This is a genomic window from Chryseobacterium sp. PTM-20240506 (genome assembly GCF_048296755.1).
In the GTDB taxonomy this organism is placed as follows: Bacteria; Bacteroidota; Bacteroidia; order Flavobacteriales; family Weeksellaceae; genus Chryseobacterium; species Chryseobacterium proteolyticum.
In genome coordinates, this window is record NZ_CP182581.1 from 1,957,999 (window position 1) to 2,419,371 (window position 461,373).

At 35.5% G+C, this 461,373-nt stretch carries 428 protein-coding genes, 3 tRNA genes, 1 other RNA gene, 3 pseudogenes and 1 riboswitch (2 of these 436 cut by a window edge); of the genes and pseudogenes, 197 read left to right on the forward strand and 238 right to left on the reverse strand.

The window, feature by feature from the left end:
- Both ACNFU2_RS08555 and ACNFU2_RS08560 read right to left on the reverse strand, forming a co-directional pair.
- Positions 1-286: the 5' portion of a chaperone modulator CbpM gene (locus ACNFU2_RS08555; protein ID WP_273648717.1), read on the reverse strand. It extends 17 nt beyond the left edge of the window; 286 of the gene's 303 nt are visible here — the first part of the coding sequence; the start codon lies at positions 284-286; its stop codon lies off the left edge, out of view.
- A gap of 3 nt (positions 287-289) precedes the next feature.
- Positions 290-1,204 carry a J domain-containing protein gene (locus ACNFU2_RS08560; protein WP_273648719.1) on the reverse strand — a complete coding sequence of 305 codons (915 nt, stop codon included), beginning with the start codon at positions 1,202-1,204 and terminating at the stop codon, positions 290-292.
- 94 nt (positions 1,205-1,298) lie between these two features.
- Between ACNFU2_RS08560 and ACNFU2_RS08565 the strand changes: the two genes are divergently transcribed.
- The gene (locus tag ACNFU2_RS08565) at positions 1,299-2,504 is read left to right on the forward strand and encodes a dicarboxylate/amino acid:cation symporter (RefSeq protein WP_273648720.1); all 1,206 of its coding nucleotides are present in this window, start codon (positions 1,299-1,301) and stop codon (positions 2,502-2,504) included.
- Positions 2,505-2,581: 77 nt separating this feature from the next.
- Here the strand turns inward: ACNFU2_RS08565 and ACNFU2_RS08570 are convergent, their stop codons facing one another.
- Complete coding sequence (locus tag ACNFU2_RS08570) at positions 2,582-2,965, reverse strand: DUF779 domain-containing protein (protein ID WP_273648722.1); 384 nt, start codon at positions 2,963-2,965, stop codon at positions 2,582-2,584.
- A 291-nt stretch (positions 2,966-3,256) separates the two neighbouring features.
- Positions 3,257-4,786 (reverse strand): aldehyde dehydrogenase family protein, encoded by a 1,530-nt coding sequence (locus tag ACNFU2_RS08575; RefSeq protein ID WP_273648724.1) that lies wholly within the window; start codon positions 4,784-4,786, stop codon positions 3,257-3,259.
- Positions 4,787-4,963: 177 nt separating this feature from the next.
- Here ACNFU2_RS08575 and ACNFU2_RS08580 point away from each other — a divergent pair, with 177 nt between their 5' ends.
- Both ACNFU2_RS08580 and ACNFU2_RS08585 read left to right on the forward strand, forming a co-directional pair.
- Positions 4,964-5,887, forward strand: a complete 924-nt coding sequence (locus ACNFU2_RS08580; RefSeq protein WP_273648725.1) for an AraC family transcriptional regulator — start codon at positions 4,964-4,966, stop codon at positions 5,885-5,887.
- 27 nt (positions 5,888-5,914) lie between these two features.
- Positions 5,915-6,877, forward strand: a complete 963-nt coding sequence (locus ACNFU2_RS08585) for an alpha/beta hydrolase (RefSeq protein ID WP_273648726.1) — start codon at positions 5,915-5,917, stop codon at positions 6,875-6,877.
- Positions 6,878-6,985: 108 nt separating this feature from the next.
- Here the strand turns inward: ACNFU2_RS08585 and ACNFU2_RS08590 are convergent, their stop codons facing one another.
- The 3 genes from ACNFU2_RS08590 to ACNFU2_RS08600 form a co-directional block, all read right to left on the reverse strand.
- Complete coding sequence (locus ACNFU2_RS08590; protein WP_273648728.1) at positions 6,986-8,515, reverse strand: RagB/SusD family nutrient uptake outer membrane protein; 1,530 nt, start codon at positions 8,513-8,515, stop codon at positions 6,986-6,988.
- A 17-nt stretch (positions 8,516-8,532) separates the two neighbouring features.
- Positions 8,533-11,433: a SusC/RagA family TonB-linked outer membrane protein gene (locus ACNFU2_RS08595; protein ID WP_273648729.1), complete on the reverse strand. Its 2,901-nt coding sequence runs from the start codon at positions 11,431-11,433 to the stop codon at positions 8,533-8,535.
- A 427-nt stretch (positions 11,434-11,860) separates the two neighbouring features.
- Positions 11,861-13,189 (reverse strand): hydroxymethylglutaryl-CoA synthase family protein, encoded by a 1,329-nt coding sequence (locus ACNFU2_RS08600; RefSeq protein WP_273648730.1) that lies wholly within the window; start codon positions 13,187-13,189, stop codon positions 11,861-11,863.
- Positions 13,190-13,274: 85 nt separating this feature from the next.
- On the opposite strand from ACNFU2_RS08600, the gene ACNFU2_RS08605 reads away from it, so the two are divergent.
- The gene (locus ACNFU2_RS08605; RefSeq protein WP_418124650.1) at positions 13,275-14,006 is read left to right on the forward strand and encodes a class I SAM-dependent methyltransferase; all 732 of its coding nucleotides are present in this window, start codon (positions 13,275-13,277) and stop codon (positions 14,004-14,006) included.
- Between the two features lie 85 nt (positions 14,007-14,091).
- Here ACNFU2_RS08605 and ACNFU2_RS08610 read toward each other — a convergent pair whose 3' ends face one another.
- From ACNFU2_RS08610 to ACNFU2_RS08655, 10 genes are all read right to left on the reverse strand, one after another.
- Positions 14,092-16,602, reverse strand: coding sequence for a M1 family metallopeptidase (locus ACNFU2_RS08610; protein WP_418124652.1), 2,511 nt, complete (start codon positions 16,600-16,602; stop codon positions 14,092-14,094).
- Positions 16,603-16,604: 2 nt separating this feature from the next.
- Complete coding sequence (locus ACNFU2_RS08615) at positions 16,605-16,832, reverse strand: hypothetical protein (RefSeq protein WP_172279749.1); 228 nt, start codon at positions 16,830-16,832, stop codon at positions 16,605-16,607.
- Between the two features lie 4 nt (positions 16,833-16,836).
- Positions 16,837-18,156 (reverse strand): serine hydrolase domain-containing protein, encoded by a 1,320-nt coding sequence (locus tag ACNFU2_RS08620; RefSeq protein WP_306613821.1) that lies wholly within the window; start codon positions 18,154-18,156, stop codon positions 16,837-16,839.
- 73 nt (positions 18,157-18,229) lie between these two features.
- Entirely contained in the window at positions 18,230-19,024 is a 795-nt protein-coding gene (locus ACNFU2_RS08625; protein WP_172279753.1) for a thymidylate synthase, read from the reverse strand.
- Positions 19,025-19,190: 166 nt separating this feature from the next.
- Positions 19,191-19,829: a hypothetical protein gene (locus ACNFU2_RS08630; RefSeq protein WP_273648737.1), complete on the reverse strand. Its 639-nt coding sequence runs from the start codon at positions 19,827-19,829 to the stop codon at positions 19,191-19,193.
- A gap of 3 nt (positions 19,830-19,832) precedes the next feature.
- Positions 19,833-20,273: a hypothetical protein gene (locus ACNFU2_RS08635; RefSeq protein ID WP_172279757.1), complete on the reverse strand. Its 441-nt coding sequence runs from the start codon at positions 20,271-20,273 to the stop codon at positions 19,833-19,835.
- 126 nt (positions 20,274-20,399) lie between these two features.
- Positions 20,400-21,746 (reverse strand): alpha-amylase family glycosyl hydrolase, encoded by a 1,347-nt coding sequence (locus ACNFU2_RS08640; protein ID WP_273648739.1) that lies wholly within the window; start codon positions 21,744-21,746, stop codon positions 20,400-20,402.
- A gap of 174 nt (positions 21,747-21,920) precedes the next feature.
- A complete protein-coding gene (locus ACNFU2_RS08645; protein WP_172279762.1) occupies positions 21,921-22,517 on the reverse strand; it encodes an IS1096 element passenger TnpR family protein in 597 nt (198 codons plus the stop codon).
- A gap of 133 nt (positions 22,518-22,650) precedes the next feature.
- Positions 22,651-23,682 carry a sensor histidine kinase gene (locus ACNFU2_RS08650; RefSeq protein ID WP_172279764.1) on the reverse strand — a complete coding sequence of 344 codons (1,032 nt, stop codon included), beginning with the start codon at positions 23,680-23,682 and terminating at the stop codon, positions 22,651-22,653.
- A gap of 46 nt (positions 23,683-23,728) precedes the next feature.
- The gene (locus tag ACNFU2_RS08655; RefSeq protein WP_172279766.1) at positions 23,729-24,406 is read right to left on the reverse strand and encodes a response regulator; all 678 of its coding nucleotides are present in this window, start codon (positions 24,404-24,406) and stop codon (positions 23,729-23,731) included.
- A gap of 186 nt (positions 24,407-24,592) precedes the next feature.
- On the opposite strand from ACNFU2_RS08655, the gene ACNFU2_RS08660 reads away from it, so the two are divergent.
- Together ACNFU2_RS08660 and ACNFU2_RS08665 are read left to right on the forward strand one after the other, a co-directional pair.
- Entirely contained in the window at positions 24,593-27,205 is a 2,613-nt protein-coding gene (locus tag ACNFU2_RS08660; protein WP_273648742.1) for an outer membrane beta-barrel protein, read from the forward strand.
- 30 nt (positions 27,206-27,235) lie between these two features.
- Entirely contained in the window at positions 27,236-28,459 is a 1,224-nt protein-coding gene (locus ACNFU2_RS08665; protein WP_273648744.1) for a hypothetical protein, read from the forward strand.
- Positions 28,460-28,656: 197 nt separating this feature from the next.
- On the opposite strand, the gene ACNFU2_RS08670 is transcribed toward ACNFU2_RS08665, so the two are convergent.
- From ACNFU2_RS08670 to ACNFU2_RS08705, 8 genes are all read right to left on the reverse strand, one after another.
- Positions 28,657-29,181 (reverse strand): hypothetical protein, encoded by a 525-nt coding sequence (locus tag ACNFU2_RS08670; protein ID WP_273648746.1) that lies wholly within the window; start codon positions 29,179-29,181, stop codon positions 28,657-28,659.
- A 285-nt stretch (positions 29,182-29,466) separates the two neighbouring features.
- Complete coding sequence (locus ACNFU2_RS08675) at positions 29,467-30,708, reverse strand: amidohydrolase (RefSeq protein ID WP_273648748.1); 1,242 nt, start codon at positions 30,706-30,708, stop codon at positions 29,467-29,469.
- Between the two features lie 81 nt (positions 30,709-30,789).
- Entirely contained in the window at positions 30,790-31,635 is an 846-nt protein-coding gene (locus ACNFU2_RS08680) for an AraC family transcriptional regulator (protein ID WP_273648749.1), read from the reverse strand.
- A gap of 60 nt (positions 31,636-31,695) precedes the next feature.
- The gene (locus tag ACNFU2_RS08685; protein ID WP_172279778.1) at positions 31,696-33,030 is read right to left on the reverse strand and encodes an amidohydrolase; all 1,335 of its coding nucleotides are present in this window, start codon (positions 33,028-33,030) and stop codon (positions 31,696-31,698) included.
- 191 nt (positions 33,031-33,221) lie between these two features.
- Positions 33,222-34,505: a glutamate-1-semialdehyde 2,1-aminomutase gene (gene hemL, locus ACNFU2_RS08690; RefSeq protein ID WP_172279780.1), complete on the reverse strand. Its 1,284-nt coding sequence runs from the start codon at positions 34,503-34,505 to the stop codon at positions 33,222-33,224.
- Positions 34,506-34,550: 45 nt separating this feature from the next.
- Positions 34,551-35,603: a glucosaminidase domain-containing protein gene (locus tag ACNFU2_RS08695; RefSeq protein ID WP_418124658.1), complete on the reverse strand. Its 1,053-nt coding sequence runs from the start codon at positions 35,601-35,603 to the stop codon at positions 34,551-34,553.
- A gap of 17 nt (positions 35,604-35,620) precedes the next feature.
- Positions 35,621-36,529, reverse strand: a complete 909-nt coding sequence (locus tag ACNFU2_RS08700; RefSeq protein ID WP_273648757.1) for a 1-aminocyclopropane-1-carboxylate deaminase/D-cysteine desulfhydrase — start codon at positions 36,527-36,529, stop codon at positions 35,621-35,623.
- Positions 36,530-36,584: 55 nt separating this feature from the next.
- A complete protein-coding gene (locus ACNFU2_RS08705; protein ID WP_273648758.1) occupies positions 36,585-36,911 on the reverse strand; it encodes a hypothetical protein in 327 nt (108 codons plus the stop codon).
- Between the two features lie 38 nt (positions 36,912-36,949).
- Here ACNFU2_RS08705 and ACNFU2_RS08710 point away from each other — a divergent pair, with 38 nt between their 5' ends.
- From ACNFU2_RS08710 to ACNFU2_RS08720, 3 genes are all read left to right on the forward strand, one after another.
- Positions 36,950-37,132 carry a DUF5522 domain-containing protein gene (locus ACNFU2_RS08710; RefSeq protein WP_089027353.1) on the forward strand — a complete coding sequence of 61 codons (183 nt, stop codon included), beginning with the start codon at positions 36,950-36,952 and terminating at the stop codon, positions 37,130-37,132.
- A gap of 1 nt (position 37,133) precedes the next feature.
- The gene (locus tag ACNFU2_RS08715) at positions 37,134-37,661 is read left to right on the forward strand and encodes a DUF4136 domain-containing protein (RefSeq protein ID WP_172279788.1); all 528 of its coding nucleotides are present in this window, start codon (positions 37,134-37,136) and stop codon (positions 37,659-37,661) included.
- 193 nt (positions 37,662-37,854) lie between these two features.
- A complete protein-coding gene (locus tag ACNFU2_RS08720) occupies positions 37,855-39,657 on the forward strand; it encodes an endonuclease (RefSeq protein ID WP_273648761.1) in 1,803 nt (600 codons plus the stop codon).
- Positions 39,658-39,732: 75 nt separating this feature from the next.
- On the opposite strand, the gene ACNFU2_RS08725 is transcribed toward ACNFU2_RS08720, so the two are convergent.
- From ACNFU2_RS08725 to namA, 4 genes are all read right to left on the reverse strand, one after another.
- On the reverse strand, positions 39,733-40,758 hold the full coding sequence (locus tag ACNFU2_RS08725) for an NAD(P)-dependent alcohol dehydrogenase (RefSeq protein WP_306613838.1): 1,026 nt from the start codon (positions 40,756-40,758) through the stop codon (positions 39,733-39,735).
- A gap of 194 nt (positions 40,759-40,952) precedes the next feature.
- Complete coding sequence (locus ACNFU2_RS08730; protein ID WP_273648764.1) at positions 40,953-41,273, reverse strand: CCC motif membrane protein; 321 nt, start codon at positions 41,271-41,273, stop codon at positions 40,953-40,955.
- A 19-nt stretch (positions 41,274-41,292) separates the two neighbouring features.
- On the reverse strand, positions 41,293-41,583 hold the full coding sequence (locus ACNFU2_RS08735) for a DUF2752 domain-containing protein (protein WP_172279796.1): 291 nt from the start codon (positions 41,581-41,583) through the stop codon (positions 41,293-41,295).
- 29 nt (positions 41,584-41,612) lie between these two features.
- Positions 41,613-42,665, reverse strand: a complete 1,053-nt coding sequence (gene namA, locus ACNFU2_RS08740; RefSeq protein WP_273648766.1) for an NADPH dehydrogenase NamA — start codon at positions 42,663-42,665, stop codon at positions 41,613-41,615.
- Positions 42,666-42,772: 107 nt separating this feature from the next.
- Here namA and ACNFU2_RS08745 point away from each other — a divergent pair, with 107 nt between their 5' ends.
- The 3 genes from ACNFU2_RS08745 (at position 42,773) to ACNFU2_RS08755 (ending at position 46,469) form a co-directional block, all read left to right on the forward strand.
- Positions 42,773-43,255, forward strand: a complete 483-nt coding sequence (locus ACNFU2_RS08745; protein ID WP_273648767.1) for a cytidine deaminase — start codon at positions 42,773-42,775, stop codon at positions 43,253-43,255.
- 105 nt (positions 43,256-43,360) lie between these two features.
- A riboswitch (cobalamin riboswitch) is annotated at positions 43,361-43,537 on the forward strand.
- Between the two features lie 32 nt (positions 43,538-43,569).
- Positions 43,570-45,417 carry a TonB-dependent receptor plug domain-containing protein gene (locus tag ACNFU2_RS08750; RefSeq protein ID WP_273648769.1) on the forward strand — a complete coding sequence of 616 codons (1,848 nt, stop codon included), beginning with the start codon at positions 43,570-43,572 and terminating at the stop codon, positions 45,415-45,417.
- A gap of 11 nt (positions 45,418-45,428) precedes the next feature.
- A complete protein-coding gene (locus tag ACNFU2_RS08755) occupies positions 45,429-46,469 on the forward strand; it encodes a hypothetical protein (protein ID WP_273648771.1) in 1,041 nt (346 codons plus the stop codon).
- A 179-nt stretch (positions 46,470-46,648) separates the two neighbouring features.
- Here ACNFU2_RS08755 and ACNFU2_RS08760 read toward each other — a convergent pair whose 3' ends face one another.
- The 10 genes from ACNFU2_RS08760 to ACNFU2_RS08805 form a co-directional block, all read right to left on the reverse strand.
- Positions 46,649-48,067: a CCA tRNA nucleotidyltransferase gene (locus ACNFU2_RS08760; protein WP_273648773.1), complete on the reverse strand. Its 1,419-nt coding sequence runs from the start codon at positions 48,065-48,067 to the stop codon at positions 46,649-46,651.
- A gap of 137 nt (positions 48,068-48,204) precedes the next feature.
- Positions 48,205-48,753 carry an L-threonylcarbamoyladenylate synthase gene (locus tag ACNFU2_RS08765; RefSeq protein ID WP_418124664.1) on the reverse strand — a complete coding sequence of 183 codons (549 nt, stop codon included), beginning with the start codon at positions 48,751-48,753 and terminating at the stop codon, positions 48,205-48,207.
- Positions 48,754-48,969: 216 nt separating this feature from the next.
- On the reverse strand, positions 48,970-49,479 hold the full coding sequence (locus tag ACNFU2_RS08770; RefSeq protein ID WP_273648777.1) for a DinB family protein: 510 nt from the start codon (positions 49,477-49,479) through the stop codon (positions 48,970-48,972).
- A gap of 176 nt (positions 49,480-49,655) precedes the next feature.
- The gene (locus tag ACNFU2_RS08775) at positions 49,656-50,108 is read right to left on the reverse strand and encodes a GNAT family N-acetyltransferase (protein WP_172279812.1); all 453 of its coding nucleotides are present in this window, start codon (positions 50,106-50,108) and stop codon (positions 49,656-49,658) included.
- A gap of 12 nt (positions 50,109-50,120) precedes the next feature.
- Positions 50,121-50,600: a DUF4440 domain-containing protein gene (locus tag ACNFU2_RS08780; protein ID WP_273648778.1), complete on the reverse strand. Its 480-nt coding sequence runs from the start codon at positions 50,598-50,600 to the stop codon at positions 50,121-50,123.
- 16 nt (positions 50,601-50,616) lie between these two features.
- Positions 50,617-51,756, reverse strand: a complete 1,140-nt coding sequence (locus ACNFU2_RS08785; protein ID WP_172279816.1) for a cystathionine gamma-synthase — start codon at positions 51,754-51,756, stop codon at positions 50,617-50,619.
- A 92-nt stretch (positions 51,757-51,848) separates the two neighbouring features.
- Positions 51,849-52,175, reverse strand: a complete 327-nt coding sequence (gldC, locus tag ACNFU2_RS08790; RefSeq protein ID WP_034687059.1) for a gliding motility protein GldC — start codon at positions 52,173-52,175, stop codon at positions 51,849-51,851.
- A 24-nt stretch (positions 52,176-52,199) separates the two neighbouring features.
- Positions 52,200-54,398, reverse strand: a complete 2,199-nt coding sequence (locus tag ACNFU2_RS08795) for a thioredoxin-like domain-containing protein (RefSeq protein ID WP_273648783.1) — start codon at positions 54,396-54,398, stop codon at positions 52,200-52,202.
- An 11-nt stretch (positions 54,399-54,409) separates the two neighbouring features.
- Positions 54,410-55,312 (reverse strand): ABC transporter ATP-binding protein, encoded by a 903-nt coding sequence (locus ACNFU2_RS08800; protein ID WP_172279820.1) that lies wholly within the window; start codon positions 55,310-55,312, stop codon positions 54,410-54,412.
- Positions 55,313-55,397: 85 nt separating this feature from the next.
- Complete coding sequence (locus tag ACNFU2_RS08805; protein WP_273648786.1) at positions 55,398-56,384, reverse strand: gliding motility protein GldB; 987 nt, start codon at positions 56,382-56,384, stop codon at positions 55,398-55,400.
- Between the two features lie 159 nt (positions 56,385-56,543).
- Between ACNFU2_RS08805 and ACNFU2_RS08810 the strand changes: the two genes are divergently transcribed.
- The 6 genes from ACNFU2_RS08810 (at position 56,544) to ACNFU2_RS08835 (ending at position 59,877) form a co-directional block, all read left to right on the forward strand.
- Entirely contained in the window at positions 56,544-57,077 is a 534-nt protein-coding gene (locus ACNFU2_RS08810; protein ID WP_418124669.1) for a GNAT family N-acetyltransferase, read from the forward strand.
- The gene (locus tag ACNFU2_RS08815) at positions 57,074-57,601 is read left to right on the forward strand and encodes a GNAT family N-acetyltransferase (protein ID WP_273648789.1); all 528 of its coding nucleotides are present in this window, start codon (positions 57,074-57,076) and stop codon (positions 57,599-57,601) included. Before ACNFU2_RS08810 ends, ACNFU2_RS08815 begins: the two co-directional genes overlap by 4 nt.
- 14 nt (positions 57,602-57,615) lie before the next feature.
- Positions 57,616-58,407, forward strand: coding sequence for an NAD(+) synthase (gene nadE / locus ACNFU2_RS08820; protein WP_273648791.1), 792 nt, complete (start codon positions 57,616-57,618; stop codon positions 58,405-58,407).
- Positions 58,408-58,482: 75 nt separating this feature from the next.
- The gene (locus ACNFU2_RS08825) at positions 58,483-58,965 is read left to right on the forward strand and encodes a ribonuclease domain-containing protein (RefSeq protein ID WP_273648793.1); all 483 of its coding nucleotides are present in this window, start codon (positions 58,483-58,485) and stop codon (positions 58,963-58,965) included.
- A 70-nt stretch (positions 58,966-59,035) separates the two neighbouring features.
- Positions 59,036-59,572: a matrixin family metalloprotease gene (locus tag ACNFU2_RS08830; protein WP_273648795.1), complete on the forward strand. Its 537-nt coding sequence runs from the start codon at positions 59,036-59,038 to the stop codon at positions 59,570-59,572.
- Positions 59,569-59,877, forward strand: coding sequence for a barstar family protein (locus tag ACNFU2_RS08835; protein WP_172279834.1), 309 nt, complete (start codon positions 59,569-59,571; stop codon positions 59,875-59,877). The genes ACNFU2_RS08830 and ACNFU2_RS08835 overlap by 4 nt, the downstream gene beginning before the upstream one ends.
- 86 nt (positions 59,878-59,963) lie before the next feature.
- Here ACNFU2_RS08835 and ACNFU2_RS08840 read toward each other — a convergent pair whose 3' ends face one another.
- Positions 59,964-61,280, reverse strand: coding sequence for a T9SS type A sorting domain-containing protein (locus tag ACNFU2_RS08840; protein ID WP_418124673.1), 1,317 nt, complete (start codon positions 61,278-61,280; stop codon positions 59,964-59,966).
- 149 nt (positions 61,281-61,429) lie between these two features.
- Here ACNFU2_RS08840 and ACNFU2_RS08845 point away from each other — a divergent pair, with 149 nt between their 5' ends.
- Positions 61,430-63,082, forward strand: a complete 1,653-nt coding sequence (locus ACNFU2_RS08845; RefSeq protein ID WP_273648798.1) for a helix-turn-helix domain-containing protein — start codon at positions 61,430-61,432, stop codon at positions 63,080-63,082.
- Positions 63,079-64,212 (forward strand): hypothetical protein, encoded by a 1,134-nt coding sequence (locus ACNFU2_RS08850; RefSeq protein WP_273648799.1) that lies wholly within the window; start codon positions 63,079-63,081, stop codon positions 64,210-64,212. The genes ACNFU2_RS08845 and ACNFU2_RS08850 overlap by 4 nt, the downstream gene beginning before the upstream one ends.
- Before the next feature lie 74 nt (positions 64,213-64,286).
- Here ACNFU2_RS08850 and pafA read toward each other — a convergent pair whose 3' ends face one another.
- A complete protein-coding gene (gene pafA / locus ACNFU2_RS08855) occupies positions 64,287-65,933 on the reverse strand; it encodes an alkaline phosphatase PafA (protein WP_273648801.1) in 1,647 nt (548 codons plus the stop codon).
- A 335-nt stretch (positions 65,934-66,268) separates the two neighbouring features.
- Between pafA and ACNFU2_RS08860 the strand changes: the two genes are divergently transcribed.
- The gene (locus ACNFU2_RS08860; protein ID WP_418124676.1) at positions 66,269-66,925 is read left to right on the forward strand and encodes a hypothetical protein; all 657 of its coding nucleotides are present in this window, start codon (positions 66,269-66,271) and stop codon (positions 66,923-66,925) included.
- Positions 66,926-66,934: 9 nt separating this feature from the next.
- Complete coding sequence (locus tag ACNFU2_RS08865) at positions 66,935-67,474, forward strand: GNAT family N-acetyltransferase (protein WP_273648803.1); 540 nt, start codon at positions 66,935-66,937, stop codon at positions 67,472-67,474.
- Positions 67,475-67,476: 2 nt separating this feature from the next.
- Here the strand turns inward: ACNFU2_RS08865 and ACNFU2_RS08870 are convergent, their stop codons facing one another.
- Entirely contained in the window at positions 67,477-67,818 is a 342-nt protein-coding gene (locus ACNFU2_RS08870) for a winged helix-turn-helix transcriptional regulator (protein WP_172279846.1), read from the reverse strand.
- A 118-nt stretch (positions 67,819-67,936) separates the two neighbouring features.
- Here ACNFU2_RS08870 and ACNFU2_RS08875 point away from each other — a divergent pair, with 118 nt between their 5' ends.
- From ACNFU2_RS08875 to ACNFU2_RS08900, 6 genes are all read left to right on the forward strand, one after another.
- Positions 67,937-68,344 carry a DoxX family protein gene (locus tag ACNFU2_RS08875; RefSeq protein ID WP_306613857.1) on the forward strand — a complete coding sequence of 136 codons (408 nt, stop codon included), beginning with the start codon at positions 67,937-67,939 and terminating at the stop codon, positions 68,342-68,344.
- Positions 68,345-68,413: 69 nt separating this feature from the next.
- Positions 68,414-68,998, forward strand: coding sequence for a TetR/AcrR family transcriptional regulator (locus tag ACNFU2_RS08880; RefSeq protein WP_306613859.1), 585 nt, complete (start codon positions 68,414-68,416; stop codon positions 68,996-68,998).
- A 63-nt stretch (positions 68,999-69,061) separates the two neighbouring features.
- Positions 69,062-69,799 (forward strand): SDR family oxidoreductase, encoded by a 738-nt coding sequence (locus ACNFU2_RS08885; RefSeq protein WP_306613861.1) that lies wholly within the window; start codon positions 69,062-69,064, stop codon positions 69,797-69,799.
- 240 nt (positions 69,800-70,039) lie between these two features.
- Positions 70,040-71,017, forward strand: coding sequence for an SDR family oxidoreductase (locus ACNFU2_RS08890; RefSeq protein WP_306613863.1), 978 nt, complete (start codon positions 70,040-70,042; stop codon positions 71,015-71,017).
- 26 nt (positions 71,018-71,043) lie between these two features.
- Entirely contained in the window at positions 71,044-71,865 is an 822-nt protein-coding gene (locus ACNFU2_RS08895; RefSeq protein WP_306613865.1) for a helix-turn-helix transcriptional regulator, read from the forward strand.
- 54 nt (positions 71,866-71,919) lie between these two features.
- Entirely contained in the window at positions 71,920-72,156 is a 237-nt protein-coding gene (locus ACNFU2_RS08900; protein WP_306613867.1) for a hypothetical protein, read from the forward strand.
- A gap of 63 nt (positions 72,157-72,219) precedes the next feature.
- Here ACNFU2_RS08900 and ACNFU2_RS08905 read toward each other — a convergent pair whose 3' ends face one another.
- Complete coding sequence (locus tag ACNFU2_RS08905; RefSeq protein WP_418124681.1) at positions 72,220-73,233, reverse strand: DUF2268 domain-containing putative Zn-dependent protease; 1,014 nt, start codon at positions 73,231-73,233, stop codon at positions 72,220-72,222.
- A gap of 71 nt (positions 73,234-73,304) precedes the next feature.
- Positions 73,305-74,636, reverse strand: a complete 1,332-nt coding sequence (locus ACNFU2_RS08910; protein WP_306613869.1) for a DUF2268 domain-containing putative Zn-dependent protease — start codon at positions 74,634-74,636, stop codon at positions 73,305-73,307.
- A gap of 311 nt (positions 74,637-74,947) precedes the next feature.
- Between ACNFU2_RS08910 and ACNFU2_RS08915 the strand changes: the two genes are divergently transcribed.
- The 4 genes from ACNFU2_RS08915 (at position 74,948) to ACNFU2_RS08930 (ending at position 77,886) form a co-directional block, all read left to right on the forward strand.
- Positions 74,948-75,496: a hypothetical protein gene (locus ACNFU2_RS08915; protein WP_306613871.1), complete on the forward strand. Its 549-nt coding sequence runs from the start codon at positions 74,948-74,950 to the stop codon at positions 75,494-75,496.
- Between the two features lie 119 nt (positions 75,497-75,615).
- Positions 75,616-76,524 carry an alpha/beta fold hydrolase gene (locus tag ACNFU2_RS08920; protein ID WP_306613873.1) on the forward strand — a complete coding sequence of 303 codons (909 nt, stop codon included), beginning with the start codon at positions 75,616-75,618 and terminating at the stop codon, positions 76,522-76,524.
- Between the two features lie 92 nt (positions 76,525-76,616).
- Entirely contained in the window at positions 76,617-77,033 is a 417-nt protein-coding gene (locus tag ACNFU2_RS08925; protein WP_172279863.1) for a VOC family protein, read from the forward strand.
- Positions 77,034-77,157: 124 nt separating this feature from the next.
- Entirely contained in the window at positions 77,158-77,886 is a 729-nt protein-coding gene (locus ACNFU2_RS08930) for a hypothetical protein (RefSeq protein WP_172279864.1), read from the forward strand.
- Positions 77,887-77,947: 61 nt separating this feature from the next.
- Here the strand turns inward: ACNFU2_RS08930 and ACNFU2_RS08935 are convergent, their stop codons facing one another.
- The 3 genes from ACNFU2_RS08935 to ACNFU2_RS08945 all read right to left on the reverse strand — a co-directional run bounded on the left by ACNFU2_RS08935 (position 77,948) and on the right by ACNFU2_RS08945 (position 81,781).
- The gene (locus ACNFU2_RS08935) at positions 77,948-78,874 is read right to left on the reverse strand and encodes a malate dehydrogenase (RefSeq protein WP_172279865.1); all 927 of its coding nucleotides are present in this window, start codon (positions 78,872-78,874) and stop codon (positions 77,948-77,950) included.
- A 139-nt stretch (positions 78,875-79,013) separates the two neighbouring features.
- The gene (locus tag ACNFU2_RS08940; RefSeq protein ID WP_418124684.1) at positions 79,014-79,565 is read right to left on the reverse strand and encodes a biliverdin-producing heme oxygenase; all 552 of its coding nucleotides are present in this window, start codon (positions 79,563-79,565) and stop codon (positions 79,014-79,016) included.
- A 26-nt stretch (positions 79,566-79,591) separates the two neighbouring features.
- Positions 79,592-81,781 (reverse strand): ATP-binding protein, encoded by a 2,190-nt coding sequence (locus tag ACNFU2_RS08945; RefSeq protein WP_306613877.1) that lies wholly within the window; start codon positions 81,779-81,781, stop codon positions 79,592-79,594.
- A 336-nt stretch (positions 81,782-82,117) separates the two neighbouring features.
- Here ACNFU2_RS08945 and ACNFU2_RS08950 point away from each other — a divergent pair, with 336 nt between their 5' ends.
- The 6 genes from ACNFU2_RS08950 (at position 82,118) to ACNFU2_RS08975 (ending at position 89,172) form a co-directional block, all read left to right on the forward strand.
- Positions 82,118-83,164, forward strand: a complete 1,047-nt coding sequence (locus ACNFU2_RS08950) for a linear amide C-N hydrolase (RefSeq protein ID WP_273648826.1) — start codon at positions 82,118-82,120, stop codon at positions 83,162-83,164.
- 62 nt (positions 83,165-83,226) lie between these two features.
- Entirely contained in the window at positions 83,227-84,357 is a 1,131-nt protein-coding gene (locus ACNFU2_RS08955) for a porin (RefSeq protein ID WP_273648828.1), read from the forward strand.
- Between the two features lie 19 nt (positions 84,358-84,376).
- Positions 84,377-85,807, forward strand: coding sequence for an anion permease (locus ACNFU2_RS08960; RefSeq protein WP_306613880.1), 1,431 nt, complete (start codon positions 84,377-84,379; stop codon positions 85,805-85,807).
- Between the two features lie 19 nt (positions 85,808-85,826).
- Positions 85,827-86,483 carry a succinate dehydrogenase cytochrome b subunit gene (locus ACNFU2_RS08965; RefSeq protein WP_273648831.1) on the forward strand — a complete coding sequence of 219 codons (657 nt, stop codon included), beginning with the start codon at positions 85,827-85,829 and terminating at the stop codon, positions 86,481-86,483.
- A gap of 11 nt (positions 86,484-86,494) precedes the next feature.
- Positions 86,495-88,411, forward strand: a complete 1,917-nt coding sequence (locus ACNFU2_RS08970; protein WP_306613882.1) for a fumarate reductase/succinate dehydrogenase flavoprotein subunit — start codon at positions 86,495-86,497, stop codon at positions 88,409-88,411.
- An 11-nt stretch (positions 88,412-88,422) separates the two neighbouring features.
- The gene (locus tag ACNFU2_RS08975) at positions 88,423-89,172 is read left to right on the forward strand and encodes a succinate dehydrogenase/fumarate reductase iron-sulfur subunit (RefSeq protein ID WP_306613884.1); all 750 of its coding nucleotides are present in this window, start codon (positions 88,423-88,425) and stop codon (positions 89,170-89,172) included.
- 86 nt (positions 89,173-89,258) lie between these two features.
- On the opposite strand, the gene ACNFU2_RS08980 is transcribed toward ACNFU2_RS08975, so the two are convergent.
- Complete coding sequence (locus tag ACNFU2_RS08980; RefSeq protein ID WP_172279874.1) at positions 89,259-90,272, reverse strand: nucleoid-associated protein; 1,014 nt, start codon at positions 90,270-90,272, stop codon at positions 89,259-89,261.
- A gap of 204 nt (positions 90,273-90,476) precedes the next feature.
- Here ACNFU2_RS08980 and ACNFU2_RS08985 point away from each other — a divergent pair, with 204 nt between their 5' ends.
- From ACNFU2_RS08985 to ACNFU2_RS09000, 4 genes are all read left to right on the forward strand, one after another.
- Positions 90,477-90,641, forward strand: a complete 165-nt coding sequence (locus tag ACNFU2_RS08985; protein WP_306613886.1) for a hypothetical protein — start codon at positions 90,477-90,479, stop codon at positions 90,639-90,641.
- A 6-nt stretch (positions 90,642-90,647) separates the two neighbouring features.
- Positions 90,648-91,004 (forward strand): DUF7674 family protein, encoded by a 357-nt coding sequence (locus tag ACNFU2_RS08990; RefSeq protein WP_306613888.1) that lies wholly within the window; start codon positions 90,648-90,650, stop codon positions 91,002-91,004.
- A 136-nt stretch (positions 91,005-91,140) separates the two neighbouring features.
- On the forward strand, positions 91,141-91,272 hold the full coding sequence (locus ACNFU2_RS08995) for a hypothetical protein (protein ID WP_262888816.1): 132 nt from the start codon (positions 91,141-91,143) through the stop codon (positions 91,270-91,272).
- A gap of 53 nt (positions 91,273-91,325) precedes the next feature.
- On the forward strand, positions 91,326-91,724 hold the full coding sequence (locus ACNFU2_RS09000; RefSeq protein WP_172279876.1) for a DUF7674 family protein: 399 nt from the start codon (positions 91,326-91,328) through the stop codon (positions 91,722-91,724).
- Positions 91,725-91,786: 62 nt separating this feature from the next.
- Here the strand turns inward: ACNFU2_RS09000 and ACNFU2_RS09005 are convergent, their stop codons facing one another.
- Both ACNFU2_RS09005 and ACNFU2_RS09010 read right to left on the reverse strand, forming a co-directional pair.
- On the reverse strand, positions 91,787-92,308 hold the full coding sequence (locus ACNFU2_RS09005) for a thioredoxin family protein (protein ID WP_306613890.1): 522 nt from the start codon (positions 92,306-92,308) through the stop codon (positions 91,787-91,789).
- 122 nt (positions 92,309-92,430) lie between these two features.
- Positions 92,431-93,540: a heparan-alpha-glucosaminide N-acetyltransferase domain-containing protein gene (locus ACNFU2_RS09010; RefSeq protein ID WP_306613892.1), complete on the reverse strand. Its 1,110-nt coding sequence runs from the start codon at positions 93,538-93,540 to the stop codon at positions 92,431-92,433.
- Between the two features lie 258 nt (positions 93,541-93,798).
- On the opposite strand from ACNFU2_RS09010, the gene ACNFU2_RS09015 reads away from it, so the two are divergent.
- The 3 genes from ACNFU2_RS09015 to ACNFU2_RS09025 all read left to right on the forward strand — a co-directional run bounded on the left by ACNFU2_RS09015 (position 93,799) and on the right by ACNFU2_RS09025 (position 95,471).
- On the forward strand, positions 93,799-94,587 hold the full coding sequence (locus ACNFU2_RS09015) for a helix-turn-helix domain-containing protein (protein ID WP_418124691.1): 789 nt from the start codon (positions 93,799-93,801) through the stop codon (positions 94,585-94,587).
- Between the two features lie 91 nt (positions 94,588-94,678).
- Positions 94,679-95,098 (forward strand): DoxX family membrane protein, encoded by a 420-nt coding sequence (locus ACNFU2_RS09020; protein WP_306613895.1) that lies wholly within the window; start codon positions 94,679-94,681, stop codon positions 95,096-95,098.
- 19 nt (positions 95,099-95,117) lie between these two features.
- Entirely contained in the window at positions 95,118-95,471 is a 354-nt protein-coding gene (locus ACNFU2_RS09025; RefSeq protein ID WP_273648846.1) for a cupin domain-containing protein, read from the forward strand.
- Between the two features lie 87 nt (positions 95,472-95,558).
- Here ACNFU2_RS09025 and dnaK read toward each other — a convergent pair whose 3' ends face one another.
- Positions 95,559-97,454, reverse strand: a complete 1,896-nt coding sequence (dnaK, locus tag ACNFU2_RS09030; protein ID WP_172279883.1) for a molecular chaperone DnaK — start codon at positions 97,452-97,454, stop codon at positions 95,559-95,561.
- A gap of 568 nt (positions 97,455-98,022) precedes the next feature.
- On the opposite strand from dnaK, the gene ACNFU2_RS09035 reads away from it, so the two are divergent.
- The 7 genes from ACNFU2_RS09035 to ACNFU2_RS09065 all read left to right on the forward strand — a co-directional run bounded on the left by ACNFU2_RS09035 (position 98,023) and on the right by ACNFU2_RS09065 (position 108,490).
- Entirely contained in the window at positions 98,023-99,336 is a 1,314-nt protein-coding gene (locus ACNFU2_RS09035) for a hypothetical protein (protein ID WP_273648979.1), read from the forward strand.
- 376 nt (positions 99,337-99,712) lie between these two features.
- The gene (locus ACNFU2_RS09040; protein ID WP_418124694.1) at positions 99,713-101,029 is read left to right on the forward strand and encodes a hypothetical protein; all 1,317 of its coding nucleotides are present in this window, start codon (positions 99,713-99,715) and stop codon (positions 101,027-101,029) included.
- Between the two features lie 175 nt (positions 101,030-101,204).
- Entirely contained in the window at positions 101,205-103,277 is a 2,073-nt protein-coding gene (gene ppk1, locus ACNFU2_RS09045) for a polyphosphate kinase 1 (RefSeq protein ID WP_172279887.1), read from the forward strand.
- Positions 103,274-104,158, forward strand: a complete 885-nt coding sequence (locus ACNFU2_RS09050) for an exopolyphosphatase (RefSeq protein ID WP_172279889.1) — start codon at positions 103,274-103,276, stop codon at positions 104,156-104,158. The genes ppk1 and ACNFU2_RS09050 overlap by 4 nt, the downstream gene beginning before the upstream one ends.
- Positions 104,159-104,526: 368 nt before the next feature.
- Positions 104,527-105,186 carry an NAD-dependent epimerase/dehydratase family protein gene (locus tag ACNFU2_RS09055; protein ID WP_273648983.1) on the forward strand — a complete coding sequence of 220 codons (660 nt, stop codon included), beginning with the start codon at positions 104,527-104,529 and terminating at the stop codon, positions 105,184-105,186.
- Positions 105,183-105,344 (forward strand): hypothetical protein, encoded by a 162-nt coding sequence (locus ACNFU2_RS09060; RefSeq protein ID WP_273648984.1) that lies wholly within the window; start codon positions 105,183-105,185, stop codon positions 105,342-105,344. The genes ACNFU2_RS09055 and ACNFU2_RS09060 overlap by 4 nt, the downstream gene beginning before the upstream one ends.
- A 104-nt stretch (positions 105,345-105,448) precedes the next feature.
- Positions 105,449-108,490: a choice-of-anchor I family protein gene (locus ACNFU2_RS09065; RefSeq protein WP_306613904.1), complete on the forward strand. Its 3,042-nt coding sequence runs from the start codon at positions 105,449-105,451 to the stop codon at positions 108,488-108,490.
- 51 nt (positions 108,491-108,541) lie between these two features.
- Here the strand turns inward: ACNFU2_RS09065 and ACNFU2_RS09070 are convergent, their stop codons facing one another.
- From ACNFU2_RS09070 to ACNFU2_RS09095, 6 genes are all read right to left on the reverse strand, one after another.
- On the reverse strand, positions 108,542-109,156 hold the full coding sequence (locus tag ACNFU2_RS09070; RefSeq protein WP_172279897.1) for a response regulator transcription factor: 615 nt from the start codon (positions 109,154-109,156) through the stop codon (positions 108,542-108,544).
- A gap of 5 nt (positions 109,157-109,161) precedes the next feature.
- Positions 109,162-109,404, reverse strand: coding sequence for a hypothetical protein (locus tag ACNFU2_RS09075; RefSeq protein ID WP_273648988.1), 243 nt, complete (start codon positions 109,402-109,404; stop codon positions 109,162-109,164).
- A 469-nt stretch (positions 109,405-109,873) separates the two neighbouring features.
- Positions 109,874-111,457 carry a flotillin family protein gene (locus ACNFU2_RS09080; RefSeq protein ID WP_273648989.1) on the reverse strand — a complete coding sequence of 528 codons (1,584 nt, stop codon included), beginning with the start codon at positions 111,455-111,457 and terminating at the stop codon, positions 109,874-109,876.
- Positions 111,458-111,477: 20 nt separating this feature from the next.
- On the reverse strand, positions 111,478-112,047 hold the full coding sequence (locus tag ACNFU2_RS09085; RefSeq protein ID WP_273648991.1) for a serine protease: 570 nt from the start codon (positions 112,045-112,047) through the stop codon (positions 111,478-111,480).
- A 114-nt stretch (positions 112,048-112,161) separates the two neighbouring features.
- On the reverse strand, positions 112,162-112,410 hold the full coding sequence (locus tag ACNFU2_RS09090) for a NifU family protein (protein WP_172279905.1): 249 nt from the start codon (positions 112,408-112,410) through the stop codon (positions 112,162-112,164).
- A 45-nt stretch (positions 112,411-112,455) separates the two neighbouring features.
- A complete protein-coding gene (locus ACNFU2_RS09095; RefSeq protein WP_172279907.1) occupies positions 112,456-113,565 on the reverse strand; it encodes an Mrp/NBP35 family ATP-binding protein in 1,110 nt (369 codons plus the stop codon).
- Positions 113,566-113,722: 157 nt separating this feature from the next.
- Between ACNFU2_RS09095 and ACNFU2_RS09100 the strand changes: the two genes are divergently transcribed.
- Together ACNFU2_RS09100 and ACNFU2_RS09105 are read left to right on the forward strand one after the other, a co-directional pair.
- Complete coding sequence (locus ACNFU2_RS09100; protein WP_273648993.1) at positions 113,723-114,184, forward strand: hypothetical protein; 462 nt, start codon at positions 113,723-113,725, stop codon at positions 114,182-114,184.
- A gap of 67 nt (positions 114,185-114,251) precedes the next feature.
- Entirely contained in the window at positions 114,252-117,053 is a 2,802-nt protein-coding gene (locus ACNFU2_RS09105) for a GH92 family glycosyl hydrolase (protein ID WP_273648995.1), read from the forward strand.
- A gap of 114 nt (positions 117,054-117,167) precedes the next feature.
- Here ACNFU2_RS09105 and ACNFU2_RS09110 read toward each other — a convergent pair whose 3' ends face one another.
- Positions 117,168-118,418: a dicarboxylate/amino acid:cation symporter gene (locus ACNFU2_RS09110; protein ID WP_273648996.1), complete on the reverse strand. Its 1,251-nt coding sequence runs from the start codon at positions 118,416-118,418 to the stop codon at positions 117,168-117,170.
- Positions 118,419-118,618: 200 nt separating this feature from the next.
- Here ACNFU2_RS09110 and ACNFU2_RS09115 point away from each other — a divergent pair, with 200 nt between their 5' ends.
- From ACNFU2_RS09115 to ACNFU2_RS09130, 4 genes are all read left to right on the forward strand, one after another.
- Entirely contained in the window at positions 118,619-119,101 is a 483-nt protein-coding gene (locus ACNFU2_RS09115) for a BON domain-containing protein (protein WP_172279915.1), read from the forward strand.
- A 6-nt stretch (positions 119,102-119,107) separates the two neighbouring features.
- Entirely contained in the window at positions 119,108-119,527 is a 420-nt protein-coding gene (locus ACNFU2_RS09120) for an SH3 domain-containing protein (protein ID WP_172279917.1), read from the forward strand.
- A gap of 75 nt (positions 119,528-119,602) precedes the next feature.
- Positions 119,603-122,374, forward strand: a complete 2,772-nt coding sequence (locus ACNFU2_RS09125; protein ID WP_418124700.1) for an outer membrane beta-barrel protein — start codon at positions 119,603-119,605, stop codon at positions 122,372-122,374.
- Between the two features lie 125 nt (positions 122,375-122,499).
- Positions 122,500-124,359, forward strand: a complete 1,860-nt coding sequence (locus tag ACNFU2_RS09130; RefSeq protein WP_418124702.1) for a CocE/NonD family hydrolase — start codon at positions 122,500-122,502, stop codon at positions 124,357-124,359.
- Positions 124,360-124,479: 120 nt separating this feature from the next.
- Here the strand turns inward: ACNFU2_RS09130 and ACNFU2_RS09135 are convergent, their stop codons facing one another.
- The 4 genes from ACNFU2_RS09135 to speB all read right to left on the reverse strand — a co-directional run bounded on the left by ACNFU2_RS09135 (position 124,480) and on the right by speB (position 127,600).
- Entirely contained in the window at positions 124,480-125,088 is a 609-nt protein-coding gene (locus ACNFU2_RS09135; protein ID WP_418124704.1) for an alpha-ketoglutarate-dependent dioxygenase AlkB family protein, read from the reverse strand.
- Positions 125,085-125,801: a class I SAM-dependent methyltransferase gene (locus ACNFU2_RS09140; RefSeq protein WP_273649004.1), complete on the reverse strand. Its 717-nt coding sequence runs from the start codon at positions 125,799-125,801 to the stop codon at positions 125,085-125,087. Before ACNFU2_RS09140 ends, ACNFU2_RS09135 begins: the two co-directional genes overlap by 4 nt.
- 18 nt (positions 125,802-125,819) lie before the next feature.
- Positions 125,820-126,677, reverse strand: a complete 858-nt coding sequence (locus tag ACNFU2_RS09145) for a bifunctional helix-turn-helix domain-containing protein/methylated-DNA--[protein]-cysteine S-methyltransferase (protein ID WP_273649006.1) — start codon at positions 126,675-126,677, stop codon at positions 125,820-125,822.
- 68 nt (positions 126,678-126,745) lie between these two features.
- A complete protein-coding gene (speB, locus tag ACNFU2_RS09150) occupies positions 126,746-127,600 on the reverse strand; it encodes an agmatinase (protein ID WP_172279929.1) in 855 nt (284 codons plus the stop codon).
- Between the two features lie 183 nt (positions 127,601-127,783).
- On the opposite strand from speB, the gene ACNFU2_RS09155 reads away from it, so the two are divergent.
- Positions 127,784-128,446, forward strand: coding sequence for an HAD family hydrolase (locus ACNFU2_RS09155; RefSeq protein WP_172279931.1), 663 nt, complete (start codon positions 127,784-127,786; stop codon positions 128,444-128,446).
- A gap of 55 nt (positions 128,447-128,501) precedes the next feature.
- Here ACNFU2_RS09155 and ACNFU2_RS09160 read toward each other — a convergent pair whose 3' ends face one another.
- From ACNFU2_RS09160 to ACNFU2_RS09180, 5 genes are all read right to left on the reverse strand, one after another.
- The gene (locus ACNFU2_RS09160) at positions 128,502-129,893 is read right to left on the reverse strand and encodes an arginine decarboxylase (RefSeq protein ID WP_172279933.1); all 1,392 of its coding nucleotides are present in this window, start codon (positions 129,891-129,893) and stop codon (positions 128,502-128,504) included.
- A 130-nt stretch (positions 129,894-130,023) separates the two neighbouring features.
- On the reverse strand, positions 130,024-130,896 hold the full coding sequence (locus ACNFU2_RS09165; protein ID WP_273649008.1) for a tyrosine-protein phosphatase: 873 nt from the start codon (positions 130,894-130,896) through the stop codon (positions 130,024-130,026).
- 103 nt (positions 130,897-130,999) lie between these two features.
- On the reverse strand, positions 131,000-131,647 hold the full coding sequence (locus tag ACNFU2_RS09170) for a thiamine diphosphokinase (RefSeq protein WP_273649010.1): 648 nt from the start codon (positions 131,645-131,647) through the stop codon (positions 131,000-131,002).
- A complete protein-coding gene (locus tag ACNFU2_RS09175) occupies positions 131,637-132,206 on the reverse strand; it encodes a cob(I)yrinic acid a,c-diamide adenosyltransferase (RefSeq protein WP_273649011.1) in 570 nt (189 codons plus the stop codon). Before ACNFU2_RS09175 ends, ACNFU2_RS09170 begins: the two co-directional genes overlap by 11 nt.
- A 113-nt stretch (positions 132,207-132,319) precedes the next feature.
- Positions 132,320-132,904 (reverse strand): hypothetical protein, encoded by a 585-nt coding sequence (locus ACNFU2_RS09180; protein WP_273649013.1) that lies wholly within the window; start codon positions 132,902-132,904, stop codon positions 132,320-132,322.
- 169 nt (positions 132,905-133,073) lie between these two features.
- Between ACNFU2_RS09180 and ACNFU2_RS09185 the strand changes: the two genes are divergently transcribed.
- Positions 133,074-133,565, forward strand: coding sequence for a DinB family protein (locus ACNFU2_RS09185; RefSeq protein WP_273649015.1), 492 nt, complete (start codon positions 133,074-133,076; stop codon positions 133,563-133,565).
- Positions 133,566-133,650: 85 nt separating this feature from the next.
- On the opposite strand, the gene ACNFU2_RS09190 is transcribed toward ACNFU2_RS09185, so the two are convergent.
- Both ACNFU2_RS09190 and ACNFU2_RS09195 read right to left on the reverse strand, forming a co-directional pair.
- A complete protein-coding gene (locus tag ACNFU2_RS09190) occupies positions 133,651-134,751 on the reverse strand; it encodes a linear amide C-N hydrolase (RefSeq protein WP_306613918.1) in 1,101 nt (366 codons plus the stop codon).
- Positions 134,752-134,765: 14 nt separating this feature from the next.
- Positions 134,766-135,719 carry a helix-turn-helix transcriptional regulator gene (locus ACNFU2_RS09195; RefSeq protein ID WP_418124710.1) on the reverse strand — a complete coding sequence of 318 codons (954 nt, stop codon included), beginning with the start codon at positions 135,717-135,719 and terminating at the stop codon, positions 134,766-134,768.
- 100 nt (positions 135,720-135,819) lie between these two features.
- Between ACNFU2_RS09195 and ACNFU2_RS09200 the strand changes: the two genes are divergently transcribed.
- Together ACNFU2_RS09200 and ACNFU2_RS09205 are read left to right on the forward strand one after the other, a co-directional pair.
- The gene (locus tag ACNFU2_RS09200) at positions 135,820-136,389 is read left to right on the forward strand and encodes a Crp/Fnr family transcriptional regulator (RefSeq protein WP_273649021.1); all 570 of its coding nucleotides are present in this window, start codon (positions 135,820-135,822) and stop codon (positions 136,387-136,389) included.
- Between the two features lie 76 nt (positions 136,390-136,465).
- Positions 136,466-136,927 (forward strand): carboxymuconolactone decarboxylase family protein, encoded by a 462-nt coding sequence (locus ACNFU2_RS09205; protein ID WP_273649023.1) that lies wholly within the window; start codon positions 136,466-136,468, stop codon positions 136,925-136,927.
- 60 nt (positions 136,928-136,987) lie between these two features.
- Here ACNFU2_RS09205 and ACNFU2_RS09210 read toward each other — a convergent pair whose 3' ends face one another.
- Both ACNFU2_RS09210 and ACNFU2_RS09215 read right to left on the reverse strand, forming a co-directional pair.
- Positions 136,988-138,715, reverse strand: coding sequence for an ABC transporter ATP-binding protein (locus ACNFU2_RS09210; protein ID WP_273651058.1), 1,728 nt, complete (start codon positions 138,713-138,715; stop codon positions 136,988-136,990).
- 180 nt (positions 138,716-138,895) lie between these two features.
- Positions 138,896-139,975, reverse strand: coding sequence for a hypothetical protein (locus tag ACNFU2_RS09215; protein ID WP_273649025.1), 1,080 nt, complete (start codon positions 139,973-139,975; stop codon positions 138,896-138,898).
- A 305-nt stretch (positions 139,976-140,280) separates the two neighbouring features.
- Here ACNFU2_RS09215 and ACNFU2_RS09220 point away from each other — a divergent pair, with 305 nt between their 5' ends.
- The 3 genes from ACNFU2_RS09220 to ACNFU2_RS09230 are packed head-to-tail and all read left to right on the forward strand — an operon-like array spanning position 140,281 to position 141,926.
- Complete coding sequence (locus tag ACNFU2_RS09220; protein ID WP_273649027.1) at positions 140,281-140,412, forward strand: globin domain-containing protein; 132 nt, start codon at positions 140,281-140,283, stop codon at positions 140,410-140,412.
- Positions 140,409-141,479 carry a globin domain-containing protein gene (locus ACNFU2_RS09225; RefSeq protein WP_273649029.1) on the forward strand — a complete coding sequence of 357 codons (1,071 nt, stop codon included), beginning with the start codon at positions 140,409-140,411 and terminating at the stop codon, positions 141,477-141,479. Before ACNFU2_RS09220 ends, ACNFU2_RS09225 begins: the two co-directional genes overlap by 4 nt.
- A 6-nt stretch (positions 141,480-141,485) precedes the next feature.
- The gene (locus ACNFU2_RS09230; protein WP_273649031.1) at positions 141,486-141,926 is read left to right on the forward strand and encodes an Rrf2 family transcriptional regulator; all 441 of its coding nucleotides are present in this window, start codon (positions 141,486-141,488) and stop codon (positions 141,924-141,926) included.
- A gap of 339 nt (positions 141,927-142,265) precedes the next feature.
- On the opposite strand, the pseudogene lptB reads toward ACNFU2_RS09230, so the two are convergent.
- Positions 142,266-142,991 (reverse strand): annotated as a pseudogene (gene lptB, locus ACNFU2_RS09235) (LPS export ABC transporter ATP-binding protein); the annotation flags it as partial.
- Between the two features lie 104 nt (positions 142,992-143,095).
- Between lptB and ACNFU2_RS09240 the strand changes: the two are divergent.
- The 3 genes and pseudogenes from ACNFU2_RS09240 (at position 143,096) to ACNFU2_RS09250 (ending at position 144,409) form a co-directional block, all read left to right on the forward strand.
- A pseudogene (locus ACNFU2_RS09240) lies at positions 143,096-143,388 on the forward strand (TM2 domain-containing protein).
- A gap of 64 nt (positions 143,389-143,452) precedes the next feature.
- The gene (locus ACNFU2_RS09245) at positions 143,453-144,181 is read left to right on the forward strand and encodes a hypothetical protein (RefSeq protein ID WP_172279959.1); all 729 of its coding nucleotides are present in this window, start codon (positions 143,453-143,455) and stop codon (positions 144,179-144,181) included.
- Positions 144,182-144,226: 45 nt separating this feature from the next.
- On the forward strand, positions 144,227-144,409 hold the full coding sequence (locus ACNFU2_RS09250) for a bacteriocin (protein ID WP_172279961.1): 183 nt from the start codon (positions 144,227-144,229) through the stop codon (positions 144,407-144,409).
- Between the two features lie 49 nt (positions 144,410-144,458).
- Here ACNFU2_RS09250 and hemB read toward each other — a convergent pair whose 3' ends face one another.
- Entirely contained in the window at positions 144,459-145,448 is a 990-nt protein-coding gene (hemB, locus tag ACNFU2_RS09255) for a porphobilinogen synthase (protein ID WP_306613924.1), read from the reverse strand.
- Positions 145,449-145,568: 120 nt separating this feature from the next.
- On the opposite strand from hemB, the gene ACNFU2_RS09260 reads away from it, so the two are divergent.
- From ACNFU2_RS09260 to ACNFU2_RS09270, 3 genes are all read left to right on the forward strand, one after another.
- Entirely contained in the window at positions 145,569-145,919 is a 351-nt protein-coding gene (locus tag ACNFU2_RS09260) for a T9SS type A sorting domain-containing protein (RefSeq protein WP_172279965.1), read from the forward strand.
- A 106-nt stretch (positions 145,920-146,025) separates the two neighbouring features.
- The gene (locus tag ACNFU2_RS09265) at positions 146,026-146,937 is read left to right on the forward strand and encodes an ABC transporter ATP-binding protein (RefSeq protein WP_172279967.1); all 912 of its coding nucleotides are present in this window, start codon (positions 146,026-146,028) and stop codon (positions 146,935-146,937) included.
- 4 nt (positions 146,938-146,941) lie between these two features.
- Complete coding sequence (locus ACNFU2_RS09270) at positions 146,942-148,252, forward strand: ABC transporter permease (RefSeq protein ID WP_306613927.1); 1,311 nt, start codon at positions 146,942-146,944, stop codon at positions 148,250-148,252.
- Between the two features lie 68 nt (positions 148,253-148,320).
- Here ACNFU2_RS09270 and ACNFU2_RS09275 read toward each other — a convergent pair whose 3' ends face one another.
- From ACNFU2_RS09275 to ACNFU2_RS09310, 8 genes are all read right to left on the reverse strand, one after another.
- Positions 148,321-148,989, reverse strand: coding sequence for a porin family protein (locus ACNFU2_RS09275; RefSeq protein WP_273649043.1), 669 nt, complete (start codon positions 148,987-148,989; stop codon positions 148,321-148,323).
- An 18-nt stretch (positions 148,990-149,007) separates the two neighbouring features.
- A complete protein-coding gene (gene sucD / locus ACNFU2_RS09280) occupies positions 149,008-149,880 on the reverse strand; it encodes a succinate--CoA ligase subunit alpha (protein WP_273649044.1) in 873 nt (290 codons plus the stop codon).
- A gap of 91 nt (positions 149,881-149,971) precedes the next feature.
- Complete coding sequence (locus ACNFU2_RS09285) at positions 149,972-150,874, reverse strand: LpxD N-terminal domain-containing protein (RefSeq protein ID WP_273649046.1); 903 nt, start codon at positions 150,872-150,874, stop codon at positions 149,972-149,974.
- Between the two features lie 67 nt (positions 150,875-150,941).
- The gene (gene efp / locus ACNFU2_RS09290) at positions 150,942-151,505 is read right to left on the reverse strand and encodes an elongation factor P (RefSeq protein WP_172279977.1); all 564 of its coding nucleotides are present in this window, start codon (positions 151,503-151,505) and stop codon (positions 150,942-150,944) included.
- Positions 151,506-151,540: 35 nt separating this feature from the next.
- Entirely contained in the window at positions 151,541-152,329 is a 789-nt protein-coding gene (lpxA, locus tag ACNFU2_RS09295) for an acyl-ACP--UDP-N-acetylglucosamine O-acyltransferase (protein WP_172279979.1), read from the reverse strand.
- Entirely contained in the window at positions 152,330-153,727 is a 1,398-nt protein-coding gene (locus ACNFU2_RS09300; protein WP_172279981.1) for a bifunctional UDP-3-O-[3-hydroxymyristoyl] N-acetylglucosamine deacetylase/3-hydroxyacyl-ACP dehydratase, read from the reverse strand.
- A complete protein-coding gene (gene lpxD / locus ACNFU2_RS09305) occupies positions 153,720-154,751 on the reverse strand; it encodes a UDP-3-O-(3-hydroxymyristoyl)glucosamine N-acyltransferase (protein WP_172279983.1) in 1,032 nt (343 codons plus the stop codon). The genes ACNFU2_RS09300 and lpxD overlap by 8 nt, the downstream gene beginning before the upstream one ends.
- A 72-nt stretch (positions 154,752-154,823) precedes the next feature.
- The gene (locus tag ACNFU2_RS09310) at positions 154,824-156,050 is read right to left on the reverse strand and encodes an HD domain-containing protein (protein ID WP_172279985.1); all 1,227 of its coding nucleotides are present in this window, start codon (positions 156,048-156,050) and stop codon (positions 154,824-154,826) included.
- Positions 156,051-156,172: 122 nt separating this feature from the next.
- Here ACNFU2_RS09310 and ACNFU2_RS09315 point away from each other — a divergent pair, with 122 nt between their 5' ends.
- The 5 genes from ACNFU2_RS09315 to ACNFU2_RS09335 all read left to right on the forward strand — a co-directional run bounded on the left by ACNFU2_RS09315 (position 156,173) and on the right by ACNFU2_RS09335 (position 160,846).
- Positions 156,173-157,486, forward strand: a complete 1,314-nt coding sequence (locus ACNFU2_RS09315) for a hypothetical protein (RefSeq protein WP_273649050.1) — start codon at positions 156,173-156,175, stop codon at positions 157,484-157,486.
- Positions 157,413-157,817, forward strand: coding sequence for a S41 family peptidase (locus ACNFU2_RS09320; protein WP_273649052.1), 405 nt, complete (start codon positions 157,413-157,415; stop codon positions 157,815-157,817). Before ACNFU2_RS09315 ends, ACNFU2_RS09320 begins: the two co-directional genes overlap by 74 nt.
- 133 nt (positions 157,818-157,950) lie before the next feature.
- Positions 157,951-159,495: a bifunctional response regulator/alkaline phosphatase family protein gene (locus ACNFU2_RS09325; RefSeq protein WP_273649054.1), complete on the forward strand. Its 1,545-nt coding sequence runs from the start codon at positions 157,951-157,953 to the stop codon at positions 159,493-159,495.
- Positions 159,496-159,613: 118 nt separating this feature from the next.
- On the forward strand, positions 159,614-159,994 hold the full coding sequence (locus ACNFU2_RS09330) for an MliC family protein (RefSeq protein WP_273649056.1): 381 nt from the start codon (positions 159,614-159,616) through the stop codon (positions 159,992-159,994).
- Between the two features lie 87 nt (positions 159,995-160,081).
- Complete coding sequence (locus ACNFU2_RS09335; protein ID WP_273649058.1) at positions 160,082-160,846, forward strand: exodeoxyribonuclease III; 765 nt, start codon at positions 160,082-160,084, stop codon at positions 160,844-160,846.
- Between the two features lie 62 nt (positions 160,847-160,908).
- Here the strand turns inward: ACNFU2_RS09335 and ACNFU2_RS09340 are convergent, their stop codons facing one another.
- The 45 genes from ACNFU2_RS09340 to ACNFU2_RS09560 all read right to left on the reverse strand — a co-directional run bounded on the left by ACNFU2_RS09340 (position 160,909) and on the right by ACNFU2_RS09560 (position 212,009).
- Complete coding sequence (locus ACNFU2_RS09340; protein ID WP_172279995.1) at positions 160,909-161,280, reverse strand: septal ring lytic transglycosylase RlpA family protein; 372 nt, start codon at positions 161,278-161,280, stop codon at positions 160,909-160,911.
- A 328-nt stretch (positions 161,281-161,608) separates the two neighbouring features.
- Complete coding sequence (locus tag ACNFU2_RS09345) at positions 161,609-162,322, reverse strand: hypothetical protein (RefSeq protein ID WP_273649060.1); 714 nt, start codon at positions 162,320-162,322, stop codon at positions 161,609-161,611.
- A gap of 22 nt (positions 162,323-162,344) precedes the next feature.
- A complete protein-coding gene (locus ACNFU2_RS09350; RefSeq protein ID WP_273649062.1) occupies positions 162,345-162,986 on the reverse strand; it encodes a hypothetical protein in 642 nt (213 codons plus the stop codon).
- Positions 162,987-163,395: 409 nt separating this feature from the next.
- The gene (gene rimO / locus ACNFU2_RS09355) at positions 163,396-164,697 is read right to left on the reverse strand and encodes a 30S ribosomal protein S12 methylthiotransferase RimO (RefSeq protein ID WP_273649064.1); all 1,302 of its coding nucleotides are present in this window, start codon (positions 164,695-164,697) and stop codon (positions 163,396-163,398) included.
- Between the two features lie 93 nt (positions 164,698-164,790).
- Complete coding sequence (gene rfbC, locus ACNFU2_RS09360; protein ID WP_273649065.1) at positions 164,791-165,336, reverse strand: dTDP-4-dehydrorhamnose 3,5-epimerase; 546 nt, start codon at positions 165,334-165,336, stop codon at positions 164,791-164,793.
- Between the two features lie 62 nt (positions 165,337-165,398).
- Positions 165,399-166,343 (reverse strand): sugar transferase, encoded by a 945-nt coding sequence (locus ACNFU2_RS09365; RefSeq protein WP_273649067.1) that lies wholly within the window; start codon positions 166,341-166,343, stop codon positions 165,399-165,401.
- A complete protein-coding gene (locus tag ACNFU2_RS09370) occupies positions 166,340-167,401 on the reverse strand; it encodes a glycosyltransferase (RefSeq protein WP_273649069.1) in 1,062 nt (353 codons plus the stop codon). Before ACNFU2_RS09370 ends, ACNFU2_RS09365 begins: the two co-directional genes overlap by 4 nt.
- Before the next feature lie 2 nt (positions 167,402-167,403).
- Entirely contained in the window at positions 167,404-168,534 is a 1,131-nt protein-coding gene (locus ACNFU2_RS09375) for a hypothetical protein (RefSeq protein WP_273649071.1), read from the reverse strand.
- A 12-nt stretch (positions 168,535-168,546) separates the two neighbouring features.
- Positions 168,547-169,359, reverse strand: coding sequence for a glycosyltransferase family 2 protein (locus tag ACNFU2_RS09380; RefSeq protein ID WP_273649073.1), 813 nt, complete (start codon positions 169,357-169,359; stop codon positions 168,547-168,549).
- The gene (locus ACNFU2_RS09385) at positions 169,359-170,435 is read right to left on the reverse strand and encodes an EpsG family protein (RefSeq protein ID WP_273649075.1); all 1,077 of its coding nucleotides are present in this window, start codon (positions 170,433-170,435) and stop codon (positions 169,359-169,361) included. Before ACNFU2_RS09385 ends, ACNFU2_RS09380 begins: the two co-directional genes overlap by 1 nt.
- Before the next feature lie 32 nt (positions 170,436-170,467).
- The gene (locus tag ACNFU2_RS09390) at positions 170,468-172,852 is read right to left on the reverse strand and encodes a GumC family protein (protein WP_273649077.1); all 2,385 of its coding nucleotides are present in this window, start codon (positions 172,850-172,852) and stop codon (positions 170,468-170,470) included.
- Positions 172,853-172,967: 115 nt separating this feature from the next.
- Entirely contained in the window at positions 172,968-173,999 is a 1,032-nt protein-coding gene (locus tag ACNFU2_RS09395) for a hypothetical protein (protein ID WP_273649079.1), read from the reverse strand.
- The gene (locus ACNFU2_RS09400; protein WP_273649081.1) at positions 173,996-175,300 is read right to left on the reverse strand and encodes an oligosaccharide flippase family protein; all 1,305 of its coding nucleotides are present in this window, start codon (positions 175,298-175,300) and stop codon (positions 173,996-173,998) included. Before ACNFU2_RS09400 ends, ACNFU2_RS09395 begins: the two co-directional genes overlap by 4 nt.
- 355 nt (positions 175,301-175,655) lie before the next feature.
- Positions 175,656-176,282 carry a DUF3575 domain-containing protein gene (locus ACNFU2_RS09405; RefSeq protein ID WP_273649082.1) on the reverse strand — a complete coding sequence of 209 codons (627 nt, stop codon included), beginning with the start codon at positions 176,280-176,282 and terminating at the stop codon, positions 175,656-175,658.
- Between the two features lie 29 nt (positions 176,283-176,311).
- Positions 176,312-176,896 carry a sugar transferase gene (locus tag ACNFU2_RS09410; RefSeq protein ID WP_273649083.1) on the reverse strand — a complete coding sequence of 195 codons (585 nt, stop codon included), beginning with the start codon at positions 176,894-176,896 and terminating at the stop codon, positions 176,312-176,314.
- 112 nt (positions 176,897-177,008) lie between these two features.
- The gene (locus ACNFU2_RS09415; RefSeq protein WP_273649084.1) at positions 177,009-178,148 is read right to left on the reverse strand and encodes a DegT/DnrJ/EryC1/StrS family aminotransferase; all 1,140 of its coding nucleotides are present in this window, start codon (positions 178,146-178,148) and stop codon (positions 177,009-177,011) included.
- Positions 178,149-178,244: 96 nt separating this feature from the next.
- Complete coding sequence (locus ACNFU2_RS09420; RefSeq protein WP_172280018.1) at positions 178,245-178,796, reverse strand: sugar transferase; 552 nt, start codon at positions 178,794-178,796, stop codon at positions 178,245-178,247.
- 30 nt (positions 178,797-178,826) lie between these two features.
- The gene (locus ACNFU2_RS09425; RefSeq protein ID WP_273649086.1) at positions 178,827-179,729 is read right to left on the reverse strand and encodes an NAD-dependent epimerase/dehydratase family protein; all 903 of its coding nucleotides are present in this window, start codon (positions 179,727-179,729) and stop codon (positions 178,827-178,829) included.
- Positions 179,730-179,757: 28 nt separating this feature from the next.
- Complete coding sequence (locus tag ACNFU2_RS09430; RefSeq protein WP_273649087.1) at positions 179,758-180,966, reverse strand: glycosyltransferase family 4 protein; 1,209 nt, start codon at positions 180,964-180,966, stop codon at positions 179,758-179,760.
- 4 nt (positions 180,967-180,970) lie between these two features.
- Positions 180,971-182,107 (reverse strand): non-hydrolyzing UDP-N-acetylglucosamine 2-epimerase, encoded by a 1,137-nt coding sequence (gene wecB, locus ACNFU2_RS09435; protein ID WP_273649089.1) that lies wholly within the window; start codon positions 182,105-182,107, stop codon positions 180,971-180,973.
- 11 nt (positions 182,108-182,118) lie between these two features.
- Positions 182,119-183,237 carry an NAD-dependent epimerase/dehydratase family protein gene (locus ACNFU2_RS09440; RefSeq protein WP_273649090.1) on the reverse strand — a complete coding sequence of 373 codons (1,119 nt, stop codon included), beginning with the start codon at positions 183,235-183,237 and terminating at the stop codon, positions 182,119-182,121.
- A 59-nt stretch (positions 183,238-183,296) separates the two neighbouring features.
- Positions 183,297-183,701: a WxcM-like domain-containing protein gene (locus ACNFU2_RS09445; RefSeq protein ID WP_273649092.1), complete on the reverse strand. Its 405-nt coding sequence runs from the start codon at positions 183,699-183,701 to the stop codon at positions 183,297-183,299.
- A 48-nt stretch (positions 183,702-183,749) separates the two neighbouring features.
- Positions 183,750-184,784, reverse strand: coding sequence for a polysaccharide biosynthesis protein (locus ACNFU2_RS09450; protein ID WP_172280025.1), 1,035 nt, complete (start codon positions 184,782-184,784; stop codon positions 183,750-183,752).
- Positions 184,784-185,320, reverse strand: coding sequence for a CatB-related O-acetyltransferase (locus tag ACNFU2_RS09455; protein WP_306613945.1), 537 nt, complete (start codon positions 185,318-185,320; stop codon positions 184,784-184,786). Before ACNFU2_RS09455 ends, ACNFU2_RS09450 begins: the two co-directional genes overlap by 1 nt.
- Positions 185,321-185,324: 4 nt before the next feature.
- Entirely contained in the window at positions 185,325-186,389 is a 1,065-nt protein-coding gene (locus ACNFU2_RS09460; protein ID WP_273649094.1) for a glycosyltransferase family 4 protein, read from the reverse strand.
- 66 nt (positions 186,390-186,455) lie between these two features.
- On the reverse strand, positions 186,456-187,382 hold the full coding sequence (locus ACNFU2_RS09465) for a hypothetical protein (RefSeq protein ID WP_172280029.1): 927 nt from the start codon (positions 187,380-187,382) through the stop codon (positions 186,456-186,458).
- A gap of 32 nt (positions 187,383-187,414) precedes the next feature.
- Positions 187,415-188,536 (reverse strand): EpsG family protein, encoded by a 1,122-nt coding sequence (locus ACNFU2_RS09470; RefSeq protein ID WP_273649096.1) that lies wholly within the window; start codon positions 188,534-188,536, stop codon positions 187,415-187,417.
- A 38-nt stretch (positions 188,537-188,574) separates the two neighbouring features.
- On the reverse strand, positions 188,575-189,774 hold the full coding sequence (locus tag ACNFU2_RS09475) for a hypothetical protein (protein ID WP_306613950.1): 1,200 nt from the start codon (positions 189,772-189,774) through the stop codon (positions 188,575-188,577).
- Positions 189,774-190,928 carry a polysaccharide pyruvyl transferase family protein gene (locus tag ACNFU2_RS09480; protein WP_172280035.1) on the reverse strand — a complete coding sequence of 385 codons (1,155 nt, stop codon included), beginning with the start codon at positions 190,926-190,928 and terminating at the stop codon, positions 189,774-189,776. Before ACNFU2_RS09480 ends, ACNFU2_RS09475 begins: the two co-directional genes overlap by 1 nt.
- A gap of 4 nt (positions 190,929-190,932) precedes the next feature.
- Complete coding sequence (locus ACNFU2_RS09485) at positions 190,933-192,396, reverse strand: oligosaccharide flippase family protein (RefSeq protein ID WP_273649102.1); 1,464 nt, start codon at positions 192,394-192,396, stop codon at positions 190,933-190,935.
- A 13-nt stretch (positions 192,397-192,409) separates the two neighbouring features.
- Complete coding sequence (gene wecC, locus ACNFU2_RS09490; protein ID WP_273649104.1) at positions 192,410-193,618, reverse strand: UDP-N-acetyl-D-mannosamine dehydrogenase; 1,209 nt, start codon at positions 193,616-193,618, stop codon at positions 192,410-192,412.
- 9 nt (positions 193,619-193,627) lie between these two features.
- On the reverse strand, positions 193,628-194,755 hold the full coding sequence (wecB, locus tag ACNFU2_RS09495; protein ID WP_306613953.1) for a non-hydrolyzing UDP-N-acetylglucosamine 2-epimerase: 1,128 nt from the start codon (positions 194,753-194,755) through the stop codon (positions 193,628-193,630).
- 133 nt (positions 194,756-194,888) lie between these two features.
- Positions 194,889-196,217, reverse strand: coding sequence for a nucleotide sugar dehydrogenase (locus tag ACNFU2_RS09500; protein WP_273649107.1), 1,329 nt, complete (start codon positions 196,215-196,217; stop codon positions 194,889-194,891).
- A 73-nt stretch (positions 196,218-196,290) separates the two neighbouring features.
- The gene (locus ACNFU2_RS09505) at positions 196,291-198,627 is read right to left on the reverse strand and encodes a GumC family protein (RefSeq protein WP_273649109.1); all 2,337 of its coding nucleotides are present in this window, start codon (positions 198,625-198,627) and stop codon (positions 196,291-196,293) included.
- Positions 198,628-198,635: 8 nt separating this feature from the next.
- The gene (locus ACNFU2_RS09510) at positions 198,636-199,343 is read right to left on the reverse strand and encodes a polysaccharide biosynthesis/export family protein (RefSeq protein WP_228456987.1); all 708 of its coding nucleotides are present in this window, start codon (positions 199,341-199,343) and stop codon (positions 198,636-198,638) included.
- A 213-nt stretch (positions 199,344-199,556) separates the two neighbouring features.
- On the reverse strand, positions 199,557-200,363 hold the full coding sequence (locus ACNFU2_RS09515; RefSeq protein WP_273649111.1) for a polysaccharide biosynthesis/export family protein: 807 nt from the start codon (positions 200,361-200,363) through the stop codon (positions 199,557-199,559).
- A 72-nt stretch (positions 200,364-200,435) separates the two neighbouring features.
- Positions 200,436-202,385 carry a polysaccharide biosynthesis protein gene (locus ACNFU2_RS09520; RefSeq protein WP_273649113.1) on the reverse strand — a complete coding sequence of 650 codons (1,950 nt, stop codon included), beginning with the start codon at positions 202,383-202,385 and terminating at the stop codon, positions 200,436-200,438.
- A 437-nt stretch (positions 202,386-202,822) separates the two neighbouring features.
- Entirely contained in the window at positions 202,823-203,284 is a 462-nt protein-coding gene (locus tag ACNFU2_RS09525; RefSeq protein ID WP_273649115.1) for a regulatory protein RecX, read from the reverse strand.
- Between the two features lie 59 nt (positions 203,285-203,343).
- Complete coding sequence (glyA, locus tag ACNFU2_RS09530; RefSeq protein ID WP_273649117.1) at positions 203,344-204,609, reverse strand: serine hydroxymethyltransferase; 1,266 nt, start codon at positions 204,607-204,609, stop codon at positions 203,344-203,346.
- A 224-nt stretch (positions 204,610-204,833) separates the two neighbouring features.
- Entirely contained in the window at positions 204,834-205,739 is a 906-nt protein-coding gene (locus tag ACNFU2_RS09535) for an NAD(P)/FAD-dependent oxidoreductase (RefSeq protein ID WP_172280057.1), read from the reverse strand.
- 74 nt (positions 205,740-205,813) lie between these two features.
- The gene (locus tag ACNFU2_RS09540) at positions 205,814-207,334 is read right to left on the reverse strand and encodes a glycosyltransferase family 39 protein (protein WP_273649119.1); all 1,521 of its coding nucleotides are present in this window, start codon (positions 207,332-207,334) and stop codon (positions 205,814-205,816) included.
- A gap of 155 nt (positions 207,335-207,489) precedes the next feature.
- The gene (locus ACNFU2_RS09545; protein ID WP_172280061.1) at positions 207,490-208,683 is read right to left on the reverse strand and encodes an efflux RND transporter periplasmic adaptor subunit; all 1,194 of its coding nucleotides are present in this window, start codon (positions 208,681-208,683) and stop codon (positions 207,490-207,492) included.
- A gap of 31 nt (positions 208,684-208,714) precedes the next feature.
- Complete coding sequence (locus ACNFU2_RS09550; protein WP_172280064.1) at positions 208,715-209,986, reverse strand: ABC transporter permease; 1,272 nt, start codon at positions 209,984-209,986, stop codon at positions 208,715-208,717.
- A gap of 59 nt (positions 209,987-210,045) precedes the next feature.
- Positions 210,046-211,275, reverse strand: a complete 1,230-nt coding sequence (locus ACNFU2_RS09555; RefSeq protein ID WP_172280065.1) for an ABC transporter permease — start codon at positions 211,273-211,275, stop codon at positions 210,046-210,048.
- A gap of 44 nt (positions 211,276-211,319) precedes the next feature.
- Positions 211,320-212,009: an ABC transporter ATP-binding protein gene (locus ACNFU2_RS09560; protein WP_172280066.1), complete on the reverse strand. Its 690-nt coding sequence runs from the start codon at positions 212,007-212,009 to the stop codon at positions 211,320-211,322.
- A 425-nt stretch (positions 212,010-212,434) separates the two neighbouring features.
- Here ACNFU2_RS09560 and ACNFU2_RS09565 point away from each other — a divergent pair, with 425 nt between their 5' ends.
- The 3 genes from ACNFU2_RS09565 to ACNFU2_RS09575 all read left to right on the forward strand — a co-directional run bounded on the left by ACNFU2_RS09565 (position 212,435) and on the right by ACNFU2_RS09575 (position 215,498).
- Complete coding sequence (locus ACNFU2_RS09565; RefSeq protein WP_172280067.1) at positions 212,435-213,409, forward strand: ribonucleotide-diphosphate reductase subunit beta; 975 nt, start codon at positions 212,435-212,437, stop codon at positions 213,407-213,409.
- A gap of 82 nt (positions 213,410-213,491) precedes the next feature.
- Positions 213,492-213,779: an antibiotic biosynthesis monooxygenase gene (locus tag ACNFU2_RS09570; protein ID WP_172280068.1), complete on the forward strand. Its 288-nt coding sequence runs from the start codon at positions 213,492-213,494 to the stop codon at positions 213,777-213,779.
- Between the two features lie 27 nt (positions 213,780-213,806).
- Complete coding sequence (locus tag ACNFU2_RS09575) at positions 213,807-215,498, forward strand: ribonucleoside-diphosphate reductase subunit alpha (RefSeq protein ID WP_262888817.1); 1,692 nt, start codon at positions 213,807-213,809, stop codon at positions 215,496-215,498.
- A 140-nt stretch (positions 215,499-215,638) separates the two neighbouring features.
- On the opposite strand, the gene ACNFU2_RS09580 is transcribed toward ACNFU2_RS09575, so the two are convergent.
- A complete protein-coding gene (locus ACNFU2_RS09580) occupies positions 215,639-218,824 on the reverse strand; it encodes a TonB-dependent receptor (RefSeq protein ID WP_418124735.1) in 3,186 nt (1,061 codons plus the stop codon).
- A 431-nt stretch (positions 218,825-219,255) separates the two neighbouring features.
- Here ACNFU2_RS09580 and ACNFU2_RS09585 point away from each other — a divergent pair, with 431 nt between their 5' ends.
- From ACNFU2_RS09585 to ACNFU2_RS09595, 3 genes are all read left to right on the forward strand, one after another.
- A complete protein-coding gene (locus ACNFU2_RS09585) occupies positions 219,256-221,295 on the forward strand; it encodes a T9SS type A sorting domain-containing protein (protein WP_418124737.1) in 2,040 nt (679 codons plus the stop codon).
- 97 nt (positions 221,296-221,392) lie between these two features.
- Positions 221,393-222,283 (forward strand): DUF72 domain-containing protein, encoded by an 891-nt coding sequence (locus ACNFU2_RS09590; RefSeq protein WP_172280074.1) that lies wholly within the window; start codon positions 221,393-221,395, stop codon positions 222,281-222,283.
- Positions 222,284-222,471: 188 nt separating this feature from the next.
- Positions 222,472-222,702 carry a hypothetical protein gene (locus tag ACNFU2_RS09595; RefSeq protein ID WP_172280076.1) on the forward strand — a complete coding sequence of 77 codons (231 nt, stop codon included), beginning with the start codon at positions 222,472-222,474 and terminating at the stop codon, positions 222,700-222,702.
- 91 nt (positions 222,703-222,793) lie between these two features.
- On the opposite strand, the gene ACNFU2_RS09600 is transcribed toward ACNFU2_RS09595, so the two are convergent.
- The 6 genes from ACNFU2_RS09600 to ACNFU2_RS09625 form a co-directional block, all read right to left on the reverse strand.
- Positions 222,794-223,387, reverse strand: a complete 594-nt coding sequence (locus ACNFU2_RS09600; protein ID WP_172280078.1) for a hypothetical protein — start codon at positions 223,385-223,387, stop codon at positions 222,794-222,796.
- Positions 223,388-223,426: 39 nt separating this feature from the next.
- Positions 223,427-224,071, reverse strand: coding sequence for an HD domain-containing protein (locus tag ACNFU2_RS09605; protein WP_172280079.1), 645 nt, complete (start codon positions 224,069-224,071; stop codon positions 223,427-223,429).
- Entirely contained in the window at positions 224,064-224,912 is an 849-nt protein-coding gene (locus ACNFU2_RS09610; RefSeq protein ID WP_418124740.1) for a serine aminopeptidase domain-containing protein, read from the reverse strand. Before ACNFU2_RS09610 ends, ACNFU2_RS09605 begins: the two co-directional genes overlap by 8 nt.
- An 89-nt stretch (positions 224,913-225,001) precedes the next feature.
- Complete coding sequence (locus ACNFU2_RS09615) at positions 225,002-225,895, reverse strand: ribokinase (RefSeq protein WP_172280083.1); 894 nt, start codon at positions 225,893-225,895, stop codon at positions 225,002-225,004.
- 57 nt (positions 225,896-225,952) lie between these two features.
- Positions 225,953-226,588: a DUF4241 domain-containing protein gene (locus tag ACNFU2_RS09620; protein ID WP_418124742.1), complete on the reverse strand. Its 636-nt coding sequence runs from the start codon at positions 226,586-226,588 to the stop codon at positions 225,953-225,955.
- 202 nt (positions 226,589-226,790) lie between these two features.
- Complete coding sequence (locus ACNFU2_RS09625) at positions 226,791-229,406, reverse strand: valine--tRNA ligase (RefSeq protein ID WP_418124744.1); 2,616 nt, start codon at positions 229,404-229,406, stop codon at positions 226,791-226,793.
- A 129-nt stretch (positions 229,407-229,535) separates the two neighbouring features.
- Between ACNFU2_RS09625 and ACNFU2_RS09630 the strand changes: the two genes are divergently transcribed.
- A complete protein-coding gene (locus ACNFU2_RS09630) occupies positions 229,536-230,006 on the forward strand; it encodes a DUF1573 domain-containing protein (protein ID WP_172280089.1) in 471 nt (156 codons plus the stop codon).
- A gap of 77 nt (positions 230,007-230,083) precedes the next feature.
- A complete protein-coding gene (locus ACNFU2_RS09635; RefSeq protein ID WP_273649135.1) occupies positions 230,084-230,953 on the forward strand; it encodes a PPK2 family polyphosphate kinase in 870 nt (289 codons plus the stop codon).
- A 130-nt stretch (positions 230,954-231,083) separates the two neighbouring features.
- Here the strand turns inward: ACNFU2_RS09635 and rnpB are convergent.
- Positions 231,084-231,407, reverse strand: an RNA gene (gene rnpB / locus ACNFU2_RS09640) — RNase P RNA component class A.
- Between the two features lie 214 nt (positions 231,408-231,621).
- On the opposite strand from rnpB, the gene ACNFU2_RS09645 reads away from it, so the two are divergent.
- Genes ACNFU2_RS09645 through ACNFU2_RS09655 form a run of 3 tightly spaced genes read left to right on the forward strand, consistent with a single transcriptional unit; the run spans position 231,622 to position 234,465 of the window.
- Positions 231,622-232,113, forward strand: coding sequence for an RNA polymerase sigma factor (locus ACNFU2_RS09645; RefSeq protein ID WP_172280093.1), 492 nt, complete (start codon positions 231,622-231,624; stop codon positions 232,111-232,113).
- Positions 232,106-232,780, forward strand: a complete 675-nt coding sequence (locus ACNFU2_RS09650; RefSeq protein ID WP_273649139.1) for a beta-carotene 15,15'-monooxygenase — start codon at positions 232,106-232,108, stop codon at positions 232,778-232,780. Before ACNFU2_RS09645 ends, ACNFU2_RS09650 begins: the two co-directional genes overlap by 8 nt.
- A gap of 59 nt (positions 232,781-232,839) precedes the next feature.
- The gene (locus ACNFU2_RS09655) at positions 232,840-234,465 is read left to right on the forward strand and encodes an AMP-binding protein (protein WP_418124748.1); all 1,626 of its coding nucleotides are present in this window, start codon (positions 232,840-232,842) and stop codon (positions 234,463-234,465) included.
- 43 nt (positions 234,466-234,508) lie between these two features.
- Here the strand turns inward: ACNFU2_RS09655 and rpoN are convergent, their stop codons facing one another.
- The 5 genes from rpoN to ACNFU2_RS09680 all read right to left on the reverse strand — a co-directional run bounded on the left by rpoN (position 234,509) and on the right by ACNFU2_RS09680 (position 239,630).
- A complete protein-coding gene (gene rpoN / locus ACNFU2_RS09660; RefSeq protein WP_172280097.1) occupies positions 234,509-235,972 on the reverse strand; it encodes an RNA polymerase factor sigma-54 in 1,464 nt (487 codons plus the stop codon).
- Positions 235,973-236,130: 158 nt separating this feature from the next.
- Positions 236,131-237,579 carry an asparagine--tRNA ligase gene (gene asnS / locus ACNFU2_RS09665; protein ID WP_172280099.1) on the reverse strand — a complete coding sequence of 483 codons (1,449 nt, stop codon included), beginning with the start codon at positions 237,577-237,579 and terminating at the stop codon, positions 236,131-236,133.
- Between the two features lie 134 nt (positions 237,580-237,713).
- Positions 237,714-238,313: a CDP-alcohol phosphatidyltransferase family protein gene (locus tag ACNFU2_RS09670; RefSeq protein ID WP_418124751.1), complete on the reverse strand. Its 600-nt coding sequence runs from the start codon at positions 238,311-238,313 to the stop codon at positions 237,714-237,716.
- Between the two features lie 12 nt (positions 238,314-238,325).
- Positions 238,326-238,955, reverse strand: a complete 630-nt coding sequence (locus ACNFU2_RS09675) for a hypothetical protein (RefSeq protein ID WP_418124753.1) — start codon at positions 238,953-238,955, stop codon at positions 238,326-238,328.
- Positions 238,956-238,964: 9 nt separating this feature from the next.
- Positions 238,965-239,630, reverse strand: coding sequence for an LA_2272 family surface repeat-containing protein (locus tag ACNFU2_RS09680; RefSeq protein ID WP_418124755.1), 666 nt, complete (start codon positions 239,628-239,630; stop codon positions 238,965-238,967).
- A gap of 105 nt (positions 239,631-239,735) precedes the next feature.
- Between ACNFU2_RS09680 and ACNFU2_RS09685 the strand changes: the two genes are divergently transcribed.
- Entirely contained in the window at positions 239,736-240,662 is a 927-nt protein-coding gene (locus tag ACNFU2_RS09685) for an XRE family transcriptional regulator (protein WP_418124757.1), read from the forward strand.
- A complete protein-coding gene (locus ACNFU2_RS09690; protein WP_418124759.1) occupies positions 240,662-240,895 on the forward strand; it encodes a helix-turn-helix domain-containing protein in 234 nt (77 codons plus the stop codon). Before ACNFU2_RS09685 ends, ACNFU2_RS09690 begins: the two co-directional genes overlap by 1 nt.
- 11 nt (positions 240,896-240,906) lie before the next feature.
- On the opposite strand, the gene rimM is transcribed toward ACNFU2_RS09690, so the two are convergent.
- Both rimM and ACNFU2_RS09700 read right to left on the reverse strand, forming a co-directional pair.
- Positions 240,907-241,449: a ribosome maturation factor RimM gene (gene rimM / locus ACNFU2_RS09695; RefSeq protein WP_172280103.1), complete on the reverse strand. Its 543-nt coding sequence runs from the start codon at positions 241,447-241,449 to the stop codon at positions 240,907-240,909.
- Positions 241,450-241,461: 12 nt separating this feature from the next.
- Positions 241,462-242,031, reverse strand: a complete 570-nt coding sequence (locus ACNFU2_RS09700) for a 30S ribosomal protein S16 (protein WP_172280105.1) — start codon at positions 242,029-242,031, stop codon at positions 241,462-241,464.
- A 230-nt stretch (positions 242,032-242,261) separates the two neighbouring features.
- On the opposite strand from ACNFU2_RS09700, the gene ACNFU2_RS09705 reads away from it, so the two are divergent.
- Positions 242,262-243,878 (forward strand): serine hydrolase, encoded by a 1,617-nt coding sequence (locus ACNFU2_RS09705; RefSeq protein ID WP_273649145.1) that lies wholly within the window; start codon positions 242,262-242,264, stop codon positions 243,876-243,878.
- 38 nt (positions 243,879-243,916) lie between these two features.
- Here ACNFU2_RS09705 and ACNFU2_RS09710 read toward each other — a convergent pair whose 3' ends face one another.
- From ACNFU2_RS09710 to ACNFU2_RS09720, 3 genes are all read right to left on the reverse strand, one after another.
- Positions 243,917-244,429 (reverse strand): nitroreductase family protein, encoded by a 513-nt coding sequence (locus tag ACNFU2_RS09710; protein WP_273649147.1) that lies wholly within the window; start codon positions 244,427-244,429, stop codon positions 243,917-243,919.
- A gap of 137 nt (positions 244,430-244,566) precedes the next feature.
- The gene (locus tag ACNFU2_RS09715) at positions 244,567-245,016 is read right to left on the reverse strand and encodes a hypothetical protein (RefSeq protein ID WP_172280109.1); all 450 of its coding nucleotides are present in this window, start codon (positions 245,014-245,016) and stop codon (positions 244,567-244,569) included.
- A 110-nt stretch (positions 245,017-245,126) separates the two neighbouring features.
- On the reverse strand, positions 245,127-245,657 hold the full coding sequence (locus tag ACNFU2_RS09720; protein WP_273649149.1) for an SRPBCC family protein: 531 nt from the start codon (positions 245,655-245,657) through the stop codon (positions 245,127-245,129).
- Positions 245,658-245,821: 164 nt separating this feature from the next.
- Here ACNFU2_RS09720 and ACNFU2_RS09725 point away from each other — a divergent pair, with 164 nt between their 5' ends.
- From ACNFU2_RS09725 to ACNFU2_RS09760, 8 genes are all read left to right on the forward strand, one after another.
- Complete coding sequence (locus ACNFU2_RS09725) at positions 245,822-247,840, forward strand: M3 family metallopeptidase (protein WP_273649151.1); 2,019 nt, start codon at positions 245,822-245,824, stop codon at positions 247,838-247,840.
- A gap of 68 nt (positions 247,841-247,908) precedes the next feature.
- Positions 247,909-248,640, forward strand: a complete 732-nt coding sequence (locus ACNFU2_RS09730; protein WP_273649153.1) for a class I SAM-dependent methyltransferase — start codon at positions 247,909-247,911, stop codon at positions 248,638-248,640.
- Positions 248,641-248,722: 82 nt separating this feature from the next.
- Entirely contained in the window at positions 248,723-250,153 is a 1,431-nt protein-coding gene (locus ACNFU2_RS09735) for an RCC1 domain-containing protein (RefSeq protein ID WP_273649155.1), read from the forward strand.
- 20 nt (positions 250,154-250,173) lie between these two features.
- On the forward strand, positions 250,174-250,533 hold the full coding sequence (locus ACNFU2_RS09740; RefSeq protein ID WP_273649157.1) for a hypothetical protein: 360 nt from the start codon (positions 250,174-250,176) through the stop codon (positions 250,531-250,533).
- Positions 250,533-250,841 (forward strand): hypothetical protein, encoded by a 309-nt coding sequence (locus ACNFU2_RS09745; RefSeq protein WP_273649158.1) that lies wholly within the window; start codon positions 250,533-250,535, stop codon positions 250,839-250,841. Before ACNFU2_RS09740 ends, ACNFU2_RS09745 begins: the two co-directional genes overlap by 1 nt.
- A 207-nt stretch (positions 250,842-251,048) precedes the next feature.
- Positions 251,049-252,131 carry a serine hydrolase domain-containing protein gene (locus tag ACNFU2_RS09750; RefSeq protein ID WP_418124765.1) on the forward strand — a complete coding sequence of 361 codons (1,083 nt, stop codon included), beginning with the start codon at positions 251,049-251,051 and terminating at the stop codon, positions 252,129-252,131.
- 37 nt (positions 252,132-252,168) lie between these two features.
- A complete protein-coding gene (locus ACNFU2_RS09755; RefSeq protein ID WP_194304243.1) occupies positions 252,169-252,369 on the forward strand; it encodes a YqaE/Pmp3 family membrane protein in 201 nt (66 codons plus the stop codon).
- 93 nt (positions 252,370-252,462) lie between these two features.
- The gene (locus tag ACNFU2_RS09760; protein ID WP_273649161.1) at positions 252,463-252,615 is read left to right on the forward strand and encodes a hypothetical protein; all 153 of its coding nucleotides are present in this window, start codon (positions 252,463-252,465) and stop codon (positions 252,613-252,615) included.
- Here ACNFU2_RS09760 and ACNFU2_RS09765 read toward each other — a convergent pair.
- Positions 252,602-253,423, reverse strand: a complete 822-nt coding sequence (locus tag ACNFU2_RS09765) for a helix-turn-helix domain-containing protein (protein WP_418124767.1) — start codon at positions 253,421-253,423, stop codon at positions 252,602-252,604. The two genes, ACNFU2_RS09760 and ACNFU2_RS09765, sit on opposite strands and share 14 nt — an antisense overlap.
- Before the next feature lie 70 nt (positions 253,424-253,493).
- Between ACNFU2_RS09765 and ACNFU2_RS09770 the strand changes: the two genes are divergently transcribed.
- From ACNFU2_RS09770 to ACNFU2_RS09790, 5 genes are all read left to right on the forward strand, one after another.
- Positions 253,494-254,645, forward strand: a complete 1,152-nt coding sequence (locus tag ACNFU2_RS09770) for an Atu1372/SO_1960 family protein (RefSeq protein ID WP_306613989.1) — start codon at positions 253,494-253,496, stop codon at positions 254,643-254,645.
- Positions 254,646-254,675: 30 nt separating this feature from the next.
- Positions 254,676-255,476 (forward strand): 4-hydroxy-tetrahydrodipicolinate reductase, encoded by an 801-nt coding sequence (gene dapB / locus ACNFU2_RS09775; RefSeq protein WP_273649167.1) that lies wholly within the window; start codon positions 254,676-254,678, stop codon positions 255,474-255,476.
- Positions 255,477-255,602: 126 nt separating this feature from the next.
- Positions 255,603-256,709 (forward strand): TlpA family protein disulfide reductase, encoded by a 1,107-nt coding sequence (locus tag ACNFU2_RS09780; protein WP_273649168.1) that lies wholly within the window; start codon positions 255,603-255,605, stop codon positions 256,707-256,709.
- Positions 256,710-256,902: 193 nt separating this feature from the next.
- Positions 256,903-257,571 carry a hypothetical protein gene (locus ACNFU2_RS09785; protein ID WP_172280135.1) on the forward strand — a complete coding sequence of 223 codons (669 nt, stop codon included), beginning with the start codon at positions 256,903-256,905 and terminating at the stop codon, positions 257,569-257,571.
- Between the two features lie 108 nt (positions 257,572-257,679).
- Positions 257,680-260,058 (forward strand): TonB-dependent receptor domain-containing protein, encoded by a 2,379-nt coding sequence (locus tag ACNFU2_RS09790; RefSeq protein WP_273649171.1) that lies wholly within the window; start codon positions 257,680-257,682, stop codon positions 260,056-260,058.
- 21 nt (positions 260,059-260,079) lie between these two features.
- On the opposite strand, the gene ACNFU2_RS09795 is transcribed toward ACNFU2_RS09790, so the two are convergent.
- Positions 260,080-260,439, reverse strand: a complete 360-nt coding sequence (locus tag ACNFU2_RS09795) for a hypothetical protein (protein WP_273649173.1) — start codon at positions 260,437-260,439, stop codon at positions 260,080-260,082.
- Positions 260,432-260,563, reverse strand: a complete 132-nt coding sequence (locus ACNFU2_RS09800) for a hypothetical protein (protein ID WP_273649175.1) — start codon at positions 260,561-260,563, stop codon at positions 260,432-260,434. Before ACNFU2_RS09800 ends, ACNFU2_RS09795 begins: the two co-directional genes overlap by 8 nt.
- Before the next feature lie 91 nt (positions 260,564-260,654).
- On the opposite strand from ACNFU2_RS09800, the gene ACNFU2_RS09805 reads away from it, so the two are divergent.
- The 5 genes from ACNFU2_RS09805 (at position 260,655) to ACNFU2_RS09825 (ending at position 264,851) form a co-directional block, all read left to right on the forward strand.
- Positions 260,655-261,287, forward strand: coding sequence for a TetR/AcrR family transcriptional regulator (locus tag ACNFU2_RS09805; RefSeq protein WP_273649176.1), 633 nt, complete (start codon positions 260,655-260,657; stop codon positions 261,285-261,287).
- A gap of 89 nt (positions 261,288-261,376) precedes the next feature.
- Entirely contained in the window at positions 261,377-262,201 is an 825-nt protein-coding gene (locus ACNFU2_RS09810; RefSeq protein WP_273649178.1) for an AraC family transcriptional regulator, read from the forward strand.
- A gap of 75 nt (positions 262,202-262,276) precedes the next feature.
- Positions 262,277-262,927, forward strand: a complete 651-nt coding sequence (locus ACNFU2_RS09815; RefSeq protein WP_306614004.1) for an NAD(P)H-dependent oxidoreductase — start codon at positions 262,277-262,279, stop codon at positions 262,925-262,927.
- Positions 262,928-263,167: 240 nt separating this feature from the next.
- A complete protein-coding gene (tyrS, locus tag ACNFU2_RS09820) occupies positions 263,168-264,367 on the forward strand; it encodes a tyrosine--tRNA ligase (RefSeq protein ID WP_418124773.1) in 1,200 nt (399 codons plus the stop codon).
- 46 nt (positions 264,368-264,413) lie between these two features.
- Complete coding sequence (locus ACNFU2_RS09825; RefSeq protein ID WP_273649183.1) at positions 264,414-264,851, forward strand: GNAT family N-acetyltransferase; 438 nt, start codon at positions 264,414-264,416, stop codon at positions 264,849-264,851.
- Positions 264,852-264,877: 26 nt separating this feature from the next.
- Here the strand turns inward: ACNFU2_RS09825 and ACNFU2_RS09830 are convergent, their stop codons facing one another.
- The 4 genes from ACNFU2_RS09830 to panD form a co-directional block, all read right to left on the reverse strand.
- Positions 264,878-265,546, reverse strand: coding sequence for a TerD family protein (locus ACNFU2_RS09830; RefSeq protein ID WP_172280159.1), 669 nt, complete (start codon positions 265,544-265,546; stop codon positions 264,878-264,880).
- A 2-nt stretch (positions 265,547-265,548) separates the two neighbouring features.
- The gene (locus ACNFU2_RS09835; protein WP_172280161.1) at positions 265,549-266,124 is read right to left on the reverse strand and encodes a TerD family protein; all 576 of its coding nucleotides are present in this window, start codon (positions 266,122-266,124) and stop codon (positions 265,549-265,551) included.
- Positions 266,125-266,233: 109 nt separating this feature from the next.
- The gene (locus ACNFU2_RS09840) at positions 266,234-267,262 is read right to left on the reverse strand and encodes a lysylphosphatidylglycerol synthase transmembrane domain-containing protein (protein WP_273649186.1); all 1,029 of its coding nucleotides are present in this window, start codon (positions 267,260-267,262) and stop codon (positions 266,234-266,236) included.
- Positions 267,263-267,265: 3 nt separating this feature from the next.
- A complete protein-coding gene (gene panD / locus ACNFU2_RS09845) occupies positions 267,266-267,616 on the reverse strand; it encodes an aspartate 1-decarboxylase (protein WP_172280165.1) in 351 nt (116 codons plus the stop codon).
- A 397-nt stretch (positions 267,617-268,013) separates the two neighbouring features.
- Between panD and ACNFU2_RS09850 the strand changes: the two genes are divergently transcribed.
- Complete coding sequence (locus ACNFU2_RS09850; RefSeq protein WP_034682524.1) at positions 268,014-268,304, forward strand: HU family DNA-binding protein; 291 nt, start codon at positions 268,014-268,016, stop codon at positions 268,302-268,304.
- A 73-nt stretch (positions 268,305-268,377) separates the two neighbouring features.
- Here ACNFU2_RS09850 and pdxH read toward each other — a convergent pair whose 3' ends face one another.
- A complete protein-coding gene (gene pdxH / locus ACNFU2_RS09855) occupies positions 268,378-269,019 on the reverse strand; it encodes a pyridoxamine 5'-phosphate oxidase (protein WP_273649191.1) in 642 nt (213 codons plus the stop codon).
- Positions 269,020-269,043: 24 nt separating this feature from the next.
- Here pdxH and ACNFU2_RS09860 point away from each other — a divergent pair, with 24 nt between their 5' ends.
- On the forward strand, positions 269,044-269,592 hold the full coding sequence (locus ACNFU2_RS09860) for a YqgE/AlgH family protein (protein ID WP_273649193.1): 549 nt from the start codon (positions 269,044-269,046) through the stop codon (positions 269,590-269,592).
- 327 nt (positions 269,593-269,919) lie between these two features.
- Here the strand turns inward: ACNFU2_RS09860 and ACNFU2_RS09865 are convergent, their stop codons facing one another.
- The 9 genes from ACNFU2_RS09865 to ACNFU2_RS09905 all read right to left on the reverse strand — a co-directional run bounded on the left by ACNFU2_RS09865 (position 269,920) and on the right by ACNFU2_RS09905 (position 280,636).
- A complete protein-coding gene (locus ACNFU2_RS09865; RefSeq protein WP_172280171.1) occupies positions 269,920-270,729 on the reverse strand; it encodes an aminotransferase class IV in 810 nt (269 codons plus the stop codon).
- 73 nt (positions 270,730-270,802) lie between these two features.
- Entirely contained in the window at positions 270,803-271,189 is a 387-nt protein-coding gene (locus ACNFU2_RS09870) for an START-like domain-containing protein (RefSeq protein WP_172280173.1), read from the reverse strand.
- Between the two features lie 189 nt (positions 271,190-271,378).
- Entirely contained in the window at positions 271,379-272,560 is a 1,182-nt protein-coding gene (locus ACNFU2_RS09875) for an aspartate aminotransferase family protein (RefSeq protein ID WP_373428025.1), read from the reverse strand.
- Between the two features lie 106 nt (positions 272,561-272,666).
- Complete coding sequence (locus ACNFU2_RS09880) at positions 272,667-274,412, reverse strand: OstA-like protein (RefSeq protein WP_172280175.1); 1,746 nt, start codon at positions 274,410-274,412, stop codon at positions 272,667-272,669.
- 3 nt (positions 274,413-274,415) lie between these two features.
- The gene (locus tag ACNFU2_RS09885; protein WP_089027587.1) at positions 274,416-274,889 is read right to left on the reverse strand and encodes a Fur family transcriptional regulator; all 474 of its coding nucleotides are present in this window, start codon (positions 274,887-274,889) and stop codon (positions 274,416-274,418) included.
- 65 nt (positions 274,890-274,954) lie between these two features.
- On the reverse strand, positions 274,955-276,946 hold the full coding sequence (locus ACNFU2_RS09890; RefSeq protein WP_172280177.1) for a KUP/HAK/KT family potassium transporter: 1,992 nt from the start codon (positions 276,944-276,946) through the stop codon (positions 274,955-274,957).
- Positions 276,947-277,049: 103 nt separating this feature from the next.
- A complete protein-coding gene (locus ACNFU2_RS09895) occupies positions 277,050-278,033 on the reverse strand; it encodes a pyruvate dehydrogenase complex E1 component subunit beta (RefSeq protein WP_273649199.1) in 984 nt (327 codons plus the stop codon).
- Positions 278,034-278,143: 110 nt separating this feature from the next.
- The gene (locus ACNFU2_RS09900) at positions 278,144-278,563 is read right to left on the reverse strand and encodes a DUF2147 domain-containing protein (RefSeq protein ID WP_172280181.1); all 420 of its coding nucleotides are present in this window, start codon (positions 278,561-278,563) and stop codon (positions 278,144-278,146) included.
- 144 nt (positions 278,564-278,707) lie between these two features.
- Positions 278,708-280,636 (reverse strand): LTA synthase family protein, encoded by a 1,929-nt coding sequence (locus ACNFU2_RS09905; RefSeq protein WP_306614018.1) that lies wholly within the window; start codon positions 280,634-280,636, stop codon positions 278,708-278,710.
- An 89-nt stretch (positions 280,637-280,725) separates the two neighbouring features.
- Here ACNFU2_RS09905 and ACNFU2_RS09910 point away from each other — a divergent pair, with 89 nt between their 5' ends.
- The 5 genes from ACNFU2_RS09910 to ACNFU2_RS09930 all read left to right on the forward strand — a co-directional run bounded on the left by ACNFU2_RS09910 (position 280,726) and on the right by ACNFU2_RS09930 (position 283,837).
- Positions 280,726-281,424 carry a CDP-alcohol phosphatidyltransferase family protein gene (locus ACNFU2_RS09910; RefSeq protein ID WP_273649205.1) on the forward strand — a complete coding sequence of 233 codons (699 nt, stop codon included), beginning with the start codon at positions 280,726-280,728 and terminating at the stop codon, positions 281,422-281,424.
- 75 nt (positions 281,425-281,499) lie between these two features.
- A complete protein-coding gene (locus ACNFU2_RS09915) occupies positions 281,500-282,264 on the forward strand; it encodes a 3'-5' exonuclease (RefSeq protein ID WP_273649206.1) in 765 nt (254 codons plus the stop codon).
- A 2-nt stretch (positions 282,265-282,266) separates the two neighbouring features.
- On the forward strand, positions 282,267-282,665 hold the full coding sequence (locus ACNFU2_RS09920) for a hypothetical protein (RefSeq protein ID WP_273649208.1): 399 nt from the start codon (positions 282,267-282,269) through the stop codon (positions 282,663-282,665).
- 69 nt (positions 282,666-282,734) lie between these two features.
- A complete protein-coding gene (locus ACNFU2_RS09925) occupies positions 282,735-283,340 on the forward strand; it encodes a fumarylacetoacetate hydrolase family protein (RefSeq protein WP_172280191.1) in 606 nt (201 codons plus the stop codon).
- A gap of 59 nt (positions 283,341-283,399) precedes the next feature.
- On the forward strand, positions 283,400-283,837 hold the full coding sequence (locus ACNFU2_RS09930) for a universal stress protein (RefSeq protein WP_172280194.1): 438 nt from the start codon (positions 283,400-283,402) through the stop codon (positions 283,835-283,837).
- A gap of 78 nt (positions 283,838-283,915) precedes the next feature.
- Here the strand turns inward: ACNFU2_RS09930 and ACNFU2_RS09935 are convergent, their stop codons facing one another.
- Entirely contained in the window at positions 283,916-284,149 is a 234-nt protein-coding gene (locus ACNFU2_RS09935; protein WP_172280196.1) for a DUF6341 family protein, read from the reverse strand.
- A 42-nt stretch (positions 284,150-284,191) separates the two neighbouring features.
- Here ACNFU2_RS09935 and ACNFU2_RS09940 point away from each other — a divergent pair, with 42 nt between their 5' ends.
- Entirely contained in the window at positions 284,192-285,097 is a 906-nt protein-coding gene (locus ACNFU2_RS09940; RefSeq protein ID WP_172280198.1) for a DUF6427 family protein, read from the forward strand.
- A gap of 7 nt (positions 285,098-285,104) precedes the next feature.
- Positions 285,105-285,689 carry a DUF3109 family protein gene (locus ACNFU2_RS09945; protein ID WP_172280199.1) on the forward strand — a complete coding sequence of 195 codons (585 nt, stop codon included), beginning with the start codon at positions 285,105-285,107 and terminating at the stop codon, positions 285,687-285,689.
- A 60-nt stretch (positions 285,690-285,749) separates the two neighbouring features.
- On the opposite strand, the gene ACNFU2_RS09950 is transcribed toward ACNFU2_RS09945, so the two are convergent.
- The 12 genes from ACNFU2_RS09950 to ACNFU2_RS10005 form a co-directional block, all read right to left on the reverse strand.
- A complete protein-coding gene (locus ACNFU2_RS09950; RefSeq protein ID WP_172280201.1) occupies positions 285,750-286,436 on the reverse strand; it encodes a hypothetical protein in 687 nt (228 codons plus the stop codon).
- 111 nt (positions 286,437-286,547) lie between these two features.
- A complete protein-coding gene (locus ACNFU2_RS09955; protein ID WP_172280203.1) occupies positions 286,548-287,882 on the reverse strand; it encodes a trigger factor in 1,335 nt (444 codons plus the stop codon).
- Positions 287,883-288,019: 137 nt separating this feature from the next.
- Positions 288,020-288,610 (reverse strand): hypothetical protein, encoded by a 591-nt coding sequence (locus ACNFU2_RS09960; RefSeq protein WP_273649218.1) that lies wholly within the window; start codon positions 288,608-288,610, stop codon positions 288,020-288,022.
- A 47-nt stretch (positions 288,611-288,657) separates the two neighbouring features.
- Positions 288,658-291,042 (reverse strand): TonB-dependent receptor, encoded by a 2,385-nt coding sequence (locus ACNFU2_RS09965; RefSeq protein ID WP_418124783.1) that lies wholly within the window; start codon positions 291,040-291,042, stop codon positions 288,658-288,660.
- A gap of 231 nt (positions 291,043-291,273) precedes the next feature.
- Entirely contained in the window at positions 291,274-291,630 is a 357-nt protein-coding gene (locus ACNFU2_RS09970) for a hypothetical protein (protein WP_172280208.1), read from the reverse strand.
- A gap of 81 nt (positions 291,631-291,711) precedes the next feature.
- On the reverse strand, positions 291,712-293,652 hold the full coding sequence (locus ACNFU2_RS09975) for an ABC-F family ATP-binding cassette domain-containing protein (RefSeq protein ID WP_273649222.1): 1,941 nt from the start codon (positions 293,650-293,652) through the stop codon (positions 291,712-291,714).
- A gap of 159 nt (positions 293,653-293,811) precedes the next feature.
- Complete coding sequence (locus ACNFU2_RS09980) at positions 293,812-295,128, reverse strand: T6SS phospholipase effector Tle1-like catalytic domain-containing protein (protein ID WP_273649224.1); 1,317 nt, start codon at positions 295,126-295,128, stop codon at positions 293,812-293,814.
- A 153-nt stretch (positions 295,129-295,281) separates the two neighbouring features.
- On the reverse strand, positions 295,282-295,959 hold the full coding sequence (locus ACNFU2_RS09985) for a response regulator transcription factor (protein ID WP_273649225.1): 678 nt from the start codon (positions 295,957-295,959) through the stop codon (positions 295,282-295,284).
- Positions 295,943-296,641, reverse strand: coding sequence for a sensor histidine kinase (locus ACNFU2_RS09990; protein ID WP_273649227.1), 699 nt, complete (start codon positions 296,639-296,641; stop codon positions 295,943-295,945). Before ACNFU2_RS09990 ends, ACNFU2_RS09985 begins: the two co-directional genes overlap by 17 nt.
- 65 nt (positions 296,642-296,706) lie before the next feature.
- A complete protein-coding gene (locus ACNFU2_RS09995) occupies positions 296,707-297,330 on the reverse strand; it encodes a hypothetical protein (protein ID WP_345992163.1) in 624 nt (207 codons plus the stop codon).
- Between the two features lie 8 nt (positions 297,331-297,338).
- Positions 297,339-298,067, reverse strand: a complete 729-nt coding sequence (locus ACNFU2_RS10000) for a hypothetical protein (RefSeq protein WP_273649231.1) — start codon at positions 298,065-298,067, stop codon at positions 297,339-297,341.
- A 157-nt stretch (positions 298,068-298,224) separates the two neighbouring features.
- Complete coding sequence (locus ACNFU2_RS10005) at positions 298,225-298,845, reverse strand: DUF5715 family protein (protein WP_273649233.1); 621 nt, start codon at positions 298,843-298,845, stop codon at positions 298,225-298,227.
- 219 nt (positions 298,846-299,064) lie between these two features.
- Here ACNFU2_RS10005 and aqpZ point away from each other — a divergent pair, with 219 nt between their 5' ends.
- Entirely contained in the window at positions 299,065-299,781 is a 717-nt protein-coding gene (aqpZ, locus tag ACNFU2_RS10010) for an aquaporin Z (protein ID WP_273651061.1), read from the forward strand.
- 33 nt (positions 299,782-299,814) lie between these two features.
- Here the strand turns inward: aqpZ and ACNFU2_RS10015 are convergent, their stop codons facing one another.
- The 8 genes from ACNFU2_RS10015 to aceB all read right to left on the reverse strand — a co-directional run bounded on the left by ACNFU2_RS10015 (position 299,815) and on the right by aceB (position 307,312).
- The gene (locus ACNFU2_RS10015; RefSeq protein WP_273649235.1) at positions 299,815-300,360 is read right to left on the reverse strand and encodes a hypothetical protein; all 546 of its coding nucleotides are present in this window, start codon (positions 300,358-300,360) and stop codon (positions 299,815-299,817) included.
- A gap of 95 nt (positions 300,361-300,455) precedes the next feature.
- The gene (locus ACNFU2_RS10020; RefSeq protein ID WP_273649237.1) at positions 300,456-301,445 is read right to left on the reverse strand and encodes an acyl transferase; all 990 of its coding nucleotides are present in this window, start codon (positions 301,443-301,445) and stop codon (positions 300,456-300,458) included.
- Between the two features lie 173 nt (positions 301,446-301,618).
- Positions 301,619-302,410 carry a UDP-2,3-diacylglucosamine diphosphatase gene (locus tag ACNFU2_RS10025; protein WP_273649239.1) on the reverse strand — a complete coding sequence of 264 codons (792 nt, stop codon included), beginning with the start codon at positions 302,408-302,410 and terminating at the stop codon, positions 301,619-301,621.
- A gap of 25 nt (positions 302,411-302,435) precedes the next feature.
- A complete protein-coding gene (locus ACNFU2_RS10030) occupies positions 302,436-302,882 on the reverse strand; it encodes a 6-pyruvoyl trahydropterin synthase family protein (protein WP_172280225.1) in 447 nt (148 codons plus the stop codon).
- A 72-nt stretch (positions 302,883-302,954) separates the two neighbouring features.
- Positions 302,955-303,338, reverse strand: a complete 384-nt coding sequence (locus ACNFU2_RS10035; protein ID WP_273649242.1) for an acyl-CoA thioesterase — start codon at positions 303,336-303,338, stop codon at positions 302,955-302,957.
- A gap of 149 nt (positions 303,339-303,487) precedes the next feature.
- Entirely contained in the window at positions 303,488-304,063 is a 576-nt protein-coding gene (locus tag ACNFU2_RS10040; protein WP_172280229.1) for an OmpH family outer membrane protein, read from the reverse strand.
- A 196-nt stretch (positions 304,064-304,259) separates the two neighbouring features.
- Complete coding sequence (gene aceA / locus ACNFU2_RS10045; RefSeq protein ID WP_273649244.1) at positions 304,260-305,540, reverse strand: isocitrate lyase; 1,281 nt, start codon at positions 305,538-305,540, stop codon at positions 304,260-304,262.
- 197 nt (positions 305,541-305,737) lie between these two features.
- Positions 305,738-307,312: a malate synthase A gene (gene aceB / locus ACNFU2_RS10050; protein ID WP_273649246.1), complete on the reverse strand. Its 1,575-nt coding sequence runs from the start codon at positions 307,310-307,312 to the stop codon at positions 305,738-305,740.
- A gap of 126 nt (positions 307,313-307,438) precedes the next feature.
- Here aceB and ACNFU2_RS10055 point away from each other — a divergent pair, with 126 nt between their 5' ends.
- The 3 genes from ACNFU2_RS10055 (at position 307,439) to ACNFU2_RS10065 (ending at position 310,421) form a co-directional block, all read left to right on the forward strand.
- Positions 307,439-308,923: a helix-turn-helix domain-containing protein gene (locus ACNFU2_RS10055; protein ID WP_273649248.1), complete on the forward strand. Its 1,485-nt coding sequence runs from the start codon at positions 307,439-307,441 to the stop codon at positions 308,921-308,923.
- Between the two features lie 78 nt (positions 308,924-309,001).
- Positions 309,002-309,652, forward strand: coding sequence for a ComF family protein (locus ACNFU2_RS10060; protein WP_273649249.1), 651 nt, complete (start codon positions 309,002-309,004; stop codon positions 309,650-309,652).
- Between the two features lie 76 nt (positions 309,653-309,728).
- Positions 309,729-310,421, forward strand: coding sequence for an alpha/beta fold hydrolase (locus ACNFU2_RS10065; RefSeq protein ID WP_273649250.1), 693 nt, complete (start codon positions 309,729-309,731; stop codon positions 310,419-310,421).
- On the opposite strand, the gene upp is transcribed toward ACNFU2_RS10065, so the two are convergent.
- Entirely contained in the window at positions 310,422-311,072 is a 651-nt protein-coding gene (gene upp, locus ACNFU2_RS10070) for a uracil phosphoribosyltransferase (protein WP_273649251.1), read from the reverse strand. It abuts the gene before it with no gap.
- Positions 311,073-311,216: 144 nt separating this feature from the next.
- Here upp and ACNFU2_RS10075 point away from each other — a divergent pair, with 144 nt between their 5' ends.
- Together ACNFU2_RS10075 and ACNFU2_RS10080 are read left to right on the forward strand one after the other, a co-directional pair.
- Positions 311,217-315,137: a Pls/PosA family non-ribosomal peptide synthetase gene (locus ACNFU2_RS10075; RefSeq protein ID WP_273649252.1), complete on the forward strand. Its 3,921-nt coding sequence runs from the start codon at positions 311,217-311,219 to the stop codon at positions 315,135-315,137.
- An 11-nt stretch (positions 315,138-315,148) separates the two neighbouring features.
- On the forward strand, positions 315,149-315,631 hold the full coding sequence (locus ACNFU2_RS10080; RefSeq protein ID WP_273649254.1) for a GNAT family N-acetyltransferase: 483 nt from the start codon (positions 315,149-315,151) through the stop codon (positions 315,629-315,631).
- Between the two features lie 115 nt (positions 315,632-315,746).
- Here the strand turns inward: ACNFU2_RS10080 and der are convergent, their stop codons facing one another.
- Positions 315,747-317,057, reverse strand: coding sequence for a ribosome biogenesis GTPase Der (gene der / locus ACNFU2_RS10085; RefSeq protein ID WP_172280246.1), 1,311 nt, complete (start codon positions 317,055-317,057; stop codon positions 315,747-315,749).
- Positions 317,058-317,527: 470 nt separating this feature from the next.
- Here der and ACNFU2_RS10090 point away from each other — a divergent pair, with 470 nt between their 5' ends.
- Positions 317,528-318,370: a hypothetical protein gene (locus ACNFU2_RS10090; RefSeq protein ID WP_306614042.1), complete on the forward strand. Its 843-nt coding sequence runs from the start codon at positions 317,528-317,530 to the stop codon at positions 318,368-318,370.
- An 88-nt stretch (positions 318,371-318,458) separates the two neighbouring features.
- On the opposite strand, the gene ACNFU2_RS10095 is transcribed toward ACNFU2_RS10090, so the two are convergent.
- From ACNFU2_RS10095 to katG, 3 genes are all read right to left on the reverse strand, one after another.
- The gene (locus ACNFU2_RS10095; protein WP_418124792.1) at positions 318,459-318,860 is read right to left on the reverse strand and encodes a S41 family peptidase; all 402 of its coding nucleotides are present in this window, start codon (positions 318,858-318,860) and stop codon (positions 318,459-318,461) included.
- Positions 318,861-318,905: 45 nt separating this feature from the next.
- The gene (locus tag ACNFU2_RS10100; RefSeq protein ID WP_418124793.1) at positions 318,906-319,928 is read right to left on the reverse strand and encodes a S41 family peptidase; all 1,023 of its coding nucleotides are present in this window, start codon (positions 319,926-319,928) and stop codon (positions 318,906-318,908) included.
- A 486-nt stretch (positions 319,929-320,414) separates the two neighbouring features.
- Positions 320,415-322,691: a catalase/peroxidase HPI gene (gene katG, locus ACNFU2_RS10105; RefSeq protein ID WP_418124795.1), complete on the reverse strand. Its 2,277-nt coding sequence runs from the start codon at positions 322,689-322,691 to the stop codon at positions 320,415-320,417.
- Positions 322,692-322,977: 286 nt separating this feature from the next.
- Here katG and ACNFU2_RS10110 point away from each other — a divergent pair, with 286 nt between their 5' ends.
- Together ACNFU2_RS10110 and ACNFU2_RS10115 are read left to right on the forward strand one after the other, a co-directional pair.
- Positions 322,978-323,439 carry a heme-binding domain-containing protein gene (locus ACNFU2_RS10110; RefSeq protein WP_418124797.1) on the forward strand — a complete coding sequence of 154 codons (462 nt, stop codon included), beginning with the start codon at positions 322,978-322,980 and terminating at the stop codon, positions 323,437-323,439.
- Between the two features lie 10 nt (positions 323,440-323,449).
- Positions 323,450-323,863: a thiol-disulfide oxidoreductase DCC family protein gene (locus ACNFU2_RS10115; RefSeq protein WP_172280252.1), complete on the forward strand. Its 414-nt coding sequence runs from the start codon at positions 323,450-323,452 to the stop codon at positions 323,861-323,863.
- A gap of 185 nt (positions 323,864-324,048) precedes the next feature.
- Here ACNFU2_RS10115 and ACNFU2_RS10120 read toward each other — a convergent pair whose 3' ends face one another.
- Positions 324,049-325,482, reverse strand: coding sequence for an alpha-amylase (locus tag ACNFU2_RS10120; RefSeq protein WP_418124799.1), 1,434 nt, complete (start codon positions 325,480-325,482; stop codon positions 324,049-324,051).
- A 189-nt stretch (positions 325,483-325,671) separates the two neighbouring features.
- Between ACNFU2_RS10120 and ACNFU2_RS10125 the strand changes: the two genes are divergently transcribed.
- Positions 325,672-326,331, forward strand: a complete 660-nt coding sequence (locus tag ACNFU2_RS10125; RefSeq protein WP_172280255.1) for a DUF4290 domain-containing protein — start codon at positions 325,672-325,674, stop codon at positions 326,329-326,331.
- Positions 326,332-327,639: a UDP-N-acetylglucosamine 1-carboxyvinyltransferase gene (gene murA / locus ACNFU2_RS10130; protein ID WP_172280257.1), complete on the forward strand. Its 1,308-nt coding sequence runs from the start codon at positions 326,332-326,334 to the stop codon at positions 327,637-327,639. It abuts the gene before it with no gap.
- Positions 327,640-327,708: 69 nt separating this feature from the next.
- Here murA and ACNFU2_RS10135 read toward each other — a convergent pair whose 3' ends face one another.
- The 6 genes from ACNFU2_RS10135 to ACNFU2_RS10160 form a co-directional block, all read right to left on the reverse strand.
- Positions 327,709-329,637 carry a DUF2207 domain-containing protein gene (locus tag ACNFU2_RS10135; RefSeq protein ID WP_273649270.1) on the reverse strand — a complete coding sequence of 643 codons (1,929 nt, stop codon included), beginning with the start codon at positions 329,635-329,637 and terminating at the stop codon, positions 327,709-327,711.
- Positions 329,638-329,640: 3 nt separating this feature from the next.
- Positions 329,641-330,195: a LemA family protein gene (locus ACNFU2_RS10140; protein WP_172280261.1), complete on the reverse strand. Its 555-nt coding sequence runs from the start codon at positions 330,193-330,195 to the stop codon at positions 329,641-329,643.
- A 113-nt stretch (positions 330,196-330,308) separates the two neighbouring features.
- Complete coding sequence (locus tag ACNFU2_RS10145; protein WP_172280263.1) at positions 330,309-330,620, reverse strand: NIL domain-containing protein; 312 nt, start codon at positions 330,618-330,620, stop codon at positions 330,309-330,311.
- Between the two features lie 158 nt (positions 330,621-330,778).
- Positions 330,779-331,429, reverse strand: a complete 651-nt coding sequence (locus ACNFU2_RS10150; RefSeq protein ID WP_273649272.1) for a YiiX/YebB-like N1pC/P60 family cysteine hydrolase — start codon at positions 331,427-331,429, stop codon at positions 330,779-330,781.
- Positions 331,407-331,862: a DUF1801 domain-containing protein gene (locus ACNFU2_RS10155; protein WP_273649274.1), complete on the reverse strand. Its 456-nt coding sequence runs from the start codon at positions 331,860-331,862 to the stop codon at positions 331,407-331,409. Before ACNFU2_RS10155 ends, ACNFU2_RS10150 begins: the two co-directional genes overlap by 23 nt.
- Positions 331,863-331,985: 123 nt before the next feature.
- On the reverse strand, positions 331,986-333,773 hold the full coding sequence (locus ACNFU2_RS10160; protein ID WP_273649275.1) for a T9SS type A sorting domain-containing protein: 1,788 nt from the start codon (positions 333,771-333,773) through the stop codon (positions 331,986-331,988).
- Positions 333,774-334,065: 292 nt separating this feature from the next.
- Between ACNFU2_RS10160 and ACNFU2_RS10165 the strand changes: the two genes are divergently transcribed.
- The 5 genes from ACNFU2_RS10165 to lnt all read left to right on the forward strand — a co-directional run bounded on the left by ACNFU2_RS10165 (position 334,066) and on the right by lnt (position 339,401).
- Positions 334,066-335,271, forward strand: coding sequence for a pyridoxal phosphate-dependent aminotransferase (locus ACNFU2_RS10165; RefSeq protein ID WP_172280270.1), 1,206 nt, complete (start codon positions 334,066-334,068; stop codon positions 335,269-335,271).
- 8 nt (positions 335,272-335,279) lie between these two features.
- Positions 335,280-335,777 (forward strand): hypothetical protein, encoded by a 498-nt coding sequence (locus ACNFU2_RS10170; RefSeq protein WP_418124804.1) that lies wholly within the window; start codon positions 335,280-335,282, stop codon positions 335,775-335,777.
- Complete coding sequence (gene murB / locus ACNFU2_RS10175) at positions 335,767-336,780, forward strand: UDP-N-acetylmuramate dehydrogenase (protein ID WP_273649281.1); 1,014 nt, start codon at positions 335,767-335,769, stop codon at positions 336,778-336,780. The genes ACNFU2_RS10170 and murB overlap by 11 nt, the downstream gene beginning before the upstream one ends.
- A gap of 57 nt (positions 336,781-336,837) precedes the next feature.
- Positions 336,838-337,641, forward strand: coding sequence for a pyrroline-5-carboxylate reductase (gene proC, locus ACNFU2_RS10180; RefSeq protein ID WP_273649283.1), 804 nt, complete (start codon positions 336,838-336,840; stop codon positions 337,639-337,641).
- Positions 337,642-337,766: 125 nt separating this feature from the next.
- Positions 337,767-339,401: an apolipoprotein N-acyltransferase gene (gene lnt / locus ACNFU2_RS10185; protein WP_418124806.1), complete on the forward strand. Its 1,635-nt coding sequence runs from the start codon at positions 337,767-337,769 to the stop codon at positions 339,399-339,401.
- A gap of 149 nt (positions 339,402-339,550) precedes the next feature.
- Here lnt and ACNFU2_RS10190 read toward each other — a convergent pair whose 3' ends face one another.
- Positions 339,551-341,263, reverse strand: coding sequence for an FG-GAP-like repeat-containing protein (locus tag ACNFU2_RS10190; protein ID WP_418124808.1), 1,713 nt, complete (start codon positions 341,261-341,263; stop codon positions 339,551-339,553).
- A gap of 239 nt (positions 341,264-341,502) precedes the next feature.
- On the opposite strand from ACNFU2_RS10190, the gene rpmB reads away from it, so the two are divergent.
- The 7 genes from rpmB (at position 341,503) to ACNFU2_RS10225 (ending at position 345,026) form a co-directional block, all read left to right on the forward strand.
- A complete protein-coding gene (gene rpmB / locus ACNFU2_RS10195) occupies positions 341,503-341,742 on the forward strand; it encodes a 50S ribosomal protein L28 (RefSeq protein WP_007841810.1) in 240 nt (79 codons plus the stop codon).
- 7 nt (positions 341,743-341,749) lie between these two features.
- Positions 341,750-341,932 (forward strand): 50S ribosomal protein L33, encoded by a 183-nt coding sequence (gene rpmG / locus ACNFU2_RS10200; protein WP_034683820.1) that lies wholly within the window; start codon positions 341,750-341,752, stop codon positions 341,930-341,932.
- 20 nt (positions 341,933-341,952) lie between these two features.
- Positions 341,953-342,105, forward strand: coding sequence for a DUF4295 domain-containing protein (locus tag ACNFU2_RS10205; protein WP_002976755.1), 153 nt, complete (start codon positions 341,953-341,955; stop codon positions 342,103-342,105).
- 104 nt (positions 342,106-342,209) lie between these two features.
- Complete coding sequence (locus ACNFU2_RS10210; protein WP_273649297.1) at positions 342,210-343,154, forward strand: MBL fold metallo-hydrolase; 945 nt, start codon at positions 342,210-342,212, stop codon at positions 343,152-343,154.
- A 109-nt stretch (positions 343,155-343,263) separates the two neighbouring features.
- Positions 343,264-343,737: a RidA family protein gene (locus tag ACNFU2_RS10215; protein ID WP_273649299.1), complete on the forward strand. Its 474-nt coding sequence runs from the start codon at positions 343,264-343,266 to the stop codon at positions 343,735-343,737.
- Between the two features lie 10 nt (positions 343,738-343,747).
- A complete protein-coding gene (gene ftsY, locus ACNFU2_RS10220) occupies positions 343,748-344,701 on the forward strand; it encodes a signal recognition particle-docking protein FtsY (RefSeq protein ID WP_418124813.1) in 954 nt (317 codons plus the stop codon).
- A gap of 70 nt (positions 344,702-344,771) precedes the next feature.
- Complete coding sequence (locus ACNFU2_RS10225) at positions 344,772-345,026, forward strand: GlsB/YeaQ/YmgE family stress response membrane protein (protein WP_089027653.1); 255 nt, start codon at positions 344,772-344,774, stop codon at positions 345,024-345,026.
- Between the two features lie 73 nt (positions 345,027-345,099).
- On the opposite strand, the gene sppA is transcribed toward ACNFU2_RS10225, so the two are convergent.
- Positions 345,100-346,854: a signal peptide peptidase SppA gene (gene sppA, locus ACNFU2_RS10230; RefSeq protein WP_345992111.1), complete on the reverse strand. Its 1,755-nt coding sequence runs from the start codon at positions 346,852-346,854 to the stop codon at positions 345,100-345,102.
- Between sppA and folK the strand changes: the two genes are divergently transcribed.
- From folK to fmt, 5 genes are all read left to right on the forward strand, one after another.
- Positions 346,769-347,314, forward strand: coding sequence for a 2-amino-4-hydroxy-6-hydroxymethyldihydropteridine diphosphokinase (gene folK, locus ACNFU2_RS10235; RefSeq protein WP_306614077.1), 546 nt, complete (start codon positions 346,769-346,771; stop codon positions 347,312-347,314). The two genes, sppA and folK, sit on opposite strands and share 86 nt — an antisense overlap.
- Positions 347,311-348,423: an OmpA family protein gene (locus ACNFU2_RS10240; RefSeq protein ID WP_172280290.1), complete on the forward strand. Its 1,113-nt coding sequence runs from the start codon at positions 347,311-347,313 to the stop codon at positions 348,421-348,423. Before folK ends, ACNFU2_RS10240 begins: the two co-directional genes overlap by 4 nt.
- A 50-nt stretch (positions 348,424-348,473) precedes the next feature.
- A complete protein-coding gene (locus tag ACNFU2_RS10245) occupies positions 348,474-349,922 on the forward strand; it encodes an OmpA family protein (protein WP_172280292.1) in 1,449 nt (482 codons plus the stop codon).
- 77 nt (positions 349,923-349,999) lie between these two features.
- Complete coding sequence (locus ACNFU2_RS10250; RefSeq protein ID WP_418124816.1) at positions 350,000-351,901, forward strand: RecQ family ATP-dependent DNA helicase; 1,902 nt, start codon at positions 350,000-350,002, stop codon at positions 351,899-351,901.
- Positions 351,902-352,040: 139 nt separating this feature from the next.
- Positions 352,041-352,988, forward strand: a complete 948-nt coding sequence (fmt, locus tag ACNFU2_RS10255) for a methionyl-tRNA formyltransferase (protein WP_418124818.1) — start codon at positions 352,041-352,043, stop codon at positions 352,986-352,988.
- Between the two features lie 41 nt (positions 352,989-353,029).
- On the opposite strand, the gene ribB is transcribed toward fmt, so the two are convergent.
- Both ribB and ACNFU2_RS10265 read right to left on the reverse strand, forming a co-directional pair.
- The gene (gene ribB, locus ACNFU2_RS10260) at positions 353,030-354,151 is read right to left on the reverse strand and encodes a 3,4-dihydroxy-2-butanone-4-phosphate synthase (protein ID WP_172280297.1); all 1,122 of its coding nucleotides are present in this window, start codon (positions 354,149-354,151) and stop codon (positions 353,030-353,032) included.
- 66 nt (positions 354,152-354,217) lie between these two features.
- Positions 354,218-355,222 (reverse strand): LLM class flavin-dependent oxidoreductase, encoded by a 1,005-nt coding sequence (locus ACNFU2_RS10265; RefSeq protein ID WP_172280299.1) that lies wholly within the window; start codon positions 355,220-355,222, stop codon positions 354,218-354,220.
- Positions 355,223-355,603: 381 nt separating this feature from the next.
- Here ACNFU2_RS10265 and ACNFU2_RS10270 point away from each other — a divergent pair, with 381 nt between their 5' ends.
- Positions 355,604-356,452, forward strand: a complete 849-nt coding sequence (locus ACNFU2_RS10270; protein WP_273649309.1) for a M12 family metallopeptidase — start codon at positions 355,604-355,606, stop codon at positions 356,450-356,452.
- Between the two features lie 32 nt (positions 356,453-356,484).
- On the opposite strand, the gene ACNFU2_RS10275 is transcribed toward ACNFU2_RS10270, so the two are convergent.
- Positions 356,485-358,611: a helix-turn-helix domain-containing protein gene (locus tag ACNFU2_RS10275; protein WP_273649311.1), complete on the reverse strand. Its 2,127-nt coding sequence runs from the start codon at positions 358,609-358,611 to the stop codon at positions 356,485-356,487.
- An 83-nt stretch (positions 358,612-358,694) separates the two neighbouring features.
- Between ACNFU2_RS10275 and ACNFU2_RS10280 the strand changes: the two genes are divergently transcribed.
- A complete protein-coding gene (locus tag ACNFU2_RS10280) occupies positions 358,695-359,141 on the forward strand; it encodes a hypothetical protein (protein ID WP_273649312.1) in 447 nt (148 codons plus the stop codon).
- Positions 359,142-359,237: 96 nt separating this feature from the next.
- On the opposite strand, the gene ACNFU2_RS10285 is transcribed toward ACNFU2_RS10280, so the two are convergent.
- On the reverse strand, positions 359,238-359,753 hold the full coding sequence (locus ACNFU2_RS10285) for a gamma carbonic anhydrase family protein (protein WP_273649313.1): 516 nt from the start codon (positions 359,751-359,753) through the stop codon (positions 359,238-359,240).
- Between the two features lie 152 nt (positions 359,754-359,905).
- Here ACNFU2_RS10285 and ACNFU2_RS10290 point away from each other — a divergent pair, with 152 nt between their 5' ends.
- The 3 genes from ACNFU2_RS10290 to hemH are packed head-to-tail and all read left to right on the forward strand — an operon-like array spanning position 359,906 to position 362,363.
- Complete coding sequence (locus ACNFU2_RS10290) at positions 359,906-360,784, forward strand: NifU family protein (protein WP_172280310.1); 879 nt, start codon at positions 359,906-359,908, stop codon at positions 360,782-360,784.
- 3 nt (positions 360,785-360,787) lie between these two features.
- Positions 360,788-361,318, forward strand: a complete 531-nt coding sequence (locus ACNFU2_RS10295) for an NADPH-dependent FMN reductase (protein ID WP_273649314.1) — start codon at positions 360,788-360,790, stop codon at positions 361,316-361,318.
- A gap of 10 nt (positions 361,319-361,328) precedes the next feature.
- Positions 361,329-362,363, forward strand: a complete 1,035-nt coding sequence (gene hemH / locus ACNFU2_RS10300; RefSeq protein ID WP_273649316.1) for a ferrochelatase — start codon at positions 361,329-361,331, stop codon at positions 362,361-362,363.
- Between the two features lie 73 nt (positions 362,364-362,436).
- Here the strand turns inward: hemH and ACNFU2_RS10305 are convergent, their stop codons facing one another.
- The 4 genes and pseudogenes from ACNFU2_RS10305 to ACNFU2_RS10320 all read right to left on the reverse strand — a co-directional run bounded on the left by ACNFU2_RS10305 (position 362,437) and on the right by ACNFU2_RS10320 (position 366,005).
- Entirely contained in the window at positions 362,437-362,664 is a 228-nt protein-coding gene (locus ACNFU2_RS10305) for a T9SS type A sorting domain-containing protein (protein WP_418124898.1), read from the reverse strand.
- 72 nt (positions 362,665-362,736) lie between these two features.
- A pseudogene (locus ACNFU2_RS10310) lies at positions 362,737-364,161 on the reverse strand (M4 family metallopeptidase); the annotation flags it as partial.
- A 9-nt stretch (positions 364,162-364,170) separates the two neighbouring features.
- The gene (locus ACNFU2_RS10315) at positions 364,171-364,416 is read right to left on the reverse strand and encodes a hypothetical protein (RefSeq protein WP_418124823.1); all 246 of its coding nucleotides are present in this window, start codon (positions 364,414-364,416) and stop codon (positions 364,171-364,173) included.
- A 377-nt stretch (positions 364,417-364,793) separates the two neighbouring features.
- A complete protein-coding gene (locus ACNFU2_RS10320; RefSeq protein WP_273649320.1) occupies positions 364,794-366,005 on the reverse strand; it encodes a type IX secretion system plug protein domain-containing protein in 1,212 nt (403 codons plus the stop codon).
- A gap of 72 nt (positions 366,006-366,077) precedes the next feature.
- Between ACNFU2_RS10320 and ACNFU2_RS10325 the strand changes: the two genes are divergently transcribed.
- Positions 366,078-366,716: an MBL fold metallo-hydrolase gene (locus ACNFU2_RS10325; protein WP_418124825.1), complete on the forward strand. Its 639-nt coding sequence runs from the start codon at positions 366,078-366,080 to the stop codon at positions 366,714-366,716.
- A 97-nt stretch (positions 366,717-366,813) separates the two neighbouring features.
- Here the strand turns inward: ACNFU2_RS10325 and ACNFU2_RS10330 are convergent, their stop codons facing one another.
- The 3 genes from ACNFU2_RS10330 to ACNFU2_RS10340 are packed head-to-tail and all read right to left on the reverse strand — an operon-like array spanning position 366,814 to position 371,985.
- Entirely contained in the window at positions 366,814-369,258 is a 2,445-nt protein-coding gene (locus tag ACNFU2_RS10330; protein WP_306614089.1) for a TonB-dependent receptor, read from the reverse strand.
- A gap of 17 nt (positions 369,259-369,275) precedes the next feature.
- Positions 369,276-370,754, reverse strand: a complete 1,479-nt coding sequence (locus ACNFU2_RS10335) for a trehalase family glycosidase (RefSeq protein WP_418124828.1) — start codon at positions 370,752-370,754, stop codon at positions 369,276-369,278.
- 1 nt (position 370,755) lies between these two features.
- Positions 370,756-371,985, reverse strand: coding sequence for an MFS transporter (locus ACNFU2_RS10340; RefSeq protein WP_418124830.1), 1,230 nt, complete (start codon positions 371,983-371,985; stop codon positions 370,756-370,758).
- A gap of 123 nt (positions 371,986-372,108) precedes the next feature.
- Here ACNFU2_RS10340 and ACNFU2_RS10345 point away from each other — a divergent pair, with 123 nt between their 5' ends.
- Positions 372,109-373,008 carry an AraC family transcriptional regulator gene (locus ACNFU2_RS10345; RefSeq protein WP_172280326.1) on the forward strand — a complete coding sequence of 300 codons (900 nt, stop codon included), beginning with the start codon at positions 372,109-372,111 and terminating at the stop codon, positions 373,006-373,008.
- 129 nt (positions 373,009-373,137) lie between these two features.
- Here the strand turns inward: ACNFU2_RS10345 and ACNFU2_RS10350 are convergent, their stop codons facing one another.
- Positions 373,138-373,692, reverse strand: a complete 555-nt coding sequence (locus ACNFU2_RS10350) for a thioredoxin family protein (protein WP_172280328.1) — start codon at positions 373,690-373,692, stop codon at positions 373,138-373,140.
- 165 nt (positions 373,693-373,857) lie between these two features.
- On the opposite strand from ACNFU2_RS10350, the gene ACNFU2_RS10355 reads away from it, so the two are divergent.
- The 4 genes from ACNFU2_RS10355 (at position 373,858) to ACNFU2_RS10370 (ending at position 380,614) form a co-directional block, all read left to right on the forward strand.
- Positions 373,858-374,454: a TetR/AcrR family transcriptional regulator gene (locus ACNFU2_RS10355; protein WP_172280330.1), complete on the forward strand. Its 597-nt coding sequence runs from the start codon at positions 373,858-373,860 to the stop codon at positions 374,452-374,454.
- A gap of 352 nt (positions 374,455-374,806) precedes the next feature.
- Entirely contained in the window at positions 374,807-375,967 is a 1,161-nt protein-coding gene (locus tag ACNFU2_RS10360) for an efflux RND transporter periplasmic adaptor subunit (RefSeq protein WP_172280332.1), read from the forward strand.
- A gap of 42 nt (positions 375,968-376,009) precedes the next feature.
- A complete protein-coding gene (locus ACNFU2_RS10365; protein WP_273649332.1) occupies positions 376,010-379,180 on the forward strand; it encodes an efflux RND transporter permease subunit in 3,171 nt (1,056 codons plus the stop codon).
- Between the two features lie 21 nt (positions 379,181-379,201).
- Entirely contained in the window at positions 379,202-380,614 is a 1,413-nt protein-coding gene (locus ACNFU2_RS10370; RefSeq protein WP_172280336.1) for an efflux transporter outer membrane subunit, read from the forward strand.
- 184 nt (positions 380,615-380,798) lie between these two features.
- Here the strand turns inward: ACNFU2_RS10370 and miaA are convergent, their stop codons facing one another.
- Positions 380,799-381,713, reverse strand: a complete 915-nt coding sequence (gene miaA / locus ACNFU2_RS10375; RefSeq protein ID WP_418124833.1) for a tRNA (adenosine(37)-N6)-dimethylallyltransferase MiaA — start codon at positions 381,711-381,713, stop codon at positions 380,799-380,801.
- A 92-nt stretch (positions 381,714-381,805) separates the two neighbouring features.
- Here miaA and ACNFU2_RS10380 point away from each other — a divergent pair, with 92 nt between their 5' ends.
- The 3 genes from ACNFU2_RS10380 to nadA all read left to right on the forward strand — a co-directional run bounded on the left by ACNFU2_RS10380 (position 381,806) and on the right by nadA (position 384,415).
- The gene (locus ACNFU2_RS10380; RefSeq protein WP_172280340.1) at positions 381,806-382,663 is read left to right on the forward strand and encodes a YicC family protein; all 858 of its coding nucleotides are present in this window, start codon (positions 381,806-381,808) and stop codon (positions 382,661-382,663) included.
- A 69-nt stretch (positions 382,664-382,732) separates the two neighbouring features.
- Complete coding sequence (gmk, locus tag ACNFU2_RS10385) at positions 382,733-383,296, forward strand: guanylate kinase (RefSeq protein WP_172280342.1); 564 nt, start codon at positions 382,733-382,735, stop codon at positions 383,294-383,296.
- A 99-nt stretch (positions 383,297-383,395) separates the two neighbouring features.
- A complete protein-coding gene (gene nadA / locus ACNFU2_RS10390) occupies positions 383,396-384,415 on the forward strand; it encodes a quinolinate synthase NadA (RefSeq protein WP_172280344.1) in 1,020 nt (339 codons plus the stop codon).
- A 230-nt stretch (positions 384,416-384,645) separates the two neighbouring features.
- Here nadA and ACNFU2_RS10395 read toward each other — a convergent pair whose 3' ends face one another.
- On the reverse strand, positions 384,646-384,840 hold the full coding sequence (locus ACNFU2_RS10395) for a hypothetical protein (RefSeq protein WP_273649341.1): 195 nt from the start codon (positions 384,838-384,840) through the stop codon (positions 384,646-384,648).
- Positions 384,841-384,881: 41 nt separating this feature from the next.
- The gene (locus tag ACNFU2_RS10400; protein ID WP_172280353.1) at positions 384,882-385,049 is read right to left on the reverse strand and encodes a bacteriocin-like protein; all 168 of its coding nucleotides are present in this window, start codon (positions 385,047-385,049) and stop codon (positions 384,882-384,884) included.
- Between the two features lie 526 nt (positions 385,050-385,575).
- On the opposite strand from ACNFU2_RS10400, the gene thrA reads away from it, so the two are divergent.
- The 7 genes from thrA to ACNFU2_RS10435 all read left to right on the forward strand — a co-directional run bounded on the left by thrA (position 385,576) and on the right by ACNFU2_RS10435 (position 392,719).
- Positions 385,576-388,020: a bifunctional aspartate kinase/homoserine dehydrogenase I gene (gene thrA, locus ACNFU2_RS10405; protein WP_273649344.1), complete on the forward strand. Its 2,445-nt coding sequence runs from the start codon at positions 385,576-385,578 to the stop codon at positions 388,018-388,020.
- Between the two features lie 10 nt (positions 388,021-388,030).
- Positions 388,031-388,960 carry a homoserine kinase gene (locus ACNFU2_RS10410; protein ID WP_172280358.1) on the forward strand — a complete coding sequence of 310 codons (930 nt, stop codon included), beginning with the start codon at positions 388,031-388,033 and terminating at the stop codon, positions 388,958-388,960.
- Positions 388,961-388,971: 11 nt separating this feature from the next.
- Positions 388,972-390,276: a threonine synthase gene (gene thrC / locus ACNFU2_RS10415; RefSeq protein ID WP_172280360.1), complete on the forward strand. Its 1,305-nt coding sequence runs from the start codon at positions 388,972-388,974 to the stop codon at positions 390,274-390,276.
- A 5-nt stretch (positions 390,277-390,281) separates the two neighbouring features.
- On the forward strand, positions 390,282-390,650 hold the full coding sequence (folB, locus tag ACNFU2_RS10420) for a dihydroneopterin aldolase (protein WP_172280361.1): 369 nt from the start codon (positions 390,282-390,284) through the stop codon (positions 390,648-390,650).
- A gap of 33 nt (positions 390,651-390,683) precedes the next feature.
- The gene (locus tag ACNFU2_RS10425) at positions 390,684-392,048 is read left to right on the forward strand and encodes a DUF4403 family protein (protein ID WP_273649348.1); all 1,365 of its coding nucleotides are present in this window, start codon (positions 390,684-390,686) and stop codon (positions 392,046-392,048) included.
- Positions 392,049-392,082: 34 nt separating this feature from the next.
- Positions 392,083-392,598, forward strand: coding sequence for an RDD family protein (locus ACNFU2_RS10430; protein ID WP_273649350.1), 516 nt, complete (start codon positions 392,083-392,085; stop codon positions 392,596-392,598).
- A gap of 50 nt (positions 392,599-392,648) precedes the next feature.
- Positions 392,649-392,719, forward strand: a tRNA-Cys gene (locus ACNFU2_RS10435).
- 1,220 nt (positions 392,720-393,939) lie between these two features.
- Here ACNFU2_RS10435 and ACNFU2_RS10440 read toward each other — a convergent pair.
- Positions 393,940-397,707 carry a fibronectin type III domain-containing protein gene (locus tag ACNFU2_RS10440; RefSeq protein ID WP_418124838.1) on the reverse strand — a complete coding sequence of 1,256 codons (3,768 nt, stop codon included), beginning with the start codon at positions 397,705-397,707 and terminating at the stop codon, positions 393,940-393,942.
- Between the two features lie 1,027 nt (positions 397,708-398,734).
- On the opposite strand from ACNFU2_RS10440, the gene ACNFU2_RS10445 reads away from it, so the two are divergent.
- The 8 genes from ACNFU2_RS10445 to ACNFU2_RS10480 all read left to right on the forward strand — a co-directional run bounded on the left by ACNFU2_RS10445 (position 398,735) and on the right by ACNFU2_RS10480 (position 408,058).
- Entirely contained in the window at positions 398,735-399,286 is a 552-nt protein-coding gene (locus ACNFU2_RS10445; protein WP_172280380.1) for a YMGG-like glycine zipper-containing protein, read from the forward strand.
- A 52-nt stretch (positions 399,287-399,338) separates the two neighbouring features.
- Positions 399,339-400,979, forward strand: a complete 1,641-nt coding sequence (locus ACNFU2_RS10450) for an LIC_10190 family membrane protein (protein ID WP_273649355.1) — start codon at positions 399,339-399,341, stop codon at positions 400,977-400,979.
- A 45-nt stretch (positions 400,980-401,024) separates the two neighbouring features.
- The gene (gene aroC, locus ACNFU2_RS10455) at positions 401,025-402,095 is read left to right on the forward strand and encodes a chorismate synthase (protein WP_273649356.1); all 1,071 of its coding nucleotides are present in this window, start codon (positions 401,025-401,027) and stop codon (positions 402,093-402,095) included.
- Between the two features lie 17 nt (positions 402,096-402,112).
- Entirely contained in the window at positions 402,113-402,676 is a 564-nt protein-coding gene (locus ACNFU2_RS10460) for a thioredoxin family protein (protein WP_273649358.1), read from the forward strand.
- Between the two features lie 38 nt (positions 402,677-402,714).
- Positions 402,715-403,254 carry a TlpA family protein disulfide reductase gene (locus ACNFU2_RS10465; protein WP_418124841.1) on the forward strand — a complete coding sequence of 180 codons (540 nt, stop codon included), beginning with the start codon at positions 402,715-402,717 and terminating at the stop codon, positions 403,252-403,254.
- Between the two features lie 83 nt (positions 403,255-403,337).
- Positions 403,338-403,685, forward strand: a complete 348-nt coding sequence (locus tag ACNFU2_RS10470) for a YkvA family protein (RefSeq protein WP_172280389.1) — start codon at positions 403,338-403,340, stop codon at positions 403,683-403,685.
- A gap of 123 nt (positions 403,686-403,808) precedes the next feature.
- A complete protein-coding gene (gene pyrF / locus ACNFU2_RS10475; RefSeq protein ID WP_273649362.1) occupies positions 403,809-405,176 on the forward strand; it encodes an orotidine-5'-phosphate decarboxylase in 1,368 nt (455 codons plus the stop codon).
- Positions 405,177-405,238: 62 nt separating this feature from the next.
- Positions 405,239-408,058 (forward strand): aminopeptidase, encoded by a 2,820-nt coding sequence (locus ACNFU2_RS10480; RefSeq protein ID WP_273649365.1) that lies wholly within the window; start codon positions 405,239-405,241, stop codon positions 408,056-408,058.
- A 74-nt stretch (positions 408,059-408,132) separates the two neighbouring features.
- Here ACNFU2_RS10480 and ACNFU2_RS10485 read toward each other — a convergent pair whose 3' ends face one another.
- Both ACNFU2_RS10485 and ACNFU2_RS10490 read right to left on the reverse strand, forming a co-directional pair.
- Positions 408,133-408,903 (reverse strand): carbohydrate binding domain-containing protein, encoded by a 771-nt coding sequence (locus ACNFU2_RS10485; RefSeq protein ID WP_273649366.1) that lies wholly within the window; start codon positions 408,901-408,903, stop codon positions 408,133-408,135.
- Positions 408,904-409,076: 173 nt separating this feature from the next.
- Positions 409,077-409,916: a T9SS type A sorting domain-containing protein gene (locus tag ACNFU2_RS10490; RefSeq protein ID WP_418124844.1), complete on the reverse strand. Its 840-nt coding sequence runs from the start codon at positions 409,914-409,916 to the stop codon at positions 409,077-409,079.
- 179 nt (positions 409,917-410,095) lie between these two features.
- Here ACNFU2_RS10490 and ACNFU2_RS10495 point away from each other — a divergent pair, with 179 nt between their 5' ends.
- Positions 410,096-413,293, forward strand: coding sequence for a hypothetical protein (locus ACNFU2_RS10495; protein ID WP_273649370.1), 3,198 nt, complete (start codon positions 410,096-410,098; stop codon positions 413,291-413,293).
- Between the two features lie 139 nt (positions 413,294-413,432).
- The gene (gene dusB, locus ACNFU2_RS10500; protein WP_273649371.1) at positions 413,433-414,428 is read left to right on the forward strand and encodes a tRNA dihydrouridine synthase DusB; all 996 of its coding nucleotides are present in this window, start codon (positions 413,433-413,435) and stop codon (positions 414,426-414,428) included.
- Between the two features lie 57 nt (positions 414,429-414,485).
- Here dusB and deoC read toward each other — a convergent pair whose 3' ends face one another.
- The 5 genes from deoC to ACNFU2_RS10525 form a co-directional block, all read right to left on the reverse strand.
- A complete protein-coding gene (deoC, locus tag ACNFU2_RS10505) occupies positions 414,486-415,229 on the reverse strand; it encodes a deoxyribose-phosphate aldolase (RefSeq protein ID WP_273649374.1) in 744 nt (247 codons plus the stop codon).
- 6 nt (positions 415,230-415,235) lie between these two features.
- Complete coding sequence (locus tag ACNFU2_RS10510; protein WP_172280401.1) at positions 415,236-415,706, reverse strand: Lrp/AsnC ligand binding domain-containing protein; 471 nt, start codon at positions 415,704-415,706, stop codon at positions 415,236-415,238.
- A gap of 31 nt (positions 415,707-415,737) precedes the next feature.
- Entirely contained in the window at positions 415,738-416,676 is a 939-nt protein-coding gene (locus ACNFU2_RS10515) for an endonuclease/exonuclease/phosphatase family protein (protein WP_273649376.1), read from the reverse strand.
- 346 nt (positions 416,677-417,022) lie between these two features.
- Positions 417,023-417,694, reverse strand: a complete 672-nt coding sequence (trmD, locus tag ACNFU2_RS10520; protein ID WP_273649377.1) for a tRNA (guanosine(37)-N1)-methyltransferase TrmD — start codon at positions 417,692-417,694, stop codon at positions 417,023-417,025.
- Entirely contained in the window at positions 417,691-418,953 is a 1,263-nt protein-coding gene (locus tag ACNFU2_RS10525; protein ID WP_273649379.1) for an NAD(P)/FAD-dependent oxidoreductase, read from the reverse strand. The genes trmD and ACNFU2_RS10525 overlap by 4 nt, the downstream gene beginning before the upstream one ends.
- A 65-nt stretch (positions 418,954-419,018) precedes the next feature.
- Here ACNFU2_RS10525 and ACNFU2_RS10530 point away from each other — a divergent pair, with 65 nt between their 5' ends.
- Positions 419,019-419,882, forward strand: a complete 864-nt coding sequence (locus tag ACNFU2_RS10530) for a glycoside hydrolase family 25 protein (protein WP_418124849.1) — start codon at positions 419,019-419,021, stop codon at positions 419,880-419,882.
- On the opposite strand, the gene ACNFU2_RS10535 is transcribed toward ACNFU2_RS10530, so the two are convergent.
- Entirely contained in the window at positions 419,883-421,523 is a 1,641-nt protein-coding gene (locus ACNFU2_RS10535) for an alpha/beta fold hydrolase (RefSeq protein ID WP_418124851.1), read from the reverse strand.
- Positions 421,524-421,672: 149 nt separating this feature from the next.
- On the opposite strand from ACNFU2_RS10535, the gene ACNFU2_RS10540 reads away from it, so the two are divergent.
- The 3 genes from ACNFU2_RS10540 (at position 421,673) to ACNFU2_RS10550 (ending at position 425,357) form a co-directional block, all read left to right on the forward strand.
- Entirely contained in the window at positions 421,673-422,539 is an 867-nt protein-coding gene (locus ACNFU2_RS10540; protein WP_418124853.1) for a helix-turn-helix domain-containing protein, read from the forward strand.
- A gap of 89 nt (positions 422,540-422,628) precedes the next feature.
- On the forward strand, positions 422,629-423,351 hold the full coding sequence (locus ACNFU2_RS10545) for an SIP domain-containing protein (RefSeq protein WP_418124854.1): 723 nt from the start codon (positions 422,629-422,631) through the stop codon (positions 423,349-423,351).
- A 113-nt stretch (positions 423,352-423,464) separates the two neighbouring features.
- The gene (locus ACNFU2_RS10550; protein WP_172280415.1) at positions 423,465-425,357 is read left to right on the forward strand and encodes an ABC-F family ATP-binding cassette domain-containing protein; all 1,893 of its coding nucleotides are present in this window, start codon (positions 423,465-423,467) and stop codon (positions 425,355-425,357) included.
- Positions 425,358-425,462: 105 nt separating this feature from the next.
- On the opposite strand, the gene ACNFU2_RS10555 is transcribed toward ACNFU2_RS10550, so the two are convergent.
- Positions 425,463-426,518, reverse strand: coding sequence for a Gfo/Idh/MocA family oxidoreductase (locus ACNFU2_RS10555; RefSeq protein WP_273649394.1), 1,056 nt, complete (start codon positions 426,516-426,518; stop codon positions 425,463-425,465).
- A gap of 181 nt (positions 426,519-426,699) precedes the next feature.
- Here ACNFU2_RS10555 and ACNFU2_RS10560 point away from each other — a divergent pair, with 181 nt between their 5' ends.
- The 3 genes from ACNFU2_RS10560 to ACNFU2_RS10570 all read left to right on the forward strand — a co-directional run bounded on the left by ACNFU2_RS10560 (position 426,700) and on the right by ACNFU2_RS10570 (position 430,260).
- The gene (locus ACNFU2_RS10560; RefSeq protein ID WP_418124857.1) at positions 426,700-428,892 is read left to right on the forward strand and encodes a TonB-dependent siderophore receptor; all 2,193 of its coding nucleotides are present in this window, start codon (positions 426,700-426,702) and stop codon (positions 428,890-428,892) included.
- 97 nt (positions 428,893-428,989) lie between these two features.
- Entirely contained in the window at positions 428,990-429,505 is a 516-nt protein-coding gene (locus ACNFU2_RS10565; protein WP_273649398.1) for a hypothetical protein, read from the forward strand.
- 161 nt (positions 429,506-429,666) lie between these two features.
- Positions 429,667-430,260, forward strand: coding sequence for a hypothetical protein (locus tag ACNFU2_RS10570; RefSeq protein WP_172280422.1), 594 nt, complete (start codon positions 429,667-429,669; stop codon positions 430,258-430,260).
- Positions 430,261-430,362: 102 nt separating this feature from the next.
- Here the strand turns inward: ACNFU2_RS10570 and ACNFU2_RS10575 are convergent, their stop codons facing one another.
- Positions 430,363-430,998, reverse strand: a complete 636-nt coding sequence (locus ACNFU2_RS10575; RefSeq protein WP_172280423.1) for a peroxiredoxin — start codon at positions 430,996-430,998, stop codon at positions 430,363-430,365.
- A gap of 97 nt (positions 430,999-431,095) precedes the next feature.
- Between ACNFU2_RS10575 and ACNFU2_RS10580 the strand changes: the two genes are divergently transcribed.
- Complete coding sequence (locus tag ACNFU2_RS10580) at positions 431,096-431,986, forward strand: mechanosensitive ion channel family protein (protein WP_273649401.1); 891 nt, start codon at positions 431,096-431,098, stop codon at positions 431,984-431,986.
- Between the two features lie 55 nt (positions 431,987-432,041).
- Here ACNFU2_RS10580 and sucC read toward each other — a convergent pair whose 3' ends face one another.
- From sucC to ACNFU2_RS10600, 4 genes are all read right to left on the reverse strand, one after another.
- Positions 432,042-433,232, reverse strand: a complete 1,191-nt coding sequence (sucC, locus tag ACNFU2_RS10585; RefSeq protein ID WP_076390839.1) for an ADP-forming succinate--CoA ligase subunit beta — start codon at positions 433,230-433,232, stop codon at positions 432,042-432,044.
- 130 nt (positions 433,233-433,362) lie between these two features.
- Positions 433,363-434,640, reverse strand: a complete 1,278-nt coding sequence (locus ACNFU2_RS10590) for a chloride channel protein (RefSeq protein ID WP_418124861.1) — start codon at positions 434,638-434,640, stop codon at positions 433,363-433,365.
- A 5-nt stretch (positions 434,641-434,645) separates the two neighbouring features.
- A complete protein-coding gene (locus ACNFU2_RS10595; protein ID WP_273649406.1) occupies positions 434,646-435,032 on the reverse strand; it encodes a DUF423 domain-containing protein in 387 nt (128 codons plus the stop codon).
- A gap of 196 nt (positions 435,033-435,228) precedes the next feature.
- Positions 435,229-436,557 (reverse strand): hydroxymethylglutaryl-CoA reductase, degradative, encoded by a 1,329-nt coding sequence (locus tag ACNFU2_RS10600; RefSeq protein ID WP_172280431.1) that lies wholly within the window; start codon positions 436,555-436,557, stop codon positions 435,229-435,231.
- 146 nt (positions 436,558-436,703) lie between these two features.
- On the opposite strand from ACNFU2_RS10600, the gene ACNFU2_RS10605 reads away from it, so the two are divergent.
- From ACNFU2_RS10605 to recA, 8 genes are all read left to right on the forward strand, one after another.
- Positions 436,704-437,963: a putative DNA modification/repair radical SAM protein gene (locus ACNFU2_RS10605; RefSeq protein WP_273649409.1), complete on the forward strand. Its 1,260-nt coding sequence runs from the start codon at positions 436,704-436,706 to the stop codon at positions 437,961-437,963.
- Positions 437,964-438,066: 103 nt separating this feature from the next.
- Positions 438,067-438,825 carry a TIGR03915 family putative DNA repair protein gene (locus ACNFU2_RS10610; RefSeq protein ID WP_273649410.1) on the forward strand — a complete coding sequence of 253 codons (759 nt, stop codon included), beginning with the start codon at positions 438,067-438,069 and terminating at the stop codon, positions 438,823-438,825.
- 22 nt (positions 438,826-438,847) lie between these two features.
- A complete protein-coding gene (locus ACNFU2_RS10615) occupies positions 438,848-439,711 on the forward strand; it encodes a DUF4846 domain-containing protein (protein WP_273649412.1) in 864 nt (287 codons plus the stop codon).
- 83 nt (positions 439,712-439,794) lie between these two features.
- A complete protein-coding gene (gene pfkA / locus ACNFU2_RS10620) occupies positions 439,795-440,781 on the forward strand; it encodes a 6-phosphofructokinase (protein ID WP_172280439.1) in 987 nt (328 codons plus the stop codon).
- Between the two features lie 28 nt (positions 440,782-440,809).
- Positions 440,810-441,814 (forward strand): type I glyceraldehyde-3-phosphate dehydrogenase, encoded by a 1,005-nt coding sequence (gap, locus tag ACNFU2_RS10625; protein WP_273649415.1) that lies wholly within the window; start codon positions 440,810-440,812, stop codon positions 441,812-441,814.
- A gap of 395 nt (positions 441,815-442,209) precedes the next feature.
- A complete protein-coding gene (locus ACNFU2_RS10630; protein ID WP_172280443.1) occupies positions 442,210-442,989 on the forward strand; it encodes a response regulator transcription factor in 780 nt (259 codons plus the stop codon).
- Between the two features lie 96 nt (positions 442,990-443,085).
- The gene (locus ACNFU2_RS10635; RefSeq protein ID WP_273649418.1) at positions 443,086-444,282 is read left to right on the forward strand and encodes an oxygenase MpaB family protein; all 1,197 of its coding nucleotides are present in this window, start codon (positions 443,086-443,088) and stop codon (positions 444,280-444,282) included.
- 165 nt (positions 444,283-444,447) lie between these two features.
- Positions 444,448-445,455, forward strand: coding sequence for a recombinase RecA (gene recA / locus ACNFU2_RS10640; RefSeq protein ID WP_172280446.1), 1,008 nt, complete (start codon positions 444,448-444,450; stop codon positions 445,453-445,455).
- A 230-nt stretch (positions 445,456-445,685) separates the two neighbouring features.
- Here recA and ACNFU2_RS10645 read toward each other — a convergent pair whose 3' ends face one another.
- A complete protein-coding gene (locus tag ACNFU2_RS10645; RefSeq protein ID WP_418124866.1) occupies positions 445,686-448,583 on the reverse strand; it encodes an alpha/beta hydrolase family protein in 2,898 nt (965 codons plus the stop codon).
- A gap of 156 nt (positions 448,584-448,739) precedes the next feature.
- Here ACNFU2_RS10645 and htpG point away from each other — a divergent pair, with 156 nt between their 5' ends.
- The gene (htpG, locus tag ACNFU2_RS10650; RefSeq protein ID WP_273649422.1) at positions 448,740-450,632 is read left to right on the forward strand and encodes a molecular chaperone HtpG; all 1,893 of its coding nucleotides are present in this window, start codon (positions 448,740-448,742) and stop codon (positions 450,630-450,632) included.
- A gap of 439 nt (positions 450,633-451,071) precedes the next feature.
- Here htpG and ACNFU2_RS10655 read toward each other — a convergent pair whose 3' ends face one another.
- Positions 451,072-451,764: a hypothetical protein gene (locus ACNFU2_RS10655; protein ID WP_273649423.1), complete on the reverse strand. Its 693-nt coding sequence runs from the start codon at positions 451,762-451,764 to the stop codon at positions 451,072-451,074.
- A 148-nt stretch (positions 451,765-451,912) separates the two neighbouring features.
- On the opposite strand from ACNFU2_RS10655, the gene ACNFU2_RS10660 reads away from it, so the two are divergent.
- Positions 451,913-452,293 (forward strand): helix-turn-helix transcriptional regulator, encoded by a 381-nt coding sequence (locus ACNFU2_RS10660; protein ID WP_172280454.1) that lies wholly within the window; start codon positions 451,913-451,915, stop codon positions 452,291-452,293.
- A 3-nt stretch (positions 452,294-452,296) separates the two neighbouring features.
- Here the strand turns inward: ACNFU2_RS10660 and ACNFU2_RS10665 are convergent, their stop codons facing one another.
- Positions 452,297-452,593: an MGMT family protein gene (locus ACNFU2_RS10665; protein ID WP_172280456.1), complete on the reverse strand. Its 297-nt coding sequence runs from the start codon at positions 452,591-452,593 to the stop codon at positions 452,297-452,299.
- 87 nt (positions 452,594-452,680) lie between these two features.
- Here ACNFU2_RS10665 and ACNFU2_RS10670 point away from each other — a divergent pair, with 87 nt between their 5' ends.
- Entirely contained in the window at positions 452,681-452,827 is a 147-nt protein-coding gene (locus ACNFU2_RS10670) for a hypothetical protein (RefSeq protein WP_172280458.1), read from the forward strand.
- 189 nt (positions 452,828-453,016) lie between these two features.
- On the opposite strand, the gene ACNFU2_RS10675 is transcribed toward ACNFU2_RS10670, so the two are convergent.
- The 4 genes from ACNFU2_RS10675 to ACNFU2_RS10690 are packed head-to-tail and all read right to left on the reverse strand — an operon-like array spanning position 453,017 to position 456,144.
- Entirely contained in the window at positions 453,017-453,991 is a 975-nt protein-coding gene (locus tag ACNFU2_RS10675; protein WP_273649427.1) for a deoxyhypusine synthase family protein, read from the reverse strand.
- 27 nt (positions 453,992-454,018) lie between these two features.
- Positions 454,019-454,666 (reverse strand): hypothetical protein, encoded by a 648-nt coding sequence (locus ACNFU2_RS10680; protein WP_273649429.1) that lies wholly within the window; start codon positions 454,664-454,666, stop codon positions 454,019-454,021.
- A 46-nt stretch (positions 454,667-454,712) separates the two neighbouring features.
- The gene (gene arfB / locus ACNFU2_RS10685; protein ID WP_273649431.1) at positions 454,713-455,105 is read right to left on the reverse strand and encodes an alternative ribosome rescue aminoacyl-tRNA hydrolase ArfB; all 393 of its coding nucleotides are present in this window, start codon (positions 455,103-455,105) and stop codon (positions 454,713-454,715) included.
- A gap of 31 nt (positions 455,106-455,136) precedes the next feature.
- Complete coding sequence (locus tag ACNFU2_RS10690) at positions 455,137-456,144, reverse strand: AMP-binding protein (RefSeq protein WP_418124870.1); 1,008 nt, start codon at positions 456,142-456,144, stop codon at positions 455,137-455,139.
- Positions 456,145-456,244: 100 nt separating this feature from the next.
- Between ACNFU2_RS10690 and ACNFU2_RS10695 the strand changes: the two genes are divergently transcribed.
- Positions 456,245-456,315 (forward strand) — tRNA-Gln (locus ACNFU2_RS10695).
- 171 nt (positions 456,316-456,486) lie between these two features.
- Positions 456,487-456,557: transfer RNA gene (locus tag ACNFU2_RS10700), tRNA-Gln, on the forward strand.
- Between the two features lie 203 nt (positions 456,558-456,760).
- Here ACNFU2_RS10700 and ACNFU2_RS10705 read toward each other — a convergent pair.
- The 5 genes from ACNFU2_RS10705 to ACNFU2_RS10725 all read right to left on the reverse strand — a co-directional run.
- Positions 456,761-457,816, reverse strand: coding sequence for an agmatine deiminase family protein (locus ACNFU2_RS10705; RefSeq protein WP_418124872.1), 1,056 nt, complete (start codon positions 457,814-457,816; stop codon positions 456,761-456,763).
- Positions 457,817-457,871: 55 nt separating this feature from the next.
- On the reverse strand, positions 457,872-458,486 hold the full coding sequence (locus ACNFU2_RS10710; RefSeq protein ID WP_418124874.1) for a hypothetical protein: 615 nt from the start codon (positions 458,484-458,486) through the stop codon (positions 457,872-457,874).
- Between the two features lie 101 nt (positions 458,487-458,587).
- Complete coding sequence (locus ACNFU2_RS10715) at positions 458,588-459,391, reverse strand: AraC family transcriptional regulator (RefSeq protein WP_273649439.1); 804 nt, start codon at positions 459,389-459,391, stop codon at positions 458,588-458,590.
- Between the two features lie 151 nt (positions 459,392-459,542).
- On the reverse strand, positions 459,543-460,970 hold the full coding sequence (locus ACNFU2_RS10720) for an amino acid permease (RefSeq protein ID WP_273649440.1): 1,428 nt from the start codon (positions 460,968-460,970) through the stop codon (positions 459,543-459,545).
- 114 nt (positions 460,971-461,084) lie between these two features.
- Positions 461,085-461,373 carry the 3' portion of a helix-turn-helix domain-containing protein gene (locus tag ACNFU2_RS10725; RefSeq protein ID WP_172280476.1) on the reverse strand. The gene runs 5 nt beyond the window's last position, so the window shows 289 of its 294 coding nt (coding positions 6-294); the start codon falls outside the window, past its right edge; it ends in the stop codon at positions 461,085-461,087.

Genomic DNA, 461,373 nt, shown 5'->3' on the forward strand with positions numbered 1-461,373 from the left:
GATCACTTATTGCAGAAAGTTTGGCCAGTAAGTCTCTATTTTTTTGTTTAAGATCAGTCATTTTCTGAAGCATATCATTAATAACTTCTAAACCGGGAAGGTTTATTTCCAGATCATAATGCCAATTCGTGAATCTTTCAAAAGCAGGTAAATCTTCATACATCAAATAGCGCACATCATTTTCAGTCTGTACCTCAAGTAAGCCGCAGTCTACCAGCTCATCAAAGAAAGCAATTTCTATATTATATATTTTTACGAGTTCTTCCCGTGATATTCTTTCTTCCATGATCTAAGAATTTTTAAGTTGTTCAAAAAGTTCTTTTTGTTTCTCAGTAAGGTTTGTTGGCAACTTCACTTCATATGTTACGAACAGGTCCCCAAATTGACCTTCTTTCTTATATACGGGAAACCCTTTTCCTTTCAACCTCACCGTTAATCCACTTTGAGTCTCAGGTTTAACCTTTAAATTAACGCTTCCGTCCAGGGTATTTACTTTTACATCACCACCCAAAACAGCTGTATAAAGATCAATAGTAACTTTCGTTTTAAGATCATCTCCTACCCTCTCAAAATCAGGATCAGGTGAGATATTAAATGTAATGTACAAATCTCCCGAAGGACCTCCATTGATACCGGGGTTTCCGTGACCTTTTAATTTGATCTGTTGACCATCATAAACTCCGGCGGGAATTGTAATCCGTACTTTTTTGCCATTAATCTCAAACGTTTGGGGATGTGTTTTGGCAGCATCTCTAAGATGTAAATTAAGCTCAGCCTGTACATCCTGTCCTTTAAATTTCCCGGAAGCACTACCTCGGGAGCTTCTTCCGAAACCTCCGCCTTGTCCAAACATACTCTGGAAAAAATCTGAAAAGTCCTCTCCTTCTCCAAAATCTGCACCGGAGAATCCACCACTGTAACCTTGCCCTTGATTTTGATATTGTCTTTGTTGCTGTTGAGCCTTTTCATATTCCTCACCATGTTTCCAGTTTTCTCCGTACTTATCATATTTGCTTCGGTTTTCCGGATTACTGAGAACCTCATTCGCTTCATTCAGTTCCTTGAATTTTCTCTCAGCCTCTTTGTCATCGGGATTAAGATCGGGATGTAATTTTCGAGCCAGCTTTCGGTATGCTTTTTTGATATCTTCCTGCGATGCTTTTTTATCTACCCCCAGAATTTTATAGTAATCTATATAAGCCATAGAAACGTTTATTTACTCAAATTTAAAAAATTTAACCCTGAAAATTATACAATAATATGTTAAAAATAAGCCTATCTTTGGTAAAAAGCAATACATGAAAGAAGTATTTAAAAACTACTCTGGAATTTTATTTTTACTCTTGGGAATCATAGTTGGAAGTATTATCGGGATCACTGCTCCCGATTTTGTAGGTTATATAAAACCGCTTGGAGACATTTTCCTTAATTTACTTTTTGTAAGCGTTGTTCCATTGGTATTTTTTGCTGTGTCTAATTCTATAGCATCTTTAGAGCAACAATCAAAATTTGGAAAGATCATTGCGATGATGTCGTTTACCTTTTTATTTTTTATATTAACAGCAGCTGTTTTTACCATTATTGCTGTTTATCTTTTTCCTATGTCTCCTATTTCAGGAAGTTCACAGATCATTTCTGAAGGTAATGACAATGAAACCTGGGGAAACAGGATTGTAAGCTTCTTTACAGTTGGTGAATTCACAGAGCTGTTTTCCAGAAAGAATATGCTCGCCCTGCTAATATTTGCTTTTTTAACAGGTTTTGCGGCAAGAAAAACGGGAGAAACCGGCCAGCCATTCAGACTTTTCCTTGCTTCAGGATACGAGGTCATGAAAGAGCTGCTTTTACTGGTTATGAAGCTTGCTCCGATCGGGCTCGGGGCTTATTTTGCCTATCAGGTTGCTACTGTGGGTCCACAGCTTTTTGGTTTTTACGGAAAGCCACTAGGTATCTACTACATAATGGGAACCATCTATTTCTTTTTATTTTTCACACTATATACCTTCATGGCCAACGGGCAAAAAGGAGTCAAGGATTTCTGGACAAATGCACCCTATCCTACGCTAACTGCTCTAAGTACCTGCAGTAGCTTTGCAACAATGCCTGCAAATTTGCAAGCAGCTTCGAAGATCGGAATACCAAGTTCTATTGCGAATCTCGTTATTCCGATTGGAACTACTTTACATAAAAACGGATCATCCATATCTTCAATCATCAAGATTTATGTCGCATTTCTAATTATCGGAAAAGATTTTTTTGAGCCTTCCAACCTGATTTTAGCTTTGGGAATTACAATATTTGTAAGTATTGTTGAGGGCGGAATACCTAATGGTGGTTATATCGGTGAGCTCCTGATGATTTCTGTATATAAATTACCTCATGAAGCGATTCCTGCCGTAATGATTATCGGAACATTGGTAGATCCATTAGCTACCGTTCTAAATGCCGTAGGAAATGTTGTGGCCGCCATGTTTGTAAGCAGGTTCATAAAGGTAGATGGTTGAGAAGCTACTATAATTTTTAAGAGTAATACTCAAAATTAGTTTCTATCACTCTCTCTGATTTTACAGATCAGCTAGAGTTATTCGCTGCGTTTTACCGGTTCCAAATTTTTGTATTCTTCAGGAGTAAAAAGCTTGTAATGTACTTTAAATGTTTTTCCTAAAGGTGTTTCCAGAGAAAAACCACCTGGTCCGAAACCATCTACAACATCTAATGTAAAGTGAGAATATTTCCAATACTCAAACAAATCGCGATCGATCCAAAATTCATGTCTGTTGACTGTACCTATCATAGCATCATTCATTCTTGGAAAAAACCCTCCTTTTTCAAAACATTGAGGCTGAGTACCTTCACAACAACCGCCTGCCTGATAAAACATCAGGTCTCCATATTTTTCTTCTAGCTGCCAGATAACTTCAAGCGCTTTTTCCGTAGCAGATAACCTGGATATTTTGGGTTCCATTTCTGTAGGTTTAAGTTGATTTTTATACTGCAATAAACTACCAATTTTTCATGTAAGATTGTTAGTAAAGATCATCATTTACTCTTAGAATTATTCAAAAAACCTGACAAAAATGTCAGGTTACCTAAACTTAAGTATTAATCATAGGATGGCGAAAAAATTCTCCCTCATAAGTTTATTAATAATGAGCCTTATGGAACGGATACGAAACATGATAGTATCAGATTAGGCCGGCCGTTTTGCTCCGCTTAAATAACGGAACAAACGGACATGCCCTGATGTTAAAAAAAATTAAAAGAACCCTAATTTGTTTTTGTTGTAAGAGATCAACATATTTTTAGTCTGACGATAATGGTCCAGCATCATTTTATGATTCTCCCTTCCAATTCCGGATTGTTTGTATCCTCCAAAAGGTGCTCCTGCAGGATAAGAATGATACTGATTGACCCATACTCTTCCTGCCTGGATCTTACGGGGCACATTATACAATTGATGTGCATCTCTTGTCCATACTCCTGCACCAAGACCATAAATCGTATCATTAGCAATCTTTATTGCTTCTTCCTCATCTTTAAAAGTGGTAAAAGCTAAAACAGGCCCGAAAATTTCTTCCTGGAAAATCCTCATTCTATTATTACCTTTAAAAATTGTGGGTTGAATGTAGTATCCATCTTCTAAACCTTCCCCGACATTATTTACATCACCACCCACAAGAACTTCAGCACCTTCTTCTTTCCCTAATTTGATATAGGACAATATTTTATCTTTCTGAATCTGGGAAGCCTGGGCACCCATCATTACGGTTTTATCTAAAGGATTTCCAACTTTAATCGCTTTTACCCGTTCAATTACTTTTGCTATAAAAGCATCAGCAATATCTTCCTGAACCAGTAACCTTGAAGGACAAGTACAAATCTCTCCCTGATTAAGAGCAAAAAGAACGGCACCTTCAATAGCTTTATCCAAAAACTCATCATCCGCATCCATTACAGAGCTGAAGAAAACATTCGGAGATTTGCCTCCAAGTTCCAGTGTGACAGGAATAATATTTTCAGTTGCATACTGCATCACCAAACGTCCTGTAGCTGTAGAACCTGTGAAAGCTGCCTTTGAGACTTTAGGATTGGTTACCAAAGCCCGGCCAAGCTCTGCCCCGAAACCGTTTACGATATTTACTACTCCGTCAGGTAGCAAATCACCGATTATTTCCATTAAAACCATGATAGAAACAGGAGTACTTTCTGCCGGTTTTAATACTACGCAATTTCCAGCTGCCAATGCAGGGGCCAATTTCCAGATAGCCATTAATAAAGGAAAGTTCCATGGAATGATTTGTGCGATAACTCCCAGGGGTTCATGTACGATAAGAGAAACGGTATCTTTATCCAATTCATTGTGAGAGCCTTCTTCTGCACGGACTACAGAAGCGAAGTACCTGAAATGATCTACTGCTAAAGGTAAATCTGCAGCAAGGGTTTCCCTCACAGCTTTACCGTTGTCGATAGTTTCTACTGTTGCCAGGTATTCAAGGTTCTGCTCTATTCTGTCTGCAATCTTATTTAAAATAATACTTCGTTCCGTTGAAGAAGTATCCTTCCAGGTTTGAAATGCCTTGTGAGCCGCGTCTACCGCTAATTCTAAATCTTCCTTGGAGGAATGAGCCGCTTGGGTAAAGTTTTTTCCGTTAACTGGAGAAACTACATCAAAATATTGTCCGTTCACCGGAGCTGTAAACTGACCATTAATATAATTATCATATTTACTTTTGAAATCAGGCCACTGTAAAACAGTTTCTGATTTTTGTTCTGTTATTGTGCTCATATCGTATTGTTTTTAATTTCTGTTAAGCCAAATTACATTTCCCCACTAAGAACAGATAGCATAATCCTACAAAAAAACTTCAAAATCGTATTCGCCAGGAATTTTATACTTTTTTAACAATACCTCGATTTTATATTTTCTTATATTTGATAGAATGGGTTTTAAAAATGTATAGAAATGAATGATAATAAGTTTTTATTAAATACTCCTGATCTGAAAAAAGAAAATCAGCTGATGAGCCTTGTTGAAAACCAAACGAAATTCAATCTCAACAATTGTGAGTTCAGTATCTATGAAACCCATGAAACTGCTTTTGGTGTAAAACTTCATTTTGATACCATTGCATTTACCGCTATGCTGAGAGGAAAAAAGCATATGAAACTGGAAAATAAAACAGGATATTTTGATTATTTTCCAGGAGAGAGCATACTGGTAGCACCAGGAGAAACAATGATTATTGATTTTCCTGAAGCTGATGAAACTCCATCACAATGTATTTCATTAAGTCTTAATCCTGATTTTATAGAAGATTCGCTTAACCATTTAAATTACACATTACCAAAGGTGGATGAAACTTCTCAATGGAATATTCAGCTGGATGAGTATTTTCTATTCAATAATAAATCTCTGGCTTCCGCTACCAACAATATCATGAGGATCGCTATGGATGATAATTCTCAAAAAGACATCATGGCTGATTTTGCCCTGAAGGAACTTTTGATAAGATTGATGCAGACCCAGGCCAGAGGTATGGTAGAGAAGAATATTGCAAAAAATAAATCGAGAATAGGTTTTGCCGTCGATTATATCAAAAAAAATCTTCATCAGAAACTTTCCATTGACAGCATTGCTAAACTTGCTTATGTCAGCAAATCAAATTTCTTTAAAATGTTTAAAGATGAACTAGGTACTTCACCCAATGATTTCATTTTACAAGAGCGAATCAACCGGGCTAAAGAATTATTGGCTACTCAGAATAGCATTAAAGAAACCGCTTATCAAACAGGTTTTTCAGATACAAATTATTTTACAAGAGTATTCAAACAACTTGTGGGAGTAACACCAAAGACTTATCAGAATAAGGTTATATACTTTGAATAAAAATCTTATTTCTTTTAGAAATATGACATGAAACGACTATTCGCCTTCGCGACCATATTACTTTTCTCAAGTAGTAAATACAATTCCCAAACTTCTACAAACAAGTTTGAGATTTCATCCGATCTGGAGCAAATTTCCTTATGGGCAAAAAGCAATATGCCTGATCAACTAGGTAGTATAAACGCAGAAATGATAACTAATAAAGGGTCTGTCACTCATGTTTCTGATCCAAGGTTAATTATTCATCGACCTAAAAAACCAAATGGTATAGCCATTTTAGTCATTAGTGGTGGCGGATATGCTCACATAGAATTAGGAAAAGAAAGTACACCAACTGCGAATTGGTTAGCATCAGAAGGAGTAACTGCCTTTGAACTTATTTATAGATTGCCACAAGAAGGTTGGAAGACGACCAATGTTCCTTTTGAAGATGCACAAAGAGCTATGCGAATAATCAGAAGTTCAGCCAAAAATTATGGTATAGATCCTCATAAAATTGGCATCTTAGGGTTCTCAGCCGGTGGACATTTAGCCGGAATGATTGCCACGCAACCTAATAAGATGTTTTATAAACCCGTCGACGATATAGATTCTCTATCTGCAAGACCCGATTTTGTAGGATTGATTTATCCGGTTATTTCAATGCTTCCCCCGAATAATAAAACCCATGCTTTTAAGAGTATTCTTGGGAAAAATCCATCAACTTCCGAGGAAATAGAATTCTCTGTGGAAAGGCAGGTGAATAGTCAAACACCACCAACTTTTTTAGCACAAGCAATTGATGATCCTATTTCTCCTGTGGAGAATAGTATATTAATGGATGATGCATTAAAGAAGGTGAATGTTCCTGTTGAAATGCATTTGTTTAAGAATGGAGGACATGGTTGGGGATTGGGAAAGAAAGGAAGTGAGGTTGCGGCGTGGCCGGGGATTTATAGGGAGTGGCTTTTGAAAGCAAATAAAAAGATTATGATATATAACAAATATTAAAAAAGAGATTCGATTTTTTATTTCGGAAGAATTAATAAATCCAAATATTTATAAAAAAAAGAGACTATCCAGAAGATAGTCTCTTTTTTTTACTTTTAAGTACCTTACTTACCACCCTGGATTTTGTTGGCTGGCAAGAAGCGGGTTAACACTAGTTGTCATAAGCGGTATGGGCCATAAAAACCTATAATCAGTATAAGCAATACCATTAATCAGATTTCCGGAATAAGGAATTCCTACAGTATAGCTTGTCGCTGCCGGGAATCCATTAGGCACTTTTGCCGGAATCCCTTGAGTAGGAGCAATATCATCATTAATTAACCGATGAATATCTCCCCAACGAACTCCTTCACAACTCAACTCGATTCTTCTTTCCATTAAAATCCCTTTTACCATCTTCTCTTTATCAGGAAACGAAGCAAGCGTATAGGCTTGTGTATCAGGATTTGCCAATGATCTATTTCGAACCTCATTAAGGAGTGTTAATGCATTGGATAAATTGTTCGTTCTGGCATAAGCTTCTGCAGCCGCCAATTTCATTTCAGAAAACCGGACAATCGGTGCCGCATCTGTATAATTAACAATATCCGTATATTTTCGGGTAAATCTGGCACCAGAAACGACAGCCGTAATATCCCTCCGTTTATCATTTCCCAGCCAAAGAGGATCATTCCATAAAATAGGACTGATCGCGATCAATGCTCTGTTATTAAACTGGGCTGCCAATGCTCCATTCACCCCTGGATTATTATTTGCGGTATTAATAATTGAAAAAATAGACTCTGTATTTGCCAGGTTATTATTGAATACTGCTGCAGGATTAGCTTCTAAAGTATACATAGAAGTAAGCTTATTATATTCTGCGATCACTCCATTCCAGTTTCTCATATTCAAATAGGCTCTTATTTTAATCGCAATAGCCGCCCCTTTCGTGATTTTGCCTATTCTATTAATTCCTTGTCTTTGAACATTGGTAGGAAGACTACTTTCTGCAAAATTCAGATCTGTCAACAATCGTTGATAATCCTCAGCGACAGTCTCTCGGCCCACCTGCATTGCTTGCTCAATGGTAGCTTCAGTATCAACTCCTAATGTCCTGTATGGCACCCCCATAGAAGCGCCATTATCCAAATGATAAGGTCTTGAAAAATGTTTTAAAAGCTCAAAATGAGCTAATGCTCTGAAAAATAAGACTTCTCCTTTGTATTCATTTCCCTGAGCTTGAGATATAACATTATTGCTAACCGCTCTGTCAATCCCCTCATTAACAAGATTAGCTCTATTAATCAATCGGTAAGCATCAACCCAATAATATACATTATTGGCAGTAGTCGCATCATAATTAGATTCATACGTTAATTGATAAAATGCCTGCGTATTGACTACATCTTCCCCTCTTGCCTCATTTTGTTGAAAGTAAGCCGCTCCAAAAACATACCCCCTTGGTGTACCGTTAAAATTTCCAATTTGTGCGGCATTGTACACTCCATTTACCGCTAGTTGAACCAATTCAGGAGAAGTAAATGCCAATCCAGGATTAGGGTTATTAAAGGAAGTTGTATCTAAAATATCTTGCTGACAAGAAGCCATAGCCAGTCCTGCTGAAGCTAATACTATATATTTTTTTAATGCATTCATTATGATTCTATTTAAAATTAAAGTGTAACATTTAGTCCTATTGAAAAAACTCTTTGTCTTGGAATTCCATTAAAATCGAGCCCGTTCACCTGCATTTCAGGATCTGGTCCTGAATATTTCGTAATAATAAATGCATTTTGTGCCTGAATATAAAGTCTCATTTTCTGAATGTTAATCTTGTTTAAAAACTCTCGCTCTAAACTGTATCCCAAAGTGAGATTATCAAACTTAATAAAATCTCCTTTCTCTATAAATCGGCTATTTGAAACTGCCGGGCCATTAACCCCTGGATCATTACCTGCCATCAATCTTGGAGTCCATCCATCTCCTGGATTTTCCGGACTTTGCCATCTTCCAAGTATTTCTGTAGAGTTGTTCACAAAGTTCTGGCTCAAGAGTTCTCTTCGGGTAATATTCATAATATAATTACCTCCGCTAAACCTTACCAATGTTCCCAAATCAAAATTGTGATATTTTACAGATATATTGAAAGCACCGAAATATTTTGGAATGGTATTTCCTAATAATTGATTTTCCGGAGCACTTCCCGCCTGAGAAACATCACCTGGGTTATTCGGGTTAAATGTATTATACCTTCTCGTATTTAAATTGTATTGTACCAAAGACCCGTCTAGTTTGTAATAAACAGGGTTTCCATTGGCAGAATTGGTACCCCAGTATTTTATACCATATAATTGATTCATAGAATATCCTTCTCTATGAACTCTGTAGAAGCGATCCACATTGCTCCAGTCAGCATTTCCCGGGAAGATATCTGCTCCTTTGTATAATGTTGAAATGGTATTATTAATCAATGAAAGATTAGCTCCTATATTGACTTCAAAATTTTCCCTCTTGATAGGGGTATAATTCACTGAAAACTCCCATCCTTTATTTTTTGCAACTCCAATGTTTGAACTGTATTGATTATCTGGAACCCCTAAAGATGGATCTACAGGAACCTGTTGGATCATTTCATCAATATTATTCACAAAATAATCTACCGTTACTTTCAGCTTATTTTTAAAAAAACTCAAATCCATCCCATAATCCATCTTCTCACTTCGTTCCCACCTTAAAGTATTAATTCCCATTTGAGAATATCCTAATCCATTAGCGTCCCCATACCTAGCTGGTCCATACAATGACATATAAGGATAGTTTCCAATATTACTATTTCCAACTCTACCATAAGATGCCCTTAGCTTTAATTCGTTAACGTACATTCTCGCTTTTTCGAAAAAGCTTTCATTACTAACATTCCATCCTAATGAAGCTCCGGGAAAGTACCCAACCCTTCCTCCTCTAGGAAGAGATGACAGCTCGTCTCTTCTTATAACTCCCTGAAAGAAATACCTTTTCCCAAAATCATAATTAAATCTTGCTAAATAGGATATTAAAGCAAACTCTGTCCTTCCCCCTCCAGAAAGAGGAGTTCCATAAGTTCCCGTCACTACATTGGTACTAAAATAAGAATCTCCTAAATCAGTTCCTCCTCCAAAAAACGTATTTTGATTTTCCTTTTGGTATTCGTTCACCAATGTAACCCCTACCTTATGATCTCCAAAGCTCTTGTTAAAGTTTAATATATTTTGGATATTATACCTTTCCAAGGTCGTATTGTTGTTTTGGATTCTTCCGTTACTCCCTCTTCCATCACCATGAAATGCATTCCAATACAATAAGCCTTCATTTTGAGAACGATCTATGCTCATCTGAAGCTTATAGGTTAGAAATGGTAAAATTTTCACTTCACCAAAAACATCTCCCAGTACTCTTAGCACTCTGGACTGTAATCTATTGGTATTCATTATATACACAATATTCGGAAGGTTATTGGCAACATATTCTGTATTTTCTCCTTTACCTGTAATAGTATTAGTCCCTACCACATCAATATTGTACCCGAATGGTCCTCCTTCTCTGTATATAGGAGTATTAGGCAATTGTCTTAAAGAATTAGCCATTGCACCAGAAAGGGAATTCACTCCAGAATTAAGAGCATCATATTCTGTTCGCGTTACTCCAATATTAGCTCCTACTTTCAACCAATCATTTACCTCCTGATTGATGTTAAAACGAGCTGTAAATCGCTCCATTCCATTGCTTAAAATGATTCCGTCTTGCTTTGTATAGCCTACAGATCCAAAATAAGAACCTTTGCCTAAGCCTCCCTGAAGAGAAATATTATGATCCGTTTGTGTTGCTGATCTCAATACAGCTCTTTGCCAGTCTGTATTGTATTGTGAACCAAAAGCCCAAGGTGATCTCCCCGCATTTGTCCTTTTCTCATTGGAGATTGTTAAAAATTCCGGTGTTTGAAGTAAATCAAATTGTTTTACGACTTGAGCAATTCCAGTATATGTATTGTAGTCTAGCTGAAATCTTCCCTTTTTTCCTTTTTTTGTAGTAATAATCATTACTCCGTTAGCAGCTCTAGAACCATAAATAGCTGCTGCAGCCCCATCTTTTAAAATCTCAATACTTTCTATATCTGCAGGGTTAATATCACCCAATGCATTACTTGGAGCATACCCTCCCGTATCTCCTGTAAAAATGGGCATTCCATCAACTACAACCAAAGGATAAGTTCCTGAGTTGAGAGAATTGATTCCCCGAATATTGATAGCAGGTGCTTGTCCTACCATCCCCGAGTTAGTGGTTACACTGACCCCTGCTGCCCTTCCGGCCAATTGAGACTCAAAACTGGCAGTAACTAAGCCCGCCATATCATCAGCTTTCACCTGAGATACTGCTGCCGTTACCTCACTCTTCTTTTGTGTTCCATATCCAACCATCACTACCTCTTCTATTTTTTGCTCTTTTGTGGCTGTATCTTTTAACACCTTTTGAGCATGTACAACTTGTCCCGTAAAAAATAAAACAGCAGTTGTTATCATGCATAATTTTACATTCATGTTCTTTTATTTAGTATTATGGCTGTAAATATGTTAATAAAAATTAACATTAACAAAATTAAAACACTGATAAACAGTGAATTACAAATAAAAAAAATCACTTTTGTCGCCAAAAAAAACTAATATTATAATCTTTAAACTCTTTATAAGCTTTATATTTTTTTTAACAAATTAATATTTAAGTAAAAAAAATAAACATCAATAAGACAAATAAAAACTTCACAACTATTAAGAAAGGAATCAAATAATATTAAATAAATAAACTTAAAATATTAAAATATTAAATAAAATAAAGACTACTTTAGGCATATTAAAGTAATTTAACACCTATAACACCCCTTCTTTTTCACCAATTTATGTACGTAACAAAAAAAACATCCCATAAAGAGATGTTTTTCATGAATTCGTTTTTTAATTTACTCCTATTTTATTTCTGATATGAATAGTATCTTGCTCCTTTTAGCAATGGATTTTCAAGCTCTACCGATTGCAATCCGAATCCTGCATAATTTTCATTAACAGATTGATCCAGTTGCTTTCTGTGTAATTTTTCATATGTTTCAAAATTAACAGGTGTTCTTTTCTTTAGGTTGTCAAATAAATTCCATTGAGAAACAACAGTCTTCCAGTTTCCGGAAATCTTAGCGGCAAATACCTTGGATTTCGACCCACTTCCATAGCCTAAAAATCCTATTTCCTTACCCTCTAATTCTTCATTTTCATTGTATGATATCTGTAATGCGGAAAGCAAAGCCATAAATATGGAAGCAGTATACATGTTTCCTATTTCAGAGGATGCCCTTTGGGTTCTTTCTATTTTATTATTGATAAATTGCAGATATCCTTTAGATTTAGCCACTGTTTTTTGTTCTTCAGGGGTTTCGTAGCTCAATCCATTTTCCAGGCTATAAATCTCTGTGAATACCCTCTTTCCATGGAAGGCATAAGGCAGGTGGAAAATCAGATATCTCCAATCTTCATAAGGCTTATCCTTACCACTGATTTCTTTATAATGATGATAAGCTTCTCTGATTCGATCCTGATAACATTGGTTAGAATATTGTCCGTCAAAAACCGGCTCATCCGTAAAAACCTCTATCTTATCCGAAAAAGAGGCTGGAGCATCTTTCAGATCTTCTTTTTTGTAGTGACGTCGGGGTTTGAAAAAATCAAAAACACTCTCGGTTGCGACTCCCCATTGATTCTCAATCTCCAAAAGGTTAGGTTGGGAAGAGACCAATAGGGCTACAGCTCCTCCTCCTTGTGTATATTCACCCGATGAAGCCAGCTCGTATTTTGCGTAATCACTCGCTATGACAATTGCTTTTTTTTCAGGGTTTACCCTCACAAAATCCAGGGAATTGTGCAATGCATCGACAGCTCCTACACAAGCAAAGGTCATGTCCACAACATCACAATTTCTAAAGCATCGTTCTCCATATTTTTCTTCTAACACTTTTTCCACCATCTGCATAGCATAAGATGCTGTTGGTTTTGCGGCATCCAAAGCACTTTCAGTTCCAAGATAAATTCTTGCAATATCCTTAGGATTGATGTTATAGTCTTTTATCAGTTTAAGTAACGCTTCAGCAGCAAAAGTAGCTGCATCTTCATGGACATCAGGAAAGCCCATTTTATGTAAACCTAAGCCCTTTTCTAATTTTGCAGGATCAATTCCCCTTACCTCAGCTAAATCTTTAATTTCCAAATACAAAGAAGGCACATGATAGCTAGCTGCCTCTATTCCAAAAGTCATACAGTAAAATTATAAAAGGCAAATTTAGAAATTATTGATAACAACACCCCTAATTTTCAGATTAATATTATTACTTTGCATTCCGATGTACGCTATTGCAAAAAATATTGTAAAAAAAATACTGCCTCAAAAATTTCTTTTTGAAAACGAAATGTTTTTCAGAAAAGCTTTGTATCCCCTTTACAAGGGAAAGGATTATGAATGCAATATCTGCCGTTCCAGACTTAAAGAGTTTGTAAGATTAGAAAACGGAAATCTATTGTGCCCTGTTTGCGGAAGCTTACCAAGATCACGAAGGCTATATAAAATCCTGACTGAAAATTATCTGAAAGAAGGATTTACCGTTTTAGATTTTTCGCCTTCAAGAGCAATCTTCCGTGCTTTAAAACATAAAAAGCAAATCAAGTATTTTCCAACAGATTTTGAAAATGAATTTTTAGCAGATTATCATTTTGATATTACTAAAATTGATGTGGAAGCCGAAAAATTCGACCTTATTATATGCTATCACATTCTTGAGCATATCGAAAATGATGGTGCTGCAATGAAAGAATTACACAGGGTTTTAAAAACAGGTAAAACACTTTTAATTCAGACTCCGTTTAAAGAAGGTGACATCTACGAAAACCCTGAAGTTAAAACATCAGAAGAAAGACTTCAACACTTCGGCCAGAAAGACCATGTACGAATCTATTCCGTTAATGGATTGGTTCAGCGATTAAAAGATTCCGGATTTCAAACAGAGATAAAGACTTATGAAAAAGACACTTATTGGGGCTTTTCTGATCAGGAAACCATTATCTTCTGTACTAAATAGATAAAATTCGTGAAAACCAGGATATTTTTTCTGGTCCGGATAGAAAATATAAAAGGGCTGCTCATACTGAGCAGCCGTTATTTGATTATTTGTAATCCTCTATACTTTTATTCAAGGCATCGATTTGTTTATTAATGCTTGCAGCATTTTGTGGGTTTTGTTTTAAAAGTTCCATTTTTTTACTAAGACCATCTTTCAACATTTGAGAGATCATCATTTTAGCCTGAGGATTCTGAGCGACCTGGCCTTTTGCCTGCGCCAGCAACTTGGTAATGCTTTGTGTTGCCGCAATATTGTCGGAGGTCATGATCCAATTGAAACCTTCTTCTGCAGATTTTCCTAATTCAGGATTCTGGAATTTAATGAATGGATAAAATGCCGCAATAGGAGCTATATTGGCCATTTGTGAGGAAACCTTATTCTTTACGACAATGGGTAATAATTGTGCCAGAAGTTCATCAGAAGCTCCTTTTAAATCGATTTTATCCGCTAATGTACTGGCCTTGGAAGGATCAACAGTAAGTATAGCTGACAGGGAATTACCGCGTACAGAATTAGAAACAGCCCCCACTCCTTTTTCAAAGACCGGAAGATACTTTTTATCTTTTGTTTTTGCTAAAGCAGCAACCGCAGCACCCTGAACTAATGTTTTAGGGTCATTTGTTGCTAGTTTTTCAACGTCAGCAGCCAAAGCTTTTGCTTGCTCAGGGTTCGAAAGATCCATCAGTTCCAAGGCTTTCATTCTTACTCTGAAATAAGGGTCTTTCAAAGCAGCAGACAATAATTTTGTAGCTGCGGGATTTTTACCAACCTGATCTTTAATGGCTTTTAGCGCTGTATATCTGCTCTTAAACTCTTTGGACCCATTGAATTGCATCAGGTTCTGTTCAGGAGTTTTTGTTTCCGTAATTTCTGAAACTAATATTCCGTCAGCATTGATATTAACAAGATCCGGAGTTTTTGAAACATCAAAATTAATTGTATTCTTTGCTTCAGCATTTACCCACACATTATATCTTTTCGGTTTTCCGTTTTCATAAACATCTATTGCCAATGGAAACTGAAAAGGCTGTTCCTGGCTTTGACTGATCACCAAGCTGATCTGTTTTTTAACGGGTTCAAAAGTATAATAATAACTCAATTTGGGATGCCCGCTTCCAAAATACCATTGATTGAAAAACCAATTCAGATCCTTTCCGGAAACCTTTTCAAAAGAAAGTCTTAGCTGATGAGCCTCTCCGTTTTTGTATTCATTCGTTTTCAGATAATCATTCATTCCGGCAAAGAATGCGTCGTCCCCAAGATAGTTCCTCAACATATGAAGGATGCCACCCCCTTTCTGATAAGTTACCAAATCAAAAACATCTTCACGGGAATCATAATTAAAACGAACCAGGTTTTTATTAAAATCAGCCGGATTATGAATGTACATATTCACATCGCTCATCTGATGATAGTCCGCCTGATCTTTACCATATTTATATTCGTTCCATAAGTACTCTGAATAATTGGCAAATGATTCATTTACGGTAAGATTACTCCAGCTTTCCGCAGTTACAAGATCCCCAAACCAGTGGTGGAATAATTCGTGAGCAATTGTATCTTCCCATTTATTTTCGTCAATTAATTGTCCCGGTTTCTGTAAAATATCACTTCCATGCAGTGTTGCTGTCGTATTTTCCATAGCCCCACTTACATAATCCCTTCCGGATATCTGTGCATATTTTGCCCAAGGATAATCGTAACCCATTTTCTTTGAGAAAAATTCGATCATTTCAGGAGTATTTCCATAGATCTGCTTTGCATAAGGTTCATATTCTTTTTCAATATAATAATCCACCGGAATATTCTTCCATTTATCTTTCACGATCGCATAATCCCCCACTCCCATAAAAAACAGATAAGTTGAATGTCTTTTATCCATGACCCAATGATCTGTTCTCAGTCCATTCGCTTCTTTCTGGGAATCCTTTAATAATCCATTAGAAAGAGTCACATATTTTTCAGGAACCGTCATATAAATTTCCTGCGTTGTCTTTTGATTCGGTTTATCAATGGTTGGAAACCAGGCGGAAGAAGATTCGGTTTCACCCTGTGTCCAGATTTGGGTTGGTTTATCCGGATCTTTCCCCTGAGCATTAATGAAATATAAACCTTTTGCATCATTGATGGCTGCACTTCCTTCTTGTTTTACTTCATTTGGACGGGAAGTGTATTTGATGTACACTGTGTAATCCTGATCTTTCTGATATGTTTTATCCAAAGTAATGGTTAACACATCATCTTTATATTCATACTTTAAAGGAGATTTCTTACCATTGTTATCTAAAGCGACTTCATGGATCAGCATACTTTTCGCATCAAGAACCAGCTGATTGGCGGAATAAAAATAAGGTGAAGCGGTAAGCCACTCCTCTCCGTTCATCTGTTCTTTCTGGTAGTCAAAATTGACTTTAAGTTTGGTATGCTTTAGTTCTGTTACTTTAGTGTGTGTGGCCCTGTAGACTTTTTCTCTACCTGAAGTTTCAGTTTGTGCTGATACGTTTGCAGAAAAGAAAATCGCTAGTACCGCAATCGATAAAATGGCTTTTTTCATTATTACTTAGAATTATTTTTAGTTAAAATCTCAAAAATGTCATTGACTAATGTTTCATAATCACCTTTTTTAAGTTGTTCCTTTGTTTTTGCAAAAGCTTTCTTCAACTCGCTTTCAGGGTTTTCTTCATCAATAATTTCAGCAGAATTCACTCCTTTTAATTGTAGAATGGCATTCCTTAGCATTTCGAGATCTGCTTTTTGATCCGTATTTATTTTTATATATTTCATTATATTATTCTTTAATAAATTTCACTTTATTACCTCCCTGCAAAATTAGAAGCTGCCTTTTTGTAACATCAAAATCAATAACAATTCCCGCAGCATCAAACTTAAAACTTGTTTGAGAAGTTGCTTCTAAAGGAAAAGCACCCTGTCCCGTTGCCTGGGCCATTAATACTTTTTCTTTAATGAAAATGGTAATTTTCATCGGCATTTGTGCCGTCGCGTATGTTCCGGTAAATTTTTGAAGCTCACTTTCCGGAAGATTCACTACATTAAAATTCGGAATTTCAAAGCTTTTTCCATAAGCTGCACTTAAAGCGGTGATCGAAATATTATTATTGTCAAAATTACTTTGATTACTGATCATAGCAAAAGTTTTCTCGCCATCAGGGAAGTAATACAATATAGAGCTAAAATGATCTATTCCTCCGTTATGCCCAAAACCTGTTTTTCCCATAAACGGAACTTCGGCCAGGCCAAAACCATAATGGTCTTTAAAATTACGCATTTTATCTAAACTTTCTCTGGAAATCAATTTTCCTGAAGCCAGTGCATTTATAAAAATAATCAATTCTGAAGGAGTAGAAACCAAATTTCCTGCGCCCAAGGGAACAGACATATCCGTTTCGGCACTTCTTACATAATTCCCATTTTCATAAGTGTACGAATGGGCCATGTTTTCTAAAGATTCTATCTTTCCTCCTGCTTTTGTATATTTTAGTTGTAAAGGTTTTGCTATAAACTCTTCAATAAGCTTTGCGTAAGATTTTTTATAAACTTTTTCCAGAATAAAACCCAGCAAAGAATAATTCGAGTTGCTGTAACTGAATTGAACACCAGGTTCAAAATCCGAGCCTGCCTTTTGAATAATATCGATAAGCTTTTCCTTGGAAACAGGTTGTAAATAGTAGGATGCATACAAGGCATCATCAGTGAAATTATGAATCCCGCTTCTATGATTTAAAAGATTTTCTACTTTGATCTTCTCAGCGTTCTTTATTTGAGGAAAGAATTGACTTAATGAAGTGTCCAGTGTTAGCTTTTTATCTTCTACCGCCTTCATGATCAAAACGGCTGTAAAAGTCTTTGTTATGGAACCGATCCTGTAAACCGTATTAAGATCTGCTTTTTTCCTAGCCTCAACATCAGAAAATCCAATCGCATTGGAATAAATTATTTTTCCGTGATCTGCAATGGCAAAACTTCCCATCACCTTGTGCTCGCTATCCAGAGCTTTAAAATAATTGTCCAGTTTTTCCTTATCAATATTCTGGGCAAAACTGAAACTGAAAACTCCGATGGAAACGCAAAGAAATATCTTTTTTAACATACTAATGACATTTCATTAATAGGTCATAAAATATGAAGATTTGTTACATATTCAGTAACGTATGAAAATAGTACTAGATCGCCACAGGAGCCTTAATTCCAGGATGTGGATCATAATTCTCCAATGTAAAATCTTCAAAATTAAAGTCGAAAATATCCTTGATTTCAGGATTTAATTTCATTGTCGGAAGAGGTCTTGGGTCTCTCGAAAGTTGTCTTTGAACCTGTTCGAAATGATTATTATAAATGTGGACATCTCCAAAACTGTGGACGTAATCTCCAACTTCAAGATCGCATACCTGAGCCACCATCATTAACAACAGAGCATAGCTTGCAATATTAAAAGGAACTCCAAGGAATACATCAGCACTTCTCTGATATAGTTGTAAAGACAATTTCCCGTCAGCAACGTAAAATTGAAATAATGCATGGCAAGGTGCTAATGCCATATCAGGAATTTCCGCTACGTTCCACGCAGAAACGATCAATCTTCTGGAATCAGGATTTTTTTTGATCTGATCGATCACTTCTGAGATCTGATCAACCACTTTATTATCGGCACCTCTCCAGCTTCTCCACTGCGCTCCGTAAACAGGACCTAAGTCTCCATTTTCATCTGCCCATTCATCCCAGATGCTCACTCCGTTATCTTTTAAATACTGGATATTGGTGTCTCCTTTTAAGAACCAAAGCAATTCATAAATTATAGATTTCAAATGCACTTTCTTGGTGGTTACCAAGGGAAAACCTTTTGACAAATCATATCTCAGCTGATATCCGAAAACGCTTCTTGTTCCGGTTCCTGTTCTATCAGTTTTATCTGTTCCGTTATCCAGAATATGCTGTAAAAGGTCTAAGTAGTTTTGCATTGTGAAAGTTTAATTATTGTGCTTTTAGTAAATTCTAACAGATGTCAAAGTTAATAAAAAAACAGTTGTGAATTTATTTTTCACACTGTTTAACTTTTATTTTTATCCGGCTTACGATTCCCAGATCTCATGACAGGAAATCAATTTTCAGCCATTCAATAAGTAATTAACGTATAACTACCGCAACATCCTTTGTGTTTCCCTCTACTGATTTGATTTTTCCAAATTTTTTCTTTTCCATTATGGTATCATTCCAATAATCCAGAGTGACATTTCCAAATTTTATAAGTTTTTTATACTTACTCTGATCTATAATTTCTTTTCCACCAAAGTCTATTGATATATCTCCAATCGACTTTAATTTTCCAAACTTACTATCATCTATAATATCATGATCCCAATAATCTATAGACAGATTTCCTATCTTTTTTACCTTTCCGTTCTTTTCCTGATCAAAACGATCCCAGTAATCTATAGCAATATCTCCAATATTTTTTACTTTGCCATCTTTATCTATATCAAACTGATCATAATAGTCAACTTTAGAATTTCCTATTTTTTTTATTTTTCCCATTTTCTCCCGGTCGAAATATTGATCATCATAATAGTCGATATTCCCATTTGAAATGGAGTTAAATCCTGCAATTGATCCGTCATTATTAATGGTAATAATTATACCCCCCATTGTAATATCCACAGATATGAGATCGTAGGATTTCCCAGAAATATTAGCTCTTACCTGAGCCAGCAATAAAGAATTTGATATCAGGAATAAAAAGACGAATAGAATGTATTTTAGTTTCATAGCTTACCAGATATTTTCAATCGTTTGATGAACATTATTGATCTCAAACTTCTCTGCTATTTTCTTGCCAAACATTGCTTTTACTAATGGAGATTCAGCAGAAACGGTCATGATCTTCTGATTTTCAAATGTAATTTCTCCAATTGAAACCGAAACATAAAACAATCCCTTATTCGTTTTTATTAATGCTCCATTTTGAACTTTAAAAGATGGTTCCGTAACTATTTTTTGAATCAGAGCCTGTTGATTCAACACTTCATTGAGCTGCCTTTGAAGATGATTAATTTCCTGTTGCAACATCTCACGGCCAGTTTCATATTTATCTCCCATGGAGCTTTTAGTATCATTATTTGAAGCGCGGGTTTCAGCAATCAGCAATTCAAATTTTTGTGCTCTTTCTGAAAGTTTTTCCTTAATAATATATAGTAGTCCTTCTTTATTCATATGAATTAAATGCCGTTATCCGAATTAAAAAGCGGACCTTGGCCCGCCTGTGTAAGTATTATTTTTTTTTTAAATATAATAAAAATGTTCTTAGATTTTAAGCCAGAATCTCAGAGGCTCTGGTCTTCATTTTTCAAAAACCACATAATCAGAAACTTTAAAATTAAAATCTTTTCCTGTGGTGAAATCCCTTTTTGTACCATCAAAAACGTTTCGGAAAACTCCTGACAGATTTTCATCTTGGATGCTGAAACTTACATCTTCTTTAGACATATTCAATACAACAAGAACTTCATCTTTACCATTTTTCCTGACATAAGCTAAAATTTTGTCATTGGCCGTTGTATTTAAAAGATAAGTTGTTACATGAGTGTCTCCACCTCTTAAGGCAGGATTTGAAGATTTCAAAGCCAGTAAGGTCTTATAAAAATCTGCCACCTGATAATTGGCAGTCCACTCAATAGGATCTTTTTCAAAGAATTCCAATCGTTTCATATTAGGTAATTCCTGTCCGGAATATAACAACGGAACTCCATTCCAGGTCGCCGAAAAAACAGCCATAGGTTTTGTGATGACACCATACTTTTCATATTCTGTTCCGTTCCAGGAGTTTTCATCATGATTGGTCGTGAACCAGGCTCTCATTGAAGCATCTCCAATGTTGGAATATTTCAATAATAAATCTTTCAGATCTTGTAATGGCAGGTTCTTTTTATAATAATCTTCAGATTTATGCATCCAGGTCCACGAGTAACTTGCGTCAAAAATTTTCCCGTATTCTGGATTCTCCAATTCGTCAAATTCGCCTAACCAGAAAAGAGGCTTTAGGGTCTCTACCTCAGGACGGGCCTGCTGCCAGAAATCAACCTCAACCCATGAAGCAAGATCGCACCTGAAACCATCAATATTAGTTTCTTTAACCCAGAACTTCATTGCATCAATCATTTCCTTACGCATCTCCTGATTCTTATAATCAAGTTCGATAATATCATCCATTCCCGATGCAATATGGAATTTTCCATCCGGATCTTTTAAATAAAATTCAGGATGTGTTTTTGTCCAGACATGGTCCCAACCGGTATGGTTCGCCACCCAGTCGATGATTACCTTAAATCCTAATCTGTGGGCTTCATTTACCATGTGCTTAAAATCATCGAGTGTCCCGAATTCAGGATTAACAGACGTATAATCTGCAGCAGCATATGGACTTCCCAAGCTTCCTTTTTTATTTTGCTGAGCAATCGGCGTAACCGGCATAAACCAAAGAACTTTTATTCCCATAGACTTTAAACGGGGCATCTCTTTTTCAAAAGCTCTAAAAGTCCCTTCTTGTGTATATTGCCTTACATTGACTTCATAAATATTTGCAGAGTGTTTCCAATCTTTAGGTAAATCCATAGTCTTATTTGTATTTTGTACAGCACAGGAAACAATTCCCAAGCCAATAATTGCCAAAAAAATTAATTTTTTCATTAATTCCGGTTTTAACAAAAGTAAGGATTGTTTTATGATTAAAAGAGGAAAGATAGAACGGAAAAAGGGTTAAAAGCAAATTTAATTCTACCTTTTCAGCATTTCCGCCTGGCATAATTTACAAAAAAGCCCCGGACATTAATCCAGGGCTCTATATTTTTATTGTGTTACCAATTATCTTTCGTCATCGTTGTCATCATCTTCATCGAATACATCGTCATTGTAGTCTTCTTCTTCCTCATCATCAAAACTGTCGTCTTCATCGGAAAAATTCCCTCCGCTTTCGAAATCGTCATCAAAATTAAATTCATCATCGATAAGAGGCATTGCAGATTTCTTTTTAGATCCACCCCCGTTTCCGCTCTTGCTTGGAGCTTTTAACGGAACGTTTCCAAATCTGTATACTGTTATAGGATAATTAACTCCTTTGGTTTCCTCGATTACTTCAATTAATTCACAGAAGAATTCCCAAAGATCCAGAAGTCCATATTGAAACTGAGCTTTATTTCCTACACTTGCAAAAGCTTCATCAATATAAACATCTGACATAATTTCTCCATCACCGTCATCACTCATATCTTCTAATGGAACACTTTTTACTATCGTACCATCTTCTTCCAATAAATTAAAAGTTGAAAGTTCATCTCCCTGCAAGCTGAACGCACTCTTAATTCCCAGATGTAAATTCCATAGTGTCTGTTTTCCCTTCACTTCGATATCACGGAAAATATCTTCTTTCGCATCTAATATTACGCGGATCTTGTAAACCATATCAGTCTTTAAATTACTTTTTGCCTTTATTTATTATGATAAATTTCTGTTGCAAATATATAATAAATGACATGTCACAAAAAAATATTTCAAGATTTTTTAAAATATTTTTTTTCCTTACATTTTGCCCAGATTATTTACTTTTTTCAAGCATAAAACTGAATTTTGTACCTTCAAGGTACACGCTTTCAACTGTAATATTTTCTTTATGAGCTTCCAAAATATGCTTTACAATAGCCAAACCTAATCCGGAGCCTCCTTCTCTACGATTCCGGCTGGTTTCTACACGGTAAAACCGCTCAAATATCCTCGGAAGAATTTCTGACTTGATTCCCATACCGTTGTCAATAACTTCAATTAAAACTTTATTCTTAAGGACGCTGGTTTTCACTACAACCTTTGCTTCCTGCCTGTTAGCATAGTGAATAGCATTAGAGATCAAATTAATAAAAACCTGTGAGATTTTTTGTTTATCAGCTTCCACAAAGATCTGAGGATGCAGTGTCTGAATTTGTAATGTAGTATTGTGCTTTTCTGCTTCAAGATCAAGCAGGTCAAAAACTTCTTTGATTAAGAGATTAACATCAAATCTCGAAACCGTAAGATTGATTTCTCCGGCCTCAAGCCTGTTAATCATATCCAAATCGGTAACAATAGCAATCAGTCTTTCTACGGATATATCTATTCTTTCAAGATATTTATCGCGAATGGTCAGGTTATCTACTCCCCCATCCCTCAACGTTTCTACATATCCCTGAATTGAAAACAATGGAGTCTTAAGCTCATGAGAAACATTTCCTATGTACTCTTTACGATAGCTTTCCATTTCCTTCATCATATCAATCTCAGAAACTTTTTGCTGATTGAGATCTGAAAATCGCTCTCCTAATTCTTTAATGGTAATATTCTCGTCATTGGTATTTACAATTTCCTGTGGCAGGAGCTGGGAAAGCCCACGAACCTGTTTTTTACCATAGTAATTGAACAGCAGTTCAAGAACGAGGTAGTTCACAATAAATATAACAACGAGACATATGATCAGCCCTATTTTAAAAAACGGTGTTTTATAATAAATATCCTTCAGCGAATCAAAGATGATCACCAATAGAAACATCACCAATGTGATAAGACATGATGCTACAAGAGTAAGCCTGTAAAATTTCAATTTTACAAATTTTTTATGGTTATAAGGTAAAGGTAGGCTATTTCGATTAAACGATCAGTTTATACCCTATTCCTTTTAAAGTCTGAATGGTATTAATTCCTAATTTCTCTCTTAATCTTCTGATATGAACATCAATGGTTCTTTCTCCGACAATCACATCATTTCCCCAGACTTTCTCAAGAATTTCTTCTCTTTTGAAAACTTTTTCCGTATTGGAGGCTAAAAGATACAGCAGATCAAATTCTTTCTTAGGAAGTAAAAACTGCTGCCCGCTTTTAGAAACCCTGAAGTTATCTTTATCAATAATCAAGTCTCCAATTTCAATTAGCTTAGCATTGTCTGACACCTGAGATGTTAGCTGTAATAGGGCATTTACTTTAGAAATAAGGATTTTCGGTTTGATCAGCTTTACAATATAATCATTGGCTCCGGCCTGGAAACCTGCTAACTGAGAAAACTCTTCGCTTCTTGCAGAAAGGAATACAATCAATGATTTTTGAAGTTCCTTTACTTTTCGAAGTTCCTGACAAGTTTCGATACCATCTTTTTCAGGCATCATTACGTCTAGTAAAATTAGATCCGGAACAATTTCTTTGGCTTTTTCTATCCCTTCATTACCATTGGTAGCGGTATAAATATCGTAGCCTTCCTTTTCTAAATTGTAAGACAGAATCTCTAAAATATCGAGTTCATCGTCTATTAAGAGTATTTTCTTTTGGTTCATTTTCAATTTTTACGTGTCAAAGTTAATAATTTTTGTACCATAGAATAACAAATCATCTATCGTTCATATAAAGTTAACAATTATATTGTTTTGTTAATGTTTAGTTAAGGAAAAATTAAATTTAACTAAACCATTAAGACCGATAAACTTTTATTCCTTTGCACCGAAAGAATATAGTAAAATAAAATGAATTTTAGAAAAGCTAGTATAGCGGTTATTTTTTTAACCGCCTCATCGACTGCGTTTTACGCTCAAGATACCAGGCAGGACACCATCAAGAAAGAGAAGAAAATCGAAGGTGTTGTCATCCAGGGAAGTAGCAATAAAAAAACTGAAACTGCTGTATTAGGAGAACAGAAAAAAGCAATTATCCAGAAGCAGGCTGTAAGTGCTGAGGAAATTTCCAGAAAGGGAATTTCTAACGTAGAACAAGGCCTTACAAAGGTAACCGGAATTACTACAGTAGAAGGACGAGGGCTTTTCGTAAGAGGTCTGGAGGAAAGATATAATTATCTTTTAATTAACGGTCTTGGCTCTCCTTCCAATAACCCTTTCCAAAAAATCATTGCATTAAAGCAATTCCCTACCGACGTTGTGGGTAAACTCAATATCTACAAAACATTCAATTCTAACCTTTACGGAGATTTTGCCGGAGCTACTTTTGATATCGAAACTTTAACGATTGATAAGCCCTTTTCGAAAATTGAATTCAGTGTTGGAGTTAATACATTGAGTACATTCAGAGATAACTTTAAAGTGGCTGAGGGTGCAGATGGGATGAATGGATATTTGGGTTTAAATTCCAGAGATAGAAGACTTCCAAATGAAGTAAGAGATTATAGACCAAATACCCATAATTTTACTAAAGATGAATCATTAAATTCATTTAAGGATTCATGGAATGTAAATAATATTAAAACTCTACCAAATACAAGTATAGGTTTTACTACAGTACAAAAGGTAAAAACTGGTGAAACGGGAAATATTGGAATCTTATTTTCTTTGAATCAGGGCTCTAAATATTCATATAAAGAAGGAGATAATAATCAGTTTAGAGATAACGGACAGATTATAGAGGTAAGTAATCTACTCAACAAGAAAAGTTATATCTATGAACTTGAGTCCTCAGCATTGTTGGGAGCAGCGTATAAGAATAGGGGTACAAATATTAACTTAAACGCTATTTATTTACAAAACTCTGCTAATATTATTGAAGATTTTAAAGGTTATAAGAACTTCAGTGTGGAGGACAATCGTTTTTTTAGAACCAATCAACAAGATATTTCCAAATTTCTAAATTTACAATTAACAGCTTCTCAAAAAATCGGGGAACGTCATTTGTTTAAAGCTGGAGGCAGTTACGTTCTTAATAATTACAGCCAACCTGACAGAAAAATATTTGAACTTACTTATCCTCAAGATTTTAGTCATGCTGCATTTTCTTATGGTGGTAACAATTTAATCAGACAATATCTAGATGTTGATGGAAAATTCTATGCGTCAGCTTTTGGTGAGTACTCTGTTTTCCTTGGAGAAAAGGGTGATAAAAAAGAGTTCCCTATGCAATTGTCTGTTGGATATAATGGCTTTTCTGATATCAGAAAAAACTCTTATCGCTTTATTTTTGGTACGCCTAAAGGTACTAACACCCCTGTCTTTATAGATATTGACAGTCCTCAATCTACCTTAGAAAATTCAATTAAAAATGATAAACTATTTTATAAAGAAGACTCTGATGCATATTCCTATTTATCAAATATTTATCAGTTCGTAAATGCAGGATATCTAAATTTTGATTATAAACCAACTGAAAGTTGGGATATTTTAATTGGAGGAAGATTCGAAAATGACATGAGAATTATTCGTTACAACAAACCAGGGGTTTCTGATAGAATTAACCTTACCACGAATAAAAATTATTTTCTTCCTTCCCTTTCCATAAAGAAAGCTTTAGATAGTAAAAACAACTTAAGATTATCATTAAGTAAAACGGTTACTCGTCCTATCTTAATTGAAACAATGCCGATTGAATATATCAATCCGGATAACACAACTGTGAGAGGTAACGAAAATATTAAAAATAGTGAAAACTATAATATTGATTTAAAATGGGAGTATTTCCCATCTAATAAAGAAATGTTTGCAGTAAATCTATTTGCTAAAAGAATTGATAATGCAATTGAAAAGTCTATCGCTCCATCGGGAAATGCAAGTGGTGTAGTTATTACTTATTACAACTCCAAGAAAGCAACGCTTGCTGGAATAGAGCTAGAAGGTATATTAAGTTTAGGTAGAATTTCTGATGCACTTGATAAGTTTACGTTTGGTGCCAATGCAACATTTATGTATTCTGACGTAAAAAGGAGTGAAGAACAATTAAAAACAGAACGACCAAATATTGTTGGATTTACAGACGATCAGCTTCATAAAAGAGGCTTGCAAGGTGCTGCACCTTATACTATAAATGCTGATTTAAAGTATGAGTATAAGAATTCCAAAAATCTTAGCAGTACACTTTCTCTAGTATATAATGTTTCAGGATCAAAAATTTATGCTGTAGGTGGGTCTGGAACTGATAATTATTATGAAAAACCGTTTAATCAGCTGGATTTTGTTTACCAAAATCAAATTGATAAAAACTGGAATATAAAATTCCGAGTTCAAAATATCCTAAACAGTAAATATCGTGTTGAGTTAGGAGATGATAATTACTATACACTAAGAACAAACGATAACTATTCTCTAAACAATTATTTCAACGGAGTCAATTTTAACTTTACAGTTGGCTACACATTTTAAAAAATTATAAAAATTAAATCTTACTATAAAATGAAAAAGAATCTTTTAACTTTATTTTCCTTAGCTATAGCTTTGAGTGTAACATTGACTTCATGTACCATAGATATTAACGATGGGGACAACGGTAACGGAACAATAACAAATCCTGGCACCACTGAAAGTGTACTAAGTGGTAGCGGAACCCTTTCAGGTACAATTACAAAAGATATATTAATTAAGAAAGGAACTTATATTCTTGATGGTGTTGTGAAAATAACAAATGGTGCAACTATTACCATTGAGCCTGGTGCTGTTTTCAATGCTGTAACTACAAAATCAAGTAGCTTGGTAGTATTACAAGATGGTAAAATAAATGCTGTAGGAACTGCAAGTGAGCCAATTGTATTTACAACTACAAATAAGCAGCCTGGGGATTGGGGTGGAATTACATTATATGGAAATGCCCCAATTAAAGCAGTTAATGGGTTATCTCAAGCATTATCTGAAGATGGAAATAGTGTTTATTATGGAGGAAATGATGCAAACCATAATTCTGGAACAATGAAATTCGTTCGTGTAGAATATGGAGGAAAGAAAATTAATGATGGTACTTCAGAAACCAATTCTATGACATTCTATGCTGTAGGAGCTGGAACTACATTAGAAAATCTTGTAACTTACAAAGGAACAGATGACGGGTATGAATTCTTCGGAGGGACTGTAAGTGCTAAAAATATTGTTTCTTATGGCAACTTCGATGATTCATTTGACTGGCAAGATGCATGGAGCGGACAAAATAACACAAACTGGTATGCTTTCCAAACGGGTACAGGAAATTTCGGAATGGAGATTGAAGCTTCTGCAAACGTTGATAATATTGCACCAAAAATCTCTAATATAACTTTAATCAGAGATGCAAATACAAATCCAGAGGTTGCAGGTTCAGTAGAAATTTCTGCTATCCAATTTAAGAGACAAGGAACTGGTATTTTCTCTAACGTTTATATTAGCGGATACAAAAACTTAGGTGGTAAAAGTGCTTACTCAGTTCTTATACAAGATGCTGCAACTGAAACAAATCAAGTAAATACAGGAAAAGTAGTAGTTGCACCTATGACCTATCTTAACTCTGATAACGCTGGAGTTTGGGGATATGCATATAATCCAAACGGTGGAAAAACTTTCACAAACGCAACAACAGTTACAAAAGTTACATTGGTACCAGGAGCTTGGGCTACGGTAGATGGTGTTAACCTTTTAGCTGGATTACAATAAGCAAGTAATAGTTTCTCATATCACATTAAAAGCCATCAGAGAGTTTTCTGATGGCTTTTTTAATTTATTACACAAAATAGGCATTGAAAATCTTCAATACCTTTTATATAATTCTGTTTTCTAGGAAATCACAAAGATATATCCTAACATGTTTACATTAGTAAAGTTTGGTCATAGTTAATTAGTTTCGTTGTTGATCAGATCGTAAAAAAATCTTTTGGAATTACTTCTTTCATTTCCTTTGTCTTGAGCAGTCGGTTTTGTCCATAATGCTCTATGGAAATCACCTTCTTCAAATCACTTTTAGTAATTTTAGGTTCCAGAAGTAAGGAGTAAAATTTTGCAATGTCTACCCTTAAACTTTCAGTCTCTATGCTGTATTTTTCTTCACCCGACTTAAGACATTGATCAAATAATTTTAGCAGCTGATGAAAATGAATCAATTCTTCTTTTGAAAGAGTCGTTTTTTTGTTGAAAAGCTTAAATTTACCTTTATTGTTCCTGGTCTCTTCCTGGGCAGGAAAGTCGTTAAAATCCCCATCGGGAACATTCAACTTAATCTTCAGATAGCTAATCATTTGTTCAGGGGATATTCTTTCCTGATAGTAATCGTGGAGTTCTTTAAGGGAAGTCCACCTGCTTCTATCAAGTGATAAATCCACTTGTCGCAGAAAAGCATAGAAGAAAAGAATTTGTTTGTAATCTACTTCTAATTCATTCATAATATACAGTAATTTATAAGGGCTTTCCCCCTATTAGTAATAATGTTGGGAAAGTAAAAAAATAGTTTTTCGTAAAAATATTTGTGTGTAAGGTGTGTATTGTATACTGCAAAAGTACACGGTAATGACAATGCGAATTTATTTCATTATTAAATAATAAACATATATTCTTATGTAAAATTAATATTAAAATTACCTTAACTGTATTTTTTTCAACATAAAATAAAAACACCAAAGTAAATTACAATGGTGCCCGGTTACAAAAACAAGTATTAAAAAATTATATTAAAACTCTTTCCAGAGTAAATGATCCTGGATCAGTAATCCCTCTATTTTAGGGACTCTTGCTACAGCTTCTGCAGAACAGCTCGCATTTAAAAAGACAGCATTTGCCTGGTCTCCTGCTTTTGGCCACTGCATTTCTCCTTTTTCATTTAGAGGAAAAACATTTCTCGTCGCAAATCCTAAAGTCCTTGAAAGTTCAAATTCTGTCTCATATCCATATAACTCAGCAATCAAATTAGCCTTCTGAAGCATATTTCCGGATCCGAAAGTGCTCCAGTGATCCTGGACATTATCATTTCCTACCAGAATATTCACTCCATATTTTTTGAACGCTGGAACAGGCATAATTGTTCCTCTGAAAGGAATAGAAGAGGCTACTCCCACCTTAGCATTCGCAAGTCTTTCAGCGATTTCATTTGTTTCCTTTAAAGATAAATGCCCCAGGGCAAAAGCATGGCTGATGAAAGTTTTTTCCTTGAGAACCGGATTTTCAATAACCTTATCGATCAGATAACTGATGGTTTTCATCCCCGATTCACCTATTTCATGCAAATGAATATCAATTCCTTTCTCATAATCCAGCGCCAACTGAACGGTGAAATCAATTACCTTTTCAATATTCCCATCAATTGAATAGGGGTCTAAGCCACCTATAAAGCTTACACTTTTTAAGGCAGCCGCTTCTTTCATCAGGTGAGCCGAATCGGTATAATACAATCCATGTTGAGGGAAAGCCACCAGTTCAGCACTGAAAAAATCTTTTTTATGTTCTAATGCTTTTTCTAAGTTTTCCAGGGATTGTAATCCTGAAGTAGGATCGACATTAAAATGAGTCCTCGCAAAAGTGGTTCCGTAAGACTGCAATAAAGAGATCAGCTCTCCTCCTCTTTCAACCGATGTCTTTAAAAGCTCAGGAATGATTTCCTGTTCATAAGCAATCATGTCTTTCACTGTTTTTCTTTTCGGCGATATTGCCTGCCATGGAAGTCCATATAAAGTTTTGTCCAGATGGATATGCATGTCACTAAATGCAGGGAGCATCAGTTTGCCATTTACATCAATCCCACCGGAATGTGCATCACCAGGTAGGATATTTTTTATTGTTCCTTTTTCAATTTCAACACAAAACAAATCCGTTTTTGTTCTGATAACGTCTTTCTCATCGTAATCGAATCCGGTTTCCAGGCGGACGTTTTTCAACAGATAGTTTCCGGAGGCAATAACCTTATAGTCTGGCTGCATACTTCTCATTTTATGATAACAAAGTTAAGCCCACCATTTCTAAAACAGGTGTACCAATTATATGATGCTTTGTACGGATTATTACTCTTTAAATTGTGAAGGTGTCATTCCGGTTTGAGCCTTGAAAAATTTTGAAAAACTGGCGTGATCATAAAACCCAAGATCATATACAATATCTTTTACAGACATTGCAGACACTTTCAGCAGACGCTTGGCCTCAAGCAAAATGCGATCCTGGATCAACGAGGAAGCCGATCTATTCAGGTTCTTTCTGCATATTATATTTAAATAGTTGGCAGAGATATTTAATTTTTCCGCATAAAAAGAAACTGAACGTTCTTCTTTAAAATATTGGTCAATAAATGACAAAAATTTAGATATTACGGGATTGGAATTAAAAATTTCAAAATCATTAAAAGCTCCTTCTACTGATTTACTGATCAGCAAACCAATCACTTCTCCTCTTTTTTGAATCAGTTCCCAAAATACAGGCTTATTATTTAAAGAATCTTTAATAGCCTTAAATTCGTACAAAAGCTGCTGAAAGATTTCCTCAGAGACATCAATCACGGGATGATTCTGATAATAAGATGCTGAAAACCGTAATACCGGAAGAAAATTTTCAAACCATTCACGGCTGATCATCAGCTGATATCCTATTGTCTCTTTCTCTATCACCCATTGATGGACCTGTCCGGGAAAAACCAGGTGAATCTGACTATTTTCAACTTTGTACCCCACAAAATCAATTGTATGAAAACCTTTACCTATTTTAAAAAGGTTAATAATGAAAAAATCATGCTTATGAGGCTCATCGATTGATCTTTCACCATACAGCTCATTAAACAAAAGATGACAACCTTTTGACTGGTCCTCACTGAATTCATGAATACCTAAGACGGGAAAATAATCTGACTGATGGCTCATTCCGCTTTTAATTTACTCTCTAAAATAAGTAAATTCTGCCAGAATAGATCACAACCTCTATCAAAAAACAATCGTACCCTGATGAACGAGAGATTCGATATGGGAAATTCTTGAAACCGCCTCAGCAGAACAGCTCGCATTTACAAACACCATATTGGCATCATCCCCTTTTTTAGGCCACTGCTGATTTCCGTTATCATCCAGCGGAAGTACATTTCCTGTTGCCAGTTTTAAACTCCTTGATAGTAAAAATTCTGTTGAATATCCATACAATTGCGCCATCAGATTTGCTTTCTGCAATACGCTTCCTGAGCCGAAAGTATTCCAGTGATCAACAATACTGTCATTACCCGTCAGAACTGTTACACCATATTGATACAATAATGGAATCGGCATAACAAGGCCTCCGAAAGGAATGGTAGAAACAATTCCTATTTTAGCGGCAGCCAGCTTTTCTGCAATTGCTTCCTGTTTTGGTTTTTCAAGCTTCCCCAAGACAAAGCAGTGGCTCAAATAGGTTCTTCCTTTGAGAGATGGGTTTTCATTCACTTTATTAATAAGATACTCTACTGTTTTTAAGCCGGATTCTCCGGACTCGTGCAAATGAATATCAATTCCTTTGTCGTGATCCAAGGCAAGCTGAACTGTAAAATCAATTGTTTTTTCAATAGCTCCGTCAATCGTATAAGGATCTACCCCTCCTATAAAATCAATATCCATAGCAGCTACTTCTTTAAGATAAGGCACCGAATCCGTATAAAAAACACCATGCTGAGGAAAAGCAACCAACTCCGCTCCAAATGTTTTCTTTTTATTCTCCAATGCTCTTTGAAGGTTTTTCAGGGAATCCAGTTTGGATGTAGGCTCAATATTGACATGGCTTCGCGCAAAAGAAGTTCCTTTAGATTGTAAGAGCTCAATCATTTTTTCTGCTTTAAAAGCTGAATTCTTCAACATTTCCGGAAGTATCTTCTGCTCCAGGGCAATCATTCCCTTTACTCCGCCTGTTCTTTTCCTTACAGCCTGCCAATGATCTCCATAATATGTTTTGTCTAAATGAATATGCATATCTTTAAATGCAGGCAGCATTAAAAATCCCTTTGCATCAATCGCTTTAGCATTAGGCTGGTTTGGAGTAATGCTTTTTATTTTTCCATTTTCTATATCAACACAAAACAGATGGGTCTGCGTAGAAATCACCTCCCCTTCTTGATATTGAAAACCGGTTTCCAACCGAACATTTTTAAAGCTCAGTTTTCCATTACTTAAAGTTTCATTTTCAAAAAGCAGGCTTGCAGCATTCATTGTTCCGGATGTTAATGTTGTTAAACCTGCCATTGCCAAGGCAGAGCTTTTAATGAAGTCTTTACGGGTTATATTGCCTGAGGTGTTCATATCCAATCTATTTATTACAAAAATAAATATAACAGAGATGAAGGACAGGTATAGTTTATAACAATGTCTGTACAATTTATTGTGAAACTCATTTTGCGGAAAATTTTATGTATACCGGTATCTGGTGTATTTAAAAACAAAAAGGACAAGATTGATAAATCCTGTCCTTTTTTATTTTTGTTTCTATTGAGTTAAGAATACTCAAATTTCCTTACAGCTTCCAGCGTCATATCGATTTCCTTCTCTTTGATCGCATCACTGATAAAATACGTTTCATAACCGCTTGGCGGAAGGTAAATTCCATTGGTTAGCATTTGATGGAAAAAGTTATTGAACAAGGAATGATTCGCTTCCTGCGCTTCATCAAAGTTTGACACTCTGTTGATATGAAAGAAAACAGACATCATAGAACCTTTTCTGTTGATTTTATGAGCAATCCCTTTTTCATTTAAAATTTTTCCAATTTCAAAATCTAAAGTTTCCGTAGTTCTATTAATTCTTTCAAAAAAGTTCGGATCATTTTTAATCAGCTGAAGTGTTTTTAATCCGGCTCTCATAGCTAAAGGATTTCCGCTCAGTGTTCCAGCCTGATACACTCCTCCTTTCGGAGCCAGGTGATCCATGATCTCATTTCTTCCCGCAAAGGCTCCTACAGGAAGTCCTCCTCCGATTACTTTTCCGTAGGTAACCAGATCTGCTTTTACATTGAACAACTCCTGAGCACCGCCAAAAGCTAATCTGAAGCCGGTCATTACCTCATCAAAAATTAATAAAGCTCCATTTTCATCACAAATTTTTCTTAAATTCTGTAGGAAATTATTTTCAGGTAAAACACATCCCATATTTCCGGCAACCGGTTCTATGATTACGGCAGCTATTTCTCCCTGGTTATGACGGAACAGATCTTCTACCTGCTCAAAATCATTGTAGCGGGCCAAAAGAGTATCTTTAGCAGTTCCCTGAGTTACACCGGGTGAATTTGGGTTACCAAAAGTAGCAGCTCCACTTCCGGCTTTGATCAAAAATGAATCTGAATGTCCGTGATAGCATCCTTCAAATTTTACAATCTTATCTCTTCCCGTGTATCCTCTTGCCAGCCTGATTGCACTCATACAAGCTTCAGTTCCAGAAGAAACCATCCTGATCTGATCAATGTTCGGAACATTTTCTACGATGAATTTTGCAATTTCCGTTTCCAGCTCTGTAGGAGCACCAAAGGAAAAACCTTTTTCTGCCTGTAATTTAAGTTCTTCCAATACCTCAGGATGGGTGTGTCCAAGAATAGCGGGTCCCCATGAATTAATGTAATCCACATAGGTGTTGTTATCCTCATCTGTAAGATATGCACCTTTTGCAGACTTCATAAAAACGGGAACACCTCCCACTGATTTGAATGCCCGTACCGGAGAATTTACTCCGCCCGGAATGTATTGATATGCTTCATTGAATAAAGCTGAACTTCTTTGATATCTCATGTTACGTAAAGAAATGCGCCTCTCGGCGCATATATATTTTATTATTTAATTTCTCGGCTTTTTATCTATCAGATAAATCAACTGTCCAGGCGAAGGTTGTTGTCCTTCATCCATTCTGTTTTTTACGTATAGCTTGTGTAGTTTGATCCCGAATTTCTGCGCGATGTCGTGCATATCTTCACCAGACTCGGCTTTATACACGGCCGTATTTCCTGTGGAATTTTTAGATTCAAGAAATACGATATCATTTTTCTTTAAAGCAGTTCCTTCTAATTCGTTCCATTTGATCAATCTGCCTTCGCTAACCTTAAATTTGTTGGCAATGTATTTTACATCTGTATCCTCTGGAATAACGATATATTTCAGTCCGTCATTAGGATGGCTTTTTATCAGTATAGAATTAAGGATTTCAGCTTTTGTTTTAATTCTTTCTACCCTTTTCTGCTGTTGTGCATAAGAAGTCTGTTTATAAGGTACATTCACTGTAACAGGATCTTTTTTTGCGACTTTAGAAGGTTCTAATTGTGCCATGAAAGTTCTGTCATCCTTAAGGTTCGGATATAAGCTTAGTACGGCATAAAGAACCTCTTTGGAATTGGTATTGTCAAACTCATACAGTTTATATCTTTCAATTTTACCAATAAGAATGGAAGCATAACGCGGATTGGTTGCATATCCTGCTTTTTTTAATCCGTACGCCCATGCTCTGTAATCTTTCATATCCAGCTTGAAAAGATTGGTGTAGTACTTTCTTGTTGAAAGGAATATGGAATGATCTTCATAAGACTGCCTTGGATCTTCATACACACGGAAACATTCGTTCGGAGCATCATCCGTATGCTTCATTGTTTTCCCTGTCCAGTCTTCTTTGCATTTTATCCCAAAATGATTTTTCCCTTCCAGAGCCAATCTGCTTTGCCCTCCCCCTGTTTCCAGAAGCCCCTGAGCAAGCGTAATAGAAGCAGGAATTTTATATTTTTCCATTTCTTCTACTGCATATTGTGCAAATTTCTGGATGTATTGGTCTTCAGTAGCCCAGGTCTGAGCTGAGAATTTTGATAAAACTAAAAGGCTTACGAGTAAGAAAAGTCTTTTCATGTTTTTCAATTTTTACTTTATATAATTAATTTTCTATTTTGTTTTTCTAAAAGCAAATTTGCGCCTTCAATTCCCTGCAAACCGCCGGTATGGAAGCATAAAATTCTACTATTCTCAGGAAAATATCCATCATCTATCAGTTCAAAAACCTTCTGCATCATTTTCCCTGTATAAATCGGCTCCAGCGGAATCTGGTATTTCTCTTTAAAATCATTTATAAAACGGATATTCTCATCCGTTATTTTCCCATAACCTCCAAAATCAGAATCTATTAGATGATAATTTTTCTTCAAGGTTAATTGGGCTATGGTATCCTCCAATGAAGAATCACCAACCACCTTAAATCCTATAACCTGCTGATTATCTTCACAAAAATTAGAGATCCCGGCAATTGTTCCTCCGGTTCCAACTGCGGTGCAAAGATAATCAAAATCTTTTGTTTCATGATTCAGCATCATTTTCACGCCACGAACGGCATCTTCATTGGTACCTCCTTCGGGAATGATTAGGGCATCCGGAAATTCATGCTGCAAAAACTCAGATAATTTTTCTTTATTACGATATTCCTCACGCGAAACAAATTTCAGATTCATTCCATTCCTGAATGCAAAGAGAAGTGTTGGATTATCACGCCATTTTTTAGAGAGTTCTTCTCCTCTTATAATTCCAACTGTACGAACTCCTGCTAACTTCCCTATCGCTGAAACTGCTGAAATATGATTAGAATAAGCACCGCCAAAAGTGATGATGAGTGGATTTTCAATTGGTTTTTGAAGATAGGTATTAACATTATGAAAAAGTTTCCAATACTTATTCCCCGAAATCAGTGGGTGGACAAGATCTTCTCTCTTAAGAAAAAGACTGATATTCTTATCCATCTTTATTTCATCAATCGGAATAGGCTCTGCAGGAATCTGTAAAATCATTTGTTTTAAAAGTAAGACTGAAACTAAAGGCAAAATTACCATTTTTAAATCTTATCTATCTGTACTTCCAAAAACTCCAAAGTTTTCTGCTCTTAAGATAACCTCCATCATCTTCCATAGCATAGGCTTCTTTTTCGAATGAAATACTCCGGTAAGCCAGATAAGCATCTTTTAACCTGAAAAAGTGATAGTAATATTCTATAACATAAAAGATATAAAAGAAAATAATCAACAGTTCCAGTTGTTGTCTTAAATGAATTTTTTCGTGATTGATCAATACATTATTTTCCTTATCTTCGGGTTTTCTTACGAAGATAAAAGGAAAAAGAGCAATACCATTAATTTTTAATTTTTTTAATGGTTTTTGGCACACAATTATCATAATAACAAATATAAAAGTTTTTGATCAAGATTTAACTTATGGCTCATTTTGACATCAAAGAACATGAAGACTTCTACTATAACGAACAGGGATATAAAGTCTTTACGGAAAAGTTTCATCTGAAGCGAGGATATTGTTGTAAGAGTGGCTGTAGACATTGTCCTTACGGATACGATAAAAAGACTGATACATTCATTAAAAACGATAAAAAAAATAAATAAAATGAAAAAATATATTTTTATTTTGTTAGCCGCGGCTACTTTAGGTTTAACCTCCTGCAGCCCTTTTCAGGTTCGTTCTGACTATGCCGAAACTGCTAATTTCACTTCTTATAAAACATACAAAATAAGAATTGATGATTTGAAACTTAACGATATTGATAAAGACAGGGTTTTGAATGAATTATCAAAACAGCTGCAGAGCAAAGGTCTTTCATCGGGAGAAAATCCGGATCTTATTGTTAATGTAAAAGCTAATCATAAAAAAGTAACGGATATCAACAGTTATTCACCATACGGAATGTGGGGATGGGGAGGACCTTTTGGATGGGGTATCGGAATGAACAGAACATGGACCAGTAACTATAATGAAGGAGCATTAATTGTAGACCTGGTAGATACGAAAAGCAATAAGCTGGTTTGGCAAGGTATAGGAAGCGGAATATCTGTAGACTCACCAAGAGCTAAACAAAGACAGATCCCTGAAATTATGGCGGAAATTATGAAGAACTATCCTCCACAAAGAAAATAAAGATTATTTTAAATCAATTATACTGAGCCAATGCATGATTTTGCATTGGCTTTTTTTATTAATTTGTAGTTCATCACGGTAGTTATCTTATCAAATATATACCATACATAATATAAACGGCCAAAATTAACAGAAATGTAATTTTTCATTTCATAAAAATGTAGTAATCTTACACCCTAAATTTTTATTAAATATGAAAAAAATTATCTTATTTCTTGCTTTAGCAGGTATTGCTAAAGCCCAGGCTCCTGCAGGATACTATTCTTCTGCCAATGGATTAACAGGGGCTGCTTTGAAAACAGAACTCAGTTCCATTATTACGAATGGTCACCAGGACAAAGGTTATGGAGGACTTTGGACCGGATATAAAACTACCGATATTGATAAAACTTATGAAAACGACGGATCTATCATGGATATTTATTCCGAGAAACCCAATAGTGCGGATCCGTACAACTATACTCCGGTGACGAATCAATGCGGAACTTATTCAGTAGAAGGAAATTGCTATAACCGTGAACATATTGTACCACAAAGCTTGTTTAATGAAGCATCACCGATGGTTTCGGATATCAACTTCATCAGAGCTACCGATGGTAAAGTAAACGGAATGAGATCCAATTATCCTTTCGGAAAAGTAGGAACAGCAACATTTACATCCAAAAATGGATCAAAATTAGGGAACTCCGTATCTTCAGGGTATTCGGGAACAGTTTTCGAGCCAATTGATGAATTCAAAGGGGATGTGGCCAGAATGATCTTTTATTTTGTAACACGTTATCAAAGTAAGCTTTCTTCTTTCTCTTCAGGTAACATGCTAGGAAACACAGCTTTTCCGGGGTTACAAACCTGGGAGCTTAATGTTCTTTTAGCATGGCATAATCAGGATCCTGTTTCTCAGGCAGAAATCTTAAGAAATAATGCTTCTTATACTTATCAGGGCAATAGAAATCCTTTTATTGACAATCCTGCTTATGTAGATCAGATCTGGGGATCTCAACAACCATCAAACGATACTCAGGCACCTACAACAGTTACGGGCCTTAGTGTTTCAGGTAAAACATCAAGTAGTGTATCTCTTTCATGGACTGCCTCAACGGATAATGTTGGCGTTTCCTCTTACGACGTTTATATGAACGGAAGCTTAAAAACCAATGTAGCTTCAACTTCTGCAACAATTTCAGGATTGAGTTCATCCACAACTTATACTTTTTATGTAGTAGCTAAGGATGCGGCTGGAAATACTTCTTCCGACAGCTCAACAGTTTCTGCAACTACAGAATCCGGAGGAACAACGAATCCAGGTACAGATTGTGTCAATGAAAATTTTGAAACCATTCCTACGGGAAGTTCATCAAGCTATTCTACAAGAACATGGACCAATGGTGGAATTACCTGGACTGCAACAGATGCAAGAACCGATCAGACGATTTCCAATAAGGCGATTACTGTTCGTGATGGTTCTTTAAAATCGAGCAGCTCAGCTAGTGGTATCGGATCATTAACGGTAACTACTCAATTAAAATTCAGCGGAAGCGCAGGAACGTTTAATGTTTTGGTAAACGGAGTACAGGTGGGAACAATTCCTTACAGTGCAACAACTGCAACCACAACAATCAATAATATTAATGTTTCCGGGAATGTAGTAGTGACATTGGATAATAATTCATCAAGCAATCGTGTAGCTCTTGACAACCTCAGCTGGACTTGCTATTCCGGAACAGGAAAGCAAGGCAAGAGTATCTCTTCTGATGTTCAGCCTGAGTCAAAAGATTTACAGGTTTATCCTAATCCCATTTCAAATCAGGAGATCTTCATAAAAGGAGAAACTCAGAATATTAAAAAAGCTGAGATCTATAATTTGCAAGGAAAAGTAATGGAAACAATTAACAGCCCCTTCAAAAACAGCAGGAATTCAATTAAAATTAAAAATCTTGAGCAAGGTATCTATATCTTAAAACTGGATAATTCCAGTCTTAAGTTTATCGTTAAATAAGCTTTCATGATTTTATTTTAAATAAAAAAAGCCTTCTCTTTATTAAGAGAAGGCTTTTTATTGGTAGTTTAAATATCAGGGAATCAAGACCGCTCTGCCTTTGATTTTCCCTTCTCTTAACCGGTCATAAACCTCATTAGCCTGATCGAGCTTATATTTTTCAATTTCAATATGGATTTTCTTTTGTCTGGCAAGTCCTACAACCTCCATCAGTTCCACCCGGGAGCCCCAGTAAGGATTAGTCATACTTACCCCAAATGGCAATCCGGACATATTGTATTGATAATGTCCTCCTCCCAATCCTACAATGGTAAGGTCTCCGTCAAGGCTTACAACCTTAGTTCCCAACTCAATGGTCGAAGTTGCTCCAACAAAATCCAATACTACTTTAGCCTTTTTTATTCCGGTAATCTTTTTGATCTGTTCTGCAGCATCAGCATCTTTGGAATTAATGGTGTAAGAAGCTCCAAGCTCTCTGGCAAAGGCCAGCTTATCTTCTGTGACATCACATGCAATAATTTCAGCTCCGCTGATCTCCCGTAAGATCTGAAGTGCAACATGCCCTAATCCCCCAACACCGATCACCACCACATACTCATCTGCCATCAACTTATCCAGTGACCTTTTGATCGCTGAATACGGGGTTAAAGCAGCATCGGTAAGTGGTGCAGCTATAACGGGATCGAGATCATAAATAGGAACCAATAAACGGGACGATGGAACAAGCATATATTCTGCCATCCCGCCATTCAGTCCTAATCCTCCACCATACGCCATTTCTGACTGATGGTCACAATAGTTCTCTTTTGATTGCTGACAGGGTTTACAATGCCCGCAGCCCCAAGGTCCATAGACTAAGACAGCATCCCCTTTTTTATATCCTTTGACATCTGAACCGATTTCTTCAATCCATCCCGCATTCTCATGTCCCAAAGTAAAAACAGAACCTGAAACTGTACCTTCATCTATAATATGCAAATCCGAATGACAAACACCTGCACCTCCAATCTTTAATAATACTTCTTCTCCTGATGGTTTTGGGATTTCCATATCATTTACAACACGGACATCTTTGTGTCCGAAAAAACGTACTGCTTTCATACAATTAATATTTGAAATTTATATACTTCAATTTACTAATAACATACTGGTTTACATGAATAAATACCATTAAATAAATCATGTTTCCGATAAAATTTCCTATATACGTATTACATTAAAGAAAATTACAAACAACCCACCAACAAAAAATGACCGCAAAATTGCGGTCATTCAGTTCGATCATATCATTAAAGTTATTTTCCCATATTTTTAAGCTGATTAATCTGCTCCATATATCCGTCCCAGCCGACAGTAGAAAGGACAAAGATCATATAGGCAAGACTCAGAACTCCTATAATCAGACCAATGATGCATAATATTCTTCCTGTTTTAAGGTTATCATAGTCTGAATATACTCCCGGATTCTGAAGATACAGCGCATTATCCTTATTGTACAGATTCATTCCGATTAATCCACAGATTACACCTACAATCCCGTTACAACAACAGCTTCCGAGGATAGCGACGATTCCTAGTACTAGTACGGTTGTCGCGTTTGGTAATTTTTGATTCATAGTTAGTTATTTTAATAATTTAATGTAATGTTAAAGGATGTTTATAAAAATAAGAAACCACCATGATAATTGAATTAATAATGGCTAAAAAAACCAGTATATTACCATAGCTTCTTTTTTTATCAATAAAGTTCACTCCTACCATAAGCAAAAAAAGAAGTAAGGTGTAGACCGCAGGAAACATATGAAAAGCCTCTGAAAATTTTCCTTCAAAGACTAAAACAATTGCCCTTTGGGTACCACAACCAAAACATTCAATTCCTAAGAATTTTTTGCTTGGACAAGGTAGCATAAAATCTTCAATCTTCATTTCCTGAACTTTTATTTTGGTTTCTAAAATTAAGAAGAAATTTTAGCTCTTAGATATTGATGTGGGAAAAAACAGTTTTCATTCATTTCAAAGGATCCCTGAACTGCAATATATGGATTTCTAAGAATTTCCCTGGCTACAAAAATAAGATCGGCATCACCCTTCTGTAAAATATCCTCAGCCTGCTCTATTTTTGTGATCAAACCTACTGCTCCCGTCTTCACTTCAGCTTTATTTTTTACCTGTGATGATAAAGGGACCTGATAACCGTCAAAGACAGCAATCTTTGCTCCATGAATATTCCCACCACTTGAAACGTCCACTAAATCCACCTTATGCTGCTTCAGTATTTTTGCAAGCTCTACACTGCTTTCGATATCCCATCCATTTTCAGCATATTCTGTTCCTGAGATTCTCACAAACAATGCAGTATTATCATTCAGTTCCTCGTTTACCGCATCTACTATTTCTATTAAAAATCGTATTCTGTTTTCGAAGCTGCCTCCATATTCATCTGTTCGTATATTCGAAAGCGGAGATAAAAACTGATGAACTAAATATCCATGTGCCCCATGGATCTCTATAATATCAAATCCTGCTTTCACAGCTCTTCTTGCAGCTTCTTTAAAATTCTGAACCTGAGTTTTGATTTCTTCCAGCGTCAGAGCGTGTGGAATTCTTTCTGTAGGATGATAAGGAATCGGGCTAGGTGCCAGGGTTTCCCACCCCTCTTCCACTGGAATTTGAATATTATTCCAGGTAGAGCCTTTTCTTCCGGCATGTGCCAGCTGGATTCCGATTTTACTCTCAGAATTGGAGTGGACAAAGTTGACAATCTGCTGAAGTTTTTCAGCCTGTTCGTCATTCCATATTCCCATACATTTATTAGTGATCCTTCCCCGGGGTTCAACACCCGTTGCTTCAATCATTATCAGTCCGGTACCACCTTGTGATCTGCTTCCGTAATGTACGAAATGAAAGTCATTAGCCATTCCGTTTTCACTTGAATACATACACATAGGTGACATAACCCATCGGTTAGAGAGTTTAATATTTCTGAATTGTATCGGAGTATATAACATTGTCTATTAATTTTTGAATTTTACTAATGAAGAGGAAATAATCCCGGGTTGCCCACGTGATTAAAAAGAACTAATTTTACCTCCCCTTTTTAGGCTCCAATAAATATATGAAAAAAGATATACAGATCGGCTACGAATATTTTAAAAATAGCTCTGAACTGAACGATATAGAAAAAAAACTTTTCGAAAGAGCAAAACAAGCCCGCGAAAATGCTTATGCCCCTTATTCCCAATTTTTGGTCGGGTGCTCCGTATTACTTGAAAACGGAGAAATATTTTCCGGTAACAATCAGGAAAATGCAGCTTTTCCATCCGGACTTTGTGCTGAAAGAACAGCTCTATTCTGGATAGGTGCAAATTTCCCTGAGGAAAAGATCAAAAAGATTTTTATCGTAGGAGGCCCTAAAGAATCTTCTGAAAAAACACCACCGATTCCCCCGTGTGGCGCCTGCAGACAAAGTCTTATTGAATACGAAACAAAACAAAAAGAAAATATTGATCTTTATTTTTCCAGTATGAATGACGAAATCGTTAAGGTAAATTCGATTAAAGATCTATTGCCATTTTACTTTGACTCGACGTTCTTGTAATCGTGAAACTCTCAATTCTGAGGTTCTGGGAATCGTTATTTTTTCTGCAGACCATTGTTTTGATTACAAATTAACAGATACGACTGAGATTTCTTTTTAAAAATTTATCTTTGCAAAAATTTTGGTTTTCAAGCTATTGAAATAATAGGGAATTGGGTGAAAATCCCAGACTGTCCCCGCAACTGTAGATCGCAATTAAAATTTCTATAAGAAACCACTGTGAAAACGGGAAGGTATAGAAATGCGAAAGTCAGGAGACCTGCCAAAATGATAATATCAAAAATATATTGCTTTCGGTGGAAAAGTAAAATAGTATGAAAAAAACCTTAGTACTGCTTTTATCGTTATCTGCTTATTTTCTTTGTCTGGGACAAGAGAAAGCAATCGATACCGTTTATATTTTTGACAACCAGATGAACAAGGTAAAACTTTTTCATAAGGTTACTCCAATTACTCCTCAGGATGCTGAAAAGAATTCCACGAATCTTTCAGAACTTTTACGTTTCCAATCCAGTATTTATATCAAGGAAAACGGACGAGGTGCAGTTTCTTCGCCTTCGTTCAGAGGAACCTCTGCTCCACAGACAGCCTTTGTTTGGAATGGAATCAATATCAATTCGATATTTCTTGGTCAGGGAGACATTAATAATATTCCTCTTTTCGGATATGATGAGATCGGAGTGAAAGCCGGTGGCGGAAGTGTAATATACGGGAGTGGTGCAATCGGCGGGAGTATACATCTCAATAATAATCTGGGTTTCAATAAAAGTTTTAAAGCCTCCCTGTATTCTGAGGGTGGATCATTTGGTACTTTTAATAATTTCGGAACGGCCTCCTACAGCAATGAAAAGCTGAGTTTTAAAGTCTCAGGAAATCATTCGATCAGTCAGAATGATTATAAAGTCGAAGAAAAAAACTATATTAATAGAAACGGCAAATACTTTAACAGTACCTTTAATGTTGGAATCTCCTATAAAATTGCGAGACATCAGACGATCTCATGGCAAAGTCAGTTTTTTGACTCGACACAGAATTATCCGATTTTTGTAGAGAATGGCAACCGTACAAAATACGAGACACAAAGCACCAGAAGCTTACTTTCCTGGGATATTACTAAAAATAAATTTTCAAATAGCTTAAAAGCTGCTTACACAGAAGAAAATTTCCAATATTTTGGCAATTACAATGCTCCGAAGACCAGTGGTTCAACAGGGAAAAATTATATCTTTAAAAATGATTTTAATTATTTCATCGTACCTGAACTTAATGTCAACATCATCACCGAATTCCAGGTAAACAAAGGTGAGGGGTATCAGCCTGATCTCCAAGGTGTAAAAACTGAAGGAATTGGTAATGTAAGTAGAAATGTAGGCTCTTTAGCGGGGTTAATACGATATTTTCCGACGAAAGATCTGCGTTTTGAAGCTGGTGTTAAAAAGGATTTTGTAGAGAATATAAGTTCGCCATTGCTTTACTCATTCTCGGGAAAATGGAGTCCGGTACAATGGTATAATCTTGGAGTAAATGTATCCAGAAATTTCAGATTTCCAACATTCAATGATCTGTATTGGAATCCCGGAGGAAATCCAAACCTAAAACCGGAAAGGTCTTACCAGATGGATATGGACCATGAGTTTAAATGGGGTAATATTAAACTTGCATTAAGTCCGTATTATCTTTATATATCGGATAATATAGTGTGGTTGCCGACAGCTTACGGATATTGGTCCCCAGTTAATATCAATAAAGTGAAGTCTTATGGTTTAGAATCACAGATTACTTTTGATAAACAGCTTAAAGAACACCATTTTAGATTTAATATAGGATATACACTTGCAAAATCCATCAATCAGGAAACTAAAAAGCAAATGATGTATGTCCCTCTCCATAAGGTTTTTGGAAATTTTGATTATCAGTATTCTTTCCTAAAACTTTATGTTCAGGGAGTTTTTAATGGTCTTACATACACTACAACAGATGAAAAAAGAGAAGATGCTATAGATTCTTATTTCGTCATGAACACGGGTGTATCAGCAACGATCTTAAAAAAATATGTCTTAGGTTTTAAAATCAATAATTTAACCAATACTGTTTATGAAACGGTGTCTTATTATCCGATGCCAAAACGTAATTACAGTATTTCCGCAACGATAAATTTTTAATAAAAAATAACATGAAAATAACTAGACTTTTACAACTTTTATTTGCTGTAGTACTACTTTTCAATATTTCCTGTAGTACTGATAGCGATAATACTTTGCCTGTAGTAACTTATGAAAACGGATATTTAATTTCGAACGAAGGAAATTTCGGAAAGCCAAATGCAGAAGTAACTTTCGTTTCAAGAGACTTAACTTTTAGTCAAAACAGCATCTTTTCCAAAAATAATAATGGAAACCAATTGGGTGATGTTTTACAAGCTATGGCATTCAACGGGGATAAAGCGTATCTCTTGTTAAACAACTCAAATAAAATCCAGGTAGTAAATCGATATACTTTTAAAAGTGCAGGTGAAATTACCAATCAAATAGATAATCCCCGTTATGTTGCAGTTGCCAATAATAATATCTATGTAACCAATGATAAATATCAGGGAGCTAAATATGTAAGTATTTATAAAAATTCAGATCTATCTTTTGTTAAGAAAATTACATTCACGGATAACGTTGAAAGAATTGTTGAAGCAGGAGGAAATATTTTTGTTCAAAATGCAAGCTTTGGATTCGGAAACAAAATAACTTACATCAATACTTCGAACAATGATGTACAATCTGTAATTACATTGCCCAATGTAAACATCAACAAAACAATTTCCTATAATGGTAATGTATATGTTATTGCTACAGGAACTACTGACTCTTATATTTATCAAATTTCAAGTACCGGAAGCATTACGAAAACAACAACGTTGACAGGTATTCCTAATGCTACCAATCTTCAGATTGATGGTGGAAGATATTTCTTCTCTTCAGCAAATAAAGTATACTCAATGGTTATGGCGGCAACTACTCCTCCTACAACTCCTATTATTACTGCTGTAGACGGAGGACAATACTATACACTTTACGGTTTCAGTGTTGTAGATGGAAAGATCTTTACGTCTGATGTGAAGAACTTTACTGAAGACAGTGAAGTTACAGTATATACTACTTCAGGATCAAAAATCAAATCCTTTACAACAGGTAAGGGGACTAATGGCGTGTATTTAAATTAAGAAGTTTCTACTTTTTAATAGACTAATAAATTTTATTTTTTTTTCATCATTTGTGTTTTTTCCGGGCTGCCTAAGGCAGCCCGGATTTCTTCTACAGAAACCAGACAACATCCAAATAAAAAAGATCCGGAAATGAAATCTCCGGATCTTTTTTATTTTTTCAATTGATAGTTTTGGACTCAGATGATCAATCCTAACTTTTCAGCTTCTGCAATAACATACTTTTTTGCTTCTTCATGATCATTCTGGATTTCACCTTCAAGAATAGCTTCTTTAACCTTCTCTTTCAGAATTCCAATTTCACGTCCCGGCTTCAGCTGAAACATCTCCATGATTTCTTCTCCGGATATAGGTGGCTGAAAGTTCCTTACCTGGTCCTTTTCCTCAACTTCTTTTATCTTTACCGCTACATATTCGAAGTTCCTCTTGAACTTTTCCTGTTTTTTTGAATTTTTCGTGGTGATATCCGCCTTACAAAGCGTAAACAGATCTTCAAGATCTTCACCAGCGTCGAATAAAAGTCTTCTTAGAGCAGAATCAGAAGCATCATCCGTAATCAAAGCGATCGGGCGGGATGAAAGTTTGACCATTTTCTGTACATACTTCATATCTGGCCCTAAGGGAAGTTTAAGCTTTTGGAAAAGGGTTTTCACCATTTTCGATCCCAAAAATTCATGACCATGGAAAGTCCAGCCGGTTCCTTCAACAAATTTTTTAGTGGGTGCTTTTCCAATATCATGAAGTAATGCTGCCCAACGCAACCAAAGTTTGTCTGTATTGACGGAAATATTATCTACAACCTCCAAAGTATGGTAAAAGTTATCTTTATGGGTCTGTCCTTCCACCTCTTCTACCCCTTTCAGTTCAATCAATTCAGGAATGATGTATTTTAAAAGACCGGTTTGTTCCAGCAGGCTTAATCCAATAGACGGCTTTTCAGAAAGCATAATCTTATTGAATTCTACCATAACCCTCTCCTTCGAAACAATTTTAATCCTTTCTACCTCCTGGCTGATTGCGGATAACGAGTTTTCCTCTATCGTAAACTGTAAGGTAGAAGCAAAACGAACCGCTCTCATCATTCTCAAGGGATCATCAGAATACGTCTGTGCCGGTTCCAAAGGGGTTCTTAATATTCCTTTTTCTAAATCTTCTACTCCATTAAACGGGTCTATAAGTTCCCCAAAATTATCTTTATTTAAAGAAATTGCCATTGCATTGATCGTGAAATCCCTTCTCTTCTGGTCATCTTCTAATGTTCCCCCTTCCACTTCCGGCTTTCGGCTGTTTTCATTATAGCTTTCCTTTCTTGCTCCCACAAATTCCAGCTCAAGATCTTTATATTTGATCATTGCGGTTCCATAGGTTTTGAACACGGAAACCTTCATTTTCGGATCAATTTCCGCAGCCACGCTTTGTGCAAGCTCTATTCCGCTTTGTTCAGTAACAAAATCAATATCTGTAGACGCTTTTCTTTTCATCAGTAAATCCCGCACGTATCCGCCAACAATATATACTGATTGATTATTCCGGGCTGCAACCTCCGAAATGATTTTAAAAAGCTTTAGATTTTTATTTTGATTGAGATTAATGAACATATTTATTATTTAATGTAAAACCATTAAGAAACCAGGTTATTGGACTTATTTAAAATTCCATGCATTTTAAACAGACTCCACCTCCCACTCTCTTAATGGTTATAATGATTTTGCAAAGATAATTAAAATCTTGTTTTCTACTCCCGAAGTACCTTGATTCTATTATCACTCCAGATTTTGATAACTGAAGATCCGGAATACCTGGAAACCTTTTCCCTGTCTTCTTCCACTGCATAATCAACCATGTTAATGATCTCCGGAGAGATATCCGAAAATTTTAACGGACTCTTGTCTCCGCTAAAATTTGCTGAAGTAGAAACCAACGGTTTATTCAGTTTTGTGATGAGTTTTTTACAAAAATCATTTTTTATTAACCGAATTCCAATACTTCCATCTTCTGCCAACAGTTCTTCAGGTAAGCCTCTTGGATTTTCATAAACTATAGTTACCGGTTTTTCACTTAAATCAATAATTTCCCAGGCCATTTCCGGAACATCAACCAAGTCCTGAAGTCTTTTTTCAGATTCCACCAAAATGATCATCGACTTGTTTTTTTCGCGCTTCTTAATCTCAAAGATCTTATTAACAGCCTCTATATTAGTAGCGTCGCAACCAATTCCCCAAATTGTATCTGTAGGATAAAGAATAGTTCCACCGGATTTTAATATATTGATAATGTTTTCCATTTTTAATATTTAGAATTATGAGAAAAATGAAAGAGAAAGAATCTCTTATATACAATTTTTCAAATTGAATTTACATGTCAAAAATACGGATTTTCCGTTAGGTTTTGGTTGAAGCCATCGGAATAAAAAAATACATCAATACAATTTTATAACAAGAGCATATAATCAATAAAGGTGGGCTAAAGCCCACCCAAAAAATGATAAAAAAATATCATTCTATTTTTTCAAATTTGGTAAATACCTCTCTTCAATAACATTCAGATGGTGATAATTATGCCCTACAATTAACTTACCTACTGTCTCTGCTGAAATAGAATTTCCGTTAGCGTTTCCTACCGTAGCCAAAGCATCAGGCTGTAAACTTTCAAGGAGGATCTTAGAAGATTTCCTTACCAGCTGATACTCATCCAGTAAAGATTTCAGGCTTCTGTCATTAGCATGAGAATTATTTGCGTATTCATTTTCATCAAAACCTGGTAAATCTTTCTGCTCGCCTCTGGCGATCGCCAAAATCCTGTATTGAAAAACTCTTTCCGTATCGGAAAGGTGTAATAATAATTCCTTCAAGGTCCATTTTCCTTCTGCGTACGTAAAATGAGATTGCTCTTCAGAAAGGGCGGAGTAAATATTGGTTGTCTTTTCTTCTGATCTTTGTATTTCTTCCTGCCATTTTCCGGAAGGAATAAGATCGAGGTATCTTTGAATGTATTTTTGAAATTCAGTCATGTGTGAGTGATTATGGGTTATTGATGATAATTGATGTGTGATGAGTGATAAATGATGAAATTTAGACCAATGTTTATATGATGTTTATTACATCAAATCTTGATTCCTGGCTCTTGGTTCTTGATTCCTGGCTCTTGGCTCTTGATTTTTGGTTCCTAAATCTTTCCCTCCTCCTTCTATTCTTCCGGATTACTCCATTCATAGAAATTAACAGAATCGTAGAGCTTAAAACCACAAGCCGGATATAATTGATTTCCTATGTCATTGCTTTTTCCTGTTTCCAATAACACTCCGCAGGCATCAGAGGATTTGCAAAGCTCCTTTGCTTCTTCTATCAACTGTTTTGAATAGCCCTTTCCTCGATATTGGTCATTAACATAAAGATCATTGAGCAACCAATAGCGTTTCATTCTGGTTGAGGAAAAAATAGGATATAACTGAACAAAACCAATTAATTTATCTTCTTCCTGAGCAACAAAAATTTCAGAATCCTGATTCAGGATCCTTTCTTTTAAAAAGTTTTCAGCAGCCGGGATATCAGATACCTTATGGTAGAAAATCCTGTATTGATCAAACAATCCGGATAACTCTTCTATATCCGAAATATTTGCTTTTCTTGTATTTTTCATATGATATAATGCTTATCGGTGATCATAGCTCAGCACCCGCTTGAGTTTCCACTGGTTATGGTCGAAGATCCACAAGTGGGTAAATTTTGCTTTTCCGGTCTTATTCCATTTCCCATTGTTGTTTTCGAAAAACTCATGGTCACCTTCCTGTATAAATCCATATAAGGTTTTATTATTATACAGAGGATACACTTTCATACTTCCGGGAACAAGTTCTCTTTTTATTTTACCGGGAACGCTGCAGATGTTATTTTTTACAGAAGCTATAAACGCTTCTTTACCCAGAGTAATACCACCAATATCATGATAGAACTCAAGGTCATTACTTATGATATCATTATAGTGGGAAGGGTTACATTTATTAAATCCTTCTTTGAAAACCAAACTATCCAATTTCATGGCGGTTTGAAAGAGTTCACCAGTAGATTTAACCTGTGCATATAATAGCTGGTTAAAAATACTCAGGATAAAAATAATTGTAATCCTTCTCACTACTATATTATCTCAATTAAGAAAAAGCTCTTTCCAGGTCAGCGATAAGATCTTCAGCATCTTCAATTCCAACGCTTAGACGAACCAAATCATCTGTGATGCCTAATTCAGCTCTTTTTTCAGCAGGAATGGAAGCGTGAGTCATCAATGCCGGGTGATTAGCAAGAGATTCTACTCCACCTAAAGATTCAGCAAGGGTAAAGACTTTTACTCTTTCAAGGAATTTGATGGCATCTTCTTTCTTTCCGGATTTAAAAGTAAACGAAACCATTCCTCCAGCTTCCTTCATTTGGGATTTTGCTAATTCATACTGTGGATGAGATTCCAATCCCGGATAGATTACCTTATCAACTGCAGGGTGGCTTTCAAGATATTTTGCGACTTCCAGTCCGTTATCCGAATGTCTCTGCATTCTTAATGCCAGGGTTTTAATCCCTCTAAGAACCAGATAAGAATCATGTGGTCCTAAGATACCTCCACTTGCAAATTGGATGAAATGTAGTTTCTCTCCCAATTCTGCATCTTTAGCAATAAGAGCTCCTGCAATAACGTCTGAATGTCCTCCTAAATATTTTGTTGCAGAGTGCATAACAATGTCAGCTCCCAGATCGATAGGTCTTTGTAAATAAGGCGTTGCAAAAGTATTATCTACGGCTACCAAAATATCTTTTCCTTTAGCGATATCAACAACAGCTTTGATGTCCACTAATTTCATCAGAGGATTCGTAGGTGTTTCTACCCAGATCAGCTTTGTTTTATCTGTAATAAATTCTGAAATTTTAGAAACATCATCAAAATTCACGAAAGTAAATTTCAATTGGTATTTCTCAAAAAGTCTTGTAAACATTCTGTATGTTCCACCATACAAATCATCAACAGCTATTACCTCATCTCCCGGGTTCAGTAACTTCAAAACACAATCTATCGCTGCAAGACCTGAACCGAAAGCAAGACCTCTTGCTCCATTTTCAATACTTGCCAAAGAATCTTCTAAAGCTTGTCTTGTAGGATTGGCAGCTCTCGAATATTCGTAACCGGAGTGAACACCCGGACTTTTTTGTGCAAAAGTAGAAGTTAAAAATACAGGAACATTTACGGAACCTGTTGCAGATTCATGGTGCTGGCCACCGTGAATAACTTTTGTATTAAAATTCATAATATTTTTTTTAATCCAACAATCCAATAGTGTAATTATTTAAAAATGCTATTGATGCATTACACTATAAGATTGATATATTAGTAATTGGTTTACATTTTTATCGCAGATTTTACCGCAAATTCCTCTGCCATTTGTTCGATCCACTGCGCCACATCTTCTTCTCCTGTCGCTCTCTGATAGGTATTCCCTAATGAAACTAAAATCTGGTGAATGAACATTTTCATCTGATCCACAGGCATTTCTTTTGTCCAAAGATCAATTCTTAATGCTTCCATTGCTTTTTCATCCCAAACAGAAATCATCGTTGCCTTAGTTTCCTCTTTTTCAATTCCTCCATCCTGAGCATTCCATGTTATGGTTTCCGGAATGTGATTTTCATCTAATTCAACGTCTATCGTTATCTGAGTCTTTCTCATATCAATTTTAAATTTTTCACAAAGTTAATACTTCTTGAGCTTATCTAAAATTTCTACGAAATTATCTTCATCAGGAAAAGGGCTGTTCATGTTAAAAACTTTTCCATCAGGATCTATAATAATAAATCTGGGAATAGTTTGAATTTTATATCTGTTCATAAACTCCTGAGCATCCGCCAGCCAGTATTGAGGTACTTTGGATGGTTTTGTTTTTAGATAATTCAGCCATTTTGATTTATCCTGGTCAAGACTTATTGAAATAAACTGAATATTACTATAGTATTGATATTTAATACTTCTCATGTCAAATATCGGCCGGATCTGTTTACAAGGGCCACACCATGTTGCCCATAAATCAATGATCACATATTTTCCACGATATTGCGAAAGCTGGTGCGACTTCCCTTTGTTATCCAGAAATTTTAAATCTACAAATGCGGCTCCTTTTTGAGAGATGGTCAGCTGTTCATATTTCGATGTTGCCAGCTTTTTATAATCATTATCTCCTAACATCCGGAATTCTCTTTCAAAAAGCTGCTTCCTTAAAGTACTATCCGATTCCAGCTCCATGGTCTTTATAAGATGTTTACTAACCAAACGGTCTTTGTCGATATTATCGGGTAACGCGTTTAATTTCACAAAAAGAATACTGTCAGGATTGGACAACCGGTCCCTGTCGGTGAGCATTTTATCCAATCTGTATTGTAAGTAATCATCATTTTTACTTAACAGAACCGTCGGATTTTTAATTTTAGCATTCAGTTCGTTTAAAAATTCTTTCGGAGCAGCAAATTTAGGGTCATCCCAGGAAGTCATTTTCCGATAGTTATTAATCTCGTTCAAATACTGAATGGCAAGAAGCTGCTTCCTGTAAGATTTATATTCATCAGATAAGGCATTATTTTCAGCATCTGTATAATGTTCCAATCTCTTAATATTTTTATTCCAATCGGATTGCGCTAGCTGATAAAACTCTGAAGGATTATCATTGTATTTCTGTTGCTCCACAGCATATGAGAATTCATATCCGAATCCATCTTCTTCTGTATTATACTGCTGTTCGGCAGACCTGTTGGAGATTAGAAAATATTGAATTTTTAAAGGATTACAACGGATGTCAAAATCAAAATGGTCTCCGCTTCCCATCATGAAATCGATTCTTTTGGTTCCAAATTCAAGACTATATTGATCAAATGGAATCTGTTGACGGGTTTCCCACAGGAATGATCCGTTTTTTACAATGGCACTTCCTACCTGCTTATGAAAATCCTTAGAGAATATTTTTACAGAATCAATCTTCAGATCAGTATATAAGGTACCTTTGATAACAACCCCTGCACCTTTACTTTTGTAATCTTTAGGTTGCTGTATAATGAAAAATATTCCTGCTGAAACTACAATAAAAACAGATGAAAGTACTATTTGCTTTTTATGACGTAGAAATGCAGATTTAAATCCTTTTCCTCTGTACCAGAAATAACCTATAATAAAAAATACAATAGCCCAGAATATACTTAGATATTCACTGTAAGTGATAAAATAATTCAGGTTTCTTACATTAGGTGTTTTGGACAGAATATACATAGAGTTGTAGGGGCAAAAAGGAAATGCTGCTCTTTGTACCAAAGAATAGGTATTGACTATAAGTCCTAAAATACCTACCAAAAAAGCCCATATAAAACCTGGAAAAGCTACTGATATGCAGAGCTGAACAGCTGCCACACCCAATACTCCGATGCATAATCTTATGAACATCTTAAGCATCCAGATTGTATCGAAGCTTAACAATTTTGTTGTACTTGGGTGAATATAATAATCCAGAAATGAAAAGATATTACTGAATGTAAAATAAGAAGCAATACATAAAAAACTTAGTAATAACAATACCACATATTTTGCGAGATACAATTGCAGTTTGCTGATGGGCTGAGTTTCCATAAGCTGCCATCCATTATTTTTATGATCTACCTGAGCGATCCTGTTGGCCGCTATAACGATATAAAGCAAAAGAAAAAAGATGGAAAAGGCTTTAAAACTATCCGTTATAGAGCTTTCAAAAACAGAAAGAGGAAGCTCTTCCTCTGTAATAAATCGGGGATTAAAGGTACTGGTCAAAAAAGCAAGAAGAGGAATCAGCATACCAAGTACTATTGCTAAATAAACCAATCCCAAACCTTTTATTTTAAGCCATTCCGTATTGATGAGTGTTGTTAACTTTTTCATTTGTGCTGTTTTTAATTTTTTGTTATTTCCATGAACCAATCTTCCAATCCCGCACTATTTTTGATTTCAAAAATCTCTGCTTCATTTACAACCAGTTTCTTGGTAAGTCTGATGATGTCTTCCCTGGATTGCACGGTAATTTCTAAAGTATGATCATCAATTATCTGAGGGGCATAATATTCAGGAATATGTTGTAAAAATTGAGGTGCATTATTAAGTCCTATCCTCATATGGTTATGGCGGTAATGCGTGTTAAGCTCTTCAACACTTCCGGAAAATTTGATGGCTCCATGCGATATAATAGCAAGGTGGGTGACCATTTTTTCCACTTCCTGCAACAAATGACTTGAAATGAATATCGTAATACCCTGTTCTTTGTTGAGTTTAAGCAATAGTTCTCTGATCTCTAACATCCCGTTAGGATCAAGACCATTCACCGGCTCGTCGAGGATCAGAAGTTCGGGATTACCAAGAAGTGTCATAGCGATTGCAAGCCTTTGCTTCATCCCTAATGAATATTTCTTCATTTTCATTTTCCTGCTGTCCCAGAGATCTACCAGATTCAAAACTCTTTCACACTCAGAATCAGGGAGGTTTCTTAATTTGGAAAGAATAGTAAGATTATCCCAGCCGGACAAATGATCATAAAAGGCAGGGCTGTCTATAAGGCTTCCGATCCTTTGAAACCCATCAGGATAAAGTTCAGGTAATTTCTGACTAAAAATTTCAATGGTATTGTTTTCATCGGGAATACTGCCCAGCATAAGCTTCATGGTCGTTGATTTACCCGCTCCGTTAGCTCCCAGGAACCCAAAAACACTTCCTTTCGGAACCGAAAGGCTCACATTTTTAAGAATAAGTTTATTTTTTGAAAATCCGTAACTGAGGTCCCGGATTGTAATCAGATTTTCCATACATAGGTATTTTTGATTAGTGTCTAAAAAATAGAAAAGACCTTTTGTGAAGAACAAAAGGTCTTATATAGGTCTTAAAAATAATCTATTTTGTTACAGCGGGTTTATAACCAGATTGGTTAAAAATTTCAGTTGCATCCATTTTAAGAAAATCTGTAAGCTTTACCTCAGGCTTTTCTTTCAGATATTTTTTACAGATCTGCCATCCTGTATAAATACCGATCTGCGGAGAGGATTCATTGTCAATATCGGTATAAAATTTAGAAAAAGGTCCCGGAGAGATAAAACGCTCCTCCAGTCTGTGGTCATCCCCAAACAATAAATTATTCTCGACAAAATAATTCCAGATGTTGCCTTCATTGCTTACTGCCCACTCATACTGCTGTTTCGTATAATTCATTTTAAGGTAATCAGGAGTATCCGGAAGAAATGCGTCCTGGAGGATCATTACTTTTCCGTTATATATCAGCAGGTCAATAAACTTCTGATGATCTGTAGAGAAAGGAACAATGTTTTCGGCAAACATCCTTGATACTTTAGGGACGATATTGTTTGGATTCATGGATTTCTGGAAATACAATTCCAGTCCTTTGTAATTTGGGTTTTTGTCCCCCATAAATCCGGTAATATCTATAAACAAAAGGTTTCCTTTTTCATCATAAAAAACCGGATCCTGAATCATCTGCAACGCTGATGAAAAAAGATACACTTTAGGGCTTTTAAATTTAGGGAAATAATTCCTGATATGTGAAAACAGATCCTGAAGCTCTTTTTGGAGTTTCTTCTGATCAATTTTTGCAACGGCCTCTCTATAAATCTTTATTTCTTCTGCGTCAGCTCTTCTCTTTCCAAAATCTTCATCAGAAACAGTACCCTGAAACCAAGGAAACTCCGATTTAAATTTTTCCAGCGGTATATTCTGGTCGTAGAACTGACTAGAAATATCTGTCATCTCCACTTTTTCGGCAGGTTCCTTTAATTCTACTTTCCATACATTGTCCGCTTCTTTCTTGCAGGAATACAATCCTAAAACTAATATAGAAGAAAGCGCTATAGTTCTAAAAATCTTCATTATTTTTACAGAAATTTAAGGTTACGAAAATACGGATTTAAACATAATATCATGATGAAAAATAAATAAACAGCTTGCTTTGCTGCAATATTTTCCTTTTTTCATGATTTAAAATACCCATTCCATTTCGAAATCTGTTATTGATTAAAAAATAAACATATGCAACTGGAAACTGAAAGACTGATTCTAAGAAAATTCGAAGCTGATGATGCCGAGCGTCTTTTTCTTCTGGATTCCGATCCGGAAGTGGTAAAGTATGTATGTACTCCCTCGGCAAAAGATATCAGTGAATCTGAAAATGTTATTAAAATGATCCAACAGCAATACGAGGATAATGGTGTGGGAAGATTTGCAGTGATTGAAAAGAAGAGCAATCTTTTAATCGGATGGAGCGGTTTAAAATTCATCACTACAGAAATAAATGGCTACAAGAACATTTACGATCTTGGTTATCGTTTTATTCCTGAATTTTGGGGTAAGGGATATGCGATTGAATCTGCAAAAGCTTCTTTGGATTTTGGGTTTTATGATCTTGATCTCCCCGTTATATATGCCTGTGCGCATTCTGAGAACAATGGTTCCAATCATATATTGAGTAAGTTAGGGTTTGAAAATAAAGGGGAATTTGAAGAACCGGACGGTATATGCTTTTGGTATGAACTGAAACGTGAAAAATACAATTCAAAAAAATGATTGTAAGACAGGAACTGGAAAAAGATTATCCACAGGTTTTTGAATTAGTGGAACAGGCATTTAAAAATGCGGAACACAGCGACCATCAGGAACAGTTTTTAGTAGAAAAGCTAAGAAGATCGGATGCTTTCATTCCAGAATTATCCATTGTCGCCGAAATAGAAAACGAAATTGTCGGCCATATACTTTTTACCAGGCTGTCTGTTAAAAATAATGACAAAGCCTTCAATTCATTGGCTCTGGCTCCTGTTTCCGTGAAACCTCAGTATCAGGGACAAGGAATAGGTAGTCAACTGATCAGTTCTGGACATAAAATTGCCAGGGAATTGGCTTATGAATCAGTGATTTTAATAGGCCATGAAAAGTATTATCCGAGATTTGGATATAAAAAAACAAGTAATTTTGGAATATCATTTCCTTTTGACCTTCCGGAAGAAAATGGGATGGCTATAGAATTGATACCCGATGCTTTAAAAAATGTAACCGGGATTGTAACATATCCTAAAGAATTTGGAATAGATTAAAAATATCATATATAATGCAGACACAAAAAGTAATTGATCATATTGTAAGCTGGTTAAAAAATTACGCAGAAAAATCAAAAGTAAACGGATACGTGATTGGAGTATCGGGAGGTGTTGACTCAGGAGTAGTATCAACACTAGCAGCGATGACCGGTCTGAAGACTTTATTAATAGAAATGCCGATCCGTCAGAAAGAAGATCAGGTAAATCGTGCATGGGAGCACATGAATGATCTAAAGTCAAGATTTCCTAATGTAGAAGCCATGTCTGTTAATCTGACTCCTGCTTTTGAAGAACTGTACAAGACTTTCGATGTAAAGGATGATTTGTATCCGAATGAAAAATTAGCTTTTGCCAATACAAGGTCACGTTTGCGTATGCTTACCTTATATTATTATGGACAGCTTAACGGCTTATTGGTTTGCGGAACCGGAAATAAGGTCGAGGATTTCGGAATCGGATTTTACACCAAATATGGAGACGGAGGTGTTGATGTTTCCCCTATTGCAGACCTTTATAAAACGGAAGTTTATACACTTGCAAGAGCCTTGAACCTTGTTAAAAATATCCAGGAAGCTATTCCTACAGATGGACTTTGGGATGTAGACAGGACTGACGAGCAACAAATTGGTGCCACCTATCCGGAACTTGAAAAGATCCAGAAGGTATATGGTTCTAAAACTGCAGAAGATTATGAGGGACGTGATCGCGAGGTATTCTTAATATTTGACAGAATGCATAAAGCAGCCCAGCATAAAATGAATCCTATTCCTGTTTGTGATATTCCTGAAGAATGGAGATCATAAAATAATCAGTATGCTAATATCACCGTCTTGGTAAAATTGGTAGATTGTTTATATTGGTAAAGTATATAATAGAGTATGAATAGTAAAATGAGACCCGTATTTTTTGCCTGTATCGGCCTTCTGTTTGGAATGTCTGTGATGTATATTTTCAATAAGTTTTCTGGTACAGAAAAAGATACTCAGAATCCAAAAGCTGAATACAGCACAACTGCCGGTACAGCAAATCAACAATCTATCGATCAGCTTACCGCAGAAAAAACGGTAATCAGTTATGTAAAGGAACATCATCAGTTACCTGATTATTACATTACAAAAAATGAAGCCAGAAAGCTTGGCTGGAATCCTTCGAAGGGAAATCTTTGCGATGTTCTCCCCGGACGTGCCATCGGAGGAGACCGCTTCGGAAACAGAGAAAGAAGTCTTCCGCAAGGGAATCAATACTATGAAGCTGATGTAAATTACAGTTGTGGAAGTAGAAATGCCGACCGTATTATTTTCACAAAAGATGGGGATGTATATCTTACCAAAAATCATTATAAAAGTTTTGAAAAACAGTAGCTGCTTAATCAGCATTCTGATGCTGATGCTTATTCTATTTTCCTGTTCAGATAAATCGCATAAGCTGACAATGGAAAATAAAGGATTGATAGTATTGGTTCAGCCATTTAATGATTTAAAACCTGAAAGTGTAAAATTCGTAAGCAATGAGATCAGGAAAATATATCCGGATATAAAAATTCTGAATGCTATAGATTTACCGAAAGAGGATTATTATCCGGAGAGAAAACGCTACAAGGCTGATTCTGTTATCAGATTTTTAAATAACAGAACCGACAGAGGTTATGTCACAATCGGCTTAACATCAAAAGATATAAGCACCACTAAGGGTAAAATAAAAGACTTTGGTATAATGGGACTCGGTTATAGACCCGGAAAAGCATGCGTAGCATCAAATTTCAGATTAAATAAAGCAAAAGCTGATGAACAGCTTTTTAAAATTGCCATTCATGAACTTGGTCACACACAGGGATTGGGGCATTGCCCTGAAAAAACATGTTTTATGAGGAGCGCAGAAGGTAAAAATCCCACAGATGAAGAGGTGGATTTTTGCAAAAAATGCAAAGCCTTTTTAATAAATAAAAATTGGAAATTCAATTCAATATGAAAACAGTATATATAGATTTTACAGATATAGGAGATTATGAAGATTTCTATAGCCAGTTGAAAGAGAAAATCAGTCTTCCGGAACATTTTGGGGACAATCTTGATGCCCTTTATGATGTTATTACGGGTGACCTGGAAATGCCTCTGCATCTTGAGTTTGTTAATTTAACGGTAGATCAGCTGGAATTATTTGAGGACCTGCTCACCACCCTGGAGGATGCAGAAGAAGAGCTTGAGGGTTTTACTTTCAGCTATTATCTGGAGCAGTATGAAGATGATGACGAAGAAGCTCCCGAAGAAGACTAAACTTAAATCCCATCAAAAAAATAAAACTCGCAGATGTATCTGCGAGTTTTTTTGGCCTGAGTCAAATAAAAGTGTCCAATTTTTATCTACTGTTTAATGAATTTTAGACTTTGTAAAATTTCCCCCTTCACAAAAATCTGCAGTATGTAATTCCCTGTCGACAATGAGGAAACATTAATCTGATTTCCTGCAGAATCTGAGGTCATTACTTTCTGACCGACCATATTATAAATTTCAGCTTTTTCTATTTTTTCAATTCCTTTCACGTAGAGGATATCTTTTACCGGATTGGGATAGACAGATATTCCCTGACCTTTTTTGATTGCTTCGTGGGTAGATAAGAATTCACAAAGGTCCAGATAGAATGCTACAATCTGATTGGAAGAATTGGTCCCAACACCCGCTATTTTTTTCCCATCATGGGAAATTGCCAACGGCAGGGACATCGTTATTCCCTGAGTATTGATCCCCAGGCTTGTCGCATAATCATTTAGATTGATTCTTCCCCCGACAGCTGTCCATATAAAGCCTTCTCCAGACATCGGAGGTGCTGCAAAAGGCCTGAAATAACCTATTACCGTTCCGCCATCAGCAGAAATTCCGGTTGCACCGCCTCTGAAGAAGGCTGAGGAATTAGGATGTGTAATGTAAGTAAGTCCTGAAGTACTGTTCCATACATAAGGATTGGGCATACCTGCCCCTATTATTGTGTTTCCGTCGGCAGAAACGGCTCCTGCTTCGCCAACATTATTTCCGTTACTGTCTGTAATGTAGCTTTCTGTTCCATTCACCCATTTAGCACCACTTCTGGTTCCGTTGTCTTCATCCTGCCAGCCAACCACAACCGTCCCATCAGCATTTACGGCATTAGCCCTCGAACTTCTTCCCGAAACTATGCTTCCCAGGTCTACCATCCCGTTTTGTGCAGTCCATTTTACCGCATGAGCATTGGCAGCAGTTAACCATCCTAATCCTACAATGATACTTCCGTCATACGACAATCCCCAGGTAGAACTTACAGAGCCGTCCCATCCTGTAGGAACAAGTCCTCCCAGGGAAGTCCATGTTGAATTAGCGATATCATAAACTGATATCTCATTAAATCCCGTACCCGTATTGGTCATTGTAGAGGCAATTTTTGTCCCGTCATTAGAAATTACAGCCCTCCCTGCACCGGGATAGCCATTAGAGGTTGCTCCGATCTGAGACAACCCGTTAACGGCATCCCATTTAAAAATCTGACCACCACTACTCTGCATGCTTACAACCCCATTATCAGATACTGCACCCGGTGAGTAATTGGCTGTCGCCATCACCGTCACCTGAGCATTCACGACCGAAAACAGGTTGAATAAAAAGTAAGCGTATACCGTTTTTGTTAAAATCTTGTAAAAGTTTTCCATATTTATTTGGTTTTAATATTTTGAATTGGCGGAAACAATATTAATATTATATTTACCATTTAAAAAGAATTTGGCTTACATAATTCGTGAAATCCAAAAACATTTAAAATTTAAATAATTAAAAATCAACATATTATAAAAATTCAACTTTGAGGACAGATTGTAAGACGATTGAAAAAAGAAAAGCAAAAAACGAATTATTTTTATCTTGTAGTGTCATAAAATGTGCGATTTTACTCCTGACTTTTTTATCCTCCGTTTTTTACCATGCACAATCCGGCCCCGATTTTTCCATTTTAGCAGATAAAGCATTTCAGAAGCTTTACCAGAATCCAGATAACTGTATCAGTTATACCCAAAGCTTATTGATCAGCGACCAGAATACAGAGCATAAAATGATTCTGCAAAATATAATCTCACAGGCTTACGCCATGAAAGGGGATTATGTACAATCCGTTACAACATCAGCACAGCAAAATGATTCCGAAAGAAAAAACCTTTCTTATTTTATGCAACTGTTCAGCGATTATAATCTCGCGGATCAATACCAGAATTTAGATTTGTATAACCAGTCCGGAGAGATCATTTCCCGTCTTTTATCAGATCCTAAACTATTAAAAAATGACAGTCCGAAGTCTAAAATTACCGTTGCCAAACTGTATCAACTGCAAGCCATCAATTCTGCCATTATAAGAAATTTTGATACCGCTTTTGCGAATCTTAGCAAAAGTGATCAGTATATTGATCTTCATAATGAGGAAAACCGCATGATCAGCATAGAAAATAAAATCTTCCGTGCCTCCTATCTGCTTCGGCAAAACAAGTATATTGATGCTAAAAAATTATTGGATCATGTTATTTCTGATGTTGAGAGAAGCCCCGACCAACCTTTTCTCTCCGCGTTAGCCAATGAAAATTTATCCCGTTATTATTTTCTTAACGGAAATTATAAAACAGCCCTTGCCCATCTTGAAAAAGGACTTTCTGAAATTGAAGATCTTCCTTATAATAATTTGAAACTGAAAATATATGAATCACTGGCAAAAACCAATTTCGCTTTACATAATGATATAAAATACCATCAATACAATAAGCTGTATACCGAATTAAGATCTAAACTTGATTTCAATCAAAAAGAAGGTATACGGTATATCGTTAAATTGGTAGAAACTTACCAGAATAACAACCTTGAATTCCAGAAACAGAATGAGTCCAGGAAATTATGGATTTTAACCTTTATCATTCTTGCAGTTATTACAGCATTGGTTATCTATTTCTTTCTGGAAAAAAACAAAAATAAGGACCTGAAAAAACAGCTGTACTTTTTTGAAAAACAAAAACTGCGGGCACTTTCCGCTCCTCTTAAAACAGATCATGTGGAGACCGGAAAAGAAAACAGAATTGACCTTAACTCTGAAAAAGACACCCATAAAATTTCGAAAGAGAAAGAAAAAGAAATTCTCCAAAAATTGAATGAGTGGGAGCAATCTCACCGGTACCTTAACCGCAATATGTCTCTTTCATCTTTATCCGCACAGATGGGAGTTAACACCAAATATTTATCTGAAGTAATCAATACCAGCAAAGGTAAAAATTTCAATGGGTACATCAACGAGCTCAGGATCAACCATATCGCTCATTTATTAAAGACAGATCCCAGCTTTCTTCACTATAAAGTAAGCTATCTGGCAGAGTTTTCAGGATTTTCGTCGCACAGTGCTTTTACAACAGTATTTAAATCAGTAACGGGAATGTCTCCCAATGTATATATTCAGGAAATCACAAAAAATAAAGCATTATGAGAATAGGATCCCATACCATTTTTATGATCATATTATTTGTTAACTCTTTTTTCGTGTGTGCTCAGAGCATTTCTCATGATTCACTGCTCAAAAAGGCCCGCCTCGATATTTATGATAACCCCGATCACGCTATAGCCATTGGAAAAAATTTATTGAAAAAGGAAAAGGATATTAACAAGTCCATATCTGTTTATCTGTTATTGTCTACCGCAAATATTGCAAAAAGAAACTTTGATGAATCATTTCAATATATTCTGAAAGCAAAAGACCTGGCTCAAAAGACCAACGATCTGAAACTACAAACCAGTGTTTTGGTTTCCGTAGCTATACAATACCAGCAAATGGAACTATTTAGTAAGAGTTTGGAAACCCTTAATGAAGCTGACCGTTATTTAGAGCGTCTTCCAAAAGAATCTCCTGAAAAACTTATTGAAACAGCTAGAAGCTATGCTATCCGGGGCATGATTTATAAAAGCCAGTCCAACTCGGAAATTGCTCTGGAAAAATTCCTGATCTCTATCGGGAATTTTGAAAAAGTAAAAATGAAGAAAACCACCTTTGCCAATATGAGTGTGGTTTATTACAACATAGGATATTGTTATCTTAATCTGAATGAACAGGAAAAAGCCAGGCAGGCATTTATCCGCTCTATACAATACGCAGAAAAACTCAATGCCAAAAGTCTCAAAGCATTTGCCCTTAAAGGCTTGGCAGAAATGTACAAGCAAAACCGGGAAAATGAAAAAGCCCTGGGACTTCTTATCCAGGCAGAAAGCCTTTCTCAAAATACAGGAGACCTCATCCTCAATGAGGGAATCTACAAAGAAATGTCAGAAAACTATCTGGCCATGGGAAAGCCTGACCTTTACCAGGTTTACAACAAAAAGTATTTTGAAATGCGATTTAAAAGGGAACAAAGTGAATTAAGCTCCATTAATCATTCCATCAATAACCACAACAGGGAAACACAGAAGAAAGCGAAAGAACTTAGAAATAAATACAACTATCTTAGTATTGGGATTATTTTATCCGGTTCAGCAATTATTGCTATTCTCATTTACTTCATCGTAAGTATTAGGAAACGAAATAATAAATACCATAAAGAAATTCAATTACTGATCAGATCATAATCTGAAAATTTCAGCATGACCAACAAAAAAGCATCCCGAAAGGAATGCTTAATAATGTATACTATGTGGTAAGTTTATTTTCCAATCACTTCCGTAATAGGATTTCCAACCGTACCACTTGGAAACTGAATTTTAAGTAAAGAAGACACTGTAGGAGCAATATCCGTCATAAAATAAGGTTTATTACTTTCTCCGTGCTGAACTCCCCATCCCATAAATAATAACGGAATGTGAGAATCATATGAATTCCATACACTGTGCGTTGTCCCCGTTTTTGCATAAGACGGAAGCATGGAATCATGAGAGATCAGCTGAATATCTCCACTTCTCTGCCTGTTGATTCCGTTGATAATTCTCTGCTTAATCGGCTCCGGGATCGAAGATTCCTGTACTTTGGTTACAGAAACAGCATATAAAACGGTAGGATCATTTTCCAATTCTTTAACTGTAAAATTTACTACATCATCTAATTCGATCTTATTATCTTTTAATAATTTTCTATCAAAATAAATCTGATAGTTGTCTACAGCATTAATCAGTTTGTCTACTCCGAATTTCTCTTTTAATTTCTGATTGATATCTTTCTGGCTGTTTTCTCCAAAGAAACCTGTAGCTATTTTATGCTCTTGCAGGAAACCTACAGAATGTGCTCCACCATGGTCTGCAGATAGAAAAACAGTATATTCACCCTTTCCTACCTTAGAATCAAGATAATTAAAGAATTCCGCAAGATCCTGGTCTAATCTTAAATAAACATCTTCTACCTCAATCGAGTTAGGTCCGAACTTATGTCCCGCATAATCCGTTGAAGCAAGATTGATCGCTAAGAAATCTGTAACATTATCATTTCCTAACTTCTCCCCTTCCACTGAAGCTTCAGCTAATTTCAGTGTCAAGGTATTACCAAAAGGAGTGTAGCGTATATTGTCTTTTTTATCCTTATAATCTTTTGCGAGATTACTATAAGGGAATGTTGGCGTTTTTGAACTTCCTAAAAGACCTTCCCAAGCAGAGTTATCCGGTGCACTTTCTGTATACTGATTAATAGGCAATAAAGTATTCCATCCGTTAGCAACCAGCTTTTCAGGTAAATTTTGTGAATTGAAAGATTTCACCCACTCTGGCAGATCATTCATATACCAAGTACTGGTAATAAAATTCCCTGTGGAATCATCAAACCAGAACGCTCCGTTTGGAGTATGTCCCGCCGGAAGAATGGAAGCTCTGTCTTTTAAAGATACCCCGATTACCTTTGCCTGGAAATTGGTTGCCAATTTTAGCTCATCCGTCACAGTTGTCGACCAAAGATTCTTCGGCGAGTGGCTTCCTATTTTAGTATTTTTGGTTCCAACAGGCTGTACACTTTCATCGGTAGTACAATAGACATTCTTTCCTGTCTCCTTATCGGTCCAGTCGTTTCCTGCAATTCCATGAATAGCCGGAACAGAGCCTGTATAAATACAAGTATGTCCTAGAGCTGTTATCGTAGGTACATAAGGAATATGAACATTATTTAAAGCATAACCTGTATTCAGCAATCTTTTAAAACCATCATTTCCATACTTATTATAAAAGCGGTAAAGATAATCCCAACGCATCTGGTCTACAACTAAGCCTACAACTAATTTGGGTCTTTCTAATTGAGAATTTTTGTTCTTCTGAGCATCAATTGTAACTACGGACAACATGGTAAGTGCCGCAATTGAAATTTTCCTAAGCATCTGGTAAATTTTTATTGCTAGCAAATTTAAGGGTTTTGAAAGTTTTGTAGTATGAAATTTTGATTAAATTTGGATTTTATATCTTAATTAAAACTGATATACTTAATGAGTCTAAAGATATTCTCCGTATCTGTCTTTTTCTATTGAACGGCTGAATATGCGATATGAAAATAAGATTTAGTATAAAAAAAGTGAAAACGGATTATTAGATTTTTTGATCCTGAGTTAAGAAAAAAGTAAAAAATAAAAATTACGGAAATGGAATTATCAAAAAATTACAATAATTTTCAAGAGCCGAAATAGACGAATATTAATACTGGCCTAATATCACAAAAATGCATTCACAAGCAATTAATCAAGAAGAAGATAATAACCCTTCATTTGATCCTTCTCTCTGGAACTCTCATTATATCTATGGTTTTATCAATGGTAATCCAATACAGAAAATTTCAGATAAAGAAGCAGTTTCGGAAATTATAAGAAATACCGTTGGTAATCAAGGTTTCATTGCAATAGATTCTATTTTTCACCCTTATTATCTTGTTAATCAAAATGGAGCAACGGCATGGGACCTTGCCTGGTTTTCGATTTTTCTTAAGGAAAAAAAAGTGATCACAGAAGTTGCCAACAATGAAACTGCAATCGTAGTAGAATCTGATAACCTGGGATTAAAACAATTCAGGGTTTGGCCAAATGATAGCCTGGATCCTAATAAATATCAACAATATCAGAAGTTCGTCCCTTTTATTTTACCTTATCTTACTTATTCAAAGAATGAAGAGACCCCTCCACATTGGACAAAAATGATCGAAGCAGAGATACAGTTGCAAGGGCATGCCGAAACCTATATTGAGAATTTCAATTCAGTATTTTCACAATTTGTTTCAGGGCATATCATGACTTTGGGATTTGGTCAATTTGACAGGGAAAATCCCGATGATCTCCTTGAAAGATTTACTGATTTTTATGAAAATAATATTGCTAACCGATAGACCTTTCAAATGACAGAAATTAAGAAGTTAGAAAAACTGATATCTGACCCAACAGTCAATTGGGGACTTAATGGATATGAGACAGATACGATATTTGTTGTTTCCGCCATTGCGATGGGTAATATTTTTGAATTTTCATTAAGAGAGAAAAAACAGCATTATAAAAAAAACTGGGAAACAGGTCCTGATGAGATTAATGATCTCAATGAGGTTATAAAGCAGGGACACTCTTTCGGGGCCTTTATCAATGGTGAACTTGTAGGATGGCTTATTGCCGAATTCCGGGAGTGGAATAATAGCTTTTATATTGAAAATATTTTAATCAGTGAAAAATTTAGAGGACAGGATATTGGAAAGCAACTGATTAAAAAGGCAAACAGAGAAGCCCGGGATTTAAATTGCAGAATCGTAGAACTGGAAACCCAAAACACCAACTACCCTGCCATAAAATTTTATCTGCGTGCAGGATTTAGTTTTACTGGGATCAATACAAAACTCTATAATGACTCTACGGAAACAGCAATATACATGAGCTTTGATGTCTTATAGCTCTACCATTCACTTAGAATTCTTGATCGGTGAGAAAGTCCCCAGAAGTGCAGCTCGTCCAAAACTTTTTCAAGGGACATGCCGTGCTCTGTAATGGAATATTCTACTTTAGGCGGAACAGTATCAAAAGCTTCCCTTTTTATCAGTTTATTTACCTCCAGAAGTTTCAACTCTTTGGACAGAATTTTATCTGTAATACCGGTTACTTCTTTAGAAAGTTCGCCAAATCTTTTGGGTTTTTCAGATAAAGAAAATAAAATTAATAATTTCCACTTTCCTTCTACTGCTTCAAGAGCATCCTTAATAGAAAGCATTGTCTTGGGGCATCCTCCTTTTGCCAGCATAACTTATTGATTTCATTATTACTTTCCGGCCGGAAAGTACTATCCAAAGGGAAAGTAACCATGGCCGCATAACAAATGTAAGTAATTTTGAATCATTAAAATCAATAGATCATTAGAAATGAAAACCTCAAAAATTTTAAGCATTACCATTTGGGCTGCAAAAATCTTTTTATCCGTTTCACTACTTTGGGCAGCCTCTATGAAATTATTCCAGCCTGCTGAAACATTAGCTCAAATGTGGCCATGGACTGAACAAAACCGTAGTTTGGTTTTGGTAACAGGAATTATTGATGCGGTGGCTGCGATCGGGATTCTTCTTCCTGATCTGATAACACTCAAATCAAGGCTTACTTTATACACAGCATATGGAGTAATTATATTGATGATTTTCGCAAGTGTATTTCATATTTCACGGGGAGAAGCAGGACAAATTGATATAAATATATTTTTTCTGCTGTGGCTCTGTTTATTATCTGGACGAAAAAGAGATGATCTCATTTTTAACTCAATCGACAAAATCAATTAAAGATATTACAAATTCCATTTTGTACCGAACGGTACAATTACATACCTTTGCTCTGTTAAATCATTCATCATGGCAGGAAGACCTAAAATATTCGACGAGCATCAGGCAATTGAAAAGGCTACTGAAGTTTTCAGAGCAAAGGGATACGATGCGTCTTCTGCAGACGAATTGCTTAATGCGATGGGAATAGGAAAAGGAAGTTTTTATCATGCCTTTAAAGGAGGAAAACAGGAGCTTTATGTACGTTCCATTGAACAGTTTTCCGAAGGTTTTCTTAGTAGATTTGAGCAGCAGCTTTCAAGTTCTGATAACGAAATTGAACTGATTAAAACATTTTTTTTACAGCTTTCCCAAAAACCTGATTGCGATAGAGAGACAGGTTGCTATCTGGGAAATGCTTTAGTACAGCTATCCGAAAAAGATATTGAAGCCAAGCACATCTCAGGAAGGCTTTTGAAAAAACTTCAGCAGACCTTTAAAAAATCGATCAAAAAAGCTCAGGACACCGGACAAATAAAAAATGCAGAAGATCCTGAAATTCTTGCGTGGCATCTCACCAATTTATGGAATGGACTTCATGTTACAAGACGTATGGAGAATTCATGTAAAACACTTCGTTCAATCATTGAAATGAATTTGAAAGTGCTTGACTAAATTTTTTTGGACAATTTTGTACTAAATGGTACAATATAAAATAAATATTTTAAATCAACAGTTATGAACATTACAAACAACACCATCCTTATCACAGGAGGAGGATCAGGAATCGGCTTAGAAATCGCAAAATTGTTAAATCCGTCCAATAAAATTATTATTGTAGGTAGAAACAAAGAAAAACTTGACAATGCTGCTCAGGGATTGGAAAATGTATTCACTATTCAGGCAGACATCACTGATGAAAATGACATCAATCGTCTGATAGAAGAGATTAAAATCAATTTTGGGACATTGAACATCCTGATTAATAATGCCGGCCATGCATATGCTTATACTTTATCGGACTCTTCTGACACCTATACTAAAGCGATTGCAGAATTTACAACCAATTACTTTGCTCCTATCCGACTTACTGAAAAATTACTCCCTTTACTGAAACAGCAAAACAACGCGGCAATAGTTAACGTATCCTCAATTGTTGCATTTATTCCGGGATCTCATGTGCCCACCTATTCGGATTCCAAGGCAGCTTTACATTCCTATACAAGATTATTGAGATATGAACTGGCAAAAGATACGGGCATTAAGGTTTTTGAGCTTATGCCTCCTTTGGTTGACACAGATTTCTCTGTAGAGATCGGTGGTCGTGAAAACGGCATTCCGGCATCTGTTGTTGCTGAAGATCTTGTAAAAGCCCTTGAGCAAGACACCTTTGAAGTTCGCGTCGGAAATACCGAAATGGTTTACAATAATTTCTTTGCAGGCTCAGAAGGCGCTTTCGAGGTATTCAATAAATAATAAAGAATTAAATAATAGCTTTTAGAAGTTAATAGTTCTTTTATATAAATGCAAAGCCGGTGTTCAATTGAATATCGGTTTTGTATTTGTAATAAAAGAGTTTAAAATTATAGTGAAGAAGCATAGGGTATTTCCAGATTTTCAGATTAACTATGAACCTCACAACAAAGAAAATTTGAACTCCTCAACAAAGCCAACAGCTTAGTTTATTATGAACTTTGTCCTGTAAAATTAAAAAAAATGGAAAATTTAATATCAGGAAAAACGGTATTGGTAACAGGAGGAACCGGATTCGTGGGAATTCACACAATTCTTCAATTATTACAACAAGGATATACAGTAAAAACAACCCTTCGCTCACTTCATAAAAAAGATGTCATATTGAAAGCACTGAAAGAAGGTGGAATTTCAGACTTCTCACACCTGTCCTTTTATGAAACAGACCTTACAAGTGACCGTAATTGGGATGCAGCAACCAAAAACTGTAATTTTGTAATTCATATAGCGTCTCCTTTCCCTGCTCAAGATCCTAAAGATGAAAATGAGCTGATTATTCCTGCCAGGGATGGAGCTTTACGCGTATTACAATTTTCGAGATCTGCAGGGGTAAAAAGAGTAGTTCTTACCTCATCTTTTGCCGCAGTTGGTTATACTAATAATACAGAAGGACACATTTTCACAGAAAGAGACTGGACAGATCTCAATGCTGAACTTCCTCCTTATATAAAATCGAAAACTGTTGCCGAAAAAGCAGCTTGGAAATTTATACATACAGAAGGTAATAATATGGAATTAACCGTAATAAATCCCGTGGGTATTTTTGGTCCTGCGCTCGCTGGAATTTCTTCAGCTTCATTGGATATTGCAATTACAGGAATTATTAACGGAACTACCAATTACAATCCCAATTTCACTATGGGTGTAGTAGATGTAAGAGACGTTGCGGATATTCATATCAAAGCCATGCTCCATCCTAATGCTGCTGGAGAAAGATTCATTGCCACTTCAGAAGGAGTTATGTCATTTTACGATGTAGCTGAACTAATAAAGGAAAAGAGAAGCGAATATGCTTCCAATATTAAGGCGTTAAATCCAATTGACATTCATTTCTACAAAGAAATTTCTAATGAAAAAGCCAGATCTTTACTGGGATGGAATCCCAGAAGCAGAGAAGAAGCAATATTAGCCAGTGCAGATAGTTTAATGTTAAAACCATAAATTTGTCATACTAAAGCAATAGTCCATTGAAATTTAACAACATACAATCCTGCCACCTTGGTCCTGAAATATCACCGGAACAATTTATTCCGGAACATTTCTTTCTGTTTTTGCTCAAAGGATCAATGGTTTCATATGATGGTTATAAGCATTACACTATGAGACCCGGGGATTACTGCATTGCAAGAAAAAATCATCTGGTACGTTACACAAAGCACAAGGAAGACGGAGCCTTTGAAAAAGTAATTATAGCTTTTGATGAAGCATTCCTAAAAAAATTTCTGGAACGTCATCCCTACTCTGTAGAACCAACGGAAAACGACGACTCCTTTTTGTTTATAGATGAAGATAAACTGATTAAAAATTTTGTTCAGTCCTTAGAGCCATATTACAACGGAACAGAACAATTAGACAGTATTTTTGTTGATATTAAAAGAGAAGAACTTCTTATGATTCTGTTAAAAAACAATCACGAACTAAAGAATATCTTCTTTAATTTCAGCGCCCCTCATAAAATTGATTTGGAACTATTTATGAATCATAATTTTAAATTCAACATCAGCCTTGAACGCTTTGCATTTATGACAGGAAGGAGTTTGTCAACATTCAAGCGTGAATTTAAAACGATCTTCAACATGACTCCCGGTAAATGGCTAATAAAAAGGCGCTTGCAGGAAGCTTATTTTCTATTGGACAAAGAGCATAAAAAACCGACAGAAATTTATATTGATCTTGGCTTCGAAGATCTCTCCCATTTTTCTTATGTATTTAAAAAGCAATATGGATTTTCTCCCGCATATTTGAATAACAGATCCCACTCCTCATCAATGACCAATCAGTCGCATTAAATTGCCTTGATAATTTTAGTATATTAGTAATCAATAAATTAAAATACTATTACTATGAAAAATTCAAAGAAATTATCAAGAACAGATCTGGTATTGATCAGCGGCGGTGATACAGCGTATGCATTTTGCCTCGATGGCGTTTGTCCTCCGGCGGGTCCTGGTTATGATACTTACTGTAGTGGTGATGTATGTTATAAAACTCCCAAAACAGGTGGTGGCCCAATAGGTGGATGTCATGAACCCAAACGTTTCTGCCAGGAATGGGAAACAGGATGTGGATGCGTCTACTAATGATATGAAAAAAGAGTGGTTACCCACTCTTTTTTGTTGAAATCATTTCAACAAAATAAATGTTTACAATGTAGCTATATAATTTTCGTAGCCGCTTTTGCCAAGCACCTCTTTAGGGGTCAGTTTGTATATATCCTTCCACGATTCAGGTCCATGCTTTTCTACATATTTTTCTACAATCCTGAAGCCAAGCCAGTAATTTAAAGTTTTGGGAGCTTGGGGGAAAAGCTTTTTCCGATCATTTCTTAACAATGGATTATCTCCTGAGGTATCCTCAAAATAAGGTTTTACATTGGTGAAGATTTCCTTTTCATGATTCAGATACCATGTCCAGTTTTCCTGGGACATATTTTCTACTGCATTGTGCTTCTCCATTTTCCCTTCGAAAAATACCCAGGTAAAATAACAGGCAAAACCCTCATCAATAGTCTGGCTTAATGCTGAATTTTTATCTTTATCCTTACTTCTGAACTTTTCATATACCAAATGATTGAGTTCATGAGGCAACCCTTTCTCGAGTATAAATTCAGGATCAATATTTTTATTATTGAGTTCAAGAGCAAATTGCCCGGCATTACAACCTCCAAAACCAATTCCTGTTAGTGGGCTGAAAAGTATACTAATAGTTGCTTTAGGCTGGTATGGAACCATTCTGCCAAATTTCTTCAAATTAGTAGTCAGCACACGGTTGATATTCACCTTTAGCAATTCTTTTGTTTTATGATCAAACTCAGCTTTATGTTTGGGATAAAGTGTTTTATTCCATTCAACCATTCCTTCCGGAGTATTGTATAAAGAAGCATTTTTTTCACCAAAGATCATAGCATAGCAACTATCCCAAAGCCTTTTATGAGGATGATAAACCTTTTGAACAATCATTTTTTCATCAAAAGAATTATTGTGATGCGCCAGTATCTGATATTTGAAAAGGTTTTTAATGACAATATCATTCACTTTAATACTGTCTGCCACTTTCTCAACATCTTTTTCGAAAGAATTCTCTGGGCTAAGCTTTTGGTTGGTAGAACAAAAATACACTGTAATAACACTGAATATCAATAATGTAGTCCTTTTCATCTCGTGGTTTTAGGTTTATCTTGGTATCTATTTTTTTCTTTAGCGCGGTAATCTTGATGCTTTTATTTCACTTATCTAAACTTTAGGTCATATTTACTCTGATCAAGAAACAGAAGTGGATTTTCCATTTCGATCATTTCTTTTAAAGCGGATTTTTTATCTGTGGCATTTTCATAATAGGCTTCGGCCAGATTGTAGCCCATTCTGTAACCAAGATCTCCCGGCCGGTCCTTGCTGACAGAAGCATTAAAAAGCCAGTTACTAAAATCTTTTGTGCATAACTCATTTTTGAGCTCATTCCAAAGTCTTTTCTCATTTTCTTTACCATACATAAATGCTCTGCTGTTATAGTTCTTTTTTTCCAACAATACTTTCTCCGAAATATATGATGCCACGCCTTCTTTTATGATATGTTCCAGAAGAATGCATTCACATGCATTTTTATCAGTTTTTCTCTGTTGGGTATGGATGTATTCATGAACCGCTGTTTCTTTAATAAAATCAACCACATCCGATTCATTATTCCGGGATAAAATATCCGCTTTTAGGTTTTCATTCGTTATTTCAGATATATCACAATCCTTATTTCCAGCAAGCATTTCTACGCCTATCAATATATAATTACCCGAAATTGTTCCTCCTGTTGACATAGGGCCAATAACAAAACAGATTTTAGCAGGTTTTGCTTCCGGATACCATTTTTTGAATTCAGTGATCACTGATCCTATATTTTCCATCTGCATGGCTATCATGGTATTGTTTCTGACACTAGTATAGAATTTACTGTATTTTTTTATCCGTTCAACAAAAAACTCTGCAGAAAAGTACCTTACTTTCTCAAATTCCCTAAGCCCATCTGTTGCGCGGTCCAGATATATTTTTTGGATAACATCTATGCTATCCTGTTTACTTTTTGCCAGCTTCAACTGATCATATGCTTCCCAAAAATGCATGACATCTACAGTCATGATATCTTTAGCATTTTCTTTCTTCAGACCAAGAGCTACCTTCTCCCGGTTTTTCAATTCATTTTTGGTCAGTTTTTTTGAAGTAATTCCAATCACCCCATTTGGTTTTTTCTCTTTTTCAACAGAACGAATAACCAGCTTGTAATAATCATCTTTTTCGGGTGAAAACTCCATTTTATCATAACCATTGTTACCGTCTGCAAGATCTACAGAAGCAACTTTTTTCCCTGATGAATCCATAAGTATAACTTCAACATCTATATTATTTTGATAAACTGTAAAGAGATAAATATCTCCTTTTTTCAAGTTCAAATGATAATGAGCATCAGAAGATCCATCAAATGACAGATTTGGATATGATTTCCCGAGTTCTATTTTTTGTCCGTGCGAAAATGCATATACGATGAATAAGAGAAAAAATAATTTTTGCTTCATATTGAATTAAGGTGTCTATCATAATAGACAGTTCAAAAATAAATTTTATTACAAGTGAAATAAGTATTTACAATATTTTTTAATAATATTTTAATTATAAGTTCAGAAATATAGAATATAATTTTTCACTACTTTCAATTTTACATAAAGAAAATTTGCTTCTTTTATTTTTATAAACACACCCACTTTTTCGGCTACAGAAAAGTAGATTCAGTCTTTTAGCTGAAATCTATTTATTATTCAGATTTGTTTATTTTAAGAGAGAGGTTTTATTAAATTTGCGATCTTAAAAAACTACGATCTGATTTAAAATGAGCGTCAATAAAAATGTCTTAGAAAAAATGTCAAGCCAGGGGCTTGAAAAATATATAAAACCAGATACTAAGGTTGTGCCTCAAGCTATTCTATATGCATCTGATATATTGGAATCCAGAGGAAAAGAATTCAGTCCTGAAGAAATTGAACGAAAGAATTCTTTGATCACAACAGAAAAAGAAAAAGCAGAGGTCATTCCCCACTCTAACCATATGAAAGCAGCTAACTTAATTTATCTTTCAGCTGCGTTAGGTGTCGGTAATATGATCTGGACCTATGAATCTCTTAGTTCAGGTTCTGCAATATTTACAGCTGTAGTAACAATTGCAATCATTTTTGGAATTGGATATTTAGCAGGAAAAGGTACAGAATTGATAAAATATGTCCTTTTGGTTCTTTTAATTTTAGGAATTCTTGCAATCCCAATTGTAATAATGAATTTTTTAGCAGATCCTGTTCTTGGAATTATAAATGTTGCTCAAACTATTCTGCAAATATGGGCTGTGGTTTTGTTATTTAAGGTACCGAAAACCGTAGAAATATAATCCTACAAGATCTGGCTGGATTATTTTAAAAGTACAGAGACCTATCTTCTATCTCTTAAGATAAAAGAGGTGTAATAAATACCTGTTATAAAATGTTATATTCGTATAAAATTGTATACATGAAATTTATTTTCTTTACTCTGCTATTATTCATTAATACTATATCAGCTCAATCCAAATCTGAGGATTTTTTTCAGACAAGTGATCATGTACAGATCCATTACAAAGTTTCCGGAAATGGTGAAGCCTGTATCTATATTCCTGGAGGACCGGGTCAGGGCTATCCTTCATTTGAGTTAATGGGAGGGAACCATCTCGAGAAAAATCTTAAAATGGTCTACATGGACCAGAGAGGATCCGGAAAATCTGCACAATCGGATGATTATCATTTGGATAAAATGGTACAGGATATTGAAGAATTAAGACAGCATCTAAAATTAAACAAGGTTTTCTTAATGGCTCATTCTTTTGGAGGAATTATTGCCGTAAGCTATGCTAAAAAATATCCTCAAAATGTAAAAGGCATTATTTTAGCCAATGTGACTTTACATTTCTTAAATAATGAATCTGTCAAAGAACAGATTGAATATGCCAATGAGCTTCTTCATTTGAAAAACCAAAAGATTGCAAAAGACAGTCTTTCTTCTGAGCTTTCCAAATTAAGCAAGGCTTTAAGATCCAAAAGAATGGGATTCAGATTCCTTACGGATGATATTGAAACGATCAAAGAAATGGATAAGGTTGATTCATTACATCCAAGAATCATTGACTTCGGAATGGCCGTTATTTCAAAACCCAAAGAATTCCCGGAGTATTATGCAGATTATACATTAATTACAAAGGATATCAAAACCCCAACATTGATCATTACAGGAAAAAAGGATAAGGCTGTAGGTACAAAACACTATCAATCCTTTAAGTTCCCTGATAAAGAAATTGTTTCCATTGATGGCGGACACCTGCTGTATTATGAAAAAAATCCTGAATTCATTAAAGCGGTCTGGAATTTTGTAGGAAGGAAAAAATAATAAATCTGCAAATTGTCAATAAAAATAATTCAAACATAGATGCTATTGGTATTGTATTAGCTGCCTTAATCATACACCATAAATATTAAGCTATGAAAGCATTAAAAAAAATTGACGAAAACACCAATGTTATTACATGGTTTGAAATTCCGGTCATCAATACGGAAAGGGCGAAAACATTTTATGAAACAATTTTAGATATTAAAATGATCACACGCTCTATTCCGGAAACTCAGGAAGAACTTACCTTCTTCCCTTATAACCCTGATGTTGTGCAGGCTACCTCGGGTAGAATTACAGGAGTTTTATCAAAATCAGAAAACAATCAGCCTTCGGACAAAGGAACATTAGTCTACATCAATGCTTATCCGGAAATCCAGGTGGTCTTGGACAAAGTAGAATCGGCTGGTGGCAGGATCGTAAGTCCGGCGATGAAAATGAATGCAGGCTATATTGCTGTAATTAGAGATACGGAAGGCAACCGAATTGGCCTTCACGCTGAAAAATAAGAGATTACCTAAAAACGCACAAATTGTGCGTTTTTTATTTCTCCCTATCCCATAATACTCATAGCAATGTAACATTTGTTTATTTTCAGTGACTTACTGATTATAACCAACAAATAACTATACTATGAAAACAAGGTTTCTTTCCTGCACAGTTCTCATGATGATATTAGGCAATTCCCTATTTTGTGCACAAGATAAAGTTCAGACTCCTGAAAAGAATGAAGTGATCAATAACTTAATCAAAAATGAAAAAGAAGCAATGATCTGGTATGCCTTAAAGGATGGGGCTAAAATTGAAATTGCTAAGATAAACACAGAAATTACCCGTAGCAATACCACAGTGGATGTAAAAACTACCGTAAAAATGGCTGGTAAGCCAGATTGGGTTGATGAAACCATTGCAGAGCTTCCTCAATTAAAACCAATAAAACATACTTCTTTCAACACACAAAGGGACATGGCTTTACATTTTGGGAAAACAGTAACCGGATATTATACAGACAAAGCAAGCAATACCAAAACCGAAATTAACGAAAAGGGAGAGGGAGGATTTTTCGATAGTAACATCTATCCTCAGATCATCCGGTGGTTACCGCTTAAAGATCATTATAAGACTGATATTGCCATTTTTGACTACAATCCGAAATCAAGCAAGAGGTTAATGAAGGCCCATATTACAGATACACAAAAAGGAACTTTTCTCAATAAAGAGGTCTGGATGGTGAGTGTGACAGATGATATTTCTGACAATGCTGTAAAAATGACTTTTTATATTGACACAAAATCCAACCAGGTTTTGAAACAGGAAATTGATGCGGGTGGAAGAAAGATGTTGATCGAAAGAATTGATTAAAAAGACTACATAAAAAAACGCGCCTTTTGGGCGCGTTTTTTATATATAAAGTTTAATGTAATTAAAACTTCAGATCTCCGTTCACTTCTCTTACCGCTTTAGCAGCCTCAGCAAACTTCAATTGCTCTTCTACAGTAAGTGTTACGTTTACGATCTTTTCAACACCATTTTTACCGATAATAGCAGGAACACCTAAGCAGATATCAGTTTGGTTGTATTCCCCTTCAAGCATCAAAGAACAAGGGATCATTTTTTTCTGGTCACATGCAATTGCCTGAACCATTACAGAAACAGCCGCACCTGGAGCATACCAAGCTGAAGTTCCTAATAATTTAGTTAATGTAGCTCCACCAACTTTCGTTTCTTCAATTACATATTTTTGTTGATCAGCATCAAGGAATTCAGTTACAGGAACTCCGTTTCTTGTCGCTTTGCTCAATAATGGAAGCATTCCTGTATCACTGTGAGCAGCGATTACCATTCCGTCTACATCAGAAATAGGGCTTTCCAATGCTTCAGCCAATCTGTATTTAAATCTGGCAGAATCCAATGCACCCCCCATTCCGATGATCTTATGTTTTGGAAGACCGGAAGTTTTGTGTACTAAATATGCCATTGTATCCATAGGGTTAGAAACTACAATGATAATTACATCAGGAGAATGCTTTACCAGGTTAGCAGTAACGTCTTTTACGATTCCTGCATTAATTCCGATCAATTCTTCTCTTGTCATTCCAGGTTTTCTTGGAATCCCTGAAGTGATTACTGCTACATGAGATCCTGCAGTTTTGCTGTAGTCTCCTGTTGTTCCCGTAATTTTGGTATCAAAACCGTTAAGCGACGCTGTCTGCATCAAATCCATTGCTTTACCTTCAGCAAAACCTTCTTTAATGTCTACTAAAACTACCTCTGAACAGAAGTTTTTCATAGCGATGTATTCTGCACAGCTTGCTCCTACAGCGCCTGCACCTACTACAGTTACTTTCATAATGTATACTTTTTAAAATTATTTATTTTTAGTTCAGTCTAAAAATTTGACTCCCAAATTTAACAATTCCTGAAAAATTGAGCAATCTTTCAGGAAGTTAATTATCTGCAAAGGATATATTTGGATTTCAGACCAGAAATTAATTTACGTTCAGTAAAAAAGTGTATAATTTTTTGGCTCCCGATAATACCTCGTTGTAGTTCTCTTCAGAAACTTCAGTATCCAGAACCTCTTTAAAGTTTTTCCACATGGATCCCGTGTTCTCCTGATAACAACCGAAGAAATTGAAAGTTACCTCATCAAAACCCTCCGTTTTAGAAAGTTGTTTCGCAATAACATTTCCTCCTAATGTAGAACCTTCAATTACATACATCATTCCCAATGCCTCATGCTCATTATTTACCTCAAGTCTCTGGGATGTCTTTTGGTTTTCCAAAGCAAGACTTTCCAGATCTTTTTCGATAAGGGGAAGTTTTACTCTCTGTTCCAATTGAAGTTTATCACCAAACTTGTCATGAAGGCTGTTGAAAATTTTATCTTCAGAATGCAAAAGCATCAGGTAATTCGTATGAATGATTTTTTTATAATCTTCTAAAGTAAAGGTCTTATTAAAAATCTTTTCAGAGTTAAAAAGTTTCTCAGCAGCATCGTGATATTCAGCTGTATTTTGTTTAAGATATTCAGATACCATAATATGGATTTAAAAGTTCCTCAAATTTAGGGCTTTTTAAACGTTAAAATGAAAGAAGTACCCTCTTTATCACTTTTATAATCCACATTCCCTCCTATTCTCTTCATAATTCTATGAACAATAGACAGCCCGATGCCATTCCCCTTAAACTTCTTGGCATTATCCATTCTGTTGAAAATCTTAAACATTTTATGCTTTTCCTCTTCAGGAATTCCGATTCCATTGTCTGAAATTTTATAAACAACCGTTTCTCCCACTTCATGCCCTTCGATTTTTACTGTCGGTTGCTCCTGATGAGAGGAGTATTTTACGGCATTATTAATGATATTTAAAAATACCTGGTGCAACATGGTTTTATCTGCCAGGACCTCGGGAGCTTCCTTGATGATAATCTCTGTTTTCGGGCTATCGAAAGTGATTCTGGCATTCTCAGAAATTTTTTCGATTGTCTGATGAGGCTGCAGGCTTTCCAGTTCAATTTCACTGTGCTTTGCACGGCTCAATTGAAGGACATCATGCATCATCTCTGCCATATTATCAATTTCTTCGATAATAGACTTTAACTTATTTTTTTCCTTTTCGGATTTGTCAAAATTAGAAAGAAGCATCTGGGCATTAAGCTTCATTACAGTAAGCGGTGTTCCCAGGTCATGAGAGATCGTATAAGAAAAACTATCCAGCTCCTCATTTACCTTTTTAAGCTGGTCATTCAGCTGTTTTATGGTGTTATATTGCTTGTGGGATGTTTCTAAAATTACATCACGAACCACCTGTACTCCGCTTATGTTTCTGGAACTCCATCGTTTGGAATTACCTTTAATGTTTTCCTTAAATACTTCAAAAGATTTTCTTGGAGAAACGATCTGCTTTTCCTCCCCGTTTTGAACGAAAACATCAACCTTCTTTTCAGGATTTCCGGCCCAATCTATATGTTCGTCAAATTCCCGGCGGAACCAGATCAACATTTCATTCTTAACCCGGTCTATGAAGTATATGATAATCCCTGCACTATCTTTGTCGAGTTCCAGATCATTACCGTACTCTTTCAGGAAACTGCGGTTAATGTAAATACTTTCATCTGTGTTTTCGTAAGCCCAGTTTACTATTTTCTGAATAACTACGTGGGCTGGAGTAATTCCTGTTTTTACAATATTGTCATCCGAAATAATTGCCAGACCATCTGCTTCTGCAATATTCATAATTTCTTTCCTGTTCTGAACCAGAGAGTCGAATAAAGAATTTTGTTTCAGAAACTCTGTTTTCAGAAATGCAGATTTTTCATTCAGATCCAGGCGATACTTCAGTTCTCTTTTGGTTTTAAAAGACGAATAGGCATTAGATGCCAATGCTGTAAAAATCCCTGCCTGAACGCGGTCTTCCAGATCTATATGTTTAGGTTCGGTATTCTGACAGGTTACCAATCCCCATAGCTTATCATCGATAATGATGGAAACACTAAAACTTGAAGAAGCTCCTGAGTTTTTGATATACTGCCCATGAATAGGAGACATTCCACGTGACGCAGCGAATGTAAGATCTATATTTTGTTGTATTTTGCTTAAAATAGGAACAGTTTCAGAATATACATTACTGAAAATCCTCTTTCTTTTTTTAAGATACAGTTCCCTGGCCTGTCTTGGGATATCCGTTTCAGGATAATGCAATCCGAGATAACTATGTGTACCATTACTTCTTTTTTCAGCAATCACCTTCCCTGAACCATCGGTCATAAACTTATACACCATCATTCTGTCATAATTCACAATTTTAGAAAGCGTGTTTAAAAGCTGATCCCAGATTTCCTGAGCATTGTCTATAATATAAAAGTTATCGTACTTATTGGATATCCGCTTATTGGGATTTTCAATAACCTTCTCAAACTCTAAAAAGATGCGGCCGCTATTTCGGAAAACAGAAAAATGATATTCCGTTCCGTGGATGAATATTTTATCGAAATACGTCTCATTTTCTCGTCTTGTAAACGTATTCAGTGAATTATAAATCTCTGATTCTATAATACTTTGGAAGCTTTCCGGAAAATCACTGATCTTTTTATCGAAAAGGATGTTTACATCTTCGATAGCAAATATATCCCTTATATTTTCACTGAAAAAAGTAATGAAGTGAGATTCTGCATCAATGCCAATCAGGTATCCAAAACTTTGTACATACCCCGGAATATGGATGGGTTCTTCGTGACATTCTACAAAATTCATAGTATTCTAAAATCAATCAAATATAACGATTTTTTTGATGAAATATTACTTTGTGGTATCTAAACCTTTTATAAATTCAACTATTTAAATAACAGCACATTAGAATACAATCCATTGTTATTAATATAATAAATTTTGTTAAGAAAATCACAATTTTTTTCATAAAATTAAAGGAAAATGATTATTAACATCAAACTAATATTAAATTAAAATAATTCTAATAATTAAGTAAAATTCACTAGTTTTATATCACCAAAACATGAAAACATAAATAAATAATCAAATATTTTTAAAAGAAATATATTATTTATTTACCTAACACTCAAATACATCAGTATGAAAAAATTATTTATAATCCCTCTTATTTCCTTTTTTCTACCTGGACTCATTAATTATTCCGAAGCTTGTACAAGAGTTGTTTATAAAGGTCCTGATAACACAGTTATCACTGCCCGGTCTATGGACTGGCGTGATGAAATTGCAGTAAATTTATGGGTACTCCCGCGAGGAATACAACGTGACGGCGAAGTTGGTGCAAAATCCGTTAAATGGACCTCTAAATATGGCAGCCTTATCAGCACAGCATGGGATATTGCAACCGCTGACGGAATGAACGAAAAAGGACTTGTTGCCAATGTACTATGGCTGGGTGAAAGCCAATATCCGAAATTTAATCCCAAGGGACGTGAGAAAGGCATTTCGATTTCGATGTGGGCCCAATATTTCCTTGATAATTTTGAAAATGTAAAAGAGGCTGTCGATTATATGAAAAAAGAACCGTTCGTTGTTGTAAGTGATTATATCCCGGGAACTGAACGATTTACCACCCTTCATTTATCTTTATCAGATGCTTCCGGGGATAATGCTGTTTTAGAATACATCGACGGAAAACTGGTTATCCATCACGATCCGTCTTACACTGTAATGACAAACTCCCCTGTTTTTGATCAGCAACTCGCTTTAAATAATTACTGGAAAGGAATCCCGGGTACTATTATGCTTCCCGGAACCAATCGTGCAGCAGACCGTTTTGTAAGAGCTTCTTATTATATCGATGCGATTCCGAAAACTTCTGATACCCGCTCTGCGGTAGCAAGTGTTTTCAGTGTGATCAGAAATTGTTCGGTACCATACGGTATAAGTTCAGAAACAGAACCTAATATCTCTTCAACAAGATGGCGTTCTGTCTCCGACCATAAAAATCTGGTTTACTACTTCGAAACCGTATTCACTCCCAATACCTTTTGGGTAGATCTTAAAGAATTTGATTTCAGCCCCAAAGGAAAAATATTAAAATTAAACCTTGATAATTTTAAAACCTACAACGGAAAAACCAATAAAGACTTTGTAGAAAGCAAGCCTTTTAAATTCCTGGGACTTTAGATCCTTTTCAATCTTTAAACTCAATATAAAGCACTATGACCTTTTTTTCACTAAAAAAAAGAATGCAATTACTTTGCCTGATTGTCTTCTCGATATCAGTAAGCGGGCAGGTGAAAGACTCTGCACAGACCCAACCGGAAGAAGATAATATAAAATATCCTCAGCTACAGATCAAAGGGCTTTTTCAGGCGAGATATCTTGTTGGTATGACCAAAGATGTTGATGTAAACGGACTTCATCATGAAGACGGATCCGGAACTGATAATAATTTCATGCTCAAATACATGAGGGTACAGGTAAGAGCACAGATCAGCAAACGCACTGAAGTGGTCGTATTGGCTAATCTGGCAGATTTCAAAAATGATCCCAAAAGCAGGGTTCTCGAAAATGCTTATTTGAAATACACCTTCAATCCTAAACTTGCCATCACTGTCGGGCAATTCCGTCCGTGGTTCGGGATTGAAGAAACTTACCCTATAGACATCATCAAGTCTTTGGACTGGTCCAATCAGTACACTGAATTCGGAAAATTGGGATGGACAAGTTTCCAGATAGGGATGTCTGCTACCGGGCAGCTTGAGCTGGGAGAAATACCTTTCCAATATGCGGTTTCTGTAGTTAATGGTAATGGAAAGAATCAGGTTAATGATAACGACAACGGAAAACAATATTCAACCCGCCTGGTATTCGGGCTTTTAAAAAAATACAATTTTAACGTTGGTTTAAATGGCGGCATAGGTGAAGTCTTTGGTAAAAAGGTTTACGCCCTTGGAGTGGACCTCAGCTCATTGGTTACTTTTGATCCTAAATGGAGCCTCGATATGCAGTTGGAGGCGAAACAGGCAACAAATCATGTTTTGTATAATTCAATAGCAGCCGAACAAAGGCCCGACAATCCGGACAATTATCTGATTCGTGGCATTTATTTTTTACCAAACTTAAGATATGAAATCAACCATAGAAACCTCAGCGCCTTCGAATTATCCTGCCGGTATGAATACCTGGACACCAATTTCAGGATGAACTCCAATCCCCGGCAAACGATCACTCCGATGTTCGGTTTAGAGTTTCTTAAAAACTATGGCGCAAGAATTCAATTGGGTGTACAGTTCGACAGATATAAAAAACAGATTGAAAATACCTCACAATACAATAATAATCTATTCATCGTTCAGGTGCAAAGTAGATTTTAATCATTAACACATTACTACTATGAAAGAAATAAATATCAAGAATGTCGCAATAACTTTTGCTGTTGCCCTTATCATCTGGTTTATTCCTGAGCCCGATGGTGTTACCGCAGATGCGTGGCACCTTTTTGCCATTTTCGCGGCAACAATTTTAGGAATCATTCTAAAAGCAGCTCCTATGGGAACCATGTGTATGATGGCTATCGGATTCACTGCACTAACCCAGGTAATTGCACCGGGTGATGCGGGAAAATCAATCACTAAAGCACTCTCCGGCTTTGGAGATAAAGTGATATGGCTGATTGGGATCTCATTTTTTATTGCACGGGGATTTATAAAAACCGGCCTGGGAAATCGTATTGCTTTTTTATTCATAAGGATTTTCGGTAAAAGTTCCCTTGGGCTGGCTTATGGTCTGGGATTAGCGGATGTCTGCCTGGCTCCCGCTATCCCTAGTAATACCGCACGGGGAGGAGGTATCATCTACCCTATTATGAAATCCATGGCTATCAGTTTTGATTCTGTTCCGGAAAAACCGGAAACCCACAGAAAGCTAGGGGCATTCTTAACGCTGAACAGCTATTATATGAACCTGATCGCTTCCTCTATGTTCTTAACAGGAACCGCCAGTAATCCGATGTGTCAGAAATTTGCAGCCAATCTGGGCATCAACATCACTTGGATGTCATGGGCTGCTGCTGGTTTCCTGCCTGGTTTGGTTGCCTTTTTTGCAGTTCCGTTAGTACTCTATAAATTGTATCCACCGGAATTGAAAAAAACAGGTGACGCTCCTAAAATGGCTGCTCAAAAGCTTAAAGACATGGGGCCTATTTCAAGGAACGAATGGCTGATGCTATTGGCATTCTTCATTTTACTGGCACTCTGGATATTTGGCGGAGCACTTTCAATTGATGCTACTACAACCGCTTTTATAGGATTAACCTTACTGCTTCTGACTTCTGTCCTGACATGGGAAGATGTAAAGTCAGAGAAAGGAGCCTGGGATACCATCGTATGGTTTGCCGTACTGGTTATGATGGCAAGCTCACTGAATGAACTCGGCTTTATCGGATGGTTCAGTGACCTGATCAAAGTGAAAATCGGTGGACTGAGCTGGCAGGTGGCCTTTCCTGTAATTATTGTTGTATACTTTTTCAGCCATTATATTTTCGCCAGTGCTACTGCCCATGTCGCTGCCATGTACGCCGCATTGTTAGGTGTAGGTGTTGCCGTGGGGATACCACCAATGTTACTGGCCATGATGCTCGGTTTTCTGGGTTCTATTTATGGGGTACTTACGCATTATGGCCACGGTCCTGCTCCGGTATTTTTCGGAAGCGGCTATGTAGAGCTGAAAGCCTGGTGGCTTCGCGGTTTGGAAATAGGAATCGTACTTCTTATTATCTACATGGTAGTAGGTGGCTTATGGATGAAAGTATTGGGATATTATTAAAAATAAAAAAACAAAAATTATGCTGTCTACCTTGTCAAGAAAAATGCTGATGTGCCTCACAGGATTGTTTCTGAGTTTTTTCTTGCTGATCCATTTCCTGGGAAATCTTCAGCTGTTCCTGCCGCAGGAGCAGGCACATTTGCAATTCAATGCCTATTCTCACTTCCTTTCGGGTAATATTGTAATCAAAATCGTTTCTTATGTCCTGTACGCAAGTATTATTCTTCACGCAGTAGATGGTTTAATCATCACTTTAAAAAACAAAAAATCGGGTGGACGTTATTCTGCCGACAGACGCGGAAGAGCAAGCAAGTGGTATTCCAGGAATATGGGAATATTAGGAACTTTATTACTGATCTTTCTGGTGATCCATTTTCAGAACTTCTGGTATGTATATAAATTCGGTAGTCCGCCATTAGACAATAACGGGAATAAGGATCTTTATATACTTGTGGTGACGGTATTTAAAGAATGGTGGTATGTGATCATTTATGTAATTTCCATGGCTGCCCTATGCTATCATCTTATCCATGGGATCTATAGCGCAGTAAGAACACTGGGACTTTATCATCCGAAGTTTGTAAAATGGTTTAAGACCATAGGAATTGCTTATTCAGTCATAATCAGTGTCGGATTTGCGCTCATGCCTGTTTATGTTTTCTTTACCGCTAATTAAAAATAAAACCGATGAAGTTAGATTCTAAAATACCCCAGGGACCATTAGAACAAAAATGGGCTCAATATAAAAAAACGGCAAAACTCGTTAATCCTGCAAACCGTAAAAAGCTGGATGTTATCGTAGTCGGAACAGGACTGGCAGGAAGTTCCATAGCTGCATCTCTTGGAGAAATGGGCTATAATGTAAAATCATTCTGTTTTCAGGACAGTCCGAGAAGAGCCCACTCCGTAGCAGCTCAGGGAGGAGTAAATGCTGCTAAAAATTATAAAAATGATGGAGACAGCGTGTACAGAATGTTTGTGGATACCCTCAAAGGAGGAGATTTCAGAGCTCGTGAGGCCAATGTATACCGCATGGCTGAATGTTCGTTAAACCTTATTGATCAGGCAGTAGCGCAGGGAGTTCCTTTTGGCAGGGAGTACGGAGGCTACCTCAACAACCGGTCTTTTGGCGGAGTCCAGGTAAGCAGAACATTCTATGCCAGAGGTCAAACTGGTCAGCAATTGCTTCTGGGAGCATATCAGGCATTAATGAGGCAGGTGGGTAAAAATACCGTACAATTGTTTTCCAGACATGAAATGCTGGATCTTGTGCTCATTGATGGCAAGGCAAGAGGAGTTATTGTAAGAAATTTGGATACCGGCGAGATTGAACGGCATTCTGCTCATGCTGTTGTATTAGCCACCGGCGGATATGGTAAAATTTATTACCTCTCCACATTGGCCATGGGATGTAATGGCTCAGCAATCTGGAGAGCCCATAAAAAAGGAGCTTTAATGGCTTCACCAAGTTGGATACAGGTTCACCCGACATCATTGCCCCAATCCGGAGATTATCAATCCAAGCTGACCCTGATGTCCGAATCTCTCCGGAATGATGGAAGGATATGGGTTCCTTTAAAAGATAATGAAACCAGATCTCCAAATGATATTCCTGAGAATGAACGGGATTATTATCTGGAAAGGCGGTACCCTGCTTTTGGCAATCTGGCACCAAGGGATATTTCCTCCCGGGCTGCTAAAGAAAGAATTGATGCCGGATTCGGTATCGGACCTCTTAAAAATGCAGTATATCTTGATTTTTCCAAAGCAATTAAGGAACAGGGCAAAGAAAAAATTAAGGAAAAATATGGAAACCTGTTCGATATGTATTTAAAAATAACAGGATATGATGCTTATAAAGAACCCATGATGATCTCTCCTTCTGCCCACTTTTCTATGGGCGGATTATGGGTAGATTATGAGCTCATGACAACCATTCCGGGGCTGTTTGCTCTGGGAGAAGCCAATTTTGCAGATCATGGAGCCAACAGACTGGGGGCCAATTCCCTTCTTCAGGCTTCCGTAGATGGCTATTTCATTGCTCCGTATACGATCGCAAATTATCTTTCCAATGAAATCCATACCGGAAAAATATCAACCGATAACCTGGCATTTGAGAATGCGGAAAATGCCGTTAAGCAACAGATTGAACACCTTATCAATATCAAAGGGAACAAAACCGTTGATTACTATCATAAAACCCTGGGCAAGCTGCTTTATGATTATTGTGGGTTAGCAAGAAATGAAGCAGGCCTGAAATATGCCATTGAAGAAATAAAAAAACTGAAAGCAGAATTTTATAAAAACGTAAGAGTTTCCGGTGATGAAAACCACATGAATACAGAATTGGAAAAAGCCGGACGTGTTGCAGATTATTTTGAAATCGGTGAACTGATGTGCTACGATGCCCTCACCCGAAACGAATCTTGTGGAGCCCATTTCCGTGAAGAATATCAGACTCCCGATGGAGAAGCCCTGAGAAATGATTCTGAATTTCAGTTTATTTCTGCCTGGGCATGGAAAGGTGAAAATCAGGAACCTGAATTAATTAAAGAACCGCTTGTATTTGAAGAAATACAACCCACTGTAAGAAGTTATAAATAAAAAAAGAAATTATGGATTTACATCTTAAAATATGGAGACAGAAAGACAGAAGCACGGAAGGAAAGCTCGTAAATTATGATTTAAAAGATCTCAATTCCCACATGTCTTTTCTCGAAATGCTCGATACACTTAATGAAAAGCTGATCGTAGAAGGAGAAGAACCGGTAGAATTCGATCATGACTGTCGTGAAGGTATTTGCGGACAATGTGGAATCATGATCAATGGCTTGGCACACGGTCCCTTAGAAAACACGACCACATGCCAGCTCCACCTGCGTTCTTTTAAAGACAGAGAAACTATTGTTATAGAACCTTTCCGGGCGGAAGCATTTCCGGTAAAAAGAGATCTAAAAGTTGACCGCTCGGCTTTTGACAGAATTATTTCTTCGGGAGGTTTTGTTTCCGTGAATACGGGACAGGCTCCGGATGCCACGGCCATTGCAGTTACTCACCAGATTGCCGAAGAAGCTTTTGATTCCGCGGCCTGTATCGGATGCGGAGCTTGTGTAGCCACTTGTAAAAATGCGAGTGCAGCATTGTTTACCTCTGCAAAAATAAGCCATATGGTACTTCTTCCCCAGGGAAAAGAAGAAAGGAGCGAACGGGTGATTAAAATGGTTCAGCAGATGGATAAAGAATTATTCGGTCATTGCTCCAATACAGAAGCTTGTGAAGTGGAATGCCCTCAGGGAATATCAGTTCTTAATATTGCGCGTATGAACTATGAATACAGCAGGGCTTTATTTTTCAGAAAAAAGTAAATAAAAAAAGCAAAAGGACAAAAAGGTGAATTTTCTTTTTCGTTATTCTACCCTTTTGCCCTTTTACACCTTATGTTTTAACTTCCTTAGACTTCCTTATCAAAGTACAGCATATAATACTTTCCTTTTTCATCCTGTCCCTGTTCCAGCATCTTCCGGTCACCATGAATGTAGATATGAAAATTTTTATCTAATTTGATAATGCTTTTAAAATGGCGTTGTGTCTTTTTTACAGCCGCTTCACTGATCGGAAATTCTTCAGCAATATTGATCTGCATATCCTGTTCGTAATCTGTTTTAAAGTTAACAAAACTCTCAATCACGTGTTCATCACCAAGTACCTCACTCGCAAAATCATCAAGCTTAAACTCTTCTTTTTCTTTAAAGAAATTGATGGATTTATTCAAAAAGTCAGCCTGATCCGCTTTAGAAACCTCAAATTCCTGCGGAAGCTGCTTGGTAATATAGTCCTTGTACACCATTAAAGCTTCCTGAGTATGGAAATACTCATCATCACGCTGCTTTACTTTAAGAAAATCCTCAAACCAGTAATACATATCACCGTTCTTGTTATTATCCACTACAGATAAAACATATCCGCTTTCTTTGTTATTATTATAGATCAAAGCTGCCTTATCAATTTTTGACAAGCCAATACCCTGATCTTTTTCAAGTCCAAAAGTTTCTTCCTGAGGAAATATCTTTAAGAAAGATTCTCTTTTTTCAGTCTTAAAAATACCTATTTTATCCACTTTCTCATCGCCTTCCCTTTCATCTTCAAAGAAAACAATAAACAATTCTCCTCCCTGCACTCTCGGATTTTCAGCAGCTTCAAAAAGGTGTTTGGCAATATTCTCCGATTCCCATAGAAATTTGGCCTTATCCTCAAAAATTTCTGTTACAGAACTGTAAACAGGATTATTGACAAGATAAGTATCACTGTAAAACTGGTACGTTTCTTCTGTTTTAAAAGAACCTAGAAAGTAATCTTCCAGCATTTCTGCCATCCCTTCTTCCAACTGCAGCTCTTCCTGGGAAAGTGTTAAAGACTCACCGTTGATCTTATTTCCTACTCTGTGTACTATAATTTTTGAAAACATTTTTGATTTTTATGGATTGCAAAGATATTAATAATATCAAATACCGGACAGCATTTCATTCTGATAATAACCTTATCATTTTGAATGGTTTTCTGGCTGCATAAACACAAGTAACATTCGCTCAAATGATTGATTTACAATATATTAAAATAAAAACACTTTCAAAGGAACACATTTGGTATCACCATTCTCAAAACATAAAAAATGGACTTAAAGACCTTAAACAGAATAGACCGGCTGCGAAGATTAAAAAGCAGAGGACCGAAAACCCCGAAATGGATGAAGCCCTATCACTTGCTATTTATAGCATTTCTTGTACTCTTTATTTTCGGAGGATTTATCAGATTTTTAGAACAAAACCATTATTAAATAAATATGAATTACTTACAGGCCGTTCAGGAAATTACAGAAGTTATTCCTGATATACAGTACGAGTTGGATGAGCACAAAACACAAAGTTCTTATTATGCCATGAGCACTTTTACAGATCATATCAAGCGAATGATTCGTCAAAATGAAAGGACACTCCTTTTTAAAAGTTTAAAAAAGATGAGTAACATCTATAAAAACGGAGATACTATACTTAAGAATGCTATAGAATGTACTTTTATTTATTCCCTCGATAATGTCACTATCCTTTGTAATGAAGAATACCGGAAAGCAATATTTAGCCACATGTCCAGGGATTTGCAAAAAATATATGCCAAGCAGATTTACAATCATGGCATATAATGACAGCATTTATCATCAGAAAAAGAATCCTTTTGTCACTTTAAGGAGATTTTCCGTGGAAAACGGTTGATAAAAACCGGCCACCTTATTTTTTTATTACATTTTTCAGGTATTTCATTACACAATTATCATGACTATGAAGACAAAAATCAGAAAACAATTCGACTGGAAACAGTGGAAAGAAGCGAATTCCAGACACAATATCGAAATATTGGCAACTCATATTGCTTTAATAATCGGAGTATTTATTGTTGCATCATACTTATAAGTTTGGTATAATTTTGGCGGCAATAAAAGTGTTTGAAAAATAAAATATTATTTATGATGAACGAGCCAATGCAAACTATTAATGAAGAGACAGCTGTAGAGTATTTAAAATTTTTCTATCCCACTCTTAGAAGTGAAATTACTCAATTATCAATGCAAAAAAATTTCGCCGGTATTATTCAATCCACGGTAAATTACTTGAAGAACCTCTTACGGGAATCCAAGATTAATATTATCGGCCATCATATCAAATTGATGGAAGGAATTTACCGTAATGCGGATACTTATGTTAAAGATATTATCGAAAATCTTTTCGTAAGATCATTTGAAAGCTTTAAAAAGCATACTAAAATACAACACTGGAATGCGATCTTTCAGTATATGCCGGTTAATTTCCAGGAAATTTACCTGGAACAGCAGAAAAAAGATCAGATATTTTTTGGTAAAAAATAAATAGCAAAATGCCCCGGAATCTTTCGATTCCGGGGCATTTTTATTGGATGATATCAATCTCTTTATTGATCTTTTTTCTTCACGAAAACTTTTTGAATGGTTTCAAGTTCTTGTCTGTTCAATTTTGTTGTTTTTTCAAGTTTCGCTAAAAAAGCATCTACTTCCTCCGGAGTTGCTGGGGATCCCAGATTTTCTCCTTTGTCATTAAAAGAATCTGTAAGAACCTCACCTTTAGAATTCAATACCAACCAAAAAGGAAGGCCTGCATTCTCACCTTTATATTGATTCATCATTGCTTCGCCTCCGGGATTTTCAAGAACTTTCTTTTCTCCTCTTTCCTGTACATCCACATAGGCCGTAACATAGTTTTTATCAAACAAAGGCTTTGTTTCCGGAAGATTCATATTCTTTTCCATCAGTTTACACCATTGGCACCATGACGCATGGAATACAAGAAGTACATTTTTATTTTCCTTTTTAGCATCTGTAAGAGCTTTGTTAAGGACTACATCTGCTTTTTCCTGCGCAAATCCCAACTGAAATAAAAGTACAGTAAACACCAGGATTATTTTAGAATATTTCATTTCAATATTTTTTTAAGTTAATACAACACGAATTTAGGTAATTTATCAGGAATTTATAATAATAAAATACAAAATCAAAAAACTGCTGGTTTTCGGTCTAGTATCTATACATATTTACTCTATTATTTTAATAATGTTTCATCTACGGAAATACGTCGGAAGACAATCAAAGGTTCTTTTTTCCTTACAATGTCTAATGTGTTCTGAACTAAAAAAGTGAGCAGTATATAAAAGAGAATCAGGATTGAGACAAATGCAATTCCATGCTGTCTGTATCCAAAAATCCCTTTTCCCCATGAAATCAATATCCATTGTATCATATACATGGAGGTGAGGTTTTTACTGCAATATTTTAAAACTTTCATCCATGTATTTTCCTTTGCTTTACTTGTCAGTCTGAAAATAGCCCAAAGAAATATCAGCGTCCATCCTGCAAAATAAATTACACCTCCAGGCCCCATATGATAAAAACCATTGTAGTGATAATTCCCATACATAAAAACCAAAGGAGCACCTAAGGCAATAAATATAAGCCCGACGTAGAGCATATTTTTAAACAATTGCGGCCCGTTATAATTCAGCTGCTGAAACCATTTCCCAAAAAACATCCCGATAATAATAAAAGACATCCATGGAAAAACAGGAAAGTACACATAAGCAGGAAAATTATTATTAAAAAGAAGATCCAGAATATAGTTAACGACAGGAAAATTAATATGAATACCGCTTACTTCTCTTGATACAAGAGCCACCAAAAGACCTATCGCAAGGATACCATATTTATTCTTCACATATTTCCTGATAAATCCTACAAAAAGGAGAGACATTCCTGCCAGTTGCAAGATATCCCCCAGCAGTGCCAGATATAGATATTGCTGCTCTATCGGACCATGCCATCCATATTTTTCGATAAAATGTGCAGGAGCAAAACCTAAAATTACGGGAACAATGAACTTCATAAAATTCATAAAAAAAGCCGCTAATAAAAGTAAACTTCCCCGTTTGATGGCACTTGTTAAACTTTGATGGCTGGAAGTCATGAATGTGATTCCCATACAAATCAGAAAAATAGAAGTCCCTCTTCCTAAAAAGACAATAAAACTTCCAATTGCCGTATCTGATTGTGATTTCACATTGGCAAATATGAGCAAGGTATGAATGATAATCATCCCTATTACACTCATTCCTTTTATCAGGTCCAATGTTAAGATTCTTTTGTTGAGTTGTTCCATAGTTTTGTTTAATTCAATAGATATAGTTGATAATCAAACTGTTTTAGTTTTTTTAAAAAAATTTAATTTTTATTAATTCTAAATAAAAACAAATATACTTATTTAAAACAAATAATCAAGTTCCATGATCAATTTCATCGGTATTTTATTCCAATGGTTTATTAATATTATTTCCCGTTTATTTTTTACTTTAACTTTTTTGTAATTTAGATGAATGCATTTCCGGGCTCATGCTGCTTACATTAGAGAATAAACAAAATGATTGATATAAAAAAATACTCAGATCAAAAGGGACACCCTGAACCTAGGCGTGTCATTAGGTATACGCTGTTCTGGTGCAAGAGCGGGCATGCTGAAATTCTGATTGACGAGCATTTTTTTATTCTGGAAGCCAATCAAACCGTAACCATTACCTCAGGACAATTTCATCAGTTAAAATCTGTTGAAGGCGAATTAACGGCTCTTGAATTCACGCTTGATTTTTTCAGTAAAAGCGACAGCGATGTAGAGCTCATTTTCCATAACGGACTGTTCTGCCATTTCGGTATGAATGAAAAGATCACGATACACCGTCCGGACTTCTTTACAGAAACACTTAAACAGATTGAAGATGAAATTAATGAAAAGCCTTATCAATATATCATTTCTACCCATTCATTGGTTGAATTATTGTTAATAGAAATCAATCGCAGTAAAATTGCAAATGGTGATGAGATCTGGAAACCTGATGCTTTATTTTTAAAGTTTCTGGAACATGTCCGCCATAATTTTTCGCAGAATTATCCGGTATCCTATTTTGCCGATATTCTGGGGACTACAGAAGCAAAGCTCAATGAGGTCTCTAAATTGCACACCAATAAAACAGCACTGAACGTCATCTACAGTCTTATTATTTCCGAATCTAAAAGATTATTGCTCTACGAAAAGCTTACGGTTAAGGAGATCGCTTATCAGTTGGGATTCAATGATCCTTTTTACTTTTCAAACTTCTTTAAAAAGCATACTTCCTTATCTCCCAAGGATTATCAAAAGGCAGTGAAAAACTAAATCTTATATGCTTTTCCCAGGATTGTCTATTCTTTAGCTACCCGTCATTCGCGAAATTTGTACTTATAATTCAACCAATAAAATAATGAGTATGAAAGCGAGACAGGACATAGCTGTTTTTCTGTTAAGAATAGCCCTTGCTACCGGATTTTTATCCGCTACTGCCAGCAGATTGGGACTTTGGCGAAACCGGTCTTCGGGATGGATAAATTTTATAAACTATACCGCAGAAACCAATTCATTCTTACCCCGGTCATTAGCACCATTCATTGCAACAGCATCAACTATTGCAGAGTTGTCGCTTGGTATTTTACTATTGGTGGGATACCAAATCCATAAAGCAGCTTTATTTGCATCATTCCTCACCTTATTATTTGCTTTAGCAATGTCTTTTTCTTTTGGACTTAAAGAGCCTTTGGATTATTCAGTATTTGCATTTAGTGCCGGAGCATTTTTACTCAGTACTTTTCCACATTACAAGTGGACCATTGAACATCTTCTGAATCAATAACAATTAAAAATAAATTACAATGAACACTAACATTCACGATTACATCGTAAAAACAGAACAAAAAGAATGGCAACCTTTAATTGAAAAAGGAATTCACTATGAAGGCATCTTCGTTAAATCTCTGAAATTTGATCCTGAAAAGAACAGATCAACAACAATTCTTTTAAAATTTGAACCGGGAGCAAGCTACCCTTATCACAATCATCCGGCAGGAGAAGAATTGTTTATTATGGAAGGAGATGCCATTATTGCCGGAGCGCGTCTGGAAAAAGGAGATTATTTGTATACGCCTCCTAACTTTAAACACTCTGTAAAATCAGAAAACGGATGTCTGATTTTCTTTATGATCCCTGAAGAGGTTGAAATTCTTTAAAAGACAACTCCTCTATTAAAAAAAAACCGCAGTAAAAAAATCTTTTACTGCGGTTGTATTATTAAAGGTAAGTATATACTTAACTTATTATTTCACTTCTTCGAAGTCTGCATCCTGTACATCATCACCTCCTGCATTTCCGCCAGGATTCTGAGCTCCGGCATCAGCACCCTGAGCTTGTTGTCCTGCTGCATACATTTCTTCTGAAGCTGCCATCCAAGCTGCATCCAAAGCTTCAGTTTTAGCTTTTACATCGTCAGAATTTTTAGCTTCAAATGCTGTTTTCAGTTCTGCTGCTGCAGCTTCTATGGCTGCTTTTTTATCTGCAGATAATTTATCCCCAAACTCTTTCAATTGCTTTTCAGTCTGGAAGATCAATCCGTCTGCTTTATTGAAGATCTCAACTTCTTCTTTTCTTTTCGCATCCGCTGCAGAATTTTCCTGAGCTTCTTTTTTCATTCTTTCGATTTCTTCGTCAGAAAGACCTGAAGAAGCCTGGATTTTGATAGACTGCTCTTTACCTGTACCTTTATCTTTAGCAGATACACTTAAGATACCGTTGGCATCAATATCGAAAGTAACTTCGATTTGAGGAACTCCTCTTGGTGCAGGTGGAATATCTGTAAGATCAAATCTACCGATTTCTTTATTGTCATTGAACATTGGTCTTTCACCTTGTCCTACTCTGATGCTTACAGCTGGCTGGTTGTCAGAAGCTGTAGAGAATACTTCAGATTTTTTCGTTGGGATCGTAGTGTTCGCTTCAATTAATTTAGTGAATACAGAACCCATTGTTTCAATACCTAAAGAAAGTGGAGTAACGTCAAGAAGTAATACATCTTTTACATCACCTGTTAATACACCACCTTGGATAGCTGCACCAATAGCTACAACCTCATCCGGGTTAACTCCTTTAGATGGTTTCTTACCAAAGAATTTTTCCACTTCTTCCTGAATGATCGGAATTCTTGTAGAACCACCTACCAGGATTACTTCGTCGATATCAGAAGTTGATAAACCTGCATCTTTTAATGCCTTAGCAACCGGCTCCATAGATCTTCTTACAAGATCAGCAGATAACTGCTCGAATTTAGCTTTAGTTAAAGTCTTCACTAAGTGTTTAGGACCTGTAGCTGTAGCTGTAATATATGGCAAGTTGATTTCAGTCTGTGGAGAAGAAGATAATTCGATTTTTGCTTTTTCTGCAGCTTCTTTCAATCTTTGAAGAGCAATAGCATCTGCTTTCAAGTCTACACCTTCTTCAGCTTTGAATTCATCAGCCATCCAGTTAATGATCACATCATCGAAATCATCACCTCCTAAGTGTGTATCACCGTTTGTAGACAATACTTCGAATACACCATCTCCTAAATCAAGGATAGAAATATCGAAAGTACCACCTCCAAGGTCATATACCGCGATCTTCTGATCTTTGTGATTTTTATCAAGACCGTACGCTAAAGCTGCAGCAGTAGGCTCATTGATAATTCTTTCTACTTTTAAACCTGCGATTTCACCCGCTTCCTTAGTAGCTTGTCTTTGTGCATCATTGAAGTATGCAGGAACAGTAATTACCGCTCTTGTTACTTCTTGTCCAAGATAATCTTCAGCCGTTTTCTTCATTTTCTGAAGAATCATTGCAGAAATTTCCTGTGGTGTATATTCTCTGTCGTCGATTTTTACTTTTACAGTATCATTTGGTCCGGATACAACTTCGTAAGGTACTCTTGAGATTTCTTTAGCATCTTCTTTAAAATGAGTCCCGATAAATCTTTTAATAGAGTATACAGTTTTCTTTGGATTCGTTACAGCCTGTCTTTTTGCAGGATCACCTACTTTTCTTTCACCATCTTCTGTAAACGCTACGATAGAAGGAGTTGTTCTTTTTCCTTCCGCATTAGGGATAACAACAGGGTCTTTACCCTCCATTACAGCAACACAAGAGTTGGTCGTTCCTAAGTCAATTCCAATTATTTTACTCATAATATTTTTTATTTTTCTAATTTTTAATTTGATTTACACTGTACATTTCTCAATATTCGTACCATTCAAATATATATGACAAATTGACATACATCATCAGAGAACATGGACGCAGCCGGCCATCGCATAAGTCAGCACTCAAAAATATTCCTTTATATATCAACAATTTATGAATAATCTGGTTTAAGACTTTTTTGCCATATTGAGCTAACCAGCATGACCATTCTGGCATATTAATTGCTTGGATTTGTCCAATATTCTATTTACACAAACACACACGATGAAAAATGAAATTAACTATTTCCTGTTATGGTATGAGCCTACCCTAAATTCTAATACTATATAACACTCCCAATTCAACTTATTGTCTAAAAGATACTGAATACGGATATTTCACATCTGTTTTAGATAACACATCCATGTCTTCCAGTTGTGTTTTGTTGCTATATCCATTCTTAAATTCTTTAACAGTAACTATATAAGCTAGCAGCTTTTGCTCCTGGCCGGGTATTATTATTTATAAAAAGCCTTCAATACATAATGTACAATAACATATAAATAAACACATATGAAAACAAAAATGCTATTTTTATCCTCAATTTTGTTGTTTGAAATAACATCTGCACAAATAGGGATCGGAACACCTAACGCAAGAGGAGCTCTTGATATCAATAAACCTACAACCAATGATCATGGATTGGTATTACCTACAAATTCAAGTACTTCTAAAATATCTAATCCTTTGGGTGGAGAGGTAGCAATCGGAACAATTATGTATGATTCAACAGAGGATTGTATAAAAGTTTATAAATCTAAAGGATGGTCTCAGTGTCTGGGTGAAGGCATTAATCAAGGCTTTGTTTTGGATTGTAGTAGTGGAACACTAACAGGAACTTATACGCAGTCTATACCTAGCAGTGGAACTAAAACCATTAATTACACAGGAGCAAGCGGACAAAGTTATAACGCAATATCTGTAGCTTCAACAGGAGTTACAGGCCTTACAGCTTCGGCACCCGTAGGGGCTTTAGCCAATGGAAACGGGTCAATCACTTTAAATATTTCAGGAACGCCATCCGGAAGTGGTACAGCTAATTTTACCATAAATATAGCAGGACAAACCTGTACTTTTATAATCAATATCGGCCAACCACAAGTAAGAAACGTAAAAATATTATCAATTATTCCTGATGCCTGGAATTCCAATTTATCCAATGGCAGATATACAAATATTGCAAGATCCAAATTAAATAATTCTTCTAACTTTGGCCCTTCAGGAAAAGTTAAAGTAACAGGATTTACCTACGACACCTTTAATATATACTCTAACAGTGCCCAGGAGCTGGAATATGCAATAGACAATGCAGATATTATTTGGATAGGCTACATAAGCAATAGCTATTTTACTCCGGAAAAAAGACAAATGCTGGACAAAAAAATCAGAGAAAAAAAGAAATTCTTCTTTATTGGTAACGATAATTACAACGGAGGATATTTTCCGGGTAAAACCAGTTTTGCAGGGCACACGTTTGATTATTTCAGATTCGGAACCATTTCGAATAATATCATATCAACGACAAACGGACCTGATAAAGGAATTTTCGGGAACCTATCCGACGGAGCTCCTATAAAAATGTACAGAGCTATTGGTAAAGTAACGAATTACCCTTCCGGATCTACCGCATTTATACGGAATACAGATGGAACAACTAATGCAGTAAGCAGTGATAATTTGGTAATTGTATCAGATATTAATTGGTATACAAACTATGAAAGAGCAGACGGTTTTTATGGAAGCTCAAGCAGCTGCTCAGACAACAACAACTCTATATTATTCTGTAATATTTTTGAAAAGGCAGTACAATACGTCTTAACTCATTAAATAACATTTAAAATATCTCCAGACTTTAAAAAGGTTGCCCATTGTGGCAACCTTTTTCAGCATATTCTCACAATACAAATGGTAAAAACAGTTGTCGTATACAAAATCGCATTCTAGTTTCTACATACGTATAAGAAAATGATATTTGGATTTTGGCACATATATTGATAATAGGAGTACCCAACACAAACATTCAAGATGAAAACCAATGAAATTTCTTATTTTATAAAAAATTATTCATACCCTATTTTTCTTTAGGGCACTGATAAACCATATTCATATTATCGGGTTCACCTAATTTAAAAAGATCAATATCAACAATTTAGACCATAACCGGTAAGAATATATTTCATTATAAACATAAATAAATACAAATATGAAAAGAAATTTTTTTCTACTTTCAATGCTTTTAGCATTTAAAACAATTTATTCCCAAGTAGGTATAGAGACAACAACTCCAAGAGGTGCACTGGACATCAATAAGCCGACGACTAACGAATTTGGGTTTGTACTACCAACCAACACCAGCACAACAAAAATAATCAATCCTCAAGGAGGAAATATTGCTGTTGGAACAATGATGTATGATTCTACTGAGGACTGTGTTAAGGTGCATAAATCTACAGGATGGTCCAATTGCCTTAGTGATAACAACAACATAGCAGGTAAAATAGACAATCTGGAATGCAATGGTTCTTTGACTGGAACTTATAATCAAGGGACACTTAGTAATGGTATGAAAGTAATCAACTATACGAACGGAAATGGAAAGGCTTATGATGCTATAAACGTCGCATCAACAGGAGTTACAGGACTTACCGCTACCGCTCCGGCCGGAACATTAAATAATGGTAACGGAAGCATTACTTTAAATATTTTTGGAACACCAACTACATCCGGAACAGCAACATTCATAATCAATTTTTTAGGGAAAACATGCACATTCACGGTCAAGGTTGAGCAGCAGATCCGCACCATAAAAATACTATCGCTGGTTCCTGATGCCTGGTCTACAAACTTATCAAATGATCCCTATACAAGTGTTGCCAGGTCTAAACTCAATAATTCATCCCACTTCGGACCGTCCGGAACTGTAAAAATATCTGGATTCACGTATAGTACCTTTGATGTTAGTACAGGGACTGCACAGGGACTGCAAACAGCTATTGATAATGCTGATATCATCTGGATCAGTTATATAACCAACGGAAATATCAATGCGGAAATGAGGAATGCTCTGGAACAAAAAATCAATGAAAAGAAAAAATTCTTTTTTATTGGTAACGATAATTATAATGGTTCGGTTTTTCCGGGAAAATCCGTCTTTTCAGGACAGACATTTGACTACTTTAATTATGGTAATTATTCTGGTTCTATTGTATCAACAACAGTGGGACCTGATAAAGGTGCATTTGGTACGCTACCAGCCGGTACACAAATAAATATGACATTAGCCGTCGGAAAAATGACGAATTACACATCCAATTCCACTCCTTTTATGAAAAATATGGATGGAACTGTTAATTCTATCATTGCTGATAACTTAATCGTTGTTTCGGATATTAACTGGTACATCAATTACCAATCAGATGATGGTTTTTATCAGGGATCCTCAAGTTGCTCCGATAACAGCAAATCCATTTTGTTTTGTAATATATTTGATAAGGCTATCAAATATGTATTGAGTCATTAATTTGCTATTACATATAATTTTATAGAAGGCTGCTGTAAAAGCAGCTTTTTTATTTACAGTAAAATATGTGATATTCTCAGGGATCAAAACAATTACATTCTTAATCAAAGTTTAATCTTGTTTATCACTTTCAATATGTATTAATCCTTATTTTTGATAAATTTTACACACAAATATGTCAATACACTTTAATCCGAGGGATATTACCTGGCTGGCTTTTAATGAAAGGGTTTTACAGGAGGCAATGGACGAAAATGTTCCATTGCATTTAAGAATACGTTTTCTGGGAATTTTTTCCAATAATCTTGACGAATTTTTCAGAGTACGTGTTGCCGGATTAAAGCGAGCCATGGATTTTAAGGAGAAAGTAATTGCGGAGTCCTTCTACCAGCCACCTTCGAAAATTTTACAAAGGATCAATGAAATTGTGATCAGACAACAGCAAAATTTTGATAAAACCTGGAAAAAAATCCAGAATGAAATGGCTGATCAGAATATTTTCATCAAGAATGCTAAAAACTTAACCGTACTCCAGAAAGAATTTGTCAGAAAATATTTTGATGAAGTGGTAGAATCCAATGTCATTCCTATTCTTCTTCATGAAAATACATCAATGCCATACTTAAGAGATAAAAGTCTTTATCTGGGTGTTGCCATGAGAAAAAAAGACTGGCAATACCAGAGTAATTATGCTATCATCGAAATACCGTCACGCTTTGTAGGAAGGTTTGTTTTGCTCCCTACTGAAGATCCGAAGGAAAAAAATGTAATGTTACTGGAGGATGTGATCACTTTCAACCTTCCTCATATTTTTTCTTATTTTGGATATGACGAATTTGCTGCAAATGCATTTAAAGTAACTAAGGATGCTGAAATGGATCTTGATAATGACATCAAAACCAATTTTGCAGAAAAAATAGAAAAAGGGCTTAAGAACAGAAGAAAAGGAAAGCCTACAAGATTCGTTTTCGATAAAGATATGGATAAAGCTTTACTGGAATTATTAATCCGTAAGCTCAATCTCACTAAAAAAGACAGCATTATTCCCGGTGGAAAAATTCATAACTTTAAGCATTTCATGGATTTTCCGGATGTTTTTGAAGCTTATGCCAGACCTGTGGAAAGAACTTCTTTTAGCCATCAGGCTTTTGAACATGGCGAAAGGGTAACTGATGTGATCATGAAAAATGATGTGTTGCTCACTTTTCCATACCATAAATATAATCCGGTTATTGATCTTCTTCGTGAGGCGGCAATGGATCCTGATGTAAAATCAATACAGATTACAGCTTACAGACTGGCAAGCAGTTCGAAAATTATCAATGCATTGATCTATGCTGCACGAAATGGAAAAGAGGTTACGGTAATGCTCGAACTTCAGGCCCGGTTCGATGAGGAATCCAATCTTGAATGGAAAGAAATGCTGGAGCCGGAAGGTATTACCGTTTTAGTTGGAATTCCGGATAAAAAAGTTCATGCTAAGCTTTGTGTTATCAAGAAAAGAGCTCACAACAAAACCATTCAGTACGGATTTATCAGTACAGGGAATTTCAATGAAAAAACGGCCAGAATTTATGGAGATCATTTATTAATGACTGCAGACAGAGGAATTATGGCAGATATCAATAAAGTTTTCAACGTCCTTAAAAAACCTAAGGAAGATTACCTTGCTGTTCTGAAAACCTGTAAAAGTTTAATGGTCTGCCCACAATTCATGCGTGAAAAGATCGTCCATCATATCGATAAAGAGATCGAAGAAGCAAAAGCAGGGAGAAGAGCAGAAATTATTGTTAAAGCTAATTCGGTAAGTGACCGTGCTTTAATTACAAAACTATATGATGCGGCTTTAGCAGGAGTGGTTATAAAAACAATTGTGAGAGGAATTTATTGCGCTGTCAATCAAAAAGAATTTAAAGAAAAAATAAAAGGTATAAGTATTGTTGATGAATATCTGGAACATGCCAGGGTCATGTATTTTTATAACAAAGGGGCTGAAGACATGTATATTTCATCAGCAGACTGGATGACCAGAAACCTTGATTACAGAATTGAAGCGGCAGTAAAAATAACAGATAAAGAACTGAAAAAAGAGCTGAAGGACATCCTCGATATACAATTGAGAGATAATGTAAAGGCCAGGATTCTGGATAAAAAACTGAGTAACGAATATGTAAGAAATGACAAGCAGGAATGTCGTTCTCAAATTGAAACTTATAAATATTTAAAAGCTAAAACGAGTACAAAATGAAGATCGCAGCAATAGATATAGGAAGTAATGCAGCAAGACTTTTAATCAATGAAGTAAAAGATAACGGCAAACACCCGGAATTTATAAAGCTTAATCTTTTACGGATTCCTCTAAGACTGGGTATGGATGTCTTTACCCGTGGAGAAATAGGACCTGAAAGGGAAAAAATGGTGATCGATTCAATGAAAATTTTCAGTGACCTGATGAAAATTTATAAAGTGGAACACTACAGGGCATGTGCGACAAGTGCCATGCGCGATGCTGTAAATGGAAAAGATATCATTGAACAGGTTAGAAAAACTTCAGGCATCAACATTGAAATTATATCAGGAGATGAAGAAGCTACCCTGGTGTATGAAAATCATGTGGCCGAAGGTCTGGATAAAGACTTCGCCTATTTATATATCGATGTTGGCGGTGGTTCTACTGAGCTTACATTCTATGAAAATGACAAAATGGTGTATGAAAAATCTTTCAATATTGGAACCATCCGGTTACTCAACAATCTTGTTACTCCGGACAACTGGTATGAGATGAAGCAGGAGGTCAAGAAAAATATAATGAGCAAGAAACCGATTGTTGCTATCGGATCTGGAGGAAACATCAATAAAGTGTTTTCAATGAGTAAAACCAAAGACGGAAAACCAATGTCTTTAGCTCATCTTAAAAAGGTATATAAAGAATTTGATGAACTCAGCGTCGATGAAAGAATGACAAAACATAATCTGAGAGAAGACAGAGCTGATGTGCTGGCCCACGCATTAAAGATTTTCAATAGTGTAATGGCATGGGCAGATATCAACAGAATCTTTGTTCCGAAGATTTCCGTAGCGGACGGGCTCATCCATAATATCTACAGTAAGCTACAAGAAAAGAAATAAATGAATAGCACATTATAAAAATAAAAGTCATTTGCCACTACGCATCTGACTTTTTTATTTTTAAAACCAATTTTTATTAAATCTGCCTTCTTGGGCCGTCTTTTGGGGTAATTTAAAACAATCGGTCAAGGACACTGCACCCTTTTACAAGAATTTTCGCGATGTTCTTTTATTAAAATTTACTTAAAATATGGTTATGTTTGAAAATTTCATTATTCGGAAAACATGGGTAACCTCTGGGAAGAGAGCACATTTACCTTTTATTTTAAAGTTAATCAAACGCAAATGTTTAATTTTTTTTATAAAAGTTAATTTTTTTTAAAGTAAATTTAAGTGCGAAATCGTTATAAAAGTATAATCTTAGTAACATGAGTTCAAACCCAATTAAAATAATAATAACAGGTGCCACAGGAATGGTAGGAGAAGGCGTGCTGATGGAATGTCTTGAAAACCCCGGTATTTCAGAAATTTTAAGTGTCAGCAGGAAACCATCAGGAAAAAAGCATGCTAAATTAAAAGAGTATATCGTTCCAGATTTTCTAAGCATCACTGAAAATGATGAAAACCTGAAAGGTTATGATGCCTGTTTTTTCTGTGCAGGGATCAGCAGTGTGGGAATGAATGAAGAAGATTATACTAAAATAACATATGATACAACTCTCCATTTTGCAAATGCTGTTTTGAAGCAAAACCCCGGAATGGTTTTTAATTATGTTTCCGGAGCCCATACAGACAGCACAGAAAGTGGAAAGACAATGTGGGCAAGAGTAAAAGGAAGAACCGAAAATTCTTTAAAGAAGTTAGGATTCAGATCTGCCTATAACTTTCGTCCGGGATTTATGAAACCCGTAGAAGGTCAGGTTCATGTCAAATGGTTTTTCAAACCTATTATATGGCTTTTTCCTGTTTTACTCCCGTCTCAATCATTAACATTGCATGAAGTAGGAAGAGCTATGGTCAATGTAGTAAAAAAGGGGTACCCAACATCAGTTTTAGAAATTCGAGACATTAAAAAACTTGCGATATGAGAGAAATGTTAAAAAGAATTATCCTTGTTATTTTTATCCTACTGGTTTTGACAGCAATTTCAGGTTTTCTGTATACCCAGAAACATCCGCTTGAAAAAGCATCCAATGAAAAACAATGGATGCAAAAAGCCATTAATCAAAAGCAGGTTGGAAACTAATAAGCATAGACCCCTACATTATTATTAATCATTTGTTAAGATTGCATTAAAATATTTACAAGGTATAAAGTTCATTTTTGCATTAATCAAAATTTAAAGTAAAAATGACGAAAAACTATCTTTTTAGAGGCTTCCTGCCTATTGCTGTCCTGTTTCAAGGCGGTCTTTTCGGACAATCGTTGATCCATTACTGGAATTTCAATAACAATGCTTCTCAAGCCTCTATTACCACTCCGACATCCTCGCTGGTAAACGGTTCTTCACTTGCTGCTATTGCAGGGGGAACAAGTGTTATTGATTTTGCAGGAGGATCAGGTCAAAATTTCGACACCCATAATTTAAATGCCAGGAATAATGATCCTGCCGGAACCCATTTAAGGTTTAACAACCCTATTGGTGGTGGACTTCAATTTTCCCTGCCTACTACCGGATATAATAATGTAGTGGTAAAATTTACAACCAGAAGATCTGGTTCAGGGGCAGGAACACAAATCTGGTCATATTCCCTTGACGGAAATACTTTTACTACCTACCAGAGCGTTACTCCGGTGGATGACGTCCCTCAGTTAGTTACTTTTGATTTTTCAAATATTGCAGGAGTTTCCAACAACCCCAATTTTAAATTAAAAGTTGAATTTGCTACGGGATCGGGAGGAAATGCTGGAAATAATCGTTTTGATAATTTTACGGTAGATGCTGTAGCAAACGGTTCCACAGATACTACTCCACCTACAGTAACGTATCTTCCGGCTAATAATACCAATAATGCATCCACAACAATAAATCCGAGTATTTCGTTTAATGAAAATGTAAGACATATTAATAACGCTGCAATCACTGATACCAATGCACAAAATCTTGTTGAATTCAGGGTGGCAAATGCTTCAGGCGCACAGATACCGTTCACAACTACTTTCAGTAATAATACAATCACGATTATTCCTGGCACTCCCCTACTTCCTAATCAAACATATTATTTATCACTAAAACCCAATACCGTTGAAGATTTTAGTGATAATGCTATTACTTCAGCTACTTCTACTACTTTCACTACGGCAGGTACCACTATTTCACTCGATAAAAATTTCATCAAAGTAAACGAAAATGCAGGTAACCTAAGTTTCAAGATCAATATTAATAATCCTTCCGCCTCTACTGTAAATCTTGTTGTAAAGCCGACTCCTTTCAGTACAGCCAACAGCAGTGATTTTACATTAAATAATCAAACAATCACTATTACACCAACCACTACCAGCTATATTGTAAATATTCCGATTATTGATGATACACTCGAAGAACAGCAGGCAGAATATTTTGTAGTAAGCCTTGAAAACCCGGTAGGTGCAACTATTACAGGAGATAATTCAGCCACAATTTATATCGTAGATAATGATAAGGCCGCACCTGTTCCTTCAAATCAAATTCATTTGAACTATATTGGAAGCTTCGATCCTTCCGGAAACAACAACAGTTCGACAGAAATTGTTGTTCATGATCCTGCCACTCAAAGGTTGTTTACGATCAGTTCACTTACCGATGTTTTTGATATTATTGATTTCAGTACTCCAACGGCTCCTGTGGTTATCAAAACGGTAAATATGGCTTCTTATGGGGGAATCACTAGTATCGCGGTTAAAAACGGAATTATCGCAGCTTCTTCTCCAAATGTAAACCCACAACAAAACGGATCTGTCATCTTTTTTGACATTAACGGAAATTTCCTGAAACAAATTACTGTAGGTGCATTACCTGATATGATTACTTTTACTCCGGATGGAACAAAGGTTATTACAGCCAATGAAGGAGAACCTAATGACGCCTACACAGTTGATCCTGAAGGCTCAATCAGTATCATTGACATTTCCGGAGGAATAAACAATCTTACCCAAAGTCAGGTTACCACACTCAATTTCACCAATTTCAACACCCAGGAATCTTCTCTTTTTGCAACCGGATTAAGAAAAGTAAAGGCAACGAGTACGCTGGCCCAGGATCTGGAACCGGAATATATAACGGTAAGCTCAGACAGCCAAAAGGCATGGGTTACTCTTCAGGAAAACAATGGGATTGCTGAAGTAAATCTGGTAACGAAATCCATAACGAGTATTTGGGGATTAGGCAAAAAAGATATGAGTTTACCCGGAAACGGTTTTGATGCTTCGGATAATAACGGAGAGGTACTGATTGCCAATTGGCCGGTAAAAACATTTTATACTCCCGATGCTGTACAAAACTATAAAGCAGGTAATACCAATTATATCGTAACAGCTAATGAAGGTGATGAAAAAGACCTTTCCGGGTTCAGCGAAAGAACAACTGTAGGAGCCAATGGCTATCCTTTAGATGCTACAAATTTCCCTAATTCATCTATATTAAAAGCTTCTCACAACCTGGGAAGATTCAGGGTAACCAATGTAAATGGCAATACAGACGGAGATGCCGAATACGAAGAAATTAATGCAATGGGAGCACGTTCTTTTTCCATTTTCAATGCCGATACAAAACAGATTGTATATGATAGTGGAGATCAGTTTGAACGTTATATTGCATACAGCCATCCATTAATCTTTAACGCAGATAACGAAAGTAATGCAGTTAAAAGCAGGAGCCGTGCCAAAGGTCCGGAACCAGAAGGTGTTGCTTTAGGAACCATAAACTGCCAGACTTTTGCCTTCATCACGTTGGAAAGAACCGGTGGTGTAATGGTTTATAATATTACAGATCCAAATAATGTAACTTTTACGGATTACAAAAATTCGAGATCAACTTCAGCATATGGTGGTGATAACGGCCCCGAAGGAATTATTTACATAGCTCCACAAAATACAGCAACAGGCAAAGGCTATGTAGTTATTGCAAATGAAATCAGCGGAACTTTATCGATGTATGAAGTAGTAACACCTCCCACATTAGGAACGGGTGAGGTAAAAGCTGAGCAGGCCACATTTAATGTATTCCCTAATCCTGTGACAAAAGGAAATACTCTATATTTCAACCGCGCACAAGGTTATGAATTGTACGATATGTCAGGAAAACTTTTGAAAAAAGAGAAAAATTCTTTACTTATTGAAACTTCATCACTTGCTACAGGTGTGTACCTCATTAAAACTTCAGAGGGTATACTGAAACGGTTTATCGTAAAATAGAATATACATTAGATTGATAAAAAAGCTCAGGATTTTCCTGAGCTTTTTATATTAATGCATATCATCATAGATCCGAACAAGATCTACGACATTCTTAATTTTTAGCTTATCAAAAATTTTCTTTTTATAGGTACTGATCGTAGACATTTTAAGGTCGAGAATGTTGGCAATTTCTATATTCCCGTTTCCTTCAGCCAGAAGTTTAAATATCTGGAATTCCCTTTTAGAAAGCTTTTCTACAGTACGCCCATCTTTAGAGTGGGACAACAATTTATTAACCATCTTTGACGGGTAATAATACCCTTCTTCAAAGATCGCTGTAATGCCTCTCAATATTTCAGATTCTGAAGCACCCTTATTAAGAAACCCTTCCGCCCCTTCTTCAATATATTGAATGCCTACACTTTCATCATAAGTAGAAAAGATCATGATTTTAAGATCTTCCTGTTTTCCTTTTAATTCCTTTACCATTGTTTTCGAAGTGCTGTCAGGCATATCAATATCCAGAATCACCAGATCATATTGTTCTTTAGAAACTTTGTCCTTGGTCTCAATATAATTTTCAGCAAAATCTATTGTACAGGGATATTGAAGTTTCGATTCCAACAGCAGCGCAGTACCCGTTCTCACAATATAATGGTCATCCGCAATGAGTATTTTTTTCATAGTTCTTAGTTTTTGATCATAACTTCCAAAGGAAACCATGGATATGATTTTTTTGGAGTGCATTTCCTCGTCCGATTTTTAGCAAGATGCAATACAACATGTAGGCCGATACGATCTTTTTGAAAATAAATTTCTCCGTAATAAAGATCTTTCGCTGCATTTATACAGCGATTTATTATTTCTTTAGAAAATCCATACCCAAAATTGGCAATTTTGACGATTCCCCATGTGTTTTTAGACTTTTTCATAGTAAACCTTATTGTGATCATTTTTTATTTGTATTGTCAATTAGTGTAGAATCATATATTTGGAAATAATATGGGTTTTATAAGGTATACAAAACCTGATTTATCTTCTGAAATGCTTTGCCATCTTTTTTGTAAAACGATACTATTCGCTCCGAAACAAATTGAAGAGTTTTGTATATAAAACAGGGAAAGAAAAAACATAACAGAAGCAGCCCAAACCTCATATAGTGTTGTAAATAAATTTTTTACAAAAGTAACATTAATAAAACTCACAAAAACATAGAATTATTTCTATATGAATTTAATATTAATTCTAGTTTAATATACCCTATTGGACAAGTATAATCAATAAAAAAAGACAGGCTATAAAAACCTGTCTTTAAACATATTACATTATTTTAAATGAATAACTTATTAAAAATAATAATTCACTGGAAATTTTTAAATATATACAAATATGAATTCCTTTTTACGGCTTAGGAAAATCATCTTTTGAGCCATCATTTTCAAGAGTCATGTCATCAAAATTCTTTTTCTCTTTCTTCTCAATGATCTTAACAATTTCTTTTTGAACCTCCTCCGGCTTTCCTTTTAAATAGTCCGGTAAATTAAGTCCTGCCATATTGAACAAATCATTTAATGGCGGAACTGTTTTCATCATCCCTGAAACAAAATTAGCCGTAGAATTGTTTCCATCTTTCCCATTTCCACTATCCCATACAGTAACCTTATCAATCTTGATATTTTTAACTGCTTCCACCTGGGTTTTTACCAACTCAGGAAGTTTTTCCAATAGCAATAGCTGGAATGCACTGTTAGCATCACCCCCAGCAGCTTTAACCACCTGATCATATCCTTCAGCCTGCTTGGTAAGGATCTCATAAAGACCCTTCGCTTCAGCTTCCATCTTAGCAAATATGGCGTCTGCTTCTCCTTTTGCCTGCAATCTTATTTTTTCAGCTTCAGCCTCTGCATCGATAATCATTTTCTGTTTTGAAATCTCTGCGGGAACTACAATATTAGCCTGTTGTGTAGACCGTTCTCTTTCCGCTCTCGCAGCCTCTGCTTTCTGTTCAGCCACATAAGCCTCTTCCAGTGATTTCGCTGCTTGTACCTTTTCAGCAGCAGTAGCAATTCTTAATGCCTCCGCTTCTCTTTCCCTTCTTTCAGCATCGGAATTTGCGATGGTAATCTTTGCTTCATTTTCTCCTTTTACAGCAATAGAGTTAGCCAAAGATGTAGCAATACGTGCTTCTTTTGCAGCTTCTGCCTTACCGATAGCCTCATCTTTTCCTGCGGCCGCAATACTGATCTCTCTGTCTTTTTGAGTAATCGCTATCTTAACATCCCGGTCCCTCTGTGTCTCTGCAATCTGAGTATCTTTCTCGCGATCAGCAAGAGCTTTTCCTGTTTCACCGATCTTAGTCTGTTCCGCCACACTGATAATCGCTTCATTGATCGCTTTTGCAGCAGCTTCTTTTCCCAGAGCTTCAATATATCCGGATTCATCCCTGATATCCGTAACGTTTACATTGATTAGCTTCAGGCCTATTTTCTTTAATTCCGTATCAACATTTTTAGAAATATTATCCAGAAATTTATCCCTGTCCGAGTTAATTTCCTCAATGGTCATTGTAGCAATAACCAAACGCAATTGCCCGAATAAAATATCTTTTGAAAGCTCCTGAATCTGCTCGGGAGATAATCCTAGTAAACGCTCTGCTGCATTTCCCATTGAATCAGGATCTGTAGAAATGGCAATCGTAAAACGACAAGGAACATCCACACGGATATTCTGGCGCGAAAGCGCATTGGTAAGATTGGCTTCAATAGAAATTGGTTTCAGATCCAGATAAGCAAAATCCTGGATAACCGGCCATACAAAAGCTCCCCCTCCATGTATACACTTTGCAGAGCTTCCGCCTGTTTTACCGTAGATCACTAAAATTTTATCTGAAGGACATCTTTTGTATCGCGAAATAAGGGCTAAAAATGTGACAAATAGTACGACGACTATTACAACTGTTAAAATAAGGGTTCCGGGAATTTCCATATATCGTTTTATAATTTTAATTAAACTTTCGAAACAACAAGGATCTTGTCATAAATGTATATCACTCTTACAGAATGACTCGACGGAATGCTTTCTTCTGCTTCCGTCATCGCCTGAAGCTCGTGGTTTGTTCCTTTTAAGGAGATCTGTATCTTCCCCATTCCACTCATCTTTGGAGGAATCGTGATATACACCTCACCCGTTCTTCCGATAAGATCTTCTATTTTAAAGGTATTGTCTTCTGTTAATTTTAAAATCTGTAGAATAAGAATAAAGAAAAGGAAAAGAAAACCTGTTCCGATAAGAATAGCTACAAGAAACAACAGTGCTTTGCTTCCTATGGAATCATAAAAGGCCACTCCACCCCATCCGAATCCCAAAAGGAAATTAACCAGATTCCTGAAGGAAAACAGTTGGAAAGGACTGTCACCATGCGGTGCATCACCACTGAAATCTGTATGAACAGCCCCGGTGTGATCACCTCCGATAAAAGTAAGGATTGTCTGAATTAAAAATATTAAACTGGCACCCAAAGCTATATACCAAAAGCCTTGATTCAGAGGTTCTAAATTTTCTATAAATCCAAACATATCTATGTGTTTTAACAAATATAACAAAAACCACCATATGATTCGGAAAAGGACCATAATAAAAAAGACAGGCTATAAAAACCTGTCTTCGTTATCTTTACATCTTAATTGATGTTACTCTACGCTTATTACCTTTTCGATCTCCGGAGCGTGCTGCTTTATTGTATTTTCTACACCCAGTTTAAGTGTTGAAAAGTTCAAAGAACATCCGGAACAGTTTCCTAAAAGTTTTACATAAACCGAGTTATCTTTCACATCAATAAGCTCAATATCACCTCCGTCTTTATTCAAAAACGGACGGATACTTTCTAAAGCCTCCATTACTCTTGTTACAGTATCTTCGTGTGCTACGTTTGTTTCCATATTTTTCAGTTCAATTCGGTTTTTTTTCAAAATTTAATTTGAATATTATTTTTTTGCCTTTGGAGAGCATCCTGCCATAGTTGTGATCTTTACAGCTTCAGTAGGTGGAAGATTTTTATTCCTTTCTACAAGACTTTCTACCATATTACGTGCTGTTTCCGTATAAATATCTGCGATTTTGGAATTTTCCTGCAATGCTGCCGGCCTTCCCACATCTCCTGCCTCTCTTATACTCTGGATCAGAGGAATTTCTCCCAGTACCGGAATTCCAAGATCATCAGCTAAATATTGTGCTCCCTGGTTTCCAAAAATATAATATTTATTATCAGGTAATTCTTCAGGTGTAAAGTACGCCATATTTTCGATTAATCCAAGAACCGGAATATTAATACTTTCCATCTGGAACATGGCAATACCTTTTCTTACGTCTGCCAATGCAACATGTTGAGGTGTACTTACAATCACAGCTCCTGTAACAGGCACTTCCTGAATAATTGATAAGTGAATATCTCCTGTACCCGGAGGTAAGTCGATCAATAAAAAGTCCAACTCTCCCCAATTCGCATCTCTAATCATTTGGTTCAGAGCTTTAGAAGCCATTGGACCTCTCCAAACTACTGCCTGATTAGCTCCCGAGAAATATCCGATTGAAAGCATTTTCACACCATAGTTCTCTACAGGCTTCATTAGATTTTTTCCGTTAACCTCTACAGAAATCGGCTTTTGTCCTTCCGTATCAAACATGGTAGGGACAGATGGTCCGTAAATATCTGCATCCAATAGACCCACTTTAAAGCCCATTTTAGCTAAAGTAACTGCCATATTTGCAGCTACGGTAGATTTTCCAACGCCTCCTTTACCGGAAGCAATTGCGATAATATTCTGAATTCCCGGAATCTGCTTTCCTTTGATCTGGCTTTGCTGAATTTCACTTGGCTCAGGAGAAACTATTTTAAGCTTTAAATGGATATCTTCTCCAAACTCACTGGCAAAAGCCTGCTTCATTGCAGCCTCTAATTTTTTCTTTTCATGCATTGCCGGTGAATGCGCCGTCATATCTATATATACATCATTTCCTACAATCTGAAGATTATTAACTAAATCATCTACTTCTATTTCTTTAAGGAAATCTTGAACCTTTTCTTTCGTCAACATAAAATTGCTATAAATTGTTTACAAATTTACGGATTTTTTCTATAATTTAGAATGAATAAAATCTATAACTCAAGGTGATAAATCGCATCACTAAAAATATATCAATCAATTTTTCCGGTTTCCCTTTTCGGGAAATAAACTTTTAAACTCTATAAAAATGAACACCAATCCTACATCTTATCCCTCTAAATTTGCTGCATTCGATGGTATTTTTAACGTGGGAAAAACAAGATTCAAATGGTACAATTTAGCTGAAAATACACATGACATTTCTTCTGAAGATATCAGCCATGCAAAAACATGCATCGAAAATGCAACTGAACATTTTCAGGATATTGAAGATCTTGGTTTTGTAATTCTCCACAGATGCGGCAGCAATTATTTGCTTCTGGTTTGTACCTGGAGAAGTGAAAACGAATTATGGGAAAGTGTATATTATGACGGAACCGGAAAATTCGAAACCTGGGAAAGAAAGAACAATCACATTCCTACCTACTGTGTCTGGGAAATGGGAATTGTATACCATGAATCCAGAGTCTGGAAAAAGTTTCTGGGAACTGACAAACAGGAAAACAACAGACAGCAGTATCTGGATGATTTTTTTGAAGGAGAAGTATAGGGCTGCAATCATTTCATACTCTTAGTTCTTCTATTTTTCAATATATTCACCGTCATAAAATTATGATATGAGAAAAGGTTTCATAGTAGTTTCTTTATTTATTACTCAGGTTATTTATTCCCAGAATTATTCCCGGTATGTTAATCCTTTCATAGGAACCGGAGGTCATGGCCACACCTTTCCGGGAGCGATTGTTCCTTTCGGAATGGTCCAGCTTTCACCCGACACCAGGATAGATGGCAGCTGGGACGGGTGCAGTGGTTATCATTATTCCGATTCGGTCATTTATGGGTTTTCCCATACCCACCTCAATGGTACGGGAGTTTCAGACTATGGTGATATTATGCTAATGCCTACCATGGGAAATCCAAGCCTGGACAACAAAGACTATTCTTCAAAATTTTCCCATAAAAATGAAACTGCTTCTGCCGGATTCTATTCTGTAAAATTGGATAAAAACAATATTGATGTCCGTTTAACAACAACCAAAAGAGTAGGATATCATGAATATACTTTCAACAACAGCGGAAATGCCAATATCATACTTGACCTTAATCACAGGGATAAACTTCTGGAAGGAGAGGTGAAAATTATTGATGATAGAACGATTGAGGTCTTCAGAAGAAGTGAGGCCTGGGCCACAAACCAATATATTTATGCCCGGATTGAATTTTCCAAACCATTAAAATTGACGAAGAAAGAAGCTAATGGAAAGCAGGAAAATAATATGTATACCGGAACAAAGCTGGCTTTAGCATTTTCGGCTCCTGTTAAAAAAGGAGAGAAAATCAGCGTAAAAGTCGCTTTATCTCCAACAGGCTATGAAGGTGCAGGAAAAAACATGCTGGCAGAAGGTCAGTCGAATGATTTTGAAAACATAAGAAAACAAGCAGACAATGATTGGAACAAGGAACTTTCCAAGATTGAGGTAAAATCAGACGACACTAATAAGCTGAGTATTTTTTACACCGCTTTATATCATGTTTTTACGCAGCCTAATATTTATATGGATGTTGATGGAAAATACAGGGGTCGTGATAATAAGTTCTATACGGCAAACGGATTCGATTACTATTCTGTTTTTTCTCTATGGGATACTTTCAGGGCTGCACATCCGCTCATGACCTTAATTGACAGGAAACGAACTGCGGATTTTATTAATACCTTCATCAGACAGTACGAGCAAGGTGGAAAATTGCCGGTATGGGAGCTTGCCTCTAACGAAACAGAATGCATGATCGGTTATCATGCAGTTTCTGTAATCGCAGACGCCATGACCAAAGGAATCAAGGGTTTCGATTACGAAAAAGCGTATGAAGCTTCTAAAAATTCTGCAATGCTGGATATTTTCGGACTGAATGCTTACAAGCAAAACAATTATATCAGCGTAGATGATGAACATGAGAGCGTTTCCAAAACGCTGGAATATGCATATGACGATTGGTGTATTGCACAAATGGCTAAAATTTTAAACAAAAAAGAAGACTACCGGTATTTCATGAACCGTTCCCAGAACTGGAAAAACCTCTACAATCCTGAAAACGGCTTTATGCAGGCCAGAAAAAACGGGAACTGGTATCAACCTTTTGATCCAAGAGAGGTAAACAACAATTACACGGAAGGAAACTCATGGCATTATTCTTATTTTGTTCCCCAGGATATTCCAGGCTTAATTGATGCCCATGAAGGAAAAGAAAAATTCGAACAGTTCATCGATGCCATTTTCACCGCCCCTAGCACAACAACGGGCAGGGAACAAGCTGATATCACAGGTCTTATAGGACAGTATGCGCAAGGCAATGAACCAAGCCATCATATTGCTTATCTGTATAATTTTGTGGATAAACCACAAAAAGCAGACGAGAAGATCAGATACATACTCGATCATTTTTATCAAAACACTCCGGATGGATTGATCGGAAATGAAGATTGCGGACAGATGAGTGCATGGTATGTTTTAAGTTCCCTGGGTATTTATTCTGTAACTCCGGGTAAGCCGGAATGGGAAACCGTTACCCCTTATTTTGATGAAATTAAGCTTCACCTTGAAGACGGCACTACCAGAACGATTACAAAAAACACAGGCAAAGAGGAGCTCAGAAAACTGGGATTTGAAAATGTAAAATCCATAAAAGATTTTAAATACAATGAACAAACCGCATCTCCTGTGATTGTAGCTGACAGGCTTTTTGATTTTTCTACTAAAGTACAGATCACTCCCCTCAACCCAAAAGACAAGGTTTATTACATGACCATAGACGAAAATGATAAAAATGTAAGAAAAACTTTCTCCACGTACAAAGGTCCGTTTACCATTAATAAAACCACCCAGGTTTCTGCATATGCTCAAAGAAACGGAGAAAAAAGCTCAGTTACCACTGCTAATTTTAACAGAAGGCCTAATCATTGGGATATTACTGTAAACTCAAAGGTGAATCCTCAATACACAGCAGGAGGCAAACTCGCTCTTATTGATGGCATCAATGGTACTGAAAACTGGAGAAAGGGAGAATGGCAAGGCTATCAGGGGCAAACTTTTGAAGCTATTCTTGATTTTAAATCTCCGCAACAGCTTACCCGACTGTCTTCAACCTATCTTCAGGATAGCAGGGCATGGATTTTAATGCCTAAAAAGGTAGAATACTATGCTTCAATGAACGGAAAAGATTTTATACTATTGAAAACCGTTGATAATACTGTTGACTCTAAAGATGAGAAAGTCCAGATCAAAGATTTTACCGCAGATATTCTGCCTACAGAGACCCAGTATATTAAAATAAAAGCTTATCATTTTGGTAAACTTCCGGAGTGGCACCAGGGAGCCGGCGGTGATTCTTACATCTTTATAGACGAAATTTCCGCTCAATAACCGTATTATACATTAAAAAACCTCTTTCAAATTGAAAGAGGTTTTTTTATTTAGATCATAGGAGAATCTTCAATTCGTCATATTGTAAACTCTAATACTTATATTCAGAATAAGTTACGCTTCTACAGCAGGATTTTCAAGCTGTCCCTCCCATTTGGATACTGCGGACGTAGCTAAAGCATTTCCTAATACATTTGTCATACTTCTTCCCATGTCACAGAAATGGTCAATAGGTAAAATCAAAGCAATTCCCTCCGGTGGAATTCCGAACATGGAACAAGTTGCCACAATAATTACCAGTGAAGCTCTCGGTACACCTGCAATTCCTTTAGAGGTAAGCATTAAAACCAAAAGCATCGTGATCTGCTGTCCCAGGGTCATTTCAATTCCATAGATCTGAGCAATAAATATTGAAGCAAACGTCATATACATCATGCTTCCATCCAAATTGAATGAATATCCCAAAGGTAAGATGAAAGACACTACCCTGCTGTTACAACCAAATTTTTCCAGTTCTTCAACCAACTTTGGAAAAACAGCCTCGGAACTTGTTGTAGAAAAAGCAATAAGCAAAGGAGCTTTAATTCTTTTTAATAACTCAAACAAACGATTCCCTAAAATCAGATATCCGACCAATAGCAACACCAGCCAAAGAACACCTAAAGCAAAGAAGAAATCTCTGAGATAAACTGCATATACTTTAAAAATTTCAAAGCCATTCACCGCTACCACAGCAGCAATAGCACCAAGTACACCCAATGGTGCAAACCACATAATATATCCTACCATTTTCAAAATGGCATGGGCCACAATATCAAATAGTTTGATAACAGGTTTTGCATATTCTTCACCCAGATTAGCCAGTGCAACACCAAACATAATCGAAAATACTACGATCTGCAATACCTCATTGGTTGCAAAAGCCTCAAATAAACTTTTCGGGATAACGTGCTTTACGAAATCTTCCAGAGTAAATCCTTTACTGCTTTTTAAAAGCTCTTCGGCTGAAGCAGCATCCTGAATCGGAAGTTTGGTAACATGCCCGGGTTCAAGCCAGTTTACCAACATCAACCCGATAAAAAGAGACATCAGCGATGCAGAGATAAACCATAACATTGCTTTTGTTCCTACTCTGCCTATCATTTTGATATCGCTCATCTTGGCAATTCCCACTACAAGAGTGGTAAATACCAATGGAGCAATGATCATCTGTACCAGCCTGATGAAAATAGTTCCGAGTAATTTAATATTTTTAGAAAAAGGTTCTGCACTTTCCGGATACTGTACGTGAACAATTCCTCCAATTCCTACACCCAAGATAAGTGCAATAATAATCGCTATAAAAAGCTTATTTTGTCCTTTCATATAAATAATTCAACTTGCGCAAATATAATAGTTTTTAAATTGTGTGCTATTACTTATTAAATTGGACATAGTTAAAATTAAAATACTGGTTTTAAAAACTTTGTAAAAAAATTAAGAAACATTTAGTCAATTTTTAATCATTTGGTATAAATTTTATTGTTACATTTATAGTATCAATACATTAAATTAAATATACAACTATGAAAAAAACTATTGCAATGGCTGCCTTAGCTCTGGCAGTATCGTTCGGTGCTATTTCTTGTAAAAAGAAAGTTTCTGATGCTGATCTTCAGACTCAAGCTACCACGATTGTAACGTCCAACCCAAGTGCTTCCGTTGAAGTAAAAGATGGTGTAGCCCACCTAAGTGGAACATTTCCTGATCAGGCTTCTAAAGATGCAATGATCAAACAACTAAAAGCAGTAAATGGTGTAAAAGACGTTATGGATATGGCGACTATTGCTCCTGCAACTCCTCCGGTTGAAACGCAATCTGCAGTAGATCCGGCAGTTCAGAAAAAAGTTCAGGATGCTGTAAAAGATTTCCCTTCTGTAAAAGTAGAAGTTGTAAACGGTGAATTAACGCTTACTGGAAACGTTTCTAAAGAGCAGGCTAGAAAAATCAAGCAATCTGTGGATGCTTTGAAAGCAGGAAAAGTAAATTATAACTACACTGTAAAATAATTTAAAATGAGCACATTACAAGATAAATATTCAAGTGTAATTTCAGCAGCTCAGTCTGCAGGAATTTCAAACCTTCAGGTTCAGGAACAGGATGGAATTTTATACATCTCAGGAGCAGCTTCCAATACTGCAGCAAAAGATGCTGTATGGAATGCTTTGGGGACTATCGATTCTACTTACTCTGCTTCCGATATTAATGTAGATGTACAGGTTGCAGGTCTTGCATCAGGGGCAGCGCTTACAGTGGCTACTGAAGATTCAAACCTGAACATCAGACAAGAGCCTTCTACGGAAGCTGCTGTTGTAGGAAAAGCATCAAAAGGTTCTTCTGTAACTTTAATTGAACAGACTTCAGACGATTGGTGGAAAGTAAAAACTGCCGACGGACAAGAAGGATATGCTTATTCAAGATATTTGAGAGCTTAATTCATGACAATAAATATTGAATCCCTGAAATTTCTTTCAGGGATTTTTTTTACTTTTGAGTCGAAAAAGTAATAAATGAAGAAAATTTTGCTGGTATTGATTATTTTGATCAATACTGCGATCTTAAACGGTCAAAAACTCGCCATCGATGGAAAAGTGATGGATTTTGAAAAAAAGCCTGTAGAAAACGCAACCGTTTATCTTCTCAAACAAAAAGATTCTTCCATTATCAATTATACCCCCACTAATAAAGAAGGTAAATTTTCTTTAAAAACAGATCCGTCCAATGAACCTACCGTTCTGAAAATTGATGCTGAAAAATTAGTATCCTATTCTAAAAATATAGAGAAAATAAATCAATCGCTCTCATTAGGCTCTATTGAACTGGAAAAAAATTCTGTTTTTAATATTGAAGAGGTGAAGCTTACCGTTTCTCCGGTAAAAATTAAAAAAGACACTATCGAATTTAATGCATCCTCGATCAAAGTACGGCCTGATAGTAAAATCGAGGAACTGCTTAAACAGATTCCCGGAGTTGAAATCAGTAACGAAGGAAAAATTACAGTAAACGGTAAAGATGTGGATCAGATCATGATCAACGGAAAACCTTTTTTCGATAAAGACGGCAAAATTGCATTACAGAATCTTCCGGCAGATATTATAAAAAATATTCAGTTTACGACCACTAAAACCAAAGAGGAAGAGCTCAATGGAAAAACGGCGAAATCAAACAATACAACCATCAACTTCAATATTGACGAAAAGAAAAACAAAGGACTTATTTCCAGGTTAACTCTGGGCTATGGTTCTGATAAACGTTATGAAGGAAGCGGCCTTATAAGCTACTTTAAAAAGGACACGAAAATAAGCCTGCTGGCTTCATCCAATAATATTAATTCCCAGGGCTTTTCTAATGATGAGGTCTTTGACAGCATGGGACGTGGAAGAAATTCCTGGATGATGCAGGGAGGAAGCGTAATGACAGTAGGAGGCAATACGTATTATTACCAAGGAGGAGGCAACACCAAAGGAATCCAGAGGTCTACAACGATAGGATTTAATTATAGTGATAAATTGGGAAAAGATGCAGACCTTGAGACCATGAGCTTCATGCATTCGAATAATAATCTGAAAACACGATCTAAAGTTTCAAGAACAACCTTACTTCCGGATTATACATTAAAAACCAACTCCGAAAGCAGTGGAGAAAACGAAAACAGACAATATAATTTTGATACTGCTGCACGGATTAAATTAGATTCGTTAACCAGTATTTACATTTCACCTTCATTTTCCAGAAGCGAAGGATCTAATTTTAATAATTCAACATCATCCACTTTCAGAGACAATACCCTTCTGAATGAAAGTAATGCGTACACAAGTACGGATTCTGAGAGCAATTCATTCAATCCGAATATCTATTTTTCGAGAAAGTTCAGAAAAAAAGGGCGCGTTGTATACGCCAATATCAACAGCAATATTTCGGAATCTAAAAGTAATAATTTAAACCAGTCCAGGACTGTATTTTATCAGAACAACGGGACTAATGATGACAGAAATCAGCTCGCTAAAAATAAAACACAAAACAGCAATTACCGTTTTAGTACAGGATATACGGAACCTCTTTCAGATTCTGCTACCGTAAGCCTTAATTTAAATTATGAAGCAAAGATCTCCGGAGCCGAGAGAAACGTTAATGACTTTGATGCCAATACCGGGCAGTACTCGAAATACAACTCTGTTCTTTCAAACAGCATGGATCAAAAAATTAATCAGCTTTCCCCGGAGTTGAGTTTTGAGCTCAATAAAAACAAAATCAACATCTGGTCTTCCGTGAATCTTCAGATTTCCGATATGAAAGTGAACTCTGTTTTTAATGATCAACAATATGACCTTCAGAAGAGCTTTGTTCTTCCCAGCTATAATCTTAACCTGCAATATCAATTTTCCCAGAATAAAAGGCTAAGCCTCTACAATTATGCTGACTTTAATATTCCAAGTGCTGAGCAGCTAACTCCTTATGAAGACCTTTCCAATCCTTTAATTACCTACAAGGGAAATCCGGATCTTAAAAATACCTGGACCAACAGAACCTATCTTTACTTCAGTAATTATAATATGGTAAAAGATATCAATTATTATGTGAATATTGGATTTACCTACGGAAATAATGATGTTATCAATTATTCCTATTATGATAATTCGGGAAAACAGTTTGTTACGTATGCCAACATAAGTGGTAATAAAAATATCAACCTTGGTGGTGGATTCAGTAAAAGTTTTAAATGGAAGGAAAATAAGCTTGTGATTAATCCAAGAATTAATACGAGTTACGGCTATAACAGAGGTTTTATCAATAGCCAACAATTCAGCAGTGGGTCATACAGTATTAATCCCGGATTAAATCTTACTTATGAAGTTAAAGACAAGTTCACCATAAAACCTTCCTACTCAATCGGATACAACTTTTCTAACTATACCAATTATAGTATTGAAAAAGTTCAAACCACCAATCAGGTACTAAAACTCCAATTAACCAATTATCTTTTTAAAAGCAATCTTGTTTTTGGAAATGATTTTGAGTACAATACAAATTCTAATATTGCTCCGGGATTCAAACGCGATTTTTATTTCTGGAATACAAGCCTCGGATACTCTTTTTTCAAGAAACAGCTTACTGCAAAAATCAAAGTATATGATGTTTTAAATCAAAATCAGAGCGTAAGAAGAACCATTACTAATTCATATTTTGAGGACCGGGATGACCTTATCCTGAAACGTTATGTTATGTTCTCCTTAAGCATGAAGCTGAATAAGTTTGCAGGAAAAAAGATGCGTAATCAGTAACCATAGGACGATAATATATAAAAAAAGGCCGAATTGATTCGGCCTTTTTTATTATTTGGCAGTAATGGGTAATATTTATCGTGGTAAACGCGTTTTTATTTTTAAATTAGCTTCAAATTTTATTTATGAAAACCCATATTTCCATTTTATTTATTTTCATTTTCATTTTGGGTAATGCACAAAATGCATCACAAAAGGACAATTTTGTGAAAGATAATTTTACCAAACAAGAATTTTATATTCCCATGCGTGATGGTGTTAAACTTTTCACAGCAGTATATATTCCTAAAGATATAACCAATAAAAACAAATATCCGTTTCTCATGCAGAGAACCTGCTACAGCATTGCACCTTATGGTGAGAATGAATATAAAACTAAAGTAGGCCCTAATCAGTACCTGATGAAGGATAAATATATCTTTGTATACCAGGATGTCCGCGGAAGATATATGAGTGAGGGAACTTTCACGAACATGACGCCTCAGGTAGAACGTCAATCGAAAAAAGATGTCGATGAAAGTACGGATACCTATGATACGATAGAATGGCTATTGAAAAACGTCAAAAACAACAATGGAAAGGTAGGTCAATTTGGAACTTCTTATCCTGGTTTTTATACAGCTGTAGGGATTTTAGCGGATCATCCGGCACTGGTTGCATCATCACCTCAGGCACCTATTTCTGATTTCTGGAATGACGATTTTCTTCACAACGGAAAATTTATGCTGGGATACTTCAGAACCTTCCCTGTTTTTGGGGTTCAGAAGACCAAAGCTGAAAAACAGGCATGGTACATGGATACTTTTGTAAAGCAGACATCAGAAGACGGACTGAAATTCTACAGGGAAATGGGAACCTTAAAGGACGGCTATAACAAATACTATAAGAACAACTTCTTCATGACCGAAATAATGAACCATCCTAATTATGATGAGTACTGGCAGAAAAGAAGCCTTTTACCTCATCTTAAAAATGTAAAGCATGCAGTAATGACCGTTGGAGGATGGTTTGATGCTGAAGATTTATCAGGTCCGTTGAATATTTATAAAGCGATAGAAAAATCCAGCCCGAAAGCAAAAAACACCATTGTTATGGGACCTTTTTCTCATGGCGGATGGTCACAGGAAATGGGAAAACATTTTCATAATGAAATTTATTTCGGAGACAGCCTCGCTACCTATTACCAGAAGAACATCGAGACACGGTTTTTTAATCACTACCTGAAAGGAAATACCAAAGAAGATGCAGGACTTCCTGAAGCTATGATGTATGATACAGGAGCAAAACAGTGGAAAGAATTTGCATCCTATCCACCAAAAGATGCTAAAAAAGTTAATTTCTACCTGGCTGACGGAACATTAAAAAGTGATTCTCAACAAGGTTTTTCAGAATATTATAGCGACCCGAATAATCCGGTATTAAGCTCAACAAGCTTAAAGGATTTTAATGGATTTACTCCCAGAAATTATATGTCGGAAGATCAAAGGTTTGCGGAAGGAAGACCCGATGTTGTTACTTTTACAACAGATGCTTTATCAGAAGACATGACTTTCGCGGGAGAGATTATGGCAAAATTAAACATCGCCTCTACTTCCACAGATGCTGATTTCGCTGTAAAACTCATTGACGTATATCCGGAGGATTTCAAACCTGTTGAGAAAAAAGACGGTGTTGTGTATGGTAATTATCACCAGATGGTAAGAAGTGAAATTATGCCTGCGAGATTCAGAAACTCAAGGGAAAAAGCCGAAGCTTTAGTTCCTGGTCAGAAAACAGCGGTTCAATTCAGACTTCAGGATGTGGTTCATACGTTTAAAAAGGGACATAAAATCCAGATCCAGATCAGCAGTACATGGTTCCCGCTCTTTTCTGTAAATCCACAGAAATTCATGGATAATCCGAACATGGCTTCTAAAGAAGATTATACCAAAGCATTCATAAGAATTTATAATGACAGCTCAATTGAAGCTGAGGTGATAAAATAAAAAAATCGGGTGACTTCAAGAACTTTAGTCACTTCTCTTCTAATACTTGTAGTATGGTTTTATAATAAAGACCATTGTTTATAAACAAAAAGGTGGCTTCGAAAATCTCAGCCACCTTTTTTATTCTTCAATCGTTCTGAATGTAAGGTTTATTCTTGGAGTTTTTACCTTTGTAGTTGGGGGAAGCCTGTGAAGCCAGTTATCCTGTGTTATTCCTTTCATTACCAATAAGCTTCCGTTTTGTAAGAAAATCTCCACTTTCTCTTTGGTTTGTTTGTGTTTAAACAAAAATTTCCGTTCCGCTCCAAAGGTTACCGATGCAATGGCACCATGCTTTTTCAGGTCTTTTTCACTATCACTATGATAAGCCATCCCTTCACTGCCGTCATGATATAAATTGAGAAGACATGAGTTATAAGTTTCTCCTGATATTTCCTCACACTTTATCTTTAATTCCAATAGCTCAGGCGTCCATAGCGTTGCATACTTGGTCCTGTTGGAATAGGTATACTCAAATGCTTTTTCCCCGAACCACGCCACTTTTCTTTTGGTTAGAATAAGTTTACCGAAAATAATGGCTTCGTCATTTTCCCAGGGAATCTGATTCAAAAGATAGTTATAATAGAAATCGGATTTTTCTTTAGAGAAAATGGTTCCGTAATAATTAACCGTTCCGTCTTTGGGAAGGATATTGACCGGAAAATCATATATTTCTTCAAATAAACTCATTCCTGTTTTTTTATAGCACGGATACACATGAAAGCCGGAAACTTATTTAGTTCTTTAAAATGTTTCGGATCCAGTTTTTCAAATTCTTTTGTAGGTTTTGGTTCAACCAGTTTATCAATATAAAAACCATTGTCTGTAAGCGGAGTGATGCATTCACTAAGAGGTCTTCTGAAGCTGTTAATTTCAACAGGTTTCCCGAATCCGTTCCATATACAATTTACATGTTCAATTTCGAAATATTTTTCTGAATGAAAGTAATTGTATTCAAAAAATGGATGCTCAATCGATATAACAAGACTACCATCAGGTTTCAAAACCCTGCAAAATTCTTGAATGGTAAAATTCCAATCCTCTATATAATGAAGCGCTAATGCACAAATAACAGTATCAAAGCTTCGATCCTCAAACATTTCAAAGGGTAAAGATAAATCGTGGACGAAAAAATCTTTTTCATTATTATTTCTTTCACGTGCCAGCATGACCATTTTCTGACTGATATCAAAACCTTTTACTGTCGCTCCCTCAGATATTAGGATTTCAGCATATTTCCCCGGACCACAAGCCGCATCAAGGATAAATTTACCCTTTACCTCCGGAATAAGCTCCAATGTATTCGGTCTGTCATAATAGGCATTATGTGGTTTGTGATCGATCAGCTCATTATATTTCTCAGCGATCTCCTCATAAGCAGATAAGATTTTATGTTTGATCATGATTGTATCCTTTGATTTCTAGATTGAATCTATTGCATTGGAAGTGCGTGAACTTTCCCAACCAATAATGAGCTGCTTCCGATCCTTTCCCCAACGGTAACCGCCCATGTTTCCTGATGATTGAATGACCCTGTGACAAGGAATAAGAAAGGCTACAGGATTGCTTCCAATAGCTGTTCCTACTGCTCTGGAAGCTTTAGGATTGCCTATTTTCCCGGCCAGATTACCATAAGTAGACAGTTTTCCCATAGGAATTGTCAGAAGGCTTTCCCAGACTTTTAACTGAAAATCAGTGCCCTTAAGGTGAAGTTTTACGGTATTTAACTTGTTCCAGTCTTTACCGAAAATAGACAAGGCATCTTTTTGAAACTGATCCTGCTTCTCATAAAAAGAAGCATTAGGAAACTGGGCTTTCAGATTTCCTAATGCCATTTCTTGATTATTTTCAAAGGCCAGATGGCAAATTCCTTTTTCGGTAGAAGCTACCAGAATGTTTCCAAATGGACTTTCTGAAAAACTATGGTTAATTCTCAGGCTTTTTCCGCCATTTTTAAACTCAGCCGGAGACATTCCTTCTATTTTTACAAATAAATCATGAAGCCTGCTTGTACTGGAAAGCCCGGTCTCATAAGCAGCATCAAATACGCTCAATTTCTCTTCTTTCAAAAGATTTTTGGCATGTTCTATACTGATGAACTGTAAAAATTTTTTCGGACTTGTTCCTGCCCAATCTGTAAAGATTTTTTGGAAATGGGTAGGACTAAGATGCACTTTTTCTGCTACTTCTTCCAGACTCGGCTGAAGTTTAAAATTACTTTGGATATACTCTATCGCTTTAGCGATTCTGTTGTAATCTATTTGACTTTGTGTAGACATATCTTTGTATTTTATCTCACAAATTTCCAAAGAAAATCCCGCAGAAAAAATCCGATTCTTGTGGAATTTTAATCCTGGCTGATGTGATAATAAGCTAACATTTTGTAATATAGTTTAGCGGCAAGGAATGCGCTTGGCTTAGCCATCGGAGAATCCATCAATTCCACAATATCAAAAGCTACAACATTACATTTTTCAAATACTTTTCTTAATAATTCCAACGTTGGATACCATTGCAGACCTCCGGGTTCTGGTGTTCCGGTAGATGGACAGATAGATGGGTCAAAAGCATCCAAATCGATTGTAATATATACATTTCCGGAAACTTTTTCTAAAACATCATTGATCCAGTTATCATTGACAGCAATTTCATGTGCAAAAAATACTCTTCCTTCAGGTAAATACTGGTATTCTTCAACATCCATTGAACGGATACCCACCTGAACCAGGTTGTGCTTCTGATTAGCTTCAAAAACAGCACATGCATGATTGGAGGTAGAACCATGGAATTCAGGACGTAAATCCGTGTGAGCATCCAGTTGTAATACTGTTAAATTATCATATTTCTCACCTACTGCACGGATCGAACCAATAGAAACAGAGTGTTCACCACCAAAAAGGGTAAACAACTTTCCTTCATTCTGCAAAAGCTCTTTTGTTTTTTGATAAACGGCCTCGGTCATCGCTTCAGGTGTAGCATTTTCAGATACTTCTCCGGCAAGATAAACACCATCAAGGTAAGGCTCGGTTCCTGTCTCTATGTCATAAAGCTCCATGTTTTCAGAAGCATTAAGGAATAATTCAGGACCTTTATCCGCTCCTTTACCCCATGTTGAGGTTCCGTCGTAAGGAACGGTAACCAACATTACTTTTGAGTTTTCTAATGACGCATTTTCTTCAGGAATTCCCGCGTATGTTTTCATGTTTTTATTTAAAAATTAAATGATTTAAAATTTGAAATACTTCCAGCAAAGATACAAAGAAGTTGGAAGCCGGAAGCAAGAGAAGGGAAGTTTTTGAAGGTATCAACAAACTCACAGCCTCTATAAAATTCTAACTTCTTCCATCTCCTCTAAAATTCACTACCTTTGCAAAAAAAATCAAATATGTCCTTAAAAGCGGTGCTTTTTGATATGGATGGGGTAATTGTAGATACAGAACCTTTGCATAGAAAAGCTTACTTCAAGATGTTCGAAGATCTTAAAATTCAGGTATCTGAAGAACTTTACACTTCATTTACCGGAGCTTCCACCAAAAAAGTCTGCGAAACATTAATTCAGATATTCGGGCTTAACCATACTTATCAGGAGTTGACCAATATAAAAAGGGATTATTTTAAAGATTACTTCTATAATGATGCCGATTTTGACCTTATTCCCGGGGTGAGAAAACTGATAGAACATTACTATGAAAATAATATTCAGCTCATTGTGGCCTCTTCCGCAAGCATGGTAACCATCAATATGGTTTTTGAAAAATTCGGACTTGAAAAATATTTCAACGGGAAAATCAGTGGTGCTGAGTTAAAAGAATCAAAACCTCATCCTGAAGTTTTTCTTTTGGCAGCCCAGCTGGCTGAACAGCCGATAGAAAACTGCCTGGTAATTGAAGATTCTACCAATGGAATTCTGGCCGCTCATAATGCTAAAATTTTCTGTGCCGCCTATAAAAGTGAACATTCCCATAATCAGGATTATTCCCTGGCTAACATTACCATCTCAGATTATACTGAACTGGAATTAGATAAAATCTCAGATTATTTTAAATAAAAAAGGTTCTCGATCGAGAACCTTTTTTTATATTGATCCGTCTCTGAGAGGAGCGCTAGTATCCCAAAAGTTTTAAAACATCTTCCGGCTCCTGTCTTTCACGGAATATTTCATATTGAAACTCTCCGTTTTCATCTTTCTGAATCAGAATATGTCTTGGCTGAGGCATTAAGCAATGATGCACTCCTCCGTATCCTCCAATCGTTTCCTGATAAGCTCCTGTATGGAAGAAACCAATATATAAAGGTTTTGTATCACTGAAAACAGGCAGGTAGATTGCATTGGTATGTTGTTCGGAATTATAATAATCATCCGAATCACACGTTAAGCCTCCCAGAAATACTCTTTCATAAGTATCTTCCCAACGATTCAGAGGAAGCATGATAAAGTGTCTTGAAATCGCCCATGTATCAGGAAGTGTCGTCATGAATGAAGAATCGATCATGTTCCACTTCTCTCTGTCGTTCTGACGTTTTTGCGAAATAATTTTATAGAGGTTAGCTCCACTTTCTCCTACCGTGAAACTTCCAAATTCAGTATAAATATTCGGTTCCTCTACTCCCTCTTCTTCACAGAATTTTTTAATCTGGGAAACGATCTCTTCAACCATATACTGGTAATCGTAATCAAAGTTCAAAGAAGTCTTAATCGGGAAACCTCCTCCGATGTTCAAAGAATCCACCTCCGGAGCAATTTTCTTCAAACGTGCATATACACGAAGACATTTATATAATTCATTCCAGTAATACGCAGTATCTTTGATCCCTGTATTGATGAAAAAGTGAAGCATTTTCAATCGCGCATTCGGGTGTTCAGCAATTTTCTGACTGTAATAAGGAATAATGTCTTTATATCCTATTCCTAATCTGGATGTATAAAATTCGAATTTCGGTTCTTCCTCGGAAGCAATTCTGATCCCTATATCAAAAGTAGTATCGATACTCTCTGTAAGTTTGTCTAGTTCCCTGTAATTATCAAGGATCGGAGTAATATTTTCAAAACCATTATTAATCATCTCCGAAATTTTTGCCAGATAATCATCTGTTTTGAATCCATTACAGATTACTTCAATATTTTTATCTACTTTACCTTTTTTGTAAAGAGACCTTACAATATCCATATCATAAGCGGAAGATGTTTCAATAGAAATATCATTCTTCAGAGCTTCTTCAATAACAAAATTAAAATGACTGGATTTCGTACAGTAACAATATCTGTAATTTTTCTTATATTCGATTTTCTCAAAAGCCTCCTTGAACCAGCCTTTTGCTTTCTGAATATTCTGAGAAATCTTCGGGAGGTAACTAACCTTTAAAGGAGTTCCAAACTTTTCAACAACATCCATCAAAGGAATATCGTGAAACAACAAATTGTTTTCAGAAACGTTAAATTCTTCTGTTGGAAAATATAACGTCTGATCAATAAGTTCCGAGTATTTTATTTTCATTTTTTAGCAAGTGAATTAAGAATGCAAAATTGCTAAAAAAGTTTGATTTTTTGATGTTAAAATTATTATAATTTTATTTGATCTTCATGAAAGGCTCTATCGAAATCAGCACCCGCTAATTCACCGTTTATTAATATGTAAACTTACGAATATAGAATTGTCTTTTATCATCAGAAATCTCCAACACTTGTTGAATATATACATCTACAGAGCCGTATTTCTTATCAATTTCATTAAATGCAGAATCCAGATAATTCCTCTCTACCCAGCTGAGCTTTTCCAATACTTTGATATCCATTTTAGGATATAGAAAATGCAGGTTTCCAGCCAGCTTTAATCGCTTCATAACCATATCTTCCCTGTAGTTGTTAGACATCAGATAATCATTATAAATTGTTGCTTTATCAAACTTTAAAATGGTCAGAATAAGAGCTGTAATAATACCTGTCCTGTCTTTCCCTGCCGTGCAGTGATATAAAACAGGTTGATCTGAATCCAAAATTTCACTAATAATCTTTTTGATTGTTGCCGGATTTTCGGTTACATATTCACGATAAAAATCAACCATTCTTTTATCAGCATCGGCAGAATTTACCTTTCCCTTTAAAACCAGCTTCCTTGCTTGTGATAGCTGGTCTCCCTGATCTTCAAATGCTGAGTATTTTTTATAGCTAAGCTGAGCAGGTAGATGATCAGGCTTCAGACCGATTTCTTTTTCATTTCTGAGATCTATCACTTCCGCTATTCCCAGTTTTTTAATCGTGTCAAATGATTTTTTCTTCAGCTTATTAAGATGCCCGCTCCTGTAAAAAACACCTTTTCGTAATGTTCTCCCGTCAACATTTTTCATTTCTTCCAATGTCCGGAAATTATGTACTTTTTTCACTCCTGCATTTTCAGCCTGGCTTTTTCCATACTCGGGTGCAGAGAAGTTCTGTATTTTACAGGAAAAAGCACAGAATAGCACAATAAAAAGGAATAGTATTTTAAGTAATTTCTTCAATATTCTAGAAAAATTAAGTCGATGTCGATACAAGATACAAAAGTTTCTCCGAATACTCAATTTCAAAGGTATTCAGCTTATCGTTCTAAAAACAAACATCAGCTTAATATATTGGTGGATATTCTATATCATCGCGTCCTACAAAAAACAACAAATCGCCGGATTCATAGTGAACGGATACTTCATCTTCAACAGCAAAATTTCGGGTTCCGATCCTTGAAGTAATGCTTAAGCTACCATTTGTAAGAGGCCAGTTCAATCCTTTTGTCGTTATATTTTCCACAATAGGGAAAGGATATAAAGAAATCATTCTATTCTTCACCTTTTGCACTGTAAAATCTTTAGGAATAAAATAATATTCAGAAAATTCATCATAAAATTTTATCTCCAATCTGTCTTTAAAGGTATAAGCAACCGTAAGGTTTCCTAAGAAATGGTCCTGCTCTCCACCACTGGCCCCAAAAACATCTATAGCGCGAAACCCCTTATCCAAGATAATTTCCAGAGCTTTATGAAAGTCTGTTTTATCCTGATCCAGGGTGAGAATAAATTTTTCCTGATATACCTCTTCATCGGATCCTGTGTGTGAATCAAAATCACCGGAAATGAAGTCCAATTTATCTAAAGGAAATCTTTTCTCTTTTAAGTAATGAAAAGCTCCATCCGTACATGCAATTAAATCATATCCGGATAGGTCAGGAAAGGACATGGGAGGTTCTCCGTTAATAAAAAGTAATACTTTATCTTTCATTCGGATTCCAGTATTCTTCCGGTTCGTTATTTAGTTTTGAAATATACCGGGCAAGAACAAAAAGATAATCTGAAAGCCTGTTGAGATATTTAATTAATTCAGGACGAACCTCTTCAGCTTCATTCAGGAAAACCAGAGAACGTTCTGCCCTTCTGCAGATTGTTCTTGCTGCATGAAGAAATGTCGCAGATTTTCCGCCACCGGGAAGTATAAAATATTGAAGAGGATCCAGCTGGGTATCAAAATCATCCATCCAATGCTCTAATTCTTCAATCTCATTTTCTGAAATAATCAACGGAAGCCTGGATTTTCCATTGGCAAGCATTAATTTATCAACCGGAGTTGCTGCTTCAGAGCCCACAGTAAATAAATCAAACTGAATTTTCTTCAATTGCTTTAAAACCTCAACATCTTCAATATGACTTTTTGCAATGCCAATAAAAGAATTCAACTCATCGATATTACCATAACTTTCTACTCTGGCGCTGGCCTTGGAAACTCTTGTTCCTCCGTAAAGAGCGGTTTGTCCTTTATCTCCTGTTTTTGTATAAATTTTCATACGACTAAATTACTTTTTTAAAATTAGCTTTACAATACTTACGGGTTTGTTTCTTATCTTGTTTTGTAATTCTGCTAATAAAAAATGACCGGTAAAAACCAGCCATCTTCAAATTATTTATCTACCTCAACATATTGCAACACTGTCTTGTTTTTAGAATTATAAATAATGGTACTTTTATTGGGAAACCGCTTTAATTTATAATACTCGATACCATTGTCATTCTTTATATCTTCTAAAATGCTTTTATCAATTGTATTTTCAGGCAGGAACTTTTCAATAAAACTTATTTTATCTACTATATTTTGTCCGTCTACCCTTCGGGCTGCCTTATCGGACCGGGTTTCATCCGTTGTAGGTTGAGACTCCAGAAATGGAATGATATCTTTTTTGTCTGCTTTATACTTAAAAATATATCCTGTAGTGCCATTTGGAAATACAAACTTTTTCCCGTTTTCATCGGATACAACAGCTTTCCCTGAACCAGGAAAAACCTGATTAAATTGAACATCTTCAGAATTTGTCAGGGACTTGATGGACTCATTCACGGTCTTTTTCACCCTCTCTTCCACTGCCTGCTGGGTCCTTTGCTTTACTGTTTCGGTTGTTTCCTGTACAGTCTGATCTATTTTATCACTGATTTTATTACACGATAGTAGTGACAAAGCACTTGTAATTCCTAAAATTAGCTTCTTCATTTCTCTGAAATTATAAATAATACCCGGTACATCTCTCTTTTAAACGTAAAAAACGCAATGATATTTTAGGAGAAAAAAATATTTTCAATGTGCCAAATCCTACTGACAAACTGTTGTCATAACCTGCTCTTATCTTTGTATCAACAATAACAAATTAAACAAAAATATTATGGCAACTACAGCAACAGCAACAAAACAGTTTATGACATCAGACCAATTATTAGAGCACTGGCAAGGACACAGAAATCTGACAAGAAGAGTAATTGAAGCGTTTCCTGAAAAAGAATTATTCGAATTTTCTATAGCAGGTATGAGACCATTTGCTAAACTGGCAGTTGAGCTTATCAGCATTGCAGGACCGGCATTAAAGGGAATCAATGAAAAAAACATGGAGGCTTATAACGAAGAGGGATTCAACCCTAAAACAAAAGAAGAAATACTGAAAAAATGGGACGAAGAAACAGAAGTAATCAACCATTATTTTAATCAGATTTCTGAAGAGCGTATGCAGGAAACGTTCAATCTGTTTGGCCAATATGAATTTCCGGTATATCAGAATATCCTATATTTCATCGATAATGAAATCCATCACCGTGGACAAGGTTATGTCTATCTAAGATCATTAGGAATTGAACCTCCGTTTTTCTGGGAGAGATTTTAATTCTGTTTAAAAATATTTTTCTTCTATCAAATTATTAAATTTAGTGAATGCAAAAGCTTTCAGATTCTCTGAAAGCTTTTGTTTTTTAACCCGGCAAAATATTTTTAAAGAAAGTAATAATGTTCTCTTTTAACTGGGCGAAGGCACTTGAGGCTCCAAATTCTTTGTTATCATATCCTATAGGAAATCCCTTGGCAACATACTCATTATTTTTATTTAAAGTAAGCACCTCAAAGTCATCATTTACTTTACCCAGCTTATCTGTATGAATATTCAAATATTTTATAGAGGCCTGTTTTGAAAAATCGAGTTGAGTAATATCAATTGTTTTAACTTCTTTCTTAAGGTCGGACCGGAAATAAAGATTCATCTTCTTGACATCAATAACGGTCTGCCATTCTCCCGCATATACAGAATTAAGAACATTCCAGGCATATTCTACAGGCTTTTTATCATACTTATAACTATAAAGCATATAGTAAGCTTTACTATATCTGTCTTCCCATTTATTTTGCTGACCAAGATCAAATTTTTCATTACCTCCTAAAAAATCAAACCTCTGAACCCGTTCAATATCTTTCTTATACTGATTATTGCATAGAAGAGGCATAGGCATATCCTTTCCTGTAAGCACCTTATACTTTCCATTTAGCAAAGCTATAGTTGCTGTATTTCCTTTAGCATCAGTAACGAAGAAGTGGCTTCCTCCAGCACTAGGCCACCAATCAATATTAGGACCGCCATTCAAATGATCTATCACTTCCTGAACAGATTTATAATTATCCAACTGGTATTGAATCCATTGTGCCCAAAACATATTAGGCTGTGTGGGATTAAAAACTTTTGTGGTTTCCTCCAGAGAAAGTTCAACCAGAAAAAGACCTTTTTCATTTACACCGTAACAAGGGAAATCATAGCCTAGAAGATTAAAGGTTATAGAACCATATAATGATTGCCATTCCTTTTCAGCATTCAGATGTCGGGAGGTAAGATTTTCCCAGCTTATATTTCTTTTGGCAATCCCACGTTTATTGACGACGATCATCCCCGGCATTGTTTTCCAATTCTCATTGAATCCGATTACACAATAATCATTACCCTTTAATAAAAATGCTGAGCAGGCGGAAGAAATCCCGTAATGAAGAAGAGCCAGGAGCAGCATAGAACGCATCAATATAAATTTCATAATTAATCAGTTGGTTATTGTAATTTCGTAGAAATATTTGTGATCAGCTCACCAATTTTTGTTTTGAGTGTTTCTGGTTCCAAAACTACAGCGTAATCCGCAAATGTAATCAGCCATCTTGGAAATCCCTCTTTGATCCACTCCGTTTCAAAGGTCATCACAACTCCTTCATCGGTTTCAGTTTCGTCTATTAAACCATAGTATCTTTTAGAATTAACGAGATGCCCCATTATTTTCTTATCTACCAGCAATTTTACTTTGGTAACATCATTACCGGAATTTTTCCTATAATCATTAATTCCACCATACTCTTTTGAAAAAGGAATACTGGTTTTGGAAACCTGAAGAATCCGGTCTACCCTGAATTGTCTGAAATCCTGTCTTAACGTACAAAAAGCCATAATGTACCAATAATTAAATTCAAAAAATAAACCTACCGCTTCTACAATCCGGTTAGATACCTTTGAATCCATACTTCTGTATTCTATGGAAAGTTGCATTTTTTCTGCAATACTTTCAAGGATCAGGGGGATCACATTTTTAACAGAATCCGTTGATTGAGCATGGTAATTAAAAATATCAACCTGCTTTTCTACTGTCTGTATTAAATTTTTATCGGAATGCCTCAGCACTGAACGCACTTTTTCCATAGCCGTCCGGTAATGAGAGCCCAAACTCTCGTGAGAAAACTTTTGCATCAGCTTTTCGGCTGTAATAAAGCTCAAAACTTCTTCTTTTGTAAACATGACAGGAGGAAGTTTATATCCGTCCATTAAGGAATATCCGCTACCCGCTTCTCCGACAATCGGAATCCCCGCATTTTCAAGTGTTTTTACATCCCGATAGATCGTTCTGATGCTTACTTCGAACTTCTCTGCCAGATCCTGAGCCCTTACCAAAGGTTTGGATTGCAGTTGAGTAAGAATTGCTGTTACCCTGTCAAGCTTTTTAAGATAATGGTCATTCATTTTATCCGGTCACTCTAAACTTTTATACAATAATTCCAGATATAGTAAAACCAACAATTTTAGCTATATTTAGATATCCAAGAATCACATATTATTACTAATGAGCTACACCAATTTCATCCAGACTATTGAAAGGATTTCGAATCCTGAACAGGCTGTCATTGATGAACTGATTTCAAAGTTAGAATTAAAAAATTACAGAAAAGGAGATTTTTTATTAAAATCTGATGAAACCTGTAAACATTTTTATTTCCTGCAAAAAGGACTGGTAAAATTGTTCTTTGATAATGGGGATAAAGATTTTATCATGACTTTTTTTGCTGAAAATTCTTTTTTTACGGAATTGAGCGGATTTCTTACTGGTAAACCATCCAAATATATGTTTGTAGCACTAGAGCCTGTGGAAGTATACTCCATTCGCAAATCTGTTGTCGACGACTTATGTAAAAAATACCATTCTGCAGAAACCCTTTTCAGTAAGCTATATTCAAAAGCACCTGTTAACATGATGGGTAGAATAAGTGAAATGCTGGAAGATGATGGCAAGAGGAGATATCATAATTTTCTGAAACAAAAGCCGGAACTTATCCAGCGTATCAGCCTGGGAGACCTTGCGGACTATATTGGCATTACCCAGGTTTCACTAAGCAGGATCCGTGCGCAAAAATGATTTTTTATCATTTGTAAAAAAATCTGAATTAATTGCAATCTACATTTGTCACATAATTAATCAAAAAAACAAAATTATGTCACAAAGAATCAACGCATTTGCTATGGGAAATAAATCTGTAAATGCACTTCACACCATGGGATATCATGTAGAAAACTCATCTCTTGACAATGCTTTTCTGGAACTTCTTTATTTTCGTGTTTCACAGATGAATGGCTGTGCTTTTTGCCTGGATATGCATTCGAAACAATTAAGGGCAAAGGGTGAAACCGAGCAGCGAATATTTTTGGTAAGTGCCTGGAGAGAATGCCCATTCTACACAGAAAAGGAAAAGGCAGGTCTCTTATGGGCGGAAAAACTTACCGAACTGAACGGAAAAGAAATTGCGGATGACCTATACCAGGAAGTAAGCAACCATTTTTCTGAAACAGAAATGGTGGATCTTACCATGGCTATTATCGCGATCAACAGCTACAATAGGATAAATATTGCCTTCGGAGCTGAAGTAGGCACTTATCAGGTTCCTCAAAAGAACTAAAAAAGTTTTACAAATAGAATGAAACCTGTATTTCTTGTACAGGTTTCATTTTTTATTATATTAATCCTGTTTAAAAGAATTCATCAATTTATCAAGATTCAGACTTCTGGCAGATGCTTCAAAAATTTCACGGTAAGTCCCGTTTTCCTGAACCAGTTCATTGTGAGTTCCACTTTCAACCACTCTTCCCTTTTTCATAACATAGATTTTATCAGAATCCAGAATCTGAGACAAAGAATGTGAAATAATGATTACTGTTCTTCCTTCTTTAATGGCATCTAAAGAGTTTTTGATCTGTTCGGTTGCAATAGCGTCCAGGCTTGCAGTAGGCTCATCGAGAAAAATAATTGGCGGATTCTTAAGGAATAATCTCGCAATAGCAATTCTTTGTTGTTGTCCCCCTGAAAGCTGGGTAGCATCGTGGTTATACTGATCCGGTAGATCCTGGATCTGTTCATGGAGGTATGCTTTTTTTGCAGCTTCCCGGATTTCATCAAAACTGGCATTCATATTTCCATACCGGATATTATCTTCTATACTTCCCTGAAAAATATGATTTCTTTGAAGTACAAGACCTATATCATTTCTTAAAAATGTGTTATCAAAATCATTTAAATTGACATTATCAAGTAGAATATCTCCTGAATCCGGAAGGTAAAATTTACACAAAAGATTGATAATTGTGGATTTACCGGCACCACTTAATCCTACCAAAGCCGTTGTCTTTCCATTTTCAATTTTCATAGAAACATCATGTAAAGCTTTCGTTCCGTTTGGATAGGTAAAGTCTATATTTTTAAGTTCAAATGTTCCCTTAATTTCCCTTTCTACAAATGTCCCGTTTGGTTCTTTTTCATCGTCAGCATTTAAAATATCAAAGTAACCTTCAGCATAAATCATTGCATCATTCATATCATCATAAATACGATGAAGTTGGCGTATCGGGGATGAAACATTATTGAAGAGCATAATATGAAGCATAATTGCACCAATTGTCATCTGCTGGTCCAGAACAAGATAAACGGTAAGCAAAATGATGAGTACAACCCCAAACTGTTCTATAAAAGTCTTAAGCCCATCATAAATAAAATTTGTTTTTCTGGTGAACATCTGGCTCTCCATTAATTGCATCTGAAGATCATACTGCTTTTTACCCTCGAATTTTTCACGGACAAAACTTTTAATCACCATAATCGAATTGATCAGGTTCAGAAGGCCCGAAGTCTTTTGCTCACGCTGGTTTCTCAGCTGCCTGCGAACCCCACCCAGCTTTTTAGCCTGTAATGAACTTATATAAAAATAAATAGGAACAATTATGGTGGATACCATGCCAACATATACATTTTGCATATACATGATGATCAAAGCAATGATCGCATTGGAAAAGAGAGGCAAAATATCTATGAAAAAATTCTGAACAAGCTTAGTGAGACTTTCAATCCCACGATCGATCCTGATCTGCAATTTTCCTGATTCGTGGTTTTCATCATTAAAATATGCAACCCGGTACGTCAGTATTTTATCAATAGCTGACTGAGCCAGAACAGAACTTACATTGATCCGGATCTTTTCCCCATAGAATTTCTGTCCGAAATTGATAAAAATATTCAACAGTTCTTTTCCCAGTAATATTATGGAAATCACTACCAACACATGAATTCCTTCCGACATAGGATGTGGAAGATGTGTTAGTAGGGTTACCTCGTCAACAGTATACTTCAAAACCAAAGGATTGACCTGGGCTGCAAGAGCTCCTAAAAACGTCAGGAATAAAGTTCCGTAAATCATCAAACGATAAGGCCTTATAAATGGAATAAGCTGTTTATATATTCCAAATAAAGTAACTGTTCTATTAAAAGGTTTCGCCATTATTATAAGATCTTTAGTAAAATTAAAGCTTTTTTAAAACAATCTATAAAAAAAGCCAGCATAAAAGCCGGCTCATTCTTTTGCTATAAAAATTTCTCTTTAATATCGGGTTTTCAAAACGATCTTTCCTAGTTCTAAAAGCTCATCCTGCTGGGTAAAGTGAACACGTCCTTTCTTCGAAAATACTTCCCATGCGATCATGGAAACAATATCATCAACAACTCCCTGTTCTTTAGAATCGTCAACGTACTCAAATGTACGTTCATCAATCATTTTTACCGGCTGTTCATAATCCTGATGTACGATCAGCAGATCACCCCTTCCGTCCAAAGCGGCCTGGTAAATTTCCTGAAGATCCGTAAGAACCGTTCCATGAGACACCGCCTCTTTAACTTCCTCAATAGCCAATGCACGACTTTCTTTTTGTTTAGCCTTAATAATTTCATAAGCCTGCTCTACAATGTGATGCTCATCAGCAGATACATAATTTTTATTATCATGGCCAATATAGATCTTAGGAATGTCAGCAACTTCAAGAAGTTTACTATAATTATCCGCAGTACTAATAACAACTACGTTTAAATTTGATTTTTTGTAAATTTCAACAATGGATTTATCAACCCTGTTAAAATATTCTTTGATCTGATTATCTACCTGTTTGGAATCGCTTCTCACATCTGAATGGGTAATATAAAAGGGATTCTGGGGAAATGGAAACCCTTCCTCTCGGACTTCCCCGACAATAGAATCATTTAATGCTTCGTACAGCTTGGTACCGCTTTGCGTTAAAACTAAGATGAGATATTCCTGAGCTCTTACTGCAGCCTTGATCAGAGGCCTTACAGCAAACTTCTCCTCCACTTCTGTTACATTTCCTCTTGAAGCCCATGTAGATTTTATAATTTCTTCTGTGTCGTTCGACAAAAAAATATGCAAACTATCCAGATTGTACTGATGGTCAATTTTCCCTGCAATATGATCCAGCTTTTCCAAAACTCCTGCGGCAGGTCTTTTTCCGTACTCATCAATAACACGGTTTTCTGCTTCTTTGATGAGGTTTTTTAAAATGATTTCGTCTTGTTGGTTTTCAGGAAATGTTCTGTGGGTATTTAATGAAATACTTACACAAGGTTCATTTCTTTCATTGGCTAGTTTTTGTAATTTTTCTTGTAATGACATATTTGTATTTTTTATTAATAATGAAATTTAATGATTTATTTTATCATTTTAACACAATTAAATACAAAAACCAGGCCTTTAAAACAATTTAAAAGTGCTTTTTATATAAAATACGAAAAATATCAATTTAAAATTTATTCTATATTAAAAATTAGCTATCATTCTTTCTTGGAGAGTAATAATGTACTTTAAAAAATTTCCACCCTTTCTCCTAGGTATGTAAAATATCATATTTTAATTGTTGTATTTAAATATAACAATTAAATATTTATAGTACATTTGTTTTATCATTAAAAAACGACAAGATGAATAATAAACAAAAAGCCTTAGTAAAGTCAACCGTTGCGGTTTTAAAATCAAACGGTGCAGATCTCACTCAATATTTTTACAACAGAATGTTCAACCATAATCCAGAGCTCAAAAATCTTTTAACATGAGTCATCAGGCAAGTGGCAAGCAACAACACGCACTAGCCGGAGCAGTGCTTGCCTATGCTGAACATATTGAAAATCCAACTTTACTAATTAATATTTTAAGATCTATAGGCAATAAGCACGTCAGCCTTAATATAAAACCGGAACAATATAATATTGTAGGACTTCATCTGATCTCATCGATAAAAGAAGTTTTAGGAAAAGCGGCTACTGACGAATTATTGGAAGCTTGGACGCAAGCCTATCATGAACTTGCCCAAATAATGATTTCTATCGAAGACGAAATATATTGTTCTAACCTAAACAAAAATGGGGGATGGAAAGGTTGGAGAACATTCATCATCAGTAAAATCGTAGAGGAAAGCATGGAGGTTAAATCCTTTTATCTTAAGCCTAAAGATGGGCAGCCAATTGCAGAATACTTTCCCGGTCAATTCATATCTGTAAAAACATATATTCCATCACTGGGATATGAGCAACCAAGACAATATAGTCTATCATCGGCCTTCACTCCTAAATATTACAGGATATCTGTAAAAAAAGAGAAAAATCAATTTAATCCGGATGGTATTGTATCCCATATCATGCATGCTAAGTTAGCAGGAGATGAAATAGAAGTGAGCGCACCTGCAGGAATCTTTCACATTAATCCTTTATCGGAATATCCTTTAGTGCTTATAAGTGGAGGGATTGGAGTTACCCCTCTTTTAAGTATGCTGGAAACAAATGAAAACAACAATCGTAACCCTGTTGTATGGTTGCATAGTTGCCGGGATCAAACAGTTCATTCCTTCAAAGATCATATTGACTATTTAGAACAAAATAATGAATGGCTCACCACCCACATCTTTTATGAAAATAAAAATAAAGAAGATGACCAGGCAATACATGAAGGAAGAATTAACCTCCATGAAGTGAAAGAAGAAATTCTTATTGACAATGCAAAGTATTATATTTGTGGTCCCGAAGCATTTATTAAAGTGCAGTACAATTCTTTGATGCAGTTAGGAATTGCCGGAGAAAATATTTTTTACGAAGAATTCGGACCTCAGTTCCTTCATTTAAATTAGCAATTAATGAAATTGAACCACTTTACTGATTATAGTTTGCGCGTTTTAATCTATTTAAATAAAAAAGATAAGGCTCAGTCCTGCTCATTGGACGAATTATCAGAAAAGTTGAATATTCTTCGCAATCACCTTATTAAAGTGGTTCAGTTTTTATCTCAGAAAGGATTTGTTATTACCAAAAGAGGAAAAAATGGTGGAATCATTATTTCTGATAAGGCCCGTACGACAGGGCTTGGTGATCTTATTCACCTCCTTGAACAGGATGATAGTCCGATTATCAACTGCCAAAGTAAATCTTGCATATTTATATCTTATAACTGTCAGTTAAAATCATTTTTAGACATCGCCTATCAGGCATTTATCGATAGTATGAACAAGCATTATTTATCCGACCTTGTTTTTAATAATTGGGATATCATTTTTGCGAGCCAGCATACCAGTAATTAAAACTTAACCTTCGTAAAGATATGTTGTAAGGTAATGAAGCTCGGGTTTACTTGCTTCTTTTGATTCCGCTTCCGCCTGTTCCAGAGAATATTGGGAGGTAATTTCTTTGCGCTGGAATACAAATGAATTATTTGCATTTTTATCAACCACATCATTGAAGATGTGTTCTATCTCTGAATTTGCCAACGATGCAAAACTAATATCCTCAAATCCATACATCAACCTTAAATCATCAAATTCTGAAAACTGATTATCAACAAAACTTTGAAGCTGTGATTTCGAATCAAAATTCCCTGCCCAGATATTGTATGCGTATTTCTTCTTTTTAGGCTTATCCAGGATACTCTGATACACAAAATTTTCACCCAGATAAGCTTCCCTTACTTGCGGATCATTTGCCAGGTCCTCCGGAAGACCTTCTTTCAGGATCCTACCTTCAAACATGATGTATGTTTTATTAGTAATAGCGAGAGTCTGCTGAACATTGTGGTCGGTGATTAAAATTCCGATATTTTTATCGACAAGACTTCTTACAATTTTCTGTATATCTTCTACTGCAATGGGGTCTACCCCTGCAAAAGGTTCATCCAGAAGGATAAAGTTCGGGCTGGTAGCAAGACAGCGCGCAATTTCAGTCCTACGTCTTTCTCCTCCGGAAAGAAGATCTCCTCTGTTTTTACGAACATGCTGCAATGAAAATTCTTCGATCAGCTCATCACATTTGATTTGCTGTTCACGCTTGGAGAGATTGGTAAGCTGTAAAACTCCCATAATATTTTCCTCAACAGAAAGTTTTCTGAAGACAGAGGCCTCCTGAGCAAGATAACCAATTCCTTTTTGTGCTCTGCGATACATCGCATCAGTTGTTATTTCCTGTTTATCCAGGAAAATTTTACCGGATGTCGGCTTAACCAATCCCACGATCATATAAAATGAAGTGGTTTTACCTGCTCCGTTAGGACCTAGCAAACCAACAATTTCTCCCTGCTGGACTTGTACAGAAACGCCTTTTACAACTTTTTTTGGACCGTATTCTTTGATTAAGTTTTCTCCTCGTAAAATCATAGTCGCAAAGATATAAATTTGTTTTAAGTTATGATTTTGTAACTACTCATATTTTTCTTCGACTTATGTTAAAAACAATTCACTTTATCATAAAAAATACTAAAATGGAAAATTACGGTTATAAAAAACAGAAAATACCCGGGATCAGCAGGCCCATGTACCATATCGCTCTGAAAAAAAGATCCCTGCTGCAATACTAGGTATACTTGTAGGATGGCTTGCCCTGAATAAATTTTATCTTGGCTATACTAAAGAAGGTATTATTCAGATTATTTTAAACCTTGTTACTTTTGGGGCAGCTTCTATCATTCCTTTCATTGAAGGTATATTGTACCTGTTTATGAGTGACAAACAGTTTGATGACACTTATGTATATGGTAAAAAAGGCTGGCTGTAAATCCAGGCATCAGATATTCTAACGAATTTGATACATTTACTGCACCAACAGCAAATTAATTTTAATGGAAAATAACAAAGAATTAACAGAACTCCTTGCATTAGATTTAGGAATCAACCTGGTTGACCGTAGACCTTATGCTAAGGAAGTTTTTAAATGGCAGGATATGGATCTCCTTCCCCATTCATCCACAGACACCTTACTTTGTGAAATTTTTGAATGGAATGGCAGAAACTGGAGAACAACCAGCAATAATCTTATTGGGTATCTCTTTTCAGGAGAGAATCTGACTACAATAAAAAACCAGTTGATTAATGCTCCGAAACATCCTGCTCTGATTCCTGATTTTGAATTTACAAAAGACAGCATGATCGAATACGGCCTTTCGCTGCCTTCTCTTTTTAATATCGGAGTTAACGGAAATATAAAAAATGCTAAAAACTTTTCTGTCCGTGTCAATGGAGTAACAAAATCAAGAATCACCAACATTGATTCTCCGGGAATTGAAATCTTAAAAAACTATTCAGCATTTACCCAGGATAAAACAAAGACGTACAGAAAAAATATCAAGTTTAATTATTTGAGTACTTCTTTATTTTATGCCGAAAGCGTTGAGATTTATTTAGAAAAAGAATCTTCAACTGTTCTTGATGTAAGCTTTCAAACGCAGGACGTTGAAGTGGAATCAAAGTTAGATACGGATACTAAGAAACATTTTGTTCTAAAATATATAGGTAACCAGGCTCCCTTTGCTGCTAAATTTACAAAAGGTAAAGATTTCAATATAATGTGATAAATTTTAACTATATTTAGTTTATCTAAAAAAATAAATATTATCATGAAAAAATTAACGAAAAAAAATCTAAAAACCATCAACGGTGGAAATATAAGACCACCCGATGCAAATGGCAACTGCCCATCAGGTTGGTTTTTATGCCCAAGTAATATCTGCGTTTATGACAATGGAGGTAAAGACCCTATAGTTCCGGGAAAACCTCATTACAATGCCTGTTTCGGATAAATAAAAAACACCTCTATATAGAGGTGTTTTTTATTTATCTGTTTTAAAACTATTTATTTAAAAGCATTGCTGCTTCCTTTGCAAAATAAGTGAAGATCATATCTGCACCAGCTCTTTTAAAACATGTTAAGCTCTCAATGATCGTTTTATCATTATCTAGCCAGCCGTTTTGGGCAGCCGCTTTTACCATTGCATATTCTCCACTTACATTGTACACAGCAATCGGAAGATCAATTGCTTCACGAACTTTAGAAACAATATCAAGATAAGGAAGCCCCGGTTTAATCATAATGATATCCGCTCCTTCATCAATATCTTTAAATACTTCATTTAAAGCTTCCCTGGAATTATGAAAATCCATCTGATAAGTCTTTTTATCTTTTGGAATTTCCATATTATCTTTTGGAGCACTATCCAGAGCACTTCTGAAAGGTCCATAAAAAGAACTTGCGTATTTTGCGGAATAACTTAAAATTCCTACATCTGTAAATCCACTTTCTTCTAAGGCTTCACGAATCCCTAATACTCTGCCATCCATCATATCACTTGGTGCGACAATGTCTGCCCCGGCTTCTGCATGAGATACAGACATTCTTGCCAGTGCATCTACAGTTGCATCATTTACAATTTTTCCGTTTTCGATTATTCCGTCATGTCCATAAATAGAATAAGGATCCAGCGCTACATCAGGCATAACGATCATTTCGGGAAGAGCATCTTTTATGGCTTTAATGGTGTTCTGCATTAATCCGTTTTTGTTCCAAGCTTCTTTTCCCGTATTATCTTTTAAATGATCTGACACCTTCATATACAGGTTGACAGATTTTACCCCCAAAGAAAACAGTTCTTTACACTCTTTAACTGTAAGATCGATACTCCGCCTGAATATTCCCGGCATTGATGCAATTGGTTCCTGCTTGTTTTCACCCTCCATTACGAAGATAGGCATTACGAAATCATGAGTTGTAAGTATATTTTCCCTTACCAAACTTCTCATTGATTCATTTACTCGTAGCCTTCTGTTTCTTGAATGTATCATTTTGGAATACTTTTTGAATAAGTTTATGCAAATTTACTACAAGTTAAATGAAAAAATATGTTGGAGAGTGGTAGATTTTTTATATTTTTGTTTTATAAATACTTGAGAAATTATATTTTGATGAAAAAACTTTTACTTTTATTTCTTTTCGCAGGCACTTTTGTTGGATTTTCCAGCAATCTAAATGCACAACTCAGGGAGCCTGGTTCCATCTCACAAAAATCTGATGATGGAGTTTTTATTGCTTACCCTAATCCTGCGAAAGATTTCCTAATTATTCGAGCAAAAGACCCTTCTTTAAAGGTTAAAAATGTTACATTCTATTCTATTCTTGGTACACAGGTTGCTACTTATGCGGTTAATATGAATTCGGGAGAAATTAATATTGAAAAATTAAAACCCGGTAAATATTTGATCCGTTACATTTTAAGTGACAACACTCAAAAAGTTACCCAGATCGTAAAACAATAAATTAAATCCTGATAATCATCAGGATTTTTTCTTTTACGTTAGTAGTCCTTTTAATTATTCCGTAACTTTCGGGACATTTTTATACTAATAGTAAAAAAACAATTTAATGCTAAAAGCTGAACATATTACTAAAACCTACAATGCCGGAAAAAAAACCGCATTGGATGATTTTAGCATACATGTCCCAAAAGGGAGCATCTATGGTCTTTTAGGCCCAAATGGAGCGGGAAAAACATCATTTATCCGTATCATCAATCAAATTACCCAGGCAGACTCCGGAACTATATTCATCAATGGAGAGAAGTTAAATCCCGATCACATCAAAAATATCGGTTACATGCCTGAAGAAAGAGGTTTGTATAAAAATATGAGTGTAGGAGATCAGATTCTTTACTTCGCAGAACTAAAAGGAATGAGCAAAAATGATGCTCTCAGTGAAGCAAAGAAATGGTTTGAAAAACTTAATATTGATCAGTGGTGGAAGAAAAAGCTTTCCGAGCTTTCGAAAGGGATGGCACAAAAAATCCAGTTTGTGGTTACGGTATTGCACAGACCACATTTACTTATTCTCGATGAGCCCTTTTCAGGTTTCGACCCCGTAAATGCAAATTTAATAAAAGATCAGATTATTGATCTTAAAAATAACGGAACCACCATCATTCTTTCAACCCACAGAATGGAAAGTGTAGAAGAGATGTGCGACTATGTAGCACTAATCGACAATTCAAAAAAAGTTTTGGATGGCAGAGTTTTCGACGTTAGGGAAAAATTCAAAAAGAACATCTTCGGTATTACCCTTTCGGCTGTAAATGATTCAAATTTTGAGACATTCAAACAGAAATATGAGGTGTTTAATTTCTCAAATGAAAATGATCTTGTTTCTTTTGATCTGAAAAACGAAAGTGATCAGAACAACATCCTTTTAGATTTGGTACATGTGGGAAAAGTCAGATCATTTGACGAAAGAATTCCGAGCATGAATGAAGTATTTATTAACGCTGTAGGCCATCATTCTTAATTTTATGAATAATATTTTTTTAATAACCAAAAGGGAATTCCTTACACAGGTCAAGAAGAAATCCTTCATTATATTAACTTTACTTGCTCCTCTTATGATCATTGCTTTTGGAGCAATTATTGGCCTGATGTTTAAAGCCAATGAATCACATAACGTCATTGAAGTAGTAGACCGAAGTGGCTTATTCAAGGATCAGCTACCATCAGATTCCAAACTCAATTATATTTTTGTTCCTGCTGCAGAAGAAAAATCGAAAATCAGTACATTAAAAGGAAATGAATCTTTGGATGGAATCCTTATTCTACCTGAACTGAATAATCATAATTTTGATGATCTTGAAAAAAACACAAGGCTTGTCATCAACAGCAAAATAGGTTTTGATACTAAGCAACGTATCGTTTCAGATATTTCAAATGTCATTAAAAAGGAAAAAATCAAAGAATTGGGTATTGCGGAAACCCAGCTCAATAATCTTGATAAAAGCTTCTCTTTAAAAACGATTAATGTTTCTGAAGATAATAAGGAGGATTCTGACCTTACTTTCGGGGTAAAATCCGGACTAAGTATGGTTTTGATGTACGTAACTTTCATGTTCATTATTATCTATGGAGTACGGGTAATGAGAAGTGTACTTGAGGAAAAGAATAACAGAGTGGTGGAAATCATTATTTCTTCCGTAAAGCCGTTTGAGCTTATGATGGGGAAAATTTTGGGAGTAACGATGGTAGCTTTAACTCAGTTTATTATCTGGATTACCATGTCCGTTATCGGAGCCCTGGTATTGAATACCGGCTTTTCATCTATTCAGAAAAACATTCCCGGAGGAAGCGAAGGAATGGCAAGTAAACTGGACGTAACACAAATCGCTACACAGGTTTCCCATAGTCTGCTTGAACTTAATTTCCCTTTGATTATTTTTGTATTTATTGTTTTCTTCCTTCTTGGATATATCTTTTACAGCTCTGTATACGCTGCCATTGGTTCTGCCGTGGACAATGAGACAGAAACACAGCAGTTTACCTTATTTGCTATATTGCCATTAACTTTGGGGATGTATGGCAGCTTTTCATTAATGAATAACCCTGACGGTCCGTTGGGATTCTGGCTATCCATGATTCCTTTCACGTCTCCTGTCGCTATGATTGCCAGGATTCCTTTTGGAGTTCCTGCATGGCAAATCGCACTGTCAATAACACTGTTAGTAGTGACAACATTTTTTATGATCTTTTTAGCCGGTAAAATCTATAGAGTCGGTATTTTAATGTATGGAAATAAAGCAACCCTTAAGGAGCTTTGGAAATGGATTAGAAATTAATTCTATATAGTCAAAAAAATAACCCCGGAAAATGGTTCCGGGGTTATTTTTTTATTTTAAGTGTTGTCTTAGTTGAATATGTAACTTAAGCTTACACTAAGAACTTGTTCAGACTTACTTTTGCTAGTTCCGCCAGGTTCTTTTCCCAGATCAGGATAGGTATTTGAAAATCCAAAATCGTATTTTAAAGCTAGTTCGAGTTGTCTCTTATAGCTATATCCTACTCCTACACCCAGTCCAAAATTAAAACTGTTTGCTTTGCCACTTACTCCCGGATTTTTTGGATCTGTTACATCCGGATCATAGTATGGTCTGCTTACAGGAACATTTTTAACATTTTGATTTAGCAAAAAATTAAATCGAGGGCCTATCATTCCAAAAAATTCAGATTCTGCCTCTGAAAAATATCCTTTGAAATAGATAGGTACACTTAGATAATTATTGGCATATACCGCATCATATCCGTCTCTTCCTTTAACATCTTTATCTTTTCCTGTTTCCCCTGCACCGTAGTACAAAACTTCAGGTTGGATATAGAATTGGTTTCCCTTTCCAACAGGAATCAAAGCTAAGGCTCCTGCCTGTACTGCGTATCGGGGACCGGAAGGGTTGTGCGCATTTTGCACCCGGGAATAGTTTCCTCCTGCCGTGATACCGAATCTTGTCCCGCTGAAATTAATCTGAGCAAAAGACAAGGTAGAGAAAGCCAGGGCAGAGGCTAATAAAAGTTTTTTCATATTGTTTTGTTTTATGGTTTATCCTAGCACTTTAGCTACAGTAACGCCAATGTCAGCAGGAGAATCTACAACGTTAATTCCATTTTCTCTCATGATTTCCATTTTAGCCTGAGCAGTATCTTCAGCTCCACCTACAATAGCACCAGCATGTCCCATTGTTCTTCCTTTAGGTGCCGTTTGTCCTGCAATAAAACCTACTACAGGTTTAGTAGAACCACTTGCTTTGTACCATCTTGCAGCTTCAGCTTCAAGTCCACCACCAATTTCACCAATCATCACTACTGCTTCTGTTTCAGGGTCATTGATAAACAACTCCAACGCTTCTCTTGTCGTAGTTCCAATAATTGGATCTCCACCAATACCGATAGCTGTTGAAATACCAAAACCAGCTCTTACAACCTGGTCAGCAGCTTCGTAAGTAAGAGTACCAGATTTAGAAACGATACCTACTTTACCTTTCTTGAAAACGAAACCTGGCATAATACCAATTTTAGCTTCTTCTGAAGTAATAATCCCAGGGCAGTTCGGACCGATCAATCTACAGTCTCTGTCTGCGATGTAAGATTTTACTTTTACCATATCCGCTACAGGAATTCCTTCAGTAATACATACGATAACTTTAATTCCAGCTTCAGCAGCTTCCATAATAGCATCAGCAGCAAATGCAGGTGGTACGAAAATAATACTTACGTTAGCTCCAGCTTTTTGAACAGCATCAGCAACCGTATTAAATACAGGCTTTCCTAAGTGTTCGCTTCCTCCCTTTCCCGGAGTAACCCCACCTACTACGTTGGTTCCGTATTCAATCATCTGACCAGCATGGAAAGTACCTTCGTTTCCTGTAAATCCTTGTACAATTACTTTAGAATCTTTGTTTACTAAAATTGACATTTTATTGTTGTTTTTAATTTATTTACTATTTTATTAATGCTCACAAATTTACTTAAATTTCTTTGATTTTAGACTAATCCAAAAGAATTGTTTATTTGAGATTTCTCAGCTTTACCTCTTTCTTCAAATACTCACGAAATTCTTCTGCAATCATTCCAAAATAGGTTCCTTTAGTCAGGTCTCTGTTCACTCCCACCTTGGCCAGAAGGATGGTTCCTTTCTCCAGTCTGATTCCTGATGCAACTCCAACCTGCCCCCACATGGTGACCTCATCTTCAACAATACAACATCCTGCTATTCCTACCTGAGAAGCAATCAAACATCTTTTACCAATTATGGTATCATGACCTATCTGAATCAGATTGTCTAATACAGAACCTTCTCCTATTATGGTAGAATCCGTAACACCTCTGTCTATAGTACAATTATTACCAATTTCAACGTTGTTTTCAATAATAACATTTCCTACTGAAACAAGACGATCAAAATTACCATTCAGCTTTCTGTAATAAAATGCATCACCTCCCAATACCGTTCCGGATTGAATAATAACATTATCACCGATCACGGTCCTGTCACCAATCACAACATTGGGGAATATGTGGGTATTCTTCCCTATCTTCACATTATTGCCAATCACTGCAGAAGGATGAATTCTGGTTCCTTCTCCAATTTCAACATCATGTAATTCTTCTGTAAAATTGTATATTCTTGTAAAATGAGTATTGATAAAATTAAAATCCCTGAACGGATCTTCAGAAACAAGAAGAGCTTTTCCTTCCGGGCACTCTACCTCTTTATCGATAAGAATGACCGTTGCTGCCGAATTCAGTGCTTTGTCATAATATTTCGGGTGGTTAACAAATACAATATCCCCGGGGGTTACCCTATGGATCTCATTGGTTCCCAACACTTCAAAATCTTCGGAGCCAATAAATCTTGCCCCAATTAAATCAGCTATTGTTTTAAGCTTTTGTGGAGAATGGAATCTCATACATTAATCTTATTATAAAATAAAATTCGGACTGCAGGTGCAGACCGAATTTATGTAGATTATATTGTTATTTTACTCTTTCTAAATAAGTACCGTCTTCAGTATTTACTTTGATTTTGTCTCCCGGCTCAATAAACAGTGGAACCATTACTCTTGCTCCTGTTTCAACGATTGCATTCTTAAGAGCATTCGTAGCAGTATTCCCTTTTACTCCCGGATCTGCTTCAATTACATCTAAAAATACAGATTGTGGAAGTTCAGCGGAAAGAGGAGTTTCATCAGCTTCTTTCAGGATGATTGTAACTTCTTCACCAGCCTTCATAAACTGAGCGTTTTCAATCATTTCCTTATTGATATACAACTGGGAAAAGTCGTCATTGTTCATGAAGTGGAATCCATTCTCATCATCATAAAGATACTGGAATTTTCTTGTAATTACTTTTACTTCATCTATTTTATGTCCCGCTGAAAAAGTATTATCAATTACTTTTCCATTAGTTACAGATTTTAATTTGGTTCTAACAAAAGCAGGTCCTTTTCCTGGTTTTACGTGAAGAAATTCAATTACCTTGAAAATATCATTGCTATATTCAATGCAAAGTCCCTTTCTGATATCGTTACTTGTTGCCATTAATTTTTTATATTATCTTTTTATTTTAAAATGAGTTACTCTTTTCCAGTACCATAACCTTTTACGATACCTCTTGGAGAGTTTTGTATAAACTGAAGGATTTCATCTCTTTCAGCCGTTGGTAGCATTTCTTTTTCAATATGACTAATTGCCTGAGACACATTCATCTTCATCTGGAAAATAGCTCTGTAGATCTTTTGGATCTCAAAAATTTTCTCATTTGTGAATCCTCTTCTTCTTAAACCTACTGAATTAATCCCTGCATAAGACATCGGTTCTCTCGCAACTTTTACGTAAGGAGGAATATCTTTTCTTACCAATGTACCCCCAGAGATCATTACATGTTTTCCTATTTTCCCAAACTGATGAACAGCACTTAGTCCTCCCATTACCGTATAGTCACCTATTTCTACGTGACCGGCAATACCGCAACCGTTTACTATGATAACATGATCTCCAATTACACAATCGTGTGCAATATGAGAAGTAGCCATAATCAGACAGTTTTTACCTATTTTGGTATAGCCTAGCGCTTTAGTACCCCTGTTTACGGTAACACACTCTCTGATTGTAGTCTCGTCACCGATAATTACCTGAGTATCTTCACCATCAAACTTTAAATCCTGCGGAATCGCAGAAATTACAGTTCCCGGAAAAATCCTGCAATTCTTCCCTATTCTAGCTCCATCCATAATGGTAACATTGGGACCTATCCAGCTTCCTTCTCCAATTTCCACGTCCCCTGCAATAGTAGTAAAAGGTTCTACGATTACGTTCTTGCTGATTTTTGCACGTTTATCTACGGCAGCTAATTGATGAACCATTTAGTCAACTTTATTTTTTGCAACTTGAGCCATTAATTCGGCTTCTACAGCCACTGTATCTCCTACATATCCGTATCCCTGCATATGAACGATACCTCTTCTAATCGGCTCTATCAATTCAATTTTGAAAATCATCGTATCTCCCGGAACTACTTTTCTTTTGAATTTTACTTTATCCATTTTGATGAAATAAGTAGAATAGTTTTCAGGATCCGGAACACTTGCAAGAACCAAAATTCCTCCGGTTTGAGCTAAAGCTTCTACTTGCAAAACCCCCGGCATTACAGGTTCTTTTGGAAAATGCCCAACAAAGAATGGTTCATTCATTGTAACGTTTTTCAAACCTACTACGTGAGAATCCGAAAGCTCCAGAACCTTATCGATCAATAAGAACGGAGGTCTGTGAGGCATCAGTTTCATGATTCCGTTAATATCAAAAACCGGTTCTTTTGTAAGATCAAAATCAGGCACATTTTTCTTTTTTTGCAGTTTCCACTGACGATTCAGTTTTTTTGCAAATTGAGTATTCACGAAATGTCCTGGTTTATTTGCGATAACTTTACCTTTTATTTTAACACCAGCTAAAGCCAGATCACCAATTACATCAAGTAACTTATGTCTTGCTGCCTCATTAGGATAATTTAAAGTAAGGTTATCAAGAATACCATTTGGTCTGATAGAAACATTGTCTTTACCAAATGCTTTTTTAAGTTTTTCTGTGGTATCCGGAGTTAAATCCTTATCAACGTAAACAATTGCATTAGAAATATCACCTCCTTTAATAAGACCATGATCTAAAAGCATTTCCAGTTCATGTAAGAAGCTGAATGTTCTTGCTGATGAAATTTCCTCTTTAAACTCAGAGATATTTTTAAGTGTAGCATTTTGGGTACCTAATACTTTAGTTCCAAAATCTACCATCGTTGTAATTTCGTAGTTATCTGATGGAATAATGGTAATCTCAGAACCCGTTGCAGGGTCTGTATAGCTAAGAACTTCTTTTACCACAAGGTATTCTCGGGCAATGGCCTGCTCAACTACCCCTACACTTTCGATAGCTTCAACAAAAAACTTTGAAGATCCATCCATAATAGGAGGTTCTGAAGCATCCATCTCCAATATAGCGTTATCGACATCGCAGCCTACTAAAGCTGCAAGAAGATGCTCGCATGTGTTAATTTTAACGCCTAGCTTTTCTAAGGTTGTCCCTCTTTCTGTTGCTACAACATAGTTAACATCTGCTTCAACCTGAGGGTGCCCCTCTAAATCGGTTCTTACAAAAACAAAACCTGTATTTTCTTTAGCAGGTTTAATGGTAAGTTTTACTTCTTTACCAGTATGAAGGCCAATTCCAGAAAGAGTTACCTCTTGCTGAAGTGTTTTTTGCATATCACTCATTAGTATTATCTTTTGAGGTATTCTCAAGATTATTTATTCTTCCTACGATTTCAGTAAAATTCCTGAAATGAACATAATTTCTCAAATAGTCATTATAACTGATTGCAGGTGAACCATATAAAGTTTCTTTATCACCTACACTGGAGTTCACTCCACTCTGAGCCTGAATTTTCACCTGATTGCCGATCTTAATATGACCAACTACACCTACCTGTCCTCCAATCTGATTCCAGTCTCCGATCGTTGTAGAGCCTGCAATTCCGGCCTGGGCTGCAATTACATTATTCTGACCAATCTTAACGTTATGCGCAATCTGAATCAGGTTATCTATTTTTGTTCCTTTTCCAATAATGGTAGATCCAATGGTAGCCCTGTCTATACTACAGTTTGAACCAATTTCCACATCATCTTCAATAATAACGTTCCCAAGTTGTGGAATTTTTTTAAATCCTTCTGCTGTTGGCTGAAAACCAAATCCATCTCCCCCTACTACCGTATTGGAATGGATAACACAATTATCCCCAATAACACAATAATCATAGATCCTTGCTCCGCTATCTATTTTGCAGTTCTTTCCAATTTTAACACCTTTTCCGATGTATACTTGTGGATAGATTTGTGTCCCCTCTCCGATTTTAGCTTTTTCTGAAACATAGGTAAATGCTCCAATATATACTTTATCTGCTATTACAGCGGTATCGTGAATAGATGCTCCGTCTTCGATTCCTTCTTTTTTTCCCTGCATTTCCTGATACAGATTCATAAGAACCTGAAAGGACAGATATGCATCTTTTACGGCAATAATAGTAGGAGTATAACTATCTTTTACAAGAAGTTTTTCTGAAGCAATAATTACTGAACACTTGGAAGTATCCAAATAATGAGAAAACCGGTCCTGAGCTATAAAAGAAAGATGTCCCGATTCTCCATTTTCAATTGGTGAAACGCCATTAATAAGTGCATTTTCGTCACCTATTATTTTCCCGTCAATAAAACTTGCAATTTGCGAAGCTGTAAATTCCATATTCTGCAAAGATAAGAAATTCTATAATTCGTAAACATTTTTTAGTTTTCGGATCGATAATTTTAATATTCTTTAAGAATTTATTTTGGAAAAATCTCTTGGAAATGTTAAAATATATCGTGTCGTCTTATTAACGATCAATCCCGATAAAAGCTGGTCTTCAGACTCATCGAGTCTTATTTTCTCACCATTTTTCTGTAACAAATAGATGGGTTGCATTTTGGTATTGTATGGCAAAAGTTTTCTCTTAATTTCGTGAACTAATTCTTCCCCATTATCAATTCCAAAAAACTCGTTCGTATTTTTTATTTTTTCCTCAACAAATTCTTTATCAAATGGATGTGATGAAATAATGGTTTTAGGAAGATCTCTTTTAATCACACTTTTGCACCAGTAAGACAATATAAAGTCATCGGAATTCTGCCATAGCTTCATCGCCTGGATTACGTCATTATCATCAAGCTGGGTAAACCTTTCAATATCTTCATTGGTTGCGGCACTTTTTCCTCTATATAAAAAGTATTTCAGATTTTCAGTGGCAGGCAAATCGATTCCCTGGGAAACCAGATATTTGGCCCTTTCCAGAATTTTCACCAAAATAAATTCTGCTAATGCTGATGTTTTGTGATAATAAACCTGCCAATACATAAACATTCTGGCAGTCAAAAAGTTTTCAATAGAATAAATTCCTTTTGCATCAATCACCAATTCTCCCTCTTCACAAACATTCATCATAGAAATGATCCTTTGTGTATTGATGTTTCCTTCAGATACTCCCGTGAAAAAGCTATCTCTTTTTAAATAATCCAGACGGTCAACATCCAACTGAGATGAAATCAGCTGATTAAAAAACTTCCTGTGATATTTACCCTGAAACATTTCAATTGCTACCGTAAGCTGACCCTCAAACTTTTCATTAAGCCTGTTCATTAATAATAATGAAAGGTTTTCATGATGCCAGTCATCCATCAGCATGCTTTCCAATGCGTGAGAAAATGGCCCATGTCCTATATCATGCATCAAAATAGCTAACATAGCTCCTTTTTCTTCTTCATCAGATATTTTTACGCCCTTTTGCTTTAAAGTTTCAAGAGCAGTAAACATAAGATGCATCGCTCCAATAGCATGATGAAATCTGGTGTGGGTTGCTCCCGGAAAAATAAGATTAAGAAGTCCTGTCTGTGAAATTCTCCTCAACCTCTGAAAATAAGGATGCTCAATAACATCAAATAAGATTTCATGTGGGATTTTAATAAATCCATGAACAGGATCGTTGATAATTTTTAGCTTATTCTGCATTTGAAAAACTGAAGTATTAAGCTAACAAAGTTAGGGAAATTTAATCTTAGGTTTTGCTTTCAAGAATAACCCACCATAATGCAGAGATCTTTATCTTTGAAATTATAATTGACGAATAATTTATGAGGGCGTTTTCAATTGTTGTACTACTGTTTATCAGTATAAATATCTTTTCCGCTCAAACCATTTCTGAAGTTCAAAAACTGGAATCTCTATGTAAAATATGGGGTTTCTTAAAATACTATCACCCTCATGTTGCTGACGGCACATTCAATTGGGATCAGCAATTGCTCCAAAAGATAGATGAGCTAGACGGCATTCAAGATAAAAGCCAACTGAATATCTTGTATACTCAATGGCTTGATAGCCTTGGTGCTGTTGAAAAGTGCAATTCCTGTAAACTGACCAACACCAAGGTCTATTTTCGTAAAAATTTTAATCTGGACTGGATAAATGACAACAATATATTTATTGAAAGTATCACCAACAGGTTACAATTTATTGAAGAAAACAGATATGTAGGTACCCCTTATTATTTTGGGAAAGGGGGCCGAAAAATATTTTTCCGCAATGATGATTCAACGGGTTCCAAATTCATTTCTAAAAAGATTGCACTCCTGGAGCTTTTCAGATATTGGAATTTTGTGGAATATTTCTTTCCTTATAAATATGAAACAAATCAGAACTGGGATGATGTATTAACAGAAATGATTCCTAAATTCCTGGTGATAGACAACGATGTCAATTATCATTTAACATTGGCAGAGTTGGTAACAAAGACTGATGATTCTCATGCTTTTTTATTTTCACCACTCATTAGTATCAACCAATATGGACGAAGGAGAATCCCTGTTGAATACTCTTACGCAGAAGGGAAACTTATTGTCACTAAAATCAATTCTAATCAATATAATGAGGAATCTGTCTTAAAGCCGGGAGATATTATTTATGATATTGACGGTAAAACGATCTCTCAAATGGTTAACAGCTTTTCAAAATATATTCCGGCCTCAAATACCTGGGGGAAAATTAAAAAAGTAAAAAATCTTTTTCTATTATCCAATTCAGACAGTGTCGAAGTCAAAGTAGAAAGAGAAGGACAAAATATTGCACTTAAAGCAAAAACGTATCTATTAAAGGATATCGTATATGAAAAGAAAATTGCTTCCCGGAAATGGCAATTTTATGATGAGGAAAAAAAGATTGGAATTGTCAATATGGGAATTATTGAAAGAGAAGATCTGGATGAAATGTACCAAAATTTAAAAACTACCGAATCTATTATTTTTGATCTTAGAAATTATCCCAAACAAACAATAAGACCTTTAAGTCTATTAATTCTACCGAAAACAAGTTTATATTATGAATTTACTTTTCCGGAAACGACCTATCCGGGATTATTTTATATCAGAAAAAACAGCATCGGGAAGAAATAATGATCAATACTATAAAGGAAATGTAGTAGTTTTGGTAGATGAAAACACCCAAAGCCAAGCTGAAACAACAACCATGATGTTCAAACAGCATCCTAAAGCAAAAATCATCGGAAGTCATACTTCCGGAGCCAACGGAGATGTTATCCGGTTTAAAATTGCAGGCCTGGAAACCAGCTTTAGCGGCCTTGGTGCTTATTATCCTGATCAAAGGGAAACACAGAGAATCGGAATTATTCCTGACATCATTGTCAGACCAACTTTAAAAGGAATAAAAGCAGGAAAGGATGAGGTTTTGGAAAGAGCCCTGGAGTATTTAAAAACCGGCCGCTAGATGTAATCCTCAAGATAAGTAGTAGAGGGAGTTCCATTTAACTATAATTTAACTTTTTATCTGTTCATTTTGACAGATTTTATAATGAGTTGGTCGCACTTTTGATACTATAACCATGTAAAAAATATATATTATGTCCGAAAAAATATTATGGATAGATGATGAAATAGATTTACTCAAACCTCATATCGTATTTTTAGAAAAAAAAGGCTACCAGGTAACTCCTGTTAATAATGTGAATGAAGCACTGGAGCTTATCGATTCTGAGAAATTTGCATTGACACTGATCGATGAAAATATGCCCGGGATTTCAGGTTTGGAAGCAATTCCTATGATCAAAGAAAAAGACAATTCCTTAAAGATAGTAATGGTTACTAAAAGTGAGGAAGAGCATATTATGGAGGAAGCAATAGGTTCACAGATTGCCGACTATATACTGAAGCCCGTTAATCCGAATCAGATTCTTTTATCATTGAAAAAAAATCTTCAGGAAGATAATCTGGTTGAACAAAAAACCATTTTGCAATACCAGCAGGAATTCAGAAATCTTTCTATGGAACTTTCTTATTTAAAATCTTATCAGGAATGGGCGGAATATTATAAGAAAATTCTAAACTGGGAAATTAAATTTGATAAGGTAACTGATAACGAATTTGCAGATCTTCTACAATCTCAGAAAGAAGAAGCCAACATTCAGTTTGCAAAGTTTATTGAAAATAATTACGAAGAGTGGTTAAGCGGAAGCGATAAACCATCTATGAGCCATACCCTTTTCAAAGATAAAGTAAAACCTGAGGTAGAAAAAAATAAGGTTCTTCTTCTTATGATAGACAATCTAAGATATGATCAATGGAAAGTAGTTGAGCCTCTATTTACAAAGTATTATAATAAAGTGTCTGAAGATTATTATTACAGTATTCTTCCAACAGCTACTCAGTATGCAAGAAATTCATTCTTTGCAGGCTTATTACCATCTGAAATAGAAAAACGTTTCCCAGATAAATGGTTTAACGATAATGAAGACGGAAATAAAAACGAATTTGAACGTGATTTTCTTGAGGATCAGATGAAAAGAATTGGCCTCGGTTCCAAATCAATGAAATACTTAAAAGTATTGAATGCAGATTTCGAGAGAAAGATCTATGATGATTTTAATCAACACAAGAATAATGATTTATTAGTGATTGTTTATAATTTCATTGATATACTATCTCACGCCAAAACAGATAATCATATTGTAGACCAATTGATCCGGGATGATAAAACTTTTAGATCTTTAACTTATAACTGGTTTGAAAATTCATCCATCTTAAAGATCATTAAACTTGCTGCTGAAAATGGTTATAAATTGGTGATTACTACTGATCATGGAACGGTATATGTGAAAAAGCCAAGCAAAGTAGTAGGTGACAGAGAAACTTCCACTAATATCCGTTATAAAACAGGTAAAAGTTTAACTTATGATGACCGGGATGTATGGGCTATTACCAATCCTGAGAAATTATTTTTACCCAAAGGAAACCTGAGCTCTAAGTATATCTTTGCAAAAAACAATATCTTCCTGGCTTATCCAAAGAATTACAACCACTTTGTCAACTATTATAAAGAAACATATCAACACGGAGGAATATCATTAGAAGAATGTATTATTCCCATTAGTATATTAGAACCCAAGTAGTTTTTTCATAGTTTATTAATTTTGGGTTCAGGGCGGAAAAAATCAATTGATTTTTTCCGCCTTTTTTAAGGCATCTATTTTGTATACTAATACATACACAATAATTAAATACACTATTATGAAAAGAAGCATTTTTGCTACAGCTGCTATAGCAGCTTTGTTTTTAACCTCATGTAATAAGGAGAAAACTCCTGCAGATACTGCAACAACTGCAACCGTAGATACAATATCTTCAAAACCATCTGATTCAGCTGCTATTTCAGCCGGTAAGGATGAAATTGTAAAAAGTACCTCAACAGACAGTAGTGGAAAAACACTGGAAATGACGTTCAATAACACCAAAAACACAGCAACAGTAGCATTCAACAAAGAAACGATTGAATTACAGGGTCAAAAGCCCGCATCTGGAATATGGTATAAAAATGATCACTATGAATTGAGAGGAAAAGGAGAAGAAATTGAACTTACAAAAGATGGAAAAGTAGTTTTTAAAAAATAAAATCTATTATAATAAGATAAAAAGTCGGTTTTGAAATTCAGGGCCGGCTTTTTAATTTCCCTACATTTGAAAAAATTTATTTTTTGTATGAAATTAATCACTTATAATGTTAACGGAATCAGGGCAGCTTTTACAAAAGATTTTTTGGGTTGGCTAAAGACTGCTGATCCGGATATCATTTGTATTCAAGAAAGTAAGGCAGGAAATGACCAGATAGACATCGACAGTCTTCAAAAACTTGGTTATCATAGTTACTGGCATTCTGCTATAAGAAAAGGATATAGCGGCGTAGGAATAGCTTCTAAAATTCAGCCCAATCATGTAGAATATGGTTGCGGAATTGAAAGCTATGATAATGAAGGAAGGATTATCAGAGCAGATTTTGATGATTATTCCGTAATTTCGGTATATGTCCCCTCTGCATCTAATATTGAAAGATTAGACTTTAAGATGCAGTTTTGTCATGATTTTCTGAATTATATTAAAATCCTTAAAAAAGAAATTCCTAACCTCATTATTTCGGGTGATTTTAATATTTGCCACCAGGCTATTGATATTCACGATCCTGTGCGCTTAAAAAATGTTTCCGGCTTTTTACCTATGGAACGTGAATGGATGACCAATTTCATCGAAGAATGTGAACTGATAGACAGTTTCAGGTTTTTTAATAATGAGCCTGATAATTACACATGGTGGAGCTACAGGCAAAATTCAAGAGCAAATAATAAAGGCTGGAGATTGGATTATAACTTTACCTCTTATGCTTTAAAGGATAAGCTGTCAAGAGCTGTTATTTTAAAAGAAGCCGTTCATTCAGATCATTGCCCCGCATTGCTGGAATTAGACATATAAAAACGTTCAAATAAAAAAGCCAACTGAATCAGTTGGCTTTTAAAATTTAATAAATCATAAATTTAATCGACAATTTCATATTCTACCGGAATAGTACCAAGATTGGTATTTCCGATTTCATCGAACGCGGCTCTGGAAATATCCAAAGCTCTTGATGAATGGAAAGGTCCTCTATCATTTATCCTCACTGTAACCTCTTTTCCATTGCTTAAATTGGTAACTCTAATTTTAGTCCCAAAAGGAAGCGTTCTGTTTGCAGCGGTGAATTTTGAATTATCAAAAATTTCTCCGTTTGCAGTTTTTCTACCATTAAACTTATCGTGATAGAACGATGCATAACTTGTTTTTTTCGCATCTGTGGCATTGTTCTTGAAAGAATAAATACCAAAGGCTGAAATCATCATTATGATTACGAGAATGAATCTTTTCATCATTTTGAATTTTATTGGTTTTGACTTGGCAAATGTATCATGAATCTGCTTAAGACCATAGCCGATATGTTAAAAACTGTTAACAAAAACCCAATTCAAAGTTAACAACGTCTGTAACCCTTTACAAATAGGGGTTTTAGAACCCACTGTTAAAAAGTGTTAAAAATACCCTCAAAAAGTTAACATAATTAACTAATTGCGATACACATCATCCATAGATAATATATAATTAACTGATATACAATGTAATAAAAAAAATAAATCATTCTTTATATAATACAAAAAGACCAATGAAATATTTCATTGGTCTTTTTAAAGAAGATAAATACTCTTATTTTAAATATTCTAATACATAATCATAGGTTCCTGCCGGATAAACTACAGACATACCTTGAGATCCGGTAACCGCATTTCCTTCTGCAGTTCCTAATGTATAGGAATACAAATCTCGCGAATAAACTGTTCCTGAACCTGACTTGTAGATTGTAATACCATACATTGATTTCATCCCATCTGGTGAAGGGATATTTACCGCACTAGATGTTCCTGTAGCTGCAAACGTTCCTTTTACAGCATATATCTGCGAATTGTTTATTAGAGTATGTGTGGCTGTTTCAGAATTTGTTATATTAGTTTTACTTGAGCTTCCACCTATTGCAACCCATCGGCCATTAGAAATATTTCCAGGATTTCCCGGGTTTGAAAAATAATAAAACCCCGGAGAAATTTCCGTAACAATACCTTGACCTGCAAGAGTCTTTCCACTTGCTGTATTATATACTACCATACCATCAAATTCAGAAACAATAGTTTCATCCTCCATAGCAGCCGTATTAAATTTAAAATTCGTTAGATCCGTACGGGGAAATCCAAGCCCTCTACCATAATTTTTATTTGCTAATCCTTCAAAATTACTGGCATCCATAAAATAATTTGTATCTCCTAATGCCGGTGTAATAATTCCATTACTCAAAAGCTGGGCATTACCATTAACGCTAAAAAGCAATAAAAAAAAACCTGTTATGTCCAATAAAATCTTTTTCATTTCGTCTTTGTGTTTTTAATAATTAATTTCTACCTGAGAATAAATACCATGTTGTTCCATTACTATAAATTCTAACTGCTGCTTGCGCTGTAAAAGAGGCCAAACCTTTTGGCGTTCCCACTCCATCTGTTCCGTTAAATTGTACAGTACCTCCGGTATTATTTCTTATGTATATTGTTCTCCCATTGTATGAAGAGGGTGCTGGTAATGTTAATTGAGTTCCTGATGTAAATTCCCAGAAATCAAAATCAGAGTTTGACCAATCATAAGAAGTAGAAGCAGCTTGTGCCAGATTTAGTCTAAAAGTAGTAGGAGCTACTGTAGTCCCCCCTAAAGCAGTCCATTTTGAGGTGGGATCATCATAATAATAGAAACCAGTACCGTTAATGTTTTCTGTTTTACTACCCGGAGTGCCAGTACCTGATGTAACAAAAACGAGAGCTCCATTTTGAGCAGATTGATATGCCTCATCTTTATCTGCCAATTGTGCAACTGTCATTCTTGGAACTAAAACGGCATCTGCCATATTCCTATCCCTAACATTTGCTACTACGTCAAGAGTAGCTGCCGGCGAAATTGTATTAATACCAACTCCTTTTTGTTGCGCTTTTGAAAGCATAACAAATGAAACCAGCATTACTGCTGTCAATAAATTTTTTTTCATACGTGTTTTTTGAATTTTTAATTATTTTTCGTGATAATTATTATACAAGATTCATAGTTTGTACAGATCCCAACCTATGCTATATTAATCACAAAAACAAAAATAAAATTACTCTTAATCCAATATTTTTTGTGATTTAATGTTGCAGATCTAGTATTAATTATTACTTCTGCAAAGTTAGAGTTAAATTATTAAAAATTCAAATCCACCCTGTCTTACTCTAATTTTAAGGAATGAAAAAGGAACACAACAAGCTGGTAATCAAAACAATGTAAAAAATAAATCAAAACAAACAAAAAACAGAATTGTTAATAAATAAATCAATATTATTTTTTATAAAAAAAAAAATAATGTAAAGTTTAAAGACTCTACATTATTTTTATGAAAATATTTTTTTTATCTATTTTTTTTAAATCAGCTCCCCATATAAATCAAATTCTTCTGCAGAGGTTATTTTTACCATAGCGAATTCTCCAATTGAAATATAGGTATTATCAGCAGGAACTAATACAGTGTTATCTACATCAGGAGAATCATATTCAGTTCTTCCTACAAAATAATTTCCTTCTTTTCTATCAAAAATACATTTGTAAACTTCCCCGATTCTTTCTTGATTTTTTTCCCATGAAATCTGAGATTGGAGCTCCATGATTTCCTCAACCCTTCCTTCTTTAATTTCCTGAGGTATATCATCATCCAAAACATGTGCTGATGTATTTTCTTCGTGAGAATAGGTAAAGCAACCCAATCTATCAAATCTTTGCTCTCTTACCCAATCTTTTAATTCCTGGAATCTTTCCTGCGTTTCTCCCGGATATCCAACGATCAATGTAGTCCTGATTGCCATGTCAGGTACTTTTTCTCTGAACTTTGCCAATAAAGCATCTGTCTTTTCATGAGTAGTCCCCCTTTTCATTGATTTTAAAAGATCAGAATTTATATGCTGAAGAGGAATATCAATATAATTACAAATCTTAGGTTCTTCTCTGATGATATCTAAGACATCTTCCGGAAAACCACTAGGAAAAGCATAATGAAGTCTTATCCACTCGATTCCGTCCACTTTCACAAGCTCTTTTAAAAGATCTCCAAGTGCCCGTCTTTTATAAATATCTAATCCATAGTATGTAAGGTCTTGAGCAATAAGGATCAATTCTTTGGTTCCAACTTTAGCTAGTTTTTCAGCTTCACGCACTAGTTTTTCAATTGGTGTAGAAACATGTCCGCCTCTCATTAGGGGAATCGCACAAAAAGAGCACGGCCTGTCACAGCCCTCAGATATTTTAAGATATGCATAATGTTTTGGCGTTGTAGTTAATCTTTCACCTACCAGCTCATGCTTATAATCTGCACCTAAATGTTTTAACAAGATCGGAAGATCTCTGGTTCCAAAATACTGATCCACATCAGGGATTTCCTTAACCAAATCCGGTTTGTATCTTTCGGAAAGACATCCGGTAACGAAAACTTTCTCCACCTCTCCCCTGTTCTTCGCATCAACATAATCAAGAATAGTATTGATAGATTCTTCTTTTGCATTGTCTATGAAACCACAGGTATTGATGACCACAATATCTCCCTTGTCTTCATGTACAACTTCTTTACCATTCGCCTTAAGCTGACTCATCAATACTTCCGAATCATATACATTTTTAGAGCAACCAAGGGTTACGATATTAATTTTCTTTTTACCTACAGATTTTGTGCGCATCTTTTTGATTTGAGTGTGCAAAGATACGAAATATTAAAAAGTTTGAATCAAAAAATAAAAACCACTTTAATAAAGTGGTTTTCAGTAAACTGTTTAGAAGTTTTTTTCTTTAAGGCTGGGAGCATTTTTATCTTTTTCGGATAAAAGCATATCTTTTTCATCAACCATCCAATCAATATTAAGATCTGTATCATTAAATCTCACTGCACCTTCCGATTCTTTATTATAGAAATTATCACATTTGTAAGCAAAGACAGCAGTGTCACTTAATACAGAAAAGCCATGTCCAAATCCTCTTGGTATATACAACTGAAGCTTATTTTCTCCTGTAAGCTCAATTCCAAACCATTTTCCAAAAGTGGGAGAATCCTCTCTTAAATCCACTGCAACGTCCCAAACCTTCCCTTCAAGACAAGACACTAATTTTGATTGTGCGTGTTCACCTTTTTGCAAATGTATCCCTCTTAAAACTCCATAAGATGATTTAGAAATATTATCCTGAACAAAATGTCCATTCATTCCCGTCAATTCTTCAAATCTTTTTTCATTATATTTCTCAAAGAAATAACCTCTATCATCTTCGAAAACCGTAGGTTCTATAATGTAGCAGTCTTTAAGTGGGGTTTCTTTTATTTTCATATTTATTTGTCATATAATTGTTATAAATTATGATTTGAATTATAAAATATTGTTATTATATTTTAATGACTATTCATAGTCAAAACTACTTTCACTGTTTTTAATAGTGTATGTAGATCCAAACCAAAACTATAATGCTTAATGTAATAAAGGTCGTATTCCAATTTCTTTAAATTATCTTTCGGAGTAGCCTTTGGTAAATGTACTTGTGCCCAGCCGGTAACACCCGGTTTAACCAAATGTCTTAAATCAAAGTAAGCATTTTCTTTTACAGATTCTTCAACAAACTTTGGTCTTTCCGGTCTGGGACCAATTAAACTCATATCTCCATTTAAAACGTTGTAAAGTTGCGGTAATTCATCAATTTTCGTAATTCTTAAGAACTTTCCTACTTTCAAAAGCCTATCATCATTCTTTTGTGTAAAATCACCATGATGATGTAGTTTCATTGTTCTGATCTTAAAAATTTTGAAGGGGACTGAATTTTTACCCACTCTTTTTTGTGTAAAAAAAACACTTCCTGGCGAGCTAATAAAAACCAAAAAGCAACCAATAGTAATTAATGGTAGAGCAAATGGTAAGATTGTTAAGCTCACAAAGATATCAAATATCCGTTTAAATATTTCAGCATTTCTTTTAAGCCCTATTGAAAAAACATTATCAGCAAAATATTCATTAGTTTCAAACTTAACTAGCGGGATTCTCTTATTTACAATTTCATAAAACTCCTGAGCGTCATATACCTTAACCCCTTTAATTCTACTTTCAATTATTTCATTAGTCACTTTCTCTGAAATATGATTAATGTTTGAAGTTTCGATGATTACAGTTTTAATTTTTAATTTTAAAATATACTCTGAAATACTTCTCTTTTCCGTTTCAGTATTAAAGAAAATAAATTTATTATTTTCAACAAAGTGCGTATCTTTAATTAGTTTATGTGTAATATCACTAACATTTACAAAAAGAAGCCTCTTTGAAGTTGATAATTTTGAAATATTCATCATTTTGTGTTATGCAAATACAGATCTAAATATTTATCATACATCTTTTCGATTGTAAACTTATCTTCGAAAATTTGTCTTGACTTTTTCGCAAATTTCTCATAAATATTTGGATTAGAAAGAATAAAAGTAATGGAATTTATAATTTCCTTCAAACTTTCATTGGATACTAGTTTCCCATTATTATCAACAAGTTCGGAAATACCTCCCACATTGGATGCTATTATAGGTTTTGAATAGCATAAAGCTTCTATTAATGATATAGGAAGCCCTTCATAATCTGATAATAAAAGGGCTAAATCAGCATATTGATAATATTTATGTGCTTCCTTTTTTTCACCCAACATGATAACATTTTTTGGAACTTCGGCGACACTCTCTTTATTACCAATCCAAACGAATACATAATCCGACTCCAAAAAATTCTTTGCTACTTCGCAAAATAGATCAAATCTTTTAGGGGGAGCAAGTCTAGAAATAGAAATGATTATTTTCTTACCTACACCATTTTTAATTTCAGATAAAATATCATTGTTATTATGTTCTTTTTTTAAAGCCATGTAATCTTTAATTCCGTTTTGAATCAAATGAATATTCTCTTTAATTCCTTCATTTCTGAGATTCTTAAGGTCATATTCACTGACTCCAACTATGGCACGACATCTTTTTTTCAATGACCTTTCTATTGATAAAAATTTCCGATACCTTAATCTTATAGAATCGAACCCATGCACTGTATAAATTATTTTAGATTTTGGAAAACATAGTCTCCCTAAAATTCCAATTTTAGAAGAATGTAAGTGAATGATATCCGGTTTAATTTTTTTATAGAGAATCATTAGATCTCTGGCAACAAGAATATCCTTTAAACCTATTTTGTGTTGAAGACTTTTTAATTTAACTTGTATTATATTTTTGTTTAATAAATCCCACATTTCTCCATGAACTGAAGAAACTACAAAAACTTCATGTCCTTTTATTATTGATTGTTCAGCCAAATTTATTACTACAGATTGCGCTCCGCCCAATTCTGCAAGTGTAATAACATGTAAAATTCTCATCCTTACCGGGTTAGTTTTATATTCTTTGATTTTCTTACATTAAGCTCAAAATCTTGTAATTTTTGTGTATCATTAATTTTAATTCTTGAAAAAATAATATTTACACGATGTTCTTGGGGAGTCTTCCAATAAGCTATATCTCTACTCGATATCCATTCTGCATTTTTTATTATGATATTTCCTGCCGTATCAAATTTATTTTTCTCCGCATTTAAAGAGGTCAAAAATCCATGCCTGGATCCAAAATCCGTATGTCCTTCAATTAATATACTAGTTATTTTAGCATCTTTTAATTCATCAGCACCTAAAGCATTAAGATTTACTGAAATCCCTGCAGAGCCATTGTTAAATGTATATACATTTTGAACACTAATATTTTCCAGTATATCTTTATACCAACTTGGTTCTATATCAATACCTGATTCAGGATCATGCCCATATGTATTAGATATAAGTATATTTTGAACTTTTACATTCTTTCCGGAAGTAATAGAAATTCCATTTCTTCTTGCACTATCAACCCAGCCACCCGAAACTATTACCTCCTCGGAAAAACCACCGTCTTCTGATCCTATAAAGATTCCATCACCATAAGTTTCAGATATTTTGGGATTTACAATCTTTATATTTTTAGAATTCAAAATAGAAATCCCAGCACTCCATTGTCCGGTTTGTTCTATTTTATTATTCCTACTTCCGACGATTACCGCATTTATTATTTCAACATTATGAACATTATATATTTTAAGTATATCGGAAAATCTTTCATGGGCTGGTCCTAAAAACTTAATCTTTGTATTTTTCTGAAAAATTATTCTTTTATTGGATCCAATTTTCAATCCGTTTTTATTAATAAATAACGTAGCATCCGGAAGTAAGATATTTTCATTATTATCAATAGCCTTTTGAATTATATCAGTGTGATCATTCTCTTTTAAAAATGAACTGTCTACACCAACAAAAAAAATATTACTATTTTTATAATATTCATTTGTATAATTAGGGGAATAATATTTTGAAATAAGATTTTGAGAAACATTTTTTATCGAAAAGTTTTGTGCACTTCCTTTGCAGCTTATTAAAAATCCACAAAATATGCCTAAAATATATGTTTGATTTATTTTTTTATACATATTATTCATTTGCTATATAAAAAATTTGTAGTTTTTTTTCTCTATTTTCACCCTATTCCTATTTTGGATTAGTACGTTTTCTTTTCCTATAGAAGCAAAAATAAAATATACAACACAAGATAATAAGTATTTTACAGAGAATTTAAAATAATCCAGAGAAAATTTATGTTTTTTCAACATATACCAAATTCCAGGAAGTCCTTTAAAATACTTTTTGTAATAATTATTACCAATCTCTCGATAAAAAAGCAGAGGCTCTCCTGTTACTTTAAAGGAGCTTTTATTCTTTGTTCTTAACCAAAGTTCTGCATCTTCAATCCGAATTGCATTAACGTCATAGGGATTATTTTTAAACCAGACAGTTTTTGCAATAACAGTTGGATGAACAAACGTATTTGCAGAAACAAGCTTATCATCCAATAAATCATTTCTCTTTCCAACGACATCATTATTTTCATCAATAGAATAAGCATTGCTACCTAAAACATCAATTTCAGGATTATCTTTTAAAATTTTGATCTGCCGTTCAATTCTTTTCGGATGCATAATATCATCTGCATCCATTCTTGCTAAAAATATCGTCTCTGTCATATCGGGAATTTGATTTAAGCGATACCCCAGATTAAGATTTAGACCATCCGAGAAAACTTTTACTCTCTGGTCTATCAAATATTTTTGAGCAATTTTTAAAGATGAATCCGTAGAACCATCATCGATTAACAATAAAGTAAAATCTTCGAATGATTGAGATAGGACAGATAGAATTGTTTCCTCAAGATAGTCTTCGGCATTATAAAAAGGAATTGCTATAGTAACTTCTGCCATTATTTATTATAAATATTAAAAAATATAAAAATAAATATAAGAAAGGTAACAGTAAACATACCAAATTTTGCAGTATTCTTTACACTAAATAGTGGAGATAGCAAAAAAGGTATCGTTATCCAAGACATTACACCCCATCGATCTGAAAAAGGAATTTGAAACATCATAAAAAACACACCACTTATCAGCATATAATATTTCAGGAGTAATTTATAGTTGTTATTTTCATTTTTTAACAACTTAAAGTTGATAAATGAAAAAATTAATAAAAAAATTGTATTAAAAGCTGCAAACTGTAATTTAAAACCCACTACAAATTCCTCAGCTCCTATACCCTTGATGTAATAATCTGACTGTCTACTATCAATTACAAAGTTCAATAAAGATCCTAAAGATATAATACTTCCGCCTAATGCCGAAACTACTAATAAAATGAAATACCAGAAATAATAAAAATTTAATGTTGCCTTCTTAGCAAATAAAACAATTAGAAATAAAACTAGAACAACAATAGTTGTTGAATGAAACCCAATTGCAAGAATAAATGGAATTATCCAGCTGATTATATTTCTTCTCTCTTTAAAATAATAACTCACTCCTAATAATACCAGAGCAAGAGATACCCCTTGCCTAATGATATTAATACCCAGAGATAAAAAGAAAAAAAGACTTACAAAGGAAAAAGCTACCAAAAGAAAATTGGTCTCAAAACTTTTCAATAAATTATCAATACTCCAAAAAATAATAAGAGTATATAATATACTTATACCAAATAAAAAGTACCTATAATCTTCAGTAAAAAAATGGAATAAAACAATAAGATATTTAAAAGCAATCTGTACACCCAAATCTGCATAATGATTCAGAAACTGCCATTTATACATTTCTGTATCAGATCCTACTTCTGAATCTCTAAAGCCAAATAAAACCGCTATAATTATAAAGAGTATTCCAGTAACAAAACGAGAAATATTATTGTAATTCTTTTTTTTTATGTCTACATACATGGAAAAAATAAATGCTGCCACAGCAAATACAAAGTAAATAATATAATACTTTAAATTAAAAACCTCCATTAAATCTCTTTTAACATCATATTGGCTACTAATTACTTTTTACCAAAAAACGATTTCAATTTCCCTAAAATAGTAGTTGATTGACTTGTATTTGTATAACCATAACCGTGTTTATTTCCATAACCGAAATTTTCGGATTTCACATCATTTAAAACAAAATTTGCGTTTTTTAATTTATTGTCACCAGCTATATTATTAGCATATTCAATAAATGCTTTTTCCGTTCTCTCTGATCTAACAACATACAATGAAACATCAGCAAATTTTGATATCACAAATGTATCCGTTACTGGCATCAATGGAGCAGAGTCTATAATTATATAATCATACTTATCAGCAAGATTATCCAATAAAACTTTATAATTACCATTTTCGAAAAGCTCAACAGGATTTGGAGGAATAATTCCTGAAAATATAAAATCACAGTTCGGATTAAAACCACTAGGATGAATTATGTCTTCAACTTTATTAATACTACCATACAAAAATTCTGAAAGTCCATAAGCATTTTTCATTTCAGGCTTATACCTTTGTAATTGTGGATTTCTAATATCTGAACCTATTACAAGCACCTTTTTCCCGGGCTTAGCAATACTTAGTGCCAAGTTAACAGATATAAAAGTTTTCCCCTCTCCTTTTACGCTTGATGTAACTAATACGATTCTATTCTTTTCTTTCGAAATCGGCAGAAGTAAATTAACATTTGTAGCCAGAATTCTAAATGCTTCTGCCAGTTGTGACACATCATTAACCTGAATCAAATTACTATCCTTTGAAGTTAAGTGAGGTATTTCAGCGATCACCGGAATATTACTTACCTTATCAATACTCTTTTTATCAGATATTCTAGTATTAAAAAAATGTTTTAGAAAGATAATCAAAAATGGAATGGCCAGACCTAATAAAACCGCTACCCCTAAAATAACCATTTTCATAGGTGCTACAGGTTTTCTTTTGTTGTATGCTAAATCAAGCACTCTAGCCTTATCTGATGACATTGCTAAAGTAATTGCAGTTTCTTCTCTCTTTTTTAGTAGGACCAAATACAATTCTTCTTTGATTTGTTGTTGTCTTTCAATATTTCTAAACAAACGCTCTTGAGAAGGGACTTTTTTTAATTTGCTATCACTTTTTTGTTCTACGGAAGAGACGTTATTAATAGTTAATAAAATATTTGATTTACTTTTAGCAAGACTTTCTTTGATTGCGGATCTTACAACCTTTATCTCATCATTCAATGCTTTAACAAGTGGGTTTTGAGGTGTTGCATTTTCAAGCAATCTGTTTCTGTCAGTAATTAATTTATTATATGCAGAAATACTGTTAATAGCAGCACCATTATCCAATCCGATATTTGCAGGTAACACCTCATCATAAGATTTGCTATTCAAGTAATTAATATACATATTATTGAGTTCCAATTGAGTATAAAGCTCTAATTTCCTTCTTTCAGCTTCTGTACCGGTTTGCAAATCTATTCCAGCTTGTGAAGCAATATCGACGATTTCATTGCTTTTTTTGAAATTTTCTTTTTGAACTTCAACATCCCCAAGCTCTTTAGAAATTAATCTTACCCTCTCATCTATAAACTCCTTAGTTTTCTCAGATTCTGTATTCTTTTCAGTAATAGCCTCATTATTATACTTCCCTACTAAAGTATTCAGAATATCTTTTGCTTTGTTAATATTTTCATATTTTAGTGATAAGTTAATAACTGTAGCTTCTTTGTTACTCAAACTAACATTCAAAGCCTCCTGCAAATTATCAATAGTAGATAATTTATCTGTATAATTAAAATATAATGAATTAAAATTCGTAGTTTTTGATAATTGTTTAGGATTAAAAAGAGGGTTTTTTATAATCATCAGATTAGCATAAGGCAAACTAATCGTCTTATTAAAAAAAGTTTTTATTGGTTTATCCAATTCATCAGAAGTTAACTCTAAGGCATTACCGTTAATTTCCAAATTAATTTTTTTCTTTGGTAAAAGAGAATAGGGTTTCTCGTTTATAACTTGTATAATAATTGGTGATTGTGTTCGGTATAATTCTGTGTCATGAAAGGTGCCAATACTGTATATTGTACATTGTAACGGTAAGTCATTAACCACCTGAGAGAGGATTTTTTTAGAGGCTAAAACTTCCATTTCATTTTCAACTGTATTCGAAGTTAAGCCCGAAAAACCTGACAAGCCTTGCATTGCTGCTATATCAGCAGCCCCATTACCAGATTTTTTTGCATCCTTAATTAAAATTTTCGTTAGTACTTCAAATACAGGGGTAGTTTTCTTTATGAGCAAAACTCCTAAAATCGCCATAATAAAAACTCCAATAACAAACCAATACCATTTCTTAATATATGGTTGTATAATATCCCTTAACGAATCTTCTTTCAGAATATATTGATCTTCCCTCATTTCTTAATTTTCCTTAATTTTTTGATTGACGAAGATAGATAAATTTGCTTTTAAAAAAAACTTTAGAAAAAAAACCTATTTCAGGTAAACAACTTTATCTATCTCACTAAAATAATTATTTATAATATTTTGTTATTGCATGTTTTAGAAGAAGAATATACCGGTCATCATTGTAATAGTTTTGGTATATTTTCTCCAGCAAAGGTCGTAATTTATTAAGATCAAGATTCGATTGATGATGTTTTATTATTTTTTCAGCAATCATTTCAATTGTCTCTCCATCACTAACTTTAACACAAAAAGAATCAAGATTTAAATTTTCTTCAAATGAATTTACAACATTACTATAGATCGGTAGTATACCAACAGATAAATAGGAATTCATTTTTGTCGGAGTAGCTACATTGTTTACCTTTATATTATCTCTTAATAGAAAGCCATATTTGTATTGAGATAACTCATCATCTAATTTATTCAGCGAAACGTACTTAATAACAGCATTTTTAATTTTGTATTTCTGTAAAAGCTTTTCAGCTACAGATTTTTCACCTGTCAATAAAGTAAGAGAAGCATCCGGGTATTGATTCTCTATCACTTTAAAAACTTTTAATGTTTTATCTATGCATTGCCACGCAAACATTCCTCCAGCATAAACAAATTTTAATTTTTGATATCTACTATCCTCTGGAATTATTAAGTCATCTCTTAAATTTTTATTATAGCATGGAATAACTAGATAATTCCTGGGCACTATCTCATATTTATCTTGATAATGCTTTTGCATGGCATGAGAAACAAACAATGAAATATCACTTTGAACTAATGCTTTTTTTTCGAAAAATTCTAAATAGCGTTTCATTATAGATGACCTTAAGCTTCTGCCATGCAACAAAAAATATTCTTCAGGGCCTATCCCTTGAAACCATGTCATAATTTTACTTTGAGGATTAACTACCTTTATATGGTATGCGTCTGCAGGTGTTATTGCCACTATAAAATCAGAATCAGATGCTTTAAATATTTTTAATTTATCTTCCACAATAAAGCCTAAGCTTATAAAGGCTCTTTTTATTAATTCCGTATAGTATATTGTAGCGTCATTTCTTGTCTTTAAGGGCAGATAGAATGTAACTCTTTTTTGCATCATTTAAAGAAATTTTTAATTAATAAAAATTGGATTAGGGTATGAACTAAATAACTAAACAAGTATGCTAAAGAAATTCCTACGGCCCCTAAATTAAAAACCATAACCAGCAAATAATTCCCACATAAAAGACTGATACCCCAAATAAAATTCACCCAAAGTCCTAACCACATCTTTCCCTGGCTAGCAATAAGTTGTCCTATAACATTATTTACAGCGATAAAGCCTGTTGTTATAAACATTATTATCATCGGAACTTGAGCATCATTGTATTTATCACCATAAAACCACACAATTACAGGAGATATAATAACAAGTATTATCACTATAAAAAGCGATATATAAAGATTCAACTTTATATTTTTTTTAAATATTAATTTATAATTTCTTTTATCATCTAAGCTAGATGTAAGCATGGGTAAGGCAATTTGAGAAAGAGCCACAGGAATGAACAAAACAGTATTACGCCATTGATTAGCAATGTCAAAAATAGCCATTTCTTTAAACCCATTAACTTGGTTGACTAAAATATTATTACAAATCCAAATAACGGGACCAACCATAATTCCCGCCAAAATTGCGGGCAAACTAAAGTTCCAAATAATTTTAATTTCTTTAAAGTTATCTTTATGAAAAATCCTTATTTTATAATCTTTATAAAATAACTTTTTTAAGCTATAATAATTAAGAATAAACAAAAACACAAAATTACTTCCAAATGCTATGATTATTTCATACAGTGAGAAATAAAAGGTAGATATAATTAGTAAGATTGAAGATAATAATCCTGCAACCGTAGTGTTTATTGCGCTTTCCCTAAATTTTTCCAATCCATTAAGAATTCCACTTTGAATACCATTAATTGATGAAAAAAAAAGGATAAACGAACTCATCTTTATTTCCCTAGTTAATTGAGGAGCTGCTATTTGTGAAGCTATTATAGTTGAATTAAAATATATTAATAAAGCAATAATTAAGCTTATAGATATTGCAAAAAAGTTAGATAACCCAACAATCCTTTCTATTTTCTGCTTGTCTAGGTTTTTATACTGTGAAATATATTTTGTAGCAGTAATTCCCAGTTCTAAACCTGCAAACATGGCAAACATTAGTATGGTAGACTTAATAATACCAAATTGACCATATTCTTCTTTATTCATGATTCTAGCCATGATAATAGTAGATACCAATAAAGATAATTTTGACACAATGTTGCCAATTAAAATCCAAAAACTATTGTTAAAAATTCTTTTGTTGATTTCAGATGATTTCAAAATCAGAATTTTCTCACTAATCCAGCCCATTAATAATATTTAATTTTTCATAAATACAATAATACTTCATATATACATCATTCAATAAAATTAATCTAAGCTTCAAAGTAATATCATTTTATCATTCTTGCAAATTTCAACTTTAATAATGACTTTATTCTCATCTTATTGATATGCACTCATCTGTTATTAATATTCTAGAAGAAATATTAATGTAAAGTATAATTATAAATAATTCACAGCCGCAAATATATCCAATATTTATATATTTTATTTTTATATTGGTTAAATATATTAAGTGCAAATATTTTTATTGTGCTACTTTTTAAATTATCGTATCCCTAATAAAATGTTCTAATAATCTAAAATAGGATTACATTGTTCTCTATTTTATTTTATAAGTCAACATCAAACCACCCCGGGTAGGAATCAGCTCTCCACTTTTATTAAATTTGGTTGCTCCTTCGTACCTCTGATTATTATCTTTAAAATATCCTTTATAGAAGGATTGTGTAGTCCCTATTCCTGCATACAGATCCAAACCCCAACGATCATTAATAGTAAAATGATATCCTCCACTTATCCCAAAAATAAAAGCAATACCCTTCTGATAACGTCCCGTAACACGAAAGCTTCCATCAGGCAATACTTCAGGGTGTCCATTTTCGTCCAGTACACGCTTATCATGCCAGTAATTCCATTTTTGAAGGTTAAATGCGGCCATCGAAACGTAAGTCCCGACATACCATTTTTTCAAATTCTCTTTAAAATAATATCTTCCTTCAACGGTCCCCACATACATTTGTAAATGTCTTCCAGCAAAAGATTTCCATGGGGAAACAAACGCTTCGGCTTGTAATGAAATCTTATTTGTAATTGGCTTTTCAACGGCAATATTGTAGATACCTATCGGAGCAAAAAGAGTGTTTACTTTTACTTCTATTTGTGCATTCAGGACAGATGCCAGAAATAAGCTGCTTATAAAGCATAGTTTTTTAATCAGAGATTTCATTAGAATATAACATTTTTCTTATTAATATATTATGTTTTGAGTACTGAAAAGGTCTTGAGGAGTATATAAAGGTCATTTTTAAAGGAAAGATGATGATAGTAATCAAGGTTCATTTTTACTTTATCCGGAAATAAAATCTCATCATTATATTGTAAAGGATTTTTCTGCTGAGCAAGTATTTGTTCTTCATTCCGATATTTAATTCCTGCTTCACTGGTAAGCCCAGGTTTAAGAAGCAGAACAAAACGATTTTCTCCTTCAAGTTTATCATAATACCCGGGAATATCCGGGCGAGGTCCAACTAAAGACATATCCCCTTTTAAAATATTAATCAACTGAGGAAGTTCATCCAGTTTATATTTTCTCAGCCATAGGCCGATCCTTGATTTTCGAGATGTTTTAGGATCCAATGTTCTGAATTTGTAGACATTAAAAATTTCACCATTCAAACCTATTCGCTTCTGAACAAAGATCCCAGGGAAACCGGTATCTATAGAAGCTATAATTACTAATAAAAAAAACAGAGGTAATAAAAGAATGACAGCAAAAAAAGCTATGCTGTAGTCCATCAACATCTTCCAAATAGGGTATTTTTTCACAATCTCTGGATTCATTACAAATATATGAAATATGTCTCTAATATGAGAAAAATAAGCAAAGTGTACCGATTTATTAAAAAAATATTCACCTGGAATTTTTATACAATGACTGTGACATATTTTAGAATCAACTGTGCTTGAAAAAATCTTTTAAAACTCTAGCAATCCTTTCTTTATGCTCAATGGAAAGATTAGATCCGGAAGGTAAACAAAGCCCCGAATTAAAGAGGTTCTCAGCTGTTTGTCCTCCATAATATGGAAAGTTTGAAAAGACAGGCTGTAAATGCAAAGGCTTCCAGAGTGGTCTTGATTCTATATTATCATTAAGAAGAGCGAGACGTAAATCCTCTCTTGTTTTTCCCGTTTTTTCAGAATTTATTGTGATTGCAGATAGCCAATGATTCGAGTAGAAATCTTCATTAGGTTCTGTAAAAACATCAACTCCGTCTATATTTTCAAATAGAGCAGTATAAAAATTATGAATACCTCTTCTTGCCTGAATCCTATCATTTAGAACTTTCATTTGTCCACGTCCTATTCCTGCAATAATATTACTCATTCTATAATTATATCCTGTACTTGAATGCTGATAATGAGGAGCATCATCTCTGGCCTGTGTGGACAAAAATATCGCCTTATTCTTATCTTCTTTAGAATGGCATATCAATGTCCCTCCACCAGATGTTGTAATAATTTTATTCCCATTAAAGGATATGATACCAAATTGACCAAAGCCACCACAAGGTTTACCTTTATATCTGGATCCAAGTGATTCCGCAGCATCTTCTATCACCGGGATCTTATATTTTTCTGCAATAGATAAAATTTCATCCATTTTGGCAGGCATTCCATAAAGGTGTACAACAATAATAGCTTTGATTTTTTTTCCTTGTAAAAGCCTGTCTTTAATAGCCTCTTCCAAGGTAACAGGGCACATATTCCATGTTTCCGGTTCGCTATCAATAAAAACAGGATTGGCATTGCAATAGATAATCGGATTAGCTGACGCAACAAAAGAGAAAGTTGAGGTCAAAACATCATCCTCATTACCTACCCCTAAAAGCATAAGAGCCAAATGTATTGCTGAAGTAGCAGAATTCAGGGCACAAACTTCAATATTGCCTCCAAGAAAGCTCCTTAGATCATTTTCAAATTCATCAATATTATTGCCTATTGAGGTAACCCAGTTTTTCTGAAAAGCATCATCAATGAATTCCAATTCATTTCCTGAAAGATGAGGAGGGGAAAGCCAAATTTTATCGTGCATCGTGTGTTATTGAGAAGCAAATATAACTTTTCCTACTGAATTTTGACATTCATTTTTTCACTTATGGAAATACTGGTATTTTTTAGTAAAATAGATTTATTTTTTGATTCTGTCTCCCTGACCTTTTCCACCAACTGTGGCGAAAATATATTTTAAATAATCCGATACCGTTAGATTTTTAAGCATTTCAGCGTCTTTTTCTGCCAATTCAACCGGTGTTGACATATCAATTTCATTGATTTGAGCCAGACCTGTGATCCCAGGAAGGAAATTATAAACACCTCTTTTATCTCTCTCTTCAATCAAATCTGTTTGATTAAAAAGGTTAGGTCGAGGACCTACAAGACTCATATCCCCTTTTAAAACATTAATAAGCTGAGGAAGTTCATCCAGCTTAGACTTACGTAAAAATCCTCCGAATTTAGTTACAGAAGAGGTACTTGAAAGATGCGTTGCTACAGATTTTGTATTCACATGCATCGTTCTGAACTTCATTAATTTAAATGGCCTTTTTTGCTTCCCCACTCTTTCCTGGAAGAATATAGGAGAGCCGGTGTCAAATAAACCGATAATATACAATATTACTCCTATTGGCCATAAGAATAAAATTCCAAAAAAAGAGAACAAGAAATCAAGTACGCGTATCATTATAATAAAATGTTTAAAAGTTGATTTTAATTAAATATTAAAACTTTGAATGGTCTTTGTTAATCCCTCCTGAACTGTTACAGGCAAAGATTTAATTTTCAGCTCTGTTTTTATCTTCTGATTGGAAACGACATAAGATTCCGTAAGCTTTTTTAAGCGTTCTGAATTTAGGGGTAAATGTAATTTATCCCCCAATTTAGCCATTCCTTCAATCATTGTTTTAGATATACTCCACAACTTTGCTTTTTTATTTACTGCAGAATTAATTGTCCTGATGAGATCATTTGTCGATATAGCATCATCATCTGCGAAATTATAGATCCCTGAGGATACATTTTTATTCATGAGGATTTCATTGACAAGGAAGTTGAGGTTATCAATACTTAAAAAGGACCTCTTATTCCCAAATGCAGCTAAAGGCCATGGTAATCCTTTTTTTACCACTTTATACAATAAATTCAGATTCCCCTTATTTCCGGGACCGTGGATCATACATGGACGAATAATATATACTTTTTTCCCTTCTGGTAAAGATTGATTAAAAATATATTCTTCAGCTTCTTTCTTGGATTTCCCGTATGGAGTATAAGGGTTTGCCTCAGCTTCTTCAATTAAAACATGATCTACTCTATCTGCTACAGCTTTTACTGAGCTAAAGTAAAAAAACTCTTTAATTTCTGAGTTTAAGAATTTGTTAAATAATTCAATTGTCAGATCCCTGTTTATTTTATAATACTCCTGGTCATCAGAAGTGTTGGATGTATCATGTGCCTTCCCTGCGAGATGGATTATTGCATCACCATTCATAGGAAATTCATTTCTCCAATTTTCATTTCGGAGAGATAAGGAAGTAACATGATGATCCTTTGATTCTAAGAACGTTGAAAGGTTTTTACCTACAAACCCAGATGCACCGGTGATCGTTATATTCATACTATATTTTTTAATCTGACAAAGGATATTATTTTCCTTTGATGATATTTTCTAAATTGGATATACAACTGGACATTCTGAAATTATCCTCATAATACCTCCTGCTGTTTTCTCCTAATTGGGTAAGTACTTCTTTTGATAAACCGGAAGCCTTTAAAATGGTATTTGCAAGCGATTGATAATCTCCCGCAGAAACTGTAAACCCACAATCGGCCTCTTTAACATTATCTGCCCCTTCTCCATTCAGCATTGCAATTACAGGTTTGGAAGCACTCATGTAGGCCTGTAATTTCGCAGGCACTGTAAGGTTAAATATCGGATCATCTTTCAGAGTAACAAGCATCACATCAGCTTTATCAAAAAAACTGGACATCGCTTCTACAGGAAACCTACCCATTGTAAAAACCGTTTCCTGTAACTGGTGTTCTTCTATAAATTCTTTTACGAAAGGCATTTTCCGGCCATCTCCTACCAGTATAAATTTAATATCCTTTTTGTCTCTTAGTTCCAAAGCTGCCTTTACAATATTGTCCAGATCCTGTGCTTCTCCGATATTTCCAGCAAACATCACTTTAAATCCATCGGGTAAGGATGGAATGGGAAAATCTTTATTCCCTTCTGATATCGTATCTTCTGCCCAGTTAGGAAAATAAATGATCTTGTCATCAAAATTCCCTTTCTGATTGATTGACTTTCTGAATCCCTGGGAAGTAATCAAAATTTTCTCTGAATTCTTATAAAATCTTTTGATAACATTTTCATAATAATTCAATATCCATTTGTTTTTTACTCCACCCGCGATGGATAAACTTTCAGGCCATAGATCCATAACCCAGAAATAGACCGGTGTCTTCCATATTTTATTCATGAGAAGAGCAGGATAATACTGTGTTATTGGAGACGGTTCGTGTACAATAATAGCATCAAACTTATTATTAAGACCCATTAAAAAGGCTTTAATCGAAGCAAAAACAGCAAAACTATAATAGTTGATAAATAGCCGTATTCCACCTCCTTTCCCTCTGGGAAGAAGTAGTGATCTTATCACTTTTACACCATTAACAATTTGTTTTCTATTTTTAAAAACACCGTACCCTTCAAAGATCTTACCCTCAGGATAATTGGGAAGTCCCGTCAATACAGTAACATCGTGACCTTTCTTTTTTAGTTCAAAAGCGAGGTCATTACTTTTGAAATTTTCCGGATAAAAATACTGTGTTATTATAAGAATATTCATAAGTTTATTCTTCGCTCCAAACTACTCTCTTGATGTAATCCGTATATGAGATGATAATTCTTACTACTTTTTCAGATACATTAGGCATCGAATAATCGGCAACAGGTCTGAAATTACGTTGCTGCCCTATATTCTGTTGTTGTACCTGCACAAGCCCTTGCATAATGCGCTCCGGAGATAAGCCTACCATCATTACACTGGCTTCTTCCATAGCTTCTGGTCTTTCATGAGCCTGACGTATGTTGAGAGCTCTAAAGTTAAGAATTGAAGATTCCTCTGAAATTGTTCCTGAGTCTGATAATACAGCATAAGAACGTTTTTGAAGGGCATTATAGTCGTGAAAACCAAGCGGTTTTAAAAACTGAATTTCAGGACGAACCTCTATTTTCATCTTATCAATCATATTTCTGGTTCTTGGATGAGTAGAAACAATGATAGGATACTGATAATGTTCTGCAATGGCATTTAATGAATCTATAAGTCCTCTGAAGTTTTTTTCAGAATTAATATTTTCTTCACGATGAGAAGATACTACAAAGAATTTTCCTTCTTCAAGGTTAAGCTTTTCAAGGACATCGGAAGCATTTATTTCAGGGAGATAATGATTCAGTACCTCATACATTGGCGACCCTGTTTTAATAATTCTGTCAGCAGGTAGTCCTTCACGCAATAAATATTCTCTTGCAATATCCGAATATGTAAGATTCACATCAGCTGTGTGATCTACAATCTTACGATTGGTTTCTTCAGGTACTCTTTGATCAAAACACCTGTTCCCTGCCTCCATGTGGAAAATAGGAATGTGTCTTTTTTTTGCAGGAATTGCACACAGGCAGGAGTTCGTATCTCCAAGAACAAGGAAAGCTTCTGGTTTTAGCTCTTCCAGCAAAGGATCTATTTTAATAAGGATATTACCTATGGTCTCTGTTGCTGTTTTTCCAGCTGCTTCCAAAAAGTAATCAGGTTTCCTTAATCCCAGATCGTCAAAGAAAATCTGATTAAGTTCATAGTCATAATTCTGACCCGTATGAACGATGATATGTTCTATTGCTTCAGATGCATCCAAAGCGGATAATACTCTTGATAATCTAATAATTTCCGGTCGTGTTCCAACAACCGTCATTACTTTTAATTTTTTCATTAATTAATATTTTAAACTTCTACAAAATAGGTGTCGGCATCTTCTGGATTATATGCTTCATTAATCCAGAAAATAGTGTACAATTCTTCTTCACCAATATTCTTAATATTGTGGGTATACCATATCGGCATATCCACATATGCGGGATCCGACCCGTCCAGATAAAAATCAAGGACTTCATCAGAATCTATTTTTCTTAGCTGAATTAATGCTTTTCCTTTAATTACAGCAAAACGTTCGATTTTTCTGGTATGAAAATGATTTCCTCTTGTGATATTAGGCACTGTAGTTGAAAATGAACATTGCCCTCCTATGCCTAACCGGATGATCTCAACAAAAGCACCTCTGGGATCTGTATGTTGGGTAAACTTTACCGGGTAGTGCGTTTTATAATCAATATAAGAACGATAAGTATTAAATAAATTATGTTCAAAAGAATTCTTTAATGTAGGAATCTCACCATTCTCAAAATACAAACTTTTGAATTGATTAAGCAGCTCCAACACCTCAGATACTTTTCTGGATGCAGTAGCTTCTATAAAAAGTTCTTCGGTACTTTGTCCTGAACGGATTTCTTTAATAATACGATCAACCAGTTCCTGAACATAAATTAATTTTACCTCACCATCGTTTGCAATGTTAGGGGTTTCTCCATGGGTTAGCTGATGGCAGAAAGTAGCAATAAAAGAGTTATAATATGGCTTACCAAAAGCTCCAAAAACATTTGGAATGATCAAGCCTGTTACTTTACCATCATTTGCCTTCGCCCAATTGATAATTGCTTCCCTACCCTCACGTTTTGATTTGCCATACAAATTATCTCTTTCCTCTTGCGTTGAAGATGAGATCAGGACATGCGCCCTGGAATTTGTACGCTTTAATGAACTTACTAAATTTTGAGCTAGGGCTACATTGGTTTCATAAATCACTTGCTCACTTTCATGACGGTTCATCGCCGCTAAATGAATAATGACATCACATTTAGAAACGAAATCATCTAGCTTGTCCTGACTTTCAAAAAATTCTTTTTTAAATTCAACGCGCTCAAATTCCTCTGGAAATAATCCTAAAGTATTATATAAGTGACGACCAACAAAGCCATTTTGTCCAGTAATTCCAACTTTTCTCATTTAATTATTTTTAAAACAAATATTGGGTTATCTGTTATTAATTGTTTAAGATTATTACTTTATTTAAAATAATCTAATTCAAACCGATACTCATCTTCAATCTCCCCCAATTCATAATCAGCTAATACAAGCAGTTTGCTTTCTTCTTCCAAGCTTTGGATAGCAGTTAAACAACCAGCATGAATATGCAGATAGGTTAAGGCTTCTGAAGAAAGTATATATTTATTTATTTTCGCATTTGTTGAAGGATTGTCAAAATCATCTATTACGATAACAGATATTTCAAATTTCCCTTTCATACAAGCAAACCAACGTTGTTCAATTTTATGCCCCTGCCACCCTCTGACAAATTCAGTTGAATGATTTTCTATTGTATAAATACGTTTAATTTTCGTAGCATCAAACTCATTGTTATAGGTTATAATGCCTCTTATATCTTCGTGCCTGTTTCCTTTTAATATCATCAACTATATTTTGATAATTGTTTGAACTCTAATTTTAATTGATAAATTCTAAGGATATTGCATAACATCCTCTCCAAAAACTTCTTTCCTTATTAGCGGAAGAGTAGATATCAATTTTTTTAAACCTTCTACACCTTGTTGTTCTGTATTATGAGAATGATAGTCTTCTATTCTGGATATATCTTCTTCTCCTTCAGAGAAGTATTTCGCATAGTTCAAATCACGATTATCTGCAGGAATACGGTAAAAATCCCCCATATCTTCTGCTTTGATCATTTCCTCACGAGTGCATAGTGTTTCGTAAAGCTTTTCACCATGACGTGTCCCAATAATCTTAACAGGGACTTCTTTACCTGTCAGTTCAATTAGTGCTTTTGCTAAATCTCCAATACTACCTGCAGGAGCCTTGTTTACAAAGAGATCCCCCGGATTGGCATTTTCAAAAGCAAATAATACCAGATCTACAGCATCTTCTAAGGACATGAAAAAACGAGACATATTGGGATCTGTAATTGTTATGGGCTCTCCCTTTTGAATTTGATTTAAAAATAAAGGAATAACAGATCCTCTGGAAGCCATCACATTTCCGTAGCGTGTTAAGCAAACTGTAGTATCTTTTAAATTACGAGCTTCTGCTACTGCTACTTTCTCCATCATAGCTTTGGATATTCCCATTGCATTAATAGGGTAAGCAGCTTTATCTGTTGATAAACAAATAACCTTTAAAACTTTGTTTGCTGCAGCGGCAAGAATAACATTTTGAGTTCCTTCTACATTAGTTTTTACAGCCTGCATAGGGAAAAATTCACATGAAGGAACCTGTTTCAATGCAGCAGCGTGAAAAATATAATCCACTCCTCTTGTTGCCGGTTCTACAGAATTATAGTCTCTTACATCACCTATATAATATTTTATTTTTTCATTTTTATATAGGTTACGCATATCATCTTGTTTTTTCTCATCACGAGAAAATATACGGATTTCTTTAAAATGATCCGTTTGTAAAAATCGATTTAAAACAGCAGTTCCAAAAGATCCTGTACCGCCTGTTATTAATAATACTTTATCTTTAATTCCTTGCATTACTTTGTATAGTCGTTAATCGTTATTTCTAAATTTTCTTTTAGCATTTTTTTGTGCTCATCAATTTCTTCTTCAGTAAATCTATATTTAATAAACTTAGCTGGAGAACCTCCAACAATTGTATATGGCTCTACATCTTTTGTAACAACAGAGTAAGCAGCAATAATTGCTCCATTACCAATTTTAACACCTCTGCTTATAAAAGCACCATACCCAATCCATGCGTCATCTCCTATTATGGTCTCTAATTCTGCTTCTCTACCAGAAAAAATGATTGGTTTATTTGGATTCTTATAGTAATGATCTCCTCCAACAATCTTAACTTGAGGAGCCAGCATTGTATATCTCCCGATTTTAACTTTGGGATAGATTACACACCCTGGTCCGATGTAAGAGTATTCTCCGGCTTGCAGGTCTCCCGATATCTCTGACTTTCCCCCCATATAAAATGTTTTATGTACATTTTTGAGTCCATAAGATAATCTAAAAAATCTCATTTTTAAGTCTCTGTATAGTTGTCGGATTATCCCTTTCATTGATTTAGCTTAAAGATTTATTAATAGCTCTTTTAATTTCATTGGCCATCATTTCAGGAGTTCTATTATTGATGTAATGGTTATATGCATTTTCATTCATTTTATGAACTTGCTCCTTATTATTGATAATCCATTCCATTACATCTGCCAAGTTCTCCTGCTCTTTGTATATTATACCGTTATATTTATTTTTTATATTAAAAATTTCACCTCCCGTAATAGCGTCCTCTCTCGTTACGAATGAAGTACTATTACCCATAGAGTTTAGAACGGATAAACCTGCCTGATTAGGTGATATACATGCGATGGATTCAGCAAATATTTTAGAAAGTTCTTTAGCATCATAAATACTTCCAAACAATACAATTTTATCCGCTATGTTCTTTTCCTTAATAAATTCTATAATTTTCTCTTTTTCCGGGCCATCTCCTACAATTAATAATTTAGGGCAATCGTTCCTTTTTGTGTACAATAGATAATATGCTTCAAGTAACTCTCCTATTCCCTTCTGCGGATACAATGTTCCAACAAAAAGAAAATCTTTTTTATTGTTAACATCTGATTTAATTACATTTTCAACTTCTGTAGTATTATGAGCCACAAACAGTTTTTCTTCAGGAATTCCTGCTTTTATATATCTTTCCAACGGATAAGAACTATAAAATAGCGTAAAATCAGATTTTCTTGAAATATAGTACCTAAATTTATCCCATGTCGTTTTAGAGTCAAAACTATTTTCATATGAAGCAGTCACTCCGATTCCCCAATATCCAATCTTATATTTTCTATTTCTTCTTAAGCAAAGTAACATAAGACTAATCCATCTGAGATTAGATAATCCAATTACCACATCATATTGAGATGCAATATTGTACAAATTATCTTTATGAAGCTCAAAAGGTCCTGCTTTTTTAACGGGCAGATACATTGTTTTAAAAGAAAACTTTTTATTTTTAAATTTCTCATCAGAATAGGCAACAGTTAGGTCAAACTCTTCATTGATCAGTTCAAAAATTCTTTCTCGATAAGACCATACTTTGTTGTAAATGATTAAAACTTTGGTTTTCATATTTTTTTAATATTATTCATCGGAAAATTTAATCCGAAATGCCCTTTATTGGTTTAAAATTTAGAATTATTTAGTTGCATTATAATATGTTTTAAAAACATCTAAATCATATTGTTCAACGTCTTTTACATTTGAATATTCTTTCTGAAGTGCTGGGTATTTTTGTCTATTTAAATAAAAATACTTTTGACTATCCCACCATATTACACCACTTACTTTTTTCCCGGAAGAAACACGAGAGGTGATCATCTTATAATAATTTTTAAAAATATCGATTGGAATAAGTGACATCGCCATATTGGAGTTTCCTGAATTTCTCTTTTGCCATATAAATGGATAAACGTCTTTATTGTACTTTTTACCTACCTCTAAAGCATAATCAAGGTTAGTATATAAATAATCCCCACTTCCCACTTCTAATATTGGAGATCGGGCATTATATACTCTTGGATTAGCATTATACATATATAAAGAAGGAGCTATAATATCTACAGCGTTAAAAACCGGAGCCAGCCTCGCATTTACATCTTTCCATCCACTACTGTTTCCTTTGAAGGTTCTAACAGGTAATCCATAAAACCCCCATTTTAAATTGGGACGAAGTTTCTTAGCTGTTTCAACAGCTTTAACGAACTGCTGGATAGCCAAATTGGCACTTTTATCATCAGAACCTGAAATTGCTTTAATGGCAGGACCTTCCCAATCAATAACTGCAATCCCAGTACTTCCAGCAGATGTCTTATCATTAATATTCTTTGTAAATAATTCAACATCAAGATTACTTCCATCTGTTGTAACATCTTTTTGATAAAAGATAATTGCTTTTTCTAACCCATTCTGTTTAATGTATGTCTCCTGCAATTGATTCAGGCCGGTCATTCCTATGTATAATTTAGGTTGTTGTCCATACATTCTGTTTGAAAATACCAACAATATGATTGTTATTAAAAATAACAATGGACTGTTTAATTTTAAGTATTTTGTTGTTTGCATTGTTATAAAATTTAATTATTTCTTATAAACGTTTAATCTGGTATATTTATACTTTTCTCTTTTATTGTCTCTCCTGTACGTTTGTGATATGCATTCTTATTGAGATTGCTTCTATAACTTTTTGGTAGGTGATCTGATGACAAAATATGATATATACTGTTTGTATAAGGGAGATATTGATAACTACTCCAAATTGTTTTAAAAATAGTTAAGCCTATTAATAGATAAAGAGAGTATTTAATTTTGAAATTTGCAGATTTTATAATTATTGCTAAACAAACGGCAAAAAATAGTCCAAAATATAAAGTAATTCTAAAGCCTGTTGGAAAGATCAATAAAATCCTAAATAAATACATGTATAATAATGCAAAAAAATACAGTATATCACCATGAGGATTATTTAAAATTGCTTTTCTATAACGTAACAAAACGAAGAATAAGAAAAACATAATCAATGAACCAATAGTGAATATTGCGTTATTAGATTCCGCTACATAAACATTTAATAATTTATATGCTATTGTTGGAAACAAAGAGGCAAAATAATTTGAAAACTCATTTAAAATTTGTGGAAAAAAACCTATAATACAAGCTATAATATACCAAATTGATAAAGTAACATTTGACCGATATATCATTTTTTTCCTAAATACAACTAGTAAGGATAATAAAATTGGAGCAATTAATGAAATGTGAAATAAAAGTCCTAATAATGCAACAATAATAAATTTAACATACTTCTTATCCAGTAAATATACTGTACTCCAAACTAATATAACTGACCCACACATAAACCTTAAAGGATTATCAATCAGCATAAAAAGGAGGTTATAATTAAGCATGATCCCAATCGCTAAAAACTCACCTTTAATAAATCTTTTTATGAATTTTATAACTGAATATAAATAGAGACATTTTACAAGTCCAAGAAACAACCAAAAATCAGGTATAATATGTCGTATCAAGTATATGAGATAATAAAATCCCTGCTCATAATCTCTTCTTAAAAGGTCTTTATCTGTAGCAAAATTATATAAGTCTTCATAATGTCTCCAGTCTGTTCCAACAGTATAGCCAAAACATAAAAATATATATATCCATACAAGAAATAGCTTCTTACCCAATATATGTTTTCTATCGGGTAGATTATCCATAATGATACACAACAAGAATGTTACAATATAGAAAAGCATTATAATGTATTATATAAATTCAAAATATACTCTTTACCATAAGTGTGATTAAAGCTACTATTTTTTAGTTGGCCATTTTTATAATCATTATAAATTTTTTTAAATTCATTATATATCATACTATGATCACTAATATCTGCAAAATATTGTACATCATTTTTTTGGTAAAGATCATTTAAAACACCAACTGAAGGACTAATGCTAAATATCGGCGTATTGTGAGACATATAATCACCAACTTTAGTAGGCAGAAAAATACCTTCACCACAAGGTGCTTCAATTATTAACGCTACGTCGTACTCTTTTAAAAGTTCTAAACTCTTTTTGTATTCCACAGGAGGTAACAGATTGATTTGATTATTACCTTCCACATTTTTAATTAATTCCTTCAAATCATTATCAAATATTCCTATAAAATCAAGAGTAATATCTTTTGCACCACTTTCTGCAATGAACTTGGCAAATGCCTGAACAACAATCTTAGGATCACGCGGAGATCGAACATTTCCAGAATGAATTAATCTTAACTTCCCGTTGTTTTCTTTTTTTCCAATAATTGGCTCATATGCCAAATGAGGAATTATTACAGTCTTTGACTTATCGGGATTAAGATAGTTCAACATGTAATCTCTTAACCGTTCATTAGGGAAAATATGCTTATCTGCAAAATCCATTATAGTAATAATACCTTTGTTATAAAACGGCATCTTGGCATCTAATCCTCCACCATAAGGAACTGGATATTTAAGTGGCGGATAAGGATCATTCCATGTAGAAATCCATTTTAACCCCAGTTTCTTTTTAAGATAATATCCGATTAAAAAACTAGGCGTATCTTTTGTAATAACATAATCGTATTTTTCATTTTTAAAAAATGACTTATTATTAAAAATGACTTCATAGGCCCAGTGAGCTCCTTTAAATACTGTTCCAAACAAAAAATAAACGTATAAATGCTGAAATAGTGTTTTTAAGGTAAATTTGTTATCTACTTCTACAACAATACTTCTATTAATTTTGACATTTAAATCTTCTAAAGACTGAGTGGACGGATAATTACTCCATTTTATTTTTTTAGAAATGAGGTCGATTTCATATCCATTATTACTTAATAATTCCAGCAGCTTAATGTTAACAATAGCTTCAGGAGAATTAACCGGATATGAACTGGGTGCAATAAAAAGTACTTTCTTTGACATTATTCAAAATTTCTTAAAACATTCAATACATCTTCCACCATTGCGTTTGCTCTGGCATTAAGAGTTTTATAGCTATTTCTTATATTCTCTTGATGTTGCTGATAATTACCTTTTATATTTTGTATGTATTTATCCAGAACAGAGATTTCTTCTTCAGGATTCCAATAATAAAATCCACTAACTTCGTCACAAAGCGCTTTTAGTTTTGGATCAATTCCTAAACATATAGTTGGTATTCCCAGATTAAGAGCAAAAATTGCAGCATGATAACGAGATGTAATTAAAATATCACATTCATTTAAATACACATAAAACTCTACAAATTTGTACTTTAAGGGGTGCCAGATAATGAGATTCCTTATTCCTAAATCAGATCTTTTTTTAACCTGTTGAATTAATACATCATCTTTTGATTCAGAAAACATGAATAAATTTCTTTCGAAATCTTTTTGTTCAGGTAACCAATTAAAGATTTTGCTGTTAATGAGTTCTCCTGTATTGTTATGAGGCCAATCTCTAAGTACTACTCCAAGCTTTAGCCTGTCTTCTTTAGTGGCTTCATGATTTAATGGATATTTATTCTTGAACAAGTCCGTTAAGCATAGATCTGCTCCAAATTGCCTGTTTTTTAAATCCCATTTTTCTAAATATTGCAATGAAATACTATCTCTGCAATAAATTTTATCATACAATGCCAAGTCATTCTTAACATTAACTTCATCCTTCTCTGTACCAAAAGGTCCAAGCCCTATTCCTAAAGCCAGTTTTAATTTGATATCTTTTTTCTTTTTACCTTTTGAAGTTAAAAAGCTGATCAACAAAGATGGTTCTTTTAATAAAAGATTAAAATAAAGTTGGTATCTGGAGCTTAATGATATGTCTCTTTGTGACTTTTCAAATGAAAAGAACTGGGTTCCACCACCTAAAATATAAACATCAGCTGACTCAAAACGAGATGCTGCTAAACTTAGAAATTTGGCATTGCTGAATTGCTGTTTAATATATTTTTCCTTTTTACAAACAATCTTTGCATCTATATTTCGATTAACATGAGAAAGTAGATCCAAAGTCATTTCTAACAATAAATCATCACCTACATTCGCATCTCCATACGCTCCTTTAATTAATATGTCGATTTTTCTATTTCTCTGCATTTGTTCAATTCTTTATATAAACATTATACCACCGCTTAATTGTAAGTAATACCAATAATAAACTCACCAACAATAAAACCACTCTAATAATTACGGAGACATTCATTTTAAAAAGAAAAAGCCCCCCAAGTACAATTCCAAAGTATAATAGATTATACCATGTTAGCACCAGTTTCTTATTTACCAGTTTATTTTTAATAAAATAAGGAATAAATAATACGGTGTTTAAAAAATAGGCAATCACAAAGGCTACTCCTCTGCCAATGGCTCCATAATCAACAAGTAAGTAACTGAATGCTATTGCCGTAATACCCCAGAAACCATTACTAAAAACACTAAACCACATGAAATTACCTGCAGCAAAATTTCTGGCAATACCCTGTTTTTGTGAATTTATAATAGTAAATATAGAAACTAATATTGTCGTAATATACATATCATTGTTATGATACTGTGATCCAAATAAAGAGGAAAATACCTCAGGTAAAAAAACAGTTGGCAGACATATAATTAAACCAAAAAACATTGGATGGATTATATTTAGAAATTCAAACTTTTTATTTCCATTTCCAAAGTTCTTCATAGCGTAAGGATAAAAAACCTGTCCAATAATACTCAATAAAATCATTGAAATTTGTGAGTAGTTATTGCTGGCATTAAAAATACCCATTTCGTATAAACCATTATGATTTCTCTTTATCAAAATACTATTACAAATTAAAATAATTGGGTTAACCATTAAACTGCTAATGAATGCAGGTAAGCTAAATTTTAGTATAATATCAAAATTTGATTTTATATTATCAAGAGAAAACCATATTCCATGTTCTTTGCATACTTTTCTAAGTAATATCGCGGAACATAGCCATATAGAAAAATTAGTGATTAGAAGTGCAAAAGCAAATCCATTCACTCCATATCTTTCCGTTAGTATAATAATTAAAGGAAAGGATAATAATCCATTTACAATATTAATTATAGAAATGGATTTAAAGTTTTCAAATCCTGCCAATGCACCGGTTTGCAAACCATTCAGAGAAGAAAATAAAATAGCAATAGAACAATACAACATAGGTTGCCATATTTCTTCTTTGCCTGTCAATAATACACAAAGCTCCTTATTAAAAAATAAAGAACACACTAACACAAGTATGGCTAGTAAAAAAGAAGATAATCGTACTAAAGAAAATATTTCACTTGTTTTTCTCTTATTTTCATGAAGATTTATAGCAATGTATTTAGTGGCAGTAACTCCAAAGCTTGCAAGACTTAGCAATGAAAAAGTGGTAATATAGGATTGTAGAATCCCAATATTACCAAAATCAGCTACGGACAATTCTCTTGCAACAAAAAACATTGCTAGAAAGCCTAATCCTTTAGAGGCTATTACTCCTAAGAAAGACCAAAAAATACCTTTTATAAGCGTATTTTTTTTAAAATCGTTAATAAGATTTTTAATTTTTATCATTAAATATTAATGATTATAATTTAACGCCACAAAAATCTATAACGATTTTATCGTCAGCAATTTCCAACTTCTTAAATTCATTATGAGCAACAAGGAAAACAATGATATCCGCCTTCTTTACTGCATCTTTGTAATCTGTTAATTTAAAAATCTTGTGTTCTTGTACATTAGGTTCAACAATAAACAAGTCAGCATCTCCTGAATCTTGTAATACCCTTTCTGCAATATGAATAGCTGGAGATTCTCTCAAGTCATCAATATTGGGTTTAAAAGCAAGTCCCATAATAGCTATAGAAGGTTGACGCCCTTGTTTTAATTCGAATTCTAAACGTGCTGTCTTAATTTTTTCAGCACACCAGAATGATTTATAATTATTAGTTGCACGGGCTTGCGCGATGATACGAGATTCCATAGGGAAATCAGCAACAATAAAGTACGGATCAACAGCTATACAATGTCCTCCTACTCCGCAACCTGGTTGTAATATGTTTACACGTGGATGTTTGTTCGCCAATTGAATTAGTTCCCATACGTTAATACCTGCTTTATCACAAATCAATGATAATTCATTAGCAAATGCAATCTGAACATCTCGAGAGGAGTTTTCAGTTAACTTACACATTTCTGCAGTTCTAGCATTTGTCGGATGAAGGTCTCCCTTAACAAATTGACGGTAAAATTCAAGTGCTTTTTCGGTAGATTCTTTATTTACACCTCCAATTACACGATCATTATGAACCAGTTCATACATTACGTTCCCAGGAAGTACTCTTTCTGGACAATAAGCCAAATAAATTTTATTTTCCAATTCCGGACGCTCTGAAAAAATGTATTCCATCATTTTTTCGGTAGTCCCAATAGGGGATGTAGATTCAATAATATACAAGTCTCCCTCTTTTAATAGAGGGATCAACACCTTTGTGGCTGCTTTTACATATGAAATATCAGGTTCATGATTTCCTTTAAATGGTGTTGGAACGACAACCAAATAAGTATCAGCAATCACTGGTTTTGTGTCCGCCTTTAAATAGCCATTTTTAACTGCATCTGCCACAGCTTCATCTAAATCCGGCTCTACAATATGAATTTTACCAGCATTAATGGTATCCACTACATGTTGAGAAATATCTACTCCATGTACTGGTATGTTATTATTAGCAATTAAAGCGGATGTTGGCAATCCGATATATCCTAAACCTATCGTTACTACTTTTGGTTGCATACTTTTATTTTAAATATTACTATTTTGTTTAATGAATTGGACAATACGTTGACATGCCTTTCCATCACCATAAGGATTATGCAAGGCACTCATCATTTGATACCGTTGGGTATCTGTCAGTAAATTTTGTGCTTCAGAAACAATTTTGTTTTTATCAGTTCCTACTAGAATTACCGTCCCAGCATCTACAGCTTCAGGACGTTCAGTTGTATCACGCATTACTAATACTGGTTTTCCTAAGCTCGGAGCTTCTTCTTGTACGCCACCAGAATCTGTAATAATCATATATGATTGTGTCATTAACCAAACAAAAGCCGGGTATGCTAAAGGATCAATTAACTTAATATTATCTATTCCTGATAAAATTTCATAAACAGGCCCTTTAACGTTTGGATTTAAATGTACAGGATAAATAATCTGAACATCAGAATTTACTACCGCTATTTCCTTTAATGCTTCACAAATATTAATAAAACCTTGTCCGTGATTTTCTCTTCTGTGTCCGGTTACTAATATTAATCTTTTGTTAGTATCTACAATATTTTTTAGAGATTCAATCTCATCGTTTTCTATTTTCGTAACTCTTTCTGAGCTATCCAATAATGCATCAATTACAGTGTTCCCGGTTACTAGGATATCTTTCTCAGCTACACTTTCCGAAATCAGATTGCTTTTTGACTGCTCAGTAGGTGCAAAGTGATAATCAGCAATACGTCCTGTAACCTGGCGGTTTATTTCTTCTGGAAATGGAGATCGTTTGTTATGAGTTCTTAAACCAGCTTCTACGTGACAAACTTTTGCACCGGAATAAAATCCAGCTATACTTGCGGCCATAGTGGTTGTAGTATCACCGTGAACATAAATAAAGTCAGGTTGAAAATCGTCCAAAACAGATTTCATTTCTGTAATAATATCTGCTGTTAATGAATATAAATTTTGATTAGGTTTCATCAAATTTAAATCATAGTCAGGTTTGATATCAAAGAATGACAGAACCTGATCAAGCATTTCTCGATGTTGTGCAGTCACACAAACCTTGGTTTCAAAATCAGCATTCTTTTTAAACTCTTTTACCAACGGAGCCATTTTTATAGCTTCAGGACGTGTCCCAAAAATGATAAGATTTTTAATTTTCATAAGTTAATTTCCCATTCTTTTTTTAATAAATCTATGATGAACTCTTAATATTAAAGTTACAATCATCAAAAAACACGTGCGATTTTTAATTTTGCTAATCTACCGCACAGTAATATAATTTTATTTTTTAGGGTTATAGTCTAGAATCGTAATGACTTAAAAAGCCTTTAACATCATAAATGACTCCCTCTTCCTTTAAAAGTTTTGATAAATCAACGTCTAAAAATTCCTTATGAGATACAGTAAGTACTATGGCGTCAAACTTTTGAGAGCTTATTCTACCATTAATTTGTTCAATATCTTTAATGATTTCAAATCCATACTCCTCTTTGACCTCCTCATTTTTTGCCCAAGGATCATAAGTTGTGACTTCTACACCATATTCTTCTAATCCCTGAATAACGTCAATAACTTTAGAATTACGGATGTCCGGACAATTTTCCTTAAAAGTGATACCCAGGTTTAAAACTCTTGCACCCTTTATTTTAATATCTCTTTTAATCATCAACTTAATAACCTGAGAGGCTACAAATGCCCCCATAGAATCATTTAGTCTTCTTGCTGCCAGTATTAATTCTGAATAATATCCTATTTCCTGAGCTTTTTGTGCTAGATAAAAAGGATCTACCCCTATACAATGCCCCCCAACCAAACCAGGCTTAAAGGGTAAAAAATTCCATTTAGTTCCAGCTGCCTCTAAAACATCATTAGTATCAATGTTCATAAGCGAAAAAACCTTAGCTAATTCATTTATAAAAGCAATATTAATATCCCTTTGGGAGTTTTCAATAACTTTAGATGCTTCTGCAACCTTAATGGATGGAGCCAAATGTGTTCCAGCATTAATGATTGACTTATATAAGTCATCTACAATAATTGCAACTTCTTTTGTAGAACCTGATGTTACTTTCAAGATATTTTCTACAGTATGATTTTTATCTCCAGGGTTTATACGTTCTGGTGAGTATCCTGCAAAAAAATCTTCATTAAATTTTAAACCAGATACTTTTTCTAACACTGGAACACACTCTTCTTCTGTGACTCCGGGGTATACTGTGGATTCGTAAATAACAATGTCACCTTTCTTCAGAACTTTTGCTACCGTTTCTGAGGCTTTATATAATGGTGTTAAATCGGGTCTGTTATGTTTATCAACAGGTGTAGGTACTGTGACAATATAAATGTTTGCTTCTTTAATATCATCTACTTCTGATGAACAATACAATCCTTTTTGTGAGATGTTAGAGTTTGAAGCCTCTTTAAAAGGGTTTGTTTTAGATAAGACAGATTGTAGTATATTGTTATCTACTTCTAATGTATGATCTGTGCCGTGATTTAACTCTTCGATTCTTTTCTGGTTAATATCAAAACCAACAACTGGATATTTCGTAGCAAATAAACGTGCTAATGGTAACCCAACATATCCTAAACCAATTATACTAATTCTAATCTGTGTATCCATCAATATTGTACCTTCTAAAAGTCACTCCTAATATTATAATATCTCTTGTTAATCCCATAGCTTAGTAACAAAATTATTTTTTAAATAATCTTTGCCACCAGCTTTCCTTTTTATCTTTAGTATATCCATATCCATAACCATAATTATATCCATAACCTCCAGCACTTTTGGATACATCATTAATAACAAAGGATACATTAGAAAGTTTAGAATCTTTAACTAAATCATTTGTAAAATCTATTAATACATTTCTTGACACCCCAGACCTTACCACGTAAAGAGTTGTATCCGCAACATCTGCAATATTAAGAGTATCCGATACTAGTACAAGGGGTGCAGAGTCGATAATAATATATGCATATTGTGATTCCATTTGGTGGATAAGTTTTTGGTATCTACCATTAGAAAGAAGTTCCTGAGGATTAGGAGGAATACTTCCAGCATAGATTACATCACAATTTGGATTGGTATCTGAAGTATGAATAAGATCTTGGACATTAGTTGATTCATCGTATAGATATTCTGTAAGCCCCTTTCTTTTCACTGGTTCACTATCATAACGCTGAATCTGCGGATTTCTGATATCAGAACCAATAAGTAGAGCCCGCCCATTTTTATTTCCTAATGTAAGTGCTAAATTAACTGATACTAAAGTTTTTCCCTCTCCCTTAACAGATGATGTAACCATAATAATTTTAGCTGATTCCTTAACAGGTAGCACAAATTTAAGATTGGAAACCAATACTCTGAAAGATTCTGCTAATTCAGAAAAATCATTTTTTTGCACTAAATGATTTTCTTTATCATTTAATGTTGGTATATCTGCTAAAATACCTAAAGAAGAACGCTCCTTAATATCGTCACGATTATAGATTTTATCATCCCACATAAAGAACAAATAAAATATGGCAAAGGGAAGCAGTATTCCAAGGAACAGAGCTCCCAGAAAAACAATACTCTTTTTAGGTGATATGGGAATATCATCGGTAAATGCGGGATTTACAATTTTTGCTTTTGGAACATTTACAGATAAGTTGATTGCATTTTCTTCTCTCTTCTGTAATAAAAATAAAAATAGTTGCTCCTTAAGATTCTGCTGACGCTCTATTCCACGATACACTTTTGATTGTCCAGGTACCTTCTCAATAAGTCCGTTACTTGTTGCAATCTGATTATTAAATTGTGATATAGTTGCCTGCACAGTCTCCTTTTGCTGGCGAATATTCTCACGAACAATCTCTTTTAATGAAGCTATTTCTTTATTCATTTCCACTACAGCAGGGTTTTCATTAGTCGCCTGCTTTAGTGTTTTATTTCTGGTAATAAGAAGTGTATTATATTGAGAAATAGCTTGTTCCAGTGAAAGATTGAGTCCAAGATTGGAAGGCATGAGCTGGTTTCCACCTTTTGCAGCTTCTTGCGCTAAAGAGTTCAAAAGCTCCAGCTGCGCTTGTTGCTGTAAAAGCGCTTTGGTATTATCGTTTGTATTTTGAAGTGCCAATTGTGCCTGGATTTCAAGATCAACGATACGATTGCGATTCTGGAAATCCTCCTTTTGATTTTCTACTCCAGATAGATCACGGGTAATAACCTCTAACCTTTTATCAATAAATTCTTGTGTATTTTTTGCCTGTAAATTTTTATCTCTCAGACCATCCAAATTATATTGCTTTGTGACTTCATTTAGAATAGCTTCTGATTTTTCCGGAACTCCACCTATCAAACTGATATCCATCAACAATGCTTTTTGATCCGGTAGATCTACTTTAATCTTTTCCTCTAATTTTTTAACTCTCTCAATCGGATTCCAAAATACTATTATATATTTTGAACGAAATTTAATTCCAGAATTTTTATGTAGAATAACTGTTCCGAACTTCAAATGTAGAGGTTTGTCAAATTCTCCTTTAAACTCAGCTTTCTTATCATCAATTAATGTAAATTGATGATCACCTACTTCACTAACATTATATTCTGCAGATTTAAATTTCTTTTCATTTTTAAATGAAAGTATTTTACCTGTAATCGGTATCTGTGTAAATAATTCCGAATCCTTAATTTCTCCCGCACTAAAGTATTGAACACTTAGGTTTAAGTTTTTAACAACCTGCATAAGTATTGGACGGGATGTAACTACAGCTACTTCACTTTTCATCTCATCAGCATTTCCTAAGCCTATCCCCAAATTATCCAAATCCGCAAGTGCAGAAGTAAGATCTGTTTCCTTTTTATCAAATTTAAGAGTAGTTTTTGATTGATATTGAGGAATAGAATATCTTAGATAGATGTAGGCTCCAATCATAAACATTAAAATGGATCCAATAAACCAGGGCCATTTTCTTAGATATTGCCCGATAATTTTCTTTATATCTAATACTTCTTCTTTTTCCTGAAATTCTATATGCTGCATGTTCTAGTTTATCGGGTTAAAGAAATAACGAGGGTTGCTGCTGCCAATGCTGAAGCAATAATTTGAAATGTAAGAGCTCTATTTGGATTAGAGTTTGCCTGTATTTGCTTATTATGATCAGGTTCTACATAAAGAACATCATTTTGTTTCATGTAGTAGTAAGGTGAATTTACTATATCCGATCTTGATAAGTCTAAATTAACAACCTGATCCGAACCATCGTCTCCTGAACGAATAAGTTTTACGTTTGTACGATTTCCAAAATCTGTCATATCTCCCGCAAGACTTAATGCCTGAAAGATATTAAGCTTTTGTGTAGGACTTTCTTTTTGGCCAGGAAGCTTAACCTCACCTAAAACACTAACATTGAAATTTTTCAAAGTAATGGTAACTAAAGGATCTGTAAGATATCTTTTTAAACGGGACTCTAATTCCTGCTTTAACTGTATTTGTGTCATCCCTTTTGCATAAACATTTCCTAACACAGGAAAATTAATATATCCTTCTTCATTTACCATATACTCACTGGGTTGTACATATTGAGTTATACCATTTGGAGACTCACTTCCAACACGATTTGCAGTATTTAGGTTAAATGGTTTTACTGCTATCTCATCAAGCGCAGAAACGAGAATCAGAAGCACATCACTTTCTTGTATATGTAACCCCTGAAATTTTGCTTTAGCCACTTCCTCCTCCATATTATGCTGTGCCATATATACCATATTTTGTTTAGGCTTGCAAGATGCCAAAACCGCTGACAAAATTATAAGGTAAGTAATAATAGTTTTATTCATGATATTATTTAATCTACTGTCGCTTGACTTTAATTTTATTTATTGATTACATTCCGTACAAGCTATTTTTTTCTACTAATTTGTGATTTAATGTTCACCTGCTGGTGACAATCTATTCTAAAATTTTATTTATTAATTTTTAATCAATGCCAATATCCCCACAGTTATTGAAGCAATTACAGAGGCAACAGAAATGTAAAGTCCAGTATTAGGATCTACCCTAGCTGCTTTTTCCCTGTTAGCATTTGGCTGAACATATACTACATCATTTTGTTTCAGATAGTAGTAAGGAGAATTTATAAAATTAGCACTTGTAAGATCTATTCTTTCTTTGCTGATCTGTCCGTCAACATTTCGAACAATTAAAATATTATTTCTTACTCCATATGCAGTTAAATCTCCTGCTAGACCAATCGCACCTAATAAAGTTGTATTTCCATCAGGTATTACATAAGTTCCGGGTTTAGCAACCTCACCAAGAACAGAAACTTTAAAATTAATCAGTTTTATGTCTACAATAGGACTTTTTACGTACTCCGAAATTAATCCCGTAAGCTTGGTTCTTAATGTTTCAATATTTTCGTTTTTAGTGCTTATTTTTCCAATCTGAGGAAAAACAATATCACCATTGGTATCTATAACATAAGTCGGTCCTGACATAGGAACCTGTTGAGGAAGATTATTGGAACTCGGCAAAGTATACTGAGCAACTGTACTAGCTGAAGAATAATTCTGATTAAAAGGCTTTACTACATCCATATCTTTTGCTGAAACTGTAATAATTAATTGATCCCCAGGCTGAAAATCAACTCTGCTATTTTTAATCGAATTTTCGAGTGTAATACTATCAATATCTTTCATATAATTGATATCCTGTCTCGTTGTACAAGAAAACATTGCTAAACTTACAGCACCATAAATAAAATACTTTAAACTCATTCCTGATAATTTTTCCACAAAAATAGGATAATTATTTTTTTACAAACTATTCATTGATTTCATTGCACTCAATTACTCTTCTACTAATGGTTCTTTATCCAAAATTTCAAACTCGGAGTTATTGCTTATAAACTCCTGAACAATAGTTTTTAAAATTCTAACTACCTGTAATTTATCTCTTTTAACAGCAGCTAATATAATCTGCTTGCATAGCATATCCACCTCATCGAATTCCATTATAGGATCTCTTGAGATCAAAATCTTTTCATGGTGTGTAGGAATGGTAACAGTATTATTACTTAAAAGTTCCTCATATAATTTCTCTCCCGGTCTTAAACCAATGAAGGTAATTTTTATATCTACATCTGGCGTATAACCAGATAGTTTTATCATTCTTTTAGCAAGATCTAAAATCTTAACAGGTTCACCCATATCAAATACATAAATCTCTCCTCCATTACCCATAGTTCCTGCCTGAAGTACAAGTTCACATGCTTCAGGAATTGTCATAAAATAACGAATAATGTCCGGGTGAGTAATCGTAACGGGACCTCCCTTTTCTATTTGCTTTCTAAAGTGAGGAATAACCGAACCGTTTGATCCCAATACATTCCCAAAACGCGTAGTAATAAACTTAGTAGTATTTCCCGGTGAATTCTGTAAAGACTGAACAAACAATTCTGCTGCTCTTTTTGACGCCCCCATAACATTGGTAGGGTTAACAGCCTTATCGGTAGAAACCATCACAAAACGGTTTACTTTATACTTTTTTGATAATAAAGAAACGTTCTTTGTCCCTAAGATATTTACAAAAATAGCTTCATGCGGATTTTCTTCGATTAACGGAACGTGCTTGTATGCAGCGGCGTGATATACCATTGAGAACTGATAGTCTTCAAACACTTTTTCTAATCTGTAACTGTTAGAAATATCCGCCAGTACAAATTTAAACCGTTGCTCAGGAAATTTTTCCAGAAGCTCTAATTCCAATTCATATAATGGGGACTCTGCCTGATCAAGAACTACAATTAATGCAGGATTGAACTGCGCAACTTGCCTAACAATTTCACTTCCAATAGAACCAGCACCTCCTGTAACTAAAACATTTTTATCAAAATGTCTCTTTTTTACGTCTTCACTCTCTATTTTTATAGGTTTACGATTCAATAAATCTTCAATCTGAAGCTGGCTGATTCCTCCAACGAGATCACTATCTCTCATTTTACTAAGTGTCGGAGCTTTCAGTACTCTCAAACCGCTGTCCAAAGCTAAGGTCATCCACTCTTCGATTTCCTGCTTTGTCATAATCTCCTTAATCAACAATACAGCATCAAACTGCTTGATTAATTTTTCGCTTTTAAAAAACTGATTTTTATTATAAATCTTGTAGCCCAATAGTAAAGCTCTGTTTGAGTCCGATCTTCCTGTAAGAAAACCCTGCAAACGATAGGGATAGTTAGGATTATGCATAATGGCGCGAGCCAATGCTACAGAAGCCTCTCCAACGCCTACCACTGCTATTCTTACTTTAGAAGAAGCACCTTTAATATCAATTAGCATATTAAAGAATTGCTTAGTAACCATCCTAAAAAAGAACATGATGGATACCGAAATAAGGAAATACAAAAACAGATTAGGATACAGGAAAAGTGATGTACCCATGGCCATCTGTGAAATGTAATTGATAATCAAAAGACTGACCAATGTACTTCCTGATGATAGTATAATCTTGAAAAAATCAAAGAAAGTAGAATGTCTTATAATACCTGCATAGGTTTTGAAGACATACATAAACAGGATATTAATCCCAATTACTAAAATCCTTTTCTGAACAACATATTCCGGAAAATTAACTTTTACATCCAGATTCCTTAAGAAAAGACGTGAAAGCAAAATTGAAAAAAAGATAATTAAAATATCGATAATGATAACCAACCATCTCGGTATATATCTCAATTTCGTGATTTTCACAATGTTATCGCCATTGTAAAGAGCATTAAAAGCTTCATGCAACTTTTTCATTCAACATTAGGTGATTTTATTAGCGGGGCAAAGGTAATAGATATTATTCATAATTTTAATGCAATTGTTTAATTTCTTTTTTCTACTTTATCTATTTCCAATAAAAACTATTTCTAACACATATTATTGTCTATAAAAAAATTTATATACAATCTCCATACTTTTTACGCTATTTATATCATATTTTCATTGTTTTTCAGATATAAATTTCAAAATATAAATATTGCAAACCACATGCATTTTTCGTGCCACTTACTTTAATTTCTATTAAAATTTTAATTTTTTTTTAAGGAAACAATGTAAGATATTACATATAAAAGTCTTATAAAAACCAATACTAAATTCACAGTATAATTATTATAATTTATTATCCTTAAAATTTCAACAAAGCTATTTTTTTTAAACAGAAAATAAACGGAACGTAAATTACATATATATTAATTCTCAAGAACCTGCAGGATTATTTCATATTCGTACCCCTTGCCTATTAAATAACTGATTGTTTTCGTTTTTCTCTGGTACTCTTTCAGCTCACTGGATTTGGAATAGTGATCATCAAACATCTTTTTAAGGGTTTTAAAATAATCGTCCTCATCTATTTCATTAAAGCAGGATTGAATAAGCTTTTCGGAAATTTGCTTTTGCTTTAAATTCATCCGAATCTTATTTCTCCCCCAGTGCTTTATATAAAACTTTCCCCTGATATAACTTCTTACAAACCTCTCCTCATTCAGATAATTTTCCTGAATCAGATATAAAAGAATCTCCTCTTTAGCTTCGTTGATCAGCATGAATTCTTTCATCTTTTGTTCAACTTCAGCATGACATCGGTCCTGATAAACACAATAGTTAACCAGCTTTTGTTTGATTTCTTCAAAAGTATAAGATTTCTTATCCATATATTATAAAAAAAGAATGAGCAAAGTGCCCATTCTTAGTATTTAAATTGAAGTAAAATTTAGTAATTAAACAAAGCTTTCCCTTCCATTAATTCATTTACTTTCTTTTTTACAGATGCAATAACTTCTTCATTCTTGATATTATCAACAACCTCGGAGATTAGCTCTGAAATAGTTTCCATATCCTGTTCTTTTAATCCTCTTGTTGTAATTGCTGCCGTTCCTAGTCTGATTCCAGAGGTTGTAAATGGCGATTTATCATCAAAAGGAACCATATTTTTGTTACATGTAATATCTGCCAGAACTAATGCTTTTTCAGTCTCTTTACCATTAACGCCTTTATTTCTAAGATCCACAAGCATTAAGTGATTATCTGTTCCCCCGCTCACAATATCAAATCCTCTACTGATCATTGCTTTTGCTAAAGCCTGAGCATTAGATTTAACTTGTTTTGCATAAGTCTCAAACTGAGTATCCAAAGCTTCTCCAAAAGCAATTGCTTTACCAGCAATCACATGTTCAAGAGGTCCTCCTTGAATTCCAGGAAATACTGCACCATCTAAAACCTGACTCATCATTTTGATCTCTCCTTTAGGTGTCTTATGACCATACGTATTTTCGAAATCTTTACCCATCATGATCATTCCTCCTCTTGGCCCTCTTAGTGTTTTATGAGTAGTTGTAGTCACTACGTGGCAATGTTCAAATGGGGAATTCAGTAATCCCTTTGCAACCAAACCTGCCGGGTGCGCAATGTCAGCCCACAGAGTAGCACCTACTTCATCTGCCACCTCTCTGAATTTTGCATAATCCAGGTCTCTGGAGTAAGCGGAAAAACCGGCAATAAGCATTTTCGGTCTTTCTCTCAAAGCAACTTCTCTCATTTGATCGTAATCAATCAAACCTGTTTCCTGTTGTACGCCATAAGAAACAACATTATACTGAATTCCTGAAAAATTAACGGCTGAACCATGAGTCAGATGTCCTCCCATGGAAAGATCCATTCCCATAATTTTATCTCCGGGTTTCAAAACGGCAAGGTAAATAGCTGCATTAGCCTGAGATCCGGAGTGAGGCTGAACATTTACATAGTCAACTCCAAAAAGCTCCTTTGCTCTGTTTATTGCTAATGTTTCGACCTCATCTACTACTTCGCATCCACCATAATACCTTTTACCAGGGTACCCTTCTGCGTATTTATTTGTTAATACACTCCCCATCGCCTTCATTACATTATCAGAAACAAAATTTTCCGATGCTATAAGCTCCAATCCATGAGTTTGTCTTTGTTTTTCCTTTTCAATCAGGTCGAAAATAATATCCATTTACTTTTAGTTTTTGAGATTTTTCACCCCAAATGTACGGAATTTTCAACAAGATTTTATTCATAAAAATATGATTTTTGGGATAAAATAATATAAAACACAATTTATTTCTCAATCCCTATCTAGCTTAAAATCTTAGTGAAAAAGTGCCCATCACTTCTTATAAAAAAATATTCCCTGCTATACTAATACAGCAAGGAATACTTAAAACACTTAAAATTTAATTAAAATTCTTCTTCAATAAGCTCCTTATTTACCATAGCACCAACGGTATTTCCAGATCCGACAGCATTTGCTACAGATCTCATCATTGAAGAGCTATCACCACAGGCATAAACACCATACACATTGGTTTTATAAAAAGCATCTGTTTTTATATGGCCTGACTCAGTTATTTCGATGCCTAAATCCTGTGAAACGTTTATATTTTGCTCAAAAGGAACTTTAGCATAGACAGCTTTTAAAGAAACTTTTGATCCGTCTTTAAAGACGACACTTTCAATGATCCCGTTCCTATGCTTCAATTCCGTAATTTCATTTTCATTGATATTAATTTTTTTTTCTTGTAACTTTCTGATCTGATCTTCTGTGAGCTCTGCCTTTCCATTGGTAAACAGAGTAAGGTCTTTCGTCCAATGTGAAATCATTTTTGAAAACTCATAGGCAAAATCGCCATTACCCATAATTCCTGTTTTCTCATTTTTCACTTCGTACCCATGACAATACGGACAGTGTAAAACAGAAATCCCCCAACAATCTTTGAATCCTGGAATAAGTGGCTTTATATCATTAATTCCAGTGGCAATAATCAATTTCTTAGATTTGAATCTTTCTAGTGACTGAGTTTCGACTTCAAATCCGTTATCTATTTTCAGAAGTTTACTCGCAATACCATCATAAAACTTTACAGAACTATATTTTTTCACCTGAGATTTAGCCTCATCACTAATCTCCCGGGGAGTCCTTCCATCTTGTGTCAGAAAATTATGAGAATAAGGTGTTTGCTCATTGCAAGGTTTTCCTCCATCAATAATTAATACATTTCTCAAAGATCTTCCTAAAGCCATTGCAGCTGAAAGACCAGCATAACTGCCTCCAATTATTATAACATCATAAGGGTTTACTTCCATGGTCTGAAATAAAATTTAAGACAAAGATAAAATAATTTTTTAATAATGCAATAAAGTTGCAATAATGAATTATTTCAAAATTCCCTTTTATTATCATCGATCTCATTTTTTAATTTCGGCCTAACATCTATTTTTGCCCGACTGAAACTAAAAATAAGAGTACCTTTTTCTCTGGCAAAAGGATTGGTAATAGAATCAGCTTTTCTTGAAATTTCAAAGTAAGGACCAGTCTCTTTTAACTCATCATCATTATCATTATCTTTTATTCTTATCAAGTTAAAATATTTGTCTTTAAGATCAAACCAGTTGATATAATCGGCATTAAATGAGACAGCTTTTATTCCCATCTTTGAATAATAGTTAATAGCTCCAGCTTGACCATAATTATCACATAAAACTAAAGTCTTTCCTATCTTTGATAATTTATAATATTCTTTATCTACTTTTTGTGCTAATTCTTTCCACCCTTGCATATCTGCAAAATCCTGAGGTAATGAGTGATCCTTTCCATCCTCCCATCTCAACAATCCAAATTTTTTATAACGCTCCGGATTATTCACAATAAACTCAGGACTCTTATTAGGAAACAAAATACGATACATGGGAATAAATAATAGTATGGGAAAAAGTATACAGAGTGGTTTAAGAAATCTTTTCCATCCGCTTTCTAAAATGTGATCCAAATAAGCTGACCCAAAGGCAATATAAACAGGATAAAGACCAATTGCATAATAATCTTTAGCTTTAAAAAAGACAAACAGAGATATTGCAATTACATATCCCCAAAAGAAAAATCTGAACTTTTCAAATGGTTTGTAAAATAACAGGGCGTAGAAAGCCAATATGATAACAAACGTAACTCCTATAAAGAATAGTAATTGAGATTTAAAAAAGTCAAATCTATTCACATTGACCAATTGATTCTCTGAAAGCTGCTTCATATGATGAATAACAGGGAAGTTATTATTATACTGCCATAAGAGATTAGGAAAAATAATAACTAAAGTTACAAGTGCAGCCCAATAGGTGTGCTTGTTTGCAAAGATCTTTCTTTGGCCTGTTAACAAAAGTGCAGGGATAAAACCCAATGCCAGAAAAGCAATATTATATTTATTTAAAATACCCAAACCAAAAATTATCCCACCGGAATAAAGCCATTTTATTTTCTCTGTATATATGTATTTAATTAAAATATAAAAGAATAAAGTCCATAAAAACACTTCCGAAGAGTTAGGCTGAAAAAACATATTTAATCGCAAAAGCACAGAAAATAATAGCCCAAAAGAAGCCAAAATCTGAGCAAACAATCCTCCTTTTAACTCTTCAATGATCTTCCACACCACAACTATAGTCAGCGCCCCAAATAAAGCCGGAAAAAATCTAACCCAGAATACTGATCTACCTAATATTTTAATTAACCATGCCACCCAAGAACTAACTGGTGGAACGGACAAATATCCCCACGCAATATGATCTCCCTGATCAATATGAAGAAACTCATCCCGGTGTAATTCGTATTCGGGGTTAATCAATAAATATTGAAGAATAAATTTTGCAATAATAAAAACGAAAAGAATAAGATAGCTTTTCTTCATAGGTCAAAGTTTGAAATTAAAATTAAGACATTTTAAGCTTCTTATTCATTACATTTTCAAACATTGTTTAACGGAATAGGCAACAACCTTCAGGAGCAAAAAAATCCCGGAAATAAATTCCCGGGACTGTAGATAAAATGTATCTGATTAGTTTATTATTTTTTCTTTTCTTTAAGTTCCTCTTTGTCCTTATCTGATGGGTTCCACACTTTCACTTCAGAATTTTTATCTATTCCTGAAAGAATTTGAACATTGATCCCGTCACTGGCACCTAATTTCACATATACTTTTTTGAATTTTCCATCAGGTTGCTTTACCTCAACAAAAGATCTGTCTTTACCGTTGTTTTTCTCATATTGAATAAGAGATTCATCAAGCAATAATGCATTCTTTTGGGAATTCAATACAATCTCTCCATTTGCTGAAAATCCAGCTCTGATGTATTCATTATTAGGATTGGTTACATCGCCTTCTACAGGAAATTTTATCGTTCCCAGATTGTCTTTTCCCTTAGGAGCAATCATTGTTAATTTCCCCGGAAAAGTTTTGTTCTGCAAGGCACCAATCACAATATTCATTGGCATCCCCTGCTTCAGTTTTCCCGCCTGAGCTTCATCAATCTCTCCCTGAAAGATCAGTGAATTAAGATCGGCAATAGAGCAAATCGTTGTTCCCGCGTTGAAAGAGTTCGCTTCAATAACCTGGCTTCCTACTTTTACAGGAACATCAAGTACCGTTCCTGCAGCTTTTGAACGTATTTGCGTTGTAGCAAAACCCTGAAGTTCAGGAGTTGCTCCGGTTTTCACAATTTGTAATCTCTTCTGAGCCGTCTGGAATTGCTGGTTTGCGTTTTTAAGAGTCTGTTGCTGAGAATACAATTGTTGTTGAGAGTTTAAATAATCCTGCTTGGAAATAACTCCCTGACTATACAATTTCTGTTGCATATCAAATTGTTTCTGCATGTTATCTACATTCAGCTTGGCATTGCTGATCTGAAGCTGCGCATTCTGAACTTCCTGCTGTGCATTGTTTACATCCGCGATATTTGGAATAATCCTAACCGTTGCAACCAATTGTCCCGCAACTACTTTATCCCCTTCATCAACTAAAATTTTATCAATAATCCCTGCAATATTAGGCTTGATCTCGATTTCTTCTTTTGGTATAATTTTCCCTGTCGCCATGACTTTATCATCCATATTCTGGACCGTTGGTTTTCGCGTAAGGAACGCTTCACTCTCTTTAGAATTGGATTTGATCAGATAACCGATTCCCGAGAATAATGCCACTGCAAATAAAAGCCCCAACAGTATATAAATGGCTTTTTTCCAAGTGAATTTCTTTTTCATATATCTAGTTTATTTTTTATTTAAATGGTTTTTATTCAGTTCTTAACGCTTCAATAGGTCTGATTTTAACAGCTCTCTGAGCTGGAATCATTCCGATAATCAATCCTAAAACTACCATCACCGCCATGGCAGCAAATACATTTCCGTAGTTTACCGTAGGATTATAAAATGGAAAGGCATCCTGATTCTGTGTAGCCATATTAAGGACCATCAGGACAAATATTCCCAACATGAATCCTAATAACCCTGAGGATAGTGTAATTACAACACTTTCCAGCAGAATCTGATTTCTTACTTCTGAAGGTTTGGCTCCTAATGCTCTTCGGATCCCTATTTCTTTTGTTCTCTCTTTTACCGTAATCAGTAAGATATTTGAGATCGCAATAACTCCCGCAAGAATCGTAAGTGTTCCTACAATAATTGTTAATAGCTGCATTCCGGTTAAGAATCCGGTTAATTTTCCAAATTCTTTTCCAAGGTTGAAGCTTCCAAATGCATTTGTATCTTCAGGTGAAACTTTATTTTTAAGCTTTAATACCTGTTTTACTTTTTCTTCCACAATCTTTAAATCGGCATCCGGCCTGCTGACAATAGCAAACATATCGATATTGTCTCCCGCATTATACATTTTCGTGTATGAAGAAAGAGGAATGAAAACAGTACGGTCATTTTCAAAACCGCCTCCTTTTTTCACTCTGAAAACACCGATAATATTAAAGAAAAGCCCTTTTATATTTATTGATTTACCAATAGGATTTTCTTTCTTTTTGGAATTAAAAAAGTTTTTATATACCTCTTCTCCGATCACGGCAACATTTTTATTGCCTGATAAATCGGCATCGTTTATATAGCGTCCGAAAATAAGTTTCTTTTCAGAAATTTTATTTCCCACAGGATAATCCCCTGTAAGAGAATAGGTAGCACTTTTCCCGTTTCTTGACATAGATTCTCCGGGTGTTCCTGTAAAACTTCCCCGAGCATTCTGTGGTGAAATGTAATCTATTTCAGGAATTTTTCTTTTAAGCATTTCCATATCCGGCAAGTGCAGTTTCATCTCTCTCCCTTTTGGAAAACCTTCGTATGGAATAGAGGTTTTCTGAGCCCATAGAAAAATAGAATTCGTTGCAAAGCCTGAAAATAATTTATCGAAACCATTCTCCATTCCTTTTGCTGCTCCCAGCAAACTTACGTATAAAAACATACCCCAACCCACCCCGATCATGGTAAGGAATGTCCGAAGTTTATTATTTCTCAGTGAATAATAAATTTCCTGCCAGGTATCCTTTTTAAATAAGATGTTCATTGGTGTTAGTTATGAGTTTGATTTATACTTTTTTTATAATTATGTACGAACATCAGCTATTACTCTGTTCGTAATGCCTCTATAGGTTTAATTTTCGATGCCCTGTAAGCGGGAACAAAACCGGCAATCAATCCTGAAAAAACCAATGCCAGAAATGCCATAAAGATCTCGGTCCAGCCGACACTAGGGTTCTTGATAAAAAATTCTTCAAGACTGTCTCCCATAAGGCTAAGCGCTAAAACTCCCAAACCTACCCCAATTAAACCTGAGATCACAGTGATCACAACACTCTCCTGTACAATTAATGCCACAATGCTTTTTGGTTTCGCTCCAATAGCCTTTCTAACACCTATCTCCTTGGTTCTCTCTTTAACGATGTAAACCATAATGTTACTGATTCCAATGATTCCCGCGATCAAAGTCCCCATCCCGATAAAACCAACAATACCTGTAAGTACAGCCATAAACATAAATGTATCATTCATATTTTCTGCATTATTCCATACCCGGACCCCATTTTCATCGTCAGGAGAAACATTCTTCCTGGCTTTTAATCTATCTTTAAGCTCGTTACCATATTTTATAGCTTGCTGAGGTGTTAGCTTTTCGTTATAGGCTATATAAACCGTTGTTACAGTATCTGAACCTTTTTTCATCTGTTGCAAAGTAGTAATGGGTACTGTAATATGTCTTTCGTCCCAGTCTCCACCGTCGTCGGAAAATACTCCAACTACTTTGAACATTGTTCCGTTAATATTCAGTTCTTTTCCTACCGGACTTCCGTTTTTGATCAAATCTCTCTGTACCATTCGTCCGATCACGGCAACATTTTGTTTTCTTTCAAGATCGGAAGGATTGATATAACGTCCCTCAAGAATTTTCCTGTTTTCAATGAACTTTTCTTCAGGATCTCCTCCGTTAACCTGATAATTCCCACTTTCTTTTCCGTACTTCACCAGCAAACTGGTTTGATACCTTGGAGTTGAATAGCCTACTTTTTCCTTATCTGCTTTAACCAGAAAGTCATAGTCATCATTATTCATGGTTACGTTACGATCCGACTGTAATCCTTTGTAGGCAATGGTTGTTTTTCCTGTAAAGATGGAAATAAGATTTTGAGCATCCCTTGCAAAACCTTCTGTAAAAGCGTTTTGTAAACCTTTACCGATTCCGAAAAGAACGATAAAGATAAACAGCCCTAATGCCACCGTAAATCCGGAAAGCACCGTCCGCAATACATTACTGCGAATGGAACTGAATATTTCCTGCCAACGATCCAGGTCAAACATATTTTTATTTTTTTACTTTTTTAAAGTCAATGTACATTCACTATTTATAGAACAACCTGTTTGATAAATTCATCACTTTCGATAACTCCATCCTTTAAAATCACATTTCTTTTTGTTTGTGCTGCAACATCAGGTTCGTGGGTTACTACAATGATCGTTTTTCCTTCATTATTAATATCCTGTAACAATTTCATGATATCATGGGTTGTTTTTGAATCCAAGGCACCTGTAGGCTCATCGGCCAATACCACTTTAGGATTTGTGATCAGCGCCCTTGCAATAGCTACCCTTTGTTTTTGTCCACCAGAGAGCTCATTGGGAAGATGGGTTGCCCATTGGGCGAGTCCTACTTTCTCCAGGTATTCCATGGCGATCTGATTACGTTCTTTTCGGGGTACGTTCTGATAATATAAAGGGAGAGCAACATTTTCTAAAGCCGTTTTATATCCTATCAGATTAAAAGACTGAAAAATAAATCCTAAAAATTTACTTCTGTATTCTGCAGCCTTTACTTCGGATAAATGCTCGATGGGAACACCGTCCAGCTCATAAATCCCGGAATCCTTTTCATCCAGAATCCCTATAATATTAAGGAGGGTAGACTTTCCGGAACCCGAACTTCCCATAATAGAAACAAACTCGCCTTCGGAAATATTGAGATTAATTCCTTTGAGAACGTGCAGTTTACTTTTCCCTGTATCGTATGATTTGTTTAAATCCTGAATTACTAACATTAAGTGATCTATGTTTTATAGTCAATAAGTAGAAGATATTTTCAATTTGTTACAAGAATCAAAATTTATTGTATTTTTTTAGTGTTTAATATAATACACCTTTATTTATAGTATTTTATGATTTTATGTTTAACTGTAACTTATCAAAAATATTTATTTTATGCTTATTATTGTATCTAAACCAATATCAGTGCTTGTTTCATGTAAATGTGGAAAACTTTTACGATTAAAAGTCAACCAATTAGTGTTTAGCCCTTTCAAAATCGTTTCTTTTTTTCGAACTTTGTGCTTCGCACTAGCAAATAATAAAGACACTTTTCTTGTGAAAAACTTTTAAATATAAGTTCCAACAAATCAAGCTGTTATTTATTCTTTGATTTTTATCCACAGTGATCTAATTAGTTTAATTTAAAGACATTTTTAATATGGGAATTTTTGATAAGAGAGTAAGTTACAAGCCATTTGAATACCCTGAGGTTCTTCAATTTGTAGAAGCGATCAACAAATCGTTTTGGGTGCATTCGGAAGTGGATTTTACTGCAGACATTCAGGATTTTCATTCGCAGCTGGAACCACACGAAAAAAATTCTGTGAAAAATGCTTTACTGGCTATTGCACAGATCGAGGTGTCTGTAAAGACATTTTGGGGAAACCTATACAATCATATGCCAAAACCTGAACTGAACGGTTTAGGTGCTACTTTCGCTGAATGTGAATTCCGTCATTCCGAAGCCTATTCGCGTTTATTGGAAGTATTGGGATATAATGAAGAATTTACCAACGTTATAGCAGTTCCTGCTGTAAAAAAGAGAATAGACTTCTTATCAAATGTTCTGAAACATGCTAATTCTTCCACCCCTAAAGAATATGTTTCTTCTCTTTTACTATTCAGTATCCTGATTGAAAATGTATCGCTTTTCTCACAATTTGCGATCATTCTTTCTTTCACAAGATTTAAAGGATACATGAAAAACGTTTCCAATATTATCGCGTGGACTTCTGTTGATGAACAAATCCATGCTAACGCAGGAATTTATCTGATAAACAAAATCCGCGAAGAACAACCTGATTTATTAACTGATTCAGACATTGAAGATATTTATACTTTAGTAGATCAATCTGTAGAATTGGAAGGTGAAATCTTAGACTGGATCTTTGAATTGGGAGAATTGAGTGTATTCTCAAAAGAAGACTTACTCAACTTTATGAAATACCGTGTTGACGACAGCTTAAAGAAAATCAATATGGATACACGCTACAACATTTCGCCGGAACAATACCGTCCGATGAAATGGTTTGAGGAAGAGGTTTTTGCTAATTCTATGGATGATTTCTTTGCTAAAAGACCTGTTGACTATACGAAACACGACAAGAGTATTACAGCCAACGATTTGTTTTAATTAAACAAGCTCTGTATATAGCTCAACAATCTTTCATTAGAAAGTATCCTTTTCGGATGAAATAAAAACCAAAACACAAAAGATGATTAATGTAATTGTAAGTTATACCGTAAAACCAGAATTTGTTTCAGAAAACAAAGAAAACATTCAAAATTTCCTGAATGATTTCAGACAATTGGATCTGTCGGCATTTGAATACAAGGTTTTTCTTAAAGAAGACGGTGTTACATTCTTACATTATTCTAATTACAGCAATGAAGAGGTACAACATGAGGTTTTGAATACACCATCTTTTAAAGAATTTCAACGATTAAGAGATGAGAGTGGACTTAACGGTTCCCACAAGGTAGAATTTTTAGAATCAATTTAATAACACAAAATTCCTGGATATTACGACATGGATATCCGGGAATTTGAAAATATAACAACTATGGAGGAACAAAATACTAATATATGGTGGCTCAACGAGGAGTCTGAGCAAATGCTAAACAGAGGATATCTGTTAAAAGGGGAAACTGTAGACGGAGCTATCGACAGGATTACCACTGCTGCTGCCAAAAAGCTATACAAACCGGAATTACAACCTGCTTTTAAGGAAATGATCACCAAAGGATGGATCAGTTTTTCCTCTCCGGTCTGGGCAAATATGGGAACACAGAGAGGTCTTCCTATTTCATGTTTCAATGTACACATTCCGGATAGCATTGAAGGGATTACTCATAAAATGGGTGAAGTCATCATGCAGACAAAAATCGGGGGTGGAACTTCAGGATATTTCGGGGAACTTCGTAACAGAGGAACTGCAGTAACAGATAATGGAAAGTCTTCGGGAGCGGTTTCCTTCATGAAATTATTTGATACAGCAATGGACGTAGTATCACAGGGAGGAGTGAGAAGAGGAGCTTTTGCAGCTTACCTGGATATCGACCACGGTGATATTGAAGAGTTCTTATCAATTAAAGATATCGGAAGTCCTATTCAGAATTTATTTACCGGAATTTGTGTTCCTGATTACTGGATGCAGGATATGATCGATGGAGATATGGAAAAACGTAAGATCTGGGCAAGGGTTTTGGAAAGCCGTCAGCAAAAAGGTCTTCCTTATATTTTCTTTACGGATAACGTTAACAGAAATAAACCACAGGTTTACAAAGATTTGGGACTTACTGTAAATGCAAGTAATCTTTGTTCTGAGATCATGCTTCCTTCTACGAGAGAAGAATCATTTATCTGCTGTCTTTCTTCCATGAACCTGGAATTATATGATGAATGGAAAGATACGGACGCAGTGAAGTTGGCTGTTTATTTCCTTGATGCTGTTTTAACTGAATTTATTGATAAAACAGAAGGCAATTATTACCTACAGGGAGCAAGAAACTTTGCAATGCGTCACAGAGCTCTTGGGCTTGGTGTTTTAGGATACCATTCTTACTTACAAAAGAACATGATCCCGTTTGAAAGTTTTGAAGCAACTCAGTTTAATGCAAGAGCATTCAGACATATTAAAGAGCAATCTGAACAGGCATCAAGAGAACTGGCTAACATCTATGGAGAACCTGAATTGTTAAAAGGTTATGGGTTAAGAAATACTACCACAATGGCTATTGCTCCTACGACTTCAAGCTCTGCTATTTTGGGACAAACTTCTCCGGGAATTGAACCTTTCGCATCCAACTACTATAAAGCCGGTTTGGCCAAAGGAAATTTCATGCGTAAGAATAAGTACCTGGCAAAATTATTAGAAGAAAAAGGACTAGATAACGAAGAAACATGGAGAACGATTATGTTGAACCATGGTTCCGTTCAGCATTTAACTGAACTAACTGACGAAGAAAAAGCTGTATTTAAGACATTCAAGGAAATTTCTCCGATGGAGATCATTTCCCAGGCCGCTCAGAGACAACAATATATCGATCAGGCACAATCATTGAACTTACAAATTCCATCTACCATGCCCGTAAAAGATGTAAACTATCTGTACATCGAAGCATGGAAAAAAGGAGTAAAAACATTATATTATCAAAGAAGCTCATCAGTATCTAAGGAAATGATGGTGAACTTTGTATCTTGTTCAAGCTGCGAAGCTTAGACTACAAATAATAAACAATTATATATTGAAGCACGTTTTTTAAACGTGCTTTTCTTATATCTTGTTTTGTAAAGAATTACAAAATAAAAAAAAGCCCAGAAAGAAAATCTGGACTCTTGAAAGAATATATAAAGTAAAAATTAAAAATTATATCGAACTCCCAGCTGTGCCTGGAATCTTGATGCAAACTGATCAATCGTATAAGGCAACCCCGGAGATTTGAAATTATAGGTTGGATCTCCAGCTCCCGGCTGTCCCGCTGCCACATTTCCAACTTTAGTTAATCCAACACTTGCTGTTGAATTAAAAGTATTCGGTACAAAATAGATCTTACCCCAATCCTTATTCAACAGATTGGTGAAGTTGATGATACTTAAAGAAATCTGGATATTATTTTTAGACTTCCGGCTCAGTCTGATCTCATCCATAATTCTGATATCTGCCTGAATATTCCAAGGAGTAAAGTCTCCGTTTCTCTGAGTAAACGTTCCTCTTCTGCTGCTCAGGTATTTATTATTATTAACGAAGCTTTCATAATCAGCCACCTGCTGTTGGGCTGTTACCAAAACATTCCCTGCAGCATCTTTTATCGGAACAATATACTTAGCAGCTTCAGCAGCATCTTTAAAGATATATGCCAATCCGGCAGCTTGTCCTGTATTAGCAATCGTACTGTTTACAAAGCCCCATGAGAAAGGATTTCCTGACTGAGCATTGAAATATACGTTGGCCGACAATCTGTTGGACTCTGAAACATTGAAACCATATCCGAGATTGGCAACAATTCTATTTTTAATAGCAAAGTTAGAAGTTGTCAACTGAGGATTATTAGGTGTAAGGGATTGATTCATCTGCCAGTTACTTTCCATTGAGTTTCTGATCCCGTTGGTAATATCTTTAGCATCTCCGTAAGTATATGCTGCAAAGAAGTTAAATCCGAAATTATAAGATTTAGAAATCTGTGCTGTTATATTATACCTGTAACCTTCTTTCGTATTGGATAACATGTACGCATTAGAAAAATTACTGTTGATATTCGTTGTATAAATAGGCATTTGGTGATTCACGTCATAACTGTAATACGTTACGTTATCCGTTTTATTCACCTGCTGGAATTTCAGATCATAAAGTACTTTAGTATAAATACCTTCTAATGTCAACTTATATCCTCCAACGGTATAATCTACTCCTAATGAACTTCTCCACACTTTAGGCATTTTGAAGTTATTATCAATAAGGTCTACCTGAACTTTGGAAGAGTTTTGCCAATTAGCAAAGTTTCCGCTTACCAATGGGTCTCCATTAGCTGCCATTTGAGCTGCCGTCGGACCATTATAATCATAACTTCCGAAACCTACTCCATCATTATAATAAGCATAACCCAGCCATGCAAACGGTATTCTTCCTACGAAAATACCAGACCCCCCTCTTAATACAACTGATCTGTTTTCTGTAAGATCCAAAGTAAATCCTAATCTTGGAGACAATGTGGGTTTATTAAGATATTTGTTTGTAAGCTGATTTAATGGTGTATAGCTGTAGGTATTCCCCATATTAGGATCGGTAGGAGAATTAGTAACTTTTGAACTCAAAAGAGGTTTGTTTGGTAAATCAGTATAATCTACTCTTACACCCGGAGATAAACGGAGTCTTCCTAAATTAATCTCGTCCTGAAGGTATAATGAAAGAAGGTTCACTTTATATGATGCATACGGATTATTAAACAGCGTCTCTCTGCTGTCTCCATTGAAAGGATAAGTCCCTCTTATCCTTGCTGGTTTTGAGTTATAAAAATCATCAAGATTCTTATAAGAGATTCTTCCGTTCAATGCATTTACAAAACCATAATCGATATTGTATAATTCATTATGCGTTCCTAATAAGAAAGTATGATTTCCTGTCTTATACGTTAAATTATCGGTGATCTCAAATGTTTTCTGCTTCATATTGAAAACCGTTGCCTCTCTATCATTTCCTAATAAAATAGTTCCTCCATTATACCCTATTTCCACTTGTGGAAACATAGCGTTGGAAGAAGTAGGATCCCTGTAATCATTAATAGAAGAATATCCTAATACTAAGTTATTATTCCATTTATCATTAAAACGGCTTTTTAGTTCCAAAGTCGTCGTTGAAGCATTGTTCTTTTGAATATAGTCCATGCTTGAAAACCTGAAATTGGCACCATCTCTTTCAAGGTTGGAAGCCTGGGAGAATACAGTGTTATTTTTAATGGACAATGTATGTTTATCATTAATCTTCCAGTCTAATTTGTTGAAAAGCTTTGCACTTTCAGAAAAATTAGTGTACTGATTAAAGCTTCCCACATTAAAGCCATACTTGGTTCGAACAAAATCTGAGATCTGTTGAGCAACAGCGTTATTAACCAACGCATTAGGATCATCAGCATTATAAAAAACAGGATCTTTTCTTTTTGTATATTCAAGATTGGTGAATAAAAACACCTTATCTTTAACGACAGGTAATCCTACTCTCCCTCCATAAATAAAATCCTGAAAAGAGCTTGGCATTTTTGAATTATCTCCTACCCTATTTCTTCCTGTAATAGCAGCATTACGTCCGTATACATAAAAAGATCCTTCCACATTATTACTACCACTACGTGTAACGGCATTGATACTTCCTCCAAGGAAATTTCCTAATTTCACGTCATAAGGAGCAATATAAACCTGTACATCCTGAATCGCATCCAAACTAATTGAGTTGGAACGTGTACTACTTCCCGGCATTCCCGATGTTCCCGTTTGTCCACCCAAAGACGGACTAAAACCAATCGCGTCGTTATTGATCGACCCGTCAATAGTAACGTTATTATACCTGAAATTGGTTCCGTTGAAAGAGTTGTTAGCACTTTGAGGGACCAACTTAGTAACATCCTGGATACCCCTGTTAATATTTGGAAGTCCGGAGATCTGAGCCTGGCTAATTGCAACTCCGTTTTTCACAGTGGTTCTCTTCGAGGTAAGCTTTATCTCGTCGATCACTTTTTCTCTGTTTTTGATTTCTACTACAGGCAAATCATTACTTCCTAATGAAAGCTGTAAATTAGTATTCGAGTAGATAATTTGCGAACCATCGGAAATCTCTATCGTGTAGGGGCCTCCGGGTTGTAGATTATCCAGACTAAATTGTCCTTTGTTATTACTTTTAGTTTCAAAGGTACTGTTGGTGGGAACGTGAACTACTTTTACCGTAACTTCAGAATTTACCCCTTTTAATCTTCCGAAAATTTTAGAGCTGGTTTCTTGTGAAAACGCTAAGCCAAAAGACAAAACAGCAAAAGCACAGATCAATTTTCTCTTCATATTTTTATACTTCTAAATTTTATGGCAAAATTAGAAGCAACAATCATGAAGTGTGGTAACATACAGTTAACATTATATAACATAATGTTTAATATTTCCTTAAAAAAAACTTAATTGCTTAAAGTAAATATGTAAGATGAGATCTAGGTAACATTTTACAAATAAATCTTTTACCGCATTGAAGCTATTTTAAGATATATGAACACAATATGAACAACGTTCATTTTACTAAATCAATGCCTTGATAAAAAAGGAAAACATGGTAGAGGCACTCATCAGTATTTGTACGGATAACAAATATAGTATTAATACTATAGTAGTATTTCTAAGTTGCTAGGTTTAAAAATATAGTACTTTTGTAAGGTTGAGGTTTATAATTTCCTTCATTGGATATATCCTTATTAAAATTAGCAACCCCTTAAAAACACAATATGTACAAAATGCTATTTATCTTCTGTGTAAGCTTTTCCTGCATGGCTTATTCTCAGAACCTTAATTTTACAGATGCCAAATTTAAGGCCTTACTACTAACTTCAGGTCCGGGTAGTCAGATTGCAAAAGACATCAATGGCAACAATATTAAAATTGATGCAAATGGAGATGGACAGATTCAGCTTACTGAAGCCCAGCAAGTAAAAACTTTAAATATAAAGTTCAATGTGCTTCCCACTTACAATAGTCTTCCAAACCAAATCACTGATGCTCTTTTATTCCCCAATGTCGAAGAACTTTACATCCATGACACAAAATCAGCGGTCATTAGTTTTGTTAACAACAATAAAATTAAAAAAGTTCTTTACACCGGAAATGGTGGATTTGTAAACAATTTAGGAGTTAGCCACCGTGTTCCTATTGTTTTTTCATTCGATAATTGTGGTGCCGTAGAGAATGTGAATGACTTTGTTGCAGACATCAATTTATCTCCTTACGACCCCTCCACAATTTTGAGATATAAAAACTGCCTTCTCATCAAGGATGATATTGTCTTAAACAATAAAAACATTAAGGAGCTTCATATCAAAAACTGCAATGTAAAAACGCTCACCTTCACATCCTGTAAGCGTTTAAATAAGATCAGTGTTCCAAATTTAAATTCACTGACCAAAATTTCAGTTTCCGGATCTACCGGAACCATATTACCATCCGGAAATCAGAATATCCACCTTGTTGCGAAATCTTGTACAAACCTGGAAGAAGTTATAGCAGATACGGATCATTATGAAACCACCGGAGCTTATTTTACTTCCGTAGATCTAAACGGCTGTACTTCGTTAAAAAGGATCAAAGGTCTTAATGCATCCTCAATCAATTTTTCCAATGCTGGATTAATCAATTTAGAAGAGCTTGATGCATCATTCTACAACCGGTATGGCTATTATACTACTTCAGGAGTATATTTTGGAAATGTAACCTCTTTGGATGTATCCGGACTTCCCAAATTGAAAATACTAAAAGCTTTCAATCAGCCAATAACCAATGCTACTTTTAATAGTGCGGCTGCTTTGGAAGATATGGACATCACAAATTCCTGTGGCTACATGGCTGTTTTGAATGTAGACAATCTTACCCATCTCCAAACTCTGAAAGCAGATATTCCCGGTGATCTGAATTTCCTGAATCCACATACTGATCTGCAGCAGATTTCTGCACAAAACTGTATTTCTTTGGTCAATCTATCGATAAAAGGAAATAAAGACCTGAAAAGCTTAGACCTTCAGAATTGTTCGGCTATACAAACATTGAACCTTGGACCTAATTTACCAGGCAACTCACCTTTTGATACCTTTACGGAATTAAATAGCCTTAATATCAATCAATGTACCTCCTTAAGGGAATTAGGTATTGCTAACACAAAAATTTCTACGATAGACCTTTCACAATGTACACAATTGGAATCTGCTGATCTTGAATATAATTCATTAGTAAACAATATTAACTTTTCACAAAACGTTCAACTCAAGTACCTTACTCTGAGAAGCTGTCCGCTCATTACTAATCTGAATTTATCGGATTGCAACGTTTTAGAAGCTATTGCATTCTTTAACATGTCCGGATTAGCCCAGGTGAATATCAAAAACAATGCATTGGAAGGTTGTGACTTTTCCGGATACAATAGTAATTTAACCATTTGTGTTGATCCTGCTCAACTTACCGATCTTCAAACTATGTATCCGGACATTAATTTCAGTACCAATTGCCCGGCTACTACCAATTCAAAAAATACGAAGCTAGACCATATAATAACCAAAATTGATGTATTTCCTAATCCTGTAAAAAATATCCTTCAGATAAGATCCCCTGAACCCGTGAATACAATAGATATATTTGACAGTATGGGGAGATCAGTATCACATCAGAGCTGTGGCAAAGGAGATTGCACTATTAATACGTCAGGTTATCCTGCAGGAATTTATCTTATCAAAATAAAGGCGAAATCTACTGAAATTTCAAAAAAAATAATAAAAAACTGATTCCCTTTTCCTTGATATCTTTAGCTTAAATTCATAAAATAATTGTCTTATTTTTATTTTATATTTGTTAGATACTTAATTCTTAAAAACTTCAAATATGAAATTCGGACAAGTAGAAGATCCTTCAAAAATAGATTTTACATTACCCAAAGATCACAGCAGAACCAAAGAGATCCTTAAACAAAATAAAAAGGGATTAGAGAATATCTCCATCGGATGTGCCAAATGGAATAAAACCGACCTCAAAGGATTTTATCCAAAAGGAACGAAAGACGAATTAACCTATTATGCTACCCAGTTCAATTCTATAGAACTCAATGCGACATTCTACGGAATGCCAACTCCTGATCAGGTATTGACATGGAAAGAAAAAACACCAGCAGGGTTTAAATTTTTCCCAAAGATTACCAATACGGTTTCCCATTTCAGGAGATTAATTGATGTTACAGAACCTGTAACCCAATTTGCAACATCGGTTCTTAATTTTGATGAAAAACTGGGTATGGTATTTCTTCAGCTTCATGATAACTTTAAACCAAAAGATTATGACAGATTAGAGAAGTTTGTCAAAGAATGGCCAAAAGAAGTCCCACTAGCTATAGAGCTCAGAAATACGGAATGGTTTAATGATGAAAACATTTTAAATACAACCTGCGATCTTTTTGAAGCCCATCATATCACTAATATTATTGTAGATACTGCCGGAAGAAGGGATATGCTTCATATGCGTCTTACCACTCCCAATGCTTTCATCCGTTATGTAGGAGCAAATGCAGAAAGTGACTACGAAAGATTGGATGATTGGTTAAAGCGGGTTACACAATGGAAAAAAGAAGGCCTCCAAAATTTATACTTTTTCGTCCATCAGAATATTGAAAAGGCGTCCCCTTTATTATCTGCTTATCTCATCAAAAAAATGAATGAGGAATGGAAAACCGACCTCCATGTGCCTCAAATGGCAACAGAAAGTATCCAAAGTTTATTTTAGCATAAAAAAAATATTCAGCTATTTAATCATTTAATTTAAGATTTTATAGCTTTTTTTTATGTTTTAACAGTAAATATATCACTGTTTGGTGTGAAAAATTTTTTATCAGCAAAAGGCAATATTTTTCACTAATAAATGATATATTGTAAGGTATAAAACCCTTATTACCAACTGTAAAAATCAAAACTATGGAAAAGGAAATATGTACTATTAGCATTACAAACAATTCTCTTGGTGACAATTACACCTTTTACGAAAATGAGAAGATTAAAAGAATCTACGACAGTACCAGCCAGCATCAGGATGTAACAGAATGGCTGACCTATGACCAGATCAGCAGTCAAAGCAAGGATAAGCTCATCAAAAACTGTCCGGAAGAGCTTAAAGAAAAAATCATGATAATTTTAAATTATCCGTGATGTAACAAGAGACATCGACACTATATTTAACTAAAAAAGAAGATGATCTGCTGGCTTCAGCAGATCATCATTTATTTTGAAAGGTTTACATTTATTTTTTAATTCTAAAAAGCAAGACCAAATTCAGAAATAGCAAAAGAAAATCGAGAGATACCCAGATTCCCAGTTTTACATTTTCATAATTATAGGCTTCCACCTGCTTTTTAGCAATTTCAGATAATTTTACACTTTGATTGATATAGTTGTTCACCTCAACGATCTGATCAATATTTTTGTTAGGAACAGAATGCTGTGAAAAATAAACCAGGTTTTTCTTTCCTAAATATCCGATAACCCAATACTCATCAGACTTATCCATCTTGAGGTATTCTATCCTGTAATATTCCGGGCGTATCTTTCCAATGTGCTTTGCCTCGTGCATTGCATTTTTATCCGGATTATTGACGTTGATGACATAAAAATCCAGGGTCTGAGGAAGTTTATTAATAACCTGCAAACCAACGGAATTACTCACCACTCCAACAGCACTTTTCTTGATAAACCAATAAGTGAATACCGAGATTGAAAAAATAAGCGTTGCGATACGGAACAGTTTTGCCCATTCAGCACCTTTTCCTGATTTTACCTTAGATAAAATAAGAGAGAGAACAGAACAAAGAAAGATAACAAAGATGATTAATCCCATGCTGCAAATATACTGATTTAAGAATTTTAAGAAAGAACGTTAATCAACATTCCACTCTTTATAAAACTGATCAAGAAATTGAAGCATCACCTCATGCCGTTCCTGAGCCAGTTCTTTTCCTTTCTCTGTGTTCATTAAATCCTTTAAAAGTAATAATTTCTCGTAGAAATGATTGATTGTAGTGCCGTCAGATTTTTTGTATTCCTCTTTCGACATATTCAGCTTTGGCTTAATATCCGGATGGTACATCAGGTTATTTTTAAATCCACCGAAATTAAAGGTTCTTGCAATACCTATTGCTCCTATAGCATCCAAACGGTCTGCATCCTGAACAATCTTTAATTCAATAGGTAAATTCTGCGGAGCTTCTCCCCTGTTTTTAAAAGAAATATTCTTAATAATAAAAAGGACCTGCCCGATAATTTCTTCTGAAACATGCTGTTCTTCCAAAAACTCACGGGACACTTTTAACGCAATTGTTTCATCACCATCATGAAATTTGGGATCTGCTATATCGTGAAGCAAAGCTCCTAATTCTACAACTTCTTTGTTACAGTTTTCATTTTCAGCAATTTTTCTGGAAAGCTTCCAGACTCTTTCGATATGAAACCAATCATGTCCTGCTTCTGCTCCTTTAAGTTTTTCTTTTACAAAATCTATTGTCTTTTCAATTACACTACTCATTATGTACTAATTCATTTAAAATAATATTCCAAAGCTTCTTGTTATAGCTTCTGAAAAAATTAACATGTCCTATTTCTCCTTTTTCAGATTCTGAAGTTTTTACCAGGCGATATGTCGGTTTAAGATTGGGATACGTGTCGTTTAATAGACTCTTTACACCTTTATCCGTAAGCCAGACATCATCTTCTGCCCTGATTACAAAAACTTTTTGAGTCAATTTTTTAGAATAATCATCAATTTTCTCCAGTAAACCGTTTGTTGATTTTTTATTCAAAATTAAGGTTCTCCAATCATAAGCGCAATTTTTAGGAAGACTTTCTCCAAGTCCAAACCAATGAGCCGGAAAATAACCCAGAAGCTGCGTGGCTAAAGGCTGGACAATCCCAAATCCAAGATAAGCTTCTATTTTTGTCCTGAATTTCAGATTCCCAACAAACGCATTTTGTGTTCCCACAAAAAAGAATTCTTTAAACATCTCCGAATCCTTATTCATCCCAAGGATCAATGCTCCAACAGAATGTCCCAGGCAATATTTCTCATATCCTGTAAAGCGGATTCTGATGTAGGTGGTTACTGCTTTATAATCCCGGGAACCCCAGATTCGCATGGAAGCCTCGAAGCCTTTCATCTGCTCCGGTTTTGAAAGCCCGATTCCCCGATAATCATACGTGATCACTGTAAATCCCTGTTCTGAAAAATATTGTGCAAAGGAAAAGTAAACGTGCTGTTTTACGCCCGTGGCAGAATTGATTAGTAATAATTTATTATTGCTCTGTTCCGGCAGGAAAAGGTGGGCGACAATAGAAATTTGATCTGTGGTTTTTAGAATTAGTTTTTCCATAGTGTAAAAAGAAAAAATCCACTCAAAAGTGGAAATTTTTACTGTTTATTTTATGTTAATTATATACTTTCGATATGTACCAAATAGCTTTAAATAACATAATCGGACATTCTAGGCAATCCGGTTTGCGATCCTTTTCTCGTAGAAACTTTTAAAGAAACTTCATTTCCAAACTTTACACACTCCTCAATAGGATTATTATGACACAAGGCTATGGCAAATCCGGATGTAAATGCATCTCCCATTCCCATTTTATGTACCGTTTTATTATCGTTATGGTTTCTGAAGTATTTCATTTCAGTTCCATCAAAATAAATCGTGGAATTCGTATCATCTCTTACAAAAACTTTATTAAAATATTTTTCAAGAACCCGCTCTTTTTCCTCCTCACCAAAAACAATATAGAGTTCACTACTTTTTACGATTACAAAATCTACATTTTCCAGTACTTCTTCGCTAAGCTTCATAGCAGGTGAAGCATAGAGACCAACTTTTTTTCCGTATTTTTTTGCTTTTCTAATGGTATATTCAACAACTTCTATAGAAACTTCTAACTGAACCAGGATAAGATCTGCTGTAGGAAAATACCGGTCTGCATCTTCAATATGTTTGGTACTTAAAAGCTTATTTGCAGCCGGTACCACAACAATGGCAGCATTACCATCAGAAGTCGTCACATAAGCTGTTCCTGTAGCTTCTTTGTCTGTTTCTGCAACAAATCCCACATTCACATTTTCATTCACCAGATTACGCATAATTTGCTGTCCCAGTGGGTCCATTCCCACACATCCAATGAAATAAACACTGGCTCCCAATCTTGCAGTTCCTACAGCCTGATTGGCTCCTTTTCCACCAAAATAACTATCCGAATTAATGGCTAAAACAGTATCGTTAGGAGCCGGAAGTTTTTCAGTTTCCAGAACAAGATCTATGGAAGAGCTGCCAACAACTATAATTTTGGGTTGTACTGAGGAAAAGTTCATTGCGGTTAAATTGGTTTATACAAAAATAAAAAATTAGGAATACTAATATAACAATAATTAACTTATTTCAATAAATTCCGTAACTACCTTTACAGGCGCATTATTTTTATCATACGCGATATAGCTGGCATAGAAACCTTCTCCATATCCTGTCTCGAAAGCAAAGATAGTTCCCGGATGCTCATCCGCAGGTTTCAAAAAGGCATATTGATCGATCGCTCCGTTTTCATCGAAAAAATATTCGTGGAAAAACTCCTCATAAATTCCCATAAAATCGGCACCTTTACTGTGATACAATCTTTTTTCCAGTTCATTAAGTTTTTCCTGGGTATCAACATCCATAAAACACCCCATCCCACTTTCTACAGGATAACCAAATATCTCACCCTCTGCAAGGTCTTTTATATCCTGACCGGAAGTAGTTGCCAATTTCCATTCTGTGATTTCTGAGTGACTGAAAATAATTTCAGCATAGGCTACGCAGCTACTTTCTCTCTCCTTATGTAAAAGAACTGCAAAATCCCCTTTTGGGAAATCTGTAGTAAAAGGCTGCATATCATTTGTGATCAAAGGGTCGCAAGCTACCAATTTCCCACTGGAAAGGTAAATTTTCCCAACCTCAAAGCTTTCTAACAATGGACTTTCTACAAAATCTCTTGAAAACAGCTTTTTTATATTCTCTACGTGCGTCATTTTTATTGTCTTTATTTATTGGTGATGAGCTGATCCGCTTACAAGTTATTTTGGCAGCTCATCTGCTCTTCAGATATTGTGTCTGAACTACTGTATTAAATTCACAAAAGAAGACAAGTTAAACTGGTCTTCTTTTATGGATATAGTTTCCGGGATTGTCCGGATTGATATTTGTTTTATTTCAAGATAAGTGCCAAAAGATTTATAAGCTCTTCAGCTTCTCTTCCAAAATAGCAATTTTATCCTGTGCATCTTTCTGTTTCTTACGCTCCGCTTCTACAACTTCTGCTTTAGCATTGGCAACAAATTTTTCGTTGGAGAGCTTTTTTTCTACAGAAATTAAAAATCCTTTCAAATACTTTATTTCGTCTTCCGTTTTTGTTTTCTCCTCAGCAAGATCCAGGTTTTCGCTCAATGGAATGGACACTTCGGTAGAACCTACCAGGAATGTAAAACTTGGTTTATTTGTTTTTTCACCAAAATAAATGTCTGAAATATTCGCCAGTTTTCTGATAACAGCTTCATTGGCAAACACTGAAGAACCCGTATAAATTTCAGCTGCCTCTTTAGGAGAAATCCCCTTCGTCTGGCGATAGTTTCTAACTCCTGAAATAAGTTCCTGAGCCATTTCAAAGTTTTTGATAATAGTCTCATTAAATTCTCCTGCTTTTTTCTGCTGAGAGATAATCAACGCTTCCTCTATACTTCTTTCCGAAATCGTTTGCCATAATTCTTCCGTAAGGAATGGCATAAAAGGATGAAGTAATTTCATTAATTCTTCAAAGAAATAAATAGTCTTTTCGTATACTTCTCTTGAAATCCCTTCACCATAATTAGGTTTGATAGCCTCCAGATACCACGAACAGAAATCATCCCAGATTAATTTATAAACCAAATGCAAAGCATCAGAAATTCTGAATTTCTCAAACTGATCATTAATTTCAGCAATCGCTTTGTTCAATTTATTTTCGAACCACTCTATTGTCTGGTTTTCCGTTACGTTTGCCGGTTTATCTTCATGATTCCACATATTGATTAATCGGAAAGCACTCCATATCTTGGTCATGAAATTTCTCCCCTGAAGCATAAGATCTTCGTCAAAAAGGAGATCATTTCCCGCAGCAGCACTTAGTAAGATTCCAACACGCACACCATCAGCGCCATATTTATCAATTAATTCCAAAGGATCCGGTGAGTTTCCTAAAGACTTGGACATCTTTCTTCTTTGCTTATCTCTAACAATACCGGTAAAATAAACGTTTTTAAAAGGAACTGTCTTTTTATATTCTAATCCGGCCATGATCATTCTCGCTACCCAGAAGAAAATAATATCCGGACCTGTTACCAGATCAGAAGTAGGATAATAATACTGAATATCTTTATTTTCAGGATCAAGAAGTCCGTCAAATACAGACATAGGCCATAACCATGATGAGAACCAGGTATCTAAAGCATCCTGATCTTGTGTAAGGCTTTCAGCTGTAAGATTTTGGTTCCCTGTTTTTTGTTTTGCTAATTCTAAAGCTTCTTCTTTTGTTTCTGCAACTACAAAATCTTCATCTCCGCTTCCATAATAATAAGCAGGGATCTGCTGCCCCCACCAAAGCTGGCGGGAAATATTCCAGTCACGGATGTTTTCCATCCAATGTTTATAGGTATTTTTGAATTTTTCAGGATAAAACTTAATTTCATCGTCCATTACTACATCCAAAGCAGGCTGAGCAAGTTCAGACATTTTCAGGAACCATTGAACAGAAATTTTAGGCTCGATCACTGCTCCTGTTCTTTCAGAAGTACCTACCTTATTTACATAATCCTCAGCTTTTAAAAGGAGATCTTTTTCTTCCAGTTCTTTTGCAATCTGTTTTCTTACCTCAAACCTGTTTTTCCCGGCATAATGTAATCCATACTCATTAAGATTTCCATCATCATCTAAAGCATCAATCATTTTCAACTGATGTTTTTGCCCGATCTCGTAGTCATTGGTATCGTGAGCAGGAGTAATTTTCAGTGCCCCGGTTCCAAATTCAATATCCACATATTCATCTTCAATGATAGGTATCGCACGGTTCACGATAGGTACGATCACATTTTTACCTTTCAGGTGAGCATATCTTTCATCATTAGGATTGATACAAACAGCAGTATCCCCAAAGATTGTTTCAGGACGCGTCGTCGCAACAGAAAGGAATTCTTCTGAACCTTCTATTTTATATTTCAGGAAATATAATTTCCCGTTCTGTTCTTTAAATATTACTTCCTCATCAGATATGTTCGTTTTTGCTTCCGGATCCCAGTTAACCATTCTGTAGCCTCTGTAGATCAATCCTTTATTATAAAGATCAACAAAACTTTTAATTACCTGTGCTGAAAGCTTATCCTCCATCGTAAACCTGGTTCTGTCCCAGTCGCATGAACAACCCAATTTCTTCAGCTGTTCGAGGATGGTTCCCCCATATTTGTCAGTCCATTCCCATGCATGTTTTAAAAACTCCTCACGGGTAATATCAGATTTATTGACTCCCTCAGATTTCAGTTTAGCAACAACTTTAGCTTCAGTAGCAATTGAAGCGTGATCTGTTCCCGGAACCCAGCAGGCATTAAAGCCCTGCATTCTTGCACGGCGGACCAGAACATCCTGAATGGTATTGTTCAACATATGTCCCATATGTAAGATCCCCGTCACGTTTGGCGGAGGAATTACGATGGTATATGGTGGCTTGTCATTAGGCTCCGAATGGAAAAACTTGTTTTCCAACCAGTAGTTGTACCATTTTTGTTCTGTTTCCTGTGGATTATACTTTTCTGAAATCTGCATAAATTCTATTTCTTTAGCTTACAATTTGCAAAAATAGCTTAAAGAAAAAAAATTTTCAGTATGAATTAAAATAATTTTTAACTTTGTTTCTTAAAGTTTATCTAAACAAACATATTAACATTCAAGAATATGAAAAAATTAATTGCAGGAATTGCACTATTTGGAACATTTGCTATTGCATCTGCACAAACTATTACTTTTGATAAAACCACTTTCGATTATGGTACTATTAAGCCTAGTGCAGACGGTACAAGATTTTTTACAGTAACTAACACAGGTGATAAGCCTTTGGTAATTTCTAACGTAAAACCTTCTTGTGGATGTACAACTCCTGAATTTAGTACAGATCCTGTAATGCCAGGAAAATCTGCTAAAATCAAAGTTGGATACAATACGACAATCAACGGACCATTCAACAAAATGATTGAAGTATTTTCTAATGACCCGGCAAACAGCAGAAGTGTAATTTACATCAAAGGAAATGTAGATGCTAACGCTCCTGAAGTTGCAGCTACTCCTGCAAAGGTTGAAACTGCAGCAGATGCTAAAGCGGCTAAAAAAGCGGCTAAGGCAGCGAAAAAAGTTGCTGCGGCAAAATAAGCTCTACTCAGAAAAAATAAAAAAACCGTCTACATGTAGACGGTTTTTTTATTACATTTATTTCAAATATATAAGTTATGGACACCAATTTCTCAGACGATTTTGAAGTAAAAGGAAAATTTTCCATCAAAAAAACCTCAACGGAATACAAGGGACCTCTTACTAAACAAGAAGGACAGGCAATGCTGGCTATAGAAAAAGAAAAACTTCGTAACCTTCAGGAGAAGTTGTATGCGGATGGAAGCCAGTCTCTCCTTATCATCTTACAGGCGATGGATGCCGCAGGAAAAGACAGTCTTATTGAGCATGTGTTTGGTGGAGTAAATCCACAGGGCTGTAATGTAACAAGTTTTAAAACCCCAAGTTCAAAGGAATACGCCCATGATTTTTTATGGAGACATTATATTGCACTACCTCAAAAAGGAATGATCGGAATCTTTAACCGTTCACATTATGAAAGTGTTTTGGTTTGTAAGGTGCACCCGGAATACAACCTCAGTGAAAAAACATGGAAGTCCGTAAAAGATTTTGACGCCAAATTCTGGGAAAACAGATATGAGAGTATAAGAAATTTCGAAAAACACCTCTCTCAGAACGGAACTAAAATCATTAAAATATTTTTAAATGTTTCAAAAAAGGAACAAAAGCAAAGGCTGCTGGACAGAATTAACGAGCAAGAAAAAAACTGGAAGTTCTCGGCTGCTGATCTTCCGGAAAGGGCATTGTTTGATCAATATATGAGCGCTTATGAGCAGGCTATTAATGAGACTTCAAAAGATTATGCTCCGTGGTACGTATTACCTGCAGACAATAAATGGTTTGCAAGAGTAGCCGCTATCCAGATCATTATTGATGCATTAGAAAAGATGGACCTTAAATATCCGGCACTTTCTGATAAGGACAAGAAAGGACTTGTTGATGCTAAAAAAGCCCTTGAGAACGAATAGCATCATAAACAATGCTTCAACTTGTAAAATTCATATTTTCAAGTCGATATTAATTATCTTAACAGGCTCAGAAATACAAAAGCGGGGAATAATCCCCGCTTTATTTATAGTCATTTCGTTATCTAAAAAAATCACGAGAAAATCTATAAGCCGGATTTTGTACTTCCTGAGAAGTGCCTGTTATTTATCTGCGTCTTACATTGCTGCAAAACTTTTGCTGATTACCCCTCGGCTTTCAGAGCGAGCAACTCCTATTTTCATTACTGAAAAGAACCGATATACTTATCATTGCACCGCAAAGAGTTTACCTGGTTTCACTACAGCCGAACTGTACTTGCTTTCTGTTGCACTTGTCCTACCCTCACGGGTGACGGATGTTATCCGCTTTGCTGCTCTATGGTGTCCGGACTTTCCTACCCTTGCCGAAACAAAGATCAACAGGCCGATTTTCTCGTGGGCGCAAAGATACGAATTAAAGGCTTTACATTATATGTTATGACGATTACTTATAAGTCTGCCGAACAATACGCTTTCTTAATCAAAGACAAACAATCCGATAAAGCTTAAGTATATGGTAAGTGCCGATTACCAAAACTTGCAATTTATAATTCATAACCCTTCACTAATTAGCACATTATTATTATCTTCGTGCCGTTATACATCTAATTGTGATTTCCAGAGAAAAAGAATTTGCGCAGCTCATAAAAGATAATCAGGGATTGATTATCAAAGTTTCGCGTCTTTATACCAATTCTCTGGAAGATGAAGAAGATCTCTTTCAGGAAATTGTCCTGCAGCTTTGGAGAAGCTATGACTCCTTTAAAGGGAACTCAAAGATCTCCACATGGATGTATCGTGTTGCCTTAAATACAGCCATTACCCTTTTCAGAAAAAAAAGCAAGAGCCTTCCTACAAATGAACTGGACATCAATCATAAAGACTTCATTGAGGATGATGATGAAAAACAACAGCAGATTTCACTTCTATACACAGTGATCAAGACATTGCCTAATGTAGAAAGAGCTATTGTAATGATGTATTTAGATGATTTGCCCTATAAGGATATCGCAGAAAACCTCGGGATAACTGAGGTAAATGCCCGTGTGAAAATGAACAGATTAAAGAAAACCCTTAAAGAACAGATGGAAAAATATGCCTGATTTTGATTTAGACAGCTTTAAGAAAACATGGCAGGAACAGCCTGTTCAGCAAAAATACGACAATAGTGAGATTCTTAATATGCTCAACAGAAAGTCACGTAACTACGTGAAATATATTTTCTGGATCAGTGTTTTTGAATTTTTACTTTTCTCCGTAATGGGGCTATTTTATTTCTTTCAGGGAGAAGAAACCAATGGATTCCTCAACGTTTTAGAAAAACTGGGTGCTCGAAAAACTCCCGAAGTGGAAAACAGTTTTGACAAGATATATCTGATCCTTAAGATTCTTAGTTTACTTGTTACTGCCTATTTTGTCTATAAATTTTATCAGAATTATCGAAGAATAAAAATCGAAGAAAACCTTAAAGGCCTTATTACCCGAATTATTAAGTTCAAGAAGACGGTTAATGCCTTTATTTTAATCAGTATTGTTTTACTCGTTGCTTTTACTTCTATTTTTACAGTCTTTATTTTTTATGCGTTAAACTCTCAAAATGTAGAACCTGCCAACTCGGCCGTTATCATTTTCATCATAGGTACTGTATTGAGTACCGGACTGTGTGTTTTGCTGATCTGGTTATACTACAGACTTGTTTATGGAATTATCATGAGAAAACTTGATAAGAATCTTGCACAGCTAAGAGACATTGATTCTCTGGAAAATTAACTTTTCCCAGGCGCTATCTTAGGATTTATTTGTTATTTTAGATCAATAAATCTTTTTGTATGGCTTTATCTTATGTATCCGGAGCTTCAAATATTCCTTTACTTGGAGAAACAATCGGTAAAAACCTTAAAAGAACAGTTGAAAAATACCCTGATCATGAAGCTTTAGTTTCTGTTCAGCAGAACTATCGAGCAAGCTACAAAGAATTTTATGACCAGACCACAGCCGTTGCTAAAGCTCTTATTCACTTAGGCACAAAATCTGGTGACAGGATAGGAATCTGGTCTGCCAACAGGTATGAATGGGTATTGCTTCAATATGCTACTGCAAGAATTGGCAGCATTTTAGTGAATATAAATCCTGCATACAGAACTCACGAACTTACATACGTTCTCAATCAGTCAGAAGTTCGTTTTATCTTTTCTTCTTTATCCTTTAAGACCAGTAATTATAAAGAAATGGTTGAATATGCAAAGGAAGTATGCCCTACATTGGAAGGTGCTATTTTCTTTGACGACAGTTGGGAACAGTTTCTGGAAAAAGGAAATTCAGTTTCCGATGAAACCTTACGAAATTTTGAAGAAAATATCGAATTTGATGATCCCGTTAATATCCAATATACATCCGGTACAACCGGTTTTCCCAAAGGAGTTACCCTTTCCCATCATAATATCCTGAATAATGGTTACTTTATCGGAATACGGCTGCATTACACAGAAAAGGATAGAGTTTGTATTCCAGTACCGTTTTATCATTGCTTTGGAATGGTTATAGGAAATATTTGTTGTACTGCACATGGCGCCTGTATTGTAATTCCCAATGAGAGCTTTGATCCGGATATTACCCTACAGGTGGTTTCTGATGAAAAATGCACGTCATTGTACGGAGTTCCTACCATGTTTATCGCCGAATTGGCAGTAAAAGATTTTAATACATTTGATTTCTCTAATTTAAGAACCGGAGTTATGGCCGGGTCTGTATGTCCACCAGAAATCATGAAAAAGGTGGAAAGTCTTATGAATATCAAAGAAATGAGTATTTGCTATGGAATGACGGAAACCTCACCGGTTTCAACCCAGACATTAATAGGAACATCTTTAGAAAAACAGGTAAGTACCGTGGGTACCGTTCAGGATCACCTTGAAATAAAAATCATAGATGAGAATGGCAGAACTGTGGAACGTGGTGAGCATGGCGAACTTTGTACCCGGGGATACTCTGTAATGCTCAAGTACTGGAATGATCCGGAAAATACAAGAAAGGTTATTGATGATGCCCGATGGATACATACCGGCGACCTTGCTGTAATGGATTCTGAAGGTTATATTACCATTTCCGGAAGAATAAAAGATCTCATTATCCGTGGCGGTGAAAATATTTCCCCAAAGGAAATTGAAGATTTTCTATATACCTATCCCAACATCCTGGATGTACAGATTATAGGTGTTCCCAGCGAAAAGTTCGGAGAAGAAGTAATGGCATGGGTGAAGGTGAGGAATGGCTTTGATGTGACCGAAGATGAACTTCTCAACTACTGTACAGGGAAGATTGCCCATTACAAGATTCCTAAATACTGGAAATTTGTAGAAGAATTCCCAATGACGATTTCAGGAAAAATAAGAAAGGTTGAAATGCGTGAAATCTCTGTCAAAGAATTAAAACTAGACCACTTAAGGAACAATTAATATATCCATAAAAAATGCCCGGCTCTCCGGGCATTTATATTTTTTAAAGTTCTTTTCTTAATCTTGCAACTGGAATGTTAAGTTGTTCCCTGTATTTTGCAATTGTTCTTCGGGCAATATTATATCCCTGTTCTTTTAAGATAACTACTAAGGCGTCATCGGTAAGAGGCTTTCTTTTATTTTCTTTACTGATCACTTCCTGAAGATGAGTTTTAATTTCTTTAGTAGAAACTTCTTCTCCATCATCGTTCGTTAAACTGTCAGAAAAGAGGTCTTTAAGATAAATAATACCGTTTGGTGTATCAGCATATTTACTTTTTACTACTCTTGAAATCGTAGAAATATCAAAACCTGTGATATCTGCAATATCTTTAAGAATCATCGGTTTTAAAGATTTTTCATCTCCGGTAATAAAATATTCCTTCTGAAACTTTACAATAGCCGTAATCGTCTGCAATAAGGTATTCTGGCGCTGGTTGATTGCATCAATATACCATTTCGCTGCATCCAGCTTTTGTTTTATAAATAATGCAGCTTGTTTATGCTCCGAAGAGTTTTTATCATGAGAATAGGTGGTAAGGATATCTTTATACTCCTCAGAAACCCTTAATGTAGGTGCATTCTTACTATTAAGCATCGGAATAACCACTCCATCCTTCACCTGAATTACAAAATCCGGGATAATTTCCTGATTGATCGTTATCGTTTGCGTATCAAAATTACCTCCGACTTTAGGAGATAGTTTCGAAATTTCTTCCAGAGCATCTTTCAGATCTTCTTCTTCGATATCATACTTCTGGATGATTTTATTATAATGCTTATTGGTTAAAGCATCAAACTGATGTCTCAAAATATTAGCTGCTAAAGAAACAGCTTTATCCGAACTTACTTTCTTCTCGATTTGCAGAAGAAGACATTCCTGTAATCCCCTCGCTCCTACTCCCGGCGGGTCCAGTTTCTGTACATAATTTTCCAGAATATCTTCAGCCTTTTCTATAGTTGTATAAATACCCTGTGAGAAAGCAAGATCATCTACAATAGACTTGATCTCCCTTCTAAGGTATCCATCGGTATCCAGATTCCCAATGATATACTCGGCAATTTTTATATCCTCAGGATTGATGTTGGCCAGGTGGATCTGTTCCAATAGATAATCGTATAGAGACTGCCCCTCGGTCAGAAGGCTTTCATTATCGAATTCCTCATCGTCCGCAGAATAATTACTCGAAGCAGTTTTATAGCTTGGCTCATCGTCATAGATATATTCATTCACATCAAAATCAGTTTCAATGCTTTCATTTCCTTCATTCTCATAAGAATCCTCAAGAGAAGCATAATCATCCTCTTTAGATTCCTCCTTTGCGATTTCCAGGGCTGGGTTTTCTTCTAACTCTCTTTCCAGTTCCTCTTCAAATTCCAAAGTATGAAGTTGAATCAGCTTCATTAATTGGATCTGCTGAGGAGCCAACTTTTGTCCTAGTTTGAGTTGTAAGTGTTGTTTAAGCATATTACTCTTTGTGTTTTAACATAAGATATTCCACGAATTTAATCAATTTTTTTTAAAAATTTCATATTTAGCATGATTTTTGCATTATATAATTTAACATAATAAGCTATTATTAAAAATAAAAAAGCCTTAAATTAAATTTAAGGCTTTTTTTGTATCTAGAATTCAGCACTTTTCGGCGTTCTTGGAAAAGGAATCACGTCTCTGATATTCGTCATCCCTGTTACAAAAAGAACAAGCCTTTCCAGACCTAATCCAAATCCTGAGTGAGGTACCGAACCAAATTTTCTGGTATCCATATACCACCAAAGTTCTTCTTCCTCAACATGCATTTCCTTCATTTTCTGTCTAAGAACCTCAATTCTTTCCTCTCTTTCAGAACCTCCGATGATTTCTCCGATTCCAGGGAAAAGAACATCCATTGCTCCTACTGTTTTGTTATCATCATTCAAACGCATGTAGAATGCTTTGATATCTTTTGGATAGTCAAAAAGAACGACCGGGCTTTCAAAATGTTTCTCTACCAGGAACCTTTCATGCTCAGACTGGAGATCGGCCCCCCAGCTTTCGATTGGGAACTGGAATTTTCCTTTCTTATTCTCTTTAGAATTCAATAATATTTCAATAGCTTCCGTATAGCTTACACGCATAAAACGTTTAGCCACTACATTTTGAAGCTTTTCTATAAGACCTTCTTTAGCTCTTTCCTTTTCAGGCTTAGCTTTTTGTTCTTCGGCAAATCTTTTATCTAAAAATTCAAGATCATCTTTACAGTTATCCAATACATACTGGATCACATATTTCAGGAAATCTTCTGCCAGATCAATGTTATCTTCAAGGTTGTTGAAAGCAACCTCTGGCTCTACCATCCAGAATTCCGCAAGGTGACGGGTAGTATTTGAATTTTCAGCACGGAACGTAGGTCCGAAGGTATAAATTCTTCCCAATCCCATAGCAGCAGTTTCGCCTTCCAGCTGTCCGGAAACAGTAAGATTGGTCTGCTTTCCAAAGAAATCCTGACTATAATCAATAGCTCCATCTTCTGTTCTCGGAATATTATTCAGATCAAAACCAGTCACCCCGAACATCTCTCCCGCTCCTTCAGCATCTGCACCTGTAATGATCGGTGTATGAATGTTGAAAAACTGATTTTTGTTAAAGAATGAATGAATAGCAAAAGTTACCGCATGACGTACTCTGAATACAGCACCAAATAAATTGGTTCTGAATCTTAAATGCGCCTGCTCACGAAGTTTTTCCAGACTGTGTTTCTTTGGCTGAAGAATCGTTGTCTGTAGCTCCTCCGTAAAGTTATCTCCTAAAATAACAATCTTCTTAGCAATAATCTCTACCGTTTGTCCTGCACCCTGGCTTTCAACAACCTCTCCTACCACTTTTAGGGAAGAAGCTGTACTGATCTTATTAATAAGAGCCTCATCAAAATTTTCAAAATCAACAACTATTTGCAAATTATTAATTGTAGATCCATCATTTAATGCTATAAAGCGATTTGAACGGAAAGCTTTTACCCAACCGTATACCGTAATGTCATGATGTAATACCTTTTTGTAATCCTGTAGGATTTCTTTAATCGTTTGCTTTTTCATTTGTTGATTATAAATTTTCGTATAAAAATTAATGTCTGCAAAGTTACAAAAAAACAGCGCAAGTTGATGATTGCGTCGTCTTTAAAAAATCACCGACCCATTATGTAATAAAAAACCTATTTTTCATATTCAATTTAGTTAAAGAATATCGTTTTTTTCCTTTGTTTACCTCTTCTTATTTTCCAGGCATGATAGGAGCTTGGAATATCATATTCCCATTTTGGAAGAAGTAAAATGATTAAGATCACATCAATATGGGAAATCAACCCCAGACCAAGTGACAGATAGAAAGCCCAAGTGATTTCCTGAAATCCAATGAGGTATGTAAAGGCAATCAACAGACTTACTCCCCACATCTTTGCAAGAAAAGCGTGTGTACAGGTCTCTTTTCCAAATTTCCAGATGCTAATTATATAACACAGAGCCTCCATAATAAAAATCAGAAGAATACCTGTCCATTCCTTTTTTATCAGTTCAGGATTCAGAATATATGATGAGACTCCTAAAGAGAGCCAAAAAATAAGATCTGTCTGGCTATCCAGCCTTCTTAATTTTTCAGAGGAAACACCTGTCTTTCGGGCAACAATTCCATCAAAAATATCTGTTAATAGTCCAATATACATCAATACTAAGATTAAAGACCTGAATCCCTCACCTTTCAAATAGCTTAATAAGAGGACAGTTGGAGCAATAAAAAACCGTATTGCGATAAGTATGTATGGTAACTTTTTCATGATGCACTGTTTTTAAAATTTAAAATGTATACTTGTTTCTATTGAAAAAGAATTAAAACCGGATGGAACTGCGTTTTTCTGTAAAAGCCTAAAAGGCATATAAGATCCTTGTATCCCCAATCCAAAATTATACTTCCAAAATCTTATTCCCTGACCGATCCTTAATGATGCAATACTTATGGTATTTGTATCGACATATATCGCATTTCCATTGTCTTTTTCTGGCTTATCACCAGGAATACCATTCCCATTAAAGAAAAGGTTATGCATACTCAGTTCACTCACCCATTCTAAGTTCTTATTCTGGACTGGATATTCTTTTACCATTCTTAATCCTATATTCAATAAAAATTCTTTAGATCTGACATGATAAAATTCTCCGTTTTTACCATACTCAAAATCGTATCTGCTTGTGCTATGATAAAAATTTAACCCAAATTCAAGATGAGCTTTATTTTCTTCAATAGGAAACCCATACCAGTAACCTACATAGACACCAGGCATCTGGCTCTCTTTATAAGATGAAAAACTAAGAAAACCTCCCGCTTCGACCATTGATCTCCTCTCCTTCTTTGTAGATTCTGTAAGCAGTTGTGCATGTAGATTGACTACCATTAATACACAAAGAGCTAAAAGTTTCATATTACAGATTTAAAAGTTGATAAAAGGCAGACTACGTTTGCCGTTCTTGTTCCAAAAACCAATCTGCAGCCCTTTCATCTTACGGGATTTATTAAACAAACCAACCTGCATCCCTTTTGCCTCATGAGCTTTATTATAAATGCCAATCTGTACTCCTTTTAGCTGATTCGAATCGTTGAATGCTGAAATACTTATGCCATTCAATTCTGCACTGCTTACTCCCAGACCAGAAATCAGTATTCCACCTCCTTTATTAATATCAGTAGAAAGACCTCCAATTGAAATACCTTTCATAGTATACCCATAATTATATAATGAAATAGTAATTCCATTATGACTTGTACCTCTTCCATATCCGGCACCGGAAATTGTAACACCATTTACCACAAGATGGGGCATTGCATTCGTAGATTTTGAAGGATCAAATAGCATCCAGATCAAAACACCTACTGGATTAGGTTCTAAATTAATTCCATTGATCTTCCTCACCCTTCCTTTATGATCATCAAAAGCATCTCCCATTCCGATAGCAATTCCATCTACTTCTTTGATATCTTTTTTCAAGGGAGTAAATGCAATTATTTTCGTTTTCGTTTCTAAAACGGCAATACTATCCTGAGCGTATAATACGCTCGTTGCAATAACACTAATTATAGAAAAAATGATTGTTTTCATATCTGATTACTTTAAAATTACAATTCAAAATTATCAGCAGAACAGTCTAGTCTCAATGTGAAAAGGAATTAAAAAAAAATACTACATTTGTGAAAATCACAAATTATGCATCAGGAAGCATTATTAAAGGAGATCCGAAGAAAAATAGGTGATCGCTCATTAAATGATGAGATCGCCAATATTCTGAATATAAGTTATGATGCGGCTCATAGGAGAACTTCTTTAAAAGCTAAATTTAGTTTTGAGGAGGCATTGGAACTGGCTAAACATTATCAGATTTCTTTGGATCAATATTTAGGAACTGAAAATCAACTGGTCGTAAGAAGAACACAGCCAGTACGAACCACAGAAGACTTATTAAACTATTTTGAAAACTCACTTGAGATTCTCGATGTTTTCCACAACATCACCAATTCTCAGGTCTATTATTCTGCAAAGGACATCCCATTTTTCTATACGATTTCAGATTCCATTTTATCCCGCTTTAAATTTTATGTGTGGATGAATTTATTAAATCAGGATCAGTTTCTGAGCCCGTTTAATGAATTCAAAATGGAGTATCATTCTCCTAAAAATGAGATGCTAATCGGATTGTACGAAAAACAGAATGTCACAGAAATCTGGAATGACACCACAGTCATGAGTGTATTAAGACAGATTTCTTTTTACTCCGAAATTGGATTATTAAAAAAAGAAGAAGCCTCTCTTATCCTGGAAGATCTCAAAAAATTATTAGAAGATTTAGAAAACAAAATGCTTCAAAAATCTAATTTTCAAATATTTGCTAATGATTTAGTAATTTTAAACAACAGTATTTTATTTAAAAATGATCAACAGTGCTCTTTCTTTGTTCCGTTCAGTATGTTTGGATATATGATGACCAATGACAAGATAACCTGCCAGGATTCATTAAGTTATTTTGAGCATCAGATTAAAAATTCCAGATCATTGAACACTTCAGGGAACAGAGATAGAAAAATGTTCTTTAATGCAATGTATCAGCAAATTGAAAATCTAAAGGAAAAATTATAATGGACTCACTTCGTAAAGGTGAATTTTTCGGGCAAACCAGTCAAACTCTTAATTTTGATGGTTTAACCAAATTGAAAGTAAATCAATCACTTGGTTTTCTTCATAGAAATTATGGATTCCTAACAGATGTCGCTCTTGAATGCGGTTTTTCTGATCAGAGCCATTTCATCCGTTGCTTCAGGGAAAACATGGGAGTTCCCCCGTTAAAATATAGAAATCTTTTAAATAAGTAATGCAATATATTTTACTCGTCCTTCTTAGATGGAACTAGAAAGACATCAATAAGCCCTTCAGGCAATTGCATCTTAATAAACCTTTCTTCTCTGTTTACTTCGAGAATCCAGTCTTTAATGATAGGAATAACAACTTCTTTTCCATCCAGGTTGGTTACGAAATACGTTTGAGCCGTCTGATCATTGATTGAACGAATAACACCACAGTCATTATCATGTTCATCAAAAATAGTAAAACCAATTACTTCGTGGTAATAAAATTGTTTTCCGGTGAGTTTAGGAAGGGAAGCAAGCGGTAAGTATACACTTTTCCCCAATGACTGATCCACTAATGCTTCAGAAGAGTTTCTAAACGCAATATTCAGAGCATCAGACTTGCTCCAGGATGATTTTTCAATAAAAAAAGGAACCAATAGTCCGTTGATTTCAACGAATATTGATTCCAGTTTATTGTAAAGTTCGGGTTGATCGGTATCCAATTTAAGGATAACGTTTCCCGCAAGGCCATGTCTGCGTGTGATTTTACCTAAAAAGTAGCAATCTTCTTTACGCATACAGGGTGTTTCTTAAGCTTCAGTGTTTTCTTCAGTTTCAGCAGCTGGAGCTTCTCCTTCTGCAGTTTCTTCAGCAACAACTTCTTCAGCAGGTGCGTTAGCAGCTTCCTCAGCAGCTTTAGCATCAGCCTCAGCTTGTGCAGCAGCAGCTAGTCTAGCTTCATTTACTTTAACTTCAGCTTCTAAAGCAGCTTTTTTAGCATCAGCCTGAGCTTTAGATAAACCTTCTACTTTCCCTTGCACTTTTTGTTCTTTAGCATCTACCCAAGCAGCAAATCTTTTTTCAGCCTCAGCCTCATCAAAAGCTCCTTTAGCAACACCACCTTGTAAGTGTTTTTTGTAAAGTACTCCTTTGTAAGAAAGGATAGCTCTTGCAGTATCAGTTGGTTGAGCACCGTTGTTTAACCACTTTACAGCAGAATCAACGTTCAAATCAATTGTTGCAGGGTTAGTAATTGGGTTGTAAGTTCCTAGTTTTTCGATGAATCTACCGTCTCTTCTAGCTCTAGCATCTGCAACCACGATGTGGAAAAAAGGTTTTCCTTTTTTACCGTGTCTTTGTAATCTGATTTTTACTGACATAATGTTTGAATTTTAAGGGAACTCGTCCCAGTTAAATATTTAAGTGTGCAAAGATAAATAAAATTTCTAATGTATCAATAAAAATGTAATAATTTATCTGTCTTATCGTATAACAAGTAAAAAAGAAATCCGGATTACAGCCAGGTTCGTTTAAAGTGGAAACAATTATTTTTGGAGACAGGTCCCGGATACATTATTTTTTTAGATATTTGGGAACAAAATCTAAATTGATGAAAAATTTATTGCTGTTTGCTACAATTCTGTTGTTCTGCCAAAATGTACAAAGTCAATCTAAAGAGGAAAAGATTGAAAAATTAATTAGCGCTTACAGCCAACTCAATCGTTTTAACGGGAGTGTTCTGGTCTCAGAAAAAGGAAAAATAATTTTTGAAAAAAGTTACGGTATCAAAAACTTCCAAACACAGGAAAAAAACACCAATCAAAGTATCTACAGAATATACTCTACAACAAAGTCATTTACTGCCACAACAATTTTACTATTAAATGACATGGGGAAATTATCCTTACAGGATAAACTGACAAAGTATTTCCCTAACTTTCCAAAAGGAGATAGTATTACTATTGAACAATTATTAACACATACCTCCGGAATTCAGAATAATGCTAATCCTGAAGATACAAAAGATGAGGAAACATTTATAAATTTTATAAAAGCTCAACCCTTGGATTCTTCTCCTGGCAGCCAATGGAATTACAGTAATTCCAACTATTATTTATTAGGATATATCATCAACAAGACTGCTGGAATGTCTTACCAGAAAGCTATTCAAAAGTACATTATCGATCCGTTGAAAATGACCAATACAGGTTTTGGGTTTAAAGAATTAAAAAATAAAAACAAAACAGCGGGGTATGAATTTTTATCAAAGAATAATTTCCAGGAAGGTATAGTTTATGATTACGATCATCCTCATGCTGCAGGAGCAATGTATTCTACAGTGGAAGATTTGTATAAGTACCAGGAGGGACTTAAGAGTTATAAAATTCTGAAAAAGGAAACTTTAGAAAAAGCACAAACACCATTTCATAATTACCATTATGGTTATGGCTGGGATATGTCTCCGATAAAAGGAAAAGAAACTGTTGGGCATGATGGTGGTGGCCCTGGATTCGTTTCAAGATTCTTTACAATTCCACAAGACAACATCAGCATTATCATATTAAGCAATCTGCGAGATGACAGTCTTTATTCAATGACAAGCAAAATAGTCTCTATTTTTTATAACCTGCCTTATCAGATTCCTACCCGTATTAACATTGATTTCAACAGGCTAAATCAATTAAAAGGAATTTACAACACCTCAGACTCTAATTTTTATATTTCCGTTAATGATGGTATGCTTACTTTGGTTGATTCTGACACAAGAAACAAGGTTTTCTTCCCGGAAAGTGACAGGAAGTTTTACACTGAAGATAATGACGGGAACAAAATTCGATTTGAATTTGAATCTGATAAAGACGGAAAAGTCAATTTGTTAAAAATAACCTCTCCAGATGGGAAGATCACAGAAGCTAAAAAGACCAGTGATTCTTTTTCTTGGGGAATTACAGGAAGTGCTACTCCAAACGGATGGGGCGGACCAGATATAAAATTAATTTCTGAGAACAAAAACACCAATATTTTGAAAGCTCAAAATATCCTTTTGAAACCGGGTGAAATAAAGTTCAGAAGCAATAATGAATGGGTAATAGAATTAGGTATCAACGGATATGGGAAACTGGTAGAACATGGCAATAATATAAAAATAGCCAATGAAGGTACTTATGATGTAATTTTGGATATGACCGATGAAACTAATCCTACCTATCAGGTGATTAAAAAATAACTTCCTTCGGTAGAATTAATTTCACAGACATAATTAATTTAATCCTGTCTTCCCATATAGAAAAGCCCTAAACATCTTTGGTTTTCTTCAATGGTTAAAGAATCTTTCAGGTGATTGACAATTCCAGGAGAACTCCAATAACACCCTATTTCATTGGCTGTGCAAGTAAGATACATATTCTGTACAGCCATTGAAACAGCTGCTATTTCCTCCCATTCCGGTACCATTCCACTGAAGTTGACGACAATGGAAACAACAACATCAGCTTTGTTTATTTTAAAGCCTATGTCATCATATTTCTTCTGCAGGAAAGTTTGTTCGGACTGGGTTGCTTTGTAAATATTCTGCATTTCTAAAGCCAGCTGAGCTTTTTCTTCACCCCGGAAGGTTTTAAAACGCCATGGTTTTGTACGTTTATGATTCGGAGCCAGTGTTGCGGAATGTAAAATCTCATCAAGGATATCCTGAGAGATTTTTGTTTCGGTATAATCTTTAGGGAAGATACTTCTTCTTTGTTCTATGATCTCTTTTAGAATTTCTGCTTTATTCATAGAGACAAAATTACGAAAAAGTTGATGTGAGACGATTGCGAATAAGCATATTATTAATTATGAATATTAATTTTTCTTATTCAGTAATCGCCGTATTATTGATGTTTAATGATAATCATAAAATACATGGTACTAATTTAAAGTACTTCAACAATTTTCTGATGAATATTATTCAAGGTAAAAGCATCTCCCGGTTTCATTCCCATCATCTTTTTAGCCATGGGGCTTTGCGGTGAAATGGCATAGAAACGATCTCCTTCAAAAAAGAATTCACCCAAAGAAACCGAAATGTAAAATCTTGCTTTATTGGTTATCACCAAAGAACCCAATTGAACTTTTTCCGTGGCATTATTTAGAACTTTCGACATATTCCTTTTCAGGTCATTAAGTGCTCCAAGCTGCTTCTGCATCTGATAAATTTCTTCCTGCATTTCTTCGCGCATGCTGTCATATTTTGGAGTCTTCTTAATGTCTCGGCTCGCATCCAAAGTGAATTCTATAAAATTCTTTAGCTTCTCAATCTTTTCGGCGATCACGTTTTTAACATAATTTCTTATGTCACTTTTCTCAAATACGATCTTCTCCATAAATCTAATCTTTACATAAAGATAATATTTTTTTAAATAAATATATTTATCTCCGAAAAATTAAAAATCAGGTTTAAAAAGCCCTGTCTGCTGACAAGGCTTTTCTTATTTTACCGCTCTGTTAATTTCTTAAGTTCCCCGAGCCCCTGATCAAAAGTCTTTCCCATCTGGCTATCCATCATAGGCTTCATAGGTTTCATCATAGTGCTGAGCTCATCATCCATAGTCCAGGTTACTTTAGTTCCGTTTCCTTCCGGAGTCAGGATAAAATTTGCAACTGCTTCACCTTCGAAAGGTCTGATAAAGTGAAGTTTACTGGTTATTTTTTCATTGGGGGTTACTGCAGTAACGGTTTGTACTCCTTCTCCAACATCGTTATTCCCCTTCCATTTGTAAGAATCTCCTACTTCACCACTGGTACCGGAATAGCTGATTGCAATGTTTTTATCCGGTTTAATGAAAGGATTCCAGGTATTAAAAGCTTTTGTAGATCCAACATGTTCCCATACTTTTTCCTTCGGAGCATTGATAACTACTGATCTTTCGAAATGATACTTGTTGCCGAAAGCCACCATAGCAAATACGGCATACAAAATAGCTAAAACAATGAGTATCCCTAAGATTTTCAAAATTGTTTTCATAGTTTTTAGATTTTAATGTTAAGCCAAAATTACGCATTCCTGTTATAACACTGCTTTTCTTATGACAAGATTATGCTGATCGCTACTTTTTGTCATAACCGATAATTAAGGCATTATTTTTGACGAATTCAAAAATCAAGTTTACATCAATAAAAAATAAAATAATGAATATTTTAACAGAAAACTTCAAAACACCTTACCATACTGCTCCTTTTGATCAAATTAGAAATGAAGATTATCTTCCCGCTTTTAAAGAACTTATACAGAGATCTGAGGAAGAAATCAACGCTATTGTTGATAATAATGAAGCTCCCACATTTGAGAATGTTATTGAAGCACTCGCCTACTCCGGTGAAAAATTAGATATTCTTTCCAATATTTTTTTCAATGTAAATTCTGCAGAAACAAACGATGAATTACAACAAATCGCAGAAGAAGTTTCACCTATTTTAAGTGAATATTCTTCAAAAATTTCGCAAAACGAAGCACTCTTCAGCAAAATCAAAAAAGTGTATGAAGAGAAGGAGAAATATAACCTTAACGAAGAGCAGCAAATGCTTTTGGAGGAAACCTATAAAGGTTTTGTACGAAGCGGTGCACTACTGAATGATGAGGACAAAGAGAAGTTAAAGAAGATCAACATGGATTTATCTTTGAAATCCCTGAAATTCGGCCAAAATGTACTGGCATCAACCAACGCCTATTTTAAGCATATTACCAACAAAGAAGATTTGGCAGGTATTCCTGAAGCCATCATAGAACAATATGCTGAAGAAGCAAAAGAAAGAAACCTAGAAGGCTGGGTCCTTACATTGCAATATCCAAGCTATGTACCATTCATTACGTATGCTGAAAACCGTGAACTAAGAAAAGAACTGGCTTTGGCCAATGGTAAAAAATCTTTTGATGGCGGAGAGTTTGACAATCAAAACCTTATCAAAGAAATTATTAATCTGAAACAGAAAAAAGCAGAATTGCTCGGATATAAAAATTATGCTGACTTTGTATTAGAAGAAAGAATGGCCAAATCTCCAGCTAAAGTTTTGGATTTTTTAAATGAATTACTGACCAAAGCAAAACCTTATGCAGGAAAAGAAATTGACGAATTAAAAGGATTGGCAAAAGAAGATGGTATTGAAGAAATGCAAGGTTATGATCATCCTTTCTACGCTGAAAAACTTCGCAAAGAAAAATTTGATCTTAATGATGAAGAGCTTAAACCTTATTTTCCTTTAAATCAGGTTCAGGATGCGGTGTTTGGATTAGCCAACAAGCTATTTGGATTATCTTTTGAGGAAAGAAACGATATTCCTAAATATCATGACGACGTAAAAACCTATGAAGTAAAAGAAAACGGAGAGTACAAATCATTGCTGTATGTCGACTACTTCCCCAGAAAAGGTAAGAGAGCAGGTGCCTGGATGACCAGCTATAAAAGTCAGTATAAAAAGAATGGTGAGAACTCACGCCCACATATTTCAATCGTCTGCAATTTCAGCAAGCCTACCAAAGATACTCCAAGCTTATTAACATTTCAGGAGGTAACCACGTTATTCCATGAATTTGGCCATGCTTTACATGGTATGCTTGCCAATACCCAGTATCCAGGATTATCCGGAACTTCGGTAAAGTGGGATTTTGTGGAACTACCATCTCAATTCCTGGAAAATTTCTGTTACGAGCCGGAATTTTTAAAAACCTTTGCCAAGCATTATAAAACAGGTGAAATTCTTCCTGATGATAAGATTCAGAAAATTGAACAATCTAAAAACTTCATGGAGGGATATCAGACGATGAGACAGTTAGGTTTTGGAATACTTGACATGATGTACCACACCAATGCAGGTGAATTAGAGAGTGAAAGCGTAAAGAACTTTGAAGATAAATACACCAAAGCAACCCAACTCTATCCCACGAATCCGGAAACAGCTATGAGTCCGAGTTTCTCTCATATCTTCCAGGGGGGATATTCTGCCGGATATTATTCTTATAAATGGGCGGAAGTTCTGGATGCGGACGCATTCCAATATTTTAAAGAAAATGGAATCTTTAATCCGGAAATTGCTGCCAAATATAAAATCCTTCTGTCTTCAGGTGGAACAAAAGATCCCATGGAATTATATAAAAACTTCAGAGGAAGTGAACCGAGAGTAGAAAGTTTATTAAAAAGAGCATTTGGATAATTACCATTCTAATTATGAGGCACTAAAACCGCTAATCTATACAACAGATTCACAAGTACATTTTTATTATGAAAGAAAACAAATACGATGATCCTTCTTTTTTCAGACAATATGAAAAAATGCTTCGCTCTCAACTTGGATTGGAGGGAGCCGGAGAATGGTATGTTTTAAAGGATATGCTACCCGATTTTACAGAAAAGAATGTACTTGATCTCGGTTGTGGTTTTGGCTGGCACTGCCGATATGCTATAGAGCAAGGGGCAAAATCTGTAATTGGAATTGATCTCTCTGAAAAAATGCTTGAAAAAGCCAGAGAGATCAATAACCTAAAAGGTATTGAGTACTTTCGGAGTGCTCTTGAAGAGGTAACTTATCCAAATCAAACCTTTGATGTAATTTTAAGTTCTCTTACCTTACATTATGTAGAATCATTTGATACCATTGCTCAAAATATCTACAAATGGTTAAAACCCGGAGGTCAGTTTGTATTTTCTGTAGAACATCCTGTTTTTACTGCCGAAGGCACTCAGGACTGGAGTTATGATACCCATGGAGAAAAGCAACATTGGCCGGTGGATAAATATTTTATCGAAGGAAGGAGAAACACTACATTTCTTGGTGAAAATGTTGTTAAATACCACAGAACATTAACGACATACCTTAGCTGTTTATTAAACCAAGGATTCAAATTAAAGGAAGTTGTAGAAGCCCAACCAAGTGAGGAAATGCTCAAACAATTTTCAGAAATGAAAGATGAATTGCGAAGGCCGATGATACTCATAATGAGCTATGAAAAGTGAAATTAATTTTTAATGAAATTTTAATCTTAAGTCATTCAAAAAAAAATTATTTTTACTGCCTAAAATAAAAACACAAACAGTAATGATCAAAAAAATTAGCTTAATAGTCATCTATTTTGCGCAATATCTTCTTATTCATGCACAGGTAGGTATAGGAACAGTTTCACCAAAAGGCATTTTACACCTACAAAACACAGACAAAGAATTGGGAATTGTTATTCCAAGAGTTTCCACTACGGAATCTGTAACAGGAGTTACTGTAAGCCAGCCTTTAGAAGGCACTCTTGTTTATGATGACAGTAAGAATTGTTTAAGGGTCAGAAATTCAGCAACAAGCTGGTCGGATTGTCTGGCAGACGAAAATGATATAACTCCGGAAATAAGATTAGGCCGTAAAGGAAGAAAAATTGGTGTCGTTAGGGATAATGCGATGGTGTATATTAATCCTATTGATAATGATGCAGTCTATGGTCTAGGAGCAAATACCGGTGGACAAATTCCTAGCTCAAATTCCTCCAATTATTCAATACCCGTTATTAAAAACAACTCTTTCAAAGATGTTTCTATGGGACAAACTTATGGACTAGCAGTTGCCAAAGATGGAACTTTATGGGGTTGGGGAACGAATACTTATGGAAGAATCGGTGATGGAAACACCGGAAATGTTTTTGCCCCAAAAGTTATTCCGTTACCTGGTGGAGTTCTTGCAGAGCGTGTTACAGCCGGATATTTTAATGCCCTCGTTTTGGGAGTGGATAAAAAGTTATACGTTTCAGGATACTATGCTTATTCTGTAACAGGAGGTGGAGAAACAGCTGATGTGAGACCTTTTAAGAAAATAGCCTTTTTTGATGACAAGGAAGTTGTTGATATGGAGGTTGGAATGCAGCAGGCAGTAGCCGTTACCAGTGATGGAAATATTTACGTATGGGGACTAAACGGTGGATATGTAAAACGTATCGGGCTTCCTGATGGAAATGTTTATCTTCCAACTCTACTCGACACATCTTCTATATTCAATTCTGGAGAAAAAGTCTTACAAATTACCATGGATAATACAACCAACGGTGGTGGATTTATTACCAATCAGGGAAGATATTTTGCTTTTGGATACGTGTACGATTATGGAATACAAGGTGTAACCAATACTACACCCATCGAAGTTACTTCAGAACTACTCGCTGCTGATGAAAAATTTGTTGGATTTGATTTAGATTACTACGGTGTTGCCTTAATTACCAATAAAAACAGACTTTTTGTGGCGGGGCGAAACACCAATGGAAGACTTTCCACAGGTGGCACCACACATCTTAAAACTTTAACATTAGCTGATACAAGTAATATTGACGGTCAGATGATTGATGTTGCCTTTGGAGTCAGCAATATGTATATTCATGTAAAAGATAAAAATGGGAATTTCAAACTGTATGGAGCTGGAAGCGGCTCTAATAACCAATTAGGCAAAGCCGGAAATTCTGGTAACAATCCATTACTCATAGATGTTTTACAATAACACTCACAAAAAATAAACTTATGATAAAACAATTGATAATACTATTAATATTTTTCAGCCTGTGTCCATTATTTTACGCTCAGGTAGGAATAGAAACAGAAAAACCAGAAGGTATCCTTCATATAAAGAACAAAGACAATAAAAATTTAGGACTTGTACTCCCAACAGTACAGAATGTAGATTCTGTAACTACACCCGATAATATGACCCCTGTGGAAGCAACCTTAGTATATGATATGAGTAAACATTGTTTACGAATTAAAAACTCAGAGACAAACTGGTCAGATTGCCTGCTGGACAAAACGCAACTTACACAAATGTCTGCTGGTAAAAGTTTTAACAATCCTAAAAATAATATTGAAACAAATACAAATAAATAATGGCTAATAAAGTTATATTATCAGTATTTCTACTTTGTTGTGCATTAGGAAAGGCACAAGTGGCTATCGGAACGAATAAACCAGAAGGTTTACTCCACCTCCAAAATAGGGATAAAGAAATGGGTCTTGTTATTCCACGTGTAACCTCTGCTGAATCCACAACAGGATTAACAAGTCTGATTCCTGTTAAAGCTACGCTAGTGTATGATAACGATAAAAAGTGCCTACGGATTAAAACCTCTGAAAACACTTGGTCTGGTTGCTTAATAGACGCTAGCAAACTAAAAAAAATTTCAGCTAAAAACTGATCTAAGGATTTATAAAAAATGAAATCATATCAGGCTACCAAATTGGGTAGCCTATTTTTTACCTGTATATCCACCTTCTATTCCATTCATTTTATTCTAATAGCAATCCAAGTTACCAATACCTATAATTAATACAAAAGAAATAACTATATTGTATTGCATAGTAATGAAATTAAATTATATCTTTGTATAACACAATAGATTATTATGAGCTCAAATAAAACTTTTAACCGATTCATTTTGTTATTCTTTTTTTCTTCAAGTCTTATTTTTGCACAAACTCTGGAAAAAAGGATCGATGATGTAATTCTTAAAGAATTCAGTGATGCAAAAGCTCCTGGTGGTGTATTTCAGGTTACACAAAAAGGTAAAGTCTTATATCAAAAGGCTTTTGGAAAGGCGAATCTGGAACTTGATGCTAATCTTCATGCGGATTATGTATTTGAAATCGGCTCCATGACCAAGCAATTTACTGCTATAGCCACTTTAATGCTCGAACAACAAGGAAAATTAAGCGTTAATGACCCTATTTCTAAGTACATCAAAGACTTTCCGAATGGTGATAAAATTACTATTCATCATTTACTGACCCATACTTCAGGAATCAAGGATTTTACGAAAATGAAATCGATCACAACGATTGCCCAAAAGGAAATGAAGCCAGAAATGATGGTTGATTTTTTCAAAAATGAGCCGGTAGATTTTGCTCCCGGAGAAAAGTTTGATTATAACAACTCAGGATATGTTGTATTGGGTCATCTGATTGAATTAATTTCAGGAGATTCCTATGAAAATTTCATACAGAAAAATATTTTTGATAAAGCCGGCATGAACCATTCTTATTATGCATCGGACAGAAAAATAGTTCTCAAGAGAGCATCTGGATATCATAAGAAAGAATCCGGTTACGTAAACAAGACCCTTATCAGTTTCAGTGTTCCTTTTTCCTCAGGCTCACTGATGTCCACGCTTGAAGATATGCTGAAATGGCAAAATGCATTAAATAAAAATATTTTACTAAATTCACAGGAGACCGAAAAAGCATTTCAAAAATACAGGCTTAATAATGGTGAAGAATTTACCTATGGTTATGGCTGGCACCTTAAAGACATTAACGGAGTTGCTTCCAGAGAACATGGAGGCAGTATTTTTGGATTTAAATCAATGGGGGTATATATTCCGTCAGAAGACCTGTATGTAGTAGGATTCAGTAATTGTGATTGCCATTCACCTACTGAAACGGTAAGGAATATGACCAGACTTGCACTTGAAAATATCAACAGAAATTAATTAAAAGAAAAGTATCACTATTTAAAATCTTACAATCATGTTACTAGCAATTTTATTACCCTTTTTATCTTTTATCGTTCGTGGAAAAGTCCTAACCGGAATATTATGCCTGATTTTACAGATCACTGTAATCGGCTGGGTCCCTGCTGCAATTTGGGCAGCTCTCTCCCTGAATAATGAAAGAGCAGATAAGCGAAACCGTGACCTCATCAAAGCAGTAAAAGAAAGCCAGAGATAATTATTCTAAGCTTATGATGTTTGGAAAGAAGATCAATTACTGAAATGAAGGCAACTGAATTGCTATTGATTATTAATAAAAACACACTTTACTATGCTGAGTTTTTATTGTATTTATGATGATCAGCCCACTCCTGTCTACCCTGAAAAGATTGATCTGGAACTAGCTGGAGATCTTTTTACACCTCTTCAAAATAAAGGAAGATTAAGCAGAAAACCAAACTCAGAAAAAGTCAATGCAGACTAAAAATAATATCTTTTTTGGCTTTCGGTGCTTCCTTCATAATGGAAGCATAAGAAGAGGTAAAAGCAGAAAGACTTTTATATCCTATTTTAAAAGCTATTTCACTTAAGGTATATTGCCGGGTATCGATAAGCTCCACACTCTTTAAAATCCTGATCAATTGTCCGTACTTCTGAAGAGTAATTCCTGTCTGCTCTTTAAATATCCTCTGTAAACTTCGGACAGACATTTTTGCAAGGTCTGCCATATCGCTCACATTAAAACTTTCCTGATAATGGCTGTTAATATAATCACAAACAGGAATTAAGCGATGATCTTCAGGAACAGGAATTTCCAGAAAACGACTTTCATTACAAAAGTTAGGCAAACTATTTAACAATGCTTTTAGAAAAACGATTTGCTCCTGATCTTCAGTATCCAGTTTATTCCATTTTGAAGCATATAAAAGCATCTCTTTCAAAACAGGAGGTGCCGCAAAAACATGCACTTCTTTAAAAAAATCAGATGGTAAAAGCTTTTTAAATAAAATGACCATCAGATTTACTGATCTTGCATCAGAAGTAGTGCGGTGCTTAACTCCGGAAGGGATCCAGATCACATGATTTTTAGGAACAAGATATATTTTCTGCTGAATATGCAGATACTGATACCCTTCTTCCACATAAGTGAGTTGGGCCCTTTCATGAATATGCTCATATTCATCATGTTTCCAGTTTTCCTCATACCACACATAGGCATCCTTCGAGATGGTATCATTGTAGAAACCCTGATTCGTTTCAATCAATCCGCATTTAAGTTTGGCGTTTTGCATATTCTTTTTGGCAAAGTTAATAAAAACGACATTATTAATTTTGTATCTGAATGTTAGACCTTAAAAAAATATGAAAAATATAAGCAAGATCATCACTGCTTTCCTACTTCTGATAATAACCCAATCTATGATGGCACAAGAACATAAAGCTAGAGTTCTGGTTCTGTTTTATTCGGATAATGGAGGAACTTATGAATTAGCAAAAGAAATATCAAAAGGAATTGAAACCCAAGGAAATGTACAGGCTGTAATTAAACAGGTAAAAGCGTCAACCCATCCCAAATTAAAAGATATCCCTATAGCCAGCGTCGAAGAACTCTCTTCCTACGACGGAATTGCATTTGGATCACCCGTTTATTTTGGAAATATCAGTACGGGAATGAGTGAGTTCTTATCAAAAACGGTTGGATTATGGACCACCCATGCATTAGAAGGAATGCCGGCGACCGTCTTCATGTCTGCAGGAAGTGGTGCAGGAAAGGAGCTGGCTATTCAGTCTTTTTGGAATAGCCTGGCCGTTCATGGAATGGTACTGGTATCGAATGGTATTCGTGGTGCAGAAAACACAGACAAAAATACCCCACAGGGAAACACCGTTCTTGGAGTAACCAGCCTTGCTTCAGTTAAAAATGTAGAACGCCCCAGCGAAAGTGAACGTTATATTGCCAGAATGCAAGGAGAAAACTTTGCTAAGATAGCAGCAGCATTGAAAGATATCTTTCCCCATAAGATGACATCGGAAAATGATATCCAAGAAAAAACAGCTAATATCAACACTGTCTTAAAACAAAAGCAGATCATTCTTCCACAGGTTCCTAAACCTGCAGGAAATTATCAGCCCTATGTACGTTCAGGAAATCTGGTTTTCATTAACCAGGTTGCATTAAAAGACGGGAAAATCCTTAATCCTGGAAAACTAGGACTTTCACTTACTGAAGAACAGGTAAAAGAAGCTACGAAAGTGACCATGCTTAATGTTCTTTCTGTATTAAATGAGGCCTTGGGTGGTGATTTAAACCGTGTAAAACGTTGTGTACAGCTTACGGGAATATTTAATACAAAAGACGACTATACTAAACACGCAGATCTTATGAATATAGCATCCGATCTTACTGTAGAAGTATTTGGAGAAAAAGGAAAGCATGCAAGAGCTACCTTTGGAGCATCATCGATTCCTGTTAACTCTTCTGTAGAGATTCAGGCCGTATTTGAAGTGGAGTAAAAAATATTAATTAACTTAAACAAAAAAATCATGATCAAAATATTCGTTGCAGGAGCTACCGGATGGGCCGGCTCTGAGCTGAGCAAAGCTATTTTTAAACAAGAGGGAATGCAGCTGGTCGGTGGATTATCCCGTTCCGGCAGTGGAAAAAACCTCGCTGAGATCCTTGATTTAGGGAATGAAAAAATTCCGGTATTTGATACCATTGAGAAGGCTTTAGATGCCCTTGACTTCGATGTGTTATTTGACTACACAAAACCTGATGTCGCCAAAACCAATGTCCTGGCGGCCGTAAAAAGAGGTAAAAAAGTTATTGTGGGAACTTCAGGCCTTACAGGAGAAGATTATGCAGAAATAGAAAAAGCTGCCATTGAAAATGATACTTCCGTACTGGCGGTAGGAAACTTTGCGATCACAGTTGTTCTTCTTCAAAAGTTTGCTGAAATTGCTGCAAAGTACATTCCCAACTATGAGATTATAGATTATGCACATGAGCTAAAAATTGATACCCCAAGCGGAACGGTAAGGGAACTCGCTCACCGATTAGCCCAGGTTCAAAAACCCGTTGTCCCTATTCCTACGGATCAGATGGTTGGTGAAAAGGCAACTAGAGGAGCAGAAATGGAAGGGGTTCATGTTCATTCTGTAAGGCTTCCGGGGCATGTTATTGCTGTAGAAACTATTTTTGGGTTAAAAGATGAAAAATTAATCATCAGACACGATTCAGGAACCAGTGCAGAACCTTATGTAAAAGGTGGGTTACTTGCTATTGAAAAAATAGGCACATTCAAAGGCCTCAGAAGAGGACTGGATACAGTAATGGATTTTTAAATAAAATTACAAAGGGTAAAAAAAGGAGACTAAATAAGTCTCTTTTTTTTGTGATATTTCCTGAAAACAATAACGGAAGTTACTCATAAAACAATATCTTTAATTTTTTAAAATCTCGATTTATTTATGAAAAAAATTTCACAGGTCTTACTTTTTTTATCATTCTGTACTATTTATTCCCAAACCAATTTTAAAATGGATATCAGTGCTCCGGTATTTGCTAAAGATTCCATAACCATTGCTCCTCCGATGGGAATGGGAGAAACTCATAAACTGTACAATTTTACCATTCAACCGGAAAAAGGTGTAAGATTTATGAAGGGTTTTAATACCGCATTTATCACGATCGATGACTCAAAGACAGTGACCGGACAAATAGAATATCCTCAGCCTGTTATCTTTGGATATTTTAATGCTGTAGAAAAGGGAGGATATGGTTCTGATATTTTTTTCATTGAAAAAGGGGATTACAAGATCAGTATCGTGGATAAAAATCTGAATTTTACGTCAGGTTCTGAAACGCCAACCAACGCCGAATACAAAAAACTGAAGAAGTTACTTGAGATAGCAGACAAAAAATTAAAACCTTATGAAGACAATAATCCTGGTGATATTGAAAGTAAACAAAAGCTGCTGAGAACCTATATCACTAAAAATCCAAACTCCTATGTGGCGTTCTGGGAAATCGTAAATGATTTCTCAAAATACGGTTTTAACCCAAGCTATGTGGAAAATATGCCCTTATTTTCTAAAAAGATAAAAGGGATATTCAGTTATAAAGAATTTGAGAAAATCCTGAAAATAGAAAATGCTACAAGTGTCGGTGCAAATTTCCCGAACCTGAAACTTAATTCAACCGATCAGATAAATAACTCCAGTTTTTCTGACCACAAACTTACCTTGATAGATTATTGGGCTACAACCTGCAAACCTTGTATTAAAGATTTGCCCAAGCTGGTCACCTTATATGAAAAATATAAGGATAAAGGTGTGCAATTCATAAGTGTTGCTGACGATACTGTGAAAGACAGAATGGATCGGGCCAATAGAATACTGAACGAAAATAAAGTAAGCTGGAAAAATTATTTCGATGTGAATCAGGCATTCCTCAATAAGCTTCATGCTACCGGATATCCTCTACAAATTCTGGTAGATCAAAATGGAAAGATCATTGCCAGAAAGTTCGGTGAATTGGATCAGATTGCTGGGGAAATAGAAAAGCACATTCAATAATAAAAAAATGACAGCCAAACAGCTGTCATTTTTTTGGCCATCAGTAAAATCAGAATTGAACTTTATCCGACTTTGAAAAGACAGAAGAAAGCATTGCATACAAAACCAAAAAATATATTCAACTTATATCACCGCATATTTGTATCTTTAAATACATCTAAAGGTTTTATTGTTAATTTTTTGATACAAAATTATGGCAGAAAAAATTTATTTCATAAAAACTAACCCTACTATTGCCAAGATCAATTTGTACAATAAGCTTTGCCGTGAGGAAAATTCAGCACTCAGATATCTGGATGATGACAAAAAAACCAGCCTGGAAATTATTAAGGCTAAAGTAAAAGACAGTGTCGAAAATCTTACACCTGATGAACTATGCAGTATTTTTCACTGGTTTCAGGGTGAATATCATGATACAAGTGCAGATCCATCAAATTCAAAGGAAGAAGTAATTAATCAGCTTTTTATTAATGGGATTGATCAGTTTTACGAAATTTCTCCTCCTGACGTTACTCCATTCAACCAGATTATTTCCGATTATCAGAAATATTCTCAAAGCACTTTACCCTATAAGTTCAATACAGAAGAATTCAGTCCTTTTCTTATCTATGGAATATTTTTTACCGGACTACTCAGCCGGTTCCATAAAAAAGAAAACAGTCATATTCTTTTAATGGACTTTTTAAAGCCGGATCATAAGGATTTATATTCCTTCGCTGAAGACAAATTCAATGCTGTTCAAACCAATCCTGAAACAGGATCACTCTTTGACAGTGGTGTTCAACTTTCAACATACTTCGGTGAACTCTATGACCTAACCCGATTTTACAAAGACCCAATTATCAAACTTCACGACTCTTAATATATAGATTTATCTATAAGGATACCATATTTTTTTATAAAATTCACTATCAAATGAATAATGATGTAACATTATTTTCTTAAATTGCCCCTGTCAGTAAATAATGATATGGTTCGAAAGATATTTACCTTCATATTTTTCTTATTTTCTCTTTTCATCTATGCTCAAAGCATTGAAGGAAGTATTATTGACGGACATCACAAGCCTGCGGTAGAAACTGAAGTGGTTATAACAAACGATACTGAAAAATTTTCTGCTATTACAGATCAGAACGGAATGTTTAAAATAGTTCTGAATAAAAATGGAATTTATTTATTAGAGGTTATTCATGACGGAATAAAAGTAGAAAGCGAAAAAATAACTGTTAGCGGAAATCTTACTAAAGACATCCATATAAAAGAAAATACACCTTTTGAGCAAAAGATAGAAGGAGTTTCTGTTTCCATAAAGAAAAAGCTATTTGAAAGAAAAGTCGACCGATTGGTTTTTAATGTTGAAAACTCTATTGCATCACAAGGAATAGATGTCGTGGAAGCATTAGCAAAAACTCCAATGGTACGGGCTACAGATGATGCTATTTCTATTGCAGGAAAAAGTAATATTGCAGTGATGTTGAATGATCGGATCTTAAATTTATCCGGGCAGGAATTGATCAATTATCTAAAAACATTACGCTCGGATGATGTCGCTAAAATTGAAGTTATCACTACACCTCCTGCCAAATACGAAGCAGAGGGGAAAAGCGGGCTGATAAATATTATTCTGAAAAAGAAGGCTGATATGGGATGGAATGGCTCTTTACAGACATCAGGAAGTTACTTTTATGGAAAACCTACCGTCAGTGCAAGAAGTGGAGCCGGTTTTAATTACCAGGGGAATAAATTATCTCTTACAGCCAATTTATCAGCAGGAGATAATTATTGGGACAGTTCATCTTACAATTATTTAACAGGGACTAATAACTCAAATTACTGGAACACCGATTCCAAAGAACTGTATAATAACAAATACAAAGGAGCCAATCTGAAAGGAGAATATAAAATCAGTGATAAACACCTTGTAGGATTCAATTATAATTATTCTTTCGGCAACCCATTCGAAAAGGCTGAAAATTATACATCTATTTTTAATGAAGGAGGGAAACTCAATGTATTCTCCGACAGTAAAAATAAAAATCACAGAAACCTTCACAATACCAATGCTTTTTACGATATAAAGCTTGACACAATTGGAAGTAAACTTAGCATATCAGGTAATGTATTAATTAATAACGCACACGCCGATAACTTTTACAATACCGTCACCGATACCAAAGTTTCTACTCTTACCAATCCTGTCAGCAGGTACCGGATCTATTCAGGCCAGGCTGATCTGGAAAAGAATTTTGTCAAAATAAAAACGGAATCAGGCTTGAAATACACCAAAATAAAAAACGCATCTGATTTTAATTTCTTCAACATTGAGAATGGACAATATATTTTGAATAGAGAAAGGACCAATACATTTATCTATAATGAAGAGAACTTTGCTGCATACCTGTCTACCAGTTTTAAAATCAATGATAAATGGGATGCAAAAGCGGGCCTTCGTTATGAGTACACTACACTGGAAGGCGTTTCATTAAATGATAATTCTTCTGCCAACATCAATTACGGAAAATTTTTCCCTACGGCTTATTTAAGTTATAAACCTAACGAAAACAATACATTTACATTAAATTATTCCAGAAGAATTTCGCGCCCCTATTTCGGAAACCTTAATCCCTTCAAATATTATACTTCAGAATATGAATACAATACCGGAAACCCATATCTTCTCCCCTCTTTTTCAGACAATTTTGAGTTGGGTTACGTGCTCAAAAATAATTTAAACATTACACTCTACTACAACTACAATAAGGATAATTGGGATAGAATACAGGTGGTAGAAGGAAATCTGAAATACAGTATTGTCAAAAATTTCTATAACCAAAATCAGGCGGGTATTAACATCAGCTACAATTATAATAAGCTTACGTGGCTGGAATCTAGTGCATTCTTAAATGGGTTTTATGCCAAATCCAAATCATATCTTCCTGAAGCGGTGGCAGCACCGGCAGGATATGGAGCCAGTATTAACCTGGATAATAACTTCTTTCTTAATAAGGAAAAAACATTGACTTTAATGCTAGGTATATGGGCAAACATTCCCAACAGAAGTGGAAATACTTATTTCAATGGAAATGGATCGGTTTATACGGGAATAAAATTAAACCTGATGGAGAAAAAATTAATGATCAACTTATACCTGAATGATGCTTTAAATACCGACCGTAATAAGGGAACAGAATATTATCCCAATTATAATGTAGAGTATTATTCCAAAGGAACCTCACGAAATATGTTATTTTCAGTAACCTATAAATTCGGTAATAATGATATAAAGGGAGCAACCAAACAAATGAAGTTCGAAGAATCAAACAGAGCTGGAGGAAGCAATGGTAATTAAAATAAGTAGGACAACAACAGTTTAGATTGGTACTTTTTTATACTGAAAAAGAAGGTATCCAATTCCTCCGATGGAATAAGCCAGTACATCAAAAAAATCTCCAACAAAGTGATCAGAAACCAATGGACAAAACCATTCAAATAAAAGAGAGAGATAAATAACCGATCTTATGATAAACTTTAGATCGGGCTGCCACCGGAAACCCAATATTTTATTCATCCCATATTCTATCAGATAACCGTACATGGGAACTGTAATAAGATCTGTAAAATAATCATTGAACCAGGGAATAATAATTCCATTCTTTCGGAAAATGATAATGGCTGACCAGATGAATAAGCCACATAAGAATAAGACCGAGATCCTGTATTTTCTAAGCATGTAATACCGCCATAATGATTCCTAAAATGACCTGCAGAACCTTGACCATCACTTCCTGCAAGTCTTTTTCATCTTTTCCTCTCTCTGCCGCTTTTTCGTAATCAAATTTTTGTTTCCCTTCCATCGCATTTTGATTTCTGAGTACAAATATATAAAAATTAGAACAAATGTTCTAATTTTTAAAATATTCAGAAAATCTCTCTTATATTTGAGGCATGAAAACCAGGGAAAAGATTATTTCAACAGCAATCCAGCTTTTCAACGAAAAAGGATACAATACAATCACGACAAGACATATTGCAGCTGAACTCAATATAAGTCCGGGAAATCTGCATTATCACTTCAAACATTCTGAAGATATTATTAAAGTTGTTTTTTCCGAACTCCTACTGGGAATGGATGAAATGATGAATACACTTCAGCAAACTGATCATAAGACCTTACAAAACTTATTTGACTTTACTTACCGTACTTACGAAATTTTCTATTCCTATCGTTTTATCTTCCTCAATTTCGTTGATATTCTAAGAAAAATTCCCGAAATAAAAACTCAGTATGAACAAATTAATTTGCACAGGAAAACTGAGTTTGAATCTATATTTCTGGATTTTCAGAAGAACAGGATCTTCCGGGAAGATATCCCTGATTTTATTATAAACAACCTTAGCACCCAAATATTTATTATTGCTGATAATTGGGTTACCCATAATAGCCTAACACTCAATCTACCAAAAGAAGAAGCAATTAAGCATTACAGCCTTATCCAGATGAATTTGTTTTACCCTTTGTTAAATCCTGAACAGCAGAAATTATATCAAGTGAATTTTATTCAAAAACTTAAAAAATAAATCTCAATTTGTTTTTAATTTTACCATTCAGTTAAAACGATGTAGTAATAAAAATCCTTTATTTTTACATCATAATAAATGGCTTTTAAATGTCCGGATCATCAACACAATATAATGGTTACAGAATCTCAGTTCCGCCGGAATTCGAGAATATATTTTCACATTTCTATTTTGCTGAAAACAATTCCGAATTTCCGGTAACCAAGACATTGCTGCCCACGTATCAGACGATATTGCTATTTTGCTTTGGGGAAAGTGCATCAATGGTAACCAAGGAAAAAACGATGATAACGGTAGATAAATGTATCGTTTTTGGTCCTATCAGGCACTCTTTCGACTATACGTTGCCTTCCGGAACTTCAATTCTTGTAGCTAATTTCAAAGATGATGCTTTTTATCGTTTTTTTGGAAAAGCATGCATCTCATATCAGGCCGCGATAAATCCTGACGAGCTTCTTGAAGAAAACTGTTTTACCAATCTATGGCATCAGATTTCAAAAATTAATTCTACTCAGGAACAGGTAGATTATATTCTTGCGTTTTGTAAACCCTATTTGCAGGAGCGGGATCTCACAGGTCAGCTCTTGAGTGATTTTACAAATAAAAATTTAAACCCCATTAAAACAATTGCTGAAAAGACCAATCAAAGTGAACGAAGTATTCAGCTAAAACAAAAAGAGCAATTTGGATATTCATCCAAAGAGATCACCCGGTATAACAGGTTTTCAAAAGCCATCCAGCTTATTGAGAAAGAAATTGCCAATCAAAACAAAGTCGAATGGTTTACCATTGTTGATGAGTGTAATTATTACGATCAAAGCCAGCTTATCCATGATTTCAAGCACTTCATACATCTTTCACCTTCACAGTTCCTGAAGTTTCAGCAGGACATCTGCAATCCAAAATCGGATTAGGCACTTCGTTTTCTTACAATTTTTGTGTACTCAGCTATTCTACCTTTGTCCTGTAACAATAAAAAAGTAGAAAAAATGAGACATCTAATTATTTACGCACATTATAACGAAAACAGTTTAAACCACCATCTGTTAGAAACTGTTGTTGAAAGCCTGACTTCCCAAAATCATGAAGTTATTGTAAGAGATCTTTATGCAATTAACTTTGATCCTGTGTTTTCTTTAAAAGATATACAGGAACAGAGAATGGGAATTCTTGCCGATGATATCAAATATGAGCAGGAGTTCATCACATGGGCAGAGCATATTACCTTCATCTATCCTATCTGGTGGACCGGAATGCCGGCTATTATGAAAGGATATATCGACAGGGTTTTCAGCTATGGTTACGCTTACCGTTATGACCAGGGCATTCAAAAGGGTTTATTGGCAGGAAAACAGGCCGTAATTATCAATACGCATGGTAAATCACATGCAGAATATGAACAAATCGGAATGGATAAAGCACTTTCATTAACTTCCGATAAAGGTATATTTACATACTGCGGTTTTGAGATCAACCAACATTTTTTCTTCGATAAAGCAGACAGGGTATCTCCTGAACAAGTGGAAATATGGAAAGAGCACATTAGAAATACATATTATGAAATCAATGATCGCTTAACGAATGCTAATGAATCTGAAATATTGAACACTCATCCATTGCAAACCCGTCAATCTTCTTAAAGAAAATAATCAGCCAGTTTCCTGATTGAATTCTTACAATAGAAAAAACTTTCTATCTTTGCTGTTCATATGAAACATTTAAACAGCATATTACGTCTTCCTTTCTTTAATAAGTATTATTACCCGATGTACTGTTCGGGAAGACTGTCTATGTGTATAATTCAATAACAAAATATTAATTAATTATATAGAGCCCGAACATTATAGTTCGGGCTTTTTTAATGCAAAATTTTAAAAGAAATGATTCATTTATTACAAGAAAATGTGGAAATTATTTTACCACAAAACGGTCTGGAAAAAAAATTACAACAGGCTAAAGACGAAAACAGGAAACTAAACATCAAACTGGGATTCGATCCTACTGCTCCGGACCTGCATCTCGGACACGCTGTTGTTCTAAAAAAACTCAGACAATTTCAGGATCTGGGACACCGGATTATTATTGTTGTCGGAAGTTTTACAGCAAGAATTGGGGATCCTACAGGAAAAAACAAAGCACGAAAACCGCTAAGCACCAAAGATGTTAATGACAATGCCCAAACTTATATCGATCAGCTATCTAAAATAATTGATATTAAAAAAACAAAAATTGTTTTTAATTCCGATTGGTTGGATCATTTGAACTTTTCTGAAGCGATCGGATTGCTTTCAAAAGTAACTATAGCCCAGTTAATGCACAGAAACGACTTCAATAAAAGATTTTCGGAAAATACACCTATTGCGATGCATGAACTTGTATACCCTATTTTACAAGGATTTGATTCCGTAAAGATTGAATGTGATATCGAAATGGGAGGAACTGACCAGCTTTTCAACTGCACAATGGGTAGACAATTACAGGAAGTGTATGGGCTTTCACCACAGATTGTGATGTGCCTGCCTTTATTAAAAGGACTTGATGGAAAAGAAAAAATGAGCAAATCACTACATAATACCATTGGCCTGACAGATGAACCCAATGAGATGTTTGGAAAAACAATGTCTATTCCTGATTCTTTAATCGAAGAGTTTATGAATCTCACCACAGACTTTTCGGCTGTTGAAAAACAGAATTTGAAATCGAGGATGGAAAACGGAGAAAATCCCATGAATATTAAAAAGTTACTTGCTAAAAATATTATTACTCAATACCATGACGAGTCTTCAGCAAAAAGAGCAGAAGATTTTTTTGCTAATCAGGTTCAAAATAAAAACTTTGAAGAAAAGACATTCAAACCTGTTGGTATTGATTCCCTGCATCTCTCGGAAAATTATGTCCTTCTTACAGATTTGTGTCACCAGCTTAAGAGTGATCTGAGTAAATCAGCTATAAGGAGATTGATTGAAAATGGAGGAGTACAGATTAATCAGGAGAAAATAACAGATATCGATCGAAGAATTGAATTGAAAGGAGGCACCAAAATCAAAATCGGAAAAAGATTTTTTTTCGAACTTTTTTAAATCTTAAATTCAATATATTCGTGGTATTGAAAAGGCTGAATATACTATGAACTTTGCATTGAAATACAGGAAAGCTAAGGAAAGCGATATTGAATTCCTGCTCGATCTGAGAATGAAAACGATGACTGAGCATTATGCCACTTCGAATCTGCCAACCACAAAAGAATATGCTCTTCAAAGGATCCTTTACCAATTTGAAAATGCTCATATCATCATTTTAAATGATAACCCAATGGGATTGTTAAAAATAAACAGAACTGCAGATAATATAGATATTTTACAACTTCAGATTCATCCTGACCAACAAGGTCTGGGTATTGGAAAATCTATTTTGGAAAAAATTATCCGTGAATCGGTTTCGGATCAGAAATCAGTTTCCCTTAGTGTTTTAAAAACTAATCGGGCACAGAAACTTTATTCCAGCTTAGGTTTTAAAATCATCGATGAAGATGATCATTCTTATAATATGAAATTTTTTAATTAAAAAAAGTATGCTTTTCAGCATACTTTTTATTTATACGTATAAGGCACCAGAACATCTATAAAATTATCCGTACTGTAAGGATCTCCTATTGCCCTGAATTTCCAGTCTCCATGATGGCGATATGCTTCAGCAAAAACCATCGAGCACATGCCATTCATACTGCTATCTCCGGAAAGACTATATTTTGTAATTTCTTTTCCTCTTGCATCAACCGCTCTGATAAAAGCATTATCAATCATTCCGAAATGCTGTCTGTTGGTCCTTCCCTGATATATAGACACGACAAAAATTATCTTTTGATAACGTTCGTTTAATTGATCCAGCTTCACTATAATCTGTTCATCATCTCCATCGCCTTCCCCTGTTCTATTATCACCCGTCAACCAGATGTGACCTGAAGGATGACGCATCGAATTAAAGTAAATAACATCACTTTCATAAAGCACAACCTGTTTTCCATTATGCCCATGAAGAGTTCTTCCCATATCAGCAACTTTCCCGTTTTTATCCAGAAGAAAAGCAACAGCATCGAGATCATATTCGGGTTCATTGCTGAATAACCTCCCAAAGAAACCTCCCTGCTTGCGAACGTCCCAACCCAATCCGATAGTGACCTGAGAAAGATCATAAACGCTTTCACCAAGATTGTTTTTCCTGAGATCTATCGTTTGGCCTTTTTGTAAATTAATTGCCATTGTTATTTAATGATTTGCCCTTTATAATATTTTTCAAGGAAGAAAGAAAGGTCTGCCCTGTAACCAATTCCGGAAGCCTCAAATTTCCAGCTTCCATTCCTCTTGTATAACCTGCCGAACTCGATTCCCGTTTCTATAGAAAAATCCTCATCCAGTTCATATTTGGCGATTTCCTGGTTGCTATTATTATCAATGATCCTGATATATGAATTTCTTACCTGACCAAAATTTTGTTTTCTTCTTTCAAAATCTTCGATGGTAACCACAAAGAGTATTTCTTCTACTCTTCCATCAACTTTTTCCAAATCGATAATAATAGATTCATCATCATCCCCGTCACTGTTCTTTCCACTCGGATCATCACCCGTATGAGTCAATGCGCCATCCGGAGAGCTTAGATTGTTATAAAAAACAAAATAATCTTCACTTACAAGTTTTCTTTCCGCATCGATCATAATTGCAGAAGCATCAAGATCAAAATCATATCCTCTTCCATCATTAGGATCCCATCCTAGTCCAATCGTTAGTTTTGTTAATCCTATATCTATTCTTTGTCCTTTCTGTAGGTTAATTGCCATAATAAAATCTTAAATATCTAAGATAAATTTGATTTCCCGAATATCCAAATATTTTAATAGAAAAAGCCCGATCTAATTGACCGGGCTGTATTGTATATCAGAATGGATATTAACTTTCAAAATTATTGTGACTGACTCTGCTATTTCTTGCTTTCGCCAGCATTGGAATAGAAATCAATCCCATGACCAGCATAATTACAATTTGCAGAGGTAAGGAAATAAAAGAATAAGTAAGTCCCATTTCACCTCCTAATTCCGCACTTTTTCCCATGGATATAAATAATGCCATAAATCCGAATTTCATAGCCAGGTTGAAGGCTCCGATACCTCCACTGGCAGGAATGATCATTCCCAATGTTCCTACTACAATAATAAAGAAACCGTCAGCAATGGTGAAGTTTGAAGTTTCCGGAAGTGCAAAACATACAAGATAGGCTGCAAAATAATAGGATATCCAGATTCCCAGCGTATACAAAATAAACTTTCCTTTCTGTTTCAGCCTGAAAATCGAAGTGATCCCCTGGAAGATTCCATCTATAAAGCCAATAATCTTTCCTAAAAGAGGAATTGTTGCAAGCTTCTTTTTGAGAACAAAAAAAAGTATTGTTCCTACTACAAGAATTAAAAGAATGATTAAAATTTTATTTGGGTTGATATCTATTCCTGAGTTTTCGTAAAAAGAAAGAATGGCCTTGTATTTAAAGATTAAGGTTAATCCCAAGAATCCCAACATACAAATAAGATCAACTACTCTTTCCAAAATAATCGTTCCAAAAGATTTATCTACCGGAACTCCTTCCACTCCATACAATGCCGTAGCCCTTGCTACTTCTCCACTTCTGGGAATGGTAAGATTCATCAGGTAGCCAAATGAAATAGACCACAATGAATTGGAGTTAGAGATCTGATGCCCCATAGGTTCTAATAAAAGATTCCAGCGAACAGCCCGAAACCAGTAGGCTAAAATCCCAAAAACAGAAGCAAATAAAACCCACAGGTAGTTTGCTTTTGCCAATGATTTCTGAATCACCTTAAAATCAAGTCCCTTTAAAGCAAGCCATAAAAAAAAGCCTGCAAAAGCAAGCGAAATTACGACTGTAATTATTGACTTTATGGGATTCGTTTGTTTTTTCTCCATGAATCAGGTAAGAAGGTTTGTCTTTTCATCCGGGAAAACGATCTTTGGCTGGAAACTTTTTGCCTCCTCCGGCGTCATTTGTGCATAAGCTATAATAATGATGATATCATCCTTCTGAACTTTTCTTGCAGCAGGCCCGTTTAAGCATACCTCTCCGGATTTTCTCTTACCTTTTATAATGTATGTATCGAAACGCTCTCCATTGTTTACGTTTACGATATAAACTCTCTCACCTACCACCAATCCGGCAGCTTCGATAAGATCTTCGTCAATCGTTATACTCCCGATATAATTAAGGTCTGAGGCAGTAACCCGTACCCTGTGAATCTTTGACTTGAAAACTTCTATTAACATGCTGCAAATTTATTAATAAAAATTTATAAATTGAAGTTTATAACCATTTTAAAAGCATCAGATACACAGGTATTTATTTTTTTTTAAATTAAAATATTTGGATTTTACTTACTAAATCTACAATCATATCACCAAATACATTAATACTTAATACAAATTCAAGATTTAATAAATACAAAAAATAATATTCCGATTTAGCTAAAGTCAATACACATAAGCATTTGGCATGATTTTAGTAACGGGTAACGTAGATTTTTGGTGAAAAACCGAATTATGATATTTTGATGTTTTTTCGCCAAAATCAAAAAAATAATACAAAATTTAATAAAAAAATTGCACAATTAGAAAATAGTATTATATTTGCTATAATTACGAACCAACTTTAATATTAAAAATTATGAACAAGTCTGAATTAATCGACGCAATCGCAAAAGATGCAGGAATTACAAAAGTTGCAGCAAAGTCTGCTCTTGAATCTTTTATTTCTAACGTAACTACTACTTTAAAGAAAAAAGACGGAAAAGTTTCTTTAGTAGGATTCGGTACTTTCTCAGTAGCTGAGAGAGCTGCTAGACAAGGTATCAACCCTGCAACTAAAAAACCAATCAAAATTGCTGCTAAAAAAGTTGCTAAATTCAAAGCTGGAGCTGATCTATCTACAGCAGTTTCTGGAGCTAAGAAAAAATAATCATTCAGATTAGAAAATGCAAACCTCATCTTTTGATGAGGTTTTTTTATGTTTATTCAGTTTGATAAAGGGATTAAGGCGCTAAACGGGAAATTTTCCAGTCGAGACCTTCAAGCTGATAGATAATCCTGTCATGTAATCTATTGGGTCTGCCCTGCCAGAATTCTATCTCATAAGGTTTTGCGATATAGCCACCCCAATTCTCGGGTCTTGGAACTTCATCCGTTTCATATTGCTTCTCCAGCTCTTTTAATTTCTCTTCCAGAAACTCCCTGTTGGGAATAATCTGGCTTTGAGGCGACACTACTGCACCCAGCTGGCTGCCTTTTGGTCTGGAATGAAAATAGCCATCACTCAGATTCTCCGCTACCCGTTCCAAATTGGCTTTTATGATGATCTGCCTTTCAAGTGTTGGCCAGAAAAAATGGAGACAGGCCTTATGATTTTTTTCAATTGCCTTTCCTTTCTTGCTTGAATAATTGGTGTAAAAAATAAACCCTTCATACGTATATGCCTTTAAAAGAACCATTCTCGTCCTTGGGCATCCATCTTCCTCTACAGTTGATATAGCCATTGCATTTGCTTCGGAAACACCTGGATTCTCTGACGCTGTAAGAAACCAATCCCTGAATTGCTCAATCGGATTTTGTTTTATCTCACTTTCAATAAGTTGGGATTTCTCATAGATTTTTCTCTTATCGTGAAGGTTTTCCATAAATATTTTTTATTAAATTTGAGTATGCATTACTCATACAAAGGTAAAATATTAATTTCCACACCTGATATTTCCGGAGATATTTTTTCCAGATCAGTAGTCCTTATCGTAGAACACAACGAAAGCGGCGCATTTGGTTTAATATTAAATAAGAAAAACAATCAGGTGAGTGGCAAGTTCAAGAACTTCTTTGATTTTAAAATCGATGTGTACGATGGTGGACCGGTGGAAAATGATAAGATATTCTTTATTGTAAAAGGCAAAAAAGTAACGGAACTATATACTGATATTGCTGATGGATTTTATCTGACAGAGGATATTGAAAACATCATTAGCGCCGTTTTAAGTGGAGACCTCCTTATAGATGATGTCAAGATCTTTTCCGGATATTCAGGATGGACAGCCAATCAGCTGGATAGTGAGGTTCAAAGAAAAATGTGGACTGTAGTCGATATCTATAATCTGGACTATACATTACCCAATGACCAGACCTTATGGAAAACTATCATGCAGAATCTGGGTGGTGAATATCTACTCTGGGCTAATTCCCCGGAAGATATTTCATTGAATTAATTCTACTTATATTGGGAATTAGAGAGAAAATATTAACAAATTTTAAGCTTGCTTTAACCAATTTTTAAGAAAGAATTTCCGTTATTTGAATAACCAAAAAGTCGTGAAAATGAAAATCTTAAAACAACTTATTTTATTTTTCTTTCCGGAAGTATTTTTAACTCTTAAGCCTATTAAGGTGAAGCGAGGCAATAAATAAAAATAATATTGTAAATAAGTCTGCCAGATACATCTCAGCAGGTTTAAAAAAATACAATTTCTGATATATTCAGAATAAAACCCGGTAAAGGACTTTGGAACTTTTGTTGTTTACCGGGTTTGTCAATTTTAAAAACTTTCCTTCCATTTTTCCACCAATTCGGTGAATCGGGAATTTCCAAAAGTCTTATTTCTTATCTTTCCTACAGAAAATATGCCTTTCTCATCTGAAATCATTAAAATTTCTTCAGCTTTCTGAGATTCAAATGCAATAATTTCATGCTCCTGAATATCAGCAAGATTATTCTTATGTAAAAAAGTAACAAAATTTTCCAGTAAAGGAGAAATGTATGCACCTTCAGAATGTTTTGGAACTTTAATGATATTTCCTTCTAAAAACAGAAGGTTTCCAGAAGTAGATCTCGCAATCCTCTTATTCGGATTAAGCAGAATCACATCATCCAGATCGTTTTCCTGAGCATAAATCCCTCCATAGATGTTTTCCGGACAATGAACCCTGATATTACTCAAAAGATTATTATTTACATTAATTTCTTTGATAAGATCAAGCTCAAGAAGCCTTTGATGAATGGCCAGAATATCATCCTTTTCATCGACTTCATAAAAATAGGAAATTGATGATTTTGCTAAAGTAAGTTCATCTGAATTTCTGAAAACCTGAAAATTAATAATCGCATTTTTACTATTCTTTCCTTCAATCACCTCTTTTTGAAAAAGAGTTTGAAAAAATTCAAGAGTATAAGTCAAAGGAATATTCATTCTCATTTTTCTCATTGAGGCCATTAGGAAGAAATAACACTCTTCGTCCATAATGAGCTTAGAGTTTCTAATAAAAAAAGAAACCTTTACAGCATCTCCCAGGAGAAATGCCCTGTTCTTCACATTCAATTCGTCTGATGTAAAATATTGATTTTCCAATGTATGATTTATTTATAAAAAAATAATGAACGATAAATCGTTCATCAGTTTTATCATTTTGTACAGCCCACTATTAAGCAGCCCCTAGTTTTATTCTTAGGTTTTCTATAAGATTCTCCCAATACATCGCATTTTCTTCTTCATCTCCTTCTTCACAAAAGTCTGTGATATTTAAAGCCAAATCTTCAGTAATATCATCAATCGTGATGGTCATTTCAAAGAAATTCTTTGTTCCCTCATCTTCTTCCCATCTGAAACGCACGAAACCTTCTGGCTTATATCTAATCAAAGTCGCCTTTTCAGCAGGGCCTCCACCCCAGCTAAAAAAGAAGTCATCTCCTTTCTCTACTACCTCATCCGCAAACCATTCAGATAATCCTTCTGCCGTCGCCAGATACTCATATAAAATCTCTGAAAGACAATGCATTGGAAATTCGTAATGGACTTTAAGTTTCGCCATATAATCTTTGTTTTATCGTCCCGCAATATATAAATTAATTTTTTTATTACACAAAAATGTATTTACTTTTTTATACAATATGCATGATATTTGTCACAGTTGTTCTGACACTATCGTGAAGGATTTTAAAAGCAAAATTTACAGTGCTTGGCATAAAAAATTCTCTTCTTTGAAAGAAGAGATTGATATCTAATTTTCGTTTAAAACTTCAAGGATAATCTGGCATCCCTCTTTTATTTCCTCAAGAGATATGGTTAATGGTGGAGAAATTCTTAAATATTCATTCCTGTACAGTTGCCAGAACACTACAAGACCTTTTTCCATACACTTCTGAGCAACTTTTAAAGTATATTCCGGGCTTCCTAAATTTACAGCGAGCATCAACCCTCTCCCGTTTATATTACTGATCTTGGGATGCACCAGTAATGCCCTGAATAGTTCCTCTTTCCTGTCCACCTCATTCATTAACCCACTTTCTAGCACTTCTTTTAATGTTGCATAGCTGGATGCCGCTATAAGAGGGTTCCCTCCGAATGTAGTGATATGTCCCAACTTCGGCGAATGTGACAAACTATTCATTATTTCCTTAGAGCTCATAAAAGCCCCAACAGGGACTCCACCTCCCATTCCTTTCCCCATAACAAGGATATCCGGAACAATTCCATAATGCTCAAATGAAAACAGCTTACCTGTCCTTCCAAACCCCGGTTGTATCTCATCCAGGATAAGGAGAGCCCCCACCTCCTCACATCTTTTTTTTAATTTCTTCAGATAATCGTTCTGAGGAACTAAAAATCCTGCCGCACCCTGTATCGTTTCAAGGATTACACAGGCTGTCTTCTCTGTAATCTTATCCAGATCGTCTTCATTATTGAATTCAATAAATGATACCATCGGTAAAAGAGGACGAAATTCCCTCTTATGATACTCATTTCCCGAAACACTTAATGCTCCATGGGTATTTCCATGATAAGAATCTTTAAAGGAAATAATTTCTTCCCTTCCGGTATATCTTTTGGCCAGCTTCAGACTTCCATCTATAGCTTCAGCTCCACTATTGACAAGATAAGTAACTTCCAGCGGATCCGGAGTAGCTTCTGCCAGCAAACGACATAATGCCACAGGTTTATCCTGCGCATATTCACCATATACCATTACATGAAGGTACTTTTCCGCCTGTTCTTTGATTGCATTAACGATTTTAGGATGGGAATGTCCCAAAGTATTGGCAGAAACTCCTGCTACAAAATCAAGATATCTCTTTCCGTCCGTTCCAAAAATATAGCTTCCTTCTGCTTTTTCAACTTCAAAACCTGCTGCAAATTGTGTAGTTTGTGCCTGGTATGAAAAAAAACCTTTTTGCAATTCCATTTTAAATAAAATTTTAGCAAAGCTAAAAAACATTCATTAAATCCCGAAATTATCATTACACAAAAAAAGCCTGCTTTTTGGCAGGCCTTTTATATTTTACAGAAACTTATTTTCTGACTCTCTTAGGTTTTTTAGCTTCTTCCTTAGCTTTTTCCTTTTCAACAGCTTCTTTAGCCGCATCATAAAGTTCAGTGTCGGCTTCGTATTTTATCTCTTCATATCCAGGAGTATCTACGAGGATATCCTGCCATTTCCTGATTCTGTCTTTTGTATTCCAGTTAAAGTCCTGAAACTTTCTTCTGGCAGGTTCTATCTTACTCATAGGATATGTATCGGACGTTGCCCCGATATTACAGGATACAATCTGAAGTACTCTGCTTTCAAATATAGCATCAATAATTCCACATGAGGTAAGGGTAATACCTATTCTTTCATTCTCTTTAGTCTTTTCGTTAAAGTCATCCGCATAACTTATAGCCTGTGCATTTCCTATAACTTTGGTTTCTTTGACCTCGCTTTTTTCATAATAAACGGTCATGAGCTTTCCTTTTACCTGGTTGAACTCATCTTTCAGGTTCAAAGAATCAACTTTACTTATAGCAAATGCATTTCCTATTACTTTCAAGGAGTCAAGATCCTCGGTTGCCGTATTAAAATAAGCTTCGATTTTATCTCCTGTCACCTGCTTTTCTCCACTCCATAAGATTGGTGCAGTATACATATGCATAATACCATCCGTTTCGTTAAATGCAATGGAATCTGCTCTTCCCTGTGCATTGGACTTATAAAACCTTCCTTTCCTGAATGCTCTCAAAAAACTTTTTTTCTTTGTAGCATCAGTTTCATCAGGTTTCTGATAAGAGATTATCTTTTCAGCTGCAAAATATATAGAATCCTTTTCAAGGATCTTTACGGCATATGGATTTTTGGTAATGATCGAAGAATCTTTCTTTTGAAAAATTTCTCCATAACCTCCTTTCACATATCTTTTTTCTTTAGGATCATCTAATGTCACATTTCCGGTAGCTGTACCAAACCCTGTGAGCTGATTAAAATACATATCATCTCCGGTCAGAATTTTATCGTTATAATGTATCCTCGAATTTTTATTAAGGTAGGATTCTTTAGAACCCATTTTATAGGTACCTCTTTCGGTGTATATATAGTTTTTCGGATTGGCCCTGTTGGTTATCGTTGTCGGACCAAAGAACTCAGCAACTTTAGTATTCTGGTTCTGTTTAATGTTGGGACCTTCGATAACATAGTCCGGAGTATCAATTTTTACATTGCCTACAAAATCGATCATCTTCGTATCCAGAAAATAGGTCGCAGATTTTGTATACATCACATTCTGTCCGTCAGAAATCGTTCCTCCTGTATTAAAATAGGCAAGATTTGAAAGTTTATCGTAATAAAGAATATCGGTTCTGATGGTTTGCTTTGGGTCGGTAAGGACTACGTTCTTACGTGCAACGCCCTTTTGGGTATTCCCATCGTATTCCATTTCCCCAGCAGTAATTACCGATCCATCTGTGTTCTGGAGCTTTGTATTACCAATCGCTTTCGCAAAGTTTTCTTCGCTATACAGCACAACTTCATCTGCCGTAAGGATAGAACCCTGATTTTCGATTTTTACATTTCCCTCAAGATATTGGTTTCCGTCATACTTTGCAGGATCTTTTTTTACAAAATCCGCATGGATGATTTTAATTTTATCTTCAGGTCTTATTTGCTTGGGTGTATTATTATTTACAGGAGCTTTTAAATAAGGATCCCTTTGCGCAGGTTTTTGTTGATCTTGCGCAAATATAAAAGTAGAAACAAAGAGTATCAGAAAAAGAATCAGTCTCATTGATTAGTCATTCTTAATGCCATAAAAATACAGCGAATGAGAATCAATTTTTACGCCAAAAGCATCTTCTATAGCTTCTTTGATCCCTTGAATCCTAGGATCACAAAACTCTATAATTTCCTCAATCTCCTTATCAGAATCTTTTTTGTAGATCACCAAGTGATCGTGTTGCTTATCAAAATAAGACTTCTCATAAGATGAAGACGTCAGTGTTTTTTCTCCAAATTGGTGTTTACGAATTAGCCCTGCATCCAGGAAGATCTCAATTGTATTGTAAATTGTTGCTTTAGAAACATGATATTTCTTCTGCATCATCAACAGATAGAGATCATCCACATTGAAGTGGTGATCCATATTATAGATCTCTTCCAATATGGTGTATCTCTCAGGCGTGTTTCGGAAACCTTTTTCTAAAAGGTAGTTTCTCAAAACATCTTTGATAAGAGCTATATTTTTTTCTTTTTGTATAGTATCCATTAAAATAATTATCTACAAATTTATTAATTTTTATTTAAATAGATAGTATGCTTATAAAGTGGTGCTTAGAAGTTATGGCGTAAAAATCCCGCCTGTTCAATTTTTTTATCATATAATGTCTCCTCTGTAATCGGAGCAGATTCCACCACTACATTGTGTGAAGTGACTCCCCAGGCCTTGAAATCGTCACTTCCAATATACTTCACAAAATTGTAAATATTAAGCGTGATTTTTTGTTTTACCGTCAAAAGTATATCGTTGATATACGTATTATCTATAATCACATATTTAAGATCCGGAGGTATATTATGTGCTCTCAAAGAAGGGTGACTGCTTCTTGATGGAATAGTTCCATCAGCCATAAGATCTTTCAGAACCATACCGAAATAATCATTGATTCTGCGGTCTACTTTAAATCCTAAAAGAAAATTCACTTTAAATACAGTTCCTGGTAATATTTCATCTACCGTATATTTAAAAGTATAGGGATCTTCCTGATTTACAATACTTAAAACAAAATAATGATCTGCCCTTTTAGGCTGTTTCTTGATGATGGAATAAATAATCTTTGACTCTACCTCGTCATTTCTTTTTGCTCTGCTTAAGTAAGCAAGATTGGTAGCATATTTAGGAATGGTCTCATCAAGTTTCATATCCTTAATAATAGACACATATTTATCGATCTTTACATATTGTATAAAGTTAGCCTTGATCAGTCTGCCGTTATACCATGCATACATACATACTGCAATAAACCCACCTAATACCATTGTTAGCCATCCTCCATCAACAAATTTGATGACATTGGCATAGAAAAATCCTGATTCAAGGAAAAGATAAACCGCTCCGAAACCTATAATAAAGAATTTGCTTACCCGTGTTCTGCTTAACCAGAAAAGTAATAGTATGGTGGTCATTAACATGGTAATGGTAATCGTCAGACCATAAGCCGCTTCCATTCTTTCAGATTTTTGAAAAAATATAACCACAACAAAACAGAATACCATCAATCCCCAGTTTACTCCCGGGATATACATTTGTCCTTTAATACCCGAAGGATATTCAATGTGCTGATTCGGCCAGAATGAAACTGACATGGCTTCCGAGAACATAGTAAATGATCCGGTGATTACGGCTTGACTGGCGATAATTGCAGCGGCTGTTGCAAGGATAACCCCAGGTAAAACGGCCCATTGCGGCATAATTCCAAAGAATGGATTCACACCACTGAACACCTGATGATAATTATCCAGCAGCCATGCTCCTTGTCCAAGATAGTTCAGGATAAGCATTAATTTTACAAACACCCAGCTGATTCTTATATTTTTAGCACCACAATGCCCCAAATCCGAGTACAAAGCTTCCGCTCCTGTTGTACAAAGGAACACTGCTCCCATGATAACAATAGCACTTGGAGAGTGTGTAATAAGATTGTAGGCATATATCGGGTTAAATGCTCTTATAATTTCAATGTGATCAAAAAGGTGGATTGATCCGAAAACCCCTAAGGCCAGGAACCAGGTTACCATAACGGGTCCAAAGAATTTCCCAATAGAAGCCGTTCCAAACTGTTGTACCACAAAAACTACAAACAGGATGACCAGGGTAATGAGAACTACCGGTGTCTCGGGATTATATATTTTTAACCCTTCAATAGCAGACATAACCGTTAATGAAGGAGTGATTACACTATCTGCAACAAGTGTTGCCGCTCCTATAATGGCAACCACATAGAGCCATTTCTTCTTGAGTTTCTTTACTAGTGAATAAAGTGCAAGAATTCCCCCTTCTCCTTTATTATCTGCTCTTAGAGCAATAATTACATACTTTATAGTAGTTTGAAGGGTCAATGTCCAGATAATACATGATAATGCACCTTCAATATATTCATCGAATGGCATTGCCGCACCATCTTTTCGGGCATTCACAATTGCTTTCATTACGTACAATGGTGACGTCCCAATATCCCCAAAAACAATTCCGAGGGACACAATAACCCCTACAAATGAAAGTTTCTTTAGGTCAAAATGATGACCACCCTCTGTAACTTCTGACATATCAGCTAATTTTAAAAGCGCAAATCTACACTAAATTTATGACCTCATGAATTATTCTTCATGAATATAATAAATGAAAAAACTTCCTTTCGGAAGTTTTTCTCTATGATTTAATATACAACGCATTTTTAATCTCCTCTTTCACTTTTTCAAGTTTAGGGAACCATTCTGCAAATAAAGCTGCTGAATATGGAGCAGGAGCATCAGGAGTCGTAATTCTCTTGATTGGTGCATCCAGATAATCGAAAGCTTTTTGCTGAACCATATATGCAATTTCAGAAGAGATAGACGCAAACGGCCATGCTTCTTCCAAAATAACCAGTCTGTTTGTTTTCTTAACAGAATTTAAAATAGCATCATAATCCAAAGGACGGATTGTTCTAAGGTCGATCACCTCTACAGAAATTCCTTCTTTAGCCAAATCTTCAGCAGCCTGAATCGCTACTTTCATGATCTTACCAAAAGAAACCAGAGTTACATCCTTACCTTCTTTCTTGATATCTGCCTTTCCGATCGGTAGATAGTATTCTTCTTCAGGAATTTCCATTTTATCTCCATACATCTGCTCGGATTCCATGAAGATTACCGGATCATTATCCTGGATTGCTGATTTCAATAATCCTTTTGCGTCATAAGGATTAGAAGGTACGATCACTTTCAATCCCGGACAGTTTGCATACCAGCTTTCGAAAGCCTGAGAGTGCGTAGCTCCCAATTGGCCTGCAGAAGCAGTAGGACCACGGAAAACAATAGGACAATTCCACTGTCCTCCACTCATCTGACGGATTTTTGCTGCATTATTGATAATCTGGTCAATTCCTACCAAAGAGAAATTGAATGTCATAAATTCTACAATGGGTCTGTTCCCATTCATCGCTGCACCTACGGAGATTCCGGTAAAACCAAGTTCTGCGATCGGTGTATCGATTATTCTTTTAGGACCAAATTCATCCAGCATTCCTTTTGAAGCTTTATACGCACCGTTGTATTCTGCAACTTCCTCCCCCATTAAATAAATGGATTCGTCTTTACGCATTTCCTCACTCATTGCCTGTGCAATTACCTCACGAAAAGTATATTCTGCCATATTTCTTTGAAAAATTTAGACTACAAAAATAGTGTTTTTTTATTACACACATCATAAAAACGGCATCTCATTTAAATGAAATGCCGTTAATTAATTTTATTTAAAACAGATTAGTTTACTTTTTGCCAAGTCTGCGTTCTTCCCAACAGGGATAAACCTATGTATCCTCTTACATTCAACTGATCTCCGGATCTTGTAATCGTACATTTATACGTTTTTCCAGTCTTTGGATCTGTAATAGTTCCTCCGGTAAATTCGTCACCTTCTTTTTTTAATCCCCTGATAATTTCCAGTCCAAGAATAGGTTTTCCTTTTCTGTCATCTTTACAATTTGTACAGTTAGGATCAGCAGGCTTTATAAGTAATTGCGATACCTTGCCATAATAAGTCCCATCTGTTTTTTTATAGATTTCTACAATAGATTTTGCCTGTTTGGTTTCATCATCTATAGTTTTCCATTTTCCTTCTATCTGTGCAAAAGATAATATACTTGCCAAAGAAAATGCCAGGGTAAATAATAATTTTCTCATATACTTGTTATTTTAATTTTGATATACTGTTCTTGTTATCTATTTAACGCTAAAAATATAAATTAATTTTAAACAAACAAAAACATTTATTATACTGGGCATATATAACAAGACACATACCAATTTAAAAAATTAAACACCCTCTTAGTTCAGTTTACGGTTGATAACCCTGTCCATATAATCCTGATACCAGGCTTTGGCAATCTCCTTTCCTTTTTCAGTCTCCGGTGTATTCAAATGATCTGCCAGATTTTTCTCCAATCCCAGATCTGATTTATCATAAATGCCTACTACATTTTTTCCGTCGAAACGATAGATATAATTCCCAATAATAAATTGTTCCACACCGCCATCTGAATTTGCTATGATAGCAGGGTATTTTTTATCACTTACGAGACTTCTTCCCCAGCTTCTTATCCTTTTATTATATCCGATCAGATCTGCCAGTGTTGGGTAAATATCAATCTGCTGTGCTTCTTCCGTATTTACTCCTTTCAAATGATATTCGGGATTGGGAGAATATAAAATAATCGGAACGGCAAAACGGTTCATACTTTTCTGATATTCCGGATAATAGATTTCATTGGTATGATCTCCGGTAAACACGAAAATAGTATTATTATACCAGGGTTGTTTTTTAGCCGTTTCAAAGTATTTTTTTATTGAATAATCAGTATATTGTATCGGTTCATGCATTTGATTTTTACCTTTTTTAAATTTCCCCTGGTATTTTTCAGGAATTTTAAAAGGATGGTGAGAAGAAGCGGTAAAAACAGTAGCCATAAATGGTTGCGTTTTCCCAACATTTTTAGCAAAGTATTGCAAAAACGGCTCATCCCAGATCGCCCACATTCCGTCAAAATCGGCATCATTATTATACTCGGTCTTTCCAAAATAATGTTTGAAACCTAAAATATTTCCAAAGCCAAGGAATCCCATGGATCCATTGGGTGCTCCATGATAAAATGAGGTATCATAACCCAGATCATTACATATAGAAACAATAGATTGTATTTTCTGATTGGAATATGGTGAACTTGTAAAAGCATCCGTAAGACTCGGAATTCCGGCAAGCACACTGCTCATTCCATGGATAGACTGTCTTCCATTCGCAAAGGTGTTGGGAAAAATTAAACTTTCACCAGCTAAACTATCAATAAACGGGGTGTAAGAAACATAATCTTTAATATTCTTATCCTTATTAAAAGCTCCGGAATATTCCCTGCTGAAGGATTCAACAATAAATATTACGATATTCGGACGGTTGGTTACCTGCCTGTCGTATATTTTATAAGGCTGGATATTATCCTCTATAAACTTCGGGTCTACAAAGTGAACTTCTTTAAAATTATTGGTTCCTAATGTTCTGAAGAATGAAAACGTACTGTTCAAAACCATATTCCCCTGAGATGGAATTTTCACGAAACGATTTGCGTCCACAAGATTAATAGGCCTTGTGCTGTGTCTGAAGTCTCCACGGATCCCTCCTACTACCAAAACTGTAATTCCACATAGACAAAGGACAGAAAGGATAAAATAAGGAATAAGTCTTACCGGCTTCTGTTCTGTGATCTTTATCCTTTTGTAAAGAAAAACCCATAGTGCCATAAGAACAAAAAACCATATAAGAACAAAAGGATTCTGAACAATGGAAGCACCAAACACTTTTCCGATATTAGTTTCATGCTTGGCCACCTGAAATGCAGCCGACGTTAATCTTGTCTGGGCAAATTTATAATAAACAAAATCACCGAAGTTCATGGCATAGGCAATTCCATTTGTGATAAAGTAAAGCCAAAATAACATTTTTTGATATCCCTTTCTGGTATTGATTATAACAGGGATAAGACTCAGCAAAATAAATAAAGAATTGACATATAAAATTGCAGTAGTATCAAAGGCAATTCCATGAAAAGATAAACTAAAATAGTCTGAAACCGAATCTACCTTTATGAGCTCTCTATTAAAATACCAGAACAAAAATCTGGCAATCTGATAAAAAACATATGCCAAAAAAATCCGGTATACCAATACCAGAACTTCCTGTTTTCTAAATTCTTTAAAAAATTTCATTTGGCAAATTTACATCAATTTCAGATTAATGTATTTTTTAGTGGGGAATATTTTAACCTAGAATTCTTAAAAAATGTAATTTTGTGACTATGAATTTTATTAAAAACAATCTTGCGAACGTCCTAACCTTAGGAAATTTATTTTCCGGATGCATAGGGGCAGTGCATCTTATCCTTGGTGATTATAAAATAACTGCTATTTGCCTTATCCTTTCGCTGGTTTTAGACTTTTTTGATGGCTTTGTTGCCCGTGCTTTAAAAGCTAATTCGAATCTGGGGGTTCAGCTGGATTCACTAGCGGATATGGTAAGCTTTGGTTTTATTCCGGGATTGACCATGTTTGTTGCTCTCGCAGACAATTCTTATTCTCACATTCCATGGTATGCTTATTCAGGATTTTTACTTACTGTATTTTCATGCCTGAGGTTAGCAATTTTTAATCTGGATGAAGATCAGAAGTATTACTTTAAAGGTTTAAATACACCTTCCAATACTATTTTAATTTTTGGCTTGTATTATGCCTTTAAAAAAACTCAGAGCTATGAGTTTATATTTTCCAATCTATATCTGATGATAGCCATTACCATTGTCTTTTCGTTACTTTTGGTAAGCCCTGTTAAAATGATTGCCATGAAATTCAAATCCATGAAACTGGAAGACAATTATCCAAAACTTGCTTTATTAATAGGTTCCATTATCATTCTGATCATATTGGGAACAGTAGGAATCCCTATGGTTATACTTTATTATATTTTAATTTCACTTATATTTCAAAAACAACTTACATAAATTCAGAATTTTGACTAAAATAAATTGAAATATTATTACTTCAAAATTCACTATCTCAACTTATAAATCTTCAATATGAATTTAAAACTATATAAACCTCTTTGCATTTTCGACCTTGAAACAACGGGAACAAATATCGGAAAAGACAGGATTGTTGAAATCTGTATTCTAAAGGTAAATCCCGATGCATCCAGGGAAAGTAAAACCTGGCGTATTAATCCTGAAATGCCAATTCCTTTGGAATCGAGCCAGATTCACGGCATTTATGACGAAGACGTTAAGGACGCTCCTACTTTTAAATCCATTGCTTCGAAGGTAATGGAAATGATTTCAGGCTCAGATTTGGGAGGTTTCAACTCCAACAGGTTTGATGTTCCTCTTCTTGCAGAGGAGCTTTTGCGCGCAGGAATTGATTTTGACCTAAGCAAATTCAAGTTGGTGGATGCCCAAACCATCTTCCATAAGAAAGAACCGAGAAACCTTGGAGCCGCTTATCAGTTTTACTGTGGTAAGACATTGGAGAATGCACACTCCGCTGAGGCTGACGTTATGGCAACCTTTGAGGTATTAGATGCCCAGGTAGGAAAATATGATGACGTGCCGAATGAAATTGCTGCTTTGAGTGAATTTACATTTCATAATAAGAATGCGGATTTAGCAGGGTTTATTGGATTCAACGAGAAGATGGAGGAAACTTTCAGCTTCGGTAAATATAAAGGACAATGTGTAAAAGTAGTTTTCCAGAAAGACCTGGGATATTATGGTTGGTTACAGAACGCCGATTTTCCTTTGTATACAAAGAAGGTCTTTACAAAAATTCAACTATCAAGTAAATTCTAAGGATGTCAAAACTTGTTCGTTTTAAATTTTACGAAACGGCTCTTGAAGCCAATAGGGATAAACAGATATTGGCAGAAAAAGGCCTTAACAGCTTCATAGCTAATGAGCAGCTCATTCAGTCGGACTGGCTATTGTCTCAGGCAGTGGGAGGAATTCAGCTTCAGGTTTTTGAAGACGACCTGGGTAAAGCAACGGAAATTTTGAAAGATTACAAAGAAAACGAGAATATAGCTCTTGAAGTGGAGCATACCATCGAAGATCCCGAATTCGATTTTGTATGTCCAAAATGTGGCTCCAATCATATTTACAGAGATGATAGTGCTACAAGTTTTTTCGGAGTTTCTATCTTAACAAGTCATAAGTTCATCTGCTATTACTGTGAGAATGAATTTACCCATTAACAATTAAATAATTTTTGCAAGGTATCATCGTCAATGATTTCATACCATGCAATAAAAAAATATAAGCATATGAAAATTATCTGCATAGGAAGAAATTATAGTGAGCATGCGAAAGAATTAGGAAATGAAATTCCTGAAAAACCTGTAATCTTTATCAAACCTGATACTGCTGTCCTGAAGGGTAATGATTTTTACCTACCCGAATTTTCTAAAGATATTCATTATGAACTTGAGGTGGTATTGAAAATCTCAAAAGGAGGAAAATACATCCAAAAAGATTCCGCCCATAAACATTATGAAGAAATCGGTTTGGGGATAGATTTTACAGCAAGGGACCTGCAGACAGAGTTAAAATCAAAAGGCCTGCCTTGGGAATTAGCTAAGGGGTTTGATGGTTCAGCTGTAGTAGGAAACTTCTTTAATAAAGAAAATTATAATCTGGAAAGTTTAGGCTTTTCATTACTGCAAAATAAAGAAAAGGTACAGGACGGAAACACAAAGGATATGATATTCAGTTTTGATGATATCATCGCGTTCGTTTCCCAGTATTTCACATTAAGAGTGGGAGACCTTATCTTTACGGGAACTCCAAAAGGAGTTGGGAAAGTTGAAGAAAATGATATTCTGGAAGCATTCCTTGAGGATGAAAAAATTCTGGATATCCGAATATTATAAGTATTTAACAGCGTATTTCATATTTTTTTCACTATCTTTAGTTAACAAAATTAAAGGTTATGATAAACATTATATTGCCCGTGGATTTTGGGGATAAAACAGAACAACTCGTAGATGGTGCGATCAAATTTGCCAAAGAGATAAATGGCAAGATTCATCTGATCCATGTAGCACCTACTGACATTGGATTTGCTATTGGTGATATGGGATTTCAGTATTTTCCTGAAGTTGAAGAAAATGAGATCAGAGAAGAACTGGTACAGCTGAATAGGCTTGAACAGAGAATTATTTCTCACGATGTAGAATGCGAGCATCTTTTAAAACAAGGTATTGCCAAAGATATTATCCTGGAATACGCTAAATCAAAAAATGCCAGCTATATCGTAATGGGCTCTCACGGAAGAAGTGGAATTTATGATGTTTTTGTAGGCAGCCTGACTAAAGGTTTAACGAAAAGCTCTACAATTCCGGTTTTGGTACTTCCTATTCACGAATAAAAAAAGTAAATTTTAACCGTTATAAAAAAGCCGATCAAATAAATTATTTGATCGGCTTTTTACTATATAACCAATTAATTAACCTTCTTTTTTGTAGATACTTGGATCATAATAAGGGTGTTTTCCCTCTGTTGGAGAATAGTAGTCTTTATCTTTATCACCTCCCAGTGTAACCACCAGAACGTAACACCAATAGGTGAACAACACACAGCAAACAATAAATAGGATCCAGTTTAAAACATTTCCAAAGGAATCAAAAAAACCGAAAGACCATTTGAAAACTTTGCTTAAGAATAGAAAGAAAGACGTCATTATTTTCCTTTTTTAAATTAACTTTGTACAAATTTATAAAAAATGTTTAAATTACTTTCAAAAGAAAGCAATATTTTTTCAATTCCTGTTTATATTGGTTTTCTTCTTTTAATAGTAATAATATTTAACATCCTGAATTTCAATACTTATGAAGCAATTGTTGCCGGAATAACATTTCTGGGAATTGCTTTGGGATATTTCTGTTTTCACAGTATTGCACTTAATCACCAGACTCATCTTCCCTTATTTTTATATTCATTTTTCATTTTCGGGCTCTATCCGGGAAATCTTGATATCGGAATTGCCGTATCATTACTTACTAATTCCTTTCTTTTGCTTCTTCTGACGAGCGCTAATGAAGATACCCGGAAAAAATCATATGTCCTGGTAGGTGCCATCGTTGCATTGAATTTTATTTTTTTACCTACTACATGGCCAATGGCCGTTTTTGTAGTTATACACGTTATTGCAACCTCTGAAAAAATAAGTTTAAATATATTCAGATTTTTACTTGGAATTATCCTGATCGTGTTCAGTTATTTTTCTGTCATGTTCTTTATGGACTTTACCACCTGGAACCTTGATTATTTCCCATTTGGAAAGATGAAACTGATTACAGATTACAGAGGAATTATCCCTTTAATCCCGGTTGCATTAATGCTGATCTATGCGGTATATGATCACTTTAAAAATTACAACAAAAAAAGCCCGATAAGCAGATATAAATATACCTTCCTATTGGTTTTCTCTTTAGCTCAGCTGGTTACTATTATCCTGTATATGAATAAGAGCTATGAATATTTACTGCTCCTCGCATTTCCTTCCAGTATCATACTGAGCCGGATGATGCGTTTTTTGCCCAAATACTGGATGCAGGAAGTCAGCCTTTGGCTGATTATTTTGAGTTTGGTTACCTTTAAAATAGGTACGTATTTTAATTTATTTTAAAAAGATTATGATTCAGATAGACGATAAATTAATCTCCGAGGAAATATTTTCCGAGGAGTTTGTTTGCAACCTTACCAAATGTAAGGGAGCATGTTGTGTGGAGGGAGATGTTGGAGCTCCTTTAGATAAAAACGAGCTTGAAATTTTAGATAATATCTTTGATAAAATCAAACCTTATCTGACGAAAGAAGGTGTAAAAGCTCTTGAAGAACAGGGAACATGGACAACCGATCCCTCTGACGGAATGTATGTAACGCCCATGGTAGAAGACCGCGAGTGTGCCTATGTAACATTCGATGAAAAAGGTATTACAAAATGCGGAATTGAAAAAGCGTATGAAGACGGTGCTATTGACTGGCAAAAGCCGATTTCGTGTCATCTGTATCCAATACGAATTACGGAATACTCTTCTTTTACTGCTTTAAATTACCATGAATGGTCTGTGTGCAGCGATGCATGTACATTGGGAAGAGAATTGCAGGTTCCTGTTTATAAATTCCTGAAAACACCCCTTATCAGGAAATACGGTGATGAATTCTATACCGTTCTAAGTGAAGCTGCTGAAGAATGGAAAAAAGAATATGGAAATTAAAAAAATAAAAACCGCAGATTTTGCGGTTTTTATTTTTTATAAGCTGTAGGTTTTACCTTATTATAATTTAAAATCAGCGTCCGTAACACCGGAATTCAGAACAATTTTAGTGGTTTTAATAACTACCTTCTGTCCATTTCCTTCGGCATCTACTTCTCCAGGGAACTTCAATCCGTCTACAGTCATGTAATCTTTTACAATCGCTGTACCTTCTTTTGATTCGGACTTGTATAACAATCCTGTAGTTGCATCAAAGAAGTATTTTCCTTTATCTGAAGTTAGCACATTATAATCTTTACCATCTATCTTCTCTACATTTACGGATTGGAAAGAAGCAGGATCATATCCCAATGCATCAACTGTTTTGCTTTTTTTAAGGTCAGCAATTTTATCCGCAGGAATATCCATTTTTTGTCCCATCTGGTCAAAAGTTCCTTTTTCGCCATCGAAAACCTGAGTCATTTGTTGCCCCATTACGCTTTGTACGGACTTGAATTTATTTCCCATCTTTTTAGTCGTCATAGCAATTTCCATCCCTTGTACAGTAACGGTATTTTCTATAACGGTTGTTTTTATAGCTTCTAATTTATCTCTTCCCCCCAAAGCTTTAAGATAATTATCTATTACTTCTTTAGGTGTCAGTTTCGATTTTACTGCTTCTGTTTTAGCAGCGGTTGTTTTTTGCTGTGCTGCTACTGAAGTGGAAAAAAGCACTGCACAGAAAAACGGAATGATTATCTTTTTCATATAATTTATTTATTACGTAAATATAGGAATATTGCCCGATATAAAATCTATGTTTTTTACAACAAAAAACCACCAAAATTGGTGGTTTTAAAATATTTATTTAAAAATAAATTATTTTTTAAGTTCTTCTAAAAACTCGTCATGCGAAATTGCAGTTTCTTTTTTGCTTGCCTTTTCAAGAATTACATCTTTCAATTTAGTCATAGCTACTTCAGAAGAAATCTGTCTTACCTGCTCCTGGTCTTTCAACATTTCAACAGCATACTTTTGAATTTCTTCATCTCCTAAATGGTGAATTCCGTAGATCGCCAATTGGTTTCTTACTAATTGTTCAGCTTGTGCAAGAACATCAGCATAATCCAATTTAATATCGTTATCATTCATCAATTTACCTTCGATGATCTGATAGCTTAATTGTTTTTTCTCAGATTCAAGGATTTCTTTTGCCTGCTCTTCAGTCTGGATATTCTGGTTAGAGAATAGTAACCATTTTACAAGGAAATTTTCAGGAAGTTTTACTTCTTCTTTTTCTGTAATTTGTTCCAATACTTTATTCACAAAGTGAACATCAGCATTTTGCTGGAAATACTCATCTAATTCAGCCTTAACTTTATTTTTAAGCTCTTCTTCAGACTTGATGTTTCCTTCTCCGTATACTTTATCAAAAAGATCCTGATTAAGTTCTGCTAAGTTCAGGCTATAGAAATCTTTTACTTTAACTTCAACTTCAGCGTGGTGTAAATGCTCAACTTCTTCTTTAGTAAACCCTAATTCTTTAGCTAATTCTTCATCACCTGCCAATGTTTCTTTAGAAACTTTTACAGAACCGTCCATTTTTAAAGCTTTAACTAATTTGAAAGCTTCTTTGTTTTCAGCTGTAATAGTAACATTTTTCGGATGGTGGTGGTGTTCTCCTTCAGCATCTTCTTCTACAACCTGAGAAACCTCTAAAGCAACATAAGAATCCTTAGTGATCTTATCTTGAGGAACCTGCTCAGCGAAACGCTTCTGCATGTTTTCAATGCTTTTTGTGATTTCTTTATCAGAAGCTTCTACTTTATAGTGAGGCGCTTCATATTTAGCTAAATCTATAGTGAATTCAGGCTCGTATCCTACTTCAAAAGCAACTTCAAGTTGATCTGCATTATGATTGAAATCATTTACAGGTTGAGGTACAGGCTGGCCAACTAATCTTAACTTGTTTTCGTTTACATAGTTATTTAAAGCATCAGAAACTTGTTTGTTGATCTCTTCGAATGCAATACCTGCTTCATATTGTTTTCTAACCATACTTAAAGGCACTTTTCCTTTTCTGAAACCAGGAACTTGCGCATTTTTAGCATAATTAATCAACTGCTTCTCTACTTTGTCTTTGTAGTCAGATTTTTCCAATGTTACAGTAAGTAATGCACTTACGTCATCATGGTTTTGTGCGGTAACCTTCATTATTGATTAAAATTTTAGGTTGCAAAAATATGAAATTTTTATCAAAATAAACTATTAAAGATAAATTCTTCGGCATCAAATATTTATAAATAAAAAACCACTGAATTTTTCAGTGGTTTTATCTATTTGCTGTTTTTTTAATTTATAATCGTATAAGTAGCCTGAGCATCGGTTTCTCCTCCTGTTTGAGCTCCATACACTATTCCGTTTCCACTTACTGAAGAAGCTTCGGAAACGGTGGCTGGTTCGTGATACAGAGTAAGAATAAGCTGGCTTTGTGCTGATGCATTTTTTACGGCCTTGGTCACTACCCATTTTGTTTTAAGTCCTACATGTTTTCCATCACCTCTTGTAGAACTTGCATCATCGGTTCTGGTTAGTGTAAGATCAGAATTAGGGAAATTGTACACTAAAAAATGTTCATCTTTTGCATCTTTAATTTCCTGGGTTGCATCTTCATTACCATTCTTGAACTGCACTTCTACTTCATATGTCTTCCCGTTCTCTAATTTTATCGACTGTGCCCCTCCGGCACCTACACTATAATTGTAAGGTAAAGTTACCTGTGTGGCAACATCTTTTACCAATAAAATAATATTAGTAAGATCTTCCTGAGGCAGATCATCTTCTTCCGCTGAGTTATCTCTTTGACAAGATACGATAGAAACTGCGATGAATAAAATACCTATTAGTTTGATAATATTTTTAGTGTTAAATAATTTGTTCATTTTTTTTAATTTAAATTTTTAAAATCTTGATTTGTAATGGTAAAATATTAGAAACGATATCTAACATTAAGTATAAAATTTCTTCCTGCTTCATCTGCAAAAAATCTCATACGATTAAGATAATCTCTGTATGAAACGTTGAATAGGTTATTAACGATAAGTCCTGCAGAAATGTTTTTGCTGATATTAATACCAGTCTGAATATTCCAAAGTGAATATCCGCTCGGGGGAGTGCTGAAATCTACTATCTTTTCTACTTCTACACCATTTTCAAAAATAGTAATGGGAGCATTATGAATAGGAAATCTATTTTGCTTTAAAAAGGTTTGATTTTCAAGGCTGAAATAGAATTGATTCCATTTTTCCATTTTAAACTGTAAGGCATTGGAAAAATTAGGAGGCATCATCAGGATTAGTGGTTCGTTATTTGAATCGTCCTGCCCATTAACATAACTTCCTCTTCCTATATAGGTAAGATTTTCTGTAAGTTTCCAGTTGACATCCACATCTACACCATACATTTTGGCATCAATCTGTTGATAAGACCATACAGGAAAAACACCTCTTATCGTATTCTGAACCCCGGTAGGAATTTCATTAATGTAATTTTTAGTTATGAAAAAATAAGGGTTTACTGATATGTTTAATCCCTTCAGTACATTAAATTTAGCATCAGCAACTAAATTAAATTGATGTCCCTGTTCATTTTTCAAGCCCATATCTCCAATTTCTATTACCGCTGCAGAATGATGCAACCCATCGGAAAATAATTCAGCAATATTAGGTGTTCTTCCTACTTTAGCATAATTAAATTTCAGATTAAAATTTGAGCTAGGATGATATTCCAGTCCGGCATTAAAAGAAATATTTTCATAATTAAGTTTCGGACGTGTTAAGACTCTGTTTTTATCTGTTTTCACATAAAACTGAGGATAAGTCGCTTTATATAATTTATCCCAATCACTTTTGTCATACCATTTTGTTACATCATATCGGTTAAAGTCATATCTTACACCTCCCTCTGCATTCAATTCATCTGAAATTTTGTATTTAAAAACAGAGTAAACGCCCGCAGAATATTTGTCATAATTAGGGATCAGACGTCTTGCTTTTGTGGCCGGATCTGAATAATTGTTCTGAAAACTTGCGTCAATTCCAGTTTCCAACGACCATTTTTCTCTTTCTAATAAATCGTTCACATTAAACTGATGAGTCATCAATGCCAGATCCAAAGAGGGAATATCTTTTAAATCTCCCCTTCTTATATCATATTCTTGCCTATGGTTGTATTGAAAGCTATAACTTGCAGATACCTTCCCAATATTTTCAAATCTTTTAAAAGCAGAAACTTTGGCAATATGATGTTCTATAACCTGTCGTGGGTTATCAATATCATAACTGAAATTTCCCGTATATACAGGAATATTCAACGTCATCGCATTATAAAAATCATTATTATTTCCAACATGCGAACCTCTGTAAATCCCAATATTCTGATTAGTAAGATAATAATCAAAAGAAATTCCCTGTTCATAGCTATTCTTCTGAACTGTAAAATTAAATGATGAAAAATCCATCCCGGTATTCATTAAGTTATAATCAGGAGTATGCTGATCACCTAATTTTTTAATGGATCCTCCGGATTTTACCGCCCATCCGTTTTTCCAGATCTTGGCAACATTTACATCTAACCCAAGACCTTTCCCGTTTGAAATACCTGAAAGATTCACAGAACCTTTTAGCGTGTCTTTTTTAGGGAAAATTTCAGGTTCCATAACTATAACTCCTCCGATTGCATCACTCCCATATTTCAGAGCAGACGCCCCTTTGATCACGTCTATATGCTGGAAATTATTAATATCCACATTAGGAGCATGCTCTACTCCCCATTCTTGTTCCGCTAGCTTTACTCCATTATTCATAATAGCTATACGGCTTCCATATAATCCGTGAATAATGGGTTTCGAAATATTATTTCCCGTCTTCAAAGCATTAACACCTGAAATCTTGGATAGTAAATTCCCTAAGTTATCAGTGGAATTTTTTTCTATTTCAGATTTATCAATGGTCTTAATAATCAAAGATCCGTTTGATTTATGGTTTCCATGAATAGTCACCGTCTCAATATCCTGAATATGATGTTCCAGGACGATGGTTAAATGAAGATCCTGATCCACTCCTATATTTTCAGTATAATCATGGCAATCAGGATGCTTTGCAATGAGATTATAAGATCCCGAAGGAATTTTGCTGAATAAAAACTTACCCTTTTTATCCGTTTTAGCCGTAAAGTCTCCTATTTTCACGACTGCATTTTCAAGCATGCTTTTATCATGAAAATCCTGAACGGTGCCTTCGACAGTATAAGTTTTTTGTGCGTTTGTTAATACCAATCCGCAAAAGATCAGTAATAAGCTATATATCAATTTCATTGTAAATAGATAGATTGCGTACTTAAAAAGTACATTTTTTCGTAAAAGTTTGTTGCTTTATTTTTTATACAATTCTAAATTGTACGAAGTAAAATGTATTGATGTAATGATAATTCTCCAATACATTTAGTCTTATTTCTATCGTACCTCATAATACCTACCTGATGTTTTTCTTGTCAGGCATACATTGAAGTCTCAGATATAAGACAAATCCGATAAAGATCTATGAATTTATGAAATTGCGGGTGGTCCCCGAAGCTGAAAAGTAAATTTGGTTTGAGACCAAATGATCTCCTGAATGGTAATAACCTGCTTTACCTCTTGTGTATACCCATCGAAAGAAAAATTAAATTCTTCGGGTACCAAAGTATGACCAGTAGCCAGGAAATGACAAGCTAAACAATCGCCTACCTTCTCTTTCGCTACATTTTTTGTAACGGTATTTTCAGATTTTTTGAGGTTAAAATTTCTAAAGTTATCCACTACATCATGGTGGTGAAAGCTTTGAGAAAACAGAGCAAGAAAATAGATCCCAAACAAAAGTCTGGAGATAAAATTCTTTAATTGTCTGGTTTCCTTAAAAATCATGCACCAAAAATAACAATAATAATTGTAATTATTCAATAAAAATAATAACCTCAATTAAAACACCTGATCATATTTCGAGGTTTACTCGAGTTGAGATGCTAAATGTTCCCACTCCTGTAAAGCCAGCTCCAGGTCTGCTTTTACTTTATTATATTTTTCCAGGCTCTCTTCTGAAGGGTTTTCTTTTGCAAAAGAGGCTTCCATTTCTTCAGATTGAGTTTCCAATTCAGAAATCCTTTCTTCTACTTTCTTTATTTTGTTCTGGATATTTTTTTGCTCCTTACTTACAAATCCTGATTTTGGCTGAGATACTGCTTCAGTTTTTTCAGGTGTTTCAACTTTTGGCTTTGCCTCTTCTTTTACATCATCATTATGAAGCTTTGCCTTTTCCGCAGAAATTTCCCTGATGGATTCTTTTTGTCTGTACTCCAGATATTCGTTGATATCTCCCAGAAATTCTTTCATTTTCCCATCACGGAATTCAAAGATCTTATCACAAAGACCCTGCAGGAACTCCCTGTCGTGAGAGATTACGATCAATGTTCCTTCAAACTTTTGCAGTGCCAGCTTGATGATCTCCTTAGACTGGATGTCAAGGTGGTTGGTCGGTTCGTCCATAATCAAGGTATTGAACGGACGCAATAACAATTTACATAATGCCAGACGGTTTCTTTCTCCCCCCGACAATACTTTGGTTTTCTTGGTAACAGCTTCCCCCTGAAATAAGAATGATCCCAGCAAATCTCTTACTCTAGGTCTGGTTTCTTCCGTAGCAGCATCTTCCGCTTCTTCCAGAACCGTTTTATCCGGTGTTAATACTTCTTCCTGGTTTTGGGCGAAGTATCCGATATTTACATTATGTCCTAAATTCCAGGTTCCTGTGTAATCTTTGATTTCTCCTGCAAGAATTTTTGCCAAAGTTGTTTTACCCTGTCCATTTTGCCCTAAAAGAGCAATCCTGTCTCCACGTTGGACCATAAAGTCTACGTTATCGAATATTTGCTTATTTCCATAAGCTTTTCCAAGATTTACAGCTTCAAAATTAACTTTCCCGGGAACAACCGATTGTACAAAACGAATATTGAATTTGGAAACATCTTCATTTTCCACCTCGATACGTTCTACTTTCTCAAGCTTTTTAATCAACGACTGGGCAAATGCGGCTTTGGAAGCACTTGCACGGAATTTATTGATCAGGTCCTCGGTGTGTTTTATTTCTGCATCCTGATTCTTTTTAGCCTGAATCAGCTTTTCTTTTCTGTCTTTTCTGAGTTCAAGATACTTGGTATAATTTGCCTTATAATCATCAACCTTTCTGTTATTAATATCAAAAGTTCTATTACAAACAGAAGTCATAAACTGTTTATCGTGACTCACCAGTACAATCGCTCCAGGATAATCTTTAAGAAAGTTTTCAAGCCAGATGATGGATTCCATATCAAGGTGGTTGGTAGGCTCATCGAGAAGCATTACATCATTCTTTTGAAGAAGCAGTTTTGCCAGCTCTATTCTCATTCTCCATCCTCCGGAAAACTCATCCGTAATTTTCTTAAAATCATCTGCTTTAAAGCCTAACCCGAATAATACTTTTTCCATATCGCCTTCCAGATTGTAAGCATCGTGGTGCATTAAGAGGTCGTTTAACTCAGTCATTCTGTTGATCAAATCCGTATAAGAATCACTTTCATAATCTGTTCTTACCGTCATCTGATGATTCACCTCCTCAAGTTCATTTTTCCAGGCATTGATCTGTTCAAAAGCCTGCATGGTTTCATCCCAAACAGTTCTTCCTTTCACAAAATCCAGATCCTGCTTTAAGAAACCAATGGTGATATTTCCATCAGGGACTACATTTCCTTCGTAGAATGTAATTTCTCCGGAAAGCATTTTCAATAAAGTGGATTTCCCAGCTCCATTTTTACCTACTAAACCAACTTTATCATCCTTTTTAATTGTGAAATTCACATTTTGAAACAAATAGTTTCCCGAATGATGTAACCCTAGACCTTGAACCGAAAGCATTTAATGATATAATTTAAGAATTAATACTGAATATTTTTCGGGTGCAAAAATACGGAAAAAGAAATGAATAGACCAGAAATAAAAAAAGCCTCCTGCATGCGGCACTTTATTATATAAGTTTCAAGTAAAAAAGGGCGAACATCTGATTTATCGGTTTACTTAATAAATAATAGACCGTATCCAATCATCATTGTTTGGAATATTACTTTCATAAGCAAAATCTGTAATGACCATATCTTCCGGAAAAAACATTTCGGTCCGGAGAGCAGAATGAAAGTTATTATCTAAGGATTTAAACGGAACATTCAGCCCACTGTTTATGATCTCCTTATACATTAAAGCTTGTGATTTTTGAAGTTGCCCTTTTTTATACAAACCGAAATTGGCTGAAATATGAATATAGCATGCAAGCTTTTCATAATCATATAAAGGTTTCTGGCATGATTTAAGATTAACTGCGTATTTTTCCAGCTCATTATAAAGGGTTTCCAAATAAAAATGTTCCGGATCTAATGTAAAATCACTTTCACTAAAGTCAGTGATAAAAACCGGAGCCACGGAATTTGTCTGCATGAGCATTAAACTCCCGTACACTTTTGAAAGATCATTATATACCATTTCTTTTTCAACATATGCCTGGGACAGGATATCCCCCTCATCGATCCGGTGATTCCTTAAAGGTATATCCCATATTTTATTTTCTTCTGTGTCTTTGGCTGTCTCTTTTACATGAGAAACATAATCATTAACATCTGAAACCTCAAAATAATTTCCTGAAATATATACCGATTGTGAGCTATTAAGATACCCTCCACCAACATCCGCATGAACACCCGGAACAAAAATTTCTTTCCAGACGCATTTGTCAGTCATAAATTCGGAATCATTCATAGTACGGGAGTTCTCAAAAAAACCGGTCAGCGGAAAAAAATACCGGCACTCGTTCATCGCACATAAGTGAAGGGCATTTTCCACTCCTTGCGATAACTTTACGTGGTATTGGTTAAATGGAGCTGATTCTACAGTATCGAACACTCCAAGGAACTTTATTTTTATATGCCCTGAAATTGAAGACCCCCGCTTTAACAGTTCATAGCAAAAATTCCTCGCCAGCATACCTCCTCTTCCAAATCCATAAACATAAAACTGATATTCTTTGGTTGTGTCTCTCATTTTATCTTCAATAAAAGCATATGCTCTCCGAAGTTTATCGTCTGAAGAATAGCCGGAACATCCTATAGGATTTTTACAGGTAGCCTTTGCAAAATCACTGTCTTCGGAGCCTGTTATTGTTCCTATTCCTTCTACATATAATTTTTCATTCCCGTCGAATACTTTAAAAAGTTTATATATGTTGGTTGGCAAAGCGTGATAACTTATGTGATCCGTCAATGTTTTTTTATCTGAAGTTGCATTGAGTCCGTTACTTCCTGCCCCATCAAAAAAAATTCCGACGGATATTATAGTATTCTCCATAATAACAATTTTAAACATTTACCCTCTGCACATTTAACAGTAAGCCTTAAAAATTTTAGCTTTCAGCAGGATAAACATTTCAAATTAACCGTGAAAAAAAATGGAATAGTAGAGTAAAAGCTACCAAATAAAAAATTCCGTATTTCTACGGAATCATATTTTTTCTATTGAATAAATATGATTGATGATGGCATAGATCACAATACCAACTGTATTTTTAGCTCCGATCTTTTCAAGGACTCTTTGGCGGTGGCTTTCCACTGTTCTAGGGCTTATAAAAAGTTTTTCCGCAATTTCATTATTGGTAAACTCCTGGCAGATGAGTTTTACAACATCTTTTTCACGCTCGGAAAGTTCATCTTCCATTTCAAATAAGGATTTCTTTTTACTGGAAGAATTCATATATGAAAAAAGCATTTGATGATCTTCTGCCGTAAAATAAACTCCGTTTTTATGTACCATGGTAATGGCCTCAATAAATGTTTTTTTATTGGAATTCTTCGGAAGGAAAGCAGACACGCCCAGTTTTACCATATACCCCAAAATGGAACTTTTATAATGAGAGGAAAGAATAATAATCTTAAGATCTGGATATTTCTCTTTAAGAATTCCCACCAACTCAAAGCCGTTCATAGGTTGCATCTGCACATCCACGAGGGCAATATCCGGAAAACTATTCTCCGCAAGACTTTCTAAATTATTTATAAAATCGGGACCGTTATCTGAAGTAAGGGTCACGGAAATATTCTGCTCGTTTGATAACAGTAACTTTATTCCCTCGAGAATTAACTGTTCATCATCTATCAGTGCTATTTTAATCTTGGAATTCATTGTTGCATGGAATTTTAATAATTAGACGACTTCTTTTACCCGGTACATTCTTCCACTTATGGATGGCATTAATGGATTTGATCCTGGATTCAATATTTTTGATGCCCATCCCTTTTTTTACCAGGTTATAATCAAATCCTTGTCCGTTATCTGAAACCACGAGTGCTGTAATTTTCGAATAATCTTTAAGATAAATCCAAATCTTCGTGGCTTCTGAATGCTTGATAACATTGGTCGTAAACTCCTGTATAATCCGGTAAAGCTGAACCTCAATAAATATATCTTTCTTTTTATAATGAGATGCCACATGTAATGAAATATTAACCCTGTTGGACAGATTTGCAATCAGTTCTTCGATGTATAAGACAAGTCCCACCGATTCCAGATTCACCGGATAGAGTGAATGAGATATTGTCCTTGCTGAATCGATAAGGGCAGACATTTGCCCGTTGATGTTCTTTTTGATCAGTTCATCGCCTTTTGTATCGAGATTATTAAGCCACAAAGAGAGAATATTGAGTCTGTTTCCCATATCATCATGAATCATCACGGCAATCCTTTTCCTTTCTTCCTCCTGGGCCTTAATATTTTCCAGTACAAGCTTTTTCTGATGAAGGACTTCAGCTTCATGCTGCACATTCTTTTCTTTGATGATCCGGTCGACAAAAGTTTTGTATGCCAACAAAATAAATACTACGATAATTGCTATGGTAACAATTATAAGTATTAAAAAATCAATATGTAAGGTTATTTCTTTAATTTGATAAAAGTGTATATAAATGAACCATACAAAATGCTTGACAGTATATTATTGGTTCCTAAAATTGTATAATAATCATCTTCTGACAAGGTGGCTATCTGATGTTGAATGATAAAAATAAAGACCGAAACAGAGTAATAGAAAAAAATACAGGCATCTACCAGGATAAACCTGTTGATGGCTTTATTATTTTTAATTTGTTGCAGTAAAGTAGATCCTGCAAAGCAAATAATGATGATGTTGGAAGTTACTTTTACAACATCATCATTAAAGTAAATCTTAAACGTTTTATTCATCAGTAAAAAACCGAGAGAAAGAACCGCTACCGGAATCCATCCGTATTTAGATATTCCCAGCTTTCTAATGAATAAACTTGTCAAAAGGAAAAATTCGCCAGCTATATAAATAGGGTACAAAAATGAAGTGTCCTTGTAATGCAGAACAACCGTTAAAAAATTAGTGGCCGCTTCAATGAAAAAAAGAAATCCGATATAAAAAACATATTGTTTTTCTTCCTTTTTAAGAACGGAATACTTTGCTATCCCAAAAATAAGGGAAACAAGAAGTAAAAAATTAGTGATACCCCACGTAGTAATAAAATAGCTATGCATTTATTGTTCTATAATTGACAAATTGGAGGACATGGTCTGGACCAGTCGTAGGTATTGGAAATAACTTCTACACTTCCTGTATTTTGCAGATCTTTATAAAATGAAATAAAGATGAGTGTTACCAATGGTCTCTGATAAATTTCAGAAAATTTAATTCCGAAAGAGCATATGATGTAGCTCAATCCTTCTTTGGATGGACACAAATCTTCAACAGGTACATAGAATCTCTTAAAAATCCTTGCTCCTTTGAATTCATCACATTCCCTGTAAAACCAGGTAGATCCTTCATCTCTCCAGAGCTCAATAGCAGCAACAGCTTTATCCTGCTCCATTATCGGCATATTAGCTACCGGTAAATACATATCCGCTGTTTTATCTACCTGCTGAAGTTCCTTAGAAAGAACGGCGTTTTTTACTAATGTATATTCTTTGGTTTCTACTAAAGTAAGATTCGATGTAAGTTCTGCAAGAATACTGTATGGATATTCATTAACAGCAATTTTTTGTCCGTTGACATCAAGAGGGCAAAGGATCAGTACAAGCTGATTTTTGTAAACCCCTATTTCAGAACAAAAATCATCACATTTGTTGTTCTTTTTTAACCAATCAATCTGATCAAAGGAAAGGGTAAAAACATAATTGGGGGGAATAAGTTTTTTTATCGTTGAGTAATCTTTAGAACTGGTATCCCATGCGGCGATTGCAGCGGCATACTCTTCTCTGTTGAAAATTATCATATTTACATGGTTTTAGTGCCATAAAATTATGTAAACTAAACTACCTATGCAAATATCCCATCTATAATTGAAGATTTATTAATATTTTTAAATACATAAGAATAGCCTATTCAAAGGCCTTTCCAAAGGAAGTGCTATTGTTTCTTTTCAAGCAGACTTAATAGTTCCTCACTGTAATATGGTAACAGCTCTGTTGTTTTTCTTTGATGTAATAAATCCTCCCGGCATTCGCATAAAATTTCAACACCTTTTCAAGGGCAATTTCCATTTTAGGATTATACTTCAGGACATCATTAAACCGTATATAGGAGATATCAAAAGAGTTACCATAGTTGTGGGAGCTGATTCCGAGGGAAGCATTGGAGTTTACTCGTCTTAGCCTGCATTGATCCTCAAGCGTTCTTGTCATGGATGAAACCGTAAAAGTATGTCCTTTTGTTTCTTTACTGAACCTGGCTCCCATTTTCTCGAGTGTTGTTTTTGCCTTGGAAACCATATACGGCCTACTATAATCCAGTTTTTGAACCCGATAACCTTTTCCTGACTTTTTTATTTTATGAAATTTTCCACTGTTGATGTATTTCTGAACCGTTTTACTATTTGTTAATAACTTTACACCAAAGCTCCTTGAAGCATCGAGATGTGGCTTATAAAGCGGAGTCGGCTCTACCTTTAAAACCTCTGCAAGATCGTAACAGATCCCTATTTTTTTTGAAGATTGCCCATAATGAAAACATCCTATAAAACATCCAAAAATCAAACAAAGAATTTTTTTCATTCGCCGTTTTTTTTAATTAAAAAAATGAAAAATAAACATTTATGCAATGTAGTTCAACCATAAGAGATGTATATTTAAAATATATACTTCAATAAATTTCATATTACATTATCATATTCACACTTGTTAATCAAATTAATTTAATTCTTTTTAAAAATTAATTTGAAAATCTGAAATTTAAACTATAAATTTGGTTTCAATATAAAAATAAACATTATGATAAAAAAACTTTTTGCTGAATTTTTCGGCACATTTTGGCTTGTTTTTGGCGGTTGCGGTAGCGCAGTCTTTGCCGCCGGAGTTCCCGATATCGGTATAGGTCTTTTAGGTGTTGCTTTAGCATTTGGTCTTACAGTGCTTACCATGGCATACGCTGTAGGTCATATATCAGGTGGACATTTTAATCCTGCAGTTACTTTCGGCCTTTTAGCCGGAGGAAGATTTTCTTTCAAGGATCTGATTTCATATGTTGTCGCACAATGTCTCGGAGCAATTGCAGCAGCAGGATGTCTTTGCATTATACTGAATGGAGCCGGAGCTTTCAGCGCCGAAGGGCCCGGAGCCTTTGCAACGAATTTCTATGATATGCCAGGTTATAACAACAGAAGCTATTCAATGGGGGCAGCTTTCTTAGCAGAATTTCTGTTAACAGCTTTCTTCCTTATCGTTATTATGGGCGCAACGGATAAATGGGCTAACGGGAAGTTTGCAGGAATCGCTATTGGTCTTGCTTTAACCCTGATCCATCTGATTTCCATCCCAATTACAAATACTTCTGTAAATCCTGCAAGATCTTTGTCTCAGGCATTATTTGTAGGAGGAGCTGCCATGTCCCAATTATGGTTATTCTGGGTAGCACCTATCCTTGGTGGAGTTGCCGGTGGGATAATTTATAAGTTTTTACTTCAGCGGTCAGACAATGAGGTCGCTGCTTAATCATAAAAAAATCCTGTCGATCTGACAGGATTTTTATTTTCTTTTTTTAATATCGAACGGGTTTTTAAAAATCAGTTCTTCATGTTTTCCTTTAACTTCCATTTTTTTCTGAAGTAAATTCAAAGCCATTTTCCGGATAAAAAGGTCTTTATCATTAAGCTTCCAGTAAGAATCCATATGTACCTGTACCGGTTTTTTAATGTGATAAAATTCCGTTTCCCATGTATCCTCATTATGATAAAACTCAATAAGCCCACAATGTTCCGGAATCTGTTCATGATCGACCATTCCCATAGGAAGGAGAAAGCTAAATGCGTTACAAACATAATCACCACATGAGATTTTGTCGTGTTTTAAAAATTTTTCTCCTGTAGATGCATTCTGATAAGATTTTTTGAAATCATTCTTAAAATCACTTTTAGAGAGTTTAATCTCTATTTCATGACTTAACCCCATAGCATCAATAATCAGAATATCAGCTTCCCAATCTGAATGAAAATGATTGGTTAAAACAAGTTCTTTCTCAAAGTCACAATGAGAATGAATGAATGCATGAACAAGTTCTTCAATTTTTAGCATATTTCTTTTGGGCATAAGGTTGGGAACGAGAGATTTCAGAGGGTAAGCTCTGGAAACTTTGAGATGAAATCTAAGGCTTGCACATTACGCATACCTCAGCTCACCAATAAACTGCATCCCCTGATATCTGAATGATCTATCCTTCCGAGGATCTGAAATTTATTTTTCGGAAGCATCTTACCCAGATCCTGAGTCGCAATAAAGGAGCAGGAATGAAAATTCGCCAAATCGATAATATTCACAGCACCTGTTCTTCCTTCTTTTTCATAGGTTAAAGGATCTTCAGCATTTCTCACCAGCACCCGCATCCATTTCGGACATTCATACTCGTTATTTCCTAAAGAGTACGCCTGTGATAAAAGTTCTGTCATAGAATACTCGGAATATATGGCATTGGTGTTAAAACCTTTTTGTAAAATCACCAACAGTTCATCCTTTGTCATTTCTTCTTTACGCCCCTTCATTCCTCCTGTCTCAATTATTATAAGATTTTTAGAAAAACCAATCGGCTCATCACCTTTTTGGGAGGCACAAAAATCCAGAAAATCTAAAAGCGCAAAAGAAACCCCGAAAAGAATTACTTTTTTACCCTTCAGAATTTTTAAAAGTTCAAATAAATCAGCATGATTGTATAAAAAATATCCGTTTTCAGACTGGGCAGAAACATTCATTAAGTAATCCACCATATAAATCAGAGAAGAATTTTTCTTTTCCAGGTAGCTCGGAAGAAGGCCAAGAAATATAAAATCCTCAGGTTTTCCGATAAACTGTTCAAAACTCTTATAAATACTTTCCCTATACAGATTTTCATTAGCAATGAAATGTTTTGACAAATTCATCTGCGTGGTTCCGGAGCTTTGAAAATACAGATCAGCGACTACTCTTTTATCGAGGATCTGATGATTTTTAAACATCTCAATGGGTAAAAATGGAATTTTTGTCACTGTGTCAACAGTGTCAGGATCAATTTTCAGGTAATCTACAAATTTCCTGTATACATCAACATTTTCATATTGATAGCGAAATGTTTTTAAAGAAGCATTTAAAAAATCCTGTTCAGTTCGTATGTTGAATATATTTTCCAATTTTCTAAATTTTTAACATTCTTTTGATCTCATTTTTAACCGGTTATCCTTACAACATTCTTTTTTAATATTTTTTTAATATAAATTGAAATTTTTGGTCAAATTCTTGCAATACTATTTTCGGAATATGGATTAAAAACAGAGTGAATTTATTCATTCGAAGATTACCTCTTTTAGAGGTAATTTTTTTTTGCCTTATCGTCAAAAGTTTTTAATTCAAAATCTTTTTCAAAGACCCCGTAGGTAAAGTAAGAAATCCAATCTCCGAGATTGATGTATTTAGCTTTATGTTCGAGCTCTAAAACCATAGGAAGATGACGATGTCCATAAATGAAATAATCAATTTTCTCTGTTTTCAATTTTTCTTTTGAATAGATGATCAGAAACTCTTTATCCTCTCCTAAAAATGCTTTATCCTCTTCACCGGAAATCATTTTATTTTTCTGGGAAAGATATAACGCAATCTTCATGGCAATATCCGGATGAAGCCATTTAAAAGCCCATTGTGCAATAGGATTGGTGAATAGCTTTTTCATTCTTTTATATCCTTTATCCCCCGGACCCAAACCATCTCCATGAGCAAGAAGGAACTGCTTGCCACCCATTTCAAAATATTGCCTCTTATAGAATACAGTACATCCGATTTCCTCTTCCAGATAATCTTTCATCCATAAATCATGATTTCCCACAAAGAAATAAACATGAATCCCACGATCCTTCAGTTCAGCAATTTTTCCTAATACACGAACGTATCCTTTGGGAATAACATATTTCCATTCATGCCAGAAGTCAAAAAGGTCACCCATTAAAAATAAAACCTGAGCATCTTCCTTTATCTCATCCATCCAGCGTATAAACTTCTCCTCACGAACCTTGCTTTGTTTAGGATCAGGAGCGCCAAAATGCTGGTCGGATGCAAAATATACTTTTTTTCCAGGTTGTAAATTGATGGTTGTCTTTAGCACCGGTTGAGTTTTTTATTGAATACAATTATACATTATCTTCTGCAAACCATTCTCCGTAAGAGTTTTCAGTTTCATGAAGTTTAAGATAAGCTAAAGAAACCTCAGCAGGAAGCTTAGATTTTATTTTAGCAGCGATAGCATACAGCATATTTTCGCATGTAGGCTGGAAATTACAATAGATTACTTTATGCCCTCTTTCTTCAAGATCTTCACCCAGTTCCTTATGCGGCGATAATCCGTTGATCAATACTGCATGATCCCAAACATCTACAATTTCAGATTTTACGATACTTTTAATATCACCAAAATCCACTACCATCCCATTTTTAGGGTTTTCCAAATCATTAATAGGCTTTCCTTTCACTGTTACAAACAGCTTATAGGAATGTCCATGCATATTTTTACACTTTCCATCGTAATTATATAGCACATGTGCTGTTTCGAATGTAAAAATTTTTGTAATACGTATCATGATGCAAAGATAAGGAATTTGGGCTGAGTATGGGCCACATGCCAAGGAGTACAATCAAATGAACGGTGATATTTAAATCTTCTCCAGCCAATCACTTTTCAGCCTTTGAATCCTTTGTGTTTTAGAATCAATAAGAACCCAAAGTGTTAATGAATCTACCACAAGCTCTCCATTACAATAAAATTCAACCTTTCTGGGTTGCCTGATTCCTTCAGGATTTTTAGGATATGTTTTTACAGTAATAACATCATTCAGATAGACTTGCTTTTTGTATTGGATATGATGATCAAGCAGCATCCATATATCTTCGGGGTATTCAGTTAAATGCTTTACAGAATCCCAATGTTCGGTTGCAATTTCCTCTACCCAACTCACATATTGTACATTATTGACATGCTTATTCTGATCTATATTTTCTTCTGTTACCTTGATCTGCTTTTCATACACTAGACTCATCTCTCTTCAAAATTTATCCAAAAATAAGGCATAAAAAATAAAATCTGCTAAAACAGGAAATACCTTTCCTGTTTTATTATTTTAATTTGATCAAAAAAAGCAGAATCGAATAAATCCGATTCTGCTTTTATATTATAACTTAAAAGTTTTTACTTAGTTTTTGCAGCGGGTTTAGTGGCTGTTGCAGTAGCTCCCAGTTTGGTTTTTACAGCCGGTGTAATATCCTCGCTTCCGTCTGTATATACCAGATTGTTGGCTCCCTGCGCGGATGAAGTATCGAATACATAGCTCAGATTTCTTTCTTTTGCTACAGCAGAAATCGCATTTTGGATTTTTTGCTGTACAGGAGTAAATAACTCGGTCTGTTTAGCAGAAACCTCCTTCGCCGCCTGACCTCTGGCATCTTCTATCTTTTTACCTAATGTCTGTAATTCTGTTTGTGCAGCCATCAGCTCTTTGGTAACAGCCTCTTTATTGGCTTCACTCAATGTCTTCTCTTTATCTTGAGCTGCCTTAAGTCTGGTTTGATATTCTGTGATCAACTTCTCAATTTCAGCCTGCTTGGTTTTAGTCAGGTTATCAATAGTAGAGGTTACCGTTTTCACTTCAGACATACTTGCAAAAATATCATCAGAGTTTACATGGCCAATCTTCTGTTGGGCGTGAGCAGCGTTAGCCGTTAGCGTAAGTCCTGCTGCAATAAAAAGTACCTTAATTAACTTCATTTTTTTATTAAATTGTTTAAAAAACACTATTTTTTTAGTTTTCAAATATAATACAAATTTTCATTAGTTTTTTAAACCTTTATTCCCGTCCAAAAGCCTGCAAACCTGAGAATATTTAATTTCTTCATCGCAAAAATCCTTCCCAACATGGAGAAGGATTTCAAACAATATGTATAATGTGGAAAAAACTTACTTCTTAATGAAACTGTGCTATTTCAGTAGAGTCTTTCATGGCGACAGTTGCTGAAGAACCACCTGTTACCACATTCTGAATCTCATCAAAATATCCGGTTCCTACAAAAGACTGGTGTTTCACGGCCCTGAACCCTTTTTGCTGTAAAGCAAACTCACGTTCCTGTAACTCGGAATATCCAGCCATTCCTTTTTCTTTATACGCTAATGCCAGCTCAAACATTGCTGTATTGAGTGCATGGAAACCAGCCAACGTGATAAACTGGAATTTATATCCCATTTTGGCAAGCTCCTCACGGAAAGTAGTCATTTCCTCAACACTTAATTTGGCAGCCCAATTGAATGAAGGTGAACAGTTATACGCTAACATTTTTCCAGGAAATCTGGCATGGATTCCCTCAGCAAATCTTCTTGCCTGTTCCAGATCAGGATTAGACGTTTCCATCCAGATCAGATCAGCATAAGGCGCATATGATAAACCACGGTCGATTCCTTGTTCTACTCCGTTTTTCACTACATAAAATCCTTCTGAAGTCCTCTCTCCGGTCACAAATTTCTTATCTCTGTCATCAATATCTGAAGTCAGAAGGTCTGCGGCATCAGCATCTGTTCTTGCAATAATGACACTCGGAACCCCTGCTACATCGGCAGCTAAACGGGCAGCTACTAATTTATTGATGGCTTCCTGAGTAGGTACCAATACCTTACCTCCCAAATGTCCGCATTTCTTTGCAGAAGACAGCTGGTCTTCAAAATGAACCGCTGCTGCTCCGGCCTCGATCATCTGTTTCATCAGTTCAAACGCATTCAGATTACCTCCAAATCCAGCCTCTGCATCAGCAATAATAGGAACAAGGTATTCTTTATCGCCACCTCCGTTTACAGACTGGATCTGATCCGCCCTTAACAGAGCATTATTGATTTTCTTAACTACAGAAGGAACGGAGTTCGCTGGATACAAAGATTGATCAGGATACATTTCTCCTGATAAATTCGCATCAGCAGCCACCTGCCAGCCCGAAAGGTAAATAGCCTCCAACCCGGCATCTACTTCCTGTACTGCCTGATTTCCTGTTAATGCGCCCAATCCGGCTACAAAATCCTGAGTCGTAAGCTTCTCCCAGAATTTTTTAGACATTTCAGTGGCGATCGTGTAATCGATCGTATAAGATCCTCTGAGCTTTAAAACCTCTTCAGCTGTATAAGGTCTTTGTACTCCCTTCCAACGTGGATTGTTCAGCCAATCCTGCTCTAAAGCCTGAATTTTTTCTTGTTTCGTTTTCATAATATTTTGATTTGTATTTAGTTATAAATTATTTTTATAAAATTCGGAATACGAGTTCTACAGGTTTATCATTGGAATTCCATCAGCTTGACCAAAAAGAACATATCGCTCATAGATTCAATGATTTCAAAAACCAACTCGAAAAACTATATCGGATTCTTACCCACAACTTTTCTTTTCCCCAACGCTCTTATACGTTAAATAAAAGGATACGCTTTCAAAGTGAGGAATTCTTCAAATTTTTCTGAGAAGATCAATTCGTTAAAAAGCTCTTTAGCCAGATTAAATTTCCCGTTTTTAAAGCGCTCTTCACCTACATATTTTTCAATGGTATCCATCTCTTCTCTTTCCCACTGAAGAACCATTTCTCTGGTAAGAATCCGGTCATCAATTAAAACAGCCTCATTCTTCAGCCATTGCCAGATCTGTGTCCGTGAAATTTCTGCGGTAGCTGCATCCTCCATAAGATTATAAATAGCCGCTGCACCTATACCCATCAACCAACTTTCGAGATAAAGAATTCCTACATTAATATTTTTACGAACACCTCTTTCACTAATCTCTCCCTTAGGAATTTCCAGCAGATCACTTTCCTTGATTTGATAATCCACTTTCTTGTCAATTTGGTTTTTTGAAGGCATATATTCGTCAAAAATATCTTTAGCCAAAGAAACCAAAGCAGGATGGGCTACCCAGGTGCCATCATGCCCATTTTTTACTTCACGCTCCTTATCTGCTTTTACTTTTTCAAAGGCAATATGATTCGCCTGATCATCATTTTTTATAGGAATCTGAGCAGCCATTCCTCCGATGGCATGCACATTTCGTTTGTGGCAAATTTCAATCACCCTTTTGGAATAGGCAGTCATAAACGGAGAGGTCATGGTTACCTGATCACGATCCGGTATTATAAATTCAGGAAGGTTTCTGAATTTTTTAATAAATGAGAAAATATAATCCCATCGTCCGCAGTTCAATCCTGCGCTGTGTTCTTTTAGCTCATATAAAATTTCATCGATCTGAAACGATGCGGTGATCGTCTCTATTAAAACCGTAGCCTTAATCGTACCTCGTGGAATCTGAAGATAATTCTGGGCAAAATCAAAAACTTCATTCCACCATCTGGCTTCTTTATAGTGTTCCAGTTTGGGAAGATAAAAGTAAGGACCACTCCCCTTTTCAAGAAGTTTTTGTGCATTCCTAAAAAAATAAATCCCAAAATCAACCAATGAACCGGAAGCCTCTTCACCGTTGATCTCAATATGCTTTTCATGAAGATGTAATCCTCTTGGACGAACTAGTAATACGGCGGTCTTTTCCTGCAATTGATATGCTTTCCCTTCTCGGGTTGTAAAATCTATACTTCTGTTAATAGCATCTGAAAGATTAATCTGCCCTTCCATGCAGTTTTTCCATTTAGGAGCATTGCTGTCCTCGAAATCTGCCATAAATGTGGATGCTCCAGAATTAAGCGCATTAATGATCATTTTACGATCTACCGGACCCGTAATTTCAACTCTCCGGTCAAGTAAATCTTCAGGCAATGGCGAACATACCCAATCTCCATTTCTTATTTCTTCTGTCTGAGGTAAAAACCTGGGAAGATTTCTGCGATCAAAATCAAGCTGAGTTTCTTTTCTTTCTTCTAAAAGATCAAGCCTTTTAGCATTAAAGTTCTGGTGAAGTTCAATCAGAAACTCTATCAATTCGGGATTGAAAATCTCTTCAAACTGGCTTTGAGCCTTTATTCTTAATTGGGTGGTTGTTTCCATAACTCATTGATTTTGTGATTTGATATTACAAACATAAATAAAAATTTTCACAATTAGCGAACGTTCGCTAATTATTTTTAAAAATTATTATGCGAATAATCGCAATCAAATATCTATATTTGAGTAATGAATGCAGAAAGTGATTTTATTAAAACGGTTTTCGGTCTTAAACTGAAGCAGCTGAGACAAAAGAAAAATTGGTCTCTGCAGGACCTTGCCGTAAAAACAGGGTTATCAAAATCTTACCTCAACGAAATTGAGAACGGAAAAAAATACCCCAAGCACGATAAGATTATCCAGCTTTCCGAATCTCTGAACTGCACATTCGATGATCTGGTTTCTACGAAACTAGACAAAAGCCTGGCTCCGTTTAATGAAATTTTACAATCGGATTTTTTTAAAGAAGTTCCTCTGGACCTTTTCGGAATAAATAAAAATAACCTCATCAGCATCATCAGTGATGCCCCCAAAAAGGTCACCGCCTTTATCAATGCACTGATTGAAATATCTCAAAACTACAATCTGGGAAAAGAGCGTTTTTATTTTGCCGTATTGCGATCCTTCCAGGAACTTTATGATAATTATTTTCCTGATATCGAAGAAAAAGTATTATCCTTTGCTCAGGAGCATTGTTTAGAGTTCAGTAAAAATCTGGATCCGGATATTTTACAAAATATCCTCAATGAAAAATTCAATTACACGATTCAATCCAAAGATTTCGAACCTTTTGGAACATCCGTGCATCTCCGTTCATTATTTATTCCTGAAAAAAAACTTTTACTGCTCAACAGCAAATTAGAAAAAGACCAGAAGACATTTATTCTCGCTAAAGAAATTGGTTTCAATGTTCTTGAATTAAAAAACCGTCCCAACACCTACTCATGGCTGGATTTCGGAAGCTTCGAGGAAATCCTGAACAATTTCTATGCGTCCTATTTCGCCGGCGCACTATTGATTTCAAAAGAGCAGATTATAGAAAATACTTCTGACTTCTTTTTACAAAATAGCTGGAAATCCAAAGGCTTCACCCATCTCATTGAAAGCTTTACGAATTCTCCGGAAACATTTTATTACAGGCTAACTAATGTCCTTTCTTCAGAATTAGGAATAAAAGATTTGTTTTATTTATGCCTGGTTAAAAAGAAAGATTCCGAAAGAATTCAGATTTTAAAAGAACTGCATCTGAATCACCAGCAGGCTCCTCATGCTAATGCTACGAATGAACATTATTGCAGAAGATGGATTGCTGTAAAAAATCTTCAGGATTTAACGGAAAATGAAACATTAACGGACGCTCAGATCTCCCATTATAAAGATCAGGGAATAAGTTATCTCGTTATTTCCACTTCCCAGAAAAACCCTTTTTCAGACGGCAGTAACCGAAGCTACTGTCTGGGAATATTATTAAATCCTCAAACAATAAAGAAAATAAACTTTATCAAATCTCCAAGTTTACCGACGATCAACGTGGGGGTAACCTGTGAATCCTGCAGTATTGCAGATTGTGAAGTAAGACAAGCTCCACCGGTTCGTCTTGAGAAGGAATATTTTAATCAGAGTATGAAAAATTCCATTGAAAAAATACGAAAGGAAGTAGAATCTCAGGGTTAAAAAGCATTACATTCTTTCATTACTTCTTACCTCTTTCATGTTTCAGCTAATAAACTTATATTAGTAAAAAACACAAAAATGATTCTTGACCTTCTTTTCCCCAATCGTTGCATCCACTGCAACCGGATCATCGATGCTGACCTTCTGGTATGCTCCTCCTGTTTTGAACATATTCACTTTACCCATTTCAATTATTTTGAAGATAACCTGTTTAAAGAAAAGTGCAAATTATTGTTTCCGGTTGAAAATGCATATGCGCTCATGTATTTTGAGGAGGAAAACTTAAGCCGTAAGATCATCCACGAATTAAAATATAAAAACAGGAAAAAAACCGGGAAAGTAATCGCAAACTGGACAATCGGTATACTGGATTTTAAAAATAACAAACCTGATTTACTGGTAAGCGTTCCACTTCATCCTAAAAAAGAAAGAGAAAGAGGATTTAATCAATTGCATCTGTTTACAGAAATACTATCCAACCAATATCATATTCCATTTGACCATCACCTGATCAAAAGAAACTACTACTCACAAGCTCAGGCCCTAAAAGATAAAAAACATCGCCTAAAAAATGACAACACTTTTTCAATATCCCGAAAGGTATCTGATAAACATATTTTATTAATTGATGACGTTTTTACCACCGGCAATACGATCGCAACTATAGCATGGGAAATCTTAAATAGCGGCAATAATAAAGTGAGCATTCTGGTAATGGCAATAGATTAACCTCTAACTTCTAACCTCTAAACCTTACTTCCAGCTTTCAATTCTTTTTCATAATTTTCCGGATAAACTAATAGATATGAAAAACCTGCTTTTACTGCACGGTGCTCTAGGGCACAGTGATATTTTCAAACCTTATCTAAAGGACTTATCAAAACAATTCAATATACACACCCCTCTTTTTTCAGGGCATGGAAACACTGAAATTCCGCAAGATGGTATCAGCATAGAAAAATACACTCAGGAACTGGCTGAATACTGTAAGCAACAAAAACTCAATGATGTTTATATTTTCGGACACAGCATGGGTGGCTATGTTGGTCTCTGCTACGCTCTGCAGGTACCGGAAAATGTAAATTCCGTATTGACATTAGGCACAAAATTCGACTGGACAGAGGAGCAGGCTTTAAAGGAAAGTACAATGCTTGACCCTGAGGCCATTCTTTTAAAAATTCCGAAATATGCTGAACAACTGGAATTACAACACGGCTCCCAATGGAAAGAGCTGCTTCCCGCAATTGCCGGCATGATGGTTTCTTTAGGTAAAAAACCACCGCTAAATTCAGATAGTTTATCAAAGATTACAACTCCAGTCCAGATCATGGCCGGAGACCATGATAATATGGTAACATTGGAAGAGACCGTTCAAACCTATCGTCGTATTCCTAACGCAAGATTAATGATACTTCCGGACACCAGACATCCAATGGAAAAAGTACGTCCGGTATTATTGATGGATATTATAATGAAGGATTTCTGGAATCTGTATTAATTACCGCTGTAATTTTTCACCATAGCTAAGGTCACCGGCATCTCCCAATCCGGGAGTAATGTAGCCTTTGGAAGTCAGTTGATCATCAATAGCACCTACCCAAATTTTTGCTTCAGGATAAACTTTTTCAATTGTTTCTACTCCTTGTTTAGATGCGATGGCCGCTACAATGTGCAATTGAGTAGGTGTTCCGTGTGTGAGTAAGTCTTTGATTGCTTCAATTAATGACGCTCCTGTAGCCAGCATAGGATCTCCCACGATTAAAGGTCTTCCTTCAATACTTGGACAAGTAAGATAATCCTGCTTGATCGAAAAATAATCGTTGGCATCATGTTTTCTATAGGCTGCTACAAAACCGCAATCAGCTTTATCCAAATAATTTAATATTCCCTGAAATAGAGGAACTCCTGCCCTAAGAATAGTAGTAATCACTGGTTGTACTGCAATTTCCCTAACCTTTATCGTATCCAGAGGAGTCTGGATTTCAACTTCTCTTTGCTCAAGTTCTTTACTGATTTCAAAAGCGGCAATCTCTCCGATACGTTCCATATTTCTACGGAATCTCAATCGGTCATGTTGAACATCTACATTACGCAGTTCGTTAATCCACTCATTAACAAGAGAAAAGTTTTCAGATAAAATAGTAACCATGAAATTTTAAATTTTAATTAGAGTTGGTGGGCTTTAATTCCTGCAAAATTACAATTAAAAAACGAAATCCGAGATTGAACGTAAACAGAAATAAAGTATATTTATGAAAGTTTCCCAACACATCTTTACATAAAAAAATCTTGAATGATGAAAAGTTTAATTTTAGGAAAAATAGCTCCTGAATTTTTAAAGGAAGAGACTCTTCCCGGGTTATTAGCTCCTATTTTTGAAAAATACAAAAATAAAACAGCATTTATATTTAATGGTAAAAAACTCTCTTATGAAGAACTCAATAACTGGAGTAATGCAATTGCTTTACAGCTTCACAATGAAGGTATAAAGCCGGGCGATAGTGTCGGGGTTTGGTATCCCCGAAGTATGGAGCTTCCAGTTGCTATTTTAGGAATATTAAAGGCCGGAGCCTCTTATGTTCCACTGGACCGGGAGATGCCTGAAGACAGGATAAGAAAAGTTTTTACAGACATTCATGTAAAAGCTTATTTCTCTGATGCAGATGCCGGAATCCATTGTCGGCCTCTAGCCATTGCCCCACAACCGGACACCACTATCCCTCCAATCAGCGATCCGATTAGTTCCGATCAATGGGCATACGTGTTATTTACTTCCGGAAGTACCGGAAATCCTAAAGGAATTCCAATTTCCCACAGGAATATCTGTCATCTTATAAGATCTGAAGAAGATTTCATAGGAATAAAAGATACCGATATTGTATATCAGGGGTTTTCCGTCTCCTTTGACATGTGGTGTGAAGAGGTATGGATCAGTCTTTTTTCCGGTGCAACGATATGGATTGCAGATGCCCTTACTGTAAAAGCTATTGATGAATTAAGTGAGGTATTAATCAGGAATAAAATCACTGTTCTTCATGCAGTGCCCAGTATCTTAGCCATTATCGAGGAGGTTCCTTCAGTGAGGATCATCAATACAGGGGGTGAAGCATGCACAAAACAAGTACAGGAAAAATGGGCAAAGCCTTACAGAACCTTCATCAACAGCTATGGTCCCACGGAAACTACAGTATCATCCAACATGGCTAAGCTGAAGGATGATGACGAGCTTACGATTGGCCATCCTCTACCCAATTATCATATTGCTGTGGTTGATGAAAATCTGAATATCGTACCACGAGGAGAAAGGGGTGAAATGATCATTTCTGGTCCCGGAGTCAGTAATGGCTATTTCAACCTCCCGGAACTAACAGATCAAAAATTCCTGAAAAATCCATTTCCTGAAATTCCCGGCGATACCATTTACAAAACTGGAGATGCTGTTATTATACGGGAAAACGGTTTTATAGATTTTCAGGGAAGAATAGATGACCAGATCAAACTCCGTGGCTACAGGATTGAATTGGGAGAAATAGAAGCCAGGTTGAATCAGCTTCCCGGCATTTCTTCAGCAGCTGTTGCCGTGAAAGAAGACGCTAACGGACAGGGGCAACTCGTTGGCTATACTGTAATGAGTGACCATCATGAATTCGATGAAAATACAATACGTAAAGAGTTAGCAAAGTTTCTGGCACCTTATATGGTTCCCGTCTCGATCATCAAAATGAGGGAAATGCCCAGGATGCCGAGTGGAAAAATTGACCGAAAAAAACTGCCGGTTCCTGAAAGCTTCATCAGCCATGAGAAAAGTGAAGACATTGAAATAAATCCTGAAGCTCCTATCGAAGAAAAACTGTTGCAGACCCTTCATTGGATGTTTCCGGGAAAAGAGATCCAATTACATCAGGACTTTTTTACGGATCTGGGAGGACATTCCTTACTTGCTGCAACATTAGTTTCTCACCTCCGGCAAAAAGCAGGGATTCCTTACGCTTCTTTAAAAGATATTTATGAAAACAGGCCGCTTTCCGCTTATTCAGATTGCCTTAAAAATAAACACACTGAAAAGGCATCCGATCAGGAACCGTTTACAAGAGTTTCGTCATTTCAATATTATGCCTGCAATCTTGCCCAGACTATTTCCTTACTGGTTGTTTTTGCATTATTTAGTGTACAAATATTTTTCCCCTATCTTAGTTATTATTATTTCCAGCTTAACGGGTACGGAACCGGATTAGCCCTGTTAAGTGCTATTCTTTTGTATACACTCATACCACCGGTTTATTCTGTTATTATTCTTTTAACAAAGTGGCTTGTTATCGGAAAAATAAAAGAAGGTGATTATCCGTTATGGGGCTGGTATTACTTCAGATGGTGGCTCTGGAAAACCGTAAAAAGACTGATGCCTTCAGAATTTATTGTTGAAACCCCATTGTATCCGAAATATCTGAAATTATTAGGTGTACACGTTCATCCGAGCGCACAGCTTAGCCTTTTACCTATTGCAGCTGAAGATCTTGTTACCATTGATCAAAACGTAACCACGAGCTCAGGATGTAGTATTGATAATGCATCTGTAGAAAATGGAGTGCTTAAAATAAGAAAAGTACATATTAAAGCACACGCTTATCTTGGTTCTTCAGCTATAGTATGTGGTAATACTGTCATTGAGGAATTCGGAGAACTTCAGGATCTCAGCTGTTTAAATGAAGGAAATACGATCGGATACGGTGAAGTCTGGGATGGTAGCCCGGCTGAAAAGCTAAGAACAAAAAGTAAGGAAGAGACGCAGATTCCACAGCTGGTTTCTACCGCAAAAAGAAACAAATATGCTATCATATATGCATGTTCTCTTTTTTTCTTCCCACTTTTAATCGTTTTACCACTTGCTCCAACATTGTACACCTTGTATTATCTGGACGACCGTTCAGCGGATTACAGTTTCTATTACCTATGGCAGGCACCTATTCTATCTACAATCTACATATTAATTTTTATCGGGGTTGTCAGTATTATCACAAGGTGCCTGCAATACCGTATGAAGCCGGGAATATATCCTGTTTACAGTTTTATCTATTATCGGAAATGGGTAAAAGATCAGATATTTAATCTTGCATTAACCGTCGTACATCCTCTTTTTGCTTCGATTTATATCAGTAAATTTTACAGGATGATGGGAGCCAAAGTTGGCAGAAATTCAGAGATCTCCACAGCAAGCGATGTTTCCCACAATCTTCTGGAAATTGGAGAGGGATCTTTTATTGCTGACGCGGTCATCCTGGGGGAACATGATGTAAGAAATGAAAAACTGATCCTGGCAAAAACCAAGATCGGCAACAATAGTTTTGTAGGAAACAGCGGATTGATCCCACAGGGATATGAATTAGGAGATAATATGCTTATCGGCGTGCTAAGCAAAGCTCCGAATGAAGAACAACTTAAAAACTCTTCTGAAAAAGACTGGTTTGGATCTCCGCCAATCGGACTTCCCTCAAGACAAAAATCGGAGCGCTTTGACAATAGCCTTACCTACAACCCTCCCTTCGGTCTTAAGTTTGCACGTGCTATTGTGGAGGGAATCCGGATTATTCTGCCTCAAACCGTTATTATTATCTGCAGTGTATTATTTATTGCCTACACCAGCAATTATCTTGAAGGAAGAATCCATCATTTGATCTTATTTTCTCCATTTTATTATCTGGGAATTGTAGCCCTACCTTCCTTTTTCTTTACGGTAATCCTTAAATGGGTTCTCGTTGGAAAGTATAAAAAAACAGAAATGCCCATGTACAGCCTAAAAGTCTGGTTGAGTGAAGGAATAACTACAGTATATGAGGCACTCCCTGTAATCTTCTTTCTTGATTTCCTGCGGGGAACGATGTGGCTTCCTTTCTTTATGAGATTTTTGGGTGTGAAGATCGGTAAAAGGGTGTGGCTCAATACAACAGATATTACAGAGTATGATATGGTAACGATAGATGACGAAGCAATGTTAAATGAAGACTGCGGGCCGCAGACGCATCTTTTTGAAGATCGTATTATGAAAATAGGAAGTGTAAAAATCGGTAAGCAGACAACCATTAATTCAAGAACCATTATTCTTTACGATACCGAAATAGGTAATAACGTAAATGTTGATGCCCTTTCACTGATTATGAAGGGCGAGGTACTTTCTGATAACACATCCTGGCACGGAAGCCCGATACGAGGAAAATAAAACATTATATTATGAACTTTACAATCCGAAAAATAAAAATATCAGACCATCTCCCCATTGTGGATGAGTTGGTAGGAGAGCTTCATGTTTCTGAAAAGGAAATGAATGAGAAAACAGCCGACTGGGGCAAGATCAGAAAACATTATTTGCGCTTTATGACCGACTGTGAGGAAGAGAATAACGGAACATTTCTTATTGCTGACGCAGAGGGAAAAGCTATTGGTTTTTTATTCGGGTATATTGATGAAAAAGATGACAGCAACTTTGAACTAGGAGATGCAGACGACCTGTATGTTTCTGAAGGATATGTAAAGCAGGAATATAGAAAACACGGAGTTTACACTGCCCTAAACAAAGCATTTGAAGAAACCTATAGAGATTTTAATATCCGGAAAATTTACAGATTTACTTTATGCAGTAACCATATTATGCAAAGCTGGCTTGATAAACAAGGCTATAAACCTGTCCGGTTAATGTATGAAAAGTGGCTGTAAAGGATAAAATATATTTGATGAAAGAAAAAAAGTTCTGGTAAGATATTCTTACCAGAACTTTTTAAATATCGATTATTACTTTGTGACACTTTTTTAATAAGCGCAGCCGAAGTAATTATTTTTGTCTGAAATATACCTCGATAGGAACTCCGGTAAATCCGAATTCTTTTCTCAATTGATTTTCAGTAAATCTCTTATACGGTTCTTTTATATATTGTGGAAGATTACAGAAGAATACAAACTGCGGTGACGGCGTAGGAAGCTGCACACAATATTTGATTTTAATGAATTTTCCTTTATTTGCCGGAGGTGGAGTTTGTTCGAAAATAGGAAGCATCACTTCATTTAATTTCGAAGTTTTAATCTTCTTCTTACGGTCTTCATATACCTGCATCGCCACTTCTACCGCCTTCAGTATTCTCTGTTTCGTTAATGCAGATACAAACAGAATTGGAATATCCTGGAACTGCCCGATCTTATCTTTAATTGCTTTTTCAAAATCACGGATCGTATTGGTTTGCTTATCTTCAATCAGATCCCATTTGTTAACCAGGATCACAATTCCTTTTCTGTTCTTCTGTGCTAAACCAAAGATATTCATATCCTGAGATTCCCATCCCTGAGTAGCATCTACCATAATGATCACTACATCAGAATATTCAATAGAACGAATTGATCTCATTACAGAATAAAACTCAAGATCTTCGGAAACTTTAGCCTTACGACGCATCCCCGCAGTATCTACCAATACAAACTCGTGCCCGAATTTATTATATAGTGTTTGTATACTGTCTCTGGTTGTTCCCGCAATATCTGTTACAATATTTCTCTCTACATCCAATAAAGCATTCGTTAAAGTGGATTTTCCTACATTCGGACGACCAGCGATCGTAATTTTAGGCAATCCTTCAAAAGGGTCCTGATAATCCGTGGTTGGGAAATCTTTAACGATATCATCTAACAGATCTCCTGTTCCTGATCCTGTAGCAGAAGAAAGAGTATAATATTTTTCGATTCCTAACTGATAAAATTCTGTAGCTGCCAATTCTTCTTTTGCAGAATCTACTTTATTTACAACAATATAAACCGGCTTATTGGATCTTCTTAATAATTCATGAATTTCATAATCCGTATCTGTAAGGCCTTCCTCTACATTAAGCATAAAAATAATAGAAGTAGCTTCATCTACTGCCAGCTGTACCTGTTTACGGATTTCTTCTTCAAAAATATCCTCTGTCCCCACATCATAGCCTCCGGTATCAATTACCGTAAATTCTACTCCGTTCCAGTCGGATTTTCCGTAATGACGGTCTCTTGTAACACCTGCAGTAGAGTCTACTATAGCTTCTCTTCTCTCCAGGAAACGGTTAAATAATGTGGATTTTCCTACGTTGGGACGCCCAACGATAGCGACAATGTTTGACATAAAAAATGTTTAATAATCCTTCGATTCTCTCAGGACAAGTTATTAATGAGTTACTCCAACCTTTGGAGCTCAATTTTTTGCAAAGATAGGGCTTTATATCTAGCAATTGAAACTCAAAGTATTAAAAGTATTTAATCCCTTCAATTTTTTATAAAATTTAGCTGATCAAAAATTTTCTATATCACTAATAAATACAAAAATACCATCCATTTAATTTTTTTAGAAAGTTGAAAAAATATTTTAAAAAAAAGCAAATACCAAATATCATAATTTAGCTTTTATATCAGAAAAATTAAAAATTTAATTTTATTATTATTTTGGCATGTTTTTTCCTTCTGTAAGAAAAATTCATTGTTATATTCATACATTATAACTTATTTAAGATAAGCAACTTTAAACTCTCCTTAAATTTTCAGCATATCCAACATAAACAGATCTAACAAACACATTGATAATTTAAAATTTACGTTATGAAAAGAAACATTACCTTAAGTATTTGTTTATTACCAGCATTCTATTTTGCACAGGTAGGGATTAATACACAAGTTCCTGATGCGACCTTACATGTAAAATCTCAAAACACAGCCTCAACCGACAAAACATTTTATGTACAAAACGGGAAAGTATCAGATTCCAATAATTTAGAAGTCTACGGTGATAACAGGACCTACATAGGAAAACCAGATAATCAGACACCTGATGCTGTAAATGATGCATTACTCAATCTGTATGGCGAAAGCTCACGATCTAATCTCAGGCTCATTAACCCTCCTTCCACCGAAAACCAGTCGGATGGAAAAGTTAGACCTGGTGTAAACTATAATAAGTTAGCCCCACTATACATTGATGCAAATGGACATATTGTAAAAGCCTATGATCCTTCTTCTCCTACTGCTTTAAGTTTTGATGGCAACTACACAGTGCCTAATAATTCTGACGGAATAAAAATTATAGACATCACAGCTAAAGGTGTTGTAACATTCAAAGTTTATTCAGGTTTGGTATTGGGTCCGGCTGGTACAGGATCAAATATTCTGGCAACGATAAATTTCGGAGTTAATTCCGGATTTTCAGTATCTAATTTCAGTTCCGCTTCCGGTTCTACATCAACTCGCTATCCGGTAACGAGTTCAACATCTGATAATGGTGATACCAGTATATCTTCTTATACAGCTGATGCAACTTTTAACTTTGGAGCCAATAATACCAGCTTGGTCTTTTTTTATCAAAACGGAGCAATATATGCCAGATTATCTGGAGGGAATATCAATTCTGTAGCGATCAATATTTTTGAATCAAAACGTTTTAGATAAAAATAACAGAAACCTCATTATTAAAATTAATCCGTGGAACAGATTATTCCACGGATTAATTTTATAAAGTACAAACGTCAACTTTGCTTTATGATTTACGAGAAAGTAATTGTAACGAATATTGCAACTCAGGATCTTTTCGTTCTTTTAACACTTTTAAAAAGAAATTATTATCAATCTTATAGTCCGGAATTACACCTGTGCAATTGGGAATATTATCATTTTCATTATTATTGAAAAAGATTTCTGTACGCGGAATAGATATGGTCATTTTAGTATTCGGTAATTTATAAGTAAGAAACCAGGCTGCCGTCGTAAAATTACTACAAGAACCCGTTTCCTTTCCAACGATTTCGCCTCGTTTTTCCTTTTTAAACAGAGAAGCAAAGTAAGTAGCCGCTGAAAATGTACGGTTGTTAATGAGGAGAATAACTTTTCCATCGAAAAACAGTCCATCTCTTGGATAGTTTTTGATATAGGTATCATCCAACCTGTTATTCCCAAAATAATAATCTCCCTTTTCAGATTTATCAAATCATTGTCTCATAAAATTATTAGAATCCCTGATGTCTTTCTCAGAGTAATATCGGTCAGTTTGGGGATCTATCAGGTAATCACTATAATTGATATCAATGACTTTACTCCCGTATTTATAAGAGTTTGTAAAGATCTTTTCTTTTGACATAAATGAGTACAAAAGTGGAATATTGGTAACAGAACCACCAGAGTTGTTACGGATGTCTACAACAAGATTTTTGTATTTTTTATTTTTAATTTTATGAAAATATTTCTTCAGCTTCTCGTAAAAAAAACTTTCATCATAAGAGAATGATCTTACAGATAAATAAAATGTATCAGGACTAATTTCATACCCAAAGATTCCATAGATTTCGGAACTCACATCAATTGGTAAAACAGCATGCCGGGATTCGTAATTAAATCGTGTAAATGTAATGCCTTCCAGACTAGCTTTTTTCTGTTCTCCGTTAAGTGTCTGATATTTGATCGTAAAAGTATGATCTTTATTTTCATTAATAAATGAAACATACATGGATATATCCAAGTCTTCTACTTTAATATTTCCATCTGCTTGTTCAGGAATTTGTTTTAAAATATCCGCAACACTTCTGTTGTTAATTTCCAAAAGCTTACTCCCAACCTCAATGTTGTATTTATTATCTGCATTTACATAAACATTTCCGTTGTTAACATAAGTAATTAGTGGAAAAAAATAAGTAGAATTAAGGTAGTCTTCATGATAATTAGAATCGGGAATAAAAGAAATATGTCCGTCACCTAATACCCTTCCAGGATTATTAATATTAAAATTAATATAGCTGGGATCTTTTTCAATTACTTTCCGAAGGGAATCCAGCTTCTTTGCAATAGCTTCTTTGCTATGAAATCTATAAGGATTAGGGTGCTGATTTAAAAGAATAGCAGTAGCAATATCAAAATCTTTAAGATAAGCATCTTTGTTTATTTCAGAAATTGAATATTGACTAAAAAGAGAGGTAAAAAAAGATAGTAATGAGAAAACAAATATCTTTTTGATCATAATATTATAAATTGAATTAAAAAATGAATCATGATTTTCATGACTTTACAAATTGGATTTAACAAAAAGCTTACACCTTTTATATTGATTCTTCTATGGATTTCTCGGATGTCCACGAGCATTACTATAATCATCCAACGGTTGATCTCGCAGATGATCAACATTTCTTTTAATAGTGTTTTTCACTACTAGCGTTAATGTTCCACAGATCACTAAAGGTGTAAACACTAAAAATGGAATAAGTTTAAACATTATTTTGTTTTAAATTAGAATAAATAAAAATTAAGAAACAAATTACATACCATTGATCCCAAACTGATAAATATCATTTGGCTAAAAAGCCTTTATTTATGGCGTTTAGCATATCCTCATAAGTCGAAAGCTAACTATACTTAATTTATTATGAACGCAAAATATCTGAGCCCCAGTAAAAAAGCCACCCTTATCAGGATGGCTCGTTATTATATATTTAATACAACTATAAAATTAAGCTATATCAAAGCGGTCCAAATTCATCACCTTTGTCCATGCTGCAGCAAAATCTTTTACAAATTTTTCTTGTGCATCAGCACTTGCATATACTTCCGCAATTGCTCTTAATTCTGAATTGGATCCAAATACGAGATCAGCACGGGTAGCTGTCCACCTTGGCTGTCCGCTTTTACGATCAGTTCCCAGGTATAATTCATTGTCACCAGAGGCTGCTTTCCATTGAGTTCCCATATCAAGCAGATTGACAAAGAAATCATTGGTAAGAACTCCAGGACGATCTGTAAACACCCCGTTTTTAGAGCCGTCAAAATTAGCATCTAATGCTCTCATTCCACCGATTAATACTGTAAGTTCGGGAGCAGTAAGGGTCAGCAATTGCGCTTTATCAATTAATAGGGCTTCAGTAGAAACCGTATATTTCCTTTTTAAATAATTACGGAAACCATCTGCTGCCGGCTCCAGATATCCCATCGATTCAATATCCGTCTGCTCCTGAGAAGCATCCATACGGCCAGGCGTGAAGGAAACCGAAATATCGTGCCCTGCAGCTCTTGCTGCTTTTTCTACAGCTGCTGTTCCTCCTAAAACAATAAGATCTGCTAAAGAAACCTTCTTACCGGAAGTCTGTGAAGCATTAAATTCTGCCTGAATATTTTCCAACACATTCAGAACTTTTTGTAATTGTACAGGATTATTCACTTCCCAATCTTTTTGAGGAGCTAAGCGAATTCTTGCTCCGTTTGCTCCTCCCCGCTTATCACTTCCTCTGAAAGTCGAAGCCGAACCCCATGCAGTTGTGATCAGTTCCTGAGAACTTAACCCCGAATCAAATATTTTCCCTTTCAAAGTTTCAATATCAGAACCATCTATTAAGGCATGATTTACCTCAGGGATAGGATCCTGCCAAATCAGTACTTCATCCGGCACATCCGGTCCAAGATAGCGGGCTCTTGGCCCCATATCTCTATGCGTAAGTTTGAACCATGCTTTTGCAAACGCTTCGGCCAAAGCATCAGGATTCTCGTAAAAATGTCTTGATATTTTTTCGTAAACCGGATCAAATCTCAGGGAAAGATCCGTTGTAAGCATGGTCGGTTTATGTTTTTTAGAAGAATCGAATGCATCAGGAATGATCTCAGCTCCATCTTTCGCTACCCATTGATGAGCTCCTGCAGGGCTCTTGGTAAGTTCCCATTCATTTTCAAAAAGATTTTTGAAGAAGTAATTACTCCATTGGGTAGGAGTTTCTGTCCAGGTTACTTCCAGCCCGCTGCTGATCGCATCTGCTCCTTTTCCGGATTTATAACTGCTCGCCCATCCGAGCCCTTGCAATTCAATACCTGCTCCTTCAGGTTCTTTATCTACATGGTCGGCCGGTCCTGCACCATGTGTTTTACCGAAGGTATGTCCTCCTGCAATAAGGGCCACAGTCTCTTCATCATTCATCGCCATACGCCCGAATGTATCACGAATATCTTTAGCTGCAAGGATTGGGTCTGGATTTCCATCCGGACCTTCAGGATTTACATAGATAAGTCCCATTTGTACTGCTGCTAAAGGCTTTTCAAGATTTCTGGAATGTACTTTTCCATCCGCGTCATCATCTGTTGGTAACACAGCATGATTTTCCACTACTCCCTCAGAACCATGTGCATATCGGAGATCACCCCCCAGCCATGTTGTTTCGGAGCCCCAATACACATCCATATCCGGTTCCCAGACATCTTCACGGCCTCCTGCATATCCAAATGTTTTAAAACCCATAGACTCTAACGCAATATTACCGGTGAGAATCAAAAGATCCGCCCATGATATATTTTTACCATATTTTTGTTTTATAGGCCAAAGTAACCTCCTTGCTTTATCCAGACTTACGTTATCCGGCCAGCTATTCAATGGTGCAAAACGCTGCTGACCTGCTCCGGCTCCTCCTCTTCCGTCTCCCACACGATACGTTCCGGCACTATGCCATGCCATACGGATAAACAAAGGACCATAGTGTCCGAAGTCTGCAGGCCACCAATCCTGTGAATCCGTCATTAATGCATGAAGATCTCTTTTTACAGCTTCAAGATCCAGGCTTTTAAATGCTTCAGCATAATTAAAATCTTTATCCATGGGATCTGATAAAGAGGAATGCTGACGTAAAATATCAACTCTTAACTGATTAGGCCACCATTGTTGATTTTGAGTTCCGCCACCAGCTACATTTTGTTTCATTGTTCCATTATGAAACGGACATTTACTGATGTCATTTGAATCTTTTTCCATTGTCGTTTAAATTTTAATATTGATTAATACCGTTTATCTGATCTGAACAAGACAAACTTACAACAACCCTTTCAATAAATACGATCTATTGATAAAATTTTTACGATAGTTAAAAACTATAATAAAACTTCTACAGCCCTTGTCTTATTTATTGCAATAAGTTAGCTATATTTAATTGAAAATGAAGCAAAATCAAAACACAGGACTCCTATTTAGAATGATTCTATCCTTCATAATAAGGAAAAAAAGATTACATTTAAACATATAAACACTAAAATTCAAAAGCATGAAAAAAATATTGATCATCCTTCTGGTAGCTTTTATTATCATTCAGTTTTTTCCTATTGACAAGACCAATCCACCGGTGAATCCGGGTATGGATTTTTTAAAAATAAAAAAAACACAACCTGAGGTCGCCAAACTCATCCGTACATCGTGCTACGACTGTCACTCCAACGAAACGAAGTATCCATGGTACTCAAGCATTGCTCCTTCATCGTGGTTTCTCAAAAATCATATTGATGAAGGCAGAAAGAATTTAAATTTCTCTACCTTTGCAATGTATGAACCTGAAAGACAGGCACACAAATTGCAGGAATGTATTGAAATGATTGAGAAAGAGGAAATGCCTCTGGAATCCTATATTGTCGGTCATCAGGACGCAAAATTAACCCCGGAACAGAGAAAGCAGCTTATACAATATTTTAAACAAGTAAAAGCAGAAACTGAACGGTCGATGGTATTTTAAAAAAAGTGTTATGCAGGAAAATTGGCAGGATAAATATATTGTCTTCTTTGACGGAGATTGTGGAGTTTGTAATTTCTGGGTACAGTGGATCCTGGAACGTGACAAAAAAAACAAATTCCTTTTTGCTTCTTTACAATCGGATTTCGGCCAGAAGTTCTTATCCGAAAGAGGGTTGGAGACTACTGTTTTCAATACGATGTATCTTTGGAAACCTAATCAGTACTATCTGGTAAAATCTAGAGCTGTTCTTCAGATTGCTCAACTCCTGGGTGGTGTATATCAACTTATTGCTGTTGGAAAGATCATACCGACTTTCTTAAGTGACCAGGTATATGATTTGATTTCAAGAAACAGAATGAAACTTGCTGCTCAAAAGTGCTACCTGCCTGATCAAAATCAGAAAAGAAAGTTTATAGAAGTTTAAAAGCACTGTAATTTTTGAATTACAAATGGCAAGCATCATGATATAATTTCACAATACCTGCCATTAAGTAGTATTACATATCTGATTTTCGTATCGAAATTCTAAAATTCTTACTTCCCTAAGTCATTCACCATGATATAATCCTTGTGGAATTCATTAAATAAATTGACGATTCTGTCCTACAATTATTGATTTAATGACCAGACAGAATAACTATTGGGAGGGCATTGAATTTTCACTCTCTTATCAGTCTGTGTTGTAGGATACCAGGTCGATGCACCTGTAAAGTCCTTGATCTGCTGATTGCTCCAATTGGTATCTACCCATCTTTCCTGCCAGCTTGATGAAGTGTTAATATAAACCACCAGTCCAGGATTACCATTATATCCGTTACGTCTCGCAATATACTCATCATTATCTGTGTAGAGAATAGAGGTTGTCCCTGTTGCTTTATTGTTATGAATCCAGATGAGATTATTTAATCTTTCTTTATTAAGCCACTCCTCGTAATCCCTGTAAAATATGGTAGGATACCCTTCATGAGTCAGGATATAAGCATATGCTGGCATCTTATTATAAATAATATCAGTATCATGGTTGGCGACAAAAGTAACGGCTTTATATGGATTTCTTTTCCACATCATATCATCATTCAAAACATTGAGATTTCCGTTATCAAATGCTTCATCCATTTTATAATAGGCCGCAAAATCAAATACAGAACTGTTTGCATTATTTGCCCATGATTCCAGTGTATTAACATTGGAATCCCATAATTCTCCTACCGAAAAGCCACCTACCTTTGCATTCCAATTATTAACCACCCACGCACCAAAACCTTTTACATAATCAAATCTCCAACCGTCGAACTTCATTACATTCTTATAGTATTTACCAACGGAATCGTCTCTTCCCCAAAGCCAGTCCTGCACATGGGGATTAGCATGGCATAAATCCGGAAAACCGCCGAAAGAGCCTTCGTCGTTATTTCCGTAGGCATTTTTATAAAAATCATTGTAGTTTCTGGTAAATTTTCCTGAAGCTATTCCTGAAAAATTCGTCCATGTATTGGTTCCAGTATAAGGATTTGCTTCCGACTGCCCTCCACTGTTATGGTTGATCACAATATCCGCATAGACCTGCATATTTTCTGAATGGGCTTTAGTGATCAATGCTTCCAGCTCAGCTCTTGAACCAAAACGGGTTTCTACACTTCCGTTTTGATTAAAGTTTCCAAAATCATAATAGTCGGTAGGATCATATCCCATTGAATAAGCTCCGTTCTGCGCTTTGGATGCGGGAGGTAACCAAACTGCCCCGATTCCTGCATTGGACCAACCGGTAAGTTTATCTTTTACTGTATTCCACCAGTTTCCGCCATCCGGAACATCCCAGTAGAAACCCTGCATCAGAACACTTCCTCCCGGACCTGCAACAAATTTACCATTTACTGACTCCTTTCCAGTACTGAACGGCCTTCCATCATGACGAGTGACCTGTACTATTTTGGAATGAACTTCTTGTTCCCCCGAAGTGTTTCCGACTCCTTCATCATTGGTTTCACAGGAATTCATGATTCCTAAAGCCATTAATGAAAATAAGAAAGATGTTTTTTTCATAGTCCGTTTTTTAATTATTAATATAATAACTAAATTACACTTTTATTAAAACAAATTCCACTTAACGTGAATAAATTTACTTAGACTCAAAAATATGCTCTAAAATAGTATCATAAATTTTCATTAAAAAATCATAAACTTTTAAGATTATCGGCACAATTTTTCTTTTAATCCATATATTTGCATATTATGGAATATAACACCCAAAAAACGCAACTTAATATGCCGGAATACGGCAGAATTATACAACAGTTGGTTGAGCGTTGCAAAGAACTCCCTTCTAAAGAGGAGAGAAATGAAATGGCAATGGCAATCATCGATTTTATGGGACAAAGAAACCCACAACTTCGCGACGAAGAAAATTATAAACATAAGCTTTGGGATCATCTTTACATTTTAGCCAATCATGATCTTGATGTAGATTCTCCTTATCCTTTTCCGACGAAAGAACAGCTTGAAGAAAAGCCAAAGAGAATGGAATACCCGAAACTTCAGGGTGATTTTAAATTTTACGGAAAAAGTATTCTTCAATTAATTGAAAAGGCTATAGAGCTTGAGGCCGGAGATGAAAAAGAAGCTCTTATTGAAGTGATTGCCAACAACATGAAGAAATCCTATAATGTTTATAATAAAGAGCATGTTACTGATGATGTGATTTTCCGTCATTTGAAAGAGCTTTCGGAAAACAGACTGGACCTTACAGGTATAGAATCCCTGGAGAAAAGTAAAATCTATTACAATACCAACAACCGAGGCAACAACAATAACAATAGTAATCGCAACAGCAATAATAAAAATCAAACCAACAAAAGAAGACATAACAATAACAACCATAAAAACAGAAAGTAAATGAGTGGAACGTTTCAAATAAGAGGAGGAAAAAGACTGCAAGGTGAAATTACTCCACAAGGGGCAAAAAATGAAGCTTTACAAATTTTATGTGCAGTTTTACTAACTGATGAGGAGGTAACCATTAAAAACATTCCTGACATTCACGACGTAAACAGGTTAATTGAAATTCTGGGCGATTTTGGTGTAAAAATCACTAAAAACGGGCCTGGAAATTACACTTTTAAGGCTGATCACGTTAATTTCGACTATGTAAAATCCAGCGAATTCAAAAAGGACGGTGCTAAATTACGCGGTTCTATTATGCTTATGGGCCCTATGCTGGCCAGATATGGTGAAGCTTATATGCCAACTCCGGGTGGAGACAAAATCGGACGACGACGACTGGACACTCATTTCCAGGGGTTAGTAGAATTAGGTGCCGAATTTCACTATGACGAAGAAGAATATTTTTACTCTTTAAAAGCTAAGGAGCTCAACGGGAAATTCATCTTACTGGAGGAGGCTTCAGTAACCGGTACTGCAAACATTGTTATGGCAGCAGTATTGGCGAAAGGAAAAACAAGAATTTACAATGCAGCTTGTGAACCTTATCTTCAGCAACTTTGTAAGATGCTGAACAGAATGGGAGCTAATATTTCCGGAATAGGTTCAAACCTATTAACGATTGAAGGAGTTACCCATCTGCGAGGTACGGAACATACGATGCTTCCCGACATGGTAGAAATAGGTTCATGGATTGGTCTTGCTGCAATGACAAAATCCGAACTTACTATAAAAAATGTAAACTGGAATCAGCTGGGAGTAATCCCTAATACCTTCAGAAAATTGGGAATCCAGCTTGAACAAAGCAATGATGACATTTATATTCCTGCTCAGGAAAATTATAAAATTCAGAAATTCATTGATGGATCTATCCTTACTATTTCGGATGCTCCATGGCCGGGATTCACTCCTGACCTTCTTTCTATTATCCTGGTAGTTGCTACACAGGCGAAAGGAAGCATTCTGGTTCATCAGAAAATGTTTGAATCAAGATTGTTTTTTGTAGATAAGTTAATTGATATGGGAGCGCAGATTATTCTATGTGATCCACACAGAGCGACCGTAATTGGCCTTAACCAGGAAGCTCCTCTTCGTGGGACAACCATGGTTTCCCCGGATATCAGAGCCGGAAATGCTCTTCTTATTGCAGCTTTATCTGCCGAGGGAAAATCTATTATCCACAATATTGAACAGATTGACAGAGGATACGAAAATATCGACGGAAGACTGAAAGCAATTGGAGCGGATATCGAAAGAATATAAAAAAACATTTGTTTACAATATAAAAGCGTTCAGGGGTCCTGAACGCTTTTTCTTTTTATAAGGCCTGGTTTACCAGCCGCCGCCTCCACCGCCACCTCCGCCGCCGCCGGAGAAACCTCCACCGCCAGATCCGCTTCCGGAACTGGAAGGTTGTGTAGATGCAGATTGTATAGATTTGGTAAGGCTCGAGTTCAATGTATTTCCAAAGTTATAATGATTTATAGAATTTCCAATATACCAGCTATGAACATATTCTGTTCCGTTAGCCATATTTTTCAACAAGGTATCAAATTTTTCACCCCAGATTTCATCTACTCCCAAAACCATAGCAAAGGGCAGAAGAGTTTCAAAAACCTGCGGTGTCAATTGTGGTGGATTATGGAATTTCAACTGTTCATTTTCCGCTGCTCCCATATACATTTTGAAACCTTCAATCAGTGATTTTTTCTGTAATTTCTCTTCTGACGGCCTTTTGATCAGATATTGATAGATCATCAGTGAAGTAAATGCCAGGGCAATGAAAATATAACAGATATTGAAATTACTGCTTTCAGTTATTTCATGACCGTTACTGATTAAGCTACCTATTCCAAATAGTATGCAAAATGGAATTGGAATGAGAAATTTCCAGGAAAGGCTTTTAAATAAAAATGCAACTAAAATAAATGCCACAAAAAGTATAACATACACCGCAATTCCGATGACAACCTTTTCCGCTTCCGGATAAATAGTATAACTTATATATAATCCAAGCATATACACTATTGTAATAAGTAAAGTAGGCAATACTAATTTTCCTGTGTTATTTCCTTCATTGAGAAATTTATCATGTTGGAATTTCAGCGTTTCCTTAAAATTCGTAACCACTCTTTCAATTCTGGAATCATATTTCCCATCAAACTTTACAGTATCGATGTTATCTGAAAAAAGCGTATTCATGAGATTAATTTCTTCTTTTGGTAAAGACTCATCTGCTTCTTTCAATTTTTTAAGGGTAAATATTTTTGAACTGAAAAGACCAAGAATTCCGGAATCTTCTCCTTCAATGATCTGAACATATCCTTTTATGGCCAGATTGACAATAGCTGCCGTCAGATATTTATTTTTGAAATTCTCATTTCTCAAATACCCTAAAGAAGCAGGAGAAAGATTTTCGGGAACATTAAACTGCGGATAAACTATTGGTTTTTCAGGATCCACGCCATATTTTCTCCATGTTGAGTAATAATAGAAGATCAATCCGATAAAAACGATAAACCCACCAATTAAAATTCCAAACTTTTCAAAGAAAGTGGGTGGCGGAGGAGGAATCATCACTCCTTTATTAAATCCTACGGCCACAGTAAGCCCTTCATTAGACTTAAGATCTGCCGCGGTCCATTCTATCGAACGATCAGACAAAACCTTTACAGTACAGTTCTGCGAACTGCTGCCATACGCTCCTGTATAACAGGAGTTCTGAAGTATTTTAGCGCCCTCCGGAAGATTAATTTTAGCAGAGACAAAATCAATATCAAAATCCCAATAGGTTCCGTTTACATTCCAGTAAACCTCATCATATTTATCAAAAAAACCGATCTGGTTCTCTGTTTTATACCTGATCTCATATTCATAATCTCCCGGATTCAGTATAATGTCTTTATTTCCAACATATATTTTTAAAAAGCCATCTTCTATAACGTCATGATAATCTTCTTCTACTCCATTTTTTTTAATGGAGAGGATGGTATACTTAACTTTCTGATTTTTGTTATTCAGATTTCTGGAAAGCGGCAATGCCCGATAGATCCCTCGTTTAATCTGATCTCCCAGACTATGAACTTTGATATCTTCCTTTATCGTAAGACCGGAACTTTTATCGACATCAATATCAGAATGAAAGGAGAGAATTTTTTCGGTATTTTCTACCATGGCCATTTGATCGGGACGCCGGGGCTCTTCCTGACTAAAACCCAATACAAATGCTAACAGAACAAAAAGCAACAGATTTTTTTTCATTGCTTAAAATTTCACAGATGGAACTTCTCTTTCAGCTATATTTTGTAATTCAAAGAAGGCAGATTTTTCAAATTTATACATATTAGCAATGATATTACTTGGAAAAGATTCTACCAGCGTGTTATTCTCACGAACCGTTCCGTTGTAATACCTTCTTGATTTTTCAATATCATTCTCTATAGAAGTAAGCTCCGATTGCAGCTGCTGAAAATTGGTATTGGCTTTCAGATCAGGATACTGTTCAGCTACGGCAAAAAGATTCATCATGGCTTGGTTCAGATTTTTTTCAGCTGCTTCCTTAGCTTCAACAGAATTAGCTCCTATAGCCTGAGACCTCGCTCTTGTAACACTATCTAAAGTTTCACGCTCGTGGGTTGCATATCCTTTCACCGTTTCTACAAGGTTCGGAATAAGATCATGCCGTTTTTTAAGCATAACATCAATACTGCTCCACCCTTCCTGAACCAGGTTCCTCAGTTTCACCAAACGATTATAAATAGAAACTCCATATAAAAGAAACAAAACAATTACAGCGACAATGATAATTAGTATGGTCATAGATTTTTAATTTATTGTAGTTAAAAGTACTATTTTTTCAGATACTGTTTACCATAAAAAAAAGTGCCCGGTAAACCGGAACACTTTCGTAATTAAAACTATATGAATCTCCCCTAAAAATACTTCCTGCAGGTATACTCCACACTGGTATTTAAAAGTTTATTTTTATTCAGATAATGCTCAAGCTGCCGGCAATCATCTGAATCTGCATTAATGTACAACTGTACTGAACCAAAATTACGTCCCTCTATATATTCCACATTGGCAGATAACACCCTGTGACAAATTCCGAACTGGTTATAAATGACATTCAGAATGTTTTCAAACTTCATTTTGCCATTTAATTCTATTTCCAGTATTAATTCTTTTTTTGGCAGGTTAATTTTATTTTGTAAAACCTGCAGGTTCGGATTTGGTGTTATCATCACTCAACTTTTTTTGGTTAGACTACTTTGATTTCACATTTTCTTATTGCGTTAAATCTTTAGCAAAAATATAAAAAAATATTAGTCCACCAAATTAGTAGACTAATATTTTTCAATTTTAACATAAAAAAAGAGAAGCTCTTCACTTCTCCTTATTTTTACAACTGTTTTATTCTTTCCAATTTATCTGAGGCAGCCAATCCATTAGGATTACAACCGGGTTCTCCTTCAGGTACTTTAATTTTCTTTTTTTCATAGAATTCTTCCCAGAACAGGTTGGTCTTTACTGTCTTAGGATCAATAAATGTCATCGGCTCCAGCTTAAAAATATGATACTCTCTAAATGCTCTTTCAATAAAATCCGAACAATAATAGGAATTGTCATCCAGAATATAATTGAAATTATAAGGTTTCCCGATCATTGATTCAGCTTTTGCAATAGCAGACGGAATGGTATATTGATAATTATCTTTTAGCCGGTACACTACAACATTTTGCTGATCCTTCACCTGATCCTTTACAAAATTTTTAAGGGACTGTTTTTGAGATCCTCCTTCAGGCGCTGCATGCAATACAAAAAATGCATTACCTTCTTTTTTCAGAATACCGATATGATCAAAAGAAGCATTTTTTTGCCTTTGTGTTACATTATTGATCGCTCCCGACAAACCAGACTCTTTTGCCGTTACAAAAAGTAAATCCCCATTTTTAAGATCTTCATTTTTAATGCTTTTGCATGCTGATATCAGAAATAAAAGAACAATGCATACAACAGGATAAACCGGGTTATTTTTTAAAATTTGATTCATAACATTCAATCCAGTCTTCGACGGTCATTTTTTTACTTAGCTCAGCAATTAGTTCAAAAGGAATATCCTCCATTTTTTTAAAACGGATACAGGATTTCCCCATATCAAGCTTTTTCGTTGAATGCTTCGGAAATTCTTCAACAAACCACTCCAGAAGATCCGGCTTTGCGTAGATTCCCATATGATAGAGAGCAATAAAATTCTTTTGGGAAGCCAGGCTGATAAACGGAAGAGGTGATCCGGGTGTACAATGGTATCCGGCGGGATAAGTTTCCAACGGAACGCCCCACCCTACCATTCCATAACCAGTATTGCTACTAAAGCCTTTGGGTAAATTATTGTTTACAGCATCAAACAGTTTTTTAAAAGCCTCTTTCCTTTCTTCAGGAATCCGGGCGATATACTCTTCTATAGAGGTTGTATGGATTTGCATATTCGTTCAGTTTTATCAGTTTTCAAAATAACAAAATTAAAAGACAACTTCATATCATTATATATAAAATAAAAAAGGCAGTCATTCTCATAACTGCCTTTCTTTATAATCTACATTAAGGATCTATTGTTTGATAGCCTTTACTGTTGTTTTTGAACCGTCTTTAAATTGAATATTCACAAAATACAATCCTGAATTCAATGTACTTAAATTGATTTCTTTCGTCGGATTTTCAATTGTTTTCACCAACCTTCCTGCCACATCCGTAACCGTAACAGCTTTAACATCTTTGGTATCTGAAATATACAATACATCTTTGAAAGGATTCGGATGAACATTCACCATCTTTTTGTTTGCATTCACTTCAGAAGTGCTTAGTTGCGCAGATTCCACCGTAAAGTTGTCAACAAAGAAATTATAATCCGGAGCATCATCTACTGTTCCGTCCGTTCCATAAAAGGCAAAGACTGTATTTGCACTGGTGTTACTTACCAGATCATAAGAATAATTAGTCGATACATTAGTAGCCGGGCTGTTTACATCCCAAGTCTTCAATATATTCCAAGTACTTCCACCATCATTGGAGACCATAAAATGTATTATATCATCAGAACCCATTGGAGAAGAAGCAGTTCCTGAATAGGTTGTTGCTCCGTAATCAAATTTTACTTTGTAACCACCTGCTGAAAGATCAAATGGTACTGTTTTTAGCCATCCTGTGCTATTTGTCGTGTAAAGATTGATTCTTATGGAACCTGTGGTCCCTACATTTAAAAATCCATCCTGCACCCAATATGTTGTAGATCCCGTAGGGCCTGTTGTAGGGGTACCTCCGGAAAGATTATTTGCCCAGCAATTTCCAGGTATAGAATCAAAAGTGTTTGTATACGGAGGTATCATTGCTCCGCATAAGGTTGTAAAAGTACCACCAATTGACCATCCGCTCTGGCTTGTTGCCGTAGTACAATTCGTTCTCACCCAATAATAATAGGTTGTTGATGAAGACAAACTTCCAATAGTGGTTGATGTTCCGGTAACTCCCGTAATATTCGGAGTTGTAGCACTTGTAGGAGGCGTGTTTGTTGTACTGTAATACACATCATAGCTTGCTGCTGTTGTTGTCGGAGGAATTGTCCACGAAACCTGCGCTGAATTTGAAGTAAGTGTTCCTACAGGCTGAAGCGTCGGAGCCGAACAATCTGTGAAAGCATCCGCTGAAAACGCAAAAATATTCGAAATTCCTGACCCGGCACTTTTCGCAATGGTTATGCTTTGTATCGGTTTCGTAACATTAGCCGCATCAATGGTAAGTACAGATTGATATAATCTGGGATTTGTCGTACTGGATTCCAATACGTTATTTGTCCTGTTAATCCTTCCGATTCCCTGGATGGCATAATTCGATCCCCCATACCAATCCGAAAGGGCAAGGCCTGAAAATACCTGAGTAGTATTATCTGTAAAAGTTACCGTAGCACTTACGGTAGATGTTCCACTACCACTTGTTGAAAGCATGTACAGTTTAAAAGCCGCCTTGGGAGTCCCAAAAACCAAAGTTCCGGACTGGCCTATGGTTGCAAGCCTTAAAGAGTTATTTCCACTTAGATCTCCCAACTGATAGCTGAGGCCCGGTGTACTTCCCACTACTGAATTGATAATTCCATTTACAGGAATTCCATAATTAATAGGGGTACTTGACGAAGTAAGCTGGAAGTCCCTTGCCACAAATGCAAAGGAAACCCCATCTACATCCATTGTTGTAGACGTCATGGATGAACCTATCCCATTCGCAATAACATCTGCAGTATATCCTGATTGTACAGGCATTGTTTGAAAGTTTTGAGCCATCGCATCTGACCCGAAAAACAGAGCACACGTACTTAATGCTCCAAAAAGTAGATTTATTTTCATAGTATTTAACATTAGCTCAGTAAATTTATAAAAAAATCAACACAAAACAACTTTATTTAAACAATATATAATAATTTAATATTATAATACACATAATCAACAATAATTAAAATAAAAATTAAAAACAATCATCAATACTAAAAATTAAATAAATATTGAAAAGACAATCAAGGGATTACAGATTTCAACCTCAAAGAACAATTTAAAGCATGAAATATAATTATATAGTGTTCCTTATAATTTTAATATTGAAAAATTAAGTGTTATTTTTGCCATACAAATTTTTCAAACAATGCCGAATATATCAAACAGAGCACAACATATGCCGCCATCGCCGGTAAGAAAGCTGGTTCCTTTTTCTCTTCAAGCAAAGCAGAAAGGAATTAAAGTATATCACCTTAATATCGGACAACCGGATATTGAAACTCCGGAAACGGCTTTAAATGCTTTAAAAAATATTGATTTAAAAGTATTGGAATATGCTCTTTCTGAAGGAAACCTGGAATATAGAAAAGCACTTACAGACTATTATCATTCTTTGGGGTTTGCGGATCTTACTCCTGATAATTTCATTGTAACCAACGGAGGTTCTGAAGCATTAAATTTTGCCATTTCCACATTATGTGACGATGGAGACGAAGTTATTATCCCTGAGCCTTACTACGCCAATTACAATGGATTTGCAAGCACATTCAATGTCAACGTTGTAGCTGTTCCATCGACTATAGAAACAGGCTTTGCTTTACCTCCAATTGAAGAATTCGAGAAAAAGATCACTGAAAAAACAAGAGCTATCGTTATCTGCAATCCCGGAAACCCAACCGGATACCTTTATACCCGTGAGGAGCTCCAGAAGCTGGCAGAAATTGCTTTAAAATATGATATCGTTGTAATTTCCGATGAAGTATACAGGGAATATGTATATGATGGGAAACAGCAGGTATCTATGCTTTCTTTTCCGGAATTAAGTGAAAACTGCATCATTATAGACTCAGAATCAAAGAGATATTCCATGTGTGGTGTAAGAATCGGCTGTATGATTACGCGTTCAAAAAAAATACACGATGCAGCAATGCTATTTGCACAGGCCAGATTAAGTCCTGTTCTTTTAGGACAAATTGCAGCTACAGCTGCACACCACAATGACGGAGCATATATCCGCGCGGTAAGAGAGGAATATACCCACAGAAGAAACGTTTTGGTGGATCTGTTAAATGCTATTCCCGGAGTAATCTGTCCTAAACCGAAAGGAGCCTTCTATTGTGTGGCACAACTTCCTGTAGATGACACTGAGAAATTCGCTCAATGGTTGCTGGAAAAGTTTTCGCTTAATAAAGAAACAATCATGGTAGCACCGGCAGGTGGTTTCTATAGCGATCCTGAACTGGGTAAAAAACAAGTAAGAATTGCTTATGTACTAAAAGAGCAGGATTTAAGAAGAAGTGTTGAAATTCTAAAAGAAGCACTAAAACAATATAAATTAGAGTTCAATCTATAAATAACACAATGTCAGCAGTAAGAAATTTAGTTTTGAGAATATTATTTTCAATGTTTTTATTGCTGACATTTTTTTCATGCTCCCAAAAGGAGAAAAAAGCTCCTGTTCCACAAAATCCTAATGAAATCACTTTCATAAGCGTTTCAAATATTGGTGGCATTCTTGGAGACTACAGGATTATAAAAGTTACTAAAGATTCCATTTCCCTAGAAAAAGGCACCACAGCAAAAAAGACACACCAGTACTGGAGCTCTTCAATGCATGCTAACAAATGGAAGCATCTGGTTTCAAGTCTTGACATACGAACCCTGAACAGCATTAAAAGCTCTCCCAGCGCCCAATCGGTAGATGGAGTTGACGAAACTTTTCAGATCAGGACACCGAAAAAGGCACATGTCTACGTGAATGCTTATCAGGACACGATTCATTATTCCCAACTGCAAACTCTTAAAAACAGAATAGAAGAGATTCTTCCTAAAGAATACCAACAAGCCTATGCACGATAATTTTTCCCTAAAACCCTACAATACCTTTGGCGTTGAAGCGAAAGCAAAATATTTTACAGAAGTAACAACCATTGATGAGCTGAAAGAAGCAATCCTATTCTCCAGATCTCACTCTTTACCGCTCTTATTTTTGGGCGGCGGAAGTAACGTTTTACTTACAAAAGATTTCGATGGTATTGTCATTCTTCTCAATCTGAAAGGAATAACTGAAAAAAATCAGGACGAAAACAATATCCTGGTAACAGCAAATGCTGGTGAAAACTGGCATGGGTTTGTCATGTACTGTCTGAATAATAATTATGGCGGACTGGAAAATCTATCTTTAATCCCGGGAAATGTGGGTACCTCTCCCATGCAGAATATCGGCGCTTACGGAACTGAAATAAAAGACATCTTCGTTCAATGCTCTGTCCTGAACCTGGAAACCCTTGCAGTTGAGATATTTGATCTGGAACAATGCAGGTTCGGCTATAGGGATTCTATTTTCAAACAAGAAGGAAAAGGAAAGTATGTGATTCTGGACGTAACGTTCAGGCTGACAACGAAAAATCATATCATCAAAACTGAATATGGTGCGATTACAGGAGAAATGGAGAAATTAAACATTAAAAATCCTACCATACAGGATGTTTCCAATGCTGTGATCAATATCAGACAAAGCAAACTTCCAGATCCTAAACTGATCGGAAATGCAGGCAGTTTTTTTAAAAATCCGACAATTCCGAAATCCCAGTTTGAATACCTTAAACTAAAATTCGAAAATATTCAGGGATACCCTAATGGAGATCAGGTAAAAGTTCCCGCAGGATGGCTGATTGAGCAATGCGGATGGAAAGGTAAGCAAATAGGAAACGTAGCTTCACACCGATTACAATCGCTTGTTATCATTAACGCTACAGGAAATGCTACAGGAAAAGAAATTTATGATTTCTCCACATTAATCATTAACTCTGTAAAGGAAAAGTTTGGAATAGAGCTGGAGAGAGAAGTAAATATCATATAAAATAGAAAAACTAATTACAAAAAATAATATTTTCGTTTAGAATTAAAAAAGCACAATATGAAAATAGCCATTCTAGGAGCAGGAAATATGGGGTTATCATTTTCAAAATCTTTCCTGAAATATGAGTTAATAAAACCTGCAGATCTGCATCTGATTACAAGAAACGAATCTAAATTTGCCAAAATATCGGAAGAATTTCCCCATTCAAAAATTTCTACGTTCGATGAAGTTAGGGAGCTGGATGCTGATCTTATTATTATGGCTGTAAAGCCACAGGACTTTCAGAATGTGGTGGATAAGATTCAGTTTACTCTTAAGGAAAATCAGATGATTTTATCCATTATGGCCGGAATTAAAATACAGAAGATTCAGAAATTATTAAACCATCGCATGGTAGTAAGAGCGATGCCTAACTCCCCCACTCTTTTAGGAATGGGCATTACGGGATATACCTCCGCGGAAGGTATTTCTTTCAGCCAGCTTATTATTATTGAAAGGCTTCTCAACAGCACAGGAAGATCGGTTTATTTGGAAGACGAAGAACTATTGGACGGTGTAACCGCTTTGTCCGGAAGTGGTCCTGCTTATTTTTATTACATTGTTGATGCAATGATTAAGGCCGGTGTAGAAATGGGAATTGATGAAAACCTCTCTAAACTTTTCGTTAAGCAAACCATGTTGGGCGCCTACCATCTGATGAATAACTCCGAAAAAAGCCTTGAAGAATTAATAAAAGATGTTGCCTCGAAAGGAGGTACTACCGAAGCAGCTCTAAAGACTTTTGAAGAAAAAGGATTAAAGGAAGCTATCGGGAAAGGGATTCTAAATGCAGAAAATCGTGCTAAAGAACTAAACGGCTAAATCAACAGCATCAGATACGTAAAAATAGTGTTCGAGGTATAATAATAAGCCTCTGCAATTTCTTTACCCTCAATTGCAGATTTATTCATTTCAAAAACATTAAATTTGTATGTTAATCTAATGTAATGAAATACGTTCTACTTACGCTCATTTCAGCGATGCTGCTGTCCATATCATGGCCAACTTACGGGATTCCGTTCTTTATTTTCTTTGCTCTTGTTCCTCTCCTTATGATGGAACATGGCGTTTCTAAATTTTCAAGCTTTAAGAGAAAAAGCTGGGTAGTTTTCGGACTTTCCTACCTATGTTTTGTGATCTGGAATATTGTGACAACAGGATGGCTGTACGGTTCAAGAAACCCGGATGGCAGTCATTCATTAATGGCCGTCGTATTTCCTGTTCTCGTCAATTCATTTTTATACTCCCTGATGTTCCAATGTTACCATTGGTATAAAAACGCACAGGGAACTTATTGGGGATTTGCATTTCTTATGGCTATCTGGATGGGATTTGAGAAATTTCATATGAGCTGGGAACTTACATGGCCATGGCTTAATCTCGGCAATGCATTCTCCGATTATCCGAAATTAATCCAGTGGTATGATACCCTGGGAGCTACAGGAGGCAGCTTCTGGATCCTGATCGTCAACCTTTTTATTTTTTATACCATAAGAACCTGGGAAGCAGGGCGGAAAAGAAAAGATCTTATCAAAAATACATCGATTGCCGTAGCTATAATCGTCATTCCAATGATTATTTCAATAATTAAGTATAATAATTTTGATGAAAAACCGACAGGCCAGGTAAATATTTTATTACTCCAACCTGATCTTGATCCATACGCAGAAAAGTATTCGACGGACAGCCTGACAATAGAAAATGACCTTCTTGGTCTTGCGGAGAGAAACTCCAAAGGTAAGATTGATTATTATATTGCTCCGGAAACAGCACTTCCGGGAAGAGGATCTATTTCGGAAACTGCTTTTGAAAAAAGCGTACTTCTGAATAATATAAAAGACTTTCTCTCCAAACATCAAGGTTCTGTTTTTGCTACCGGAATTTCTTCGCACCGTTTTTACCTGAATCAGAACAATCTTCCTAAGGAAGCTTATCAGATCAATCAGGGACTTTGGGTTTCCAGCTACAATTCAGCCATTCAGGTCATTCCCAATCAAAAAGTTGAAGTCTATCACAAAGGCAAATTAGTTCCCGGTGTGGAAATATTCCCCTACATGAATGTTTTAAAGCCTATTTTGGGAGATGCCATGCTCAACCTTGGAGGAACCGTAGCATCATTGGGTACAGACAAAGAAAGGGTAGCCTTTTCAAACCCTTACAATAAAGGAAAACTGGCTCCTATTATTTGTTATGAAAGTATCTACGGAGAATTTGTTACGGATTACGTGAGAAAAGGAGCTAACTTTTTAGCCATTATGACCAACGACTCCTGGTGGGGTGTTACAGAAGGGCATAAGCAACTTTTGTCCTATGCCAAATTAAGAGCCATAGAAACCCGTAGAGAAATTGCCCGCGCAGCCAATAGTGGAATTTCAGCACACATTGATGCAAGAGGAGAAATTGTTGCCGACACTTTCTACGGAGATAAAACTACTTTATTTGCGAAAGTGAATCTGTATGATCAACAGACTTTTTATACAAGAACAGGGGACCTTTTATCAAGAATTTCGATTTTTGCACTCGGTTTCTTGCTTTTCTATTTTTTAATTAAAAGAGTTCAAGGTAGACTTCAAAAAAAATAAAATTCAATTAACTAAAAGGGAAGCTTTTGAGCTTCCCTGATAGACGTCTCTTCGATTGAGTATATCGAAGATCCGACACAAACAAATACAAACAATAAAGAGAAAAACCAGCTGGACACCTGGTTTTTCCCGGTTAATAAAACGTTCAATTATTTAATGATAAGTTTTTTAACAGTCCATTGATCTTTTATTTTTACTTTCAGAAAATAAATCCCTTTCGGAAAACCGGACAGATTTACAGACTGATCCGCATTCTTTTTTACAGTCAACTTTCTTCCGTCTACTGCATACATTTCAAAATCAGTAATTTGCTTTCCTTTAATAAATACTTTTTCCGAAGCAGGATTGGGATATATTAAAAACTCATCATCTTTAATAATATCCTGAGTTCCCAAGGTTCCTTCTGCAGAAGGATCTGAATATACTCCTGAGGCATCTATTGATCTTACGCTCCAGTATACATTCTGAATGGATGGATCAAGATCTAAGAACCATGAGGACGTTGTTATTACATATCGGGCCACATCATGAGCTCCGGGAGTCTTTCCAACTTTGATTTCGTACCGCAAAGCATTTACAGGCGTCTTATCATCACCTGCTCCACTCCATGAGAAATTAAACTTGTTACCGTTTCTGGTAAGATTCAGGTTTACAGGAGGCGAAGGTTTTAGGTTTGTTTCCGCAGAAACATTTTTGAAGATCTTAGTTAATGAGGGCATTCCCAGATCTGCCCAATCAAATCCGGACAATACAACATCAAGATGATGATCATTGTTATAGTCAAGTAAATGCACAAAACCAGGGCCTCCTAAAGTATGTAAACCTGTTGTTATATTTTCAGTAAATGTTTGACCGGTAGGATTAAACAAAAACACTTTAACCAAGGCATTATTATTTTCATCATTTCCAGACAGTATAAAATCATAATACCCGTCATTATTCAGATCTCCTGTTGCCAGGGATGGCTCTGAAAATTCCGGAATGTTAAGTTGCTGAAGATTAAAATGGCCGGCACCATCATTCATCAGCAGACCAAGATATCCTTCATAATTTTCATCCTGAGCAGCTACCACAATATCCTGATAACCATCTGCATTAAAATCGGCAAATTCAAGCTTTCCGTTTGCTAAAGGTAAAAGCGTCTGAGACAGGGTAAGTACCCCTGAATTATTGAGATAAACCCTGAATAGCGGATTACTATTGATATCATATCCCAAAATTACCATATCCAGCAACTGATCATTATTCAAATCCACCATTTTAAAACTGCTGTTTTGTGTGCCTTCCATCCAACCCGGAATCAAAAGAAATCCATTCCCTGTATTCTGATAATAATCCAATTTATTAACGAAACCTGTCCCGCTAATGTATTGCGCTCCATTAATAGCATAATCCTGCAGCCCGTCATGATTAAAATCGAAAACTTCCATTGAACCATATACCTTACCGGGAAGCTCAGCTTCCTTAACAAATCCCGAACCGGTATTGCGGAACCGGTAATGTTTGTAATTAACGATATCCATATAACTTAAGCCGGTAGAAATAATATCAGCAAGCCCGTCATTATTATAATCAATAAATTTGATATCTCCCAGATGAGTAACATCTACTCCCAGATTGGCATAGGAAGTCATTGTAGTACCGTTATTCTTATATATTTCATTGAATGAAGTATCCGCACTACTATCTCCATCTGTGTCTATTGCTCCATTAACGACTATATCCTGAAAACCATCTCCATTAATATCCGCCACATCACAGGATGAATAATAAAAATTCTTCATATCCGTTTGTACTTCAGAAAAATTTTGTGCCATTATACCGACCGGTAACATAGATAGTAAAACACAGACCTTCTTCATGTTATTTTTATTTAGATTAATTAAAAACAAAGATATATGATAAATTTATCTAATGTTATGATCTTTACATGAAATATATCAGTTCCCGCTCTCTGTCAGGAATCAGCTGTTATATAAGGTAATCTTCAATATTATTAATCAAGATGTTATTTGTAAATATTTTCTAAAAGATTTGCCTATCTAAAAAATTCTTCGTTATTTTGCAACCTCAAATATTATACAAATAAGAACATCGAGATATGTCAAGAATTTGCCAAATAACAGGAAAGCGTGCAATGGTTGGTAACAACGTTTCTCACGCTAATAACAAAACGAAGCGTCGTTTTGAAATTAACTTATTGGAGAAGAAGTTTTACCTTCCGGAGCAAGATAAGCACGTAACACTGAAAGTATCAGCTCATGGATTGAGAGTGATTAACAAGATTGGAATCGAAGAAGCTCTTGAAAGAGCTGTAAGAAACGGATTGATTAAAAAGTAATTGAATCATGGCAAAAAAAGGAAACAGAGTTCAAGTAATCCTTGAATGTACAGAGCACAAAGAAAGCGGTATGGCAGGAATGTCTAGATACATTTCTACTAAAAATAAAAAGAACACTACAGAAAGATTAGAGCTTAAAAAGTATAATCCTGTTCTTAAGAAATATACTCTTCATAAAGAAATCAAGTAATTTATAAAATATAATTTACCATGGCAAAAAAAGTAGTAGCAACCCTACAAAGCGGTCAGTCAAAAAAAATGACTAAAGTTGTGAAAATGGTGAAGTCATCTAAATCAGGTGCTTACGTTTTCGAAGAAAAAGTAATGAATGCAGACGAAGTTGATGGTTATTTGAAAAAATAATCCCCTACTTTATTTACAATATAAAAACTACTCATATTTTGAGTAGTTTTTTTGCTTATTACATATTTTAAGTTAAAACAACTTATTTTAGTAAAAAAATATTGATGAAAAATTTCATTTTATGTGCATTCCTACTACTTATAGCTAGCTGCAATAGTAGAAAAGCACCAACAGCAGAGAAAAGTAAAACAGGAATACAGCTCATTGTATTAGGAAATGTTCAGGACGCAGGTTCTCCTCAATTAGGATGCAACAAAGAATGCTGTAAAGACCTTTGGAAAAATCCTGATTTAAAACGAAAGATCATATCCATGGGAGTAATGGATCATCAATACCAAAAAAACTATCTTCTTGATGCCAGTCCTGATATTTCTTCTCAGTTACAATTACTGCAACAAGAACATACAACACCAAAAATAATTGATGGAATCTTCATAACGCATGCTCATATAGGACATTATACAGGTTTAATGTATTTGGGAAAAGAAGGTGCATCCACACAAAATATTCCCGTATATACAATGCCCAAATTAGCAGGATTTTTAAATAACAACGGACCATGGTCGCAATTGGTGACTCAAAAAAATATTGTGGTTAACGAAATGCAAAATGAGCATCCTGTTACTTTAAGCCCTAATCTAAAAATCACCCCTATTCAGGTCCCTCACCGAGATGAGTTTTCAGAAACGGTTGGTTTTTTGATCGAAGGTCTTGAAAAAAAAGCGTTGTTTATTCCTGATATTGACAAATGGGGGAAATGGAAATACAATATTACGGACTTCATAAAAAAGGTGGATTATGCTTTTATTGATGCAACATTTTACAATGCCACAGAGCTTAATAACCGGGATATTTCAACCATTCCTCATCCCCTGGTTGAAGAAAGCATGCAATTGTTTAACAATTTAAGCCCGGAGTATAAAAAAAGGGTATATTTTATCCATTTCAATCACACCAATAAACTATTAAATCCGGAGAGCAACGAAAGTAAGACTGTCATTAAAAACGGATATAATATTGCAAGAATGGGTGATATTGTAACATTATAATTTCATATATATGATGTTTTAAAACTGCTGTAATAAGCTTAGCCAAAAAAGAGCTTTCAGGAAGTTTTTTTGTTATCTTTGCTCACCAGATAATTTAATACAATTGGATATGAAAAAGATTGTTGTTCTGGTTTTTACGTCAATGTTCCTTTTTTCATTCAGTCAAAACACAATGAATAATATAGAATATAAAAATTCAGAAAATGTTTTCCCGATAAAAGGACTCTCCCAATCTGTAAGCATAGATTGCGGATCCTCAAAAATGATCCTTTTATCAGGACAGGTTCCCCTGGATGCCAAAGGAAATTTAGTCGGGATGGATAACGTAGAAAAGCAAACGGAGCAAATCTTTAAAAATATCGAGAGCATTTTAAAAGAATATGGAGGAACCACGAAAGATATTATCAAGCTTGGAATTTTCATTACAGATATTTCCAAGACTCCAGACTTCAGAAAAGTCAGAGATCGGTATATCCATCTTCAGAATCCTCCCGTAAGCAGCCTTGTGGAAGTAAGCAAGCTCTTCAGAGATAACGTGCTTATCGAAGTGGAAGCAACTGCAGTTATTAAAAAAAATAAATAAGAACGGAACTATGAGTTGGTTTAAAAATATTTTCAAAAAAGAAGAAAAGGAAACTTTAGATAAAGGATTGGAAAAATCCAGCCAGGGTTTCTTTGAAAAAATAACAAAAGCCGTAGTCGGTAAAAGCACCGTAGATGATGAAGTATTAGATGACCTCGAAGAAATACTAATTGCTTCGGATGTTGGTGCATCCACAACGATCAAGATCATTCAGAGAATTGAAGAACGTGTTGCCAGAGACAAATATGTGAATGTAGGTGAACTCGATAAAATTCTTCGTGAAGAAATATCAAACTTACTTCTCGAAAATCCGCATGGAGGAACCGGAAATATTGATACGTCAAAAAAGCCGTATGTTATTATGGTTGTCGGTGTAAACGGAGTCGGAAAAACAACAACTATCGGAAAACTGGCCCATCAGTTTAAGTCGGAAGGCAAAAAGGTAGTTTTGGGAGCCGGAGACACTTTTAGAGCTGCAGCTGTGGATCAGCTGACCATTTGGAGTGAAAGAGTCGGCGTACCTATTGTAAAGCAGGAAATGGGTTCTGATCCTGCCTCCGTAGCTTTTGATACCGTTCAAAGTGCAGTTGCCCAGGGTGCCGATGTTGTGATCATTGATACGGCAGGAAGACTCCACAATAAAGTGAACTTAATGAACGAACTTTCAAAGATCAAAAGAGTAATGCAAAAGGTAATTCCTGATGCTCCTCATGAGATTCTTTTAGTTCTTGACGGTTCTACCGGTCAAAACGCATTTGAGCAGGCAAAACAGTTTACAGCAGCCACAGAAGTAAACGCTTTAGCCGTTACAAAATTAGATGGAACAGCCAAAGGAGGAGTGGTTATAGGCATTTCTGATCAATTTCAGATTCCAGTGAAATACATAGGGGTTGGGGAGAAAATGCAGGATTTGCAATTGTTTAATGGTACGGAATTTGTTGACTCATTCTTCAAGAAGAGATGATTTATATCATATTCTTCCTGAAGAATGAGTCAACACATTTCATACATATTAACAATTAAAATTTAAAACTATGGGAATTTTAACTTGGATCATTTTTGGTCTTATCGCAGGTGCAATAGCTAAACTTATTATGCCTGGAACACAAGGTGGTGGTTGGCTTATGACCATTATACTAGGAATCGTTGGAGCTTTCGTAGGTGGATTTGTTGGAAGTTTAATCGGCTGGGGAACAGTTGAAAACTTTGACTTCAGAAGCATGTTATTAGCAGTGGGAGGTTCACTTATCGTCCTTTGGATTTTTGGAATGGCCTCAAAGAAAAGCTAAAAAAATATTTTATCAAAAATTAAAAGACCGACTTGAAATTCAAGCCGGTCTTTTTTTAAAACAATATAATAATTTAGTTGATCTTTATCTGATAAGGCATTTCCATTTTTACCTCAGATCTTAGTTTCTCTTCTGTAATCTGTTGTAAAATTTCATAATTGGCTTTACCTATTTTACTTTTGATAACTCTTGCAGAAATATCATCTTCATTCAGGTCTTTAAATATTTGTTCAAAAGGAGACATCTTCTTAGGATACGATGCTACATTATAAGATTTCAATCCGGCTTTTTGCGCTGCAAATTTTACGGCATCATTTAATGTTCCCAATTCATCCACCAAACCGATTTGTTTAGCTCTTACACCACTCCATACTCTTCCACCACCGATGTTATCGATCTGCTCAAATGTCTGTTTTCTGTTTTGGGTTACAAAGTGTACAAATCTTTTATATGTTCCTTCCACACTTTTTGTAATCATACTTACACCATATGGAGTTACACCGTTCAAACCTGAATAATATTGAGAATTGGCATTTGTAGCGACAATATCTGATCGGATTCCATTCTTATTGGCAATATCCTTAAAATAAGGAATTACTCCAAAAACTCCGATAGATCCCGTCAAGGTATTAGGTTCAGAATAAATTTTATCTGCAGCCATTGCAATATAATACCCTCCTGACGCAGCATAATCACCAAAAGAAACAATCAGTGGTTTTTTCTTTTTTAGCTGCTGAAGCTCAAACAAGATCTCATCGGATGCATTAGCACTTCCTCCCGGGGAATTGATCCTGAATACAACTGCTTTTACTTTATCATTTTCCTGAAGATCCTTAATATACTTAATGTATTTTTCAGAGTAAATTTCATTATAACCATCTCCATTGTTTATAGAACCGGAAGCATACAATACCGCTACTTTATCTCCTGATTTTTCATCATCAGAATAAGAGTTGATATACTTTCCTAATGAAATTTTGTTCAGCTTATCTTTTTCTTTTAAGCTTAGCTTAGATTTAATAAGCTCATCATATTCCGTTTTCTGAATAAGCTGATCTGCCAGTTTATACTTCAGACTTTGTTCAGGAATCATACCATACAAACTATCAACAATAGTCTTAAACTGTAATGAATCAATTTTTCTTGATGTTGCAATTTTCGAAGATGTATTTTTCCACAGATCGTTAAGAAGAGTACTTAATTGCTCTTTATTTTCTGGAGAAATATCATTTCGTAAAAACGGTTCTACTGCAGATTTAAATTTTCCATGACGGATCACTTCAATTCCGATTCCGTATTTATCAGCAAAATCTTTGAAAAAGGTAACTTCTGTAGCCAAACCTTTTAATTCGATCATACCGGAAGGATTCAGAAAATATTTATCCGCTACAGATCCCAGGTAATAAGATGACTGTGAAGCCGCATTTCCATAAGCATACACAAATTTTCCACTCTTCTTAAAATCCTGTATCGCATTCCTTAAATCATCGATTTGCGTAATTCCCGCATTTAGATCATCCGCCTCAATACTGATTCCTTTAATATTGTCATCCGTTTTAGCTTTTTCAATGGCTTCTAAAGCTTCATATATTAAAATGCTTTTATTCTGATTTCCTATATTAAATACACCCGTTTGTTCTTCAGTAGGGCTATCAATTATGATCGTCTTTAAATTGATCGTTAAAACTGAGTTCTTTTTTACCACTACCGATTTATCACTACTCATAGAACTAAATACCAGCATGACTATAAAAAAGAAGAAAAATACAGCACATAGTATGACAATTGCCACTATATTTGCTAAAACATTTTTAAAAAAACTTTTCATATATCAATCATTTTTTAATATGTCGCAACATAAGGTAGTTTTGTTACTAGGGAGTAACCTTGGGGATGGAAAAAAAAATATAGAACAGGCTATTGAAATGTTAAAAGCCGGTGGAATTGAAATGTTAAATATTAGCATTTTTTTAACATCTGACCCCGTAGAGTTTGTTAGTTCTAATATTTTTTGTAATATTGCAACAATAATACGCACACATCTTTCGCCTATTCAACTGCTTGATTTTGTTAAAAGTATTGAATTTGAAATGGGAAGAACTAGCGATTCAAAATCCTCTGGAGGTTATAAAGACCGCATTATTGATATTGATATTGTTAAGTATGATGAGTTAAAATTTATATCAGAAAGGTTGGAAATCCCTCATACCAAACATCTTTATGAAAGGGAATTTTCCAGAGTATTATTAAATGATGTTATCAAACAAAACATAAAACATATTGTATGAAATTAGGTTTATTATTATTGGCCGCGCTGCCTATTGCTACTTATGCTCAGGACAGTACTACAGTAAATTCGTCGGACAAGTACCCTAATACATTCTCCTCGGGTTCCGCTAATGTTCAGCCTTTTGATAATAAGGCAAGAAGATTTAACGATTGGTCTATATCAATCGGTGGAGGTGCTGCATTTATGCCACATGCCGATCTTACTTCATTTTATGATGGAAAGATCAATTGGGGATACAATGCATATATCAGTTTGGACAAACAAATCTCTCACGTTTTTGGGGTAAGCCTTATCTACCAGAGAGGAGAAACGAATCAAAAAGCTAAATTAGCCGGTGCTGCCGGTGTAGCTGCTGGAGTGGGTGTAGCCAACACAAGATACGATCAGATAGCTTTATTGGGGGATGTAAATTTCTCAAATCTATTAAGAAGAGTTGATAATCATTCTCCATACAGATGGGCTTTCCATGGATATGGGGGAATTGGTGTTATGGGATATAACACTTCCCTACATGACAACAACGAATTCAGATGGAGTAATGCTCCAAGAAGAGTTCCTTTATTTATCAAACAGGATATAGACATCAACTCTATTTTCTACCAATTCGGGTTTGGGGTGAAATATAACGTTTCAAAACTTATCGATATTGAAGCCAGAACAATGTATATCATCAGTGGTGATGACGAGTTCGACGGTGGAGGTAATGCCGGACCTGCTGATTATGATCCTGCATCTAAAGTATCTAAGTACAACATGATCAACAAATCAAGATCTGATAATATGTGGACCGTAAACTTAGGGGTATCCTTTAAATTAGGAAAACATATGTCGCATCTGGCATGGCATGATCCTTTACAGGAAGCTTATTACAGAACAGAAGAGCTAGAAAAAGCGACAACTGATCTTGTAGTTTGTGAAAAAGGAGACAACGATAACGACGGAGTTTGTGACGATTGGGACAGAGAACTTAATACTCCTGCCGGTGCAAGAGTAGATGGTGCTGGTGTTGCATTAGACATGGACCTTGATGGCGTTATTGATTTGTATGATAAATGTGTTACAGTTCCGGGACCTGCTGAAAACAACGGTTGTCCGACAGGAAAGTAATCACAACGACTAAAGAAATCATTTAATTAACTAAATAAAAAAAATACACTATGAAATTAAGTTTAGCAATTGTAGCATTAGCATTAGCTGTTCCAACAGCTTCTTTTGCTCAAGACTCAACGGCAGTTTCAAAAGGAGAATATCCTAATACATTTTCTTCGGGTTCTGCCAATGTATCCCCTTTTACACAGAAGTCTAAAAGATTCAACGACTGGGCGATTTCATTTGGTGCCGGGGTACCATTAATGCAATCAGCGGATTTAACATCTATCAAAAATGGTAATGGTAAAAATCTTTTCGGATATTCTGCATATGTAAGTATCGATAAAGCTATTACTCATGCTTTTGGTATTAACTTACAATACGACAGAGGAGAGACCAGACAAGGATTCTTCAACACAAAAAATTCAGCTCCTACTGATTTGGCTGTAAGAGACAGAATTGGTGCAAGAACTCAATACGATGCGATCTCAATCTTGGGGGATGTTAACTTCTCTAATTTATTAAGAAGAGTTGATAATCACTCAACTTACAGATGGGCGCTTCACGGGTATGCAGGTATCGGTACTCTAGCATATAGAGCTTATTTAAAAGATCCTTCTGGGCAAAAGCTAATGACAGAAGTTAAACCTTTTAAATTCAACTCTCTGTTTGGACAAGCCGGAGCAGGTCTTAAATTCAAAGTAAACAGAAGCTTAGACATCGAAGGTAGAGTAATGTATGTAGTTACAGGTGATGATTCTTTCGACGGTGGAGGTGCACCATACAGTGCAATCAACCAAAGAGAAGAAGGAACGTCTGATAATTTCTTCAATGCTACTTTAGGGGTTTCTTTAAAATTAGGAAAACACGAGTCTCATTTAATGTGGCATGACCCATTACAGGAAATCTATTATAAATTAGATGTTTTGGCTAACAAAAACCAGGATATCGAAGTTTGTAAAAAAGGAGATGCTGATAATGACGGAGTTTGTGACGATTGGGACAGACAGCTTGATACTCCTGCCGGTGCAAGAGTGGACGGTGCTGGTGTTGCCCTTGACACAGACCTTGATGGTGTAATCGATCTTTACGATAAGTGTGTTACTGTTCCTGGACCTGTTGAAAACAATGGTTGTCCTACAGCAACTACAGGACCTGTAAAAGAAGAAGAAAGAACTCTTGAAGGAATTGAATTCGATTTAAATTCTGACAGAATCTTACCTTCAAATACACCAATCCTTAACAATGCAGTTACTTATATCAATCAATCAACTGGTTCTTATAACGTAATTGGAGCAACAGATACAAGAGGAACTGATGCTTACAACAAAAAATTATCTGAAAGAAGAGCAAATAACGTTAAGAATTACTTAATCAAAAATGGTGTTCAGACAGGTAAGTTAAATGCTATCGGTAAAGGTGAAAAAGACCTTAAATATCCTGAATGTGAACCAGCTACTAAATGCCCTGAATGGAAAAACAGAGCAAACAGAAGAGTTTACTTCGAGGCTAAATAATAAACTATTTATTCATTATACAAAAGTCACGCATTGCGTGACTTTTTTTGTTGTGATACTTTCCTTATTTTTATGCCATGATTTCTTCAAGCGATTTTGACCAGTTAAAATATAAGACCCTTAAATATTTCTGGGGATACGATAGTTTCAGAGATTCTCAGGAAGAAATTATTAATTCTATTATTAACGAAAAAGATACACTGGTTTTACTTCCTACAGGAGCCGGAAAATCCCTATGCTATCAGCTTCCGGCTTTGTTCCGGGAAGGTGTATGCCTTGTAATCTCTCCTTTGCTTGCCCTGATGAAGGATCAGGTAAATCAGCTTAAATTCAGAGGAATTGAAGCGGAATATCTGTCTTCGGAACTTGATGACTATGATGCAGAAGTTATTTTTAACCGATGCAAAGACGGATTAACCAAGCTGCTTTATGTTTCACCGGAAAGATTAACGAACAGACAGTTTATCCAGAATATGGAAGAAATACAGCTTTCGTTTATTGCTGTAGATGAAGCACACTGTATTTCGGAATGGGGACAGGATTTCCGTCCAAGCTATCAGAATATTAAGGAATTCAGAAAAAATAATCCCGACATCCCATGCCTTGCTTTAACTGCTACTGCTACCTCAAAAGTTTTAGAAGAAATAAAGATAAAGCTGGGATTGATCAATCCTGTAGTTTTTCAAAAAAGCTTTAAAAGAGAAAATATACGGATCTTTACTGAAGAAGTGTCCGATAAATACCAACGGATTTATGATATTTTAAGGTACAATAATGACTCAGGAATTATATATGTCCGTACCCGAAAAGAAGCTGAACTGCTAACGGAATTTTTGCACAGGAATCAACTGAGAAATGTAGATTACTTTCACGCAGGATTATCCACAAAAGAAAAAAATGCTAAACAACATTTATGGAACACCCGTAATGATTATGTTCTGATCTCAACTAATGCATTTGGTATGGGAATCGATAAGGATAATGTCCGGTTTGTAATTCATTACTCCCCTTCTCCATCGCTTGAAAATTACTATCAGGAAATAGGACGGGCAGGAAGAGACGGGCAGGATAGTTTTGCATATTTATTATGGAACCAACAGGAAATTGTAAATTTTGAACAGATATTAAAAAATCAGATTCCTAACAAAGCAGAGTTTCTGAAGATCATCAGTTACCTTTACTCAGTTTTTCAGGTTGCCGAATATGAACTTCCTGAAAAAGTATTTCAATTGAACATGAATGGTATTCAGAATTTTACAAAATTATCTGTTGCCAAGATTAAAAACGTTCTGAACTTTCTTCATAATCAGGAAATCATCTATCACAACGACAATAAAAGTTTATCTTCACTTGAGTTGCTGATACAGGCTGATGAAATAGATCAGCTTCCTAAAAAAGATGCTTACTTTATCGAGCTTATGCTTCGCACTGTATCAGGAATAACAACTCATAAAGTAATGTTCAGTGAACAAAATGTAAGTAACAAAATTGGAATTGCAATTCCTTTAATAAAGGAACGTCTTAAAGAACTCCAGCAAAAAAATTATCTCGAATATGTAGACGGAGCCCTATCCAGTATTAAGTTTTTAAAACCCCGGGATGAAAGAACCATCAATGGCGCCTACTGGAAGCTTTTTGAACATATCCAAAGAAATAAAATCCAAAAATGGGAGGAGATGAAGTTTTATGTAGAAAACAAAGATTATTGCAAAATGAAGCTTATCTTGTCCTATTTTGGAGAGAAAAATTCAAAAACCTGTGGGCAATGTTCTATTTGCGAAAAGAATAAACAAACCATCTTTGGAAAGAATATATCGACTCAGCTGATAACATTATTGGCTAAGAGACCGGCTACTATTGAAGAGCTTTCCATCCAACTGAGTTATCATTCCAAAGAGAACATCTTGGAAAACCTGATTTTTCTATTGGACTCCGGAAAAGTAAAAATGCTGAATTTCAGGACCTATGCTTTGGCTTAGTTGAAAAATATATTTATGTATTTATGTATTTATGTATTAATGATAAAATTAATATTTCTAATGAGTTTTCAATTAGCAACCTCTAACCTCTAACTTCTAAATTCCCATTCAACTTCAACTAAAAACTTATCTTTGCAGTATGAAATCATTAAAAGTCGTTTTTCTAGGTACTCCCGAATTTGCTAAAACTGCTTTAGAAGCTATTCACCAGTCTCATCATGAAGTAGTTGGTGTTGTAACAGTTGCCGATAAAGGGAGCGGACGGGGCCAGAAAATCCATCAGTCTCCTGTAAAAATATATGCTGAAGAACATAACCTTGCTGTTTTCCAGCCGGAAAAATTAAGAAATCCTGAATTCTTACAACAAATCAAAGACCTGAATGCTGATGTATTTGTGGTTGTTGCTTTTAGAATGATGCCCAAAGTTCTTTTTGAAATGCCAAGAATAGGGACATTCAATCTTCACGCTTCCCTCCTTCCCGATTACAGAGGTGCAGCCCCTATTAATTATGCTGTAATTAATGGTGAACAAAAGACAGGGGTAACTACTTTCTTTATCAACGAAAAAATAGACGAAGGAAATATCCTTCTTCAGGAAGAATTACAGTTGCTGCCTGATGAGAACGCGGGAAGTCTTCACGACAGATTAATGCAAATAGGATCAAAGCTTGTTGTACGTACTTTGGATGGCCTTGCTGAAAACTCTATTAAGGAAATACCTCAACCACAGGTTGAGCATCCTAAAAATGCCTTTAAAATTTTTAAAGAAGATACTAAAATCAACTGGAATGCTCCGTCTAAAGTCATCCATCAGTTTATTCTGGGAATGTCCCCGTATCCTGCTGCTTTTACGACCCTGAAGATTGGAGAAGAAGATAAAGGATTAAAGATTTTTGGAGGAAAATTTGAGGTTTCCCATCATAATGAAACTCCCGGAACACTGGAGATATCCAAAAATACTTTTAAAATTTATACCCAGGACGGAATTTATGAGCCATTAGAACTCCAACTGGAAGGTAAAAAAAGAATGAATATCAAAGATTTCCTGAATGGTTTCAGAAATTTTGACGAAATAAAAATGGCTTGATTACTCAAGCCATTTTTTATATTGAAATGTCGTACATATTTCTATAATTTCACCATCTCAGTAACTTCCACATCATATCCTCCTACCTGTGGTTTTACATCAGGATTCTGGGTAAGTACTTTGAATTTATTAATTCCCAGGTTTTTCAGAATCTGTGTTCCGATACCGTAATCCCTGTAATTATAGGCTAATGTCGGATGTTGCTGCTGACCATCCTGATAATCTAGGAACTGCTGTAATTTTTTCAATGTGTTTTCAGAATTGGAAACATTATTAATGAAAATAATAACTCCTTTCCCTTCTTCATTGATCATTTTGGTTACTTTCTCCAATAACGGAGTTTCCCCATTATTCAGTCTTGTTAAAACATCAAAATAAGAATCAGAAGACTGTACTCTTACCAATACCGGTTCATCTATAGTCCATGCACCTTTGGTCAGTACAAAATGAATCTGCTCATTAGAGGTTTCCCTGAATGCATAAAAATCGAATTCCCCATAATGGGTTTTCACTTTTCTTTCTTCTATTCTGTCAACTAAATTTCCTTTTTTAAGCTGATAGTGAATAAGATCCTCAATTGATACAATCTTCATATCATGCTTCTGAGCAAATGCATACAAGTCGGGAAGACGGGACATCGTGCCATCTTCATTCATAATTTCACAGATTACTCCACCTTCTTTTAAACCTGCCAAATGTGTAAGGTCAATAGCCGCTTCAGTATGTCCGGCTCTTTTTAGTACTCCCCCTTTCTTTGCACGAAGCGGAAAGATATGTCCCGGTCTCATAAAGTCAGTAGGTTTGGATTTTTCGTCCATTAAAGCAAGAATGGTTTTAGCTCTGTCACCTGCTGAAATTCCGGTTGACGTACCATTTCCCAAAAGGTCCACGGAAACCGTAAAAGCTGTTTCTTTAGGATCACTGCTTCTGCTCACCATGATGTCAAGACCTAGTTCATCACATCTTTTTTCAGGAAGAGGCATACAGATAAGTCCTCTCCCATGCACTGCCATAAAGTTGATCAGTTCAGGAGTTGTAAGTTCTGCAGCACAAAGAAAATCTCCTTCATTTTCTCTGTTCTCATCATCCACTACTATGATTATTTTACCATTTTTAAGGTCTTCAATAGCCTCAGGAATAGTATTTAATTTAATATCAGACATTTTTACTTTAAATTTTTGCAAAGATACTCATAAAAAAAGGCATCGCCAATTAATATAAATGGTTTGTTATTTTATGATTAAAGAGTCCATAGCTTTTCTGAAAATCCCGTAAGAATCAAGTCTTTTCTGATGATCATAAATATGAGAATTGATGATAAGTTCGTCTACATTGAATTTTTCCTGGAAGTCTTTTAATTTTTTTTCAATTTCAGATTGATCCCCGATAAAACTGTATCTCAATTTCTGTAGCACAGCCGATTTTTCCATAGGCGACCATATATCATCCATATCCGCCACAGGAGGAGCAAATGGCTTTCTATCATTTCTGATAATATTAAGAAATGCCTGAAATAATGTGGTAGAAAGCTGATGAGCCTCTTCTGAAGTTTCTGCGGCAGTTCCATTCACACAGGCCATAATATAAGGCTTGTCAAGCTGTTTGGATGGCTCAAAATGTTCTCTGTAAATACTGAAAGCCATTTCCATCTGTTCAGGGGCAAAATGTCCCGCAAAAGCATATGGAAGGCCCAATTCTGCTGCAAGCCATGCACTGTCAGTACTCGAACCCAGGATATACAGTGGAATATCCAGTCCCTCACCAGGAATCGCACGAACTAAAGAGTTGGAATTTTCTTTGGAAAAATATCTTTGCAGTTCCAGAATCTGTCTGGGAAATTGTTCGTTGATAATTGCAGGATTCCTTCCCAGCGCCTGGGCGGTAATGCCATCCGTTCCGGGAGCCCTTCCAAGCCCAAGATCAATCCTGCCTGGGAATAAAGACTCAAGTGTCCCGAATTGTTCGGCGATGACCAGTGAACTGTGATTGGGAAGCATAACCCCTCCCGACCCTACTCTTATTTTTTGGGTTCCATTTGCAATGAAACCAATAAGAACAGAGGTAGCCGAACTGGCTATGCTTGCCATATTATGGTGCTCTGCCAGCCAAAATCTTTTATAATTGATATTTTCAGCATAATTTGCCAGGGACAGACTGTCCTGAAAGGTATCGTGGATGCTTTTTCCCTGCTTTACCGGAGCAAGATCCAAAACAGATATTTCAAAATTTTTCATAGATGATCATTATTTTCTAAAGAAGATCTGAAACCTCCTTTGCCAATTTCGTAATTATAAATTGAGATTTAAAAACATACAAATTTACCACATAAAAACTGCATTAGTTACTTTTTGTAATTGATAAGTCTGATGACCTATTTCAGGCAAAAACTATTAAAAAATCCTTATCCGTACCTCTTATGGATTTTCTAGAAATGAGATCGAAAAATACTTTTCCAAATCCCCTTTTTAAAAGCCTGTAGCATCAAAAAAATCAACAATAAGTAAAATTTATATTGCATCCATATAAATAAATCATATATAAGAGAAATAAAATATTAAATTTGTATATGATCCTATCATATTGGATCATAGTTTAATACCACAAAAAATATTATTATGAAAAAACGATTTGAAAAAACATTCTTAAGCAGAATGTTAACCAAAAGAAATCTATCGATCAGCCTGATTGTTGCCTTGATTCTTACATCATGCAGTAAAAACAATGAAGAAATGATGACGGAAGCACAAACTGATGCTTTCAATTCAGCTAACATTAAACAGGGCAAATTAGGAGGACAGGTTATTACCTACGAGAGAAAGAATGGAATGAATTTTTTCCAGGGAGACATCGTGTTGTCCGATAAACAATTAGCGGAAGATAATTCTGCAAATAAAGGTGGAGCAACTTTGTCAAGGTGGCCGAATGGCAAAATTTATTATACCGTAGCCAGCAATATGGGGTCTATTAATGCAAATAAGATTACTTCTGCAGTCAATGAGTATAATACAAAAACCAATACCCAATGGATTCCCCGTACCAATCAATCCAATTATGTAGAATTTATTTTCGGAAGCTCTTCCGGATATGACGGGTGGGCTCATATCGGATACCAGGGAGGTAAACAAAACATCTCATTGGATCAGAATATTTCTACGGCGTCAGTGATCCATGAAATGGGACATACTGTAGGGCTTTATCATGAGCACTGCCGTAAAGACCGGGATCAATATGTAAGCATCCAATGGGATAATATCCAAAGCGGACAAGCTTACAATTTCAATATTTATAATTCAGGAACAGATATCGGGCCTTTCAATATTAATTCAGTGATGATGTACTGGCCAACCTCGTATTCTAAAAATGGATTACCTACCATTAAAAAAGCGGATAATACCAATTTCACCTACAACAGGACAGGCTTTACGACAGGAGACATCAATACGATCAATGCAATGTATCCTTAATTTTCAATATGCTATAGACAGGAAAAGAATTCTTAGGAATTCTTTTCCTTTTTGTAATTATAGTGGTTGATAAGAATTCTTATTTCATTAAATTCAAAATCATTCGGCAAAGCATTCTTCCATTCCGTCAATGTCTCGTGCGGTTTCTGGTAAAATTCTTTTTCAAAAGCTTTAATCTTATCTGAAGTAATGACTCTGGAGATATCCAGTAAACCCTGTTCTGCAAATTTCGCCAGGTGCCCGATAACGGTTTCTTTTACAAGCCCTCTTTCCAGTGAGATTTCACCAATTGTTTTTCCTTGCTCAAATAGTTGAAAGGTAAGCACCTGAGATGGAACTTTGGCAATTTTCAGGCTGACCTCCTGGTTGTTTTTCTCATCCAGAAGTTTAGTATCCAGCAAATGAATATCTTTCAGGCTATTCAGGTATTCTTCAATATCTTCCAGCCAGTCTTTAAATTCTTCATTATATTGCTTAAGTCCTTTTGCTCCTTTTATTTCAGCATAAAAATCTTTCAAAGGATTAAAAACCTTGTCACGTATCTCGGTAAAAAAGAAATTAACAGCCCCTTTTGCCTTATTTTCAATTTCAGACCATTCCTCTTTCTTATCAAGAAGAAGCTCTATTTTTTGAGTTAATACCCTTTCCAGTTTTCCAAAAATCTTTCCAAGCTGAACGATTTCATGCTTTAGCTGAAGATAGAGCTGGTTGGTTTTTACATGATCAATATTTTTTGTAGCGACAGACAGCTTATTCCATTCTTCAACTTCTTTCAGAAACCATAAACTATCAATTGTACGAAGCACTTTTTTAATACTGTAATCGTATTTTTCTCTGTTTAAAATATCTTCTACATGATCATTAGCAAAAGTGTCGCCCTGGAATTGAAGTATCCTCGTATCTTTAAATATGACTTCAGGAGTAATTTTTGATTTTAAAACAATCCCCTCCAACGTCCTGCATCGTGATAATGCAACATACACCTGCCCTGCCGTAAAACTTTTCCCGGCATCAATAATTACCTTGTCAAAGGTTAATCCCTGGCTTTTGTGGATGGTAACTGCCCATGCCAGTTTTATAGGAAATTGCTCAAAGCTTCCTAAAACCTCTTCTTTAATATTTTTATCAGTATCCAGGAAATATTTCTTCTGTTCCCATACTTCTCTTTTGACGACGATTTCTCTTTCACTTCCTTCTAAAGCTACACGAATCTCATTTTCATCCAGTCCCACAATTTCCCCCAGCTTTCCATTAAAATATTTCTTTTCGGGAGAAACATCATTTCTGATAAACATAATCTGAGCTCCTATCTTTAACTCCAGAAACTGATCATTCGGAAACTGGTTTTCTTTAAATTCCCCAAAGAGTTTCGCTTCATAAGTGCTGGGATCAACTTTTATTTCTGCGAGTTTTTTCTGATTGATCTCATCTGCCATTTTATTGTGAGAACACAGATAGACATATGAATCCTGTCCCGTTTCGAAATCGGGGTCATACCTCTCATTAAGATGTTCAAAATCAATATTGGCGATATCGCCATCCCGGATAGCATTCAGGATTTCCAGAAATTCCTGATCGGACTGACGGTAGACTTTTGTCAATTCAATAGTAATCAAAGGAATTTCCTTGATTGCAAGGCTATCGAAAAAGAACGGAGACTGATAATACATCTTCAGAATATGTTCATCTCTTACCACCGGCGGAAGCTGATACAAGTCTCCAATGAACAGCATCTGAACCCCTCCGAATCTTTGATTGTTTCTTCTGACAAATCTTAGAGAAAAGTCCATCATGTCAAGGACATCAGCTCTGAGCATCGAGACCTCATCGATGATGATAATTTCTATTTCCCTTAAAAGCTTGAGTTTATCCTTACGGTACTTAAAATGAGGCATCAGATCAGCAATATTATTTGCTAAACTTCCATCGATTCTTTCTGTGGTAGGTAAAAATGTTCGTAATGGCAGCCCAAACATGGAATGAATGGTAACTCCACCTGCATTAATGGCAGCAATCCCTGTAGGTGCTATCACAATGTGCTTCTTCTTGGTCCTTTTTACAAAATCATTCAGAAAAGTTGTTTTACCTGTTCCTGCTTTTCCAGTGAGGAAAACACTTCTGTTGGTGTGCTCTATTATGTCAAAAAAATGATTGTTCATCGTCTTCAAAATTACGGAAAATGAATTTGAAATCGCTCTTGTGGCATAACTTTTGAGTTCGTTTTTTAAAGATAAAAACTAATATGGGAAAAGTACCCGCTAAGATTTCTGTGATATCACTATGTATAGCAATGGCTTTGGCTTCTTGTGGCACAAAAAATATGACAGATAATTTACCTAAAGATATTTCAGAAAGACCCGCTGATGAAAACAGCAAGAAATATGATGAGGTTCAATTGGAAAAAGCAAAAGCAGTAGTAGAATCAGAAATTGCCAAGGAAAAATGCAGTAATCCTGATGACTGGAAAATAGCACCGATGGGAGCAAAAGCTTGTGGTGGTCCTAAATTTTACATTGCTTATCCTAAGGTTTCAGAAGAGCAGATTTTACCTTTAATAGAAGGCTACAATAAAAAAGAAGCAGAGTTTAATACCAAATACGGGATTACTTCGGATTGTTCTGTAATTGCGGAACCCAAGGGCATAAAATGCAAGAATGGAAAAGCCGAGCTCATATTTGAAGGACAATAAAACAATATTTTTATATACACGAACAGGAGTTTTTACTAAGGATAAAAAAATGCTCTGTCAGATGACAGAGCATTTTTTTATATCATATTTTTAATCTTATCCCTTATACCATGAGGAATACTTCACATAATTATCGGCAATCCTGTTAACCTCTCCTTCAAGCAACTGGGAGGAAATATCTTTTATTTTCCTGGCCGGTACACCACCCCATACTTCTCCGGATTTAATATGCGTTCCCTGAGTAACAACCGATCCTGCACCAATTATTGAATTTTCTTCCACAAGGCAGTCATCCATCACAATTGCTCCCATTCCGATCAGAACGTTATCCTGAACCGTACATCCGTGCACAATGGCGTTATGCCCTATAGAAACGTTATTTCCTATAACCAGTGGATATTTTTCATATGTACAGTGTAGCATGACGTTATCCTGGACATTTACCTTATCCCCCATTTTTATGTAGTTAACATCTCCCCGTATTACTGCATTATACCATACACTGCATTCTTTTCCCATAGTAACATCTCCAATGATAGTTGCCGTTTCTGCCAGAAAAGTATTTTCCCCTATTTGTGGTGCTTTGCCCAAAAGTTCTTTTATAAGTGCCATATTGTTAATTTGATATTTTGAAAATGAGTAACTTCTGAAATCAGGTGAAGCAATCACTATTTTTAAATTACAGTGATAGCAAAAATCTAACTTCTTCCTTCTCCTTCCTAATTTCTAATTGCGTATTTTTGTATCTCAAATTTAACGAAAAAATGCGTAAGATACTTATAGAGCCAACAGAAAACCCAAAAGTGATGAAATTTGTTGCTGATTACAATTTGATTCCCGGGTCTCTTGAATTGGACAGAAGTTCAGATATTTCAGAAATTCCTATTGCTCAGGAACTTTTCAACTACCCTTTTGTAGAGAGAATTTTCATTACGGCTAATTTTGTGGCTGTTGCAAAACAAGATACTGTAGAGTGGGAGCATGTTGCTGAAAGTCTGAAAAATGTAATTGAAGATGAATTGCTTGCTAACCCAAGGGTTTACCTTCAGAAGAAAAAGGAAATGTATCAGATCTATGCAGAGATGACTCCTAATCCTAATGTGATGAAATTTGTTTCCAGCAAATTATTACTGGATGGTTTTGTAGAGGTTAAATCAAGAACTGAAGCTGATGGAGTTCCTTTAGCTCAGGCTATCTTTAAGGAATTTGATTTTGCTAAAGAAGTATTTATCTCTGATAATTTCGTTGCAGTAACAAGAAACGATTCTGTAGAATGGCATCAGGTTATGATGGCTGTACGCGGGCTTATTGCTGAATATCTTCAGAACGGGGGTGAGATTTCAAACCTTGAACCTCAGAAGCACGAGAATCCGGTAGAAAAAATCATCAACAGGGATTATACGGATGATGAACAGAAAATCTCTGATATATTAAATGAATACGTTGCACCGGCAGTGGAAAATGATGGCGGGAAAATTTCATTAATGGAATATGACGAAGCCAACAAAACAGCGAAAATGCTGTTACAGGGTGCATGTTCAGGATGTCCAAGTTCTACTGCTACCCTAAAAAACGGAATCGAAAATATTTTAAAACAATTCGTTCCTGATTTAGTAGAAAGAGTGGAAGCTGTAAATGGATAATTGATGTCTGGAGGAAAGAAAATCGTAGTAATCATTGGTAGTGCCACAAAGAACTCAAGTAATTGGAAACTTATACAGCAAGCCATTAAAACGAGCAGCATTGATTTCGAGATTTACGACGATCTTTCCATTTTTCCTCATTTTGACACGCAACAAACGGATCATAATACACCTGTAGAAATTTTAAAGATCAGAGAAGATATTAAAGGTTCTGCAGGTGTATTATTTTCTACACCGGAATATATTTTCAGTATTCCAAGCAGATTAAAAAACCTTCTGGAATGGTGTGTATCAACTACGATCTTTTCTGAAAAACCTGTGGCTGTTATTACAGCTTCGGCTCAGGGAGAAAAAGCACATGAAGAACTTTTACTGATTTTAAGAACACTCGGTGCTGCAACGGAGAGTGATCATCAACTCCTTATAAAAGGGATCAAAGGTAAATTTGATGAAAATGGTAACATTGAAAATAATACCTTTGCGATGATATCAAAATTGATGATCAGTTTCGAAAACTCTATTTTTCATAATTAAAATAAAAAAATTGGCTAAAAAAGGAATTTTACTTGTAAATCTTGGTTCTCCCAAATCTACAGCTGTAAACGATGTAAAGGAATATCTTGATGAGTTTTTAATGGACGAAAGGGTTATAGATTATCGCTGGATTTTCAGAGCTCTCCTTGTGCGTGGTATTATACTCAATACAAGACCGGCCAAATCTGCTGAAGCTTACAAAACCGTATGGACAGATGAAGGTTCACCATTGATAGTGATCACTGAGAAGATTCAGAAGAAGTTACAGAAGCTGGTTGACGTTCCTGTGGAAATCGGAATGCGATATGCACAGCCGAGTATCGAAGCCGGAATTCAAAAACTGGTTGATCAGGGAGTTTCCGAAATTGTTCTTTTCCCATTGTATCCCCAATATGCTATGAGTACGACGGAAACGGTGATTGAAAAGGCAGAAGAAGTAAGAAAGAAAACTTTCCCGACTGTAAAAATCAATTATATCCAGCCTTTTTACGATAGAGATATTTATATCAACTGCCTAGCAGAAAGTATCAAGGAAAAACTTCCTGAAAATTTCGATGCCTTGCAGTTTTCATATCATGGAGTTCCGGAAAGACATATCTATAAAACAGACCCTTCCCACACGTGTAAGATCGATGATTCCAACTGCATTAACAGTACAATAGAAGCCCATAATGCCCGTTGCTACAGACATCAGTGCTATAAGACCACTGAAACTGTTATTGCAAAAATGGGATTACCCAAAGAAAAAACCATTGTTTCATTTCAGTCCAGACTGGGAAAGGATAAGTGGATAGAACCTTATACCGATGAAACGTTAGAAACAATCCCTAAAAAAGGAGTCAAAAATCTGGCTATTGTTTGCCCGGCATTCGTTTCAGATTGTCTTGAAACCCTGGAAGAAATTTCAGTAGAAGGCAAAGAACAGTTTTTACATGGCGGTGGAGAAAACTTCCATTATATACCGTGTTTAAATGATGAAGATCGATGGATTGAAGTGGTAAAAACGCTATGTGAAGAAAAACTGAATGAGTTCTATTTCGTATAAAATTCAGATCAATACAATAAAAGAAAGGACATAAGAAATTCTTATGTCCTTTCTGTAATTAAATATATTAAGATTATTTTTTGATTAAATTCCCAGCTTTCTGGCCATTAACCACTACAACATATACTCCAGGAAGCATTGTAGATGGAATCTGTAAACCAAGTTTATTAACCCCGTCTGTAAGCTCTACTTTTTCAGAAATTTCTTTCTTACCTGTTAAGCTTACTACCTCAACAACTCCTTTTCCTGCTTTACCTTCAAATATTACTGTAAATTTATCAGTCGCCGGATTTGGACTAATGGTGTATAGCGAAGTATTTGGCTCAGCAACAGCACGTCCTGCAGAGGAAGTACCACCTCCAACTCCTACGGCATTCCAGGCATTGGTTACCTGAGTAACTTCATTACTACCTGTACCATAAAGATCTGCTGCAGCTTGTAATGAAGAAGTTCTTGCATTGGCATAAGTAGATGAAGAAGTAAGATAAGAAGTCAATGTTCTGTAAGCAATAGCTCCCGCTTTATCCAATCCTATTCCTCAAACATTGTATGCAAAACCGTTATCATTAGTTCCTGAACCACCGGTTACTAACAAGTAATACCAAAAGTTAAGAACTCCTGAATTGGTATGTACTCCACAATAGTCGTTATATCCAGGTAAATTAGGATTTCCCTGAGGAGTACAAGAGCTGCTCGCATCTTTCCAATACGTTCCTTTATACGTATCAGGCTGACGGTAAGCATTAGGATTAGACATATCTCTAATGACATAATTGAAATCTTCTCCTAATTTCCAGCTTGCCTGTGAAGGTCTCGCCCATAATTCTATTGAATTTCCAAATACATCTGAGAAACCTTCATTTAACGCACCTGACTCCCTTTGGTAGGCAAGGTTTGCAGTTTTAGAAGTCATTCCATGGGTAATTTCGTGCCCACAAACATCCAGAGCAGTTAGTGGCAATCCGCCAGTGGTATTAGAGGCGCCATCACCATATGTCATTCTGGATCCGTCCCAAAATGCATTTGTATAATTGGTAGAATAGTGAACATAAGATTTTATAGCAAAATTATTGTTGTCAATACTTTTTCTGTTAAATTTTGTGTACAAGTAGTCTAAAGTTGCTTCTGCTCCCCAGTGGGCATCAGTAGCGTACTGGTCTTTATTGGCATTTACATTATTCCAATTGTTATCAGTATCCGTAAAATCTACAGCAGCAGAATAATTAGTTCCTTTCTTTAAATTATACGTTTCTACAGCAGTCCCTGCACCACTCCCTGCATTTCTTCCGGTTTCTCTCAATCTGTAACTTCCATTATACGAATCTGCAACAATACTTCGGTTTCCGCTATACCCTGTAGTAGCAGTTCCCGGAGCGTTCACATCATGAATTATTGCATCAGTTCCCAGGACCTTCCCGTTCTTAGCGTCTACAAAAACATACTGTCTGCTCAATGGCTTTTCCGCATAAATATCAAACTTATAGGCTAATTTCAAATCACGAAGCTTTTCATCAGTAGGATCTGAGTAATAAACCAACTCTGCCTTTGGGGCAAAGCTTGCGTTAGGATCATTGGATTCTTTTTTAATAAAATCCTCTTCCTCCTTATTCTGCCATTTGTACGAATCCGCTCCCACAAATGATAATGCATTTTGCAATGCTATATCCTCGGAAATATTCGTACTTTTTTCAATCTTCTCAGGAACTTTAAGAATCCATTTTCCAGATTCTCCTACAATTTTTCCACCCTTGGTCTGAACAGCTATTGTTCCATATTCTACAGGAATGTTATTAACAGTTTGTTGGAATCAATGGGTTTCAAATCCCAACCTGTCCTTTTCTGTGCCGAGTTTTTTGGCTTCAGCTGGGATATACCTTTGAGAAGCTTCATCAAACAAAACCGGACTTCCCTGAAAAGAAGGTCCATTTTTATCAAATCTTAAAAACTCTGCGTGTAACCCGTTTTTACCGGAAATCAGTTTTGACGGTTTGTCCTGCCCAAATACGAAAGAGCAAGCGGCAATACTTGCCACTAAGATAAATTTTGTTTTCATAAAAATATTTATTAAATGGTCTAGCGAATTTATAGACTTTTTACAATAAAAAAAATAAACCATTGAAAAAAAATCAATTTATATGGTAAATCCATAAATAAAATACAATGTGTTTTTTCAATAAAAAAAAATTAATTAATTATTATTTCAAATCATAACTTCTTTTTTATTAATAAATTAAGTTAAAAATCATGCACAAGTGAAATATTTTTTTGCTATGCTATGCATATTAATTGCTTGGTAAAATATTAGTGAAATTTCTTAAAAATCCTTATCTACAAATGGTTTTTTAAAAAAAAATAGCCATCTCAAATGAGATGGCCAATTTTTTAACCGTAGAGGTATTATATGCTATTTGATTAAATTTTTAATATAAATTATTTTCCGATTGGGGTTCTGAACTCTCCATACCCCATCAGACCATCATAATTTCTTCCAAAAGGAGCATAATATAGAAATGCCTGATATAGATTCTCTGTTTGCCAGAAGTTTCCGTTGATTTCACCAAAATTTAAGGTTCCATTACTCTCTTTTGTTGCGAGAATGTAGTTATAAAAGCCTTGTTTAAGAAAGATCTTCGCCACATATTTCTTAGCCGCAGCATCATATTGCATTTGATTCAGTTTGCTGGGCATAAAATTATTGAAACCTCCCAATACATAAATTTCCTTGTCTACAGGATCTGAGTCCAAAGAGAAATATACCCATGAATAATCCGCTTCCCTTTCTGCATTTCTTTCAAGCCCCAGGTCATTTCTCCTGAAGTAATAAGCTCCGTTTACATCAGGCTGGTATTGGTAATTCAAAGGAAAAGCCCATACGGGATGCAAGTATGTTTGATTCACTCCGTCTTTTACTTCCGTAGCTCGAACCATGTCAGCAGCCATATTCATGTTTTTATTATCAAAATAATAAAACTCATTATTCCCGGGGAACGTGAGGCTCATTTGTTGGAAAAGTAATTTATTCCCAAGAGTGGAGCTCGGCTTCAGATTATTAACAGCCACATTGGGATTGTTATTCTGCATGACATTCAATGTCATTGAATTTACATTTGACGACAGATCATTTCCTTTTGCTAACGCCTGCACCTCTACCCTTTGATTGATGTTCGGGTTTTTATCAGTGATCCTCGATACATTTAAGGCCAGGGAAACATTGTCTTCAACCAAATAAAACCTTCTTTTAAAAAGAGGTTTATCCGCAGAATCTTTGTACACAATCAGTTCAAAATTTCCGGAGATCTTCGGTTGTATTTTATCATTAGGAAACACGAGTTTATAGTGGGTATAAGCCTGAAGCGTATTGAATGAATATTCAAATTTATCCAATAAGCCATTAAGACTTCCATTAGCAATTTCCGTAAAAAAAAGATTATCATCATTCCAGTTGCGGTCATAGTGTTTTATGGTATATCTGTAGATCTCACTGGCATTTGTAAGATCATCAAAACTAAGAACCAATGTCTGATTAAAATTGATCACAGGAGTTTCATCATTGGTTTGGGGATTAAAAAGCTGAATGCTCTGGATGTTCTGTCCGAACACCCATCCCCCTAAAGAAAGTAAAAGTAGTCGCAATGTTTTCATTATGACGAAGATAACGAAAAATCACCACTTTCTTAGGAATATCGTATTTTTGGATAAAAAAACAATCAGAATATGCTGAAGATCCAAGCCTTTGTATTCAACTTTGCAAGCGAAAACACCTACATCCTATATAATGAACATAAAAATGCCTGGTTAATTGATCCGGGAAACATGAATGAGCAGGAAACCAACCTTATCAGTAATTTCATTAAGGATAACGACCTAAAAATTCAAAAAATACTTCTCACCCATGCCCATATTGACCATGTTTTTGGTTTGCAGTGGGCATATGACACGTTTAACCTTCCCGTACATATGCATCAGCAGGATCAGGAAATTCTGGATATGCTTCAGATGAGCGGAATGAGGTTTGGAATTAATATTGACCCTGTAAAAGTAGAGGTTCAATATATCAATGATGGCGACGAACTGGACTTTGATGGTGAAAAATTCAAAATCTATCATGTTCCCGGGCATTCTCCCGGAAGCATTGTTTTCCACAACGAAAAACAGAAATTTATGATTTCCGGAGATGTTTTGTTTGAAGGAAGTATTGGAAGAACAGATCTGTACAAAGGAAATTACGAACAGCTGATCAACGGAATTAAAACCAAACTTTTTATATTGGATGATGAGACCCAGGTTTTTTCAGGTCACGGAAATCCAACGACTATTGGTTTTGAAAAACAATATAATCCCTTTTTGAAATAAGATTAGCAATACCTTATTTTTCAAGATTTTAGTCATAACACTCAATAAAAAAACCGTCAGACTGGTCTGACGGTTTTTACATATATAAGAAATAGATCTAGAAATCAAATGTTACAGATGCTCTCACTGCAGCACCCATGATCGGTCTTGCCATTCTTATATCTCCGGTTCCTGTAAGCGGAGATCTTGGATCTCCTTCAGTAATACCTATGGTATTAAAAATATTGGTTCCGTCAACTGCAAAACGGATATTACCTAACTGATAGGAGGTTCCTGCCCCTACCTCACTGAATGAAGGCAAAATATTTTTATCACTGTTCGCCTCATCCTGGAAACGCTTTCCATAATAATTATAGCTCACATATGCTCTCCACTGCTTCGTAATATTAACGGCAGGGGAAATATTAAAATAGAATTTGGGAATCCTTCTTACCTGGTTACCATCGTAATCAAATGTTGATCCATCGGCATTTCTTCCTGTGAAATCCTTGTATTTCGGGTTTTGGAAAGTTCCATTGAATGATAATTCCAAAAGGTTATTGAATAATCTGGCAAATCCTTCAAGCTCTACTCCAATGTTTGTTGTATTTGCAAATTTATTTTCTGAAGTTCCGTCAGAATATACATCTGTAAAAGAAAGGTTTTTCAGAGTTGAATAAAACGGGATAACTCCAATGTCGAATGTACGGGTGTAATACTTATATCCAATTTCCAATTGATTGGTTTGTACCGGTTTGATCTGGCTCAGGTCTGCCATATTGTTATAATATGATTCTTCATTAGGAGATCTGAACCCATTTGAGAAGCGGGCATAAACCGCATTTTCTTTATTGATCTTATAGTTGGAAGCTACTGTAAAAGATACTCTGTTAACATCATAATTCCAGTATTTGTATTTATTTCCCAGTACAGACATATTGTCATCGGCTGTCGTAGTAGCAAAACTATGAGTTCCATCTGTCGTTAATCCAGAATTATTCAGATTTGCTGTTGTTGTATTTACTCCATATCCTTTATAATAATCACGGCTGTAACGAATTCCTCCGTTAAAGCTTAAATTATCTGTAATATTATAATCCAGATTTAAGTAAACATCATTCAAACTTCCCTGGATTTGAGAATCCCTCACAAGAAAAGACATATCTGTAACCCCGTTATAAGTTTTAGAATATCCTACATCAGTAGGGCTCAATGAGGTATCTACCAGATTAAGAAGCTGAGGCCTGTCTGTGGCTGTGGTCAAAATATTGCTCCAGTTCCAGTATTGATGAGACTTCCAGTTTGATTTATAAAATCCGGCCGTTACATTTCCTTTATCAAATTTATAATTGAACTGTAAATCATTGACAAAATTATTCATCTGCTTATCAATCGCCCAGAATCCTAGCTTCTGCACATACTGCGGATTTACAAGAGCCCCGTTGCTTACCAGAGAATATTGATAATTATTTCCCGCAATTCCGTTGCTGTTGGCAAAAGCGCCTGCCTGTTGAGGTGCTCCCGCAGGAAATATACCGGTATAATTCATATTGATATTCGTATATCGTGTCTTGTTCAAAACGGTAAAATTGTTTCCAAGATCATATTTGAATTCAGCGCCTACGACATCTACTTTCGGATGAATTCCGTCTTCCAGATTTCTTCTGAAGAAACCTCCTCCGGGCTGTGGAATATTCAGCTGGCTGATGGATCGGTAACTGTATGTCCCGTAATTAGCATCGAAGCCAGGAAATTCTTTCAGGTCATTTCCATTCTGTACTAAAGGAATCGGTAAGAAAAAGGTATTTCTGTCATCAAGTTTCTTATAATACACTTTTGCGTATCCTTTATCAAATACATATTTTAAGTTCATCCTGATCTGTCCCCCGTCATTGGCCTTAAACCCTGTTTTCCTGATTCCGCTGTCCGTTCTGTAAAACCCTCCGATATTAAAGAACAATTTATCCTGTACCAAAGCGCCACCTACGTTTACATCAGTACGCATTAATCCATAAGTACTTGTTTCTAGTTTAGCACTTCCCCGGAAATCATTGGTTCCTTCTCTTGTAATAAAGTTGATTAGCCCACCGGGAGAATTGTTAGCATAAATTGATCCCGAACCTCCTCTTAATGCTTCCAGTCGGTTTACAGAATTGTCAACCCGGAAGAAGTTGTCGGCATTGGCAAACTGCAAAGCTCCATCTTCAAAAACCGGTAATCCATCTTCCTGTACCTGAACAAATTCGTATGCTCCGGCAGAAGGAATTCCTCTTGCGAAAAGGTTATTTCCCACTTCCCCCCCAGAAGTTTCAACAGCAAAACCCGGAACACGCTGCAGCAATGCCGCTGCACTGATAGGATTTTGTTTTTGGATTTCTTTTGCACTGAACGTAGAAATTGCCGTACTTGATTCTATTTTCTTTTTCGGGTTTGCATTACCCGTGATAACTACCTGATCAATAGATCCTGTTCTGGTGGAATCCTTAACCGTTTCCTGTGCATACGCATTATTAAAATATAGCGTAGCGACTCCTGCGAGTAAAAAGATTGATTTTTTTTTCATGCCCATATAGAATTTAATTATTGTTTTAATTTTAAATAGACTCCGTTTGTCCAACCAAATCCATCCTGATTAGGGTACTCTCCTCCTCCGGCTATCGCTTCATTGTCTAATGCATTATATTTTTCCATAAGTTTACCTGTATTCGCATAAACTCTCTCGACATTAGAGCACCAGTTGTTTTTTATATCATTAGCTAATTGTGTAAATCCATAATTTTTCATCGAAACAAATCCAAGCCATTGGTAAGGTGCCCAGGCATTGGGTAGATCCCATTGTTGGCCGGAACGTTTTGTTGTCGTAACGAGACCGCCTTTGTAAAGGAATTTTTCAGCGATAATTTCGGAAACCGCCTTTGCCTGTTCATCGCTGGCCAGACCTAAAAATAATGGATAAAGAGCAGCAATATGTTCGGACACTGTATTTTTGTGTTTCTTAATATGATAATCTTTATAAGTCCGGGCATCCTGATCCCAGAAATATGTATCAATTACCTGTCTCCTTTTTGCTGCCCTTTCACTGAAATATTTTTCTTTTTCTTTAAAATGTTTAAGACCTGAAGCTTTCACCAAAGTTTTTTCAAGATGCCACAAAAGGCAATTAACATCTACCTGCGAGATGTTCAGGGTTTCTATACTTTGTATGGTTTCCCCGTCTGAAAACCATCTGCTGGAAAAATCCCATCCAGACTCACAGCCACTTCTGATGTTTCTGTAAAACTCTTCTCCCGTAGCATTTTCATGATCTTCAATATCGATCAGGTAACTCTCGGGACGGGGTGTATTTTCAGCATCATAATATCTGTTCAGGATATCACCATTGTCGGTTTTCAACACCCTTTTGCTTTGGGTATCATTGTTTAAACCTTCTTCCCCATCCATCCAGAACTCATATTCTTTTTCAAGGGTATCATAATATTCGATATAAACATTCTCATCCCCTGTACTCTCTGCAAGCAGATCAAGCATCAATGAAAAGTAAGGGGGCTGCGAACGGCTTAAGAAATGGGTCCTGCTCGCATTAGGAACAAACCCTACATTTTGAATTAGATAAGAACAGTTCTCAACGATATTTTTCATCATTTCAACTCTTCCAGAAACCTGCAATCCAAGCATAATAAAATAACTATCCCAATAAAAAAACTCATTGAACCGCCCTCCCGGAACGATATAAGGTTTTGGAAGCTTTAAAAGTGTTCCTCTTTCTTCATAAGCTGTCCTGGTAAGCTCATCCCATAGTTTTTCTATATGCTGATCAATCGGCAAATGATCCTCCCGTTGGATAGATACTGTGGCACCCAAAAAATCAAAGTTGGAAAGTACAAAAGCTTTAAGATCAAAATCTGCTGCAACTCTTTCCTTTTCATATTTCTCGTTGATTTCTGCGACAGGAAATAAAGGCACTGCATCTGTCATCATCTTTTGATCTTCAAAGATCCTTGATCTTTGGACATCATCAAAAAGTGCCTGGATATCCCTGATATAAAGTTGTGTATTCATTCTATTTTTTAGGGTTTATTTTTAATTTATTCATAATAACAGCTGATATGATCAACAGTGAGAGTGGTATCAATGAAAGATAAAAAGCACGCTGCCCGCTGAATTCCTGAAATACAAAACCGGTGATGATCGAACCTATCGTTCCTCCAATTGCGGAAAAAACAACAATAAGCCCGGACATCGCACTATGCAAATATTTAGGTATGGATGCTAAAATAACAGAATTGATGCTCGGGTAGATCGGAGCCAACAGACCTCCCATAAGTGGAAACAGATAGACTACAACCGGGGCATTGAACCATGTTGTACCTGTACTGATTTCAATGTTATGGGTTAAGGGTAAAACAAATAGCAAGCTTACGGCAAAACCTATCACACAAAATGACACAACATAAATCCAGCTGAATTTCTTGGAAAAGAAACCTGATAAAAACCTTCCCAATGCAAATGCTCCGGCTAAAACGGCCCCTGCCTGTATACTCATAGAAGTGGGTAATCTGAGGATCTCCTTATAAAAAGTGGGTGTCCAAGTTTGAAAGCTCTGCTCCACTAAGACAAACAGAAAAGCACACACAAGAAAAAACAATACTTTTTTGTAACTGAATAAGCTTATGCTATTCTTAATATCTCCTAGTAAATCTGTCGTTTCACTTCTGGCTTCCTTCTCATTTAACCTTGAGAAGAATAAAAACAAAAACGACAGAGCAGACAATGCACCCAGAACCCAATATACATTAAGCCAATGTGTCGATCTTGGATTATGATCATCAATAAATAAACTAAAAAGTACATTTCCCGCTAATACACCGATCATGAAAAAGCCTTCTAGAAAACCCATAAAACTGGAATGTTCTTTATCAGTATTGGTCACAAGCCCGATGGATGTAAAAACTGAAATTTTAATCAATGCAAAGGAAACTCCTACAATGGCAAATAACAATTTGAAAAACCAGAATGCATTTGAAAAAGGCATGATAAAGCACATTCCACTAACCAGAAAAAGAGCAATCAGCATGGAATTTTTAATTCCGATTTTGGGTAAGAATGAAGCAAGAATAAAGGAGCAGATAGCAATAGGCAGATCTTTAAAACCCTCCAAAACACTCGCTGAGGATTTTGAAATCCCGAAATTCTGCTGGACCTGCAGGATCACCGTTCCTACTGAGTTCAGAAGAATGGCAAAAACAAAATAGTTTAAAAACAGAATAGCCTTTATGTTGAAATTTCGCATTAAATTAATTTCTTGTTGGCTAAGATAGAAGCATTTGCCTTAACGTTAATTTAACATAGTAAATATATATTTGAACTATATTAATATAATTATTATTTTTATACCATAAATATCATTAATCTAATGAAAGTTAGCTTTGAAAGAGTTTTACCTAACGAGAAAAGCTCCTTTCGCACATTACATAATAACTCCCCCATTTCTGAATTTAAATGGGAATACCACTACCATCCCGAAATTGAATTGGTGTGCGTAATTTCCGGGAGTGGAACCCGGCACGTAGGCTATCACAAAAGCAATTATTCAAATGGAGATCTGGTACTGATAGGTTCGAATATTCCCCATTCCGGATTTGGTCTGAATTCCATTGATCCACATGAGGAAATAGTCCTTCAGTTCCGTGAAGAGATATTACAATTCCCTGAACAGGAAATAGAAGCACGCTCTGTTAAAAACTTACTGGAGCTTTCCAAATATGGAATTCATTTCAGCCCGGCTACAAAAAATGCATTACTGCCTAAGCTGAAAAAAATGCTGGAAACTGAAGGCTATAAAAGATATCTGCTTTTGCTTGATATTCTTTTTGATCTTTCTACCCGTAAGGATTATAATCTGCTCAATAAAGAGATTATGCCTTACACAATCATTTCAAAAAATAAGGCCAGGCTTGAAAATATATTCACCTATGTGGAGCATCACTACGATAAGGACATCAATATAGAAGACGTCGCAAAGCTTGCCAATCTTACGCTTCCGGCATTTTGCAATTTCTTCAAAAAAGCTACACAAATTACTTTTACAGAGTTTGTCAACCGTTACCGTATTAACAAAGCCTGCCTGCTGATGGTTCAGGATAAAAGCATTTCGGAATGCTGTTACAGCTGTGGTTTCAACAATGTAACTTATTTTAACAGGATGTTCAAAAAATACACCGAGCAAACACCTTCAGAGTTTATCAGGAATTCTTCACATGAGAAGATTGAGAGCGTGGACCCACCTCTAAAAGTAGTTCAGAAATCTTTTTAGATATTTATACTTACACAAATAAAAAAGCCATTCCAAAAAGGAACAGCTTTACTATCTTATCATTATAATATGTTGAAAAGAAAATATAAAATTCAGGTTTGAATTTCAATCCCTATTTCAATTCAATAATTATTTCCATTTGATGTTACATCCCATGCTTGGTCTTTGAATCTCTTCCTGTGGTTCTCCCAACAGAAGGTTTTCAAAAGCAATGATCAGGTCTTCACCTGTAACATCTTTGTGATTTCCAGGTCTTGAATCATCCATCTGACCTCTGTAAACAAGATCCAGTTTATCATCAAAGAAATAAAAATCCGGAGTACATGCTGCATCATAAGCCTTAGCAATACTTTGACTTTCATCATATAAATAAGGAAAGTCAAATTTTCTTTCAATCTGGAACTCGATCATTTTTTCAGGAGAATCTGCGGGATACTTTTCAATGTCGTTTGCATTTATAGCTATAAACTCAATCCCCTTTTCCTGATAGTCTTCATACAACTCATTAATCTTATCGATTACATGCAAAACAAACGGACAATGGTTGCACATAAAGATCACCAACGTTCCTTTTTCTCCTTTCAGATCATCCAATGACTGAATTTCATTACTTTTTGACGGGTTAGGAAGTTCAAAAAACGGAGCTCTTGTTCCTAATGCCAACATATTTGAGGGAGTATTCATATCCTTTATTTCTTTGCCTACAAAGATAAAATTTCTTTTATGATTGGGCAATTCAGGTTTTTATAAAGTTCAGTTAAATGTTAAAATAAAAATATTATTCAATATTATTTGGAAGTTACAAGTTAATATTCGTAGTTTTGCTAACGCTGTTAGTAAAAAAATATCATGGGATTACATGAACGCCGTCAAAGAGAAAAGGAGTCTATCCGTGCAAACATTTTGCAGGAGGCATTCACTTTGGCAAAAACAGAGGGCTGGGCTTCACTTTCCATTAGGAAAATAGCTGACGCGATTGAATACAGTGCTCCGGTTGTTTATGATTACTTTGAAAATAAAGAAGCTATTTTATTTGAGATTTCTTTAAATGGGTTTAAACTTTTACACAAAGAATTGGTAAAAGCTCAGAAAAAATATGACAGTCCTGAAGAGCAGCTTACTGCCATTGTAGATACATATTGGAAATTTGCTTTTAAAAATAAAGAATATTACCAGTTAATGTTTGGATTGGGAATGCAATGCAGTGGTAAAGGGCAAATGAAGGAAGAATTTTCTTCTTTCCAAGATATGATCTACGACTGTACATACAATATTATTAAGAAAAACGGATCTAATCCGGATAATGCATGCCATATGTCACATGCTTTGTTTTCTGCGGTACATGGTTTAATATCAATTATGATGATGCGTAATTCTGATATTCCTGCCACAATGAACAAAACTACCCTGGATGAAACAGTGGCAGCTTTTATTAAGTCTTTGTAAATTTTTTTTGAACCAAACCTTAACACTGTTAGGAAAAATAGCACAATTAAATTAGATTTTTAAACAAAATTAGCATTAAGAACTTCAAAGGATTTAACGATAATACAATCATAAATTCAACCCTGAACATTAACACTGTTAGTAAAATTAACGCGATACACCTCACCTTTATATACTTAAAAACAACATTAAAAACTTTATGATTATGGAAATGACGATCTAATTCTAGTATTAATAATTCTGTAATTTTTTTTAAACTTATCATTAACACCGTTAGAAAAAATAACACGAATTATTAAAAAAAACAACATTATTAAATTTTCAAACGCTTAACAAAACAAATTAAATTTTAATGAAAATACCTGGAACAATGAGGATCTTATTACTTATAACAAGTATTATCCTTTTACAGAACTGCAGTAAGGCCGCAGAAAATTCGAATCAGGCCCCTCCTGCACCAGAATTACCGGTTTATACTGTAATTACTTCTCCAGCTACAACATATCAGGAATTCCCGACTGCATTGGAAGGAAAAAACAATGTGGAAATCAGATCACAGGTGGATGGTTACCTGGATAAAATATATGTAGAAGAAGGAGCCTTCGTAAGAGCAGGCCAGCCCCTGTTCAAAATCGATTCAAGAGCTTATGGTGAACAAATGAATATGGCACAGGCTAATTTACAGGCTGCTAATGCTAATATTCAGAAAGCCAAAGTAGAAGTAGACCGCCTTCAGCCGTTAGTAGCTGCGAAAGTGGTATCTGATGTACAGCTTAAAACAGCAAAAGCCAATTATGCAGCCGCTGTTGCAGCCGCATCACAGGCTCAGGCATCGGTAGGAAATGCGAGAATCAATGTAGGATTTACAACAATCACAGCACCGGTAAGTGGTTATATTGGAAGAATTCCTTATAAAAAAGGAAGTTTAATTTCAAGAACAGATCCAAACCCTTTAACTTTATTATCCGACATCAGCGAAATATATGCGTATTTTTCTCTAAGTGAACTTGATTTTATCGCTTTTCAAAAGAAATACCCGGGTGCGTCTCTGGAAGAAAAACTGAAAAATATGCCGATGGTAGAATTGGTAATCGCTGACAACACCATCTATTCTGAAAAAGGGAAAATGAGCATTGTAGACGGCCAGTTCGATAAAAGTACAGGAGCAATCAGTGTACGTGCGGTATTCCCAAATCCTCAGGGGGCGCTAAGAACGGGAAATACAGGAAGAGTGCGTATGCCTCAGCTTCTTACCAATATTGTGGTTATTCCACAGGAATCTACATTTGAGATTCAGGATAAAACATATGTATATGTCGTTGGAAAAGACAAAAAAGTAACGAGCAAACCAATCACTATTTCTGGAAAAACAGAAAGCTATTACTTCATTTCCGACGGAATTTCTGTAGGTGACAAGATTGTATATCAAGGTCTTGGAAGCTTAAAAGATGGTGCTACGATACAACCGAAAGCAGTATCTTCTGACAGCTTGTTCAAATCAAAACCTTTGTAAACACCTGTACCATTACAGAAGACTTAAAAAAATAAACTTCTTATGTTAAAACAATTTATAGAAAGACCAGTGCTCTCTACGGTCATCTCCATAATATTACTATTACTGGGAATACTGTCGGTTTTCAATCTTCCGATTACATTATTTCCGGATATCGCGCCTCCTACCGTTCAGGTAACGGCCTTTTATCCGGGTGCCAATGCGGAAGTGGTAGCACGTTCTGTCGCTGTCCCTATTGAGGAAGCGGTGAACGGGGTTGAAAATATGACCTACATGACTTCCAATTCAAGTAACGACGGATCGATGACTTTGAGCGTTTATTTCAAACAGGGCTCAGATCCTGACAATGCTGCGGTAAACGTTCAGAACAGGGTATCAAAGGCAATGAGCCAGCTTCCTCAGGAAGTGGTTCAGGCCGGAATATCAACTCAGAAAGTACAGAACAGTATGATCATGTTTATGGGATTATCCAGTGATGATCCGAAACAATATGACGAACTGTTTTTACAAAACTACCTTAAGATCAATGTAATTCCGCAGATACAACGTATTCCGGGGGTTGCACAGGCACAGGTATTTGGTACACAGGATTATTCCATGCGTATATGGCTGAAACCGGATCGTCTGGCAGCTAATAATTTATCTCCGCAAGAGGTAATGACAGCTATTAAAGATCACAACCTTGAAGCTGCTCCGGGACGTCTTGGCCAGGGAAGTAAGGAAACTTACGAATATATCCTTAAATATAAAGGAAAACTGAACAAGAATGCGGATTATGAAAACATAGCTATTAAGGCAAATGATGATGGTTCCTTCCTGAGATTAAAAGATGTTGCAAGAGTAGAATTCGGCTCTTATACATATACAGCAACCAACAGGGTGGACGGAAAACCTGTAGCAGGTTTCGCAATTTTGCAGACTGCAGGTTCTAACGCGAATGAGATTCTTACTGAAATTGAAAAGCAGGTAGACGAGCTTAAAACTACACTGCCGAAAGGAGTCAATCCAATTATTATGTATAATTCCAAAGACTTCCTGGATGCTTCTATTGATCAGGTGGTGGAAACATTAGTGATTGCGTTTATCCTTGTATTTATCGTAGTTTATATCTTCCTTCAGGATTTCAGATCTACGTTAATCCCGGCGATTGCGGTTCCGGTAGCTATTATTGGTACCTTCTTCTTCCTGCAGTTATTCGGATTCAGTATTAACATGCTTACTCTGTTTGCCTTAATTCTTGCGATTGGTATTGTGGTGGATGATGCCATTGTGGTGGTAGAAGCAGTCCATTCCAAGATGGAACATACAGGAATGCCTGTGGAAAACGCAACGGTAAACTCGATGAGTGAAATTTCAGGAGCGATCATTTCCATTACTTTAGTAATGTGTGCTGTATTTATTCCTGTTGGTTTCATGCAGGGACCTGCTGGGGTCTTCTACAGACAGTTCGCTTTCACTTTGGTAATTGCGATCCTTATTTCAGCTGTAAATGCATTAACATTAAGTCCTGCTTTATGTGCTCTTTTCTTAAAAGATCCACAGGATGGAGAGCATGGTCATGAGAAAAAAGGATTTGGTGCAAAATTCTTCAATGCATTCAATACCAGCTTCAATAACATGACTCAAAAATATATCTATAGCCTTAAATTTTTAATTAAAAATAAATGGGTAGCTGTAGGTGGATTAGCCGTATTAATTGCAGCAAGTGTTATCTTAATTAAAAAGGCACCGTCAGGATTTATTCCAACAGAAGACCAAGGTTTTGTTTTATATGCGGTAAACACTCCTCCGGGAAGTTCATTGGACAGAACCCAACGTGCAACAAAACAAATTGATAAAATCGTAAACGGAGAAAAAGCAACCAACCACTTATGGGTAGCGGATGGAGTAAACTTTATCAGTAATGCGAATGCTTCTCCTTACTCTGCCGGATTTATCAAATTAAAAGATATTGACAAAAGAGGTGATGTAAAAGATCCGGATCAGATTGCTGCCGGGTTAACGGGAAAAGTGAGCCAGGTAAAAGATGCTAGCGCATTCTTCTTTAACTTCCCTACAATCCAAGGTTTCGGTAACGTAAGTGGATTTGAGTTTATGTTACAGGATAAAACCAACGGATCTTTTGAACAGTTGGGAGCTAACACCCAGGCGTTCATTGGTGAGCTGATGAAACGTAAAGAAATTGCATTTGCCTTCACCACTTATGCTGCAGGAAATCCACAATACACTATTGAAGTGGATGCGGATAAAGCAAACCAGCTGGGAGTATCTGTTACTGATCTGATGCAGACCATGCAGATTTATTTCGGTAGTAGCTTCGTTTCGGATTTCAACAGATTCGGTAAGTACTACAGAGTAATGGCACAGGCTGATATTCCTTATCGTACAGACATCAATTCTTTAGAGGGAATTTATGTTAAAAACAAACAGGGAGAAATGGTTCCTACCAAAACATTAGTAACCTTGAAAAGGACTTTCGGACCGGAAACCGTAACAAGAAATAACTTGTTCAATGCGGTAACCATTAACGGAACTCCAAAACCAGGATACAGTACCGGTGACGCGATTAAAGCTGTGGAAGAAGTCGCTAAACAGTCTCTTCCGCGTGGATATGGATATGAATGGACAGGTATTACCCGTGAAGAGATCAAAACCAGCGGACAAACTGCTTTCATCTTCATGTTGAGTATTTTATTTGTTTACTTCCTATTGGCAGCACAGTATGAAAGCTATATTCTTCCTTTTGCGATTATCCTTACCGTTCCGACGGGGATATTCGGAGTGTTTGCCTTCACAGGGTTAGCGGGAATAGATAATAACATTTATGTACAGGTGGGACTGATCATGCTCGTGGGATTACTGGCGAAAAATGCGATTCTTATTGTAGAATTTGCTGTTCAGAGGAGAAAAGCGGGAAAAACATTGATCGAGTCGGCTCTTCAGGCTTCAAGATTACGTTTAAGACCTATCTTAATGACCTCATTTGCCTTTATCATTGGTATGCTTCCATTGGTTTGGACACAGGGAGCTTCCGCAAAGGGTAACCACTCTATCGGGATCAGTACTGTGGGGGGAATGCTAACCGGAGTAATTTTCGGGATCTTCATTATCCCTGTGATGTATGTGATTTTCCAATATCTGCATGAAAAAATGCCAAGCAGAAAAAAACGCAGACTTCAAAAACAAAATCAGGCTTTAGCGCCAGGTCATTAAGGTCCACTTAAAAGAAAAACAATGAAATTAATAAAGAATATTTTTCTAACTTTTATATTGGCTGTAATAGCGGTTTCGTGTGTGACTAAGGTCGCTTACACGGAACCGGACTTACAGCTTCCGGAAGACTTTCGCTTTACGGCAACGGCTGATACAGCCAGTGTAGCGAATTTACAATGGAAAGATTTTTTTAAAGATCCTATTTTACAGGGATTAATAGAAAAAGGAATTGCAAATAACCTTGATCTGCAAATTGCTTTAAAACAAGTTGCATCATCACAGGAAAAATTATTACAGGCTAAATACCTTCAATATCCGGATATAGGTTTTGCTGTCTCAGGACAGATTTCAAGACCATCAAAAAACAGCATGAACGGGCAGAGTCTTAATCTTTTTATAGGAAAAAATCATGTAGAGGATTATAACGCAGCATTCAACCTTTCATGGGAAGCGGATATCTGGGGTAAAATAAAAAATCAGCAGGAAGTTTCAAGAATGCAGTATCTGCAAACTTATGAAGCGACCAAAGCAATCCAGACCCAGGTTGTTGCAGCTATTGCTCAGGGGTATTATAACCTGCTTATGCTGGATAAGCAACTGACTATTGCACAATCTAACCTGGAACTAAGCACCAATACATTATCAATCACTGAAAAAATGTGGGAAAGTGGAGACACTACGTCTCTTGGAGTTCAGCAGGCTACCGCTCAGAAGCAGTCTACAGAGCTTTTAATTTCCCAATTGCAGCAAAATATTGCAATCCAGGAAAATGCATTGAGCATATTGATAGGTGAAGCTCCCAATAAAGTCAACAGAGGGATCGAAATGTCTGATACATCTTTGTCTCAGGATCTTTCCACAGGACTTCCGGCAAAAATGGTAAGCCGTCGCCCTGATGTACGCCAGCAGGAATTGGTATTACTGGAGTCCAACGCTATGGTAGGAATTGCACAAGCTAACATGTATCCTTCATTAAAGATTACAGCAAACGGCGGAATCAATTCTTTTAAATTTGACAATTGGTTTCAGATTCCGGCTTCATTATTCGGATCCGTTTTGGGAGGAATTACACAGCCGATCTTTCAAAAAAGACAGTTGAAAACCGATCTTGCGGTTGCTAAAATTCAGAGGGAGAAAAATGTACTGGCATTCCGTCAGTCTGTTTTAAATGCAATGGGAGAAGTTTCCGATGCGTTGGTTTCCAATGAAAATTTAAAAGTTCAGGAACAAAAAGCAACTGAGCAGGTAACTACATTAAAGGATGGTATTAAAAGTGCTCAAATGCTTTATAAAGGAGGTTTAGCTAATTATCTTGAAGTGATTACGGCGCAAGCCAACTCTCTTCAGGCAGAATTAAACCTGGCATCTGTAAAAAGACAAAGATTAAGCAGTATTGTCGATCTGTACAGAGCCTTAGGTGGAGGATGGAAGTAGTCAATTAAATTTAATATTGTTGATAGTGCGGTCTTTAGGGATCGCACTTTTTTTAATCTTTAAGCGAAAAAAGATTCTGTAGGTATGGTTTTCTAAAGAAAATCAAAGAGATGTTTCTTAATCGTAAAGCATAGTTAAACTAAATTACTTTTTAAGTTTAACAAGTACTAAAGACTAAAAAGAATTATTGTAAAGCTTTCCGATTAATATATTCAATCAGGTTATTGAAATCATTTTGTGAATACCCTACCTGCAAATAATGAATATCATCCGCTTTTCGATACCAGGTCAATTGGCGTTTCGCATATCTCCGGCTATTTTTCTTAATTTCTTCAACAGCAAAATCAAGACTCCAGGTTCCTTCAAAATATGTAAACAATTCTGCATAACCGACCGTATTCAAAGCAGTAAGATGTTTAAATTCTTCAAGCCCTTTAGCTTCATCCAGCAAACCTTTCTCCATCATGATATCCACTCTCCTGTTAATCCTTTCATACAATTCTTCCCTGGGAGCTTCAATTCCCACCCTGATTACATTAAAATCACGGGAATCCTGAGAAACAGATATCAGTTCCGAATACTTTCTGCCAGTTTGCCAGATAATATCAATGGCTCTTAAGAGTCTTCTATGATTATGAATATCAACAACTGAATAATATTCCGGATCAAGTTCTTTTAAAATTTCCTGTAGTTTTTCAATGCCTTCCGTCTCAAAAATATCCTGTAATTTTTGTTGATTTTCTGGATTGGCCTCAGGAAGGTCGTTCAGTCCTTCGATGACCGCTTTTTCATACATCATGCTTCCTCCGACAAGGATCACGGTATTGTATTTCTTAAAAAGTTCGTTTAGTTTTTGTAAGGCGTCTTCTTCATATTGCCCGATAGAGTAATATTCTTTGACCGAAAGATTTCCAATAAAATGATGAGGAGCTTCGGCAAGTTCCTCTGCTGATGGAGAGGCGGTACCTATTTTCATTTCCGCAAAAAACTGGCGTGAGTCACAGGAAATGATTTCCGTATTGAAATACTTAGCCAGATCAATTGCCAGTCTTGTTTTTCCAATTCCGGTGGGTCCCACTACTGAAATCAAATTTTTCATCAGTTCACTTTCATTTTTTATCGTCAGATGGAATCTTTATAGATTTCACAGTGCTAATTTAAATGTTTATCTTTGTACGACAATAAAAAACTATGATTTTATCAATGACTGGCTTCGGTAGAGCCGAAGATGTTTTTGAAGGAAAAAAAATATGCGTAGATATTAAATCACTGAACAGCAAGAGCTTTGATTTAAATATCAAAATACCGTTGCGCTATAAAGAAAAAGAATTCGAAATCAGAAAAATCCTTAACGACAGAATTATCCGCGGAAAAGTAGATTGCTACATCTCTGTGGAAAATCTTGAAGAAACCAACGATGTAAAGATTAATAAAAATCTTATTGACTCTTACATCAATGAACTTCGTGCTATCGCCTCAGACGGACCAGATTTCGAATATCTTAAAATGGCGGTAAGACTTCCTGATGCCATCACGTCCAGACCCGACGAACTAACAGAAGGTGAATGGGAAAATTTAGCTGCTATTGTCAACAGTTCAATTGACAGATTTGAAGAATTCAGAAAAGCAGAAGGAAAAACCTTACACCTTGAACTTGAAAAGAATATTCAGAATATCGACAAATATTTATCTGAAGTTGTTCCTTACGAGGAAGTAAGAATCAACAGTGTAAAGGAGCGTTATCAAAAATCCCTGAAAGAATTTGAAAATGTAGATGAAACACGTTTCTATCAGGAAATGGCATATTTCACGGAAAAACTTGATATTTCTGAGGAAAAGGTCAGACTTTCCCAACATTTAAAATATTACAAAGAGGTAATGGATAATGAAGATTTCAATGGGAAGAAATTAGGTTTCATTTCTCAGGAGATCGGAAGGGAAATCAATACATTAGGTTCAAAAGCCAACCATGCTGAAATTCAGAAGCTGGTGGTGATGATGAAGGATGACCTGGAGAAGATTAAAGAACAAACGTTAAATGTATTATAAAATAGTTGACAGTTGATAGTTAACAGTTGAAAGTAACCTATTAACTATCAACCAGCAACTGACAACTATATGGAAAAAGTAATCATATTTTCAGCACCTTCCGGGAGCGGGAAAACAACATTAGTAAAACATTCATTATCCGTATTTCCGGAGCTTAAATTCTCCATCTCCTGTACAACAAGACAGCCGAGAGGAGGTGAAGTACATGCTGTAGATTATCATTTTCTGACACCTGATGAATTCAGACAGAAAATCAGTGAAGAAGCTTTTGTAGAATATGAAGAAGTATATACAGACAAATATTATGGTACTTTAAAATCTGAAGTAGAAAACATCTGGAAGCAAGGTAAAGTAGTTATTTTTGATGTCGATGTTAAAGGAGGGATTTCCTTAAAAAAATATTTTGGAGAAAAAGCATTATCTATATTTATTGAACCTCCTTCCATTGAAGAATTGGAACGAAGATTGATCTCGAGAGATACAGATGATGCAGAAACCATTAAAACCCGTGTAGAAAAGGCGGAAGAGGAAATGACCTACGCCGGAGAATTTGATAAAATTGTCATCAATACGGATCTGGATCAAGCAAAAAAAGAAATAGAAAGTTTAATAAAAAGTTTTATCAGCAACTAATCGCTGGAAGATCAAAGTAAGAAATGAGCACTAATGCCCAAAATCACACTTCTGATTTCTAACCTCTAGCTTCTGGTAATTAAAAAAATTGAGGTTGATATGAGTACCGAAACATTAGAAAAAGCTAAATCTGCAATTCCTGTAAGGGGATTTTTAGATATTAAAGATATAGCGATTCCTCAGGGAGAAGAGCTGGTGAAAGCTATTCTTAAGCTTAAAGAAGAGAAAAATGCGGTTATCTTAGCGCATTATTACCAACCGGGAGAAATTCAGGATATCGCAGATTTCCTGGGAGACTCTTTGCAGCTGGCAAGACAGGCTAAAGAAACCAATGCAGATATGATTGTATTCTGCGGTGTCCATTTTATGGCAGAGGCAGCTAAGATCCTTAACCCTACAAAAAAAGTTGTTCTTCCTGATACAATGGCCGGATGTTCATTGGCTGACGGGTGTAGTGGTGAAGGATTGAGAAAAATGCGCGAACAGCATCCAAATGCTTTGATCGCAACTTATATCAACTGTAATGCAGAAACGAAAGCAGAAAGTGATATTATTGTAACCAGCTCCAATGCGGAAACGGTGATCGAGGCCTTACCTAAAGACCGACCTATCATTTTTGCACCAGATAAAAATCTTGGAAGATATCTTTCTAAAAAAACAGGCCGCGATATGATCCTTTGGGATGGAAGTTGTATAGTTCACGAAGCCTTTTCAATGGAAAGAATTGCTCAGCAATTGGCCGATAATCCGGATGCAAAACTAATTGCACATCCTGAAAGTGAAGAAGCTGTTTTAAAATTAGCCCACTTTATAGGTTCTACTTCTGCGTTATTAAACTATGTAGAAAAAGACGACTGCCAGAAATTCATTATCGCTACAGAAGAAGGTATTCTGCACGAAATGAAAAAACGTGCTCCTCATAAGGAACTGATTCCGGCATTGGTTTTCGATGAAAGCTGCAACTGTTCAGAATGTTTCTATATGAAACGAAACACTATGGAAAAGCTCTATTTGTGTATGAAATATGAACTTCCGGAAATTCTTATCGACGAAGAACTTCGTTTGAAGGCCTTAAAGCCAATTGAAGCCATGCTTGATCTTTCAAAAAGCATCAAATAAATAAAAAGCACTGTTATCACAGTGCTTTTTTTGATTTATTTTTATTCGAAACAATAAGTGTTTACCTCTGGATTAACATTGGGGAAGTTCTATTAATCTCGCTTTACAGCATTCCGGCATTGCATTGAATACAGCACATGATTCCGGATCCGGACCAAACGGACCTCTCTATTCAATCAAAAAGCAAACAAAATAAAAAGGTTACTCATTTAGAATAACCTTTTCTTACGCTACATTGTAATTGGTCCGGCGCATGCAGGACTCAGAAACGCCTCATTCTTACAACACTGTGATAACAATTGATAGGCAGCACAGGAATGGGCAACTCCTGACCCCGGTGGACCGTAAGTATTTCCCGCCGGACAGCCACCAGGGCAAGATCCTCCGTTAATCATTTTTAATTTTACTCGTGATAATTTTTTCATAATGAATATTTTAATCAATTTAAATTCTAAAAGTCAGATCATCACACCATGGGTGGGTAACAGGTTCCTCCAGGGGTGCGCCAGCAACCCCAGCCTCCTTGTCTGAAACACACATATGCTGCTCCGCCACAAGTATCAATCTGAAATTGGGTAAATCCACCATTCACTTTTTTTTGCTCTTCTCTGGAGAGCTTCTTTAACTTTTCCATACACTCAAGTTTTGTTATTTGTATTCGGATTAAATTTTTGATATAAAAGTGAGAATCATAAAATCCAAAACAAAGCAGTATTTAATATCTGTACAGGATCAATAAGTAAGTGTAGAGATTTTTATTGTTTTCGTGATTTCCCAATGACCGTACATATAAAAGCAATCATTCTAACAGTCTAAAGGTGGTCATAAAAAAGAAATGCAAAATCGTATTTAGCTATGTCTATCAAAGGATTACAATACATCTGCTAAAATTTGAGTCAAAAAAAATTACATTAAATTGGATTAAAAATTTTTATTCTCCAAAATAACTTCTACATTTGTTACTTCAAAGATGCAATCAGTACAAAACATATCTGTAACTATTTATCCGGAGTTCTCTACTTCGGTTGCATCATCCATTATTATTTCTACTACAACTACAACCCCATAACGGGGTAGATTTTCACATATTATTTCAGGTACCTCGTACTCTTTTTTTAAAGAGTAACATTTTCAATTTTTCCCAACCTTAAAAATATACAATGAAAGTCTTAAAATTCGGCGGAACTTCTGTTGCCCATGCACAGGCAGTTCTGCAAGTCGAAAAAATTATAAAAAAAGAATCTTCCGCTAAGCAAATTGTCGTTGTAGTTTCAGCATTACATGGAGTAACAGATTTATTGATCAGGGCAGCAGAGCAAGCTTCCGAGGCTAATGAAAGTTACCCTCATCATCTTAAAATCCTTGAAGAAAAACATCTAAACCTTGTAAAAGACCTTCTTCCCATTTCAGCACAAAGTGCATGGCTAAGTTTTGTAAAAAAGCACTTTAATGATATTGAAGATATTTGTAACGGGATATTCACCTTGGGAGAATTTACCCCCAGAATTAAAGATAAGATCGCTTCTTATGGCGAGTTCCTCTCTTCAAATATCATTACGGCTAGGTTTGAATCTGCCGGGCTGGACGCCGTATGGATGAATTCAGCTGATTATATCAGAACAAATACCCATTATACCCGGGCAAAAGTTGATTTTAATGTGAGTAATAATAATCTCAGACATTATTTCGAAACCAATCCAAGGCAGATTTACGTAGCACCAGGCTTTATAGCAAGTGATGAACATGGCAACAGAACAACTCTGGGAAGAGGAGGTTCAGACTACTCCGCTGCAATTATTGCTTCAGCCATTAACGCTGAGGAGCTTCAGATATGGACCGATGTCAGCGGAATGATGACAGCCGATCCCAGGCTTGTATCCCAGGCAAAAGTTATTCCTGAAATAACTTATCAGGAAGCAATGGAATTATCCCATTTCGGAGCAAAAGTACTTTATCCGCCAACCATTCAGCCGGTCATGATAAAGAATATAGATCTTCGTATCAAAAATACTTTTAATGCGGATGCTTCCGGAACTTTAATCTCTCATGATCTGCAGAATACTGATCCGGAACAAATAGCTGTCGGTATTTCCAATATGAATAATATTGCTCTTCTAACTCTTGAAGGAAGCGGAATGGTTGGAATTCCCGGAATCTCTGCCAAGCTTTTCCAGTGTTTAAGCCACGAAAAAATAAACGTTATTCTAATCACCCAAAGTTCTTCTGAGCATTCAATCACCCTTGCAATTGATGAAAAAGAGCTTTTTCACGCGGAAAGCGCAATCAATCTTGCATTTGAAGATGATTTGAAACTTCAGAGAATTGAACCTGTAAAAATTGAAAACAGGCTTTCCATTGTGGCGGTTGTAGGAGAAAATATGAAAAGCAGAAGCGGTGTAAGCGCCAAGATGTTCAGCTGTCTTGGAAATAACGGGATAAACATCAGGGCTATTGCACAGGGTTCTTCGGAAAAAAATATCAGCATCGTAATTGCTGAAAATGACACAAAAAAAGCAGTAAACATTCTGCATGAAGAGTTTTTTGAGTCGGAAATCAAACAGGTACATCTTTACATCTGCGGAACAGGAAATGTAGGCACTAAGCTTATACAGCAGGTGTATGCCCAGAATAAATACCTTAGAGATCATCTATCCCTTAACCTGAGAATCGCCGGTCTTTCCAACAGTCGGAAAATGGTATTTTTGAATGAAGGAATTCCGGAAAATGATTATGTCAACCTGCTTGAAAACGGAGAAAAAGCTTCTGCTCATCAATTTAGCAGGGAGATCGTAACGAGGAATCTTAGAAACTCGGTCTTTGTAGACCTTACAGCCAATGCTGAGATCCCGGAAATTTATGAGAACCTGTTAAAAAAGAGTGTCAACATTGTAGCCTGTAATAAAATAGCAGCCGCATCAGATTTTGAAAATTATAAAAAGCTGAAAAGCCTAGCTAAAAACCACAATTGTAGATTTTTCTTTGAAACCAATGTAGGGGCAGGACTTCCTATTATCGGAACTATAAATGATCTGGTGAGAAGCGGCGACGCTATCACTTCCATTAAGGCCGTGTTAAGCGGTACTTTGAATTTTGTCTTTAATGAGTACGATGGAACCCAATCATTTTCAGAAGTTGTTGCCCGTGCCCAGAAAGAAGGATTTACTGAACCCGACCCGAGACTGGACCTTGCCGGAACTGATGTGGCAAGAAAAATTTTAATACTTGCACGCGAAGCCGGTTTTCCTCTGCAGTTTAATGAAATTGAGAACATTAGTTTTTTACCGGAAGAATGCATGCAGGGTGATGTAGAAAGTTTTTATACCGTGCTTGTAAAATATGAGGATCATTTTAAAAATCTATTTGACCAGGCTAAAAAGGACGGAAAAATTTTAAAATATGTCGCAGAGTTTGACAATGGGAAAGCAAAAGTTGGATTACAGCATATAGCGCCCGACAGTGATTTGTTTCATCTGTATGGAAAAGACAACATTGTTATTTTCAAAACTTTAAGATATTCCGAGCAACCCCTGGTTGTAAAAGGCGCCGGCGCCGGTGCTGAAGTTACAGCAAGTGGTGTTTTTGCAGATATTGTACGTTCCGTTTAAAAAAAAATCTATGAAAAGTATAAAAATTAAAGTCCCGGCAACCGTCGCTAATCTCGTTTGTGGTTTTGATATTCTGGGCATGGCAATCAATGAGCCATATGATGAAATGGAAGTAAGACTATTGGAAACACCAGATATTATTGTCCGCCATACCGATGGCTTCAATCTTCCGGAAGAAGCTTCAAAAAATGTAGCAGGAGTTGTCCTTATGAAAATGCAGGAACATCTTCACCTGAAGAACGGATTTGAAGTCATTATTCATAAACACATCAAGCCCGGCAGCGGCCTCGGTTCCAGTGCTGCCAGTGCTGCAGGTGCCGCTTTTGCGGCAAATATCCTGATAGGAAATATTTTGTCCAGGGAAGAAACAATTCATTTTGCGATGTTTGGAGAAGAGCTCGCTTCCGGAGTACGGCATGCGGACAATATTGCTCCGTGTATTTATGGAGGGATCACCCTTGTGAAATCCTCAGATCCTATTGATATTATTTCCCTGAATACTCCTGGTTTGTTCATTGCCGCTGTGCATCCGCAGGTTGAAGTAAAAACATCTGACGCAAGACAGATCCTTAAAAAAAATATTCAGCTGAAAGATGCCATAACGCAATGGGGAAATATTGCCGGACTCATTGCCGGTATTGAGAAAAATGACCTGTCCCTGATTGGGAGAAGCCTGAATGATGTTATTGTAGAACCGGTTCGAAGCATTTTGATTCCGGAATTTGATACCATTAAAAGAAAAAGCCTGGAAATGGGGGCACTGGGGGGAGGAATTTCAGGATCAGGGCCTTCTGTTTTCATGTTAACGAAAAAGAAAAAAACGGCCGGGGATATTGCCATGATGATGAAATCGGTTTATGATCACATCAACATCAATAGCATGGTGTATGTATCGGATATTAATTCTACCGGGATCATCATAGAAGAACAGAATAACTAAAAAACAGAAAGATGAACTATTACAATTTAAAAGATAAAAAGGAAAAGGTAAGTTTTAAAACCGCTTCAATTAAAGGGCAGGGAAAAGAAAAAGGGCTGTTTTTTCCGGAAAACATTCCGTTGTTCGATACCTATTTTATTCAGAATCTGAACCGGTTTTCAGATGAAGAGATTGCTTTTCAATGCATGAAAGACTTTGTAGATGAGGAAATTCCGGAAAATGAATTGCGACAAATTATTTCGGAAACAATTTCTTTTGACATTCCTTTAAAAAAAATTACGGATAGCATATCCGTACTCGAATTGTTCCACGGTCCTACCCTCGCCTTCAAAGATGTAGGAGCAAGGTTTATGAGCCGCTGCTTATCTTACTTCTTAAAAGGAGGACAGAAAAAAGTAACAGTCCTGGTTGCTACATCCGGGGATACCGGAGGGGCTGTTGCCCATGGTTTTTATAATGTGGATGGAATCGATGTGGTTATTTTGTATCCGAAAGAAAGAGTAAGTCCTGTTCAGGAAAAACAATTGACAGCCTTAGGAGGAAACATTACTGCTTTAGAAGTAAATGGAAATTTCGATGACTGCCAGAGCCTTGTAAAACAGGCATTTTCAGATCCGGAAATCAATAATAAATTATTCCTTACTTCAGCCAATTCCATTAATATTGCTAGATGGTTACCTCAACAGATCTATTATCTGCTGGCTTTAAAACAGTGGCAAAAAACTGAAAGAGAAAATCCTGTCATTTGTGTTCCTAGCGGAAATTTCGGAAACATCTGCGCCGGATTGATGACTTACATGAGAGGACTTCCTGCAGACCATTTTATCGCTGCATGTAACGCCAATGATGTAGTGCCCCATTATTTAAAAACACAAATCTTTGAACCTAAAGAAACAGTAGCAACCCTTTCCAATGCAATGGATGTCGGAAATCCCAGTAATTTCATCCGTATTCTTGAAATGTTCCAGCACCAATTTGAAGATCTCAATCATGTTATTTCCGGATATTCCGTAAATGACGAAGAAACTTTAGCAACCATCAGGGAAGTCTGGAAACATCATGCATATCTTCTCGAGCCCCATGGAGCAGTTGCCTATACTTCTTTAGAAAACTATCTGAAGCAAAATCCTGAAAAGAAAGGTTTTATCCTGGAGACAGCTCACCCTGTAAAATTCCCCGATGCTGTGGAAAAAGCCATTGCACAAAAAATTGATATTCCGGAATCATTAGCGGACTTAATGAAAAAGGATAAAAAAACCGTTGAAATTAATTCAGATTTTCAAGAATTAAAACGATTTTTGCTGAACAAAAACTGAATTTTATGAGCAAGATCTTTTTGGAAGATGTGAAAATATATGCGTACCATGGTGTTTTACCTGAAGAAAACATCATCGGTACGTACTACATTTTAAATCTAGAGATCCATACCGATCTCTGGAAAGCTGCAGAATCAGATGATCTGAATGATACCATCAGCTATGCGGATATCAATGATATTATCCTTGAGGAAATGAAAGTTAAATCAAAACTTCTGGAACATGTGGCCGGAAGAATTATTTCAAAAATTAATCAAAACTTTCCTGAGGTTTCTTATATCAAGCTTAAAATCACCAAAACAGCTCCTCCTATGCAGGGAGAAATGAAAGGTGCAAGTATTGAACTGGAAAAAAGTTTTAATCCAAATAATTAAAATCATTAATTTCACTCTCTAAAATTTAAAGAATTGAAATCCATTAAAATTATATTATTACTGCTTTGTATCAATATTTTTGGCCAGGCTAAAGTTGACAACCAACTGGCTGATTATAATTTTCCAAAGATAAAATCCAGCATTACCATGCCGGTTACCATTCCGCTTGCTGAAATTGGTAATATCATCAATTCTTCAGTAAAAGAATTGATTTATCAGGATGATTCCTACACGGATAACAACAATGACCAGTTTAAGGTAAAAGTATGGAAAACCCGGCCTATACGACTTGTAGGGGGAACGAATCAAAACCTTTTAATTGAAGTTCCTCTGAAAATATGGGCAGAGAAAGGGATTGGTACCCTGGGACTTTATACTTACCAGAATACTACATTTGAAACGGTAATGTATTTCAACACCTCCCTTAATTTCAAAAATAACTGGACTATTGTTACCAATACGCAGCCTATGGGATTCAAATGGGTTACCAAACCGGTTCTTAATTATGGAAAAGTACAGATCCCGATTACCGCACTTGTTGAAAAAAGCCTGAAAGAGCAACAACTGAAATTTTGCAAAACAATAGATCAGCAAATGGGTACCCAGCTTAATTTCCAGCAATATGCAGTGATGGCCTGGAATGTTTTCGCGCAGCCTTTTAACATTTCGGAGGAATACAACACATGGCTGAAAGTAACCCCTGTAAATGTAAATATTACTCCATTGAAATTCTATGGAAATCAGATTGATGCCAATATCGGAATTGACATTTACTCCGAAACCTTTACCGGAAGTAAACCGGCATCTTCAGCTCCTATTAAAACGGCAGCTAACTTCAATTTCACCCCTGTACTTGGAGACCAGTTTTCGCTTCAGACAACAGCCAATGTTCCTTTTACCGAAGCGTCTAATATTGCCAGAAAAATGTTCCTAGGAAAAGAATATGATGTTCGCGATTCTAAAGTAAAAATTACCGATATCAGGGTATACGGCATTGAGAACAGAATTATGATCGAAGCTCAGACCGAAGGGTATATAAAAGGAACTGCATTTATTTCGGGCATTCCTGTTTATGATGATGCCAGGAAAAAAATTGTACTGTCCGATACTAAGTTTAAGCTGAAGACAATGAATATCCTCCAAAAAACAGCAAGCCTTCTATTTCAGGGAAAAATCGTAAGAATGATAGAAGAAGAATATGGTATCCCAACACAGGAACTGGTGGATACTTCAAAGAAAAGTATTGAAGAAGCTTTTAATAAAGAATATTATAAAGGGCTAAAGATGAATGGAAGGGTTTTTAATCTGAAGCCAGGCCAGATCCTTCTCGGTACATCAGGAATTACTGCAGTCATTGATACTAACGCTTCTTTAAAACTCATTATCAATGGCATTTAAATAAAAAAACAACACCAAAAACTAAACTATTACCATGAGAAAATACTTACAGATTGTTGACAGACACAGAGCGTCGCAAGGCCTCAGACTTGCGAATTATATTATTGACCTTATTTTCAGTTATATTCTGATCCTTATATTATTAGGTGTATTGGGAATTGCCTATGCATTTATTACAGGAAATACCGTAGAAGAAATAGGTTATAGAATGGAAAATATGAATCCTTTACTGGACCGGCTGATCACCTTATCCGCTTACCTTCTGATGATGTTCTTCACAGAGCTGATCACCCAGGGAAGAAGCTTAGGGAAACTGATCACCGGAACAAAGGTGGTCATGATAGACGGAACCTCTCCCGGTGCAGGTAATTATCTCCTTAGAAATATCATCCGAGGAATCCCTTTCGTAGATCAGTTATCTTTTTTAGCAGATAAAAGTGGATTCCATGATAAATGGAGTGAAACCTGCGTTGTTGTAAAGAAAAATTATGAAGCTGAGTTACAGTTAAAAAGCGATATAAACACGTTGGGAACTAAAGAAAATATCTAAAAAACTTTGATTAAGTCAGAAAAATTTTTATATTTGCACACCTCAAAAATGGTACTTTGGCCGAGCGGCTAGGCAGTGGTCTGCAACACCATCTACAGCGGTTCGAATCCGCTAGGTACCTCAAAGCTTTCCTTTATTTTATTGGAAAGCTTTTTTTATATATCTATGATATTAAATTTCAATTATAATTCACCTTCTTATGATCTCGGTCATAAAAAAAATCAAAAACTACTAGTAAGTTTGTTGTACAATCCTTTAATAATCATCACTTAGTGTCTTTAACTAAAATGGATAATTATTACTTCCTCTTTATGGGGAAGTTTTTATGTGAAACACTTTTTTAGATCTTATAATATTACAGCCCCTGGAGTCTTCCAATTTTTGGAAGGCTCCTTTTTTTGTAGAAAACTAATAATGAACATTTATGATTTAAGTCATAAATAAGCTTGAAGGTTCAGAATATATTTGATTAGAGTTCATCACGATCTCGCAACCCTATTTTAAACAAATACTTATATATTTATTTTTACGTCCTGGACGTCTTTTAAAATTAAAGGACATCTTTGAATAAAAAATCCCCAACCGAAGTTGAGGATAAAAACTAATAACCATGAAAACTCAATTTAAACATGAGTTACATTTTACATTGAAATATCGTGCCAAGAATTTCATTTATTTTATTTTAACTTAATTTTAAGATTTCATATCAAATAAATATAATTTCTTAACATTAAAAAGCCCCTCAATTGAGGGGGCAAACTTTTACCTTTTGTTCAAGGTTACAACATATATGGAACAGTAAAGATACCTGAACCTGAAAATACACATTATGATCAGAATCATAATTATTGATATTAGGTAGTTTCAATACATTCCGCTATAGTATTCCTGTTTTGCCAGGAGGTTTTAATTTTAATGGAGAATTTACCTTTAAATGTATTTGTAAGCTTGGAGCTATATGATGCTACAGTATCATAAAACAAGACCTCCCGTCATTAATACAAGAGGTCTCAAAAACAATAAAAACTTTTATATCATATCATCATATTACCTGTGTATACAATCATCCAATTCTTAATAAGATCGTTTTGACTTTTTGTTTAAGTTTGTCCCATTTCGGCTAAACGCTTATCAAACAAAATTGAAAACTAACGCTCAGAAAAATCAAAAACTCATTTAATAAGAAATAAACAACTGAATACCACACCATTAAAGGTAAGATTTTATTTTTAAATATTTCAACATTTATTGAAATATTTTTCTCAGCTTTGTGAGAGTGACTTGAGAAAAAAAATAAGCCCCCATATTTGGGAGCTTATTTTTTACAAATTATTTAATGTATTATTCCTTGATAAATTTCTTTTGGGCTGTACCCTGAGTATCATCAATATCGATAACATATACTCCGTGGATCAGGCTGCTTACATCTATTTTGTTATTTAAGATGATCCCGCTTGTCACAAGCTGGCCCGCCGCATTGTATATCTTATAATTAGCTCTTTTGCTAATATTCTTCACATTCAATATTGTATGTACCGGGTTAGGATAAATCAATATTTCCGTTTGATTGGTTGCATTAGGTACCGGATTTTTAGAGATTCTTACTGTATAATCCTCAACTTCCCCGTTGGCAAATCCTGTACAATTTACAGGGATACCATCTCTCTGCATCGCAACTCTCATTACTACATACTTATAATCTGTCGTACTGATAAACGCATCAGAAGGTACACTGAACGTTCCTGTAATAGGTGTTGTCGTATTAGGTGAAGACACAAGAATTCTCTCATTGATATCAAAGCTTCCGTTTCTGTCAAAATCAATCCATACAGCAATACCTTCATTATATGTATTTCCTGTCCAAGACTTTTCAATAGAAATCTCATTACCTGTAGATCCCTGAATCAGCTGAATAAATTTGGATGTATCAGCTGTAAAGTCTGAATACGTAGTGGCATCTGTACTGCTCTCCATAGTTGGTTTACCGCTTGGTTTTACCGTAACTTTTGAAATATATTCAGATGCTGAGCTTCCGGATTTCATTGGACAATAGATTACTGTAGGTGTTGTGAAGTAGTAAGGAAGTGTATAAGTTCCCGGTGTACCACTACAAACGTTGGCTACTTCCATTTCATATTTTGTTAACTCCAATAATCCTGTGATCACATAATTATTGTTCGTTACTGCAACTGTTGTCCAGCTTGGTATACCCACTTTTCTATATCTTAAGATATAAGTAGCACCAGGGAAAGAATCCCAAACTACAGTAGCGGTAGTAGTTGTAAGATTAGTAATTGTTAATCCCGGAGGAGGTAAATCACATGTTCTTTCAGTTGTGAATACAGCAGGAGAAGACCATCCGTTATAAGTTGTTTCATTATCACACTTATTGGCAATCTGGACCTCGTAAGTTGTATAGACATTCAACCCGCTTAATAAGTACGTATTTGTCGGCGCTAATGGTAAAATAATATCAGCGCTCCATCCTGCATTACCACTTCCTACAATTCTATATCTCATTTTATAAGATGAACTTACCGCAAGTGGCGACCATGTGATCAACGCAGATGTTGTCGTAATGTTACTTGCTGTAACATTCGGAGGTGTCGGATCACATTTCGTTAAAAATTCATTATGAGAATATGTTCCAGGAATACTGTTACAAACTGCCGCTACTTCTACTTCATATAGTGTAGCCGGTAATAAACCTGCCAGGTTATATGTATTAGTAGTTGCAGGAGCCGCTGCCGCTGCCACACTTACCTGAGTCCATGCACTACTAGAACCTACCGGTCTGTATCTCACAATGTATGAAGCTCCACCGCTATCTTGTGGCCATGTCAATGTTGCTGTATTATGTGTAATAGCACTTACAGCTACAGTTGGTGTTGCCGTGCTACAGATTAGTAATTTAATATTATCTACAGCTACAGGAGGCTGATTACCACCACTGCTGTCGTTTCTCCACTCAAATACCAGACGCATTGTTGTTCCTGCAAAGCTGCTGATGTTTAATGTACTGTTAAGATAGGACTGCCATGTGGTTTGCTGGTTATAGTTATTTCCTAACTGAATTCTTCCCGCACCTGCAGTAATCTGAGCTCCCGCAACAGGCATAAAAGATGATGGAACTAACCAAACTCTTAGGTAATCATAAGAACTTTCTCCATCTGCTTTCCAGTCAAAAGATAATGTGGCAATCGAAGCTCCGGCCGGTACAAGAATATCACGGTAAGCCTGTACTACACTCGTAGAACTTGTAGAATATTCATTCGTAGTTCCGTTTGTATTGGATATATAAATGGAATTAGCCGGGTTTCCGGTTGCTGAACCATAAGCCCATTTATTGGTTTGAGTTCCGTTGATGAATCCAAAATCATTCGCTCCTGTAAAGTTTTGATTATATGGGATCGTTGCCGGAATCTGCGTAGTACTGAAACTTGGACCCCCAATCCAGAAACTGCTGTCCGTAGGGCTACATACAGACTTCACCCACCAGTAATAAGTGGTATTTGGCGTTAATGTCGTTAAGTTTACAGAAGTCGTAGTACTTGTTCCTGTTGGAGCAGTACCTGCAACAGGCGGAGTATTCGTTGTTGTAAGATAATAAGCATATCCATTGGCAGGTGCCGGCGTCGGACCTGTCCAGCTCAGTACAGCACCTGTTGCTGTTACCCCATTTACAGCCAAAGCTGAAGGTACTACACAAGTAGGAATTGCTAAATTGATATTATCTAAAGCTACAGGAGGCTGAGTACCACCACTGCTATCATTTCTCCATTCGAATACCAAACGCATTGTAGTTCCGGCAAAACTGCTCAGGTCTAAGTTGGTATTAAAATAAGTCTGCCAGCTCGTTTGTTGATTATAATTACCTCCAACCTGGATTCTTCCTCCTCCGGCAGTAATCTGAGTTCCTGCTACAGGCATAAAAGATGCCGGAACCAGCCAGACTCTTAAATAGTCATAAGAACTTTCCCCATCTGCTTTCCAGTCGAAAGACAAAGTCGTTGCAGTAGTTCCTGCCGGGATAATTATATCTCTGTAAGCCTGAACAATACTGGTTGTTCCTGTAGAATAAGTATTATCGGTTCCGTTATTCGATATATAGATGGAATTCGCAGGATTTCCTGTTGCAGAACCATATACCCATTTATTAACCTGGGTTCCATTCGTGAATCCCAGATCATTCCCAGTCGAGAAGTTTTGACTGTATGGAATAGTTGCCGGTATTTGAGTCGTGGTAAAATTATCTCCATTCGCCCAGATACTGCTGTCTGTAGGGCTACATATTGCTTTTACCCACCAATAATAAGTAGTATTAGGAGTTAAAGTTGTTAAGTTCACAGAAGTTGCAGTAGTAGTTCCTGTAGGGGTTGTTCCTGCAACAGGCGGAGTATTTGTAGTCGTAAGGTAATAAGCATATCCGTTCGCAGGTGCAGGCGTAGGTGCTGTCCACGATATCGTTGCAGAATTGGATGTAATGGCTGAAACCGGCGATACTGTTGGAAGTAAACATGTTGGAATCGACAGATTAATATTATCGATTGCAACAGGTGGCTGGGTTCCTACACTTCCATCATTTCTCCATTCAAACACTAAACGCATAGTACTTCCTGCGAAGCTGCTGATGTTCAAACTTGTATTTAAATACGTTTGCCAGGTTGACTGCTGATTAAACTGTCCCAGCTGAATATTTCCCCCACCAGTGCCAATCTGTGCACCGGCAGTTGGAGTTAATGTAGCCGGAACCAACCAAACTCTTAAATAATCATATGTACTTTCCCCATCTGCTTTCCAATCAAATGCTAAAGTTGCAATTGTAGATCCTGCAGGAATTGTGATATCTCTATAAGCTTGTACAACGCTGGAACTTCCAGTATCATAAGCATTCGCCGTTCCTCCGTTATTTGAAATATAAATGGAATTGGCGGCATTTCCTGTTGCGGAACCATATTCCCATTTATTTGTTTGACTTCCATTAACCAATGTCAGATCATTTGCCGTCGAAAAATCCTGAATATACGGCAGCGTGGCGGGGGCTTGCGCAAGCAAGTTCACGTTGATCAAACAAAGAAGAAGTATTAAAAAAATAGAAAATCTCTTCATAAGTTATCATTATTAATATTAATCCTACAAATCTAAATCGTTTTTTTATAACATTTAGTATATAAATTAATATTTTTTATATGAATGTTATAAATAACAAATATTGAGATAGCGGAAAAAAGTACGGATTAATCACTCTTTACAGAAATGACAACCAACAAAAAAAACGGGAGTTCCCATTTAACTCTACTTTTTTACTAAAGAAATGAATTGTAAAATTCACTGTTGGAAATTATTTTTACTAAAATTAAAAAACAAACGGCCTCCTGAGAGGCCGCAAAAAACACAAATGATGAAAAAAATCTATTTCTAGAGTCGAAATAGAATATCTTAAATATAAAATTTAGCTTTCTATTGCTTTTGATCCGCTCAATTAATGCTGTATCATGTACTCATTAAGCTTATTAAACTTGTAATTATTGAATTTAAACTACAATGTACGATCAAAATTTGTATAAATATAATTTTTAAAAAACCAAAAATACTATTTATTTCTAAAATCCATTAATAAAATACTGTTAAATCCCATTTTAGGAAATGATCACAATACTTTGCCGTACTTAATTTCATCAACAATATTTCAAAAATATACTTATCCTCAAAAGTACTTATTTAATATGAATTTAATCAAAACCCATAATTAAATGAAATGTACATTATAAAAGATTCCTGGTATATCCGAGGGATCTTGATGAATAATATTTTAGAAGATTAAAACTTTTTAATGATTAAAAGCTTTGGATTATGCGGCAATTTTCATGCCTACACATAAAAAATTAACAACCTTCACAATAAATTAACTTTCTTATGATTTTATTATAAACAACCAACCCATAACTAAATGACAATAAAGCACTTACAAATAAAAACTTTTTATTTTCTGAAATTTTTAAAATATATTTTTACTTTTTCTGATTCTTTTCTGATTTTTTAACTTTTGTTAACTAAAATTTGGCTTCATAATTGAAAATACCTAGAAAGCTATCATCTTTTTGATGAGGCAACCTTAGACTAAAAAATTTGAATTATGAAGAATATAGTAATAACAGGTTTATTGTCAGTATTTTTACTGACAGCTTGTAAAAAGGATGATCAGGTGGCGGAAAAGTCACTGGAACAACAGAAAATTGAATTCCAGGCCAAACAACTTGAAATAGAAAAACAAAAGTTGGCGATTGAAAAAGAGAAAATGGCCTATGAATCTCAGAAAAAAGCAGACAGTATTGTGGAATCCAATAAAGCAAAAGCTGTAGCTGCAAGAAATTCTGAACCAAGAGTTATCACAAAAACCCGAACTATATATAGAGACAGAGAATCAGGTTCAAGCAATAGTAATAATGGAAACTACGCAAACAACGGAAGCAATGCTTCTCAGGGAACAACTCAGAAAAGAGGAATGAGTAAGGCTGCTAAGGGAACCATTATCGGTACCGTAGGTGGAGCTGCTGCTGGGGCTATTATCAGTAAAAACAACAGAGGTTTAGGAGCTGTAATTGGTGGTGTTGTAGGTGGTGCAACGGGATATGCGATTGGTAGATCCGGAGACAGAAAGGACGGAAGAGTACAACCTCGTAATTAATAATTATACATAAAAGAATAAAAGATTGCTTATTTTTAAGCAATCTTTTTTTATGATTCTAATGCTGTTTTCCTCTGTAATTATTATCTCCACCCTTCTGGGATGGGGAAAAATTATGGATATGCTTTCAGGAACTTTATTTTCAGGTATTTCAGGAAAAGCTTTTTCGGGAATATTTATCATAAGTGTTATATGGACCTTAATCGCATTTTTCATTCCGCTCAATATCAACGTAGAAATAACCACGATTGCAATAGGTTTGTTCTTTTTTTTTAAAAATAAACTCTATCTGGAATATTATGGGTTTTCAAAAAAAGACATGATTCTGCTGACTGCCATCGTGTCGATCATTCTTTTTTGTGGTTCTTATTATCCTTATATTCTGGATCACTTCGGCTATTATGTACCCTCTATAAAATGGCTCACGGAATACGGCCTTGTTAAAGGAATCTCTAATCTAGACCTTACATTAGGGCAAATGTCGGTATGGCATATATTCCAGGCAGGGTTTTCTAACTTTTCTGATCCTTTTCTACGGATCAACGTCATTATATTAATCATTTATGCATTTTATATCATTGAAAAAAAATCCTGGATTCAACTTGGTTTTCTTCCGGTTATGCTTCTCTTCTCTCAGTCCCCAAGCCCGGATCTGCCGGTTATTATTTTTTCGCTGATTATTTTAAATGAAATTTTATCAGAAAATAAAAAATCAACTCTCCTTTTCGCACTCTCTGTTTTTATTTTCACAATAAAGCCAACCATGATCTGGCTTCCCGTTCTTAGTTTGCTTTATTCAGTCTTTATTATCAAATCGTCTGTAAAGAATATTTTTTTGGGAATTGTAATACTTATTTTGTTTTTCGTAAAAAATATCTGGACATTTGGATATCCTGTTTTTCCTATTGCTTTTGTTGACCTGGGAATATCCTGGAAAACCAACCCTGAAATACTTAAAAGATCATCTCAGTTTGCCATTCAGAAAACCTATGACATGCAATACACTTTTGAAGAAATTCAAAAGTTTTCTTCAATAGATTATATTAAAAACTGGCTCTTTTTAAAAGGCATTAAAGCAAAGATCAATATTTTATTTATAGTGACTCTTCTTCTTTTGATATTGTATTCTGTTCGAAAGAAAAACAGAGTTATTAATATTATCACCATTTCAATAATTATCAAGACAATCCTTGTTCTTTTATTCTCTGCACAGTACCGGTTCTTCATTGATGTTTTCTTTATTGTAGCCTTTATTTTATTATCTCATTATATTAACAGAAGTAAATCAATAGCCATATTTTTAATAGCGGGCGCTTGTGTTATATTCTTTTTCTTATTTCCATCATTGATTGCAACGCATATTCCAAGCTACAAAATGGCCCGTTTCATGGGTAAGTTTGAAAAAAAACAGATTTACCAACCCTCTGTATATCAATATACCCCGTTCAGGTCTTTCAGAATCGGAAATCTTATCTTTAATGTTCCTGAAAACTATCCTTATAGTTTTGGCACTCCACTTCCTTCTATGACCATTAGTTATATTATTGATAATGCTAACGCAAACATCTTTCCGCAACCCATCAATAAAAATAATATCAGGGAAGGCTTTGTATGGAAAACGATGAATATGAAGGAGAAAAAAGAAGCAATGCGGGTTATCAATATTATCATTAACAACAATAAACAGAACTAAACACAAAGGCATTATTATATTAATAAAAAGCCGTAAATTTGTGCTATGTTCAATACTTTAGGTAATCTTCTCAGTCTTACAACATTTGGAGAAAGTCACGGTGTGGCTTATGGTGGAATAATCAATAACTTTCCGGCAGGTTTAACAGTTGATCTCGATCAGGTTCAATATGAACTGGATCGTCGCAAGCCTGGCCAGTCTGCTATCGTTACTCAGCGAAAGGAAAGTGATACGGTAAAATTTCTTTCCGGAATATTTGAAGGAAAAACCACAGGTACTCCCATTGGTTTTATCATCGAAAATGAAAATCAGAAATCAAAAGATTATGATCATATTGCTAATGCATACCGTCCAAGTCATGCAGATTTTACATATGATCAGAAGTTTGGGATCAGGGATTACCGCGGAGGTGGAAAATCATCTGCCCGGGAAACAATCAACTGGGTTGTAGCCGGAGCGCTTGCAAAACAGCTCTTATCAGATATCGATATCAATGCTTATGTTTCTTCCGTAGGTGACATCTTCTGTGAGAAGCCTTATCAGGATTTGGATTTTTCCAAAACAGAAAGCAATGATGTACGTTGTCCTGATACTGAGACAGCTGAAAAAATGATTGCCCGAATTAAAGAAATTAAAAAAGAAGGAAATACCATCGGGGGAACCATCACCTGTGTTATAAAAAACGTTCCTGTAGGAATTGGAGAACCTATTTTTTCCAAATTGCAGGCTGAACTTGCAAAGGCAATGCTGAATATCAATGCCTGTAAAGGCTTTGAATATGGAAGTGGTTTTTGTGGGGCTAAGATGACCGGTAAAGAACATAATGATGCCTTTAATCCCGATTTTACTACAAAATCTAATCTTTCTGGGGGAATACAAGGTGGTATTTCCAATGGTATGGATATTTATTTCAGAGTAGCTTTCAAACCTGTAGCCACCATATTAAGACCACAGGACAGCATAGACAAAGATGGAAATCCTGTTGTTGTTGAAGGAAAAGGAAGACATGATCCATGTGTCGTTCCAAGAGCGGTTCCCGTAGTTGAAAGTTTAGCCGCATTTGTATTAGCCGACTTATTTTTGATCAACAAAACAAGAAATCTAAATAACTTTTAAACACAATAATATACACCATGAAAGATTATTGGGATAAAGCAATCAATTTTGAAGAATATGTTCATATTGGAAGACAAAGACTTGAAACTCCCGACAACCAACATGACATCGATTATAAACAATATTATGAACTGGGGCTTCAAAGGATGGACAGAACCCTAAAAAAATATATCCTTGACGAAAACCAGGTTAACGAATTAAAATCTAAGAATTTTAACGGGAAAATTCTGATTATTTCAGAAGTATGGTGTGGTGACGCCAGCTCTACGGTACCGGCACTTGTTAAATTTTTTGAGGGTCATAATGAGGTAAGAATTTTCCTGAGAGACAGTGATAAAAGTTTAATTAATCAGTTTCTAACGAATGGAACAGAGTCTATTCCTAAAGTTATCATCCTGAATGATGATTTTACGGTAAAGAACTCATGGGGACCCCGACCTCAGTACGGCAAAGAATTGTTAATGAAATATAAGGCAGATCCGGAGGCTTATCCTAAAGATCAGTTTTATAATGATCTGCAAATTTACTATGCTAAAAACAGAGGTAAGGATGCTGTTCAGGAAATACTGGAGTTATTGTAATAAATGTATGCGTCAGAAATGACAATAAAAAATAGCAGATGAAAAAAAATATACCATATCTTGTACTTATCATTATTATAGGAATTATTGCTTTTATTCCAGGAGTAAGAAATTTTGTGAAGGACCAGTTCTTTCCTGTTGCTACTATAGAAAATGCAGTAACTGTAAGTAAGGAAGATTATGATATCGATTTACAGGGGATTAACGTTCCAAGTACAAATCTGAAGAACTTTAAAGATAAGCCTATCTTTCTAAATTTCTGGGGAACCTGGTGCCCGCCATGCAGAAAAGAATGGCCAACCATTCAAAAGCTTTACGACACCAGAAAAGGGAATATAGACTTTGTACTGATTGCTATGAAAGATGAAGAATATGCAGTAAGGAAATTCCTTCAGGAAAATAATTATACGGTCCCTGTTTATATTGCCCAAAGTCCGATTTCAGAAAAGCTGTTACCAAAAGCATTCCCGACAACATTTTTACTGGATAAATCGGGAAGGATCCTGATCAAAGAAGACGCGTACAGAGATTGGAATACAGAGTCTGTACATCAGTTCATTGACAATATTATTAAATAAATCTTTTAACGAATTTTTATAATTATTTGGTATAGAATTTGCGAATTTTGTAAAGTCAAGAATTTATTTAAACCAAACACAAAATGAAATATTCTAAATTAAACCTGGCTAAAGAAGCCATCAACCATAAGGGCTTTGTCAAAAAAATACCTGACATTTTCAGAATGGTTAAATATTGGAGAAAAGGAATTTATCCTATGAAATCCATTGATATTATTTTACCGATGTTAGGGATTTTATATATCATTTCTCCAATCGACTTAATTCCAGAAGTAGCTGTTCCTGTTTTGGGAGTCCTAGATGATCTGGCTGTTTTATACTTAGTGATCCCTAAACTAATCAAAGAAGTGGACAAGTTTTTACTTTGGGAAGCTGAACAAAAACTAAATACAGGTAATACTAAGATAATCGATGCTCAAATTATAAAATAATTGACGCAAATATATTATTTGAAGCCATTCCAAAAATTTGGGATGGCTTTTTATTTATAATTTAGGGATAAATTTTTGAGCCTTATTACAAATCCTTAAATTTGCAACATCTAATAAAAAATAATGGAAAGTAAAAAAGAGTTCTTTTTAGAGTGCTACAAGCTAGGTATCATTAAATTTGGGAGGTTCACTTTAAAAAGCGGTATTGAAAGTCCGTTCTACGTAGATCTGAGACCTTTGGCTTCTGATCCTAAAATTTTGAAAAATCTTGCAAATTATTTATTGGAAATGCTTCCTCTGGATAATTTTGACCTTATTTGTGGAGTTCCTTATGCCGCTCTTCCTATGGCTACAGCCATGTCTCTGGAAAGTTACATTCCACTTATCATTAAAAGAAAGGAGGCTAAAGATTACGGGACCAAGAAAATGATCGAAGGAATTTATCAGAAAGGACAAAACTGTTTATTGGTAGAAGATGTGATCACTTCCGGAAAATCTTTATTAGAAACCATTGCTGAAGTAGAACAGGAAGATCTAAAAGTAGCAGATATCGTTGTAGTTCTTGACAGGGAACAGGGAGGAAAGCAGCTTTTGGAAAGTAAAGGATTCAGAGTTCATACCCTATTTAATATTTCAGAAGTATGTACTATTCTTCAGGAAACAGGAGAATTATCAGATGAAGAAGTAAAAAGGATCCAGGATTTCCTTTTAGGAAACCACATCCAATTTGAAGAAAAAATCAGAGCTTCTTATGAGCAGAAATTAAAATCCGCTCAACATTCTGTTTCTAAAAAATTATTAGAACTAGCCATCAGTAAAGAATCGAACCTTATCGCTTCAGCAGATGTTACCACAACCAAAGAGTTACTGGAATTTGCTGAAAAAGTAGGACCTCATATTATTGCTCTCAAAACACATATCGACATCATCTCAGATTTCGAATTTGAAAAAACAATTACTCCGTTAAAAGAATTAGCCGAAAAGCATAAATTCTTACTCATGGAAGATAGAAAATTTGCCGATATTGGAAACACACAGGAATTACAATTCACGAGTGGAGTTTTTAAAATTACCGACTGGGCAGATTTTGTAACGTCACAGGTTATCGGTGGTTTTGAATCTCTTGACTGCTTTAAGAATGTAGGTGTTGTCGCAATTATAGGAATGTCTTCAAAAGGAACGTTAACAACGAATAGCTACCGTGAAGAAGCTCTTAAAGTATCTCTATCCCATCCTAATGTAATCGGAGGAGTTTCTCAAAACCCAATTCCTGAAGAATTATTGTTATTCACTCCGGGAGTAAATCTTTCAGATTCGGGAGATGGAAAAGGACAACAGTACAATACTCCTGAACATGTTTTTAAAAGCCTGAATACTGATTTTATAATCGTAGGAAGAGGAATTTATAAATCTGAAAATCCTGAAGCTGCCGCATTAACTTATAAAAACGAAGGCTGGAAAGCTTATATAAGTTCTTTAAAAAAAGGTTAATTCGAGAATAAAAATTTATAAGTCTATACAAAATGAGTTATATTTGATGCTTTATCACCACATTGAGAAAGATCAGTATTTGTCTTATTTTGTTTTTGGGAATTGTGCAGGTTTCTGCGCAAAAAGACAGCATTTCTATTGAAGCGAAATTATCTTCAGATAAAAAAACGTTGGATATAAATCAGGAAATTGTTTATTACAATAATTCTGAAAAAGATTTAAGTACCGTTAAACTTTTAAACTGGGTTTCTGCTTATCAAAAAAGAGGAACTTCACTTGTTTACAGAAAACTGGAAGACCGTAATACTGATCTTCATTTCGCAAAGCCTGAACAACTGGGGAAACTTTTACAATTTAGCATAAAAGGACCTGATGATGAGGCTACTCCTGTAAATAATTTAAGTGCGGAAAATCTTTTTATTCCTTTAAATGCACCTCTTCAACCGGGGAAAAGCATAAGACTAAAACTGCAGTATCAGATACAGCTTCCGGATAAAAAATTTACTGGATACGGTACAGCTGATCGAAATATAGCTTTAAAATATTTCTTTATTGTTCCGGATCATTTTGATCCGGACAATATTTTAGGAAGATATTACCATGATATCGAAGAGTCCGTAAGTTTCAATACCTACTGGACCGTCCAATTTGACCTTCCTACCCAATCTTTTATTGAAAGTAATCTTCACCAGGATCAATCCAATTTATTCAAAGGTTATCTGGATTCAGATCCCGAGTTTATCATTTCCCAGGACGAATACCCTTTCATTAATGTAAATACAGGAGATATAAGCACAGAAGTACGGTTTGGATATCCTCTAACACCCCAGGAAAAGGAAAATTTAGAATTCTATCTTCCGCTGCATTTAAAATTTATAAAGGAACAGATCGGTTATCTTCCATCAAGACTTTTTATTTCTGAAAAGTTCAGAGCGAATGAAGATTTTTTTGGTAATAATGATATTAGTTTCTGGAAATTCCGGTTTCAATTATTTACAGATGCAGAAAAGGCAGATCTCGATTATCTGGGAATTATCACCAAAAAAGTTCTTGACGAAAGTATTATTACAGATAAACAGGATAATCACTGGTTTAAGAATGGATTGAAATCCTATATAGAAATTCAATACATCAAAAAATTCTATGGCGAAACAAAGCTGCTGGGAAAGCTACCTGAATCGAAAATATTTGGAATCAGACCATTAAAATTATTTCATGCCTCTAATTTGAAATTAATTGATCGCTACGGCCTTACCTACCAATATATTATGTCTCAGAATCTGGATCAGAAAATCGGAGAAAAGTTTACTGTGCTTAGTAATTTCAATGTAATGGCTATAAGTAGCTTTGAAACAGGAAGCTTATTCAACTATTCAGCTGATAAAATGGGATATGAAAACTTCAATACCCTGTTGCAGAACTACATAGCTAAAAATACAGACAAGCAAATTGATCCTAAAGATTTCCTCAGAGAACTCGCAGAAAAAGATAACAGGACCGCTTACTTAACCGACTTTTTAAAACAAAAAAACAGGGTTAACTTTAAGCTTCAGAAATTGAAGAAACAAGACGATTCACTGCATATTAAAATCAATAAAAATACCTCTGCTCCTATTCCTGTTAAATTAGAAACAAAAACGAGAGAGGATGAAAAAAAAGAATACTGGGTAGAGACCGACGGTGAGGAAATGACAAAAACGGTTTCCATTCCCGCATTAGATATATACAAGATCACTTTAAATAATGATTATATCTTTCCGGAGTCGAATTACAGAGACAACTTCCTTTACTCCAAAGGCTTATTCTCAAATGCAAAAAAAATAAAACTTAAACTTATAAAGGATATTCCTAATCCTGAGTTTAATGAAATCTACATCAGTCCAAGAATACGTTTCAATAATACTTATGATAAATTTCTTTTAGGATTTAATTTCAAAAACCAATCTTTTTTTGATCAGAAATTCCTTTATTCTATTACGCCTACGTACAGTACAGGAACCGGAAAATTAACGGGTTCAGGTGCCGTTTCATATTCTTTTCTTCCTGCAGAAAGTATTATCCGCAGTTTAACCTTCGGAGTATCCGGAGCATATTACCATTATGATTATAATCTTGCTTACAGGAAAGGCTCTGTTTTTTCCAATATCAGTTTTAGAAAGAATCCGAGAAGTACGGTAAGCAGAGGAATAAGCATGTCATATAATTATTTCGAGAGAGACCTGAGCCCTCTTATGATAGCTAATAATGACTATGACAAGTATAATCTGTGGAGTATCGGATATGGATATACGGATAACCAGATGATCCATGAAAAAAGTCTCAGCATCAGCACCCAGGGAATGGAAGACTTTAATAAAATAACTGCCGAAGGCTTTTACAGATGGGAATTTGCACCTAAACAAAAGCTCAGCCTAAGATTATTTGCAGGATACTTCGTGAGAAATGACACGAGAAATAATACTTTTAATTATGGGATTTCCAGGGTTTCCAATTACTCTTTTTCATATAATCTTTTAGGGGAAAGTGCCAACAGTGGTTTTCTTTCACAGCAGTTTATTCTTGCTGACGGAGGATTTAAATCTTTTATTCCCGGAAGTGTAAATCAATGGATTACTTCTTTAAATGTTGATACCAGCGTATGGAAGATATTCCATTTGTATGCTGATGCAGGAATTTATAAGAACAGGAACAACCCTACCCAATTTATCTGGGATAGCGGAATTAAATTAAAAATAGTTCCTGATTTTCTAGAAATTTATTTCCCAATCCAATCCTCGCTGGGATTTGAACCCGCATTTAAAGATTACGGAAGGCGAATCAGATATACTTTAGTTCTCAATCTCGGATCCATTATCAATGCCGCAAGAAGAGGATGGTATTAAATAAAAAATCTAAAATTTTATAAAAACAAAACGGCCGCTTTAAAAGCGGCCGTGTTTATATCTGAAAAGTAGAATTAATCTTTTAAAATTTTCTGCGAAACAGGCTCATTGTTCACAATTCCCGTTACGATATAATTTCCTTTTTGTAATTCTGAAACATGTAAAACCTCATTTTCTTTTACAGAAGCTGTTTTTACAACCTGTCCGTACATATTATAAATTTTCACATCACGAGACTGAGCTCCAAACGTTATACCATCATTCTGAATAAAAGTATTTTTAACAAGCCTGTGTTTAGATACAGAAACCTCGCCGGTTGCCAATGTTCCGGTTGTCAATGAAAAGTCATCAAAGCTAACGGTTGAATTGCTGTATGCACGAAGATGTAGCTGTAATCTATTAACATTGGCCGGTGCCGTAAATGTGATTACTTTTTGTTGCCAGGCTGCACTTTTAGGTAAATATTGATTGTTATTTCTCAATGGGTCATTAGCAGCGTCCGTTACAAGATTAACCGGATTATCACCAGCATCTAAAAAATTACTCCAGATTCTTCCTCCATTACCTGAGCCGCTTATTTTATACCAAAAGCTAAGTGTATATTGCGTTCCGGCTGTAATATTAACATTTTGAAAAAAACCAGTCGTAGCTGTTGGTACATAATTAGCTCCAAAAGAGCCGGTGTGTGCATCTGCTGTAATATTAGGTGCTGTATATACCGTATTCCAGCCAGCAGCCCAAGGTGCTAAAGTTCCTGTTTCAAAACCAGGATTTTGTACGAGATTTTGTGCATTCGCAAAAATCAATGATGTAGCAATGCTTAAAATTGTAAAGATTTTTCTCATAATTTTTCTTTTTTATGTTTGTTTTTTTAATCTCTACAACAAAATTACACCTAAATTAAAGCGACTAAATTAAGGATGGATTAAGTTTCTATTAAGAATATTAAATCAATATGCTATTATTATAAAAAAACCACCGCTTTTTAAACGGTGGTTTTTCCATTCAAAAATCAAAATTAATCTTTCAGAATTTTCTGTGATACCGGTTGATTATTGACGATACCTGTAACAATATAACTTCCTTTTTGTAGCTCAGAAATATCCAAAGTCTGATTTTTATTGACCTTAGCTGTTTTTATAACCTGTCCATACATATTAAATATCTTGATATCCTTCACTTTTGTTCCGAAAACAATACCTTCATTTTTGATGAATGTATTTTTTATAAAACTAAATTTCTCACTACCGGCATCAAGAACAGATAAAGTAGTGGATGCTGTTCCGGATATGGTTACATTATCCACCCTGGCGGCTCCGCTTGTACTATAATTTGATGAGGCACCCACCGCAGTATAAGTACTGCTGTTCGCAGGATCAAACACGGATACAATCCTTACCGCAAATTGTGTGTTATTATTGGCTCCAGCCGGAATAGAATTATTCATGCTGACCCAATTAGAGGATGATGTAGGTCCGATTTCAATTACATTCCCTACATTAAACCATTCCGTACCATTGGTTGTGTATTGCATTTGAAAATATTTTGAGCTCGTATTGGAACCCGCAATATTAAGAGATACGGAGATTGCCGAATATCCTGAAGTATCTACTTCAAATTTAAAACCCGCGGTACCCGATGCAGAGCCTTGTCCAGGAAACCCATTCACACTCCATGCTCTGCCCGGAGACCCTGAGGCAAATGTTGGATTATTACTTACTCCGAAAACACTTGCTGTTCCCGAACCTGTGGTGGCAGCATTTGTATTTCCATCAAAATTCCATTGAGTAATAACAGATTGTGCGGACATAACTGTTGTGGTTGCCAAAGCAACAAATAGAGAATAAATCTTTTTCATCTTTGTATTTTTTATAATTTTCTATTTTAAATATAAGAGTATTCTCTGACGAAAAACAATAAATATGGCGATTTTTTGTTAATAAAGCTAAACTGGCTACCTTTAACATTTTTTAAGTATTTTTACCAATTATTTTGGAAAATTTGCGGAATTTTATTCTTGTATTCTTGTTTCTTTTCATGGGCACATTGGTAACAAATGCTCAGATTTTCTCATGGAAGAACCCCAATATTCCCGAAGACACCATAAAAAAGGATAGTATTTTAGCAGCAAGGCTTGAACAGGATATTTTTTCAAAGGACACACTGGATTTCGTAAGAACAAGAAACAGAATAATTGTAGATGAGGCCGTACTTGCCAAAAATGACAAAAAAAGGTTCTTAGGCGAGCTTAACTCAAAAGGTTCCATCATCCGGGGAATTACCTTCGGAAACAATCAGGGACAATCTGTACAAAGTTCAATGGACCTTCAGATATCGGGAAGACTTTCTAAAGACGTTACCATCCTTGCGAGTATTTCTGATCATAACCTTCCCATCCAGGCTGATGGTTATACTCAAACACTCGAAGAGTTCGATAAAATCTACATGCAGCTGAACATTAAGGATAAGTCCATCCTTAGAGCGGGACATCTGGATTTGGTGGAAGCTAAGAATTATTTTGCAAAATATCAGCGACGTAGCATGGGACTTGAGTTCCAGACGGAATTTGGGAATGAAAACAAAACATTTGTAGATGTTTCAATGGGTGTGGCCCGAAGTGAGTTTCACAGGGTACGTTTTCAAGGGGTTGAAGGTAACCAGGGCCCTTATCGTTTAACGGGAAAAAATGGAGAGCAGTTCATTACTCTGATTTCAGGATCTGAACAGGTATTTATTGACGGAATATTAATGAAGCGTGGTGAAAACCAGGATTACATCATAAATTACAACACCGGTGAAGTTACTTTCACCAGTTTCCGACCAATTTTCCAACAGAACTTTATTACTATTTCTTACAATTACACCAACAGAAACTATTCCAGATATCTTTTCACAGGAAAAGTGGAACACCGTAGAGAGAAAATGAAGGTAGGCTTAAGCTGGTTCATGGAAAACGATAATAAAAATGCACCGCTTGCTCTGAATTTATCTAAAGAGGATGAGCAAATTCTGGCCAATGCCGGAAATGATCCTAATCTGATGTATGCCCCGTCAGGAGTCATTACAGAATATGATGTTAATAAGATCCTATATCGATTGGTTCAGAATTCAGGAGTCAGCCATTATGAATTTTCCACTAATTCTGCCGAAACACTTTACCAGGTATCATTTACTTATTTTGGCCCTAATCTGGGAGATTATAAATTATCCCAGACCACAAATAACGGTCGTGTTTTTGAATATACAGGACCAAATTCAGGAGATTACAGAGCAGTAAGAAAACTGCCTTCACCCCAGAAATCGCAGGTGTTTTCTGTCAATTCAGAGTTTTTGCTTAAAGAGGGTAAAATTGGCGCTGATATATCTTTAAGTAACTACGATGTCAATCTATTTTCTTCGAAGGATTCCGATCAGAATATAGGCTATGCAGGCCGGATTTACGGGAATAAAACTTTCACCAAAAATAACTGGAAAGGAACACCAAGTTTTGAATATCAATATATAGATAAGCAATTTCACATTCTTGATAGAATTAATGATGTGGAATTTTCCAGAGATTTCAACTTAGCTCAGGAATTCAGCCAGAAAACGCAGAACAGATTCATATTCAGCTTCCTTAACAAGTGGAATAACAAATCAACTTTAAATTATCGCCTTAACTATCTGGATGAACAAAACTCATACAAAGGTTTTAAAAATGATCTTGATTTTGGCTGGATTAAAGGAAAGTTTTTCACAAAGGGAAATCTGTCTTACTTAAGTACCAATGCTATTCTCCAGGACACGAAGTTCATACGAGGGGGAGCTTCTACAGAATATACCGGAAAAAAAGGAAGCTGGGCCTTTGGTGGAAGTATGGAACATAACGAAAAAAAATACAATGATTCTCAGCTGATGGATGTCACCAGTTTCAGCTGGAAAGAGCTTTTTCTTCAAAAGAAGATTGGTGACAGTACAAGAACAAAATTGCTTGCGAAAGTATATATGAGAGATAATGATTCAGTTCGTGACAACAGGCTGCAGAATATGAATAATATCCTGGGAGTCATGGCGGAAAGTCAACTGATCAAAAATGAAAAAACAACCTTAAATGTGTTAGTGCATTACAGGAAGTTTTTCTATCAGATTCAGGATATGCAAACAAGTCGAAACAATGATTTTGTTGTTGGGAACATTCTTTATAATCAGCAGCTTTTCAGAAATGGTATGCGTTTACAGGCATTCTATGAACTCGGAAACGGACAGGAAGCACAAAGAGAGTTCCAATATATCAAAGTAACCGATGGACAGGGAGTTTACAAATGGACGGATTACAATGGGGATGGCATCCAGCAGCTCGATGAATTTGAGATTGCCGAATATTCCGATCTGGCCAAGTACATCCGGGTATACACCAATTCTGTCCGGTATATCCCATCCAACAAGAATAAATTACAGCTGGCGTTGTTTGTTAACCCGGCCATTGTCCTTAATTCTGAAAATGCATTTTTAAAACGGTGGAATTTTAATATTTCCTTGAATTCTCAAAACTCTTTTTATAAAAAAGATAAGGTACTGGTCATCAATCCGTTCGAAAAAAACAGCGACCAGATTCTAAAAAATCAAAATATCCTGGCTTCCGTACAGTTTAACCCTACGGAAAAATCGGGTTGGAATGGAAATTACCGGTTCATTTCGAATGATAATCTCATCAATGCCAATTTCAGTAATGAAGAACGGGAGCAGACCTCCCACTTCCTGAATTTAGGATATTGGTTCAATAAAGAATTCAGGGTCGATTGGGAAAATTCCGTTCATGATATTAAAAATTCTTCACAATTATTTGCAACCAGGGATTACAGACTGAATAACTTTGAAACCAAGCCAAAAGCCACCTATAAATTCACAGACGCCATACAGGCTGAGCTTTCCTCCGCCTTCCGCCAGAAACAGAGAATAGACGGAGAGGAGTTACTAAAAGCTTTTGACGTTACAGGAACCATACAATGGGAGCGTAAAAAAACCTCTATCAGAGGAAATTTCTCATTCATCAACAACAACTTTACCGGAAACAACTTCAGTATTGTAGGAAATCAGATGCTGGACGGCCTTAAGCCTGGAAAAAATCAGGTTTGGAGTGTCTTTATTCAGCAGGCAATCAACTCATTCTTACAGCTGAACCTGAATTATGAAGGACGTAATTCCGGAGACCGTACCATACATATTGGTAGCATGCAGGTAAAAGCAAGCTTTTAAAAATTTAAGTCCCAGGCTTAATTCTTTTTGTTCCTATCTTAAGACGCTTATTGTATCCAATTGGGTTCTCAAACTCATCATTCACACCAATAGATAATATCAGTCTTTATGAAAGTTTAGAATTTCGTAAATTTGCACCATGATAAAAATAGGCAACATAGAACTGCCGGAATTTCCGCTTTTACTGGCTCCTATGGAGGACGTGAGTGATCCACCATTCAGACGTTTGTGCAAAATGCATGGAGCTGATATGATGTACTCGGAGTTTATTTCTTCCGAGGGCTTAATTCGTGATGCAATAAAGAGCCGTAAAAAACTTGATATTTTCGATTATGAGAGACCAGTCGGAATACAGATTTTTGGAGGTGATGAGGAGGCTATGGCCATGTCTGCAAGAATTGTGGAAACAGTAAATCCTGATTTGGTAGATATCAATTTCGGATGCCCTGTTAAAAAAGTAGTTTGCAAAGGAGCGGGAGCAGGAGTACTAAAAGATATAGACCTGATGGTTCGTCTTACAAAAGCTGTTGTAAGCTCTACGCACCTGCCTGTAACTGTAAAGACCCGTTTAGGATGGGACAGTACTTCTATTAATATTGATGAAGTAGCAGAACGTTTACAGGAAACAGGTATTAAAGCTTTAACCATACACGCAAGAACAAGAGCCCAGATGTATAAAGGGGAAGCTGATTGGGAACATATTTCAAGAATAAAACAAAATCCTAATATTGAAATTCCTATTTTCGGAAACGGTGATATTGACTCTCCGGAAAAAGCATTGGAATACAAACAAAAATACGCTTGTGACGGTGTAATGATTGGCCGTGCCGCTATAGGATATCCATGGATTTTTAATGAAATCAAACATTTCTTTAGAACCGGAGAAAATCTTCCTGAACCCACTATTTCAGATAGGCTACTGGCGGTTCGTCAGCATGCGGAATGGAGTGCGGAGTGGAAAGGTGAAAGATTAGGCCTGATAGAAATGAGACAGCATTACAGCAACTATTTCCGTGGTGTTCCTCATTTCAAAGAATTCAGAAAAAAATTCCTTGAAGTATTCACTCTTGCTGAGATGGATGCTCTGATCAAAGAAACCCAACATTTCTACGAAGAATATCAGGAAAAAGTATAAAATAAAAAAACCATCAGATGCTGATGGTTTTTTTTATAATTATAATTGAATTATTTTTTAGTAAGCTTCAGAGGCTGACTGATTTTTGATTAAAGATAGAGCTGAAGAAGTTCCTATCCTCTTTACTCCCATCCCGATCATTTTCTCCGCATCTTCAGGTGTTCTTACTCCACCAGCTGCTTTTACAGGAAGTCTGCCGGCGTTATCAAGCATTATTCTGATACCTTCGAAAGTAGCCCCATTTGGCTTTCCATCTGTAGTTTCATAAAAACCGGTAGAAGACTTTACAAAAATGGAAGATAAGTCCTGGTCAGAAAAATTTTCTGCTGCCCATTCTGAGATATGTTTAGTAAGGTCTGCAATTTGTTCATTGGTTAAAGCGGCAATTTCAATAATCCATTTTGCTACTTTATGATGTTGTACACATAATGCAGTACATTGTATAAATTCTTTTTTTACTAAATCTACATCTCCATTGAGATAAGCATTATAATTAATCACAAAATCCAGTTCGTCGGCTCCGTCATTAATTGCCTTTGTTGCTTCTGCCATCTTTTCTTCCACAGAATACGTTCCTTCGTGGAAACCAATCACAGTACCAACAACAACATTTGAGTTCTTTTCCAGAATATATTTTTTGATCGCGGATACATAATCCGGACGGATCATCACTGCAAAAATACCATTATCAATAGCTTCCTGCGTAAGATCTATATCTTTCTGTAAAGTTTCATTTTCTGAAATCCCGGACTGTGCAGGAGTTTTCAGGTATGTTGAATCCAAATATTGGGCAATATTCATAACTTATTATACTTTCAGTTGTCTGCTTATTCCCTGTTCCAGAGATATAAATGTTTCGGTTCTTGTTACACCTTTTAACTTTTGAAGTTTACTAAGGATCTGCATCAAATGGTCGTTGTCTTTACAAAGAACTTTAAGGAAAATAGTGTAATTTCCTGTGGTGTAATGAGCTTCTACTACTTCATTAACTTCTTTTAAAGATTTTACTACATCTGGGTAGTGGCTAGGCTGATCCAAAAAGATTCCGATATAAGAAATAACTTTATATCCTATTTTTTTTGGATTTAAAAATGAAATAGAATTCTCAATAACTCCCGCGTGCTCAAGCTTTTTGATTCTTTGGTGCACCGCAGTTGTCGAAATCCCTACATGTTTTGAGATATGGGCTAAAGAAGTTTTAGCATTATCCATCAGCATGTAGATAATTTCTTTGTCGATTGAGTCTAAATGATAGCTAGCATTTGTTGAATTTTTCATCTTGTAATTTTTTTTATTATTTATGTTTTTTTTATTCTTTAAATTTTACAAAAACCGGAAAATGATCACTATATCCACCTAAATATCGCGTACCTGCATATGTTCTGAAAGGTCGACCTGAAAATTGTTTATTCCGGCTGCTTATCTTTTCAGATTTAAATATTTCGGCACTTTGAAATGACAATCCTATATTGTTCTGATCATTGAAAAATGACTTCGACAATATAATCTGATCAAACAATAAGCCAGATTTATAATGAAAAGTAGAAAAATTTCCTGTTGAAAACAATTCATTAAACGGATTTTCTAATATTTTATTATGATTATCATCATAAAGGATATTAGTTAAATTTTCATCATCCGGATTTTCATTAAAATCGCCGCACAAAACAACATGCTCATTGCTGCTATTCACAATATTTAAAATTCTGTTACGAATTTCTGCTAATATAAAGTCTCTCTTAGGCTTATTAACATCTTTTTCTCTCTTTGAGGGAAGGTGAGCGATAAAGACATTAATAATCTCTCCTTTATATTTTAATTTTGAATAGAGTACATCTCTAGTTGTATCGTAATATTCTGTGTTTTTATTTTTAATTTCAAAAAAGAATGTAATAGCCTCCGAGTCTATTACTTCTATTTTGCTTTTATCATATAGCATAGCTACATCTACCTTTCTTTCATCCATGGAGTTATAATGCACAATTCCAAATTCAGAATGAAAAGGATCCATCTTCACAAGATCTTCCAGTACTTTCCTTCCGGAAACTTCGGACAGACCAATTAAAAATGGTAAGACTCCATTTTCTTCTTTGATCAATTGAAATACATTTGCTATCTTGAAAAGCTTATTATTATATTTACGTTCATCCCAATTCCTCAAACCCGATTTCGTCGGATCTAATTTATGAATTGGTTTTATGTCCGGTAAAAATAAATTTTCTACATTATAAAAAGTAAAAAGCTCCATCAACACATATTTCTATTCAATCAATAGTTTTAATTTTGAAATTACGAATTTTCCCCGGGTTAAATTACGAAATATTCGTTTTGATTTTGTCTTAAAAAGAAATTTTTTTCAAACAGTTTAATCAAATCAATATAATATATTAAAACTTTTAACAAATTCGTTTTAAAATCGCACAAAACAAAATCAAAACAGCAAATAATACTTAATATTAATTAAAAACAACTATAAAAACATAATAGTTGTTATTTTATTATTCTGCTTTCTATAGCAATTATTATTCCATTTTTATATGAAATTGCAAAAAAAGAAAAAAAACAGGACGAAATTTAAAAATATGATCAATAAATTATAGCAAGTCAGGACGTTTCTCTTTTGTTATTCTTACGGCCTCTTCATGTCTCCATTCTTCTATTTGCTTAAAATTCCCGCTTAACAAAACCTTAGGAACCTCCAATCCTTTATAATTTTCCGGTCTTGTATAAATCGGAGGTGAAAGAAGATCATCCTGAAAACTATCCGTTAAAGCACTCTGTTCATCGTTAAGCACTCCCGGAATCAGCCGGATGATAGAGTCAGCCAAGACACACGCCGCAAGTTCTCCCCCGGTTAGAACATAATCTCCGATTGAAATCTCTTTGGTAACATGCAGATCTCTTACTCTTTGATCGATTCCTTTATAATGTCCGCAAATAAAAATCAGGTTATTTTTTATAGAAAGGGAGTTTGCAATTTTCTGATTAAGGGTAACCCCATCAGGGGTAAGATAGATTACCTCATCATAACTTCTCTCTGACTTAAGTTGGGAGATGCATTTATCCAATGGCTCAACCATCATTACCATACCGGCTCCTCCTCCATAAGGCTCATCATCGATTTGCCTGTGCTTGTTTATTGCCCATTCTCTCAGATGGTGAAAATGTACTTCTACTAACCCTTTTTCCATTGCTCTTCTCAAAATAGAAGTCTGAAATGGACTTTCCATCAACTCAGGAAGTACGCTTATAATATCAATTCTCATTGTAATGTTCCATTTTTCTTAGTAGGTGAGATAATGAGCCTCAGGGACGAATCTTTATTAAAATAGCTCCACATCCAATTAAAAAATACCGCCAGCTTATTTCTTACACTTAAAATAAGCATTAAGTGTAAAAACATCCAGAAATACCATGCCAGGAACCCCTGAAATTTAATAAATGGCAAATCTACTACTGCCCGATGTTTTCCAATGGTTGCCAAAGAACCCTTATCTTTATACTCGTATTCTTTCCACTCACTTTCATTGCTTTTCAAAAGATTTTTACCCAGATTTTTTGCCTGATTTATCGCTACATTCGCAACCTGAGGTTGACCATGCGGATATTTAGGCGTTTCCATATAAGCAATATCTCCGATCGCAAAAATGTTATCGTATCCTTTAACTCTGTTATATCGATCTACTATATATCTGTTTCTGATTAATTTTTCTTCAGGAAATCCTTCTACTACATTTCCTGTAACACCTGCAGCCCAGATCACATTGTTCGAAGGGATTTCTTTTCCACTTTTCATCATTACCTTATCTCCGTTATATTCGGTAACAACTTCTCCACTTAGAAAAGTTACCCCCAGGTCCTTAAGGTATTTTTCAGATTTATTCTGAGCTTCGTCACTCATTACGGCAAGTGGTTTTTCCGTCGAACTGACCAGAATAATTTTAAGCTGGTCAAAATTCATGTAAGGATAATCCCTCGGCAGGATTTCTTTTTTCATTTCGGCAAAGGCTCCAGCCAGTTCTACACCGGTGGGACCACTACCTACAATAACGATGTTCCAGTTTCCATCGTCACTTCTGCTTTTCTCAAGAATTAGTTTCTCAAAAGTCATTAAGACATGATTTCTGATACTAATCGCTTCCTGAGTATTTTTCATTCCAAAAGCTTTACCCTCCAGATCTTTATTCCCAAAGAAATTAGTCTTACAGCCGGTTGCGATAATTAATTTATCATAACGAAACTCTGCTTCATCGGTAATCACTTTATTCTGAGAAGGATCGATCTCTTTAACATCTGTCAAACGAAATTGAATATTTCTGGATCTCTGGAAAATTTTCCTGAACGGAAAGGAAATATTGGAAGGTTCAATCCTTCCACACGCTACCTGATAAAAAAGCGGCTGAAACATATGATGGTTTACCCTGTCGAGAACAATTACTTTTTTATTTTTATTGTTCAGTGTTTTCGCAAGTTGTAGCCCCGCAAAACCTCCTCCGATGATGATGATCTTTTCGCGTGTTTCCATAGTATACAAATTTACAGATTTTATTTAGCATTTTACTTGTTAAAAAGTTAGTTTTGCAAAACTTTATGACGAAAAAAAAGTACACCAAAAAAGCGGCCAAAAACATTCATAATAAAAGACGGAAAAACTATTTATTTCGTCGAAAGATTTTATTGGCTATTCTTATCGTAGCACTTATTGGCACAGGTTTTTACCTTAAACAATCCATCAGTTACTATTATGCTTTGTACTTTAATAAGTTTACCCATAAAAAGCTTCATAATAATGAAAAGGAAACTCTGAGAATTCAAAAAATCCTCACTGATAATCTCGATAAAACATACGGATTCGATATTTCCCATTATCAAAATAAAGAAGATATCAAATGGGATAGTTTAAGCATTGGAAACAAAACCATTCCGTTGGAATTTGTGGTTATGAGGGCTACCATGGGAAATAAAAATGCTGATAAACATTTTGATGAATTCTGGTCCCAGGCCAAAAAGCATGAGCTTATAAGAGGCGCATATCACTTTTACAGAGCAGATGAAGACCCTATTATTCAGGCTAATAACTTTCTTGACAATGTAAAGCTGGAAACCGGAGACCTCCCTCCTATTCTGGACATTGAAAAAATTCCAAAACGAAAAACCAATAAAAAACTGGTTGAAGACCTTAAGGTATGGTGCAAAATCATAGAAGAGACATATGGTACAAAACCCATTATCTATACTTACTACCATTATTATAAAGATTTTCTGAAAGGTGAATTCGACGGATATCCTCTGTGGCTGGCAAATTATAATGATGTACCCACTCCGTCTCCTGATGACGCTTGGGATTTCTGGCAATTTACTGAAAACGGAATCGTCCACGGAATCAATACTAAAGTTGACCTGGATATGTACAATGGTAGTTCCTGGTCTTTGAAAAGAATGACATTGGATTAATTATTTCCCCAAAAACTTCATCATATCTTCATTCAGCTGTTGAGCTTCTTCAAACGGCACAAAATGGGTTGCATTTTTGTATATCCTTAGTTTTGCATTCGGAATTTCTCTGGCGATCAATTCGGTATGGTCTTTTTTTATCACATCATTTTCACCCGCTATAACCAACACGGGATTATGGATTTTATGTAAAGATCCTGTACTGATGTTAGGTTCCTTGAGCATAATCTTTAAAATCCTGGTCTGATTAAACTTTTGAGGATTATTTTCAATTTCTAAAACCTGAAATTCTGTTTTCATATGGTCTACAAGACGCTTATCTACACCATCAGGCTGAATGTTAGCTCCGATAATCACTAATTTGTTCACCCGTTCAGGGTATTTCAGAACAAACTCCAGGGCTGTATTCCCGCCATCACTCCAGCCTGCTATATGTATCTTTTCAAGTCCTAAATGATCAATCACCATTTTAAGGTCATCGGCAAATCCCGAATAAGTCAAATCTTTTTTCGATGAATCTGTACTTTTTCCCTGACCTCTCGTATCTAAAGCAATAACTTTGTAATGCTTGGAAAGAACAGGAATCTGCTGATAAAAATCTTTAATACTTCCCGAATTTCCATGCAGCAATACCAGTGGTTCTCCTTCACCATATACCTCATAGTATAAATCTGCATTTTTCACTTTAACTATTTTACCTATGTCCTGATTTTTACCATAACCTGATTGATCTGCCTCACCAACATATTTGCTAAGGTCGGGAATCAGATCAGCAAGACTCTCATCCTCCAATTGTTCTTCCATATTTTTTCCTGTTTTATCTACTTTTACATCGATATTTATCGCAGGAGCAGCTAAGGTTACTTTTTGCCATTCCCCGTAAAACTTCCTCAGGAAGCCTGTTCTGAAGAGAGCTGCACTGATATTCACTTTACCGTTAAACTCCTGTAAAAACTGAATTCCTATAAAAAATTTACCCTGTACCCAAATATTACGATCATCAACACTCAATGTATATGTTCCGGATTGTATCATATCTTCTGTAAGCTTTACTGTAATCTCTTCATTGAGGATGTTCTTGTCTGGAAAACCATTCTTTTCACTATAAATACTGTAACGCATTAACACGGGCCTGTCGGAAACATAACTTGCAATATTCAGGTTGATATTCTTTATTTTTGATCTTTTGTTTGCATTAAATTCCAATGCTGTTTCACCCAAAAAGTCTTCCTTCTTAAATTGTGGATTTACAGAGTACATGACACTTTTCGTCTTTGTATTGACACCCCAGTTTTTATCTACTAACTTTTTAGGGGACAATTTCACTTCCCGGATATGCTGTACTTTTTCCTTTAAAAAAATCTTTTGTGTACTGTTTTTTATAAAATCCTGAAAACCTACTGTATAACTATCATATCCCGGAACTTCTATCCTTATCTTTCCTGAAGTATTCACCTTGGAAAGGTCAATAGTAAAATTACCTTTCTCATCGGAAATTACACCTATATTTTCTTTTTCAACTCCTATTTTAACATATGGAATAGGCTGGTTTTCGTCTCTCGAAAGGACAGTTCCTGAAATTATCTGGGCATTAGCAAACACCACACAGAATAGGAACAATGAGGAATTAAGTTTTTTCATGGTAAAGGTTTGACACAAAAATCTTTATTTACAGGATTAAAAGCTCATAACATATTATTAAATTTTATCTTTGTTTAGTTAAATTTTTCAAAAGCAATACGATAAGCTATCGTAGTAAGACCTTATTAGCTTTGATTTTATAATTCAACATGAGACAGACAATTCCCACCTACGATCTCAGTACGATCTCCGATCATGGTTTTATTGTGGAAAGAATCACGGACCGAATCAACAGTTCGGAGGATAATCTTTTAGATAAAGGAATCCACAGGGATAGTCATTATATCTTTACATTTCTCCAAACCGGACATGTAAAAATGATGGTGGATTTTAAAATCATTGAGGCTAAAAACGGACATATTTACTGTGTTTTACCTGGTCAGGTCCATCAGGGGCTTCTTATGAATAATGCTTGTGGATGGTTCATTGCTTTAAACGTTGATCTGGTTCCTGACTTTGTCCGCTCAGCTTTTGAAGAATATCTCGTGGATATTATGCCTTTACCTGTAAGCAATTCCGAGTCTGAAAAATTCAACAAATTGGCTCAGGTTCTTTTTGAATCATGCACAAAAGAGATGATGGCCACAAAAGAAAATTTCTTTATCATAAAATCTTTGCTTAATGCTTATACCGGAATGTTTGCATCTCACTTTCTGAATGAAAGCTCTCATAAAAAACAAAAAGAAAACAGAACATTAGAGCTGGCCAGACAATTCAGGATCCTGGTAAGAAAAAATTTCATTACACAGAAAAGCGCATCTGGGTATGCAGAAATCATGAACATTTCACCAGGATATTTAACTGAGGTAATCAGCAAGGCAACAGGAAAATCTCCATCATACTGGATTCAACAGGAAGTTTTGATAGAAGCTAAAAGATTATTGTTTTTCACCAATTGCACGGTTAAAGAAATAGCCTATCAGCTTGGATATAATGATCACACTTACTTTTCACGTCTCTTTTCCAGATCGGAAGGAGTCTCTCCATTATCTTTCCGTGATAAAAGCAAAAAGTAATTCGTAAACCACGAATAGTCCAACCAATTCCATAAAATGGCCATTGATATTTTTGTCATTTGCAGCTTCCTTTGCAATAAAATATCATTATGTCTAGTTTACCAAAATGGATCAACGACGCTGTTGAAAATCTATTACCATCAAAATTTAAAGACTGTACCGTTACAAAAGCTACCTATATTTCAGATGATCTTAAACAGATAACTTTTGAAACCGACCTTTCAGATGTTTACTTTGAGCCTGCATATGCGGTAGGCTTCCGTATCAATGACCGGGATTTCAGAAACTATTCCCCTTTTCATTTTGATAAAGAAAAAGGAAATTTTGATATCCTTTTCCATGTACATGACACCCAAGCTGCAGGATGTCACTTCATCAACCAACTGACAGCCGGGGATTCTATTAAAATGATTATACCGCGTGGAAAAAGATTCTTTGATCATGAGGCTAAAATTCATTTTTCAATCGGAGATGAGACTTCCCTGGGAAGTTCAATTGCCATCCGGGAGGCCGCAGAAAAAACTTCAAAATCCTTTGTTTGCCTGCATGAGCTTGAAGATCCTTTAAGCCTTGAAAAACTTGATTTACACGGCTACTATACTTCTAAAAACAACTGGATGGCAATATTAAATCAAATCAATGAATTTCTCCACGAAGAGCGAAAAGCCATTGAAAACCAAGAAGTCACGTTTTATTTGACAGGAAACGGAAAAACGATGTCCTTTTTACGCAGATATCTGAAAGAAAAAGGTGTTCATTCCACCAATTTAAGATCACAGGCTTATTGGATCGAAGGTAAAAAAGGATTATAAATTAGCAAACAAAATCTGTCAGCCCTTTACCTCATTCAAAAAACCAAAGAAAATATTTTATCCGGTAAAACCTTCAATATTTCGTATTTTCGCGCTACGAAATCTTTATAGAAATGAATTACGTTGCTGCTGAAAACCTTACCAAATCTTACGGACTAAAAGTTTTATTCAAAAATATTTCTTTCAATATTAATGAAGGAGACAAAATAGCCATTGTTGCTAAAAACGGAAGTGGAAAATCTACCCTGCTCAAGATCCTTATGGGAAAAGAAATTGCAGATAGTGGAAATGTAATTATCAATAAAGATATACAGGTTGTTTTATTTGACCAGGAAATTGATTATGATCCGAAACTTACCATTGAGGAATTCATGATGACCCTTGATTCAGCTCCCATTACAGCGCTTAAAAATTATCATCAGTCACTCCACTCAACGGACCTTGATTTTATCGAAAAGGCTCTTGCGGATATGGAGGCCCATAAAGCCTGGGATCTGGAAAATGAGATGAAACAAATCCTTTCCCAACTTAAGATCACAAATCTCGAAGCCAGGATGGGAACACTTTCCGGAGGACAGATCAAGCGCGTTGCACTGGCCAAGCTTTTAACGGAAACCAGAGCAGAACATCGTCATACATTACTGATAATGGACGAGCCAACCAACCATTTGGATGTAGAAATGGTAGAGTGGCTTGAAAATTATCTTAATAAAGCCAAGATTACTTTACTGCTCGTAACCCACGACCGTTATTTCCTTGATAGTGTCTGCGGTATTATCTGGGAGATGGAAGACGGAAACCTTTATTTCCATAATGGTTCTTATGCTACCTATCTGGAAAATAAGATGATCAGAGAGGATAATCTTAATGCTACCATTGACAAGGCTAATAATCTTTACAGAAAAGAGCTGGAGTGGATGCGAAGACAGCCTAAGGCAAGAACCACGAAATCTAAAAGCAGAATTGATGCTTTTTACGAAACCGAAAAAGTAGCAAAAACAGACACTTCAAAACAAGGTCTGGAATTGGATTTTGAAATGAAACGCCTTGGGAATAAAATTCTAGAATTAAAGAATATAGATAAAAGTTTTGGTGAGAAGGTTTTACTAAAAGATTTTAGCTATTCTTTCCAACGTGGGGAGAAAGTTGGAATCGTAGGTAAAAACGGAGCGGGAAAATCTACTCTTTTAAATATTATCCAGGGGCTTGAAAAAGCAGATAAAGGAGAAATAGAAACAGGGGAAACCATTTCTTTTGGTTATTTTTCGCAAAAAGGGCTCACTTACAAAGAAGATGAGAGAGTCATTGACTTTATTAAAGAAATTGCCGAGTTCTATCCTTTAGCCAACGGAAAAAGTCTTTCGGCATCCCAGTTTTTAAGGTTGTTTTTATTTGATGATCAAACGCAATATTCTCCTATTTCAAAATTATCCGGTGGGGAAAAAAGAAGATTGCACCTGATGTATATCCTGTATCAGAATCCTAATTTTTTGATTTTTGATGAGCCTACGAATGATCTTGATCTTCCAACATTAACAGTCCTTGAAAACTTCCTTCAACAGTTCCAGGGATCTTTGATTATAGTTTCCCACGACAGATATTTCATGGACAGAATTGTAGATCATGTTTTGGCTTTTGAAGGCAATGGAAAAATCAGAGATTTTGTAGGGACCTTCTCAGAATACAGGGAAGCCAGAAGTCGCGAGGAAGCATTAGAAAAAAATACAGCTGTAAAGACTGAGCCGGTTAAGGAAACTGTTCCTGTAGTGGAAAATACACCACCTTCCAGTACGAAACGAAAATTAAGTTTCAAAGAGCAGAGGGAACTTGACACGATTGAAAAAGAAATGCCTGAACTTGAAGAACAGCGCTCCAAAATTCTGGACAAACTTAACAATGAAGTAGATTATGAGAAAATAGCTAAACTTTCTTCAGAGTTGGAAACGGTTTCAGAAAAACTGGAAAACCATGAAATGAGATGGCTGGAACTTCAGGAGCTCCTTTAAAATAAAAACGATGAGTTATGAATGAGTTCAAAGAGTTAGAGAGTAGGATAATTTTAGTGTTAAAGAATATCAACCATAAACTCTGAACTCATTCACAATTGATCTTTATAGTTTAATTACTTTTTCTTCTTTTGCACTTTCTAAAGAAGCATCAATGATTTTCATATTCTGAATGACTTCTTTTCCAGGAGATGGCAATCCATATCCAAACACGATATGTTCGTAAATCTGCTGATAGTAATTCATATAATCTCCAGCTTCACTTGAGGTAAGCACTCTTTCTGTTTCTGAACGATCATTCAAAAAGTTTAAAATTCCATCCGCTTCTTTCAAAGGCTGTGTCCAGTCTTTTCCGTATGTGGGGGTAGCGCCTGCTACCAATTCATTTTCCTGATTATCGGTTCTCTCCTGCAGGAAAGTTCCCCGGTCTCCATGAATGGTATAGGCATAATGGCCTTCTTTACTGAAAACAGAAGATTTAAGCCTTACTCTCAAAGCGTCTTTATAAAATAACAGAATCTCAAAATAATCGTTGGCAAACGTCGATCCTTTCATAGAAAATACATCTGCAAAAAGTTTTTCAGGATATCCAAAATATTGTACAGCCTGATCTACCAAATGAGCTCCTAAATCATGAAGTGACCCGGCTCCCAATTGATCGGGACTTTCTTTATGTTTTTTTCCGCTGGGTGTAGTGCGGAACCGGTCAAAACGAATCTCAACCTCTTTAATGTTTCCTAATTTTCCTTCATCCAGAATTTTTTGAACCTGTAAAAAATCCCGGTCGAATCTTCGGTTTTGGTATACACTAAGAAACAGTCCTTTTTCTTCAGCCAGCTGTACCAGTTCTTCCGCTTCAGAAACATTTACGGTAAAAGGTTTTTCCACAATAATGTTCTTACCCGCTTCCAATGCTTTTTTGGCATATTCATAATGTGTCTGAACCGGTGTATTGATAATGACCAGCTCTACATCTGCATGCTGAAGCATTTCTTCTACTGAACGGTAAATGGTTACTTCCGGATATTGATCCTTAGACTCTTCTTTACTTCTTTCAACCACAGCAGCAATAAAAAATCCCGGATGCTCCTTCAAAAAGGGTGCATGGAAAATTTTTCCACTCATTCCAAAGGCACAAAGCCCTGCTTTTACCAATTGCATATTATAATTTTTAACAAATATATTCATAAAAACTTCTCTATTCCCCTATCTAAAGGAACTATAGAAATAATCCATCTCACCAAGTCGGAAAATATGATTAAAATCATAAAACTATTTTTATCTATTCTAAACAAATACTTACATTTGCGGCTTATTTAAAACTGTTCTATATAAAAATAAAATGAAAAGACAATTACTTTCTTTAGGTCTTCTATTTACTGCTGTTTCAGTGAGTTCACAGATGAAAAATGCTGAAGCAGATACCATCAGAATTCAAACCATTGAGGACATCAATCTTCATAAAACAGGAAATCCTAACCAGGCAAGAACATTATCTACAAAATCAAACCTGACAGTAATGGAAAACCCTCAGCCCATAGCTATTGTAACTCATGAAATTATTGAGCAGCAACAAGCAAAGCAGCTAAGTGATGTTATTAAAAATGTGAATGGTATTTATTTGACATCTGCAAGAGGAGGATCTCAGGATAGCTTTGGAGGAAGAGGTTTTATATTTGGAAATGATAATATCTTCAAAAATGGAGCAAGAGTAAACAGTGGAGTTTTTCCTGAAGTAAGTGGACTTGAAAGAGTTGAAGTTTTAAAAGGTGCAAATGCTATGTTATATGGTAATGTAGGGCCAGGTGGAATTGTAAACCTTATAACTAAAAAACCAAGATTTGAATTTGGTGGATCTGTCGGATTAAACGGTGGAAGCTGGAATTCTTATAAACCTGTATTTGACATTTATGGACCTTTAAGCCAAAAGGTAGCCTTCAGAGTCAATGGAACTTATGAATATGCCGAAAGTTTCAGAGATATGGTAGAATCTAAAAAGCATTATTTCAACCCGTCTTTTGTTTTTAATTTGAGTGAAAACACACAACTAATTGTAGAGGGTGATTATTTATATCATAATTTCACTCCTGATTTTGGAATTGGAAGTGTTACTGATAAAACCACTGGAATATCCAGGTTAGCTACTGAAGTTGACCGCAGGAGTTTTTTAGGTGCCAACTGGCAATATCAAACCAACCAACAAGCCACTACAGACGTTGTTTTAAACCATCAATTGAACAGTAAATGGAGTCTAAATGCAGTTGCTTCTTACCAGAATTATACAAAAGATTATTTTTCAACAGAAAGAATTCAATGGCAGTATGAATCCGCAAAAGGAAATTTTGACCCATCCTGGAACAGAACTTTGGGAAGAAATTATACTGAACAAAATTATACTTCATTACAAGTTAACCTAAATGGAGAATTTAAAACCGGAAATATTATCCATAAGGTTCTATTTGGAGCAGATGGAGACTATGGTTTAGCTGATACTTATGCTTACAACTTTACTAATCCTACGAGCATTAACTATGGAACATTATATTTAAATAATTCTTCCACATGGTCTAATGAAGGTGTTATGCCTGAAACTTATAGATCATCAAGAAACAGAATAGCAACGAAAAGATTTGGTCTTTATGCACAAGACTTGATCAGCCTTAGCAAAGAGTTTAAAGTATTGGCAGGAATAAGATGGTCTTATTTAAAAAATGAAGATACAGCAGTAAAAGATTTCTTAAAAGGAACAGAAACGCCTACAGTAAACAGCGGTTTACAAGCTCATGCCTTATCGCCAAAAGTAGGATTAATCTATAATCCTAATGATAATTTATCTGTTTTTGCAACGTATACTAATTCATTCTCACCTAATTCAGGGTTTGATGTAAACAATCTATCTTTAAAAGCATCAACAATTGATCAATACGAAGTAGGGGTTAAGAAAAATTTATGGAACAATGCTATCGCTGTAAACTTAACAGCTTATCAAATAAATAACAGGGATGCTTACACATCTCCATATCTTGCAGATAATAAGGTGGCATTATATAAAGTATATGCCGGCAATATAAGAAGTAGAGGTGTTGAATTGGATATCACAGGAAACCCAACAAAATACCTGTCTTTAATAGGAGGTATTTCTTACAATAATACTGTGTATACAAAAACTCCAGATAACGGATTTGTTGAAGATCAAAGATTGGTAAGAACTCCTGCCCTTACAGCAAATGCGTCTATTTTTTATACCTTCACGGATTTTGCAAAAGGCCTGAAGCTAGGAGCTACAGCATTCTATACCGGAAAAAGACAAGCAGGCTGGAATGATGTAAAAGGGCAATTACAACAAACAAGAATGATTGATATCAACGGATTCACGACGGTTGATATAAGTGTCGGTTACAGTTGGAATAAGTTCTCTATTCAGGGTAAAGTGGGCAACCTGTTTGATGTCATAAACTACAATGTTCATGAGAATTATTCAGTGAATCCGATCACACCTAGAAACTATTATTTTACGTTGACTTACAGACTCTAGAATTCTTAATATAAAAATTCTTTCAATAAAAGTGGGAACTGCATTTTTGCAGTTTCCACTTTTGAAATTAAAAAAAATAAAAGCAAAACAATAAAATATGGATAAAATAAAAGATACCAGAAGTTTCATGAGGATTACGCATCGTTACTTAGGATACTTCCTTGCGGGAATTATGGCTGTTTATGCGATAAGCGGTGTATTGCTGGTTTACAGGGATACAGGCTTTTTAAAAAAGGAGAAAAATTACGACAAAATTGTAGCTAAAAACCTTTCTGAAAAGGAATTGGGAAAAGAATTAAAAATTAAAAACTTAGAAATCGAAAATAGAATCGGAAACATCGCATATTTCAAACAGGGAGCCTATAACCTGACAACCGGGGAGGCAAAATACGTAAAAAAAGAGCTGCCATTTGTCCTGGATAAAATGACAAAACTTCATAAATCCCAGTCAAAAGAGACACTATCACCTCTTAACACTTTTTTTGGAATTGCCCTATTCTTCTTTGTGATCTCAAGCTTCTGGATGTTTAATCCAAAAACAAAAGCATTCAAACGCGGAATGCTTTTTACTGCTCTAGGACTGGTTGTTTCCATTATATTACTTCTTGTCTAAAATTATATTTTATTCAATAAAACAAGGAAATTAATTTGATTTTCATTTTTCTTAATTTAACATTATTTTAGTAAAATTAGCTAAAAATGAGTACTATGGCACATTTATTGATTTTCACCACCCATAGAATAAATAAGCATTAATTATTAAAATTATAAATTATGAAAAAACTAATTTTAGCAGGAATAGTAGCGGTAGCAGGATTAACAACAACAGCCAATGCTCAGATTCAAAAAGGTAACTGGATGGTTGGTAGTAGTATTGTAGCTAGTAATTTTGGTCTTAATACGGGAGGAGGATATAACATCTCTTTACAACCGAAAGCGGCTTATTTCATTGAAGATAACGTAGCACTTGGAGGATATGTTGATTTAGGATTTAACAAAGTTGCAAAAGGATCACCAACAAACTTTGTGTACAAAGTAGGGGCTTTAGGTCGTTACTATGTATCACCAGGTGAAAAAGGTATAGATAATCTTTTACATCACGGACGTTGGTTCTTCGAAGGTAACGTTGGTATTGGAGGAACGTCTACCGAAGGAGGAAACTCTACCACTGGGTTAGATTTCGGTGCAGGTCCGGGATACTCTTACTTCATCACACCTAACATCGGTGTTGAAGGACTTGTTAAATACAATGGTGTTGCAGGTTTCGGTAAAAACGGTTTAACTTCTACCCTTACCTTCAACGTAGGATTTAGCATTTTCTTACCTACATCTAAAGGAAAACAAATCATAAACGACGTTAAAAACTAGTCGTTAAGAAAATTATTTTTCTTAAAAAAGATAAAAGCACCTCGAATAATTTCGAGGCGCTTTTCGTACAAATTAAAACTAAACTATAAAAAATCAAATAAATCATGTATTCGGTTGAGGCGTATATCTTAAATACGGCTTTATTTCTGTAACGCCTTTAGGAAAAATTTCCCGGGCTTCTTCTGTTGATATAGACGGTGGAATAATAACATCTTCTCCATTTTTCCAGTTTACAGGGGTAGCCACTTTATGGGAATCCACCAATTGAAGAGAGTCAAGAACCCTTATAATTTCATTAAAATTCCTTCCCGTAGAAGCAGGATAAGTTATAATCAAACGTACTTTTTTATCCGGATCAATGATAAGCAAAGAGCGTACGGTTGCAGTTGCTGAAGCATTAGGATGGATGAAATCATACAATTCCGAAATTTTCCTGTCTTTATCTGCAATAATAGGAAATTGCACATCCGTATTTTGAGTTTCATTAATATCCCGGATCCAGTTCTGATGGTCTTCTACTCCATCTACACTCAATGCAATTACTTTGGTTTTCCTTGCCTCAAATTCGGACTTTAGCTTTGATGTAAAGCCAAGCTCCGTAGTGCAAACCGGAGTATAATCTGCAGGATGCGAGAATAAAATCCCCCAGGAATCTCCCAGATAATTATAAAAGTCAAGATCACCGGCAGTAGTTTCTGCCTGAAAATTGGGTGCGGTATCTCCTAGTTTGATTGACATAACATTATCGTTTATTAGTCTACAAATTTAGTAGACTTTTTGAAACTGGCAAAATTTTTGATGAAAAATTACATATTAAATTAAAAAAAATTAATACATGGAGAAAATTGGTTTAAGCTATGTTGAAGTGGTCTACAGAGTTCTACAAAGCTGGTATTTAAAATTTGCAGAACTGACCCCTAAATTGATTGTAGGCATACTGGTTTTTTCTTTCTTCCTATTTTCAAGTAAATATTTAAGTAAACTTGCCGTAAAGCTCTTTCATAAATTATTTCCTAAAAGTGAAAAAGAAAGTTCATTGGTAACTTTACTGGCCGTATTCCGGTTTATCATTATGCTAATGGGTAGTTTTATTGCATTAGAAATAATGGGTTTCAGCAGTTTTCTATGGAAATTCATCGGAAGTCTGGGAGTTGCGGGGGTTATCGCCGGGGTTGCTTTAAAGGATCTGGTGTCCAGTATATTTTCAGGAATGCTTATCGGAATCGATAAAGCCTTTAAAGTAGGTGATTATGTATCTATCGGGAATAACTCAGGGACAGTACAGGAAATTGGTTTTCTGACAACAAAGATTATAACCGATGACGGTAAAAAGGTTTATATTCCCAATCAGGTCATTTTTAATTCTCCTTTTTCAAATATCACTGCTTCTCCGCAGAGAAGAATAATCCTAAATTTTGAAATTCCGGCTGATGAAGATATCAACAAGGCGCAAATGGGAATTCTGGAAGTAATAAAAGGATTAGAATATGTGGACAAACTGGATACTGCTGAGGTTGTATTTACCGATCTTAAACAAGGCATATTCAATTTACAGGCTAAATTCTGGATGACCATCGGAGCCAACATTACCCGCGTAAAGAGTGATGCATATATGAAGATCAAGCAACGTCTTGATTCGGATAACATCCTGTTAGTAACCCCGACCAGCATCAATATTACAGGAGGAGAAAGCAATAGCAGTCCTACATCAAATCAGGACAAATAGAAAATAAAAAAACCGCTTTTTCAAGCGGTTTAAATTTTTATAATAAGTAGCTAGCTTATGCTAATACTTCTTTTACTTTGTTAGCAGCTTCCTCTAAAGTAATTGCAGAGTGTACCGGAAGACCAGACTCGTCAATTAATTTCTTAGCTTCAACTGCATTGGTTCCCTGTAATCTCACGATCAATGGAACTGGTAGGCTTCCCATCGCTTTGTAAGCATCTACAACACCCTGAGCTACTCTATCACATCTTACGATACCTCCGAAGATATTGATTAAGATTGCTTTTACGTTCGGATCTCTTAAGATAATTCCGAAAGCAGTCTGTACTCTCTGAGCATCAGCAGTTCCTCCAACGTCAAGGAAGTTAGCAGGATTACCACCTGATAATTTAATGATATCCATAGTCGCCATCGCAAGACCCGCACCGTTTACCATACAAGCAACGTTACCATCTAATTTTACGAAGTTAAGACCAGCTTCACCAGCTTCAACATCCATTGGATCTTCTTCTCTGGTATCTCTTAGCTCAGCTAAATCTTTGTGACGGAACAATGAGTTGTCATCTAAAGTTACTTTAGCATCTACTGCGATAATTTTATTATCAGAAGTTTTTAAAACAGGGTTGATTTCGAAAAGAGAAGCATCAATTCCTGTATATGCGTTGTAAAGAGAACCGATGAATTTTACAAATTCTTTGAAAGCATTTCCTTCAAGACCTAAGTTGAAAGCAATCTTTCTAGCCTGGAAACCTTGAAGACCTAAAGCAGGATCAATGATTTCTTTGTGAATCAAATGAGGTGTTACTTCAGCAACATGTTCGATATCCATACCACCTTCAGTAGAATATACGATTGTATTTTTACCTTCAGCTCTGTCTAATAAAATAGAAACATAGAATTCTTTAGTTTCTGTTTCACCCGGATAATATACATCCTCTGCAACCAAAACAGAATTTACTTTTTTACCCTCAGCAGAAGTTTGTGGAGTTACCAACTGCATTCCGATGATGTTCTGAGCGTTTTCTTTAAGCTTATCCATGTTTGGAGAGAACTTTACACCACCACCTTTACCACGACCACCTGCGTGGATCTGAGCTTTTACTACCCACCCTTGAGCGCCAGTTTCAGCAGTTAGTTTTTCAGCAGCAGCTACAGCTTCATCTACGTTGTTTGCAACGAAACCACGTTGGATAGCTACTCCATACTTTGATAAAATCTCTTTTGATTGATACTCGTGAAGATTCATATTATTTTTATTATTTTATTTTAAATTATAAAGGTTGACAAATTTACTAAAAAGACATGGAAGTTCAAGATTCTAAGTCCAAAAATTAAATGGTAAGCACCTTGATTTTTAACAGGTCCTGATATTTTCTTTATTCTTCGGTTATTTTTTCTGATTGAGATCCTATAAAAGGGATTTTCGGAGCCAGGAAATATCCTGTTAAGCTCGCAAAAAGTATCGGAACAAAATAAGTAAATCCTGTTAAAGTCCCAAGAATAATAGTTGTACTCATAGGCGTCCTGGTCACACAAGCGTTAATTGCAGCCATGCAGCTTACAATTGCCAGTGTGGTATCTACTGATGGAAAAAGATGATGTATGATCAGCCCCAAAGTAGTTCCCACAAAAAACAAAGGGATAATGAACCCTCCTCTCCAGCCCGAAGTCACTGTGATTGCTATCGCTAATATTTTAAAGACCAGAATTGAAAGTAAAAAGTTCAGAGAAAAATTCCCTCCGATCAGCTCATTAACTTCATGGTGTCCGAAGTATCTGGTAATGGGAAAGTAAAACGCAATAATACCCAAAACAATTCCACCTACTAATGTTTTTACATAGATGGGAAAGTTTCTGTACTCGAAGACTTTTTTGAAAAACTTAACTACAAAAATAAACAGCCATCCTACAAATGTTGCAACAACAGCAAACATACAAGCGTACATAAAATCGTAAACTCCGGAATAGTGATACGCTTTCAGGTTCCATGTAGCACCTATCCCGAGATGAATAATCAATGCAAACATTACATAGCTGAAACAGCTTGCGACCAATGCAGGAATTATTGCTTTATAATATTCAACAGCATGTTTATGATGTAAAATTTCAAGTGAAAAAAGACTTCCACCGAGTGGTGCACCAAATAATGCAGTGAAACCGGATGCCATCCCTGCAATACTTAAAGATCTCAACTCCTCGCCCTTCAATCTGAAAATCTTCCCTAGCCAGGTTCCTGTAGATCCTGTTACCTGAACCAGGGGAGCTTCAGGCCCTAAACTACCTCCTGAAGCTACACAAAAAAGTGACGACAAGATCATGGAAGGGTTATTTTTAGGATCGAGCTTTCCTTTATTAAATCTGATATTATTAACAATCAGATGAATTTCACCCGGATCACCGATGAAGTGAATAACCAGACCGGCTAACAATCCGCAAACGGCCATTGTTGGAATCACCATCCAACCTTGATACTGAGCTAAAAAGTCAGTAAAATATTCTAATACAATCCAATACAGTCCGGCAATGACTCCACCTACCAATCCGGTAAAAGCCCACATAAAAAATGTCCGGCTGAATACAAATGGATTAAATCTGATGGGCTGATCTAAAAGATTAAACGTTCTGATTAACCTTCGCCTTCTGTTGATTTTCATTGCGTTTAGATCCTATTTTTAGCAAAATAAAAAATAAGCATTCCCCAGCTAAGGATCATTAACAGCCCTCCAAGTGGAGTAATCGGTCCCAGGAATTTCAGATTAGCTCCCAAATAGTCCTGCAAACTCAGGAAGTATATACTAAATGAAAACAGCATTGTTCCTGCAATCATCAAAATAGAAACCCATTTTTCTGAAGAGGTTTCAAATTTCAAAATAAATCCAATGATCAACAGAAAGAAAGCAGCATACATTTGATATCTTACTCCTGTTTCAAAACTTTCCAGCCTTTCAACTGACAATATTTTCTTTAAAGCGTGCGCACCGAACGCACCTAAAATAACCGATAACATGCCATAAACGGCACCAAATACTAAAGTAATTGTTTTCATTATATCAATTTATGAGATCAGATCTTCAATTAATCTGTCTTATTTATAGTTTAAAATTTTAAACACCAAAGACAAAGCTCCGATAGCTATTAACATCCAGGCCATATTTTTACTTCTTGCAAAACCGGGGTTCCGGGTTATTTTCAGAAAAATTCCGAAAACTAAAATAAATGCTGACAATATGATTCCAAACATATTATTGGGCTCTCATTCTGTTAAACTCTGTGATAACCTCATGATGGGTAACTGTTTTGTCTTTGAAATAGGTAACAAAATGCTGCTTTTCCTCTTCCGTTGCTCCCATCTGATTCAGAATATTCAATAAATGCATCTTCATATGTCCTTTCTGAATTCCCGTGGTCACTAACGAACGCAGTGCCCCGAAATTCTGTGCTAATCCTGAAACAGCAAGTATACTCATTAACTCCTGAGCAGATGGCTTACCAAGAAGAGCTAATGAAAACTTGACTAACGGATGGAGGTTAGTCAGTCCGCCAACAACACCTACAGATATAGGAAGATCGATCCAAAATCTGAAAATTCCGTTATCAGTGGTGCAATGAGTCAAAGACCTGTACTGACCGTCTTTTGCAGCGTAAGCGTGTGCACAGGCTTCTGTTGCTCTGAAGTCGTTTCCCGTAGCAATCACCACCGCATCCACTCCATTCATAATTCCTTTATTATGAGTGGTTGCACGGAACGGCTCAATTTCAGCAATCGTTACAGCCTGTTTAAATTTTCTGGCAAATTCTTCGTTGGAAATCCCGCTATCATCTTTAAGATCATCAATTTTACAAGAAACCTCAGCACGAACCACACAGTCGGGAGTAAAGTTGGAGAGAATATTCATTACGATCTGTAAAGAATCTTTTTCCTCTTTGGTAAAGTCTTCTTCTTTAGCAACTTCTTCTTTCAATGTTTTCCCAAATTGCTCCAGACAAGAATTTATAAAATTGGCTCCCATTGAATCCACTGTATCAAAACTTGCCTTCAATTGGAAGTAATGGGCCATGTCAGCAGTCTTATCCACCAGCTTAATATCCAGAATTCCACCACCACGATTTCTCATGTTAGCGGTTATTGCTTCCGTAGCCTCAAATAGTTTTTTCTTTAGTTTAAAATTAAAAAAATGCAATAGTTTATGAGATTCTCCATTAAAAATGAAGTGAGTATGCCCCAATTTTTCTGTATTAATAATGGTTGTTTTAAAACCTCCTTTATCGATCCAGAATTTGGCAGCCTTAGATGCAGCAGCCACTACAGAACTTTCTTCAACAGCCATCGGCAAAGCCACCAATTTTCCATCTATTAAAAAATTAGGTGCTATTCCGTAAGGCATATAAAAATTAGAGATCGTATTTTCCGAAAATTCATCATGAAGCTTCTGAAGTTCTGTATTATCGTTCCAGTATTGCTTTAATATTTTTTGATATTCCTGATCGCCGTCAAGATATTCATTGACTAGCCAGTCTATTTTCCCCTGTTTGGTCAATTTGGAAAAACCTTCAATCGGTTGATGATTCATAGTATAACTTTAAAGAACCGTAAATATACTGATTTTGATACTTTATTCTGTTGATAACTTTATGTTAAAAAGGGTGACATTTCTCAATTTTGGAATTACTTTTGAATTAAAATTCACAGAGTTAAATCGTCCTTATATCATAACATATGAACTTTGACCGCCTAAAAGAAAAACTCGAAATCCTTGCTGACGCAGCGAAATATGATGTTTCCTGCTCTTCCAGCGGAGGAACACGAAAAAATAAAAAAGGTGCTTTGGGAGACAGTTCCATAAGCGGGATTTGTCATACCTATACAGAAGACGGACGATGTGTCTCCCTGCTTAAAGTTCTTTTGACCAATCATTGTATTTATGATTGTGCATACTGTGTTTCAAGAAGCTCCAATGATATCAAAAGGGCAGCTTTTACGGTGGAAGAAGTAGTGGATCTTACCATTAACTTTTATCGGAGAAATTATATAGAAGGACTTTTTTTAAGTTCAGGCATTTTTAAAAATGCTGACACGACCATGGAACGTCTGGTGAGAGTTGCAAAAAAATTACGACTTGAAGAAAATTTCAATGGATATATTCACTTAAAATCCATTCCTGGAGCAAGCGATGAATTAATGCAGGAAGCAGCACTCTATGCGGACCGTCTGTCTGTCAATCTTGAAATTCCAACCGAAAGCGGACTCAAGCTACTCGCTCCTGAAAAAAACAGGGCCGACATGATAAGTCCTATGCGTTATATTCAGAAAGGGATATCCCAATATAATGATGAAAAAAAGATTTTCCGGAAAGTTCCGAAATTTGCACCAGCCGGTCAGTCGACCCAAATGATCGTAGGAGCTACCAATGAAAACGATCTTCAGATTATAAAAGTCGCGGATCATTTTTATAAAAATTACAACCTTAAAAGAGTCTATTATTCAGGGTATGTACCAGTACTAGAAGACAAAAGATTGCCTTCATTAACTACTGAAGTCCCAATGCTTAGAGAAAACAGATTGTATCAATCGGACTGGCTCATGAGATTTTACGGCTTTAAAGCAGAAGAAATTTTAGATCCCAATCTTCCTTTTCTCGATCTTGAAATTGACCCCAAATTAAGCTGGGCATTAAGACATCTTGATCAATTCCCTATCAATCTCCAGACAGCTGACTATCAAATGATTCTTCGAATTCCGGGAATTGGTGTAAAAACAGCTAAAAAAATAGTACAAGCAAGACGTTTTCAGATTTTAAACATGGATCATCTTAAGAAATTAGGAGCAGCTGTAAACAGAGCAAAATACTTTATTGACTTCAATGCAGGAAATGTTTTTTTGAAATATTTAACGAATCAAAATTTAAAGAAATTATTGATTGGAGGAAGCTCGTCGAAATTTCATAATAAATTTTCACAGCAACTTACCTTGTTTTAAAAAACAATGATTTTCTCCCTGTTTAAAGGCAAACTGTGATAAAAATCTCTAAAAAGTTTATAAATTTTACATCTCTATATTATTAAACTACCATATAAAATAAATGACTACCCTACTTTACGACGGAAGCTTTGACGGACTTTTAACTGCAGTGTTTGAAGTATTCGAATACCGTTATAAAGACGTTGAAATTTTCGGCAAAAATCAATATCATCAGGAAAACATTTTTGCAGAAACCCACGAAGTAGTCACTCAGACAGAAAAGGCAGAAAGAGTTTTCAAGAAGCTGGAAGAGAACATAGGGAGATCCGGAATCCATCAATTGCTGAAAGTTTTTCTATCAGAAGATCCGGAATCAGAAAGAATTATCCTTTCAGCCATACAATTATCTGTACAACATCCTCATGAAAATATTCTTCAGAATTATGCGGATAGTGATATTTTAAAAATATCGAAAATATGTAAATCCGTAGACAGAGAAAGGCATCGGATGACGGCATTTGTAAGGTTTGAGAAAATGCAGGATGGTGTTTTCTTTGCAAAAATAGATCCTGATTTCAACGTTATTCCCCTGATCAGAAAACATTTTAAAGATCGATATCAGGATCAAAAGTGGATGATTTATGACCTCAGAAGAAATTATGGAATTTTGTATGATCTTGAAAATTGTGACTTCTTTTATCCTGATGAAAAACTGGATCTTGATCAATATGAGCAAAAATTCCATGATGAAGAGAGCCAATATCAAAAATTATGGCAACGTTACTTTATAAAAACCAATATTACAGAAAGAAAAAATCTAAAACTCCATATTCAGCATGTCCCGAAAAGGTACTGGAAGTATCTGACAGAAAAGAGGTAATGTAAAATAAAAACACCATAAGATGGCAGGAAAAACTTTATGTACAATTGCGTTAATCAGTATTATCAGCTGTATTCCTGATAAGAAAAGAAATGCAATATCTGAAATAGATAACGGGACAGGATCAGAAATTTTGGTTCATACCGATAAAAATACTATCAAAGAAAGATTTTCTGCACCTCAGGGATATGAATGGATTGATGAAAAACAGGAATCTTTCGGGTATTTTCTCGAAAATTTCACTTTAAAACCCTATAAAAGCAAGATACTTAGATATGACGGAAATCCAATATCTACCCAGCATCTGCATGAAGCAATTTTTGATATCGATACCGGAGATCAGGATCTTCAACAATGTGCAGATGCGGTGATCCGGCTAAGGGCAGAATATTTAGTTAAAAATAAAAGACAAGATGAAATTCAATTTCATTTTACAAATGGTGATCTGCTGAGCTGGAAAGATTATAAAAACGGAACACGGGCCTTTGTCAATGGCAATTCTGTTAATTTCAAAAAGACAGCCTCTTTCGATGACTCGCCTCAAAATTTCAGAAGTTATCTAAATCTGATCTTTAATTATGCAGGAACTATTTCATTAAATAAAGAAACAAAACCGGTTTTAAAAAGTGAGGATTTAAAAAGCGGAGACATTCTTATTACACCAGGAAGTCCTGGACATGTTGTATTGATAAGTGGCGCTTGCAGAAATAAAGAAGGGAAAAAGTTATTTTTACTAAGTGAAGGTTTCACTCCTGCCCAATCTATCCATGTTCTTTCCAATCCTTTTGATAAAAACAGATCTCCGTGGTACAACTTAGACGTAAAAGCTAACGAAACAAAAACTGCGAGATATATTTTTAAACCAACAAACTTTAGAAGTTTTTAACAATTTATATTCAAAAGTATTATCAACTTACTACTATAATCTGAACTTGTTTTTGTAAATTTGTGTTCGAAATTTTTTACTAGATGAAAGAAAGTGCTGTAAAAAAAATTGCAGTTCTTACTTCCGGAGGAGACTCCCCGGGTATGAATGCTGCATTAAGGGCGGTGGTAAGAACGGCAAATTATTATAATATCGAATGTTACGGAATAAGAGAAGGCTACAATGGGCTTATCAACGATGATTTCTTAAAAATGGGTCCTCGTTCCGTAAAAAATATAATCAACCAGGGCGGAACTATCCTAAAGTCCGCAAGATCCCAGGAATTCAGAACTAAAGAAGGACGTCAGAAAGCCTACAATAATTGCGTTAAACATGGTGTTGATGCAATTGTGTGTATTGGTGGAGATGGAACTTTCACAGGGGCGAAGATCTTCAATGAAGAATTTGGTATCAGAGTAATTGGTGTTCCGGGGACTATCGACAATGATATTTTCGGTACCGACAATACTATTGGATATGATACGGCTTTGAATACTGCCATGGAAGCTATTGATAAAATCCGTGATACAGCCACTTCTCACAACAGAGTATTCTTTGTTGAGGTTATGGGTCGTGATGCTGGGTTTATTGCATTAAACAGTGGACTGGCAACCGGAGCTTTGGATATCCTTATCCCTGAAAAAAAGGACAGTGTAGATGAGCTTTTTGCGACTTTCAGAAATGCTGAAAAAACCGGAAAAGCTTCCAGTATCGTAGTTGTTGCTGAGGGAGAGAAACTGGCGAATATTTATGAGCTGGCAGAGCAGACAAAACAGGAGTTTCCTGACTATGACATTCGTGTAGCTATTCTGGGACATATCCAGAGAGGAGGATCTCCGAGCTGTGCAGACAGGGTTCTTGCGAGCAGACTGGGATACGGAGCCGTGGTAGGATTAATGGAAGGTAAAACAAATGTAATGGCAGGAATGCGTTCTAACGATATGGTATACACTCCTATTGAAGAAGCCATTAAAAAACATAATGAAATCAATAAAGACCTTTTACTGATTTCAGAAATATTAGCAATCTAATTTTTATAATTGTAAAAATCAAAATATTATGTCAACAATTAAAGTAGGTATCAACGGGTTTGGTAGAATTGGACGTCTTGTTTTCAGAGCAATGACTGAAAGAGATAACATTGAGGTAGTAGGAATCAATGACCTTATCAATGCAGAATACATGGCTTACATGTTAAAATATGATTCTGTACACGGAATCTTTCCAGGAGAAGTATCTGTAGAAGGTAATGATCTTGTAGTAAATGGAAAGAAAATCAGAGTAACTGCTGAGAAAGATCCAAATAACCTGAAGTGGAATGAAATCGGAGCTGATTATATTGTAGAATCTACAGGTCTTTTCTTATCTAAAGATTCTGCTCAGGCTCACATTAATGCAGGTGCAAAAAAAGTAATCCTTTCCGCTCCTTCTAAAGATGATACTCCAATGTTCGTAATGGGTGTAAACCACAAAGAACTTACAGATGATATTAAAATCTTATCTAACGCTTCATGTACAACAAACTGTTTAGCGCCTTTAGCTAAAGTTATCCACGATAATTTTGGAATCGTTGAAGGTTTAATGACAACTGTTCACGCAACAACCGCTACTCAGAAAACTGTAGATGGTCCTTCAATGAAAGACTGGAGAGGAGGTAGAGCTGCATTGAATAATATTATTCCTTCTTCTACCGGTGCTGCTAAAGCTGTAGGAAAAGTAATTCCTTCATTGAACGGAAAACTTACAGGTATGTCTTTCAGAGTACCTACAGTAGACGTTTCTGTAGTTGACCTTACAGTAAGAATTGAAAAAGCTACTTCTTACGAAGAAATCTGCGCTACTATTAAGGCAGCTTCTGAAGGGGAACTAAAAGGAATCTTAGGATACACTGAAGATGCAGTTGTTTCTCAGGATTTCGTAGGTGATAAGAGAACTTCAATCTTCGACAAAGACGCAGGTATTATGCTTTCACCTAATTTCGTAAAGCTTGTTTCTTGGTATGACAACGAAATGGGTTATTCTAATAAATTAGTTGACATGCTTGTTCACGCTGCTTCTTTATAAGAATCAAACATTTAAAATAACACAAACCCCGCTCATGATGTGAGTGGGGTTTTTAGTTTACCATTTCCAAACAACTAATAAAGAAAGTATAAACCATTATTTTCCTGAAAACATTTCCTTTCCGTATTCAAACTTAAAATACAATTATTAAAAACCAAATAAAAACAAAATAATATATTATTTTATGCTTATTTTAGTTAAATAAATTAATGCATTTTACAAATAAAATTAATTACCATAACAGATAATCAAAATAAAATTTCTCAAACAGTTTTGAAAATCAAGTTTTCAGGGTTATTAGTTTATAACAAATTTTGCATTTTTTTCAACACAAAAAAATCCCCCTTTAGGGGTATTTTTAAGAAAATATTAACTATCTAAAAAAGACTATTTTCATGAAAGACGCTGAAAAAAAACATCCCTTGATTGAAGTTTGGGAAAGATATCCCGCTACAAGAAAGGAAAAAAAAGAAATACTGAAGACGCCCCCTATCGAACGTATCATTGGTGAGATGTTTGCAATCGGAGAATTTTATTATTATGTATTAAATCTTACAAACAGTACCCTCTCTCATCATCATGAAAATATTTTAAAATTACATGGTTTAAAAAAAAATCCTGAAAACCTTAAAGAAGTCATAGATCTCACACATCCTGAAGACATTCCTTTTGTAATAAAAGCGGAACAGGCCGTTGTATCTAAAATGATTGAAATTGGCCCGGAACATCATCTCTACTTAAAATCGAGTTACTGCTTCAGGATGAAAACTGCAAAAGGAAATTATGAGTTGTTCCATCACCAGGCTATTCCTACCCTAGAGGATGAAAATGGGAACCTCGTACAATCCATTAATATACATACCAACATTAATCATATAACAAAGCAAAATCCTTATACCGTCCTGATTTCAGGGATTGGCCCCAGAGCCGATTTTCACCAGATGACAATAGACAATCCCTCCTCATCAACCCATCAGACACTCGAAAATCTCACCAAAAGGGAAGTAGAGATCCTTTCTCTGATTGCAAAAGGATATTCGGGAACAGAAATATCCGAAATGCTTATTTTATCTCAGCATACTGTCCGTTCTCATCGAAAAAACATCCTTACAAAAACCAATTCAAGAAATGGTAAAGAGCTTTTGAAAAAGGCTTTTGAATGGGGCATTATATAACTATTATAAAAAGATATATTTGAAGTAAACATATACTCTCCATGCTGATAAATCTCACAGAGGTATTTCGGCGTAAAACTTGTACTTTTATAATTGATGGAAAGATCAATCGTACATCCCCGTTTTAAAAATTCACCTCATTTCAAAGATTTCTGGCAAAAGGGTAACGGAAAACTGCTTATTGAATTTTCCGGTGCAGAAGTGAGTTTCAGCGAATTTGAGCAATTTTCTCCCTATTATTATCACGTTGACGAAACCGGTGACCAGGTGGTAAAAGATGTCTATTTTACTAAAAAATTTCACGAAGCTACAAGGGAAATCGAGAAATACATCAGAAATGGAGTTTCTGAAAACGATCAGGTTCCGGACAGTGTTAAAAGACTTTTCAAAGAAGTTCAGAAAAAACCTGAATGGCTAAATGAAGAATTGCTGAAAAGTGGCGCTGAGCTTTGTATGCGAAGCGGACTAGATGCCCTCATCTCTCTTAGGGATTATTGCTTGATCGGAGGTTATGATTACTCCTACCTGAATAAACCCCTTATTGTAACAGAAGCATTGAAAAAAGGAGCCGTAAAACGTCTTTCTGAAACATTGGATTTCTGGGTGAATGTAACCCGTTACCATGCCCTGGATATTCATGCCAAAGGCTATGGATTTGCTATAAAAACACGTCTTATTCATTCATATGCAAGACTTTCGATCAAAAAGCATTATGCTGATTGGGATACGGAAAACTGGGGAGAACCTATCAACTCCTGGGATATGATGGCCACCTATATAGGTTTTAGTTTGGTTTTTCTTCACAGCTTAAAAAAACTGGGCAATAGCTTTTCAAATGAAGAGGAGCTTGGTATTTTTCACCTATGGAAATATGTCGGTTATTTGCTGGGCATTCCCGAACACCTCCTTCCTGATCATAAAAAACAGGCTACGGAATATTTTTACCTATGGTCATCCATCCAGCCTCCTTCGGATAAAGACTCTGTACTCCTTGCCCATTCATTACTCGATGAATCCCTGGAGAATCCTATATTAAAGTTCAGCTTTCAAAGAAGAAATCTACGGTATCTTCATATTTGCTGCACCTGGTTTTTACTGGACGATGAGGTTTGTAAGCGATTGAATATTCCTGATGTCTCCAATAAAAAAGTTTTCCCTCAGGTAAAAAAAGCAACTAATATTATATATAATACTTTAGTAGGACGAAAAGCAAGAATTGAAGCGGGTAATAAAAAACACCTTAAAGTTCTGGAAGACTATTTAAGAATAACATCGGGCTCCAACTTCCATTAAATTGATCTGCTTTTTTAGTTTGCTATTATTTCATTCATAATAAGATAGGCACTATTTTACCAAACAGAATTATTGTTTTTTTAACTTTAAAAAGACGCTTTGAAATTGAAAAATATTAGCTTTTGATTCCAAAATTATGTACTTTTGAGAAATTATTTTTTAGAAATGAGTAACATTGACGATAAGAAAAAAGCACTGGCTCTAGTGCTTGATAAATTAGATAAAACATACGGAAAAGGAACTGTAATGACTTTGGGAGATAATTCTGTTGATAATACAATAGAAGTTATTCCTTCCGGATCCTTAGGATTAGACATTGCATTGGGAGTAGGAGGATATCCAAGAGGAAGAATCATTGAGATTTATGGACCTGAATCTTCCGGTAAAACAACTTTAACACTTCACGCTATTGCAGAAGCTCAAAAAGCAGGTGGAATTGCAGCATTTATTGATGCAGAGCACGCTTTCGACAGAACTTATGCTGCAAAATTAGGAATAGATTTAGAAAACCTTATTATATCTCAACCGGACAATGGTGAACAAGCCCTGGAAATTGCGGACAACCTTATCCGTTCAGGAGCGATTGATATTGTAGTAATCGACTCAGTTGCCGCTCTTACTCCTAAAGCAGAAATTGAAGGAGAAATGGGTGATTCCAAAATGGGTCTGCATGCAAGATTAATGTCTCAGGCATTAAGAAAACTAACTGCAACAATTTCAAAAACAAAATGTACCGTAATTTTCATCAACCAGCTGAGAGAGAAAATTGGTGTAATGTTTGGAAACCCTGAAACGACAACCGGTGGTAATGCCTTGAAATTTTATGCTTCAGTAAGAGTAGATATCAGAAAGGCAAGTGCACCGATCAAAAATGGTGACGAAGCAATCGGAAGTCGTGTAAAAGTAAAGATTGTTAAAAATAAAGTAGCCCCTCCATTCAAACAAGCTGAATTTGACATCATGTACGGAGAAGGAGTTTCTAAAACAGGAGAAATTCTTGATCAGGCTGTAGAGCTAGGAGTGGTAAAGAAAAGCGGTTCATGGTTCAGCTATGATGAAACAAAATTAGGACAAGGCCGTGATGCGGTAAAAGACGTTCTTAAAGACAATCCTGAACTTTCTGAAGAACTGGAGAATAAAATTAAAGAAGAATTGAAAAATAAATCAAAATAATTTTTCAAATCAAAATCAATAACAAAGACAGCCTTCAAGCTGTCTTTTGTTTTTACTCTATTTCCTACCCTCACAAGTGAGAAATACTCTTTGGCGCGCCGGTATTTTTGTAAGATATTGATGAGATTTACTAAAAAAATCTTTTAATCTTTTAATCTTTTAATCTTTTAATCTTTTAATCTTTTAATAAAAAAAATCGGCGGAACATTTCGTCCGCCGATTTTTTATCGTTAAGGTTTATCATCCGTCAGTTCAAAGCCCCAATCTTTTCCTTTTTGGGTTGCAGAGACTCCTTTTGTCATCCATACCGGAGCTTTAGCTCCTTTAAGATAATAATCAAAAAACTGCTGCTCGCGGATTTGTATATCTTTCCTGTTCTGTCGTTTTACAAGATTATGGTCGTCACCATTATAGTTAAGAAGCCAAACGGGTTTTCCCAGACGTCGTAATGCCGTAAACATTTCAATTCCCTGATACCATGGAACTGCTCCATCTTTATCATTACTCATAATGACTACCGGAGTTTTCACCTTATTAATCGTGAAAAGCGGTGAATTTTTAATGTAAAGATCTGGTGCCTCCCAAAGATTTTTCCCTAATCTGCTCTGTGATTTTTCATACTGAAACTGCCTGTTCATTCCTGAGGTCCATCTGATCCCTCCATATGCAGAGGTCATATTGACAACAGGAGCACCACTCCACGCAGCAGTATACATATCTGTGTGAGCAATAAGGTAAGCAACCTGATAACCGCCCCAGCTTTGTCCTTGGATTCCGATTTTAGTACCGTCTACCCATGAATTCTGCTTTAATTTTTCAACTCCGGAATTAATATATTCCATTGCGGATTCCCCCGGAAAACCATCGGTATATGAAATATCCGGTGTAAAAACCAAATATCCGTTGCTCACAAAGTAAGAAATATTTAATCTTGATGGTGTCGGAGCAGGAGCAACATAACGGTTCAGATTGTCCGAAAGCTTCTCATAGAAGTAAACAATCATAGGATATTTCTTGTTGGGATTGAAATCTTCAGGCTTGTACAAAACTCCTGTAGATGAATTGCCTTTTGGTGTTGTCCAGTTGACCAATTCATTCGTCCCCCAATTATAAAGAGCTTGCTGTGGGTTTGTATTGCTTAATTTTTGTTGTTCCAAGAAATCTGATGTTGCGAAAATATCAGGCGATTCTGTATAGGATTCTTTTACCAAAATATATTCTTCCGCATTTTTAGCTTTTTGAATGCTTCGATACCCCCAGACATTTTCCATTTGGATTTTTACAGGATCAGCGTCTGACTGAATGGTTGTTCTGAAAATTCCGTTTGCTTTGGATGTATTATCAAAAGCTGATAAATAAATGGAAGATTTCCGGTTCAGGCTTTTTACATCTTTATCTAAATCGTATGTGTCGAATGTTATTTTATGTTTGCGCCCGAAGCCATTCGTGATATTCCTTGGCTTTTTTGAGCCGTTCAGGAAGAATTCCCAAAGATCGTAGCGATCTCTTATAATTACAGATTCATCTTTATCCGTCCATGATGCGATACCATAAGAATTTGGAAAATCCGGCATATCAAATTCTTCATCAACAAAAGAAACCGGCAACCCGCTATTGAGAGGAAGAGTTTGTTTTGTTTTAATATTGTAACTCAACCACATTCCTTTTTCTTTGTTGAAAATCACAAGAAATTTTCCAAGCGGAGATATGGCAACTGCCCCGTCAAGATTTTTTATAATTTCTGTTCTTTCGCCCGTCTTATTATCAATCAGAAAATAGGTTTTCTTTGTAGAGCCTTCCCATTGAGAGGAAATACGGTTATTGATACTGGTAATCCCTAATGCAAATTCAGCATTTCCTTCGTTCACCAATCTTAAAGTATCTAAATCTTCTCCATCAATATTTCTGAAGAAACCAGGCTTTTCTGTCTGCATTACTGCGGCATAGGATTTCTTCAGATCGTTTTTTAATTCTTTTAACTGTACCGTCTGAAGATAATCATCTTTATAATTCCAGATGTCCACAACAGCATGATTGTTGGCAATCATCGCAGTATCTTTTGCAACAGGTTTTGGCGCAACACCGAAATACAATTGTTTTCCGTTTTTGCTGAATAAAGGCAACCTGTTTTCAGAAACTACCCAATTCTTTTTCATCTGTTCATTTTCATTGCTTATAACCTCCTTCTTATTTCCTTTAAAATTAAAGTAATACAGCTGATATAATTTCACCAGGTCATTTTGTGCAGAAGCAGTTCCCACAAATGCCAGTTGGTCTCCTTCTTCATCGAAAGACAACTGTGAAAAATCGCCCTCCATTTCTGAAACCTTAGATACAGTCCCTTTTTGCAGATCAACTATCTGTACGGTTTGAAATGCATATTTCTTTGGCTTTGATTTGTCAGTTTCTTTTTTATCTGCAGATTTTTCACTCTCAGAATCCTTATCTTCTTTTTTCTCTTTTTTAGCCTTTTCTTCCGGCTTTTTAGTTACAAAAACCAGTTGTCTTCCGTTTTTACTGAACTCATAACGCATTACATTATCATATGTTGTACTTTTTCCATCCAATAAATTCCGTACCACCAATTGTAATGGTTTTACATTTTTATCTTCATCATTATTTTCATCTCCATCTTCTTTATCAGAAGCATCATCCGAGGATTTATCTTTTGTATTTTCCAAAAGGTATGCAACAAAAGAACCTGCTTTTTCAGGAACTTTAAATGATTTCACATTAGGAATTTTCTCAGTTTTATCATTGAGAAAATCAACTATTGCAAGACTATCTTTCGTTAATTTATTTTTTTTCAGCTTTTTATCTTTTACCGCCTTTATATCTTTATACTGTGGACGGATTTGAAAAACAGCAAACCTGGAATCATTGGTAAAATCCAATTTTGTTGCTCTTGCAAACTTCTTTGAGGTTTTATTTTTAACTGAGTGCAGAAAAAGGTTAGAATTTCCCTCCTGAGCATCTACGGAATAGGCAATCCATTTTCCATCATTTGAAATTTTTTTTGTCCCGATATTTTGCCAGCTGTCGTAAACGGAATGATCTAGAGGTTTTTTCTGTCCATACATAAAACAGGTCATGATGAGCAGAATAAAAACTGTACATTTCAACTTCATTTTTTTAATAATTTTAAAGATTTAAAAGTAAGATATTTCTTTGACAAAATTACATGAAGCTCCTGTTTCATTATAAGTTCAAGAGTGTCATTCTGTCACTTTCTTCCTCATGGTATTTTTTTTGAGAAGAATTATGCAAATCAAAACTAAATTATTATGACTAAAGGAAATATTAATGTTTCTGTGGAAAATATTTTTCCACTTATCAAGAAATTTCTTTACAGTGATCACGAAATATTTTTAAGAGAATTAATTTCCAATGCCACTGATGCTACTCTAAAATTAAAACACTTAACAAGCATTGGTGAAGCTAAGGTGGAATATGGAAATCCTAAACTTGAAGTAAAAATCAATAAGGAAGAAAAGACTCTTCATATTATTGATCAGGGGATAGGAATGACGGCCGAAGAAGTCGAAAAGTATATTAATCAGGTGGCTTTTTCAGGTGCCGAAGAATTCTTGGAAAAATATAAAGACAGTGCAAAAGATTCAGGAATTATCGGACATTTCGGTCTTGGATTCTACTCTGCTTTCATGGTTGCTGAGAAGGTAGAGATTCTTACAAAATCTTACCGAGATGAACCTGCTGTTCGTTGGATATGTGACGGAAGCCCTGAATTTACACTTGAAGAAACTACAGATAAAACTGAAAGAGGAACCGAAATTATCCTTCATATCGCAGAAGATTCAACCGAATTTCTGGAGGAATCAAAAATCCGCGAGTTACTATTAAAATATAATAAATTCATGCCTGTTCCGATTAAGTTTGGAACAAAGACCCACACTCTCCCATTACCGGAAGGTGCTCCGGAAGATGCTGTTGCTGAAACAGAGGAAGTGGACAATATCATCAACAACCCGAATCCGGCATGGACAATTGCTCCTACTGATCTCACGAAAGAGGATTATGTAAAGTTCTACCACGAATTGTATCCAATGCAATTTGAAGAACCCTTATTCAATATTCACCTGAATGTTGATTATCCTTTCAATCTGACAGGGATATTATTTTTCCCAAAGCTGGCTAACAACCTGAATATTGAAAAAGATAAAATCCAGCTGTATCAGAATCAGGTATTTGTTACCGATGAAGTAAAAGGAATTGTTCCGGACTTCTTAATGCTTCTTCGTGGTGTCATTGATTCTCCTGATATTCCATTGAATGTTTCACGTTCTTATCTGCAGGCTGACGGTGCTGTAAAAAAGATTTCTTCTTATATTACTAAAAAAGTAGCAGATAAAATGGCTTCCCTTATCAATGAAAGCCGTGAAGACTATGAGAAAAAATGGAATGATATCAAGATCGTAATTGAATACGGAATGATCTCTGAAGAGAAATTCTATGAAAAATCCGATAAGTTTTCTTTATATCCTACAGTTGATGGAACTTACTTCCTATGGAATGAATTGACTGAAAAAATCAAACCTGCACAAACTGATAAAGATGGTAACCTGATCATTCTTTATGCTTCCAACGCAGATGAGCAACATAGCTATATCCAGTCTGCAAAAGATAAAGGGTACGAAGTGCTTCTTTTAGATTCTCCTATTGTACCTCACCTTATTCAAAAGCTGGAAAGTACTAAAGAAAAGGTTTCATTTGTAAGAGTAGATGCGGATCACGTTAACAATCTGATCAAAAAAGATGAACCTGTAATCTCCAAGCTTAATGATTCTGAAAAGGAATCATTGAAAAAGAATGTAGAGGAAACCATCAGTGATGCAAAATTCACGGTTCAACTGGAAGACTTAGACAGTACGGATGCTCCTTTTACGATTACACAGCCTGAATTTATGCGAAGAATGAAAGATATGCAGGCAACAGGCGGAGGTGGAATGTTTGGAATGGGAGGCTTCCCTGAAATGTATAATCTGGTAGTAAACTCTAACAGTGAATTCGCTGGTCAAATCTTAAAAACAGAAAACCATGAAGAGAAAGCAAGCCTTATTAAATACGCTTTAGATCTTGCAAAACTTTCTCAGAATTTATTGAAAGGAAAAGATCTTACAGATTTCATCCAAAGAAGTTACAAGCAGCTTGAAAAATAAAATAACAAAAGCGATACAGATCATCTGTATCGCTTTTTCTTATAAGACTATTCTATAATATTTGTCTAAATCCTAGTTAGTTCTTAGAAAACTAAGCTTCATCCTTGATCGCTTATTCTATACCATTTTTATTTTCTGATCTGTTCGATTTAAAGATTGCTAAAACAAGCATTATCATCAAAAGAATTACCTGAACAAAAAAGTACCTATCTTCCTTATCAAATAATTGAATAGTTGAAATAACTATTAAAAAAGTATAAGCAATAACAGCATTTTTATTACGTTCCCTCCAGGCTGACATAATAAGGATAAAGAAAATTATAAAAGAGATACATTCAAAAATGATACGCCATATACTATCCCTTGTAAACAGTGGAGTAAGTATTAACATAATCATTACTATTATTATAATATACTTATTAAATTTCATATTCTATCTTTATGGTTTCCCTCCCTCTCTTACGCAACCTCGATAATCTGTTTCTGCATCTGAATTACACACAATCATATTAGTAGTAGCTACTGCTCCTCCAATTACAGCCCCCGTTCCTCCTGAAAAAATCCCTACTAAAGCAGCTCCTCCCATTGTTATTGCATAATTCCTCATACATCTATTTGATGCTTTAACAAAACCTGCCTGACAGTCTTTTCCATTTGCCATACGAGTACTTTCATCATAATTCAATTGCAAATCTACCTCATTTGTCAGCATCCTTGTTCTTTCTTCTTCTGTATATTTTGAATAAAAATCAGCATTAGATTCTCTGAAGGCTAAACTATTATCATTCATTTTCTCATACATAGAGATCAATTCCCTGCTTCTTCCAATTTTTGCAGAATTATAAAGACTTTCAAGTTCTTCTACGGTCTTAACCCTATCAATTCCCGACTGAATCAATGAAAAATCTGCGTCTTTTTCATTATCCAACAGATTCTTGATTTCCGACTGAATGCTGAGCTGGGTAGATACATAATCTGATAAAGTTCCGGAATCTGATCTCGCAGTTCTTAAAACATTTTTTTGAATTGTCTTTGTGCTGGAATTCTGTCCCGTTGATAAATCTTCGTTTGAAGAACATGCCTGAAAAATCAGCAGGAATAGCACTCCTGCCATAAGTAATTTTTTTCTCATTGTGTTGTTTTTTTATTTGTTGTACTCCAAAACTATAAAAGTCAAAACATTCAAAATGCATAATCCTGTTGCAGATTTTTTGCATTTTTCATGTACAACACAGATACAAATTTGTGTGATTTTTTGCATATTTGTATAAAAATGCGAGATGCAAAAAGAAAAGCTACGATCAATCAGAAAGAAAAAGGGATATACTCAGCAACAAATTGCTGATATCATTGCTACGGATGTTTCCAATTACAGCAGAAAAGAAAGTGGAGATGTAAAAATCGTAAGGGCTGAATGGGAAAAGATTGCTAATTTCCTCGATGTTACTATGGAGGACATTTATGAAGAAGATGACGCCCAAATTGTTGTCAATAATGATCATCCAGTATTTAACGACAGTTCTGCATCGGGAGTGTATCAATATAACAACAATACGATTCCACTTTCCATTGTTGAAAACCTTCAGGAATATATTTCTTTATTAAAAGCCGAGAACCAGAAATTACAGGCAGAAATAAAAACGCTGAAAGCAAGAAAGTAAATTCTACAATTCACTTAAAGGATCCCAAAAAAGTTTCTTGAAATTTTTAATTCTAAAATTTTCAACCACAATACCCTCTGCTTCCAGCTTAGGCTGAAATTCTTTTACAGATAAAACTCCTGAACTGGAAATTACCCTATGGGCAGGAACATCTTTTGGGCATCCACCCATAGCCTTTCCAACATGACGTGAATGATTGGGATATCCTACTGCTTTTGCAATGGCTCCATAAGAAGATACTCGCCCTTTGGGAATAAGCTTTGTAATTTCATAAACCTGTTGTTTAAAAATTTCGTCCATACACGATCATTTATATTGGTTAAAATAATTGCATCATTTTTGAATGATAATAATTTCAATGATGTTTCTCATTAAAATTATAAAGTTATGAAAAAATCATTTTTCCGCATTCTGAATGCGATCAATAAAAAGATCTTACCCAAATTAAGCGATAAGGATCCTTCTTCATTAACGAAGTTACAAAAAGGAATTCTTGCATACCGTTATTTTGTGCTTATTAATTCTATGGATTAAATTCTATAAAAAGGAAAGCTTTTATATTTTGTTAAGCCCGATATGACCAATCAATTTCTGAAGCCTCGGAACTTTTAATGATTTTAGCTATTTTAGAATAATTTTTTTAACATCTAAAAAATAAAAAACGCTCCATAATATGAAGCGTTTTTCTTATTTTATGATCCAGGATATCCCGGAAATTTCATCTTAAGAATTCTCAAGAATATAGGAGAACATTAATGGTGCACAGATCGTTGCATCACTTTCAACGATGAACTTAGGTGTTGTAATATCCAGTTTACCCCAAGTGATTTTTTCATTTGGAACTGCTCCGGAATATGAACCGTACGATGTTGTAGAATCGGAAATCTGGCAGAAATAAGACCAAAACGGTACATCATGCATCTCCATATCCTGATATAGCATCGGTACTACACAAATTGGGAAATCTCCTGCGATTCCTCCTCCAATCTGGAAGAATCCTACACCTTTCCCTCCTGAATTTTTAGTATACCAATCAGCAAGATACATCATGTATTCAATTCCTGATTTCATTGTTGTTGCTTTAAGCTCTCCTTTTATACAGTAGGATGCAAAAATATTTCCCATTGTGGAATCTTCCCATCCCGGAACAACAATCGGAAGATTTTTTTCTGCAGCAGCAATCATCCATGAGTTTTCTCTTGGAATCTCATAATACTGCTCCAAAACTCCAGAAAGGATCATTTTGTACATATATTCATGTGGGAAGTATCTTTCTCCTTTAGAGTCAGCGTCTTTCCAAATCTCCACAATATGCTTCTGCAACCTTCTGAATGCTTCTTCTTCAGGGATACATGTATCTGTAACTCTGTTTAATCCTCTTTCCAATAAGTCCCATTCTTCCTGTGGCGTAAGATCTCGGTAATGCGGAACTCTTTCATAATGAGAATGCGCAACCAGGTTCATTAAGTCTTCTTCCAAGTTTGCTCCGGTACAAGAAATAAAGTCTACTTTATCCTGACGGATCATCTCAGCAAGAATCTTTCCTAATTCAGCAGTAGACATTGCTCCCGCTAAAGTTATCATCATTTTTCCGCCATCTTTAAGATGCGCAACATAACCTTTTGATGCATCCACCAATGCAGCTGCATTGAAGTGCAGGTAATATTTCTCTATAAATTCAGAAATTGGCTTGTTCATTTATTTTGATTTTTGCAAAGATAAAACTTAAAATCGGAATGTAGCGGCAGCACTCAGAGAAAGTCTTGTTAATCCTTCCTTTTGATCATCCTCCAGCTTAAAAGATCTTCCGTTAATTGTCATTTTGCTTAATGTACCGGCTGTAAGACCGATTTTAGGACCAATAAAAAAGTTATTCAAGACTGCATATTGGTAAGCAAAATTAGCTTCCAATCCCAAATTTGACCCCGTTCCTTTAACGCTACCGGTTTTTGTTGTATAGGTAATAGCTCCCAGTGCAACATCATAATAGAATTTATGTTTAAACTCATCGTTAAAGTTAGAATACATAAATGCTGGTCCAAAGAAATTGATATTGTCTTTGGTGCTAACATATCCTGAAATAGTTTGCCCATTATTATCTCTTACGGTAATTCTTCCATCACTGGATGCACTGTAATTGGAATATTTTAATCCTAAATGTATATTCCCCTTCACGTTATAATAAGCAGAAACATCAAAATTCATCCCGCTTTTTAACCCTTTAATGTAGTTTCTTGTATCCCCTGAAATATTCGATGGAGTTTTTGCTACCCTCCATGCATATCCCACGGATGGAATGATTGAAAATTTTTGTTGTGCCATGGACATAGCAGTAATCGAAAACATCCCTAAAAGTGTAATTTTTTTTATCATTTGTTTTAAATTTCGGCAAAAATAACATTTTTTCCGAAGTGCACAATCAGAATTTAAAACGTCTGTTTTCCTTTTTGTCTGAGAGTTTCTTTTTATTATCAAGCCTTTTCTGCTTTTGACCTTTGGAAGGTTTGGTTGCGAGTCTTTTCTTAGGAATTATTAAAGCTTTATTTACAATTTCTATAATTTTTTCAACTGCTTTATTTTTATTCATCAATTGAGTTCTACTCTCAGAAACCGTCAAAAACATCAAGCCTTCTGCATTGATTCTGTTTTTTAATTTATTTTGAATTAAAACTTTTTCATCTTCAGTAAAAAACTCAGATCCGTTTACATTCCAAAGTACGGTGACAGATGTTTCCACCTTATTTACATTCTGACCTCCCGCTCCACTGCTCCTGGAAGTTCTATAGCTTAGTTCTTTTGAAAAATCTTTCATGGTTTTGAAACAAGGGTTATAGATAAAAATTTCACGACAGCATTTTCATTAATTCTAGCCGGTTCACCTTACCATTCGGAGTCCTCGGTACTTCGTCCACAAAAATAATTTCTTTAGGTTTATGAAAGTTTTTTTCAAATGGTATTTGTGAAATCCTCTCAATCAATTTTTCCGAACGTTGCCCTTCGATAACCAATACTAATCTCTGGCCTAAAATTTCATCTTTTAATCCTAAAAATAAAACTTCGTTTGCAATTTCTTTTTTGACCAATCCTTCCAGTTCTTCAGGAAAAATTTTAGCCCCTCCGGAATTAATTACATTATCAATACGTCCTAAAAATCTGAACTGATTATAATTTTTAATTTCAACTAAGTCATTAGTTTGCAGGACCTCACTGTTGACATCCGGAGCAAATATCCGGAGACATCCCCGATCATCTTTAGAGATTTCAACATGTTCAAAAGCGGTAAAGTAATCTTCAGCCTTTGGCGACAGTTGCTTTAAGGCAATATGGGATAAAGTTTCTGACATTCCATAGGTTTCAAATATGTTTGTATTGAGGTGTGATATCCTTTTTTTCAGGCTCTCTGAGACGGATGCTCCACCAATGATCAGGTTCTTTATAAGGTGAAGTTTATCCACAGTGTTTTCCACCTGTAGAGGAGTCATTGCACAAAAATCTATTTCTGCAGTAATTTCTTCAAGTGGCTGTAAAGATGGTTCTTCCACAAGCAGCTTCATCTTTCTCTCAAAGGAGCGAACTACCATCATCTTACCTGAGATATATTCTACAGGTAAACAGAGCAAAGCCGTATCTCCTTCTTTTAACTGTAAAAAGTTACACGTCATCACTGCTGAATTCATCATTTTCCTTTTTTCAATTTCAAAAACTTTAGGCGCTCCTGTTGATCCTGAAGTTTGGACATCAACTGTTTCCGAACCGGAAGTCCATTTTTCCAAAAAAAGAATGACTTTTTTTTCGAATTCCGTATGTGGATATAAGTTATTAATTTTGAGATTATTGAAATCTATCACCATGTTTTCCGCAAATAAAATGTGATGTAAATGTAAAAAAAAGTTTAAAAAGTTCTTGTATGTAGAGAAAAAAGCTTTAAATTTGCACCACTAAAAACAACACAGACCCATGGTGTAGCGGTAACACTACTGATTTTGGTTCAGTCATCTGGGGTTCGAATCCCTGTGGGTCTACAACCACTCTTTCTTAAGAGTGGTTTTTTTATTATATATGTTTAAAATCCCATTAATAAAATACTAGTACACAACTACTTATTATTTCAGGATGTATTAAAATGATTTTTTTATGCCAGATTTTTGTGTATCAAGAAAAAATTTATAAATTTGCACCACAAAAAATAACACAGACCCATGGTGTAGCGGTAACACTACTGATTTTGGTTCAGTCATCTGGGGTTCGAATCCCTGTGGGTCTACAAGCCACTCTTAAAAAGAGTGGCTTTTGTTTTTCTATTATTGATCAAAATTTTTGGATAACAAACGTAACATATCCATCAAACAGCCATACTCTTAGATAAATTTTAATTTACCACTTAATATTGTCTGAAAAGCACAAAGAGACTTTAAATAAATACCCCTGATCTAATAGATCAGGGGTATTTATTTAATATTATTATCATTATTTAGCCAATTCTCCGGCAGGTTGTTGTTGGGTTACACAATGTACCATCCCACCATTTTCATATAGGTTTCTAACATCAATTCCAATCACTTTTCTAGTAGGATACTGATCCTGAATAATTTTGTTTGCTACTTTATCATTGGGGTCACCATAATTTGGAACGAGAACAATTTTATTGGCCACGTAATAGTTTACATACGAGCCCTTTTCATCCAGTTGTTTATCATAAGCTGTTTTCACCTTGTTTTTTGTAGCAGGCACATAAACTTTTTTATATTCTTTTCCCTCCACGTTTGTGGCAGTATACAATGTATTGATATCTTTATCCGACAGCCCCATTTCTGCAAGATCCTCTTCATCCATCGTAATCATGGTATCCTTGTCTATAAACTTCATAAATCCATCAATGTGCATATCAGTAACATCCAGTCCTGTAACGCCATCCAACCAAATCACCTTTGATACTCCATAATAGGTTTTAAACATTTCCTCAGCCTCCTGCTGTGTTATCCCTTTTGTCCTTACCGAACCTTTTTTCTGGCTGATCACGGAACTTTTACATGCCATTAAAACCCCATCTCCATCAGTTTCTATTGCACCTCCCTCATTTACCATTTCTTCATTCAGATCTATAACCTTTGCCCCGATGTCTTTTCCGATACGTTGTGGAATTTCATCACAATTTTCAAAATCAAACTTTTCTCCCCAACCATTAAATCCCCAATCTTCGATCAGGAGGTGTCTTTTATTATCTTTCACGAAAATAGGTCCATTATCCCTGATCCATACATCATCTGTAGGATAGATCTTAAAATCAATATTTTTCATCGGTATGGCATTCTCCTCTAAAATATGTAAAATCCTTTTCTTCTCTACCTCATCATAAGCAATAATATGGACCTTCTCATTAACCTGTAAAGCTTTGGTCATATCAATCCATGTCTGCTCGACCCTTTCCCTGTAAGCCTTACCATGCTGGTGATGATGTGGCCACTGTAGCCATGTTCCTTCGTGAAGGGATGACTCTTCCGGGAAATAATACGTTTGTGACATACAAAACACTGAGTTTAATGTTAAAAAAAATGCAAAAAATTTATTATTCATATTATTAAAATTTCTTTCCTATAAATATTCCAAAGTCAATTGTGGTTTCAAAATTATTTCCGGTCTGAGAAACGGTACTTCCGATTCCGAACTGCATCTTCTTTTGGGTTTCTATTCCCAATCTGATGACCTGATTACTCATCTGATGCTCCATAATGCTAAAATCAGAATCTATAATCAACATACTATACAGGCTAAACCGCTCATTAATCCTGGGTGTATATTCCATTAATGTATAAAGCCCGAATCCCATTTCTTTCCCATCGAAAGAATAAGTCAGCGCCGGATATAAATTAATTCCAAAATCTCCTTTCTCTTTAATAAAGGCAAATCCAAGCGAAGGCATTACATCTTCAGCAGATACATGAACTCCCCCTGAAATTCCCCAGTTTCTTCCTATATAATAATTAAGATTCTGATATAACTCTGCATTCCATTTCTTTGACTCATATTCGTAGGAAACTGTACCTGAAGCGAAATAATTCCATTTTGTCTTAAAATCCTTATCAAAAATCCCTAAAACTTCTGTTTCCTTGATACCTGCATAACCTTGTACTGAAATTTGAGCTGTTGCTCCATATGAAAACAGAAAAGCTACGGGAAATACTATTTTTTTCATCATTATTGTTTTCTAAAGTCTTTACTTATAAATCATCTTTGTTATTGATGACTGCAAAATTATATCGTTAAAAAACAAAAAATTGTCCTAAAAGGACAACCTCATGAATACAACGGAAAATAAATGTGTGTAATAATTTCTCCTGTTGGGGACTGTGTATATTCTTCTATAACATCGGAATTATCCAGCATAAACAAAGACTCCGTCAGCCAAAATCTATAAAAAATCCTGTACGTTTCCAGAATACTATCAAAGCTTCCGTAATGGGTAAATTTGATATACTTGCCTCCAAAAATTTCTTTCTTTTGAAATCCTGATATCCCGGAAGAAATATGTGTTATACCTGCTCCGTATCTGCAGTGAGGTACGCTCGTAATAAGGGGCTGATCCCGAATAATCCCATAGGCAGAACCAGAAATTTCATTTTCATTCTCAATACTTTCCCACAGATCATTAATTTCCTGATTATTATAATCCATAGCTTTAATAAACCTACAGTATACAGAAACCGGATCTTTATATCTTATTTCATGTGGCAGATTTCCTTGGGTATTACCAATAAACTGACTAAACATTTCCTGTTTATTTTTCCTGGCTACTGCCGGTGAAATATGATATTGTTGTTTAAAAGCTTTAGAAAAGGATTGAATATTAAAATAACCAATTTGCCAGGCAATGTCAGAAATTGTATCGGTTGTATATATTAGCTTTTTATAAGCATTCTCAAGGCGGAGCCGTTTTTGAAATCCGGAAATGGTTTCATTAAAAATCCTAAAAAAGATCCTTTGGAAATTCCTATAGGAATAATGAGACATGCTCTCTATTTCATAAGCCGTGATCTCTCTGTCAAAGTTTTCCTCAATGAGGTCTACAATCTTTTGTATTTCACCAAAATGATTATGCATGAATGTATTTTATAAATTCAAATGGGTTTTTCAATTTATACAAAATGCCAGCCACATATGAATTAATAACCCTATGAATTTAGTAAAAACATCTTCACAAAAAAGGACAGATAAATATCCATCCTTTTTTATATTATTTTCTGTAAAAAAGCTAGCTGTTTTTAGGCTTGTACAATTTAAACAGTATGAAGAGGAAAATCAACCACACCGGGATCAGGATAACCTGGATCTCCATTCCTGTAATGCTCATTAAAACTAAAATAGCCAACAGGAAAAAGATGCATATGTAATTCGATACAGGATAAAATATAGAAGGAAATTTGGTTTTTGTTCCTGATTTATTTTTCTCAGTTCTAAATTTTAAATGGGTGTAACATATCATGAGCCAGTTGATGATAAGAGTGGAAACTACTAAGGCCATCAGATATTCAAATGCTTTTTCCGGAACCAGCTTGTTGATGATAATACAGATCCCAGCAAAACATGAGGAAACAAGGATTGCATTGGTAGGCACACTATTCTTATTTAATTTTGTAAGAAATTTGGGTGCATTTCCTTGTTGAGCTAATCCAAAAAGCATTCTGCTGTTACTGTAAACACTGCTGTTATAAACTGATAAAGCTGCGGTTAAAACAATCAGATTAAGAATATTTGCTATGAGAACATTAAAGTGTATTACTTTTCCAAAGATGGTAAATTCAAATCCATTCAGATTTTGGAAAACCATGACAAACGGGCTTGTTCCTTCTGTAATTTCTCTCCATGGACTTAGTGAAAAGAGAATAACCAATGCCCCCACATAAAAAATTAAAATTCTGTAAATAACCTGATTGGTAGCTTTAGGAATCGTTTTTTCCGGACTTTTAGCTTCTGCAGCAGTAATTCCAATTAATTCCAATCCTCCAAAGGAAAACATGATCATGGCCATTGCCGCAAAAAGTCCGGAATATCCATTTTCTGTTTTATTAAAAAAACCTTTTGGAAAAAATCCTCCGTCATTCCACAGATTTGAAATACTTGCCTTATCTCCTCCGGTACCACTAATCAATAAGTAAATACCAAAAACAATCATTCCTATAATTGCAACTACCTTTATAATAGAAAACCAGAATTCAGTTTCTCCGTACACTTTTACAGAGGCAAGGTTTAACGCATTAATGACGATAAAAAAGAACAAACTGGAAACCCAGAGCGGAATTTCAGGCCACCAAAAATGGATATAGTGTCCGATGGCTGTAAGTTCTGCCATACTCACCAGAATATAGAGAATCCAATAGTTCCAGCCTGAAGCAAACCCCGGAAAATTTCCCCAATATTTGTATGCAAAATGACTAAAGCTTCCGGACACAGGTTCCTGAACTACCATTTCACCAAGTTGGCGCATAATAAAAAATGCAATGATCCCTGCTAATGCATACCCTAAGATAACGGAAGGGCCGGCTAAAACAGCTGCAGGACCAATACCGAGAAAGAGACCGGTACCTATAGCTCCACCGAGAGCAATTAATTGAATATGTCTGTTGGTTAATCCCCTAACCAGATTCCCATCATTAGGTCCGGTTTTTTGTTCGTTGTTCATACAATGAATTAAGCCCTAAATATATAAAACTTTAAGAAATTTGCTTCTATAAAGCAGCATGAACATTCAAATCATTCAGTTTTAAAGAATTAAAAAGTAAAATACTCTGTTTTCTTACAGATATTCTTCCGGAACCGAAATATTATTCTTTTTCATATATTCCAAAAGAGACTGGTATTTGTCTTCATAATCATCCATTCCGCATTTATGTGAAATGCTGCAGATATCCGAAGGCTTAATTTCCAGAATCTGCGAGATTTTATTTAAGATATCCAGATTGATCTTCACTTTAGAATTCTCAATATCCGAATAAGCCTTTTGTGAAATCCCCATTTCAAAAGCCATATACTCCTGTGTCAAATCTTTAGTTCGTCTGATTTTCCTGATGTTCTGACCGCATACT

Bases quoted from the DNA above. Each gene is read 5' to 3' on its own strand.
- ACNFU2_RS09735 (WP_273649155.1), top strand. From the start codon at position 248,723: ATGATCAAAAAAATTAGCTTAATAGTCATCTATTTTGCGCAATATCTT.
- rpoN (WP_172280097.1), bottom strand. From the start codon at position 235,972: ATGCTTAAACAACACTTACAACTCAAACTAGGACAAAAGTTGGCTCCT.
- ACNFU2_RS10295 (WP_273649314.1), top strand. From the start codon at position 360,788: ATGTCTGGAGGAAAGAAAATCGTAGTAATCATTGGTAGTGCCACAAAG.
- ACNFU2_RS10580 (WP_273649401.1), top strand. From the start codon at position 431,096: ATGGAGAAAATTGGTTTAAGCTATGTTGAAGTGGTCTACAGAGTTCTA.
- thrA (WP_273649344.1), top strand. From the start codon at position 385,576: ATGAAAGTCTTAAAATTCGGCGGAACTTCTGTTGCCCATGCACAGGCA.
- ACNFU2_RS09900 (WP_172280181.1), bottom strand. From the start codon at position 278,563: ATGAGAAAATTATTATTTACCCTGGCATTTTCTTTGGCAAGTATATTA.
- ACNFU2_RS09685 (WP_418124757.1), top strand. From the start codon at position 239,736: ATGCATCAGGAAGCATTATTAAAGGAGATCCGAAGAAAAATAGGTGAT.
- ACNFU2_RS10335 (WP_418124828.1), bottom strand. From the start codon at position 370,754: ATGAATACACAACTTTATATCAGGGATATCCAGGCACTTTTTGATGAT.
- ACNFU2_RS09440 (WP_273649090.1), bottom strand. From the start codon at position 183,237: ATGAGAAAAGTTGGAATTACTGGACAAAATGGCTTTGTTGGTCGTCAC.
- ACNFU2_RS08590 (WP_273648728.1), bottom strand. From the start codon at position 8,515: ATGAATGCATTAAAAAAATATATAGTATTAGCTTCAGCAGGACTGGCT.
- ACNFU2_RS08995 (WP_262888816.1), top strand. From the start codon at position 91,141: ATGAAGACAAAAATCAGAAAACAATTCGACTGGAAACAGTGGAAAGAA.
- recA (WP_172280446.1), top strand. From the start codon at position 444,448: ATGAGTAACATTGACGATAAGAAAAAAGCACTGGCTCTAGTGCTTGAT.
- panD (WP_172280165.1), bottom strand. From the start codon at position 267,616: ATGTTAATAGAAGTTTTCAAGTCAAAGATTCACAGGGTACGGGTTACT.
- ACNFU2_RS08645 (WP_172279762.1), bottom strand. From the start codon at position 22,517: ATGGTTTACAAGATCCGCGTAATATTAGATGCGAAAGAAGATATTTTC.
- ACNFU2_RS09520 (WP_273649113.1), bottom strand. From the start codon at position 202,385: ATGAAAAAGTTGCATGAAGCTTTTAATGCTCTTTACAATGGCGATAAC.
- ACNFU2_RS09750 (WP_418124765.1), top strand. From the start codon at position 251,049: ATGAGCTCAAATAAAACTTTTAACCGATTCATTTTGTTATTCTTTTTT.
- ACNFU2_RS08930 (WP_172279864.1), top strand. From the start codon at position 77,158: ATGAAAACAAGGTTTCTTTCCTGCACAGTTCTCATGATGATATTAGGC.
- pfkA (WP_172280439.1), top strand. From the start codon at position 439,795: ATGAAAGAAAGTGCTGTAAAAAAAATTGCAGTTCTTACTTCCGGAGGA.
- ACNFU2_RS10120 (WP_418124799.1), bottom strand. From the start codon at position 325,482: ATGAAAAAAACATCTTTCTTATTTTCATTAATGGCTTTAGGAATCATG.
- gldC (WP_034687059.1), bottom strand. From the start codon at position 52,175: ATGAGAAAGACTCAGATAACGATAGACGTTGAATTAGATGAAAATCAC.
- ACNFU2_RS09795 (WP_273649173.1), bottom strand. From the start codon at position 260,439: ATGCTTAGAAAATACAGGATCTCGGTCTTATTCTTATGTGGCTTATTC.
- deoC (WP_273649374.1), bottom strand. From the start codon at position 415,229: ATGAATATTGCCCAATATTTGGATTCAACATACCTGAAAACTCCTGCA.
- wecC (WP_273649104.1), bottom strand. From the start codon at position 193,618: ATGCAACCAAAAGTAGTAACGATAGGTTTAGGATATATCGGATTGCCA.
- ACNFU2_RS09570 (WP_172280068.1), top strand. From the start codon at position 213,492: ATGATTAATGTAATTGTAAGTTATACCGTAAAACCAGAATTTGTTTCA.
- ACNFU2_RS09595 (WP_172280076.1), top strand. From the start codon at position 222,472: ATGGAAAAGGAAATATGTACTATTAGCATTACAAACAATTCTCTTGGT.
- ACNFU2_RS10340 (WP_418124830.1), bottom strand. From the start codon at position 371,985: ATGCGAAATTTCAACATAAAGGCTATTCTGTTTTTAAACTATTTTGTT.
- aceA (WP_273649244.1), bottom strand. From the start codon at position 305,540: ATGAAAACGAAACAAGAAAAAATTCAGGCTTTAGAGCAGGATTGGCTG.
- ACNFU2_RS09130 (WP_418124702.1), top strand. From the start codon at position 122,500: ATGAAAACCCATATTTCCATTTTATTTATTTTCATTTTCATTTTGGGT.
- ACNFU2_RS10660 (WP_172280454.1), top strand. From the start codon at position 451,913: ATGCAAAAAGAAAAGCTACGATCAATCAGAAAGAAAAAGGGATATACT.
- ACNFU2_RS10515 (WP_273649376.1), bottom strand. From the start codon at position 416,676: ATGGAGCTTTTTACTTTTTATAATGTAGAAAATTTATTTTTACCGGAC.
- nadE (WP_273648791.1), top strand. From the start codon at position 57,616: ATGCAGACACAAAAAGTAATTGATCATATTGTAAGCTGGTTAAAAAAT.
- ACNFU2_RS10575 (WP_172280423.1), bottom strand. From the start codon at position 430,998: ATGTCAATCAAACTAGGAGATACCGCACCCAATTTTCAGGCAGAAACT.
- ACNFU2_RS10400 (WP_172280353.1), bottom strand. From the start codon at position 385,049: ATGGAAAAGTTAAAGAAGCTCTCCAGAGAAGAGCAAAAAAAAGTGAAT.
- ACNFU2_RS09230 (WP_273649031.1), top strand. From the start codon at position 141,486: ATGAAATTGAACCACTTTACTGATTATAGTTTGCGCGTTTTAATCTAT.
- ACNFU2_RS08770 (WP_273648777.1), bottom strand. From the start codon at position 49,479: ATGACTGAATTTCAAAAATACATTCAAAGATACCTCGATCTTATTCCT.
- ACNFU2_RS09400 (WP_273649081.1), bottom strand. From the start codon at position 175,300: ATGGGCTGGATTAGTGAGAAAATTCTGATTTTGAAATCATCTGAAATC.
- lpxD (WP_172279983.1), bottom strand. From the start codon at position 154,751: ATGGAATTTACAGCTTCGCAAATTGCAAGTTTTATTGACGGGAAAATA.
- der (WP_172280246.1), bottom strand. From the start codon at position 317,057: ATGTCAAACATTGTCGCTATCGTTGGGCGTCCCAACGTAGGAAAATCC.
- ACNFU2_RS09705 (WP_273649145.1), top strand. From the start codon at position 242,262: ATGAAAAATTTATTGCTGTTTGCTACAATTCTGTTGTTCTGCCAAAAT.
- ACNFU2_RS09940 (WP_172280198.1), top strand. From the start codon at position 284,192: ATGTTTAAATTACTTTCAAAAGAAAGCAATATTTTTTCAATTCCTGTT.
- ACNFU2_RS08785 (WP_172279816.1), bottom strand. From the start codon at position 51,756: ATGAATTTTAATACAAAAGTTATTCACGGTGGCCAGCACCATGAATCT.
- ACNFU2_RS09780 (WP_273649168.1), top strand. From the start codon at position 255,603: ATGAAAAAAATTTCACAGGTCTTACTTTTTTTATCATTCTGTACTATT.
- gmk (WP_172280342.1), top strand. From the start codon at position 382,733: ATGGAAAAAGTAATCATATTTTCAGCACCTTCCGGGAGCGGGAAAACA.
- ACNFU2_RS10555 (WP_273649394.1), bottom strand. From the start codon at position 426,518: ATGCAATTGGTAAAAGCAGGGCTTTGTGCCTTTGGAATGAGTGGAAAA.
- ACNFU2_RS09560 (WP_172280066.1), bottom strand. From the start codon at position 212,009: ATGTTAGTAATTCAGGATTTAAACAAATCATACGATACAGGGAAAAGT.
- ACNFU2_RS08970 (WP_306613882.1), top strand. From the start codon at position 86,495: ATGAAGTTAGATTCTAAAATACCCCAGGGACCATTAGAACAAAAATGG.
- ACNFU2_RS09725 (WP_273649151.1), top strand. From the start codon at position 245,822: ATGAATATTTTAACAGAAAACTTCAAAACACCTTACCATACTGCTCCT.
- ACNFU2_RS09800 (WP_273649175.1), bottom strand. From the start codon at position 260,563: ATGGAAGGGAAACAAAAATTTGATTACGAAAAAGCGGCAGAGAGAGGA.
- ACNFU2_RS08765 (WP_418124664.1), bottom strand. From the start codon at position 48,753: ATGGAAAACATTATCAATATATTAAAATCCGGTGGAACTATTCTTTAT.
- katG (WP_418124795.1), bottom strand. From the start codon at position 322,691: ATGGAAAAAGATTCAAATGACATCAGTAAATGTCCGTTTCATAATGGA.
- ACNFU2_RS10720 (WP_273649440.1), bottom strand. From the start codon at position 460,970: ATGAACAACGAACAAAAAACCGGACCTAATGATGGGAATCTGGTTAGG.
- ACNFU2_RS09670 (WP_418124751.1), bottom strand. From the start codon at position 238,313: ATGAAAAAGTTACCATACATACTTATCGCAATACGGTTTTTTATTGCT.
- ACNFU2_RS09475 (WP_306613950.1), bottom strand. From the start codon at position 189,774: ATGTCAAAGAAAGTACTTTTTATTGCACCCAGTTCATATCCGGTTAAT.
- ACNFU2_RS10565 (WP_273649398.1), top strand. From the start codon at position 428,990: ATGGATAAAATAAAAGATACCAGAAGTTTCATGAGGATTACGCATCGT.
- ACNFU2_RS08695 (WP_418124658.1), bottom strand. From the start codon at position 35,603: ATGAAAAGACTTTTCTTACTCGTAAGCCTTTTAGTTTTATCAAAATTC.
- ACNFU2_RS10345 (WP_172280326.1), top strand. From the start codon at position 372,109: ATGAAAGTTAGCTTTGAAAGAGTTTTACCTAACGAGAAAAGCTCCTTT.
- ACNFU2_RS10370 (WP_172280336.1), top strand. From the start codon at position 379,202: ATGAAATTAATAAAGAATATTTTTCTAACTTTTATATTGGCTGTAATA.
- ACNFU2_RS08570 (WP_273648722.1), bottom strand. From the start codon at position 2,965: ATGGAACCCAAAATATCCAGGTTATCTGCTACGGAAAAAGCGCTTGAA.
- ACNFU2_RS08625 (WP_172279753.1), bottom strand. From the start codon at position 19,024: ATGCAAAACTACTTAGACCTTTTACAGCATATTCTGGATAACGGAACA.
- ACNFU2_RS09720 (WP_273649149.1), bottom strand. From the start codon at position 245,657: ATGAAAACAATTTTGAAAATCTTAGGGATACTCATTGTTTTAGCTATT.
- ACNFU2_RS10165 (WP_172280270.1), top strand. From the start codon at position 334,066: ATGCCGAATATATCAAACAGAGCACAACATATGCCGCCATCGCCGGTA.
- ACNFU2_RS09185 (WP_273649015.1), top strand. From the start codon at position 133,074: ATGGCAACTACAGCAACAGCAACAAAACAGTTTATGACATCAGACCAA.
- ACNFU2_RS10320 (WP_273649320.1), bottom strand. From the start codon at position 366,005: ATGAAAACATTGCGACTACTTTTACTTTCTTTAGGGGGATGGGTGTTC.
- ACNFU2_RS09260 (WP_172279965.1), top strand. From the start codon at position 145,569: ATGAAAAAACTTTTACTTTTATTTCTTTTCGCAGGCACTTTTGTTGGA.
- ACNFU2_RS08640 (WP_273648739.1), bottom strand. From the start codon at position 21,746: ATGAAAAAATTAATTTTTTTGGCAATTATTGGCTTGGGAATTGTTTCC.
- ACNFU2_RS09070 (WP_172279897.1), bottom strand. From the start codon at position 109,156: ATGAAAAAAATACTCATTGCGGATGACCATTATATTGTGAGAACGGGT.
- folB (WP_172280361.1), top strand. From the start codon at position 390,282: ATGAGCAAGATCTTTTTGGAAGATGTGAAAATATATGCGTACCATGGT.
- ACNFU2_RS08715 (WP_172279788.1), top strand. From the start codon at position 37,134: ATGAAAAAATATATTTTTATTTTGTTAGCCGCGGCTACTTTAGGTTTA.
- murA (WP_172280257.1), top strand. From the start codon at position 326,332: ATGAGTGGAACGTTTCAAATAAGAGGAGGAAAAAGACTGCAAGGTGAA.
- ACNFU2_RS08615 (WP_172279749.1), bottom strand. From the start codon at position 16,832: ATGAAATATATAAAAATAAATACGGATCAAAAAGCAGATCTCGAAATG.
- ACNFU2_RS09120 (WP_172279917.1), top strand. From the start codon at position 119,108: ATGAGCACATTACAAGATAAATATTCAAGTGTAATTTCAGCAGCTCAG.
- proC (WP_273649283.1), top strand. From the start codon at position 336,838: ATGAAAATAGCCATTCTAGGAGCAGGAAATATGGGGTTATCATTTTCA.
- ACNFU2_RS09515 (WP_273649111.1), bottom strand. From the start codon at position 200,363: ATGAGTTTAAAGTATTTTATTTATGGTGCTGTAAGTTTAGCAATGTTT.
- ACNFU2_RS09180 (WP_273649013.1), bottom strand. From the start codon at position 132,904: ATGAAGAAGCTAATTTTAGGAATTACAAGTGCTTTGTCACTACTATCG.
- ACNFU2_RS09445 (WP_273649092.1), bottom strand. From the start codon at position 183,701: ATGATATTAAAAGGAAACAGGCACGAAGATATAAGAGGCATTATAACC.
- ACNFU2_RS09945 (WP_172280199.1), top strand. From the start codon at position 285,105: ATGATTCAGATAGACGATAAATTAATCTCCGAGGAAATATTTTCCGAG.
- ACNFU2_RS10155 (WP_273649274.1), bottom strand. From the start codon at position 331,862: ATGCAAATCCATACAACCTCTATAGAAGAGTATATCGCCCGGATTCCT.
- ACNFU2_RS09415 (WP_273649084.1), bottom strand. From the start codon at position 178,148: ATGCACGATAAAATTTGGCTTTCCCCTCCTCATCTTTCAGGAAATGAA.
- miaA (WP_418124833.1), bottom strand. From the start codon at position 381,713: ATGAAAAATTTGATTTCAGTAGTGGGACCCACCGGAATTGGAAAAACA.
- ACNFU2_RS10610 (WP_273649410.1), top strand. From the start codon at position 438,067: ATGACTACCCTACTTTACGACGGAAGCTTTGACGGACTTTTAACTGCA.
- ACNFU2_RS10590 (WP_418124861.1), bottom strand. From the start codon at position 434,640: ATGAAAATCAACAGAAGGCGAAGGTTAATCAGAACGTTTAATCTTTTA.
- ACNFU2_RS10250 (WP_418124816.1), top strand. From the start codon at position 350,000: ATGATTTCTTCAAGCGATTTTGACCAGTTAAAATATAAGACCCTTAAA.
- ACNFU2_RS10595 (WP_273649406.1), bottom strand. From the start codon at position 435,032: ATGAAAACAATTACTTTAGTATTTGGTGCCGTTTATGGCATGTTATCG.
- ACNFU2_RS09975 (WP_273649222.1), bottom strand. From the start codon at position 293,652: ATGCTTTCGGTTCAAGGTCTAGGGTTACATCATTCGGGAAACTATTTG.
- ACNFU2_RS09145 (WP_273649006.1), bottom strand. From the start codon at position 126,677: ATGTCTACACAAAGTCAAATAGATTACAACAGAATCGCTAAAGCGATA.
- ACNFU2_RS08725 (WP_306613838.1), bottom strand. From the start codon at position 40,758: ATGAAAGCAGTACGTTTTTTCGGACACAAAGATGTCCGTGTTGTAAAT.
- ACNFU2_RS09170 (WP_273649010.1), bottom strand. From the start codon at position 131,647: ATGAAAGATAAAGTATTACTTTTTATTAACGGAGAACCTCCCATGTCC.
- ACNFU2_RS09605 (WP_172280079.1), bottom strand. From the start codon at position 224,071: ATGAGTAGTGTAATTGAAAAGACAATAGATTTTGTAAAAGAAAAACTT.
- ACNFU2_RS09420 (WP_172280018.1), bottom strand. From the start codon at position 178,796: ATGATACGCGTACTTGATTTCTTGTTCTCTTTTTTTGGAATTTTATTC.
- ACNFU2_RS08980 (WP_172279874.1), bottom strand. From the start codon at position 90,272: ATGTTTTCAAAAATTATAGTACACAGAGTAGGAAATAAGATCAACGGT.
- ACNFU2_RS10190 (WP_418124808.1), bottom strand. From the start codon at position 341,263: ATGAAGAAGGTCTGTGTTTTACTATCTATGTTACCGGTCGGTATAATG.
- ACNFU2_RS09390 (WP_273649077.1), bottom strand. From the start codon at position 172,852: ATGAGGGAAGATCAATATATTCTGAAAGAAGATTCGTTAAGGGATATT.
- ACNFU2_RS10125 (WP_172280255.1), top strand. From the start codon at position 325,672: ATGGAATATAACACCCAAAAAACGCAACTTAATATGCCGGAATACGGC.
- ACNFU2_RS10265 (WP_172280299.1), bottom strand. From the start codon at position 355,222: ATGAAAAATTTTGAAATATCTGTTTTGGATCTTGCTCCGGTAAAGCAG.
- ACNFU2_RS08990 (WP_306613888.1), top strand. From the start codon at position 90,648: ATGAATTACTTACAGGCCGTTCAGGAAATTACAGAAGTTATTCCTGAT.
- fmt (WP_418124818.1), top strand. From the start codon at position 352,041: ATGAAATCATTAAAAGTCGTTTTTCTAGGTACTCCCGAATTTGCTAAA.
- ACNFU2_RS10350 (WP_172280328.1), bottom strand. From the start codon at position 373,692: ATGAATACTCCCTCAAATATGTTGGCATTAGGAACAAGAGCTCCGTTT.
- ACNFU2_RS09555 (WP_172280065.1), bottom strand. From the start codon at position 211,275: ATGTTTGACCTGGATCGTTGGCAGGAAATATTCAGTTCCATTCGCAGT.
- ACNFU2_RS09285 (WP_273649046.1), bottom strand. From the start codon at position 150,874: ATGAGATTCCATTCTCCACAAAAGCTTAAAACAATAGCTGATTTAATT.
- ACNFU2_RS10360 (WP_172280332.1), top strand. From the start codon at position 374,807: ATGAAAATACCTGGAACAATGAGGATCTTATTACTTATAACAAGTATT.
- ACNFU2_RS10240 (WP_172280290.1), top strand. From the start codon at position 347,311: ATGAAATTAGGTTTATTATTATTGGCCGCGCTGCCTATTGCTACTTAT.
- ACNFU2_RS09710 (WP_273649147.1), bottom strand. From the start codon at position 244,429: ATGAATAAAGCAGAAATTCTAAAAGAGATCATAGAACAAAGAAGAAGT.
- ACNFU2_RS10665 (WP_172280456.1), bottom strand. From the start codon at position 452,593: ATGGACGAAATTTTTAAACAACAGGTTTATGAAATTACAAAGCTTATT.
- ACNFU2_RS10365 (WP_273649332.1), top strand. From the start codon at position 376,010: ATGTTAAAACAATTTATAGAAAGACCAGTGCTCTCTACGGTCATCTCC.
- ACNFU2_RS09175 (WP_273649011.1), bottom strand. From the start codon at position 132,206: ATGAAAATTTATACAAAAACAGGAGATAAAGGACAAACCGCTCTTTAC.
- ACNFU2_RS10525 (WP_273649379.1), bottom strand. From the start codon at position 418,953: ATGGAAACACGCGAAAAGATCATCATCATCGGAGGAGGTTTTGCGGGG.
- ACNFU2_RS10005 (WP_273649233.1), bottom strand. From the start codon at position 298,845: ATGAAAAAAATTCTTTGTTTGATTTTTGGATGTTTTATAGGATGTTTT.
- ACNFU2_RS08825 (WP_273648793.1), top strand. From the start codon at position 58,483: ATGAATAGTAAAATGAGACCCGTATTTTTTGCCTGTATCGGCCTTCTG.
- ACNFU2_RS10210 (WP_273649297.1), top strand. From the start codon at position 342,210: ATGAAAAATTTCATTTTATGTGCATTCCTACTACTTATAGCTAGCTGC.
- ACNFU2_RS08935 (WP_172279865.1), bottom strand. From the start codon at position 78,874: ATGAAAGTAACTGTAGTAGGTGCAGGCGCTGTAGGAGCAAGCTGTGCA.
- ACNFU2_RS09365 (WP_273649067.1), bottom strand. From the start codon at position 166,343: ATGATGAATATTTCAAAATTATCAACTTCAAAGAGGCTTCTTTTTGTA.
- ACNFU2_RS10460 (WP_273649358.1), top strand. From the start codon at position 402,113: ATGAAAGATTATTGGGATAAAGCAATCAATTTTGAAGAATATGTTCAT.
- ACNFU2_RS10065 (WP_273649250.1), top strand. From the start codon at position 309,729: ATGAAAAACCTGCTTTTACTGCACGGTGCTCTAGGGCACAGTGATATT.
- ACNFU2_RS10450 (WP_273649355.1), top strand. From the start codon at position 399,339: ATGATTCTAATGCTGTTTTCCTCTGTAATTATTATCTCCACCCTTCTG.
- ACNFU2_RS09155 (WP_172279931.1), top strand. From the start codon at position 127,784: ATGTCCTTAAAAGCGGTGCTTTTTGATATGGATGGGGTAATTGTAGAT.
- ACNFU2_RS10560 (WP_418124857.1), top strand. From the start codon at position 426,700: ATGAAAAGACAATTACTTTCTTTAGGTCTTCTATTTACTGCTGTTTCA.
- ACNFU2_RS08670 (WP_273648746.1), bottom strand. From the start codon at position 29,181: ATGAATGAATTAGAAGTAGATTACAAACAAATTCTTTTCTTCTATGCT.
- ACNFU2_RS09950 (WP_172280201.1), bottom strand. From the start codon at position 286,436: ATGAAAAAGATAATCATTCCGTTTTTCTGTGCAGTGCTTTTTTCCACT.
- ACNFU2_RS10490 (WP_418124844.1), bottom strand. From the start codon at position 409,916: ATGAAAAAGATTTATTCTCTATTTGTTGCTTTGGCAACCACAACAGTT.
- ACNFU2_RS09275 (WP_273649043.1), bottom strand. From the start codon at position 148,989: ATGAAAAAACTTTTATTAGCCTCTGCCCTGGCTTTCTCTACCTTGTCT.
- ACNFU2_RS09840 (WP_273649186.1), bottom strand. From the start codon at position 267,262: ATGGAGAAAAAACAAACGAATCCCATAAAGTCAATAATTACAGTCGTA.
- ACNFU2_RS09790 (WP_273649171.1), top strand. From the start codon at position 257,680: ATGGTTCGAAAGATATTTACCTTCATATTTTTCTTATTTTCTCTTTTC.
- ACNFU2_RS08630 (WP_273648737.1), bottom strand. From the start codon at position 19,829: ATGAAACTAAAATACATTCTATTCGTCTTTTTATTCCTGATATCAAAT.
- ACNFU2_RS10680 (WP_273649429.1), bottom strand. From the start codon at position 454,666: ATGATAAAAAAAATTACACTTTTAGGGATGTTTTCGATTACTGCTATG.
- ACNFU2_RS10655 (WP_273649423.1), bottom strand. From the start codon at position 451,764: ATGAGAAAAAAATTACTTATGGCAGGAGTGCTATTCCTGCTGATTTTT.
- ACNFU2_RS10075 (WP_273649252.1), top strand. From the start codon at position 311,217: ATGATGAAAAGTTTAATTTTAGGAAAAATAGCTCCTGAATTTTTAAAG.
- ACNFU2_RS09805 (WP_273649176.1), top strand. From the start codon at position 260,655: ATGAAAACCAGGGAAAAGATTATTTCAACAGCAATCCAGCTTTTCAAC.
- ACNFU2_RS09040 (WP_418124694.1), top strand. From the start codon at position 99,713: ATGAAAAGAAATTTTTTTCTACTTTCAATGCTTTTAGCATTTAAAACA.
- ACNFU2_RS09970 (WP_172280208.1), bottom strand. From the start codon at position 291,630: ATGATTTTTAAGGAAACCAGACAATTAAAGAATTTTATCTCCAGACTT.
- ACNFU2_RS09095 (WP_172279907.1), bottom strand. From the start codon at position 113,565: ATGTTGACGAAAGAAAAGGTTCAAGATTTCCTTAAAGAAATAGAAGTA.
- ACNFU2_RS08580 (WP_273648725.1), top strand. From the start codon at position 4,964: ATGAATGATAATAAGTTTTTATTAAATACTCCTGATCTGAAAAAAGAA.
- ACNFU2_RS10465 (WP_418124841.1), top strand. From the start codon at position 402,715: ATGAAAAAAAATATACCATATCTTGTACTTATCATTATTATAGGAATT.
- ACNFU2_RS08880 (WP_306613859.1), top strand. From the start codon at position 68,414: ATGGCAGGAAGACCTAAAATATTCGACGAGCATCAGGCAATTGAAAAG.
- ACNFU2_RS09525 (WP_273649115.1), bottom strand. From the start codon at position 203,284: ATGGATAAGAAATCTTATACTTTTGAAGAAATCAAACAAAAGCTGGTT.
- ACNFU2_RS10325 (WP_418124825.1), top strand. From the start codon at position 366,078: ATGCTGAAGATCCAAGCCTTTGTATTCAACTTTGCAAGCGAAAACACC.
- ACNFU2_RS09960 (WP_273649218.1), bottom strand. From the start codon at position 288,610: ATGAACAAATTATTTAACACTAAAAATATTATCAAACTAATAGGTATT.
- ACNFU2_RS09675 (WP_418124753.1), bottom strand. From the start codon at position 238,955: ATGAAACTTTTAGCTCTTTGTGTATTAATGGTAGTCAATCTACATGCA.
- ACNFU2_RS09785 (WP_172280135.1), top strand. From the start codon at position 256,903: ATGGCAGAAAAAATTTATTTCATAAAAACTAACCCTACTATTGCCAAG.
- ACNFU2_RS10270 (WP_273649309.1), top strand. From the start codon at position 355,604: ATGAAAAAACGATTTGAAAAAACATTCTTAAGCAGAATGTTAACCAAA.
- ACNFU2_RS09140 (WP_273649004.1), bottom strand. From the start codon at position 125,801: ATGATCAAACATAAAATCTTATCTGCTTATGAGGAGATCGCTGAGAAA.
- htpG (WP_273649422.1), top strand. From the start codon at position 448,740: ATGACTAAAGGAAATATTAATGTTTCTGTGGAAAATATTTTTCCACTT.
- ACNFU2_RS10550 (WP_172280415.1), top strand. From the start codon at position 423,465: ATGAATTACGTTGCTGCTGAAAACCTTACCAAATCTTACGGACTAAAA.
- ACNFU2_RS09345 (WP_273649060.1), bottom strand. From the start codon at position 162,322: ATGAAAAAGATTTTATTGGACATAACAGGTTTTTTTTTATTGCTTTTT.
- ACNFU2_RS08680 (WP_273648749.1), bottom strand. From the start codon at position 31,635: ATGAGCCATCAGTCAGATTATTTTCCCGTCTTAGGTATTCATGAATTC.
- ACNFU2_RS08605 (WP_418124650.1), top strand. From the start codon at position 13,275: ATGTACGCTATTGCAAAAAATATTGTAAAAAAAATACTGCCTCAAAAA.
- ACNFU2_RS09100 (WP_273648993.1), top strand. From the start codon at position 113,723: ATGAACACCAATCCTACATCTTATCCCTCTAAATTTGCTGCATTCGAT.
- ACNFU2_RS10445 (WP_172280380.1), top strand. From the start codon at position 398,735: ATGAAGAATATAGTAATAACAGGTTTATTGTCAGTATTTTTACTGACA.
- ACNFU2_RS08710 (WP_089027353.1), top strand. From the start codon at position 36,950: ATGGCTCATTTTGACATCAAAGAACATGAAGACTTCTACTATAACGAA.
- ACNFU2_RS08940 (WP_418124684.1), bottom strand. From the start codon at position 79,565: ATGGTATCTGAATATCTTAAACAAAATACAGCTGAATATCACGATGCT.
- ACNFU2_RS09465 (WP_172280029.1), bottom strand. From the start codon at position 187,382: ATGCAAACAACAAAATACTTAAAATTAAACAGTCCATTGTTATTTTTA.
- ACNFU2_RS08805 (WP_273648786.1), bottom strand. From the start codon at position 56,384: ATGAAGATTTTTAGAACTATAGCGCTTTCTTCTATATTAGTTTTAGGA.
- ACNFU2_RS10485 (WP_273649366.1), bottom strand. From the start codon at position 408,903: ATGAGAAAAATCTTTACAATTTTAAGCATTGCTACATCATTGATTTTT.
- ACNFU2_RS09375 (WP_273649071.1), bottom strand. From the start codon at position 168,534: ATGTATAAAAAAATAAATCAAACATATATTTTAGGCATATTTTGTGGA.
- ACNFU2_RS08915 (WP_306613871.1), top strand. From the start codon at position 74,948: ATGAGCGTCAATAAAAATGTCTTAGAAAAAATGTCAAGCCAGGGGCTT.
- ACNFU2_RS09980 (WP_273649224.1), bottom strand. From the start codon at position 295,128: ATGGAGAATACTATAATATCCGTCGGAATTTTTTTTGATGGGGCAGGA.
- ACNFU2_RS10160 (WP_273649275.1), bottom strand. From the start codon at position 333,773: ATGAAAATAAATCTACTTTTTGGAGCATTAAGTACGTGTGCTCTGTTT.
- ACNFU2_RS08665 (WP_273648744.1), top strand. From the start codon at position 27,236: ATGAAAAAGAATCTTTTAACTTTATTTTCCTTAGCTATAGCTTTGAGT.
- ACNFU2_RS08635 (WP_172279757.1), bottom strand. From the start codon at position 20,273: ATGAATAAAGAAGGACTACTATATATTATTAAGGAAAAACTTTCAGAA.
- ACNFU2_RS08810 (WP_418124669.1), top strand. From the start codon at position 56,544: ATGCAACTGGAAACTGAAAGACTGATTCTAAGAAAATTCGAAGCTGAT.
- rimM (WP_172280103.1), bottom strand. From the start codon at position 241,449: ATGCGTAAAGAAGATTGCTACTTTTTAGGTAAAATCACACGCAGACAT.
- ACNFU2_RS10225 (WP_089027653.1), top strand. From the start codon at position 344,772: ATGGGAATTTTAACTTGGATCATTTTTGGTCTTATCGCAGGTGCAATA.
- ACNFU2_RS08720 (WP_273648761.1), top strand. From the start codon at position 37,855: ATGAAAAAAATTATCTTATTTCTTGCTTTAGCAGGTATTGCTAAAGCC.
- ACNFU2_RS09025 (WP_273648846.1), top strand. From the start codon at position 95,118: ATGAACACTAACATTCACGATTACATCGTAAAAACAGAACAAAAAGAA.
- ACNFU2_RS09915 (WP_273649206.1), top strand. From the start codon at position 281,500: ATGAATTTAAAACTATATAAACCTCTTTGCATTTTCGACCTTGAAACA.
- ACNFU2_RS09905 (WP_306614018.1), bottom strand. From the start codon at position 280,636: ATGAAATTTTTTAAAGAATTTAGAAAACAGGAAGTTCTGGTATTGGTA.
- ACNFU2_RS10040 (WP_172280229.1), bottom strand. From the start codon at position 304,063: ATGAAGTTAATTAAGGTACTTTTTATTGCAGCAGGACTTACGCTAACG.
- ACNFU2_RS09325 (WP_273649054.1), top strand. From the start codon at position 157,951: ATGTCCGAAAAAATATTATGGATAGATGATGAAATAGATTTACTCAAA.
- ACNFU2_RS09340 (WP_172279995.1), bottom strand. From the start codon at position 161,280: ATGATGAAAAGATTCATTCTCGTAATCATAATGATGATTTCAGCCTTT.
- ACNFU2_RS08700 (WP_273648757.1), bottom strand. From the start codon at position 36,529: ATGATTTTACAGATTCCTGCAGAGCCTATTCCGATTGATGAAATAAAG.
- ACNFU2_RS10570 (WP_172280422.1), top strand. From the start codon at position 429,667: ATGAAAAAACTAATTTTAGCAGGAATAGTAGCGGTAGCAGGATTAACA.
- tyrS (WP_418124773.1), top strand. From the start codon at position 263,168: ATGATTCATTTATTACAAGAAAATGTGGAAATTATTTTACCACAAAAC.
- aceB (WP_273649246.1), bottom strand. From the start codon at position 307,312: ATGGAAACAACCACCCAATTAAGAATAAAGGCTCAAAGCCAGTTTGAA.
- ACNFU2_RS09590 (WP_172280074.1), top strand. From the start codon at position 221,393: ATGAAATTCGGACAAGTAGAAGATCCTTCAAAAATAGATTTTACATTA.
- efp (WP_172279977.1), bottom strand. From the start codon at position 151,505: ATGGCAACAAGTAACGATATCAGAAAGGGACTTTGCATTGAATATAGC.
- ACNFU2_RS09955 (WP_172280203.1), bottom strand. From the start codon at position 287,882: ATGAAGGTTACCGCACAAAACCATGATGACGTAAGTGCATTACTTACT.
- ACNFU2_RS09860 (WP_273649193.1), top strand. From the start codon at position 269,044: ATGCATTACTCATACAAAGGTAAAATATTAATTTCCACACCTGATATT.
- ACNFU2_RS08610 (WP_418124652.1), bottom strand. From the start codon at position 16,602: ATGAAAAAAGCCATTTTATCGATTGCGGTACTAGCGATTTTCTTTTCT.
- ACNFU2_RS10145 (WP_172280263.1), bottom strand. From the start codon at position 330,620: ATGATAACACCAAATCCGAACCTGCAGGTTTTACAAAATAAAATTAAC.
- ACNFU2_RS10690 (WP_418124870.1), bottom strand. From the start codon at position 456,144: ATGGTGATAGATTTCAATAATCTCAAAATTAATAACTTATATCCACAT.
- namA (WP_273648766.1), bottom strand. From the start codon at position 42,665: ATGTTATATACTCCGATACAATTCAGAAATATTAAACTCTCTAACCGA.
- ACNFU2_RS09450 (WP_172280025.1), bottom strand. From the start codon at position 184,784: ATGCAAGGAATTAAAGATAAAGTATTATTAATAACAGGCGGTACAGGA.
- ACNFU2_RS10535 (WP_418124851.1), bottom strand. From the start codon at position 421,523: ATGAAAAAACTTAATTCCTCATTGTTCCTATTCTGTGTGGTGTTTGCT.
- ACNFU2_RS09395 (WP_273649079.1), bottom strand. From the start codon at position 173,999: ATGATGCAAAAAAGAGTTACATTCTATCTGCCCTTAAAGACAAGAAAT.
- ACNFU2_RS09630 (WP_172280089.1), top strand. From the start codon at position 229,536: ATGAAAAAATTAATTGCAGGAATTGCACTATTTGGAACATTTGCTATT.
- ACNFU2_RS10395 (WP_273649341.1), bottom strand. From the start codon at position 384,840: ATGAAAAAATTATCACGAGTAAAATTAAAAATGATTAACGGAGGATCT.
- ACNFU2_RS10600 (WP_172280431.1), bottom strand. From the start codon at position 436,557: ATGAATCATCAACCGATTGAAGGTTTTTCCAAATTGACCAAACAGGGG.
- ACNFU2_RS09215 (WP_273649025.1), bottom strand. From the start codon at position 139,975: ATGTCATTACAAGAAAAATTACAAAAACTAGCCAATGAAAGAAATGAA.
- nadA (WP_172280344.1), top strand. From the start codon at position 383,396: ATGAGTACCGAAACATTAGAAAAAGCTAAATCTGCAATTCCTGTAAGG.
- ACNFU2_RS08755 (WP_273648771.1), top strand. From the start codon at position 45,429: ATGAAAATAACTAGACTTTTACAACTTTTATTTGCTGTAGTACTACTT.
- rfbC (WP_273649065.1), bottom strand. From the start codon at position 165,336: ATGAAAATAAAAGAAACCCCACTTAAAGACTGCTACATTATAGAACCT.
- ACNFU2_RS09540 (WP_273649119.1), bottom strand. From the start codon at position 207,334: ATGAAGAAAAGCTATCTTATTCTTTTCGTTTTTATTATTGCAAAATTT.
- ACNFU2_RS10000 (WP_273649231.1), bottom strand. From the start codon at position 298,067: ATGATAATTTTCAACAGAGAAGAGTATGCCGCTGCAATCGCCGCATGG.
- ACNFU2_RS09730 (WP_273649153.1), top strand. From the start codon at position 247,909: ATGAAAGAAAACAAATACGATGATCCTTCTTTTTTCAGACAATATGAA.
- ACNFU2_RS09055 (WP_273648983.1), top strand. From the start codon at position 104,527: ATGAGTTCAAACCCAATTAAAATAATAATAACAGGTGCCACAGGAATG.
- ACNFU2_RS09850 (WP_034682524.1), top strand. From the start codon at position 268,014: ATGAACAAGTCTGAATTAATCGACGCAATCGCAAAAGATGCAGGAATT.
- ACNFU2_RS10355 (WP_172280330.1), top strand. From the start codon at position 373,858: ATGGGATTACATGAACGCCGTCAAAGAGAAAAGGAGTCTATCCGTGCA.
- lpxA (WP_172279979.1), bottom strand. From the start codon at position 152,329: ATGGTTCATCAATTAGCTGCCGTAGATAAACGTGCAAAAATCAGCAAG.
- ACNFU2_RS09320 (WP_273649052.1), top strand. From the start codon at position 157,413: ATGAATTTACTTTTCCGGAAACGACCTATCCGGGATTATTTTATATCA.
- ACNFU2_RS10055 (WP_273649248.1), top strand. From the start codon at position 307,439: ATGAATGCAGAAAGTGATTTTATTAAAACGGTTTTCGGTCTTAAACTG.
- ACNFU2_RS09550 (WP_172280064.1), bottom strand. From the start codon at position 209,986: ATGAACATCTTATTTAAAAAGGATACCTGGCAGGAAATTTATTATTCA.
- ACNFU2_RS09875 (WP_373428025.1), bottom strand. From the start codon at position 272,560: ATGGAATTGCAAAAAGGTTTTTTTTCATACCAGGCACAAACTACACAA.
- ACNFU2_RS10615 (WP_273649412.1), top strand. From the start codon at position 438,848: ATGGCAGGAAAAACTTTATGTACAATTGCGTTAATCAGTATTATCAGC.
- ACNFU2_RS09405 (WP_273649082.1), bottom strand. From the start codon at position 176,282: ATGAAATCTCTGATTAAAAAACTATGCTTTATAAGCAGCTTATTTCTG.
- ACNFU2_RS09190 (WP_306613918.1), bottom strand. From the start codon at position 134,751: ATGAAATTTATATTGATGCGTTCTATGCTGCTCCTGGCTCTTCTTCAT.
- ACNFU2_RS10710 (WP_418124874.1), bottom strand. From the start codon at position 458,486: ATGAAAAAAATAGTATTTCCCGTAGCTTTTCTGTTTTCATATGGAGCA.
- ACNFU2_RS09050 (WP_172279889.1), top strand. From the start codon at position 103,274: ATGAAGATCGCAGCAATAGATATAGGAAGTAATGCAGCAAGACTTTTA.
- ACNFU2_RS09910 (WP_273649205.1), top strand. From the start codon at position 280,726: ATGAATTTTATTAAAAACAATCTTGCGAACGTCCTAACCTTAGGAAAT.
- ACNFU2_RS08830 (WP_273648795.1), top strand. From the start codon at position 59,036: ATGGAAAATAAAGGATTGATAGTATTGGTTCAGCCATTTAATGATTTA.
- ACNFU2_RS09385 (WP_273649075.1), bottom strand. From the start codon at position 170,435: ATGGAGGTTTTTAATTTAAAGTATTATATTATTTACTTTGTATTTGCT.
- ftsY (WP_418124813.1), top strand. From the start codon at position 343,748: ATGAGTTGGTTTAAAAATATTTTCAAAAAAGAAGAAAAGGAAACTTTA.
- ACNFU2_RS09460 (WP_273649094.1), bottom strand. From the start codon at position 186,389: ATGAAAACCAAAGTTTTAATCATTTACAACAAAGTATGGTCTTATCGA.
- pafA (WP_273648801.1), bottom strand. From the start codon at position 65,933: ATGCTTAGGAAAATTTCAATTGCGGCACTTACCATGTTGTCCGTAGTT.
- ACNFU2_RS08750 (WP_273648769.1), top strand. From the start codon at position 43,570: ATGAAAAAAACCTTAGTACTGCTTTTATCGTTATCTGCTTATTTTCTT.
- ACNFU2_RS10280 (WP_273649312.1), top strand. From the start codon at position 358,695: ATGGGAAAAGTACCCGCTAAGATTTCTGTGATATCACTATGTATAGCA.
- ACNFU2_RS09485 (WP_273649102.1), bottom strand. From the start codon at position 192,396: ATGATAAAAATTAAAAATCTTATTAACGATTTTAAAAAAAATACGCTT.
- ACNFU2_RS08950 (WP_273648826.1), top strand. From the start codon at position 82,118: ATGAAAAAATTATTTATAATCCCTCTTATTTCCTTTTTTCTACCTGGA.
- ACNFU2_RS08900 (WP_306613867.1), top strand. From the start codon at position 71,920: ATGAAAAATTCAAAGAAATTATCAAGAACAGATCTGGTATTGATCAGC.
- sppA (WP_345992111.1), bottom strand. From the start codon at position 346,854: ATGAAAAGTTTTTTTAAAAATGTTTTAGCAAATATAGTGGCAATTGTC.
- ACNFU2_RS08890 (WP_306613863.1), top strand. From the start codon at position 70,040: ATGGAAAATTTAATATCAGGAAAAACGGTATTGGTAACAGGAGGAACC.
- dnaK (WP_172279883.1), bottom strand. From the start codon at position 97,454: ATGAGTAAAATAATTGGAATTGACTTAGGAACGACCAACTCTTGTGTT.
- ACNFU2_RS08735 (WP_172279796.1), bottom strand. From the start codon at position 41,583: ATGAAGATTGAAGATTTTATGCTACCTTGTCCAAGCAAAAAATTCTTA.
- ACNFU2_RS09745 (WP_273649158.1), top strand. From the start codon at position 250,533: ATGGCTAATAAAGTTATATTATCAGTATTTCTACTTTGTTGTGCATTA.
- ACNFU2_RS08865 (WP_273648803.1), top strand. From the start codon at position 66,935: ATGACAGAAATTAAGAAGTTAGAAAAACTGATATCTGACCCAACAGTC.
- ACNFU2_RS09005 (WP_306613890.1), bottom strand. From the start codon at position 92,308: ATGAAATATTCTAAAATAATCCTGGTGTTTACTGTACTTTTATTTCAG.
- ACNFU2_RS10605 (WP_273649409.1), top strand. From the start codon at position 436,704: ATGAACTTTGACCGCCTAAAAGAAAAACTCGAAATCCTTGCTGACGCA.
- ACNFU2_RS09835 (WP_172280161.1), bottom strand. From the start codon at position 266,124: ATGGCAATTAACCTACAGAAAGGACAAAGAATAGATATAGGATTAACA.
- ACNFU2_RS10090 (WP_306614042.1), top strand. From the start codon at position 317,528: ATGAAAAGAAACATTACCTTAAGTATTTGTTTATTACCAGCATTCTAT.
- ACNFU2_RS10140 (WP_172280261.1), bottom strand. From the start codon at position 330,195: ATGACCATACTAATTATCATTGTCGCTGTAATTGTTTTGTTTCTTTTA.
- ACNFU2_RS08870 (WP_172279846.1), bottom strand. From the start codon at position 67,818: ATGCTGGCAAAAGGAGGATGCCCCAAGACAATGCTTTCTATTAAGGAT.
- ACNFU2_RS09125 (WP_418124700.1), top strand. From the start codon at position 119,603: ATGAAGAAAATTTTGCTGGTATTGATTATTTTGATCAATACTGCGATC.
- ACNFU2_RS09060 (WP_273648984.1), top strand. From the start codon at position 105,183: ATGAGAGAAATGTTAAAAAGAATTATCCTTGTTATTTTTATCCTACTG.
- ACNFU2_RS09755 (WP_194304243.1), top strand. From the start codon at position 252,169: ATGTTACTAGCAATTTTATTACCCTTTTTATCTTTTATCGTTCGTGGA.
- ACNFU2_RS09265 (WP_172279967.1), top strand. From the start codon at position 146,026: ATGCTAAAAGCTGAACATATTACTAAAACCTACAATGCCGGAAAAAAA.
- ACNFU2_RS10115 (WP_172280252.1), top strand. From the start codon at position 323,450: ATGCAGGAAAATTGGCAGGATAAATATATTGTCTTCTTTGACGGAGAT.
- ACNFU2_RS08905 (WP_418124681.1), bottom strand. From the start codon at position 73,233: ATGAAAAGGACTACATTATTGATATTCAGTGTTATTACAGTGTATTTT.
- sucC (WP_076390839.1), bottom strand. From the start codon at position 433,232: ATGAATCTTCACGAGTATCAATCAAAAGAGATTTTATCAAAGTATGGA.
- ACNFU2_RS08620 (WP_306613821.1), bottom strand. From the start codon at position 18,156: ATGTTAAAAAAGATATTTCTTTGCGTTTCCATCGGAGTTTTCAGTTTC.
- ACNFU2_RS08655 (WP_172279766.1), bottom strand. From the start codon at position 24,406: ATGAACCAAAAGAAAATACTCTTAATAGACGATGAACTCGATATTTTA.
- ACNFU2_RS09505 (WP_273649109.1), bottom strand. From the start codon at position 198,627: ATGCAGCATATAGAATTTCAGGAAAAAGAAGAAGTATTAGATATAAAG.
- ACNFU2_RS09090 (WP_172279905.1), bottom strand. From the start codon at position 112,410: ATGGAAACAAACGTAGCACACGAAGATACTGTAACAAGAGTAATGGAG.
- ACNFU2_RS10275 (WP_273649311.1), bottom strand. From the start codon at position 358,611: ATGAACAATCATTTTTTTGACATAATAGAGCACACCAACAGAAGTGTT.
- ACNFU2_RS09890 (WP_172280177.1), bottom strand. From the start codon at position 276,946: ATGTCAGAAGTTACAGAGGGTGGTCATCATTTTGACCTAAAGAAACTT.
- asnS (WP_172280099.1), bottom strand. From the start codon at position 237,579: ATGAAAAAGCAAACGATTAAAGAAATCCTACAGGATTACAAAAAGGTA.
- pdxH (WP_273649191.1), bottom strand. From the start codon at position 269,019: ATGGAAAACCTTCACGATAAGAGAAAAATCTATGAGAAATCCCAACTT.
- ACNFU2_RS09310 (WP_172279985.1), bottom strand. From the start codon at position 156,050: ATGCAGAATAAGCTAAAAATTATCAACGATCCTGTTCATGGATTTATT.
- ACNFU2_RS09410 (WP_273649083.1), bottom strand. From the start codon at position 176,896: ATGAATCCAGAGATTGTGAAAAAATACCCTATTTGGAAGATGTTGATG.
- ACNFU2_RS09610 (WP_418124740.1), bottom strand. From the start codon at position 224,912: ATGGAAAAACTAATTCTAAAAACCACAGATCAAATTTCTATTGTCGCC.
- ACNFU2_RS08835 (WP_172279834.1), top strand. From the start codon at position 59,569: ATGAAAACAGTATATATAGATTTTACAGATATAGGAGATTATGAAGAT.
- gap (WP_273649415.1), top strand. From the start codon at position 440,810: ATGTCAACAATTAAAGTAGGTATCAACGGGTTTGGTAGAATTGGACGT.
- ACNFU2_RS10110 (WP_418124797.1), top strand. From the start codon at position 322,978: ATGAAAAAAATATTGATCATCCTTCTGGTAGCTTTTATTATCATTCAG.
- ACNFU2_RS09080 (WP_273648989.1), bottom strand. From the start codon at position 111,457: ATGGAAATTCCCGGAACCCTTATTTTAACAGTTGTAATAGTCGTCGTA.
- ACNFU2_RS08685 (WP_172279778.1), bottom strand. From the start codon at position 33,030: ATGAACACCTCAGGCAATATAACCCGTAAAGACTTCATTAAAAGCTCT.
- dusB (WP_273649371.1), top strand. From the start codon at position 413,433: ATGATAAAAATAGGCAACATAGAACTGCCGGAATTTCCGCTTTTACTG.
- ACNFU2_RS09075 (WP_273648988.1), bottom strand. From the start codon at position 109,404: ATGAAAAAGTCTAAAAACACATGGGGAATCGTCAAAATTGCCAATTTT.
- ACNFU2_RS09935 (WP_172280196.1), bottom strand. From the start codon at position 284,149: ATGACGTCTTTCTTTCTATTCTTAAGCAAAGTTTTCAAATGGTCTTTC.
- ACNFU2_RS09815 (WP_306614004.1), top strand. From the start codon at position 262,277: ATGAGACATCTAATTATTTACGCACATTATAACGAAAACAGTTTAAAC.
- ACNFU2_RS10205 (WP_002976755.1), top strand. From the start codon at position 341,953: ATGGCAAAAAAAGTAGTAGCAACCCTACAAAGCGGTCAGTCAAAAAAA.
- ACNFU2_RS09455 (WP_306613945.1), bottom strand. From the start codon at position 185,320: ATGAAAGGGATAATCCGACAACTATACAGAGACTTAAAAATGAGATTT.
- ACNFU2_RS09085 (WP_273648991.1), bottom strand. From the start codon at position 112,047: ATGTTTGGATTTATAGAAAATTTAGAACCTCTGAATCAAGGCTTTTGG.
- ACNFU2_RS10670 (WP_172280458.1), top strand. From the start codon at position 452,681: ATGAAAAAATCATTTTTCCGCATTCTGAATGCGATCAATAAAAAGATC.
- ACNFU2_RS08885 (WP_306613861.1), top strand. From the start codon at position 69,062: ATGAACATTACAAACAACACCATCCTTATCACAGGAGGAGGATCAGGA.
- ACNFU2_RS09335 (WP_273649058.1), top strand. From the start codon at position 160,082: ATGAAATTAATCACTTATAATGTTAACGGAATCAGGGCAGCTTTTACA.
- ACNFU2_RS09015 (WP_418124691.1), top strand. From the start codon at position 93,799: ATGATTGATATAAAAAAATACTCAGATCAAAAGGGACACCCTGAACCT.
- ACNFU2_RS08575 (WP_273648724.1), bottom strand. From the start codon at position 4,786: ATGAGCACAATAACAGAACAAAAATCAGAAACTGTTTTACAGTGGCCT.
- ACNFU2_RS10100 (WP_418124793.1), bottom strand. From the start codon at position 319,928: ATGATCAAAAAGATATTTGTTTTCTCATTACTATCTTTTTTTACCTCT.
- ACNFU2_RS08705 (WP_273648758.1), bottom strand. From the start codon at position 36,911: ATGATAATTGTGTGCCAAAAACCATTAAAAAAATTAAAAATTAATGGT.
- pyrF (WP_273649362.1), top strand. From the start codon at position 403,809: ATGGAAAGTAAAAAAGAGTTCTTTTTAGAGTGCTACAAGCTAGGTATC.
- ACNFU2_RS08595 (WP_273648729.1), bottom strand. From the start codon at position 11,433: ATGAATGTAAAATTATGCATGATAACAACTGCTGTTTTATTTTTTACG.
- ACNFU2_RS09615 (WP_172280083.1), bottom strand. From the start codon at position 225,895: ATGAACTTTTCCTCAGTACAACCCAAAATTATAGTTGTTGGCAGCTCT.
- folK (WP_306614077.1), top strand. From the start codon at position 346,769: ATGACTATAAAAAAGAAGAAAAATACAGCACATAGTATGACAATTGCC.
- rpmG (WP_034683820.1), top strand. From the start codon at position 341,750: ATGGCAAAAAAAGGAAACAGAGTTCAAGTAATCCTTGAATGTACAGAG.
- speB (WP_172279929.1), bottom strand. From the start codon at position 127,600: ATGAAAACATACGCGGGAATTCCTGAAGAAAATGCGTCATTAGAAAAC.
- ACNFU2_RS09105 (WP_273648995.1), top strand. From the start codon at position 114,252: ATGAGAAAAGGTTTCATAGTAGTTTCTTTATTTATTACTCAGGTTATT.
- ACNFU2_RS08960 (WP_306613880.1), top strand. From the start codon at position 84,377: ATGAAAGAAATAAATATCAAGAATGTCGCAATAACTTTTGCTGTTGCC.
- thrC (WP_172280360.1), top strand. From the start codon at position 388,972: ATGAACTATTACAATTTAAAAGATAAAAAGGAAAAGGTAAGTTTTAAA.
- ACNFU2_RS08945 (WP_306613877.1), bottom strand. From the start codon at position 81,781: ATGAATTTTGTAGAATGTCACGAAGAACCCATCCATATTCCGGGGTAT.
- ACNFU2_RS09965 (WP_418124783.1), bottom strand. From the start codon at position 291,042: ATGAAATTGATATATAGCTTATTACTGATCTTTTGCGGATTGGTATTA.
- glyA (WP_273649117.1), bottom strand. From the start codon at position 204,609: ATGGATATTATTTTCGACCTGATTGAAAAGGAAAAACAAAGACAAACT.
- ACNFU2_RS10330 (WP_306614089.1), bottom strand. From the start codon at position 369,258: ATGAAAAAAAAATCAATCTTTTTACTCGCAGGAGTCGCTACGCTATAT.
- ACNFU2_RS10080 (WP_273649254.1), top strand. From the start codon at position 315,149: ATGAACTTTACAATCCGAAAAATAAAAATATCAGACCATCTCCCCATT.
- ACNFU2_RS08775 (WP_172279812.1), bottom strand. From the start codon at position 50,108: ATGAAAAATACAAGAAAAGCAAATATTTCGGATATAGAAGAGTTATCC.
- ACNFU2_RS09205 (WP_273649023.1), top strand. From the start codon at position 136,466: ATGTCACAAAGAATCAACGCATTTGCTATGGGAAATAAATCTGTAAAT.
- ACNFU2_RS09315 (WP_273649050.1), top strand. From the start codon at position 156,173: ATGAGGGCGTTTTCAATTGTTGTACTACTGTTTATCAGTATAAATATC.
- ACNFU2_RS10245 (WP_172280292.1), top strand. From the start codon at position 348,474: ATGAAATTAAGTTTAGCAATTGTAGCATTAGCATTAGCTGTTCCAACA.
- ACNFU2_RS08975 (WP_306613884.1), top strand. From the start codon at position 88,423: ATGGATTTACATCTTAAAATATGGAGACAGAAAGACAGAAGCACGGAA.
- ACNFU2_RS09700 (WP_172280105.1), bottom strand. From the start codon at position 242,031: ATGTCAGTAAAAATCAGATTACAAAGACACGGTAAAAAAGGAAAACCT.
- ACNFU2_RS09225 (WP_273649029.1), top strand. From the start codon at position 140,409: ATGAGTCATCAGGCAAGTGGCAAGCAACAACACGCACTAGCCGGAGCA.
- ACNFU2_RS09270 (WP_306613927.1), top strand. From the start codon at position 146,942: ATGAATAATATTTTTTTAATAACCAAAAGGGAATTCCTTACACAGGTC.
- ACNFU2_RS09760 (WP_273649161.1), top strand. From the start codon at position 252,463: ATGCTGAGTTTTTATTGTATTTATGATGATCAGCCCACTCCTGTCTAC.
- ACNFU2_RS10675 (WP_273649427.1), bottom strand. From the start codon at position 453,991: ATGAACAAGCCAATTTCTGAATTTATAGAGAAATATTACCTGCACTTC.
- ACNFU2_RS09115 (WP_172279915.1), top strand. From the start codon at position 118,619: ATGAAAAAAACTATTGCAATGGCTGCCTTAGCTCTGGCAGTATCGTTC.
- ACNFU2_RS10440 (WP_418124838.1), bottom strand. From the start codon at position 397,707: ATGAAGAGATTTTCTATTTTTTTAATACTTCTTCTTTGTTTGATCAAC.
- wecB (WP_306613953.1), bottom strand. From the start codon at position 194,755: ATGAAAATTAAAAATCTTATCATTTTTGGGACACGTCCTGAAGCTATA.
- ACNFU2_RS08745 (WP_273648767.1), top strand. From the start codon at position 42,773: ATGAAAAAAGATATACAGATCGGCTACGAATATTTTAAAAATAGCTCT.
- ACNFU2_RS09920 (WP_273649208.1), top strand. From the start codon at position 282,267: ATGTCAAAACTTGTTCGTTTTAAATTTTACGAAACGGCTCTTGAAGCC.
- ACNFU2_RS09480 (WP_172280035.1), bottom strand. From the start codon at position 190,928: ATGCAGAGAAATAGAAAAATCGACATATTAATTAAAGGAGCGTATGGA.
- ACNFU2_RS09020 (WP_306613895.1), top strand. From the start codon at position 94,679: ATGAAAGCGAGACAGGACATAGCTGTTTTTCTGTTAAGAATAGCCCTT.
- ACNFU2_RS09650 (WP_273649139.1), top strand. From the start codon at position 232,106: ATGCCTGATTTTGATTTAGACAGCTTTAAGAAAACATGGCAGGAACAG.
- ACNFU2_RS10135 (WP_273649270.1), bottom strand. From the start codon at position 329,637: ATGAAAAAAAATCTGTTGCTTTTTGTTCTGTTAGCATTTGTATTGGGT.
- ACNFU2_RS09545 (WP_172280061.1), bottom strand. From the start codon at position 208,683: ATGAAAAAGAAATTCACTTGGAAAAAAGCCATTTATATACTGTTGGGG.
- ACNFU2_RS08840 (WP_418124673.1), bottom strand. From the start codon at position 61,280: ATGGAAAACTTTTACAAGATTTTAACAAAAACGGTATACGCTTACTTT.
- ppk1 (WP_172279887.1), top strand. From the start codon at position 101,205: ATGTCAATACACTTTAATCCGAGGGATATTACCTGGCTGGCTTTTAAT.
- ACNFU2_RS10410 (WP_172280358.1), top strand. From the start codon at position 388,031: ATGAAAAGTATAAAAATTAAAGTCCCGGCAACCGTCGCTAATCTCGTT.
- ACNFU2_RS10510 (WP_172280401.1), bottom strand. From the start codon at position 415,706: ATGAAAAATTCAACAAATGCTAGCTATCATTTAGACTCAATCGACAAA.
- ACNFU2_RS09880 (WP_172280175.1), bottom strand. From the start codon at position 274,412: ATGAGACTGATTCTTTTTCTGATACTCTTTGTTTCTACTTTTATATTT.
- ACNFU2_RS09740 (WP_273649157.1), top strand. From the start codon at position 250,174: ATGATAAAACAATTGATAATACTATTAATATTTTTCAGCCTGTGTCCA.
- ACNFU2_RS10315 (WP_418124823.1), bottom strand. From the start codon at position 364,416: ATGAAAACAAAATTTATCTTAGTGGCAAGTATTGCCGCTTGCTCTTTC.
- ACNFU2_RS09580 (WP_418124735.1), bottom strand. From the start codon at position 218,824: ATGAAGAGAAAATTGATCTGTGCTTTTGCTGTTTTGTCTTTTGGCTTA.
- ACNFU2_RS10630 (WP_172280443.1), top strand. From the start codon at position 442,210: ATGAAAGACGCTGAAAAAAAACATCCCTTGATTGAAGTTTGGGAAAGA.
- ACNFU2_RS08920 (WP_306613873.1), top strand. From the start codon at position 75,616: ATGAAATTTATTTTCTTTACTCTGCTATTATTCATTAATACTATATCA.
- ACNFU2_RS10635 (WP_273649418.1), top strand. From the start codon at position 443,086: ATGGAAAGATCAATCGTACATCCCCGTTTTAAAAATTCACCTCATTTC.
- ACNFU2_RS09620 (WP_418124742.1), bottom strand. From the start codon at position 226,588: ATGACGCACGTAGAGAATATAAAAAAGCTGTTTTCAAGAGATTTTGTA.
- ACNFU2_RS09370 (WP_273649069.1), bottom strand. From the start codon at position 167,401: ATGAGAATTTTACATGTTATTACACTTGCAGAATTGGGCGGAGCGCAA.
- ACNFU2_RS10060 (WP_273649249.1), top strand. From the start codon at position 309,002: ATGATTCTTGACCTTCTTTTCCCCAATCGTTGCATCCACTGCAACCGG.
- ACNFU2_RS10645 (WP_418124866.1), bottom strand. From the start codon at position 448,583: ATGAAGTTGAAATGTACAGTTTTTATTCTGCTCATCATGACCTGTTTT.
- ACNFU2_RS09010 (WP_306613892.1), bottom strand. From the start codon at position 93,540: ATGGAACAACTCAACAAAAGAATCTTAACATTGGACCTGATAAAAGGA.
- ACNFU2_RS10380 (WP_172280340.1), top strand. From the start codon at position 381,806: ATGATTTTATCAATGACTGGCTTCGGTAGAGCCGAAGATGTTTTTGAA.
- sucD (WP_273649044.1), bottom strand. From the start codon at position 149,880: ATGTCAATTTTAGTAAACAAAGATTCTAAAGTAATTGTACAAGGATTT.
- ACNFU2_RS10530 (WP_418124849.1), top strand. From the start codon at position 419,019: ATGACGAAAAAAAAGTACACCAAAAAAGCGGCCAAAAACATTCATAAT.
- rimO (WP_273649064.1), bottom strand. From the start codon at position 164,697: ATGCGCACAAAATCTGTAGGTAAAAAGAAAATTAATATCGTAACCCTT.
- ACNFU2_RS10030 (WP_172280225.1), bottom strand. From the start codon at position 302,882: ATGATACGTATTACAAAAATTTTTACATTCGAAACAGCACATGTGCTA.
- ACNFU2_RS09500 (WP_273649107.1), bottom strand. From the start codon at position 196,217: ATGGATACACAGATTAGAATTAGTATAATTGGTTTAGGATATGTTGGG.
- dapB (WP_273649167.1), top strand. From the start codon at position 254,676: ATGATCAAAATATTCGTTGCAGGAGCTACCGGATGGGCCGGCTCTGAG.
- wecB (WP_273649089.1), bottom strand. From the start codon at position 182,107: ATGAAAAAATTAAAAGTAATGACGGTTGTTGGAACACGACCGGAAATT.
- ACNFU2_RS09690 (WP_418124759.1), top strand. From the start codon at position 240,662: ATGGACTCACTTCGTAAAGGTGAATTTTTCGGGCAAACCAGTCAAACT.
- ACNFU2_RS09000 (WP_172279876.1), top strand. From the start codon at position 91,326: ATGATGAACGAGCCAATGCAAACTATTAATGAAGAGACAGCTGTAGAG.
- ACNFU2_RS08925 (WP_172279863.1), top strand. From the start codon at position 76,617: ATGAAAGCATTAAAAAAAATTGACGAAAACACCAATGTTATTACATGG.
- ACNFU2_RS09300 (WP_172279981.1), bottom strand. From the start codon at position 153,727: ATGAGTGATATGCAAAAAACACTTCAGCAAGAGGTAACTCTTTCTGGA.
- ACNFU2_RS08560 (WP_273648719.1), bottom strand. From the start codon at position 1,204: ATGGCTTATATAGATTACTATAAAATTCTGGGGGTAGATAAAAAAGCA.
- ACNFU2_RS09350 (WP_273649062.1), bottom strand. From the start codon at position 162,986: ATGAAAAAAAATTTATTGACAGCAGTAATGCTGGTTTCATTTGTTATG.
- ACNFU2_RS09830 (WP_172280159.1), bottom strand. From the start codon at position 265,546: ATGGCAATTAATTTACAAAAAGGCCAAACGATAGATCTCAGGAAAAAC.
- ACNFU2_RS09330 (WP_273649056.1), top strand. From the start codon at position 159,614: ATGAAAAGAAGCATTTTTGCTACAGCTGCTATAGCAGCTTTGTTTTTA.
- ACNFU2_RS10470 (WP_172280389.1), top strand. From the start codon at position 403,338: ATGAAATATTCTAAATTAAACCTGGCTAAAGAAGCCATCAACCATAAG.
- ACNFU2_RS09220 (WP_273649027.1), top strand. From the start codon at position 140,281: ATGAATAATAAACAAAAAGCCTTAGTAAAGTCAACCGTTGCGGTTTTA.
- ACNFU2_RS08985 (WP_306613886.1), top strand. From the start codon at position 90,477: ATGGACTTAAAGACCTTAAACAGAATAGACCGGCTGCGAAGATTAAAA.
- ACNFU2_RS10715 (WP_273649439.1), bottom strand. From the start codon at position 459,391: ATGCATAATCATTTTGGTGAAATACAAAAGATTGTAGACCTCATTGAG.
- ACNFU2_RS10285 (WP_273649313.1), bottom strand. From the start codon at position 359,753: ATGGCACTTATAAAAGAACTTTTGGGCAAAGCACCACAAATAGGGGAA.
- ACNFU2_RS10170 (WP_418124804.1), top strand. From the start codon at position 335,280: ATGTCAGCAGTAAGAAATTTAGTTTTGAGAATATTATTTTCAATGTTT.
- ACNFU2_RS09635 (WP_273649135.1), top strand. From the start codon at position 230,084: ATGGACACCAATTTCTCAGACGATTTTGAAGTAAAAGGAAAATTTTCC.
- ACNFU2_RS09195 (WP_418124710.1), bottom strand. From the start codon at position 135,719: ATGAATGACCATTATCTTAAAAAGCTTGACAGGGTAACAGCAATTCTT.
- aroC (WP_273649356.1), top strand. From the start codon at position 401,025: ATGTTCAATACTTTAGGTAATCTTCTCAGTCTTACAACATTTGGAGAA.
- trmD (WP_273649377.1), bottom strand. From the start codon at position 417,694: ATGAGAATTGATATTATAAGCGTACTTCCTGAGTTGATGGAAAGTCCA.
- lnt (WP_418124806.1), top strand. From the start codon at position 337,767: ATGAAATACGTTCTACTTACGCTCATTTCAGCGATGCTGCTGTCCATA.
- ACNFU2_RS08965 (WP_273648831.1), top strand. From the start codon at position 85,827: ATGCTGTCTACCTTGTCAAGAAAAATGCTGATGTGCCTCACAGGATTG.
- ACNFU2_RS09535 (WP_172280057.1), bottom strand. From the start codon at position 205,739: ATGGAAGTAAACCCTTATGATGTTATAATAATTGGAGGCAGTTATGCT.
- ACNFU2_RS08600 (WP_273648730.1), bottom strand. From the start codon at position 13,189: ATGACTTTTGGAATAGAGGCAGCTAGCTATCATGTGCCTTCTTTGTAT.
- ACNFU2_RS08660 (WP_273648742.1), top strand. From the start codon at position 24,593: ATGAATTTTAGAAAAGCTAGTATAGCGGTTATTTTTTTAACCGCCTCA.
- ACNFU2_RS09925 (WP_172280191.1), top strand. From the start codon at position 282,735: ATGAAAATTATCTGCATAGGAAGAAATTATAGTGAGCATGCGAAAGAA.
- ACNFU2_RS10150 (WP_273649272.1), bottom strand. From the start codon at position 331,429: ATGAATCAAATTTTAAAAAATAACCCGGTTTATCCTGTTGTATGCATT.
- ACNFU2_RS10705 (WP_418124872.1), bottom strand. From the start codon at position 457,816: ATGTCACAAACGTATTATTTCCCGGAAGAGTCATCCCTTCACGAAGGA.
- ACNFU2_RS09680 (WP_418124755.1), bottom strand. From the start codon at position 239,630: ATGAAAACAATCATTTTTTCTATAATTAGTGTTATTGCAACGAGCGTA.
- ACNFU2_RS09825 (WP_273649183.1), top strand. From the start codon at position 264,414: ATGAACTTTGCATTGAAATACAGGAAAGCTAAGGAAAGCGATATTGAA.
- ACNFU2_RS09575 (WP_262888817.1), top strand. From the start codon at position 213,807: ATGGATATCCGGGAATTTGAAAATATAACAACTATGGAGGAACAAAAT.
- ACNFU2_RS09250 (WP_172279961.1), top strand. From the start codon at position 144,227: ATGAAAAAATTAACGAAAAAAAATCTAAAAACCATCAACGGTGGAAAT.
- ACNFU2_RS08730 (WP_273648764.1), bottom strand. From the start codon at position 41,273: ATGAATCAAAAATTACCAAACGCGACAACCGTACTAGTACTAGGAATC.
- ACNFU2_RS09430 (WP_273649087.1), bottom strand. From the start codon at position 180,966: ATGAATATTCTTATAATAACACAGTATTTTTATCCGGAAAATTTCAAA.
- ACNFU2_RS08760 (WP_273648773.1), bottom strand. From the start codon at position 48,067: ATGTTCATTAATCTCAATCAAAATAAAAATCTAAAGCTTTTTAAAATC.
- ACNFU2_RS09625 (WP_418124744.1), bottom strand. From the start codon at position 229,406: ATGCAGATTTCAGAAAAGTATAATCCACAGGAAACAGAACAAAAATGG.
- ACNFU2_RS09035 (WP_273648979.1), top strand. From the start codon at position 98,023: ATGAAAACAAAAATGCTATTTTTATCCTCAATTTTGTTGTTTGAAATA.
- ACNFU2_RS09895 (WP_273649199.1), bottom strand. From the start codon at position 278,033: ATGGCAGAATATACTTTTCGTGAGGTAATTGCACAGGCAATGAGTGAG.
- ACNFU2_RS09995 (WP_345992163.1), bottom strand. From the start codon at position 297,330: ATGCATAGCTATTTTATTACTACGTGGGGTATCACTAATTTTTTACTT.
- ACNFU2_RS10430 (WP_273649350.1), top strand. From the start codon at position 392,083: ATGAGAAAATACTTACAGATTGTTGACAGACACAGAGCGTCGCAAGGC.
- ACNFU2_RS08565 (WP_273648720.1), top strand. From the start codon at position 1,299: ATGAAAGAAGTATTTAAAAACTACTCTGGAATTTTATTTTTACTCTTG.
- ACNFU2_RS10540 (WP_418124853.1), top strand. From the start codon at position 421,673: ATGAGACAGACAATTCCCACCTACGATCTCAGTACGATCTCCGATCAT.
- ACNFU2_RS09470 (WP_273649096.1), bottom strand. From the start codon at position 188,536: ATGGATAATCTACCCGATAGAAAACATATATTGGGTAAGAAGCTATTT.
- ACNFU2_RS09425 (WP_273649086.1), bottom strand. From the start codon at position 179,729: ATGAATATAACGATCACCGGTGCATCTGGGTTTGTAGGTAAAAACCTT.
- hemB (WP_306613924.1), bottom strand. From the start codon at position 145,448: ATGATACATTCAAGAAACAGAAGGCTACGAGTAAATGAATCAATGAGA.
- ACNFU2_RS09985 (WP_273649225.1), bottom strand. From the start codon at position 295,959: ATGAATTCCAAGATTAAAATAGCACTGATAGATGATGAACAGTTAATT.
- ACNFU2_RS08800 (WP_172279820.1), bottom strand. From the start codon at position 55,312: ATGGAAAATCTGATTACAATCCGGGACCTCAGTTACGGATTTTCAAAA.
- ACNFU2_RS09770 (WP_306613989.1), top strand. From the start codon at position 253,494: ATGAAAAATATAAGCAAGATCATCACTGCTTTCCTACTTCTGATAATA.
- ACNFU2_RS09245 (WP_172279959.1), top strand. From the start codon at position 143,453: ATGGAAAATAACAAAGAATTAACAGAACTCCTTGCATTAGATTTAGGA.
- ACNFU2_RS09870 (WP_172280173.1), bottom strand. From the start codon at position 271,189: ATGGCGAAACTTAAAGTCCATTACGAATTTCCAATGCATTGTCTTTCA.
- ACNFU2_RS08910 (WP_306613869.1), bottom strand. From the start codon at position 74,636: ATGAAGCAAAAATTATTTTTTCTCTTATTCATCGTATATGCATTTTCG.
- ACNFU2_RS09930 (WP_172280194.1), top strand. From the start codon at position 283,400: ATGATAAACATTATATTGCCCGTGGATTTTGGGGATAAAACAGAACAA.
- ACNFU2_RS09160 (WP_172279933.1), bottom strand. From the start codon at position 129,893: ATGAAAATAAAATACTCGGAACTTATTGATCAGACGTTATATTTTCCA.
- ACNFU2_RS08875 (WP_306613857.1), top strand. From the start codon at position 67,937: ATGAAAACCTCAAAAATTTTAAGCATTACCATTTGGGCTGCAAAAATC.
- arfB (WP_273649431.1), bottom strand. From the start codon at position 455,105: ATGAAAGATTTTTCAAAAGAACTAAGCTATAGAACTTCCAGGAGCAGT.
- ACNFU2_RS08675 (WP_273648748.1), bottom strand. From the start codon at position 30,708: ATGCAGCCAGACTATAAGGTTATTGCCTCCGGAAACTATCTGTTGAAA.
- ACNFU2_RS09715 (WP_172280109.1), bottom strand. From the start codon at position 245,016: ATGGAGAAGATCGTATTTGAGAAAAGTGACATAAGAAATTATGTTAAA.
- ribB (WP_172280297.1), bottom strand. From the start codon at position 354,151: ATGTCTGATATTAAATTAAATACTATTCCTGAGGCTATTGAAGACCTT.
- ACNFU2_RS10035 (WP_273649242.1), bottom strand. From the start codon at position 303,338: ATGAGTCTAGTGTATGAAAAGCAGATCAAGGTAACAGAAGAAAATATA.
- murB (WP_273649281.1), top strand. From the start codon at position 335,767: ATGCACGATAATTTTTCCCTAAAACCCTACAATACCTTTGGCGTTGAA.
- ACNFU2_RS09885 (WP_089027587.1), bottom strand. From the start codon at position 274,889: ATGGATACTATACAAAAAGAAAAAAATATAGCTCTTATCAAAGATGTT.
- ACNFU2_RS08860 (WP_418124676.1), top strand. From the start codon at position 66,269: ATGCATTCACAAGCAATTAATCAAGAAGAAGATAATAACCCTTCATTT.
- ACNFU2_RS09135 (WP_418124704.1), bottom strand. From the start codon at position 125,088: ATGAGTTTATTTGAAGAAATATATGATTTTCCGGTCAATATCCTTCCC.
- ACNFU2_RS09810 (WP_273649178.1), top strand. From the start codon at position 261,377: ATGTCCGGATCATCAACACAATATAATGGTTACAGAATCTCAGTTCCG.
- ACNFU2_RS10015 (WP_273649235.1), bottom strand. From the start codon at position 300,360: ATGCTAAAAATTGAAGAACTTGTTCATGCATTCATTCATTCTCATTGT.
- ACNFU2_RS09600 (WP_172280078.1), bottom strand. From the start codon at position 223,387: ATGGGATTAATCATCTTTGTTATCTTTCTTTGTTCTGTTCTCTCTCTT.
- ACNFU2_RS09110 (WP_273648996.1), bottom strand. From the start codon at position 118,418: ATGAAAGGACAAAATAAGCTTTTTATAGCGATTATTATTGCACTTATC.
- upp (WP_273649251.1), bottom strand. From the start codon at position 311,072: ATGGTTACTATTTTATCTGAAAACTTTTCTCTTGTTAATGAGTGGATT.
- ACNFU2_RS08795 (WP_273648783.1), bottom strand. From the start codon at position 54,398: ATGAAAAAGTTAACAACACTCATCAATACGGAATGGCTTAAAATAAAA.
- ACNFU2_RS09065 (WP_306613904.1), top strand. From the start codon at position 105,449: ATGACGAAAAACTATCTTTTTAGAGGCTTCCTGCCTATTGCTGTCCTG.
- ACNFU2_RS09585 (WP_418124737.1), top strand. From the start codon at position 219,256: ATGTACAAAATGCTATTTATCTTCTGTGTAAGCTTTTCCTGCATGGCT.
- ACNFU2_RS08955 (WP_273648828.1), top strand. From the start codon at position 83,227: ATGCAATTACTTTGCCTGATTGTCTTCTCGATATCAGTAAGCGGGCAG.
- rpmB (WP_007841810.1), top strand. From the start codon at position 341,503: ATGTCAAGAATTTGCCAAATAACAGGAAAGCGTGCAATGGTTGGTAAC.
- ACNFU2_RS09765 (WP_418124767.1), bottom strand. From the start codon at position 253,423: ATGCAAAACGCCAAACTTAAATGCGGATTGATTGAAACGAATCAGGGT.
- ACNFU2_RS09380 (WP_273649073.1), bottom strand. From the start codon at position 169,359: ATGGCAGAAGTTACTATAGCAATTCCTTTTTATAATGCCGAAGACTAT.
- ACNFU2_RS08585 (WP_273648726.1), top strand. From the start codon at position 5,915: ATGAAACGACTATTCGCCTTCGCGACCATATTACTTTTCTCAAGTAGT.
- ACNFU2_RS08850 (WP_273648799.1), top strand. From the start codon at position 63,079: ATGAGAATAGGATCCCATACCATTTTTATGATCATATTATTTGTTAAC.
- ACNFU2_RS10290 (WP_172280310.1), top strand. From the start codon at position 359,906: ATGCGTAAGATACTTATAGAGCCAACAGAAAACCCAAAAGTGATGAAA.
- ACNFU2_RS09565 (WP_172280067.1), top strand. From the start codon at position 212,435: ATGGGAATTTTTGATAAGAGAGTAAGTTACAAGCCATTTGAATACCCT.
- ACNFU2_RS09510 (WP_228456987.1), bottom strand. From the start codon at position 199,343: ATGGCACAGCATAATATGGAGGAGGAAGTGGCTAAAGCAAAATTTCAG.
- ACNFU2_RS09200 (WP_273649021.1), top strand. From the start codon at position 135,820: ATGAGCTACACCAATTTCATCCAGACTATTGAAAGGATTTCGAATCCT.
- ACNFU2_RS10495 (WP_273649370.1), top strand. From the start codon at position 410,096: ATGGGCACATTGGTAACAAATGCTCAGATTTTCTCATGGAAGAACCCC.
- ACNFU2_RS09210 (WP_273651058.1), bottom strand. From the start codon at position 138,715: ATGATTTACGGAACTTTATTCCTGACGTTTTTAGGAGCTCTTGCAGCC.
- ACNFU2_RS10215 (WP_273649299.1), top strand. From the start codon at position 343,264: ATGAAAAAGATTGTTGTTCTGGTTTTTACGTCAATGTTCCTTTTTTCA.
- ACNFU2_RS09655 (WP_418124748.1), top strand. From the start codon at position 232,840: ATGGCTTTATCTTATGTATCCGGAGCTTCAAATATTCCTTTACTTGGA.
- ACNFU2_RS08815 (WP_273648789.1), top strand. From the start codon at position 57,074: ATGATTGTAAGACAGGAACTGGAAAAAGATTATCCACAGGTTTTTGAA.
- hemL (WP_172279780.1), bottom strand. From the start codon at position 34,505: ATGAGATATCAAAGAAGTTCAGCTTTATTCAATGAAGCATATCAATAC.
- ACNFU2_RS10545 (WP_418124854.1), top strand. From the start codon at position 422,629: ATGTCTAGTTTACCAAAATGGATCAACGACGCTGTTGAAAATCTATTA.